This is a genomic window from Aeromonas sp. ASNIH5, assembly GCF_002902865.1.
GTDB lineage: Bacteria > Pseudomonadota > Gammaproteobacteria > Enterobacterales > Aeromonadaceae > Aeromonas > Aeromonas caviae.
In genome coordinates this window covers 862,016-1,323,388 of record NZ_CP026122.1, presented here as the reverse complement: position 1 = coordinate 1,323,388, position 461,373 = coordinate 862,016, and the positions used below count along the sequence as shown (strand labels likewise).

The window sequence follows — 461,373 nt, the reverse complement described above, 5'->3', positions numbered from 1 at the left end:
GATTTCACCCTGGACGAGGTGCGCTCCCTGCGCATGACCGAGCCGTTCCAGCTGGTGGACGGCAAGCAGGTGCCGGTCTATCCGGCGCGCTTCCCGTTGTGGAAGTCCAGCTTCAGGATCCACACCTTCCAGGAAGAGATCGAGATGATCCAGGGGCTCAACAAGAGCACCGGCAAGCACATCGGCATCTACCCGGAGATCAAGGCTCCCTGGCTGTTCCGCCACGAAGGCAAGGACATCTCCAGGGCGGTGCTCAAGGTACTGAAGGAGTACGGCTACACCAGCAAGAGCGACAAGGTCTATCTGCAGTGTTTCGATGCCAACGAGCTCAAGCGCATCAACAGCGAGCTGATGCCCGCCATGGGTATGGACTTGAAGTTGGTGCAGCTGATGGCCGAGACCGACTGGAACGAGACCATGGTCTACGATGCCAAGGGCAAGGCAACCCCCTATGACTACGACTGGATGTTCAAGCCGGGGGCCATGAAGACCATCGCCACCTATGCCGAGGGGATAGGTCCCTGGAAACCCATGGTGGTGACCGAGCCGGGCACTCCCGGCAAGCCGGTCTTCACCGGCATGGTGAAAGAGGCCCACGCGGCCGGTCTCAAGGTGCATCCTTATACCTTCCGTCAGGATGAGGGGCAGATCCCGGCCTATGCGAAAGACTTCACCGACCTGCTCAACATCTTCCTCTACCAGGCCGATGTGGATGGGGTATTCAGCGACTTCCCCGACAAGGCGGTCGAGGCTATCAAGGCCCACGGCAAATAATAAAAGAAGAGCAACACGGGAATGCAAGCGGGGCCAGGTGCCCCGCTTTTTTGTGCCCGGCGTCATCGCCGGGATGAGGGGCCATGAGAGGGGGGCAGAGAGATGATATTGAAATGGATGGGTGTAATCTAATGTTTACGATTCGGGGCTGATTTGGCCTCGCGAGTCGCTACTTTTGAGTTGTTTCACTCTGCATTCTTGGTCATTTATCCATCTGTCAGCGTGCAAAGACGCTGGTTTCACTTGATTGTTTGTTTTTCCTTGGTAAGGTGGGGGCGGTTGCGTAACAAAGCGCTGACTTGTGTAAACAAAAATATACGGTCAGCGCCCTTGGCTTGAAACAGTAGAGAGAATGAGAAGATGCAAAGAGATCCCCTGAACAACATCCATATCCAGTCCGAACAAGTGATGATCACGCCTGCCCAGCTCAAGGAGAAACTGCCCATCTCCGATCGCGCACTGGCATTCGTGCAAGGGGCCCGCAATACCATCGCCGACATCATCCACCGTCGCGATCACCGCTTGCTGGTGATCTGTGGTCCCTGCTCCATCCACGACATGGACGCTGCCAAAGAGTACGCAACCAGACTCAAAGCGCTTCATGACGCCTATCAGGACTCTCTCTACATTGTCATGCGGGTCTACTTTGAGAAGCCGCGCACCACGGTCGGCTGGAAGGGCTTTATCAACGATCCGAACCTGGACGGCACCTTTGACGTGGAACTGGGTCTGCACCGCGCCCGCGAGCTGCTCTGCTGGCTGGCCGAGCTGGAGTTGCCGCTGGCGACCGAGGCGCTCGACCCCATCAGCCCGCAATACCTGGCGGAGCTCTTCTCCTGGTCTGCCATCGGTGCCCGCACCACCGAATCCCAGACCCACAGGGAGATGGCCTCCGGCCTCTCCATGCCGGTTGGCTTCAAGAACGGCACCGACGGCAACCTCGGCACCGCCATCAATGCGCTGCAGGCCGCTTCCAGCCCCCACGCCTTCATGGGGATCAACCAGCAGGGTCAGGTCGCGCTGCTGCAGACCCAGGGCAACCCGGACGGCCACGTGATCCTGCGCGGCGGCAAGCACCCGAATTACGATTCCGTCAATGTGTCGCTGGCGGAAGAGGCGCTGGAGAAGGCGGGTCTGCTGCCCGGTCTGGTGGTGGATTGCAGCCATGGCAACTCCAGCAAGGATCACCGGCTGCAGCCCAAGGTGGCTGACAACGTGATCCACCAGATCCAGGAGGGCAACCGTTCCATCATCGGGGTGATGCTCGAATCCAACCTGTTCGAAGGCAACCAGTCCAGCGAGCAGCCCAAGTGCGAGATGCGCTACGGCGTCTCCATCACCGATGCCTGCATCGACTGGGAGACCACGGATGCGCTGCTGGCCCGCTGCCACAGCCAGCTGGCGGCACCACTTTTGGCCAGAACATCGGCATAAGCCGTGGTATCTTGTTGTAACTGATTGAACCATCGAGGTATCACTGCCCACGCAGTGATACCTTGTTGCCTCTTGAATGACAGGGCGTCGCTGCGGGCGGCGCCAGCAGGGACTGGACATGGCGGAAGAGTTGAATGCCCTCAGGGACAAGATAGATGCGGTGGACAAGCAGCTGATTGATCTGCTGGCTGCCCGTCTCGCCCTGGTGGGGGAAGTGGGGGAAGTGAAGAGCCGGCACGGCCTGCCCATCTATGCACCGGATCGGGAGGCGAGCATGCTGGCCCGCCGCCGCGCCGAGGCCGAGGCACTGGGGGTGCCGGGGGACCTTATCGAGGATGTGCTGCGCCGGGTGATGCGCGAATCCTATATTCTGGAGTCCGCCAGCGACAAGGAGCACCACTTCAAGTGCATGATGCCTGAGCTCGGCAAGGTGGTGATCATCGGTGGCCAGGGGCAGCTTGGCCGCCTGTTCGGCAACCTGTTCAGCCTCTCGGGCTACCGGGTCGAAACCCTGGGTCAGGCCGATTGGCCGCGCGCCGACGAGATCCTGCACGGCGCCGGGCTGGTGATGGTGGCGGTGCCCATCGACGTCACCTGCCAGGTGATCGACCGGCTCGGCAACCTGCCTGAGAACTGCCTGCTGGTGGACGTGACCAGCGTCAAGAGTGAACCGCTTGCCCATATGCTGGCGGTACACCAGGGGCCTGTGCTGGGGCTGCACCCTATGTTCGGGCCGGACGTGGCGAGCCTCGCCAAGCAGGTGATCGTCTGCTGTCAGGGACGCGATCCCGCCGCCAGCCAGTGGCTGCTGGAACAGATGACCATCTGGGGGGCGCGTTTGCAGCAGGTGGAGGCCAGGGCCCACGACGAGGCGATGACCTTCATTCAGGCGCTGCGCCACTTTGCCACCTTCGCCTACGGCTGGCACCTCTCCCGGGAGCAGGCCAACCTCGACCGCCTGCTTGCCTTAAGCTCTCCCATCTACCGGCTGGAGCTGGCCATGGTGGGACGGCTGTTTGCCCAGGATCCCCATCTCTACGCCGACATCATATTGTCGTCGCCCCAGAACCTCGCGATGATCCGCCGCTACTACCAGAACTTCGGCGAGGTGCTGGGCCTGCTGGAGCGGGGCGACAGGGAGGGCTTCATCGAGGCCTTCAGCCAGGTCTCCGGCTTCTTCGGCGAGCGGGCGGAGGAGTTCCTGCGCGAGAGCCGCACCCTGCTGGCCCAGGCCAACGACCGTCGCCATCACGGCTGATGCACAAAGACATCCATATAAAAGGGGCCTGATGGCCCCTTTTTCATGTTGTTTGTGCTGCACCGATAACTACGGTAGATGAAAACACTGGTCTGGGCGTGAAATCGCCCTGTTTCATTCGGCAGGCGGTTGACGCAAGTCGGCGTCATGCCAGCCCAGAGGCAGGGTGAGCAGCTGATCGATCAGCTCCCGTCGGTCGGATTTCTCCAGATAGGCGAGGTAGAGCGGGCGGCTCAGGGATTGGCCCCCTTCCACCAGATGAAGCTGCCCCTGCTCCAGGAAGGGGCTCACCATGCGCCTTGGCAGGTAGGCGGCGCCGCCGTTGGCCAGCACGAATTGCAGGGCCATGCTGGCGGAGCTCGAATGCAGCACCGGGGTCTTCTGCAGGCTCTGCAATCGGCTCGATGGCGGTTCGAAGCTGGTGCCCCAGTCGAGATGAATGTGGGGCATCTGCATCAGGCTGTCGGCGTTTGCGGCCGGCTCCCGGCTCACCAGTTCGAACACCAGCTCGCCGATGGGGTGCAGGGCAATCTCGTCGATCTTGGTCGGCTCGGAGAGCAGGGCGAGATCGAGGGAGCGCTCCAGCAGCTGGCGACAGAGGTGCTCGCGGGAGGCCGTTTCGAGGCGCACCGCGAGACCGGGGGCCAGGGCATAGACATGGTTCAGCCAGTCGTTGAAGTCGAGCTCCCAGAAGACGGCGGGGGCACCGATGGCAAGCTGCTGGCTGAAACCGGGGGAGAGGGCCACGTCCTGCTTGGCGCGCCCCAAAGTATGCAGAATGGCGTCTGCGTAGGGCAGCAGACGCTCACCGGAGGCAGTCAGGCGGATGTTGTTGCGATGACGGGCAAACAGGCTGACCCCGAGTTGCTGCTCGAGCTGGCGGATCCGGAAGCTCACCGCCGACTGGGTCAGGTAGAGATTTTCAGCCGCCCGGCCAAAGTGCCGGGTCTTGCTGACCTCGATGAAGGTCCGAAGCAGCTCGGTATCCATTAATCGAGGGACTCGTCGCTGCCGCCACCGCCGCCTTCAAAGCTGCCACCCGCATCTTCATTGGCGCCGCCAGCGACGGTGCACAGACGGTGCACGCGCTTGGGGCCGATGACTTTGAGATACTTGAACCACACCTTGGCGTGGGGGTTGTTGCCGGCTGCGCCGGATTTGACCTGTTCGATAAAGGCACTTTCTACGTCATCGCGCGGGGCCAGGTTGCCCTGATAGAGCGCCAGCATCACGGTGCCATATTTTTCCAGACTGTCCGCTTCGGCCACGGTGAATTCGCCACTGCGACGCAGGCCACGGGGAAAATGTTTGAAGTCGTTGAAACGCTTGTCTGATTCGAAGCTCATAGTGCTCTTGTTCTGGTTAGTTTGACCTTTGCGGGCAAGTATCATCAGGCCGTCGCAGAGTGCAAAATCAATTTTCTTACTATGTTAATAAATATCTTTTATCGAACAGGGTTTGTCGCATCCCGAGGGGGCATTTTGCGGTGCGCTGCACAAAAAAGCCTGAAAAATAGTGGAGTTATGTCAGATTTTGTACAGGAAAAACCGCTCAAAAACGGGCTCGGAAGCTAAAAATAAGGCGCCGTATGGCGCCTTTTTATCATCATGACTGAGCTGAACCCGAGTGCGCGGCACTCACTCAATCATGGCTGGCTGTGCCAGGTTGTCGGCACGCCACAGACGATAGCGCACCTCATACTCCTGGGGCACATAGATGACGAAGGGCAGCTTGGAGTTGTAGTTCACGAAGAAGCCCTGACCGTAGATCTGGACGAAACTCTCCTTCTTCTGGCCGTCCGGGCAGGCCATCAGGGTGCTGACGGGACCGGTGACCTGGCCCAGAGTCAGGTAGTTGTAACCCCAGCCCTTGACGCTGTGCTGTTCCAGATTGCCCGCGAAGCGGGGCAGGTTGCAGTCGACCAGCATCTTCTTGCCGACTTGCAGCTCGACCATCATGTCGGCTTCGTTCTCGACTTCCGGCAGACGGATCACGACACGTTCCTGGTTCACTTCGGCGGCGGGGAACATGCTGATATCAAATTTTTTCGGTTCGGCGGCGAAGGCATGGCCACCCAATAACAAGGCGCCCAGCAGGCTAAAACGCAACACGGTTTTCATCTGTACCTCTTGGGATTGGTTCAACGCCGCTAGACTAACCGCTCTGCCGGTTTCATGCCAGCGCTGCGGCGTGCAAAACCGCCCTGAACAGGCATCACATGACGCAATTTGATGCTTTTTTGACGGCCAGGGTCACCCTGGCGCTTCTTGCCTCGTGTCAAACAGGGGGCCGGGTGGCCCCCATGGCCAGGCTGTCACCTCACCAGCAGAACCTGTTTCGCCCAAGAGCGGGGGGCGCGTTGGGCGACGGAGCCGCTGGTGATGTCCAGGTAAGCGACGCCCTGAAGGGCCGGCACCGGGGTAGAAGACCAGAGATAGACATAGCCGTCGTTCACCTCCTTGCCATCCCCGGCCATGGCGCGGGGGAAGATGGTTTCGTTCAATGCCGGTTTGTAACAGGCGGACTCCAGAATGCTGGCGAGCTCCTTGATGGTGGGCAGGCGCCAGTCGTGATGACCACCAAAGCCATACAGGGCATGGCTCGGTTCGGTGCGGATCCGTTCCGCCGTCTGCAGTGCCTGTTGCCAGTAGAGGCGGGTGGGCTCCCCCTCGCAGCTCTGGTTGCGCCAGGTCTGGCCGAGCTGGCAGCGCATCCAGGTCAGACTGGTGCCCCTGTCGGTGACGGTGCCGTTGCCGTGATCCTGGAAACGGGCGGTGGGGCTGGTACGGGGCAGGGCGTCGTCGCAGATGGCGATGGCCAGTGCCAGGGGGCTGCACAGGGTGAGCAGCAGGGTCAGAAGATACTTGTTCATCGGGTTACCTCGGCCACCAGGCGCAGTTGCAGACCGTTGGCGTCATTGCTGTTTTGAACTGGGGTGGGATAGTCGGCACCGGCGTCCTCGCCGAGGAAGATGTGGGCGATGGCACTCAGAGGCGCGCTCTCCAGCCGACGGGACGGGGTCAGGGTCTGGCTCCAGTAATAGCCATCGAAGCCATTGAGTCCGGTGCCGACATCGGGGAAGTAGCGCACATCCAGGGTGACGAGCTGGCCATCCTGGCGGGCGAGGGAGCCGTAGTGCTGCAAACTCATCAGCTCACGGGCGTGGGGCAGGCGCCAGTGGGTGATGCCGCACAGTTGCTGTGCATTGAGCCACTGACGGTACTGCTCCGTGGTGCAGATGGCCTCCCCTTCGGGGCAGGCGTAATCCCGCTCCTCCTGGGTCGGGTGATAGTTGTCGAACTCCCAGGCGAAGGTGCGGTGCAGATCCCTCGGACTGTCCGGATCCGCCAGCTTCTTCTCCCAGACGAGGCCGGTATTGAGATCCTCCACGCACTCCCACTCGTCGGCATTGTCCGCCAGGGGTTGCCCCTTGCCGTCCAGCTTGCGATAGCGCAGGGGCGCCTGGCCCAGGCTCGCCTCCTGGCCCGGGTGATCCGCAGGCTCCTGGGTCAGCAGGTAATCCACCCCGTCCGTGTAGGTGGTGACGCCGCTGGCGGTCACCAACGCCCGGGGTTGCTGCTGCATCAGCACGGCGGCGAGTCTTGCCTGCTGGCTCAGGAGCTCGGGGCTGGCGGCAAAGTGCCGGGCGAGCACGGGCAGCAGGGTGACCAGCCCCTGCCAGATCTGCAGGCGGCGCTCGCTGGCGGCAAAGGTGGGCAGGGTGGCCTCGTCATCGAAGGCGGCGAGGGCCAGCTCGGCGAGGGCGCGGTTGAAGTCGCCCAGCTGCGCCAGTGCCGCCAGATCTGGGCCGGGGTGAAGGGGCGCCAGGGCGAGCAACACGTCCGTCAGGGCCTGAGCCGGTGGCAGCCCGTCCGAGATACGCGTCTGCAGCAGGGTGCTGAGGGGGCTGGGGGTGAGGTGCTGGTTGTCCTGGCGCGCCGCCGGGTGGGCCAGGGGCAGGGCGGCGGGATCCGCCGGAATGAACAGCAGAGGAGTGGTGAGCAGATCAGGGTGGCGCCGGGTCAGGGAGTGGGCACCGGCCTCGCCGCTGACGGCGGGCTCATTGGCTTCGCAGCCGTCGTTCTGGTTCAGGTTGATGCACAGGGTGCCCGCAGCGGGCAGGCTGACCGTCAGGCGGTAGTCCGGCGCGGTCAGGGGAGCCTCGTCCGAACCGCCGCCACAGGCGCTGAGCAGGGGGGCCAGCAGGCAGACGATCGGGGTCATTCTCATGGTCATGGTGTGTCCTTGTAGGGGCCTTGGCCCCTCTCTTCTTTATATAGGGAGAGTCAGAGGCGACGCAGACGGCGCCACAGGGCCAGCGGCAGCAGCCAGAGCAGGGGGAAGGCTCCCCCGCCACTGCTGTCCGAGGTATCGAAGCGGATGATGCCGTCATCCGGCACGGGCACGGTGTTGCCGCACTGGGCGCCGGTACGCTGACTGATGCTCCACCCGTTCAGGAAACCCTGATTGCCAGGTTTGCTGTCCACCACCTCCAGGGTCCAGCGACCGGCCAGGGGTTCTCCTTCGAAGGCGCTGAAGGGTTGCAGGGACTGCAACTCGGTGGGAAAGACCCCTTTCAGGCTCGGCAGGGGGCTGTAACCCTTGTCCCAGATCTGGACCCGGGTGCCGGCGGGGGAGCTGAGCCAGATCTCCAGCTCATCCAGCGCCTCGTGCTGCAGAACCAGGCTCAGTTGCAGCCTGTCGCTCACACGGGCATCGCTCTTCTCCAGCAGCAGGCTGGTTTCGCTCAGGCCGCGCACCTCCTCGCTCTGGGCATCGTTCAGTCGCTGCGACCGACCACTGGCCCGGCTGATGACGGGGGTGCCGATGGGCAGGGTCAGGGATTGCTGCCACTGGCGCTCGGTGGGGCTGGTACCGCTCATGGCGAGATTCACCGAGAGGCTCGCCTCGTCGCCGCAGGCGAGCGGGCTCTGGGCCAGCAGGCGCAGGGTGGTGGTCATGCTGGCACCGGCGGCCAGGGTCGCTGGTTGCCAGCTGTCAGGATCGGCCTGCAACCCGGTTGGCAGGGTGAGGGCCAGCTCATTGAGGGTCACTTCCCCTTTGCCCGGGTTGCTGAGGGTCAGCTGCACCGACTGGCGCTGCCCCAGCGGGATGGCGCTCCCCTCGGCGAGGGCAATATTGACGGGAGCTTGCAGCAGCCCGTGCTGGCGAAATGCCTGCTCCAGCAGACGGGCATAGGCTCGCGTCGGGTAGAGACGGGCGGCAGTATCCACGGTGATCCGGGCCAGTTGCGGCATGCGAATGGCCGGCCCCAGGCCGAAGTGGGATTCGATGATGACGCGATCAAACTCGTCCCTGGCCGCCTCACCGTGCTCGGCCACCGCCGTCAGCAGGGCCTGGAACAGCGGGGTGCCCCAGAGCTGATCCCCGTTGCTGCCGTTGATGGTGCGGTGGGCCGGGTAGCGGTAGTCCGGATGGTAGCGGGCGCGCAGATCGTCGAGCTGGCGCGGGGTGCGGTCGGTGAAGCGGGCATCCCAGTTGAACACCATGGCGGGTTCGAATTGGCGACCGGCTTCGCTGCGCTGGCGATGACTGGCGGCCAGGTAGTCGCCAAAGCCCTCGCCGATGGCTCCCCAGTCACCCTCTTCCCCGAGATCCGGCAGGATGTGGTGCTGCACCCCGTGGCCGAACTCGTGCCAGATGACCATGGGATCCTCGGCATCGGGCACGCCGCTGCGACCCAGCTCCAGCCTGCGTTCGAACGGATCGTAGAGGGAGTTGTCCTGATAGCCCGCGTCCGTGTCGATGTCGAGCGCCCCGGGGATGAGATCGGTGAAACCGAGCGCCTTGAGGTGGCGCTGGGCGAGATCCAGATGGTAGTAGGCGTTGATGTCCGCAAAGCCGCGATCGTCACGGGTCAGGCGAAAACCCTGCACGTCACTGCTGCTGTAGGGGGCCGATTCGGGGGCCATGACATCCACCACCCTGGCATGGGGGCCGCTCAGGCGATACTGCCCGGCTTGCAGGCTCACCGGCAGGGGAACCGGATCCTGATAGGCGGCCTGTGCCAGCACCAGCGCGTCGTGCCAGACCAGGCTGGCGTCCTGCAGGCGGGTGCGGGGATCGGGGTCGAACACCCGGGCCTGAACCTGCATATCGCCTGCGTCGGCGACATGCAGAGGGCGGGTAGTTGCCTGATCCCCGAGACGGCCAAGCTCCTGCTCCCCGTCGCAACGGGCAAACAGCTGCACCTGGCTGGCCTTGGCATTGCCTGCCTTGTGCTCGCGCACCCGCTGGCGCAGGGCAGGCACCAGGGTATCGCCGTCTCGCCAGTACCAGGCTTCGACCGGCCCCAGCGTCTCTATCTGGTTGCCGTCGGTGCGCAGGGTGGCGAGCAGGGGATCCAGGGTGCCGCTGGCATCGCAGCCGGGCGCTGTGCTCTGCAAGGGGCGCAGGTTGTGGTAGAGGCGCCAGGGGCGGCCGTCCTCGTCGACACTGACGGCGGCCTGGGTGGCGGCCACCGGCAGGCCGTTCACCAGCTGGCGAAAGCTGTAATGGTGGCCGAGCAGGCTGGCCCTGTCGTAATCGGGGGCGAGGAGCACACCGAGGCGCTGCTCGAGCCAGCGCTTCGGCGTCGTGGTCAGGGGTTGTTCATCGACAAACTGCAGATCGGCCGCCAGCAGCGGCGATGAGATCAGGGTTGCCGCCAGCCAGAGGGCCAGGGAAGAGGGTTTCATGGTTCACTCCAGAAAAAGAGGACAAGGGGTCAGTGGTTGACGCCCGCTAGGGTGAGCAGGAAGGCAAACTCCTGCGCCGCACGCAGCGCCGCCGTTCGGGGGGCGCCCAGGTGGCCGCCGTCGAGTTCGGTGCGCAGCAGATAGGGGCCTGTTCCCGTGCTATGGGATCGCAGGCGGGCTATCCACTTGAGGGGTTCCCAGTAGGGCACCTGACTGTCGTGCAGGCCGCCCGTCACATAGACGGGGGGATAAGGGGCCTTGTGCAGGTTGTCGTAGGGGCTCAGGCTGCGCATCGCGGCATAGTCACCCGGGATGGCCGGATTGCCCCACTCGGCGTACTCCTGCCGGGTGAGGGGCAGCTCGGGATCCTGCATGGTGCCCAGCAGGTCGACGAAGGGAACTTGCAGCACGGCCCCGGCGAAACGGGTGGGCGCCTGGTTGAGTGCCGCTGCCACCAGCAGGCCGCCGGCGCTGCCGCCCATGGCAAACAGCCGGGCGGGATCGATGGCGGGATCCCGTGCCAGGGCATCGGCCACGGCGAGAAAATCATCCACGCTGTGCTGTTTGTCCCGGCCACGACCCTCCCGGTACCAGGATTCGCCGAGCAGACCGCCCCCGCGCACATGGACGATGGCGTAGACGAAGCCGCGATCCAGCAGGCTCAGCACCCGGGGCTGGTAGTAGGGGCGCATGGGGGTGCCGTAGGCCCCATAGCCGTAGAGCAGCAGTGCCCTGGGGTGGGTAATGCCCTTGCGCCAGACTAGGGAGACAGGCACCTTGACCCCATCCTTGCCCGCGATCCAGCGTCGCTCGCTCTGATAGGGGGAGGTGTCCCTGCTCTCGGGTGTTCCCTCCCAGGTGCCGGAGGCGAGATCCAGCCAGCGCTGGTGAGGTGGTTCGGCCATCCCCTGGCGGCGAATGAGCACCTTGTCGCTGGCCGGTTCCTGGCTGCCCTGGATCCAGGCCGTGCCTGCGCCATCGGTGAGCGGCAGGCTGTGGGTCAACGCACCCTTGGCGTCCAGCACATCGAGCCAGTCATCCCCTTCCTTGCGGTATTGCAGCACGGTGTGCCGGGCAAAGAGGCGCCACTTCTCGAGTTCCCGGCCCTCGCCGGACCAGAGCCGTTGCCACTCTCCCTTCGCCACCAGGCTCAAGTCGGCCACCTGATAGAGGCCGAGGGCGCCGTCCCGGTTGCTCTTGAGCAGCACCCTGTCCCCCTGGGTATCCAGGTAGTATTCGAGGCCGCGCTCGCGCCCCTTGAGCAGGTCGGCCCGACCCGCGTCCAGCAGGTATTGCTCCGAGCTGTCGTGGTTGTTGCTTTGCAGCACCAGGTGGCGGCGATCCGTGGTGCGATAGAGGCCGAGCAGCCAGGCGGGATCGCGCTCCTCATACACCAGGGTCTCCTTGCCATCCTGCCAGGCCAGCAGTTGCCAGGGGCGCAGGGTCTGGCGCTCGTTGGCGAGGGTGTAGAGGGTCTTGCCATCCAGACTCCAGAGCAGATCGCCGGCGCGGTGAGGCAAAGAGGCCAGTGTCTCGCCACTCGCCAGATCCAGCAGGGTGATGCGGTAGTCCCGATCTCCCCTGCGGTCTTCGGCCAGGGCAAGCAGTTGCCCGTCCGGGTGCAGGGCCCAGGCGGCGAGCTCGTAATACCCCTCGGCAGGTTGGCGGGGAGCCAGCCGCTTTCGGGGAGCGTCATTGGCGTCGCTGCGTTGCCACAGGCTGCCGTCCGCCTCCATGCGCCACTGGCTGCCAGCCTGGCTCAGCCAGTCGTCCGGCACGGGTTCGCCCCGCTCCCGGCCCTGCCACTCCGTCTGCAGGCGCTGCACCAGTGGCGCCTGGCCGGTGAGCTGCTGCTCGGTCCAGCGGTTCTGCTCGCGCAGCAGCGTCAGGAGGGCGGGATCCTGGCGGCTGTCGTCACGCCAGCCACCATAGGGATCGAGACGGGCTATCTCCCCCTTCATCAGTTGCGGGCGCTCGGGGATGAGGGGCGCGGCCTCCAGGGTTGCCTCAGGCAGGGGGGAGGCGGGGGCCGGCGTGGCCAGCAGGCTGGCCAGGATCAATAGGCTGTGCATCAGATCCCCACGAAGGTGTAGCGTAGGCTGGCACTCAGGGTGCGGCCGCTCTGGGTGAAGAGGGAAGCATCGGTCCCGGTTTCCAGCCCGGCCACATCCTGATAGCGGGTGTAGCGGGTGTCGAACAGGTTGTCGAGCTTGAGGTTGACCTTGAGGGCGTCGGTGACCAGCCAGTCGGCCGTCAGGGTGAAACTGAGCCAGCCGGCACTTTCGAGGCAGTCCCCCTGGCGGCCGGTCAGGCTGTTGCCGCAGGTGGGCACCCGGCTCATGGCAGCGGCATAGTCCGCCTGAATGCCCAGACTCCACTCATTGGCCTGATAGCTCAGACGGGTGTTGCCCTCGAGGGGCGTCAGGGTGCGCAGCGCTTCACCTTTGTTGTCCTCGCCATCGACCCAGCCGAGCTTGGTGGCGAGCTCCCACTCCTGGGTCAGCCAGTAGCTGGCGGCGAGTTCGGCCCCCCAGGTTTCGGCCTTGGCGACGTTGCGATATTGGCGCAGGATGACGCCATCGCTCAGGCGCAGCCCCACCTCGCGCCAGTCGATGAAGTTGTAGTAGCGGTTGTAGAAGAGCGCTGGCTTGATGCTCCAGTTGTCCCCCTCGCCACTCAGCCCCCACTCGATGCTGTGGCTGGTTTCTTCCTTGAGCCCGGTGTTGGCGATGATCTCGAAGGGTGGCAGAGCGAAGTAGTGGGGGATGTTGCCGTACACCTTGTCGTAGGAAGGCGCCCGGAACCCGTTGGCGTAGCTGAGCCAGCTGCGCCACTGGTCGTTGAAGCGGTAGCTGGTGGCCAGGCTCGGGGAGAGGTGCCAGCTGTGGTTGCTGTCGTGGCTGCCGTCCAGCGGCGTGAGCCACTGGTGATCCATGCGCAGGGTGGGGGTGAACTGCCACTGGCCCAGGCTGGCCACGTCGCCGAGCCAGACTCCGGCCCTGTCGGTACGGGCGCGGCTGAAGGGGGCGGACTGGCCGGGTTGGGGAATGCCGGCCTCCAGACTCAGCTTCTCCACCGGCCGCTCGTGGGTGGTGCGCTCCAGCTCGATGCCGTAACTGAGCTGATGGGAGATGTGCCCGGTGGCGAGATCCCGGCGCACATCCAGCTCGGTACCGATCCTGTCTTCGGTGAAGGTGGCGAGTTCCCGTTCGCTGCGATAGCGCGGATAACCGCTCAGCAGATCGTTTTGCAGCAGGCTGCGCTTGTTGGCGGTGTTTTTCGAGTGATTGCCGTAGGCACTCCAGGTGAGGCTGTCGGCCAGTATTGTGTCGAGGTTTCTCGCCTCCCAGGCCAGCTTTCCCCCTTGCGTGCGTTGGCTGCCCTGCTCGTGGTACTGGCGCACCTGCCACTTGCCATCGGGCTGGGGCACTTCGCGCGGCCCCAGATCCCGTTCGGCGTTGTCCTCGAAGTAGTCGAGTTCGAGGCGCAGCAGATGATGTTCGTTCAGCTGGATGCGAGAGCTGGTGGAGGCGCTGAGGCCATCCAGATCCGCCGGGATGCGGCTCTCGTCGTAGTTGGCGGTCTCATGTCCCTGCCAGCCGGAGAGGCGCAGCAGGTGTTCGGTATCCCGTATCCGGGCGGCGCCGGTGGCGCTCAGCTTCTGCTTGTCACTGCTGCCATCGTGCAGCACCTTGCTGCCGAGATAGGCATCCTGGCCCTGAAGGTAATCTTCCGGCTGCTTGGTGCTGATGACGATGGTGCCGCCGATGGCATCGGAGCCATGGAGGGAGGAACCGGCGCCCTTGGCCACCTCTATCTGTTTGACATCGTCGAGATCGAAGCTGAAGCGGCCCACCTTGTCGTTGAGGTCGTCGGCGCCAAAACCGTCGCTGACCCGCACCCCGTCCTTGATGATGAGCACCCGGTTGCCGCCCATGCCGCGGATGATGATGTTCTGGGGGCGGCCGGCAGAGCCGGTCACCGAGACGCCGGGTTCGTTCTTGAACACATCGGTGAGCTCGGTGGCAACCTGGCGATCCAGATCCTCCGCCGTGATGACGGTGATGGAACCCGACACGTCGGAGAGCTTCTGCTCGATGCGCTGTCCCTTGACCACGATGGTTTCCCGCCCCTTGAGTTCGGGGGGCATGTCCGTTGTGTCGACCCCGGCGGGATCGCTGGCAGCCAGCGCCGTACCGGACAGCAGCATGGGCCAGTAATGAAGAAGTCGAATTTTCATATTTGAGAATAATTATTATTTAAGCCTGAAGGGCGCGGATTATTGCAGAGGGAGTCAAGCAGATCAATAAATGACAATCATTATCATTTTGTTTTTATGACATTGATCGAATTGAATTTTTTGAGAGTTAAATCAGTAAGGTGGTGGCATACGTTTGCGAGTGACGCCATGGGAAACAGGAGGACGGGTGTGGTGCGGGCAAGAAAAAGCCCGCCATAGGGGCGGGCTCAAGGAGGTGGGCTGGCGCAGATCAGGGGGCGCGATAGAAGCGATTGAGCTCGTTCATCACCTGGATCAGGGTGCCCATGTCCGGGGTGCCGTGCTTGATGGGGCGATAGGTGTCGCGGTCCAGCAGCTCGAAGTCCCCCTGCTTGTTGAACTGGGTGATGGTGTTGCCCTGATAGATGGCGAAGTCATTCTGATCCCCCGCCAGCAGCCAGGTGCGTGTACTGGCTTCGAACAGGTTGCGCCCCGTGCTGTAGTCACGATAGGGGTTGCGTACACCCAGCATGTTCTTCATCAGGGTCGGTACCAGATCCAGGTGGCTGCTCGCCTGCGCCTGGGGCGCAGGTTCGGCACCAGGCCAGGCCAGCACCAGGGGGACCTGCACCTGATAGGTCGAGTAATTGCTGCCATAGCCCCAGCTGTTGCTCTGGGTCTCGTTGAACTCCTGACCGTGGTTGGAGGTGATCACGACGATGGTCTGATCATCAAGCCCCTGCAATTGCAGTTGGGTCAGCATTTGCTCCAGCAGTTGATCGGTATAGAAGACCGCGTTCTTGTAGCGGTTCTCCAGCTTCTGCAGGTTCTCGGGCCGATAGGCAGTGGCCGGGTTGAAGCGGGTCAACTCGGGCTGGAAGGGGCCCTTGATGCTGGCGGGCACCTGATAATCCCCCGGGCTAGAGAGATAGACCAGAGAGAACCAGGGTCTGTCCGCGGTGCGCGTGCCAAGCCACTGCTGCCAGTCGTCGATGAGCCTGCGGTCATCGGTCTGGCGGGAGACGAAGACCTGCTTGCGCAGACCCGCAAGCAGACTTTGGCGATACTGCTTGGCATCTTCCAGTGCACCGAACAGGCCGAACTGGTAGTCCTGACGCAGCATCTCGTCGAACAGCACGGGGGGGCGCTTGTCGGCCCGGATGTCCCCGTAATAGTGGCCGGGCAGCCCGTAGAAGAGGCTGAACATCCCCATGGCTTCATCATTGCCACCACTCATGTGCTGGCGGAAATTGAAGTGGTTGTCCGCGTAGCGTTGCAGATTGGGCATGTTGATGTTGTTGAGCATGTCGGCTCGCAGGGAGTCGACCACCACCACCAGCAGGTTCTTGTGATCGCTGGGTGCGCTCACGCTGAGGGGGCGCAAGGGATAGAGCAGACGGTGCTCAGCGCTTCCCTGATCTTCGGCCTTCTTCTCATACTGCTCGAGGTCGAGCCAGCCATGCTTGGCCAGGAAGCTCCTGGCGGTCATGGGGTAGGAGAGGGGGAAGTTGGCGCGCTGCATGGTGATGGGTTGATACAGGGTCGCATCCGCCCAGCTGTTGACCAGATGGGTCAGGATGAAGCAGACCAGCAGGGCCAGTCCCACCTGATTGCCGTACTGGCGGCGTTTGCGCTTGTTGATCTTGCGCCACACATAGGCCGACAGCAGCAGTTGCAGCAGGAAGATGGCGGGCACCGCCACGAAGATGATGCTCCAGATAGAGCCCTCTTCGGTCTGCGCCTGATCCAGCAGCAGTTGCCACACCTGGCCATTCAAGTGGAACTTGAACAGCTGGAACACCTGGGTGTCGATAAGCAGCTGCACCAGCGCCAGGGTGGCGATGATGGATGAAATGAAGCGCAGCGGCTTCTCCCTGGGCAGGATGAAGCTCAAGGGGAAGATGGTCAGCAGATAGGTGACGAAGCTCAGGAACGAGAAATGACCTATCCAGCTGATGACGAGATAGGTCACGCCGAGCGTAGTCGACGGCCAGCTGATGGCGCCCAGGTAACGGGTCGAGATCAGCATGGCCAGGATGATGTTGAAGAAGGAGAACCAATGCCCCCAGGTGATCAGGCGAGAGACATTATCGCGATAGGGGTTGCCGGTTTCGACCATAATGATCCATCTGCTTGAAAAACATCAAAGAATGCGAAGAAACTCAGTGCGCATCGTGGCGATGGCCCACCGAGGCGGTGAGTGCCTGGATGAACTTCTCGGTGATCGCCTGGCGCTGGGCCGGGGCCATGCCGTTGATGATGTTGGTGGTCAGGTTGCCAAGGACCATCAGACTGAGATCCACCGGTGCCTTGTGTTTCTCCAGGGCGGTGATCAGGTCGTTCATCAGGGCGTCAAACTGCTCGTTATTGTACTTTGATACGATGGGCATAATCTTGGGTTCACCTCGGTTCAAAGCGCCTTATAATACTTCACCCTTTCGGCTAACACTATGGCTTTGTGACATGAGTCTCGATATCGACAAGATCATTCTTCACTCCCTGCGGGCGGGCAACGATGGCCAGCCCCACGCCGATACCCGCAGCCAGACCCTGCCTGCCGACGAGGCGGTACAAGGGCTGATGGCGGAGCTGCATCGCATCTACAACGGCAAGGGGGGAAAGGGCTTTGGCTTCTTCGCCGATCCCGAGGTCGCCGTCGCCGAGCTGGCGGAGGGGGAAGACGCCCCCAAGCAGCCTTCCCCCGCCTTTCGCATCGCCCTGGAGCAGTTGCTGGCGGAGCAGACCGAGTTCGTCCCCTTTTCCGTCAACCTGACCCAGATGCTGGTCAAGCAGCTGGTGGAGCATGCCCTGGACGAGCAGGGGGTGTTGCTGATTGCCAAGTACAACTATGTGGGGGTGGATTACCTGATGATCGCCCTGCTGGAAGGCAAGGAGAGCGTCACCGTGAGCGAGGCGCTGGAGCTGCGCCACATCCAGTACCTGGATATCGGCAAACTCAATCTGGTGGCCCGCATCGATCTCACCGAGTGGAAAACCCAAGGGGATTCGCGTCGTTATATCACCTTCAGCAAGGGCCGGGTCGGTCGCAAGCTGGGGGATTTCTTCATGGATCTGCTGGGGGCCCGGGAGGGCATGGATGCCAAGATCCAGAACAAGGGGTTGCTGCAGGCGGTGGACGATTACTGCGACAGCCGCCAGCTCGAACCGGCCGAGCGCAATGACTACAAGAAGCAGGTCTTCAAATATTGCACCGAGCAGGCCAGCGCCGGCGAGGAGATCGAGATCAAGGAGCTGTCGGCGGAATTGCCCGGTGATGGGGACCTCGATTTTTACAGCTTCATCGGTCAGGAGTACGAGCTGGAGGAGCGCTTCCCGGCGGACCGTTCCACCCTGCGGGGCTTGACCAAGTTTGTGGGCTCCGGTGGCGGCCTGACTCTGAGCTTCGAGCAGAAGTTGCTCAACAGCCGGGTCTTTTACGATCCCCAGACCGACACCCTGACCATCAGGGGAGTCCCGCCCAATCTCAAGGATCAATTGCTGCGCCAGTCGTAATGTGATCCAGCCGTCATTTCTTGCAAAAAGGCACCGGAGTCCGCTCCGGTGCCTTTTTATTTAAGGGGGTGATGTAGATGGAAACCACCTCAGTACTTTTGTTAACACATTGAACAAAATATCGGGAATGAAAGGGTTTTCAGTGGGGTGAAATCCCTTTCAATGACGTAAATTGATTTCCTTTCTGTAATTTAATTTCCATATCTTGGCAAAAATATGGGGATATCCCTTCCTAAGTCGCTGAAATAAGAAAATGTTTTCATAACTTTCTGGAAGAAAATACGTAATTGCATTTCAAAAATGCGAGGCGTGTCATGTGAGGCATTGACTGCTTGGGATAATATGCATCTGCACACAATGCTCTTACAGCGCGGAACTAATACAAGGAAAGGCTCATGAAAAAGAAATTGCTGTCATCCCTGATCGGTCTGGCTACCCTGGGCGTGGCCTGCTCTGCCACTGCTGCCATTGATGAAGGTCAGCTGACCATCTGGATCAACGGTGACAAGGGCTACAACGGCCTGGCCGAAGTCGGCAAGAAGTTTGAAGCCGAAACCGGCATCAAGGTCACCGTCGCCCACCCGGATCAGGTTGAAGTCAAATTCCAGCAAGCCGCCGCCACCGGCAACGGCCCGGACATCTTCTTCTGGGCTCACGACCGTTACGGTGAGTGGGTCAAGTCCGGTCTGCTGGTTCCCGTGACCCCGAATACCGCCACCAAGGCCAAGTTCGAGCAATTCGCCTGGGATGCCATGACCGTCGATGGCAAGACCTATGGCTACCCGGTCGCGGTAGAAGCCGTCAGCCTGATTTACAACAAGGATCTGTTGCCCAACCCGCCGAAGACCTTCGAAGAGATCGCCAAGATCGACGAAGACCTGAAGAAAAATGGCAAGCGCGCCATCATGTGGGCCTATGACACCCCCTACTTCAGCTACCCCCTGGTGGCTGCCAACGGTGGTTACGCCTTCAAGAAGACCGCCACCGGCTATGACGTCAAAGACACCGGCGTGAACAACGCAGGTGCCAAGGCCGGCGTCGGCTACATCTCCGAGATGATCAAATCCGGTCACCTGGAGAAGGGCATTGACTACGGTGTGATGGACGCCAAGTTCAACAAGGGCGAAGTGGCCATGATGATCAACGGTCCCTGGGCTTGGAGCAACCTGGACAAGAGCGGCATCAAGTATGGCGTAGCCCAGCTGCCGACCCTGAAAGGCAAGCCCGCCAAGGCCTTCGTTGGCGTACTGGGTGCCACCATCAACGCCGCCAGCCCGAACAAGGATCTGGCCATCGAGTTCCTCGAGAACTACCTGCTGACCGATGCCGGTCTGGCGCCGATGAACGCCGACAAGCCGCTGGGTGCCGTGGCCCTGAAGTCCTTCCAGAAGACCCTGGAAGCCGACCCCAACATCAAGGCCACCATGCTGAACGCCCAGAACGGCGAACCGATGCCGTCCGTGCCCGAGATGAGCCGTTTCTGGTCCTCCTTCGAAACCGCCCTCAAGAACATCACCTCTGGCCGTCAGGGTGTTGACGAAGCCCTGGATACCGCTGCCAAGCGTATCGTCCAGTAAGCATGCACTACCCGGGAGGCCTTCGGGCCTCCCACTCTCTCAATCTCTCTTGGCGCAATAAAGGTTAATTGGCATGGAAGTAGTACCTTCTATCGAATCCTATGCCGGTCCGAAGAAAGACAAGTACGTCTGGCTGAAATGGACCATGGCGGCACTGATCGCAGTGCTTAATGGTTATGCGGCCGTGATGATGTATGCCAGCGGCGAGTGGGTATTTGCCCTGCTCGATCTGGTGGTCGTCTCCGTCGGTCTCTATGTCTTCATGAACAAGAAGACCTATGCCCACCGTTATATTTTCCCCGGTGTGGCAGGCATGGTTGTTTTTATCATCTTCCCTCTTGCCTACACGATCGGCATCGCCTTCACCAACTATTCGGGATCCAACTTGCTCTCCCTTGAGCAGGCACGGGATTACCATCTGAAAAAAACCTACAAGGTGACCGGCGGTGAATTCGATTTCACCCTCCTGGGTGGTGAGAACAATCAGTTTCAGCTGCTGCTGAAACAGGACGACCAATCCTTTATCAGTCAACCCCTTACCTTGCTGAACAACAAGGCGCGTACCCTGGCCGTCCGTGAAGGACGGGTCCGTGACGAGCCCCAGGTTGTTCAGTTGCAGCCTCTGGACGGGGCCATGGTCGGCGAGGCGGCACCCATTCGTGCCATCGTTGATCACCGCACCCACCTGAGCGCCCTGGATGTGGTACTGCCCGAAGGCAATATCCATCTGACCCTGAGCAGCCTGCGCAAGTTCGCCGCCCAGAAACAGCTCTATACCCAGCTGGTCGACGGCGCCGTGCTCAAGTCCGGCGTCATGATAAAAGATGCCAACCTGCTGCGTGACAACCAGAGCGGCGAGCTGATGCTGCCCAACGGTGACACCGGCTTCTACCAGTACATCGATGCGGAAGGTCACTTCGTCGGCAAGGGCGTTGCCCCCGGTTTCGTGGTGAGCGTGGGTTGGAAAAACTTCATGCGCATCATGACGGACCCGGGTATCCAGAGTCCCTTCATGCAGATCTTCGTCTGGACCGTGATCTTCTCCGCCTGTTCGGTGGCGTTCACCCTGGCGATCGGCATGGTGCTGGCGTGTCTGGTGCAGTGGGAGCAGCTCAGGGGGCGTGGTTTCTACCGGGTCATGCTGATCCTGCCCTATGCGATACCGGCGTTCATCTCCATCCTGGTGTTCAAGGGCTTGTTCAACCAGAACTTCGGTGAAATCAACCTGTTCCTGGAAGCGGCCTTCGGCATCAAGCCGGACTGGTACACCAATCCCTTCTTGGCCAAGGTGATGATCCTCATCGTCAACACCTGGCTCGGTTACCCCTACATGATGATCCTCTGCATGGGCCTGCTCAAGGCCATTCCGGAAGATCTCTACGAGGCGTCTGCCATGGACGGGGCGGGGCCGGTACAGAACTTCTTCAAGATCACCGTACCGCTCTTGATGAAGCCGCTGACACCGCTGTTGATTGCATCCTTTGCCTTCAACTTCAACAACTTCGTACTTATCCAGTTGTTGACGAACGGGGCGCCGGACATCATCGGGGCCACCACGCCGGCCGGGACCACCGACTTGCTGGTGAGCTACACCTACCGGATCGCGTTCCAGGGCTCGGGTGGTCAGGACTACGGTCTGGCCAGTGCCATCGCCACCGCCATCTTCCTCATCGTGGGTGCGCTGGCCTTGCTCAACCTGAAATTGTCCAAAGCCGACAAGCAACTGTAAGGAGGCTTCAACATGGCAATCGTACAACCCAAATCAGTCAAATACCGGGTGTGGGCAACCCACCTGGTGATGTGGGGCTTCCTGGCACTGATCATCTTCCCGCTGATCATGGTCATCGCCATCTCGTTCCGTAACGGCAACTTCTCGGTGGGGGAGATCATCCCCACCAATCCGACCCTGGATCACTGGAAGCTGGCGCTCGGCATGTCCATCACCAACGCCGACGGCAGCATCACGCCGCCGCCGTTCCCGGTGCTGACCTGGTTGTGGAACTCCATCAAGGTGGCGGGCATCACCGCCCTGATGATAGTGGTGCTCTCCACCACCTGTGCCTACGCCTTCGCCCGTCTGCGGTTCCGTGGCAAGTCCACCATCCTGCAGGGCATGCTGATCTTCCAGATGTTCCCGGCGGTGCTGGCACTGGTGGCCATCTACGCGCTCTTCAACAAGATCGGTGACTACATCCCCTGGCTGGGTCTCAACACCCACGGCGGCCTGATCCTGGCCTACATGGGGGGCATCGCCCTGCACGTCTGGACCATCAAGGGCTACTTCGAGACCATCGACTCCTCCCTGGAGGAGGCGGCGGCCATCGATGGCGCTACTCCGTGGCAGGCGTTCCGCCTGATCCTGTTGCCCCTGTCGGTGCCCATTCTGGCGGTGGTGTTCATCCTGGCCTTCATCGGCTCCATCACCGAGGTGCCCATGGCCTCCATCCTGTTGCAGGATGTGAACAATCTGACCCTGGCGGTCGGAGCCCAGCAGTACCTCTATCCGCAGAACTACCTGTGGGGTGACTTCGCCGCAGCCGCCGTGCTGTCAGGCTTCCCCATCACGGTCGTCTTCCTGCTCGCCCAGCGCTGGCTGGTGGGCGGTCTGACCGCAGGCGGCGTGAAAGGTTAACGGTTCATGGCCGGGGGAGCTGGCTCCCCCCGTCATCACGATTTGCAAAGATTCAAGAGCGGAGCTCGACATGGCTGAAGTAGTACTCAACAACGTTCGCAAAAATTACGACCCGGCTGTCCACAAGGACACCCTGCGCAGCATCAACCTCGATATCAAGGAAGGGGAGTTCATCGTCTTCGTCGGCCCGTCCGGCTGCGGCAAGTCCACCCTGCTTCGGATGATCGCGGGTCTGGAAGACATCACCAGCGGCGAGCTGACCATCGGCGGGCGCTACATGAATGACGTGCCGCCGGTGGAGCGCAACGTCGGTATGGTGTTCCAGTCCTACGCCCTCTACCCGCACATGAACATCTACGAGAACATGGCTTTTGGCCTCAAGCTCAAGAAGATGGACAAGGAGAACATCCACAAGCGGGTGATGCGCGCCGCCGAGATCCTGGGTCTCGAGCCGCTGCTGGACAGAAAGCCCAAGGCCCTTTCTGGCGGTCAGCGTCAGCGGGTGGCCATCGGCCGCTCCATCGTGCAGCAGCCGCAGGTGTTCCTGTTTGACGAACCGCTGTCGAACCTCGACGCCGCCCTGCGGGTCAAGATGCGCATCGAGATCGCCAAGCTGCACAAGGAGCTCAACTCCACCATCATCTACGTGACCCACGACCAGGTGGAGGCCATGACGCTGGCCAACCGCATCGTGGTGCTGAGCCCGCTCAAGGGCGAGGCGGCCACCAACCTGGAGCAGTTCGGCACCCCCCTCGAGCTCTACCACAACCCGGACAACAAGTTCGTGGCGGGCTTCATCGGCTCCCCCAAGATGAACTTCCTGGCGGGCGAGCTGGTGGAGATCGGCGAGCAGGAGTGCGTGGTCAAGCTCACCTCCGGCGATACCGTGCGTGCCCGGGTGGATGCCCGTCGCGGCGCGGTGGGTGACAAGGTGGAGCTGGGCATTCGCCCCGAGCACCTGGTGCCGCTGGGTCATGCCCATGCCGACAGCCGCGTGAGCGGCGTGGTGCAGGTAGCCGAACACCTGGGGGCCGAGTCCTTCGTCTACATGGACGTGGATGGTCACGACTTCACCGTCAAGGCGAGCTCCGACATCGACGTGGCCACCGGCCAGGAGTACAGCGTCGGCATCCCGGCCGAAGCCTGCTACCTGTTCGATGCCAAAGAGCAGGCGTTCCCGCGCACGGCCAAATATATCCGCGCCTGAGAGGGCGAGAGTGCCAGGTTTTCCTTTCTATACGTTCAATGCCTTTTGCCGGTCGCAAGACCGGCTTTTTATTGGTTCATCGCGGCTTTCCGGGGAAGGCCGCCTTGATTTTCAGAAAAAAGTATTCTGAGTCCCTAAATCCATATGCCATACGCTTTATCACTTTGATCTTGTTGTTCACCCCTTCCAGCACACTCGTGTGCATCGGGTAGTTTGCACTCGCCAGGATCCCCCGCATATATTTCGATAAATTTCGACCAAATCGTTGCAGCGGCGCTAGCCCGCTTTCCTTCACCTGCCGCATCCAGCTCCGCCATCGTCGCCATCCTTCCCACACGCTCGGCGCATACCAGATGCCCTTCAACCCCTCTTTCAGCACGTACACCATCGCCAGCGGTTGATTCGCCGCCAACAGCTCCTGCAACTTCACATCCTGTTTTTCACTCAACTTCGCCCGATTACGTAGCAGCAACCAACGCGCACTTTTGACCACTTTTCGCGCCGGTTTATCGCTTTTCAGTGCATTCGCCTGCTCCACTCGCACCCGGTCCACCACCTCTCGGCCATAGCGAGCCACCACGTGGAACAGGTCGTAGACCACCTCCGCCTGCGGGCAGTGTTGCTTCACCTCCAGGTCGAACGCCGTGTTCATGTCCATCGCCACCGCTTCAATCTGCTGGCATCGCTCGCCGAGCTGCTCGAAGAAGGGACGGATAGCGGCCCGGCTGTTGCCGTGCCCCACCCACAGGACGCGGGTTCGCTCGGCATCCATGATCACGGTGGCATAGCGGTGTCCCTTGTGCAGGGCAAACTCATCCATCACCAGCCGCCGCACCTCCCCAAGTTCGATGGTGCCCACACTGGTCTGCAAACGGCGCTTGTCGATCTCCTTGATGGTGTGCCAACCGACCCCGGTGAGCTGGCTGACATGGCGGATGGGGAGGTACTGAACGAGCGCTTCAATCCAGCACTGCATGCGCCGGGTGAGGCGGGAGCCAGAGGGGAGCCAGTCGATATGTTCACTGACGCGACCACAGCGCAGACAGTCGACGCGGCGAACAGGCAGTTGTAACCAGACTTGTCGGTCAAATAGGTCTCGCTCACGCACCCGGCGGATACGTTGGTCGTGGATCAATGGCGTGGGTTGCAGGCATCGGCGACAACGGGGCAACAGGTCGGCGCGAGGCTCAAGGGTAAACAGGGTGTGATGGTTGGCAGAAAGCGCTTGGGCGATGACGGTATAACCTGGCCAGAAGGAGGCAATATCAATATGATGCACGGCGACAGCAGGGTGATGGTGGTGGTGTGTTTGGAGACAGCCAGTTTACCAGCACCCTGTCTGTCAACTTCCACTTCCCCAAGATCCCGCGAAGAACCTTTTTATTGCCCGTCATCCGAAGCCCGGGTTCCGGCCAGCGGGTGCGGCTGGCCGGGGCCCGTCACTGCCCGTGCTTGTCTGACTCGAGGGCGGCGGTGACGTCCGGCACGAAGTGCTGGCTGGTGAGCGGCGGGCGCTCATAGCCTTCGGTCTTGATGGGGGGCAGGGTGATAGGTTCGTAGTGGAGCGCCTCGTAGGGCACCTTGCCAAGGAGGTGGGAGATGCAGTTGAGGCGGGCGCGGCGCTTGTCGTCGGCGTCCACCACGAACCAGGGGCAATCCTCGGTATCCGTGTAGGTGAACATGTCATCCTTGGCGCGGGAATACTCGACCCAGCGGGAGCGGGATTGCAGATCCATGGGGCTGAATTTCCAGCGCTTGATGGGAGTGTTGATGCGCTCCTTGAAGCGTTTCTCCTGCTCTTCATCGCTGACCGAGAACCAGTATTTGATGAGGGTGATGCCGGAGCGGATCAACATCCGCTCGAATTCGGGGCAGGCGCGCAGGAATTCGCGATACTCGTCGTCGCTGCAAAAGCCCATCACCCGTTCGACCCCGGCCCGGTTGTACCAGGAACGGTCAAACAGCACCATCTCGCCCGCCGAGGGCAGGTGCGCCACGTAGCGCTGGAAGTACCACTGGGTGCGCTCCCGATCCGAGGGGGCGGGCAGGGCGGTGACCCGGCAGACCCGGGGGTTGAGGGGTTCGGTGATCGCCTTGATGACGCCCCCCTTGCCCGCGGCGTCGCGCCCCTCGAACAGCACCACCACTTTGAGCCCCTCCTGCTTGACCCACTCCTGCAACTTGACCAGCTCCTCCTGCAGGTGGGCGAGGTGATGTTCGTAGGTCTTCTTGTCCAGACGGGGGCGTTTCTTGCTCTTTTCCTTGGCCATCATCCTCTCCTTGGTGACTCCTCGTTGTGAGTCTCTCCAGCTTGCACCAGGCGGACACCCCTGCCAAGGGTGGCGTGTTACACTGCCGCCTCATCAGCCGCTGGCAACAGAAAAATAGGAAAGCCAGTTTCATCGCCGCTGGCAACAGGAGAAAACATGAAGCAGTTTATGGAGATAGCGGGCCGCCGCATGGCCTATCTGGACGAGGGGCAGGGTCCGGCACTGCTCTTTGGCCACAGCTACCTGTGGGACAGTGCCATGTGGGCACCGCAAATCGAGGCCCTTAAGGAGCATTATCGCTGCATCGTGCCCGAGCTTTGGGGTCACGGGGATTCCGATGTGCTGCCCGAGGGGCCCTGCACCCTGGCGACCCTGGCCCGGGATCACCTGGCGCTGCTCGATGCCCTCGGCATCGACGAGTGCGTGCTGGTGGGGCTCTCCATCGGTGGCATGTGGGGCGTGGAGCTGGCGCGCATGGCGCCTGCTCGCCTCAAGGGCCTGGTGCTGATGGACAGCTTCGTCGGCCTTGAACCCCAGATCACCTGCGAGCGCTATCTCGGCATGCTGGCGATGATCGAGCAGGTCGGCGCCGTGCCTGCGCCCATCGCCGATCAGGTGGCTCCGCTCTTCTTCGCCCATCAACCGGACGCGGCCCTGATGGCCGGTTTCAAGGCCCGGCTGGCCCAATGGCCCGCCGACAAGGTGGCGAGCCTGGTGGCGGTGGGGCGCAGCTTCGTGACCCGGGAGGATCGCATCGACTGGCTCGAAGAGATGAGGCTGCCCGCACTGGTGATGACGGGGTGCGAGGACAAGGCTCGCCCTGTGCTGGAGGGGTATCTGATGGCCGAGGTGCTGGGGTGCCCGTTCAGGGAGATCCCGGGGGCCGGTCACATCTCGACCCTGGAGAATCCCGCATTCATCAACCGGGCGCTGGCGGTATTTCTCGCCGAAGTGGCAGAGTGACGCTGCGCCGGATAGCCGTAAAAAAGGAGCCATGGGCTCCTTTTTTGTTGCCCAGTCCGGATGGGGCTACCAGATGTAGCCCACCCCGAAGCCTGCATAGAGTTCTCCCTGATGCTGGACGATGGGGCTGTCCGCAATGTCGTTGTCGTAGCGCTCGTAGTTGATGCCAAAGCCGCCAATCCAGTTGGCGCTGAAGCGATAGCTGCCGATGAGGGAGACCATGGGGGAGAGGGTGGTGCCCGTGTTCCACGCCGGCCTGTCCGCCCTCGCTTCGTCTTGCGAGACACCGCCGAAGTAGTAGTTGGCGAGGTTGTGGCTGCGCAGCATCACGCCGGCTCCCGGCATCAGCAGCAGGGGGCCGCGGATGATGGGGAAGTTGGCCCACAGCATCAGCTCCTGACCGTTGCTGGTACCGGTCACATCCGTGGTGGCCCGCACGCTCCAGAGGGCGTAGGGAGTGATGAGATCGGCCCCAACACCGGCCTCGAACTGCCCCTTGCGCTTCTCCATGCCATGGAGGAAGGGATCGTCGTCCGGGTCCAGGTTGCCAAAGCGCATCCGGCCGAAGGCATAGGTCGAGAGGCTGCCATCCCGGCTGAGGTAGTAGCGGGCCCGATCCCCCAGATACATCAGGTTGTCACCAAAATAGAGGGCCCCCGGGATGGGCATCAGGGTGTCGTCCTGGTGCTGGTAACGGGCCTGACCGCCGATGACAGCCCCGCCCAGCACCAGCCCCTTGGGAATGGGGCTGTCAGGGCTGTCGCTGGAGAAGGCGCTGAGGGCCCCGATATCGAGGTCTGCCCGGACGGGAGAACAGAACAGCAGTGCCAGAAAGGCACCCAAAGAGGCATGGCGCAGGGCAGGGACTGGGGACATGACAGATCCTTGTCGGTGGGTGGGCAGTGGGAACGAATCAGACCGGCGTAGCAAGTCAAACGGATGTCGGTTTTCAATTAAACCCGACAAGGCAAGCATGAGCCAGCGTCACGGAGGTGCTGCTGGTGGCCGGTATCTGGAAGGGGCGAGACCCGGCCTCGCCCCTTGCCAGGGTCAGGGGGCGGGGCGGGGGAGATCTTCCCGCTTGGGCCAGGCGTTGAGCACCGCTTTGACCAGTGTGGCGAGGGGAATGGCGAAGAAGACGCCCCAAAAGCCCCACAGACCGCCAAACACCAGCACAGCGATGATGATGGCCACCGGGTGCAGGTTGACCGCCTCGGAGAAGAGCAGGGGGACCAGCAGGTTGCCGTCGAGGGCCTGGATCACGAAATAGGCCACCATCAGCCAGGCGAAGTCGGGGGTCAGCCCCCACTGGAACAGGGCCACCATGGCCACCGGCACGGTCACCGCGGCGGCACCGATATAGGGGATGAGCACGGAGAAGCCCACCGCGACCGCCAGCAGGGCGGAGTAGCGCAATCCCATCAGGGCGAAGGGCACATAGGTGGCGATGCCGACGATGACGATCTCGATCACCTTGCCGCGGATGTAGTTGATGATCTGGTCGTTCATCTCCACCCAGACCCGGTTCACCAGGGTGCGGTTGCGGGGCAGGAAGCGGCGCAGGCCCCCCATCAGCACCTGTTTGTCCTTGAGCATGAAGAAGACCATCAGGGGCACCAGGATGGCGTAGATGAGGATGGCCACCACGTTGATGAGGGAGCTCAAAGAGGCGCTCACCAGTTGTTCGCCGCCGGTCAGGATGCGCTGGCGAATGTTGTCGATGATGGTCTCCACCAGGCTGACGTCGATGATCTCGGGGTATTTTTCCGGCAGGGTGCGCACATAGTCCTGGGCATGGGCCAGCATGGCGGGGGCCTCCTTGGCCAGGTTGACCCCCTGGCTCACCAGCGTCGGGATGAGGCCCAGCAGCATCAGGGTCGTCACCGTGATGAACAACAGCAGGACCAGGCTGGTAGCGACGGTGCGAGAAAGGCCGCCTCGTTGCAGGCGACTCACCGGCCACTCCAGCAGATAGGCCATCACCAGGGCCACCAGCAGCGGTGCCAGCAGATCCCCAAACAGCCAGAGCACGGCAAAGCAGAAGACCAGCAGCAGGAAGAGGGTGACGGCATCGGGGTCGGAAAAACGGGTCTGATACCAGCGCTTCAATACATCTAACATCGAGGCTTCCTTGAATGGCGGCTCACGGGGTGGGTGGCATGGGCTCGGGGGCGAGCAGGGCGTCCCGGGGGGGACGGGCAACGACGAGCAGCAGGGAGAGGCGGGTAGCTGACTCTTCCCGGGTCTGGACATGGTGACCCTGACGGCGCAGATAGGCGGGAATATCCTGCCGGGAGCCTGCATCCCCGAGCTGGATGCACACGGATTGACCGGGCCGGGCCTGGCGCAACCAGAGCTTGAGCCGGATGAGGGGCTCGGGACAACGCCAGGGGGTCAGGTCGAGCTGTTCCATGAGAACTCCATCGCGTGCGTGGCGGTCATTATGGCCGTGATGAGAGGATGAAACAACGCTTGTGGGCCTTGAATGGCAAGGGTATTCTGCCGATGCCCGCTGGGGTCTGATTGGAGATAGAGATAACGTGGCACGTTTTTCCCCCCTGATAGCATCGCTTCCCCTGTTGGTCACCCTGATGGGGGCGACCTTCCACGCCCAGGGGAGCAACCAGTTGCCCGACATCGGTACCGCCGGGGTCGCCGCACTGCCCATCGAGCAGGAGGTGCGCTACGGCAACGCCTTCATGCGTTTTGCCCGGGCGGGCCTGCCCATCATCGATGACCCCGTGCTCAACGAATACATCGACGATCTGGGCCAGCGGCTGCTGACCAATGCCGACGGGGTGCGCTTCCCGTTCACCTTCTTCCTCATCAACGATCCCAGCATCAACGCGGCGGCCTTCCTAGGTGGCCGGGTCAAGGTGCACACCGGCCTCTTCCTCTACGCCGAGAGCGAGAGCGAGCTGGCCTCGGTACTGGCCCACGAAATCACCCACGTGACCCAGCGTCACATCGCCCGTTACATGGAGGCACAGGCGAGCAGCTCCGCCATGACCCTGGCCGGCCTGGTGGGCTCCATTGCACTCGCGGTGATCAACCCCACCGCCGGCATCGCGGCCTTGCAGACCACGCTTGGCTTGTCGATGCAGTCGGCCATCAACTACACCCGGGACAACGAATACGAGGCGGATCGCATCGGCATGAAGACGCTGTATGACGCCGGGTTCGATCCCATGGGCATGGCCAACTTCTTCCAGAAGCTGGCGGCGGAGTACCGCTACGCCAGCAAGCCGCCGGAGATGCTGCTGACTCACCCCCTGCCGGAGACCCGGATCAGCGAAGCCCGTGCCCGGGCCGGGAGTTATGGCGCGCGCGCCCTGCCGCCGAGCCTGGACTTCTGGCTGGCCAAGGTGCGCATCCAGGTGCGCTATGGCACCGAGACGCCCCAGGCGCTGCTCACCTACTTCGACAGCCGCCTGCAGAAGGGGGATTACCCCCTCAAGGATGCCGCCATCTATGGCAAGGCGCTGGCCCTGTTGCAGCTCAAGCGCACCGACGAGGCCGACACCCTGATGCAGGAGCTGGCGACCCGTCATCCGGAGGATCTCTTCGTGGTGGATGCCCTGACCGACATCGATCTCGCCAAGGGGCGCAGCGCCCAGGCCATCGCCAGACTGGAGCGCTTCCGCACCCGGATGCCGGACAACGAGGTGGTGGTGGTGAACCTCGGCAACGCCTATCTGGAGGGGGGCAACTACAAGAAGTCCATCGCCATCCTGGACCCTTATGCCCGGGAGCACGACGAGAACAGCCTGGCCTGGAGCCTGCTGTCGGACGCCTACCGCAAGGCGGGCAGAATGACGGACCTGCACATGGCGCGGGCTGAGACCCTCTCCCTGCGCGGGGACTACCAGGCGGCCATCGACGAACTGATCGTGGCGCGGGGCACCACCAGCGACAAGCTGACCCTGGCCCGCATCGAGGCGCGCATCACCCAGCTGGAGCGGGCCAAGAAGGATTTGGACAGCCTCAAGGGCTGAGTCCGGAGCGGGTTGATGGCAGGCGGGGTGCTCCTTTGGGGGCACCCCGCCTTGTTTTGCAGGCTAAAATAGGGCCTTTCATCGGTTTCAACGCATCTTGATGATGAAGAAATGAATGTGATGGATGGCTCTGCTATGGGGCGCTCACCAGGCGGCGTTTTATCTCGCCTATCTTCTGCTCGTCCAGCTCCCCCACCAGGGTCTCCAGCAGCGTGCCCCTGGCATCGAGCAGATAGCTGGTGGGCAGCGCCCCGGGCCTTGGGAACGGGAGGCGGGCGTCGTCATCCGGGATCATCAGGGGAACCCTGATGGCGTGGCGCCTTGCCAGCTCGGTCAGTTCGGCGGGGGAGGCGGGGTCATAGTTGATGGCGATCACCCGGATCCGCCCTTCCTGGTGCAATGTTGCCAGCAGGGGCATCTCCCGCAGGCAGGGGGCGCACCAGGGGGCGAAGTAGTTGACCAGCAGCGGCTTGCCACCGAGATCCGCGAGGCTGACCTTCTTTCCCGCGCCGTCGGTGAAGTCGGGTGCCGGGCTGCAGGCCCCCAGCAGGGTTGCCACAATCAGCCAACAGATCCGTTTCATTTCCATAGCCTTCCCGCTTACCCTGACCATCCGTTTCCCCTACAATAGCGCCATTTCTTGTCCCATCTTGCGATTAATCAGGGAGTTATCATGAGCGAGACCCAAATCTACCACAATCCGCGCTGCTCCAAGAGCCGTGAAACCCTGGCCTTGCTGGAACAGCACGGGGTCGCCCCCGAGGTGGTGCTCTATCTGGAACAGGCACCGAGCGAGGCACAGATCCGCACCCTCCTGAGTCAGCTTGGCTTCACGGATCCCCGACAGCTGATGCGCACCAAGGAAGATCTCTACAAGGAGCTGGGGCTCGGCGAGGTGAGCGGCGATGACCTCATTCGTGCCATGCACCAGCACCCCAAGCTCATCGAGCGCCCCATCGTCATCAAGAACGGGCAGGCCCGCATCGGTCGTCCGCCCGAGCAGGTGCTGGAGATCCTCAAGTGAGCACCCGCTTCGCTCGCCTGCTGACCCTGGCCGGTTTTTTCGGCCTGCTGGCCTGGGTGCTGCTCTGGCACCTCTGGCTCTCGCCTCACCCGGATCTCGCCCCCTGGCTGTTGCCGGTGATCTGGACGGTGCCGCTGCTCTTCCCCCTCAAGGGCATAGTGCAGGGCAATCCCTACACCCACGCCTGGGGCAATTTCGTGCTGATGCCCTACTTCCTGCACGCCCTGACCCTGATCACCACGGATGAGGGGGAGCGGTGGCTGGCGGTGGTGGAGCTGGTGCTCACCACCCTGGCGTTTGTGGGCACCATCTATTATGCCCGCCTGCGCGGCCGCGAGCTGGGGCTGAGTATCCGCAAGAAGGAAGGCTGAGCCCCTCCCTGTCCGCCTGCTGGCGGGCAGGGTATGTGTCTGAAACCGACGCAAGCCAGCGAATGGCATCTGGCGGTATCGCCCCGAAGTGGCTTGCTTATCTCTTTGATTAATTTATGGATATTGATCGCTAATTGGCAGGGTAGCACCTCTGTTGATAGATCTGCCATCTGGTTTGCCAGCCTCAGTCAGCCCCTGTTATGCAAAAAGGGGTATGCTTGTGTTTTCACCAGACTCGAGTGATCCATATGACAATCCTGCGTTCCCCCCTGTTGCACAAGACCCTGCTGGCCCTGACCGTCTCCCTCTCCGTCAGTTCCCTCGCTGATGCCTGTACCCGCGCCGTCTATCAGGGGGAGGGAGCGCTGGTGGTGACCGGTCGTACCATGGACTGGCGCAGCGCCATGCCGACCAATCTCTGGGCGCTGCCCCGTGGCATCGCGCGGGAAGGGGAGGCTGGCGCGCACTCCATGACGTGGACATCGCGCTACGGCTCCGTGGTGGCGGCAGGCTTCGATGCGGGCACCGCCGACGGCATGAACGAGAAGGGGCTGGTGGCCAACCTCCTCTATCTGACCGAGTCCGAGTATGTGACCCCGAGCGACAAGGATCCGCGCAAGACTCTCTCCATCTCGCTCTGGGCCCAGTACGCGCTGGACAACTTCGCCACCGTGGCCGAGGCGGTCGCCGCCCTGTCGAAGGACGAGTTCTATGTGGTGACCACCCTGACCCCGGATGGCAAGCCGGGCCAGCTGCACCTCTCCCTCTCCGATGCGAGCGGCGATTCCGCCATCTTCCAGTACGTGGGGGGCAAGCTGCAGATCTACCACGACCGCAGCTATCAGGTGATGACTAACTCGCCGACCTTTGACAAGCAACTGGCCCTCAACGACTACTGGGAGGAGATTGGCGGTCTCACCATGCTGCCCGGCACCAACCGCTCGGCGGATCGTTTTGCCCGCGCTTCCTTCTACATCAAGACCCTGCCAAAGACCGACCAGGCCAACGAGGCAGTGGCCGGGGTGATGAGCGTGATGCGCAATGTCTCGGTACCCATGGGGATCAGCACCCCGGATCAGCCCAACATCTCCACCACCCTGTGGCGCAGCGTGGCGGATCAGCAGCATCGCCGCTATTTCTTCGAGCTGACCCATCTGCCCAACACCTTCTGGGTGAGCATGGACAAACTGGATCTCGCCGCGGGGGCCCCGGTGCGCAAGTTGCCCCTGACCGAGCAGCAGCTCTATGCGGGGGAGACGGCGGAGAAATTCGTCCCGGCCAAGGCGTTTCGCTTCCTGCCGGCCAGCCCCAAGGCCTGAGCGTTCCCCCGATGACAACGCCCCGCTCGGGGCGTTTTTTATGGTGGGGATGAGGTGGCCGTGCGGTGGGCGGCGATCTGCGCCTCGCAAAAGCGCATCAGCTCCGGGTAGAAGTGCAGGAAGGCGTGCTCGGCCTCGGTCCAGCGAGCCTGATCCAGGGCGTGGAGCGCCTCCCCGAGCGGCACGGGGCGGCGCAGCCGACGACCGATGCCGTTGAGGGCCGCTCCCACCCCTTCCCGGTACTGGTAGGAGGCCAGCCAGTCCTGCTCGGCCATGCGCCGCAGGGCCATCGGCAGGCCCTGTGGCAGGCTGTGATGATCCAGGAGAAGCTGACCATAGCTCTGCGCCAGAAAGCGGGGCAGGGGGGCTGCGCTGAACCTCTGCCAGTGCTGGCTGAGCCAGTGATCGTAGAGCATGTCCACCACAATGCCGCCGAAGCGGCGCCAGGGGGGGTCGAAGCTCGCCACGGCGGCCCGATGGGCCGGGTGGGCATCGGTGAAGGCGTCTATCTTGCGGTGCAGCCAGATCCCCTCGTCGAAGTGGTCAGCCAGACCCGTCGGCAGCGGGCCCTTGATGAAGTCCCCCAGCAGGTTGCCGGTGAGGGAGCTGCCGGTATGGGCCGCCAGATGGAGGTGGGCGAGAAAATTCATGGGATGGGGCTCGCGTGCCTGGGCGTGAACGGGTGATCCGAGCCTAACGAATCGTGGCCGGATTGACCATGGGCAGGATGTTTCATCCCCAAGTCCCCTTGCCGGGCAAATTTGAGGCGTGGTAAGGTGCTTGCCATCTTTGTCACAGGACGCGACAAACCATCATGATGCGCAAAGCCAGAGGCTTCTTTCTGGCCTTCTATTTCAAGCCTTTCTATCTCTCCGAGTGGTTCGACGAATAGGTCGAGGCCCCGGAGCAGTTCATTGACGCCCATGGCGGCGTAATCCCGCTCATCTGCAATTTGCCGTTTGTTGGCCATCGCTTGCCTCTGCCTGCGATGCCTTGACCGCGCCTGTGCGCTTTTTATGTAATGGAGTACTCACAATGAAGACCACACTGACCCTGTCAGCCCTTGTTGCTGCCTGTCTGCTCGCCACCCCCGTCACCGCCAAGGAGTGGAAGACGGTACGCTTTGGCGTGGAGGGGGCCTATCCACCCTTCTCATGGACCGATGCGTCCGGAGAGATCAAGGGATTTGACATCGATCTTGCCAACGCCCTGTGCCAGCAGATGGCCGTCAGGTGCGAACTGGTGGCCCAGGATTGGGACGGCATGATCCCGGCCCTGCTGTCGCGCAAGTACGACGCCATCATCGCTGCCATGTCGATCACCGACGAGCGGCGCAAGAAGGTCGACTTCACCGAGAAATATGCCCACATTCCCAACCGCTTCGTGGCGGCCAGGGGCACCGAACTGACGCTGACGCCGGAAGGGATGGCGGGCAAGCGCATCGGCGTGCAGCGGGCCACCACCCACGACAAGTACCTGACCGACAACTTCGGCTCCAGCGTCACCATAGTGCGTTACGGCAGTGCCGATGAAGCCTACCTCGACCTGAAGGCGGGACGGGTGCAGGCCCTGCTGGCCGACGCCTCGGCCATCGAACAGGGGTTGCTTGGCAAGGAAGGGGGCGACAAGTTCGACTATGTGGGGCCGGCCCTGACCGACCGTCAATGGTTTGGCGATGGCATGGGGATCGCGGTGCGCAAGGGGGATCCGGATCTCAAGGCTAGGCTGAACGACGCCATCAAGGCCCTGCGCGCCAACGGCAAGTATCAGGAGATCAACCGGAAGTACTTCAAGTACGATATCTATGGCGGTTGATGGGTAACAGTCGGAGGGAGCCTGCTCCCTCCTTTTTCATGCAGCAAGGAGAGACCCCATGTTGACCCTGATCGAGGGTGCGCAGATCCATAGTCCGGCCCCGCTCGGCCAGCAGGACCTGCTGGTGGCGGATGGCCGCATCGCCTGGATGGGCAAGGGACTGACGGTTCCGGCCGACTGGCCACTGACGCGGGTGGACGCTGGCGGCCGCTATCTGGTGCCCGGACTGGTAGACCCGCTCGCCCATATCACGGGAGGGGGCGGCGAGGGAGGCTTCGGCTTTCGCACGCCGGAGCTCTCGGCAAGGGAAGCTCTGGCGGCGGGGGTCACCACACTCGTGGCGGCGCTCGGCACCGACAGCCTGACCCGCAGCCCGGCCCAGGTGCTCGGCAAGGTACGCGAGTTTCGCGCCGCCGGGGTGAGCGCCTTCATGTACACCGGCTCCTACCACCTGCCGGTCAAGACCCTCACCGGCACGGTGGAGTCGGACATCATGCTGATCCCCGAAGTGCTGGGGGTGGGGGAGGTGGCCATCAGCGATCACAGGTCCAGCGCCCCCACCCACGACGAGCTGGCGCGCCTGGCGAGCGAGGCGCGGGTGGCCGGGCTGTTGTCGGGCAAAAGTGGCGTCAGCTTCTTTCACCTGGGAGATGGCCGCGGGGCGCTGGCGCCCCTGCGGGCCCTGCGCGATGACACCGACATCCCGCTTCGCCAGCTCTACCCCACTCACTGCAACCGCAATCCCTGGCTCTTTGCCGAGGCCATCGAGTGGGGTCGGGCAGGCGGCTGGGTCGACCTCACCACGTCGAGCTTCCCGGACCTGCTGGATGACGGGGAGCGGCTCGCGGCCGACGCCCTGGTGGCGTTGCTGGCGGCCGGCGTGCCCGTGGATCGCATCAGCTTCAGCTCGGACGCCAACGCCAGTCTGCCGCGCTTTGACGGCGAGGGGCGGCTCATCGAGCTGCGCTGCGGCCAGATAGGGAGCCTGTGGCAGGAGGTGGTGGCGGCCTGCGGCAAGGGGGTGGCGCTGGAGACGGCACTGGCGGTAGTGACGGCCAATCCGGCCAGGGCGCTGGGGCTTGCGAGCAAGGGTACCCTGGGGGTAGGGCAGGATGCGGATCTGCTGCTGATCGATCCTGATACGTTCGCCATCGAGCGGGTGATGAGTGGGGGGCGGTGGCGCACCTGAATACCGGCGCCTGTCATCCAGCCCGCTCAGTTCATCAACAAAAAGCCCGGCAGCAGTGCCGGGCTTTGTCGTGCCATGGGGTTCAGATGGCGAGAAACCCCAGGATCAGAATGGGGCCGAGCAGGCTCAGGATAAAGCCGGAGACGATGGCCACCGGCACCACCTGGATGCCGCCGGATTTCTGGATGACAGGCAGGGTGAAGTCCAGCGCCGTGGCGCCGCCGTAGCCGATGGCGGCGCTGGGGTGGCGGCGCATCAGCACCGGGATGATGAGGATGGCGATAAGCTCGCGCCCCAGATCGTTGATGAAGGCGGCGGAGCCCAGCACCGGGCCCAGCTTGTCCGCTACCAGAATGCCGGAGAGCGAATACCAGCCAAAACTGGAGCTCATCGCGAGGCCATGGGCAAAGGGCATGCCGAGCAGCTGGGCGGCCAGCAGGCTGCCGAGCCAGCTGCTGAGGATGACGGTGAGCGCGATCTTCATGCCCCAGGGGTTGAGCAGGATCTGGCGCAGGCGCATGCCGGAGTTGCGCATCTGGATGCCGATGAGCAAGAGCAGCAGCATCAGGGCCCACTCGCTCAACTTGTCGATGGGCAGGGCGCGCAGGTCCACCACCAGTCCCAGCAAGACGCCCCCCAGCACCACGAAACAGAGCTGGAGGGATTCCCACAACAGGTGCAGCTTGCTCGGCATCTTGCCGTCACTGGCCTCGTGGGTAGGGGGGCTGCGCTTGTCCAGCCACCACAGGGCCAGCAGGTTGCACAGGGTAATGGCGGCGAGCATCACCCCTGCCACCTTGAAGATCACTGCCAGGTTGCTGCCCAGGTTCTCCACATAGGCCAGCCCCAGCCCCATCAGGAACAGGATGAGGTAGACCATCTTGCCCAGGGACTGGTTGACCAGCTTGATCAGACGGGCGGAAGAGAGGGGAACCAGATAGCCGATCACGAGCGGCAGCAGGATCAGCAACACATTGAGCAACATCGGGGCCTCGATCACAAAACGTGGAAAAACGGCACCTTATCACGACTTGTTGCACCTGTGTCACGGATCTGTGCATCAGCATGGCCCATACGGGACTTTTTTATCATATTGTTGTGTTTTTTGATGACAGTCGGCTCTGTACGCAAACGGGGAAAGAGGGCCACATCACCTGAAAAATCAATTTCATCCCCATGAAATGACGAGAGAAGGGGAATCTGCCCGGGTGAATAAAGTCCTTTTGGGTGACATCTGGCGGATATGGTGAAATATGCTTGCTACTAGTGCGCTGCGGGTATAAAAGAGCGGTAGGGAAGGTGCGACAAAAAATGGATTTTATGCAGACAAAGTGCTGAAAAATACTCAATAGGCCAATAAAAATACAGATAAAACACCAAATACCTCGGTTCTGTATTGTTTTTTCACTACCTCAATGATATTTTCGCTGAAGGTTGCCATCGGTTAACGTTTTGTTAAATGGACGATGGTGGAGTCACGCCGAAGCGGCGTCTAGGGACAGACAAGGTTGTAATGGATGAGCGACGTTGCCGCACTGGAAGTTCGTGATCTGCACAAGTATTTTGGCACCCACGAAGTGCTCAAGGGCATCGATATGACGGCCCACAAGGGGGATGTGATCTCCCTCATCGGCTCCTCGGGTTCGGGGAAGTCGACCTTTCTACGCTGTATCAATCTGCTTGAAACCCCCTCATCGGGCAGCGTCTCCCTCCACGGGGAGTTGATCCGGATGAAAACCAGCCGTTCCGGCGAACGCCTGCCGGAAGACATGCGCCAGGTGGAGCGTATCCGCAGCCGACTGGCCATGGTGTTTCAAAGCTTCAATCTCTGGTCCCACATGACCATCATGCAGAACATCATCGAAGTGCCCATCCAGGTGCTCAAGGTTCCCCGTGCCGAGGCCATCGCCAAGGCGGAGCACCTGCTCAACCGGGTGGGGCTGTGGGAGCGTCGCGACTATTATCCCGGTCATCTCTCCGGCGGTCAGCAGCAGCGGGCTGCCATCGCCCGGGCGCTGGCGGTGGAGCCCGAAGTGATGCTGTTTGACGAGCCTACCTCGGCCCTCGACCCTGAACTGGTGGGGGAGGTCCTTGGCCTGATGCGCGAGCTGGCGGAAGAGGGGCGTACCATGATGGTGGTGACCCACGAGATGTCCTTTGCCCGCGATGTGTCGAACAAGGTGATGTTCCTGCACCAGGGGCGCGTGGAGGAGGAGGGCAATCCCAAGGAGATCTTCGCCCATCCCAAGTCGGAGCGATTCAAGCAATTCATCTCGTCCATCTATTGATGGACGGGATTCAATTTCAACCATCCGTACTTTCAACGATCGACGTGTTTATCAAGGAGAGATACATGAACAAGCTGATGCTGGCGACTGCCGTGATGACGGCCCTGTGTTCCGGTAGCCTGATGGCCAAGGAGTGGAAAGAGGTCCGGATCGGGGTGGAAGGGGCCTATCCCCCCTTCTCCTGGACCGAGCCGAGCGGCGAGGTGAAAGGCTTCGACATCGACATCGCCAACGCCCTGTGCGACGAGATGAAGGTGAAGTGCACCCTGATCAAGCAGGACTGGGACGGCATCATTCCGGCGCTGCTGTCGCGCAAGTATGACGCCATCATCGCCACCATGGACATCACCGAAGAGCGCAAGAAGAAGGTGGACTTCACCCAGAAGTACCAGCACATCCCGGCGCGCTTCGCCGCCAAGAAAGGGACCGAGATCCAGCTCGACAAGGCCTTCATGGACGGCAAGACCATCGCCGTGCAGCGTGCCACCTCCATGGATACCTACATCACCGACAACTTCCCCAATGCCACCATCAAGCGCTACGGCACTGCGGATGAAGCCTACCTCGATCTGAAATCCGGCCGTGTCGACTACGTGATGGCCGACTCCGCCGCCATCAGCGACGGCCTGCTGAAGAAGGAAGGGGGCGATGCCTTCGAGTTCATCGGCCCGAAACTGACCGATCCCAAGTGGTTTGGCGAGGGTGCCGGCATCGCGGTGCGCAAGGCTGACAAGGATCTGAAAGAGAAATTCAATGCCGCCATCCTGGCCCTGCGTGCCAATGGCAAGTACAAGGAAATCAACGACAAGTACTTCGACTTCGACGTGTACGGCGAGTAAGCCGACGTCAGGCGAACAACGACAGGTTGATCCCGTCAGTAGTCATCGGGCCCGTTGCCTTCCGCTGGGAGTGACGGGCCCGATTGCGATGGAGCTGCATTGCATATGTTTGATTTGAAAGGATACGAAACCTCTCTGCTGGAGGGGGCCTGGATCACCCTGGAGGTGGCGCTCGCCTCCCTGCTGCTGGCCCTGGTGCTCGGCATGCTGGGGGCCCTGGCCAAGCTCTCTCCCTACAAGTGGGCACGCGGCATCGCGGTGACCTACACCACCGTCATTCGCGGCATCCCGGATCTGGTGCTGATGATGCTGCTCTTCTTCGGCGGCCAGGTGCTCATCAACGGGATCTGCACCTGGGTCAACGAGGCCTACAACAACCATCTGCTGGCGAGCAACCCGAACCAGGAGTGGGTCTCCCTGCTGCCCGATTACATCGACATCAGCCCGTTTGCGGCCGGGGTCGCTACCATCGGCTTCATCTTCGGCGCCTACATGACCGAGACCTTCCGCGGCGCCATCCTGGCGGTGGACAAGGGGGAGCTCGAGGCGGCCCGTGCCTTCGGCATGCGGGCAAGCCAGGTCTTTGTGCGGATCCTCTTTCCCCAGATGATGCGCCACGCCCTGCCCGGGTTTGGCAACAACTGGCTGGTGCTGCTGAAAACCACGGCCCTGGTCTCCATCATCGGGCTCGATGACATGGTGCGAAAGGCGTCGCTCGCGGCGGGCTCGACCCAGCAGCCTTTCACCTTCTACATGGCGGTGGCGCTGATCTTCCTGGTCTTCACCGCAGTCTCTACCTCGGCGCTCAAGTGGGCCGAGCGTCACTACGCCATCAAGACGAGGTAAGCCATGGATTTCTCGATCATTCTCAAGGAGTGGCCCACCTACTGGGAGGGGCTCTATACCACCATCTGGCTGGTGGCCGCCTCGCTCATGCTGGGGCTCATGCTGGCGGTGCCCATGGGCATACTGCGCAACAGCCGCAACTGGTTGATAAAGGGGCCAATCTGGGCCTATATCTACTTCTTCCGTGGCACCCCGCTTCTGGTGCAGCTCTTCATCATCTACTACGGTGCCGCCCAGTGGGAGTGGCTCAAGAACAGTGCGGCCTGGTCCCTCTTCTCGGAAGCCTGGTTCTGTGCCCTGCTGGCGTTCACTCTCAACACCGGCGCCTACACCGCCGAGATAGTGCGTGGCGCCGTGATGAACATGCCCAAGGGGCAGATAGAAGCGGCAAGCGCCTTCGGCATGACCCGCTGGCAGACCCTCACCCGCATCATCCTGCCCAACTCGTTTCGCCGTGCGCTGCCGGCCTACAGCAACGAGGTGATCTTCATGCTGCAGGGGTCGGCGGTGGCGGGCATCATCACCATCGTCGATCTGACGGGGGCGGCGCGGATCATCAACTCCCGCTACTACAGCCCGTTCGAGGCGTTCCTGACCGCAGGTCTGCTCTACATGCTGCTCACCTTCGTCATCGTCTGGTTGTTCAAGAAGTGGGAAGCCCGCTGGCATGCCCACCTGCGCCCGCGCAGCGTCTGACTGCCAGCAGAGAAAAAGCCCGCAACTGCGGGCTTCTTTTATGGACCACGGGCAGGCTCAGCGCCCCAGGTACTCCCTGTCGAAGAAGGTGTTGACCCAGTGGGGGCGATAGACGGCGAGCAGGGTCATGGTCATGCCGTTGAGGAGCGCCTCGGGGAAGAGCAGCAGCGGCCAGATGGAGAGGTAGTCGGCGCTGATGGTGTGCCAGGAGTAGGTGCCGCTCACCCCCATCAGCAGGGCGCTGGCGATCACCTTGGCCGAAATGCTCAGCGCCCCCCCGAGAAATGCCGCCACGAACAGATAGACGAAGAGGTGGCGAGGCAGCCAGGCCCAGCTCCCCAGAAACAGTAGCCAGCTGGTTGCCACCGGCAGGGCGACGCCGATGAGGGCTTGCCAGCCGATGTCGGTCAGGGGGATGACCCCGAAGTAAGCGAGGAGCAGCAGGGTGAGGCAGGGGGCGAGCAGGGCGAGGCGCCAGCCCAGCAGCAGGGTCAGGCTGGTGAGGCCGAGAAAGTGGATCTCGAGCCCCTCGTGCAACCCGGCCCGCAAGGTCCACAGCGGTACCAGCACGATGGCGCCGCCGAGGCAAAGATGCTGATAGAGCGGGTGGGCGCCAAGGGTGCGCAGCAGGGAGGCGTTCAGACTGAAGGCGAGCAGCACCAGCCAGAGCAGGAGGGCGGCGACTTGTCCTTCACTCATGAGCGGTTCCCCCGGATGCGGCTGTCGGTGATGGCGCCGTGGCAAACGCCGGCGCAATGAAAAGAGGCCGCCCTCTGCCGGGCGGCCTCCTGTCTCAATACTTCACGTTGGGGTGATACTTGCCAAGGATGCCCTGGACCCTGTCCATGGTCTCCTTGCTGGGGGGCTTGATGCCGACCAGATCATAGGTATCTCCCAGCACGTCCCACTTATGCTTGCCAAGTTCGTGGTAGGGCAGCAGCTCCACCTTCTCGACGCACTCCCCCAGCTCGGCGATGAACTGGCCGAGTCCTTCTGCGCTCTCGTCATCGTCGGACCAGGTGGGTACCACCACGTAGCGGATCCACATGGTCTGACCGCGGGAGGCCAGGTAGCGGGCGAACTCCAGGGTGTATTTGTTGCTGACGTGGGTGAGGGGAATGTGCTTCTCGTCGTTGATCTGCTTGATGTCGAGCAGCACCAGATCGGTGTTGTCCAGCACCCGGTCGAGCAGTTCGTCGTAGTGACGCACGAAACCGTTGGTGTCGAGGCAGGTGTGGATCCCCTGGGCCTTGCAGGCGGTGAACAGTTCGGCGATGAACTCCTGCTGCAGCATGGCCTCGCCGCCGGAGGCGGTCACGCCACCGCCGGAGGCATTCATGAAGTGGCGATAGCTGGTGAGATCCTTCATCAGCTCGGGCACGGTGACCTCGCGGCCGCCCTGGGTGTCCCAGGTGTCCCGGTTGTGACAATACTTGCAGCGCATCAGGCAGCCCTGCATGAACACGATGAAGCGGATGCCGGGGCCGTCGACGGTCCCGCAGGTCTCGACGGAGTGGATCCGGCCAATGATGTCGGTAGTGCCGGTGTCGCTGGCTTCAACGGTCGGGATCCGCTGCGTGCCGGGGGTGGCAGGTCCCTTGGATTCAACGGCGGGGATCCGGTTAATGACTGACATAGACGACTCCAATGGTGCGGACAAGGTTCGAGCGGTCGTTATTTTATGACAGAAAGCCCTATAAATCCTACCAGTTTAGCCCGCAGGGGTGGCACCCAGCAGGCTCTCCAGTGCCTTGACGGGGAGCGGCCGGCTGGTGAGGAAGCCTTGATAATGCTGGCATCCCAGGGCCTTGAGCACGGCGAGCTGCTCCTCTTCCTCCACCCCTTCGGCGGTGACGGTGAAACGAAACACCCGGGCGAGATCCAGGATGGCCTTGACGATGGCCTTGTCCTGTTCGCTGTGGACCAGGGTCTGGATGAAGCTTCTGTCGAGCTTTACCTCGTCGGCGGGCAGATCCCGCAGATAGGCCAGGGACGAGTAGCCCGTGCCGAAGTCGTCGATGGAGATGAGCAGGCCGAGGGCCTTGAGCTGGCGGATCCTGGCGATACTCTCCAGCCGGTTTTCCAGCACCACGGACTCGGTGATCTCCAGCAGCAGGCGCGACGGGGGCACCCCGGTGTCCCGCAGAATGTACTCCACCTGCTGCACGAAACCGGCGGTGTGGAACTGGCGGGCGCTGACGTTGACCGACAGATGGGGGATGGCGAGACCGTTGTTGAGCCAGAAGCTGTACTGGGCACAGGCGGTCTTCATCACCCAGTAGCCTATCTCCTGGATCAGGGTGGTCTCCTCGGCGATGGGGATGAACTCCCCGGGTGGCACCATGGTGCCGTCGGCCTTCTGCCAGCGCAGCAGCGCCTCTATGCCCGAGAGCGTGCCGTTGTCGACCCGGTATTGGGGCTGGTAGTGCAGCACCAACTCGTTGTTGCGCAGGGCATCGCGCAGCTGGTTGTTGAGAGAAAGCTTGCTCTTCTCTTTTTCCGCCATGGCTTCACTGAAGAAGATATGGTTGCCCTGGCCCGCGCGCTTGGCCATGTGGACGGCGGTATCGGCCTGCTGCATCAGGACAAGGTGATCCTTGTCGTCATCGCTGAACAGGCTGATCCCCACGGAGGCGCTGCAGTGCAGCTTGTGATCGCCGATGTCGAAGGGGGCACGGAAGATCCCCATCAGCTCCCGGGCAAAGTGCTCCGCCAGGATCTTGGCGGTGATATAGCCCTGGCCCAGTGCCGTGAAGAGCAGGGCAAATTCGTCACCCGAAGTGCGGGCGAGCACCAGGTTCTCCTGGGGCAGGGACTTGAGTCGCACCACCACGGCCTGGAGCAGCAGATCGCCGCAGGCGTGACCGAGGGAGTCGTTGATGGATTTGAAGTTGTCCAGATCCAGCAGCAGCAGGGCCCCCCACTGACCACTCGGGGCCTGCAGGGTGCGCTGCATGATGTCGGTCAGGCTGCGCCTGTTGTAGAGATCGCACAGGTCGTCGTAGTAGGCGAGGCGCTCGATGTGGCGGGCGGTCTCTTTCTCCTGGGTGATGTCGTGGAAGCTGCAGACGAAGTGGCTGATCTCCTCCTCCTCGTCCTTGACCCCGCTCACCATGAGCCGCACCGGGAAGAGGTGTCCTTCCCTGTGCAGGCATTGTTCCTCCCCGAGCCAGTATCCCTGCCGGTTGACCGCCGCGATCACCTCCTCCTTGAGGGTGTCGCCATAGTAGGTGGGCCTCAGGGCGTCGATGTGCAGGCCCAGCATCTCTTCGCTGGCAAAGCCGGTGATGCGGCTGAAGGAGGCATTGACCTTGAGGATGATGCCCCCGTGATCCATCACCAGCAGGCCGTCGTGGGTGTTGAAGGCCACTTCTGCCAGGCGCAGGGCATCGTCATTGGCCAGGCGCTGCAACTCGCTGGCGGCCCGCTCGCGCTGTTCGTAGAGGACGTCCAGCAGGGACGCGGGATCGGCCAGAGGGGTGGCGAGCAGCAGGGTGAGCTGCCCCAGGGGGAGACCGTTTGGCCCCGGGAAGGGGATGCCGACATAGGCCTTGGCGTCGAGGGCCAGCAGCTGGCTGGACTGGGGATAGCGCAGGGCCAGATCTTCCACGTAGAGGCTCTGCCCGTGCTGGAAGATCTCCCGGCCCGGGCCGATGTCCATGGGCATGGGTTTGACGACGGCGAAGGTCTCCCCCTCCACCACGCAGCGGGGAATGAGCCAGAGATCCTGGCCGCGAGGCTGAAACTCGCCGATCCAGCCCATGTGGGCACCGCTCAGGCCCATGGCCCAGCGCAGCAGAGCGCGGCAGTAATCGTTGCCGGTCAGGTTGGCAAGCCCGGGTGGGGGCGCGAGGTCCGGGGCGTCGGTCGCCACGGGGTCCGGCTGCCAGTGGCCGAGCAAGCGGGCGCAATGACGCACCAGTTGCAGGGTGTCATCGCTGATGAGGGTGCTCTCGGCATACTCCAGGCTGAGCACGCCGATGAGCTTCTCCTGTTCCAGCAAGGCGCCGTCCAGGCGGGAGCAGACATTGGCATCGGCCAGATAGTAGTGCTGGCTCAACATGGGCTGGTGGGCCGCCTCCGAGAAGCTCAGGGCGCCCCGGGCGCGCAGGGCTCGGATGTAGCGGCTGTCTCCGCGAATGGCACCGAGCGCGTCCACCCCCAGGGTGAACACCGGGGTCAGCTGCTCGCCGCCAAGGGCGCCATGGGCCTGGTAGTGCCAGAGGATCAGGCGATCGGCCCCCAGGCACTCCTTGAGGCTTTCCAGCATGGCGTCATACTGCTGCTGGCTGGCCATCTGGCTCAGGCGCGGCAGTTGCAGGGACAGGCTGGCGGCGCTCTCCTGTGACTGGGTCTGCAGGCAGATGAGCCAGAAGGCGTCCTGCTCGTGGGAGAGGGAAATGTGCCAGAGGAGGGCGTCAAAGCGCAGCACCAGCTTGCCCCCCTTGCCGCTGGCCAGCCGCTGCTCGATGGGCTGGCGCAGGGCGTCCGGCAATTGGGCCGGCCAGGCACTGCGAGGCTCGTCGAGCCAGTGGAGCGGCGTCTGCATCACATCGGTCAGGGCGACCAGCCGTTGACTACGGGTATCCAGGCGGAAAAACAGGGGCGCCTGGCTGGCGGTCGGAAGATGGCTGAGCGCGGTAGACGACATGAACTGACACTATCCTGTTGAGCAATTGTCGGAGGGCAAGAATACTGCAAATCCGTGGCAAACAAAATTTCATTGAATTCTAAATTAGATAAGTCTAATTTATTGGTCATTTCCTGTTGAGTGGAGTCTTGCAGATGAAACGGATCCTGATTGTGGGTGGTGTGGCCGGGGGGGCGTCCGCCGCCGCCCGTGCCCGCCGTTTGAGCGAAGAGGCGGAGATCGTGATGTTCGAGCGGGGCGAGTTCGTGAGCTTCGCCAACTGCGGTCTGCCTTATCACATCGGGGGGGATATCCCGGATCGGGATGCCCTGCTGCTGCAGACGCCGCAAAGCTTCAAGCGCCGGTTCAACGTGGATGTGCGGGTGTTTCACGACGTCATCGAGATAGACAGGGCCGGCAAGAGCCTGCTGGTGCGCAACCTGCTCACCGGCGAAGAGCGGCGCGAAGCCTACGACGTGCTGCTGCTGAGCCCGGGCGCGGCCCCCATCCGGCCTCCCTTCCCCGGCATCGACAGCCCGGAGGTACACACCCTGCGGAGCATTCCCGACATGGATCGCATCCTGGCGGCGCTGGCGCACTACAAGCCCCGCCACGTCACCGTGGTGGGGGGCGGTTTCATCGGGCTGGAGATGATGGAGGCGCTGCACCAGCGCAAGCTGGCGGTCACCCTGCTGGAGCTCTCCGATCAGGTGATGGCGCCGGTGGACAAGGAGATGGCCAACCTGCTCCACGCCCGCATCCGGGAGGAGGGGGTCGATCTTCGCCTGCGCACCGGCCTCGCTGCCATCGAAAGCCTGGAGGTGCCTGCCGAGAAGACCGCCGCCGTGGCGACCGCCCAGCGGGGTGGACTGCGCCTGACCCTGAGCGACGGCTCTCATCTCGACACCGGCCTTCTGATCATCGCCATCGGCGTCAAGCCCGAGACTCTGCTCGCCGCCAAGGCGGGGCTGGTGCTGGGACCGCGGGGCGGCATCAAGGTGGATGCGGGCATGCGCACCTCGGATCCCTGCATCTTCGCGGTGGGGGACGCGGTGGAGGAGACCGACTTCGTCACCGGCGAGTCCGTGCTGATCCCGCTGGCGGGCCCCGCCAACCGCCAGGGGCGCATTGCCGCCGACAACATGCTGGGGCGAAGCGAAACCTACAAGAAGACGCAAGGGACCGCCATCTGCAAGCTGTTCGATCTGGCGGTGGCGAGCACGGGGTTGAACGAGAAGCGGCTGGTGCAGCTGGGGCTGCCGTTCGAGAAGGTCTATGTCCACCCGGGCAGCCACGCCGGCTATTATCCCGGCGCCCACCCGGTCAGCCTCAAGCTGCTGTTTGCCCCCGATGGCAAGATTTACGGCGCCCAGGCCATCGGCAAGGATGGCATCGACAAGCGCATCGACGTGCTGGCGGTGGCCCAGCGCGCCGGTCTCACCGTGTTTGATCTGCAGGATCTGGAGCTCACCTATGCGCCGCCCTTTGGCTCGGCCAAGGATGTGATCAACATGGCCGGATTCGTGGCGAGCAACCATCTGAAGGGGGACACCCTGCTCTGCCACGCAGCCGAGGTGCAGGCTCGCCACCCCCATCAGCAGGTGGTGGATGTGCGAAACGGCCCCGAACTCGACAAGCTGGGGCGCATTCCGGGGGCGCTGCACATTCCTCTGGACGAGCTGCGCAGCCGCCTCCATGAACTGCCCAGGGATAAAGAGCTGCTCATCAGCTGCCAGGTGGGGCTGCGGGGACACGTGGCCTGCCGTCTGCTGAGCCAGCACGGTTTTCGGGTCAAGAACCTCTCCGGCGGTTTCAAGACCTGGCAGACGGTGATCGCCGAGTAGATCCTCCAGGCTGAAATGGCCCGAGTGATCACTCTGTATGCAAACGGGCCACTCCAAAGAGTGGCCCGTTTTGTTGCCGCAGGGGTTTGCCGCAGGTGGCCCCTCGCTGTCAGGGGGTCACGTCATCGAACTGCTTGCGAATGTGGTGCTGCAAGACCGCGAGCATGGAGGCGCCGGAGAGGCCTATCATCAGGGCACCGTTGACCGCCTCCAGGGGGCCGAGCAGCTTCCACTGCGGGCTCATGACGATGTCGCCATAGCCCAGAGTGGCGAAGTTGACCCCGGAGTGATAGACGGCCTCCTGCAGGGTATCGAACTCCCCGAGCCACAGGAAGAGCCCGCCCCAGACGCCGATCTGGGCCAGGTTGCCCAGCATCACCAGGGTGATGATGCCAAACAAAGCCAGCATGCCGGCCAGGGCCCCCTCGCGTCGATTGAATCGCTTGACGTAGAAGCGGATGCACCAGACGGATACCAGGGATTGCAGCAGCATGTTGACCAGGATCACCGGGATGCCGACCAAAAAAATCGTTAACATATCAATCTCCTAGCTTGGCTTCTGCCAGTGGGCGGCCGACAGGCCACCACTGTTCGAGCAGCAAGATACAGAGCCAGCCATAGCCGGCCACCACCAGATAGAGGCCGCAACGCATGGCGGCCGCCAACCACACATCCTTGCCGGTGGCGCTGTCCTCGATGGCCGGGCCAAACAGGATGAGCGCCGTGATCCAGGTGTTGCTCCAGAAGGATGGCGGGAAACGCCCCGCCACCAGCCGCACCAGGCGCCGCGCCAGCCAGAGGGTCATCAGGGCCAGCATCAGTACCAGCATCAGGAGCGAGGGCCAGAGGCTGAGCCCGAGCCAGAGTGCGAACGCCAGCAGGGCGCCCATCAGGGTCGAGAGCACCAGCTCCTGGCCCGCCTGTCTGGCGTTGAGGGAGGTACTCTGCTGGGCCAGGGTCACCGTCTTCATCACCGCCGGAATGTAGAACGCCGGATTGCCGAGGGCCAGCAGCCACATCGGCAGTACCATGGCGACGGCGCGCAGCGCCAGCCGCTCGGGATGTTCGGGGGGCAATGGCACCAGTCTTGCCGCCGCTCCCGCCACCTGCAGGGGAGGGAAGAGTGCGTGGGCCAGGCGGTTGACCAGGGTGCCTATCAGGATCCCCAGTCCCATCATCTGGGCAAGGGCGATGGCAAGGGACTGCTCGATGAGACCGGCCACCGGGATCACCGTGATGGCCATGATGAGCAGTATGGCGGCGGCGCCCTTGCCGGCCATCGCCTGCTGCATCAGCAGGTAGAGCAGCAGGGCGACGAGCAGCACGGCCGCCAGGGCATAGTGGGTCAGCAGGGGCACCAGCAGCACGCCGCCGACCATCACGGCCAGCAGCAGAGCGCCACCCAGCAACCCTTTGCCAAGGCTGAGCGGCTCGCCGGGTCGGCACAGCACCACCCAGGCCATGATGACCCCGAGGTGGGGCATGGGCAGCGCCAGACCGTAACAGATCCCCGTCGCGAGCCCGATGCCCGTGCCAATGCGCAGTACAGCCTTGTCGGCGTTATGCATCTGGCGCCTCAATAGAGGAAGGAGAAGAGGCTCATCAGGCGGATATAGAGCGCCCCCAGGAGGTGCAGCACCCCGCTCTCACCGGTGTAGACCAGCACGTCGGCCTGGCCACCGATCCGCAGCGCCTCGACCGGGGGGAAGTCGTCGCTCTGGAAGGCGACCTTGACCGGGAAACGCTGGGCCTGGCGCAGCCAGTCGCGGTTGTTGTCCACCGTGGGCAGGGTACCGGCGGGCTGGTTCTTGCCATCGCCCACCCCGTAGCCGACGCTGCGGACTTTCCCCTCGAATAGCTGTCCAGGCAGGCTGTCGAGCAGGATGGCGACCTTGTCCCCTGGTCGAATGTTGCCGAGGTTGTTCTCCGTCAGATCCGCCGATACCCAGACGTCGTGGATGGCGATCAGGGTCATGGCCGGGGCGCCGGCCCCGATAAACTGGCCCGCATCCGTGCTCAAGTCGGTGATGAGCCCCCGGCCCGGCGCCACCACGTGGGTGTCCTGGCGATCCAGCTCGGCCTTGTGCACCGCCGAGCGGGCACTGAGCAGCTGGGAGTTGTCATCGCCGCTCTCCCCGGCGGCCTCGATGGCGCGGCGAACGTCGGCTTCGGCCGCCGCCACCTGGCTCTTGGCTGTCTCGCGGCTGGCCTGGGCCACCTCCAGGCGACGCACCGAAATGGCCCCCGGATCTTCCCGATAGAGCCGCTCCTGGCGCTCGGCATCCTTGGCCGCGTTGTCGTAGGCAGCGCGCATGGCCATCAGGGAAGCCTCGGCCGCCTTGACCCCTTCGGTATTCGCCTTGACGCCGCTCAGCACCGTCTGGTAGTCGGATCTGGCCTTGGCCAGGGCGATGTCATAAGGCTCGGGATCGATCTCGAACAGGGGGGCGCCAGCCTCCACGTCCTGATTGTCGTGGACATAGACCCGCTTGATCTGGCCTGCCACCTCGGCGGCGACGGGGACCACGAAGGCCTGCACCCGGGCCTGGGAGCTGTAGGGGGTCAACCTGTCCGCCAGCAGATACCAGGTGAGCAGGAGGAGGATCGCGGCCAGCAGCCCGAGGGTGGCGCGGCGGCTGGCCTGGCCGGGAGAGGCTGTGTCAGTCATGGGAGTTTGCCTTCTGTGTCATGGGGGAGTGGGCTGCGTCGAGCAGGGGGGCCCAGTCGGCGCGCGTGCGCAGTTGAGCCTCCACCTTGGGGGTCACCAGGGGACGTTCGCGCCCCTGTTCCCAACCGCCACCCAGTGCCTTGTAGAGGGTGATGAGGTCGCGCATCCGCGCACCACGGCTGTTGACCAGGCGCTCCTGCTGGTTGAACAGGGCACGCTGGGAGTCGAGCACCCGCTGGAAGTCCGCCATCCCCTCGCGGTACTGGGTGTTGGCGATTTCGAGGGAGCGGCGGGCGGCTTCGCCGGTCTGGGTCAGCAGGGCGATCTCCTCCTGGCCGTTGGCATAGGCCACGGCCGCGTCATCCACCTCGCGGGCCGCCTTGAACACGCTTTCGCGATAGCGTTCGTGAAGCTGCTGGAAGCGGGCGTCCTGCACCAGGATCTGGTTGCCGAGCCGTCCCTGATCCAGCAGGTTCCAGCTCAGCGACGGCCCGACGCCCCAGGAGAAGGTGCCACTTTCCCCGCCGCTGGCATTGACTCCCAGGGTGCCGAGCAGGGTGATGGAGGGGTAGAGCTCGCTCTCGGCCACCCCGATGAGGGCCGACTGGGCGGCCAGCTGACGCTCCGCCACCCGCACGTCAGGACGGCGGCGCAGCAGATCCGCGGGCATCTCGGTGACCAGGGCCAGCTCGCCCTGGGGGATCCTGCCGGTGTTGGTGGTCATCTCGGGCAGGGGACCTGGGGCGCGGGCGAGCAGGGTGGAGAGGGCGTTCTGGCTTTGGCGCAGGCTGGTCTCGAGCTGGGGAATGCCGGACAGGGTGCCCAGGTACTGGGTCCTGGCTTGCTGCACGTCCAGCTCGGCGCTGTTGCCGCTCTTGAACAGTCGCTCGGTGATCTCCAGGCTGCGCCGCTGGATGCGGGCATTCTCCCGGGCGATCTGGAGCCTGGCCTCCAGGGTACGGATGCTCACATAGAGCTGGGCCACCTGGGCGGCCATCAACACCTGGATGTCGTCATACTGGGCCAGGGTCGCGAAATAGCTGGCATCCGCCGCCTCGACTCCGCGCTGGAACTTGCCCCAGAAGTCAAGTTCCCAACCGAGGTTGAAGCCGGTGCCGTAGCTGTTGCCCGCGCTGCTGTGGCCGCCCCGGGTCTGACCTGCCTGGAGGAATTCTGCCGTTCCCACCGTCGCCTGGGGGCCGAGCAGGCTCTCGGCGATGCCAAGCTGGGCCTGGGCCTCGAGGATCCGCAGGCCGGCGATCCGCACGTCCGGATTCTTGAGGAAGGCCTCCTCCACCAGGGCGCTCAGCACGGGATCGTGCAAGTTGTCCCACCATCGTCGGTAGTCGGTCACCGTCACTGCCTGCTGACCCTCGCTGGCGCTGTGCCAGTTGGCCATCTCCTCGACACCGGGGGCCTGATAATCGGGCCCGAGCAGAGTACAGGCACCGAGCAGCAGGCAGGTGCCCCCTGCAAACAGGGGGCGAAGGAGAGAAAGTGCGTCGGCCATGGGGTTATTTTTCCGCGTTGGCCAGACCGTCGTTGACCCAGGCCATGAAGATGCGATAGCCGATGGAGAGCAGGGTCGCCCCGATGAACATGCCGAGGATGCCGTTGGTGGCCATGCCGCCCAGGGCCCCCAGCAGCACTACCGGCATGGGGGCATCGACACCACGGCCCAGCAGCAGGGGCTTGAGCACGTTGTCGGCCATGCCGGCCACGATCAGCAGCACGGTATAGAGCACGTTGAGCAGGGTGCCGTGATCCCCCGCCATCCACATGAAGGCGATGGCCGGTCCCGTGACCAGGATGACGGGGATCTGGGCGATGCCCAGGATCAGCGCCAGGACGAAGAAGATGCCGACCGCCGGGATCCCGGCGAGGGACATGATGACGCCGGCCAGCAGGGCCTGGATGAAGGCGACCCCGATAACCCCCATGGCCACGGCCCGGATGGTGCTGGTGCACAGCTTGGTCAGGGCGAGGCCCTTGCGCTCATCGGTGATGCGCATGGCGATGCGATCGGCGCTGATGGCACCCGGCTCCCCCCAGGCCATGATGATGCCGGCCACGATGAAGGAGGCGACGAAGCCCAGCAGGCCTCCCCCCATGCTGGCGAGCATGGCGACAGTCTGCTTGGCCATGTCGCCGAGCTGCGGCTTGTAGCTGATGAGGAGGCCGGGCAAGTCCACCGATGCCTTCATCCAGAGGCCATGGATCTTGGCACCAACGAGGGGGATGTCGGCAATCCCGGCGGAGGGGGGCGGGATCACCAGGGTGTGGTTCTCCACCTTGTCGACCAGGGCGCTGACGCTGTCGCCCAGGGAGCCCAGCATGGCGGCGGTGGGGGCCACGATGAGCAGGATGCCCAGCAGGATCAGCAGAGTGGCGGCACGCCCCTGTTTCCCCCCGAGACGGGCGGCGAGGCGCTGATGGAGGGGGTAGAGGGTCACGGCCAGGATCAGGGCCCACAGCATCATGTTCATGAAGGGGGAGAAGACGGTGAAGCAGAACGACCCCAACGCCAGAATAAGGCCAAATTTGATGAACATGTCCAGAAATCTGGCGACCACTCTCTTTTCAACGAGGGACAGATCGTTATTTTCCATTCTGATATGACTCCAGCGAGGGATGGATGCACGACCCCGCTGACCCCGTGTGAACTCAAGGTCGGCATTCTGGTCGATGGGCAATTGACAAGTCTGTTTTCAATGGTTGAGGCATACATCGAGCGCACCTGCACGTTATGTATGGCACAGGTGTTCAAGGCTTAAGAAATATTTATCTGCTTGATATGTCGTTGATTGGAAGGCCTGCGTTGAGCGGGGCCGAGCATAATGAATGGCCCGATCGCGCACAAGTGAACAGTGGTGCCCGGTTTAGCCCGGGTTCAGAAAATCACGACAATCCCCTTTCCTGGAACAGGAGATCGCATACGGGGCCTCGAATAAACCTCGCGCTTCACGGGGCGTCGTGCCCGCGTCCGTGGCGATGTAGGCATCTCTGTTGGCCGATGCCGCCCGATATGGCAGTTGGTGTTCCCGGGAGTGACGCTTTATTCTATTGGCTCCTGCGCTGCGGCGATCCAACCCGGGATGAACACCATGCACCTCTCTCTCTCCTGCCCCGTGACTCGTCTTCCCCGTGTGGCCTGGCTGGCGGCGCTGCTGCTGGCCGGTTGCGGCCCCGACAAGCCTGCCAGCCAGGTGCTGACGACAGACCCGATGGCCCGGCAGGAGGCGGGAGCGCCCGCCTCCGTGGTGCAGGCCAATGCCCGCCAATATCGCGATGCCCCGGCGCTGGCGCTGGTCTTCTCCGGCCCCTTGGTGCCCAAGGCAAACTGGCAGAGCTGGCTTTCTGTGAGTGAAGGGGGCAAGCAGGTGCAGGGGGAGTGGATCCTCGCCGACGATGGCCGCACCCTCTATTTCCCGAACGTTCAGCCCGACAAGAGCTACGAGGTGAGCCTCAAGGCTGGGCTGGGCCCATCCCCCCAGCGCTGGACCCTCAAGACTCGACCGCTGGAGGCAGGGGCGTCGTTTACCGCCAGCGGCATGGTATTGCCGCTGCGCGACGAGCTGCGCCTGCCCATCAGCGCGGTCAACGTGGATGAGGTCAATATCGACTTCTTCCGGGTCGATGCGGAGTATCTGCCCCGTTTCCTGGCCGAGTATCGCCCCGGTGCCGGCATGGGCAACTGGGAGCTTGAGCAGATCACCAAGCGGGCCAAGCGGGTGTTCAGCGGCCGCTATGCGCTGGAGCTCGATGCCAACCGGCGCGAGACCCGCCTCATCAATGTGAAGGAGCCGCAGCTGGCGGAGGCTGGCGTCTACTTTGCGGTGATGTCGCCCCTTGGCAACTACGACTGGCGCAAGGAGACCACCTACTTTGCGGTGAGCGACATGGGGCTCAGTGCCCGCCGTTACCGCGATGAGCTGGAGGTGTTCGTCAGCTCCCTGGCCAGCGCCGACCCCCTCAAGGATGTGCAGCTCTCCCTGCTCGACCAGAAGGGCAACCGGCTGCAGGTGCAAACCACCGACCCCCAGGGTCATCGCCGCTTCGATCAGGTGCAGGGGGCTCGCCTGCTGCTGGCCGAGCAGGGCAACCATCTGGCGGTGCTGCGCCTCGATGGGGCTGCGCTCGATCTCTCCACCTTCGATCTCGGCACCCAGCCCTGGCAGGCCCAGCAACTCTATCTGTTCAGCGGACGCGATCTCTATCGCCCCGGCGAGCGGCTCGACAGCGAGATCCTGCTAAAAGGGCAGGATGGCCAGCTGCTGCCGGGCATGGCGGTGGAGCTGGAGGTGAAACAGCCGGACGGCCAGCTGCTCGAACAAAAGCGCCTGCTGCCGGACAATTTGGGCGCGGCCCACTACGGCCTGCATCTGCCGGATGATGCGCCGCTCGGGCGCTGGACCATCAACCTCAAGACTGCCGCCGGCAGCCGTTTCGAGTGGCCTTTCCTGGTGGAGGAGTTTTTGCCGGAGCGCCTGAAACTGCAGCTTGGCAAGGGGCCGGATGGGGAAGTGACGAGTCTGGACGCCGCCCTCACTTTGCCGCTGCAAGGGGACTATCTCTACGGCGCACCAGCGAGCGCCACCAAGGCCAAGGCGGAGGTGAAGTTAAGCCGCGCCACCATGCCCTTTACCCAGTGGCAGGAGTTCACGCTGGGTGACGTGCTGCTCGCCGAGCAGGCCAAGGATCTCGAGCCTCTCAATCTCACCCTTGATGCGCAGGGGCAGGGGACTTTTTCGCTTGCTGATGAGCTCGATGGGGTGCGTGCCCTCGGGCCGCTGGAGGTGGCTTATAGGGTGTCGCTTTCCGAACCCGGCGGCCGCGCCGTCAATCGCAGCCGCACCCAGTATGGCTGGCCCGCCGGCAGCCAGTGGCCGGCACTCAAGGCCGATTTCGTGGCGGATCGGGTAGAAGGGGGCAAGCCGCTCCCCTTCCAGATCCTCAACCTCGATGAGCAAGGCCAGCCGGTGGCGGGGGCGGTGAAGGTGCGCCTTATCAACGAGTACCGCGACTACTACTGGCACTACGCCGATGGGGAGGGGTGGAAGTACGAGTTCAACAGCCAGCCCTATCTGGAGCAGGAGCAGACCCTGCAGCTGGATGGCAAGGGGCCGACCCTGCTCACGCTGCCACTGGCGGCGGGCTGGTATCGGTTGGAGGTGGAGAACAGTCAGGGCCATCAATCGAGCCTGCGGGTGGAGATCGGCAGCTACGCCTGGGGCGGCGGTGGCGAGCAGGCACGGCCCGACAAGATCGCCATCACTCTCGACAAGCGCGCCTATCAGGCCGGGGACAAGGCCAAAGTGACGCTGGTGGCCCCGCGCCCCGGCAAGGGGTTGCTGCTGGTGGAAGATGGTGACGGCCTGCGCTGGTGGCAGCGCATCGAGCTCAAGGGCGCCGATGGCGATGCCAAGGATGCCCGCGGCGAGTTCGAGATCCCGGTCAGCCCCGAGTGGCTGCGCCATGATCTGCATATCTCGGCCCAGATCGCCGCGCCAGACAGTGACTCAAAGCCGGTGAGCCAAAAGAGTGTGCAGAGCCTGCGATCGGTCGGTCTGGTGCCGCTCACCCTGGATCGGGAAGCGCGTCGTCTGCCGCTCACCCTGAGCGCGCCGGACAAAGCGGTGCCGCTCACCCGGCTGGAAGTGACCGCCACCTCCACCCCCAACAGTCAGGGCCGCGTGGTGCTGGCGGCGGTGGATCGGGGCGTGCTCAATATCAGCGACTACCGGCCACTCGACCCGTTCGAGATCTTCTTTGGTCGCAAGCGCTTCGCCCAAGACTTGTTCGACAACTACGGCCAGGTGATCCCGCCGCAAGATGGCAAGCTGGCTCGCCTCAACTACGGGGGTGACCGGGCGCCGCTGAAAAAGGGCGGCGCGCTGGAGAGCCGGGTCGAGATCGCCGCGCTCTGGAGCGGCGAGGTGAGTTTTGATGAGAGCGGCAAGGCGGTGATCCCGCTCGATCTGCCCAACTTCAACGGCGAGCTGGCGCTGATGGCGCTGGCCTGGAACGAACAGCAGGTGGGCGAGGCCGAGCGCGCCGTCAAGGTGGTGGCGCCGCTGGTGGCAGAGATCGGCTGGCCGCGCTTTGGCGCCAGAGGGGATGAGACCCGGGCCCTGGTGCAGCTGCGCAATATGAGCGGTGAGGATCAGACCCTCTCCCTTGCCTGGACCCTCAACGGCGGGCTGAAAGCAAACGGCGAGCTGCCCGGCACCCTGGCCCTTAAAAACGGCGAAGAGCAGTGGCTGACCCTGCCGCTCACCGTGACCGGGGCGAGCGGTGTGGCAAGCCTGCAGTTGGCTGCCAGCGGCAAGGATTTTGCCATCAGCCGCGACTGGACTTTGCCGCTGCGTTCCCCCTGGCCTGCCGAGACTCGCCAGCGCTACCAGATGCTGGCTCCCGGCCAAGAGATGAGCTTTGCGCCAGCTGAGCTGGCCGGGCTGGATCGTGCCAATCTGCAGGGGCTGCTCAGCCTCTCCGGCACTCCCCCCTGGGATCCGGCAGCCCAGTGGCAGGCGCTGGCCGACTACCCCCATGCCTGTCTGGAGCAGACCTTGTCCCGTGCCTGGCCTTACTTGCTGACCACAGCCGATGAGCGGGCCGTCTGGCGCAAACCCGCAGAGGGCAAGAAAGCGGCGAGTGAGGCGGATGTGCAACGCGCCCTGCTGCAACGGCTGCAGCGGTTGCAACTGCCAAGCGGCGGTTTTGGCCTGTGGGATGGTCGCTCCGACGAGGAGCAGTGGCTCACCGCCTATGCCGCCGACTATCTGCTGGCGCGCAAGGAGGCGGGCGACGCCGTGCCGGAGGCGATGCTCAATCAGGCGCTGAACCGGTTGCAGAGCTATCTTACCGACAGTCAGTATGGTGAGCGCTGGAGCAGTGCCCCCGAGCACAGCCGGCTGGCCTATCAGGCCTACAGTGCCTATGTGCTGGCCCGGGTGGGCAAGGCGCCGCTCGCTACCCTGCGCCTTGTCTGGGAGCAGCAGGCCGATCACGCCCGCTCGGGTTTGCCGCTCTTGCACCTCTCGCTGGCCCTCTCGGCCATGGGGGATGAGCAGAACGCCGCCAAGGCCCTCAGCCGGGCATTGGCGACCGAGCGCGGGGACGATTATCTGGGGGATTACGGCTCGCCGCTGCGCGACCAAGCCCTTGAGCTCTCCCTGCTGCGCCAGCACAAGCTGGCTGCGGAGCGCTGGCCGGCCCTCAGTGGCAAAGTGGCCGACACCCTGGCTCACCGTCAGTGGCTCAGCACTCAGGAGCGGCTCGCCCTGCTGCGACTCGCCCGCGTCGATCCGGCCGTCGACTGGCAGGCCAGGGTGGCTTCCTCTCTTGGCAGTGGATCCCTGAGCGGTTCGGCTCCGCTGCAGCAGGGTGTCCCTGAGGCGCTGGCGGCGAGCGCCGTCACCAACGAGGGCAAGGGCTCGCTCTATGTGCAGCGCACTCTGGTCGGTTACCCCGAACAGGCACCGGCACGGATCAGCATGGGAATGAGCGTGACCCGCAGCTGGTTCAACAGCGACGGTCAGCGTTTTGACCCGACCAAGGTGAAGGTGGGCGATCTGGTGGTGGTGCGGCTCAATGTCAGCAGTGAATCGGCGGTGCCCGATGCCCTGCTGGTGGAGATGGTGCCCGCCGGCTTCGAGCTGGAGAACCCGGCCCTTGGCAACAGCATCAAGCTCGAAGAGCTCTCCATCGAGGGGAAACCGGCGTGGCAGAGCGAGTGGAACGACTACCTCAAGCATCAGGAGTTTCGCGATGACCGTTACACGGCGGCGCTGGATCTGAGCGCCGGGAGCAACCAGCAACTGGTCTACCTGATGCGGGCGGTGACGCCGGGTCGCTATCAGGTGCCGCCGACCCAGGTGGAGGATATGTACCGCCCCGAGCTGCGGGCTGTGGGTGAGGATATCCACGAGGTGATCATCTCTGAGTAACAAACCCTCCCTTGAGCGGGTTCGCCCGCTCACTTTCTGGCAGCGTGGCTGGCTGAAATTGGGTCGCACTGGCCACGCTGGCTGGCGCTGGCTTGGTCGCCTGCCACGCTGGCTGCGTTGCTCGGTGCTGGGCATTGTAGCACTGCTCCTGTCATTGCTGGCGCTGGATCGACTCTTCCCGCCGCCGCCACTCGACCCTGCCTACGCACGGGTGGTGCTCGACATGAAGGGGCGACCGCTGCGCGCCTTTGCCGATACCAGCGGCGTGTGGCGCTACCCCGTGACGCTGGAACAGGTCTCCCCCCGCTATATCGAGGCGCTGCTGGGCTACGAGGATCGCTACTTCTGGCGTCATCCCGGAGTCAATCCGGTGGCCATGGTGCGCGGGGTCTGGCAGTGGCTGCGCTACGGGCGCGCCGTGTCGGGGGGCTCGACCCTCACCATGCAGGTGGCGCGTCTTATCGAGCCCTACCACAGGAGCGTGCCCGGCAAGCTGCGTCAGATGGCGCGCGCGCTGCAGCTGGAGTGGCACTACGACAAGCGCACCCTGCTCACCGTCTACCTCAACCGGGCACCGTTTGGCGGCAACCTGGAGGGGGTACAGGCGGCAAGTTTTGCCTATCTCGGCAAGAGCGCCGCCAAGCTGACCCATGCCGAGGCGGCGCTCTTGGCAGTGCTGCCCCAGGCCCCCAGCCGCAACCGGCCGGACCGGCATCCCGAACGGGCTCGCGCGGCTCGCGACAAGGTGATGCAGCGGCTGGTGGCGCAGGGCGTCTGGCCAGAACAGGTTTGGCTGGAGGGACGCATCGAGCCTGTGCTGGCCCGCGGTCACTTCACGCCGATGGAGGCGCCGCTCTTTGCCCGCCTCGCCGCCGACCATCAGGCCGGGGCCCTGGTGCGCACCACCATCGACGGGGATCTGCAGCGCTGGCTGGAGGGGCGGGTGGCGAGCTATATCCGCCGCTTCCCCGAGCAGACCTCAGCGGCGTTGCTCCTGGTCGACAACAAAACCATGGCGGTGCGCGCCTATGTGGGCAGCGCCGAGTATGGCAATCTGCGCCGCCACGGTTACCTCGACATGGTGCAGGCGATCCGCTCTCCCGGCTCCACCCTCAAGCCCTTCATCTACGGTCTGGCCATGGACGAGGGGCTGGTGCACTCGGCCTCCCTGCTCTCCGATGCGCCGAGACTGGGGTCTGATTATCGCCCCGCCAATTTCTCCGGTGCCTTTCAGGGGCCGGTAACGCTCGCCCAGGCGCTGCAGCAATCCCTCAACGTGCCGGCGGTGCAGGTGCTGGAGGCGCTCGGGGCCGACAAACTGGTCAGCCGCCTCGACAACGCCGGGGTGAGGCTGGCCCTTTCCGACAAGCCCAATCCGGCCATCGCGCTGGGGGCGGCGGGCATTCGGCTCGAGCAGCTGGTGGCGCTCTACAGCGCACTGACCCGGCAGGGGCAGGTAGCGATGCCGGTCTGGCTGGCGGGGCAGCAGGCGGTGTCACGCCCCTTGCTGAGCCCGGGGGCCGCCTGGATCATCTGGCAGATATTGAGCGCCCAGGGGCGCGCGGATCAGCCCTTTGCCAGTGAGGCGACCGGCCGGGTCAATCGACTGGCCTGGAAGACCGGCACCAGCTATGGCTATCGCGACAGCTGGGCCATGGGGGTCTCCGGTCGCTGGACCATAGGCGTCTGGCTTGGGCGCCCCGACGGTACCCCCATGCCCGGTTTTTACGGCCAGAGCGCGGCGGTGCCGCTGCTGCTCTCTGTCTATTCGCGGCTCTCGGACAACAGCCCCTTGCCGGCACAACCCAACACGGTGAGCGAAGCAGAGATCTGCTGGCCCTTGGGGCGCAAGGCCAGTGCGACCCTGCCTGAGGCCTGTTTGCAGCATCAGAGCGCCTGGTTGCTGGAAGGGCGCGACCCTCCCACCTTGCCGGACCCCATGGATTGGCCCTCGCCGCTGCGCCAGGTCGCACTGACCGCCGTAGGCAAGCCGACGCTGACCCGCTGCCACGATGCGGCACAATCCGCTTTTAGAGCGCTCTGGCCGCTGTCGCTGGAGCCATGGCGCTCACCGGGCGAGCGGCGTCAGGCGCTGCTTGCCAGGGGCTGCGCGGGGGAGGGGCAGAGCGCCGAGCAGCAGGCCCCCATCCGCATCCTGGCACTGGGGGAGGGCAACCTTATCCGCAGTCAGCGCTATCGGTTGCAGCCCAGGGTGCTCGGCGGTGTCGGCAAGCCGGCATGGTTTCTCAACGGCCAGCGGCTGCGCTGGGACGGGGATCAAGTAGTGAGCAAGGCGGGCCGCTATCAGCTGGTGGTGGTGGATGAGGCGGGAAACAGCGATCGCATCGAGTTTCGACTGGAAAACCCCTCCTGAGGGCGTGGTGAGCGCCAGAATATTGACGGCATCGGTGATGGTCCCGATGCCGTCAGTTGATTGTCGATTCCCCGGCAGAGGCGGGGAGTCAGGGCTTGACCTGCCCCAGCCGGGTGAAGAAATGCCGGCTCTTGCGCTGGTGGAAGTGGCTCTTCTTGATGGGATGAAATACCAGGTTGCTCTGTGGGTGACTCCCCTTGAGGTGGTGGATCATCGCCATGGCCGGTAAGCCAGTACTGACGAGCGTGGTGAGCGGCAGGGTGACGGTCTCGGGTCCCAGCAAGGGTGTGAACCCCTGCTGGGCCTGCTCGAAGCGGGTCAACACGGCGGGTTCGGCGTAGCCGCTGCCCAGCATGGCGAGCAGGGCATCGAGGGCCTGATGGAACTCGGCGAGCTGCTGACGAAAGCCGCTTCGCCCCCGCAGGGCAATGAGCTCTGCAAACGGGATGTCGGCCAGGTGAGTGGGCACTTGCAGCGGGATCTCGAGGTGGAAGCAATCCTGACCGCCGCGATTGTGGTAGCGAGATTCGAGCAGGTGGAGCAGGCGGTCGAGATAGTCGTGATCGGTAATCAGCGCCCCGTCATTGGCGAGTGCCCACTCACGGGCGAGGCGCATGGAGAGCAGGTTGGCAAAGCGGCGCGCCATTCTGATCCCCCCTTCATCCTGCGTCGCAAAGCCGTGGGACAGACAAAACCCGTGCAGCCGCTCCAGTCCCGCCTGAGCCGGGCAGAAGCAGTCGTGGTTGGGGGCTGAACGCCAGCGGGCGATGAGCTCCCTGTTGCCAAACACCTTGTGGCGGACAAAATCGGGGGCGACCAGGCCGGCAATCTGGCTCTCCACCTGGGGCGTGATATGGGCGAAGAAGGCGGGTTGTGGCGGCTCGGCCAGCAGGTCGGTTTGCTGGCGCAGGGTCTCCAGCAGGGCGGTGAGACCGCTCTTCTCACTGACGGTGAAGACGAAGGCGAGCCGCTCCAGATAGAGCAGGGCAAACTTGAGCCAGAGCTCGTCGCGTACCTCCATGCCGGGGTAGTAGATATGGGTTTTCATGAATGCTGTGTTGCCAGGATGCAGGGGTGGGAATATACGCATGATTGCCCGGATGCGGCAAACTTTGCGTGGGGGAATGTGAGCGGCCGCTCATGCAGTAGGCGCTGGTCACAAAGTTCTGATATAATTCGCGCCCTTAAATCAAGGCCACCCGAGTCATTACCATGAAGTTCATTATCAAGCTGTTCCCTGAAATCACCATCAAGAGCAAGTCGGTTCGCCAGCGCTTTATCAAGATCCTGCAGGGCAATATCCGCAATGTCCTGCGCCGCTTCGACGACGATGCCCGGGTGCGGATGGATTGGGACAAGCTGATCGTGAGCTCCCGCAATGACCAGTTCCGCGAGCAGGCCATCGAAGCCCTGGCCTGCATCCCCGGCATTCAGGCCTTCCTCGAGGTGCAGGCCAGCAAGTTTACCGACCTGCACGACATCTTCGAGCAGGTGAAAGCCGTCTGGGGTGATCAGCTCGAGGGCAAGACCTTCTGCGTGCGTGCCAAGCGCCACGGCAAGCACGAATTCTCCTCGCTGGAGATTGAACGTTACGTGGGCGGCGGTCTGAACCAGCACTGCGTGAGCAACGGTGTGCGCCTCAAGAACCCGGATGTGAAGATCAACCTCGAGATCGATGGCGAGGAGCTTTTCATCGTCAGCGCCATCCACCAAGGGCTGAGCGGCATGCCCATCGCCACCCAGGAAGATGTGCTGAGCTTGCTCTCCGGCGGGTTTGACTCGGGTGTCGCCTCCTTCCAGTTCATCAAGCGCGGCTGCCGGGTGCACTACTGCTTCTTCAATCTGGGTGGGGCTGCTCACGAGATCGGCGTCAAGCAGGTGGCCTATCACCTGTGGAACCGTTTCGGCTCCTCCCACCGGGTGCGCTTCACCGCGGTAGACTTCGAGCCCGTGGTGGCCGAGATCCTCGAGAAGATCGACAACGGCCAGATGGGGGTGGTGCTCAAGCGGATGATGATGCGTGCCGCTGCCAAGGTGGCCGACGAGTTCCAGATCCCGGCCCTGGTTACCGGCGAGTGCGTTGGCCAGGTTTCCAGCCAGACCCTCACCAACCTGAACGTCATCGACCGGGTGACCGACAAGGTGATCCTGCGCCCGCTCATCACCTGGGACAAGCCGGACATCATCAGCGAAGCCCGCCGCATCGGCACCCTGGAGTTCGCGGAGACCATGCCGGAGTATTGCGGCGTGATTTCCAAGAAGCCGACCGTGAAGGCCGAGCTCTCCCGCATCGAGGCGGAAGAGGAGAACTTCGACTTTGCCATTCTGGACAAGGTGGTGGCCGAGGCCCGTTACCTCGACATTCGTCGCATCGGTGAAGAGACCGCCGCCGAGGTGCAGGAGGTGGAGACCACCGCCGAGAGCGGTGACGACGAGGTGATCCTGGACATTCGCTCCATGGAGGAGCATGACGACAAGCCGCTGGTGGTGGAAGGGCGCGAGATCATGCATATCCCCTTCTTCAAGCTGGCCACCGCCTTTGGTGATCTGCCGAAAGAGAAGACCTACCTGCTCTATTGCGATCGCGGCGTGATGAGCAAGCTGCAGGCGCTTTACCTGAAAGAGAAGGGCTTTGCCAACGTCAAGGTCTACCGTCCGTGATGTGACGGCAAGACGCGTATAAAAAATCCGGCCAAGGCGCCGGATTTTTTATTTCACTCGGATGAAGGTAGATGCTCAGGGGCAGGGGACCGGGGTGAAGGTTTCCTGACCCTGACAGCGCCAGCCCATCTCGGCCTGACGCATCTGCCACAGGTTGTTGCTGCGAAACAGGGTCAGGATGTAGAGCATGTCGCTACGCTGGCCATCAAGGGCCACCGAGAGCACCAGATCGTTGTCCAGCTGTTGAGCATGGATACGGGTGGGTACATCTTTATGGCCCACGAAGCGGCGAGCCACTTCGCGATAGTCGTTGACCCAGCCTTGCTGACTGCTGCTCGCCTGACGGATCTGCTGGTTGAACTGCTGCACCGGGGTGGATGCCAGACGCCCGAACAGGGCCTGTGCCCCCGCATGAGCCGCTGCCACCATCATCAGAACAAGCGTGGTAATGAGCCCAAGTTTTTGCATGAGGTTTTCCGGCTTGAAACGACCCCTGTATGACAACAGAAAAGCCGGCTTGGTTCAATCTTGTCCCTGCCGGGATGGGATCTCGCCCACTCTGAGGCTTCTCAGTTGCGCTGCAGCGAGAAGGTGGGCAGGGAGAGGTGCCAGTAGATGGCCGCTAACCGCAGACCAAACACCCCGAGCATGCTGATGAGCATGGCGCTGACCCTGTCTACCCCGACCTCCAGCGACAGGGTATAGAGGATGCCGCCCAGAATGCAGGCGGTGGCGTAGATCTCCTTTTGCAGCACCATGGGGACCTCCCGCGCCAGTACATCGCGGATCATGCCACCGGCTACCCCGGTCATGGTGCCCATGATCACGGCAATCAGCCCCGGGGTGCCGAAGTTGAGGGCCTTCTGGGCACCGATCACGGTAAAGAGGGCCAGTCCGAAGGCATCCGCCACCGGCAGCACATACCAGGGCATGCGACGGGGCAGTTTGACCATCCACATGCCGATGAGCGCCGTGGCAATGACCACCCAGATATAGAGGGGGTCGCGCACCCAGAAGACGGGGGTTGCCCCCAGGATCATGTCGCGGATGGTGCCACCCCCGATGGCGGTGACTGCCGCCAGCACCATGACACCGAAACCGTCCATCCTGAGACGGCCGGCCACCAGTACGCCCGAAAACGCGAATACCGCAGTACCAAACATGTCGCTGATGTAAACAATCTGCTCAACCAGTGTCTGCATGGAGAACAACTCACGCCAAATTGTTGATGGGGCCGCGATTTTAGGGGCTGGTGAGCCCAATCGCCAACAGAGCTCGACAAAATTGAGAGTCGGGACGGATTTTTTATCGCAGCTCGAAGTGTAGTGGTCTAATCATCCCGGACACCGTTTTAGGTGGTACAGTCGCCACCATTATTTGAGGTTCTTCGCGGGATCTTGGGGAAGTGGAAGTTGACAGACAGGGTGCTGGTAAACTGGCTGTCTCCAAACACACCACCACCATCACCCTGCTGTCGCCGTGCATCATATTGATATTGCCTCCTTCTGGCCAGGTTATACCGTCATCGCCCAAGCGCTTTCTGCCAACCATCACACCCTGTTTACCCTTGAGCCTCGCGCCGACCTGTTGCCCCGTTGTCGCCGATGCCTGCAACCCACGCCATTGATCCACGACCAACGTATCCGCCGGGTGCGTGAGCGAGACCTATTTGACCGACAAGTCTGGTTACAACTGCCTGTTCGCCGCGTCGACTGTCTGCGCTGTGGTCGCGTCAGTGAACATATCGACTGGCTCCCCTCTGGCTCCCGCCTCACCCGGCGCATGCAGTGCTGGATTGAAGCGCTCGTTCAGTACCTCCCCATCCGCCATGTCAGCCAGCTCACCGGGGTCGGTTGGCACACCATCAAGGAGATCGACAAGCGCCGTTTGCAGACCAGTGTGGGCACCATCGAACTTGGGGAGGTGCGGCGGCTGGTGATGGATGAGTTTGCCCTGCACAAGGGACACCGCTATGCCACCGTGATCATGGATGCCGAGCGAACCCGCGTCCTGTGGGTGGGGCACGGCAACAGCCGGGCCGCTATCCGTCCCTTCTTCGAGCAGCTCGGCGAGCGATGCCAGCAGATTGAAGCGGTGGCGATGGACATGAACACGGCGTTCGACCTGGAGGTGAAGCAACACTGCCCGCAGGCGGAGGTGGTCTACGACCTGTTCCACGTGGTGGCTCGCTATGGCCGAGAGGTGGTGGACCGGGTGCGAGTGGAGCAGGCGAATGCACTGAAAAGCGATAAACCGGCGCGAAAAGTGGTCAAAAGTGCGCGTTGGTTGCTGCTACGTAATCGGGCGAAGTTGAGTGAAAAACAGGATGTGAAGTTGCAGGAGCTGTTGGCGGCGAATCAACCGCTGGCGATGGTGTACGTGCTGAAAGAGGGGTTGAAGGGCATCTGGTATGCGCCGAGCGTGTGGGAAGGATGGCGACGATGGCGGAGCTGGATGCGGCAGGTGAAGGAAAGCGGGCTAGCGCCGCTGCAACGATTTGGTCGAAATTTATCGAAATATATGCGGGGGATCCTGGCGAGTGCAAACTACCCGATGCACACGAGTGTGCTGGAAGGGGTGAACAACAAGATCAAAGTGATAAAGCGTATGGCATATGGATTTAGGGACTCAGAATACTTTTTTCTGAAAATCAAGGCGGCCTTCCCCGGAAAGCCGCGATGAACCTTATTTGAGGTGTTCAATGACAAGATTACGTCGCTCATTTACTGCCGAGTTCAAGCTGGAAGCCGCATCCCTGGTGCTCGACCAAGGCTATTCAGTCCCCGAAGCCAGCCGTTCACTGGATGTCGGCGAAACCGTGCTGCGTCGATGGGTTCAGCAACTTCAATCAGAACGAAGTGGCGCTACACCTGCTAACCGGGCGCTGACCCCTGAGCAGCAAAAAATTCAGGAGTTGGAAGCCCGCATCAACCGGCTTGAACGCGAAAAGGCCATTCTAAAAAAGGCTACTGCTCTCTTGATGGCGGACGAACTCGAACGTACGCGCTGATAGACCGATTAAGGGAGCAAGCCCCCACCACCCTGGTCTGTTGCGCTTTCGGTATACCAACCGCCTGTTTTTACGACTATCTGGCTCGCAGGCGCACAATTAACCGTGAACGGGTGCAGCAGAGAAGTGAGTTACGGTGTTTGTTCAAAGAGAGTAGAGGCTCAGCTGGCAGCCGGGCCTTGATGTCAATGATGCGGGCACTGGGGCATCAGATTGGTCGGTTCAAGGTGCGTCGCCTGATGAAGGAGGCCGGGCTGGTCTCCAAACAACCGGGAGCTCATCGTTATCAGGTCGCGCGGTCTGAACGACCGGATATTCCTAATCTTCTGGCGCGTGAATTTGATGTCCAGCAACCCAATCAGGTGTGGTGCGGCGACATCACTTACGTATGGGCAGGTGGCCGCTGGCATTACCTGGCCGCGGTGCTCGACCTCCACACCCGACGGGTCGTGGGCTGGGCGATGTCCGGCAGGCCTGATGCTGAGTTGGCCGTGAAAGCGCTCGACATGGCGTATCAGCAACGGGGCTGCCCGTCTGGCGTGCTGTTTCACTCCGACCAGGGCAGCCAATACGGCAGCCGGGTATTTCGGCAACGGCTGTGGCGCTATCGCATGACCCAGAGCATGAGTCGGCGTGGCAACTGCTGGGATAACGCGCCGATGGAGCGGCTGTTCAGGAGCCTCAAGACGGAATGGCTTCCGACCACGGGGTACATGAGCCTGCGGGAAGCCAAGCGGGATATCAGCTACTACCTGATGGATTACTACAACTGGCGGCGCCCGCATCAACACAATGATGGGATACCGCCAGCAGAGGCCGAAAATCGGCTTAACTGTGTGTCCGGATTTAGTTGACCACTACAAACCGTTAGTGTCTCGTTTGTCCCCTGCCATTGGCGAGCTTCAGAAGGTTGAGGCCATCACAGGTTTAGGTCCGATTTTTTCCTTAAGTATCCCCCCGACCCGCCGATATATAAGGTAAGCGGCGTTAATGCGATGAAGCGTTGAAAAAAATGCTAAAGATATCCAAAAACGGGCCGTTAAATAAGACGCATCGGGCACAAACTAAAAAGAAAGCCTGAGCTAATAAAGAGCAAATTTAATCGCTTAGGAGAAATATCATGAGTATGTATGTAAATACCAACGTATCGAGCATCAACTCGCAGCGTAACCTCTATAACACCAACAAAGCTTTGGATACTGCGTATCAACGTCTCTCCTCTGGCTTGCGCATCAATACAGCCAAGGACGATGCGGCTGGTCTGCAGATCTCCAACCGCTTGACCTCCCAGATCAACGGTTTGAACCAGGGTAACCGTAACGCCAACGACGGCATCTCGCTGGCCCAGACTGCTGAAGGGGCGATGGAAGAGATCACCGGCATGTTCCAGCGGATGCGGGTGCTGGCTGAGCAATCGGCCAACGGTTCAAATACCGATGCTGACCGTTCTGCCATCCAGCAGGAAGTGCGACAGCTGGCCACCGAAATCAACCGGATTGCCAAAGATACCACCTTTGGTGGCACCAAGTTACTCGATGGTGCCTATAAAGGTATCTTCCAGGTGGGGGCCGATGCCAAGCAAACCATCAGCTTTACGCTCTCTCAGACTGGCGGCTTTAGTATCTCGGGATTGGGTGCTGCTGCGGGTGTCGCCACGATTTTTGGTACGGCTGCCACATTGTCAGTGTCGACCCAGAATAACGCGCAAAGTGTGTTGGGGGCGGTGGACAAGATGATTGCCCGGGTGGATAGCAAACGTGCCGAGCTGGGTGCCATTCAAAACAGGATGGAGTCAACCATTCGCAACCAGGCCAACATAGCTGAAAACGTCAGTGCTGCCCGCTCCCGCATCAGAGATGCTGATTTTGCACAAGAGACGGCCACGTTGACCCAGTACAACATTTTGCAACAGGCTGCATCAACAGTGTTGGGGCAGGCAAACCAGCGTCCCAATGGCGCACTTCAGTTGTTAAGAGGTTAATAAAAAAGAAAGGCGGTTGTTCAGGCCGCCTTTCGGTAGGACGCATCAGAGGGTGTTCGGGAAATCATGTCTCTGATAAGTCACAACACTGTAGTAAACTATTATGCTCAGCGAGCGCGGTTTGCAACTGCACAACCTGACTCGCCACATTCTCCTGAGCTAAAGCTCGTTGGCCGACCTTGAGTCGGCCTTTTTTATAGCACTGCTCATGCTTTTGTTGTCATAAAACACAAAGCATGAAACATGCCAGTTTGAAGTTTTAGCTATGTTGGCGGTGGCTGGTGCGGATCTATCCGACGGGCTGACCATCAGTCAGGCAGATGCTGGTCTTGATAAGTCAATATATTGACGTTGAACACGGGGTACCGAGGCGTGCGGTGACCCTGCTATCTCCTCTTCCCGCTTCATTATCTTTACATCCCTCCATGTTGACTGGAAGCCACAGGTCGGGGCGGCAATGTTTTGCCGCCAGCGGCAAAAAATTCTAAAGCTTGTTGCAACGCGGCCGTTAACCAGAGTAAGCAAAAGAAGGTGTTCGGGACTCCTGAATTTTGCGGTGTGGCGGTGGTTGTCTGTTCAAACAACTGCCGCTGGTCGAGAGTCGAAGGGCTTGTTCACCCCTTCACTCCCGGATTGCAACAGGGCTGATGTAAGCGAGGCCTGCAGTCTGTATCGAATGGGAGAAATATCATGTCGATGTTTATTAATACTAATGTGTCCTCGCTGAACTCTCAGCGGAACCTGATGAATACCAATAAGGCGCTGGATACCGCCTACCAACGCCTCTCCTCTGGTTTACGGATCAACAGTGCCAAAGATGATGCGGCCGGTCTTCAGATTTCCAACCGTTTGACCTCCCAGATCAACGGTTTGAACCAGGGTAACCGTAACGCCAATGACGGTATCTCCCTGGCACAAACCGCTGAAGGGGCGATGGAAGAGATCACCGGTATGTTCCAGCGGATGCGGGTGCTGGCCGAGCAGTCAGCCAACGGCTCCAATACGACCGCTGACCGTGCTGCGCTGCAACAAGAAGTCAAACAGTTGGCAACAGAAATTAACCGGATTGCCAAAGATACGACCTTTGGCGGGACCAAGCTATTGGATGGCTCCTATAAAGGGGTTTTCCAGGTAGGGGCGGATGCCAAACAAACCATCAGTTTTTCATTGACTCAGGCCAATGGCTTCAATATCTCCGGTATTGCGGCCGCGGCCAGTGCAGGCGCTGCGTTTGCAACCTTGGCGGCGATAAATATTACTAGTCAATCCAATGCACAGAGTGTGCTCGGTGCAGTGGACAAGATGATTGCCGGGGTAGACCGGAAACGGGCTGAGCTGGGTGCAATCCAGAATCGGATGGAGTCTACCATTCGCAACCAGGCAAATATCGCCGAAAACCTCTCATCTGCCCGGTCTCGGGTACGTGATGCGGACTTTGCTGTAGAGACGGCTGCGCTCACCCAGTACAACATCTTGCAGCAGGCTGCCTCCACCGTATTGGCGCAGGCAAATCAGCGTCCTAACGGTGCGCTCTCACTGCTGCGTTAAAGGAGAGCGGCCAGTAAGGCCGTTCATCGGTTAGCACAATATTGGGTGTTCGGGACTCCTGATATGACGAGATGGCAGAGGGGGACAAACTCTCTGCCAAGAGAGTGTGATGAGGCGGTTCACCTTATCACACGAGGGGAAAGCGTGCGGTATGCCGTGGAGCCCTTATCGATAGGAGAGATATCATGTCGATGTTTATTAATACCAACGTCTCTTCGCTGAACTCTCAGCGAAATTTGATGAATACCAACAAGGCGTTGGATACCGCCTACCAACGCCTCTCCTCTGGGTTGCGGATCAACAGTGCCAAAGATGATGCGGCCGGTCTGCAGATTTCCAACCGTTTGACCTCCCAGATCAACGGTTTGAACCAGGGTAACCGTAACGCTAATGACGGTATCTCCCTGGCACAAACCGCTGAAGGGGCGATGGAAGAGATCACCGGTATGTTCCAGCGGATGCGGGTGCTGGCCGAGCAGTCAGCCAACGGCTCCAACACAGATGCTGACCGTTCTGCGCTGCAACAAGAAGTCAAGCAGTTGGCAACTGAAATTGATAGGATTGCCAAAGATACGACCTTTGGCGGGACCAAGCTATTGGATGGCACCTATAAAGGGGTTTTCCAGGTAGGGGCGGATGCCAAGCAAACCATCAGCTTTACGCTCGTTCAGGGTGGGGGATTTGGTATCTCCGGTATTGCGGCTGCTGCTGGATTTGCTGGTTCTAGAGGTGGATTTAGTACTGTAGCTACGCTGTCTATTTCAACGCAAGACAAAGCTCAAAATGTGCTTGGTGCGGTGGACAAAATGATAGCCGGAGTAGACAGTAAACGGGCTGAGCTGGGTGCAATCCAGAATCGGATGGAGTCGACCATTCGCAACCAGGCAAATATCGCCGAAAACCTCTCATCTGCCCGGTCTCGGGTACGTGATGCGGACTTTGCGGTAGAGACGGCGGCGCTCACCCAGTACAACATCTTGCAGCAGGCTGCTTCCACCGTATTGGCGCAGGCAAACCAGCGTCCTAATGGCGCGCTCTCGCTGCTGCGTTAATACTGACTATGGGTATTAGGAGGCTATTATGTCGACCGATTTAAATGTAGGCGTTAGCTCCTCTCCTGTTTTAGGGCGTAGTGATAACGGCAGCCGGGAGGCTGCTGTTTTTGCATCGACCAATCCGAAACCGGAGGGCAACGTGACAACACGACCCATAGGTGGGGCAGGAACAAATGAGGCGGATTCAAAAGAGGCATCTCTGCGTGCTCTAAGTTCCTCGGTGAACGATTTAAGGCAGCAGAAGGCTGATTTGGAAAAACAGGTACAAGAATTGCAGGAGGTTGTTGCAACAAAGGGCTGGTACTTGAACATTAGTCAGGATAAAACAGCCGGTAAAACAGTGATTAAGTTGCATGACAAGGAAACTGGGGATCTGATCAGGCAAATACCAAGTGAGGAAATGTTAAGCATATCTCGGCGGTTCAAAGAGCTTGAGTTGTCCAAGAGAATTGATGGTGCTCAGCAAATAGGCCTCTTGTTTGATCAGTCAATCTGAACAGGTGGTAGCCTGATCTCATATGGGGAGATATTGAAATGGCGGGTATAAGCTCAGCAGGTGTAGGGTCCGGTTTGCCACTTAATGATTTGATCCAGGCAGAGTTAAGTGCCAAAAAAACACAATTTGAAAGGCGTATTGTGGGCCGTGAAACTCGCCTGAATAGCAACCTTTCTGGTATAGGTCAACTCAAGTCGGCTATCAGCACATTTAATGCTGCATTACAAAAACTGGCTAAACCAGCAGATTTTTCTGGTAACAAGGTGACGATTGGCCAGTCTGCAGATAATCAGCTACTGGCATTTACGGCAACCAACAAAGCTAATACTGGAAATTACAATATTGCAGTTAAGCAGCTTGCCACTGGCAGTTCTTTTATTTCGGCAGATAACGCATTCACATCTTCTTCCGATATTGCAACGTCGTCTGCTGGTACATTGACATTTAGCGCAGGGGGTAAAACCCTTAATGTTGATTTGGCAGCTAATGACACCTTACTAGACATGCGTAATAAAATTAATAGTGCATCTAATAATTTTGGTGTCTCTGCGAATATTATAAATGTCGATGGTAAGTCACGACTTGTTATTGAGTCATCCGTGAGTGGTCAAGGTAATGATTTACAGGTGACGGCCAGTAATGCTGACTTACAGCGTTTTTCAACCAGTGATCCTGCATCTGTGATGGGAAGCCAAAAAAATGCAAAAGATGCAATAGTTGAAATCGACGGCCTGGAAGTTAATAGTGCTACGAATAAATTCGATAATGTGATCCAAGATACATCGTTTACCGTGTTGCAATTGAGTGAAAAAGATGCGGCGAATAACTATAAAACAACCAAGGTAACCGTAGAACAGGATAAAGGAAAAACCAAGGAAAATATTGAGGCGTTTGTTAAATCATATAACGCTTTGATGGATACCATGGATACACTGGGTAAGCGACCAACGATAGTGGGTGGCGAGCGAGTGGGGGATTCAGGTCCTCTAGCTGGCGATCAAACTCTGAGTGGTGTTAAGAGCCTTTTATTCAAAGAGCTCTCATTATCTACCGCAGACAACGACTCACTTTTTAATGTAGGCATTAACATTGATAAAAAAGGACGTTTGTCTATTGATAATGCAAAATTGACAAAAGTGATGGATGAGAATTTTGGTAAGTTGGAAAGTGTCTTTTCTGGTGAAACCGGGTTGGCGAAGAGACTTGATTCACAATTGAACGAATATACTAAGTCCGCAGGCTCTCTTGATAAAAGAAGTGATAGTCTTCAACGGGATGTCAGGTCAATTAAACAGGAACGTGTAGATTTTGATGCTTATCTTGCTAAGTACGAAGAGGGGTTGCGCCAGAAGTATGCCCGCTTGGATGTATTGGTTGCCAGGATGAATTCATCTATGGGTAGCTTGACTACCTTGGTTAATATGAACAAGAAGTCCTGAACGGATAGTTTTTGAGAGGTTATCATGTACAACAAATCACTTGGCGTCTATAAGAAAAATTCACTTGAAGCTGAGCTGTCTGTTGCAGATCCACACAAGGTTATTCAGTTGTTAATGCAAGGTTTTTTGGAAAGAGTCGCTCAGGCTAAAGGTGCAATTGAGCGCAGTGATTATCAGTTAAAAAGCGATCGTATATCATCGGCAAATGCAATTTTAAATGGATTGAAAGATAGCCTTGATATGTCTCAAGGTGAAATATCAGAAAGATTATTCTCTCTTTATGAATATATGGGTGAACGTCTGCTGGATGCTAGCGTAAAAATGGAGGTATCACCTCTGGATGAGTCTATGAAACTTATGTTAATGATCAAAGAGTCTTGGGATAAGATACCAGATCAGGAAAAGCAAAAAGCGTATACTATGCGGCAATCACTTGGGGATTTATAGGTTCTATTGTGGCATATAAACGGTTGCTTGATGCGTTACAGCGTAATACAGCGCACATATTAACATATGTGGAAACGGAACGTTTTGACACCCTCGATGAACTATTTGATGAGAGAGAGGCAATCATCTCTTCTCTCTATTCTGCCAGTGGCTGGGAGGATCGTCATTTAGAACAGCTTGATAGCATATTAAATACAAGTTTTATAGTGCAAAATAAACTGGAAACGGCAAAGCAACTAGTACAAAAAGAAGCATTTTCTATCAGTAAAAAAAACAAAGCAATTAATCACTATAAAGCAAACGAAATTTAATTATAATCGCGTGGTGACAGGAGAGGATATGATTAAGCCTGAAGAGATACTAGCAAAAATAACACAAGATGCTGAGCGAATCATGCTTCAGGCTGAGCAAGAGAAAGCAATGGCTGAAGTTTTGCCTATTCGTTTCGAGCAAAATATGGTTGCATTCTATAAATATATACCATCTATACATAAGGCTTTTTTAAATTATAAAGTACAAAGAGAATTTAGATTTTTCTGCACTGAAAATGGAATTCCTAATCTAGCGTGGATAGATGAAAATGTAGCTATTTATGGCGATGATCCATATTCTCAATGCCAGCAACAAATAAAGCATATGATGTCATCTAGTGCTAGTGGTGGTATTCGTTTTGGAACAGAGAAAAATTTTTTCAATCAAATTCACATTGATTATTTGAATCAACTTGCTGAACTTTTGGCAAAGAAAAGAAATGAATACAGTCCCCTTCAGCAAGTCCCTGAATCAATGCCATTCATGATGATGTTTGGTGTAGGTTTAGGATATCAGCTAGGTTATTTATATGAAACCTGCAAGGTTGCCAACTTGTTTGTTTTTGAACCTGATCTAGATCTGTTTTATGCTTCGCTCTATGCCTTTGATTGGGCATCTTTACTTGATTACATTATGGCGGAGAATCTCAGGATCCATATTTTTTTAGGGCAAGATCAAGATAACTTGATGAATGATGCACTACATGCTATTCACAAAGCAGGACCATTTATTGCTGCGGCCCCTGTCGGACTGGTGCACTACCCATCAGAAATTATTGAACATCTTGTTGCTAAAATGAAAAAAGAGTTCTTTCTTTTTACTATGGGCTGGGGATTTTTCGACGACAATATGTTAGCTCTTTCGCATAGCGTTGAAAATATTTCAAAAGGCATTCCATTTTTAGTTAAAGGTAAGAGTCTGCCTGATAAATATAACACTGTGCCAGTATTTATTATAGGTAATGGGCCATCGTTAGATGCCACCATCCCATATATTAAAGAAAATAAAAATAAAGCCATATTAATATCATGTGGTAGCAGTATTTCAGCGCTGCACAAAGAAGGGATTAAACCTGATATATATGTCACCATAGAAAGAACGAAAGCGGTACCAGATTTCATCGCATTGATTAATGATGAAGATTATCTTAAAGATATATTGTATATAAGTACTGATCTCACCCACCCTGATTGCCACCAGTTTTTTAGACGTAGCCTTTTAGCATTCAAGCCTAACGAGCCAATGCTATCTCTTGCTAGTATTAATTTCGAAGAGGTTCAAGGGTTTGATTACTTTAGTCATGTTAACCCTTTGGTTGGAAATACGGGGATTTCAGTCGCGGCCCGCTTGGGATTCAAAGAAGTATACCTTTTTGGCATCGATAATGGTCATTATGACAGTGAGCATCATCATTCTAGGTTAAGCTCTTATTATGATGATAATGGCGCCCCAATTGCGGCATTACAACGTCTTGCGACAGCAGGATCTGATCAGGTCATTCCTGGCAATTTTGGTGGGGAAGTTATCTCTAGCAAAATGTTTGTCACTTCAATCAGAGTCATGGAGCGGCTTATAAGGGAATACTCTGGCACCAACTTTTTTAATACTTCCCATGGGGCAAAAATAGAAGGAGCCGAGGCTTTAGATATCAAAGAAAGTCAGTTTGGTGATCTCCCTGTTTCTTTTAATAAGATTGATATTATTGAGTTCATTGCGAATGAGGTCTTCAAGCCACTTAATATTGATCGATCCAGGGTGGCTTCGGCTCTTGATGTCGATTATTTCAACTTCTTTATCGACAAGGTCCTCTTGGAGTGGAAAGAGCCTTTGCTATCACGTGCTGACGTTGTCAATCGCATGATGAGACAATTTGAGTATTTATTGGTGATAGAGAACAGTAGACAATGTCATATCTCCAGAGTTCTAATCGGTACATTCAATTATTTATTTAGTTTCCTCATCACTTTTTGCCATGCTTTCGCGGATGAAGAGGAGACGCTGGATGCAGTAAGTGATGCGCTTGAAATATTTAATGCTTATCTATTAAAAGCCAAAGAATTATACCCTCAGGCGCTTGATAGTCCTGACAAAGTGGATTGTGAAATTATTAGTTTATACCGTAGTAATTGATTATAAAGCCCAAGTGTTACTTGGGCTTTATATTATCATGTTTACGTGACTCAATCAGTTATCACAATGCTTTTCGTATTGTATTTTGGCATATCAGAAACAGGATTACCCATAGTTAGTAGTTGCCACAAAACCTGAGCAGCGACCAAACTTGGGGGATTGAGGTATGGATAAATAAAATAGATGTAGCCATGATGACCTACCTGAAATAGAATAATGGTTCAGAATGGCTGCTCATCGTCAAGAAAAAATACTAAATACAGCTGCGAGATGACGGTGGAGTGTGTCTTATTATAAAGAAAAACCGTCATCCACGACAATATTTTGTCCGGTCACATATCTGGATTGATCTGATAATAGAAACATAACGCTACCTACAACATCTGAAACATCAAGCATTCCCTTTCCACATGTCTGTTTTTTATAGGTTTGACAAAAAATTTCAGATTGATTATCAAGTAATCCCCCTGGACTGATCAAATTAATTCTGAAACGGCTGTCATTCACATATGTGACAACATATTTACTCAAGTGCTGTATTGCTGATTTTATCGCTGCATACTCAACCGGCATGGTCATGTTGGTGTTGTTATAAATATCAAACTTAGGTGCAACAACACCATATATGGATGACATATTGACTAATGAAAACGCAGTTTCATGTGTTTTGAAGTACGCGGCACATTGTTGAGTAAATAAAAAAGCACTACCCAGATGAAGAGATATATTTTCATTAAAACTAGAAAGTGATACATCAAAAAAATGTGCGCCATAGGTTTTATTTCTCGGGTAGGTGGCATTGACTGCACCATCAAGATGTTCTTGTCGTGCAAAAAATGTCTTGAGGCTTCCCTCGCAGGTTACATCCAGCGATATCAACGTCAGATTATCGTCTGCAATGTCTACACCCTGAGTGGCAAGACGCTGGGCCATGGCATCGACATTGATATCTGCTGCAATAACCTTGCCCCCTTGGGCAAGAATGGATGGAACCAAATGAGATCCCAGCAAGCCACCTGCACCTGCGACCAAAAAACACTTATGTTTTAACAAACTGTTCATTATTTCCGCATTCCTATAATAGCCTCTGCCAGTTTAAAGTCGTAAATGTCGTCAATATCGACAGCGCGTTCTTTCGGCACTTCGATACTGGTGACTTTTCCCGAGAACAGCCCACAGTGTGCCAGCACAAAGGCTGGTGTCGTTGCATATACCACGGTTGTGATATCAAAAACCTGGGGCGCATCCTGGCGTCGAGCAACATTGCCCGCCGGTTTATTGACCAACTCGACCCGGCCATCCACCGTTTTCTTTACCATGTTGAAATAGGGACTGCGATTAGCTGGCGTGACGGAGATACAGATATCGGCATTTTGCTCACAACGTTTGGCAATGGCCGCTTCAACATCACTCACACTGCGCAGCGGGCTGGTTGCCGGCAAGCTGATGAAACCATCGAATGCTCCATAATGCGCGGTGGCCCATTCAATGGCATGTTGCCAGGAAAGCCACTCCGGACTGCTATCTGTCGCCAATTCGGATGGGCGCTCGATAACCACCGCACCGGATGAGATTGCAACGCTAGCAATGGCAGCATCATCCGTAGAAACAAACACCTGGCTAATCGAAGGTGATGCCAGAGCCGTATCTATGGAATATTGCAACAAGGGTTTTCCCGCTAATGGGCGAATGTTTTTACCTGGCAACCCTTTTGAACCACCACGAGCGAAAATAAACGCGAAATTTTTCATCTGATTCAAGTTCCGGTTACCTGTTATCGATAATGAGAGTACGCTTTGACTTCTTTAATCAGTGTAACCGTTTGTATAGCCTCCTCAATTGAGGCACCATTATTCTTTTTCCCCTGAATAAGATTGACAAAGTCGGAAATCATAGCGAGATACATCTGGTTTTTATCCCAAGCGGGATCACAGTAGATGATCTCAATACCGTTGGCCGAGCTAAATGTGACTGAGTTGTGAATCAGGTCCCACTCCAACGTACCTTCACTGCCAATCACTCGGCATTTGCGATGCGCTTTTCGTTGGAGAAAATCCAGATGAACCGTGGCAATGGCGCCCGTTGTGTCGCCAAGTATGATATCGGCCATGTCCTCAACCGACAGGCCAAGCTCTTCGGAAGAAGACAAATTTGCGTATTTGACTTGAAGCGGTCCAAGCAGCCACTGGATATAATCAAATTCATGGCTGAGCTCCAGTAACACCCCGCCACCCAATTCTGCTCGTGCGGAGACACTGTGGCGATAATCTATGTTGGGGCGCCAGTCCGGCAAATATTGCCCGGTTTCAACCTGGACATGGTAGCAGCGGCCCACTTTCTGCTCAGTCAACAGATCTTTCATGAGCATGGCCGACGGTAAATAACGCAGGCAATATCCGACAGCCACCCGAGTATTGTGCTCTTGGCTGGCAGCCTGAATGGCCTCACAATCGGCAAGCGATGCCGCCAGGGGTTTTTCAATCAGAACGGGAATGCCCGCTTTTATCAGAGGGATTGCATGAACTGCATGCAATGTCGCAGGGGATGCGATGATCGCGAGTTCGATCCGATGCTGAATCAGCTCCTCTACCGAATAAACAAACACATCGCAATCACTGACCTCACTTGCGGCCACTTGACCACTGGCTGACATTGCATAGATGGAAGCAAAAGGATAGAGATACTTAAGATTATGTCTATGGCGAATAGATATATTACCCAGGCCAATCACAGCGATACGTTCCATTATGAGCGGAATCCTAGTGTAGAAATATCTGACTGGGCCCTGTTAAAATCCTCCATTCGTCCAATATCTAACCAATACTCATGAAGGGGGAACATTGATATACGTTTTTTTTCTTGCATATGTTTCTCAAGAAGGGTCGGCATATCAATACGTTCCCCCTTGATCACTGACTGTACTATATATGAATTAACAACATAGATGCCTGCATTAACAAAAAAATGATGTACGGGTTTTTCAACCATGCTGGTAATGTTATTTCCTTCTCCCGTTATCACGCCATAAGGAATTTGATAATTATACTCACGAACACACATTGTGGCATCTGAACCATTCTGAGTATGAAAATCTAGCAAACTGTTGAAGTCCACAGTTGTTAACACATCCCCATTCATCATGATCAGTGGTAGCGGAGGCAGATTGGCAGGCAATAAACCTAATGCGCCCCCTGTTCCAAGTGGATGTTGTTCATGAATATATTTAATATTTGCACCCCAAGCAGAACCATCACCAAAATAATCAGTGATAAGTTCAGGCATGTAATGAGTAGAAATATAGATGTTTTTGAACCCTGCTTTGATAAATTGATTAAGCAGGGTCTCTAAAATCGGTTTATCACCAACTTTTAGCATAGGCTTCGGGCAGGTATCTGTAAGTGGCTTAAGTCGAGTCCCAAACCCGCCAGCCATGATCAAAACAGGATTATCATATGTTGGTTGACTGGTTGCTTTTTCCCACGTTTCAAGTCCGATCAACTTGCCAGCGTCATCAACTACAGGCAGGGAAAGAATGCTGTGCTCGCGCATAGTCTCCAGCAGCTGCGCACGGGTCAGTTTGGCCGAGACTGTGATGGGGGTGGAGTTCATCACAGCCGTGACGCTTTGCGTCAGGGAGACATTGTTCAGGATGGCGCGGCGAACATCGCCATCTGTCACGACACCCAGCAAGTGCCGTAAGTCATCCACCACCAGACAAACCCGCAGCGCTTCTGCATTGATGACTGCCAAGGCATCACGTACCGAATGTTCAGGTGACAGCACTACTTTTTCCCAATTTTTGCTCATCCTATCCATCCTTTACTGCTTGATAGACACCACGCTGCCCAGTGCAACGTATGCAATCTGCTTTTCTCCGAGAGGGCGCGTCAGTGTAGCGCCAGCCCCGATCACGGCATCAGAGCCAATTGATATGCCCTGGATCACGACAGCTCCCGTACCGATATGGACTCTCTCACCCGTTACCACTCCGCCGGATAACACGGCACCCGGGGCGACGTGGTTGTCACCACCAAGGTGGCAGTCGTGATCCACGATTGCTCCGGTATTGATGATGCTGTTGGCACCTATTTGGGTACCAGTTTGAATGATGGCTCCCGCCATGACCTGGACCCCCTCTTCCAGCACGGCGTAATCAGAGACCATGGCCTTAGTGCTGACGACGCTTGCAAAGCGGTAACCAAGAGCGCGATAACGGGCAAACAACTCTGCCCGCAACGGGTTGCCCGGCAGGGAGCCGATACCATTGACTAGCTCCACCTCATCCGGGAGATGGGTCAGTATCTCCTCATCATGCCAGAGGGGAATACCTGCCAGCGCGGCACGCGGTGCATCAGCTGTGGGGGCAACCAGCGCGAGGGGAACCACTCCCTGGCTGCGCAGCATGTCGACCAGCACCGAGGCATGTCCGCCTGCCCCGAGGACAATGACCGGTTTATTCACGGATAAGTTCACCTGACTGATAAGCCTGCGTCGCAGGTTGTCCCAGAAGTTGCCAGTAGGCATAGGGGCTCATGCCGTCACCCGGACGCTTGATGGCGAGGTTGTCGGCACAGAGGATGGCGCCCTCCTCAATGTCGCAGGCAGCGACCAGGCTCTTGCGTGCGATCTCCTTGTTCTTGATCTCGCTCGGGCGAGGCCCTTTGATGCCGTCTCCCAGTGCCAGCTCCACATCGCGGATCCCTTTCACCATGGCGGCCAGTTCATCGGGTTCAAGAGAAGCCTTGTGATCAGGCCCTTCCATGTTGCGATCCAGCGTGAAGTGCTTCTCGATAAGGCAGGCTCCACGGGCGACTGCCGCCACCGGGATGGTGATGCCCTGGCTGTGATCCGAATAACCGACCGGCAACCGGAAGGCGTGCGACAGGGTATCCATGGCTTTGAGGTTGATATCCACCATGGGCGCCGGATACTCGGTCGTGCAATGCAGCAGGGTCACCTTGTTGGCCAAAGCGGCCTGACCAGCCTCGCTGGCATAGGCAGCCATGAAGGCGGCCTCACCGGGCTGCGCATCCTGCGGCGCGGTCAATCCGAAGGCTATCACCCCCAGGGCCGCCTCCACTTCTGCCAACGTGGCCATACCGGTCGAGACGATCAACTCGCAACCGGTGCGAGCATGGGCCAGTACGAAAGGCGCATTGGTCAGTTCCCCGGACGGGATCTTGAGGGTCTGCAACTTCAACCGGTTCACCAGAAAGTCCAGGCTCTCGGTATCGAAGGCGGTAGACAAAAACTCGATGCCGAGAGAATCGCAATGGGCGATCAGACGAAGATGGGCATCGAACGAAAGCTCAAGGCGGGAGAGCATGGCAAACTGGCTCTCTTCCTTGCCTGTATTCGCGGTCTGGTAAGCAGCCTGCTTGGCTTGGCGGGTCACCAGATTAGCCGCCTTGAAGGTCTGAAACTTGACGACATCGACGCCTGCCTGGTAGGCGGCATCGATCAGTGCCACGGCGAGTGCTTCGTCGCCATTATGGTTGACGCCGGCTTCGGCGATGATGCGGATCATGGCGACGGACTCCTGTCGAGATCATAGAACTGTTTGATGGTGGGGATGGTAAAATGCTTCAGATGTGCCACGATTTGGCCGCTGGCGTCCCCTGCACCATAAGGATTGACATAAGCATCCGGGCCCATAGGCTGCAAGGCCTTGGCAATGCATTGCGTAATGGCCTCAGCCTTCGCGTCGCAATTAAGCACACTCTTCGCTGCCAGGCGCCCTTGTTGGCGTTGGCCGATATTGATGGTCGGGACCCCCAGCGAAGGCACTTCGATAATGCCGCTCGACGAGTTGCCGATCACGGCGGCACTGTGTTTCACCGAGCTCAGGTAACGTCTGTAACCTAAAGACGGGATGGCCAGCACGCGTGCACGATTGGCTGCCGCATACTGCTCAAGCAGTGGAATGATGGCTCGACCACCGTCATCTGCATTCGGGTATGTCAGGATGACCTGATGGTCGGGATAGTTATCCAACGCCGCCAGCAAGGCACAGAAACTCTCCCTGGCCGGTTCATCGGCCAGAGTCACGGGGTGATAGGTCACCACGAAGAACGGTGAGTCCAACGTAAACCCAAGAGAGGATTGCAGCTCGTCCATGGAGAGCAGTTGTGTCTTGATGATGTGGTCCAGACCGACGGCGCCTACGTTAAACACCCGCTCAGGTGCTTCACCCAGCTGGATGACGCGCTGTCGATAGGGCTCGGCAGCCGTGAAATGCAGGTAGCTCAACTTGGTAATGGCATGGCGGATGGCGTCATCATAGGCCCCTTCGGTTATCTCACCACCATGAAGGTGAGCAACAGGTATGTGTTGCAACATAGCCGCCTGGGCGGCAGCTAAGGCTTCGAAGCGATCTCCGAGGATCACTAACACATCGGGCTGCTGACGCGCAAGCGCATCGGCCAACCCCAACAAAGCGACCCCCATACTCTTGACCACACCGACTGATGTATCGGAAGAGAGCAGTATCTCGATGCGCTCATCGATCTTGAAGCCATCCTGCTCTATCTGCTGATAGGTCAGGCCGAACTCGGGGGACAGGTGCGTACCCGAGACGATCAGCTTTAGCTCGAGGTCGGGGTCCGCGGCAATGTCTTTCATCAACCAATAGAGCAGCCCGTATTCGGCGCGAGTACCGGTAAAGACGGCAATGGTGTTGGCCATGTTCAGACCTCGACAGGCGAGCTGGGCAGGTTAATAAGATGGGCTTCCAGCCACTCGGCATTGCTCAATTCTCCACGCAAGGCATGAGAGAACATGGGCAGGCGATGCATCAGTTTCCATACAGGCCGGGTCATGACTCCAGCCTTGTTTAGCTCGGTCAGCAACGTATCCCGCTGGGTTTGATCTTCACAGACAATCGCATTGAGCCAGTAGTTGGAGTGTCCATAAGAAGGCTCGGTTACAAAATGGCATGCCTGTCCCTTGAAGAACTCCGCATAGTGCATGGCAAGCGCCCGCTTTTGCGCCAGGAATTGCGGCAGGGCTTCCATCTGGGCACATCCGAGGGCCGCATTCAGATTGGGCATCCGGTAGTTAAAACCGGGTTCATCATGATCGAACTCGAAAGGATGGGGCACCTTGGCGGTGGTGGTAATGTGCTTGGTGCGCACCCCCTGTTCGGCATTCTGGCAGAGCACCATGCCACCACCCCCCGTGGTGATGATCTTGTTGCCATTGAAACTCAGGGCGGAAAACGCACTCAGCGTCCCCGTGTGTTGGCCTTCGTAGTAGGAACCCAGGCTCTCGGCAGCATCTTCTACCAGGGCGATGCCCCAAGCCTCGCATACGGCCAGCAGTTCATCGAGTTCAACCGGATGACCAAAGGTGTGCATGGGCACGACGGCTTTGAGGCGGCGTCCGCTGGCCTTGTGAATGGCACCTGTCTCGGTGCGAGACGCATGCTCTTCCAGCCAGTTGGCCAGGGCAACGGGGCAGAGCCCCAGACTCTGGCGTGATACATCGACGAACACGGGTTCTGCGCCCATGTGATAGACGGCATTGCAGGTTGCCACAAAGGTCAGGGGCTGGGTGATCACCAGATCGCCAGCCTGCACACCAGCCATGTAGAGCGCGATGTGCAGCGCCGCCGTGCCATTCATGGTGGCAACGGCACGGACTGAACCGGTAAAGGTGGCTATTTGTTGCTCGAACTGCTCAACATAGGCACCGACACTGGAAACGAAGGTGCTTTCAAGGGTATCGAGCACATATTGACGCTCATTGCCGGCGAAGGTCGGGGCGTGAAGAGGGATGAAGTCATCGGTTTTATAGGTATCACGAATAAAACGTATCAATTGAGTATGCATACCGACTCCTTACATCTTGCCGTCGAGATACTTGCCCGTTTCTTTGTGAGCAAAATCCGGGATCATGGCGAAGAACAACTCGACGATCTCTTTCTTGTCCCAGGCGCGTTTTGTTTTCATGGCTGCAATGGTCTGCTCGAAATGGTTGAGCAGATCATTCTGATATGAGGGGTCATTCTTGATGATGCCCAGGTTCTCGAACCGGGTCATATCCAGCACTTCCTTGTCGGTGAAGAACTCTTCGAAGTCTTTTTCACCCGTGGTGTCACTCTCGGTAAAGAGGCAGGGCCACATCCCCTGCTCAGGCAGGCTCGCCATCAAGGCCCTGGCTTCATCCTCGTCCTTGCACAGATACGGCTTGTAACCATGCTGCTCCAGATACTTCACGGCAATTTCGGCGAAGGTAATCAGGTGGAGGGATTCGCTGAGCTTGGGGAAAAAGATATCCCTGTTCTCACCAAAGATGCAGGACATCAGGCACAGCTCACCGGACTCCTGGGGGGTCACGAAGTAGCGTTTGATGTCGCTGGGGGCGACGATGGGCTGACGCTTTTGCAAACGCTGGTTGAAGCCATGCAGCAAGGAACCATCGGAGAAGGCCACGTTGGCAAAGCGCGCGGTTGAAATGGCAATCTGTTCGCTGCGGCGCATCAGGAACATCTCCATGATGCGCTTGGACGCCCCCATCATGTTAACTGGATTGGCTGCTTTGTCAGTCGAGACACAGAAGTATTTTTTGACACCAGCAGAGATAGCTTGAACAATTGTTTTGTCGGTATTAAAAACGTTCACATCAATCATCCGCATTAATGTGAACGGGTCTTTTTCACTACGCACGTGCTTTAAAGCAGAAAGATTTAGAACATAATCATAAGCACCGTCAGATTCAATGAATGCATCATATTCAATAGAACCAATATCTAGTGCGAATGTTTTAAAGTCACCATTAATATAGCCATAGCTGCTTCTAATATCTCGCACTAGTTCTACTAAATTATTTTCACTGATATCGACAACATGCAACGTTACCGGATTTCTTTTAAAAATTTCTTTGGTAACTGCTTGGCCAATCGAACCCGCACCACCAAGCACTAAGAATCGTGACTTGGCAACAACATCATTTAACGTATGCTGACATTCAGCAACATCTTGCTCAAAAAGTGATGCTGAGCGACCTAGTAGTGCCAGAGAAGATATCATTTGATCTCCCGAATCAAATAGTTAATTTTGTCTATCGTTATCTGCGCTAGCATCATTTTGCTCTTTACGGTTCGCCATCATTTAAGGGGGCGTCGTATTAAGCAATGCATAAAGAGATACATCGTTATTGCTGCCATACTGATTCAGACCTATAGCCATAGCTTTTTCAAATTCTTTGTTATGCATTCTGACGCAGTGATAACTATAAAATAAATTTGTGACATCCTGTACTGTAAGAGGGCCTGACATGGCTATCAAACAGAGATAACTACGCAGCAGGAAATAATCTGCAATCATCAATTGATAACACTGTTGGGGAGTAAGATCAGGATCAAGTGGAAAGTTATGATGGTAGACATAGTAAACCAGATAATTTTGCATTATATGTGGATGAGCGTTCAAAAAAGGCTCAACTTCTTTATGCCAAACATCATGTATTTTCGTGAGATGGGTGATGTCACCATCATCAGAAAATAATTCCTTTATTTTATGCAAGCAGTAATTTATGACTACTCTACCTCGGCGACCTTTTTTCTGGTTGCTCAGTAATTGTAACTGTGTGAGGTGATGTAAGGCCCACCATTGTAGTTTATCTAAGTAAGGAATTTGCAAGAAGGCATTGTGCAATTCACCACTGTCTATCAAATTCCCAATTTGTGCTAGAAATTGCTGATTGGGTAGGCTATCTTCGCTTCGATGTAACATTAAACCAATGATCCACAATTTCTCTTCAATACTTATTCCTTGTGTCAAAAGAATATCGATTGAAAAAAGATGGTAGTTTTCTACTTGCTCAGATATCAATTGTGTCTTGTAGAATCCCTTGAATGGTTGAACCTCCATGGCCATGGCATCAGGATTGAGTAACACTTGACGGCACACCTCGGGACAGGAGAGTGTCAGGCTCAATTTCAGATTGTCGCCAAAGCGGGTTTCAACCCGTGGATAGCTACGACAGGTATTGCTTAACGCATCGACTCCTGCTTCCTTATGAATTTGGCACCAGCCATCAGATAGAAACGGGCAATATCCTTCCTCATTTAAGATAATTTGCCCCCAGTTATGATCATCTTTCTTCACTTTCTGAATATGCTTCATCGTTTCTGTACGAAGCCATAAGTCTGGATGACTTGAATAGGTGCGATAGGTTTTTTTATCAATACTTATGTTCCACCCTCTGCAACAAGTGTCTTCACACTTATCGCCAATACACTGGAAATTTTTGAAAAAAACCGGAACAAACTGATGAGCAGGGGGCGATTTGGTCATTTTATAAGTCCATTTTTGAGCTAAGGTTACACGCTGTAACCTAGCAAGTTTAGTACCATGATGAATCCAGAGCCTGTTTTTCCTGTGGTTGTTCCTGCGAAACAGTGGTGGCTGATGTTGCGTCAGTAATGGATCATACGACACATCGACTCTACACCGTTCAAGGTTCTGGAGGTAAACCGGTGCAGCTCATCCGAGTTGATCACATCGAGTCGCTGATGCTGCACCGCGTCCAGATTGGGCCACTTTTGCCAATGACGCAGGGCGTCAGGATCTTGACTCCCTGCCAGGATCAGCGCGGGGTTGGCCCTGATGACCTGTTCAATATTCACCTGAGGATAGGGCGTTCTGGCATTGCTCATAACGTTGAGTCCGCCGCAAAGTTCGATGGCCTGAGCAGGCCAGGCATTGCCACTGACGCTGGTTAGCGGTGGGTACCAGAGCTGATAGAACACCTTGACGCCGGTTGGCTGGCCATAACGCCGCTGCAGCCCATGTAGACGCGCCAGATAGCGATCGGCGGCTTCGTTGGCACTCTTCTCCACCCCCAGCAATTTGCCCAGCGCTCGCATTTCAATGGCCAGCGAGGCAAAGTCGGTGGGCTCAGAGTAGAAAACCGGGATACCCAGCTGCTCCAATGGGGCCAGCATCCGTGATTGAGCCGAGCGCCAGCCCAGGATCAGGTCCGGTTTTTGTGCCAGCAGCGCTTCGACATTGATGCTGCGATAATTGGCCACCTTGGGCTTGTTTTTCACTTCTGCGGGATAGTCGGAGGCATCATCAACGGCCACCAGCTTGTCACCGGCACCGATGTCATAAAGCAGCTCGGTAAGATGGGGAACCACGCTCACCACCCGGCTCGGGATCGCCGCCAGCAGGGCACCGGGCAACCAGGCAACCAGTACACAAGGCAGCCAGAGTGGCAATCGCAACCATCTAGCCATGAACTAACCCCGCCACAGTGACAAGCAGCGCCAGCATCAGCCAGCCCCAGCCAATTCCTTGCAGAATATTGAGCACCTTGCGCGGTGACTCACCGTCGGGGTCATCACCGCTGCCAAGTATCGGCCAGCGTTGCAAGGTTCCCTGATAGTAGCGAGGGCCACCAAGGCGGATCCGGCACTTATCTACCAGCAGAGTGAGTAGCATCCCCATGGCGGGATAGGGCCAGAGCGCGCCACTGCGCAGCAGCTGTGCGGCCTGTTTGAGACGGCTTGCCAGCAGTGGCAGCGCCAGCAGCAAAATGACGGAGGCATTGAGCCCCTGATAGAGGGCGCTGGCGGCGCGACCAAAGTGATCGAAGGCGGGATCTTTGCGACTCCAGCTCTGATTCATCAGCTGCACCAGCCGCCAGAGCAGGGCACCCTGTACCCCGGCCAGGGCGAAGCCCAGCAGGGGGGCCGCCCACTGACCCACGAGGCGCAGTACGCAGGTCTCGCTCACCGCCTTGTTCAACCCCATCACCGAGAGCTTGCCGGTTTCCCGCTTGAGCCAGGGGGCGACCTGCAGCCTCGCCACGACCAGCGTCTCCTGGGTCGCCAGGGCGCAGCTCCCCCGGGCGAGTTCCCGCAAGGGGCGGGATTCGAGCATCAGCAGCAGGAACAGGAGGTCGAACAGGGGCTCGGACAGGGAGAGATTGCGCACCGCCCAGAGACCGGCAGCGCAGGGCACCCAGACCACCAGCAGGGCAAGGAGCCCGGCCTGGCTCTGCTGGCGTGGCGTGCCGTCGGGGCGATAGACCTTCTGGCCGAGGCGGGTGAGCAGAGGCACGGCTGCGCCGGGTCGAAAGCGTGCGGGCCAGGGCAGCAGGGCCTCCAGCAGGGCGGCCCCCACCATGATGGCCGCCATCGTGGAGGCGAGGGCGGTCATCAGGGCATCCCAGGAGGGGGCGTCGATCACAGCTTGCCGAGCAGCGCGATGATCACTTCGGCGGAGTGTTGACCCGCCACCTCGATGAAGGCATCGAAGGATTCCACCTGCTCCTTGCCGGCGATGTCCGACATGGCCCGTACCACCAGATAGGGCACCTTGAACATGTGGCACACCTGGCCGATGGCGGCCCCTTCCATCTCCACCGCCAGCATCTGCGGGAAGTCGGCACGGGCTTTCGCGATGGCGTCCGGTTTGCACATGAACTGATCACCGGTGCAGATGAGCCCGACCTTGGTCTGGTGCTTGCCTTGCTCGGCAATGCAGGCTTGTGCCAGGGCGATGAGTTTTTCGTCGCAGGGGAAGGCGGCGGGCTGCTGGGCCATCTGGCCCATTTCGTAACCGAAGGCGGTCACGTCCACGTCGTGGAAGCGCATCTCGCTCGCGATGACCACGTCACCGATGTGCAGATCCTGGGCGAAGCCGCCGGCAGAACCGGTGTTGATGACGCAATCGGGAGCGAACTTCTCCAGCAGCAGGCTGGTGGCGACGCTGGCGGCGACCTTGCCGATGCCGGAGCGGGTCAGGATCACCTCTTTACCGGCCAGCTTGCCCTGATAGAACTCGCAGCCGCCCAGTTGCAGGGTGGTGGGCTCGCTCAGCTGGCTGCGCAGGAGGGCTACTTCCTGCTCCATGGCGCCGATAATACCTACTTTCATCATCTACCTCGTCTCGATGGCCGCTGGGCCGAAAAAGTTGGCGTGGATGATAGCAAAACTTGGCGGTGGCGCCGAGCATTGCGATGGCGCGGATGGGGGTCAGGGGTAGCGTCTGGCCAGGGCGGCCAGTTCACCACTGTCTGCGAGCCGTTGCAGGGTGTTGGCGAACAGGGTCAGGCGCTCGGGGGCACTGTGGCGATGGAACAGGATGTAGAAGGGAGTCTCTTCCATCACGGTGGGGAGGATGCGGATCTTGTCGGCCAGCCCCTGTTCGCGCAAGTCGGACTCAAACCCCGGGGAGCGGTAGTAGACGAAACGGCCGCGCTTCATCAACAACTTCTCGTAGTTGGCCTGGTTGCTGATCCCGCCGCTGTCGATGATGAGGCCGCCGATATCCTGGAGCCGGGCGATGGCGCCGCTGCCATGGTTGATGAGGATGATGCCCCCCTGGCCGAGGGCCCTGACATCCTGCCAGCTGCGTATCTCGACGGGATCGTCACGGCGCACCGCCAGGTGGTAGCGCACCGTGAAGATGGCGGGAGTCAGGACGATGAAGTGATCCCGCCTGGCCGGGCTCTCCCCCACGCCGCAGATGAAGTCCAGCTGACCGTGCTGCACCTTCTTTTCCAGCCGTCGCAGCGGCAGGAAGCGCTGATCTCCCTCAATGCGAAGGGCTGGCTCCCTTGCTTCCATGAGCCGGAAGAGATCGACGCAGATCCCGCCGACATGCCCGTCGGGGAGCGTCACGTACTTGGGGGACGACGCCTGCTGCGCGGCCGTATGAAAGACCTCGGTGGCGCCAATGGCCCTGGCGGTGAGGACAAGCAGACACAGCAGCAGGATTATCCTGAGGGTCATCCGGGCAGGCTTCCGATGGGATTCAGGCGCCGTACATCAACCAGTCAAAGGGCGCCGGGGGCTCAACATTAGGCGATTTCCCCCTCTTATTTCAAGGGGTTCGCGCTGTCGTCACCGGGCGTACGGGGCTTGAGGGGGGTGATCAGCCGAGCGCGGTGTCGAGGGTCATCATCAGGGCGAAGCCCGCCATGAGACCCAGGGTGGCGTGGGTCTGGTGGCCGTTGCGGTGGGTTTCCGGGATCACTTCGTGGGAGACCACAAACAGCATGGCACCGGCCGCGAGCCCGAGGCCGATGGGGTAGGCGATGGCCATGCCGCTGGCGAGCCCGACCCCGAGCAGGGCGCCGAGCGGTTCCAGCAGGCCGCTGCCGATGGCGACCAGCACGGCCACCGACGGGCGAAAACCGGCTGCGCACATGGCCAGCGCCACCGCCAGCCCTTCGGGAATGTCCTGCAGGGCAATGGCGGTCGTAAGCGGCAGTCCCACCGTCATGTCCCCCTGGGAGAAGCTGACCCCGATGGCCATGCCTTCGGGCAGGTTGTGCAGGGCGATGGCGAAGACGAACAGCCAGACCCGTGAGCAGCTCTCATGGCCGGGACCACAGGGGCCGGTCTTGTCGTGTTCGTGAGGGGTGAATTGATCCAGTCCCAGCATCAGCAGCACCCCGAGGGTCATACCAGCCACCACCACGGCGGCGGCGAGGAAGCCGTCACCCGTGATCCCCTCGGCGGCCTCGAGCCCCGGCAGCAGCAGGGAGAAGGCGCTCGCCGCCAGCATCATGCCGGCGGCGAACCCCAGCATGGCATCTTCCACCCGTTGGGGAACGGCGCGCAGGAACAGGGCAGGCAGGGCGCCCAGCGCCGTGGCGGCAAAACCCGCAGCGCCGCCGATGAGGCCATAGCGTACTCCGGGCGTGATCTCTCCTGCTGCCAGCATGACGAGACTCTGCACCAGGAGCAGCAGCACGGCGACCAGGGCGAGCAGCAGCCCCAGGGCGATGAGGGGGCGATCCGCTATCTGCTCGCGCAGTTGGACAGACCAGGAAGGGGAGAGGGTCGATATGTTGTCCATGGGGCCTCTGAAGACAGGAATGGGGAGAGACGAGCGGCCATTACATAACCTGGCCCCTGCTTTGTCCATGACGGCGGACCGATTGTGGCAATCGGCTCAAGTTTTGCGTCGAGCTGGTCGCTACTGTGCTGGCAGCCTCGTGGCGGGCACAAGGCCCGGCGTGGGGCGAGCGGGAAGCAAGGGATCCCCTCTCTTCGCTCCCATCGTCATTTCCCGTCAGGAGTCTCGGGTCACCGCTTACACGGATGTGATCATTGTGTCACTGCACATCTGCAGTCGAGGATCACCAGCCAACATGTCTTACAAGCATCTCTCCATCGGCAAGAAGATTGCCGCCGTCTTTGCGGTCATTGCCGTCATCAACGCCGTCTTCGGCCTGTTTCTCGCCACCGAACTGCGGGACATTCGGGATCGGGTATTGAACTTCACCGACTCCACCCTGCCAAGCGTGCTCTCGGTGGACAACTTGCTCTACGACGTCTCCTATGTGCGCCGTGCCCAGTTTGCCCTGCTGATGGTGGAAGATGCCGTCGACAGGCAGGTTCGCCGCGCCCGCATCCAGGAGAGCCTGGGCAAGGTGCAGCAGGTCATGGATGCCTACGAGGCAACCGTGGGGGCCGAGCATGAACGCCAGGCCTTCAACCGCGTCAAGCAGCAGTGGCTGCAATATCTGGGGGCCGTCAACCAGGTGGATGCCCTGTTGTTCCAGGGCAGCAGGGATGAGGCCAGGGAGGCGCTGTTTCGCTCGAACGGGCTCTACACCGAGCTGGAGCTGGCGGTGCGTGCCCTGGTGAAGGTGAATCTTGGCTTTGTGGAAGAGAACCGTGGCAGCCTGCTTGGCAGCGTCACCATGGTGATGACCTTTGCCGTGGTGAGCATCGCGACCCTGCTGATCTTTATGGGGGTCATGACCTGGTTCCTCACCCGCCAGATCTGCCTGCCCCTGCAAGCCGTGGTGGCCCAGGCCAATGCCATCGCCCTGGGGGATCTGACCCATCGGCTGGATCGCCAGCACATCGGGCAGGACGAACTGGGGATGCTGGCCAGCGCCTCCCTCAAGATGCAGGACAACCTGCGTGGGCTCATCGAGGAGGTGGCCGCCGCCGTGACCCAGCTGGGGGCCGCCATCGAGGAGGTGAGCGCGGTCTCCGAGCAATCATCCCAGGGGATCCAGAGCCAGCAGCAGGAGATAGCCCAGGTCGCCACCGCCATGGCCCAGATGAAGGCGACGGTAGCGGATGTGGCGGGCAACACCGAGGTGGCCTCGGAGTCGGCAAGCTCCGCCAATGCCCTGGCTCGTCGCGGCAGTCAGGATGTGCAGGGGGCACTGGATGCCATCACCCGGGTGGCCGGTGAGATGGAGCAGGCGGGCAACCTGGTGAGTGAACTGGAGAAAGAGTCTGCCCAGATCAACCTGGTGGTGGATGTCATTCGCGGCATTGCCGACCAGACCAACCTGCTGGCACTCAATGCCGCCATCGAGGCGGCCCGTGCCGGTGAGCAGGGGCGCGGCTTTGCGGTAGTGGCCGACGAGGTGCGCACCCTGGCGGGGCGTACCCAGGCCTCCACCGGCGAAATCGTCGCCATCATCGAGACCCTGCAGGCCCGTGCCAATCGGGCGAAGTCGGTGACCGGCCAGAGCTGCGAGATGATCCGCCAGTGCGTGAGCCAGAGCGAACGCACCAGTGCGGGCATTCGTCAGATTGAAGAGGCGGTGGCCCAGATAGCCGACATGGCGATCCAGATTGCCAGTGCCTGTGGCGAGCAGGATGCGGTCTCCGATGAGCTGGGCCGCAACGTGGCGCGCATCAACGACTCCTCCAACGAGGTCGCGACCGGCGCGGATCACACCGCCAAAGCCTGTCTGGAGCTGAGCCAGCTGGCGGCGGGTCTGCGCCAGAGCATGGGGCGCTTCCGTCTGGCCTGACGGTGGTTGCAGCCAATGAAAACGGGGCCCTGGGCCCCGTTGTTTTTCTCACCGCCAGGCGGCGTGGGCTCAGGCGCCCAGGCCGGTACCGGCGTCTTTCTTGGCAATCAGCTCAATCTTGTAGCCGTCCGGGTCTTCCACGAAGGCGATGACGGTGGTGCCGCCCTTCACCGGGCCCGGTTCGCGGGTGATCTTGGCGCCGGCGGCGCGCAGCGCCTCGCAGGTGGCATAGATGTCGTCCGCTTCCAGGGCGATGTGACCATAGGCGGAACCGAGCTCGTACTCGCTCACGCCCCAGTTGTAGGTGAGCTCGATGACGGCTTCATCCTTCTCGTCGCCGTAGCCGACGAAGGCCAGGGTGTACTTGTATTCGCTGTTCTCGCTCTTGCGCAGCAGTGTCATGCCCAGCACTCGGGTGTAGAAGTCGATGGAACGTTGCAGATCGCCGACGCGCAACATGGTATGCAGAATTCTCATTGCTCAATTCTCCGGGTTGGTGGATTGGTACTGCCTTGAATCCATGGCCCGAGATCGGATCCGCAGAGGCCTGCAGATCAACTCTCGGGATAGACCTTCTCTTTGTATTCGCACAAATCTTCGATGATGCAGGAGCCGCAGCGGGGCTTGCGGGCGAGACAGGTGTAACGCCCGTGCAGGATGAGCCAGTGGTGCACGTCCAGCTTGAACTCCGCGGGGACCACCTTGAGCAGCTTCTCCTCCACCTGATCGACGTTCTTGCCCACTGCAAAGCCGGTGCGGTTGGAGACCCGGAAGATATGGGTGTCGACGGCGATGGTGGGCCAGCCGAAGGCGGTGTTGAGCACCACGTTGGCGGTCTTGCGGCCGACGCCGGGCAGGGCCTCGAGGGCCTCGCGATTCTCCGGCACCTCGCCGCCGTGGCGCTCCAGCAGAATGGCGCAGGTCTTGATGACGTTTTCGGCCTTGGTGTTGAACAGGCCGATGGTCTTGATGTACTCCTTGACCCCGTCCACCCCCAGATCCAGCATGGCCTGGGGGGTGTTGGCCACCGGATAGAGCTTGTCGGTGGCCTTGTTGACGCTCACGTCGGTGGCCTGGGCCGACAGCAGCACGGCGATGAGCAGCTCGAAGGGCGTGGTGAAGTTGAGCTCTGTGGTGGGATGGGGGTTGTCATCGCGCAACCGCTCCAGGATCAGCCTGCGTTTCTGGTTGTTCATGGCTCTCTCTTGTCTCAGAGCTGGGTCGTGCGGGCGCCCGCCGCCGGCACGGTGCAGTGGGCCTTCTCGGCACTCTGCTTGCGGCCCATCCAGTCGTTGATGGCGTTTTTGCCGGCGATCATCAAACCGAGGCCGATGAAGCCGCCGGGGGGCAGGATCGCCAGCAGCAGGCTGGCGTCGGCGTGGAACAGCTCGACGCGCAATGACTTGGCCCAGTCACCCAGCAGCAGCTCGGCACCGTCAAACAGGGTGCCCATGCCGATGATCTCGCGAAGGCCCCCCAGTACCAGCAGCACCAGGGTAAAGCCCAGCCCCATCATGAAGCCGTCGAGGGCGGCAAGCAGGGGCGGGTTCTTGGAGGCATAGGCTTCGGCGCGGCCGATGATGACGCAGTTGGTGACGATGAGGGCGATGAAGATGCCGAGCGCCTGATAGAGGCCGTAGGTGTAGGCGTTCATCAACAGCTGCACGCTGGTCACCAGGGCCGCGATGATCATCACGTAGACCGGGATGCGTATATCCTTGGGCACCCAGTTGCGCACCAGGGAGACGGCGAGGTTGGAGCAGACCAGTACCACCATGGTGGCAAGGCCGAGCCCCAACGCATTGGTAAAGGTGGAGGAGACCGCCAGGGTGGGGCAGAGTCCCAGCACCTGCACCAGGGAGGGGTTGTTCTTCCACAGTCCCTGCAGCATCAGCTCCTTGAGCTCTTCGCGGCGGCCACTTTCCCCGGCGGGTTGGCTGGCCGTGTCAATCACGTCGACTTGTTCCATAGCGTGTGCTCCGGCGTTAGGGGTTGGTATGGCAGGAGGGGGCATCGTGCAGCAGTTCGGGGTGCTCCTGTTGCAGCCTCAGCAAATTTTTCACCGCCTTGACCACGGCCCGCGGGGTGATGGTTGCCCCGGTGAAGGCGTCGAATTCGCCGCCATCCTTCTTCACCGCCCAGGTGGTGTCGTTGTCGGCCGTGAGGGACTTGCCGGTGAAGCTGTCGATCCAGCTGGATTTCTTCAGCTCGATCTTGTCACCAAGCCCCGGGGTTTCCTTGTGGGCCAGCACCCTGACCGCGCTGACGGCCCCCTTTGCATCGGTGCCGACCACCATGCGAATGGCTCCACTGTAACCATCGGGGGCCACGGTTTCCAGCGCGTAGCCGGTATGCACCCCCTTGAGGGTGGCGGTATAGAGGGGCATGGGCTCATCGCTGCCCAGGTATTCCCGGCTGCTGACCAGCTTGCAACTGGCCACCAGATCGTTGTCATAACTCCCTTCGGGCAGCAGGGCCTGCAGGGTGCGCAGCTTCTCCAGCTCTTGCTGGTGGGCGATGCGATCCCGGGTCAGTTCGTTGGTCAGCACCACCATGGCGGTACAGCCGAGGGCAAAGAGGGCCAGGGTCAGGCCATTCTTGCGCATGCTTTTCAACATGGGAGGCTCCCTGTCTCGCGTCTGCGGCAATTCAGATGGGGGTTCATTTGCGACGGGCTCCATAGACCTTGGGGCGGGTCAGACTGTCAATCAGGGGAACGCACAGGTTGGCCAGCAACACGGCGAAGGCGAAGGCATCCGGATAGCCGCCAAAACGACGGATGACATAGACCAGCACGCCGATGAGCACACCGTAGACGAGGCGCCCCTTTGCGGTGGTGCTGGCACTCACCGGATCGGTGGCGATGAAGAAGGCCCCGAGCATGGTGGCACCGCTGAACAGGTGCAGCATGGGGGTGGCGGTGGCATCCGGGGTGGCCAGATAGCCCAGGGTGGCAGCGAGCAGCAATGCGCCCAGCACGGCAGTCGGAATGCGCCAGTTGATCACTTTCTGCTGGAGCAGGAAGAGGCCTCCCAGCAGGTAGCCGAGGTTGACCCAGCTCCAGCCGATGCCACCCCAGCCCTCGAAGACCTTGTGGGTCATCACTTCGGTGGCGGTCAGCCCCTGGGTCAGCCCGGTCTTTAAGGTATCCAGCGGCGTGGCCATGGTCAGGCCATCCACCCCCTGCTTGAGCTGCAGCATGCTGTAGCCGTCGAGGCTGAAGCCGGTGAAGATCACCGAGGCCGCATCGGCGAAGCCGATGTCGTAGGCGGCGATGCTGGAGGGGGGCAGCCAGCTGGTCATCTGGACCGGGAAGGAGACCAGCAGCAGCACATAGGCCACCATGGCAGGATTGAACAGGTTCTGACCGAGCCCGCCATAGAGATGCTTGGCGATGATGATGGCGAACGCCGTGCCCAGCACCAGCATCCACCAGGGCAGCAGGGGGGGCAGGGAGAGACCGATGAGCACGGCGGTGAGCGCCGCGCTGCCATCCAGCAGGGCCGGTTTGACGGGGCGGCCACGCAGGCGAAGGACCAGGGCCTCCGAACCCAGGGCCGTGACCAGCGCCAGCAGGATCTGGATCAGGGTCCCCCAGCCGAAGAACCAGGTCTGCGCCAGGAAGCCGGGCAGGCAGGCCAGGATCACCAGCACCATCAGGGTCTGGGTCTGTTTGCGGTTGTGGGCAAAGGGCGCACTCGCGATATTGAACATGGATCAGTGGCTCTTGTCGGTCGAAGGGGAGGAGGCGGCCTCGGCCGCCAGCTTCTTGGCTTTGGCCCGGGCGATGGCGGCGGCGATGGCCGCCTTCTTGGGGTCTACCTCGGCGGCGGGCTCGGATGCGGCGGCCGGGGCCTCGGCGGTGGCGGTATCGCTTGTGTTTGCGGAGATGCCACCTGCGTCCAGCGGTGCGTCACCTTGCGCCTGGGCGGCTTTCTTGGCCTTGGCCCGGGCGATGGCAGCGGCAATGGCCGCCTTCTTGGGGTCCACCTCGGCGGCGGGTCCGGATGCGGCGGTAGGGGCCTCGGCGGTGGCGGCATCGCTTGTGTTTGCGGAGATGCCACCTGCGTCCAGCGGTGCGTCACCTTGCGCCTGGGCGGCTTTCTTGGCCTTGGCTCGGGCGATGGCTGCTGCAATGGCCGCCTTCTTGGGGTCCACTTCGGCGGCGGGCTCGGATGCGGCGGCCGGGGCCTCAACGGCGTTATCGCTTGTGTTCACGGATGTCTCACCCGCGACCACCGGCGCCTGGGCGGCCTTCTTGGCCTTGGCACGTGCCAGGGCGGCGGCAATGGCCGCCTTCTTGGGGTCCACCTCGGTGGCAGGTTCGGATGCGGCGGCCGAGGCCTCAACGGCGTGTTCGGTTGTGTTCACGGATGTCTCACCCGCGACCACCGGTCCGTCACCTTGCGCCTGTGCGGCTTTCTTGGCCTTGGCCCGGGCGATGGCGGCGGCAATGGCCGCTTTCTTGGGGTCCACCTCTGCGGCGGCCGGGGCCTCAACGGCGTGTTCGCTTGTGTTCACAGATGTCTCACCTGCGACCACCGGCCTGTCACCTTGCGCCTGGGCGGCCTTCTTGGCCTTGGCACGTGCCAGGGCGGCGGCGATGGCGGCCTTCTTGGGATCCAGCTCTGCCTTGGGATGTTGCTCCCCAGGTGCCGGGGTGTCAGCCAGCCCATTGCCCTCGCCATTGGCGGCCTTGGCGGCACGACGGGCGATGGCCTCCTGCTTGCGTGCCTCACGGGCGGCAATCATGGCGTCGTTGTCCGGTGCGGGTTCACTCACGGCCACCTGGGCCGTCTCCTGTTTGGCCTTGATGCGGGCCAGGGCGGCGGCGACCGGATCTTCGCCCCCGGCCGTCGTCATGGCCTGGCGACGCTGGGCTGCGGCCTCGGCGTGGCGGGCTTCGCGGGCCGCCTTCTCACGCTCGAAGCGAGCCTGCTTGGCCTCGAAGCGCTGCTTGGCACGTTCGGCCTTCTCGGCCTCGGCACGGGCCTCGCGGATGTCATCCTTGGCGATCTTGTAGTACTGCACCAGGGGGATTTCGCTCGGGCAGACCCAGGCACAGGCGCCGCACTCGATACAGTCAAAGAGGTTGAGCTTCTCGGCCTTGTCGTACTCCTTGACCCGGCTGTACCAGTAAAGCTCCTGGGGCAGCAGGGTGGCGGGGCAGGCATCGGCGCAGGCACTGCAACGGATGCAGGCCTGTTCCGGGCCGGGGGGCGGCAGCTCGGCGCGGGTGGGGGAGAGCAGGCAGTTGGTGGCCTTGACCACGGGGACCATGGCGTGGGGCAGGGTGAAGCCCATCATGGGGCCCCCCATGATGACCCGCTGATCCGCCTCCGGTTGCAGCTCGAAACGCTGGAGCAGCCAGCGTACCGGCGTGCCCAGACGCACCCAGGCATTGCCGGGTTTCTTGAAGGCGTCGCCGGTGAGGGTGACGATGCGCTCGATGAGCGGCTCCCCATCGATGATGGCGCGCTTGATGGCAAAGACGGTGGCGACGTTGAGCACCATGATGCCCATGTCGACCGCCCGGCCTCCCTTGGGCACCTGGCGTCCGGTGAGCAGCTCTATGGTCTGTTTGGCGCCGCCGGAGGGGTACTTGGTCGGTACCGACTTGACCAGCACGTCGGCGTCGCTGGCATGGCGGGTCAGGGCCTCGATGGCCGCCGGTTTGTTGTCTTCCACCCCGATCAGGGTGAGCTTGGGCTTGAGCAGGTGCTTGAGTACCCGGATGCCGTCCATGATCTCGTCGGCGTATTCCTGCATCAGACGGTCATCTGTGGTGATGTAGGGTTCGCACTCCAGCCCGTTGACGATGAGGATCTCGGTGAGCTGGCCACGGCCGTCGAGCTTGCTGTGGGTCGGGAAGACGGCGCCGCCGAGCCCGGCGATGCCGGCCTGCTGGATGCGCTCGAGCAACGCCCCCCGCTCCAGGTTCCAGTAGTCAGGCTGGGGTGTGCGCTCGCCCCAGGCATCGTCTCCGTCCGGGGTGAGGAGGATGCAGAGATCGTCAAGACCGGAGGGGTGCGCCACCGTGTGCTGCTCGATGGCGGTGATGGTGCCCGAGGTGGAAGCGTGCACCGGCACGATGCGCCCCTTGTCAAAACGGGTGAGGGGTTGCCCCTTCTTGACCTTGTCCCCCACCCGCACCAGCAGTTCGCCGGCCGGACCCGCGTGCTGGCGCACCGGAATGATGAGCTGTGGGGGAAGGCCCGCGTCAACGACGGGGGTCAGGCTTGACTGGTGCTTGTTCTCGGGGGGATGGATGCCGCCGTGAAAATCCCACAGAGTGCCGGCTTTGATGCGTTCGAGCAGATGCTGCATGGTTACTCCGCTGTTTATTCCACTATCTTGACCGGAATGGCGACCTTGGCCAGATCCCATTTCCAGTTGTCGACCGTGGTCGGCACCGGGATCATTTCAATACAGTCGGTCGGGCAGGGGTCGACGCAGAGGTCGCACCCGGTGCACTCGGCCGCGATGACGGTATGCATCGCCTTGGTGGCACCCAGGATGGCGTCGACCGGACAGGCCTGGATGCACTTGGTGCAACCGATGCACATGTCTTCGTGAATGAAGGCCACCTTCTTGACGGGGATTGCCGCGTCTTCACCGCCGTCCAGAGACTGGGGCTCGACCCCCATCAGGTCGGCAATCTTGCGCATGGTGGCGTCGCCACCGGGCACGCACTTGTTGATCTTGTCGCCATTGGCCAGGGCTTCGGCGTAGGGTTTGCAGCCCGGGTAACCGCACTGGCCGCACTGGGTCTGGGGCAACAGGGCATCGAGCTGATCGACGATGGGATCGGCCTGCACATGAAACTTGACGGCGGCAAAGCCGAGAATGATGCCGAAGGCCAGGGCAAGCAGGGCCAGCACCAGAATGGCAAAGAGTATGTGAATCATAGCGTTATATCTTGATGAGGCCGGTAAAGCCCATGAAGGCCAGCGACATCAGGCCAGCGGTGACCATGGCGATGGAGACGCCACGAAACGGTGCCGGCACGTCGGCAGCCACCAGCCGCTCACGCATGGCGGCAAACAGGATCAGCACCAGGGAGAAGCCGACGGCGGCCCCGAAGCCGTAGATGATGCTCTGGATGAAGTTGTGGCGCTCGTTGATGCTGAGCAGCGCCACGCCGAGCACGGCACAGTTGGTGGTGATGAGCGGCAGGAAGATGCCGAGCAGGCGATAGAGGGTCGGGCTGCTCTTGCGGATCACCATCTCGGTGAACTGGACCACCACGGCGATCACCAGAATGAAGCCCAGGGTGCGCAGGTAGGCGATCTCCAGCGGGATCAGGATATAGTGCTCCATCAGATAGGAGCAGGCGCTGGCCAGCGTCATGACGAAGGTGGTGGCCAGACCCATGCCGATGGCGGTTTCCAGCTTGCCGGAGACACCCATGAAGGGGCAAAGGCCGAGGAACTTCACCAGCACGAAGTTGTTGATCAGCACGGTGCCGACCAGTAAAAGCAGGTACTCAGTCATTGAAGATGGGTTATCCGGTATGAAGGCGGCCGTATTATCTGATGTTAGGTGCCTTTAGACAACCGCAAGGCCGTATGGTTATTATTCGAATGCCCAATTCATGGAGGCATTGTGCGCCCTTTACCCGTCTTGACGCTGACCCTGGCCATGCTGCTCTGGTCCAGCTCCTTCATCGCCCTCAAACATGTGCTGGAAATCTGGTCCTTCGGTCAGGTGCTCTTCATGCGGATGGGGGTGGCGTCCTGTTGCTGGCTGCTCTGCTACCGCCAGCTTGGTCGCGTCACTTACCAGAAGGGGGATTGGCGCTGGTTGGCCCTGATGGGGGCGCTTGAGCCCTGCCTCTACTTCCTTCTGGAAATCAACGCCCTGTGTTACACCAGTGCCGGCCAGGCCGGCATGGTCTGTGCCCTGCTTCCCCTGATGGTGGCCCTGGTGGCCTTCGTACTGCTTGGAGAGCGGGTGAGTCGCCGCCAACTGCTGGGCTTTGCCATCGCCATCGTTGGCATCGCCCTGCTGGGGTTGGGGGAGGGCGCCGACGAGTTCGCTCCCAACGCCCTGCTCGGCAACAGCCTGGAGATGGGCGCCATGCTCTGCGCCGCCACCTATTCCGTGGTATTCAAGAAGCTCTCCAGCCGCTACGGCGTGATGACACTGACGGCGTTGCAGGCCTTCGTCGGCACGCTCTTCTTCGCGCCCTTTGCCTTCAGTGCGCCCTGGCCCGCGAGCTGGGCCTGGCAGGACATGGGGGTCATCCTCTTCCTCGGCGCCTTCGTGACCCTGGGTGCCTACCTGCTCTACAACTGGTCGGTGACCCAGGTGAAGGTGACCCTGGCGGCGGCCTATGTGAACCTCATACCGGTCTTTACCCTGCTGCTCGCCTATCTGCTGCTGGGAGAGACGCTCACGGCCCTGCAATGGGTGGCCTGTGCCGCCGTGCTGGCCGGCATCGGGGTGGGCCAACTGCCGTCCGGCAGGAAGCGTGCGCAGGCCGTCGCCGCCGGGGGATGAGTCGCCACCATTGGGCTACAGTCTGGGCAGGGAAACACGCTGTCGAAGAAGGAGCCGACCGATGAGCGACATGCACTTGCTGGCCGCGGCCAAAAGCCTGTTGAGCCATCCCCCCTTTACCCTGGCCGATGCCAGAGCCCTGGAGGCGCTGGAAGAGGAGGCCGTGGGGGAGGAGGGGCTCTGCATCGCCGCGCTATGGGACATCGCCCTCGTGCTGGCGGACGAGGAAGCCAGACACTATCTCCTGGGGGATGGCTGAGCGGGTTTAGGGTGGGCGGACAGCAATGACAACGGGGGGCCTGGGCCCCCCGTTGTCATTGGCAGCTGTCGCTCAGATGGAGAGGCTCTTGACGGTGTCTGACACCGAGTTGGCGTCCTCGATGATCTCCTTGATGACGTCGGCGATGATGGTGGCCTGCTCCTGACCTGCCACCGCCTTGTCGGAGACGACGGAGACGGTCTGGGTGATCTGTGAGGTGATCTCCGAGTTGTGCTTGATGACGGTGACGATCTCGCTGGTGGAGCTGGAAGTGCGCGCCGCCAGTTGCCTCACCTCGTCGGCCACGACCGCGAATCCCCGTCCCTGTTCCCCGGCGCGGGCCGCCTCGATGGCCGCGTTGAGGGCCAGCAGATTGGTCTGATCCGCGATGCCGCTGATGGTGGAGATGATGGATTCGATGCTCCTGGATTGCTGGTTGAGCTGCTCTATCTGCTTGCTGACCGCATTGACCGAGGTGTTGATGTGAGAGGAGGTGTCGAGCACCCTGTCGATGACCTCCCGCCCCCTGGCAGCGCTCGCGACGGTTTCGCTGGCGATGGCACACGCCTTCTGGGCCGCTTCCCGGGTGGAGATGGATTTCTCCACCCGCTCGGTGATGTCGCTCGCCAGCTTGATGATTTTGACCACCTTGCCCTCGTGGTTGAAGATGGGGTTGTAGGTGGCCTCCAGCCAGATCTTCTCCCCCCGGTGACCCAGACGCATGAAGAGCCCGGATTTGATGTCACCCGAGCCGAGATCCTGCCAGAAATGGGGGTTGTTCTGGTAGAACTCGGTGTCACAGAAGAGGCGATGATGCTTGCCGACCACCTCTTCCAGCCGGTAGCCAAAGCAGTTGAGGAAATTCTGGTTGGCGGTGATGACGGTGCCATCGGGTTGGAAATCGATGACCGCCAGGGACTTGTCCAGGGCTGCCAGCAGGGCCTGGGTGCGCTCCAGAGTGGATTGCTGCTGGGTCACGTCGGAGGCGACCTTGGCGATCCGCACCACCTTGCCGTCGATCACGATGGGGAAATAGGTCGCCTCCAGCCACACGGCCTTGCCGGATTTCGACTGGCGAATGAAGCGACCGCTGCGGGAGACGCCGTGGCGCAGATCCTGCCACAAGGTCTCGTAATCCCGGGTATTGACGTCGTCGGGGAAGCAGAGGGTGCTGTGATGCTTGCCAATCACCTCGTCACGTTCAAATCCCACGATCTTGAGAAACAGCGCGTTGGCGAAGGTGACCACTCCCGCCGGGGTGAACTGGACGAAGGGGACCTGCAACTGGATAGCCTGTTCAAATGCCCCCAGTTCCACCACCCTTGCCGCTTGCTCACTGGCTTCCTTGCTTGCTTTTTGATTCCAGAACATGACAGCGCTCCTCCATGAGACCCTTGAATGGGATAACGACCAAATATGAGTAAATTAACAATAGCATTGCGTCCTGATGAGTCGTCATCGTACTCAAATTAACTTTTTATTTTTCAATGTTGATAAATAGCTTCTTAATTGTAGGGTCTCGTACCAAGGTTATTTATCTCGTGGACCGCTTTGGGCACCAGGGAATATTGGCATGAAGGCGCCTCTTTTGGCACTGACAATTGTCACGATGCCCCTATATATCGCCCTCATATGAACCCTATGACACGTCAGGGATCTCGGTGGGGATAAAGTTGAGTCTTCTGGAACGCGGTGAAATTAGGTGGCTACGGGGATCGGGAAAAAGCCGCTATCTGATCCTCTGGTGTGAGAAATAAACGGCCAAGGGTGTGATGTTCTGGATGTGCGGCATGTGTGAACCCGTGACGACATTGCCGCTTCGGTATATTTTCTGTCCCGAAACAGGGAGTGTTTATTTTGCCTGCAAGGTGGAGAGTTTCTGGTTCAGGGACTCAATCTCTTTCTGATATCGGGTAGTGACCGACTGCATCTCTGCCGAGACATTGCGGGATCTTGCCTTGTTCTCCGTGATCTGGGTCATCTCGTTGTTCATCTTCTGCTTTTTGGCCTCGATCTCGGTGCGCAGCGCCTCGGCCTGGCGTTGTTTCTGGCCGTTCGCCAGGCTCTGCTCTATCTCCCGGGTCTGGTTGGCCGCCTGCTCCACCGCCTCGGGGGAGGGGGTATAGACATTGAGTGCCATGGGTTTGGCGTCGCTGCTGCAGGGGATGTCGCTGAAGGTGATCTGCCCATCGCGGGCGCATTGATAGACAGCCGCCTGGACAACGGGGACGGTGGCAAGCCCCAGGCAGGCGAGAGAGATGACCAGCATGCGTGACATAGACTCCTCCTTGAATCCTCTTCCTTGCACACTAGTACATGGCGCAAGGTCAGACAACGGCCTCGTTCCGGGTGTGACATTCCGGTCCTCACGTTGCCTCTCTCTGGTCCATGGCGGGGTAGATCCCCTGCGCAATGGGTGTGCCATGGCGGCATAAAGCGACGGATCCCTGCCTGTTTCCCCGCAGTTCAACACATCAGAGCACCATAACGGGCCGCAATGAGGTATCTTATGCCCCGATTTCATCCATCAAACGGATAAGAGACAACACATGATCATCAAACCCAAGGTTCGCGGCTTTATCTGCACCACCACCCACCCGGTCGGTTGTGAAGCCAATGTTCGTCGCCAGATCGCTTACACCCAAGCCAAGGGCGCCATCGAGAATGGCCCCAAGAAGGTGCTGGTGATCGGCGCTTCTACCGGCTATGGTCTGGCCTCTCGCATTGCCGCAGCCTTCGGCAGCGGAGCTGCCACCATCGGTGTCTTCTTCGAAAAGCCGAGCTCCGAGACCAAGACGGGCTCCGCTGGCTGGTACAACTCCGCCGCCTTCGACAAGGCCGCCAAAGAGGCCGGCCTCTACGCCAAGAGCATCAATGGCGATGCCTTCTCCCACGAGTGCCGTGCCAAGGTGATCGAGCTCATCAAGCAGGATCTGGGTCAAATCGATCTGGTGGTCTACTCCCTGGCCTCTCCGGTGCGCAAGCTGCCGGACACCGGCGAAGTGGTGCGCTCCGCCCTCAAACCTATCGGCGAGGTCTACACCTCCACCGCCATCGACACCAACAAGGATCAGATCATCACCGCCACCGTCGAGCCGGCGAATGAGGAAGAGATCCAGAGCACCATCACCGTCATGGGCGGCCAGGACTGGGAGCTGTGGATGGCGGCTCTGCGCGATGCGGGTGTGCTGGCTGACGGCGCCAAGTCCGTGGCCTATTCCTACATCGGTACCGACCTGACCTGGCCCATCTACTGGCATGGCACCCTGGGGCGCGCCAAGGAAGATCTGGACCGCGCCGCCACCGCCATCCGTGGCGATCTGGCTGCCAAGGGGGGGACCGCCCACGTGGCCGTGCTCAAATCCGTGGTAACCCAGGCCTCCTCTGCCATTCCCGTGATGCCGCTCTACATCTCCATGGCCTTCAAGATCATGAAGGAGAAGGGCATCCACGAGGGCTGCATGGAGCAGGTGGACCGCATGATGCGCACCCGCCTGTACGGCGCCGACATGGCGCTGGACGAGCAGGCCCGCATCCGCATGGATGACTGGGAACTGCGTGAAGACGTGCAGCAGACCTGCCGTGATCTCTGGCCCTCCATCACCACCGAGAACCTCAGTGAACTGACCGACTACACCGGCTACAAGCAGGAGTTCCTGCGCCTGTTCGGTTTCGGCCTGGACGAAGTGGACTACGATGCGGACGTGAATCCGGACGTGCAATTCGACGTGGTCGAGCTGTAAGTCGGTCGTCAGCACAGACAGGGCCCTGCGGGGCCCTGTTTTTTTTGCAGCAGACTCAACCTGTTGCCTCAGGTTTATTATCCGCGATCACCTTTTTCCCCGAACAAACCCGCTAGGCTTGCGCTGTCCGGATCACAGACGGCATTGCCGAGGTACGGAAGCTATGACCACTCCACATGAAGCGCCCAAAAAGCGCCAACTCCCCACTGTCTATACCCTGCTTTTCATCATCATCGCCCTGATGGCGGCCCTGACCTGGGTGCTGCCGGCGGGCAAATACAACTACGTGACGGCCAAGACCCAGCAGCCGGTGGCGGCAGCCGCCGTGGCCGACTACAGCGGCGATGAGCGACTGTTGCCGGTGCCCGGCAGCTACACCGAGCTCCCCTCCCAACCGCAGGGGGTATTCGATGTGCTCAAGGCGCCCATCCAGGGCTTTCACAAGGCAGCCGACGTGGCGCTGTTCGTGCTCATCATCGGTGGTTTCCTGGCGGTGACCATGCAGAGCGGGGCGCTGGATGCCGGGGTGGGGGCCATCGTGCGCGGCTTTGCCGGGCGCGAGCGGCTGCTTATCCCCGTGCTGATCGCCCTGTTTGCCCTCGGCGGCTCCACCTTCGGCATGGCGGAGGAGACGGTGGCCTTCTGGGCACTGATCGTGCCGGTGATGATGGCGGCGGGCTTTGATCGCATGGTGGCGGCCGGGATTATCCTGCTTGGCTCCGGGGTCGGGGTGCTCGCCTCCACCGTCAACCCGTTTGCTACCGGCATCGCCTCCGGTTTTGCCGGCATTCCCATCGGTGAGGGGATTGGCCTTAGGGTTGTGCAGTGGCTGCTGCTGGTGATCTTCGCCTCCTGGTTCGTGATGCGCTACGCCAAGCAGGTGCAGCAGGACAAGTCCCGCTCCGTGCTGGCCGACATCGCCTATGACGACGAGTTCTCCCAGATGAAGAGCGGCAATCTCGCCTTCAGCGGCAAGCAGAAGCTCACCATGCTGGTTTTCTTCGGCACCTTCCTGCTGATGATCTATGCGGTGGTGCCCTGGTCAGATCTGGGCATCGATCTGCTGCCTACCCTGGGCTGGTGGTTCGACGAGCTCTCCACCCTGTTTTTCAGTGCTTCCATTCTGATCGCGCTGATCAACCGGATGCCGGAGTCCAACTATGTGGCGACCTTCCTGAGCGGCGCTCGGGATCTTATCGGGGTGGCGCTGGTGGTGGCGGTGGCACGCGGCATCTATGTGGTGATGGAACATGGCGTCATCATCGACACCATTTTGCACTGGGCCGAGGGGCTGGTGAGCGGGCTGTCGTCGTCGGTCTTCATCCTGATGGCTTATCTGGTGCACATCATCCTGAGCTTCTTCATCCCGTCCACCTCGGGGTTGGCGACCGTCTCCATGCCGCTGATGGGGCCGCTGGCGGACTTCTCCGGGATCTCGCGGGATCTGGTGATCACCGCCTATCAGTCCGCCTCCGGCTGGATCAACCTGTTCGCCCCCACAGCAGCCCATCTGGTGGCGGGGCTGGCGCTGGCCAAGATCCCCTATGATCGCTTCGTGCGCTGGGTGCTGCCCTTCATCATCGGGGTGGCCCTCATCACCATGGCGGTGCTGGTGGCCGGGGCCCTGCTCCACGGCTGATGGCGCGAATAGAAAACGACAGACAACAAAAAGGCTCCCGCGGGAGCCTTTTTCATGAGCCTTGCTTACTGCTTGTAGCCCTTGAGGAAGCGGGCGAGGCGACCGATGGCCTCTTCCAGCTCCTCTTCCCGGGGCAGGAACACCAGGCGGAAGTGATCCGGTGCAGGCCAGTTGAAGCCAGTACCTTGCACCAGCAGGAGCTTCTCCTGCTGCAGCAGATCGAACACCATCTTCTGGTCATCGCGGATGTCGTACACCTTGGGGTCGAGGCGCGGGAACATGTAGAGCGCTCCCTTGGGCTTGACGCAGGAGACCCCGGGGATCTCGTTCAAAAGCTCCCAGGCCTTGTCCCGCTGGCGACGCAGGCGGCCCCCCGGCAGGATAAGCTCGTTGATGCTCTGGTAGCCCCCAAGGGCGGTCTGGATGGCGTGCTGCATGGGCACGTTGGCACACAGCCGCATGGAGGCCAGCATCTCCAGCCCCTCGATGTAGCCCTTGGCGCGGCCCTTGGGACCGGTGATGACCATCCAGCCCTGGCGGAAGCCACAGGCGCGGTAGGCCTTGGAGAGGCCGTTGAAGGTCACCACCATGACGTCGTCGCACAGGGTGCAGACGCTGGTGTGGGAGATGTCGTCGTAGAGGATCTTGTCGTAAATTTCGTCGGCGAAGATGATGAGGTTGTGCTGACGGGCGATCTCGATCACTTCAAGCAAAAATTCGCTGCCGTAGACGGCGCCGGTCGGGTTGTTGGGGTTGATCAGCACCAGGCCGCGGGTGCGCGGGGTGATGCGGGCGCGGATGTCGTCGAGATCCGGATACCAGTCAGCCCCTTCGTCACAGCGGTAGTGCACCGCATGGCCGCCGGAGAGGGTGACGGCCGCGGTCCAGAGCGGGTAGTCGGGGGAGGGCACCAGCATCTCGTCGCCGTTGTTGAGCAGCGCCTGCATCGCCATCACGATGAGCTCGCTCGCACCGTTGCCGATGTAGATGTCGTCGATGTCGACCTTGCGCATCCCTTTTTGCTGGTAGTACTGCATCACCGCCTTGCGGGCGGAGAAGAGCCCCTTGGAGTCGCAGTAGCCCTGGCTCTGGGGCATGTTGAGGATCACATCCTTGATGATCTCCTCCGGTGCTTCGAAGCCAAACGGGGCCGGATTGCCGATGTTGAGCTTGATGATGCGGTGACCTTCGTCTTCGAGACGGCGAGCTTCTTTGTGCACCGGGCCGCGGATGTCATAGCAGACATCGTCGAGCTTGTGCGACTTGTCGATAGTGAACATGGTGAGCGTGATTCCTTCCCCGTGGGGCGCGTTGGCAGAAAAGCTGTTTTTAGTATCAAATTTCTCTGCCCCTATTCTTCACAGAATTGAATGCTAGAACAATCTAATTTATGGAATAAATCCCTGATATTTACCCCTGAAACAGGGTTGTTGAAATGTTAAATTCAGCATGATCGTTTGCCTCTCTTTGGTAGATCAGTGAAAGATGAGGGGCAGATTCATAAAGCAACATGAGTGTATTGAAATATCTCCCCCATCTGGCACGATTGGCTGGGGTAAAAAAGGCCCCGACCCGTCGGTCTGCCAGGGGAGCACGCAGGCACGGGGGCTCATCTTCCCGCTCTCGAGGTTCACTCATGCAGGCACCCGCTACCGGTCGCTACCGCCATTTCAAGGGGGGCTATTACCAGGTTCTGGCCCTGGCCTTGCACACCGAAACCCAGGAGCAGCTGGTGATCTATCAATCCGAACAGGATGGTCAGGTCTATGCCCGCCCCGTCGCCATGTTCATGGAGTGGATTGAACATCAGGGACAGGTGGTGAGCCGCTTCACGCCGGTGGCCTGAGGCAGACTTGGCGACATGAAAAAAGGCGCCAGAGGCGCCTTTTTTCATGGTGTCGGGGCTTACAGACCCAGATTGGCTCTGGCATAGGCCTCAAAATCGGTGCAGCCGCCGATGTGCTGCTCATCCAGGAAGATCTGCGGCACAGTGGTGACCGGCTTGCCCGCCTTGGCGGCGAGATCGTCCTTGGTCAGCCCGGCCACGTTGATATCCACGTAGCGGAACTCGAAGTCATCGCGCTCCTCGGTCAGTTGCTCGGCAATCTGCTTGGCACGCACGCAATAGGGGCAACCGGGACGACCAAAAATCTCTACAAACATCTTTTCTCTCCATTAAACAAGCCGTTGAAGAAGGCCATTGAGATGAGGCTGGGCACAGCATAGCCCTGGCGCCCTGTCAGTCAAAGCTGAAAATTGCGATGCTTCCGTTCGCCATCTCCGATTGCGCCCACTGCTGATGATGGCGCCAGCGTCCCTGTTTCGCCCCAAGGCCGGGGAATCGGGCCGCCTTGCCGGCAAGGCAGCCCGTCTATCACTGCTCGACGATCTGGATGGGTTGCTGCTGGTAGATGCTCTCCAGCACGCCTTTTTCGAAGACGGTCCAGGGCCAGGGCGCCTTGCTGGCGCGGTAGCGCTCGTGGGTCGCCGGATCCTGGGAGAGACCGCGCTGGAACATCACGAAGGCCTTGCGCTGGCCGCCGGCGGTGTCGATGAAGCCGGCGAGGTTCGACGTACCTGTGATGGTACCGGTCTTGGCGTGCACCTTGTTCTTCATCATGGGAGCGGTGACGCTGCGTCGCCAGGCCAGGGTGCCGTCCACCTGGGAGCTTGGCAGCAGCTTGATGAAGTCGAGCTCGGCATCGTTCTTCTGGATGAAGTTAAGCACCGACAACATCTGGCGCGCGCTGATGAGATTGTGGGCGGAGAGGCCGGAGCCGTCGGCCAGGGTGGCGTTGCCAAGGTCAATGCCGTGCTTGGTCAGGATGGCGCGCACCGCCATGGTGCCGCTGCGATAGCTGCCCGGCTTGTTGTAGTAGTGACGCCCCACGGTTTTGAGGAAGGTATCGGCGTAGAGGTTGTCGGACTTTTTCAACATCTTGGCGAGCATCACCGGCAGGGAGACAGAGTAGTGGGTCGCCAGGGTCTGGGCACCGACAGGGGCCTGATGGGTGACCCGCAGCAGGCCGTCGTGGCTGATCCCGGCGCGGTTCATGGCCCAGCGGATGTTGTCCCAGCCCCAGGCCTCCACGTCATGGATGGCAAAGCGCAGCCCTTGTGGCTCCTTGTTCGGGGTGATGCAGCCCTTGAGCTCGTAGAAGTTGCCCTTGGCCATGTCTACTTCCAGAGCGCAGAACTGACGCGCCATGTCGCCATAGCTCATCACCTCCACGTTGTCGGCGCCGATGCCGATGGGCACGCCGCTGGCCACGTTGCCCACCGCAGGCTTGCCAATCTGGGTGGCGGTGATGGTGCCGTAGGCGCAGTTCTTGTCGATGATGACCGAGGAGACGGGAGCGGCGAAACAGAGGGTCTGATCCCCCCAGGACCAGCCGTTGCCACGCTCATAGCCGTTGTAGGCACCGGTGTTGACATAGACGTTGCCCTGAATGCGGGTGACGCCCAACTGTTTGAACAGGGCAACCAGATCCATGCGCGACAGGGTCGGGTCGCCGACGAAGTTGATCCAGATGTCGCCGTTGATGGTGGTGCCCTGTTTGGCGCCGGGCTGGGCCTGGATGTCGGTGGCGAAGCGGAAGTCGGCACCGAGTTCGAGGCGTGCAGCGAGCGCGGTGAGCACCTTCATGGTGGAGGCGGGGGCTATCATGTCATCGGCGTGACGGGCAAATTCCACCCCGTTGTTGCCCTGTACGATGACGGCGTACTGGCCCCCCTTGGGCGGGGTCAGCGGGGCGGCGTGGACCGCCAGAGAAAAGAGAGCACAAAAACCAATCAACAGCCGCTGCATAGGATCCTCTAACTGAACGAAAGGGCGGCATCATAAACCGCCCCGATAATCAAACCGGGTGACTGCCGGGTATCGCCTGCCATGGGGTCAGGCCGGGGCGTTGGCAGTCCGGTAACGCCCCTCGTAATCGAATATTTTTTCCTTCACCTGCCAGAAGCGTCCCGACTTGCGGGCGATGACGAAATCCGGGTGACGGAACTGGTTTGCCGCGAGCATCACGCTCGCCAGGGTCGTGAATTCGGGCTCAAGGCCCGGGGCGGGCCAATGATGACGCACAAAGCGTTGTTGAAACAAGCGCTGTGCACCCCGGGAGTGAAAGGGGAAGTACTCTGTCAGGGTCAGGCCATCCTCGTCGTGGTAGGTCACCTCCAGCCGCTCCCCCTGCTTGCCGCGCCCGGCACTCAGGGTCAAACCGGCGCAGCGGATCACCATGCAGTCCTTGAGATTGAGGGCCTCCTTGAGCTTGTCGTCAGGGTCCACCAGCAGCTGGTCACAGCGTTGGCAGCGGCGGGCGGCGATGTCGTTTTCAGCACCGCAACCTGGGCAGATCTTGGCGCGAAAGCGGTAGTCGCACTCCTCGCGGTTGCCCTCGTCATCTTCAAACAGTCCCTGACAGCGGCGGCCGTAGTGTTCGACCACCTTGCCATCCTCGTCGGTCTTGCCCCAGAAAGTGTTGGCAAAGCCGCAGGCGGGGCAGGGCACCTGAACCGGCTCGGTGCCGGCGTGGGGCCTGGGTTCCCCCACTTCGGGGGCAAACAGGTTGAAGTTGTTGCCTGCGTAGTCGAGCACCAGGCAATCGCTCTTGCCGGGTGAGAGGCGCAGGCCCCGTCCCACAATCTGCTGATAGAGCGACACCGATTCGGTGGGACGCAGCATCACGATGAGGTCGACGTGGGGGGCATCAAAACCGGTGGTGAGCACCGCCACGTTGACCAGAAACTTGAGCTCGCGCGCCTTGAAGGTACTGATTAGAGCGTCGCGCTCCGGTCCCGGCGTCTCGCCGGTGACGAGGGCGGCCTGCTGGCCTCTGGCACCGAGCAGGCCATGGATTTCCCGGGCATGCTCGACGGTGGCGGCGAAGATCATCACCCCCTGCCGGTCGGCGGCATACTCCAGCACCTGGCTCAGGATATGGGGGGTGACCCGCTCCTGGCGCTTGATCTCGCCGTTGAGCTGCGCCTCGCTGAACAGGCCGTTCTCCCGCGGCACCAGCTTGCTGAAGTCGTAATGGACGATGGGGGCGTCCACCAGGCGCGGCGGGGTCAGGTAGCCGTTTTTCACCATGAAGCGCAGGGGCAGTTCGAACACGCAGTCACCAAAGAGCCGCTCGCCGTGGCTCTTGACCATGCCGTGGTAGTGGCGCCGGTAGATCCAGCCCAGCCCCAGCCGATAGGGGGTGGCGGTGAGCCCGAGGATCTTGAGGGCAGGGTTGGCGGCCTTGAGATGCTCGATCACCTGGTGGTATTGGCTGTCGTCATCGAGCGAGACCCGGTGGCACTCGTCGATGATGAGCAGCGAAAAAGCGCCGTCGAAGGCATCCAGATTGCGCGCCACCGACTGCACCGAGCCAAACACCACCTGGGCGCTCGCCTCCTTGCGTGCGAGCCCCGCGGCGAAGATGTCGGCCTGGAGCCCCCAGGCTTCGTACTTGGCGTGGTTCTGCTCCACCAGCTCCTTGACGTGAGCCAGCACCAGCACCCGGCCACGGGCCTTGCGGGCCAGTTCGGCGATCACCAGGCTCTTGCCGGCCCCGGTGGGCAGCACCACCACGGCGGGATCCGGGTGTTTGCGAAAGTGGCTGATGACGGCGTTGACCGCGTCGGTTTGATAGGGTCTGAGAACGAACATGGGGAACGGTTGTGGCGCAAGGTGGCGCCATTATAGGGATCTTGCGGGGAAAATGCAGCGAGGGGGGCGTGCTGACAGGAAGCGGGCCGGCAAGATGCCGGCCCGTGCAGGTCAGGGACCTCAGTGGAAGGGGAACAGGTAGTTGAGCCAGCTACCCATGCGCATCAGGATCTTGCGCATGATGGCCACGTGGTGGAAGTGCTCGGTATAGATGGCGGCCTGGCCGCTGGAACCCGCGATCACCTGGTAGTTTGCCCACTCGGGATCGGTGATCTCGAGCACGATGGGCAGGCGACCCGGTACCTGTGCCGAGGTCTGATCGATAAGACCCGCCTGTGCCTGGATATTGCCCGGTGCCATGGCCGGGATAACGGACTGCACCTTGGCCTTGAAGATGCGACCCGGAATGCCGTCGAGCACGACTTCGGCCTCGTCACCCGCCTTGAGCCGCTGCATGCTGTTCTGCCAGAACCAGCCGACATAGGCATTGGCATCTTCATGAATGAAGGTCATCACGGGGCGGAACATGAAGGGGGCGGCAATCATGCCCGGGCGCAATGCCAGTTGTACGACATGACCGTCACTCGGGGCGTAGACCACGGTCTGCTCCAGATCGTACTTGGCGATGTTGAGCTGGGCACTCAGGTCATTGAGGGTCGCTTTCTGCTGATCTATCTGGGCGACGATGTCATCCACGTTGGCCTGGGTGACGTCGAGGTCGCGCTGTTTGCCGATGCCCCGTCGCATCAGCTCCTGGGCGCGATCCCTGTCCAGGCTGGCGGAGCGCAGGCGGGCGTCCAGAGCCTTCAGAAAATCGGTGTTGGAGGCGAGGCGCGCCGTCAGGCTGGCGACCTTCTCCTGGAAGGGCTCAGCGTCGATGCGAAACAGCACATCCCCTTTCTTGACCGGTTGGTTGGGCTTGACCGGGACGTCGGTGACTCGTCCCTTGACCAGGGGCACGACCGGGGTGGAGACATAATAGTTGCGAGCCAGCTCGGAATAGGGGTGGTTGTAGTTCATCAGCATGATGAGTGTGCCGATGATGATGACGCCACCCAGCACGGCGGTCGGCACGGTCCACTTGTTGAGCGGGATCTTGAAGATCTTGAAAATACCTATGCAGAGGGCTGTATAGGTGAGAATAAGTAGCAGGTCCATGGGGCGTTACCTATTTGTCGGTCTGTTCGAGCGTGGTCATGCGAGCCTGCAGTGCTGCCAGCTCCTCTTTGAGTGCGCTGATCTCTGTTTCGTCATGTTGTAGGCGTTGCGAGAAGCCCCAGCCGCGATCGGGGCGATAAATCGTGGCCCAGATCCAGAGGAAGGGCCAGAGCACGTGCAGGGTGAACAGGCTGACCCAGCCTGCCACGTGAATGGCGTCCTGGTGGGGGTGATTACGGTGCTTGGCAATTTCATATGGAATATCGTGAATGACGATAATGCCATAGAACATGACCAAGACGACAAACACCAGGATCCCCAGGGCAATGTAGTCAAGTACCATCGATTTCTCCCGTCTGAGTCGCTAACAATGCTTCGATTGTCGAGTCGAGGCTTCGGCAATAATGACAGCATATGCCGTCGGTGCAAGTCTGCAATCGGAGAGTTGGTGTGGCGGTACAGGCATGGTTCATCGGTTGCTCATTTAACACACAAAATTGATTTGGTTAGATAAAATCAAACAGCAATGGATGCCCGGGGAAGGTGAGAGGTGAACCTGATGAGCGAATGGTGCAGTGGCAAAGGATGGCGGCTTGGCCTGTTGCTGATCAGCCTGTTGTGGTCCCGCCTCGGCTGGACCGCCGAACCCAGAATGGAGCCCAATGAGCAGGAGCGGGCACAGACCCTGGTCCTGCTTCATGAACCCATCGTCATGCTGACGGCTAAATATGGCAACCTGGATGGGGCGGCCAGGGTACGGCTGGCCCATGAGCGAGTTCAGCGGATGGAGCCAAGCGACCTCATGACGCCTGTGGCCGTGACGAAAGGCAGCCGACACGGCCAGGAGAGCCGGGAGTTTCTGGTCAATGGCAAGCGCATTCTGGTGCTGCTGGAAGGGGACCTTGATGAATTCGACGAGCTGACCCTGGATCAGGCGGCCGAACGCGTCCTGCATCGGCTCGACGGCGTGCGCATCAAGTATCTCGAGCTGCACTCGACCCCCTATTTGCTCAGAGCCGTCGGCTTGGCGGTGGTGGTCAGCCTGATCTTCTTCGGCCTCATCTGGCTGTTGCAGCGGGGGCATCGGCGGGTCAGAAAGTGGCTGGCCAACCGCCTGTTGCTGCAGAAGGGGCTGGTCCCCCACTCCTGGCGCCAGGTCACCGGGAATGTCGAGGTCCGCTTGCTCGGCCTCATCACGCTGCTGCTTATCTTCATGCTCACCTATGGCTGGCTGACCTATGTGCTCGGCCTGTTCCCCCAGACCCGGGCCTGGAGCTATCAGCTTGGGGAATCCCTGTTTGCCCTGTGTGGCGACATGCTGGAAGGCATGATTGCCGCCATGCCCGGTCTGGTAACCGTGCTGCTTATCGTGGTCATCACCCGTTTCTTCATCAAGATGCTGGCCATCCTCTTCGACCGCATCGAGCGTGGCCAGTTTCGGGTGCAGGGTTTGCACGCCGAAACCATAGGCGCCACCCGGCGGCTGCTGTCAGTGGTGATCTGGCTGTTTGCCCTGACGGTGGCCTACCCCTATCTGCCGGGCGCGGATTCCGATGCCTTCAAGGGGATCAGCGTCTTCTTCGGTCTGATGGTGACACTGGGATCGGCCGGTATCATGAACCATGCCATGAGCGGCCTGGTGCTCATTTACTCCCGCGCACTGCGGCCAGGGGATCTGGTGCAGATCGGCGAGGTGGAGGGGATGGTGAGCGAGCTCAACGCCCTCTCGACCAAGCTGGTGACGCGCCAGGATCACGAGGTCACGCTGCCCAATGCAGTGGTGGTGGGGGGCAAGGTGGTGAACCTGACACGGCTGGCGGGCGAGAAGGGGGTGGCCCTGTTGACCAAGGTGACCATCGGTTATGACACTCCCTGGCGTCAGGTACATGCCATGCTGGAGCTGGCGGCGCGACGCTGCACCCGGCTCAATCAGGATGAAGCTCCCCTGGTGCGGCAGTTGAATCTGCAGGATTGGTATGTGGAGTACGAGTTGCAGGTGAGGATGAAGGCAAGCGAACTCCCTGCAGTGGTCAAGACGGAGCTCCATGGCCATATTCAGGATGTCTTCAACGAGTTCGGGGTGCAGATCATGTCCCCCAACTTCATTGCCCAGCCGGAGCAGGCTGTGCTGGTGGCCAGGGAGCAGTGGTATCAGGTGCCGGCCCGGGCGCCCGATCCCGACGAGCCCCCCGCCAGGGATAAGTGACCATAAAAAGAAGAAGCCCGGCAGCAATGCCGGGCCTCTTGTCATGAAGAGAAGCTGATGCTTCAGCTCTCTTTGGCCTCTCTCAGTTGGGAGGGTCTGAATTTCACCAGGAAGGCGAGGGTGATGAGGGCGGTGCTCACCAGACCGATGATGGTGGAAACATTCATCTCGAGGCCGAAACCGATGGGGGCGTTGGCCAGGTAGGTGATGACCACTGCGGTCATGAAGATGGCGGGAATGGTGCATACCCAGTGCAGCTTGCCTTCCTTGATGAGGTAGGCGGCCGCAGCCCACAGCATGATGACGGCGGTGGTCTGGTTGGCCCAGCCGAAGTAGCGCCAGATCACCCCGAACTCGGCCTTGGAGATGATGAAGCCAAGGATGAACATGGGGATGGCGATGAGCAGACGCTTCGCCATGGGCTTCTGGGTCAGGTTAAGGAAGTCCGCCACGATGAGGCGGGCGCTGCGAAACGCGGTGTCACCGGAGGTGATGGGCAGGATCACCACGCCGAGGATCGCCAGGATGCCGCCCACGGTACCGAGCAGGCTGGTGGAGACTTCGTGCACCACGGCAGAGGGGCCGCCGCTGGCCAGGGTGGCGTTGAGTGCCTCGGTGCTGTCGTAGAAGGAGAGACCCAGGGTGCACCAGATGAGGGCGATGATCCCTTCCCCTATCATGGCTCCGTAGAAGATGAAGCGACCGGAGCTCTCGTTCTGCATGCAGCGCGCCATCAGCGGGGACTGGGTGGCGTGGAAACCGGAGACGGCACCACAGGCGATGGTGATGAACAGCAGCGGCCAGAGCGGCAGGTCCGTCGGGTGCAGGTTGGAGAAGTCCATCCCGGTGTTGTAGAAGCCCTTGCCGGAGACGATGAGGCCGATGATGAGGCCGACCGACATGAAGACCAGCAGCGCACCGAAGATGGGGTAGAAGCGGCCGATGATCTTGTCGATGGGGACGATGGTCGCGAGGATGTAGTAGGCGAAGATGGCCGCAATCCAGTAGACCAGATCGGTGGAGGTGAGGTTGGCGAGCAGGCCCGCCGGGCTCAGGACGAAGACCACGCCCACCAGCATCAGGAGCACCACGGCAAAGAGGTTCATGAAGTGCTTGGCGGCGGTGCCGAGGTGCTCACCGACCACGGTCGGCACCGAGGCGCCCCTGGCGCGTACCGACAGCATGCCGGAGAAGTAGTCGTGGACCGCACCGGCGAAGATGCAGCCAAAGACGATCCAGAGCATGGCGACCGGACCATAGAGGGCACCCAGGATGGGGCCGAAGATGGGGCCGACGCCTGCGATGTTGAGCAGTTGAACCAGGTAGACCTTCTTGTCCGACATGGGGACATAGTCCACCCCGTCCGCCATGGTGATGGCGGGGGTCTTCAACTCGGGTTTGGGCCCGAATATCCGTTCGATGAATTTGCCGTATATGAAGTAGCCGGCTATCAACAAGCCGACACAGAGGAAGAACCAGATCATTGCTACGCTCCTGCTTTGTTATTTTTTGGTGTGCGCAGCCAGTGTAGGTGGGGACTTCTGTTAACGGCAGGTGAAAGAGGGTGAGCGGCGACATGGCGACCCGAGCGGTTGCCCGCTGTGATCCGGCGCACATCGCGCACCGTTTTATTCCAGTCCCAGCTCGTCTTTGAGCTCCTTGAGGTAGCGGCGGCTGACCGGTACCCGGGCCCCGCTCGGGGTCACGATCTCCGCCAGCTGATTCTCCAGCAACCGGATTTCGAAGATGGCGGTCGGGGCTACCAGATACTGGCGGTGGCAGCGCAGCAACGGGGTCTTCTCCTCCAGGGACTTGAGGGTGAGCTGGGTGTGAAACAGCTCGCCCTGGCAGGCGACATGGACGCCGCCGAGATCGGAGAAGGCGTACTCCACCTGGGAGGTTGGGAGCAGCCGTACCCGGTTGTGCAGGTATCCGGGGATATGGTGGATGGTCGGGGCCAGGGTCCCGACCGGTTGCGGGGTGATGTCCTGCCTGAGCCGCGCCAGGGTCTTGGCGAGGCGCGCCGGCTCCACTGGCTTGAGCAGGTAGTCGAAGGCGTTCTCCTCGAACGCCTGGATGGCGTAGTCGTCGAACGCGGTGACAAAGACGATGCGGGGCAGGGGATCGAGCATGGCCACCAGCTCCATGCCGCTGAGCTTGGGCATCTGGATATCGAGAAACACCACATCCGGCTTGAGTTGCTGGATGAGGCCGAGCGCCTCGATGGCGTTGCCCGCCATGCCCAGGATCTCGATGTCGGGATCGCTGGCCAGCAGCTCTGCCAGCTCTTCGCGGGCATAGGGCTCGTCATCGACGATCAGGGTGCGGATCATGTCATCTCCTTGGCGGTGGTGCGGGGTTGTCGTGGGAGTGTCAGGGAGACCCGGGTCCATTGCTCCGGCTCCCACTGGACGTCAATGCCATAGCGCTCGCCAAAGGCGCTCTTGAGGCGCTTGTCCACCAGGCTCATCCCCAGGCCATCCCCCTGGCCGGATGGCTGCCAGGCCCCGGCGTTGTCTTCGACGCAAAGGGTGATCGCCTCGGGGGTTTCCCTCGCGAAGAGGCGAAGTCGCCCCTCTCCCAGCAGGGAGCAGATGCCGTGCTTGATGGCATTCTCGATGAGGGGCTGCAGGGTGAAGCTCGGCAGTTGCACCTCGGCAAGGTGGGGCGGGATCTCGTTGATGACGGTGAGCCGCTCGCCAAAGCGGGCCTGCTCTATCTCCAGGTAGGAGAGGCAGTGCTCCTGCTCCTCACGCAGCGTGGTCAGGCCGCTCTGGCGCTTGAGGTTGTTGCGAAAGAAGCGGGAGAGGTGCAGCAGCAGCTCCCGTGCCCGTCCCGGATCGCGGCGGGTAATGGCGCTGATGGTGTTGAGGGTGTTGAACAGGAAGTGGGGGTTTATCTGTGCCTGTACCAGCTTGAGCTCGGATTGCACCAGCAGGCGCTGCTGCTGCTCCAGGCGGCCTGCCAGCAGCTGCTGGGACAACAGGTTGGCGATCCCTTCTCCCAGGGTGTGATTGATCTTGAGGAAGAGCCGCTTCTTGGGCTCATAGAGTTTGATGGTGCCGATCACCCCCTCGTCACCCTGCAGGGGGATCACCAGCACGGAGCCGAGCTGGCACTGGGGGGAGATGCTGCAACGATAGGGCTGGCTGTTGCCATCTGCGAACAGCACCTTGTTCTGGGCGATGGCTTGCAGGGTGATCGCCGAGGTGATGGGGGTGCCCGGCTTGTGGTGATCTTCCCCGGTGCCGATGAAGGCGAGGATTTTGTCGGTGTCCGTGATGGCGACGGCGCCGACGCCGGTCTCTTCCTGAACGATATGGGCTATCTTGCCGCTGGCCTCCGGAGTGAACCCCTGGCTCATGATGCCGACGGTACGGTTGGCGATGGTGAGCGCCTTGGCGGAGAAGACCCGGGAGAACTTTTCGTACATCCGCTGCTGGTCGCGGATCATGCTGATGAAGAGCGCCGCCCCGCAGGAGTTGGCGAGGATCATGGGGGTGGCGATGGTGCGCACCAGCAGCAGGGACTTGTCGAAGGGGGTGGCGACCAGCAGGATGATCACCATCTGCATGATCTCGGCCACGAAGGTGGTAAAGAAGGCGACCCTGGGCGCAAAGAGGTCATTGACCCTGCCTGCCCGCATCAGCCGCCAGTGAACCAGCCCCCCCAGCAAGCCTTCGCAGGTGGTGGAGATGGCGCAGGCGAGATCGGTGAACCCCCCCAGAGTATAGCGGTGCAGGCCGCCGGTCAGCCCCACCAGGAATCCCACCAGGGGGCCGCCCAGCAGTCCCCCCAGTACGGCACCGACCGCCCGGGTGTTGGCGATGGCGTCATCGATGTCGAGGCCCACATAGGTTCCCAGGATGCAAAAGCAGGAGAAGATGACATAGATGAGCACCTTGTGGGGCAGCCTGACGGAGTAGTTGGCCAGGGGACGCAGCAGGGGACTCTTGGAAAAAAGGTAGGCGATGACCAGACTGACGCTCATCTGCTGGAGCAGAGAGAGGACTAGTTGCATAAAAAAGCTTCCTCAAAAACCACGCCGGAGCCGGGCGTTGTCATGACGCAGGGTGAGCCTGAGCCCGTCTTGATGCGGGCTGCGGGCTGAACGCTGCGGCAGTTTGCCAGAATGGAAAAATAAAACCATATAAAATCAGCACGTTAAATTGATATTTGTGTAATCGATGCCCGCTTGATATTGCTGATGCGAGCATGAAGGTATCCACCGGATACGCCACACGGAGGTGGCATGCTCCGCCCGGCCATCGGCTGGGCGTTTTTTATCCAGCTCCAATGGTGGACGATTTCGAGGGGACCTGAGCAATTATTCAGGTTTGTCCAATGAGTTATCCCCAGCTTCTGGGGATAACTCAGAAGGCGAAATAGTAACAGACCCGCCGACCCAGACCGAAAAAGGCGCGCTGCGCGTCGTCCAGCTCTTCCTGTCTGAGGGTGGCGACGATGCTTCGCGCATCTTCCCGCAGATCGATCATGGCCACCCCTTCCGGCCGCTGCCCCTTGAGGTAGGGCAGCACCTTGGGTCTGAGGGGCATGCTGGGCTCGGTGGAGAGCACCAGGGCCAGGGCATCGTCATCCAGGCGCACCAGGGAACCCGGTGGATAGACCCCCAGCACCTTTATCAGCAACCTGACCTGGGTTTGCTCGAACTTCTTCTGGGAGAGCTTGTAGAGCTGGCCGATCACCTGGCTGGGTCCCGGCGGGTTGAGGCCGCTGCGCGGGTGAAGCAGCTCGTCATAGTGGTCCACCAGCCCGATGAGGCGGGCGAGGGGGGGGATCTTGTCGCCCTTGATCCCGAGGGGAAAACCGCTGCCATCGAGGCGTTCGTGATGCAGGTAGGCGACCTCGCGGATTCTGGGTTCGAAAGCCTGCAACTGGTTGAGCATCTCCAGTCCGTACTGGGGGTGCATGTTGAGGAAATTCTGCTCCGCCTTGCTGAGCTCCCCCCGCTTCTGGATGATCTGGCTCGGGATCCTGAGCTCGCCGATGTCGTGGATCAGGCCCGCCAGACCGGTTTCCTCGATCTCGACGGGATTCATGCCAAGCTCCCGTGCCATCAGCATGGCGATGAAGGCCACGCTCAGGCTGTGTTGCAGCAGGGTATCCGTGTTCTGGCTGCGGATGAGGTGCAGACCGAGTGGCCCCTGGTGTTCTGCCAGACGGGCGGCGGTGCTGCGCACTATCTGTGCGGTATTGGCCAAGCCTTCGTCCGGTTTGAGGTTGAGGGCGCCAAGGGCGTCGCGAAGATCTGACAGGGATTGACCGAACGCCTTGTCCGCGATGCGAAGGGAGCGCCTGAACGCCTTTTCGTCGAAGGTGGGGCCCTCAGAAGAGGAGGTGGTATTCCCGGTGTCGCTCATCTCAAGAGAGGGAACGGGTTCGGCCCGCAGCAGGGGCTCTACCGGCAGATCGCTCTTGTCGGGATCCACCATCAGCAGGGTCAGGTCGAGGTGGCGGATGATGTCGAGCTGCTGCTGGTCCTTGATTTTGAAGGCGTTGAACATGAAAGGGTGGCTCGTCCATCCCGTGGGAAGATGGATGTAGTGGCCGACTCTCAACTGCTCGATGGAGGCCTGTATCAGCGCCATGGACTAGCTCTTCTGTCGAATTTGCCTATCAACAAGCTAGCAAAATTAAACAGATAGACAAACAAAAAAGCCCGCGCATGTGCGCGGGCTCTTGTCATCCGTGGCGTTTATCAGGCCTTGGATTTTTTCTTGTTGTCCACCTTGGCGTCGACCTTGGCTGCAACCGGGGCGGCAGCAGGGGCTTCCTCGATGAAGGGACGGCCGTAGTAGGTGTCCATCAGGATGGCTTTCAGCTCGGTGATCAGCGGGTAGCGCGGGTTGGCGCCGGTGCACTGGTCATCGAAGGCTTCCAGGGCCAGCTGGTCTACCTTGGCCAGGAAGTCCGCTTCGTTCACGCCGGCTTCGCGGATGGACGCCGGGATCCCCAGGGTAGCCTTCAGCTCGTCCAGCCAGGTCAGCAGCTTCTCGATCTTGGCGGCGGTACGGTCACCGGCAGCGGTCAGGCCCAGGTGGTCAGCCACTTCGGCGTAGCGACGGCGAGCCTGCGGACGGTCGTACTGGGAGAACGCGGTCTGCTTGGTCGGGTTGTCGTTCGCGTTGTAGCGGATGACGTTGCTGATCAGCAGGGCGTTGGCCAGACCGTGGGGGATGTGGAACTCCGCACCCAGTTTGTGGGCCATGGAGTGGCACACACCCAGGAAGGCGTTGGCAAACGCGATACCGGCGATGGTGGCGGCGTTGTGCACCTTCTCGCGGGCAACCGGGTCGTTGGCGCCGTTGATGTAGCTGGAGGGCAGGTAGTCCTTCAGCAGTTTCAGGGCTTGCAGCGCCTGACCGTCGGAGTATTCGTTGGCCAGCACGGAGACATAGGCTTCCATGGCGTGGGTCACGGCGTCGATACCACCGAAGGCACACAGGGATTTGGGCATGCCCATCACCAGGTTGGCATCCACGATGGCCATGTTCGGGGTCAGCTCGTAGTCGGCCAGCGGGTACTTCATGCCGGTGGCGTCATCGGTCACGACCGCAAACGGGGTCACTTCAGAGCCGGTACCGGACGTGGTGGTGATACAGACCAGTTCGGCCTTCACGCCCATTTTCGGGAACTTGTAGATACGCTTGCGGATGTCCATGAAGCGCATGGCCAGGTCTTCGAACGCAGTGTCCGGGTGCTCGTACATGACCCACATGATCTTGGCGGCATCCATGGGTGAACCACCACCCAGGGCGACGATCACGTCCGGCTTGAAGGAGTTGGCCATCTCGGCGCCCTTGCGGACCACGGACAGGGTGGGGTCGGCTTCCACTTCGTAGAAGATCTCCACTTCCATGTTCAGCTTCTTGAGCAGGCGAACCACTTCATCGGCATAGCCGTTGTTGAACAGGAAGCGGTCGGTCACCACCATGGCGCGCTTCTTGCCTTCCAGGTCGCCCAGGGCGATCGGCAGGGAACCACGACGGAAGTAGATGGATTTCGGAAGTTTGTGCCACAGCATATTTTCTGCCCGTTTTGCGACTGTCTTCTTGTTGATCAAGTGCTTGGGACCGACGTTCTCGGAGATGGAGTTACCACTCCAGGAGCCGCAACCCAGGGTCAGGGACGGGGCCAGCGCGAAGTTGTACAGGTCACCGATCCCACCCTGGGTGGAGGGGGTGTTGATGAGGATACGGGCGGTCTTCATCTTGTCGCCGAAGTACTTGATGCGGTCGGCATTGCGATCCTGGTCGGTATAGAGACCGGAGGTGTGGCCGATACCACCGATGTTGACCATGTCGCAGGCCATTTCGACGGCTTCTTCGAAGTTCTTGGCACGGAACATACCCAGCGTCGGGGAGAGTTTTTCGTGAGCGAACTCGTCTTCCGCGCAGAGTTCCAGACCTTCACCGATGAGGATCTTGGTGGTGGCAGGCACGGTCACACCGGCCATGGCGGCGATCTTGGTGGCAGGCTGGCCCACGATGTCGGCGTTCAGGGCGCCGTTGATCAGCAGCACTTTACGCACCTTGTCCGCTTCGTCCTTGGAGAGGATGTAGCCAGCGTGGGTCGCGAAACGCTCCTTGACCTGGTTGTAGATGGAGTCGACCACGATGACAGCCTGCTCGGAGGCACAGACCACGCCGTTGTCGAAGGTCTTGGACATCAGGATGGAGGCGACGGCACGCTTCACGTCGGCGGTTTCGTCGATGACGATGGGCACGTTGCCCGCACCCACGCCGATGGCGGGTTTGCCGGAGGAGTAGGCGGCCTTCACCATGCCCGGGCCACCGGTGGCCAGGATCAGGTTGATGTCGTCGTGACGCATCAGGGCGTTGGAGAGTTCGACGGAGGGTTGATCAATCCAGCCGATGATGTCTTTCGGCGCACCGGCAGCCACGGCTGCATCCAGTACCAGCTTGGCAGCGGTATTGGTGGAGTTCTTGGCGCGGGGGTGCGGGGAGAAGATGATGGCGTTGCGGGTCTTCAGGGAGATGAGGGCCTTGAAGATCGCAGTGGAAGTCGGGTTGGTGGTCGGTACGATACCGCAGATGATGCCTACCGGCTCGGCGATGGTGATGGTGCCCATCTCGTCGTCCTGGCTCAGGATGCCGCAGGTCTTCTCATCTTTATAGGCGTTGTAGATGTATTCGGAGGCGAAGTGGTTCTTGATAACCTTGTCTTCGATGATACCCATACCGGATTCAGCCACGGCCATCTGGGCCAGGGGGATACGGGCGTTGCTGGCGGCCAGGGCGGCGGCACGGAAGACCTTGTCTACCTGCTCTTGCGAGAAGCTGGCGAATTGACGCTGTGCTTCTTTGACGCGGGCAACCAGTGCATCCAGTTCAGCCAAATTGGTTACTGCCATGTTTATCTCCTGATGATTTGAAAACTGTTTAGTAAGACCTTGGCAATGCCCGGCAATTATAGCCACCTTGTCAAGGCAAGAATCACCATAACGGGGTATTTACATGCCTTAGTAAACTGTTTTCTGGCTCGATTATAGGGTCGGGATGTGTCAGAAAAGATTGATCTGGATCATATGTAACAAAAGAACAAAAGAAATTTTGTTTCACCCCTTGTCGCACCACTATGTTACGGGAGTGTGTCATCCTTTCTTGGCATCACGAGCGGCTGTCACGCGCCCTTGGAATATCTGTTCAGGGAAGGGGGTCCGATGAATTCTCGCCTTGACCGGGATGGAGGAGGCGGTATCGCCGTGATGGTGGCAGAACGTCCACTCCCCTGACGTTTCATTTATGTTGAGAAAGGGGTTGTTGTTTTCATCCAGTCGCCCTGGCGAAACAGCACATCTGGCGGTGGCAGGGAGCGCGTCACCTCTTCACAGCGGGCCCCGCTTGCGCCGCACCAGGGTGAGAAAGGCCAAAAATCGGGGTCACAGGAGCGGGTGGGGGCGGCAAGCAGGCGTGGTGAGAAGCAAGGGTGCCATTTGCCGAAAATATCGTTTCTTGGCTGAGGGTTGATATAACGCGCTGCCATGGCACCCGGCGATGTTAATGGCGGCCTCTCTCCCTTAACAACCCGATATGTTGAATTTTATCGATACATTAGCGGAACTAACTAAAAAGCCCCGGTAAGGGTGAGATTATTTGATTGGAGAAGGGAAAAGCCATGGTGTAAATTTACGCGCAGTTTGGGGGCTGGCCCCTTGTGGCTCGTATTGGTTCTGGATGGCGCCTATGGCAGCAATAGACTTCTCTTTATACCTGAAATTTTTCGTCGGCCTGTTTGCGATCATCAACCCGCTGGGTCTGTTGCCGGTTTTTGTGAGCCTGACGGGCCACATGTCGCCGGAGGAGCGACGCAAGACCAACACCACCGCCCACATTGCCGTGATGATCATCCTGATGGTCTCCATGTGCATGGGACAGCTCATCCTCGACAGTTTCGGCATCTCCCTGGCGTCGTTTCGCATTGCCGGTGGCTCGCTGATTACCCTGATCGCCTGGTCCATGCTGCAGGGCAAGCTGGGGGAGGTGAAGCACAACAAGCAGGAGAAGGGTGAACTGGCTGCGCGTGAATCCATTGCCGTGGTGCCCCTGGCACTGCCGCTGATGGCCGGACCCGGTGCCATCTCCTCTTCCATCGTCTATGCCAGCCAGAAGACCCTGCCCCAGATGGCCGGCATGTTCGTGGTGGTGGTGGCGTTTGCCTGCTGCTCCTGGCTCATCTTCCGCGCCGCTCCCCTGCTGTTCAAGCTGATGGGCAACACCGGCATCAACGTGGTGACCCGTATCATGGGTCTCATCATGATGTCCCTTGGCATCGAGATCATCGTGGCGGGCATCAAGGGAGTCTTCCCCGGTCTGGTGTGAGCCAGGTCCGTTTTTGTCGGAGCCGGTCCTTGTGACCGGCTTTTTATTGTTTCTTTTTTGTTGGTCATTTCCTAGAATCGAGCGGCTTTGTACGAAAAACGACCGCTGCGGGATATTTAAATGCTGAATAAATGGTTTTAAGTTGTTTTTTTGACCATGAAAGCGGCCTGTTCCTGATGATATCTATTGCATTATCAGAATTGTCAGGGAATTATGCGGGCAGCGAGGTGTTTGTCTCGTGGATAACAAATGCATGGAATGTTCTTGTTGGAGTATGGAAATGACTCATAGAAAAACAATTATTAATACCCTTTTATTGACTGCACTTTTCGGTGGCGCCACCCTGGCTCACGCCGCCGATGTCCCCGCCGGTACCAAGCTTGCTCCCGAGCAAACCCTGGTGAAGGGCAATGGTTCCGAACCCGCCACCCTGGATCCCCAGAAAGTGGAAGGTACCCCCGAATCCAACGTATTGCGTGACCTGTTCGAAGGTCTCGTCTCCTCCGGCCCCAAGGGCGAAACCCTGCCCGGCGTCGCCGAGTCCTGGGAAACCAAGGACAACAAACACTACGTGTTCCACCTGCGCAAGGATGCCAAGTGGTCCAACGGGGATCCCGTCACCGCTCATGACTTCGTCTTTGCCTTCCAGCGCGCGGTGGATCCCAAGACGGCCTCTCCTTATTCCTGGTACATGGAGATCCCGACCATCATCAATGCCTCCGACATCATCGCGGGCAAGAAGCCGGCCGACACCCTGGGCGTGAAGGCGGTGGACGATCACACCTTCGAGGTGCAGCTGGAGAAGGCGGTGCCTTACTTCGTCAGCATGCTCTCCCACACCACCACCTATCCGGTCCCGAAGAAGGTGATCGAGAAGTTCGGTGACAAGTGGACCCAGCCCGGCAACATGGTATCCAACGGTGCCTACGTGCTGAAGGACTGGGTGGTCAACGAGCGTGTCGACGTCGAGCGCAACCCCAATTACTGGAACAACGGCAAGACCGTCATCAACAAGGTGACCTACCTGCCCATCCAGTCCACCAACGCCGAGCTGAATCGCTATCTGGCTGGCGAAGTGGATCTGACCTACAACATGCCCATCGAACGCTTCAAGCAGATGAAGAAAGAGCTGCCGGACGAAGTAAAGGTGAGCGGCTATGTGGGAACCTACTACTACACCTTCAACACCAAGCGCAAACCTTATGATGACGTGCGGGTGCGTACTGCGCTCACCTACGCCATCGATCGCGACGTGATCGCCGACAAGGTGATGGGCAAGGGTGAGACCCCGGGTTATGCCCTGGTGCCCGACTTCGTGGACGGCTTCAAGCCGGTGGCACCATCCTGGTCCAAGCTGACCCAGGCAGAGCGCGATGCCAAGGCGAAAGAGCTGCTGACCGAAGCCGGTTACGGCCCGGGCAACCCGCTCAAGTTCGAGCTGCTCTACAACACCGACGACAACCACAAGAAGGTGGCCGTGGCCGTCGCCTCCATGTGGAAGAAGCTCGGCGTGCAGGTGAGCCTGGTGAACCAGGAGTGGAAGACCTATCTGGAGACGCTCAAGCAAGGCCAGTTTGATGTGGCCCGTCGTGGTTGGATTGCCGACTACAACGAAGCCTCCTCCATGCTGGATCTGATGCAGACCACTCACGGCAACAACGACGGCAAATACTCCAACCCGAGGTTCGACAAGCTGATGAGCGAGTCCCGCAACCAGGTGGATGCCGAGGCGCGCAACAAGCTCTATGTCCAGGCCGAAGAGATCCTGGCCAAGGACATGCCGATCGCCCCCATCTATCAGTACGTGACCTCCCGCATGGTCAAGCCCTACGTGGGCGGCTACCCGGCCAACCCGCTGGACAACATCTACAGCAAAGACATGTACATCGTTGCTCACTGAGTAAAGAAACAAGTCGCATAACAAGCAGGGCCCGCCAGACGGCGGGCCTTTATTACAACCGCGACCCTTTGGAAGCAGTACAGGACAGGAAATGTCTATGTTGAAATTCATCCTTAAACGTCTACTGGAAGCGATCCCGACTCTGCTGGTCTTGATCACCGTCTCCTTCTTCATGATGCGCTTCGCCCCGGGTAACCCCTTCACCAGCGAACGCGCCCTGCCGCCGGAAGTCCTGGCCAACATCGAAGCCAAATATGGCCTGGACAAGCCCATCGGCATGCAATACCTCACTTACCTCGGCAACCTGGTCCAGGGGGATCTGGGGCCTTCCTTCAAATACAAGGACTTCACCGTCAATGATCTGGTGAGCCAGGCCCTGCCTGTCTCCGCCAAGATAGGCTCGGTCGCCTTCCTGCTGGCAGTGACCCTGGGGGTCACCTTCGGCACCATTGCGGCCCTGAAACAGAACACCCTCATCGACTATCTGCTGATGTCGTCGGCCATGGCCGGGGTGGTGATCCCCGGCTTCGTGCTGGCGCCCTTGCTGGTGCTCTTCTTCAGTATCTACCTGGGCTGGTTCCCGGCGGGAGGCTGGCAGGGGGGCGGGGTGCAGTTCATGGTGCTGCCGGTGTTCGGCATGATGATGTACTACATCTCCGCCATCTCCCGCATCATGCGTGGCAGCATGATCGAGACCATGAACTCCAACTTCATCCGTACCGCCCGCGCCAAGGGGCTGCCGCTGCGCCACATCATCCTCAGACACGCGCTGCGTCCGGCCATGCTACCGGTGGTCTCCTATCTGGGCCCGGCGTTTGTGGGCATCATCACGGGCTCCGTGGTGATAGAGACCATCTTCGGTCTGCCTGGCATAGGTCAGCTGTTCGTCAACGGAGCGCTGAACCGTGATTACTCCATGGTACTCGGCCTGACCATTCTGGTCGGCGCCCTGACCATTACCTTTAACGCCGTGGTCGATATTCTCTATGCCGTCATCGATCCCAAGATCCGTTATTAAGCCGGGAGTACATCATGGTAGTCACAACTGAAAAACGCGAAGCCGTCGAGGCGTTCGCCCAGCAAGTGGAAGTGGTGGAAGGACGCTCCCTGTGGAAGGATGCCCGTCGCCGTTTCCTGCGCAACAAGGCGGCCCTGACCAGCCTCATCATCCTGACCATCATAGGTCTGGCGGTGATAGTGGGGCCGCACCTGTCCCAATATACCTTCGACGATCCGGACTGGGGCGCCATGCAGGCCGCCCCCGACATGGAGACGGGGCACTACTTCGGCACCGACAGCCTGGGGCGCGATCTGTTCGTGCGCACCCTGCTCGGCGGGCGCATCTCGCTCATGGTCGGCATCATGGGGGCCCTGGTGGCCGTCATCATCGGCACCCTGTATGGCGCCGCCTCCGGCTTCATCGGCGGCCGGGTCGACAGCCTGATGATGCGGGTTCTCGAGATCCTCAACGCCTTCCCCTTCATGTTTTTCGTGATCATGCTGGTGACCTTCTTCGGTCGCAACCTGGCCCTCATCTTCCTCGCCATCGGCGCGGTGAGCTGGCTCGACATGGCGCGGATAGTGCGAGGCCAGACCCTGAGCCTCAAGAGCAAGGAGTTCATCGAGGCGGCCCACGTCTGCGGCGTCTCCAAGTGGAAGATCATCACCCGTCACATAGTGCCGAACGTGCTCGGCATAGTGGCGGTCTACGCCACCCTGCTGGTGCCGGGCATGATCATGTTCGAATCCTTCCTGAGCTTCCTGGGCCTCGGGGTGCAAGAGCCCATGACCAGCTGGGGTGCCCTGCTGGATGAAGGCTCCAAGTCGATGGAAGTGGCCATCTGGCAACTCCTGTTCCCCGCCGGTTTCATGGTGGTGACCCTGTTCTGCTTCAACTTCCTCGGGGATGGTCTGCGTGATGCCCTGGATCCAAAGGATCGCTGATACCAAGGGACAGGCAAGACGCCAAGGGGCCATAAGACCCGTTCAGAGAGCGCACTGCGCTCGCGGGATGGGCAGGCCGGCATCACGACAGCGCGATAAGGAGTGCTGATATGAAGTTACTGGATGTGAAAGATCTGCGGGTCGAGTTCAAGACCCCGGACGGCAATGTGGTCGCCGTCAACGACCTCAACTTTTCTCTTTCTGCCGGCGAAACCCTGGGGATCGTCGGGGAATCAGGCTCAGGCAAGTCCCAGACTGCCTTTGCCATCATGGGGCTGCTCGCCAAGAACGGTGTCATCACCGGCTCGGCCAAGTTTCAGGGGGACGAGATCCTGAATCTGCCGGAGCACAAGCTCAACAAGATCCGCTCCGAGAAGATCGCCATGATTTTCCAGGACCCCATGACCTCGCTCAACCCCTACATGAAGGTCAAGGATCAGCTGATGGAAGTGCTGATGCTGCACAAGGGGATGACCAAGGCTGCTGCCTTCGAGGAGTCGGTGCGCATGCTGGACGCGGTGAAGATCCCCGAGTCGCGCAAGCGGATGAACATGTACCCCCACGAGTTCTCCGGCGGCATGCGCCAGCGGGTGATGATCGCCATGGCGCTCCTGTGCCGGCCGCAGCTGCTCATCGCTGACGAGCCGACCACGGCGCTGGACGTGACGGTACAGGCCCAGATCATGACCCTGATGAACGAGCTCAAGCGCGAGTTCAACACCGCCATCATCATGATCACCCACGATCTTGGCGTCGTGGCCGGCATCTGCGACAAGGTGCTGGTGATGTATGCAGGCCGGACCATGGAGTACGGCCGGGTCAACGATATCTTCTATCGCCCGAGCCACCCCTATACCGAAGGCTTGCTGCGCGCCATTCCCCGCCTCGACACCGAAGGGGAAGAGCTGCCCACCATTCCGGGCAATCCGCCCAACCTGCTGCGTTTGCCCACCGGCTGCCCCTTCCAGGAGCGTTGCCACCGGGTGAGCGAGATTTGTGGCCAGCAATCGCCGATCCTGACACCGTTCAACGACGGCCGGGAGCGGGCGTGCCACTGGGTATCGGATGCCATGATCAAGGGAGTGAACTAAATGGGTACTGACAAGAAACTGCTGCTGGAAGTGTCCGACCTCAAGGTTCACTTCCATATCAAGAGTGACAAGGCCTGGCCCTGGGCCAAGCCCTCCGCCCTGAAGGCGGTGGACGGGGTGACCCTGCGCCTCTACGAAGGGGAGACCCTGGGCGTAGTGGGGGAGTCCGGCTGTGGCAAGTCCACCTTCGCCCGGGCCCTGATCGGCCTGGTGCCGGCCACCGACGGCAAGGTGGTGTGGCTGGGGCAGGACTTGACCAAGCTCGAGCAGGGGGCGCTGCGGGAGAAGCGCAAGGAGATCCAGATGATCTTCCAGGACCCGCTGGCCTCCTTGAACCCGCGCATGACCATCGGGGACATCATCGCCGAGCCCCTGGTCACCTTCTATCCCAATCTCTCCCGGGAAGAGGTGAAGGAGAAGGTGCGCGCCATGATGACCAAGGTGGGCCTGCTGCCCAACCTGGTGAACCGTTACCCCCATGAGTTCTCCGGCGGCCAGTGCCAGCGCATCGGCATCGCCCGGGCGCTCATCCTCGAGCCCAAGATGATCATCTGTGACGAGCCGGTCTCGGCGCTGGATGTCTCCATCCAGGCTCAGGTGGTGAACCTGCTCAAATCCCTGCAAAAGGAGATGGGGCTCTCCCTCATCTTCATCGCCCACGACCTCTCCGTGGTCAAACACATCTCCGATCGGGTGCTGGTGATGTACCTGGGCAACGCGGTGGAGCTGGGGACCGGCAAGGAGATCTTCGCCAATCCCCTGCACCCCTATACCAAGGCGCTGATGTCGGCGGTCCCCATCCCGGATCCGGATCTGGAGCGCAGCAAGGTCATCCAGATCCTGGAAGGGGACTTGCCATCCCCCATGAATCCGCCCTCCGGTTGCGTGTTCCGTACCCGCTGCCCGGTGGCAGGTCCGGAGTGCGCCAAGACCCGGCCCCAGCTCGAGGGCAACTTCGACCACGCGGTTTCCTGTCTCAAGGTGGATCCGCTCTGAGAACCTGTTAACGATCTTGCTGCGAGGCCGTGATCAAGGCTCATGCGCTGCTCGCTTGTTTGTAACAAAGAGTGCTCATGTATTCATATACATTCCGGTTCCTGCGCTGCTCTTTACCTTGTTGACGACCTCTCGCGACAGCTCGTAAACAGGTTCTAAGGAGAACCGTATCGAGAAGGGCGCGTGCTGGCGCCCTTTTTATTGCATGGGGGATGAGATGCCTCTTGGCGCCAGCGGTTGTCGCTGCTACTATCCGCCGCACAAGGGGAGTAACTTCTCGCCGGTTTGTCGTCATTACGGTGCACCCATATCCTGCAGTGCACCCGGCAGCCGGGCAGTCGATGTCAATCGGCTGTAAGTGAGACCTTGCCGAGAGGCAAGGTGTATCTGCTCCAAACGCGAACCCACTGCCTCCCGGCCGTGGGTTTTGTCGTTTTGGGAGAAGTGAAAATGGGTGAATGGTGGATGTGGACCGGTTTCTTCAGCATAGTGCTGGTCCTGTTGTGGATTGATATCCGCTTTGTCGGTGGCGGCAAGGCGCACAAGGTGTCGCTGAAAGAGGCGGGCATCTGGTCTCTCATCTGGGTCAGCGTGGCGCTCCTGTTCAACCTGGCCATCTGGCTCTGGCTGGATCACAGTGCCGGGCGCGAGATCGCGAACCAGAAGGGGCTGGAGTTTCTCACCGGCTACCTCATCGAAAAGGCACTGGCGGTGGACAACGTCTTCGTCTGGCTGATGCTGTTCGGCTACTTTGCCATTCCGGCGGAGCTGCAGCGCCGGGTCCTGCTCTACGGGGTGCTGGGGGCCATCGTGATGCGCGCCGGCATGGTGTTCGCGGGCAGCTGGCTCATCGAGCAGTTCCACTGGATCCTCTACCTGTTCGGGGCCTTCCTGCTGCTGACCGGTGCCAAGATGCTGTGGGCGGCCGACAAGGAGCCGGATCTCGAGAACAATGCCCTGCTCGGCTGGATGCGTCGTCGCTTCAAGGTGACCGAGACGCTGGAGGGAGAGAAGTTCTTCGTCTGGCGTGACGGTGTGCGCTACGCGACCCCGCTGCTGCTCATCCTGGTGCTGGTGGAGGTGAGCGACCTCATCTTCGCGGTGGACAGTATCCCGGCCATCTTCGCGGTGACCACGGATCCCTTCATCGTGCTCACCTCCAACATCTTCGCCATCATGGGGCTGCGCGCCATGTACTTCCTGCTGGCCGGGGTGGCCGATCGCTTCGCCCTGCTCAAATACGGCCTGGCGCTGATCCTGATGTTCATCGGGGTCAAGATGTTGCTGCTCGATATCTTCAAGATACCGACCGGCATCGCCCTTGGCGTGGTGGCGCTGATCCTGCTGGCCTCCATGGGGCTGAGTCTGCTGATGACCCGCAAAAAGGCGGCGTGAACGGTGCAATAAAAAGGGCTCCCTCGGGAGCCCTTTTTCATGTCAGCAATTTGCTTAGTGCTTGATCTTCTTGGGGTTGGTGTAGCCCCAGACGGTGTACATGTCCGCCAAGAGGGCACCGTTGTACTCCTCCAGATCGGATTGTTTCACTTCGGCATCACCCTGGCGTCCGAACAGGACCACCTCGTCACCGGGTTTGATCCCCTTGATGTCGGTGACGTCCACCATGGTGGTGTTCATGGAAGTCTTGCCCACGACGGGGGCCTTCTGGCCATGGATCAGCACATAGGCCTTGTTGCTCATGGCGCGGCGGTAGCCGTCGGAGTAGCCCATCGGCAGGTTGGCCAGCAGGGAGTCGCGCTTGAGGGTGAAGGTGCGGTCATAGCCGACGGTGTTGCCCGCCGGGTAGTGGTTGACGGAGGCGACCTGGGTCTTGAACGCCATCACCTTCTTGTACTCGGTGTAGGAGGGAATGGTGTCGCCATAGATGATGCCGCCCGGGCGCACCATGTCAAAATAGGCTTCCGGCACTTCCAGGGTTGCGAAGGAGTTGGCGGCGTGGATGGTGAGCTTGCTGCGATCCAGCTTGCCGGCGTCGATGAGCCACTGGTAGTCCAGCTTGAACTGGGCCAGCCCCAGCTTGACGTCCTCTTTCTCCTCCACCGGGAAGTGGGTCATGATGCCGACCGGGGTGATCCCCTTGAGCTTGAGCATGGCCAGGGCATCGGCCTTGGCATCGTCCTGGCGCAGATCGATGCCGTTGCGGCTCATGCCGGCGGAGTTCAGGCCGATGTGCACCGGGATGTTGGTGTGATGGCGCTGGGCGATGTCGGCGATCCCCTTGGCGCTCTCCAGGCTGCCGATGAGCTCTTCCAGCTTGTAGGGCAGGGCCTGCTCCACTTCATCCGGGGTGGCGGCACGCACCCGCATCAGGCGACCTTCGAAGCCCTTCTCGCGGGCAACACGTGCTTCTTCGTTGCTGGCGATGCCGATGCAGGGGATGCCTGCCTTGACCACGGAAGGGACCAGCAGGTCGATGCCGTGACCGTAGGCGTCCGCCTTCATGATGGCGCAGATCTGCGGGCCCTTGTCACCGAGGCGATTCTTCAGGGTCTGGATGTTGTGCTCGAAGGCACCGAGATCCACTTCCAGCCAGGCGTTGGCGGCGGTCTGTTCCTGACCGTTGCGGTGGTCGTCGGCGAGCGGCAGATAGGGGGCGGCGACCGCCTGGCCGGCCAGCAGGCCAAAAATCAGGGTCGCGAGCAGTGTTTTCTTGTGCATGGGGCAAGTCCTTTCTTATTGTCTTGAGTTGAGGCTGGGCTCATCGCTGAGGCGAGCTGCGGCATGGCTGGTCATAGCATGTTGCTATGCTAATGATATATTTCACTTTTTATCCAGATGCCGACTCTGGGAGTGTATCTCAACGGCGTCAATCGTGGCACGTGTTGCAGGAAGAAAATATGAAGCTGACGTTGCGGATTCCACCGTTGCTGCTGTTCGTCGTCATCGTGCTCGCCATGTGGCTGGGGCGGGGCGAGGGGAGGGCAGCGCCCCTGTGGCTGGTGCTGGTCGCCACGCTGTGGCTGGCGGGAGCCCTGCTGGGAGGCGGTGCGCTTCTGCATTTCTGGCAGCAGCGCACCACCGTGCACCCCCAGCGGCTGGAGAGCAGCCGGGTGCTGGTGACCCGGGGCGTCTATCGCATCAGCCGCAATCCCATGTACCTGGGGCTGCTCTGCTGGACCCTGGCGCTGGCGTGCTATCTGGGAGGCATGGCAGTGTGGCTCGGGCCGCTGCTGCTCTGGGGCTGGCTTACCCGCTTCCAGATCCTGGCGGAGGAGCAGGCGCTGCGGCGACAATTCGGCGATGCCTATGATGACTATTGCCGACAGGTCAGGCGCTGGTGCTGAGGCGCGGTGTGCCCCATCAGGCATATGACAACGGCCCGCAGAGGCGGGCCGTTGTCATGGGGGTAAGGGGGGATCACGCCTTGGCGGTGTCCACCTCGCCGAGGGGGGCGGTCTCCCCCAGGCTGTCTTCGCTCTTGGCTACCACGCTCGCGGCGATGGCGTTGCCCAGCACGTTGGTGGCGGAGCGCCCCATGTCGAGGAAGTGGTCGATACCGAGCAGCAGCAGGATGCCCGCTTCCGGGATGTGGAACTGGTTGAGGGTGGCGGCAATCACCACCAGGGAGGCGCGGGGCACCCCGGCCATTCCCTTGGAAGTAACCATCAGCAGCAGCAGCATGGTGATCTGCTGGGCCGTGGAGAGCTCGATGCCGTAGGCCTGGGCGATGAACATCACCGCGAAGGTGCAGTACATCATGGAGCCGTCCAGGTTGAAGGAATAGCCCATGGGGAGCACGAAGCTGGCGATGCGCTTGTCACAGCCAAATTTCTCCAGCCTGTCCAGGGTCTTGGGGTAGGCCGCCTCGGAGCTGGCGGTGGAGAAGGCCAGCAGGATGGGCTCGCGGATGAGGGCGAGCAGGGTCAGGATGCGGCGGCGGATGAAGAGGCTGCCCATGGCGATGAGCAGCAGCCAGAGGCAGCCGAGCGCCAGATAGAACTGGGCCATGAAGGTGCCATAGGTGGCGAGGATGCCGAGCCCCTCCTTGGCGACCATGGCGGCGATGGCGCCAAACACCGCGAACGGGGCGAAGTTCATCACGTAGCCGGTCACCTTGAGCATGATCTCGGCGCCGCTGGCCATCAGCTTGACCACGGGCTTGGCGTCGTCCCCCAGGGCGGCGGCGGCCAGCCCGAAGAAGAGGGAGAAGACCACGATCTGCAGGATCTCGTTGGTGGCCATCGCCTCGACCACGCTTTTCGGGATGGCGTGGGTCACGAAATCCTTGAGGGAGATGGCGGTGGCAACCACGCCTGAGCTGGTGCCGTCATCGGGCAGGGAGAGGGAGAGCCCCACCCCAGGTTGCATCAGGTGGACCATGACCAGCCCCAGGGTCAGGGACATCAGGGAGGCGAGCATGAACCAGCCCAGGGTCTTGACGCCGATGCGGCCCACGGTGCGGGTGTCGCCCATCTTGGCGATGCCGACCACGAGCGTGGTGAACACCAGGGGGGCGATGATCATCTTGATGAGGCGCAGGAAGATGTCGGTCAGCAGGGTGATGTCATCGGCAAAGCCTGCGGCCTGTGCGGGCGCGAGCAGGCGATAACCCTGCCCGGTCACGATGCCAAGCAACATCGCAATGAGGATGGCAACGGTCAACTTGTTCATTTTCATGGGGGAGTTCCGGTTTCGATAGGTGCAATGCCTGTGCAGGCGGCGAGGGGCCGCCTCAGTCCTTTTTTGTGATCCGGGCGGTGGAATCCAGACAGCCGGTGTGCTGGAGAATGCCTAATCGCGAAGGGGAAATCCAGTGACTTGTTTCGGAGTTTTGTGCTGTTATTAGCTGCATTTGATATGCATCTTGTGATTTATTTGTATTAATCGCTGTTTATTTTAATTTTTGCGAGATAAACGGCTTCCATGCTCTGCGCGTCCCGGGGGTTGGCCTCCAGGGTGAAGACGAGCAGGGCCGAGGTGCGATGTTCCACCTGCATGTCGTCCATGAAGGTGTCTGGCTCGTACTCGTCGAACCCGAATTGGGGGCGGGTCGGGGTGACCCTGACGGCATCCCGCGACAGGGTCAGCGTCTCGACCTGAATCCAGGGGTATCCCTTTGCCAGTGCCACCTCACCGGCCCGCTTGAGCACGTATTTGCGCGCCGTTTCCCTGTCCACCAGATCGTTGCCCACAAACTCCAGTTGCCAGCGGGCCGGGCCAAGCTGGGTCTGTGAAAAACCGGTCTGGCCATTCCAGAACGATTTTTCACTGTCATAGGCGGTGGCGCAGCCCGCGAGCTGGCCGACCAGCAGGGCGCTGAGGGCAAGGGTGCAGAAAGTACGAAGGGAAGGCAACATGATGCGGGCCGCTTGGCAAAGGGGGTTTTACTACAGCACAAAGGGATCGGAGAGACAATCGCGGCGGAAGACCATAAAAGAAAAGGCCTTGTCGTCTGACAAGGCCTTTCTCGGGGAATTTGGTCGGTGTGAGAGGATTCGAACCTCCGACCCTCTACACCCCATGCAGATGCGCTACCTGGCTGCGCTACACACCGACGGAGTCAGCTCGGCTGACGGGGAGGGAGTTTATGGAGATGCCCCGACCCTGTCAACAGGGGAAATCCAGGTTCGAGATCGTTTGCCTGCTTTGCGAGCAACTTTGGATCAAAGTGCGACCAGTGGTGCATTTTGTCGGCACTTCACCGCTGTCTTGCAGGAAAAACGGCCACCCGGAGGTGGCCGTTTGGCGTGATGCTCTCAAGCCGAGATCAGCGGTTGAAGGTGAGACGCTTGCCCAATACCTTGTCGGTGACTTGGCCGTTCTGCCAGGCAATCTGGCCGTTCACCAGGGTCATCTCGATGGTGCTCTGGAAGCGGTAGCCGTTGAACGGGGACCAGCCGCACAGGTAGAGCAGGTTGCTGTCGGTGACCACGTAGGGCTTGCCGAGATCCAGCAGCACCAGGTCGGCGAAGTAGCCTTCCCGGATGTAGCCGCGATCCTGCACCTGGAAGCGCTCGGCCACCGCGTGGGAGGTCTTCTTGACGATGGTTTCCAGGCTGAAGACCCCGTTGTGGTAGAGCTCCAGCAGCGCCTGCAGGGAGTGCTGCACCAGGGGCACGCCGGACGGCGCCTTGAAGTAGCTGTTCTGCTTCTCTTCCCAGGTGTGGGGGGCGTGGTCGGTGGCGATGATGTCGAGTACGTCGTTGCGTACCGCATCCAGCAGGGCGTGCTGGTCGGCAGCGCTCTTCACCGCCGGGTTGCACTTGATCTGGCTGCCCAGGGTGTCGTAGTCCGCCTCGTTGAAGAAGAGGTGGTGGACGCACACTTCGGCGGTGATGTTCTTGTCCTTGAGATCCTTCAGATCCGGGGTGGCGGTAAAGAGCGAGAGCTCTTTCGCCGTGGTCAGGTGCAACACGTGCAGCTTGGCGCCGTACTGCTTGGCCAGGGAGACCGCCATGCTGGAGGATTTGTAGCAGGCGTCCGCGCTGCGGATGCGGCCGTGCTCGCGCATGGGCACGTCTTCGCCCCACTTGGCGCGAGCTTCGTCTTCCAGCACCTTGATGGACGGGGTGTCCTCGCAGTGGGTGACGATCATCACCGGGCTCTCGCGGAAGATGGCTGCCAGGGTCTCCTGGTTGTCCACCAGCATGTTGCCGGTGGAGGCCCCCATGAAGATCTTGATGCCGCAGGACTGCTTGGGATCGAGTTTCTTGATCTCTTCCAGGTTGTCGTTGGTGGCACCCAGGTAGAAGCTGTAGTTGGCGGCGGCGGAGTTGGCGGCGATCTGGTATTTGGCTTCGAGGGCGTCGATGGTGGTGGTCTGGGGATTGACGTTGGGCATTTCCATGAAGCTGGTGGTGCCACCGGCCACGGCGGCCCGGGATTCACTGGCGATGGTTCCCTTGTGGGTCAGGCCGGGCTCCCGGAAGTGGACCTGGTCATCGATCATCCCGGGGATGAGATGACGGCCCGTTGCATCGATCACCACGGCATCGGGGGCACTGATGTCCGGGGCGACGCGGGCGATCCGCTCACCCTCGATCAGGACGTCGGAGGCATAGATGCGGCCTTCGTTGACCAGGGTGGCATTCTTGATAAGCAATTTGTTCATGGGGGGTTCCAGTTCCTTTGCCGATAATCCGGGGTCATAATATCGCAAACTGCACTTTCTCTGTAGCAAGGCCTGAGTAATGAAGTTATTTGTTAGAGATTTGACTGTGATCGATTCCAGCTATTTATGCGAGCGCCGCGGCATGGTGGGCGAGAGCTGGCTGGTGGACATCGAGATGAGTGGCGAGCTCAACGAGATGAGCATGTTGCTGGACTTCGGTCGGGTGAAGAAGCTCATCAAGTCGATCATCGATGAAGAGGTGGATCACAAGCTGCTGGTGCCGACGGAATGTCCCCTGGTCCATGTCCACGCGCTGGAGAACGACGAGAGCACCGTGGATCTGCTGCGTCCGGGTCGCGCCATCCACCTGCGCTGCCCGGCCCAGGGGTTTGCCTTCATTCCCGCCCCCCAGGTGGATAAAGAGTCGGTGACCCGCTATCTGCTGGGGGTACTGGCCAAGCGTCTGCCCGGCAACATCAAGGATCTCTCCCTGACGTTGCGCCAGGAGCGCATCGAGGGCGCCTTCTACCACTACAGCCACGGCCTCAAGAAGCACGACGGCAACTGCCAGCGCATCGCCCACGGCCACCGCTCTCCCGTCGAGATCCTGGTGGACGGGGAGCGTGACGAGGAGCTGGAGTTCAACTGGGCCGAGCGCTGGGCCGACATCTACCTGGGCACCGAAGAGGACAGAGTGGCTCTTGGCGAACTCGCCCTGAGCGAGCGGGCCGAGGCGTCACTGAAAGAAGGGGACGCGCACTACATCGGCTTCAAGTACGTGGCGCCCCAGGGGCTGTTCCAGCTCGCCATGCCGGCGGCGGAGGTGGAGATGATCGACACCGACACCACCATCGAGCTGCTGGCCCACTACATCGCCCGCGAGGTGAAGAAGCAGGTAGGGGACAAGTTCGTCAAGATTGTCGCCTATGAAGGGGTCGGCAAGGGCGCCATCGCCTACGCTTGATCCCGCGCCGCATGCCAGTAAAAAGCAAGGCCCCGCCAATGCGGGGCCTTGTCGTATCGGGTCGTGGCCATCAGGCACTGAGGCGGAAGCGCTGGACCAGCCCCTCCTGCTGCTCGGCAAGGGAGTCGAGCTGCTGGCTGGTCTCGGCGACCCGCTCTATGCCCTGATAGTTGAGATCCGAGATGTCGGAGATGCGGTTGAGGTTGGTGGCGATGTCGGCGCTGGTGGCCTGCTGCTGCTCGGCGGCGGAGGCTATCTGGCTGGACATGTCGCTGATGAGCACCACGATGCCCTGCACCTCTTCCATGGCGTTGTTGGCCTGGGAGCTCTGATCCACGCAGCTGTCCATCTCGCGGGAGCACTCCTGCATCACGTTGACTGCCCTGGCGACGCCTTGCTGCAGGTTCTCGATCATGGTCTGGATTTCGCTGGTGGACTGGGCGGTGCGACCGGCCAGGTTGCGCACCTCGTCGGCCACCACCGCAAACCCGCGTCCCTGCTCGCCGGCACGGGCCGCCTCGATGGCGGCGTTGAGGGCCAGCAGGTTGGTCTGCTCGGCGATGCCGCGGATGACGTCGAGGATGTTGCCAATCTGGCCGCTCATGGCGCTCACGTCGCCAATCACCTTGCCGGTTTGCTGCAGCTTGCCCGCGAGCTGGTGGGTGGTGGTGATGTTGCCTGCCATCACCTTGCGCCCCATCTCGGAGGCCTTCTCCACATCCTGCACCCGCTCCAGGGTCTGGTTGGCGGCCTGGGCCACCTCCCGCACCGAGGCCTCCATCTGGGTCATGGCGGCGGCGACCGAGGCGGTCTCCTGACGCTGTTTTTCCAGATCCGCCCGGACCGATTCGGTGGTGTGGCGGTTGTCGTGGGCGGCGCTGTTGAGCTGGGTCGAAGCCTGGGAGAGCTGCTTGAGCACATCCCCCATCTGGTGGATCAGCAGGTTGATCTGGCTGGCGAGCTGGCCGAATTCGTTCTGGCTCTTGAAGCCGACGCGCTGGGTCATGTCGCCCTGGGTCACCTCGGTCAGCACCCGCAGCAGCTCTTTCAGGGGGCGGCGGATGGCCTTGCCCAGGGTGAAGGCCACCAGGATGGCGACGAAGATGGCGATGGCGATGCTGATCCCCTGGGTCAGGGTACTCTGGGTCTGCACCCGATCGGAGGCCTGGATGCTGGCGTTCATCAGCTGCTGGCTCTGGGCGGTGATCCCTTCCAGCTTGTTCTGGATGCTGAGGATGAGCTGGCTCGCCTGCTTGCTCTGCTCGCGCATGGCCTGCTGCTGCTTCATCAGGGCCAGGTATTGGGAGAGCACGCCGTCATTGCCCGTGGTGTCGCGCACGAAGCCATGGACGTAGTGGCCCATGTTGTTGTCGAAGTCCTTGAGCTCCCCCTGGAGATCCTTGATGGTGCTGTTGAAGCCCTCGATCTGCATCTTGTTGCGCTTGAGCGCCGCCTCGATGGGGGCGGGGATGCTCTGGTTGAGGGCATCCATGGTGGAGAGCTCGATGGCGGAGAGCTTGGTGGTCAGGGTCTCGGAGAGCATCTTGATGAAGCTGTCGTCGATGGTGACCATCATGTCCCCCAGGTTCTTCTTGAACTGGGGCAGGCTGACCTGGAACTGGCCCTTGGCCTGATTGACCTTGTGCAGCCGGGTGAGCAGGGCCTCGTGTTCGCCGGGCAGGGTCTGGGTCAGTTGCAGGTAGTCATCCACCAGCTTGACGAGGGCAGTCATGTCCGCCTGCAACTGGGGATGAACCGCCACCTGCTGTTTGAGGCTGGCGACCATCTTGTCGACCTGGCCCTTGGCCTGTTGCAACTCGGCCACTTCCGCCGGCAGTTGCTTGAGATCCTGCTCGGTCAGCACGTCGGTGAGCCATTTGTTGGCGCTGAGCAGGCTTATCTGGGTCTGGCTGCTGGCGAGTACCAGCGGCATGGACTCCTGGGTCACCTGATCCAGGGCGCCGCTGAGTTCGCTCTGGCCGCGAAAGGTCAGTACCGCACTGGCGACCATGACGGCGACCAGGATGGCAAAGCCCAGATAGACTCTCTGTAGGATCGAGAGGTCTGACATTGTTTGTTTCATTATTGTCCCGCTGTCTGTGCAAAAGTCCCTTGCCTGAGTACCCCGTCCCTTTGATACCCTGCATGCCCCGAAGGGGATGCCGTTGTGGTTCGCGGGACGTCTCCTCGCTATCGGTATTCTTCACAATAACTGAAGCGATTGGGACAACGGCTGTGCCAAATGTCGGCTTGTGTCACACTTGGCGCGTTGCGGCGGCCTGTTTGGGAGCCGCTTGAGCTTTGTATTGAATTTTCTTTTTCCTATAAAGGAGTTACCCATGGCGCAAGAAACCATTTTCAGCAAAATCATCCGCAAGGAGATCCCCGCCGACATCCTTTATCAAGACGATCTGGTGACCGCGTTTCGCGACATCCAGCCCAAGGCCAAGACCCATATCCTGATTATTCCCAACGTGCTCATCCCCACCGTCAATGACGTGGAGCCGGATCACGAGCTGGCGCTGGGCCGGATGTTCACCGTGGCCCGCAAGCTCGCCAGCGACGCGGGCATCGCCGAGGACGGCTACCGCCTCATCATGAACTGCAACCGCCACGGCGGGCAGGAGGTCTATCACATCCACCTGCACCTGGTCGGTGGCGAGCCTCTGGGACCCCTGCTGAGCCTGTGATGCGCCTCGTCACGTCGACCGGCCTGCTGTTGGCCGGTCTGCTGCTGGGGGGCTGTGCCTCCCAGTGGAAAGACATGTTCGTCTCCTACTCGGATCAGATGGTGCCCTTGCGCAACCAGCTGCTGCTGGGCCATGCCGCCGAGGCCCTGCCCGAGGTGCGCGAATCGACCCCGGGGGACGACACCTTCGTGCTCGACCAGCTGGAGAAGGGGCGCATCGCCTGGCTGGCGGGTCAGGACGGCCCCAGCAAGCAGGCCTTTGCCGCCGCCGACAGCCGGCTTGCGTGGGAAGACAATCAGGCCGAGTACCGCCTGAGCCAGGGACTGGCCCAGGCGGGCAGCCTGCTCACCAACGATCAGACCCTGGCTTACCAGGCGCCCGATTACGAGCGCACCATGCTGCACCACTATCTGGCGCTCAACTACTTGCAGCGCGGAGATGCCGACGGCGCCCTGGTAGAGGTGCGCCGTGCCAATCAGGTGCAGGAGCAGGCCCTTAAACGGCGGGCCGACGAGGTGCGCAAGGCCGCGCAGGAGGGGGAGCAGGAGGACGAAGCCGGGGAGATGCGCCAGCTGATGTCGCGCGGCGCCCCCGAGCTCGATCGCCTGATAGGCCAGGTGAAAAACGGTTTCCAGAACGCCTACACCTTCTATTTCTCCGGCGTGCTCTACGAGGCGGCCGGGGATCTCAACGACGCCTGGGTCGATTACCAGCGCGGCTACCAGATAGCGCCGGACAACCAGAGCCTGCAGGATGCCCTGCTGCGCCTGGCCCGGCTTCGCGGCTCTCCCGAGGAGCTCAAGGAGACCGAGCAACGGATGGGCCGCAAGGCGCCGCCCTTGGCCAAGGATCAGGGCCAGCTGGTGGTGCTGTTTGAAGATGGCCTCATCCCGGCGCGCCGTGAGCTCTTCCTGCCGCTGCCCATCTCCACCTCCAGCGGCGATTTTCGTACCTTTACCGTGGCGGTGCCCTATTACGACAATCGGGCCAGCGACGGCTCCCCGCTCACCCTGTCGGTGGGCAAGGGGGTGGCGCAGACCAGCGAGCTGGTGAGGCTGGAGGCGCTGGCGGCCAAGGATCTGCAGGAGCGGCTGCCTGGCATGCTGACCCGGCAGGCCCTGCGGCTGGTGGCCAAGGAGCAGGTGCGGCGCACCGCCGCCAAGGAGGGGGGGGATGTGGGCAACATCCTGGTGGGGATCTTCAACACCCTCTCGGAGCGGGCGGATACCCGCAGCTGGCTGACGCTGCCCGCCAAGGCCTCGAGCTGGCAGGGGATGGTCCCGGCCGGGAACGTCACCCTGACCCTGGGGGCGGGCAGCGCCATGCGCACCCTGCCACTCAGCGTCCACGCCGGGCGCACCACCCTGGTGTGGGTACAGCGCCTGGGGAGCGGTCTCACGACCCGGGTGATGCCCCTCTAGGGGGAACCGGATATGGCAACTCAGATGAATGACCGGTCGGGCCGACGGCCACCGGCAAGGAGAACAAGATGAAAGCACAAGGGTTGGCCCTGGGCCTGGTTCTGCTGCTGACGGGCTGTGCCACCAATACTTCCGGCGTGGCGCTCTATGGCGCGGCCGGTGCGGCGGCGGTGGCCGAGCAGCATCAAAACGTCAACGTCACCCTGACCGAACTCAGCCGGCGCCAGCAGAACGGCCTGTTGCAGGTCAACGTGGCGGCGGCCAGCACCCAGCGTGGTGACAACACGCTGCAATATCTCTTCTACTGGTATGACGACGCGGGGCAGGAGGTGGCCAGCGATGGCCGCGGCTGGACCCCCCTCAAGCTGCATGGCTACCAGACCCGCACCCTGTCCGCCCTGGCGCCGAGCCCGGCTGCACGGGGTTACCGGATTTACGTTCGCGAAGTGATGGAGGAATCCTACTGATGAAAATGAATCATGCCCTGCTGATCCTGACCGGCGCCCTGCTGCTGGGCGGCTGCTCCAGCACCACCGTCAGCTATGGCGATCCCACCGAGACCGAGACGGTGACCGTCGATTACGGCTCCTCCGACTTGCAGGCCATCGCCGACAAGATGGCGGATTCCATGCTGGCGTCCCCGGCCACCAGCGAGATCACCTCCGGGGGCCGCCCGGTGATGTTCATGGACTCCATCCGCAACAAGACCTCGGAGCACATCGACACCGAGGCCATCACCGACACTATCCGCACCAAGCTGCTGCGCTCGGGCAAGTTCCGCTTCGTGGACATGAGCAAGGTGGCGGCGGTCAAGCAGCAGCTCGAATACCAGCAGGGCAGCGGCATGGTGGATCCCGCCACCATGGTGCGGCTCGGCAAGCAGACCGGTGCCCGCTACATGGTCTATGGCAACCTCGCCAGCATCGTCAAGGACAACGGCAAGGTGAAGGACGTCTACTACCAGATGACCATGAACCTGATGGATGTGGAGAACGGCGAACTGCTGTGGGCCGATCAGAAAGAGATCCGCAAACAGGCCAAGAAGTCCACCTTTGGCTGGTGAGGACCCGCGGGGGCAGGGGGATCTGGCGGAGCTGGCGCTCCTCGCCAGCCTGCCGGTGCCCTGGGATCAGGGGCGCCTTGAGCCGCTGGGCCAGGGCCTGACCAACGGCAACTACCGGCTCAGCCTCCCCACTGGCGAGCAGGCCTTCCTGCGCCGCGGTCATCCTGATCCGGTGCGCCTTGGCATCGACCGGGCCACCGAGTGGCAGCTCTACCAGGGGGCGGTGGGGCAGGGGCTGGCGTTGCCCTGTCATCACGGCGATCCCGCCACCGGCCTGATGCTGCTGGCGTGGTGCGACGAACCCAACTGGGCCGAGCAGGCGCCGCCTCTCGCCGCGCAACCCCGCCTGATGGCGGATGTGCTGGTGCGGCTGCACCGCCTGCCGGTGCCGACCGTGGTGATGGCGGTGCGGGCCCACAGCGGCGGTTATCGGCAGCGTCTGGCCCATATCCCTCCCTGGCTGCCCGCGCTGGAGCGGGCCCTGCTCGCGAGCCGGGAGCCGGACGACTGCTGGCTCCCTTGCCATCACGATCTCAATCCGGCTAACTTGTTGGGGTCGCGGCCCTGGGTCATCGACTGGGAGTACGGCGCCGCCGGCCATCCGGGGTTCGAGGTCGCCAGCATTCAGCGCACCCACGGCTGGAGCGAAGAGCAGCGGTGCCAGTTGGAGAGCTGCTATCTTGAAGCCATGGACGGGGCACCGACGGGGCTGGGGCCCCGGGGATTCCAGGCCGATGCCTTCCTGCCCTGGGTCGATTACATCGGCCTGCTGTGGGCGCTGCTGATGGCCGAACAGCAACCCGGGCCCGAGTATCAGGCCCTGATCGACATCAACCGCCAGCGCCTGGAGTGATGCCAGGCAACGGCCCGCGCGACGCGTGTATTCAATGAATGGGAGGCATGCATGGTGACCACATTCTCATGGCGTCAACCGCGTAGCTGGAGCCTGCTGCTGCTCTGCCTGCTGCTGACGGGTTGCGCCACCCGGGTGATCTACTACTGGCTCGACTCGGCCATCGTCTGGCAACTGGACGACTACTTCTCCCTGGACCGCAGCCAGAAGAAGCTGCTGGACCAGGAGGTGAAGGGGCTGATGGCCTGGCACCGGCAGCATGAGCTACCCATCTATGCCCGGGATCTCGACGCCCTGGCCAAGGCGGTGGCCAGCCCCATGAGCCCGGCCCAGGTGACCCTGCATCTGGACAGAACCCAGGCGAGCCTGACCCGTACCCTGGAGAACGCCATTCCCCGCACGGTGCGCCTCGCCAAGACCCTGACCGACGATCAGGTGGCTCGCTTCATGGCCGATCGGGTGAAGCGCCAGCAGGAGCGCCAGCACGATTTTGCCACCCAGTCGAAGGCCGAGATGATCAAGGGCTTTCGGGAGAAGATGAACGAGCGCCTGGTGTTCTGGATTGGCAAGGTGAAGCCGGCCCAGGAGCCCCTCATCACGCAGTGGGCCGAGTGGCAATACGAGATGATGGCCCCCTGGCTCGACTTTCAGGAGGCCTGGACCAAGGAGCTGGATCGGCTGATGAAACAGCGCCAGAGTCCGGATTTCGGCCAGGAACTGACTCGCTTGCTCCAGCAGGGGGACGGCCTGATGGATGGCCGCTTCACCGGCTACACGGACCAGTCCCGCCAGCGCACCATCCAGTGGCTGAGCGATCTCAGCCACTCCATGGATCTCTCCCAGCGGGCCCACCTCTACACCCTGCTCAAGGACTATGCCGAGGACTTCGAGGGCATGACCCGCAGCCGCTGAGGACGCGGTGAGACAACACAAGGGCGGCGGGCCCCGGGCCTGCCGCCCTTGTTCTTGTGGGGCAGGCTGTGGTAGCTTGCCCTTTCTATTGTGTGGGAATTAACTTTTGAACCTGACCGACAACGTGAAACTGGCGGCGATGACCCTGCTCATCACCCTCGCACTGTTGTTCTCTACCCTCTCGGTGGAGGGGGTCAAGGTACCCGCGTTCCAGCCCTCGGCCCAGCAGGCCCACTCGCTGGCGGAGGGGGCGGCACCTGCCGACGCAAGCCCGGCGGCCCACGGCGTCAGCGGCAGTGACGATGGCATCGTCAAGTTCGTCGGCTCCCACCAGAATCACCTGCTGCGCCTCGAGCACTCCCTGAGCCGCGATCATCAGCCCGGCAGCGTGGTCTACGAGCTGGTGATGAGCTGGTCCCAGCAGGCGATCCTGCTGCTGCTGTGCGGCCTGCTGTTCTATGCCGCCCTCTTCTACCCGGGGACGAGCTTTCGCGATCACTTCGCCGGCATTCACAGGCGCCGCCTGCAGCGCCGGCATCTGCAGTACCGCTTCGCCCAGAGCTTCCTCGCCTGACCCCGATGGGGTCAGCTTGCCACCTGTTGCCTCATCTTCTCTCTGTTGCTGTTCACTTTTAGTGAACGGCTAGGCTGTCTTGTTTCATTTTTTTGCACGGCGCGACCCCGGTGTCGCCCCTTGCCATCGCCTGACAGAGGCCGATTTCATGAGAAAAAAGAGTCATACCGTGTTGAACCGCATGAGCCTGTGGCAGTACGCCCTGTTGCTGCTGATGCTGGTCACGTTCGCGTTCTATTCCCTGCCTACCTTCTTCGGTGAGCAGCCCTCCCTCGGTCTGCACGGCCAGTCGCGCCTGAGCGACGCGCAGCGCACCCTGCTGGCCGAGAACCACATCGACCCCCTCAAGCAGATCGCCCAGGGTGGCCGGATGGCGCTGGTGTTCGCCAGCCAGGGGGAGCAGCAACTGGCCAAGCAGTTGCTGGAGCAGCAGGGGCTGGACAGCGCCGCCCTGACCCTGGAGTTCTACTCCAACGCCCCGGCCTGGATCAGCCGGCTCGGCGCCGACCCCATCAAGCTCGGGCTGGACCTGCGCGGTGGCTCCCAGCTGCTGATCGGGGTGGACGTGGATTTCGTCATCGACAACCAGACCAAGAACCTGGTGGATACCCTGCGCACCCGTTTTCGCGAGGCCAACCTGCGCGGCGCCAGCGTGATGCGCACCGCCCAGGGGAGCGTGGCCGTCACCCTGCCCGACGTGGCGGGGCAGGAGGCCTGGCTCTCCATCATCAAGGAGAGTGCCGGTACCCGCCAGGATCAGTGGACACTGAGCCGTTCCGGCAACGCACTGACCCTGGTGCTGAGCGACGCCGAGCGCACCCTGCTGGTGAACAACGCCGTGACCCAGAACCTGTCGATCCTGAAAAAGCGGATCAACGAGCTCGGCATCGTCGAGGCCTCGGTGGTGCGTCAGGGGCAGGACGGCATCCGCATCGAGCTGCCGGGGGTGCACAACCCCAAGCAGGCGAAAGAGGTGATCGGCGCCACCGCGTCCCTGGCCTTCTATGAAGCCAAGGCCGACAGCCGCTTCTTCATGGCGGATCGCAGCGGCCAGGCAGTGGGGTTGGCCCGCCAGCCGGTGCTGAGCGGCGAGCACATCGTCGATGCCCGCGCCAACATGGGGGAGATGGGGCAGCCCCAGGTCAACATCGTGCTCGACACCCTGGGGGGGAGCAAGATGAACCAGTTCAGCCGCCAGCACGTGGGCAAGCCCATGGCCACCGTCTTCACCGAGTACAAGACCAACGCCGAAGGCAAGCTGCGCGCCCGAAGCGAGGTGATCAACGTCGCCACCATCCAGACCGCCCTTGGCAACCAGTTCCGCATCACCGGGATTGGCAGCCTGCCCGAGGCCCAGGAGCTTGCCATGCTGCTGCGGGCCGGGGCCCTCACCGCGCCGCTGAAGATCCTGGAGGAGCGCAGCATAGGCCCGACCCTGGGTCTGCAGAACATCGAGGCGGGCTTCACCGCCCTGGCGTTCGGCATGGCGGGCATGATGCTGTTCATGATGGCCTGGTATCGCAAGTTCGGCTGGGTCGCCATCACGGCGCTGGTCGCCAACCTGCTGATGCAGGTGGGCATGCTGGCGGTATTGCCTGGCGCCGTGCTGACCCTGCCGGGGATCGCCGGTCTGGTGCTCACCGTCGGCATGGCGGTGGATACCCATGTGCTGATTTTTGAGCGGATCAAGGACCGGCTGCGGGAAGGGGGTTCGTTGGCCAACGCCATCGACTTTGGTTATCGCTCGGCGTTTCGCACCATCTTCGATGCCAACATCACCACCCTCATCTGCGCCGTGGTGCTCTATGCCATCGGTTCCGGGCCGCTGCAGGGCTTCTCCATCACCCTGATCCTGGGGCTCATCTCCAGCATGGTGACCGGCATCTGGGGCACCCGCGCCATCATCAACCCCCTGTGGGGCAACAGCCGCGCCAAGCTGCTGAGGGTATGACCATGAACCGACTTCATCACCATGACGCCGCGCCCGTGAGTCTGCATGACCTGCGCACCGACCGCTTCCTGCCGGGAAGCCTGTACCACCTGACGTCGAGGGAAGAACAATGCTGAGAATGATCCTGGCCATGGGGCTGACCCGCTGGCGCTATATCGGGCTGTGGGCCTCCGTGCTGCTGACCCTGGCCTGCGTGGCCGTCCTTGCGACAAAAGGGCTCGCCCTCGGGCTCGATTTCACCGGCGGGATCCTGCTGGAGTTTCGCATCCAGACCCTGAAGGAGGCCCATGAGCTCAACGCTCTGCTGACGGCGCCCCTGGCGGGGGTGGTGGAGCTGCACGGCGCCGGTGTGCCCGGCGAGTGGCTCATCAAGCTGCCCCCCCACGCGCTGCCCTGGGCGGCGGAGGATCTGGCGACCATGCTGGGGCAGCAACTCGCCCTGCCGGTGGAGCTCTTGCGCACCACCATCGTCGGGCCCCAGGTGGGCGCGGAGCTGTTCCAGCAGGGGATGCTGGCGGTGCTGGTGGCCTCGCTCGCCATCTCCGCCTACCTGGCGGTGCGCTTCGAGTGGCGCCAGGCCATCGGCATCCTGGTGTCGGTGCTGCACGACGGTCTGGTGGCCATCGGGCTGCTCGCGCTCTTTGACATCGAGTTCGACCTCAACGTCATCGCGGGCCTGATGGCGGTGATAGGCTACTCCCTCAACGACAGCATCGTCATCTCGGACCGGCTGCGGGACTTGCTGGGGTCGCGTACCCGTATGGGGATCCACGAGTGCTCGGACGTGGCCATCAAGGCCACCTTCAGCCGCACCATGATCACCTCGGGCACCACCCTCTTCACCGTGGGGGCCCTGCTCCTGTTCGGCGGCGACGCCCTCTACGGCTTCTCCTTCACCCTGTTCGCGGGCATCCTGGTGGGGACGCTCTCCTCCATCACGGTGGCCTCCACCGTGCAGGAGCTGCTGGGGCTTTCCCCCCAGGCCTACCAGAAAAAAGAGGAGGAGCTGGCCGAGGCGGCGTGACCGGCGAGCGCCCCGTCACGGGGCACATGGGCGGCCAGTGCGGCCGCCCCGGGCAAAAAAGGAAGGCGAATGCCTTCCTTTTTCCATTCTGCCAGAGGGGGGCGGCGGTCCCGAAGGCCGGGTTGGGGCGGCGGGTGTGACGCGGCCGAGCAGAAGTTGAAAAGTGTAATGAAATGCATGTTTTAGGCGCTATTTTCGGGGCCCGCATCGGCTACACTGGCAGGGAGTCTATGGATGGAGTAAGCACTCATGAATATCGCTCGTCGGCTTCAACTCATTGCCCTGCTGGTCATGCTGGCCCTGGGGTGCCTCAGCTGGTTCAGTATCAGCAGACTCTCCTCCGCCAATGCGGATCTCAGCTATGTAACAGACAACACAGTCCCCAGCATTTCCACGATCAAGGAGATACAGACAGACTTCTACGCCCTGCATTCATTGATCCAGGCGCACGTGCTCAACACCGACGACGGCAAGATGAGTCAGATAGAGCAGAGCATTGCATCCCTTCACACCAAGATGGACGCCCTGCTGAGCCAGTATGAAAGCGGGATGATCTCCAATGAGGAGGACAGGCAGCTCGTCGCCGATGATCGGCGCCTGGTTGCCCAGTACGGCAAGGCCTCTGAAGACGTCCTGCGCCTGTCCCGCGAGAACAAGAATGTGGAGGCCAGAGAGGCGATCGACACGGAGCTTGCCCCCTTGTTTGAGCAGCTTTCCCAGGCCATCGACAAGCACGTCCACTTCAACATCCAGCAAGGTGACGCCGTCAAGCTGCGAGGCGAGCAGAATGCCGATAGCAGCATGCAGGCCCTGTTGTTCATCTCGGTGGGCACGGGAGCCCTCACGCTGGTGCTCTTTCTCTGGCTGTTCAGGCAGGTCGCCAATCCCCTCCGTCTGGCCATGGCGACCCTGTCCGAGATCCAGCGCGACCTGAACTTCACCCTGCGGGCCAATGTGAGCCAGCAGGACGAGATCGGCCAGACGCTGACGGCGGTCAACCGCCTGCTGGACACCTTGCAGCAGACCTTCACCGAGTTTTCGGTGGGCAGCCTGCAGATCAAGAGCACGGCAGAGTCCCTCTCCCAGGCGGCCCAGCACATGGCGGAGTCGGCGAGTCAGGCCAATGACGCCACCAGCCTTATCGCCGCCGGGGTGGAGGAGATGAGCGTGAGCATCACGGACATCTCCCAGCGCACCCAGGAGACCAGCCGCATCACCAATGAATCCGGCAAGCTCGCCAGTGACGGCGGGGCCACCATAGAGCGCACTGTGCTCGCCATCAACGACATCGCCGACGCCATTCGTCAGGCCTCCCGCGATGTGACGGCGCTGGGGGAGGGGATCTCCCGCATCGGTGGGGTGGTGAACGTCATCAACGATGTGGCGGGGCAGACCAACCTGCTGGCGCTCAACGCCGCCATCGAGGCGGCGCGGGCCGGTGAGCAGGGACGCGGCTTTGCGGTGGTCGCCGACGAGGTGCGCAAGCTGGCGGAGCGGACGGCCCTGTCGACCCAGGAGATCTCAAGGACGGTGGAGGCTATCCAGCAAGGGTCCGAGGCCACGGTGGCCAGAATGGTCCTGGTGGAGGAGAAGGTGGCGCAAGGGGTGGCCATGGCGACGGAAAGCGGGGCCATCATCACCCAGATCCGCCAGGCCTCCCATCGCGTCATGGATCAGGTCGGCGAGATCACCCTGGCCATCCGCGAGCAGACCTCGGCGGCGGAATCCATCGCCCTCCAGGTCGAGCAGATAGCCCAGGTGGTGCAGCAGACCAGCAGCACGGCGGAGGAGACCTCCGCCGCCGCAGAGGAGCTGAACGTGACCACGGAGAATATCCACCAGCAGATCTCCCGCTATCGCATCCAGTGATGCGCGGATCGGTTGTTCTCTCCCCGCCATGCCCATGGCGGGGATTTTTTTATGTCAGAACCCCGACCCGGGCTGTTGCAGGAAGGCGGCCTCTTCCTCCGTGCTCGCCCTGCCCAGGATGGCGTTGCGGTGGGGGAAGCGGCCAAAGCGCTCGACGATCACCTGGTGGCGCCGGGCAAAGTCGGCAAAGCCTTCGAAGGTGGCCCGGGCCGGGCCTGTGGCCTGCTCGTCGGCCAGGGCCTCGAACAGGGCGACGCTTCTGGCCTGCTGCTCTCTGGACTCCGCGTGCTCGAGGGGCAGATAGAAGAAGACCCGGGCCAGCGGCGAGAGCCCCTTGTCGACCCCGAGGGTGAGCCCCTTGAGGCACAGCGCCCTGGCCTTGTCGTCCTGGGCGAAGGCGGCGGGGGTGTGGCGGTGAAGGTTTCGCGGCAGCTGGTCCAGCAGCAGGATGAGGGCCAGGCGCCCTGCGGGATCGTCCTCCCAACGGGCGAGCTCGCCCGCTGCGGCACGGGCCGCCAGTTCGCCGAAGCGTGAGGCCAGCAGGGCATCGGTCTCGCTGCTCTTGCCCCACCAGAGGGGGGCCTGACGGGCGGCACGGGGGGCGTCGTCTGCGTCATCGCCAAACCAGAAATCGAGCAGAGGTTGCCAGGGTTGCATGGGAACTCCTTGGGCCGGTGGCCGTGAGGTGAAAACGGAGCAGGGGATCTGCCATGGGGGGCTGCCGCCGTGGCGGCTTCCCGTTACACTGTGCCATCTTTTGCCCCAAAGGGTGATCCCCGGATGGGCCCGTGCTCCCCTGACCCCCTCATCACCCTGACCGGGGCAGCCCGGATGTGTCCCACTCAATAGAAGGAATGCCAGATATGGCCGGAGCCAGTTTGTTGACCCTGCTCGATGATATTGCCAGCGTGCTCGATGATGTCGCCCTGATGACCAAGGTGGCGGCGAAGAAGACGGCCGGGGTGCTGGGGGACGATCTCGCCCTCAATGCAGAGCAGGTCTCCGGGGTGCGGGCCGAGCGTGAGCTGCCGGTGGTGTGGGCGGTGGCCAAGGGATCGTTTCGCAACAAGCTCATCCTGGTGCCTGCCGCCATCGCCATCAGTGCTCTTATCCCCTGGCTCATCACCCCGCTCCTGATGCTGGGGGGGGCCTACCTCTGTTTCGAGGGGGCGGAGAAGCTGGTCCACAAGTTCTTGCCCCACGAGGAGGAGGCGCATCAGGCGGCGCCGGTGCCCGAGGATCTGGCGGCCTATGAGCGCCAGAAGGTGAAGGGGGCCATTCGCACCGATTTCATCCTCTCGGCGGAGATCATCGTTATCGCCCTCGGCACCGTGCAGGGGTCGAGCCTGGGCCTGCAGATCGCCGTGGTGGCGGGCATCGCCCTGCTGATGACCGTCGGGGTCTATGGCCTGGTGGGGCTCATCGTCAAGCTCGACGACATCGGTCTGCACCTGCTGCAAAAGCCCGATGGGGGCGCCGTGCGCCGGGCGGTGGGGCAGGGGCTGCTGGTGACGGCGCCCCGTCTGATGCACCTGCTTGCCCTGGTGGGCACCATCGCCATGTTCATGGTCGGCGGCGGCATTCTGGTCCATGGCTGGCCCTTCCTCCATCATCTCATCGAAGGGACGGCGGACACGGTGGCCGCCCTGCCCGGGGTCGGCGGGGTACTGGCCGTGGTGACGCCCACCCTGCTGAGCGCCCTGGCCGGCGTGGTGGCAGGGCTGGTGCTGGTGGTGGCCATGACCCTGGTGAGCAAGCTTCAGCCCGCCAAATAGGTCGCTTGTCGGGGGAGGGCCGACAGGGGCCGTCGCACCCGGGGGCGCTCTTCTGCTGGTTGCCTCGAATGGGGGCTAGGCAAGTGCCTGGCCCCCTTCGTACTATCCGGTTTCACCCGCCCGCAGAGGCGGGGTGACCCGATATGGACGCAAACAGACAAGGACAACCATGAAACCACCCGTTTGGCGAGATGATCACATCTATGCCGCCCCCGACGATCCTGCCATCGAGGCCGCCTTCCAGGAGGCTGCCCGCGCCCTCACCCGGCTTGACGCCCTCCTGGCGGACCTGCCGGATCCCGCCCATCCCGTTGCGGATGCCAATGCCCTGCGCCACCTGCTGCGGGCCATCCGCCGCGAGGCCAACGGGGTGAAGAGCCTGGCCTGGAACAGTCAGGTCTATGGTTACAACCGGCTGAGCCAGAACGGGCGCGACGAGGAGGCCCGGGTACTGCTTTCCCGGGGCCAGCAGCTGGAGGCGACCCTGGCCCAGCGCAGCAAGCCGGTGGACCTGTTCTGGGTTCGCGCCCCCGAGTCACTGGTGTGCACCCTGCTGCAAGACCCCGAGCTCTTCGAGCTGGCCTACCAGATCCATCACGACAGAGCGCTGCAGGATCAGTGGCTTTCGCTCGAGAGCGAGCAGCTCATCGAGGGGTTGGCGGTGGACGGCCTGCAGGGGTGGGGGGATCTCTACGACAACCTGGTGGGGCGGCTGCTGCCGGTGGTGGAGGGGATGCCCATGGGGCTTGCCCAGGCGGACAACCTGCTCGCCCACCCGGACAGGGCGCGGCGCGCCAGCGCCTGGCACGCCATCCAGGACGCCTGGGAGGCGGAGCAGGAGACGGTGGCCGCCATTCTCAACGCCATCAACGGCTGGCGCAACGAACTCGGCCGCCAGCGCGGCAAGGGGCGCAGGCTGGATGCCCTCGAGGTCACCTGCCATCAGGAGCACATCACGGGCGCGACCCTGGAGACCCTGATGGCGGCGGCCGGGGAGCACAGGGAGCTCGGGCGCCGCGCCTTGCGTGCCATGGCCTGTGCCCAGCAGATCACCGACTTCGCCCCCTGGGATCTCTTTGCCCCGGCGCCCCAGGCCGTACACGGCAAGTTCGGCGTCGAGCAGGCGCTGAATCTGGTGATGGAGGCCTTTGCCGCCTTCGATCCCGAGATGGGGGCGTTTGTCCGCATGATGGCCGACAAGGGGTGGATCGATGCCGCCCCGAGCGAGCACAGGCGAAGTGGCGCCTATTGCACCGAGTATGCCGATCCACCCGAGCCAAGGGTCTTCCTCACCTTCGAGGGGACCATGGACAACGTCATCACCCTGGCCCATGAGCTCGGTCACGCCTGGCACAGCTGGTTGCTGCGGGATCTTCCCTTCGAACAGCGGGGCTACCCCAAGACGCTGGCGGAGACCGCCTCCCTCTTTGCCGAGATCCTGGTGCGCGATGCCCTGCTGGCCGCCACCGACAAGGTGGAGCCGCGCCGGGCCATCGCCTGGCTGGACGGGGAGCGGGCCGCGAGCCTGCTTCTCGACATCCCCGCCCGCTTTGCCTTCGAGCGCGCCCTGGTGACGGCGCGGGAGGCGGGTTACGTGGGGGCGAGCCAGATGCGGGAGATGATGAAATCGGCGCAGCAGCAGTGCTATGGTGACGCCCTCAGCCAGTATGACGAGCTGTTCTGGGCCAGCAAGGGTCACTTCTCCATCGCCGAGTCCGGGTTTTACAACTACCCCTATCTGTTTGGCTATCTCTTCAGCCTGGGGCTCTATGCCCAGCATGCGCGGGCCGGGGGCGAGTTTGTGCCCGCCTATCGCGCCCTGCTGCGAGATACCGGCCGCATGAGCGCCGAGGCGCTGGTGGAGAAGCACCTGGGGGTCGACATCCGCGAACCCGGGTTCTGGCAGGAGAGCCTGCGCTATGTGGAAGAGGCGGTGGTGCGCCTCGAGCGGCTGGTGTGATGCCTGCCCGCGAAGGTGGTGGCTCTGGCCACCTGGATTTCACGACGGGCCAGGCCCGTCCCTGACGATGAGCGTTCGATGCAACAACGAGTCTATCCACAGCAGTGGCAAAATGATCACATCTACCCCTCCCTCGACAGCTGTGTCCTCGAGGCGGACATGAGCCTGGCCCGCGCCAGCCTGGCCGAGCTGAGCGGTTTTATCGAGGGACTGGCCCAGGTTCCTCGCACCCCAGGCGCCTTGCAGGACTTCCTCAGGGAGGTACGCCTGCGGGCCCGGCGCATTCGCGACATCGGCTGGAACATCGCCGTGCTGGCCGCCTGCAAGGGGAGCCAGGACGCCCGGGATCCCCTCGCCAAGCAGGTTGCCTCCCGGGCCCGGGCCCTCAATGCGGATCTGTTCAAGACGCTTGCCCCCATCGAAGATCTGATGCTGGGGCTGCCTGCGCCCGAGTTTGAGCAACTGATGGCCGACCCCCTGCTCGGGGAGGAGGGGTACCGGCTGCGCCACGAGCGTCGCCTGCAGGATCAGCGGCTGCCGGTGGAGGCGGAGCAGCTGGTCATCGGCCTTGGCACCGACGGCCTGCACGCCTGGGGCAACCTCTACAACGATCTGGTGGGCAAGATAAGGCTGGTGATCGCGGGTCGCGAGATGGGGTTGGCGGAGGCGAGCAACCTGCTCTCCAGCCCGGATCGTGCCCTGCGCAAAGAGGCCTTCGATGCCATCAGCGCCGGCTGGGAAGGGGAGCAGGAGACGGTGGCAGCCATCCTCAACGCCCTCAACGGCTGGCGCCTGGAGCTCTCGCGCCAGCGCGGCAAACACCGGCGCCTCGATGCCCTGGATCTCTCCTGCCACCAGAGTCACATCGAGCGGGCGACCCTGGATACCCTGATGGCGGAGACCTGGCAGGCCCGCCATCTGGGCCAGCGGGCCCTGGGGCTGATGGCCGGTCACCTCGGCCTCGAGGTGCTGGGGCCGGAGGATCTCTTTGCGCCACCCCCTGCCGCCAGCCGCCGGGAGATCCCCTTCGAGGAAGCGGTCGACATCATCGCCCTGGCCTTCGCGCGCTTTGACCCCGAGATGGGGGACTTTGCCCGCATGATGGCCGAGCGCGGCTGGATTGATGCCGCCCCCACCCCCAACCGGCGCACCGGGGCCTATTGCACCAAGTTTGCCGAGCCGGTGGAGCCGCGGGTCTTCATCACCTATGCGGGCACCATGGACAACGTCATCACGCTGGCCCACGAGCTCGGTCACGCCTGGCACAACTGGCTCATCCGCGACTTGCCCATGAGCCAGCGCAGCTACCCCATGACCCTGGCGGAGACCGCCTCCATCTTCGCCGAGACCCTGGTGCGCAGCGCCCTCTACGAGCAGGCCCGAAGCGCCGAGGAGCGTCTGGCCATCGCCTGGGCGGATGCCGATGGCGCCGCCACCTTCCTGGTCAACATCCCGGCCCGCTTCGACTTCGAGCGGGCCCTGGTGGCCGAGCGCGAGCAGGGCTATGTGTCGTCGGCCCGGCTCAAGGGGCTCACCGACGAGGCCTGGGGGCGCTGGTACGAGCAGAGCCTCGACCGCTATCACCCCCTGTTCTGGGCCGCGAAGGCGCACTTCTCCATCGCGGGCTTCGGTTTTTACAACTACCCCTACCTCTTTGGCTATCTGTTCAGCCTCGGGGTCTATCAGCAGCTGATGAGCCGCCAGGCCGCAGGGGAGGCGGGGGTGGCCGAGGCCTACCGCGCCCTGCTGCGAGACACTGGTCGCATGAGCGCCGAAGAACTGGTCGAACGGCATTTGGGGCAGGACATTCGAAAACCCGCCTTCTGGCAGGGGAGCCTGGCCCTGGTGGAAGCGGCGGTGGCGCGCTTCGCCCAGTGCGGCAGTTAACCTCGCCAGACCCGGTTTGCGCCATGTCCCGCCGGGGCATGGCGCTGCCACAGCCGCCCCGACGCGCGGTTTGGTGGCCCGAAGGGGCGTGATCCAAAGCAAGAAAGTGGGATGTTTTGGTGGCGCAAGGCCCTGTCGCTGGGGTAGTTTCGATAGAACCGACACAGTTTTTGAGGTCTTGTCCATGATCATCTATCTGCATGGCTTTGATGCCACCAGCCCCGGCAATCATGAAAAAGTGCTGCAGTTGCAGTTTATCGATGATGATGTGCGTTTCGTGCACTACAGCACGGTTCACCCCCGCCACGACATGAGCCACCTGCTCAAGGAAGTGAAGAAGCAGCTCGACATGAGCACCGATCCCAAACCCCTCATCTGCGGCGTGGGCCTGGGTGGCTACTGGAGCGAGCGGATCGGGTTTCTGTGCGGCATCAAGCAGGTGGTATTCAACCCCAACCTGCACCCGGAAGAGAACATGCAGGGCAAGATCGACAGGCCGGAGGAGTACGAGGACATCGGCACCAAGTGTGTAACCGAATTTCGTAATAAAAATTCAGGAAACTGCCTGTGCATCCTTTCCGTTCAGGATGAAATCCGCGATAATCGGGACACTGAACGTGAATTGAAGAACTATTACGACATCGTATGGGATGAGCGCGAGACCCATAAGTTCAAGAACATCTCGCACCATCTGCAACGGATGAAGGCCTTCAAAGAAGCCTGAGCCATCACGTCAACCGATTTCGTTTTAGGGAGCCAATGGCTCCCTTTCGTTTTGAGGAACCAAGGAAAATCATCATGATGAATATTGTCGTTGTAGGCGGTGGCGCCGGTGGTCTCGAGCTTGCGACCAGCCTGGGCCGCAAGCTGGGCAAGAAGAACAAGGCCAGGATCACCCTGGTGGATCGCAATCGCACCCACCTGTGGAAGCCCCTGCTGCACGAAGTGGCCACCGGCTCCATGGATGCGGGCATCGATGCCCTGAGCTACCAGTCCCACGCCAAGAACCACGGCTTCGAATTCCAGCTCGGCAGCCTGACCGACATCAAGCGCGACGAGAAACGCATCGTGCTGGCCCCCATCCACGACGAGAGCGGCGCCCTGGTGGTCAACGAGCGGGAAGTGGCTTACGACATCCTGGTGATGGCCATCGGCTCGGTCTCCAACGACTTCAACACCAAGGGCATCAAGGATCACTGCATCTTCCTGGACAGCCCCTCCCAGGCGCACCGCTTCTACAACAGCATGATGAACCGCTTCCTGCAGTTCGCCACCGAATACCAGCCCGGTGACAAGGTGAAGATCGCCATCGTCGGCGGCGGCGCCACCGGCGTCGAGCTCTCCGCCGAGCTCTACAACGCGGTGGAGCAGCTCTACGCCTACGGCTTCAAGAACCTCACCACCGACAGTCTCAAGGTGACCCTGGTGGAAGCGGGCCCCCGTATCCTGCCGGCCCTGCCGGAGCGCATCAGCGGCTCCGCCCATCAGGAGCTGGTGAAGCTGGGCGTGGACGTGCGTACCGCCACCATGATCACCGAGGCCACCGCCGAGGGCCTGCACACCAAGGATGGGGAGCTGATTGAAGCAGACCTCATGGTGTGGGCCGCGGGCATCAAGGCGCCGGACTTCATGAAGGAGATCGCGGGCCTGGAAACCAACCGCATCAACCAGCTGGTGGTCCACGAGACCCTGCAGACCACCCGGGACGAGAACATCTTCGTCATCGGCGACTGCGCCGCCTGCCCGCAGCCGGACGGCAAGTTCGTGCCGCCCCGCGCCCAGTCCGCCCACCAGATGGCGACCCAGGCGTTCAAGAACATCCTGGCCAAGATGAACGGCGGCGAGATGAAGCCCTACCGCTATCACGATCACGGCTCCCTGGTCTCCTTGAGCCGCTTCTCCACCGTGGGCAGCCTGATGGGCAACCTGATGCGGGGCTCCATGATGGTGGAGGGCTACATCGCCCGCATCGTCTACATCTCCCTCTACCGGATGCACCAGGTGGCCCTGCACGGCTACATCAAGACCGGCCTCATCATGCTGGTGGGCCGCATCAACCGGGTGCTGCGCCCGAGCATGAAGCTGCACTGAGTGCATGGCGGCTGCCGCTGCGAACATCAGAAAGGAGAGGCTTGCCTCTCCTTTTTTATGGCCGACGCGAGTCGCTCCTGACAGCGCCTGCCGCCGTCCAGGGCGAAGACGCAGAGGGCCTAGGCAACTGCAGTCGCATCTGTATCATCAAGGCCCCGCTTTCATCGTGGCCCGGAAGCCCTCTCCCCAGCACCGGAGCCCAAGGTCGCTGTGCGGGGGTAAGTGCACGACACAGGCCCTATGGATGGCACCTTGATGAACCTGGCGGGCGCTGTGCTTGAAGCTCCTGGCCACGCCGGGCTTATGCTTTGGCCAACGCCTTGCTACCATGACGGCAACGGTGCTTCGCGCACCCAGCCCAACTCACAGGAGACCTCATGATCCTCTCAACCACCCCCACCCTGGAAGGCAAGACCATTCGCGAGTACCGCGGCATCGTCGTGGGCGAAGCCATCCTCGGCGCCAACATCTTTAAGGATCTGTTCGCCGGCATCCGCGACATCATCGGCGGTCGCTCCGGCGCCTACGAAAAAGAGCTGGCCCGGGCCCGGGAGATCGCCTTCGAGGAGCTCAAGGAGCGTGCCCAGGCGCTGGGGGCCAACGCCGTGGTGGGCATCGACATCGACTACGAGGTGGTGGGCCAGAACGGCAGCATGCTGATGGTCAGCATCAGCGGCACCGCCGTGGTGATCTAGCCCGCCAGTGCCCGGCCCTGCATGGCCAAACGCCCCGTCACAAGCCGACCCCGAGGTCGGCTTTTTGCTGGGTGTGACGCGCAAAGGTGGGCGCAAGTGAGTGGGGCTCAAGGCCTGAACGTATCGAACGCTCCGATGGCTCTGGGCTGGCCGGGAATGAGGGAGAAAATGGCCCGGCCCGGAGAAGGTGCGGGAACATGGGGAGGCACAGGGCCTGAAGGTCGGCAAAGTTGTTCAATTTTGCTATTCGATAATGAGTTATCGTTTGATATATCTAAACAAAAAATGACCTGTCAGGGGTCGCAGAGCCCAGGTCGGGACGAACATGGCGAGGTGCAGGCGGCACTGTACTCGCATCCCGCCCATAAAAAGAGGTCGCCCGGGCGACCTCTTTGTCGTCTGCGGATCAGGGCAGGGCATCGGCCCGGAAGGTGTTGCAAGGATCTGTGTCCCTCGTGTCTCAATCGATCAGGGCAATGCATCGGGCCGGAAGCTGGCGCGGATCTGCGGCACCAGGGGGGAGGGGTCGAAGCCTTTCTCCTCCCCGAGCACCGGGTGGAGCAGGGGTAGGTCCCGGATGGGGGTGAGGTCCCCCGCCAGCAGTTGCCTTGTGGCCTGGCCCATCTGGTAGAGCTGGCGCACCGGGTCGAACTGGCGGGCGAGATCCAGCCCGTCCCCGGCCCGGGTGAAGGCCATCATGGGGATCTGGTAGCTGGCATCCCGTGGTGGTTTGGTGCCGTGGATACCCTTGCCCGCCGACATCAGGAAGGGCTGGTGGTCCCCGAAGGCCACCACCAGGTAGCGCTTGCCGGAGTTGTCCAGGGTCTTGAGCAGCCGCTCCAGGGAGGCCATGGCGTCCACCACCCCGGTGTAGTAGGTGTTGAGCAACTGGGTATCCGCCGGGCTCTGATCCGGGCAGGCGCCGCTGCGTTGCTGGGCCCGGTAGCGATCCCCGTCGAAGGGGCCGTGCCCCTGCATGGTGACCGCGTAGGCGAACAGGGGCTGATCGTCCTGGTTGCTGCGTTTGAGCAGGTGATCGATGAGGGCATCGTCGGAGATGTAGAGCCCCTTGTGCTCGAGGGCGGTGAAGCGGGTATCGAACCAGCGCTCCTGATAGCCGAGGGCCGGGATCGCCTTGGCGCGGCCCCAGAACTTCTCCACATAGGGGTGGGCGAACAGGGTCTGGTAGCCGCTCTGGGCTGCGCTGCGCGCAAGGCCGGGCACCTTGTCCGAGAGGTAGTAGTAGGGCACCACCCCCTGTTTGAGCAGGCCCACCGGCAGGCCGGTGTTCATCTCGAACTCCGCCAGTACCGTCATGCCCCCCGTGGTGGGGGAGTGAATGGTCTTGCGCCATTGGGCCACGCTGGCGGGCAGGTTCAAGGTGGGGGCGGGGGCGCAGAGACGGCCCTGCCAGTCAAGCCAGAGTGACTCGTATTGCAGCACGATCACCAGATCGAAGCGGGGAGCCCTGGGCTGGGCGGGCAGGCTCAGCTCCGGGGTGCGCTCGTTGATCTGCAAGGGGTAGCGAAACACGTTGCCGCTTTGCAGCATCTCGTCCACCAGATTGAACAGGTAGAGGCCGGGGCCGGCGCGGATGATGTCCCTGTGGTAGTTCACCGCCCTGTCCACGTAGCGGATGTTGGCCCCGAGCAGCTTGTTGCCGGTCTGGGTGGCGAACACGCAGAGGGCAAAGAAGGCGGCGGTGGCGGCGGCGGTGCGCAGCAAGCCCCGCAGGATCCAGCGGGAGAGGGCGAAGCGCCACACCAGAAAAAGGAGCCCCAGCACGACGAGCACCGGCACCACAGGGTGCTGATCGAGCAGGATGTGCAGCAGGGCCAGCAGGTTGCCCAGATCGTCCCCCCCCAGCGGCACCCCGTAGATGGCGATCTTCATGAAGTTGGCGAGCAGCCCGATGCCCGAGAGGGCGGTGAAGAGCAGCCCCATATAGAGGCTGAAGCCTGCGAGGGCGCAGAGGCTCCAGCCCAGCACCATGCTGCCCCAGGCGAGGTAGTAGTGCTCTGGCCGAAAGCCCGACCAGAACAGGAATTCCCCCAGCTTGAACACCACGAAGCCGTGGAGCAGCACGAAGGTGAGGTTGCCGAGCAGCAGGCTGCCTGCCACCCGGGCGCGGTAGCTTCGGCGCAGCCGCGGCAGCAGGGCCTTGAGCACGGTGGCGCTCACCAGCAGCACCAGCAGCAGGCTGGTCATCAGGTAGAGGAGGTTGAAACCGCGCTCCGGCAGGGTCTGGAGGATCTGGCTGTATTCGGCGCTCTCCGGCCTGTCTGCCAGCAGCAACCCGATGCGCAGCTGGTAGCGGCTATCCAGGGCGTCGTCGGGGGCGCGCAGGGCGCTGTTGAGGCTCAGGGTGCAGCGCTCCTTGCGGCACTTCTGGCGCTTGTCCACCGCCTGGCTCAGCTGATCGATGCGCACCCCTTTGTCGTTGAGCAGCTCCACCCGCACCTTGTCCCCCTCCTGCAGGGGTTTGAGCAGTTGCCATTGGCTGCGCACCACCAGATAGAAGCCCCGGTTGTCACTTTTGTAGAGCAGGCTGTAGCGATGGAGGGTAGCGATGGGCTGATCCGCCGGGCCCAGAATGAGGGGGGCCGCACGCCCGAGCCAACTGACGGGGTTGAGCAGCGGCAGGGCGAGGGTCAGCAGCAGCAGGGCGGTCAGCAGACCCAGCAACAGCCCGGCCAGGGGCTGGGAGGCGGGGCGGTGGCCGGTGACGGGGGCATTCATAAGGGCTCATCCTTGGAGCGGTCATGGCAGCGACGACTGCCTCTATTTTGACCCGATGGTGCGTGGCTTGTTCCTTGATGTCAATTTAATGACAACAAGATGAATATTCCGTGATGAGCACAGTGAAGCAATTTGTGATCCCGATCCGCCAGGGGCACTCATTCTGTGATGAAAGCGTCATCATGAGCCTTTGCTGCTGGTCTGGGAGGGGGGCGCTGTTTAGTCTCTCAGTAACGGTTGGAGGTACATGTATGAATCCCAAAGTTGCGGCGCGTCAGGCCAGATTGCTCCAGATGCTGGAGAGCAAAGAAGAGATCCGGATCGGGCGGGAGCGGGACTGCCCCCTGCCGCTGCCCCAGCTCGTCCGGCTGACCGAGGATCACCCGGACGTCGTCAAGGTCTACGGTCACGGGCTCACCGCCGAGGTGTTCCATCTCAAGGTGGAGGGGCACCACTGGTGCCTGAAACGCTGCCGCCAGGACTCTCTGGTGGCCAATGTGGACGGCAAGACCGCCTTTCTCACCGAGCTGGAGCGGCGCCGGGAGATAGAGAGCCTGCGGGAGCTGCACCCCACCATCCTCTCCAACGTGGTCTGCACCAGTTTCGGCTCCGCCCGGGCCGGGGTGCTGGTCTCCCCCTGGCTGCGGGGGGAGCCGGTGCGCACGCTCTGCGAGCGCAACCTGGCGCAGATGCTGGCGGTGGAGGCGGAGCTGGCCCGCTGGGGCTGGTTTGACTGGGATCCGAGCCCGGGCAACCTGCTGGATGACGGCCAGCATATCTCGGTGTTCGATTTTGGCTACATGTGGCCCTTCGATCCCCTGCACGAGTTCAACTCCAACGGCCTCACCGATCCCGACTTCCACGTGCCTGAGCGGCTGGAAACCCGCACCCTCTCCGGGCTCTGGCTGGACGAGGCGGATCCCTTGCCGCTGTTTCGCCGCTGGCGCGAGCTCTGCCTCGCCTGGGCCAGGGGAGAGCTGCAATACCTGTCGCGGGAGGGGGCGAGCGCCCCCGTGCTGGCGCGGATGCAGGGACTGGTGGGGGAGTGGAGTGCGGCGCTGGCAAGCGACGAGGCGCTGGCGGCCAACTGGTGGCGCGACATGTACCGCAGCCATCGGCTCGACATCCTGGATGATCTCAGCGGCAAGAGCTGCGGCCCGCTCACCCTGCGCCGTCTCGACTGGCTGGAGCAGGCGGTACGGGAGCACTTCCCGGTCCTGGTGGACAATCTGGCTCCTGACGAAGCGGGGCTCGGTCAGGCCGGGTTGCTGCAACGGCTGGGAGGGTTGCGCGAGCAGATCCGGGCCAATCTGCTGCCCACCCGGGCCACCCTGGTCACCAGCTGATGGTGGAAGAAGAGTGACAAGAGGGGCGCCGCGGCGCCCCTCTTTGCTGAGTGGGGAAGGCCGCCCCGGGTGTGATGGGGCGGAGGAGGCTCGTTGTGTGCCAGCGCCGGGGCGACTCAGTCGAGCAGTTCCCGGTGCAGGCAGTTGACGATGTGGCCCGCCTCATCCTCTTTGACCAGGAAGCAGAGGTTGTGGGCGCTGGCGCCGTAGCAGATCATCCGGATGTTGTGCTCGCGGATGGCGTCGAACACCTGGCTGCCCACCCCGGCCGCCTCGCTCATGCGGTTGCCGATGAGCGCCACCAGGGCGAAACCGGTCTCCACTTCGACCTTGCACAGCTGGCCGAGCTCCGCCAGCACCTTGTCGTTCAGGATGGGTTCGCCGTTGCTCTGGCTGCCGGTGTGATCCAGGGTCAGGGAGACGCTCACCTCGGAGGTGGTGATGAGATCCACCGAGATGCGGTGACGGGCCAGGATGCCGAACACCTCGGCCAGGAAGCCGTAGGCGTGGAACATGTTGAGGCTGTGCAGGGTCACCAGCACCTGCTGGCGGCGCAGGGCCACGGCCCGGAACAGCGGGTTGCTGCGGGTGGTGGCGCGGATCCAGGTGCCACCGGCGGCGGGGTCCTTGGCGGAGCCCACGAACACCGGGATGTCCTGGCGCAGCGCGGGTTGCAGGGTGGCCGGGTGCAGCACCTTGGCGCCGAAGGTGGCCATCTCCGCCGCCTCCACGAAGCTGATTTCGGGGATGGGGCGGGCGCGGGTAACCAGGCGGGGATCCGTGGTGTAGATGCCGGGCACGTCGGTCCAGATCTCGATGCTGCCTGCGTCCAGTGCCTCGGCCAGGAGGGCCGCGCTGTAGTCGGAGCCGCCACGGCCGAGGGTGGTGGTGCGACCATCGCCGTCGGCACCGATGAAGCCCTGGGTGATGACCAGGCTGTCACCCAGCAACGGGCCCACCGCCTGCTGGCAGAGGGCGCGGGTCGCCGCGAGATCCACGGTGGCCTTGCCAAAGCGGCTGTCGGTGCGCAGCAGTTGGCGCGCATCCTGCCACTGGGCCTTGACCCCGCGCTGGTGCAGGAGTTCGGTAAAGAGACGGGTGGACATCAGCTCGCCGCAGGCGATGAGGCGATCGGCGAGTTCGGCGTCGGTGTGCTGACTGGCCTGACGGGCCATGGTGCGAATGTCGCCGAGCTGGGCATGGATGAGGGCGCTCACGTCGCTCGGGTTGCCAAGGGCGGCCAGAATGGCCAGCTGGATGTCGGCAAGCCTGGCAAGCTGGGCATCCTGTCCGGCTTCGTCCAGTTCACCCTGAGCCAGGCTCACCAGCAGGTTGGTGACGCCGGCGCTGGCGCTCAGCACCACCACCCGGGTCGCCGGATTGGCCAGCACCACGTCGGCGCAGTGGTTCATGGCCGCGGCATTGGCGACGCTGGTTCCGCCAAACTTGGCGACATTGATCGGGTTCATTGCATACTCCTGTCTCAAGGTGAAAATCCGGTTTCATCGGGCAAATAGAGAGGAGGAGGCAAAAAATGGCAGGAAAACGCGAGGATCCCGGCCAGAAGCACTCCACCTGCAGAGCCCATCCCGTACCCGCCCCAAGTGGGGCGCGGTGTGGGATGACCACTACCGATGACAACCCGGGGGATTCAGCCCCCGCAGCCGACGTGGCGGTGTCCAGTCACTCGCCTCGTCTCGGCGCTGCTCCCCCTGACCCAAGTTCACCGGACACTGGTGTCCTCCCTTGGGCTGCCTGGGCAGCGCTCCTCTTCTGGTGCCACCTGTGACAGGTGGCGTGCATGTACAAATACCTTGGTCTGGATTGCACTGTCAATCGAGTTCGTAAAAAAGGACAAAATTGACGGTAACCAGGCACAAGATCAATCAGTTACGAAATGGTCTTGGACAAAACCTTGGAGCGACGCTGCCAGTTGTAGAAGCGCTGGCGCTCCACCGGCAGATCTTCGACTTCCAGGGGATCGAAGCCCCGCTCCCGGAACCAGTGGATGGAGCGGGTGGTGAGCACGAACAGGCGACGGATGCCGAGCCGCTTGGCCCGCTCGGCCACCTTGGCGATCAGGGTGTCTCCCCGGTTGGAGTTGCGATACTCCGGGTGGATGGCGACGCAGGCCATCTCGGCCATGGCTTCTTCCATGAAGCAATAGAGCGCGGCGCAGCCGATGATGAGGCCGTCCCGCTCGATGATGGTGAACTTGTCTATCTCCATCTCCAGCTGCTCCCGGGAGCGGCGCACCAGGATCCCTTCCTCCTCCAGCGGACGGATGAGATCCAGGATGCCGCCGATGTCCTCAATGGTGGCGGCCCGGGCCCGCTCGGCGCTTTCGCGCACGATCTGGGTACCCAGCCCCTCGCGGCTGAACAGCTCCTGCAGCATGGCGCCGTCGTCCTGATAGCTCACCAGGTGGGAGCGGGGCACGCCACCCCGGCAGGAGGCGATGGCCGCGCGCAGGTAGCGGGCGGTGCCTGACATCTCTTCCCCCGCTTGCTCCAGCGCCACCAGCAGCTCTTCGGCCTGCTCGGGGAAGAGCTCGGAGATAGCCTCCCCGTGCCTGTCCATTACCCCCTGGGTGCTGCTGAAGCAGATGAGCTTGTCGGCTTTGAGATCCACCGCCACCCGGCGGGCTACCTCTTCCGAGCTCAGGTTGAAGCTCTCGCCGGTGACCGAGCAGCCAATGGGGGAGATGAGCACCAGGCCGTGCTGATCCAGCTGGCGGGTGATCCCCTCCACATCGATGCGACGCACCCGGCCGCTGTGGCAGAAGTCGATGCCGTCATCCACACCCAGCGGCTGGGCGGTGACGAAGTTGCCGCTCACCACGCTGATGCGGGCCCCCTGCATGGGGGTGTTGGCGAGGCCCATGGAGAGCTGGGCGGTGATGTCGTATTGCAGACCGCCGCACACCTGCTTGATGATGGCGAAACTGGCATCGTCGGTGACCCGGATCCGCTTGTGATACTGGGCCTGGATGCCGGCGCGGGCCAGGGCCTCGTCATTTTGCGGACGCGAACCAAACACCAGCACCAGGCGGATCCCCAAGGTCTGCAGCAGGGCGATGTCGCTGACGATGTTGGCGAAATTGGGGTGACAAATGGCTTCCCCGCCGATCATCAGGACGAAGGTGGCACCCCGGTGCACATTGACATAGGGGGTGGATTGCCGAAAGGCATGGACCAGGCTGGGTTCGCGTTCACGCACGTGTTTCATTCCATAAAAAAGCAGCAATTCGCCCAATATATGAAAATAAATTCACAAATCAAGACTAAATATCGACTTGGTGTTTTTTTGTCGCCATTTTGACCAGTGCGGGCGGGGAGGGGAAGACGCAGGCGAGGGCGGGAGGGTCGCCCAGGGGGCCGCTCCCTGGTTGATCCGGGCTAATAACCTGATATCTTCGGTGTTCCTTTTCGTCAGCCGCATTGCGCGGGGTTTTATACAAGGACAGGGCATATGGAGCAGATTATTTCACCGGCAGAGGCGCTGCCGGGACGGCGGGAAGCGCTGGAGATTGGCCAGGTGCACGCAGTAAACGGCCACCCGACCCAGGGGCCCTGGCCCGAGGGGATGGAGCTTGCCTGGTTCGGCATGGGCTGTTTCTGGGGGGTGGAGCGTCTGTTCTGGCAGCAGCCCGGGGTCTATTCCACCGCCGCCGGGTATCAGGGGGGGCTGACCCCCAATCCCACCTACAAGGAGGTGTGCAGCGGCCTGACCGGCCACGCCGAGACGGTGCAGGTGGTGTTCGATCCCAAGGTCATCAGCTATGGGGATCTCGTCAAGCTGTTCTGGGAACACCATGATCCGGCCCAGGGGATGCGCCAGGGTGGCGACATCGGCACCCAGTATCGCTCCGTCATCTTCGTCGGGGACGACACCCAGGAGGCGATTGCCCAGCAGAGCCTGGCCGCCTACCAGCAGGCCATGACGGCGAGCGGTGATGGGCGCACCATCACCACCCGCATCCTGCCGCTGGCCCCCTTCTACTATGCCGAGGATTATCACCAGCAATATCTGGAGAAGAATCCCGAGGGGTATTGCGGCCTGGGGGGCATCGGCGTCTGCCTGCCTCCCAGCCTGAATCGCTGAGGCGTCATTGCATACCACGGGGGCCATCAGGCCCCCGTGTCATTGTGATGAAAAATAATTGAAAAAAATGCGTCAGGTGGGGAACTAAACTGAACCCTGGCTGACCAACAGGGTAGCGACCACGGATGGTTGCCAAGACCAGACACATTTTTTGCCCCGAAATTCATTACTCTGACAAGCGCGATGAATTGACAATGCTAGCAAGCAGGGCTGCCCGATGAGGCGGCCCTTTTCATTGGGCGTCCCGCCTCACTCCTCGCCTCATTGCATCTCGTCCCCTTGCCGTCACGGCAGGGGCGGGGTCAGCTGATGGTGCTGTCGAACAGGTTCTTGATGAGGTCGATGAACTCGATGAGGAAGGCTTGCTGGGCTTCGCTGGGGGCGGACAACCAGACGGCGGAGAGCACCTCTTCCAGGTCGGCGACCACGGCATCGGCCTCCTGCATGATCAGGAAGCGCACCTTGGGGTCGAGCTGGGGGTTCTGCTCGCAGATGGCCATCAGGTTGTCGGCCACCCGGCTGCTCACCAGATCCTCGATGGTCTGGGCGCCGCCGCCTTGTTGCTGGCTCTCGAACAGACCCAGACTCTCTACCAGATACTCGATCAGCGCAATGTAACCTTCGCTCTCTACCACCATGATGGCTGCCCTTTCTTCATTGCCTTGGGGAAATGGTGCGTATTTTAGTGGCTGAACCCGTCATGGCAAGCGGCAGTGGAGCCGATGGCGGATAAATTGGACACCGCCGCGCTCCACTGTCTCCAATCCGGTCAGCAGGAAGCCGTGACGCAGGAAGAGGGCGAGGCTGAAGGCGCTCGCCTCCGTGGTTAGGCTGCCAAGCCCCATCTGGCTGGCGGCTGCCAGCACCCGCTCCAGCAGCAGGGTGCCGAGCCCCTGGCGCGGATGATCCGCGCTCACGTAGAGCAGGCTGAGATGACCGTCATCGCTCAGGGTGGCAAAGCCAAGGGGCACATCGTCTTGCTCGATGACCCAGCCATGGTGCTCGCGCAACTGGCTGGCAAGCCGCGGGTGATGGGCACCCCTGGCCCACTGCTCCACCTGCTCCGGGCTGTAGTGTGCAGGCCCCAGGCGGCGTACCGACTGCTCGAACAGGTCCAGCAGCCTTGGTATGTGTGCCTCCTCGAGGGGGACGATGCGAGGAGAAGAAGGAGACGGCATGGGTCAACCCTCCCTGATGGTCGAGCGGGGGGCCTGGGGCCGCTTCGCCCTGGGCAGACCCGCCACCACCCGCTCATAGGAGTGGACTATCCAGCCCTGCCAGAGATCGTCAGACAGGCCTTCACTCAGGGTCACCGTGTTCCAGTGCTGCTTGTTCATGTGCCAGCCCGGTTTCACCTCGGGGTGGATCTCCCGCAGCAGCAGGGCGAGCTCGGGTTCGCACTTCAGGTTGATTGAGAGGGGCTCCGCCTGCCAGTCCACCAGGGCAAACATCTTGCCGGCGATGCGGTAGACCAGGATCTCCGGGCCGAAGGGGGTGTCTTCGGTGGCGCCGGGCTGGCTGAGCAAAAATTCACGCAATTGAACGAGGGTCATGGGGACTCCAGGCTGGTCCGATCATGGTGGAAGCATGTTCACCGGGGTGAGCCTTCTGTTAATATGCGCGCCGAGTATACCCCCCATCACCCCGGGAGCCCATGAGATGTTGTACCACAAGACCTTTGAACTGGGTCCCGATCGGGATTGGGTGGTGTTCGTGCACGGTGCGGGCGGCAGCTCCTCCATCTGGTTCAAGCAGTTGCGGGCCTACCGGGAGCACTTCAACGTGCTGCTGCTGGACCTTCGCGGTCACGGCCAGTCCAACCAGCTGCAGCAGGTGGTAAAGGGGCACTACAGCTTTCGGGAGGTGACCGAGGACATCCTGCGCCTGCTGGATCATCTGCGCATCCCCCACGCCCATTTTGTCGGCATCTCCCTTGGCACCATCCTCATCCGCCACCTGGCCGAACTCTGCCCCGAGCGGGTCAAGAGCATGGTGCTCGGCGGCGCCATCCTGCGTCTCGACATCCGCTCCCGGGTGCTGGTGCAGCTTGGTCGCCTCGGCCAGCACTTCCTGCCCTACATGTGGCTCTACCGCCTGTTCGCCTTCATCATCATGCCGCGCCAGCACCATCAGGAGTCCCGCAACCTCTTCGTGCGCGAGGCCAGAAAGCTGTGCCAGAAGGAGTTCAAGCGCTGGTTCCGTCTCGCCACCGAGGTGAACCCCCTGATGCGCTACTTTCGCGAGCGGGCCCTGCCCATTCCCACCCTCTACGTGATGGGGGAGGAGGATCACATGTTCCTCGCCCCGGTGCGCGAGCAGGTGGCCCGCGACCCTTACAGTTGCCTCGAAATCATCGAAAAGTGCGGCCACGTCTGCAACGTGGAGCAGCCGGATCACTTCAACCGCCAGTCCCTGGCGTTTCTCTCCCGTCAGGCGGCGTCATCCGCCCTTTGAGGCCCGGCAAGGGCCTCAGATGAAGTAGTGGCCAATCTCCAGATAGCGCTGGCGGATGTGCTCGATGAGCAGCCTTATCTTGCGCGGCGGCTGGCGGGTGAAGGGGTAGACGGCGTAGATGCCGAGCTTCTTGCCCACCCGGTCGGGAAACAAGTCCACCAGATCCCCCTGCATCAGGTCGTGATAGACCAGACAGCGCGGCACATAGACGATGCCGCGCCCCCCCAGCGCCGCCTTGCGCAGGGCTCCGGCGTTGTCGGTTGAAAAGCTCCCCGACACCGACACCAGATAGTTGCCCTCTTCCCCCTTGAAGGCCCACTCCGAGGCCCCCGTGCTCTGGTAGGCGTAGCGCAGGCAGTTGTGGGTGAGCAAATCCGACGGCTCCCGCGGTGCCCCGAAGCGGCGCACATAGGCGGGGGCGGCGCAGATGACCCACTGGGAGTCGAGAATGTGGCGGGCAATCAGGCTCGAGTCATCCAGATAACCGGTGCGAATGACCAGATCGAACCCCTCTTCCACCAGGTTGACGAAGCGGTTGTCCAGCGACATCTCCACCGTGAGCCCCGGGTGCTGCTGGCAAAAATCGGCTACCGCATCGGCGAGCAAGAGCTCGCCGGAGATGGTGGGCACCGACATCCGCACATGACCGCTCACCTTTTCACCAAATCCCGCCACCGCGTCGAAGGCGTCCAGTGCGGCGGCCTTCACATTTTTGGCACCTTGATAGAGCGCCTTGCCCGCCTCGCTCAGGGTGAGCCGGCGGGTGGTGCGATAGAGGAGCTGCACCCCGAGCTCCTCTTCAAGACGCCCGATCCGCTTGCTAACCACTGAATTTGTCAGGGAATTTTGTTCGGCCACCTTGCTGAAGGAGCCGGCCTCCACCACCTGGGCGAAGAGGATGAGGTCGTCGGTACTGGCCATATTGATCAACTTTTGGAACGAATGTTGTTCATTATTTCCATATATCGCGAAAAAGGAACAGGGTAAGGTCACGTCCGCTTAACAAAACAACAACAAGGTGCGCCTCTGCACCCCTCTGGACAAGGACGCAATGATGACAGACACCCTGCTGGCCCTGGTGGCCTTCTCGCCGATCCTGGTGGCCGCCGTGCTGCTGGTCGGCCTCAACTGGCCCGCCAAGCGCGCCATGCCCGTCGCCTTCCTGTTGACCGTGTTCATCGCCCTCTGGGGCTGGCAGATGAGCCCGACCCGGGTCTTCGCCTCCACCCTGCAGGGGCTGGTGATCACGGTGACCGTGCTCTGGATCGTGTTCGGCGCCATCCTGATGCTCAATACCCTCAAACACACCGGTGCCATCACCGCCATTCGCGGCGGTTTCACCAACATCTCGCCGGACAGGCGCATCCAGGCCATCATCATCGCCTGGTGCTTCGGCGCCTTTATCGAAGGGGCCTCGGGCTTTGGCACCCCGGCCGCCATCGCCGCGCCGCTGCTGGTGGCCATCGGCTTTCCGGCGCTCGCCGCCGTGCTGCTCGGCATGATGATCCAGTCCACCCCGGTGTCGTTCGGCGCGGTGGGCACCCCCATCCTGGTGGGCATCAACAAGGGGCTGGATAACCAGGCCATCGGCCAGACCCTGAGCGCCGGTGGCAGCAGCTGGGACATCTACCTGCAACAGGTGACCACCAACGTGGCCCTCATTCACGCCACCGTCGGCACCCTGATGCCGGTGCTGATGGTGATGATGCTGACCCGCTTCTTTGGCCGCAACCGCAGCTGGACCGAGGGGCTCTCCATCCTGCCGTTTGCGATTTTCGCCGGGCTCGCCTTCACCGTCCCCTATGCCCTCACCGGCATGCTGCTCGGCCCCGAGTTCCCGTCCCTCATCGGCGGTCTGGTGGGGCTGGCCCTGGTGGTGACGGCGGCGCGAGCCGGTTTTCTGGTGCCCAAGAACTCCTGGGATTTCGCCCCCGAGAACGAGTGGCCCGCCGAGTGGCTGGGCTCCCTCAAGCTCGATCTCAAAGAGGCCGCCGGTCGCCCCATGTCGCTCATGCTGGCCTGGCTCCCCTATGTGGCGCTGGCGCTCCTGCTGGTGGCGAGCCGGGTGAGCCCGGCATTCAAGGCGAGCCTCCTGTCGGTGAGCCTCGCCTTCACGGATCTGCTGGGTGAGAAGGGGGTCAGCGCGTCCATTGAGCCGCCCTACCTGCCGGGGGGCCTGCTGGTGCTTTGCGCCCTGCTCGCCACCTGGCTGCAGTCGCGCTCCCTCGCCCCCTTCGGGCGGGCGCTGGGGGAGTCCAGCCGCACCCTGATCGGCGCCGGCTTCGTGCTGATTTTCACCGTGCCCATGGTGCGTATCTTCATCAACTCCGGCGTCAACGGGGCGGATCTCGCCAGCATGCCGGTGACCACCGCCAACTTTGCCGCCGGGCTGGTGGGGGAGTTCTTCCCGGCCCTCAGCGCCACCATCGGCGCGCTGGGGGCCTTTATCGCCGGCTCCAACACGGTATCGAACATGATGTTCAGCCAGTTCCAGTTCGAGGTGGCCCAGACCCTGGGGGTCTCCACCGCCGCCATGCTGGCCCTGCAGGCAGTCGGTGCGGCGGCCGGCAACATGATTGCCATTCACAACGTGGTGGCGGCCTCGGCCACCGTGGGGCTGCTCGGTCGTGAGGGGGCGACGCTGCGCAAGACGGCGCTGCCGACCCTCTACTACCTGCTGGTCACCGGCCTTATCGGGCTGGCGCTCATGTACAGCTTCCACATCTCGGACGCACTGCTGCAGCTCAAGTAAGGAGAGCAAGTGATGAAGGTAATGCGGGTCTACCCGGCCAAGCCGGCCGATGTCTATCTCTACGCCACCTGTCTGGTGGACCTGTTCGACCCGGTGGCGGGGCTCGATGCCATCGCCCTGATCGAGCGGGAAGGGATAAGGGTGCACTTTGTCGAGAAACAGACCTGTTGCGGGCAGCCGGCCTACACCTCGGGTCACGAGGAGGAGGCGCGCAAGGTGGCGCAAAGCCAGATGGCGCTCTTCCCCGAGCCCTGGCCGGTGGTGGTGCTGTCGGGCTCCTGCGGCGGCATGATGCACCACCACTACCGCCGCCTCTTTCCCGAGAGCCCCGAGGTGGCCGATTTTTGCGATCGGGTGTTCGAGCTCACCGAGTTTCTGGCCCGGGTCTGCCGGGTGCGCTGGCACGGGGTGGGGGAGGCGAGCATCGTCATGCACACCTCCTGCTCGGCCTGGCGCGAGATGCAGGTACACACCACGGCCCGCAGCCTGCTGGGGCAGCTCGATGGCGTCACCTTGCATGAACAGGCCTACGAGAGCGAGTGCTGCGGCTTTGGCGGCACCTTCTCGGTGCGCCACCCCCACATCAGCCAGGCCATGGTGGAGGACAAGACCCGCCACCTGCTGGCCACCGGCGCCGACACCCTGGTGAGCGCGGACTGGGGGTGCCTCTTGAACATCAAGGGATCCCTGGCCTATCAGGGCAGGATCTTGCCTGCCACCCACCTGGCGAGCTTCCTGCTCGCCCACAGCCGCCCCGACAGTGACGAAATAGCTCATAACGGCGCCGCTGTTAGCGATTTGGCTCATACCAAAGAGGCCCAGCCCCATGTCTGATCACGCCAAGTATTCGCCGCGCCGCTTCCATCCCCAGGCCGAGGCGGCCCTGGCCGACCCCGTGCTGCGCCAGAATTTTCGCGGCGCCATGGATTACCTGCGCGCCAAGCGCCGGGATGCCTTCGCCGACCCCGCCGAAGAAGCGGCGGTGCGCGATGCGGCGGAGCAAATCCGCCAGCGCTGTCTCTCGCGCCTGCCAGATCTTCTGGAGCAGCTCGAAGCCAACTGCGAGCGCAACGGCATCCGGGTGCACTGGGCCCAGAGGCCGGCCGAGGCCAACGCCATCATCCTTCGCATCGCCCAGCAACACGGGGTGAGCAGCATCGTCAAAGGCAAGTCCATGGTGAGCGAGGAGGTGGGGTTCAACCACGAGATGGCGCGCCACGGCATCCGCTGCCTTGAGAGCGACATGGGGGAGTTTATCGTCCAGCTCGACGGCGACACCCCGTCACACATCATCATGCCCGCCATCCACAAGAACAAGCAGGAGGTGAGCGACACCTTCGCCGGCAATCTGGAAGGCTTCACCCCCACCACGGACGTGGACGCACTGATCCAGACCGGGCGGCGGGCCCTGCGCGAAGAGTTTCGCCGCGCCGGCATGGGGCTCTCCGGCGTCAACTTCGCGGTGGCGGAGACCGGCAGCCTGTGTCTCGTGGAGAACGAGGGCAACGGGCGCATGTGCACCACTGTGCCGAAAGTCCACGTGGCCATCACCGGCATCGAGAAGGTGGTGGAGTGCTTATCCGACGTGCCGCCGCTTTACAGCGCCCTGACCCGCTCGGCCACCGGACAGGCCATCACGACCTACTTCAACGTCATCAGCGGCCCGCGCCGGGCAGGGGAGCTGGACGGCCCGGACGAGGTGCACCTGGTGCTGCTGGACAACGGCCGCAGCCAGGCCTATCGGGACGAAGAGCTGCGCAAGACCTTGCAGTGCATCCGCTGCGGCGCCTGCATGAACCACTGCCCGGTCTACACCCGCATCGGCGGCCACGCCTACGGCACCATCTATCCGGGGCCCATCGGCAAAATCATCTCCCCCCACCTGCTGGGGCTGGAGAGCACCAGCGATCTGGTGACCGCATCGAGCCTGTGCGGTGCCTGCGGCGAGGTGTGCCCGGTGCGCATCCCCATTCCCGACATGTTGCAGCGCCTGCGCCGGGAGGCCAAGCACGACGCACAGCCCGGTCACGAACCGCTGGCGGGGCAGGGGGCGGCCAAAAGCCGGCTCGAGACCCTCGCCATGCAGGGCTTTGCCTTTGCCGCCACCCACCCGCGCCTCTACCACGCCGCAACCGGGGTGGCCGGTCGCCTGCGGGGCTTGATGCCCAAACACCTGGGCCCCTGGACCCAGTGCCGCGAAGCCCCCAAACCCGCCCCCCAGAGCCTGCACGCCCTGCTGCGCCAGAAGAAGAAGGAGTCCTGAGATGTCGAGCAAAGAGGCCATATTAAGCCGCCTGCGCGGCGCCGCCACCCCCATGGCCCACGCCCCCCATGGCTGGCAGCCCTGGCGCGGGGCAGACGACAGCGCGCGGCGTGAGCGCTTTGTTGCCGGGATCAGCGCCAGCCACGCCGAGATCCTGACCGTCAAGGAAGCAACCCTTGCCCGGGATCTGGCCGCCTGGCTGGATGAAGAGGGCGTGACGAGTCTGGCCTGTGGCCAGGGCGGCCGCTGGCAGGAGGCGGTCGCGGCGGCTTGCGCCGGGCGATCTGTGCTGACCCCCTCTGGCAAGTTCGCGAGCTGGAAGGACGATCTGTTCGACGTCTGTCAGGCGGGTATTACCCACTGCGCGGGCGCCATCGCCGATACCGGGACGCTGGTGTTGCTGCCCGATGGCGGCGAGCCGCGCACCTTGTCCCTGGTGCCCCCCTGCCATATCGCCCTGCTGGCGGCTTCCACCATCGCCGACAACCTGGCGGGGCTGGTGGCGGCCGGGCGCTGGCAGCAGGCCATGCCCACCAATCTGTTGCTGGTCTCCGGCCCCTCCAAGACCGCCGACATCCAGCAGACCCTGGCCTACGGCGCCCACGGCCCGAGCCGTCTCTTGGTCGTGCTGGTGGAGGATTGCTGATGCGCTGGAATGAATTTGACGCCGCCGTGCTCTCGCGCATTGCGCCGGAGCGGCTGGTGAGCGACCCGGATCTGCGATTGGCCCACGGCACGGACGCCAGCTTCTACCGCCTGGTGCCCGAGCGCATCGTGCGCCTCGACTCTTTGGATGAAGTGCGCTTCGTGCTGTCGGTGTGCCGCGAATTGGGCCTGCCGTGCACCTTTCGCGCCGCCGGTACCAGCCTCTCGGGCCAGGCCCTGAGCGATTCGGTGCTCATCACCCTGACCGACAGCTGGCGCGGCCACCGCATTCTGGACAATGGCGCGCGCATCGCCCTGCAACCCGGGGTGATCGGCGCCGATGCCAACCGCTATCTGGCCCCTCTGGGGCGCAAGATTGGGCCGGATCCCGCCTCCATCAACGCCTGCAAGCTCGGTGGCATCGCCGCCAACAACGCGAGCGGCATGTGCTGCGGCACCGCCCATAACAGCTATCACACCCTGCACGCCATGACCCTGCTGCTGGCCGATGGCACCGTGCTGGAGAGTGGCGATCCCCAGAGCCGCGCCGCCTTGGCGGCCAAACGCCCGGAGCTGCTCTTGGGGCTCGCCGCCCTGCGCGCCGAGGTGCTGGCGAACGCCGAGCTTGCCGCCAAGATCCGCCACAAGTACCGGCTCAAGAACACCACCGGCTACGCCATCAATGCCCTGCTCGACCATGAGGATCCCATTGATATCCTCACCCACCTGATGATCGGCTCGGAGGGGACCCTCGGCTTTATCGCCGAGGTGGTGCTCGACACCGTGCCGGAATACCCCCACAAGGCCTCGGCTCTGCTGGTGTTTCGGGACGCCGAGCAGGCCTGTCTGGCCACCTCGCGCCTGAAAAGCGCGCCGGTGGCGGCGGTGGAGCTGATGGATGGGCGATCCCTTCGCTCGGTGGCGGGCAAGCCCGGTCTGCCGGACTTTATCAAGACCCTGGACCTGGCTGCCTGCGCCCTGCTTGTGGAGGTGCATGGGGAATCGAAAGAGGCGCTGGTGGCTCGCTGCGAGCAGGTGACGGCCATGGCCGCCGAGTTCGCCCAGGTCGCCTCTGTGCCTTTTACTATCGACAGCGCCGACCTCTGGGCCATTCGCAAGGGGCTCTTCCCGGCGGTGGGGGCGGTGCGCACCACCGGCACCACCGTCATCATCGAGGATGTCGCCTTTCCCATCGAGCGTCTGGCGGAAGGGGTGGCGGGGCTGCAAGCCCTGTTCGATCGCTTCGAATACGGTGAAGCCATCATCTTCGGCCACGCGCTGGAGGGGAACCTGCACTTCGTCTTTACCCAGGGGTTCGACGATCCGGCCCAGGTGGCCCGCTATGGCGCCTTTATGGATGCGGTGGCCGAACTCGTCGCCGTGCGCTTTGGCGGGTCCCTCAAGGCCGAGCACGGCACCGGCCGCAACATGGCCCCCTATGTGGAGCTGGAATGGGGGCCGGAGGGGATGGCGCTGATGCGCCGCATCAAGGCGCTGCTGGACCCCGATGGCCTGCTCAATCCCGGCGTCATCATCAACGACGACCCCAAGGCCCACCTGGCCCACCTCAAGCCCATGCCAGCGAGCGATGCCATCGTGGATCCGTGCATCGAGTGCGGCTTTTGCGAGGCGGTCTGCCCCTCGCGCACCCTGTCGCTGTCGCCACGCCAGCGCATCGTGCTCTATCGGGAGTTGTCACGCCGTGGTCGCAGCGGTGAAGTGGCAGGGGATCTTGCCCGGCTATTTGACTATCAAGGGATTGAGACCTGCGCCGCGACGGGACTGTGCGCCGATCGCTGCCCGGTGGGCATCAACACTGGCAGCCTGATCAAGAAGCTGCGCAGCGAAAAGTACCAGCGCTTCGTGCCCATTGCCCGATGGAGCGCCGATCATTTCGCTGGCGTTACCCGCACCGCCCGCAGTGCGCTGGGCCTAAAAGCCATTGCCGGGAAGGTGTTGGGAGACAAGGCGCTGGCAGGATTGGTGAACGGGGTTCGCCATCTGAGCGGCCAGCGCCCCCCCGCCTGGTTGCCCACCCTGCCGGGGCCGAGCCGCTACCGGTGGCCGCAAGGGGAGGGGAGCCATGGCGGATCCAATGAGGGCATTGGAGAGGATCGCGCCGTGGTCTACCTGCCGTCCTGCGCCAGCCGGGTGTTCGGCCAGCAGGAGGAGGCCCCGTCACTGCCGGACGTGGTGTTATCCTTGCTCAAGAAGGCGGGTTGCCGAGTCATCGTGCCGGCGAGAGTTGAGGGGCTCTGTTGCGGCATGCCCTATGACAGCAAGGGGATGAGCGAGGTGGCCGCAGCCAAGCGCAGTGAGCTGGCCGAGGCCCTGTGGCAGGCAAGCGAGCAGGGGCGCTGGCCCGTGCTGCTCGACACCAGCCCCTGCGTGCAGCGACTGCTCTCGGGGGCGCTCGGCAAGGGCCTTCGGGTGTTCGAGCCCTCCGCCTTTGTGCTGGAACACCTGCTGCCCCATCTCGACCTTGTACCGATTGATGAGACAGTGATGCTCCATATCACCTGCAGCAGCCGGCGCATGGGGCTGGGGGAGAAGATGCTGGCGCTGGCCCGCGCCTGCGCCCGGGAGGTGATCGTGCCTGAGCATATCCAGTGCTGCGGCTTTGCCGGCGACAAGGGGCTGATGACCCCGGAGCTCAACGCCGCCGCTCTCGTCAGCCTGCCCGCCCAGGTCCCCGCCAATTGCCGTCAGGGATTCAGCAACAGCCGCACCTGCGAAATGGGGCTCAGCCAGCACGCCGGCATTCCCTATCACAGCATCCTCTATCTGGTGGAACAGGCGGCGAGATAGAGAAAAAAACGGCAGGATAACTATCCTGCCGTTTTCAATGGGGTGAACAAGGTGGCTTAAAAACGGGACTTGTCTGGTGCTACGTGCTATGAAAGGGGGCGATGCTGATACGAGCGATGGCAAGGAAGGATTGATGACGCCGCTAAACCACTATCTACCTGCCTATCACTTCTGTGAAGAGCACGCTCGCGACATTGCCGCCGACCCGCACACCGTCATCCAGGCGGCGGCCAACTATCGACCGGAAGCGGATCCGGCCTTTCGCCACCTGATCGGCTTGCGGGAAGTGCCGATGCGCCTTGGGCATCTTCTCGGCCGCCAACAGAGCGCCAGCCCGCCTCCCTTTGGCCTGCACAGATTCGTGCCGCTCGACAGCCATGACGACAACACGCTGCTCTACGGCCTTGTCGGCCGGTTCTGGCGGCCAGACTTTGGTCTGGTGACCATGGCGGACAGTCAGGCTTATCTGGACTTTGCGGTGCCAGGCGTCGCCAAGCTCGCCCTGGGGTTTTCGGCCAGCCGCCAGCCAAACGGCACCACCCGGTTGACCACCCAGACAAGGGTGTTCTGCCCGGATCTGGCCTGCCGCCTCAAGTTCGCACCTTACTGGTATCTGATCCGCCCCGTCAGCGGCCTGATCCGGCGCCGGATACTGGGCGCCATCAAGGCAGAGAGTGAAAGGGGGTTGTTATAGCTGTGCCGGAGCACCCACTTTGACCTTCAATTTTTGGCGCAAGCAGGAGATAAGGAGTAGTGGCTCAACAAGGCGATGGGTCAAGCGTTCTTCTGAATATTTCTTTAGTGCTCGAGCCGGTAGCCAGTGACCCCTATAGCCCGCAAGAAATCATCGAAAAATGAGGTCAAGACTGCAATGTGGCGCAGCCGGAACACCTCACTCGCTAGTTGTTGGCGTTTTTGTCCAGCCAGATGGTCACAGTCTACGTGATTTATTTGATAAGGTTGGGTATCGGGAATTAAATTGAATGTCAGGGGGATAAAAACTCTTCCGAAAAAACAAACCATGCCCAAGTATAATAATTGAATGTGGCATTCCCTCTCTTTATTTTTAGAAGGTAGGAAGGTTTGGGTTTATATGTGGCATTGCTGCGTCATATAACTATGTTGACTCTTCTGCTTTTTTTAGTTTTATTTCAAGCTCAAGAACTAATGGCTCAATTATTTCAACCAATTGTTCTGGAGATTTTATTTCCCCATATTTATTGAACATGAAGAAAGTTAATGGATCTTCACTCCGTAATGGATATTCATTTTTGAAAGATCGAGATAGTGCTTCAGAACAAAACTTTATTATATTGTCACCAGAGTAATCATGCTCTCCATATGCTGATCGCAGGCCATTTTTTATGCGAGTCGATTTAGGCATGTTCCAATATCTATCCTTGCATAACAAAACACGGTCTAGCAGTTCTCTGAGTCTCATGGAATATATCGTATTGCTCGAATTTATTTTTAGCTCTGTAAGTGATGCTAATTGTACATTTGTCATTTGAGCGGCTTCAAATGCACCACTTTGAAACCCAGACTCTGATAATAAAATACCTCTATCTGCACCAATATCGGTCACTATTTCCCTAAGTGCCAAAACATGTAGCTTATTCACAGGCTTTTGCCAGTGTTTACATTCAACAATCCATATTACATCAAACCCGTCAAAATGAGAGGTGACATATACATCTACATCATGACTGGTTCTGACCCCTTTCACGGATACATCTGTTCTAGCATCTAATCCAAGAGAGCGGAAATATTCTGCGGTATTCTCTTGATATTTTTTCCAATCTTTCATTTAATAATCACCAGATAAACAGCGTTGGTTTTTCTCTAAATTCTACATAAAAGCTCTTGGGGACTAAATTTTTGGTTAACAAGCCTTCTTCAGCTCTGCTATGCATCTCATAAGTTCTTTACCTTTTATTGTAACAAGCCACTTGCCAGAAATATCCGCAATTAGCCCTAGGTCAGATAAATATACATGATGGAATGACTTTGGAACTCGAGTTATGCCGAGTGTATAAGTGGATGCAAGAGCTTGAAAAATCAACTTAGTCACAGAGGAATTTTTTGAGTACAGTTCAGATAGCACTACTAAATCAGGCGCCGTCAGCTTTGCAAACGTCCTCGCTATTTCAGGATGGATACTGCCTTCACTCATTTCTCTAGCCGTAAGGTTAGACCACAATGACCGAATAAAATCATCAGATTGGCTATCCGTGTTTTCTAACACAGTGTAAATTATTTGAGGTTTCACTACAACAGAATCAAAATCCTTAACGCCAGAGTTTCTTATTTTTTCTGCTGTTTCTCTCAGAGTCTGTTCTGCAATTATTTTTTGTACGTCACTTAACGAATTGAATTTGTTTTCAATTAACTTCCCAATGCCAACTGTTGTGGCTGTAATCGGATATATTAGTTTGTTTATGATGTCAATTGTCGTCCCCCACACTTCCTTGGGGATATTTTTAAGCACGTCCATATATTCCCTCTGAATTATTATGCTGTTTTTTATTACAAAGGACTAAACAGCCTAGAATCGTTAGAGCGGTAGGCTCGATTTGCGAAACTTAAACGGACTTTCGCGGATTTTTGTTTGCCTTGCAAACCAATAATATAAACCATGTATAACAAGGTAAAAAGGGCTCACGTAGGTATGGTATCAAGCAATAACAGGTTTTCTGAGTAAAAATCACTCAGCACATGGCATTTTAATGATTTCTTGAAGTCGATCAGATATTTAAGGTGCTCAATATCCCGTCATCTCCAGATAGCCGACGCCCTTGGCATCCCCCGAGACGGATACCGCTCCCTCCCAGTAGTCGAAGCGTCCCGTCATGGCCTGATTGGGTTGGCGCGCCTTGATAACGAGCTTCATATCGGCGGCTTCCAGTTGCCACTCGATGGGGTAGGCTTGCCCCTTGGGGCCGCGCCAGGTCTTGCCGGGAGTGAGGACGATGGAGTCAGGCGACAGCACCCGACTGCTGCCGTCTTGTTCAATCAGGATGCCGTAGCGGTTCTCCGGCTCAGAGTGTCCCGATTTGGTGCGCAGGCGAAACAGCATCAGCTCGCGCCCATCGTCAAACTGGAGCGAAAACCAGTCCCAGCCCGATTGCCACTCGGCCAATACCGAGCTGCTCCACTCGTGATCAAACCACCCCTCACCGCTGACGTTGCGGGTCTCGCCATCCAGGGTCAGGGTGCCGCTGATGGTCAGGCGGGGGTAGGAGTAGTAGAAGGAGGCGTTGCCCGGGCTCTTCTCGCTGTAACCCGCTTTGCCTTGCAGTACCGCCGGCTTGGCGGCACTCACCTTCACATCAAGATCCCCCGCCTTGCTCTGCACCTTGAGGGTGGCGGGAAAGAGCGATTCCCCTTGAGAGGTAAGCACCCACTCTTTCAGCCAATACTCACCGCCGCTGGCACCGGCGAGCCCAGGCCCCTGGCGGCTGGTGCGCTCGTCCTGCTGGTGGCTGCCTTTGCTCACATCCGTGATGGCGAACTGGGCCAACCAGAGTTGAGGGGTGAGCCAGGGGTTGTCGGATGTTATCTCCTGTTCAATGCCTTGGCGAAACAGGGTCCACTGCATGCCGTAGCCGCGCCCTTGCTCGTCTTTGAGGTTGCCGGTGAGATACCACCACTCGGAGCGGTAGTCGGGGTGGGCAGCGTGATCCGCGGGTAGGCGGATGGACTGACCCGGCAGGGCCTGTTTGAAGTGATCGTTGCCACCACCAAGGATGCTCCCCAGATCGCTGGCCTGCGCGTTGCCGCTTATGGCAACAAGCGGGATCAAGAGGGCTGCGAGCCAAGAGGACAAGATTCCCCTCACCCTGGCACTCTCCCGAAGGGAGAGGGGATGGTTCGCGGCAGCTCTGTGCGCTTCTCTGCGCTGAATCAGGGGCGGTGACAGAGATCTGGTCAATGGGAACGTCAAGCCATGGCTGAGCCAGTGCGCCAACCAATCTTTCATACCACTCTCCTTGCGGCATACCAGGAGGCGAGCGCGCCACAGACGGGGGCGAGCAGGAGCGCCGTGACGGCGTGCAGGGGGGCGGCCTCGAAGGCCAGCCGCCAGCCAAAGGCGCGGGGGTTGACCACCTCAATCAGCACCCAGGCAAGGCCATAGCCCACCGGCAATGCCAGGATCGCCGTGAGCAGCCCGAGGCCTGCCCCTTGCCACACCAGCAGCCGGCGGCAGTGGCGGGGGCTCAGGCCAAGGCTCTGCAGGGTCTGCAACTCGCCGCGCCGGGCCAGCCCCAGCACCATAAAGGCCGAGCCGATGCCGACGAAGGCGATCCCCAAAATCAGTAACTTCAATAGTTCGGTCACCACGAAGGTCTGATCGAACACCCTGAGGGCGGCGGCGTGGATGGCGGGGGCGGGCAACAGGTTCACCTGCTCGCCAAACTGGCTCCTGAGCCTGTCACCAAGGTGCTCGGGATCCGGGCTGAAGAGGGCAAGGGATTGCACCTTGCCCCCTTCGAAGGCGTGCAGTATCTGCCCCTTGTCGCTGCCGTAATCCTGATAGACGCCGGTGACGGTGAAAGCCCTCGGCCCCCCTTCGCTGGTTACCTCTAGGCGCTGGCCCACCCTGACCCCGAGGCGTACCGTCAGCGGTTCGCTCGCCAGCACCTCGTCGGGAGCCGCGGGCCAGCGCCCGGCGAGCAAGGGGTAGGCGGCTTTGAGCTCGGGAATAAAGTCCATCTGCGCCCACTCGATGGGCTGCCCCTGCCAGCGGGCGGGGAGCACGGCGCGGCGGGAGGCGGCGCGCACATCTGGCGAGGCGAGGATGGTGTTGAGGGTCTGCTCGCCGAGTGCGCCCCTGCTGCCAGCCACCCCCTTGGGAGCGGTGACGTAGAGATCGGCGGCCAGGCGCTGGCCGAGCCAGATCTCCACGCTCGAGCGAAAGCTCGACACCATGACCCCGATGCCGATGGCCGCGGCGATGGCCAGTTGCAGCGCCATCACCGCGATGGCGGTGCGATCCAGGTGATAGAGGGTTTCTGCCACCCCGAGCCGGGCGGTGAGGGGGCCGCGTGCACGCAGCCGCCCCAGCAAGGAGCGAAGGGCATCGGGCAGCAGGAGGGCCATGGCGAGCAGCCAGCCTCCGGCCACGAAGAGGGCGCCGCCAAGGCCGGTGGAGGGCTGCCACAGACACAGGGCGCACAGCAGCAGAATGGCGATGGCAAGGCCCCGGCGTTGCCAGGGGTGAGCCGGTGGGCGACTGTTGCCCTCTCGCAGCTCAAGGGGGGATTGGCGCAGCAGTTGCCACCAGCCGGGCAGGTTGGCGGCAAGCATCCCCAGAAGGCCAATCACCAGCGCCTTGCCAAGGCTCGTCGGGGAGAGGCGCAGCAGGTCGATGGGGTTGGGGCCATAAAGGTCGGCCAGCGCCTGGGTGAGCTGCCCCATCAGGGCGAGGGCCAGCAGGCTCCCCAGCAGCAGCCCGAGCAGGGTGCCGATGCTGGCGAGGATCAGGATCTCCAGGGTTAGCCAGCGCAGCACCCGGCGCGGCGGCATCCCGAGGATGATGAGCTGGGCGAGCAGGGGGCGGCGCACGCTCTGCACGAAGCGCTGGGCGTTGAACACCAAAAACAATCCCACGGCCATGGCGAGCAGGGAGAGGGCAGTGAGGTTCAGGGCCAGCGCATCGCCGAGCTGGCTGGCATCGAGCGCCGGGCTGATGGGCTCAAGCCAGAGGGGCTGATGGGGGGCATAGGATTGCAGGGCCGCCTGCAAGGCTCTTTGCAAGGTATTGGCCTCTGCGTCGCTGAGCTTGAAGACGATGCGATCGAGCCGCCCTTCCTTGCCCAGCAGCGGCTGGGCGAGACCGATATCGGTCACCAGCAGCCGCTCCATGGGCACGGCGCCGGGCTCGAAGGTGCCTGCCAGGGTGAGGGTCAGCGGGCGGGGCGACGCCCCTTCACCGCCACCCAGCACGAAGCGCCGGCTCTGGCCCGTTTGCCAGCCAAGGCGCTTGGCCTCGGGGGCGGCCAGCCAGACGCTGTCGGCGCGATTCAACGAGACATCGGGTTGGCTGTCTGGCGCATCGCCAAAGAGGCGGCGCAGGGGGCCGGGGTTGAAGAGATCCATCCCCAGCAACTGGAAGCTGCGCCCCTGTTCGTCCTTGAGCCAGGCGTGAAGCTCTGGCATGGCGTCAAGGTTCGGCTGGCTTCGCACCAGCCTCACGTAGACTTGCTCATCCAGGCCACCCTGGGGGGCCAGGCGGTAGTTGGCCTCCCCGGCGAGCTGGCTGCGGGCGGCGACGAAGTTGGTGCGGGCGCTGTGGTTCAAGAGCTCGATGGCCACCACCAGGGTGACCCCGAGGGTGAGCCCGGCCAGGCTCATCAAGAGCAACCAGGGGTGAGCGCGATAGAGGCGCAGCAGCGCCTTGAGCGGCAACATCAGCAGGCCCCCCGGCAGAAGTCAGCCATGGCGGCGCCCCTTGAGCTCGACCAGCTGCCCCCCTTCAAGGCGCAGCACCCGATCCGCCAGGTCGCCATAGCCCGGGTTGTGGCTCACCAGCAAGAGACCGGCGCCGGTATCGCGCACCGCGCTCATCATCAGGGCCATCACCTGCTCGGCGTTGTGTTCATCAAGGCTCCCGGTGGGTTCGTCGGCGAGCAGCCAACGGGGCTGATGAATGAGGGCGCGGGCCAGCGCCACCCGCTGGCGCTGGCCGCCGGAGAGCTGTTCCGGCCAGGCGTGGCGTTTGTGGCTCATGCCAAGGCGCGCGAGCAGGGCATCGAGGCGCCCATCGTTCTGGGGCAGGTTGTTTATCTGAAGGGGCAGGGCGAGGTTCTCGGCCACGGTCAGGGTCGGCAGCAGGTTGAAATCCTGATAGACGATGCCGAAATGGCGGCCACGCAGGCGGGCCCGCTCGTCTGTCGGCAGGGTGTCGAGGCGGGTCTCTTCCAGCCAGATCTCCCCCTCGTCCGGGGCGATGAGACCGGCGATGAGGTTGAGCAGGGTGGACTTGCCACAGCCGCTTTGCCCCAGCAGCAGGCAGGTTTCCCCCGGGGTGAGGGCGAGATCCAGCCCCTCAAACAGGGGGAGCGTCTCGCCGCCGTTGGCGAAGCGTTTACTGAGGTTGCGCAGGCTAAGCATGGGATAACCGTTTGATGGTCAATGGCTTTCACAATGTCCGTCACTATGCCAGTTAGTGATCGCGCCTGCAAAAGGGATGGGGATCCTCGCTGGATCCCGCTCGCCTGAGGTGGTTAGAATAGGGCCTTCCATGGGTCACAGGATGAGCAAGGATGTTACACAAGCAAGTCAGTTTTATCGTCGACAGCAAGGGCGTCAAGCAGGCTGCCGTGGTCCCCATCGATATCTACAACGAGCTGATGACCCTGCAAAAGGCCCTCTCCGACAACAAGCCGGGGGAGCGCGAGCTCTACCACTTCAACGGCAAGGGGGCAGAGGCCCATGGTTATCCGGTGGGCAAGCGGCAAAACCCCGGTTTCATGGTCCAGGCGGGCTCCACTGCCAACGGCGAGGATGCGGCCTCCCTGCGCGAGGCGGTGATCGAGCTGCGCCAGGAGCTGCTGGGCAAGGGGGTGCTCGTTCCCCACCCCGAAGGGGGCTTCATCTTTACCGCCGATCAGCTCTTCAACAGCCCGAGCCTGGCCGCGAGCCTGGTGGCGGGCAATAACCGAAGCGGGCTGGATGCCTGGCAAAACAGCGCAGGCTACACCCTCAAGCAATCGGGTTTTGGCAAGAAGACCTCCTGATGACGGGGCCCGGCAACGGGCCTCGCTCATGTTTGCCTGAGTGCCCGCGGCGGGCCGCTCATCAGGATGACAAGGAGGGCGGCTTCCCTTTGCGCTGCTAGCCTCAATGCCAGACGCCTGCCAGGAGATGCCGCCATGTCTGGACTCCTTCGCCTCGTGCCCGGGACGGCCCTGCTCAGTGCCCCCGCCGCTGCGGGCAACGGCCCCCTCGATCTGACCCACAGCGGGGTCGGGCTCTTCGCCCTCGCCATCTTCGCCTTGGCTTATGCCCTGGTGATGGCCGAGGAGTACCTGAAGCTGCGAAAATCCAAGCCGGTGCTGGTGGCCGCCGGCATCATCTGGATAGCCATCGGTCTGGTCTATGCGGGGCAGGGGCACAGCGAGCTGGTTCAGGCCGGGTTTCGGCACAACCTGCTGGAGTATGCCGAGCTGATGCTCTTCTTGCTGGTGGCCATGACCTATGTGAACGCCATGGAAGACAGGCTGCTGTTCGCCGTGCTGCGGGTACGCCTGGTGCAGGCGGGATTCAGCCTGCGTACGCTCTTCTGGCTCACCGGTTTTCTCGCCTTTTTCATCTCCCCCGTGGTGGACAACCTCACCACGGCGCTGCTGATGTGCTCAGTGGTCCTCAACGTGGCCAACGGGGAGCGCCGCTTCATCAACCTGGCCTGCATCAACATCGTCGTGGCAGCCAATGCGGGCGGCGCCTTCAGCCCCTTTGGCGACATCACCACCCTGATGGTGTGGCAGGCGGGCAAGGTGCCGTTCCAGCAGTTCTTGCTGCTCTTCATCCCCGCCCTGCTCAACTTCCTGGTGCCGGCCACCCTGATGAGCCTGATGGTGCCCCGTCTGGTGCCCGCCATGCCGGGCGAGATGGTGGTGCCAAGGCGCGGCGCCGTTGTCATCGTGTTGCTCTTTGTGCTCACCATAGTGACCGCCGTCGCCTGCCATCACTTCCTGGGGCTGCCCCCCGTGCTCGGCATGATGATGGGGCTGGGCTACCTGCAATTTTTCAGTTTCTATCTGCGAAAGACCCAGCCCGTCACCCTGGCCCGGGCACGGGCGCTGTATGAGCGCACCGGGGACGAGGCCAGGCTGCTGCGTCTGGGCTCGGTGGTGCCGTTCGATGTGTTCAACAAGATTGCCAAGGCGGAGTGGGACACCCTGCTCTTCTTCTACGGGGTGGTGATGTGCGTCGGCGGCCTCGGGTTTATGGGGTATCTGGCGCTTGCCTCCCATTTTCTCTATGACGGTGGCGATCCGACCCTGGCCAACGTCGTCATCGGCCTGCTCTCCGCCCTGATCGACAACATTCCGGTGATGTTCGCCGTGCTCTCCATGGAGCCGCAGATGAGCACGGGGCAGTGGCTGCTGGTGACATTGACCACCGGGGTGGGGGGCAGTCTGCTTTCGGTCGGCTCCGCCGCCGGGGTGGCCCTGATGGGGCAGGCCAGGGGCATGTATACCTTCGTCGGGCACCTCAAGTGGTTGCCTGCCATTTTGCTTGGCTATATGGTCGGCATAGGGGCGCACCTGTGGCTCAACAGCGCCCTGTTTTAGGGAATCCGGTTCCAGGCACCAGGGAGAGGCAGGATGGGACAACTGTTCGAGGCGCTTTCGCCGCGCCATGTCACCTTTATCGAGGGGCAGAAGATCTTCTTCGTCGGCACGGCAGCCGCGAAGGGATCGGTCAATCTCTCCCCCAAGGGCGGGGATTCGCTGCGCGTCCTCGATGCCCACACCCTGGCCTGGCTCAACCTGACCGGCAGCGGCAACGAGTCCGCGGCCCAGGTGCTGCAACAGCCGCGCATGACGGTGATGTTCTGCGCCTTCGAGGGGGCGCCGCTTATTCTGCGAGCCTATGGCCAGGCACGGGTGCTGCACCGCACTGATCCGCAGTGGCCGTCGTTGCTGGCGCTGTTCCCCCCAAGCGTCGCGGCTCGCCAGATCTTCCTGCTGGACATTGAACGGGTCCAGACGTCGTGCGGCATGTCGGTGCCTCTGTATGAGTACCAGGGGGACAGGGAGGATCTTGCCAACTGGTCGGCACGCCAGGGCCGGGAGGGGATTGAGGCCTACTGGCGCAAGAAGAACCAGCTAAGCCTGGATGGGCTGGAGAGCGAGATCCTGGCGCGCAGTGGGTTGCAGGCCGATGACTGATGCCTTGCAATGAAAAAGCCCTGTCCATGGACAGGGCTTTTTCATTGCAAGGCATCAGGGGACGCGCTTGCCGCTCAGCAGCCAGTAACTGAGGGCCGACCCCAGGCCGCAACCGGCGATGGCGATGGCCATGGGGAGCGGCGATTCGGGGGGATTGAGGTTGACCAGGACCCCCACCAGGGCCCCAAGGCCAAAGCGCAGGGTGCCAGCCAGCGCCGAGGCGGTGCCTGCGGACTGGGGGAAGTGGCCCATCAGGCCGGTCATGGCGTTGGCCCCCACCAGGCTGATGTGGCCGACGAAGAGCACCACCGGGATGACGATGCCCCACAGGCCGCCGGTCTGGCTCCAGGCGTTGTAGATGAGCAGGGCCCCGGCGAGCGGCAGCACGGTCAGGCCGTATCGCAGCATGCGTTCGGCACCCACCCCTTTCACCAGCCGGCTGTTGGCGAAGGTGACCACCATCATCAGCAGGATATTGAGGCCAAAGAGCCAGCCGTAGTGCTCGGTCGGCACCTTGAAATACTCGATGTAGACATAGGGGGAGGCGCTCAGGAAGGCGAACATGCCGGAGCTCGACAGGGCGCCGCACAGCACATAGCCCATGGCACCACGGTGGGAGAGCACCCCCCAGTAGTTGCGAAGCACCTGCCCGAGTCGCAGGGGCTGCTTGTGCTCGGGTTTGAGGGTTTCCTCAATCTTCCACTGCATCACCAGGCAGATGAGCAGGCTGATGACCACCAGCAGCCAGAAGATCACCCGCCAGTCGCTGTGAGCACTAATGTACCCCCCCACCACGGGGGCCACCAGGGGGGCGAGGGTCATCACCAGGATGACGAAGGACATGGCGCGGGAAAACGCATCCTTCTCGAACAGGTCGCGCAGCAGGGCGTTGACCACCACGGAACCCGCGGCGCCCCCTGCGGCCTGCAACATGCGCCAGGCCAGGAGCTCAGGCAGGGAGTCCGCCATGGCGCAGCCTACGGAGGCCACGGCAAACATCGTCAGGCCCGCCAGGATCACCGGCTTTCTGCCGAAGCTGTCGGCGAGCGGCCCGTAAAAGAGCTGGCCGATGGCAAAGCCCCCCAGGAAGGCGCTGATGGTGAGCTGGGCGCCGTCGATGCTGGTAGCCAGATCCCGGGCGATGGCGGGAATGGCGGGCAGATACATGTCCACCGCGAGGGGAGTCAGGCCCGCCAGGGCACCGAGCAGGATGAAGAGGAAACGGGGGGAGAGGGAGCTGGCTTGGGGCATAGGGTATCCGAGTCGTGGGCTGGGCCGGGTTAAGGGGCAGGTGTTGAGTCTATCAGTTTTGGCGGGCGCGATCAGGTGCATCCTGCCCGATGCCCTTTTGTCGGGTGTGGCGCCAGAGCAGCCAGAGCCAGGCAAGCCATCCGAGCAGGGAGAGGGCATTGCCGGTGCGCTCCGGCCAGCGTGCCGCCAGGGTCAGGGTGAGGCTGTGGTGGCCCGCCGGAACCCAGAGTTGCATCAACCCCTGGCGATTGGCGCTCACCGTCAGCGCCAGGTGCCCGTCGAGGCGGGCCTCCCAGCCGGGGTAATGGTATTGGTGCAGGACCAGCCGGGTCGGCACCCGGGCCTTGACCTCCAGCGCCAGGGCGCGGGGTTGCCAGCGGGTCAGGCTCCAGCTCGCGCCTGGCGGTTCGGCGCTGACAGGCGGCTGGAACTCCTCCTTCCAGGCGAGCAGGGTCGGGGCGAACATGCCCCCCGGCACCTGCCTTGGCCTGTATTCCCGGGCACTGCGCTTGCTGTCGAACTCGAATGCCATGGCCTCCCGTTCGGGGGCCTGGGTGAGGGGGGCGTGACGCACATAGGCCAGGGTGGAGAGGAGGGTCAGCAGAAATACTCCCCACCAGAGCCCCTGCCAGAGACGATGGGGCTGGGTGCCGAGCGCCACCACGGCGACCGTGGCAAGGGCGAGCACCAGGTTGAGCCGCCAGGGAAACTGCACCCGCTGCAAGGGGGGAAGCAGGCTCCAGAGAGGCTGGCTCGGGGGCAGCATCATCAGGAAGGCGACGACGCCGATCGCCCCCCAGCACAGCAGCTCGGGGTGACGCGGCTCCCGGGCGGCGGCCCAGGCGATGAGCAGCAGGGCCAGGGTCAGCATGCTCTGCCACGCCAGGTGACCGCGAAAACGCCAGTCCTCCCAGGCGCTGGGCAGGCGGTCGAGAAAGTTGCGCCTGTAGTCGAACATGCCGCCGCGCATCAGCTCCATGGAGATGGCCCCCTGATCCGCCAGGGCGGGCAGCAGCAGGGCGGCTGCCATGCAAAGCCCCACCCCTTGGGCGCCGAGGGCTTGCCAGCAGGGCGTCAGAGTGCGGGTGCGTCTGGCGAACCAGAAGGCGCGCAAGGTGACCAGCCCCATCATGAGCAAGAGGCTGGGGAGGTGGGAGAAGGCCAGCAGCGCCAGCCCCAGGATCAGCAGGGGCAACCCCTGAGGTGGTCCGCGGTGGGCGAGATCCTGCCCCAGCAGGATAAGGGGAGCCCAGGCGAAGGCCCAGAACTCCGCCAGGGCGAAGCGGGCATAGAGATCCATGGCGACATGATAGGGCAGCGCCAGATAGAGCAGGCTGGCGGCCAGGGCCCGGCCAGGGGGCGTGGTGGCACGCAGCCACAGATAGGCAAACACCCCGGAGAGCAGCAGGGCCAGGGTGGCGCTGCCAAGCAAAGGGTAGATGGCTTGCTGGGGGTGGGCACCGGGCCCGGCAAAGAGGGCGCTGACGTAGTAGGGGAGCGGGGGATAGAAGAAGAAGGTGGGGCTGCCGAAGCCGCCGTTCATGGCCATCAGCCAGCGGGGATAGAGTTCCCCCTGCCAGAGCTGGCGGGCAAAGTAGTGGCCGGAGAGCAGGTGATGAAACAGATCGTGTCCCTGGCTGCCCCCCTGCCACCAGAGCGGCAGCATCAGCAGGGCGCAGGCCAGCAACAGGGCCAGCGCGACCCGGATCCCCTCCCTGGTTCCGCTCGTGTTTCTTTCCATTGCACTGGTTCCTGACAGACCCGGCTGTGAGTGTAGACGAGTCGTGCGATGCCCTCGCAAGTGCCCGGTTCAGCGGGGCAGGGCGAGCCAGAGGCCGGGTTCGGCGTGAAAGCGGGGGGAAAACCAGAGGGTGTCATAAGGGCCTGGTAGCGCCTCTGCCCCCAGGGGGCGGCGGCTGAGGCGGCAGGCCCCCTGGGTGAGCGCAAGGGCGGCATCCCCCCGGTACCAGCCGTCGGTGACGGGCAGGGTTGTGGTTTCCCTAAGCAGCCTCACTCCCCACTGGGTCACCAGCGCCGGGCAGTTTTTTTCGGCGACTCTGGCCGCCTGCACCATGGCGGATGGGCGGGGTGGGGTGAAGGTCACCGCGAGCAGCAGCAATCCGGCCAACGCGACCAGCCCAACTCCTCGGCGTGGCAGCCAGCCTGCCAGCAGCACGAGGCCGAGCAGGGTGATGGGTGCCAGATGACGGGGATTGTCCGGATTCTGGCCAACCAGGGTCCACAGCAGCAGAACGAGCCAGTAGAGGGGCCAGAGCACGGAGGGGGCTGGATTGTGATCCTTTGAGCGTTGCCAGAGCGGCAGTATCAGCAAGGCCCCCATCAAGAGGGGCCAGAGCGGGGTGAGCTGATCGTTGAAGGTATTCGCCCAGCTCAGCAGTCGATCCCCGTGGGCTGCCGCCGTGTTGCCCCACAGGGTAAAGTGGCCGTCGGTAAAGCGGCGCCCCTCGCTGAAATAGGCCCAGCCATCGGCCTGCCAGACAAACAGCAGGCAGGCTAGCCCTACCAGCGCGATGGGGAGCACAAACCTGACGCGCGCGCCCTGCTGCGCCATCCCCAGCCAAAGGGGCAACAGGGCCAACACGAAGTAGGAGGGGCGCAGCGCTAGCATCAGGCCGAGCAAGAGACCTGCCAGGGCCGCTTTGCGATGCAGCAAGGCCAGCAGCGCGGCCAGCCAGGCGGCGAGCGCAGGCCCGTCGGACAGGCCGGAGAGCGCCAGGGTCGGGGTGAGCGGCAAGGCCAGCACCAGCAGCCAGACAGGCGCCAGCAGGCTGGGCCGCTGCCACAATCTGGCCGCGAGGAAGGCGGCGAGCGGCGCCAGCAAGCTGCTCCCCAAGAGGCTGGCCCACTGCACCGCGCGGGCCGGCTCGTCCACCGCCAGATTGATCAGCCGCGCCAGCCAGATAAAGGCGGGGTAGCCCGGAAAGTGGGGGGAGAACTCCAGCACGCTGAAGCGCACCACCCCGTGGGCAAAGTTGAGGGCATCGTCGGAATCGAGCGCCACGGGGAAGGTCAGCAGCCAGCCAAGCCAGGCCAGTTGCAGCAGGATCAGCAAGTAGGGTCGATTAGCGAAGCGTAATCGGCCGTGATGACGCCCCCCTTCTCCCCTTGCGGGAGAAGGGGTGGGGATGAGGGGGGTCGTCATCATCGATGAGAGGTCATCAAAGCGGCGCCAGCACGGCCATCAGCGCTTTTTCGGCATCGCTAAAGGCAGCGGCATCGGCAGGTTTGGCACCCACCCCGAACACTCCCGGGTTGCCGATGGCATCGAGCACCTTGGCCAGCGCCTGTTCGGCGGCCTTGCGATCTCCTTCATTCAGGGAGGGGAGGATCAAATCCAAGAAGCGCTTGCTCTTGACCACCAGCACCTTGGCGGTCTGGTAGTCGCCAAGGTTCTGGCTGGCCCCCTCGAGGCGGCGCTCGATCTCCGCCTTGTAGGCCCGGTTGAGCAGGGCGGCGGTGGCTGCGGCGTCTTTGGCCTTGATGGCGGCTGCCAGCGGTGCTTGCAGCTCGACCTTGTGGTGCTGTTCCAGATAGGTCAGCTCCTCGGCAATCTCGCTCAAGGTGGCGCTGGCATCCTTGCCGTCAGTGGCTGCGCCCAGCAGTGCCTCGCGGGCATCGATCAGCGGCTCCTTGCCGGCGGCGGCGTAGGAGTAGGCCTGCGCCTGACCGCAGAGGGTCAGCAGCAGGGTGAGGGCAAGTAAACCCGGGCGGATGGTCATCCTGTTCTCCTTACTTATGCCAAGAGGTTATGCCCATGGCGCGGCACTCAGGCCACGCTCTGGGTTTCAATGACGGTATTTTCGTTGCGATGATTGAAGATGGCGTGACGTCTGTCCACCCCGTCGATCACCATGTCTGCGGCCATCATCCCCATCTCCATGGCGGTGTCGGTGAAGATGTAGCGGAATGTCCCCTGACGGCCGGTCATGATGAGGTTGCCTATCGGCATCAGCGCCTTGATGGCTTCGTTGCGGCGGGCCTGATAACCCAGATCCATCAGCGGATAGGCGTATTCACTGCGCGCTTCGAAGGTCTCATCGCCGAGCTTGGCGGTATCGACGCCGAGGCTGGCGAGATCGGCGGTGACCCGACCGCGCAGATCAGAGAGCGGTGCCTGCCAGGTGGCATCCCCCGGGTTGCAGGGGATCTCCAGCATCACGGATGTTTGCCCCTGAGGCGCCATAAAGGGGCTGCGCCGGCGCGGCTCCTGCAGACGGGTCGCCAGAATATGGGGGTCGGAGAGGTACTGCCAGGTATTGTCCGACAGGTTCTCCTGTTTGAGGGGCATATTGACGAAGCGAAGCGACCGATAGTGCAGATCGCACGGCAAGCCCAGATGCTGGCAGGTAAGCGGCAGCGGCAGGGTGGAGATCACCTGATCAAAGCGCTCGCTCTGTTCAACGTCATCTTGTTTCCAATACACCCGTTCAATACGGCCATCAGCCTGCTCGAGACGGGTGATGGTGGCGCCGGTCTTGAGCTCTACCCCCTCTGCCACCAGCCGTTCGCCGAGCGTGGTGAATATCTGGCCGAACCCATACTTTGGATAACGATATTTTCGGGCATAGGTGCGCACCGACATGCTGCCGTTGCGCCTTGGCAACAGGCGGCGCGCCACGTCTTTAAGGTCAATCAGGCTGATGCGCTGGCCAGCCCAGTCGGCGGAGAGCTGGTCCGGGTTGATGCCCCACAACTTGCCGGTGTAGCCCTCGAAGAACTGGCGGTAGAGGGTACGGCCGAAGTGGCTCTGGATCCACTCGGCAAAGCTCGCCTTGGCAAAATCGGTGGGTTTCTTGGCAAAGGGCAACAGCAGCAGATCCTTCACCGCACCGGCCATCAGGGCCAGCGGCGCCGTCTTGAGCAAATTGGGCAGGTTCAGGGGGTAGTCGTAGGTGCGCCCGCCAAAGCGGATGACGCTCTTGCGCTCGGCGTGGAGCAGGTCGTCCCCCATCAGCTCGTCGATAAAGGCGAGCAGCTCGGGGTTCTTGGTGATGAAGCGGTGGCCGCCGTAGTCGAAGCGATACTCGCCGTCGCGCCCCTTGAAGGTCTGGGTGGCGCACATGCCGCCCACGACCGGCTCCTGTTCGAACAGGGTGACCGCAAAACCGGCCTGGCGCAGGCGCCAGGCGGCCATCAGACCGGCAGGGCCGGCGCCCAGCACCGCAATGTGCTTCTTGTTGTTGTCGTTCATGAGTGTTCCGAAACGGCGTGATAGCTGGGGGAGCGCGCCTGTGCGCGGCTCCCGAACAGAGTGTGATCCCCGGGCTCAGCCCCTGGTCGGAGCGGCGCTCCCCTGGGGGCGATAGCTGCGATGCCAGAGGGTGACAAAGATGATGAGGTAGCAGGCCCAGGTCAGCAATTGCAGGCCGGCCGGTGAGGCGTTGTAGCCAAACAGGGCGCGCAGGAAGGTGCCGAATACCCCCTGATCGTCGAGGATGTGGCTGATGTTGAAGACCGGCGTGGTCCAGAAGGTGATGACGTCCGCTGCCTGCAACATGTTGACGGCGGACGAGAGCAAGCCTGCGGCGATGATGATGATGAGCAAGCCGGTCCAGCGGAAGAAGGGGGCCAGCGCCACCTTGCGGGTGGAGCGCAGCAGCCCCCACACCAGCACCACAGAGACCAGCAGCCCCGCCAGCGCCCCCATCAGCCCCTGGTGCAGATCCACCCCTTGCCCGGAGTAGACCAGGGCCGAGAAGAACAGCACGGTTTCAAAGCCTTCGCGCATCACCGCCAGGAAGGCGAGCAGTACCAGACCAAACAGGTTGCCACCGTCGATGGCGGCATCGATGCGCGCCGTCATGGCCCCCACCTGGGATTTGGCCTGTTTTTGCATCCAGATAGCCATATAGGTGAGCACCAGGGTGGCGAACATCAGGATCCCCGCCATCAGCAAATGGTTGTAGCGCTCGCTCTCGAACTGGCTCACCACCACCTGGAACAGGAAGGCGACGACAAGGGAGGCGACAAGACCGAGGCCTACCCCCAGATAGATGAACTTGTTGTAGCGGCTCGCCCCCAGCTTGGCGAGGTAGGAGAGGCAGATGCCGACCAGCAGGAAGGCTTCCAGCCCCTCGCGCAGGGTAATGAGAAAACTTGCGAACATCAGGATTGAGGCTCCGTATCGGGCGTGACGGGGAGGGGCTGCAGGGTCAGTTGCAGCCGATTGAGTTGCACTATGGGTGGCTCCGGCAAGCTCGGCTCGGCGGCGCGCACCGCATCATTGACCCACTTGGGGTAGGTGCGGAAATTGAGTTTGATATCGGCCTTGAAGGGCCCCCGGGCATCCGCCGGCAGCGGCCAGGCTTCATCGCGCCAGCCATCGGCCGGGATGCGGGTGTCTTCAATGAGCTTGGCGTAGCGCCAGAACTTGAGCCCCACCGGCTTGCCCTCGGCATCGCCGAACACTTTTCTAAATAGCCGCGCATCCTCAGGGACGGCGCCGTTTACCGGCTGGCCGCTTTGGAGCACCAGCTTGCCGCTGGCGTCGGTGACGGTCAGCTCCAGCCAGAGTTCACGGAAATCGGCGACCCCGGTGGGCAGGGCGTGGCCGGCGCCGGTATTGGCGACTCTCACCACCAGCGCGGGTTGGCCACTCTGGTTTTCAATGCGGGCCGAGAGGGTGGCGCTGGAGCGCAAGAGCGCCAGGCTCTCCTGCTCGAGGGTTGCACTTCTCAGCCCCACCAGCTGATGCTGGGCGCCGGTAAAGTTGTGGTGATAGAGCCGTTCTTTCACGGTGCCGTTTTCGGTGGACTGGCCCGCCACCGGCGCGCCGCCGTTGCCCGGCTCGGGGTTCATATGGCAGTCGATGCAGGTGCGCCGTTTGGCAGGATCTTCGGCTTTGGCGAAGCTGGATTTTTCCCACTCATCCCAGGTGTTGACGATATTGGCGCCGGTGCCCGGGGCAAACTCGTTGTGGCACGACTTGCACAGGGCCGCGTCCCGGTAGAAATCCTTCTGGTAGGAGGCCTTGTGCATGGCGGGGCGGGCGTTGATCTGCCGCTCGGCCAGCCAGTGCTGGAGGCTGCCTCCCGGGGCATCTTCGAACACATAGCTCTCGCGGTCTTTCAAATTGACCGTAAAGGCGCTGTTGCCGCCGGCATCCTCGAGCTTGGTGATGCGATGACAGAGCACACAGCCAGTCCCTTCCTCAACCACAGGTTCGCCCGCCTTGTGGGCGGCAATGAGCGAGGCTCCGCCCTGCTCGAACATGTGGGAGCCCTTGGGCAGATCAGTCTGGCCGTTCATCACCTGCTGGGGCATGTGACAGCCCTGGCACCACTGGCCGAAGGCTTCGCCCTCGGTTTCGCGGGCCAATGCCTGCACCACCTTGTAGTAGGGGTGGGAGTTGCCCATCAGCCGGTGGTTGCTCTCGCTCCAGTCCTGGAACGCCTGTTGGTGGCAGTTCTGGCAGGAGGCGGAGTTGAGCCACTCCTTCGGGTGAGTGGTCGGCGCCTTGGCAGGATCCCTGCGCGGGGCATCGAGCCTGAGCCAGTTGGCCAGATAGGGGAGGTTGCCGTCACTGGTCACGAAGGCGTGCAGATCCTCCATCATCGCCTGCACCTCGGGCTGGGGCCTCGCGGGGTCAACCGCTTCGGCCCCATCGCGGGTGTCATGACCCATGCCGCCCTGGGTCTGCTGGGTCATGCGCAGGTATTCGCCGATAAAGTCCCCCGCCACCATGTTGGCGAGGTTGGCGTGGCCGTTGATGGCGTTGTCACCGCTCTGCTGGCGATGGGCCGCCATCAGATAGCGGTTGGTGAAGTTGAACCCGTCCAGATGGCAGGAGTTGCAGCTCATCCAGTTGTCCCCCGCCATGGGGAAGCGGCTATTGGCGGCAGTATTACCCAGGTTGAACAATCGTTCACCGCGCTTGAGGGCTTCGGGGCGGGGATCGGTCTCTACCAGTTTGGCGAAGTGGGGCACATCGACGGTGACCCGGGCAAACGGGCCGCTGCCGCCGCTATTGAGGCGGGTGAGATCCTGCCCCATGACGTTGTGGATCAGGATGTGGTCGCCATCGATCAGCAGATCGCGCGGATTCTGGCCCGGCAGGTGACGCACGAGCTGGGTCGCCTTGGCGCCCCCCTGAAACTTCTTGCGGCGGTGGCGGTTGCTGTTCTGCTTGCCGCTGCGCGACAGGTCGAACACCAGCAAGTCTTCGGAACCCGCCAGGGTCAGGTAGACCCGCTTGCCATCGGCGGCGAAGCGCGCCGCGAACGGGTTGGAGACGATCTGGCTGCGGTTGCCGACACTGGGCAGGTTGATCTGCAAGAAGAGCTGTTTTCTTTCATCGACCCGCTCCTTCTCTTCATCGAGATCGATGATGGAGACGGCCGGGAAGACGGTGCTCTGAAACTGGAAGGGGTGGTCGAAACTCCACAGCACATGGGGCAGCCAGGCTTCGCTGCCATCGGGGGCGAGGGCGATGCCGTCCAGCAGGCGCGGCAATCCCTGGGAGTCGCTCGGGGTATCGCTGTGGGTTTCCGCCAGGGTGATGAGCTTGGGCTTGGGCAGAGTAGCCCCCTTAGCGTCTTTCTCAAGCTTGGCAAGGTCATAGATGGCGAGCTGGCCTGTCATGGCGTGGGTGAGCAGCAGGCGATCGTCGTCGGTCAGTGCCAGCCCGCGGGGAGTCTCGGCGGTTTTTGCATCCAGCTGGAGGTTGCCCGTGCTGTCATAAGCCTGAAGGCGCCCTCCCTCGAACAGCGTGACCCAGAACCACTGCCGCTTGGGATCGAAGATGACGCCATAGGGCCTATGGCCGGTGGGGATCGCCTTTTCCAGCTCGAGTTCATCATCCAAGAGCAGCAGGCGATCGCCGCTGTAATCGGTGACCAGCAGGGTGCCGTCATCGGCGCGGGCCAGCTGGCGCAGATCGCCCCCCAGCTGCACCTCGTTGAGGCGCTTGCCAGTGCCCCGCTCGAGCAGGGTGACGGAGCCGGCATTCTGGTTGGCGGTGACGAGGCGCGGAGCACTCCCCTCGTCATAGGCAATCATGGCGGTGCCCATCTCCCGGGCCGAGGCGGTCCCCAGCAACAGGGTGGCCAACATCAGGGATAACAACAACTTCAACATAAGATCAGGTGCGCCATTTCAAGATGGTCCAGCGCCAGGCGTGGCGCAGCACCAGGGGCGTCAACGCGAGGGCGCTCAGCCAGTGGGCCCAGCTGGCAAGGTTGCCGAGGCTATCCCCCGGGGTGCCGTGCAGTACCAGCAGCAGGCCGCTGGCCAGACAGACCAGCAGCAAGGCCTCGATGATGCGGCCCGTGGTGCGCAAAAAAGGCTTGCGGCTCTTGCGCAGCAGGCTGCGATGGGAGAGCCAGAAGGCGCCAAACAGCAGGGGAAACAGGGTGAGCGAGAGGGCGACGTGCAAAAACAGGTTCCAGCGCGCCAGGGACCAGGTCGGCGTCAGGGGTTCCCACAGCAGCAGGCCGGAGAAAAACATCAGATAAAGGGCACCCTCGGCCGCCTGATGGTGATAGGCCAGCCACTGCCAGCATTGTCGTGGTGAGAGGGAAAGACTCGTCATGGGTGCTCCAGCTCCCGGGCGGTTCAGCCCGGGGCGAGCAAGTTTACAATGCAGTAAGGGTAATGAAAAGAGTTATCAATTCGGCTCTTGATGAATAGACCCTGAATGGCGCCGGGCCCTATTTGTGCTCCGCCAGCCGCTCGGTCACCGCATAGATAAGTGCCGCGGTGGAGAAGGCGAGGAAGACGATGACCGACCACTTCATCTCGATCTCGTTGCCGGTGCCGTCGTCGAGGAAGGCTTTGAGCACCTCAATGCCGGCGATGGTCACCAGGGAGTTGATGACGATGAGTTTGAGGGATGCGAAGTTGATCTTGCTGAGCCAGTTGTCGCCAAGGGCCGCTCGCTGCTCCGGGGTCTTGATGAACTGCACGTAGCCGCAGATGGCCACCAGGATCAGCATCTGGGCCACCAGCACGAAGTCCACCAGGGTGAGTACCCCCGTGATGAGGTCCAGATAGTGGATGTCGATGATGTCGCGGCACAGCACATAGAGCTGCATGGCGAACTTCACCATCAGGAGGGCGACACAGATAAGGATGCAGACATAGAAGGGGAACATCATCAACCGGCTGCCGTTGAGCATGACGTTGAAGCGGCGCATGGGAAACTCCATCGAAAAGGAAGGCAGCCAGAATATCCGGAAAGAAAGGAGCGGGAAAGCGCCTTGGCGCCTCCCGCCCGGCCTAGAGGGGGAAGGTGGGAAGGCCCTGGAACAACTGCTGCAACCCCTCGCCCCAGGCCTTTCGCAGCGCCACGAAATGGGGGTTCTGTTCGGTGATGCGGTGCAGGTTCTCCGCCGAGAAGCTGCCCTCGTGATAGACCAGGGCATCCAGAGGCAAGCCCACCGACAGATTGCTGCGCAGGGTCGAGTCGATGGAGATGAGGGCGCACTGCAGGGCGGTCTGAAGCGGCGTCTCATGGTGAATGATGCGATCGATGATGGGTTTGCCGTACTTGCTCTCACCAATCTGGAAGTAGGGGGTGTCGGCGCTCGCCTCGATGAAGTTGCCCTCCGGATAGATGTGGAACAGGCGGTGGCGCTCCCCCCGGATCTGCCCCCCCAGCAGGATGTTGCAGCCGAAGTTGATATGGCCCTGCTGCTGACCCCCATCCCGGCTGATGACGGTGCGTATGGTCTGGCCGATGAGGGCGGCAGCCTCGTAGAGGCTGGGGAGGGCAAGGAGCTCCTGCCCCTCCGTCAGCAGGCTGATGACGCTCTGGGTGGTGGCCAGATTGCCGGCGCTTTGCAGCACTATCACCCTGTCCTCCCGGGTGAAGAGGTGCAATTTGCGGAAGGTGGCGATGTGATCCACCCCCGCATTGGTGCGCGAATCGGACGCAAACACCATGCCGTCTTGCAGGCACATGGCGACGCAATAGGTCATGACCGCACTCCCGCCAGGACTCTCCCGGTCTTCATTGCTGCTGTCCATCCAGGCGGGTCACCTGCGCCTGGCTCTGCAACTGTTCGCACCCGCCGCCATAGCGCACGCCGCGCACCGGACAGGCATCCAGATAATCCATGCCGACCGCGAGCTTGAGGTGCTCGCTGGTGGAGCTGGTGAGGTTGGTGACGTCGAACGTGTGCCAGCGCTCGTCGATCCACACCTCGGCCCAGGCGTGCATCGCCACGTGGCTGTTGTCCTGGCTGTAGAGGTAACCGCTCACGTACCGGGCCGGCAGGCCGGCGTGGCGGCAGCAGGTCAGGAAGACATGGGTGTGGTCCTGACAGACGCCGCTGCCCGAAGCAAGTGCCTCGTCGGCGCTGAAGGTGGCATCCGTGCTGCCGGGCTGATAGGGCATCAGCACCAGGATGCGTGCCATCAGGCTCTGCAAGTCGGCCAGGGTCGGCTCCTCTGGCAGGCAGGCCTTCGCGAGATCCTGCAGGGCCGGGGTCGGGCGGGTGAGGGGGGTGGGCCTCAGGTAGCTCAGGGGAGAGATAAGGGAGGACTCCTCATCTTCCGGGGCGTCGTCGCAGATCTCCACCTCCCCGTGGGCGCGGATCAGGATCCCCTCGTGGGGGGACTCCAGGCTCAGCACGTGCAGTATGTTGCCGTAACCGTCCGTGGTGCAGGTGGCCTCCCCCGGCAGCTCCAGCTCCCAGGAGAGGATCTGCTGGCGGGCCGTGCTGTGGGGGGTCAGGCGCAGATACTGGGTACTGCGGCGCACCACGTCGGCATAGTGGTAGCGGGTCTGGTGATCGATGATGAGTCTCATAATACCTCCAGGTAGGCGGCGTGGATGCTCTGGCCGATGGCGCCGATGTCGCTGAGGAAATCACTCAGGTACGCCTGCATGCCGAGGGCAAAGACATCGTCGATGGCGCCATAGGTCAGATGGGCGTTGAGTATGGTGGTCAGGCGCCGGGGCGTCTGACCGGCGTTGCCCTCGATCTGGGCCAGGATCAGCTCCATCTCGTCGAGGCAGGCCCGCAGGGAGCGCGGCACTTCATTGCGCAGGATCAGCAGCTCGGCGATGGAGGCATGGGAGAGCGTCTTGTAGAGGGTCTGGTGGGCCTCGTAAGCGCCCACTGACCGCAACAGGGCGTTCCAGCGGTAGAACTCGCGCACGCTGTCCTCGTCCTCCCGGATCACCTGATACTTCACGGTCAGGATGCGCGCCGTGTTGTCGGCCCGCTCGATGAAGGTACCAAGGCGCAGGAACCAGAGCACGTCACCGCGCATGATGGTGCCATAGGTGGCGCCGCGAAACTGGTGGGAGCGCTCCTTGATCCAGTCGAAGAACTCCTGGGCCTGGCCGCTGGAGAGGCCCGCCTGGCGGCGCCGGCGGATCTCTATCCAGGCGGCGTTGATGCTCTCCCACACCTCACCGGGGATCTTGCCCCGCACGGCGTGGGCGTTGTCCCTGGCCATGCGCAGACAACTGAAGATGCTGCTCGGGTTCTCCTCGTCGAAGCAGAAAAATTGCAGCAGGTTCTCCATGTTCACCTGGCCGTAGCGGGCCAGGAAGGGCTCATGGGTGCCGCTGATGGTGAGAGGCGCCACCAGCTCGCTGTGATCGGCGTCGATGGAGGGCATCAGCGACATGGTCTGGGTGACGTCCAGCATGCGCGCCGTGTTCTCCGCCCGCTCCAGGTGGCGGGACATCCAGTAAAGTTCGCTTGCGGTGCGGCTCAGCATGGGCTGCCCTCCATGACCCAGGTGTCCTTGGTGCCACCGCCCTGGGAGGAGTTGACCACCAGGGAGCCTTCGGTGAGGGCGACCCGGGTCAGGCCGCCCGGTACCAGGCGCAGCTCCTGCCCCGTGAGAACGAAGGGGCGCAGATCGATGTGGCGGGGGGCGATACCGGCGTCGACGAAGGTCGGGCAGGTGGAGAGGGAGAGGGTCGGCTGGGCGATGTAGTTGTCCGGCCGCGCCTTGAGCAGCTCGCGAAAACGGGCCAGCTCCTCGCGACTGGCGCAGGGGCCGATAAGCATGCCGTAGCCGCCGGCGCCATGGACCTCCTTGACCACCAGCTCCTCCAGATTGGCCAGCACGTGGGAGAGGGCAGCCGGCTCGCGGCACTGCCAGGTGGGCACGTTGTTGAGAATGGGATCTTCCCCCAGATAGAAGCGGATCATCTCCGGCACATAGGGGTAGATGGACTTGTCATCCGCCACCCCGGTGCCGATGGCATTGGCCAGCACCACGCCGCCGGCGCGGTAGACCGAGAGCAGCCCGGGCACGCCGATGAGGGAGTCCGGGTTGAAGGCGAGGGGATCGAGGAAGTCGTCGTCGATGCGGCGATAGATGACATCCACCCTTTTCAGCCCCGTGGTGGTGCGCATCAGCACCTGACCATCCTTGACCACCAGATCCGCGCTCTCCACCAGCTCCACCCCCATCTGCTGGGCGAGGAAGCTGTGCTCGAAGTAGGCGCTGTTGAAGCGCCCCGGGGTCATCACCACCACGCAGGGGTTGTCCACCGGGCTGCTCTCGCGCAGGGTCTGCAGCAACAGGGCCGGGTAGCGCTCCACCGGGGCGATGGGCTGGTTGTGAAACAGCTCCGGGAAGAGGCGCATCATCATCTTGCGGTTCTCCAGCATGTAGGAGACCCCGGAGGGGGTGCGCAGGTTGTCCTCCAGCACATAGTACTCACCGTCGTGGTTGCGGATGATGTCGACCCCTGTGATGTGGACATAGGTGTCCCGGTGCAGGTCGACCCCCTGCATGCAGGGCTGGTACTGGGCATTGGTGAGGATCTGGGCGGCCGGGATCACCCCCGCCTTCAGGATGCGCTGATCGTGATAGATGTCGTGCAGAAAGGCATTGAGGGCGGTGACGCGCTGGCGGATCCCCTTGTCCAGATGTTGCCACTCCCGGGCGGGAATGATGCGGGGAATGCTGTCGAACGGGATGAGGCGCTCGGCGCCGTCCCCATCCCCGTAGACGTTGAAGGTGATGCCGACCCGGCGAAACAGCAGGTCGGCCTCTTCACGCTTGCGCTCTATGCTCTTCTCGTCGGTCTGGTGCAGCCACGAGAGGTAGGCGTGGTAATGATCGCGAAACTGGTTGTCGGTGAGCAGCATCTCGTCGTAACAACCGGGTCCGGGGGGCTTGATGGGCAGCATAGGCAACTCCTTGTGACGTCCCTGCGTACATCACAAAGTGCAAGGGCTGTGCCAGCCAATTGAGTCGCTATCGAGGCCAGTGTCAGTAATTTTTTATTGAAAAATCATATGGATGACATTTATGTCATCAAGGGGCAATGCAGGGCGCACCAGAGTGGTACCCCATAGAGGGTAAGCCTGCGCCATCTTGTGGCAACAGGCCATGAGGGCAAGGGACGGGCGCATCGGGATGCGGGGGCGGGAGGCGACCGCCCTTGCCCCGAGGTGGGGCAGGGGGTAAGAAAGAACCCGGCCGATGGCCGGGCTTGGGGTGATTCAGGCACCGGGAGTGGAGGGGCGGCCTGCTGGCCTCAACGTTCAACCTTCTGGCAGGGGATCATGCAGGGACGGGGCCAGGGCAAACCAGGCCGAAGCCAGGTCCGGGCTGCCCAGCGGCGTCGCGGCCATGAGGTCACGAACGTCAAACTCGTCCGGCACGCGGGCGGCGTGATGTTCCCAGACATGATCCAGCGTGGCTTCTTGGCGTGCGGGCAGGGCGACAATCTCGGCGGGGCTGCAAAGCCCGTGGTACAGGAGCTGGGGAGCATAATCGAGCATGAGCTGCTCCCGGCAGGCCGTGCGGATGTCGTCCCTGCTCCTCAGGTGACGCAAGGCTTCCAGGTTGCCAGCTAGCCAGCCTAGGCGGGCTGCCTCGCAGCCGAGATCGTGCCAGGCGGCCAGTTTGTCCGTCGCGTCGGCCAGTTGCTGATTCATCTGTCGGCGCATCCGCTGCAGCAGTTGGCCCAGGGGTGTGCCGTCATCCAGGGATTCATCAGGCCAGGCCAGAATATCCTTCGCCACCTTCATCAGGACGGGCATGCTGTCTCCCTCGGCGGTGCCGACCAGATCGCACAGTTGCAGGGTAGGGGCGATGCGATTTCGCAGGAATTTTCCCTGGGCACCACACCGCTGCATGCAGTGTTGCAGAGAGGTTCGCATCAGTTCGACGGCGACGGCCTTGACCAGGCCTGCGTCGGTCTGAAAGCGGGAGGAGTGCCGTCCATCCGGCAAATGTCGTTGCTTTATCCCTTCGTACAGCGCCATGGCGGCCAGCCCCGTCACATAGGCACGAGTCAGTATCCGGCGGTGCAGGGCATGGTGCGCCAGCGGTATGACCCGACCGTTGTGGGCGTGCAGCGGTCGTTGCTGCGCGTAGTGAATGGCCAGTGCGAGGCTCAGTTTCAAGCCGGGGATCAGGGAGGCGGTCAGCACCAGTTTTCCCCACTCAACACGGCGCAGGGAGCTGAAGAAAATGTCGCGTTGGCTGGCAAGACGAGAGTGAAAGACGCCCCCAGCACTGATGTCGTGCTCATGACCCCTGAGCCATGCCCAGCGGGGGAGCGCCACCTGCTCGAAGGTGATGATGGCGTGATCCACCACGTCGAAGTAGGGGAGATCGAGCACGTCCGGGCTGGAGACGCTGACCCCCTGACACAGTGCGCCACGGGTGTCCCGGCAGGGCACCAGAAAGGGATGAATGCCACAGTCTTGCTCGCCGACCCACAATCTGGCCATCACCACGCTGCTCTTGGGTTGCCCTTCCAGGGCGATGTAGGGCATGTACTTGGCGGCATGCCGATGGGGGGTATGGAGGATAAAACCGTCAGTGGCACTGTCGTAGCGGACTTCGGTTGACATGCTCATGGCATTGTTGCCACAACCCAGTTCGGTGACCAGATAGAGCCCGTGAGTGCGCAGGGCCAGAGCCTCCTCAATCTGGCCGATGATCTCCGGATGGTGCCGATCCCCCAGCTCCAGCAGCGTGCCGAGATAGAGATTGTAATGACTGGCCAGCAAGGGGCAGAGCCCCCCTTGCCGGGTCAGGCAGGGAGACTCCATCAGGGTGAGGAGGGGGGCCAGGTCGTCAACGATATCCTCTTGCCCGAGTGCAGCCGTGCTGGCGACAGTGTGGAAAATCCGGTAGATGGCCCGGGTCCGTTGTGCCTTCTCGAGATGATGGAGATCGGGGAACAGGGTGTCGTTGAGTGCCAGAGCATGCAGGCGACTGGCCAGTGAAGCAGGGTGTGACATGCTGGCTCCTTGACTGGATAGATCCAAATGGTCCTTTTCGAATCAATCATAGTCTTTGGGATCTCTGTGACACCCTGGTGACGCGCCTAGGGACGAGTAAGAGTCGTCATCGAAGGCCATGGGGAATCAGGAAAGCAAGCAGGTGGCGGTTTGGCGCGCCATCGGGCAGGGGGGCCGTGGACAGGCCCGGAAGAGCAGATATGAAAAAGCCCAGCCAAAAGGCTGGGCTTTAAAATGTGGCTCCCTCGACAGGACTTGAACCTGTGACATACGGATTAACAGTCCGCCGTTCTACCGACTGAACTACGAGGGAATTGGCTCCTCCTACTGGACTTGAACCAGTGACATACGGATTAACAGTCCGCCGTTCTACCGACTGAACTAAGGAGGAATAGCCTGTCTCGTCGAGACGGGGCGGATATTAATGGCCCATCTCCTGGGTGTCAACCCGCCTGTCGGCGTAAAAAATGGCTTTTTGGCCCGTTTGCCCAAAACTTGGGCAGCGCGGACTATTTTCAGCACAATCAGGAGCTTGAGATCGCGCCTTCGGTCGGGTTGTGCCTGCTTGGTATCCTGATTCCCGCATACTGCCAGGAGGAGGCGTGGTGTCGTTCATCCGCAGAGTACCGTGCCCGGGGAAACCTGTCGTGGCGGGAAACGGCGTTGATATTCGGGGTGTCACCGACAATATTGCGCGCTCATGGCCATTTCTTGATCCCGCCCATCGAATTATCTGGCCGGGTCGGGTATGGTTGCCTTCGATACCATCGCCGCGTCGACAGCTCTGCCGGCCCTTGATGATGATCGGGTGCCGGTTCACCCCGGCCTTTGTCTCCCTCTTCTGGTATTACCCTAGACATGCACAATCAAGCTTCCTTACAAGGCGTGAAGCTGGCCATCGCATTGCGCCAATCCTGCATTGACGAACCCTACAGCGTGGCGCGCTTTGGCCGCGACCTCATCGCCGGCATCACGGTCGGCATCATCGCCATTCCCCTTTCCATGGCACTGGCCATCGCCAGTGGGGTGCCGCCCCAGCACGGGCTCTATACCGCCATCATCGCCGGCATCGTCATCGCCGTGACCGGGGGATCCCGCTTCTCCATTTCTGGCCCCACTGCCGCCTTCGTGGTGATCCTCTACCCGGTGGCCCAGCAATTCGGCGTGGGCGGCCTGTTGATGGCCACTCTCATCTCGGGCTGTTTCCTGGTGGCCATGGGCATGGCGCGTCTCGGGCGCCTCATCGAGTACATTCCCCCCTCGGTGACCCTGGGGTTCACCGGTGGTATCGCCATCGTCATCGCCACCCTGCAGATCAAGGATTTCTTCGGCCTGCAGGTCCTGGAGATGCCGGAAACCTATCTGGGCAAGGTGCAGGCGCTGGCTCATGCCCTGTCAAGCTGGCAGTGGGGAGACACCCTGGTGGGTGTGGCAACCCTGGCGGTGCTGCTGCTCTGGCCGAGATTGCGCCTGCCGGTACCCGGCCATCTGCCCGCGGTGCTGGTGGGGGTGGGGCTCGGGTTTGGTCTGCACCAGTTCGGGGTGGACGTCGCCACCATCGGCAGCAAGTTCAGCTATACCCTGGCCGATGGAACCCAGGGCATGGGTATTCCCCCCATCGCGCCGACGCTGGTGATGCCCTGGGCGCTGCCGGGGCCGGACGGGGCGCCGGTGGAGTGGAACCTCGCCGCCATCGAGCGGCTGCTGCCCGCCGCCTTCTCCATGGCCATGCTGGGGGCCATCGAATCCCTGCTCTGCGCCGTGGTGCTCGATGGCATGACGGGTCGCAAGCACAGCTCCAACGGCGAGCTGGTGGGGCAGGGCCTTGGCAACATCCTGGCCCCCTTCTTCGGTGGCATCACGGCGACGGCCGCCATCGCGCGCTCCGCCGCCAACGTGCGGGCAGGTGCCACCTCGCCCATTTCCGGTATTGTCCATGCGCTGGTGGTACTGGCCGCCATCCTGGTGCTGGCTCCCTGGCTCTCCTGGTTGCCGCTCTCTGCCATGGCGGCCCTGTTGCTGCTGGTGGCCTGGAACATGAGCGAGGCCCACAAGGTGGTGGATCTGGTGCGCCGGGCGCCCAAATCCGATGTACTGGTGCTGCTGGTCTGCCTGTCGCTGACCGTCATCTTCGACATGGTCATCGCCATCACCTTCGGGGTGATCCTGGCCTCTTTGCTGTTCATGCGCGAGATAGCCAAGATGACCAGGCTGCACAACCTGGCGGATCACAAGCGCTATGCCAGCGAGGTGTCCCCCTCGACCCTTGTCTACAAGATCAACGGGCCACTGTTCTTTGCCGCCGCCGAGCGGGTCTTTGACGAGTTGCTTGCCCAGGTGAAGGACCACAAGGAGTTGATCCTGCAAATGGAGGCGGTCTCCATCCTGGATGCTGGCGGTCTCACCGCCTTCCAGCAGTTCGCAAAACGCATGGCCAAGGCGGGGGTCCGTCTCAAGGTGGCTGAATTGCAATTCCAGCCCCTCAAGACCCTGGCGCGGGCCAAGGTGCGTCCGGTGGCGGGAGAGCTGGAGTTCTACGGCTCGCTGGAAGAGGCTATTCGAGGAGAACATTTGCACGAAGCGGTTGAAAATTGATGGAAAGGGATAGGAAACGGCATATTTTTAGTCACTTGGTTCGCTTATTGAGCAAACAGTGGCAAAAGATAAAAAATTGCATTGACCGCCTCGCGCCTATCCCTTACATTACGCCCCGTTCCAGCGCAACGGCGCAGCGAATTCGTGTTGGCTGAACACGTTAAAGCACAGACCAAAATTGGGTGCGGTGTCCGAGTGGCTGCCCACCGACGAAGTCGGCAAGATGCACGCGCAGCGTGCTCCGAAAGCCACTTCAAGCAGTGAAAATTTGGTGAGGTGTCCGAGTGGCTGAAGGAGCACGCCTGGAAAGTGTGTATACGGCAACGTATCGAGGGTTCGAATCCCTCCCTCACCGCCAAATTGCAAAAAACCGACCTCATGGTCGGTTTTTTGCTTTGGGGAAGCGTCATCAGCTTGTACAGATCTAGTTATCACCTGACACCGGCCTCAAACCGGTGTCTTGTTTACGCTACTTTAGTGCGCACTTCCTTCGGTATCAATTTCAGACCCTTCTTGAACATGCTGTAGGGGGTCTGACCCTCCATCATCCTGCCCTGATGTGGCCGCTCGGTGTTGTAGTGTTCCAGGTAGCTATCCAGGTCTGTCTGCATCTGTTCTACCGACTCATACCAGGTCGTCCTCCCCTTGATACGGAAGTGCTCATCCAGCAGTGTGCGGTGCAACCGCTCGATAAAGCCATTGCTCTGCGGCCTGCGTACCTTGGTGGTCCGGTGCTCAATCCCCTCCAGTTGCAGGAACAGCTCGTAGGGATGATGGTCAGGGCGCCCACAGAACTCGCGCCCGTTGTCCGACAAGATGGTATAGACCCGAGCCTCATGGGCTTCGAAGAACGGCAGGACCGTTTCATTGAGCACATGAACCGAGGTCACCGGCAGCTTGCTGGTGTAGAGCCGTCCCCAGGCGTGGCGGCTGTAGCAGTCCAGTACGGTTTGCAGATACACCTTGCCCACCCCCTTGAGTGCGCCGACGAAGAAGGTGTCGACCGCCACCAGTTCCCCGGTGTAGTGAACCTCAATTTGGCGTTCGCGAAACTCGGGGCTGAAGCGCTCGAGCAGGCGGATCTGCTCGTCATTGAGCTCAATCGTCTGTTCCCTGTGGGTTTTCTCGAGGCGCAGCAAGCGGTCATGCTTGGAGAGCAAGTCGTGACGTTGCCACACGCCACGCACACCGCCCGCACTGACGTTGATGCCTTGCAGAGCCAGTTCTTGCGCGACCCGCAGCGGGCCATGGGTTGGTCTGGTGAGAGAGTAATCGAGGATGGCCTGTTCAATCTCGGGAGCGACCCGGTTGGGATGCGCCCCTTTACAGCCGGGTAGTTTGTCGAGCAAGCCCTCGGCGCCATAGGTCTGATAGTTACGGCGAATTTCGTAGAACTGCTGACGGCTGTAGCCGATGAGCTTGCAGGCTTTGCTGACGTTATTGAGCTCTTTGGCGAGCTCTAGCAGACTGAGTTTACGACGTGCTACTTTCTCGTTGGTGGTCATACGGTGACTCCAGATAACACGGTAGGGGTACCGTTTTGTTATCCGGTTTGAAGCCGTATGACCACTCCCTTTTGTGGGCAACTGTCAGGTGAATACCATCTCCATACAATCAGCTCATCTCGAAGAGGGGGGGGGGGGGTGAGAATCCTCGCCGGGTTCGAGCAGAGCAGCTTGCTGCGATGAACGGCCACAGGCCGCCCCGAAGGGGTGAGCCACGCAGTGGCGAATCATCCCTCCCTCACCGCCAAATAAAACAAAAGGCCCCGTCGAAAGACGGGGCCTTTTGTTTATCAAGGGCTGGTTTGACACTTCTCTGTGGCCGGTCTCAGACCGCTTGCTCAGGCCAGCTTCAACATCGGCATCTGTTCGCGTTTGTCACAGTGCGTCAGATGGACCCGGCTGGTCAGGCGGGTCAGCAGCTCGTAGGGGATGGTGCCTATCTTTTCGGCCACCTGTTCCACCGGCAACCCTTCCCCCCACAGCGTCACCTCGTCTCCCACCTTGTCGCTGGCCGCCGGCCCCAGATCGACGGTGATCATGTCCATGGAAACCCGACCCACGATGGGCACCCGGCGGCCATTGATCAGCATGGGGGTACCTTCGGGCGCCATGCGGGGGTAACCATCGCCATATCCCGCGGCCACCACGCCGAGGGTAGTATTTCGATCCGCCACCCAGTGTCCTCCATAGCCGACCGCCTCGCCCTGCTGGCAGGCGCGGGTGGCGATGAGCTGGCTCTTGAGATTCATGACCGGGCGCAGGTCATGGTCGGCGGCAAGCTGACCGGTAAACGGGGAGGCGCCGTAGAGCATGAGGCCGGGTCGGATCCAGTCGCTGCGCGATGCCGGCCAGGCGAGGATGCCGGCGGAGTTGGCCATGGCCCGCTCGCCCGGCAGATGAGCAGAGAGGCGGTTGAATTCCTCGATCTGCAGCCGGGTGGCCTGGGTATCCTGCTCATCGGACTGGCTGAAGTGCGTCATCAGATGGAACGGCTGCACCACGTTGCGACAATGGCTCAGCCGCTCGATGAAGGCGGGCAGCTCCAGGGTGCGCAGCCCGAGCCGGTTCATTCCGGTATCGAGCTTGAGCCACACCTTGATGGGGGCGGGCAGACTGGCCTGCTCGAGCAGTGCCAGCTGCTCCCAGGTATGCAAGGTGGTTTGCAGTTCGTGTTTCGCCAGCAGCGGCAGCGCCTCGGCACTGAAGAAGCCTCCCAGCACCAGAATGGGCTTGGTGATGGCGTTGGCACGCAGCACCAGCGCCTCCTCGACCCTTGCCACCGCATAGGCATCGGCCTGGGCGAGGGCGTGGGCCACCTGCAGCAGCCCATGGCCATAGGCATTGGCCTTGAGTACCGCGATGATCTTGCTGTGGGGGGCATGGCGGCGCACCACGGTGAAATTGTGCTGGAGTGCATCGATATCGATGCTGGCCGTAACTGTGTTCATCATGGGTCGGGTGTCTGCTCGATGAGTAGTTGGCTGATGGTTTCAATCCCGATCCGGTGATCCTGGCTGCCGGGACGAGCAAACGGGGGTCACTGAATCATGTTTTTTATATGCTTTAAAATGTAAAAAGATGTTATCAGTTGTTTTTTTGTTGGTAAATTATGTGGCGAATAGGAATGCGTAAATGCGCAAAATACGGAATATTCCTCGGTATAAATTTCCCTGCCAACGCTTTCTCTGGCTCCCTATCGGGCAATATTTATCACTGGTTTTTCCCCTTAAAACGGGAGGGGGATCGAGCCGTTTTCGCACATTGTTGGCGGTTTTTCGCACCGGCTGCGTGCAGGTGGGGTTGCCGACCCCTGGCCAAGGTGTGGGGAGGGGCAGGTGCATGGCAGAGGAGAAAAGCAGGCTACCAGCTCCATGGGGGGTGAAGGTGGAACTGCCGGATTAAAGAGGGCATCTCGTCGAACCGGCGAGTGGTGTACGCCACCAAGAAAGCTTGTGGCCGGCTTGGTGGCGCACGCGGCCGGAGAGACAGGTCATCCGTGGCCAGGGATGGTGAAGCATGGATGTGGGCCGGTTAATTAATCAAGCGGCGAAGATCAGCCTTGAACAGCAGGGCGGGTTATTTCTTAAAGGCTGATAATAAATATCGTTTGCGCGTTCATTTTGGTTGGTGACATATAATTAAATAAAATTTAAAGGTATATGTTTTTAGCTACTTTTGACGCGGAAAAAAGCCTGTAACTGGTAGCATAAATATTGGATCAAATAGTGTGACAACGCTTTCATTCTGATTATTTAACATCACGAACTAACGGGTAATTTAAATGAATTAAATTCAATAACACGCAAAAATACCCCCTAGTGGGTATTTTGGTGGCCCACACCATGCTTTCTAAGTCTATGCTATATATGGATTTTTTAAATCCATGATGATGAGTTTTCTATTTGAATAATGTTCCGTCACTTGATGGAGATCAACATAAAGGGGGAAGGGGAGGCATAGCATTCCCGCAATTAAGCATTTGTCAAACAATGCTCACTGACGGGAATAAGAAGAATGGTCGAGGATACTTTTTTATCGGCTCATGGAATTAATCGCCGTGACTTTATGAAATTGTGCGCCGGGATGGCCGCAACCCTTGGATTAAGCCAGCATGCCGTGGCCAAGATGGCCACCGCGCTTACCAGCCCCGAGCGGCCGCCGGTGATCTGGATAGGGGCGCAGGAGTGTACCGGTTGCACCGAATCGCTGTTGCGCGCCACCCACCCCACCATCGAGAACCTGATCCTCAACACCATTTCGCTGGAGTATCACGAGGTGCTCTCGGCGGCCTTCGGCCATCAGGCCGAAGAGAACAAGCACAATGCCATCGAACGCTACAAGGGCAAGTATGTGCTGGTGGTGGATGGCTCCATCCCGCTTAAAGATGGCGGCATCTACTGCATGGTGGCCGGTGAACCCATCGTCGACCATATTCGCCGCGCGGCTGCCGATGCGGCTGCCGTCATCGCCATCGGCTCCTGCGCCGCCTGGGGCGGGGTGCCCGCCAGCGGCGGCAACCCGACCGGTGCCGTCAGCCTGGAAGAGGCCCTCGGCAACCTCGGCACGCCGATTATCAATATCCCGGGCTGCCCGCCCAATCCCCACAACTTCCTCACCACGGTCGCCTACTACATCACCTACGGCAAGCTGCCGGCGCTCGATGCCAAGAAGCGGCCGCTGTTTGCCTATGAACGGCTCATCCACGAAAACTGCGAGCGCCGTCCGCACTTCGACGCCGGTCGCTTCGCCAAGGAGTTCGGCGACGAGGGCCACCGTCAGGGCTGGTGTCTCTATCACCTGGGCTGCAAGGGGCCGGAGACCTACGGCAACTGCTCGACCCTTGAGTTCTGCGACGTGGGCGGCGGCATCTGGCCGGTGGGCATCGGCCATCCCTGCTACGGCTGCAACGAGCAGGGGGTGGGTTTCAGCAAGGGGATCTTCCAGCTCGCCAAGGTGGAGAATCCCACCCCGCGGGTGAACAAGCCCGACGTGGCCATCCAGGAGGGAGGACACATGTCGCCCACCGCCACCGGCCTTATCGGTGGGGCGCTCGGGGTGCTGGTCGGGGTGAGTCTGATGACGGTGCGCGAGCTCGGTCGCCAGCAGAAGCGCCATGAAGCCGGACAGCACTCATCACGGGAGGAGTGACCGTGAACAGACGCAATTTTCTCAAATTCGCCTCCGTCGGTGCGCTGGCGGCGGGTACCACCGTCTCCGGCACTGCCCTGGCGGCGGCCGAGAACAAGCCGCCCATTCCCGGCGCACTCGGCATGCTCTACGACTCTACCCTCTGCATCGGCTGCCAGGCCTGTGTGGCGGAGTGTCAGCGCCTCAACGGCAACCCGGCCAATCCGGCCGGGGCGCAGACCTGGTCCAACAACGACAAGCTGAGCCCCTACACCAACAACATCATTCAGGTGTGGAAGAGCGGCACGGGTGAGCACAAGGATCAGCTGGTGGATGGCTATGCCTACATCAAGAAGCAGTGCATGCACTGTGTCGATCCCAACTGCGTCTCCGTCTGCCCGGTGCAGGCGCTGACCAAGGATCCCAAGACCGGCATCGTCCACTACGACCCGGATGTCTGCACCGGCTGCCGCTACTGCATGGTGGGCTGCCCGTTCGACGTGCCCAAATATGACTACGACAACCCGTTCGGGGCGATCCACAAGTGCGAGCTTTGCAACCAGAAGGGACTTGAGCGCATCGATCAGGGCAAATTGCCCGGCTGCGTCGAGGTGTGCCCCACCGGCGCCGTCATCTTCGGCACCCGCGAGGCGCTGATGGCCGAAGCCAAGCGCCGGCTGCTGGCCACCCCGGGCAGCGAATATGCCTACCCGCGCCAGACCTTCAGCGCCAACGATCCCTACCTGCACGAGGTGCCCAACTACCAGCCTTACGTCTACGGCGAGAAGGAGGGGGGCGGTACCCAGGTGCTGGTGCTGGCCGGGGTGCCCTACACCAAGCTCGACATGCCTGACTTGCCGGAGCTCTCCTCCGGGGCGCGCTCCGAGCACATCCAGCACACCCTCTACAAGGGAATGGTGCTGCCGCTGGTGGTGCTGACCGGGCTGTCGGTGCTCATTCGCCGCAACACCAAGGACCATCAGGATGGCGACGATCATGACTCGCACGCGGGCCATGACAAGCAATCGGGAGGCAAGGATCATGAGTAATCACAAGGCGTATCCCCTCGGCGGCAAGCTGGTCAGCTGGCCGGTCATGGTGCTGGCGCCGTTCGCCATCCTGTGCGGCATGCTTATTCTCAAGCGCCTCTTCTTCGGGCTGGGTTCGGTCACCGATCTCAACGGGGGTTACCCCTGGGGGCTCTGGATCTCCTTTGACCTCTTGATCGGCACCGGCTTCGCTTGCGGCGGCTGGGCGCTGGCCTGGGCGGTCTACGTCTTCAACCGGGGCGAGTATCACCCCCTGGTAAGGCCGGCCTTGCTGGCGAGCCTGTTCGGCTATTCCCTGGGCGGCCTCTCCATCACCATCGACGTCGGGCGTTACTGGAACCTGCCCTATTTCTACCTGCCCGGTCACTTCAACACCTCTTCGGTGCTGTTCGAGACGGCGGTCTGCATGACGATCTATATCGGGGTGATGGCGCTGGAGTTCGCCCCTGTGCTGCTGGAGAAGTTCGGCTGGAAGGCGTCACTCATTCGCCTCAACAAGATCATGTTCTTCGTGCTGGCGCTGGGGGCTCTGCTGCCCACTATGCACCAATCCTCCATGGGGTCCCTGATGATAGTGGCGGGGGAGAAGATCCATCCGCTCTGGCAAAGCTACGAGCTGCTGCCGGTCTTCTCACTGCTCACCGCCTTCATCATGGGTTTTTCCATCGTGGTATTTGAGGGCTCTTTGGTGCAGGCCGGATTGGCGGGGCGCGGCCCCAACGAGAAGTCGCTGTTTTACAAGCTGACCCAGGTGATTGACATCTTCTTGATCCTGTTTGTGGCGCTGCGCTTTGCCGAGATCGTCATCAACGACAAGTCGGAGTATCTCTCCCAGTGGAATCGCTACGCCTTGATGTTCTGGAGCGAGATCGCCCTGATGATCTTCCCGCTGCTGGTGTTCCACTGGGACAAGAGCCGCCGGGATTCGCGCATGTTGTTTCTGGGGGCCCTCAGCATGCTGCTGGGCGCCGCCCTCTGGCGGCTGGATTACTCCCTGCTCGCCTTCAACCCCGGCAATGGCTACCACTACTTCCCCTCTGCGGAGGAGGTGCTGATCTCCCTGGGCTTCGTCGCCATCGAGGTGTGTGCCTATTTGCTGCTGATCCGGCTCTTGCCGGTACTGCCATCACTTGAACGTGTTCACCAAGATTATCAGGCCCGAGGGAAAGCCAACGTATGAGCCAACGTATCACCATAGACCCCATCACCCGCATCGAGGGTCACCTGCGTATTGACTGTGAAATCGAAGGCGGCGTTGTCACCAAGGCCTGGTCGTCCGGCACCATGTGGCGCGGGATGGAGGAGATCGTCAAAGGTAACGACCCGCGCGATGCCTGGATGATAGTGCAGCGCATTTGCGGGGTGTGTACCTCCATTCACGCCATCGCCTCTGTGCGGGCGGTGGAGAACGCCATCGGCGCCAAGGTGCCGGTCAACGCCCAGTACATCCGCAACCTCATCATCGCGGCCCACAACATCCACGATCACATCGTCCACTTTTACCAGCTCTCCGCGCTGGACTGGGTGGATATCACCGCGGCCCTTGAGGCCAATCCGCAAAAAGCAGCGGACATGCTCAAGGGGGTATCGACCTGGTCCCTCAACAGTGCCGACGAGCTGACCAAGGTGCAGGACAAGATCCGCGCTCTGGTGGCGAGCGGTCAGCTCGGCATCTTCGCCAACGGCTACTGGGGCCACAAGGCGATGAAACTGAGCCCGGAGGTGAACCTCATCGCCGTGGCGCACTACCTGCAGGCGCTGGAGTGTCAGCGCGATGCCAACCGCATCGTCGCCATCCTCGGCGGCAAGACCCCCCACATCCAGAACCTGGCGGTGGGCGGGGTGGCCAACCCCATCAACCTGGATGCGCCGAGCGTGCTCAACCTGGAGCGGCTGCTCTACGTGAAGAGCTTTATCGATCGACTCGGCGAGTTTATCGAGCAGGTCTACAAGGTGGATGCCGCCATCATCGCCGCCCACTACCCCGAGTGGCTGAACCTGGGGCAGGGGGCCAAGCACTACCTGAGCGTGCCGGAGCTGCCCACCGACGCTGACGGCGGCAGCTTCCTGATGCCGGGGGGCTACATCGAAAACGGCGATCTGGCCGGCTATCGTCCCATCGAGAGCCATCAGGATGGCTGGTTGATGGACGGTATCGCCGAGAGTAACAAGCACGCCTGGTACAAGGATGACGAGCCCCTTAAACCCTGGGAGGGCAAGACCGAGCCCGATTACACCGGCTGGCAGGATGACGGCAAGTACTCCTGGGTCAAATCCCCCACCTTCTACGGCAAGGTGGTGGAGGTGGGGCCGCTTGCTGACTTGTTGGTGAAGCTCGCCGCCAAGCACCCGGAGACGGTGGCGCACTTCGATCAGCTGAACGGCATCTACAAGGCGCTCACCGGCTCGGCCATCAAGACTGAACAGCTGCACTCCACCCTGGGTCGCATCATCGGTCGCGCGGTGCGCTGCTGCGTGCTCAAAGATACCCTGTCCCATCAATGGAAGGCGCTGGTGGACAACATCGGCAAGGGGGATACCACCGCCTATATCAAGGCCGAGATCCCGGCGGATAAAGAGTTTCGCGGGGTGGGCTTTGAAGAGGCGCCGCGTGGCATGCTCTCCCACTGGATCGTCATCAAGGATGGCAAGATCGAGAACTATCAGGCGGTGGTGCCATCGACCTGGAACTCGGGCCCGCGCAACTTCAACGACGAACCTGGCCCCTACGAGCAGGCGCTGGTGGGCACCCCGGTGGCGGATCCCGCCAAGCCGCTGGAAGTGGTGCGCACCGTCCACTCGTTCGACCCCTGCATGTCCTGCGCGGTGCACGTGGTGGATACCCAAAATGGCGAAACGACTCAGGTGAAGGTGCTGTGATGAACACCCTGATCCTGGGCGTGGGCAACTTGCTGTTGAGCGACGAGGCCGTCGGCGTGCGCATCGTCGAGGGGCTGGAGCGCAACTACCGTTTCGCCCCCGGCATCGAGCTGCTCGATGGCGGCACCGCCGGCATGGAGCTGCTCGAAGCGATGGCCAGTCGCGACCACATCATTCTGGTGGATGCGGTGCGCAGCGGCAATCCGCCGGGCACTGTAGTGACCCTGAAGGATGAAGAGGTTCCTACCCTGTTTGGCCGCAAGATCTCCCCGCACCAGCTGGGGCTGGCGGACGTGCTCTCGGCGCTGCACATGACGGGGGAATCCCCCAGGCGGCTCACCCTGATCGGGGTCGAGCCCGCATCCCTCGAGCCCCGCATCGGCCTCACCCCCGTGGTGGTGGCGGCGTTGGGGGAGGCGACGGCTCGGATCCTGACCTTGCTGGCCAGCCTGGGAGCACAGGCCATCCCGCTCTCCGAGCAGGAGAAGGCCGAGCGAGCGCGGGAGGGCCTATGGCGCAATCCATTGTGAATGAGACCGAGATAGTGAATGTGCAGGAGATCGAGCCGGTGCAGGAGTTTGCCGGTTTTGCCACCAATCCCGCGCCTCTGTTGGTGGCCCAGTACGAGCGGATCGCTCGCGAAGAGATGCAGGCGCTGCCCTTCTATCACGCCACCATGCCCATCGTGGCCGAGTGCGTGCTGTTTGAAGGTCAGTGGCTCGGCTGCGTGCTCACCCCCTGGATGCTGAGCGTGGTAGTGCTGCCGGGGCCGGATCAACTCTGGCCGGTGCGCAGCTGCAGCGATCGGCTCGCCCTGCAGCTCCCCTGCGGCAACATGACCTTTATGGTGGGGGCATTGCCCGAGACGGGGCAACTGCTGGCCTGCTCGCTCATGTCCCCCATCGACCCGCATCTGGGGGCCGACGAGGGGCGGGCGCTGGTGAGCAGCACCCTCAAGATGTTGCTTTCGCTTCCGGTGCAGCAGGGGGAGGGCGGCGTGGATCTGGGGCGCCGACGACTGTTCGGGGGACGAAAGTCCTGAGACCAAGGCGTGCCGACAACCGGGCGCGTCAGTTTGAGACAGGGGCCGGCATGGGCCCCTCACTCGCCTCATTGAGGTGGCGTTGCATCTCTGCGAGTGAATCCTGGGAACAAGGATCATGATGAAGATTGAACATGGCCGCGTCGATGGCCTGCTGGGTGCGCCAGTCCTGGTGCGGGCACTACCCCTGCTGGCCCTGCTCTCGGGCGGTTTCTCTACCATGGCGCAGGCGGCCCAACCCGTCCCCGCCGAACTCAAGCTCGCCATTGGCAGTGAGCCCACCGAAGGGTTTGACCCGCTGCTTGGCTGGAGCCACGGCAGCTACCTGCTGTTGCACAGTCCGCTGCTCAAGCAAAACGCCGACCTCAGCTGGCAGAATGTGCTCACCCAATCGGTGACTCCGAACCAGGATGGCAAGGGGTGGATCATTACCCTCAAGCCTGACCTGAAATTCTCCAACGGTGCACCGCTCACCGCCGAGGATGTGGCCTTTACCTACAACAGCGCAGCCCAAGGCGGCGGCAAGATCGACATGGGCAACTTTGTCTCGGCCAAGGTGCGCTCGCCCACCGAGGTTGCCATCACCCTGAGTGCTCCCCAGAGCACCTTCGTCAACGTGCTGGGATCCTTGGGGATAGTGTCGAAGCGGGATTACGACGCAAAAGCATATGCCCAAAAGCCGGTCGGTGCCGCAATGCTGTTCACTTAAGCGGAGCCGCATTGCGATTTACCGGAAAACGGGTCTTTGATATCTTCACCGCCCTGGGTCTCGATGGCCTGGGGCGTTTTTCTATGAACATGACGCCTATGCAGCCCCGCAACTCCGCCAACCTCCGTGGCGTATGGGCTGGCGATAACGCGCCCGCCATCACTGCCATCTGGTTCGCGATGAACTGACAGGCAAACTTAAAGCTCACCTCATTGGGCGCTCGCTGATGGGCTACGGCGGCCTGGCTGGCCTCCCGCCTGACCAGATTGTATCCAAGCAGCAATCCCCACAGCTCCTGATAGACCAAGTCCACTTTCTTGCTTCTCAGCGTGATGGCGTTGTGCTGCATCGCGCTTTTGATATCCCGGTATCCCAGCTCGATTTCCCAGCGCTCGTGGTACAGGGTCGCCACCTGAGCTGCACTGAATCGCGCCACGGGCAGGGAGGTAAAGACCGTTTTCTCCTTGCCTGCCACCTCATAGGTCACTGCGCGAACTTGCCAGTGTGTCGGCAACGCCGGGTTTTTCTTGCGAGCCTGAGGCGAGACCGTCATTTGCAACAGACGGTCACCGTCGCCATAGCGCTCAAGTTCCGTGTATACCAGCCCCTTGCGTTCCGGGATGAGCCAGTGACGGTCGGTGTCTTCGGCCTGAATACGCAGCAACAGGTCGGCACCGAAGAAGCCTTTATCCAGCAGGGTCACTGACTTGTCCGGCAATGAGTGAATGAACTCGCTGGCCAGGGGGATTTCCCCTTTGCGGTACGGGCTGATGGCCGCGTTGGCAATGACATGCGAGCGGACATTCATGAGCGTGACCAACCGCAGCATCGGGTAGGGTGTCTGCCGGTTGGTTGAGGTGTTACCCGAGCCGAAATGTGCTCTGAGTTCAGGCATATCCTGGGTTCGGAACAGGGCCCCATCGATGGCAAAGACCTGTAAACCGTGCCAATGGTCTTCAGGATAACGTTCCCGCCCCCACACATCGGCGCACTGTTTGAACAGCCACTCGAGCGGCTGTTTGCCGAGTCGCTGACGGGCCTGAGACAGGGCACTGTCCGCGAGCAAGGCATCATTGGCCAACCCTTCTGCACAGATGTTGAGGCGCCGAGCGACCTCGGAGATGGGCTCATTGCGGAAAAAGGCCATCCCCACGACGAGCCACAAGACCATATCAGAAGGTAAGCGGCGTCGGCGGATAGTGGCCTTTTCAGACAAGGCGGCAGCGGCAGTAATCCATTCGTCGGGAATATGGTCGGCAAAAATGGCCAGCCGAGCCAGCATGTCGCCAGATGCCTCAACAACATCGTTCAGATCGTTTGCAATAGACATAAAAAAATCCGGAACCAGTGATTGGTTCCGGATTGTCCTACAGCAGAAGGATCGGTCAATGGATCCTTAACTGATCAGCATTGCGGTCGGTGCCGGCCCTTACCGGTTGGTGAGCTTCCTGCCCGGCCAGCAGCTGGTGGTGGAGGCCAACCCCCATTACGCCGGCGGCAACAATGACTTCAAACGGCTGGTCTTTGTCTTTATCGATGAAGAGAGCGCCTATGGCGCGGCCCAGAGCAGCCAGCTCGATGTGGTGCGCATTGCCCCGTCGCTGGCGCCTACCGTGCCTGCTTCCCTCAAGCTCTGGGTGCGGCCGAGTGTCGAGAATCGCGGCATCGTCTTTCCCATTCCACCTGCGGGCGGCAAGGATGCCAAGGGTTATCCCATCGGCAACGACGTGACCTCGGATGTGGCGGTGCGCCGCGCCATCAACTACGCCATCGACCGCCAGCTGCTGGCCGACCAGCTGCTGGAGGGGCACGCCATTCCCGCCTACAGCGCGGTAGAAGGCCTGCCCTGGCTGAACAAAGCCACCGCCTTCAAGGATGGCGATGCCGCCCACGCCAACGCCCTGCTCGACGAGGCCGGCTGGAAGATGGGCAGTGACGGCATTCGCCACAAAGGCAATCTGCGCGCCGCCTTTACCCTCTGGTACACCAGTGGCGACAGCACCCGCCGGGATCTCGCGGAAGCGGTGCGGGCCATGCTGAGGCCCATCGGTCTCGAGGTGAGCCTCAAGTCCGGCAGCTGGGAGCAGGTAGAGCGCGAGATGCACGCCAATCCGGTGCTGATGGGGTGGGGGAGTCTGGATCCCATGGAGCTTTATCACCACTATCAGAGCGGCTCCGGCGGCGTGGAGTTCTACAACCCGGGCTACTACAGCAACCCTGTGGTGGATGGCCACCTCAAGCAAGCGCTGGATGCCCCGAACTGGCAGGCGGCCGTGCCGTTCTGGCAGCAGGTGGAGTGGGATGGCAAGCGTGGTGCCGGAGTGCAGGGGGATGCCGCCTGGGCCTGGCTGCTCAACGTGCAGCACACTTATCTGGCCAATCGCTGCATCGACCTTGGCAAGGGGGCGCCGGAGATCCACGGTAGCTGGTCACTCCTCAACAACCTGCAGGATTGGCGGTGGACGTGCCGCTAAGTTCGCCCTTGAGTCATTCAGGTTATCTGTTGCTAAAAGCCCTGCTGCGTCTGGCAGGGCTGCTCTGTCTGGTCTCGGTCGCCACCTTTGTGCTGCTGAGTTACTCCCCCATCGATCCCATCAAGGCCTATATCGGCAACGATCTGCTGCATGTGCCGCCGGAGCAGTACGTCCGCATCGCCGCCCGCTGGGGGCTGGATCAGCCGCTCTGGCTGCGCTATTGGCACTGGTTTACCCAGGTGCTGCGGGGGGATCTCGGTTACTCCATGCTCTACAACGCGCCTGTGGGTGAAGTCATAGGCCAGCGCTTTGCCGCTTCCTTCCTGCTGCTGGCGGGCGCCTGGCTACTCTCCGGATTTTTCGGGATTTTGCTGGGCCTCTGCGCCGGTCGTTATCTCAACCGCTGGCCCGATCGCCTGATTTGCCGGTTTGCCTATCTGCTCGCCTCCCTGCCCACCTTCTGGGTCGGCCTCTTGCTGCTGGCGCTGTTTGCGGTGCACTGGCCGCTATTGCCGGTCTGCTGCGCCTGGACGCCGGGCCTCTCCGCCGATGAGGCAGATTGGGTCATGCGAGCACGCCATCTGTTGCTGCCGGTGGCGACCCTGGCGCTGCTCGGGGTGGGCAACATTGCCCTGCATACTCGGGCGCGGGTGGCCGAGGTGCTGGAGAGCGACTTTATTCGCTACGCCCGCGCTCAGGGGGATGGCGGCTGGCCCATGCTGCGTTTTCACGTGCTGCGCCACGCCCTGACCCCGGCGCTCTGTCTACAGTTTGCCTCCCTTGGCGAACTGATTGGCGGATCGCTGTTGGCCGAAAAGGTCTTCTCCTACCCGGGGCTCGGCCAGGCCACAGTGGATGCGGGGCTCAGGGGGGATATCCCCCTGCTGATGGGAATCGTGCTCTTCTGCACCCTGCTGGTCTTTTTGGGCAACACGGTGGCGCGGGTGCTGCTGGCCCGCATCAACCGGGGTTGGGAGGGCGAGCATGCTGTTTAATCCGCTTCCCTCCATACTGCGGCTGGGTTTTGCCCTGCTCGGATTGGCGCTGCTGGCCGCCTATGGCTGGAACCTCTCTCATCAGGATGTGCCGATGGATCTGCTGGCGCGCCAGCAGCCCCCCTCGCTGGCTCACTGGTTCGGCACCGATCAGATGGGGCGGGATCTCTGGTTGCGGGCCTTTCAGGGCACCCTCACCAGTCTGGAACTTGGGCTAGGCACGGCTTTCTGCAGTGGCCTGCTGGCCATGGTGGCGGCAAGCGTATCGCTCATTCACCCCAGATGTGATGCGGCGGTGCGAATGGTGATCGACGCCATGCTGGCGCTGCCCCATATGCTGCTGCTGATCCTCATCTGCTTTACCGCAGGGGGCGGCATGCGCGGGGTGATCCTGGCGGTGGCGCTCACCCACTGGCCCAAGCTGGCGCTCATTCTCTGCGCCGAGGCGCGGCGGATCGCCTGCAGCGACTACGTAGTGTTGGCCCGCTGTCAGGGGATGGGGGCGCTGCGCCGCTGGCGTACCCACCTGCTGCCGGGGCTGTTGCCCCAGTGGTTTATCGGCACCTTGCTGATGTTTCCCCATGCGGTACTGCACAGCGCGGCCTTGAGCTTTCTCGGCTTTGGCCTGGCGGCCCACGAGGCCTCGTTGGGTCTGCTGCTGGCCGATGCCCTGCGTTATCTGGCCGGTGGCGGCTGGTGGCTGGCCCTCTTCCCGGGGCTGATGTTGCTGCTGTTGGTGTTGCTGTTTGATCAGGCTACCCGCGCGTTGCAACAGCTGTTGTGGCACAGGAGTGAACCATGCTGAGTTTTGATCAGGTGACCATAGAGGCGGCCCACTACTCCTGGCTGGGGCGGCGCAGCTGGCGACCGCTGTTGACCGATATCAGCCTGCAACTGGCGCCCGGCGAAATCGTGGCGCTGGTGGGGGGGAGCGGCGAGGGCAAGAGCCTGCTGTTGCAAAGCGCTCTGACATTGCTGCCGGACAACCTGCGGATGCGCGGCAGCATCTCCCTCGATGGCGTGCCCCTGTGCGACGCCAGCCGAGCCCGTCTGCGCGGCCACACTCTCTGCTATGTGCCACAGGGGGTAAGCGCCCTCAATCCATTGCTGACGGTGGAGCGTCAGCTGGGACGGGCGGCACGCCTCTGCGGCCAGAGCGGTTCTCGCGAGCGGCTCGGCGAGCAGCTGCTGCGCTACCAGCTGCCCGCGACCACCCTGGACAGATTCCCGCGCCAGCTCTCCGGCGGCATGGCCAAGCGCATTCTGGCCTGCACTGCGGCGCTCGGCGGTGCCCGCTACATTCTGGCAGACGAGATCACCGCCTGGCTCGACGAGGGGCTGGCCTGTTTGCTGCTTGGCCAGTTGCGTGAATTGGCCAATCAGGGTAGCGGCATCCTCTGGGTGACCCACGATCTGGCGCTGGCGGCCCGCTTTGCCGATCGCATTGTGGCGCTGCATCAGGGCCAAGTGAGCGACACCCTGAGTTGCCACCATCTGCGCCAGGGGCAGGGGAGCGAGATGCTCAGAGCCCAGTGGCAGGCGCTGCCGGAGTTCAATGTGCTCTTCCCTGCGCCGGAGGTTTCCTGATGTTGGTATCTCTGAGACTAGCCGTGTGTTGCGCGGCAGACATTCAGTGGCAGGCGCTGCCGGAATTCAATGCGCTCTTCTCTGTGCCGGAGGTTTCCTGATGTTGGAAGTACGAAATCTCACTATCGCCCAGGGGGAACGTCCTCTCTGGCAGGGGTTATCGCTGACGGTGAAAGCGGGCGAACGGCTCGGCATCTCCGCCCCGAGCGGCCATGGCAAGACTACGCTGGGGCGGGTATTGGCGAGTTGGCAACCGGTTGGGACCAGCGGGCAGATCCTGCTGGATGGGCAGCCGGTGCCTGAACAGGTAAAAGGTTATAACCCCATCCAGCTGGTGCCCCAGCACCCGGAGCTCACCTTCAATCCCTATCGCACCACCAGGCAGGCGCTGTGGGATGTGTGGCGCCCCGATGACGCCATGCTGGCCCGCTTTATGGTCAAGCCTGAATGGCTCGGTCGTAAACCCGGCCAGCTCTCTGGTGGCGAGTTGGCCCGCATCGCGCTGCTGCGTGCCCTCGATCCCCGCACCCGGTTGCTGATTGCCGACGAGGTGACCGCCCAGCTGGATCCGCAGATTCAGCGCCAGCTCTGGCGGGAGTTGATGGTTGAATGCGAGCAGCGCGGGCTTGGCATGGTCATCTTCAGTCACCAGCAGGCATTATTGCGCCAGATCTGCCATCGGGTGCTGCGCTTTGGTGAGATGCAGCCCGTGACTGGTGTATTGGCTGAAAATGCGGCCTGAGGGTTAGTTCCCCCTCATCCCCAGCCCTTCTCCCGCAAGGGGGGAAGGGAGCAGAAGGTGCCATTTCGCCAGGCTCGGGGTTTAGGGTTTGGAGAACCTCTGGGTTTGAAAATATGGCTGGTTGTTATGCTCGAAGCTCCCCTGAGGGGTTTGAGGGCGTCGTATAGTCGCGGCATCCACAAACCGGTTCCCTCTCCCTGGGGAGAGGGTCAGGGTGAGGGGACGCGAGTATGAGGCGCGGGCCATTCGGTATAGAGAGAACGCCTGATAAGGTTTGTAAATAAAGAGAGGGAGGCATCAGCCTCCCTCTTTTGTTTTCTACCGTTATCAGCGGCGTTTAACCGGTTCAGGCACTGGCCAGCCAGTTCAGCCAGGCATCCATCCCTTCCCCCGTGGTGGCGCTGACCTGGATCACCTGAATATAGGGGTTGACCCGTTTGGCGTTCTCGATACAGCGGGCGACATCGAAGCTGACATAGGGCAGCAGATCAGTCTTGTTGATTACCATCAGCTGGGCGGCGGCAAACATGTCCGGGTATTTCAGCGGCTTCTCTTCCCCCTCGGTAACGGAGAGGATCGCCACCTTGTACTTCTCGCCGAGATCGAAGCTGGCGGGGCAGACCAGATTGCCGACGTTCTCGATAAAGAGGATGCCCCCTTGATTGGCGGGCAGCTGGCGGTAGGCGTCGTGGACCATTTTGGCATCCAGATGGCAGCCCTTGCCGGTGTTGATCTGCACGGCAGGGACGCCGGTGGCGCGGATGCGATCCGCATCTCTGCTTGTCTGCTGATCCCCTTCGATCACCGCGCAGGGGCGCTTGTCTGCCAGCTGGCGCAGGGTTTCGCACAGCAAAGTGGTTTTGCCTGAACCCGGGCTAGACACCAGGTTGAGCACCAGCTGGGCCGCCTCGTCGAAGTGTTCGCGGTTGTGGGCGGCCAGAGCATTGTTCTTGGCCAGCACATCCATCTCGATGGCGATCAGCTGGCGCTGCCCCATGCCCGGAACCGACAATCCCGCTTCCCCTTTGCCATAGTGCAGATCACCCTGCTGATGGTCATGGTCATGGTCATGGTCATGGCTGTGATCATGGGGATGCGCGTGGGAATGGCCGTGGTCATGAGAGTGGCCATGTTCATGATGATGGTCGTGGGGGTGATCATGGTGGTACTCATGAGGGTGATCATGACCCTCTGCTCCTATTGGTGCCCGTACCCCGTGGTAGTGGTGATGGACATCCCCCTGATGGTGATAGTGGTGGTGAATGATCAGGGTGCGCGGCGCACTCTGCTCGTGGTCATGATGGTGATGGGCGTCATGACCATGATGATGGTCGTGCTCATGACCATGTTCATGGTGATGTTCATGTTCGTGATGATGCTCATGATCGTGCTCATGGCCGGCGATCCGCGCCTGGCCGCATCCGCATACGCTACACATATCAACTTACCTCGATGTCGGTGATGCGCAGGCTATCACCCTGCGCGACTCGTAATTTGTATCCGCCACACCCGGGGCAGGCCTGCCCGCGCTCGGTGAGGGTGACTGTCTGGTTACAGTCGTAACACCAGGCCTCTGCCGCCTGATGCAGAAAGTGCAGTTGGGCGCCTTGGGCCACGGTGCCCTTGGCGGCAGCCTCGAAACAGAAGGCAATGGTGTCGGGGTCGACACAGGAGAAGCTGCCGACCTCGAGCCAGAGGGCGGTCACCCTGGTAAAGCCCCGCTGGGTGGCCTGTTCAGCCGCCAGATCGATGGCGGCCATGGCCAGAGACATTTCGTGCATGGTGGCTCCTTAACCGATAGGGGGAGGAGCAGTGACTCCTCCCTGTAATTGACGAAACGGCATGGCTGCTCAACAGATCCGCGGCAGCAGCTCCCCCTGCGGCAGCTCCAGATAACGGCGGCTGCCCCAGGGGTTGTTCAGGATCACCTTGTGGCGATCGCTCGCCTGCACCACGCCGATCTGGCTGGCGGCGGAGTTGAATTGCCGCAAGATGCCCAGCGCGTCCTGCGCCTGTTCCGTAGGCAGGGCCAGCACTATGGTCCCCTCGTTGGCGAGATCATGGGGCTCGAAACCGTAGAGCTCGCACAGGCCGCGTACCGGATCGCACACCGGAATGGCGGACTCCTCCAGTTCGATGGCCACCTGGGAGGCGCTGCTCCACTCGTTGAGCACGGCGGCAAGGCCGCCGCGGGTGGCGTCGCGCAGGGCGTGAGGGGTAATACCCGCTTTTAGCAGCGCCTCGACCTGCGGCCAGAGGGTGGTGCAGTCGCTCTTGAGATCAGATCCCAGTTGCAGGGCGTCGCGGGCCATCAGGATGCAGGCGCCGTGGCTGCCGATATCCCGCGACACCAGGATGGCGTCACCGGCTTTGAGGCTCCGTACCGAGATGCCTCGGCTCTGTTCGGGCAGCGGGAAGGTGCCTACCCCGCTGGTGTTGATAAAGATCTTGTCGGCCGCCCCCTTGGGCACCACCTTGGTGTCCCCGCAGACGATGCGGGCACCGCTGTTGGCAAGCTCCGCCGCCATCGACTCGACGATGCGGGCGAGATCGGCGTAGGGGAAACCCTCCTCGATGATAAAGCTGGCGCTCAGATACTCGGGCTTGGCCCCCATCATGGCGAGATCGTTGACCGTGCCGGCGATAGCCAGCTTGCCGATATCGCCCCCCTCGAAGAAGAGCGGCGAGACGGTAAAACTGTCTGTGGTAAAGGCGACGGGGCCGCTCACCGGCAGCAGGGCGGCATCTTCACCGCGCAGCAGGATCTCGTTGCCAAAGTGGCGAAAGAAGAGCTGGTTGATCAGCTGGTTCATTTCTACACCGCCGCCGCCGTGGCTTAACTGAATTTCTCTCATTGGATCCCCATATATCGGTAGTAGGCATTGCAGGCCCCTTCGGAGCTGACCATGCAGCTGCCCATGGGCTGGGTCGGGGTGCAGCCCCGGCCAAAGACTTTGCACTGGTTTGGCTTGGCCAGGCCGCGCAGGATATCGGCGCACTGGCACGCCTTGTGGTCATCGATGGGAGTCTGATTGAGTTGAAAGTGGCGCTCCGCATCGCGCTTGGCGAAGGCATCGCGCAGGCGCAGGGCGGAGGCGTTGATATCCCCCAGACCTCGCCAGCGAAAGTGCTCGCGGGTCTCGAAAAAGCGCTCGACCAGCCGCTGGGCGGCTTTATTGCCGCTGGCGGTGACGGCGCGGCTGTACTGCACCTCCAGCGCGTAGCGACCCTCAACTTTCTGGCGCACCATCATCAAGAGCGCCTCCATCACGTCCACCGGCTCGAAACCGCTCACCACCACAGGCACCTGATAGCGATCGACGATGGGCAGGTAGATATCGGCGCCTGTGATGACGCTGACGTGGGAGGGGCCGATAAAAGCGTTCACCTTGGCCACCCCGTCGGCCATCACCGCATGAATGGCGGGCGGCACCAACACATGGTTGATATGAAACAGGAGGTTCAGGGCCCCTTGCTCTTCAGCGGCAGCCAGCAAGGCGGCCGTCATCGGGGTGGAGGTCTCGAAACCGATGGCGAAGAAGACCACGGTTTTGTCCGGATTCTCTTTGGCGATACGCAGGGCATCGAGGGGGTCATAGACGGGGCGGATATCGCTCCCCTTGGCGCGCTGCTGGGCCAGCGTGCCCCTGGAGCCCGGCACCCGGATCATGTCCCCCAGGGTAACCAGAATGACGCTGGGCTGGCGGGCCAGCTCGATGGCCTGATCGATGCGCTCTTTGGGCATGATGCAGACCGGGCAGCCGGGGCCGTGAACGAACTCGATGCTGGCCGGCAGCAGCTGGTGCAGGCCGTACTTCATGATGGTGTGGGTATGGCCGCCACACACCTCCATCACCCGCAGCGGTTCTGGCAGATCTTTGGCGAGTTCAGTGATCTGGGCGGCGAGGGCGCGGATCACCTCGGGCTGGCGAAAGCCCTGGAACAGGTCATTCAAGGTCAGCATGGCAAGATATCCTGTGTGGGCATCAGGGCCACCATCTGGCGGAAGCTCTCGAGGCTGGCCTGCGCCTCCTCTTCGTCAATCTTGCTCATTACAAAGCCGATATGGAGCAGCACATAGTCGCCCACCTGGAGGGGCTCTTCGAGCAGCATGCAGCTGACGCGCCGCTGCACCCCCAGGGTATCGACGGTGACGCAGTTATCTTCGGGGTGCAGCTGCACCACCTGAGAGGGGATGGATAGACACATGAATTTCAGGACTCCGACAAGGTGGCACAACCGGTGGTGACAGGCTGATGCGTGGCAAGATGGTGGATGGCAAACCAGAGCTGACCGGCGGCGATGCCACCGTCATTGAGCGGCAGGGTTTCGCTGGTCAATACCTGCCGACCGGCCGCTTCGAGCGCGGGCACCAGCTGATCCATCAGCACCCGGTTTTGAAAGACGCCGCCCCCGAGCGCCACCGGATAGCCGGGGAAGCGTTCGGCCAGAGCGATGACCAGAGCGCTGATGGCGCGGATAAAACCGGCGGCCAGGCTGGCGGTGGCGGTGCCTTGGCGCCGCTCGCTGACAAGGGTATGGATGAGCTCGGCCCACTCGATCTGCAGTGGCCCTTCCGCTGATTGGCTGAGATCAAAGGCAAGGGGTAAGGGCTGTTCATCGGGGGCCAGCTGCAAGGCGGCTGCCTCCAGCAGGAGTCCGGCCTCGCCTTCGTAATCCGGGGTATCGATCACCCCCAAGAGCGCCGCCACCGCGTCGAACAGCCGACCGATGGAACTGGTACGGGGGGCGTTGCGACCGAGATGCCAGAGCTGGTGCAGGTTGCTGATCCGCTTAAGGGGCAGTTGCTTGATCAACGGAATATCGAGGGCACTGATCTCCTCAGGGCTGTGCGATTCAAACAGCAGCCCCAGCAGCTGACGTACCGGCTCGCGGATGGCCGCCTCGCCGCCGATCAGCTTGAAGGGGGCAAGGTGGGCAACCCGCTCAAATCCCTGAACGTCTGCGATCAGCAGCTCGCCGCCCCAGAGGGTGCCGTCATCGCCAAGGCCGGTGCCATCGAAGGCAACACCCAGCACCGGGCCCGTGATCTCATGCTCGGCCATCACCCCCAGCAGGTGGGCGTGATGGTGCTGTACTTCGAGGTGGGTTGCATTGTGATCGCGGCAATAGCCCTTGGCCCACTGGTGGCTGAGGTAGCCGGGGTGTCGATCCGAGACCAGCAGTTCTGGCTTGAGATCGTAGAGATCGCGAAAGGTCGCCAGGGTCTGCTCGAAGTGCTCCTGCATCGGCAGGCTGTGCAGATCGCCGATATAGGGGCTGTAGATGCGCTGGCGGCCGAAGGCGAGCGCCAGCTGGTTCTTCTGCTGCGCCCCGACCGCCAGCAGCGGCGCCTTGACCGCCTCTTGCAGGCTGGGGGTGCAGGGGGCATAGCCCCGGGCCAGCCGCAACGTCTGGCGTCGCCCGCCTGCCCACTGCACCAGACTGTCGTCGCACGGGTGCAGGATGGGGCGATTGTGATCCAGGATGCCGTCAATCTCGCTGCCGAGTTCCCTGACCACCGCCTCGCACTCGATAAGGATCGGGCTGCCGCGACCATTGGCGCTGGTGGCCACCAGCGGCATGGCGCAGGCATCCAGCAACAGCTGATGGAGCGGGGTATAGGGGAGCATGACCCCAAGGTAGGGGATGCCGGGGGCGATCCCCTCGGCCAGCGGCGCGGTTGTCAGTTGGGATTCTGACGGTCGATCATCGTTTTTGCGCTTGCGCAGCAGGGTGATGGGTCTGGCCTGAGAGGCGAGCAGTTGCCACTCGTCTTCGCTGCCGGTGACATGCAATTTGGCCTCGGCAAGGGAGCCCATCATCACCGCCAGCGGTTTGCGCGCGCGCCGTTTGAGCGTTCGCAATCTGTCAACACTCTGTTCATTGCGGGTATCACACATCAGGTGATAACCCCCCATCCCCTTGACTGCGATCAGCGCCCCCGCTTGCAGAGCGCTTGCTGCTGCTTGCAGGGCATCCTCGCGCTCGGCCAGCGCATCGCCGCGGCCACTGCGCCAGGTCAGATGGGGCCCGCACTCGGGACAGCTCACCGGCTGGGCGTGGTAGCGTCTATCCAGCGGGTTTTCATAGGCCGCCGCACAACGCCGGCACATGGCAAAACCGGCCATGGCGGTGTGGGGGCGGTCGTAGGGGAGGCGGCGGATGATGGTGTAGCGCGGGCCGCAGTGGGTGCAGTTGGTAAAGGGGTAGTGGTGGTGGCGATCGCGTGGATTGGCCACGTCCCGGGCGCATGCCTCGCACATCCCCTGATCCGGCGAAATGGCGACCGTGGCCGCGCTCTGCTGCTGGCTCGCTTTAATTCGAAACTGGCCATGAAATTGGCCATCGAAGTCGGGATCCTGATCTCGGGGCAGCTCCCGCTCGCTGAAATGATCGATACGGCTCAGTGGCGGCGCCAGTTCCCGCAGTTCGCGGGCAAAGCTGGCCAGCTGCTCAGGGGATCCTTCGGCGCCGATGGTGACGCCGTTGGCATCGTTCAACACATAACCGGCAAGGCCGTGGCGCAGCGCCAGCCCATAGACGAAGGGGCGAAAGCCGACCCCCTGTACGATGCCGTCGATATGAAATTCCCGGCGCAGTCGAAGGCGTGTCGACGTGGTCATGGCGCCATCCAAAGAGGGGCCAGCGCCCCTCCCTGATAACCGGGGGGCAGGGAACCCTCCCTCATGACAGGGGGGCTGGGGAGGGCCGACAGGGGCGGCCATCCGGCGATCATCCTGGGGGATGTCATGCGATATCGAACTCCCATCTGCTGGCCTGCCGCCACGGCATGGGCCATCGGGTGCAACGAACGGGGGGCAACGGGCTGCGTCGCGATAGAAGGGGCGTAGCCTGGGCAGGGGAGGGAAGCGGGCCTCTCATCCTGCCGCGGGGGCCAAGTTTACCGGGGCCCTGGTCCCCAATACCTTGATCTCGCCCCTGTTTGAGTGCCAGATGCGGCGCTTCTTTGCGATCCTGTGAGCCTGCTCCGCCAGCGATCGGCGTGTGAGAACTGGCGGCGCCGCGCCCCCGGGGCGCTGAACCGGCCCCTGAAGGGGGCAAATCGAGGATGGCGGGGCCAACGCGCAGGTTTTTTGTTTGGTTTTATTTAACGATTGTGGACAATTGAGTAGAAAAATTGAACACCTTGGGGGCTGTTTTACCCCTAGCGGGGGCTGGCGGGGTCTGCCGGCCCTGAAAAACGGCGCCAGCCCGGTTTCCCGGTGCGTCTCGGCGGCGAGGCGCCTGCGGGCGGGATCTGCCATTGGCGGCCCTGGGCTGGTATAGTCCTGCGCCAACAAAAGAGGTTGGAGAGACGGCTTGCCGATGCCCCTGGGGGCGGCGCCTCTCTTCGCGGCATCAAAGGATATCCCCATGAAATTCAGTCCCCTGCTCGATGAGATGATGAAGGCGCTGCAGGTCTTGCCGGGCGTGGGCCCGAAATCGGCCCAGCGCATGGCGTTCACCCTGCTGGAGCGCGAGCGCAGCGGCGGTCTGCGTCTGGCCTCCCTGCTCAACCGGGCGCTCACCGAAATCGGTCATTGCAGCCACTGCCGCACCTTTACCGAGAACGATCGCTGCGAGATCTGCGCCAATCCCAAGCGCGAGGAGAACGGCTTGCTCTGCGTGGTGGAGAGCCCGGCGGACGTGGCCGCCATCGAGCAGACCGGCCAGTTCTCCGGCCGTTACTTCGTGCTGATGGGCCACCTGTCGCCCCTTGACGGTATCGGCCCCGAGGAGCTGGGGCTCGATATCCTGGAGCGCCGCCTGCAAGAGGAGCAGATCAAGGAGCTGATCCTCGCCACCAACCCCACCATCGAGGGGGATGCCACCGCCTGGTACATCGCCGACATGGCCCGCACCGCCGGGGTGGAGGTGAGCCGCATCGCCCACGGCGTGCCGGTGGGCGGGGAGCTGGAGCTGGTGGATGGCACCACGCTCTCCCACTCCCTGATGGGGCGCCAGCGTCTGAGCTAAAGAGGCAACGAACCCCACCCCGGCCCTCCTCTTGGCAGGGGAGGGAGCGATGGATCCTGCCCCACTCCTCCCTTTGGCAGGGAAGAAAGCAACGAACCCCGCCTCAGCCCTCCCCTTGATAGGGGAGGGAGCAATGGATCTTGCCCCACTCCTCCCTTTGGCAGGGAAGAAAGCAACGCACCCCAGCCCTCCCTTTGGCAGGGGAGAGCAAGGCTGACCCCGCTATTGGCTCCACGCTCGATCCCAATCTGACCCTCCTCGCCAGACAGGGGGCGACGGTGCACCTCCCCCTTGTGAAGGGGGAGGCCGGGAGGGGGTTGCCTGTGTGAGCCAAGCGAGGGGCCGGTGTGCAAATTTGCTCTCAAGTTTGCACGCAAGCCCCTTGATATTTGAAAGGCCAACCCCATCTAGCTTGGGAATCTGTTCAACCCGACGTTTTGAGGACTGGTCGATGACCCAAAGTGTTCACGCCGAAACCCACGGCTTTCAGACTGAAGTCAAACAACTGCTGAGCCTGATGGCTCACAGCCTCTACTCCAACAAAGAAGTATTCCTGCGCGAGCTGATTTCCAACGCCTCCGATGCGGCGGACAAGCTGCGCTTCAAGGCGCTTTCCGATGCCTCTTTGTTCGAAAACGACGGCCAGTTGCGCGTGCGCCTGGTGGTGGACAAAGAGAACAAGACCCTGACCATTTCGGACAACGGCATCGGCATGACCCGTGACCAGGTGATCGAGCACCTGGGCACCATCGCCAAGTCCGGCACTGCCGAGTTCTTCAAGCACCTCTCCGGTGACCAGGGCAAGGATTCCCAGCTGATCGGCCAGTTCGGGGTGGGCTTCTACTCCGCCTTCATCGTGGCCGACAAGGTGACCGTGGTCTCCCGCGCCGCCGGCACCGCGCCGGAGCAGGGCGTGCAGTGGGAATCACAAGGGGAAGGCTCCTTCACCGTGGCTGACGTGACCAAAGCCGGTCGCGGCACCGACGTCATCCTGCACCTGCGCAGCGATGAAGAGGAGTTCCTGGACGACTGGCGCCTGCGCTCCGTGGTCAGCAAATATTCCGACCACATCAGCGTGCCGGTGGAGATGTACAAAGAGGGCACCCCGGATCGCGAAGAAGACGGTGAAACCATCGTCGGTACCCCGGGCGAGTGGGAGCAGGTCAACCGCGCCACCGCGCTCTGGACCCGTAACCCGAAGGACATCAAGGACGAGGAGTACCAGGAGTTCTACAAGCACGTCGCCCACGACTTCGAAGATCCGCTCCTGTGGGGTCACAACCGGGTGGAAGGGGCCCAGGAGTACACCAGCCTGCTCTACATCCCGGCCCGTGCGCCGTTCGATCTCTACAACCGCGAGCAGAAGCACGGCCTGAAACTCTATGTGCAGCGCGTCTTCATCATGGACGACGCCGAGCAGTTCATGCCGACCTACCTGCGCTTCGTGAAAGGGGTGCTGGACTCCAACGATCTGCCGCTCAACGTCAGCCGTGAAATTCTGCAGGACAACAAGGTGACCGCCTCCCTGCGCAAGGCCTGCTCCAAGCGCGTGCTCACCATGCTCAACAAGCTGGCGAAAGAGGATGGCGAGAAGTACGCCAAGTTCTGGAGCGAGTTCGGCAATGTGCTCAAAGAGGGCCCGGCCGAGGATTACGCCAACCGGGAAGAGATCGCGAAGCTCTTGCGCTTTGCCAGCACCGCCGGTGAGGGCGAAGCCCAGACCGTGTCGCTCGAGGATTACGTTGGCCGCATGAAGGAAGGTCAGCAGAAGATTTACTACATCACCGCCGACTCTTATGCCGCTGCCAAGAACAGCCCGCACCTCGAGATCTTCCGCAAGAAGGGCGTCGAAGTGCTGCTGATGTGGGAGCGGGTGGACGAGTGGCTGATGAGCCACCTGACCGAGTTCGACGGCAAGCAGCTGGTCTCCGTCACCCGTGGCGAACTGGATCTCGGGGATCTGGAAGACGACGCCTCCAAGCAGGCGCAGGAGGAGGCCGAAAAAGCCAACGCCGGTCTGGTGGAGCGGGTCAAGAAGAGCCTCGGGGAGGCGGTGAAAGAGGTGCGCGTCACCCACCGTCTGACCGACTCGCCGTCCTGCATCGTCACCGACGCCCACGGCATGAGCACCCAGATGATCAAGCTGATGCGCGCCGCCGGTCAGCCGGTGCCGGAGCAGAAGTACATCCTGGAGCTCAACCCCGACCATGCCCTGGTGAAGAAGCTCGGCACCATCGAGGATGAGAGCCTGTTTGGCGAGTGGGTCTCCCTCCTGCACGAGCAGGCCCAGCTGGCGGAGCAGGGTGGCCTCAATGATCCGGCGAGCTTCGTCTCCCGTATCAACCGTCTGCTACTCCAGGCGTGATGTGATTGTGATTGGCCCACTGCATGACAGTGGGCTTTTTTTTGGTTCTTCGCGGGATCTTGGGGAAGTGGAAGTTGACAGACAGGGTGCTGGTAAACTGGCTGTCTCCAAACACACCACCACCATCACCCTGCTGTCGCCGTGCATCATATTGATATTGCCTCCTTCTGGCCAGGTTATACCGTCATCGCCCAAGCGCTTTCTGCCAACCATCACACCCTGTTTACCCTTGAGCCTCGCGCCGACCTGTTGCCCCGTTGTCGCCGATGCCTGCAACCCACGCCATTGATCCACGACCAACGTATCCGCCGGGTGCGTGAGCGAGACCTATTTGACCGACAAGTCTGGTTACAACTGCCTGTTCGCCGCGTCGACTGTCTGCGCTGTGGTCGCGTCAGTGAACATATCGACTGGCTCCCCTCTGGCTCCCGCCTCACCCGGCGCATGCAGTGCTGGATTGAAGCGCTCGTTCAGTACCTCCCCATCCGCCATGTCAGCCAGCTCACCGGGGTCGGTTGGCACACCATCAAGGAGATCGACAAGCGCCGTTTGCAGACCAGTGTGGGCACCATCGAACTTGGGGAGGTGCGGCGGCTGGTGATGGATGAGTTTGCCCTGCACAAGGGACACCGCTATGCCACCGTGATCATGGATGCCGAGCGAACCCGCGTCCTGTGGGTGGGGCACGGCAACAGCCGGGCCGCTATCCGTCCCTTCTTCGAGCAGCTCGGCGAGCGATGCCAGCAGATTGAAGCGGTGGCGATGGACATGAACACGGCGTTCGACCTGGAGGTGAAGCAACACTGCCCGCAGGCGGAGGTGGTCTACGACCTGTTCCACGTGGTGGCTCGCTATGGCCGAGAGGTGGTGGACCGGGTGCGAGTGGAGCAGGCGAATGCACTGAAAAGCGATAAACCGGCGCGAAAAGTGGTCAAAAGTGCGCGTTGGTTGCTGCTACGTAATCGGGCGAAGTTGAGTGAAAAACAGGATGTGAAGTTGCAGGAGCTGTTGGCGGCGAATCAACCGCTGGCGATGGTGTACGTGCTGAAAGAGGGGTTGAAGGGCATCTGGTATGCGCCGAGCGTGTGGGAAGGATGGCGACGATGGCGGAGCTGGATGCGGCAGGTGAAGGAAAGCGGGCTAGCGCCGCTGCAACGATTTGGTCGAAATTTATCGAAATATATGCGGGGGATCCTGGCGAGTGCAAACTACCCGATGCACACGAGTGTGCTGGAAGGGGTGAACAACAAGATCAAAGTGATAAAGCGTATGGCATATGGATTTAGGGACTCAGAATACTTTTTTCTGAAAATCAAGGCGGCCTTCCCCGGAAAGCCGCGATGAACCTTTTTTTTGGCCGTTCCCCTCTGGTGCGCTGCTGCATTTTCAATCATTTTTCGTGGTCGTCGTCTGCGTCTTTGGTCGCAGAGACGGGGCGGGAGTGTGGTGATAATCTGGCCACTCACACGGGGCGAGCTTGTTAATACGGGCGAAAACGTGTAGTTTTTTGCCTTCTCAAGAATTGAATAACCAATCAACTAGGAGCGTGTATGCGCATTGTTCTGTTGGGAGCTCCGGGCGCCGGCAAGGGTACCCAGGCTCAGTTCATCATGGAAAAACACGGTATTCCGCAGATCTCCACCGGCGACATGCTGCGTGCGGCGATCAAGGCGGGTACCGAGCTGGGCCTCAAGGCCAAAGCCGTGATGGACGCAGGTCAGCTCGTCTCCGACGACATCATCATCGGCCTGGTCAAAGAACGCATCGCGCAACCGGATTGCGCCAACGGCTTCCTGCTGGACGGCTTCCCCCGCACCATTCCCCAGGCGCAAGCCATGAAGGATGCCGGTGTGACCGTGGACTTCGTGCTGGAATTCGACGTGCCGGACGAAGAGATCGTCAAGCGCATGAGCGGCCGCCGCGTGCACTCCGGCTCCGGCCGTACCTACCACGTGGTGTTCAACCCGCCGAAAGTGGAAGGCAAGGATGACGTGACCGGTGAAGATCTGGTGATCCGTGCCGACGACGAAGAGACCACAGTGCGCAAGCGTCTGGATGTCTACCATCAGCAGACCGCGCCGCTCATCGGTTTCTACGGCAAGGAAGCGGAAGCGGGCAACACCCGTTACGTCAAGATCGACGGCACCCAGCCGGTGGATCTGGTCAGCCAGCAACTGGCCGCCATTCTCGGTTAAGCCATTCAGGGCCGGCAGGACGCAGCCGTTCGCCGGCTGGCTATGAGGGTGAGAAAAGGGTCCATACCGGGCCCTTTCTTGCATTCCATTCCCACGACACAGAACGACAGGATGCTAACGTGACCACGAAAACCGGGATCTTGCTGGTCAATCTGGGTACCCCGGCCGCGCCGACCACGGCGGCGGTCAAGGCGTTTCTCAGCCAGTTTCTGCACGATCAGCGGGTCGTCGACCTGCCGCGCTACCTCTGGTGCCCCCTGCTTCACTTCATCATCCTGCCGACCCGCTCCCCCAAGGTGGCCAAGCTCTATCAGCAGGTATGGACCGAGCAGGGCTCCCCTCTGATGGTCATCAGCCAGCAGCAGCGCGCGGCCCTGGAGCACGAGCTCAAGCGGGAAGGGGTCGAGGTGCCGGTGGCGCTCGCCATGACCTATGGCGCCCCGTCGCTGGCCGATGGCTGGCAGGCCCTCAAGGCCCAGGGGGTCAACCGGGTGATCCTGCTGCCGCTCTATCCCCAGTATTCGGTCAGTACCACCGCCTCGGTGTTCGACGCCTGGGCCAGGGCGATGAAAACCGAGCGCAATCTGCCGGTGGTGCGGCTCATCCGCGATTACCATGCCCACCCGGAGTACATCCAGGCGCTGGCCATGAGCGTGCGTCGCCACTGGGAGCAGCACGGCCAGGGGGAGCATCTGCTGATGTCCTTCCACGGCATTCCCGAGCGCTACGAGCGGGAAGGGGATCCCTATGGTCATCAGTGCAGGCGCACCGCCGCCCTGCTGGCGGAGGCGCTGGGGCTGGCCCCGGAGCAGTGGACCGCGAGCTTCCAGTCCCGCTTTGGCAAGGAGGAGTGGCTCAAGCCCTACACGGACCTGACCGTGGGCGACTTGCCCTCTCGCGGCGTCAAGCGGCTCGATGTGATCTGCCCGGCCTTCTCGGCGGATTGCCTCGAGACCCTGGAGGAGATCCAGGTGCAGAACCGGGAGATCTTCATGGCCGCCGGTGGCGAGCAGTTTGAATACATCCCGGCCCTCAACAGCGATCAGGCCCATATCCGCATGATGGTTTCCCTCATCTGTCGCGAGCTGGCATGATGGCCGTTCTCATCCGGTGCCCGACGTGGCGGACGTTCGGATTCAACGATAAAGGAGTGTCCTGATGATGCATATCACGCTGATTTACGCCGGCCTGCTCGGGCTCTTGTTCCTGCTGCTCTCCTTCTGGGTGGTCAAGCGCCGCGCCCAGTTCAGGGTGATGATAGGGGAGGGGGAAGCCCCCGAGATGCTGGCCGCGATCCGCGCCCACGGCAACTTTGCCGAGTACGTGCCCCTCACCCTGCTGCTGATGGCCCTGTGCGAACTGGCGGGGGTCGGTGCGCTCTGGCTGCACCTGGGTGGTGTGCTGCTGCTGGTGGGTCGCATCCTGCATGCCATCGGCATCCAGATCCCCAGGGCTCCCAACATGCCGCGCCTCTTCGGCACCCTCTTCTTCTGGCTGTCGCTGGGGATTTTCTCGGTGCTGGCCCTGGTGCAGGGGCTCTCGGCAAGCTGAATGTCATCCCGCAACACCACCCCGTCACGGGGTGGTTTTTTGTGGCAGGCAAGTCAAACGTTTTCCTCGCAAGCCCTTGTCTATACTGACCTCAAAATTCAATCGTGCGACTTTTCGGCGTGGTGGATTGTGTTAAAATCCCGCCCCTCTTTTCCCCAGAGCACAGAAGATTGCCATGAAATTTCCCGGTCAGCGCAAGTCCAAACACTACTTCCCGGTCGACAGACGTGATCCCCTGATCCCGCAGAACTCCCAGCTCACCGAACTGGGCAAGGCCTATGTAGTGGGCATCGATCAGACTCTGGTGGATATCGAAGCCCATGTGGACGAAGACTTCCTGAACCGGTACGGCCTGAGCAAGGGCCACTCCATGCTCATCTCCGACGAGGTGGCGGAGCTGGTCTACGACGAGCTCAAGGCAAACAACATGGTGGTGAGCGAATTTGCCGGCGGCACCATCGGCAACACCATGCACAACTACTCCGTGCTGGCGGACTCCCACTCCATCCTGCTTGGCGTCATGAGCCAGGACATCCGCATCGGCAGCTATGCCTACCGCTATCTGTGCAACACCTCCTCCCGGGTCAACCTCGACTACCTGCAGCCGGTGGACGGCCCGGTCGGGCGCTGCTTCACCTTCATCACCGAAGGGGGAGAGCGCAGCTTTGGCATCAACGCCGGCAAGATGGATCACCTGGATGTGGACCACATCCCCGAGACCATCATCAAGGAGGCCTCGGCCCTGGTGATCACCGCCTACCTGGTGCGCGGCGCCGACGGCACCCCCATGAAGGAGGCCGCCATGGCCGCGGTGCGCTATGCCCGCGAGGCCGGGGTGCCTGTGGTGCTGACCCTGGGCACCCGCTTCGTCATCGACGAGAATCCCCAGTGGTGGCGCGATTTCATCAGCGAGAACGTGACCGTGCTCGCCATGAACGAGGACGAGGCGGAGGCCCTGACCGGGATAAAGGATCCCCTCGGCGCGGCCGACAAGGCGCTGGACTGGGCGGACATGGTGCTCTGCACCGCCGGCCCCATCGGCCTCTACATGGCGAGCTACACCGACGAGGACTACAAGCGCGAGACCACCCACACCCTGCTGCCCGGCGTCATCCCCGAGTTCAACATGTACGAGTTCAGCCGCCCCATGGCCCGGGACAAGTGCCGCAAGCCTGCGCGTATCTACTCCCACATCTCCCCCTACATGGGCGGGCCGGAGAAGATCAAGAACACCAATGGGGCAGGGGACGGGGCGCTGTCCGCCGTGCTGCACGACATGGTGGCGAACGCCTACCACCGCATGAACGTGCCGAACTCCGCCAAGCATCTCTCGGAATTCCTGACCTACTCCTCTCTGGCCCAGGTGTGCAAGTACGCCAACCGGGTGAGCTACGAGGTGCTGGCCCAGAGCAGCCCGCGCCTTTCCCGCGGGTTGCCGGAGAAGGAAGACAGCCTGGAAGAGGTGTACTGGGAGCGGTGATACCTCTTCCTGTCGACCACGAGAAAGGGTGCCACTGGGCACCCTTTCTTGTTTTTGGGGTTGGATCATGTTTTTGGCATCGCTTTTGCTGACATCGTGGACAGCCCGCGTCGCGGCGGCATACCTTGTGTTAAGGATATGTAGCTGCTGCGGGGCGAGGGTATGTTGAGACAATGGAGTATCGGTCGGCGTCTGTCGCTGGTGACCCTGATGGTGCTGGCGCTGCTGGGACTGTTGCTGTTCTTCTGCCTGCAGATCTATCAGCAGGGGTTGATGGGGGAGAAGAGCCGCCAGACCCAGGCCCAGGTGGAGACCGCCTACAGCCTGGTGGCGGGGCTGGAAGCCAGGGTGCGCAAGGGAGAGCTGGACGAGGCGAGCGCCAAGGCCGAGGCGCTGGCGCTGATCAAGGGGTTGCGTTACGGCAACGATGACTACTTCTGGATCAACGACAGCCACCCCACCATGGTGATGCACCCCATGAAACCCGAGCTGGACGGCAAGGATCTCTCCGGGGTGGAGGACAAGCAGGGGCTCAGGCTGTTCGTCGCCTTCGCCGATCTGGCGCGGGCCCAGGGCGCGGGGGAGGTGGCCTACTACTGGCCCAAGCCGGGGGTGGACGAACCGGTACGCAAGATCTCCTACATCAAGCGCTTCGCCCCCTGGGACTGGATCATCGGCACCGGCGTCTATGTGGACGACGTCGAGGCCCAGTACCGGGAGGTGCTGCACACCCTGCTGGGGATCGGGCTGGTGCTGGCCCTCCTGCTGTTTGCCGTGGTCGGCCTCATTGTGCGCAGCATCGTCGTGCCCCTCTCCCGCTCGGTCTCGGCCCTTGGCAACATCGCCAGGGGGGAGGGGGATCTGCGGGTACGTCTGCCGGAGTCGGGGCGTGACGAGCTGAGCCAGCTCAGCATCAACTTCAACCTCTTCGCCAGCCAGATGGCGCAGCTGGTGGCCCGCAGCCAGCAGATAGCGGATCAGAACCGGGTGCATGCTCACCAGCTGGCCGAGGTGGTGGAGCGTACCGGCGCCATCGTCACCGGACAGGAGCAGGATACCCTGCGGGTGGCCAGCGCCATGGAGCAGATGACGGTGAGCAGCCGCGAAGTGGGCCAGCACGCGGCCCAGGCCGCCGACGCGGCGGATTCGGCCCTCAATCTGGCCCAGCATGGCCGCGAGGTGGTGGTCCAGACCCGGGAGTCCATCAGCCAGTTGGCGGACGAGATGGTGGAGACGGTACAGGCGGTGAGCCGCCTCGAGCAGGAGACTCAGCAGATTGGCTCCGTGCTCGACGTCATTCGCGGGGTGGCGGAGCAGACCAACCTGCTGGCCCTCAACGCCGCCATTGAAGCGGCACGGGCCGGGGAGCAGGGGCGCGGCTTTGCGGTGGTCGCCGACGAGGTGCGTACCCTGGCGACCCGCACCCACAGCTCCACCGACGAGATCCGGCAGATGATCCAGCGGTTGCAGGAGGGGGCCGGCAAGGTGGTCAGCGGCATCAGCCAATTACAGCAGCTCTCCCGCGCGACGGCGGACAGGGCCGGCGATGCGGATGTCGCCATCAATGCCATCGATGGATCCGTCCACACCATTACTGCCATGAATGGGCAGATTGCCACGGCGGCGGCGGAGCAGAGCCGGGCGGCGGAGGAGATCAACCAGCGGCTGGTGGCCATCACCCAGCTGGCGGCGGATGCCCTGGCCCAGAACCGGCTGACCGAGCAGGCATCCGGGCAACTGGCGCTGGCCTGCGACGAGCTGGGGGCCCTGGTGGCGAAATATCGCATCTGACGGCCTTTCTCCCCGCTTTTTCGGGATAAGGCTTGAGTCTGGGGGGCTTTTGGGACACCATCTGCCCCATTCTCGGCCAGCCCTGGCCGACAGCCTGCCATTGCTTTGCAAGAGAGAGACCCCATGAGCAAACTAACTGACAATCTTGACGCCAATTTCCAGCTGTTCATCGAAGAAGTCCGCGAGTCGGGTCAGGTGTGGGGTCTGCGCTACGGTGAAGACTGGGTGGTGTGCCGCTCCGCCGAGTTCGAAGATGCGGACGTGATGCCGCTCTGGTCCGCCGAAGGGGATGCCCGCCTGCACTGCGTGGACGAGTGGGCGGATTACGAGCCGGAAGTGATCGAGCTCGAAGAGTTCCTGGACATCTGGATCAACGATCTGGACGAGGACGACGTGCTGGTCGGCCCGAACTGGAACGCCGATCTGGAAGGCCAGGAGCTCGAGCCCATCGAGCTGGCCAAGGCGCTGGTGGAACTGGACGCCTGAGTCTGCCGTCCTGCCGGATTGTGATGAACCGGCCCCCTTCGGGGGGCCGGTTTTTTTTATGGCCGCCATGGGCCATGAAAAGGCGATTTGCCTTTGCACCCGTCCCGGGGATGGGTCATCATCAACCCTTTGCCGATCGGGAGGTGCCATGTTTGTCTTTGACGTGACCACGAAGGCGGGGGCGCAGGGGAGGATCCAGGTGCAGGCGCTGGACTGGAGCCAGAGCGGCCCGGTGAGCTTTCTGTGTGACAGCGACGAGCTGGCCCTGGTGCTGCTGAGCGGGTGCCGCTGCGATGCCGTGGGGTACTTCAATCTGCTGGGGGGCTGCAAGCCACTCTACGTGGAGCAGTGGCTCACCTATTTGCAGGAGCGTGGCCAGCTGGAGAAGGTCACGGCCCGCCAGGAGAGCCCGTCCCAACCCGATTACCTGACCCGGGCCGGGCTGGCGGACGACGAGCTCAATGCCCTGCTCGGCCAGATCTACAAGGTGGCCGGGTTCAACCGCCTGCAGATCAACCGCTACCTCAAGCATCGCCACAACCCGACCATGCTGGCGACCCGTTACGATCAGAAGGAGCTGGAGCGCTATCGCCAGCTCAACGACATCATTCTGACCCTGTTGAAGCTGAAACCGTCTCCGTGAAGATCCCCATCTGACCGATCTCCGGTCCCAGCTCCTGGGGCCGGGCGATGAGGTAGCCCTGCAAGCCGTCCACATACATGCTCTGCAGCATCTGCTTCTGACCTATCTGTTCCACCCCTTCCGCGATCACCAGGCAGCCCATGCGATGGGAGACGTCGACGATCATCCGCACGAACTGCTGATTGGTGAGATCCTGCTCCAGCTCGGTGATGAGACCGGGGTCCAGCTTGATGTAGTCGGGTTTGAGCTCGCGAAACAGGCTGAAGGAGCCTATCCCCTTGCCGAAGTTGCAGATGGCCGAGCGGCTGCCGTGGCGCCTGAGCAGCTCGAACAGCCGCCTGGACCCGGTCAGGTTGCGCTCCAGGTGCTCCTCGTCGAGCTCGAACACCAGGTTGGCCCCGATGTCGGGGTCTTTTTGCAACTGGTGATCCAGCCAGATGAGAAAGGCGCTGTTTTGCAGCAGGGAGCCTGGCAGATTGAGACCCCATCGGCTGTTGTGGCCTCCGAAGGCGCGGTATTGGCGGATGACGTGGCGGATCACCATCTGGGTCAGGCGCAGTACCATGTCCAGCCGCTGCGCCATGGCGAGCAGGGTATCGCTTGGCAGCACGGTGCCGTCGCTGCTGCAAAAGCGGGGATAGATCTCGTGATAGGCGAGCATGCCGCGATGCAGGGGCTGGATGGGCTGGCAGGTGAAGTTGACGCTCTCCTGCTCCAGCAGATCGGTCAGCACCTGGGTCCAGTGACGCTGACCCTGCACTTCGACCACCTCGTCGTTCTGCTGGATGGCCCAGCCATTGACTACCTCTGTCTGGGCGCGGGCCAGCGCGAGATCCGCCCGGGCCAGAATGGCCTCTATCTTCTGCTCGCTGCTCAAGCGGGTCATGCCCGAGTAGGCGGCGCTCTCGAGCTCGTGATCGTGCTGATAGCGATCGAAGGCGAGCTTCAGATCCCGTCCCAGCAGATGGGGCGGGATCTGGGCCAGGGGGGGCAGCAGGACGGCAAAATCGGCCCCCGAGATGCGATAGACCCGGTGGCCCGGGAAGCGGCTGACGGTGTGGCTGATGAGGGCGGCGATGTCCCGGATGTAGGCATCTCCGGACTGGAAGCCGCGCTGGGCGTTGAGGGTCCCGAGCTCGGTGGCGCGGATGAGCACCAGGATGGCGGTCTGGGTGTTTTCCTGTTGCAGCAGCTCGGTCAGATCGCGCCGGAAGGCGTGGCGGTTGCCAAGGCCCGTCATCTCGTCCCGGGTCGCCTGATTGTGCAATTCGGTGATCTGGCGGTGGGCATCGATCTCGGCCTCATTGAAGGATGCAAGGAGCTGGCGCAGAGCCGTTTGTGCCTGTACGCTGTCGAGCATGGCGGGATCCCGCTGCTGCAGCGCCAGCAGCCAGCGTTGCTCCTGCCTCGCCTTTTCCCCACGGCGCACGCTGTGGGTGAGAAAGAGCAGCAGGGCGAATCCCGTCAGGGTGGTCATCAGGACCAGCAGCAGGGTGAGCGGTGAGGCGGGGGGGGCGAGCAGCACTCCCTGCAACAGCAGCATGGGAATGCAGACCAGTGCGCTGACCAGCAGCAGGTTTCCCTCATGTTTATTCAACATCGTTTCATCCTTGATGATGTTCATGATGTAGAAATTCTAACCAAGTCGCTGGCGCAAAACATGAGTACTCACGCAACTCCACGATAAAGCGCCGGCGGAATGCAACTAAATGTGAGTGAAAACACTTTCATGGTCTGTAAAAAAAGCGAAGATGGGTTGAAAACAGCCCCAACAGAGCAGAGGTAGATATGTTGCTAGAACCCGTAGACACCGCCAAAGCACGGCAACTATTGAATCAGAGTATGGCCTTGGTGCTCGCAGGGGGACGGGGCAGCCGCCTGAAGCAGTTGACCGATAACCGCGCCAAGCCCGCCGTCCACTTTGGCGGCAAATTCCGTATCATCGACTTCGTGCTCTCCAACTGCATCAACTCCGGCATCCGCCGGGTGGGTGTGGTGACCCAGTACAAGTCCCACAGTCTGTTGCGCCACCTGCAATCGGGCTGGTCTTTCCTGCGCTACCAGATGAACGAGTTCATCGACTTGCTGCCCGCCCAGCAGCGGGTGGACGAGGTGCACTGGTATCGCGGCACCGCAGACGCCATCTACCAGAACGTCGACATCATCCGTGACTACGGTCCCAAGTACATCGTGGTGCTGGCGGGGGATCACATCTACAAGATGGACTACGCCGCCATGCTGCTCGATCACGTGCGCCTCGGTGCCAAGGTGACGGTGGCCTGTATCGAGGTACCGCGCTGCGAGGCATCGGCTTTCGGCGTGATGGACATCGACGAGCAACGCAAGATCCGCGCCTTCGTGGAGAAACCGGCCAATCCGCCCGCCATGCCGGGCTGCGAGGATCGCTCGCTGGCCTCCATGGGCATCTACATCTTCGAGGCGGAGTACCTCTACCAGTTGCTGGAAGAGGACATCCACAACCAGGAGTCCAAGCACGACTTCGGCATGGACGTGATCCCGCGCATCGTGGGGGAGGGCAAGGCCTTTGCCCATCCGTTCAACATGTCCTGTGTCGGGGCCAAGGAGGGGCAAAAACCCTACTGGCGCGACGTGGGGACCCTGGATTCGTTCTGGGAGGCGAACATGGACCTTGCCTCCGTGGTGCCCGAGCTCGACATCTATGACGAGAACTGGCCCATCTGGACCAGCCAGAACATGTCGCCCCCGGCCAAGTTCGTGCAGGACAGAAACGGGCAGCACGGCATGACCATCAACTCCATGTTCGCGGGGGGCTCCATCGTGAGCGGCTCCTTCGTGCTCAACTCGGTGTTGTTCACCAACGTGCGGGTGCACTCCTTCTGTACCCTGGATCAGGCGGTGATCTTCCCCGGGGTCGAGATCGGGGCTGGTTGCCGCTTGCGCCGGGTGGTGGTGGACAAGGGGTGCAAGCTGCCAGACGGCCTGGTGGTGGGGGAGAACGCGGACGAGGATGCACGCCGCTTCTACCGCTCCGAGCAGGGCATCGTGCTGGTGACCAAGCCGATGCTGGCCAAGCTCGGCTAACCTCGTCGACACAGACAAAAAAAGGGAGCCCTGGGCTCCCTTTCTATTGGTGGTCGATTTATTTCTCGCTGACCAGGGCCTTGCCGGCCATCACCATGGCGGTGCCATGCTTGCCACCGGCGGCGGTCACTTGCGGGATGCCATCTTCGTCGGTGTCGCTGCCGGCACCCTCGATGACGTTCTCGCCGGAGTCGCCGACCCATTCGGCCATCTGCATGCCGCCGTTGACGGTGCCACGGAACCAGCTCACGTAGCGCTGGGTCAGCTGGGCCAGCTCCAGCTCGGGTGCCTTCTCGGCCCCTTCGTTGCGCAGGTTCAGCATGGCGGAGCGCAGGGCGCCGGAGATGGCGGCCTGGGTCCAGGGGGTGTATTCACCCTGCTTGCCGGCGAGCCAGGTACCGGCCTTGGCATTGAAGTAGGCCTTGTCGGCGGCGATGAAGAGCTCGCGCGCCGCGGTGCGGTACTTGGCATCCGAGGTGGCCAGGAAGGCGGCGGTCAGGCCGCGGATGGCGGCGAACTGCGCGTCGATGGACTGACCGGCGTCAAGCTTGCCGCCCAGGGTCAGACCGTCATGGACCAGGCCGTTCTTGCCCTTGAGGTTGGCGAGGATGAAATCGGCCTGCTTGCGGACCAGTGCGATCGCCTGCTCACCCTGCGGGGTCTTGAGGTTCAGCTCGCCATTGTCACCGGCGGCGTAACCCACCGGCAGCGCATCCTGGGCGCGCTGGAAGATCTGCAGGGCGACCAGGGCGTAGGCGGCGTCGAAGGTGGTGACGTGCCCGGCCTGTTTGCCAGCCTGCCAGCTGTCGACCAGGGTGCCGGCCTTGGGCTCGAAGTGCAGGGCCAGCAGGTTCTTGAAGGTGAGGTTGGAGAGGTTCAGGGCCAGAGAGAAGGCATCGCTGCCCGCCACCGCCTTGCCCAGATCGTTGGTCTGGTTGGCAGCCGGAGCGGCGGCGAACGGGGCACCGTCAAACACGGCGTGGAAGGCCGGGTTCTGATTGGTGTTGGCCGTGCGCTGATCGCTGAAGGCGTAGAACTCGGAGAGGGGCCACAGCAGCATCCAGGCGTCGCGCAACTGGGCGGAGCCGTCCACGACCTCCAGCTTGCCGATGGCACCGGCGTCGTTTTTGCTGGTCTCGGTCACTTTCACCTGATGAGGGAAGTAGACAACCCCCTTGGCCGGATCGTACTGCGGGGTGATTTTGGCGCCCAGAGTCTTGCCGTCAAAGCCTAGCTGACCTTGCAGGATGGCGAGCTTGTCGATGGACTGCTCGGTCAGCATCATGCCGTTGAAGCCGTCGGCGGCAGAAACCCCCAGCTTGTGCTTGCCGTCCTGATCCATGGTGGCGGACGCGGCTTCCACCTCTTCATCGCTCTCGGCTACGTGCATGCCGCCCAGGAAGTCCTGGGACCACATCACTTCCTTGAGCAGGATGCCGCCCACGGCGGCCGGGACCAGCAGGTTGTCACTGCCGCTCCAGCGCAGGGTGGCGTAGTCGCGGAAGTAGGCGGGGACCTGGGTCTTGACGCTCTTCTCGTTGCCCTTGGCGGTCTTGATGGTGATCTGGTCACCGTTGACCGGGGTGGCGTTCACGGCCTGGGCGAACTCCGGGTTGGCGGAGGCGTAGGGCAGGGAGAGGGGATACATGCCCTGGGGAATTTCATCGGCGGGGAAGCCGACGGCCTCGGCCATGGCCAGTACCCGTTTGCCCAGGTCGGCCAGGGTGCCGCCACGGGCCTGGTTTTGCGGCCCGTTTACCAGATGGGGGCCCATGCCGGACTGGTAGTTGAGGGCGTACATTGCCTCTTCGGAGTATTCATAGGATTCGATGCCGGCGGCGAAGTCGAACGGGGTCGGCTCGTCGGCGCGGTTGGCGTCCAGCACATCCAGATCCAGACCGAGGGCCTCGGCCAGCGGCTCGCCGGAGAGCTCGAATTCGGTGTAGGCCAGCATGTTGGCCGCGGTGTTGAACGTCTTGTCCTCCACCTTGACGGCAGCCTGTGCGGCGCTGCTGAGGAGTGCGCAGGCGATCGCCTGCACCAGTACGGTTTTTCTCATGTCCTTCTCACCATATTGTTGATTTTATTATGACGCTTCTCATGAATCTAAATGAGAATGGTGTGCATTATGGGGCAAAGGGCGGGGCTTGAGAAGAAAAAAACCGCGCCCCGGTGGGGTGAAGAGGAGAGGCGCGGCGGCAGGTGTCACATCAGTTTGAAGGGGATGACCAGTCGGCCCGGCTCCACCTTGAGGGCTTCGACCTTGTCCTTGATCCGCGCCTCGTTCTGGCGGCTGCCATCGAGCCGGTAGACGGGGGTCTGGGAGAGGAACAGGGAGAGGGACTGGTTGAAGGTGGGCAAGAGCGGGGAGAGGGCGGTGCCCACGTCCGCCGGCTCGGTCTTGACAGAGATGAGCTCGAGATCGCGCAGATAGATGGCGCCCTGTTCGGCCACGTAGTCGGGGCGGGCACTCAGGGAGAGGCGGATCTTCATCTGCTGGCTGCCCAGTGGGCTCGCCACCTGCAGCTCGCCGGCGGCATCCAGCTCGACCTTGTCGGCCTGGCTGCGGCCGATGCGGCTTTGCATCTCATCGAGTCGGATCTTGCTCGACATGATGCCGGGGATCCCCAGCTGTTTCTCGAAGGCGACTCGCTCCTTGAGGTACTGGTTGATCTCTCCTTCACTGACGCTGTACTGGGTCAGGGAGCAGGCCGCCAGCAGCAGGGCGAAGGGGAGCAGAAGCAGGTGTTTCAACATGGGAGGGTTCCATTTTCGGGGCTGTCACAAGAGGTGGCGCCATCTTAGAGGCAAAGCGGGTTGGCCGCCAGTGGGGCCGCCCTGACCGGTTTCTGTCGCATCCCCCATATGGGGATGGCAATCCGTTTTCATTCGAGTAGCTGTTTCCCTTCACCGCCAGCAGGCCCGCCCTGGCGTCATCCCCGACATACCCACAGACAAGTTCCCGTTTTGGCGATTCAAAATCCCATTGACCCCGCGATTTCAAAGCGAGTATTTTACCGCCGCACAAAGTCAAATTGATAATCATTATCATTTTGAATCTTCTTTGAGGGTATGACGTGAAGACTCGAGTAATGGACAATGGCGCACCTGCCGAGGCGAAGATGTCGCCTGATTTCTTGTTTACCTCGTGTCAGGGCACGATCAGTGCCACTGACCTGGGGCAACCCATCACCACCCCCGCCTGCGAGTGGCCCCTGCTGGCACAGCAGATAACCCTGGCCCTCGATGCCGCCAGGGCTGCCGGCCAGAGCAACCCCCTGCTCATCGGTGCTTTTGCGTTTGATCCGGCAGAGGCTTCCTGCCTCTATGTGCCCGGCCGTTATGAGCGGAGCGAGAAACTGGCCCCGACAGAGCCGTCATCGGTGACAGCGGTTGAGCAGGCCCCCGAGGCCAACCGGGTCATCTCGGTGCAGAGCACCCCGCCGGCCAGCGAATTCCAGGCCTCGGTCAGTGCGGCGCTGGATGCGTTTGCACAAGGTCGGCTCGCCAAGGTGGTGTTGTCGCGCAAACTCACCCTTACCCTGCACCAGCCTGCCGATCCTACGCAGGTGATGGCCCGTTTGATGGCCCAGAATCCCCACGCCTTCCACTTCTCCCTGCCGCTCGGCCAGGGTCGCCGCCTGCTGGGTGCCAGTCCGGAGCTGCTGCTGCGGGTCAGCGGTGGAGAGGTGTTCACCCACCCGTTGGCGGGTTCCGCCCGTCGGGTGAGCGAGCCGGCGCAAGACGAAATGGTGGCCAGGGATCTGCTGGCTTCTCGCAAGGATCAGCATGAACACAAGTTGGTGATCGACGAGATCCGCCGGGTGCTGACCCCCCACTGCCGCGAGCTGGCGATCCCCGCTCATCCCTCGCTGATGAGCACGGATACCCTCTGGCATCTGGGCACTCCCATCGCTGGCCGGCTCAATGGCGGCGAGGCGTCGGTGCTCTCCTTGGCCTGCCAACTGCATCCCACCCCGGCCCTGTGCGGCTATCCCACCGAACTCGCCCGCCAGTTCATCCGCGAGCAGGAGCCCTTCCGGCGCGCCCTGTTCAGCGGCATCGTTGGCTGGTGCGACAGCCAGGGCAACGGCGAGTGGGCCGTGGTGATCCGCTGCGGGGTGCTCGATGGCCATCAGGTCGAGCTGTTTGCCGGCGCCGGTATCGTCGCGGGCTCGGATCCCGCCATGGAGTGGGCCGAGACCGGCACCAAGCTGGGCACCATGCTCAAGGCACTAGGCCTGGATTTGGAGGTGGCGCAATGACCCAGCTTCAATATCTGGGCTGGCCGAGTGGGCAGCCAAATCTGAAAGCCCTGGACCTGAGTCCGGAGGTGGCGCAATGAGCCAATTCAACCGCTTCCTGCCCTATATCCGCTGGCCCGACGAATTGGCCCAGCAGTACCGCGCCAAGGGCTATTGGCGCGGCGAGCCGCTGACCGCCATGCTGGCGCGTCAGTGCGAGCTGGCCCCCGACGCCGAGGCCATCCTCTGCGGCGAGCGTCGCTTCAGTTATCGTGAGCTGGACGCCGCCTCGAGCCGGCTGGCTGCGAATCTGGCCCGCCACGGCCTGGGGGTGGGGGATACTGCACTGGTGCAACTCCCCAACGTGGCCGAGTTCTATCTGGTGTTCTTCGCCCTGCTCAAGGCCGGCATTGCACCGGTCAACGCGCTCTTTAGCCACAACCGGCTGGAGCTTCTCTCTTATGCCGAGCAGATCACACCGCGCCTCTTTATCGGCTCGCTGACCCACCCGCAGTTTGCGAGCAAGGGTCGCGAGAGCGAGCTGCTGGCAAGCATCGGCGCCGAACTGGTGCTGCTGGATGGCGACGCAGGAGAGCTGGGGCTGACCCGCTGGCTTGGCGAGGGGGATGAGGGGAGCTCCCCATCCGTCTCTTTTGCCCCGACCCCGGCGAACGAGGTGGCCTTCTTCCAGCTTTCCGGCGGCAGCACCGGCACTCCCAAGCTTATCCCGCGCACCCATGACGACTATTACTACAGCGTGCGCCGCAGCAATGAGATCTGTGGCCTCGGCTCCCATACCCGTTATCTGTGCGCCCTGCCGGCGCCCCACAACTTCCCCTTGAGCTCCCCTGGCGCCCTGGGGGTGTTCGAGGCGGGTGGCGCCGTGGTACTCGCCCCCGATCCCAGCCCCATCAGCTGTTTCCCGCTGATCGCCCGCCACCGGGTCAACCTCACCTCGCTGGTGCCGCCGGCGGTCTCCCTCTGGCTGCAGGCCGTGGAAGCAGACCCCACCGCGCGCACCCAACTCGAGAGCCTCGACTTGCTGCAAGTGGGCGGCGCCAAGCTGGGGGAGGCGGTGGCCAGCAAGATTGGGCCGCTGCTCGGCTGCCGGCTGCAGCAGGTGTTCGGCATGGCGGAGGGGCTGGTCAACTACACCCGGCTCTCTGATCCCGACGAGAAGGTCATTCACACCCAGGGCCGCCCCATGAGCCCGGACGACGAGGTGCGCATCCTCGATGAGGCGGGCAATCCGGTTGCCCCCGGCGAGCCTGGCTCCCTGCACACCCGCGGCCCCTATACCTTCCGCGGCTACTACCAGAGCCCGGCCCACAACGCCCGGGTGTTCGATGCCGAGGGCTTCTACTGCTCCGGCGATCTGGTGGTACAGGATGCCGATGGCTACCTCACCGTGGTGGGGCGGCAGAAGGATCAGATCAACCGGGGCGGTGAGAAGATCGCGGCGGAAGAGGTGGAAAACCAGCTGCTGCACCACCCGGCCATTACCCATGCGGCCCTGGTCTCCATGCCTGACAGCGCCATGGGGGAGAAGAGCTGCGCCTTTATCGTCAGCACGGATCCCGCCTTGAAGCCGCTAGCCTTGCGCAAGTTTCTGCGCGAGCGCGGGGTGGCGGACTTCAAGCTGCCCGACCGTTTCGAAACCCTGGACGCCCTGCCCATGACGGCGGTGGGCAAGATTGACAAGCAGGGGCTGCGGGCGCGCATTGCGCACGCCATCGCCGCCAACCAGCCTCTACAGCATAAAAACTAGTAAGGAATCATGACGTTATGGCTATCCCAACCCTGAACAATTACGCCATGCCCAGCCAGTGGAAGGCCAACAAGGTCGACTGGTCTCTGGATCCCAAACGCGCCGCCCTGCTGATCCACGACATGCAGGAGTACTTCACCGCCTTCTATGGCGAAAACAGCCCGCTGATCGAGGCGCTCACCGAGCAGCTGGCCGCCGTGCGCAAGCAGTGCAAGGCCCTCGGCATCCCGGTCTTCTACACCGCCCAGCCCAAGGATCAATCCCCTGAAGATCGCGCCCTGCTCAACGACATGTGGGGCCCGGGTCTCAACAAGCGGCCCGAGCAGCAGCAGGTGGTGGCAGCGCTGCGCCCGGAGCGTGACGACACCGTGCTGGTCAAATGGCGTTACAGCGCCTTCCAGCGCTCCGAGCTGGAGCAGATGCTCAAAGCGCTGGGGCGGGATCAGCTGATCATCGGCGGCATCTACGGCCATATCGGCTGCATGATGACCGCCTGCGACGCCTTCATGCGCGACATCCAGCCCTTCTTCCTGGCGGACGGGGTGGCAGACTTCTCCCTGGTCGATCACCAGATGGCGCTCGACTACGTGGCAACCCGCTGCGGCAAGGTGATCCGCTGCGAGGAGGTGCTGGCCCTTGCGCCGGTTGCCGCTTCTGCCGTCCAGAGCAATCCGTTGCTGACGTATGAGGGGCTCAAGGCACGGCTGCTGAGTCATATCGACGAGGACGAAGATGAGTTTGACCCCGACGAGAACCTCATCGACTACGGTCTGGATTCGGTACGGATCATGGCCCTGCTCACCGAGTGGCGCGCCGCCGGGGTGGAGCTCGGCTTCGTGGATCTCGCCAAGCTGCCGACCCTCAACGGTTGGTGGCGCCTCATCGAGGCCAGGTTGGCAGCCCAGGCGCTGGAGGTGACCCCATGAACCGCTTCCCCTTGACCATCCCCCAGCAGGGGCTCTGGTCCGGACATCTGCTCAACGACGACAAGGCGATGTTCAACACCGCCGAGTGCATCGCCTTCGACGGCAAGGTCGAGGCGGCCGTGCTGGTCGCGGCCCTTGCCAAGGCGGTGGGGGAGTGCGAGGCGCTCAAGGGCTACTTCGAAGACGATAAGGAGGCGGTCTGCTTCGTCTCGCATGAGCTGCCCCTGGCCTATGAAGAGGTCTCCCTCGAGCGCGACGACGAGACGCTGGCCCGCGCCTGGGCCTGGGCCGATCTGCGCCGCCCGTTCGAGTTGACCCAAGCAGCGCCCTGCCGTTTCGCCCTGCTGCGCGGCCCCGGCCGCGATTATCTCTACAGCTGCGTGCACCACATCGCCCTCGATGGCTTTGGCACCACCTTGCTGTTCCAGCGCATCGCCGAACTGTATGCAGAGGGGCTGGCCGGTGAGATGCACTCCCCATCCCCCTTCGGCTCGTTGGCTGAGGTGCTGGCAGAAGAGGCGAGCCGTGAGCAGAGCGGCAAGAACGCCGCCGCCCGCGCCTTCTGGCAGGAGCAGCTGCATGGCTGGCCCGAGGTGAAGTCCTTTGGCGAGACCCGCGCACCGATTGCCGCCGACTTTATCCGCGAGAGCCGTCCGCTGCCGGCGGCGCTGTGGCAATCCCTGACCGGCTTTGCCGACGAGCACAAGCTGGGCTGGCCCGATCTGCTGCTGGCCGGCCTCTCGGCTCAGTTGTCGCTGTCGAGCGGCCAGAATAAGACCCTGCTCGGCCTGATGATGATGAACCGCATCGGCTCGGCGTCGCTGACCGTGCCCTGCATGCAGATGAACATCACCCCGCTGGCGTTGGTACTGGATGAAGAACTGGATCTGGCGGGAGCCGCCGGCGCCGTGGCCAAGGCCAAGCGCGGGGTGCGCAAGCACCAGCACTACCGCTACGAGCTGCTGCGCCGCGACCTTGGCCTGGTGGGGGGCGACAAGCGCCTGTTCGGCCCGCTGGTCAACATCATGCCGTTCGATCACGCTCGCCGCTTCGGGCCGCTATCTGCCCATATTCTCAACATCAGCGCCGGGCCGGTGGAGGATCTCACCATCGAAGTGCAGGTCGGCGTCGATGGCCAGCCCAGACTGGATCTGGACGCCAACCCCGGCTGCTACCAGCAGGCCGATCTGGCTGCCATCGCCGATACCCTGTTTGTCCTGCTGGGCCGCTGGCTGGCCGAGCCCGCCCAGACCCTGGGAACGCTCAAGGCCGACTGGCTGGCCGAGCAGCGAGTCAGGGCCCTGATCGCCGGCCCCGCCCATGAAGCTCTCCAGGTGCGTCCTGTGCTGGAGGCGCTCTGCCACTTCGCCGCCCAGACCCCGGACAAGATTGCCTTGATTCAGAGCACGGCGCAGGGAGAGGTCCGCTTCAGCTACGAGGCGCTGCTGGCCAGAGCCGAACAGATGGCGGCCGCTCTGCAGGCCGCAGGCGTCGCCCCCGGCGACAAGGTGGGGGTCATGCTGGCCCGCACCCCCCAGGCCATCTTCGCCCAGCTGGCGGTGCTGCTGGCGGGAGCCGTCTATGTGCCCCTCGACCCCGAGCAGCCGCTGGAGCGCCAGGGCCATATTCTGCGGCTGGGGGAGGTCAAGACCCTGATCACCCAGGCCGAGTACCGTCACAAGCTGGCCAGCCTGTTTGAGGGGCGCACGCTCTTGGCGGGGGATCTGGTGAGCGATAACCGCTTGAACCAGCCGGCCGCCGGCCACGCCGTCGCCTACATGATGTTCACCTCGGGTTCGACCGGTCTGCCCAAAGGGGTGGCGGTGAGCCACGGCGCGCTGGATCACTTCGCCGCCGCCGCCCGCTGCCGCTATCACCTGGATGAAGAGGCGCGGATGTTGCAATTCGCCCCCTTCAACTTCGACGCCAGTATCGAGGAGGTGTTCGCCACCCTGAGCGCCGGTGCCACCCTGGTGCTGCGCACCGACGCCCTGCTCGAATCCATGCCCGCCTTTGCGACCGGGGTGGAGCAGATGGGGATCACCCACCTCGATCTGCCCACCGCCTTCTGGAACGAATGGGTGGTGGCGCTGACGGCGGGTCAGGCCCACATTCCTGCCGGGCTTACCACCGTCATCATCGGCGGCGAGGCGGTCTACCCCGAGCAGCTGGCCCAGTGGCAGCGCCAGGGCCGCTCCGATGTGCGCCTGTACAACACCTACGGCCCCACCGAAACGACCGTGGTGGTGACCACCCAGGAGCTGCAAGGGGAAGACCCGAGCCAGGCCCAGCTGCCCATCGGCCTGCCGCTGCCCGGCATGCAGGCGCTCATTCTGGGGGCGGGGGAGCAACCTGCCGAGGAAGGAGAGCTGGTGCTGCTCGGCCCGCAGCTGGCCAACGGCTATGTGGGGGGCGTGCAAGGGAGCTTTGGCTCCCTGCGGATCGGCGAGGAGGAGCTGCCCGTCTATCGCACCGGCGATCGGGTGCGCCTGGTGGCCGGCCGGCTGGTCTACCTCGGTCGGCGCGACAACGAATTCAAGATAAGCGGCTATCGCATCCAGCCCGGCGAGGTGGAGGCCCAGCTGCTGGCCCTGCCCGGGGTGGACGAGGCGTGCGTGCAGGGGGTGAGCATCGGCAGCGTGCGCCGGCTGGTGGCCTTCGTGGCGGGGCCGGAGCGCGACAGCCGGGTCATCAAGGCGCAGCTGGCCAGGGTGTTGCCCGCCGCCATGATCCCCACCGACTATCGCCACTATGACCAGCTGCCCCGCACCGGCTCCAACAAGCTGGATCGCAAGGCCCTGCTGGCAGCCTACCAGGCGGGCGGCGAAGCCCTGACCCTAGGCAGCGAAACCGAGAACCGGGTCGGCGCCATCTGGCAACAGATCCTGGGGCTCGCCACCATGGCGCCCACGGACAACTTCTTCGAACTGGGGGGCCAGTCCCTGCAGACCATCCAGATCGTCAACCGGCTCGGCGCCGAGTTCGGGGTGCAGGTCAAGGTCTCCGACGTGTTCGATCACCCGCGCCTTGACGACTTCTGCCGTTTCCTCGACGGCCTGCTTGCCGAGGACGAAGAGAGCGTGGAGATGGTGTGGTGATGAGCAAGGAGCAACAAGCAATGGCCTTTGATTTCACTGGCAAGCGGGTCTGGGTGACCGGAGCCGGGCGCGGCATCGGCCGCGAGGTGGCGACGCAGTTCGTGGTAGCCGGCGCATCCGTGGTGGGGCTGGATCTGGCGTTTCCCGAAGCCGACTACCCCTATGCCACCCGGCTGCTCGATATTGGCGACTCGAAGGCGGTCAACGCCTGCTGCGCAGCGCTGCTGGCGGACGGCGGGCTGGATGTGCTGGTCAACGGGGCCGGGGTACTGCGCCTCGGCCCCACCGAGACTCTGAGCGATGACGACTGGCACGACTGCATGACGGTCAACGCCAGCGGCGTCTTCTATCTGCTGCGGGCCCTGGTGCCCCATTTCAAGGGGCAGCGGCGCGGCGCCATCGTCACCATCGGCTCCAATGCCGCCCATGTGCCGCGCATGCAGATGGCGGCCTGTTGCGCCTCCAAGGCGGCGGTCACCAGCCTGACCCAGACGGTGGGGCTGGAGCTGGCCCCCTTCGGTGTGCGCGCCAACCTGGTGTCGCCGGGCTCGACGGATACCCCCATGCTGCGCGGCATGCTGCCAAGCGAGGAGGCCATGGCCCGCACCATTGCCGGGTTGCCGGAGCAGTTCAAGCTCGGCATCCCCCTGCGCAAGGTGGCCACCCCGGCGGAGATCGCCCATACCGTCCTCTTCCTGGCCTCGGATCTGGCCAGCCACATCACGCTGCAGGATCTGGTCGTCGACGGCGGCGCCACCCTGAGTGCCTGAGGCTTGAGAAACAGATGAACAATATGATTTTGCTGTTGAAACAGCTGGAACGGCAGGGAGTCAAGCTGGCGCTGAACGACAAGGGCCAGCTTATCTCCCAGTCGAGCAAGGAGGCGGTGACGCCGGCCATCGGCGCCACCATCAAGGCCCACAAGGATGAGCTGGTGCGCTGCCTGGCGGCCCGTGCCGCTTTCGAAGAACCTATCGCCGCCGAGGGCGCCCGGCAGGGCCCGCTCTCGTCATCCCAGAGCGGGCTCTGGTTTATCGAGCAGTACGAGGAGGCCTCCCACCTCTACAACATGCCGGTCTATTTTCGCGTCAAGGGAGAGCTGGACACGGCGGCACTGGAGTTTGCCTTCGACCACCTGTTTGCCCGCCACCCCAGCATGCGTACCCGCTTCATCAAGGACGAGGCGGGCAGGGGTGCCCAGGAGATCCTGCCCCACGTGCCCTTCAAGCTGCAGCTTGAGGACGTGAGCGCAGAGGCCATTGCCGAGCGCGAGGCCTATGTGGCTCGCCGGGTGCGCGAGGAGATTGGACGTCCCTTCTCCCTGACCCAGGGGGAGCTCAGCCGAGTGCATCTTATTCGGCTGGGCAGCCGCGAGCACGTGCTGCTGATCACCCAGCACCACATCATCTCCGACGGTTGGTCGGTCAAGAACATGTTCGCGGATCTCAAGCGCGCCTTTCTTGCCCATCAGAACCGCGAGCCCCTGCAGGTGAGGGAGCTGCCGCTCACCTGCATCGACTATGCCCGCTGGTTCAACTCACCGCGTTTTCTCGATTATCACGCCGAGTTCAAGCCGTTCTGGGTCGATCGGCTCGGTGGCAGCCCCGAGGTGCACGGCCTGCCGCTCGACAAGCAGCGCCCGGCCCATCAGGACAGCGGCGGCGAGCTGGTCTTCTCCACCATCGAGAGCGACCTGTGGGAGAGCTTCAAGCGCCTGTGCCAACGCCACAGCACCTCCAACTTCATCGGCCTGCACGCCCTGTTTGCCTTGCTGATGGTGCGCCAGAGCGGCGAGAAGGAAGTGGTGATCGGCACCCCGCTTGCCTATCGCGAGCGCCACGAGATCGAGTCGCTGGTGGGCTTTTTCGTCAACACCCTGGTGCTGCGCACTCAACTCAGCGGCAAGCCCAGCTTTGTCGACTATCTGCAGCAGTGCCGGGAAGAAGATTTAGCTGCTTTTGACCATCAACTCTATCGGTTTGAGGCGCTGGCTGAGGCCATCGGCGCGGATCGCACCACCGCCATCAACCCCATCTTCCAGATCATGCTGGTCTATCAGGCCAAGGTGGACTTCAACGATCTCATCCCCGGCTGCCAGCTGGTGGAGGAGACCTCGCCTGTGCTGCCGGCCAAGACCGACATCTCGGTCAAGGTGACCGAGCTGATGGACTCCGTCCGGGTGGACTGGCTGTTCGCCACCGCCCTGTTCGAGCGAGAGACCATCCAGGCCTACGCCGATCGCCTGCTGCACCTGATGCGCGCCGTGGTGGCGGCCCCCGAGACCGACATCTGGCAGTTGCCGCTGGAGGCGGGCACCGACCAGGCGGCGCTGGCCGCAGAGCTTGCCGACTTGCCGCCGGATTACCCGAGCCGCGACACCCTGCTCTGTCATATCGAGCGGCGCGCTATTCAGTTGTCGGACGCGTTGGCGGTCAGCGACGGCGCGCAATCGTTGACCTATGGCGAGCTGGAGGTGCGAGCCAACCGGCTGGCCCACTGGCTGCTGGCTCAGGGCATCACCCCGGGCGCCGCCATCGGCATCCAGGCCAGGCGCGATGTGGCCTTCGTCATCGCCCTGCTCGCCTGCTGGAAGGCGGGGGCGGCCTATGTACCCCTCGACCCTGCCTATCCCGCCGAGCGGCTGGCCCATATCCTCACTGATGCATCCATCAACCTGGTGCTGGGTGGCGTGCCGGACCCGCGCCTTGGCGAGGCGCTGGCGGGCACGACGGCCGAATATCACGATCTGCACGGGCTGGCGCTGGACAAGATGCCAGCCAGCACGCCCGCACTGCCTCGGGACGCCGCCATGCTGGCCCAGATCATCTACACCTCCGGCAGCACCGGCCTGCCCAAGGGGGTCATGGTGGAGCAGGGCAGCCTGGTCAACCTGATGGCGGATCACGGTGAGCGCATCGCTCTTGATCAGAATGGGGCCATGTTCAACTGCATGTCTCTCTCGTTCGATGCGGGCAACATGACCAGCTTGCTGCCGCTCTACTGCGGCGCGGCCCTGCACTTTGGCGAGCCGGGCGAGGGGGTGATCGGTGCCGCGATCGCTTGCGGTGCCAGCCATATGATCCTGCCCACGGCGTTGTTGGCAAATCTATTGCCCCCGGCGGCTCTCGGCTCCCTCAAGGCCATCGGCTTTGGCGGCGAGGCGTGCCCGAGCAGCCTGGTGGAGCGCTGGGGGGAGCGGGTGGCGCTGTTCAACATGTACGGCCCGACCGAGTGCACTGTCACCGCGCTCTGTGCTCGGCTCACCCCGGGGGCGCCCATCACAATCGGTCGACCCGTCAACCACCTGAAGGCGCTGATCCTGGACGAGGCGGGCAACCTCTGCCCGGTGGGGGTCCCCGGTGAGCTCTGCCTGGCGGGGCTGGGGCTGGCCCGCGGCTACCTCAATCTGCCAGAGCGCACTCAGGAAGCCTTTATCGAGCTGACACTGGCGGCACGTACCCATCGCCTCTATCGCACCGGCGATCGGGCCCTGCTGCGCCGCGACGGCAACATCCAGTATCTGGGCCGGATAGACGAGCAGATCAAGCTGCGCGGCTATCGCATCGAGCCGGGAGAGATAGAGACCCGGCTTGCCGAATTGTGCCCGGCGATGCGCCAGATCAAGGTGGTGGTGCAGGAGGGTCGCCTGCTGGCGTATGCCTGTTTGCAGGCCGGGGCAAGGGAGCCCGACGGCGATGCCCTGCTGCAGCGAGCCGGCGAGTGTCTGCCCGAATACATGGTGCCGGCGCGCCTCTGCTGGCTGCCCGAGATGCCGCTCACCCCCAACGGCAAGCTGGACTTGCGCCGCCTGCCCGCCATCGTCTGGCAGCAGAGCAAGGGCGAGCCGCAAAACGAACTGGAGCAGACCGTGCTTGCTATCTGGCAGGGGGTGCTCAAGCAGCCGCTCGGGGTGGAAGATGACTTCTTCCGCTTAGGCGGTGACTCCATCCTCAGCATCCAGCTCACCACCAGGCTGCGGGATGCGGGGCTGCACTGCAGCGTGAAGGACGTGTTCGAAGCCAAGACGGTGCGCCGCCTCTGCCGCCAGCTAGGCCAGCAGCAGGCGGTCAGCCACAGGAGCGAGCAGGGCAGCCTGACCGGCGAGTTCCCGCTCCACCCCATTCAGCACTGGTTCTTCGAGCAGGGCTTTGCCAAGCCCGGTCACTGGAATCAGGGGGTGATCCTGCGCCTGCCGGCCGGGGCGGACGATGAGGCCCTGCGCGGCTGGCTGGAGATCCTGCGCCAGCACCACGATGCCCTGCGTCTGGCGGTGACTCCGACCGGTCAGCGCTACCTGGCCGAACTGCCATTGCCGCCGCTGCCGACCCTGGATGCCGCCAATCTAGACGAGGCCGAACTGCAGGCCCGCCTGACCGAGCTGCAGGGAGATCTCGACCCTGCCAGCGGCCACACTTTGGCCTGGGCCCGCCTGCGCAATCTCTCCCTCGAGGGGGCGCGCGAGGGCGAGACGGTGGAGGGGCTCTTCCTCGCCTTCCATCACCTGGTCATCGATGCGGTCTCCTGGCGCATTCTGGCCGAGGATCTGGCCCGGGTGAGCAGGGGCGAGCCGCTGCCCGCCAAGGGCAGCAGCTATCGCCAGTGGGGCGAGGGGCTCGCGGCCTACGCCAAGCGAGAAGAGGAGCAGCTTGGCTTCTGGCTGGCTCAGGGGGAGGCCAGCAAGCCAGGCTTGCTGGAGGAGCGACGCGCCGCCGATGGCCGCGCCGCTGCCAGCCTGCTGCAACTGAGTCAGGAGACCACGGCTCGTCTCATCGACACCGCCAACCAGGCCTACTTCACTCAGGTGCCCGACCTGCTGCTGGCGGCACTGACTCGTACCCTGAGCGAGCAGGGTTACGGCAACCGTCACTGCGTGATGCTGGAAGGACACGGCCGCGAGGCCATCGATGCTGAACTGGACGTGAGCCGTACCCTGGGCTGGTTCACCAGCACCTATCCGCTGGCGCTGGCGGATGCCAAGGAGTGGGACGCGCTGGTGTGCGCCACCAAGGAGCAGCTGCGCGCCGTGCCGGACAAGGGGGTGGGCTTCAACGCCCTGCGACTGCACCACCCACGTGGCTGGGCACTGCCCGAAGCCCTGATCGTCTTCAACTACCTGGGGGTCAGTCATCAGGGCGAGGCCGCTCAGCCCTGGCAGCCTCTGCCGCTGGCACCGGGGGCCCCCACGTCCCCTGACAACCTGCCGCGGGAGCTGGTCAGCCTGCACGGGGGCGTCTATGACGGGCGCCTCACCCTGCGTCAGGTCGGCGCCCTCAACCAGCAAGGGAGCGACGCCCTGATGGCGCGGCTGGCGGACAACCTGACGGCACTGGTGGAGCACTGCTGCAACCTGAAGGTTCCGCGCCATACCCCGAGCGACTTCCCGGGGCTTGGCCTCTCGCAAGCCGCGCTCGATCGGGTGCTGGCCGGGCGCGAGGTGGAGACCCTGCTGCCCATGACCTCGCTTCAGCAGAGCATGTTCCATCACAGGGCGCTGCTGCCCCGGGATCACGCCTATCACCTGCAGACCGAGATGGACTATCACCAGCAGCTGGACGTGGCGGTCTACCGTCAGGCCTGGCAGGGGCAGATCGCTCGCTGGCCGGCCCTTCGCAGCGAACTGGTGTTGGCTGACGGGGTCGCGCTCCAGCGCATCCTCAAGCACGCCGAGTTGCCATTCCACTATGAGGACTTGTCTGATGTGGAACATGCAGAGGCTCGGGTCCAGGCCTATCGCGAGCAGGATCTGGCCCGCCCGATCCCGCTCGAGCAGGCGCCCCTGCTGCGGCTTGCCTGCTTCAAATTGGCCCCCGATCACCACAAGGTTGTCTTCAGCGCCCATCACGGCGTGCTGGATGGCTGGAGCGGCCCCGTGTTGCTGGGGTCCTTGCATCGCGCCTATCAGGCGCTGATGAACGGCCTGCTGCCGCAGGGCGAGCCGGATACCGCCTGGCTCGAGTTTGGCCGCCATATCGCCAGCCAAGCCCGCAGCGCCGAGGCTTACTGGCAGGGGCGGGAGGAGCTGCTAACAAAGCCTAACGATCTCGCCTGCCTGTTCGGGGTGACGCTGGACGCTGGCGCAAGCGGGCGCCATACCCAGCAGCGACCGGCGGTGTGCGCCACGGTGCTGCCGACCGAGGTGGCGACCTTGCTCGCCCATCGTGCCCGCGACCTTGGCGTGACTGCGGGCCTCTTGGCCCAATATGCCTGGCACCGTCTGCTGGCACGCCGCTCTGGCGATGCCGTCACCCTGGTGGGCAACGTGACCCCGGGCCGGGATTACCCCATCGAGGGGATCACTGCGAGCGTCGGGCTCTACATCAACAGCCTGCCGTTGGCCCTGGCGTGGCACACCGAGCTGACCCTGGCCGAGCATATCGCCCGGTTGCAGACCGACCTGATGGCACTCAATGAGCACGGCACCCAGTCGCTGGCGGCACTGACCAAAGGACGGGCGCGCCTGTTCCAGAGTCTGTTCGTGTTCGAGAACTACCCCATGCCGGCGGCCCCTGCCGCCCCCGAACCCCACCAACTGGTGCCGCGCTTTGGCACCGTGGTGGAGAAGGTGGAGCTTCCTCTGTCGCTCGTGGTCAGCAGCCGGGGCGAGACGCTCCAGCTGCGCCTCGAGTTCGATGGCGAGCAGATCCCCGAGGCCCGGGCCGAGGCGGTGCTGGCTGACTGGCTGGCCGAGCTCGACTGGCTGGCGCAGACGGATCTGAGCCAACCGGCCAGCGTGGTGGCGGCACCGTCCCCGGCGAAGGCGCAAGTGGCCGCCACACCATCGACTGTCACACAAGTGGCTGCCCCCGGCCTGGCTCCGCCGCCGGCCGAGGCCCGCGTGCTGGTGGCCCTGTGGGAGCGCCAGTGCGGCGTGCCCGGCATCTGGCAGCAGACCCTGTGTGAACTCGGGGTGGATTCGGTGCAGCAGCTCGCCCTGCTGGCGGCCCTCAACGAGGTGTTTGGCCAGGAGCGGGCGCAGCTCACCCTGCAGACCCTCAAGGCCCATCCATCCCCCAGCCGGCTCTATCGGCACTGGCTGGTACGCCAAACGGAGGCTGCGCTATGACGGTGACCATCAAGCATAAGGCTCCGCTCGTGCAAACCCGGCCTGCCCCCCGTGAGGGGGCGGCCAATCTGGGCGCGCGGCTGGCGGCCTGTCTGGCCGCCAGCCCGCTGGCCCCCGCCATCCATATGGGCGGATCAGATGAGCAGTGGCTCAGCTACGGCGCGCTCAATGCCAGGGTCGGCGAGATTGCCGCCCGATTGCAGGGGCTGGCGGTGGGAGAGCGGGTTGGTCTCTATCTCTCCCGCGGCCCCGATCTGGTGGCCAGCCTGCTGGCCTGCCTGCGCCTCGGTCTCACCTTTGTGCCCCTTGAACCGGATTTTCCGGTGGAGCGGCTACAGGGGATCGCCCGTCAGGCGCGCCTGTCGGCGGTGATCTGCGACGGCGACAGACCGGCTCCCGCCTTCGGCTGTCCGCTGCGCACCCTGGATGGACCGGCAGCGGCAGGGCCGGTCTCCTGGCCCCAGGTGGATGACGCCCTGGCTGCCTACATGATGTTCACCTCGGGCTCCACCGGCGAGCCCAAGGGGGTGATCATCAGCCGGCGGGCCCTGCTCTGCTTCCTCGACGGGATCCGCGAGCGGCTCGGGCTTTCACCTGGCTGCCACTGGCTCTTTATCACCACCCCGGCCTTCGACATCTCCCTGCTGGAGATGCTGGGGCCGCTCTGGGGTGGTGGCCGGCTGACGGTGGCCGGCGGTGAGCACAACAAGGATCCCCTGGGGATGCTGGCCCTGCTCGAGGCCGACTCCTCCATCAACTGGCTGCAGGCCACCCCGGCCTGCTGGCGTATGCTGCTTAAAGCGGGCTGGCAGGGGCGCAATACCCTCACCGCCCTGTGCGGTGGCGAGGCGCTGGACTCAGGGTTGGCCGAGCAGCTCTGTGCCCGCACCCGGCGGCTGTGGAACTGCTATGGGCCGACCGAGGCCACCGTCTGGTCCCTGGTGAGCGAGGTGCGCTGGCCGCCGGTTGGCGGGCAGATCACCATCAGCCACAGCCTGCCCGGCTATCGGCACTGGGTGCTGGACGAGGCGGGGCAGCCGGTGGCAGAGGGGGAGTGCGGCGAGCTCTGTATCGAGAGTCCGGCCCTGTGCGAGGGGTACTGGCGCAAGCCGGCCTTGACCAGCGCCGCCTTCCTGCGCCTTGCCACCCATCGCCTCTATCGCACCGGCGATCGGGTGCGCCTTCTTGGGGCGGACCGCTTCCTCTATCTGGGACGGCGCGACGATCAGATCAAGCTGCGGGGTTTTCGCATCGAGCTCGGCGAGGTGGAGGCGGGACTGCGCCGCCAGGCCGGGGTGCAGGAGGCGGCGGTGCGTCTGGTGGGCGAGGGGGACGAGGCCATGCTGGTGGGCTACGTGGAGGCGAAAAGCGGGGTGACCCTCAATCGCCTCGCCCTGCGCAAGGGGCTGCAGGCGACGCTGCCGCACTACATGGTGCCAGCGCGGCTCATCCTGCTGGATGCCCTGCCCAAGACCGGCAGCGGCAAGCTCGACAGAAAGGCGCTGCCATTGCCGGAGTAGACGGCCTTGCCGAGCCATGGATAAAAAGAAGCCCGCATCATGCGGGCTTCTTGTTGGCCGTCAACCGAGGGGGGATTAGTGAGCGATGGGGGCGGCATCCGGTTTGGTCAGCAGGCGCTCGACGTCGTCGATCACCTTGAGGGCCGCCTGGGGGCCGCCGGTGGAGGTCCAGAGTGACCCGTCGACGGCGCCGAAGCGCTTGCCCTTGATGGCGCCGAGCTGCTGGAAGGCCGGGGTCTGCTCGGCCTGCTTCATGGCATCCACCGCATCCCCGCTGGTGCTGAGGGTGCCGATCACCAGCCAGTCACCGTCCAGCAGGTTGAGGGATTCGAGGCTCAGGGCCGGGGAGTGGGGGCTCTTGTCGCCAATCTGGTGGGAGGGTCGGGTGAGCCCCATCTCGGTGACCACGCTGCTGGCAAAGGTGCCGCCGTGCATGTAGCTCGGCCCCTTGGGGTTCCAGCGCACTATGCTCATCTGTTCACCCTGATGCTGGGCGAGCTTGCTGCGGGCCTCTGCCAGGCGGACCTCATACCGGGTGAGGAACGCCTTGGCCTCGGCCCCCCGGTTCATCGCGTCGGCGCTGCGACCGAACACGGTTTTCCAGGGCTCGCCCCAGTTGCCGGTGACGACGGTAGGGGCGATCTCCTTGAGCAGGGCCAGGAGCTCGGGCTTGGTCTGGCCGGTGAGGATGAGGTCCGGCTCCAGATCGATGAGGGTCTCCAGATTGGGGTTGTCCAGATCCCCGACCACGGCGATCTCCTTGCCCGCCTTGTCCAGCAGATAGCGGGGCAGGGTGGACTGGCCGCGTCCATTGACGGTGCCTACCGGCTGCACCCCCAGAGTCAGGGCGCTGTCGAGATCGAGTTCGCTCAACACGACGACCCGCCGGGGCGCATCGGGGACGCTCTGGGACTGGCCGTTGGCATCGATGACCTGGCGGCTGCCCGCCTGGGCCTGGAAGCCCGTCAGGCTGGCCAGCATGAGCAAGGTGGCCAGCGGGGAGAAGATCTTCATGGTGACATCCTTATGGGTGAAATCGGTGGGCCGGAGTCTGTGGAAAGTGCCTGAGAGCCGCCCGGCCAGCCCCGAATGGGCGGGGACATGCTATCACAAAGCAAGTGAGAAGCGTTGTCATTTGTATTTGTGGCATGACCTCGGCTTGCTTTGGTACCATCGCAGGCCCCTGTCAGGAGCCTTTCATGTTGCCTCGTTGTCCCTCACTCGATGGACCTTTTGTCCGTCAATCCGATACCTTGCGCCTGCCGGGCCTGGAGACGCTGCCTCTTCATCGGGTCAGTTTTGATCCCGCCGCCTTCTCGCCGGAGTGCTTTGGAGCCCAGGGCATCACCCTGCCTGCTTCATTGCAGGGGGCTGCCCCCAGGCGCCTCGGGGAGTTTCTGGCAGGGCGTCTCGCAGCCCGTGAAGCCCTGCGTCCCTTCGGTCTTGCAGGATGCAGCGTGGCCATCGGAGCGGCCCGGGAGCCACTCTGGCCTGAAGGGGTGGAGGGGAGCATCAGCCACAGCCGGCTGGCGGGAGAGGGGGTGGCCCTGTGTGCGGTGCGTCCGGGCCAGGAGGGAATCGGGCTGGATCTGGAGGCCTGGCTCGATGGCGACCAAGGGGCGCAGCTCTGGCCCGGCATCATGGATGGGGAGGAGTGGGGACGGCTGGAGGCGGGGGTTCACGACGCCCAGCTGAGCCTGGCAGAGGGCGTGACCCTGGTGTTTTCCGCCAAGGAGAGCCTCTTCAAGGGGCTCTATCCCCGGGTGGGGCGCTACTTTGACTTTCTCGATGCCCGCTGGCTCGCCATGACGGCGCAGACTCTCACCCTGGAGCTCAAATGCCCGCTGACGCCGGCCCTGCCAGCTGGCTGGCGCTGCACCCTGCACTGGCAAGCCCTGCCGGGGGGCGTGCTCACCGTCTTGCTGCTGTGAGCACGATGCCAGCGCCCGGATAACGCCAACGCAAAGCCCAGAGAAAGAAACCGCCTGATGGCGGTTTCTTTTTTGGGCACAGGGTATGGCTCAGGCCGACACGCCATGGTCGGCGCGCAGGCGAGGCGCTTCGTCAGCGCGTCGGCGGGGCACGATGACAGGGGCCCCGTCGCCGGGGGCGTGCAGTATGTCCACATCGGTCTGGTAGAGGCGATCGATGAGGGGCTTGGTCACCACCTCCCGGGCCGGGCCCATGGCCTGGATGGCGCCATCCCCCAGGGCAATCAGCTCGTCGCAGTAGCGGGCGGCGGTGGCGAGATCGTGGATGACGATAAGCACCGTCTTGCCCTCGGCGGCGACCCGATGGATGGCCTCCATCACCTCGGTCTGGTGGCCGATGTCCAGCGCGCTGGTGGGCTCGTCCAGCAAGATGATGTCCGCATCCTGGGCCAGCACCATGGCGAGCCACACCCGCTGGGCCTGACCGCCGGACAGCGAACTGGCGCTCTGGTGCCAGATGGCATCAAGCTGCATCCGCTCCCGGGCCCAGTCCACCATGCGGGCATCTTCCTCGCTCCACTGATTGAACCAGCCCTGATGGGGATGGCGGCCATATTGCACCAGCTGCTCCACCAGGATACCGGGGGGGGCCAGGGGGCGTTGGGGCAGATAGGCGAGTTCCCGAGCCAGGGCTTTGGCGCCATAGGCACCGAGTGGCTTCTCCTTGAGCAGGATCTCCCCGGACCGGGGCTGCTCCTGTCCCGCAAGGAGCTTGAGCAGCGTGGATTTGCCGCCGCCGTTGGGGCCGACGATCCCCACCAGCTTGCCCCGGGGGAGGGAGAAGGAGATCTCCTTGAAGATGGTCTTTTGCGGGTAGCCGAACTGGAGTCGGTTCACGGTGAGCGTCATCGGGCAGCCCTCGGTCTGTATTGAAAATGGATGAATGCCATGGTCAGTCGGCCTTCTGGCGATCTTTGAGCAGGATGAAGAGCAGCAGCAGGCCGCCGAGAATGCGGGTCATGATGCCGGTAGCCACTTCGTGGGGGCTGGCCAGCACCCGCACCAGGGTGTCGCTGGCGAGCAGCATCAGGGCGCCGCACAGGGCGGCAATCCAGAGCGGCACGATGCGATCCCGGCTGAGCCAGGAGGCAAGGATGGGGGCCGCCATGGCAATGAAGACCACGGGGCCGCCGATGGCGGTGCCAAGGGCTGCGACGATGATGGCCTGGGCCAGCACCCCGAGCTGGACCCGGTTCACGTTGACCCCGAGGGTGCTGGCCGTCACCGGTCCCAGGCGCAGCACGCCGAGGGAGCGGGAGAGACAGACGGTCCAGGGACAGATGAGCAGGAGCAGCAGGCTCACCGGTAGCAGGGTGCCATAGCCCTGACCGACGAAGTTGCCCATGTTCCACAGATAGAGGCTGGTGAGGTGCACCAGGGACTGGGTGGACATGATGAACTGGCCGAGGGCGTTCATCAGCTCGGAGACCCCGATGCCGATCACCACGAACAGGTAGCCCTGCTCCCCGGGCTTGTTGCACAGGGCATAGAGCACGGCGGCGGCAAACAGGGCGCCGAAGGGGGCGGCCCACCAGGGCCAGGTACCCAGGGTCAGATAGAGAGAGAAGATGATGATGGCCAGGGATGCCCCCTCGTTGACCCCTATCATGTCCGGGGTGGCGAGGCGGTTTCGCACCAGGGTCTGCACCAGGCAGCCCGAGAGTCCCATGGCGGCGCCGGCCACCAGCACCGCCAACAGGCGCGGCAGTCGGATCTTGAATACGGTTACTTGATCGAGTCGGCTTCCCTCCCCGAGAAGGGTCTGGATCACCCCCATCATGGTGATCTTGCCGGAACCCAAGGTGAGGGCCAGCAGGGAGAGCAGGGTGAGGGCGACCAGGAGCCCCAGGGTGATGAGCCAGGCGCGGCGGTGCAGCAACAGGGTGTGGCTGCCAAGGCGAAGGCAGAGGGTGCCGCTCGGGAGTGAGAGAGAGTTTTTCATGGGCGTTGCACCTTATTTGACGGCCAGCAGGGAGCGGAAGCCGCCGCTGCGCACCACCAGGATGAGCACGGGCGCCCCGATGAGCGCCAGAATGACGCCGTTGGGCAGCTCGTAGGGCTGGATAAGCCAGCGGGCCAGCACATCGGCACCGAGCAGAAAGAGCACCCCGAACAGGGCGGAGAAGCGTACCTGGATGGCGAGGCGAACCGGCTCCACCAGGCGGGCGCAGTAGGCGGCGAGGAAGCCGACAAAGCCGATGGGACCTGCGATGGCGATGGCGCAGGCGGTGAAGAGCGTTGCGGCCAAGAGCACGCCGATCCGCACCCGGGTGGGGCGGATGCCGAGGGCCTTGGACTGGTGATCCCCCATCTGCATCAGGGTGAGAGGGCGACAGAGCGCCAGGGTCAGCAGCAGGGCGGCCAGGGCGAAGGGGACCACGGTGAGTACCGCTTCCAGACTGGAGGCGGCAAGGGACCCTAAGTTCCAGAAGCGGAACTGCTCCAGCACCACCCGGTTGGAGAGCAGCAGGAAGTTGGAAAGACCGCCGAAGGTGGCGGAGAGGGCGACTCCTACCAGGATGAGTTTGAGGGGGTTGGAGCGCCCCACCATGAGGCCGAGGCCCAGCACGATGAGGTTGCCGAGCAGGGCCCCCATGCCGGACCAGAGCAGATAGCCGTAGGCGGATTCGACACCAAACCAGGTGAGGCCGATCACCAGAGCAAAGACGGCGCCGGCATTGACCCCGAGCAGGCCGGGTTCGGCCAGAGGGTTGCGGGTGGCACTTTGCAGCATGGAAGCCGCCAGGGAGAGTGACGCCCCCACCACCAGGGCTGCCAGGGTACGGGGCAGGCGCAGGGTATGGACTATCATGGTGAGCTTTTCATCGGCCACGAAGGCGGGATCGCCCATCAGGAAACCGGCGACCTCGCGGCCACCATAGACACCGGCCCCGGTGGCCAGTGACAGACAAATCAGCAGGAAGAGGAGCAGCACGCCGAGCCAGAACAGCCGAGCTTGGTATCTGAGCACTCAATGACTCCTTGAATTCGGGGAGGCAGAAACGCAAAAAGGGAGCCCCGCGACCGGGGCTCCCGCATACAGGATGGATTACAGCTTGTAATCGACCCCTGCGTAGACGGTGCGACCTTCCAGGATGAAGTCGGCGTCGGTCGCCACCTCGTCACGCTGGGTGTTGGTGAGGTTGGTGATGCCGAGCTTGAAGTCCAGGGCCGGCGTGACGGTCCACTTGGTGTTCACGTCCAGGGTCTGGTAGTGCTTGGAGGTGAATGCCTGGGCGTTGCGAGCCGGCACCTTGATCACCTGGCTGCCGACATACTGCCAGGCCAGGTTGGCGCTGACTACGTCGCTCGCCTTCCAGTCCAGGCCGATGTTGCCGGTGTGATCCGGGGTCTTGGCCAGATCATCCCCCGTGCTCTTGTCTTCGGAGTCCAGCAGGGTCAGGTTGCCGGTCAGCTGCACGTTGTCCAGCACGTCGAACCAGCCGGTCAGCTCCAGCCCCTTGATGCGGGCCTTCTTGACGTTGAGGTAGGTCATGACGGTCGGACGGTAGCCCGGGCCCCACTGATCGCTCTGGATCAGATCCTCGATCTCGTTGTGGAAGCCGGTCACCCCTGCGCCGAAGCGATCGGCGTTGTAGGCGGTGCCAAGCTCGTAGCTGACGGAGGTTTCCGGCTTCAGGTCCGGGTTGCCTATTACCTTGCAGGCGCCGCGGCAGGCGGTGGTGGCGAATCCTTCGCTGGACTGGGCCAGGGTCGGGGCCTTGAACGCCTTGCCGGCGCCGCCCTTGATCACCCACTCGTCACTCAGGGAGTAGAGGGCGTAGGCACGGGGGCTGAACTCGTTGCCATAGGTCTCGTGGTGATCCAGACGGCCGGAGAGCGTCAGGGCCAGATCCCCAAAGCCGAACTCGTCTTGCAGGTAGAGGGCGCTCTGGCTCGCATCCACGCTGCCGTTCTGGATGCTGCGGCTGTGCTCCAGCTCGGTCTTGCGGAACTCTGCACCCGAGGTCAGCAGGTGATCCCCGAGGTAGCCGCTCAACTGGCCATCCACCGTGTTGTTGGTCTGGGTGATGTCGGCGGCGCCACCGTTGAGCTGGGAGTCATCCATCAGATCGGTCTGCTCGAAGTAGTAACGAGCGCGGCTGTCGAAGTGTTCCCAACGGCCGTTGTGGGTCAGCCCCAGGCTCAGGCGATCGAGTTTCTGCACGTTGTGGGGGGTGGCCGGTGCGGTCGGGGCACGGGGCACGTTGTTGAAGTAGCTGTCCATGTCGTTCTGGTTGTAACCCAGATCGAAGTCGATGTCCTGGTTGTCGGCCACCAGCCACTTCAGGCTGGAGAGCACGTTGACCACTTCCCGTTTCTCCAGGGCGTCGGCATCCGGGTTGTTGGACTGCTCGCTCTTCCAGCGATCCCGCTGATAGCCTTCCACCACCACGCTGCCCAGCAGCTTGTTGTCGATCAGGGCGCCGGAGACGAAGGCGCTACCCTGGTTGGCATCCCCGCCATCCCCCTTGGTGGGCATGGTGTGGGTGTAGCCGACGGCCGCTTCGGTGTTCTCCTTGGCCTGGCGCAGGATCACGTTGACCACGCCGCCGAGGGCATCGGCCCCGTACAGGGAGGAGACGGGACCGCGGATCACCTCGATGCGCTCGATGGCGGCCATGGGGATGGAGCTTAAGTCGAAGTCGTTGCCAAAGGAGCTGCCCAGGGTCTCGCGGGCGTTGACCCGCTTGCCGTTGACCAGCAGCAGGGTGTAGTCACCGCCCATGCCGCGGATCTTGATCTCGTTGCGACCCGTGGGGTTGGTGCCGATGATGTTGACACCGGGCACGTGCTTGAGGGCATCGCCGATGTTGTTGACGTTCATCTTGTCCAGATCGGCGCGGGTGACCACGGAGACGCTGGCCGGGGCGGTCAGCTCGGTGTGCTTGGTCTGGGTGGCGGTGACCACCACCGTCTCGTTGGCCTTGACGGACTCGGCCTGGGCCAGGCCCGGTACGGCCAGCAGACCAAGGGAGAGCAGAATGGGGTTCAGTTTAAAGAGGCCGTGCTGCAACTGCATTGTCAAAAACTCCATGGATATAACTGAGGTTATGGGGTCCGGATTCTTCTGATCCGGTGCTCACTGACTTCCTTGTCTGGCGGTGCCAGAGGCAGGATTATTGTTATCTCTTGTGCGCTTCAGGCCCCGGATGAGGAACCAGACACCGGCGCAGGCCACCAGGGTGCACGCAATGTTGATCCAGGCCAGGGTGGGGAAACCGTGCAGGGCGCCCCCCTCGTCGGAGACCAGATATCTGGCGGAGAATAGGCTGCCGAGGCCCGCCGCCACATTGGTGATCGAGCCCTGGAAAGACATGAAGGCGGCGCGCTGATGGGGGGCCGGAATGGCCGCCGTGACCGCGAGGGTGGTGCTGGCACGGGCGGAGCTCAGGGCCATGAAGAGGGTGAACAGCAGATAGAGAGGCAGGCCTGCCGGCAAGGCAAAGCCCACCAGGGTGATCAGGGCCAGGGCCAGGCTGGTGAGCAGGATGGCGCCCTGGGCGCGGCCCTGATCGATCCAGCCGCCGCACAGGCGCATGGTGGTCATGCTGGCAAGACCGCCGCACAGATAGAGGCTGGCGATCTGGTGGCGCGGGAAACCCAGGTTGAACTGGAAGTAGTTGGCAAAGTGCGGAATGAGCAGGAAGTGGCCGAACATCTGCAGGCAGAGGATGAAGAGGGCTCCCTGGCAGAGCGGTGACCCCAGCAACTGGCGCATCCCCTGGCCTGCCGGGGCCCGGTTGACCGGCAGGGACGGCAGCCAGATGGCACACAGCAGGGCCAGCAGCAGGCCCCCTGCACCAAACAAGAGGAAGGGGCTCTGCCAGCCAGACCACTGGGCCAGCACGAGGGCTGCGGGCACGATCAGAATGGCGGCCAGGGAAAACGCCATGCCCACGTAGGCGAGACGGCGGCCCCGCTCGGCGGGCGGTACCAGATCCAGCACCGCCGCCATCAGGATGGCCCCCAGGGGGCCGGCCACGCAGCCGGACAGGATAAAGATCAGCAGCAGGGTCTGGCTATCCTCGGCCAGGGCGCAAGCCATCAAGAGCAGGAAGCGCAGGACCAGCAGTACCAGCAGGGCGGGTTTGCGGTTGACCCGATCGAGCCAGGGGGCGGCCAGGAGGCCCAGCAGGGCGGCTCCCAGGGTGGCGCCGCCGCTGAAGTAACCTGTCTGCTCCGGCAGCATCCCCAGGCGGGTTACCAGTTCCGGGCCAAGGGGCATCACCATCATCATGCAGCCCATGGAGAGCATGTTGATGAGCAGCGCAAGGTGGATGGCGGCAGGGGTGGATGCGACGGATTCTGGCTTCATCAGAGGCTGACTCGAAAAAATGAGTCCGAATTGTATCCGAGGGTTTTTGTTGTGACAACAAATGATAACCATTTTTATTTGTATTGATTGGTATCTTAACGAGTCTTTATCAGGTGCCTCTGTGTGGGGTTGCATACCAGGCCCGTTGCAATCGGGGCGCCATGGACCATGATGGCAGGAAGCGAGAGGGTGGCGGTGAACGCCGGGAGGAGAAGATGCGCGCTGGATCAGGGTATTGGGGGCTGGGGTGCTGCCTGTTGCTGGCATTGCCCCTGAGGGCCGAAGTGAAGGTCATACCGGTATTCGAGGCGGATGCCGCGGTGCAGACGCTCAAGGAGATCTACCCGGATCTCGGGGTGAGCGCCATGGGCAACCAGCTGGTACTGAGCGGAACCCCCGCCCAGTTGCAGGAGGCCGAGCGTACCCTGGCGCAAGTGAACCAGCCGCCCCAAAGCCTGCTCATCGAGTGGCGGGTGGATGGCGCCTCCAGCCGTCAGCAGGCCGGAGTGGGGCTGGGCCTGGATGCCAAACGGCAGTGGCTGCTGGAGGGGGATGCCCGGCACTATGAACGCAGCCAGAGTGACAACTGGCAGGTGCGTGGCCTCTCCGGGCGGCCCGTGTTGTTGCAGATGGGGTCCTATCAGCCGGTCACCTTTTACCAGTGGCAGGGGGGAAGGGTGGTGGGCATGATGCCGCTGATGAACGGTCTCTACGCCACCGCGACCCTGATAGGGGACAGGGTGCAGGTGGCCCTCAGCAGTGAACAGGCAAGAGTGGAGCGAGGCAACATACACACCGGCCAGAGTGCCACCGAGGTGAGCGGCGCCCCGGGCCAGTGGCTGACGGTGGGGGAGCTTTCCACAACCCAAGGCAGCCGGGAGGCCGCGATCGCCAATCCATCAGGCATGGGCAGGGCCAGCGGCAGCGAGCGCCAGACTCTGCAGATCCGGGTCACGCGCCAGTGAACCAGCCTGTCAGTGGGGCTGATCCAGGGCGTAATCCCGCAACTGGCGGCTTCTTAGCAGATACCAGAGCGCCCAGAGGCTGGCGATGAGCACCAGGGCGGTGGGCCAGTTGAACGACCACTGCTGCAGATTGAGGCTGTGCAGTTGCATCAGCAGGCCACTGACGGCAGAGCAGAGCAGCAGCAAGGGGCTGTGGCGTCTGAGCCAGGCTCTGGCACTGTGGGTCTGGCGATGGGTGCCGCCGCAGGCGAGCAGCGCCAGCATGGCGGGCACGTCCGTCAGCAGGCTGATATAGAGGGTGAGCTTGTCCGGGTAGAAGAGGGTCAGGATGGCGCTGCCACTCTCCCGGGTGACCCCCGCCATCAGAAACAGCCAGACCGAGCGGGTCAGCAAGAGGACGATGGGCCAGAACCAGAGCGGGGGGCGCAACTGGCCGTGATCGTCGTAACGGTGTTCGGGGTAGAGGGTCATGGTGGCCCGGTATCCATTCATGCAGTGCGAGTGATGAAGGGGATATGGGGCACAGGGCAGGCCATTGCAAGGCCGGCAACGGCCGGGAATTAATCGGGGGGCCATGCCCCCCAATCCGCAGTCTTTAGTTGCCGGGTTCCGGCGTCACAGCCAGCCTTTTCGCTTGAAGAAGAGACCGGTGCCCAGCGATGACATCACCATCAGCACCAGGGAGAGGGGATAGCCGTATTCCCAGGCGAGCTCCGGCATGCGGCCAAAGTTCATGCCATAGATGCTGGCGATAAGGGTCGGCGGCAGGAAGATGACCGCGGCTACCGAGAAGATCTTGATCACCTTGTTCTGCTCCAGATTGGTCACCCCCATGGAGGCCTCCAGCTGGAAGTTGATCTTGTCGAACAGGAACTGGGTATGGGGCAGCAGGGATTCCACGTCGTGCAGCATCTCGTCGATCCACTTGTTCTGCTCCCCCGTCATGCGCTGGCGCAGGCTGCGTTTGAGAAAGCGCAGGGCGCGGCGGGTATCGTGCAGGGAGAGACGGATCTGGCCGTTGGCCTCTTCCTGGGCCATCAGCTCCTTGAGCATGGGGTTGATCTGGTCCGGCTCGAAGATCTGATCGGCGGTGTTCTCCAGGGTCTTGTACCCATCCTCGATCAGGTCTGAGAGGTACTCCACCTTGAGGTTCTGCACCTCCAGCAGGATGTCGAGGGCGTCTTCGACCTCCAGTCTGTCCTGGCGCATGTAGTGGCGCAGCAGACGCACCAGGCCGATGTCGTCCTCGCGGATGCTGATCAGCAGGTTGTTGCGCAGGGTAAAAGAGACGTGCACACCCTTGGTGTCGCGACCGATGCGCTGGGGAAACAGGGAGTGGATGTGCAGACCGTCGGTGTCCCAGTAGAAGCGGGCGGATGCCTCGATGTCATCGAGCTCCTCCTTGTCCGGCACCTCCTCCAGGAACAGGCCCGTCAACCATTCTCGCTCCGCTGTGTCCGGCTTGTAGGCATCCAGCCAGACGGTGTTGTCGGGAACGATGTCATCCGGCCCGAGCGTGACTATGTCCAGCACCTTGTTGTTGAGAATGTAGGCGGTGATCATCTGTCCCCCCTTAAGAAGTCATGGGTAATCAGGGATGGTTGCACAGGTTCATGCGGCCTTAGATCGCACGGAAAGCGATCCCATGAAATAGCATAACGAGGCCGATGGACAACCTGAATGCGGCGAACTATACAGGGGCGGGACCCGCTTGTCAGGGCCTATTCATCAGGGGTTCAGCCTGTTCGCTCAAAAAATCGGCGAGGTCGGATCAGCCGTGGCGACCCCGATGCGGGCGATCCCGGCGTCGCCTTCTTTGTTCGCCCTGGTGTGGGGGAGGGCCCGGGCTCACCGGCGGGAATGGCGGGTTGCTGGTCGCCCTGAGACAGCCCCCGGCCAAGCGCAGGAAACGGTCTCCGGGCGGTGTTCCGGGGCTGCGTCTCCTTGTTATCTGCTCTGGTGTGCGTGGGCAAGCCTGTTACAGATTGGGATAGTTGGGGCCCGAGCCCCCCTGGGGCGGCGTCCAGACGATATTCTGGCTGGGATCCTTGATGTCGCAGGTTTTGCAGTGAATGCAGTTGGCGGCGTTGATCTGCAGCCTTGGCCGGGTATCCCCATCAAGGATCTCGAACACCCCCGCCGGGCAGTAGCGCTGGGCGGGTTCGGCCCAGGTGGGCAGGTTGACCTCGACCGGAATGCGCGCGTCCTGAAGGGTCAGGTGACAGGGTTGATCCTCGTCGTGGCTGGTGCTGGCCAGATAGACGGAAGAGAGCTTGTCGAAGCTGAGCTTGCCGTCGGGTTTGGGGTAGTCGATGGGCTGGCAACGGCTGGCCAGGCGCAGCTGGCGGTAATCCGGCTCCTTGTCCAGCAGAGTAAAAGGAGAGGTCAAGGCAAAGAGTCGCTGCTCCAGCCAGTTGAAGGCGCCGCCGAGCCAGGGGCCGAAGCGGTGCAGGGCGGCCCCGACGTTGCGGGCCCTCTTCAGTTCCCGGGTCAGCCAGCTTTGCAGCAGCGCGTCCTGAAACTCGGCCAGATCCCGTCCCCCTTCATCCCCTCCTTGCAGTGCCATGGCGACCGTCGCGGCCGCCACCATGCCGGACTTCATGGCGGTGTGGATCCCCTTGATGCGGGAGAAGTCGAGGGTGCCCGCGTCACAACCGATGAGCAGGCCGCCGGGAAAGTGCATGCGCGGCAATGAGTGCCAGCCTCCCTTGGTGATGGCCCGTGCGCCGTAGCTGATGCGCTCGCCCCCCTGCAACGTTGCCGCGATGAGGGGGTGGTGCTTGAGACGCTGGAATTCGTCGAAGGGGCTGAGCCAGGGATTCTGGTAGTTGAGATCGACGATAAGGCCGACCGCCACCTGATCCTGGGCCAGATGATAGAGATAAAAGCCCCCCTGACTCTTGTTGCCCTTTTCCTCACCAAGGGGCCAGCCGCTGCCATGGAGTACCCGCCCAGGATGGGATTGTCCCGCAGGCACCTGCCACACCTCCTTGAAGCCGATGGCGTAATGCTGCGGCTGGGCGCTATTTTCCAGATGGAATCGGGCGATCAGCTGTTTGCCGAGGTGGCCGCGCGCCCCTTCGGCAAACAGGGTATAGCGGCCATACAGGGCCATGCCGGGCACGTGATCCGGCTTGGGGTTGCCCTCCTTGTCGAGGCCCAGATCGCCGGTCACCACCCCGCGCACCCGGCCCTCCTCCACGATGAGGGTGCTGGCAGCAAAGCCCGGGTAGATCTCGACACCGAGGGCCTCGGCCTGCTTGCCGAGCCAGCGGCAGAGGGTGCCGAGACTGATGATGTGGCTGCCGTCGTTGTGCATGCGGGGTGGCACCGCCCAGTGGGGCAGTTGCAGGGAGCGGCTGTCGCTTTGCAGCAGATGGACCTGATCATCCGTCACCGGCACGCCGAGGGGGGCCTCCTGCCAGCTCTCTGGCAGCAGCTCCCTGAGGGCGACGGGATCGAGCAGGGCGCCGGAGATGACGTGGGCACCGATCTCGGCCCCCTTCTCCAGCAGGCAGACCGAGAGGGCCGGGGCCTGCTGCTTCAATGCGATGGCGGCGCTCAGGCCTGCCGGGCCGCCACCGACGATGACGACATCAAATTCCATTGCTTCGCGTTCCATCTTGCCTCTGTGCTCGACTTGGCCTATGGTAGTGCTGGTAGTTTACGTAAACGTAAACCACTTTGTCAGCAGAAAAGTGAGTGACGACAAGGTGGACCCACACAACAGGTATGAGGGATGACCGCCATGAAGCTGCTGGTCGCAGTCAAACGGGTCGTTGATTACAACGTCAGGATCCGGGTCAAGGGGGATGGCTCCGATGTGGAGCTCGCCAATGTGAAGATGGGCATCAACCCGTTTTGTGAAATCGCGGTGGAGGAGGGGGTCAGGCTGCGGGAAGCCGGCGTGGCATCCGAGCTGGTGGTGGTGACCTTCGGCCCCGAGGCGGCGGCCGAGCAGTTGCGCCATGCCCTGGCGCTGGGGGCGGATCGGGCGCTGCACTATGTTACCGGCGAGACCCTGACTCCGCTCACCGTGGCCCGGGCCCTGCAAACGGTGTGCGGGCAGGAGCAGCCCGATCTGGTGCTGCTCGGCAAACAGTCCATCGATTCCGACAACAACCAGGTGGGGCAGATGCTCGCCGCCCTCAATGACTGGCCACTTGCCACCTTCGCTTCCGCCATCAGGCTGGTGGAGGGGGAATTGCAGGTGACCCGCGAGATAGACGGTGGCCTCGAGACCCTCGGCATGGCGCTGCCCGCCGTGGTGACCGTGGACTTGCGTCTCAACGAGCCGCGCTTCGCCTCCCTCCCCAACATCATGAAGGCCAAGCGCAAGCCGCTGGATAGCCAGCCGTTCGCCGCCCTCGGGGTAGTGCCGGCCGACCAGACACGGCAGCTCGGGGTAATGGCGCCGCCGGTGCGCAGCGCCGGCATCAGGGTGGGCTCGGTGGACGAGCTGCTGGACAAGCTCAAGCACGAAGCCCGGGTGCTCTGATGGGCAGGGGCATGAGAGGGATGCCTCCCGCAGGCGTGAGCGCCATGCATGGGGCAACGGCCCGGGGGAGCAAGGGATCAATGGATGACATGAAGGTGCTGCCATGAGCGTACTTGTGATTGCGGAACATCATCAGGGGCGGATCGCCGACAACCTGGCCCAGCTGGTCACGGCGGCGGGGCGCCTGGGGGGCGAGGTGCACCTCTTGCTGCTGGGGCAGGGGCTGACGGAGGCGGGGGAGCAGGCCGCCGCCCTCACGGGGGTAAACCGGGTGCTGCTGGCAGAACATCCCATGCTGGCGGAGGGGCTCAACGACGGGGTCGACAGACTGCTCGCCGAGGTGGCCAGGGACTACCAGCACTGCCTGATGGCGGCCAGCAGCCAGGGCAAGGATCTGCTGCCGCGAGTGGCGGCCAGGCTCGGGGTGGAGATGATCGCCGAGGTGACCGGCATCGAGGGGCCCGACACCTTCCTGCGTCCCATCTATGCGGGCAACGCCATCGCCCGGGTGGCGAGCAGCGCCCCCGTCAAGGTGCTCACCGTGCGGCCCACCGCGTTCGCCAAGGCCGGGTCCGGGGAGGTGCGTGCCGTGATGGAATCGCTGCCGGTGGCTGAGGTGCGCTGCCGTACCCGGCTCATCGAGCGGCGTGCGGTGCGCTCCGCCAGACCCGAGCTCGGGGCGGCCCGGGTGGTGGTCTCCGGCGGGCGGGCACTCGGCTCGAAAGAGCACTTTGCCCTCATCGACGCTCTGGCGGACAAGCTGGGGGCTGCCGTCGGGGCATCGCGGGCCGCCGTGGATGCAGGTTATGTCTCCAACGACCTGCAGGTGGGGCAGACCGGCAAGGTGGTGGCCCCCGAGCTCTACATCGCGGTGGGCATCTCGGGCGCCATCCAGCATCTGGCGGGGATGAAGGAGTCCAAGGTGATCGTCGCCATCAACAAGGACGCCGAGGCCCCCATCTTCCAGGTGGCGGACTACGGTCTGGTGGGGGATCTCTTCACCCTGCTGCCGGAGCTCACCGCCAAGCTGTAAATTTGCCACAAAGGGGCGAAGAAAGCCGTCCGTGCTGTCTCGCCCCCGTTTCCATGCATATTCTCTGCAAGCCCTGGCCCGTTCAGGGCTTTTGTCTGATGGGGGCCCGGTGGCGCCGGGGCAAAAGGTTGCGCTGGATCCCAAAAAGCCTTTGCCCCCACGGGGGGCTGTCGTGTAAAAACGTTCGAGTCACCGATCACACACATCCATTCACGGAAAGCGTCATGAGCAAACAGATTTACAACTTCTGCGCCGGCCCTGCCATGTTGCCGGTTGAAGTCATGGAGCGCGCCCAGCGCGAATTTTGTAATTTCCAGGGGCTGGGAGCCTCGGTCATGGAGCTTTCCCATCGCGGCAAGCCCTATATGGCGGTCGCCGAGAAGGCCGAAGCGGACCTGCGCGACCTGCTGGCGGTGCCGGACAACTACAAGGTGCTCTTCATGCACGGCGGTGGCCGCGGCCAGTTCTCCGCCGTGCCCATGAACCTGCTGGGTGGCGCCAACAAGAAGGCGGATTACCTGGTGACCGGCGTCTGGGCCCAGAGCGCCGTGGATGAAGCCCAGAAATACGGTGACATCCAGACCTTCCAGGGGGTGGCCAAGAACGAGCAGGGGGTCTCCCACCTATTGCCGACGCCGGCGTTTCGCGCCGATGCCGCCTATGTGCACTACTGCCCGAACGAAACCATCGATGGCATCGAGATGTTCGACATCCCGGCCACCGGCGATGTGCCCCTGGTGGCGGATCTCTCCTCCACCATCCTCTCCCGTCCCCTCGATGTGAGCCGCTTCGGCATCCTCTACGCCGGTGCCCAGAAGAACATAGGCCCCTCTGGTCTGGCCATCGCCATCGTGCGCGACGACCTGCTGAACCAGGCCCGCGCCGATGTGCCGTCCATCTTCGACTACCAGCTCACCGCCAAGAACGACTCCATGTTCAACACGCCCCCCACCTACGCCTGGTACCTGGCCGGTCTGGTGTTCGAGTGGCTCAAGGAGCAGGGTGGCCTGGCGGCGATGGAAGCACGCAACAAGGAGAAGGCTGACTTCCTCTACGGCTACCTCGATCAGTCGAGCTTCTATGGCAACAAGGTGGATGTGGCCTGCCGCTCCCGCATGAACGTGCCCTTCCAGCTGAAAAACGAGGCCCTGGACAAGCTGTTCCTGGCGGAGTCGGAAGCGGCCGGTCTGCTGGCCCTCAAGGGACACCGCATCGTCGGTGGCATGCGCGCCAGCCTCTACAACGCCATGCCCCTGGAAGGGGTCAAGGCCCTGGTCAGCTTTATGGATGACTTTGCCAAACGCCACGGTTGAGGCGTGCCTCCCCATTGCCAGACGCCGGGGACTCCCCGGCGTCTGTTTTTCAGACCCATCCTGACCCAGGCTGCCCTCTCCCGCGGTCGTGCCACTGTCGAACTTGCCGCGGGGGACGCGGGCTGTTAACGTCCGGTCAGGTGATTTAATTGAGATCGAACAGGAAGTCTATGAATTCGTTGCGTTTGGAACCCATTTCTAGCGTGGCCGGGGTGGTCAATCTGCCCGGCTCCAAGAGTGTCTCTAACCGGGCCCTGCTGCTGGCGGCCCTGGCCCGGGGCACCACCCGGCTGACCAACCTGCTCGACAGCGATGACATCCGCCACATGCTGGCGGCGCTGACCCAGCTCGGCGTCAAGTACAAGCTCTCCGCCGACAAGACCGAGTGCACCGTGCACGGTCTGGGTCGCAGCTTCGCGGTCTCGGCACCGGTCAACCTGTTCCTCGGCAATGCCGGTACTGCCATGCGCCCCCTGTGCGCCGCCCTGTGCCTGGGCTCCGGCGAGTACACCCTGGGCGGCGAGCCGCGCATGGAAGAGCGCCCCATCGGCCACCTGGTGGATGCCCTGCGCGAAGCGGGTGCCCACATCCAGTACCTGAAGAAAGATGGCTATCCGCCTCTGGTGGTGGATGCCAAGGGGCTCTGGGGGGGCGATGTCCACATCGACGGCTCCGTCTCCAGCCAGTTCCTGACGGCGTTTTTGATGGCGGCCCCCATGGCGGCCGGCGACACCCGCATTCACATCAAGGGGGAGCTGGTCTCCAAGCCCTACATCGACATCACCCTGCACATCATGAAGCAGTTCGGGGTGGTCATCGAGCACGACGACTACAAGGTGTTCTACATCAAGGGCAACCAGACCTATGTCAGCCCGGGCGACTTTCTGGTGGAAGGGGATGCCTCCAGTGCCTCCTACTTCCTCGCGGCGGGTGCCATCAAGGGCAAGGTGCGGGTTACCGGCATCGGCAAGCACAGCATCCAGGGGGACATCCACTTCGCCGACGTACTGGAGAAGATGGGGGCCCGCATCACCTGGGGCGATGACTTCATCGAGGCCGAGCAGGGGCCGTTGCACGGCATCGACATGGACATGAACCACATCCCGGATGCGGCCATGACCATCGCCACCACGGCGCTGTTTGCCGAGGGCACCACCACCATCCGCAACATCTACAACTGGCGGGTGAAGGAGACCGACCGCCTGCACGCCATGGCGACCGAGCTGCGCAAGCTGGGCGTGGAAGTGGAGGAGGGGCACGACTTCATCACCGTGATCCCGCCCGCACAGCTGACCCACGCGGCCATCGACACCTACAACGATCACCGCATCGCCATGTGCTTCTCCCTGGTGGCGCTCTCCGATACGCCGGTCACCATCAATGATCCGGGTTGCACCTCCAAGACCTTCCCGGACTACTTCGACAAGCTGGCCAGCGTCAGTCAGGCCTGAGCCCTTTCGGCCCGCTTCGTGCGGGCCTTTTCATCTCTGCCCCCCGCTTTTTTCATGCCTCTTAGCAGCATTATGCAAACTTGCAAGGTGCGATAATAAAATTCCTTGCCGAAGAATGTAATTTTCTATTTACACCGACCCGGCACAGGGCTAGATTGAGATCTCTTTATCGCAGTCATCTAGCAGGAAACTTGGTCATGCAGCATCAAACCGACGACGTTCGTATCAGTGAAATCAAAGAGTTATTGCCCCCGGTTGCGGTGCTTGAGAAGTTTCCGGCGACCGACACCGCCTCGGCCACCGTGTTTGAATCCCGTCAGGCCATCCACAACATCCTGGCCGGCGACGATGATCGCCTGCTGGTGGTGATCGGCCCCTGCTCCATCCACGATCCGGTCGCCGCCCTGGAATACGGCAAACGCCTCAAGGTGCTGCGCGACGAGCTGAAAGATCAGCTGGAGATCGTGATGCGGGTCTACTTCGAAAAACCCCGTACCACAGTGGGCTGGAAGGGGCTGATCAACGACCCCTACCTCGACAACAGCTGCCAGATCAACGACGGCCTGCGCCTGGGTCGCAAGCTCTTGCTGGATCTCAACGACATGGGGCTGCCGACCGCCTCCGAGTTCCTCGACATGATCACCCCGCAATACGTGGCGGATCTGATGAGCTGGGGTGCCATCGGCGCCCGTACCACCGAATCCCAGGTACACCGCGAGCTGGCCTCCGGTCTCTCCTGCCCGGTGGGCTTCAAGAACGGCACCGACGGCACCATCAAGGTGGCCATCGACGCCATCGGCGCCGCCAGCGCCCCGCACCACTTCCTGTCGGTGACCAAGTACGGGCACTCCGCCATCGTCTCGACCGCTGGCAACCCGGACTGTCACATCATCCTGCGCGGTGGCCGCGAGCCCAACTACAGCGCCCGTCACGTGGATGAGGTGGTGAGTGGTCTGGACAAGGCCGGTCTGCCCCAGAAAGTGATGATCGACTTCAGCCACGCCAACAGCAGCAAGCAGTTCAAGAACCAGATGCTGGTGGCCGAGGACGTGGCCGGTCAGCTGCGTGCCGGCAGCAAGGCGGTGTTCGGCGTCATGGTGGAGAGTCACCTGGTGGAAGGGCGTCAGGATCTGGTGGACGGGTGCGAGCTCACCTTCGGCCAGAGCATCACCGACGCCTGCATCGGCTGGGCCGATACCGAGGTGCTGCTGCGCAACCTGGCGGACGCCGTGGCCGCTCGCAACGCCCTCTGAGCCCAAGGCGCCCCGTTGGCGGGGCAATAAAAAAGCGCGACCCTGGGTCGCGCTTTTTGTTTGGCCATCTCTCGACAGGTCGCGGTTTACTTGGCCCGCTCCTGGTGGCCGCGCAGGCGGATGTTGATCATCTCCACCACCAGCGAGAAGGCCATGGCGAAGTAGATGTAACCCTTGGGAATGTGCAGATCCAGCCCTTCGGCCATCAGCGCCACCCCGACCAGGATAAGGAAGGAGAGGGCCAGCATCTTGATGGTGGGGTGGGTATCGACGAAGTCGCCGATGGCCTTGGCGGCAAACATCATGACGCCGACGGCGATGATGATGGCCAGCACCATGACAGGGACATGATCCGCCATGCCCACGGCTGTGATGACGGAGTCCAGGCTGAAGATGATGTCGAGGATGGCGATCTGCACCAGGGTGGACAGGAAGCCCGCGGTCTTGCTCACCACACCCGCCTCTTCGGCGGCCCCTTCCAGGCTCTGGTGGATCTCGTGGGTGCTCTTGGCGATGAGGAACAGACCCCCCACCAGCAGGATGAGATCCCGTCCCGAGATGGCTTCCCCCAGCACGGTGAAGAGGGGCTCGGTGAGGCGCATCACCCAGGCCAGGGAGAGCAGCAGCAGGATGCGGGTGCCCATGGCGAGCCCCAGCCCCAGGATGCGCGCTTTCTGGCGCTGGGCTTCCGGCAGGCGACCCACCAGGATGGAGATGAAAATGATGTTGTCGATGCCGAGCACGATCTCGAGCAGGGTCAGGGTGGCGAGCGCGACCCAGGCGGAGGGGTCCGCAATCCATTCCAGCATGATGGAACCTTGGTTGAACAGTGATTGAGGTAGAAGTCGCGCATTTTAGCAGGGGGTCATGGCTTGTCCCAGTGGCGGGAAAAGATAAAAATGGCGGCGATCCAACAGGAGGGAAACATGTTTCGATTAGGGCTCATCATCAACCCCGTCGCCGGCATCGGCGGGGCCGTCGGTCTCAAGGGCAGTGACGGCATGGTCGCCGAGGCGCTGGCGCGCGGGGCCGTCCCCAAGGCCCGGGAGCGGGCCCGCCAGGCCCTGTTGCCCCTGTGCGAGCTGACCACCCCATTCGAGCTGCTGACGGTGGCCGAAGAGATGGGGGCCGACCTCGCCTCCGAGCTGGGGCTGCCCCATCGCATCGTCCATCGGCCTGCCGGGGCGCAGACGAGCGCCGAGGACACCCGGGCTGCCGCCCTGGCCCTGCGCGATGCCGGGGTGGATCTGCTGCTCTTCGCCGGTGGCGATGGCACCGCCCGGGACATCTGCGCGGCGGTGGGGGAGTCCTGCCATGTGCTCGGCATCCCGGCGGGGTGCAAGATCCACTCCGGGGTCTATGGGGTGACGCCGGCGGCGAGCGGCCGGGTGGCGGCCAGAATGATCGCGGGGGAGCTCCTGAGCCTGGTGGATGCGGAGGTGATGGACATCGACGAGGAGGCGTTTCGCGCCGGCAAGGTGCGCGCCCGCCACTACGGCCAGCTGCTGGTGCCCGGGGATCTGCGCTACGTGCAGGCGGTCAAGCAGGGGGGGCGGGAGTCCGAGGAGCTGGTGCTCGCCGATCTTGCCGCCGGTGTGGTGGAGCAGATGGAGCCCGATACCCTCTACCTGATGGGGTCGGGGAGCACGGTGGCCGCCTGCATGGGTGAGCTGGGTCTGGAAAATACCTTGCTCGGTGTGGATCTGGTGGAAAATGGCCAACTTATCGGGCAGGATCTGTCCGCCGCCGAGATCCTGACCCGGATCCGCGGCCGTCGCTGCCGTCTGATCATCACCCTGATCGGCGGTCAGGGACATCTGTTCGGGCGCGGAAATCAGCAATTGAGTCCAGACGTGATCCGGGCCGTCGGGCGCGAGCATATCCAGGTGCTCGCCACCAAAGCCAAGCTGGCGGCGCTAGAAGGCCGTCCGCTGCTGGTGGACACCGACGATCCGGTACTGAACCGGTCGTTGAGTGGTTATCTGCGCATAACCACGGGATACAAGGATCAGGTCATCTACCCGGTGGCCAACCCGGAATAGGACATCAAGGATGCGGCTGGCCTGGCGCCAGAGAGCCGCGATCAACCGGATCGCGGTTCCACTCCCCGAATTTTTTGCCGGCAACCCCGGAAATGAGGCTGCGTTAAATGACGATTCACGATTTTGAACACAAGTTGTTGGGACTGATCGACGCCATGGTCGCCACGGCCAGCGAAGACGAGCTGTTTGCGGGTGGCTATCTGCGAGGGCACATCTCCCTTGCGGTGGCGCGCGCCGAGCTGGAGGGCAAGACCCTGGTGCGGGACGTCAAGAGCTATGTGCTGCGCAGCCTGAACGAGGCCATCTTGCAGGGTGAGCTCTCCGAGCAGGACGAGGTGCTGGTGCAGGAGATGTGGAAGCGTCTGCAGGCCCAGGCGGAAGCTTGATCCCATTCGCAGTTCAAACACAAGTTTAAGTAATCTGCTTCCCTGAGTGTTATCAAAAGGTTAATAATGAGGCTCGCCTTTTGTTTCAGGGATTAAACCATGGCCTCCACCTCACGCATTGCCACCAGACTGCCGCTCGAGATGCTCTATCACTGGGAGCGGCAGTGTCCCGACCGAATCTATCTGCGTCAGACCATCCACCGCGAATACGTCGACTTCACCTGGGGTGAGGTCGCCGACGAGGCGCGGCGCATGGTGACGGCACTGCGCGCCCTGGGCCTGGAGCCCGGTGACAAGGTGGCGCTGCTCTCCAAGAACTGCGCCCAGTGGTTCATCGCCGATCTGGCGATGCAGATGGGGGGATACGTGAGCGTGCCCATCTACCCCACCGCCAACGTCGACACCATCGAATACGTGCTGCGCCACAGCGAAACCAGGGCGATCTTCGTCGGCAAGCTGGACGACTGGAAGAGCCAGGAGGCGGGGGTGCCCGGGGATCTGCTGCGTATCGCCCTGCCTTACGACACCATGCCGGCCGCCCACCAGTGGGACGATCTGCTGGCGCAATACGACCCCATCCCGGACAGCCCGGTGCAGGCGCCGGATGCCCTGCTGAGCCTGGTCTACACCTCCGGCAGCACCGGCAAGCCCAAGGGGGCCATGCTGAGCGTGGAGCGCTATGCCTGGTCCTGCGAGAAGCTGGTGGAGGCGGTCTCCCTCACCGCCGAGGATCGCGGCTTCTCCTACCTGCCCCTTGCCCACATCACCGAGCGGGTCTACATCTACGGCGGCAGCCTGTTCAGCGGTGCCACCATCGCCTTCCCCGAATCCCTCGACACCTTCATCGAGGACGTCAAGCGCTGCCGTCCCACCGTCTTCATCTCGGTGCCGCGGCTCTGGGCCATGTTCCGCATCAAGATCCACGAGAAGCTGCCCCAGAAAAAGCTGGCGCTGCTGCTCAAGATCCCCCTCGTCTCCAACCTCATCAAGAGCAAGCTGCAAAAGGGGCTGGGGCTGGATCAGGCGCGGGTGCTGGGCTGCGGCTCGGCGCCGGTGGCCCCGGCGCTGCTGGAGTGGTATCACAGCATCGGCATCCATATCACCGAGGCCTGGGGCATGACCGAGAACCACGCCTACTCCACTCTCAACTACCCGTTCCGGGCGGACAAGATAGGCACCGTCGGCAAGGCCGGGCCCGGGGTGACCATCAAGATCTCCGACGAGGGGGAGATCCTCTGTCGCTGCGACGGCATGATGGTGGGCTACTACAAGGATCCCGAGCACAGTGCAGAGGCCATCGACGCCGAGGGCTGGCTGCACACCGGTGACATGGGCAAGCTGGACCGGGAGGGTTACCTCACCATCACCGGCCGCATGAAGGACGTCTTCAAGACCGCCAAGGGCAAGTACGTGGCCCCGGTGCCCATCGAGGGGATGCTCGGGCAGGAGCCCATCATCGAGCAGCTCTGCGTCATCGGCTACGGCATGCCGCAGCCGGTCGCCCTGGTGCAGCTCGCCGAGAGCGCCATGAAGGGGGACAAGGCCGGGGTGGAGGCCCAGCTGGAGGCTGCCCTCAACCGGGTCAACGACAAGCTGGAATCCCACGCTCGCCTGCGGGGCATCCTGGTGGTCAAGAGCCCCTGGAACATCGAGAACGGGGTGCTGACCCCCACCATGAAGATCCGCCGCCACCTGCTGGAACAAAAATACGCGGACATCGGCGAGCGCTGGTCCGGCAGTCAGCGCATCCTGTGGGAGTCCTGACAGGGGTCGGTGCCGCCATATGGGCCATATCAATGACAGTCGGGGGAGCCAGTGGCTCCCCCGCTGTATTTCAGGGGAAAGCAGCCGACAGGGGGCGGGGCTGGGGTATTGACGCCTTCTCCGAGGTTTCCCGCCGCCATGCCGCCCCGCGTCGAGGGAACAGGCAGGGAAAGGCATTTGCAAAATCCATGGAGAGGCGGGATCCCAGTGGCTTGGCAAATGCATCTTGGGGTCACACACGGGGGCCGCAAGGGGCGGGGCATTGACCCCTTCCCCGACGTTTCCCGCCGCCGCCATACCGCCCTGCGTCGAGGGAACAAGCAGGGAAGGTATTTGCAAAAACCATGGAAAGGCGGGATCCCAGTGGCTTGGCAAATGCATCTTGGGGTCACACACGGGGGTCGCAAGAGGCGAGGGCGGGGCATTGACCCCTTCCCCGACCTTTCCCGCCGCCGCCATGCCGCCCCGCGCCGGGGGAATCGGCAGGGAAAGGTATTTGCAAAATCCATGGAAAGGCGGGATCCCAGTGGCTTGGCAAATGCATCTTGGGGGCACACACGGGGGCCGCAAGGGGCAGGGGCGGGGCATTGGCCCCTTAACCTGGGCTTCCCGCCACCGCAGAGGAGGTCTGCCAATAAGGTCATCGGAGGGAGACCGCCCTCACATGGGGCAGGGGGGCATCTGATGCACTGCGCCAGAGGCGCAGAGAGAGGGGGTGAGGGGCAAGGATGAGAGCCGCAGAGAGCAAGAAGGGGAGCCGCAGCTCCCCTTCCCGTTGGCGGATGCCGGGGTCAGACGGCTTTGTACTCAAGCTCGACCGAGCCCAGCGCCTTCAGGGTGGACTGGGCCGAATCCCGCTGGCTGATCTGGCCATCCTTGCTCTCCAGCAGCACGGCGCGGCGCACGGTGGCGAGATCCTCGCCACCCAGCACAGCGTGGGCGCAGGCCATCTGCATCGGCGGCAGGCTCGGGTTGAAGGCGGCGTTCTCGGCATAGCGGCCGCAGAAGATGCGCCCGTCCTCGAACTGCAGCGCCACCGCGGCATAGCCCTGGCTATAGGGGGCATAGCTCTGGCGGGCGGCGGTGAGCGCAGCCTGCCACAGGGGGTCGTCGCTCTCGAGTACCAGCTCGTCGTGGGCCTGGGGGCTCATCAGGGCATCGGTGATCTCGAGATCGGCGGGGCCGAAGGAGTGGGGCAGGAAGGATTGCAGCTCGCTGAGATCGTCCGGCAGGGAGACCTTCAGGGTCTTGGCGGTGCTCAGCTCGTTCATGAACTGGCGGCAGTGGCCGCAGGGGGTGTAGTTCACGGTGATCTCGGAGATCCCGGTCTCGCCACCCAGCCAGGCGTTGGAGATGGCGGACTGCTCGGCGTGGACCGAGTGGAACAGCCCCTGGCCCGCGAACTCCATGTTGGCGCCAAAGTACCAGGTGCCGCTCAGGCCGCAGGCGATGGCACCGACGAAGAACCTGGAGATGGGGGCCACCGAGCAGGCGGCCGCCAGCGGCAGCAAGGCCAGACGCAGGGCCCTGTCATCCAGCCCGGTGGCGGCTTTCAGGGTCGCGATCTGGTCCGGGGTGAAACGGGCCTGGAAATCGTCCCCCAGCATGGGCAGCAGGGCGGCCTGGAGCGGGGCGGAAAGGGTCTCGAATGGCTTGGCAAAGCGGGGATGCATACTGTGTCCTCAAAGGCCAATTGGGGGGCCATTGTAGGGAGCAAGCGCGGCGAATTGTGTGAGCGCGCTCACGCCTTGATGGGCAAAGGGGCGGGGATGGTAAAGGAAACGTTTGTCTTTCGCAATCTGTGCGCCAGCTCCCGGCATCAGGGAGGTGAGGGTATCGGATGGAAACGGTGAAAGGGCATAGAGGCCATGGCCGCAGGGGCGGCCATGGCAACGGGGATCAGGTCAGCCAGTGGTAGAGGGCGAACAGCAGGGGGGCGATGGCCGCGGTCAGTACACCGCACACCACCATGGCCAGCGACGAGAAGGCGCCCTGGGTCACTCCCTGCTCGGCGGAGGCGGCGGTACCGATGGCGTGGGCGCAGGCTCCCATGGCGAGCCCCTGGGCCTCGGGGTCGGTGACCCGCATCAGCTTGAGCAGGGGGTAGCCCGCCAGGGCCCCCAGGATCCCCACCACCACCACCACGGCGGCGGCGATGGCGGGAATGCCGCCGAGGGACTGGCTGACGCTCATGGCGAGCGGCGTGGTGATGGACTTGGTGGCGATGGAGGCGAGCAGCGCCGGATCCGCCCCCATCAGGTGGCCGACCCCCAGGGTGGTACAGACCGAGATGAGCACCGCGGTGAGGGTGCAGGCCAGGATGGGTGTGAGCTTGTCGCGGATCTGGCGCGCCTGCTGGTAAAGCGGTAGGGCCAGGGCCACCACGGCGGGTTCCAGCAGGGCGGTCAGGGGCGAAGCCCCCTGCTGGTACTGATCCAGAGGCAGATCGAGCCAGAGCAGCAGGCCGATGATGACGGCGGTGGGGATCAGCACCGGATTGATGACGGGCCAGGGCAGGCGGCGGTAGAGAGCCCGGGTCATGAAATAGAGGGCCAGGGTGAGGGGCAGGGCGAACCAGAGGATCATGGCTTGTTCATCCTTTGATAGAGGTGGCCGACCGCGCCCAGGATGAGCACGATGCCGAGCACGACGCAGAGCATGATGAGACCGAAGGATTGGCGCAGGGGCTCGAGCCAGGCCACCAGGCCCACCGCCACCGGCACGAACAGCACCCCCATGTGGCGCAGCAGCAGGCCGCCCCCCAGCTCGACCCAGGAGAAGCGGACGATCTGCAAGGAGAGCAGCACGAACAGCAGCAGCATGCCGATGATGCTGCCGGGGAAGGCGAAGGGCAGGATGGCCGCCACGGCCTTGCCTGCCAGCAGACAGGCGATGATGACCAGAAAATCACGAAGGTAGCGCAGGGTGCGTTGCAGCAGCACGGGGGGCCTCATCTTGGCAAGTGTGAGCGAGGTCGCAGTTTAACAGGCACGGGGGGGAGGGAACAGGGTCAACTGGCCCGCAGGGGATACAATGGCCCCGGCTTCATCCCCATTCACAAGAAGGAGTTCCCATGTCGACCCCCTCTCTCCTGGCCCGGTTGCGCCAACTGCCCGCCGATCCCGCCCTCCCTGACACCCTGCTGCAAACCCGCCAGTGGGAGGGGCCGCTTTGCCGGGTGAGGCTCGACAACACCGGGAAGCAGTCCGAGGCCGTCCACCACTGGCGGCTGTTTGAGGGGGATCTCGGACTTGCGCCCGACGCGGCCATCTACGGGGAGGGGTTCCAGATGCTGGCCCAGACCGGGGGACGCTGGAACGCCCCCGAGCACCTGGGCCGCTGCCCCGATGCGTCTGTCTATCGCATCACCGCCGACCATGGCTACCACACGGTGCACAACCTGCTGCTGGTGGCGCAGGAGGGGGGCTGGCTGCTGCTGGCCTTTGCGAGCTGCCAGCGCTTTGGCGGGGAATTTCGCCTCCATCCCGACGGGCGCCTCGAGATAGTGATGAACACCGAAGGGCGCACCCTGGCGCCGGGTGCGTACTGGCAGAGCGAGGCGCTGATCTGCCTGGAGGGGCCGGACAGGGAGGCCCTGCTCGCGACGCTGGCGCAGCATATCGCCGCCGAGCACGGCTCCCTGGTGGGGGAGGTGCCCACGCGCCCGAGCGGCTGGTGCTCCTGGTATCACTACTACGCGAACGTGAGCGCGGCGGACATTCGCGAGAACCTGGCGGTGCGGGCCGAGCGTTTCCCGGCCCTGCGCTACGTCCAGATAGATGACGGCTATCAGGCCAGGATGGGGGACTGGCTCACCCCTTCCGCCAAGTTCGAGGAGGGGGTGGCGGCCCTGGCAGGGGAGATCCGCGCCGCCGGTTGCGAGCCTGCGCTCTGGGTCGCCCCCTTTATCGCCGAGCCCGGCTCGCAAGTGTTCCAGCAGCACCCTGACTGGTTCGTGAAAGGGGAGGATGGCCTGCCGCTCCCCTCGGAGCGGGTCACCTACGGGGGCTGGCGCTGCACCCCCTGGTACGTGCTGGATGGCACCCACCCCGAGGTGCAGACGCACCTGGAGCAGGTATTTCGCACCCTGCGTACCCAGTGGGGCATCCACTACTTCAAGCTCGATGCCAACTTCTGGGGGGCCATCCACGGTGGTCGCTTCCACGACCCCGCCGCCACCCGGGTGGAGGCCTATCGGCGCGGCATGGCCGCCATCCTGCGCGGCGCCGGGGAGGGGGCCTTCCTGCTCGGCTGCAATGCACCGCTGTGGCCGAGCCTCGGCCTGGTGCACGGCATGCGGGTGAGCGATGACGTGGAGCGCCAGGGCCCCCGTTTTCGCCAGATAGCGCGAGAAGCCTTCTGCCGCGCCTGGCAGCACGAGCGGCTCTGGGTGCTGGACCCCGACTGCGTCTGCCTGCGGGATATCCCGGGCCAGCACGCCAGCCGCGCCGAGTACGACTTCCACCTGGCCGCCCTGGTGGCGAGCGGTGGCATGGTGCTGGCGGGGGACCGGCTGCAGGATCTGGACGAGGGGCAGGGGGCGCGCCTTGGCAAGCTGCTGGCCCTGTGCGCCGCGCGCACCCCGGCGGCCCGCTTCGAGGGGATGGCATTCGAGCGCGGGCGGGTGGCGCTGCCCGGGGGCGGCGAGCTGCTCTGCCTGTTCAACTGGGGGGAGCACCCCTGCGAGTTCCCGTTGGCGCCGGGGGGCACGGACTTCTGGGACGAGACGCCCCTGGGGAGCACCCTGGTGCTGCAAGGGGGGCAGGGGGCGGTGATCCGCTACCCCTGATGGCGTTGCACTGCAAAAAGGCTCCCTCGGGAGCCTTTTTTATGTGGCGAAATGGTCTCTAGAAGTGCCACTCCATCCCGATGGCGTAATTGGCGGAGCCATAGCCCGGGATCTCGTTGCTGGAGGCGAGCGCCTTGACGGTGAGGCGGGTTGTCAGGGGGATGCCGAGCCCCATGCCGATGGCGATCTCGTCGCTCTGATCCCCCATCATGTCCACCCGCAGGGTGCGATAGAGGGAGAGATCCTGGCTCATCTGGGCATAGATCTGGGACGACTTGTTGTAGAGCTGGCCGAACACCTCCATCTGGAAGCCGTTTTGCGGCGTGATGGCCAGGGGAATGCCGGCGAAGCGGTAGAGATCCGAGTGGTTGAAATAGCTGTTGGTGATTTGCGGGGTGAAGTCGGTCTGCTGGTAGAGGGTGCTGAAATTGCGCTCGATGAGCCGGTAGGTCTGCTCCGGCAGGCGCAAGAGGTAGTCTGGCACCTCGAACCGGGCGCCAGCGAGGGCGGCCTGGGGCAGCAGGGCACAGGCGACGAGTGTCAAAGCAGGCAGAGCTGAACGCATAAAACGAGAGTTCCCCAACAGTCGAAAGCACGGCATCCATGCCGTCAGCGCATCTAAATATTCACACTATCAGGAGCTTGGGCTCCCTGCCCATTATGTCGCGAGCCGGGGAAACGCATCGGTTTTTAACTGTGAAACGGCTCACATCTCACAGATTTTCAAGGTAGTGATAGAGACTCTTTAGAATCGCAAAGTTCCGTTCGTTCCCCTGGTTCTGTTCCGCCAGGGCTTCCAGGCGCGGCACATAATCCGGCAGGCGGCGGCTGAAGTAGTCGCTGCAGTGCAGGCGCCAGCGCTTCTGCTCCGCTTCGCTCAAGGTGTGGGGCCAGTTGCGGGCGCGGTAACGAAACAGCATCTCGGGCAGACGGGGATCCGTGAAGGCAAACTCCCGCTCCCCCAGCAGATCCGCCGGGGTGGCGCGCACCAGATCCATGGTGGACTTGTCGCCGTGGCCGAAGAAACCGGCGTAGAGCTGGGTGTCGGGGTCGCCGTCGGTGCTGCCGGCAAACTCCTGGTTGAATACCTCCACCAGTTTTTCCCGCACCTCGGGGTGGGCCCGCAGCAGATCCAGGCTCTTGCGGCACTGTGCCCGATTGATGCCCAGCTCGTCCGCCCGCTCCGGCGTCAGGGTGGCGGCCGGGGCCAGTACCGGGCACTTGTTGATGTGCACCAGTTTGACCGGAATGCCGGCCAGATCCCCCAGCTCCTCTTTTTTGGTGTAGAGGCGCTCGCGGATCTCCTCGCAGGAGAGCTCGATGAGCGGAGTCGGGTCACGGGTCAGATCCACCATGATCACCGCGTTCTGGTTGGTGGGGTGCCAGGCGAGCGGCGACACCCAGCTTGCGCACCCCTGCCAGGGGGAGAACATGCCGGAGACGTGCACCAGGGGTTTCATGGTCACCACGTCGATGAGGGCCTTCACCTTGTTCTTGTTGCGAAGATCAAAGAGGTACTCGAAGAGCTTGGGCTGGGCTTTTTTCACCAGCCTGGCCATCTCGATGGTGGCCAGCACATCCGAGAGCGCATCGTGGGCGTTGGCGTGGGCCACGCCGTTGGCCACCGTCAGCTTCTCCAGCCGGAAGCTCGGCTTGCCCTCGTCGTCCAGGGCCCACTCTATCCCCTGCGGGCGCAGGGCGTAGCAGGCCCGCAGCATGTCGAGGATGTCCCAGCGGGAGTTGCCGTTCTGCCAGGCGTAGGCATAGGGGTCATAGAAGTTGCGATAGAGGGTGTAGCGGGTCACTTCATCATCGAAGCGGATGCTGTTGTAACCCAGCACGCAGGTGCCCGGGGCGGCGAACTGCTCGTGGATCTGGCGGATGAAGTCCGCCTCGCACAGGCCGTCCTTCATCGCCTTTTGCGGCGTGATGCCGGTGATGAGGCAGGCTTCCGGCTCCGGCAGGTAATCTGCCGGCGGCTTGCAGTAAATCACCAGCGGCTCGCCGATGACGTTGAAATCCGCGTCGGTGCGAATGCCCGCAAACTGCGACGGCCTGTCTTTGGCCGGACTGATGCCGAAGGTCTCGTAGTCGTGGAAATAGAACGTGGGCCCGCTGGCCGGGTGCGCTGATGTGCTCATGTTGCTCGAAAGGAGTATCCGATGACGGCGGCGCCTGGCGCCTGGGTGGGGGTGCCATGCACCGCAATTGCCTGCATGGTAAACCATCGCGCTGGCAGAGCGAAGTCCGGGGCGTTCGCCTGGCGCTTTAATGGGCAGTGGGCGTTGTCCGTGAGCTTGGTCATCCCATCGGTCCGGCTCAGGGCAGGGGAAAGTGAGGGGTCAGGGTATTGAGGTCCAGCAGGGTGAAGTAGCCGCCCTCCTCGGGATACCAGCCGCCGGTGTCGATGTAGTGGACGTTGCCAAGGCGCACCGGCACCCTCACCGGGGTGTGGCCCACCACCAAGGCAGCGAGATCCGCGACCCCGCTCTCGTCCAGCCGTTCGATACGGCGCCTTGACCAGAGGCAGACGTTCTTGATGGCCCGAAGCCGTCCGCCGCTCACCCCGGCATCGAGTTGGTCCAGCAGCCCCTGCCAGGAGGAGAAGGGACAATCGGCGTGAAGCAGCCCGACCGGACCGGCCGTGGTGGCCACCTCGATGGCCAGGGGCAGGCTGCGGTAGTGGACGGCGAACGCCGCCTGCTCGGCAGGGGTCAGCTGCTGAAACCAGCCGCCGCCGTTTCGGATCCAGTTCTCCCGATCGCAGCTCTCGTAACGGCAGACGTAGTCGTCGTGATTGCCGCAGACCGGGTGAAACCAGGGTCTGGCCAGCCAGTGGATCACCTCGCTGCACTCGGGCCCGCGATCCGCCAGATCCCCGACGCTGAAGAGACGGTCCCGGGCGGGATCAAAATCCAGGGTGTCGAGGGCCTGCTGCAACAGGGCGAAGTGGCCGTGGATGTCGCCGACGGCCAGATCGCGCCCCAGGGCGTTTTGGGGGAAGCGTCTTATCAGGGGAGAGGGTGTCATGGCGTCTCCTGCCTCTATCCCGGACGGGGATGTTTTGTCTGCCTGTACATAAGGTTACAGAAGAAAAGTGGCGAGCGGGCTGGGCCTGGTAAATCATAGGATTGCCCCCGTGAACGTGCGGCGTCACGCGCCGCCTGTGGGGGAGTCACTCCGGGAGGGCGCCTTGTCCGCCCGCTTTCGGAGCCTCTCTTTCTCCACGCTTTTTGACAGGAATCTTGAATGCGGCGTCAGCTGTTGATCTGGATAGGCCCCCTGTGCAGCCTGCTGCTGCTGGGGGCGGCCTTGACCGTCCTCTATCATTTGACCCACCTGTGGCACTGGCACGACATCCGCCAGGCCATCTGGTCACAACCCTTGCCGCAGTTGGGGGGCGCCCTGCTGCTCACCCTGCTCAGCTATGGCTGCCTCTGCTGCTATGATCTGCTGGCCCTGAAGGTGCTGGAAAAACGCCTGCCCTGGCAGCAGGTGGGGATGACCTCCTTCATCGCCTACACCTTCTCCAACACCCTGAGCTTTGCGCTGCTCACCGGCTCCTCGGTACGCTACCGGCTCTACTCCTCCCTGGGGCTTGGCACCGGGGAGGTGGCCAGGGTGATCCTCTTTTGCTCCATCACCTTCTTCCTCGGTCTGCTGGGCTGGGGGGGCAGTGCCCTGTTGCTGGGGCAGGGGGCGGCCCTGCTGGTGGACTGGCCCCGCTGGGCGACCGGGCTGTTGCAACTGGCGGGGGGCCTGGCCCTGCTGACGGTGCTGGCATATCTGGTGTGGCCGGGGGCAGCCCTGGTCTGGCGCGGACACCCGCTGTTCCTGCCGCGCATCAGATACCGCCTGCTGCAACTGCTTATCGCCCTGCTCGACTGGATGGCCGCCGCCGCCGTGCTCTATGTGCTGCTGCCATCGGGCAGCGTGCCCTATCCGGTACTGCTCAGTGCCTTCGTGCTCTCCAGCCTGCTCGGGGTGCTGGCCCATGTGCCGGGGGGCATCGGGGTCTTCGAGGCGAGCATGAGCCTGCTGCTCACCCACTATCTGCCGGTGGACAAGCTGCTCGCCTCCCTGCTTATCTACCGCTGCACCTACTACTTCCTGCCCTTCCTCTGTGCCCTGCTGCTGTTCGCAGGTCAGGAGCTGCTGCAACAGCGGGCCCGCCTACACCGGTTGCAGGGAGTGATGATGGCGACCCGGGAGTTTGTGCCCGCCCTGGTGAGCATGGGCACCTTCGCGGCGGGCACCCTGCTGCTCTGCTCCGGGATGATCCCGACCATGAAGGGGCGCATCGAAGCCTTCCTGGAGGTGCTGCCCCTGCACTTGCTGGAGCTCTCCCATGTGCTCGGCAGTGTCAGCGGCGTGTTGCTGCTGTTGCTGGCCCACAGCCTCTACCGCCGTCATGACGGGGCATTCAGGATCACCCAGTGGCTGCTGGGGCTTGGCATGCTGTTCTCCCTGTTCAAGGGGTTTGACTGGGAGTCGGCCCTGCTGCTCGGGGGCTTCTTGCTCATCATCACCCCCTGCCGCCCTCTCTTTTATCGCAAGGGTTCCCTGCTTCACGCCCGCTTCACCCCTTCCTGGCTGATGTCGGTGGGGGCCGTGCTGCTGGGGGCCTTGTGGTTGCTGCTCTTCTCCTACCGCCATGTGGAGTACGACCCCTCCCTCTGGCTGCACGTCTCGGCCCACGGGCCCGGGGCCGCTTCCCGTGCCCTGCGCGCCATGGGGAGCGTCATCGGCGTGCTGGCGGTGGTCGGGGTGGCCCATCTGCTGGCCCCCTTGCGCCTGGCCGCCGGCAAGCCGGATGCCGAGGCGCTCTCCCGTGCCCATGGGCTGGTGATGCGGGCAGGGGGAGGCCACGGCTACCTGGCCCAGCTCGGGGACAAGTCCCTGCTGTTCCACCCCAGCGGCGAGGCCTTCCTCATGTACGGGGCCGAGGGCAGCAGCTGGATAGTGATGGGGGATCCCGTCGGCCAGCCCTCCCTCGTGGAGGAGCTGCTCTGGCAGTTTCGCGAGCGCTGTGACGAGCACGACGTCAGCCCGGTCTTCTACCAGGTGTCGGCCCGCTATCTCCCTGTCTATCTGGATCTCGGGCTCATCCCCTTCAAGCTTGGGGAGGAGGCCATCGTGGATCTGCCGAGCTTCGATCTCGCCGGCAGTCGCCTGCGCAACCTGCGCCAGAGTCACGCCAAGGGCAAGCGGGAAGGGCTGCGCTTCGAGGTGGTGGCCCCCGGTGAGATTGCCGCCTTGCTACCCGAGTTGAAGGGGATCTCCGACAGCTGGCTGCACAGCAAGCAGGGCAGGGAGAAGGGCTTCTCCGTGGGCAGTTTCGATCCTGCCTACCTCACCCTCAACCCGATGGCGCTGGTGCGGCGGGAGGGGCAGATCGTCGGGTTTGCCAACCTCTGGACCAGCGACAACAAGGAGAGCCTCTCCATCGATCTGATGCGCTACAGCCTGGACACAGGGGCGGCGCCGGTCATGGATTTCCTGTTTGTCGAGCTCCTGCTGTGGGGCAAGCAGGAGGGTTATGCCAGCTTCAACCTGGGGATGGCCCCCATGTCAGGCTTCAACGACAACCCCCTCGGCGGTTACTGGGCCCGCCTTGGCAACACCCTGTTCACCCGGGGCAGCCGTTTCTACAACTTCCAGGGATTGCGGCGTTACAAGGAGAAGTTCGGCCCAAGGTGGGAGCCCCGCTACCTGCTCTGTACCGGTCATCTGGTGCTGCCCCGCACCCTGACTCACCTCGTCTCCCTCATCAGTCGCGGCCCCTTCGGGCTCATGAAGAAATAGGAGTTGGCCCATGAGAGCCATGTTGTTGCTGTTGATTTGCTGTTTCGTCTCCTCGTTCACCCTCCCGGCGGTGGCCGCCCAGCCGGGCCGGGTCGGTGCGGATCTGGGGCTGGTGGAGTTGCCGGTGGCGCAAGCTTCGTCTGCCCCCATGGTGGTCTTCATGAGCGGGGATGGCGGCTGGGCGGTGCTGGACAAGGGGCTCAGCGCCCAGTTGCAGGCCCACGGCATGCCGGTGGTGGGCTGGAGCTCGCTTTCCTATTACTGGAAGAAGAAGACGCCGGATCAGGCGACGGCGGATCTGGTGCGCATCCTCACCGAGTACCAGTCCCGCTGGGGACGCCAGCGCTGGCTGCTGGTGGGCTTCTCCTTTGGCGCCGAGATAGTGCCCTTCGTCATCAATCGCCTGCCGCAGGCCTATCGCAATAGCCTGGTGGGGGCCGTGATGCTGTCGCCCTCGACCGCATCGGACTTCGAGATCCACGTCAGCGACATGGTGGTGCACGACAAGGGGGGCCGCTATCCCACCCTGCCGGAGGTGACACGCATCCAGAGTCTGCCGCTGCTCTGCGTGCAGGGGGCGGAGGACGACTCCCCGGTCAAACTCTGTCCGCGCTTGCAGCAGCCGAACGTGACGACGGTGACCCTGCCGGGATCCCACCACTTCGACGACAACTACCAGACCCTGTACCAGCAGATTGCCGGGCACCTGGGCCTGGCCCAATAACGGCGAGAGGCCGGGAAAACGACACAGGGCGGCCAATGGCCGCCCTGTTGCCATGGCCCCTTGCAACTGTCCAGGGGGCCGGCATGCCGGGATCAGAGCAGGTCTTCGAGCTGGTACTTCTTGAGCAGGGTGTTGAAGGTGCCGTCGGCCTTGACGCTCTCGATGGCGGCATCGAAACGGGCCTTGAGCTTGTCATCGTGCTTGCGAAGGGCCACCGCCACCCCTTCTCCCAGGATCTTGTCCTGGGTGCCGTTGAACTGGGGACCGACGAAGGCGAACTGCTTGCCCATCTCCTTGTCGAGGAAGCCCACCTTCAACTGCACCATGTTGCCGAAGGTGTAGTCGGCGCGGCCGGACTGCAGATCCAGCATGGGGGACTGGGCGTTGACGTAGCGCTTGATCTTGGCCACCTCACCGTAGCGGGCGGTGATGAAGTTGTCCTGGGGAGTGCCCTCCTGCACCGCGATCACCTTGCCCTTGAAGTGGGCCGGATCGTCTGCAAAGTCGGCCGCCTTGTCGCTGCGCCCCACGAAGCGGTTCTGCATCATGTAGTAGACCTGGCTGAAGTCCACTTTCTGGCGCCGCTCGTCCGTGATGTTCATGGAGGACATGATGGCGTCGTACTTGCGCACTTGCAGGCCCGGCAGCAGGGCATCCCAGGGCTGGTTGATCACCTCGCACTCGGTCTTCATGGCCGCGCACAGGGCATAGGCCAGATCGACCTCGAAGCCGCCGAGCTTGCCGTTGCTGTCGACCATCTCGAAGGGGGGATAGGTGGCATCGGTGGCGATCACCAGGGGTTTGGCGGCGGCCTGGCCGGCGGTGGCCAGGGCCATCAGCATCATCAGTGTGTTGAGTTTCATGGTCAGTCCCTTGAAGTGTGGTGTCATTCCTAGCGTGCTAAAGGGTGCCGGCCTCAAGGGCCGACGGCTATCTTGCGATGGGTGAGGGCCGGCAACTGGCAGCGCACCGTGCGCTGTGCCGCCAGATCCAGGGTGGCGATGGCCATGCCCTGACCCTCCTCTACCTGGGCCAGTATCCGGCCCCAGGGATCGATGATCATGCTGTGGCCGAAGGTGCGCCGCCCACCGGGGTGGTGTCCCCCCTGGGCACTGGCGAACACGAAGGCCAGGTTCTCTACCGCACGTGCCCGCAGCAGCAGCGCCCAGTGCGCGAGCCCGGTGGTGTGGGTGAAGGCCGCGGGCAGGGCGATGAAATCGGGGGCGGGCCCCAGGCGAAACAGCTCCGGGAAGCGCAGGTCGTAGCAGATCCCGAGGTGCAGCACGCCCCAGGGCAGGGGATGGCTCACCACCTCCCGGCCCGGGGTCATGGTCGCGGCCTCGTCATACTGCTCTTGCCCGGTGCAAAAGCCAAACAGGTGCAGCTTGTCGTAGCGGCTTGCGAGCTGCCCTTGGGGGTCGATGAGCAGGCTGCTGTTGTGCATCTTGCCGGGCTCGTGGCTGGCAAGCGGCAATGTGCCGGCCAGGATCCAGACGCCGAGCTCCCGGGCCAGCCTCTGTACCCAGGCCAGCAGGGGGTGATCGCCAGCGGGGGCGGCCAGGGCCACCCGCGCCCGCTCATCAACCGGCATCAGGTAGAAGTATTCGGGCAGCAGGGCCAGTTCTGCCCCCTCGGCCGCGGCCTGACGCAGCAGCGCCTCGGCCTGGGTCAGGTTGTGGTCAAGGTCATCCCCGGAGACCATCTGGAGGACGGCAACGCGCAGTGAATCCATGGTGCCCCCTAGACGCCGCACAGGCGCTCGGCGCCCGCCAGCAGGGTGTCGTCATCCTTGGAGAAGGAGAGGCGGATGACCCGCTGATCCGTGCCGTCGTGATAGAAGGCGGAGACCGGAATGGTGGCGACCCCGTGATCGCGGATGAGCCGCTGCACGAAGAGGCTGTCGGGCTCGTCGCTTACCCGCTCGTAGCTTGCCAGCATGAAGAAGCTGCCCGCCGAGGGGAGCAGGGTCAGGCGCGAACCGGCCAGGGCCGTGGCGAGCAGGTCGCGCTTGCGCTGGTAGAAGGCTGCCAGCCCCTGATAGTGGGCCGGTTGCTGCAACAGGTGGGCGAAGCCGTACTGCATGGGGGTGTCGGCGGCGAACATGGCGAACTGGTGCACCTTGCGGATCTCCTCCATCAGGGGACGGGGAGCCACGCAGTAGCCCACCCGCCAGCCGGTGACGTGGAAGGTCTTGCCGAAGGAGAAGACGGCGACGGAGCGCTCCACCAGCTCCGGATAGCGGATGACGCTCTGGTGCAGGGCACCGTCGAACACCACGTGCTCGTACACCTCGTCCGAGAGGAGCAGGATGTCGGTGCCGCGCACCAGGCGGACGAGGCGCTCCTGATCCCCTGCCTGCCAGACGGTGCCGGTGGGGTTGTGGGGGGTGTTGAGCACTATCATGCGGGTGCGGGGGGTGATGCGGGCGGCCACCTCGTCCCAGGGAATGGCGAAATCCGGCGCCTTGAGGGCGATCACCACAGGGGTGGCTCCCTGCAACTGGATCATGGGGCGGTAGCTGTCAAACGCCGGCTCGAACATGATCACCTCGTCGCCGGGGTGAACCAGGGCGGTGATGGCGCAGAACAGGGCTTCGCTGGCGCTGGCGGTGATGGTGATCTCCTCGCCCGCGTCATAGTGATGGCCGTAGCTGGCTGCAATCTTGGCCGCCAGTTGTTCGCGCAGGGCAGGCAGCCCCGTCATGGGGGCGTACTGGTTTTCACCGGCCAGCATGGCCTCGTGGGTCACCCGGATGAGCTCGGGATCGCAGGGGAAGCTCGGCGCCCCCTGGGAGAGGTTGATGCTGGGATGGCGGGCGGCCAGATCCCCGATCACGGTGAAGATGGTGGTGCCCACCTGGGGCAGTTTGCTGGAAACCTGGGGGATGGACATGGCGCCGTCACCTGCGTGTGTGAAAGAGGTCCCTTTTTAGCCCCCCCAAGGCTTGCCGGACAACGGATTATTCGGCATGGTATGCATGAGTTTTTCTCAAGCATGGAGGCTTGTCATGTTGTCCACCCAGCCGCGTACTCAGTTGCCTCTCTATGGCCTGCAGGTCTTCGAGTGTTCTGCCCGCCACCTGAGTTTTACCCTGGCCGCCGACGAGCTGTGCGTGAGCCAGGGGGCGGTGAGCAAGCAGATCGCCCAGCTGGAGGCGCGCCTGGGCCACCTGCTGTTCGTGCGTGGCACCCGTTGTCTCACCTTGACCCCCGCCGCCGAGCGGCTGCTCCCTTTCGTTCGTGAAGGGCTGGCCCGCATGGGGGAGGGGCTCAGCGCCTTGCAGGCCCTGCCCCACGAGCAGGCGATCAGCATCAAGGTGCCCTCCTGCGCCAGCCGCTGGCTGCTGCGGCGGTTGCAGGCGTTCGAGGGGGAGGCGGTGGAGGTGCGTGGCAGCCACAGCCATGGCATCGACTTCTCCCGGGAGCCCTTCGATCTCGCCATCGTCTACCAGCCCTGTCTGGGGCGTTATCCCCACAGCCTGCCCCTGTTTCGGGAACGGCTGACCCCGGTCTGCGCCCCGGCGTTTGCTGCCAAGCATCGTCTGTTCGAGCGCGACCTGAACGAGCTGCCCCTGCTGCCCCTCATCCATGCCAGCGCCGATAGGCGGGACTGGCGCAACTGGTTTGCCGCCTTCCTCGACATCCCCTGGCAGCCCCAGGGGGGGCAGCTGTTCGATACCCTGGACTTGGCGATGAATGCCGCCTTGCAGGGGTTTGGCCTCTCTCTCGGGGATCCCACCATAGTGGCCGAGGAGCTGGAGAGCGGCGCCCTGGTCGCCCCCTTTGCTCCCGTGCTGGAGACGGATCACGAATACGCCCTGCTCGCCCGGCCCGACAGCCGGCGCCACGGGGTGCAGCGGGTCTGTCACTGGCTGCTGGAGGGGGAGGAGGGTCATCCCTGAGGGGACGCGAAATGAAACAGCCCCGCGGGCGGGGCTGTTGTCAGGTGAATACCATCTCCATACAGTCATGGTGATGGCCGCTGGCCGATTAAAGGGTCACTGGCAGATCTTGTAGTAGACCTCGTTCCAGCGCAGTTGCTCCTTGAGCGCGGGGATGCGGGTGTGCTCGTCGATGACCACAAACTCGATGCCCATGATGTCGGCGAAGGTGCGCAGCTGCTCGATGTCCACCGCCTGGGTGAACACCGAGTGGTGGGCGGCGCCCGCCAGGATCCAGGCCTCGGCGCTGGTCTGCAGGTCCGGCAGGGGTTTCCACAGGGCGCTGGCCACCGGGAGTTTCGGCATGGCCTCTGGCAGGTCCACCACGTCGAGCTGATTGACCACCAGACGGAAGCGGTTGCCGAGATCGATGAGGCTGGCGTTGACCGCCTTGCCCGCCGGGGCCGCGAACAGCAGGCGGGCCGGATCGGCCTTCTTGCCTATGCCTAAATGCTGGGCGTCCAGCACGGGTTTGCCTGCGGCGATGGAGGGGCAGACTTCCAGCATGTGGGCTCCCAGCACCAGGTTGTTGCCCGCTTCCAGATGGTAGGTGTAGTCCTCCATGAAGGAGGCGCCCCCCGCAAGGCCTGCACCCATCACTTTCAGGGTGCGCAAGAGGGCCGCGGTCTTCCAGTCCCCTTCTGCCCCAAAACCGAAGCCTTGCTCCATCAGGCGCTGGCAGGCGAGGCCCGGCAGCTGGTGCAGACCATAGAGATCTTCGAAGGTGGTGGTGAAAGCGCCAAAGCCGCCGTCGGTGAGGAACTTCTTCATCCCCAGCTCCTGGCGCGCCGCCTCATACAGGGAGGCACGAAGCCCCCCGCCCGCCTGCACCGCCTCGGTCAGGGTGTAGGTCGCCTCATACTCGGCCAGCAGCGCCTCGATGTCGCTGTCGGGCACGGCATCGATCACCTTGACCAGATCGCCGACCGGGTGGTAGTTCACCTGATAGCCGAACTGGATCTGGGCCTCAATCTTGTCGCCCTCGGTGACCGCCACGTTGCGCATGTTGTCGCCAAAACGGGCGATCTTGAGGTGGCGGCTGTCGTGGATGGCGGCGGCGATGCGCATCCAGTTGCCAATCTTCTGTCTGGCCTCTTCATCCTGCCAGTGACCCACCACCACGGTGCGTGGCAGCCGCAGGCGGGCCCCCATGAAGCCGAACTCGCGTCCGCCGTGGGCGGTCTGGTTCAGGTTCATGAAGTCCATGTCGATCTCGCTCCAGGGGAGATCCCGGTTGAACTGGGTGTGGAACTGCAGCAGGGGCTTTTGCAACTGGCTCAGCGCCGGGATCCACATCTTGGCGGGGGAGAAGGTGTGCATCCACACCATGAGCCCGGCGCAGCGCTCGTCGTGGTTGGCATCCCGGGCCACCGCGCTGATTTCATCCAGGGTGGTGCCGGTGGGTTTGAGCACTATCTTGAGGGGCAGGTTCGCCCCCTCGTTGAGCTGGCTGGCGATGGTGTGGGCGTGATCGGCCACCTGCTTCAATGTGGTGGCGCCATACAGGTGCTGGCTGCCGACCAGGAACCACACTTCCAGCTGTTTCATCAATTCCATGAGTTTGTCCTCTTTTAGGCTTTTGTCTGGCCGTAATAGGCGTGTTTGCCATGCTTGCGCTGGTAGTGCTTCTCCAGCAGGTAATCGGGCAGGGGGCGGGCCCCCGGGTTGATCTGGCCGGTGAGCCAGGCCATGCGGGCCACCTCTTCCAGCACCACGGCGTTGTGTACTGCATCCTCGGCGCTCTTGCCCCAGCTGAAGGGGCCGTGGTTGGCCACCAGTACCCCCGGCATGGTGAGGATGGGGGTCTGCTTGAGGGTTTCGACGATGAGATGACCGGTCAGCCCCTCGTAGTCCTCCTCCACTTCGCCCGGGGTGAGCAGGCGGGAGCAGGGGATCTCGCCGTGGAAGTAGTCGGCCTGGGTGGTGCCGAAAATGGGGATGGGGCGCCCCGCCTGGGCCCAGGCGGTGGCATGGGTGGAGTGGGTGTGCACCACGCCGCCAAGCTCCGGATAGGCGCGATAGAGCACCAGGTGGGTGGCGGTGTCGGAGGAGGGGCGCAAGGCGCCCTCAACCTGCTTGCCCGCCAGATCCAGCACCACCATGTCCTCGACCCGCATCCGCTCGTAGCTGACGCCGCTTGGCTTTATCACCACCAGATTGCGCTCTCGGTCGATGCCGCTCACGTTGCCCCAGGTGAAGGTCACCAGGCCATGGCGCGGCAGATCCAGATTGGCGGCGAGCACCTGCTCCTTGAGGATCTTGAAGTTCATGCCGGCACCCCCCGGTTGTAGAGCGGTTCGGCGGCGGCGCCCCAGGCGAGGTAGCGCTGGTAGAGGCGCTCGTATTCGGCGACCCGCTCGGGGTGTGGCTGGTGGGTGCGCTCCACGGCGCTCGCCATGTGGTGCTGGGCCTTGGCCACATCGGGATGGATCCCGGCCGCCACGGCGGCAAAGATGGCCGCCCCCAGGGCGCAGCACTGATCCGAGGCCACCACCTGGATAGGCCTGTTCATCACGTCGGCGCAGGTCTGCATCACAGTGGTGGACTTGCGGGCGATGCCGCCAAGGGCGATCACCTGCTCCACCGGCACCTGTTGACTGGTCATGCACTCCATGATGCTGCGGGCGCCGAAGGCGGTGGAGGCCACCAGGGCGCCGAAGAGATCGGGGGCATCGGTGCCGAGGTTGATCCCCGTGAGGGTGCCCTGCAGGCGCTGGTTGGCATAGGGGGTGCGCCGGCCGTTGAACCAGTCGAGCACCACCGGGAGGTGCGCCAGGTCGCGCTGCTGATCCCAGGCGGCGGCAAGGCTGGGTAACAGGGCCTGCTTGTGGCGCTCGATGGCGGTGCGAAGCTCCGGATACTGGGCGGCGAGGCTGTCCAGGGGCCAGCCGAGCTGGCGCTGATACCAGGCATAGATGTCACCGAACGCCGACTGTCCCGCCTCCAGCCCCACCATGCCCGGCACCACGCTGCCATCCACCTGGCCGCAGATCCCGGCAATGGCCCGATCACCGATGGTGGCCTCGTCTGCGATCAAGATGTCGCAGGTGGAGGTGCCTATCACCTTCACCAGGGCATTGTTGCCGGCCCCGGCCCCCACCGCCCCCATGTGGCAGTCAAAGGCGCCGCCGGCAATCACCACCTCGCAGGAGAGGTGCAGCCGCTCCGCCCACTCCGGGGTCAGGGTGCCGACCGGGAGATCGGCGGTCCAGCTGTCGGTAAAGAGGGGGAAGTCGAGATCCTCCGTCAGCAGGGGATCCAGGGCATTGAGGAAGTCGGCGGGGGGCAGGCCGCCCCAGCTCGGGTGCCAGAGGGACTTGTGGCCGGCGGCACAGCGCCCGCGCTTGAGGGTGGCCGGGGCCTGGGTGCCGCTCAGGATGGCGGGTACCCAGTCACACAGCTCGACCCAGTTGCAGGCGGCGGCGCGCACGGCGGCATCGGCTCGGGAGACGTGCAGGATCTTGGCCCAGAACCACTCGGAGGAGTAAATGCCGCCGATGTAGCGGCTGTAGTCGGGGAACTGGCCGCCGTGGCACTGGGCGGTGATGGCCTCCGCCTCCTCGATGGCGGTGTGATCCTTCCACAGCACGAACATGGCGTTGGGGTTGTCTGCAAACTCCGGACGCAGGGCCAGCACGCGCCCCTCTCTGTCGATGGGGGCGGGGGTGGAGCCGGTGCTGTCCACCCCGATGCCGCGTACGGCGGTGCGCTGACTCGGCGTGAGCTGGCTCACTACCGCCACCACCGCCTGCTCCATGGACTCCAGATAGTCGAGGGGGTGGTGGCGGAACTGGTTGTTGACCGGTTGGCAGTAGTGGCCAGCCTGCCAGCGCGGGTAATAGACGACATGGGTCGCCAGCTCGGCGCCGTCCTGGCAGCGCACGGCGAGTGCCCTGACCGAGTCGCTGCCGAAATCGAGTCCGATGACGATGTGCTCAGACATAAGTGCTCCTGACCATCAATGAGGGGTGACTGGTGGGAACCATAGGAGATGGGCAGGAGGGGCGGTTAGCCATTGGCTGCTGGAAATATGGATTTTAACGCTGTCAGCGCGACAGGGTGACGGCTCTCTAAAATTCAATATGTGACGAAATTGCTAATTATATAGACGAAATGGCTGCAATCTCATGGCGTGATCCTGCTCTCCATTTTTAATTGTGAAAACGATTACAACTTGGTTCGCTCAACCAGCAACAACAATAACGTCCTGTTTAAGCATGTTTTTATATGGCTGCAACTTGATTGACTCAACGAGCAGCACTGCGTGGATACATGGATTGATAGAACCGTTGGAGACATTCGCATGAACAAAATCGTTAACAGCATGATCGCGATGGGGTTCGCCCTTGGTATGGCAAATTCTGCTTTCTCGGCCGAAGCGCTGAAGCTGGGCTACCTGGTCAAGCAGCCCGAGGAGCCCTGGTTCCAGACCGAGTGGAACTTCGCCGACAAGGCGGGCAAGGATCTGGGCTTCGAGGTGATCAAGATAGCCGTCCCCGACGGGGAGAAGACCCTCAATGCCATCGACAGTCTGGCGGCGAATGGCGCCAAGGGCTTCGTCATCTGTACTCCGGATCCCAAACTCGGTGCCGCCATCATGGCCAAGGCCAACAGCATGGATCTGAAGGTCATCACGGTGGATGACCAGTTCGTCAACGCCAAGGGCCAGCCCATGGAGCAGGTGCCGCTGGTGATGATGGCCGCCACCAAGATTGGCGAGCGTCAGGGGCAGGAGCTCTACAAGGAGATGCAAAAGCGCCAGTGGGACGTAAAGGCGACCGGGGTGCTCGCCATCACCGCCGACGAGCTCGATACCGCCCGTCGCCGGGTCGAGGGCTCCTTGAGCGCGCTCAAGGCTGCCGGTTTCCCCGAGGGCCAGATCTTCCGCGCGCCCACCAAGAGCAACGACATTCCGGGGGCGCTGGATGCCGCCAACTCCATGCTGGTGCAACACCCCGAGGTCAAGAACTGGCTCATCGTCGGCATGAATGACAACACGGTGCTCGGCGGCGTGCGCGCCACCGAAGGGCAGGGCTTCAAGGCGGAGAACGTCATCGGCATCGGCATCAACGGGGTGGATGCGGTGAACGAGCTCTCCAAGTCCAGCGCCACCGGCTTCCTCGGCTCCCTGCTGCCCAGCCCGGACGTACACGGCTACAAGAGCATCCAGATGCTCCATGACTGGGTCGTCAACGGCGCCGAGCCTGCCAAGTTCACCGAGGTGACCGACGTGGTGCTCATCACCCGCGACAACTTCAAGGCCGAGCTGCAAAAGAAAGGGCTGTGATCCCCCTCCCTTGATACCCATGCCGGCATGGCGGAGTGCGCCGTGCCGGCTGGCTGGAGTCATCTCATGAATCAAGTTCCATATCTGGAGTTTTGCGGCATCAGCAAGGAGTTTCCCGGCGTCAAGGCGCTGCAGAACGTCTCCTTCGCCTGCCAGCAGGGCACGGTACACGCGCTGATGGGAGAGAACGGGGCCGGCAAGTCCACCCTGCTCAAGATCCTGAGCGGTTTTCAGGCGCCCACCCGCGGGGTGGTGAAGCTGGCGGGTCAGGAGAAAGTGTTCCAAAACACGGTCGATGCCCTTGAGAGCGGGATCGCCATCATCTATCAGGAGCTGCACCTGGTCCCTGAAATGAGCGTGGCGGAGAACATCTACCTGGGGCAGTTGCCGACCCGGCGCGGCGTCATCGATCGGGAGAAGCTCTATCAGGATGCAGCCAGGCAGCTGGCACGCCTCGGGATGGATGTCTCCCCCGAGACGCCGCTCAAGTACCTGTCCCTGGGTCAGTGGCAGATGGTGGAGATCGCCAAGGCCCTGACCCGGGACGCCAGCGTCATCGCCTTCGACGAGCCGACCAGCAGCCTGTCGTCCCGCGAGATTGAGCAGCTGTTTCGGGTCATCCGCCAGTTGCGGGACGAGGGCAAGGTCATTCTCTACGTCTCCCACCGCATGGACGAGATCTTCGCCCTGTGCGATGCCATCACGGTGTTCAAGGATGGCCAGTTCGTGCGCACCTTCGCTTCCATGGCCGAGGTGGACCGGGATCTGCTGGTCAAGACCATGGTGGGGCGCGAGCTGACCGACATCTATGGCTACAGCCCAAGGCCGCTAGGCGAGGCGGGCCTCAAGGTGGAGCACCTGATGGGGCCCGGCCTCAAGGCGCCGGTGTCGCTCGAGGTAAAGAGAGGGGAGATCCTCGGTATCTTCGGGCTGGTGGGGGCCGGGCGCAGCGAGCTGATGAAGCTTATCTTCGGCGCCGAGACACCTCGAGGGGGCGAGATATCGGTGTTTGGCAAACAGGTGGTCATTCAGAGCCCCATCGACGCCATTCGCAGCGGCATCATGCTCTGCACCGAAGACAGGAAGGCGCTCGGCATCATCCCCATCCATTCGGTGCAGGAGAACATCAACATCAGCGCCCGCCGCCACCACGCGTGGGGAGGCTTCTGGATCAACCAGAAGTGGGAAGACGAGAACGCGAGGCTGCGGATCCGCGACATGCGGGTCAAGACCCCGTCTCCCCAGCAGGCCATCATGAACCTCTCCGGCGGCAACCAGCAGAAGGCCATTCTGGGGCGCTGGCTGTCGGAAGACATGAAAGTGATCCTGCTCGACGAGCCGACCCGGGGCATCGACGTCGGGGCGAAGAACGAGATTTACAACGTGATTTACGATCTGGCCAAGGTGGGCATTGCCGTGGTGGTGGTCTCGAGCGAGCTGCCGGAGGTGCTGGGCATCGCGGATCGGATCCTGGTCATGCGGGAGGGGGAGATCGCCGGAGAGCTTTCCCACGACGAGGCCAACGAGGTCAAGGCGCTCAATCTGGCCATGCCGGCCCGTTGATCTGCTGACCGCAACGAGATAGCACCCGGAATTTTCAGGAGAAATACCATGACAACTACTACCTCGGTCGGCCAAGCCGCCAACGACACCGCGGCGAGCGGTACCCGCCTGCAACTGACCCGCATCTGGGATCAGTACGGCATGCTGGTGATCTTCGCCATCCTGTTCCTGCTCGCCTGCGTGCTGGTCCCCAACTTCGCCAGCCTGATCAACATGCGGGGGCTCGGGCTTGCCGTCTCCATGTCGGGCATGGTGGCCTGTGGCATGCTGTTCTGCCTCGCCTCCGGCGAGTTCGACATGTCGGTGGGCTCTGTGGTGGCCTGCTCCGGGGTTGCCTGCGCGGTGGGCATCAACGCCACCGAGAGCATCCCCCTCGGCATTCTGGCCGGTCTCTCGGTGGGCCTTGTCTTTGGCCTCATCAACGGCATCGTCGTGGCCAAATTCAAGATCAACGCCCTCATCACCACCCTTGCCACCATGCAGATGGCGCGCGGGGTGGGCTACATCATCTCCGACGGCAAGGCGGTGGGCATCGTGGAGGAGGGCTTCTTCGAGCTTGGCAACTCCGCCCTGCTCGGCATCCCGACGCCCATCTGGCTGACGGCTGTCTGCTTCGTGCTGTTCGGGCTGCTGCTCAACAAGACCACCTTCGGGCGCAATACCCTGGCCATGGGGGGTAACGAGGAGGCCGCACGTCTGGCCGGGGTCAACGTGGTGCGCACCAAGATCATCATCTTCACCATGACCGGGCTCATCGCCTCGCTCGCCGGCATCATCCTCGCATCCCGCATGACCTCGGGTCAGCCCATGACCTCCATCGGCTTCGAGCTGGTGGTGATCTCCGCCTGCGTGCTGGGTGGGGTCTCCATGAAGGGGGGGATCGGCAAGATCTCCTACATCATCGCCGGGGTGCTGATCCTGGGGCTGATGGAGAACGCCATGAACCTGCTCAACATCTCCCCGTTTGCCCAGTACGTGGTGCGTGGCCTCATCCTGCTCGCCGCCGTGCTGTTCGACCGCTACAAGCAGGTGCGCAAAGCCCGTATCTGAGCAATGTCTTTCCTCGTCACCGGGCCGGCCTCGCGCCGGCCCGGTGTTTTCCCCGGCAAGCTGTGAGCCAGTTCAACAATTTCACAACGAACAGCTTGCGAACATAGGGGGTTCCTACGCCGGATCTCTACAATGGCCCATGTCGACTTTTTTACCGAAACCCTGTTTTCCGCCATGTCCTCGATGCAAAAAGAGAAGCCGAAACAACTCAATCCCCTGCTACCTGGCTACGCCTTCGACGTCTTCCTGGTCTCGGGGATGACTCCCATCGAGCAGGGGAGTGCGCTGGATTTCACCATCGACAGGCCCCACGGCATGAAGGGGTTCATCGTCAATCTGACCATCAAGGGCAAGGGGCAGATCTTTCAGGGGGACAAGGCCTTCACCGTGGAACCCGGCGACCTGCTGCTCTTTCCACCAGCGGCGGTGCACCATTACGGCCGGGCGCCGGATGCCCGGGAGTGGTATCACCGCTGGGTCTATTTCCGGCCTCGGGCCTATTGGGCTGACTGGCTCAAGTGGCCCCAGGTGACGGAGCAGGTGGGGCGACTGCAACTGGCGGACAACCAGCTGCTCACCGAATTCGACGCCCTCTTCCTCGACATCGAGGAGACCCACAAGCAGCTGCGGCCCATGTCGGAGCAACTGGCCATGAACCTCTTGGAGCGGTTGCTCATCCGCTGCTACGAGGCATCGTCCCAGAATGCCTATCCAGCCATCGATCACCGGGTCCACGAGGCGTGCCAGATCCTGAGCGAGTCCCTCTCGGCCGAGATCTCGGTGGAAGCGCTGGCGGAGCAGGTGTTCTTGTCCCCCTCGCGCCTCGCGCACCTGTTTCGCGAGCAGGTGGGGGTGAGCATAGTGCGCTGGCGCGAGGATCAGCGCATCATGCGGGCCAAGCTGCTGCTGCAGACCACGCCGCTGTCGGTCGCCACCATAGGCCAGCAGGTGGGCTATGACGATCAGCTCTACTTCTCGCGGGTGTTCCGAAAGCGGGTAGGGGTCAGCCCCACCGAATACCGCAAGTGCGCCACCCCGCTGTGAGCAGAGCCCAGAGATGACAAAGCCCTCATGACGAGGGCTTTTGTTATCCATGAGGGGCGGATGCGCAATCAGCCCTGACGAGCCTTGAACCTGGGATTGCTCTTGCAGATGACGAACAGCTTGCCGCGCCGACGCACGATCTGACAGTCCGGGTGACGCGACTTGGCGGATTTCAGGGAGGCGAGGACTTTCATTGTTTCTCTTTTCCTTTGCTGAAGAACTGACCGAATCGCTGGCCGAAGCGAGCGACCTGACCTTCCTTGCCGACCTGCTTCTGTTTGCCGGTATAGAAGGGGTGGGACGCGCTGGAGACATCCAGCGTCACATAGGGGTAGGTGTTGCCATCTTCCCACTCTCTGGTGCGATCGGTGGCCAGCGTGGAGCCGATCAGAAAGTAGGTATTGCTGGCGAGATCGTGGAACAGAACCTTGCGGTATTCAGGGTGAATATGGGGGCGCATGATTGCCTCTTTTGTTATGTTATAACAAGGTATGGATAATGCGATGGATGAGAATCAATATCAACTGTTTTTTCCATGATGACAGCGATGGGGGAAAATCGGGGCCGTTCGGCTGCACATCGTCAGCAAGAAGGCATGGGCGGTGAGGGCTTATGTGCAGCCACCATCTTTACTTTTTAAAATTACTGTATAAAAATACAGTAAATTATCATGGAGACGTACCCTATGCGCCTGGAAATCATCATCGACAGAAAACACCAGATCCCCACCTCGACCATGGAGGCCTTGCGCCAGGAGCTGCTCAAGCAACTGGGTGAGCGCTTTCCCGATCTGCATGTGCGGGTGGCACCGGGTAGTGCCATGGCTCTGACGGTCAGTCGCGCCAGCAAGGAAGACAAGGAGCTGGCCGAAGCCATGGTGCAGGAGGTGTGGGAAAACGCCGATAGCTGGATGCCGGAGGAAGAGGCTCTGGAGGCCTGAAGATAAGCTCTCAGCGGCAAACATCGTCGTGATCCACCAGGGCGCGAGGAGGAACCTCCAGTCGGGTGATGATCCCTGTACCGGCTTTGCCGAACCGCTCTTCAAAACACGCAGTCATGGGCTGCGTGTTGCGTTGATGAGGTAAGCGCATGACCATGAAGGCGAATGGCGAATGGCGAATGGCGAATGGCGAATGGCGAATGGCGAATGGCGAATGGCGAATGGCGAAAGAGTAATGTCTCTGGCTGCGCTCAGAGTCCCGCCCAACGCTTGAGGCTGTCGACTTGCACCCGTTGGGTGGCCTGTGCGATGTCGCCATTGGCACGCAGTGCCTTGAGGGCCGCGGGGAGCGCCGCGCGCACCTCGTCCGCCGTCATCCCCGGTTGCAATGCCGGGTGGTAGGCAAGCTTGAGTAACACGTAATCGAGCCCGGTCAGAAAGCTGTCGATGCTGCTGTCATTGAAGATGGAGGGGAACACCTTGTCCGAGTCGTTGGGCAGCCCCATCACCTGGCTCAACTCTTCCACTACGCAATCCAGAAAACGACCTTTTGCCCGGCTGTAATCCACCGGAATGATGATGGTGGCACGGGTGATCTCGTAGCGAGCGTTGGTGGCGAAATTGGCCAGGCAGATCCCCTCCTTGAGGGCGATGCGCACCGACTCGTCCTGGCGCATGGTGCGCGCAGCCCAGCTCGCCATCTGTTTGTGCCGGGTCATGATGAGGGTGAGATTGGGGTTGTCGTTGACAATCTCGATGGGGTGACCGGTGATCCTGCTCAGGTGACGGGTCTGTACCTTGACGACCTCGGCCTGTAGCGGCTTGTCGCCGAATTCGTTGACGAGCTTGAGACGCACGGGGCCCGGCCAGCGGGAGAAGTGCTCCTGTTGTTCATGGCCATACTCCCGTTTCATGGCGATTTCCATGAAGCTCTGGACAAGGTAGTCATCACGCTGCCAGCGTTCGGTGGCCGACAGCGGCAGGGAGAAGAGCCAGAGCATCAGCCCCGGGAGCAACCAGTGCCCATGGCGAACGGGCTGGACAGGTGTGTGCCATGGGCGCATCTTGCCTCCTTGGAAGGGGATCAGCGGGTGGTACGCTCGATATCACGCCAGGTGAGCCAGAGCCTGAGATCGAACTCCAGTTGATGATAGTCCGGTTCCATGTGCTGGCAGAGCTGGTAGAAAGCCTTGTTGTGATCCTTCTCCTTCAGGTGGGCCAGCTCGTGCACCACTATCATCTTGAGAAAGGCGGGATGGGCCTCCTTGAACAGGGCGGCGATGCGGATCTCGTTCTTGGCCTTGAGCTTGCTGCCTTGCACCCGGCTGACATAGGTGTGCAGTCCCAGGGCATCCTTGATCACGTTGATCTTGCCATCGAAGATCACCTTGGAAAGCGGCGCCGAGCTTTTCAGGTAGCGGTTCTTCAGCTCCATGGTATAGGCGAGCAGCGCCTTGTCGCTCTGGACGAGGTGGGTTTGCGGGTAGCGTTTGGCCAGCATCTCGCCGAGTTTGCCCGCCGCAATCAACTGCTGTACCTGAGCCTTGAGTGGCTCCGGATAGCCCCCCAGATAAGTCAGCTCCGCCATGATTCTTCCCTCTGCCGCAAAAAAGAGCGCCATTGTAGTCAGGATGGGGCGCCTTGAACATGGTCGGCCCCCTCTTTGTGACGACAACGAAAAGGGGCCATCACCAGGATGGCCCCTTTTGTGTGCCTGATTAGCGGCGCCGGTACAGGCCCGGGTCCACCTCTTCATACTGACCTGCCAGATACTGGTAGAAGGCAAGGTGGGAGGGGGAGGTCGGCGTCTTGAGCTCCTGTGCCACCCGCTCCGGTTTGGCGATGATGAATTTGGGGGGTTGGCGCTGGATGTCAGCCAGCACCCGCTCGCGCACATCGTAGGGCGGGTTGACGTTGGCAAAGAACAGATAGGCGGAGGCCGGCTGGCGATCGGTCCAGAGGTAGTATTGCGGCTGGATGCCATCGACCCAGATCTTGTCGGTGGGCGCCGTCTCGGCCAGGATACGATCGACCCTGACCTGGGCGGGGGGATTGAACGGCCTGCCCTTGAGATTGCCTTCCCAGGCGTTGTTGACCAGCAGTACCAGCATGGCCAGCGAGGCGAGCCAGGGGGTGGCGCTTCGCACGTCCCAGGCGCGCCAGAGCGGGACCAGAATGAGCACGGGCAAGGCCCACAGCAGGCTGTTGCCGAGCACCTCGCGCACCCGCTCCAGAGACCACTCCTTGGTGCTCCAGCCATAGCCGAGCTGCTGGGCCAGCAACCAGCTGGCGGTCAGCACCACCAGGGAGATGCAAAGTAGCCCCAGGGCATCGGATCGCTGCTCGCTTCTGTCCAGCAGGCAGGCGAGCGGCAGCAGGCCAAGCTGCAGATAGAGCACGTCATAGTGATCGAACACATGGCCGGAGACCGAGTTGGCGATCAGGGTGAACAGCACCCCCAGCAGGGTGGCGCACAGCGCGGGGAGATACCACTCCTGGCGGCGCCCGAGCATCAGGACGAGGAAGGCGGGCAGCAGCATGATGAGGCCGGTGCGCAGCAGACCGACGGCGCCTACCTCAGGAGAGAAACCGTTGCCGTAGCTCCCTTCAAAGAAGATGCCGAAGGCGTAGTATTTGAACTCTGCCAGCACGTCGTGGTGCTGGAAGTAGGCATAGAGCGGGCCGCCGACGAGGGCCAGTCCAAGCAGGCTGGAAAAGAGCAGGGCAAAGGCGCAGCGCCACTGCTCGCGCAGGCACCAGTGACAGAAGAGCACCAGATACCAGGCCCCCCAGAAGGCGCCGTTGTTGGTGCGCATCCAGGCCACGATGGCGAAGGTGAGTGCGGCGACCAGGGCCGGTCCCCAGCTGAATCGCTTGTCCAGCAGCAAGGTGATGAAAGCCCACTGGGCGATGAGGGCCAGATGGAATGTCCAGTCCTCGGTCATGTTGCCGTAGTAGTAGCGAGTGCTGTAGAGCGCCAGCAGGGCCAGCATGCTGCCAAGTCGCGCCCGCACCGAGAGCCCGAGCTGCGAAAAAGCCTGCCAGCTCGCCATGAGGCCCAGCCAGCAGAGCACCCACTCCAGCAGCCAGATCCCGAAGAAGCCACCAAGGCCATAGCCCAGTGCATCGAGGGCGAAGATCATGGGACCCTTGATGTCGATCATGTCCCGATAGAGTACGCCCCCCTCGCTCCACATCTTGCCCATCACCGCAAACAGGGAGGCATCAAATCCCGGGGCCATGCCGTGGAACAACGGATTGCGCAGACAGAACAGCAGAGCCATCAGGGCGGTGAGCAAGATGACCGACGGCCTGATCCCGGGATTGTGGCGGTGCGGGGTAAAGCGGATGGCATGATTCATGGGTGACCTGTTCCTGCGGGAAAGACTGAAAAAGCGGGCTTATCTTGCCGAGCCGGGCTGCACGATGCAATGGAAGAAGTGTAGGCACCTGAAATAATTCGTAAAAGTATCGTTTTCACGCCTCTGGCTGCATTGGCAGGCCCCATCACAAGACAGGGCAGGCGCAGTCGGGCGTCACAGCCTGAGGTTGCATGGTAGGGGGCATGCGCCTGGGAGCGGACCAGGATTCCCCTATGCGGCGAAAAGGCGGCACCGACCCGGGATGGGCCGGTGCCAGATTCACTGGCCGTGATACTCCACCAGGGCCGGCAGGGTGCTGAGCTCCGGCAGGTGGCGTGCCCAGCGCAGGAAGGCATCCGCCAGGGTGATGCCGAGCTCCTGATTGTGCTGGGTCAGGGTGCGGGCAAGGGCAGTGTAGCCCTCCTTGCCGGAGGCAGTATAGGCACTGGAGACCCCGCGATAGATGGCATCCGGCTCGACGTGCAGCCACTGACCCGGGCTGGCTTCCCATTCCAGGCGAGTGATCCTCTCCCCTTTGGGCCTGTCGGCCTGATAGCAGAAGCGCACCCCGGCGGTGTAGGGGAAGCTGCCGCTGCCATTGCCCGTCACCCCGTTGTTGGTGGCGTTGTCGATGGCCCCCTCCAGTGCCTCGGCCAGTTCATGGCCGTGCACCCGGTAGAGGGTAAGGGGAATGGCAAAGGGCAGCAGGCGTCCGGCAACGTCTGCTTCGGTCAGGGGGCCGGGCTCGAGGGAGCAGCGCACGCCCCCGGCATTGTGCAGGGCAAAGTCCACCTGACCCACCTGTTTGCGGGCACTGGCCAGCATGGCGCTCGCCACCAGGGGGGCGACCTGGCTGCCGGCGGGCAGGGTGGCATCGGGCAGCCGCTGATGGTGCAGTGGCCTGGCGAGGCGGGTCACGATGCGGCGGGTCATGGTCTCGAGCTCGGGGCGATAACGCCGGGCCAGATGCAGCTCGAGCTCGGGGGCCGGTTCGCAGAAGTGCAGCCCCGCAGGAGGCGGGGAAGCAAAGGGCCAGGGATCCCAGGGTAACCACTCCAGCTGGCCGCGGCTTTGGCACACGCGTCCCTGCTCGTCGAAGGTGAGTTCGCACACCCCGAGACAGAGGGCGCTGTGGGCGGCGTGCAGGATGGCCACCCCGTTCACCATGAGGGGATAGCTGCCTTCGCTGTCGAGCCCGAGCGGCGCCAGATCCCCCAGCAGGCTGTGGGTGTGCCCGCCGACGATGAGGCTGAGCTCGGGGAAGCGGGTCGCCAGTCGCTTGTCCTGCGCCAGACCCAGGTGGCTGAGCAGGATGATGTGCTGGATGCCAGCGGCCTTGATCTCTTCGAGGGCGCGGCTCAAGGTCTCTTCGATACCGTGGAAACGGGTGTGGGGATCGGGGCTCGCGATGGCGGCCATCTGCGGCAGCGTGATGCCGAGCAGGGCGAAGGGCACGTCGTCGATGACGCGCTTGTGCCAGGGGCGGCTCGCGTCAAACAGCTGCGGCAGTCCCTGCAGCCGCAGCGGGGCATCGGCGGGCTCCTGACGGTTGTCGATGTTGGCGGCGAGCACCGGGAAATCGAGCTGGCGCAAAAACTCCACCAGCGGCCCGTTGCCCAGATCGAATTCGTGGTTGCCGATCACCATGGCATCCGGTCGCAAGAGGGCCAGCAGGTCCGCATTGGCCCGCCCTTTGAAACGGTTGAAGTAAAGTGACCCCTGGAAGGTATCGCCGCCATGCAGCAGCAGGCAGGTCTGGCCGGCTGCCTCGGCCTGTTGGCGCAGGGCGGTGAGCCGGGTCAGGATGCGGCCATAGCCGCCGCACTGGGTGCGCCATTCGGACTCGCCATCGGGAGAGAAGCGCATGGGGGCGCCATCGAAATGGGAGTGGCAGTCGCTGAAGTGGGCAAGTTGAACCGTCATACTCAAGGCTCGGTCCTCCTTAGGAAAAAAGAGCACCGAGTCTACTGCATGGGGTGGGGGGGATACCAGCCCGGCGGCAGCCGGGCCGGTAAAGAGTCAGGCGGGAACCATGATCTGGGTGGCGAGGATCACTACCAGCAGGCCGACGGCCACCGGCAGCGAGGTACGTTTGACCACCTCGAACGGAGAGAGATTGCCCATCCCCGCACAGGCGACCACCACCCCGGAGACCGGCGAGATGGTGCGGCCGAGGTTGGATGCCTGCAGCATGGGGATCACCAGATAGGCCGGGTTGACGCCGAGGCTGGTGGCCAAATGGGGGATGAGCTCCACGAAGGCGTAGAAGGGGGCGTTGCCGGAACCCGTGGTGAAGGCCGCCAGGGTGGTGATGACCACCAGCACCAGCATGATGACGATGCCGCCGGTACCGAAGCTCTGGGCCAGATCCAGGAGGTTGGCGATGAAACCAAGCCCCATCAGACCTTGGGCAAAGACCCCGGCACCCACCAGCAGCATCACCACGCCGGCGAAGGCGTCGGCCATGTTGCGCCAGCACACCTGCAGCCCGTCCAGCAGCTCGCGGCCGTTGCGCTTGCGCACCAGTTCCAGCAGGGCGGCCAGCACCAGGCAGATGACGATGATGGTGACGATGTCGAGCTTGGGCCCCAGTTTGCCGTCAAACAGCAGCACACCGATGATGGGGGTGAAGGGCAGGATGGCGTAGAAGCCGGGGGCATCGGTGACGAGATCGCTCGGGGCGACCGCGGCGTTGTGCTCCCCGGCCTTCTGATCCAGATAACGTTGCCAGAAGAAGTGGGTCACCGCCATGGCGGCGATGGCCACCAGGGAAATGGGCAGGGTCAGCTTGAAGGCAAACTCGATGAGCTCCATGTTCGCAGCCTGGGCTGCCATCACCACGTCCCCCGAGGTGGGGGAGAGGATGATGGCGGCCGGTGAGGCGCACACCGCCGCTGCCGCGCCACGGGAGATCCCCATGTTGACCATCAGCGGGAAGAGGGTGGCCATCAGCAGAACCCCGAGGCCGGTCGCGGAGCTCACCGCCAGCGACATGGCGCAGGCGACCAGATAGGCGGCCACCAGCAGGATGTAGGGGGACTTGATGACACCGAGGGGCTTGCTCGCGATCTTCACCAGTATGGTGTTGGCGCCGATGTGGCTCATGTAGCCGGCAAAGCCGCACAGCACCATGATGAGCATGCCGAGGCCACCCCCCCTGTCGACCAGCAGGAAGCGCACGTATTCGAAGATGTCGGTGGCCATGTGGCCGGTGGAGGGGACGCTCGCCGGCAGCACCGCCTTGCCCATCAGGGCGGTGATCGCCAGCAGCAGCAGGCCGCCGCTGAGCAGTACCCCGGTGGCGGAGTAGCCCTTGAAGATGTAGCGACCCACGGCCAGGGTGACCAGGGTGCCGATCAGGAGTTCTATCATAAAACCTTCCCAAGAGTTGAAGTGAGGGGGTGGCCTGCCAGGGCTCACCAGAGGGTTGCGCTGGACTATCCGGCATCGGCCAACAAAAACACTGCGGATATTACCCACTAAGGAGTATTTCACCATCCATTCGATGGCAGCTTGTGATCTCGACTGCAAATCCCCGCCTGAGCCGGGGTGATGACTCGCACGTTTGCAGCAACCGGGTGCCAAGAGCGGATGACAGGGGGCTGGATCAGGGGTAATCTCCCAATCGGGTTATTAATTCATTGATTATTAATTGAAATTAAGCCGGGACTCACAAGGAGCAAAGCCGCGGACAGATGGGACTCTTCAGCAAGACAGGGGTGACGGTGGCCCTCATTTATGCCGCCTCAATCGGTGCTGTACCTTCCCACTATGCCGGTGTGAAGGTCGCCCCCGATATCAAGGTCGACTTCCAGTTCTATCGGGTCTCCGGGGCCGATGTGGGGGCCGTGATGCGCCAGATCACCGCCTTGTCCCCCACCCAGGCGGACGGGCACATCGGGAAGGCCAGCTATCAGCTCTCCTGGCAGTTGCAGACGAAGGCGACGGCGACACGCTGCGAGCTGGAGCAGGCCAGCGTTCGTGCCCGCATCCAGATCAGGGTGCCCAACTGGATGGACAAGGCCCGTGCGCCCGCGAAGGAGCGCCAGAAGTGGGACAAGCTGGTGGCCGCCATGTTTGACTACGAGAGCCGTCACAAGGATATTCTGCTGGAGAGCGTGAGCCAGCTTGGCACGCGCCTCGCCCAGTTGCCGGTGAACCGGGATTGCCCAACCCTGGAGCATCAGGGCTGGCAGGCAGGGCAGGCGGTGCTGGAGGCAACCCGGGCGCGGTTCGACACCCTGGCCAGCCAGACCGATCAGGGGCGCAAGCTGGGGGTCGTCTGGCCCAGGGCTGGCTGATAACACGTGTACAGGCCCATGGCCACTCATGGGAAACATAAAAAAACGGGCTGATTGAGCCCGTTTTTTTGTTGGTGCGCCAATAGCGTGGAGGCCGGCAGCCCCGGCTCCTGGGTGGCTAGTCGCGCAGTGGCTTGCCCCTGCGCAGTCTTCGCACCCAGTAGCGGGCGGGGTGGAGCGCCTCCAGCAGATCGGCGGCCAGCGGCAGGGGATCGCCGCAGATCTCGCTGGCCAGCAGCTCGCCGCACAGGGGCGCCGAGCACAGACCCCGGGAGCCGAGCGCCCCCAGCACGTAGAGGCCGGCGTGCAGGGGCAGCGCGCTCTGCTGATCCGCGGGGGCGTTGACGTCATGATCCGCCAGCGCCGCCAACCGGGCGACGGGCCCGGCGACCGGCAGGTGATCCCGGCTGGCGCAGCGCACCCCGACACGGGCCTGAGCGCCGCTCACATCCACCTCGGCAGGCCAGCGCTGCTGGGGCACACAGGCTTGCAGCCGTGCCCTGTTCTGCTCCTGCTCGTCGGCGCGGTAGGCAAGGTCGGTCTGGTTGCGGCCATAGCTGGCCCCGATGCAGTGCGCACCGTTGTGGGCCGGGGTGAGGTAGCCATCGTAGCAGAGCACAGTCCTGAGCTGACTTAACCGCGCCGTGGTCGGCACATGGCTCACCTGACCGCGCACCGGATACAGCGGCAGCTCCGCGAAGGGGAGCAGGGCGGGCAGCTTGTGACCGGCGGCCACCACCAGGTTTGGCGCCTGCCAGGCTCGGCCATCCTGGCTCTCCACCCGCCAGCCATCGACCTCTTCGGCAATGAGGGTCACAGCGGCATTGAACACCACTTCCAGCCGCCCGCTGGCCTGCGCCTCCGTGATGGCGGCGCGGGTGAGCTCCGCCGGACAGAGCCAGCCCCCCAGGGGATAGCTCACGCCATCCGCATCGCAGGGCAGGCCGACCACCTGCTCAACCTCCACAGCCGAGAGTGGGTGCATCAGCTCGGGGGGGAAGGGGCCCTGGCTCATCTTGGCAAGCTTGGCGGCGGATTTGTCGTCGTAGCCGAGTTGGGTGACGCCACACAGGGAAAAGGCGACGGGGTGGTGCTTTGCCAGGGCCAGCAGCCGGTTTCTGGCAAAGCCGAAGGCCAGCGAATAGAAGCGCGACAGGGCATCGTGCTCGCCGTTGAGCAGGGGGTAGAGCGCCCCCTGCCGATTGCCGGAGGCGCCGCTGGCCGGTTCGCCATCTTCGCACAGCAAGGTGACGTGCCGACCCCGCTCCACCAGAGAGAGCGCCGTCATGGCGGAAGCGATGCCGCCACCGATGATGAGCACCTCTCCCTCCCGCCCTGTGGGGCGGGCATACCAGGGGGCGATGCTCTGCTGCGGCACTTTGCCTTCCCGAACACCCGCCAGCATCTCCCGCTTGCTGCCGTGGCCCTTCACCTTCTTCATGGCAAAGCCGGCGGCAATCAGCCCTCGTCGCACGAAACCGGCGCAGGTAAAGGTCGAGAGGGTGGCATCGGGGCGGGCGAGGCGAGCGAGATCGTCGAAGAGATCCTGGGTCCACATCTCTGGGTTCTTGGCAGGGGAGAAACCGTCCAGATACCAGGCGTCCACCAGACCGGTTGCCGGATGGGGCACCTGGGGCAGCATCTCCTTGATGTCGCCAAACCAGAGGTCGAGGCGGATGCGGCCATCGGCAAAGAGCAGGCGATGGCAGCCGGAGACCGGCAACGGCCACTGGTCGATGAGAGGCTGGCTCAGGTGGGAGAGCTCGGGCCAGGCGGCCAGGGCCTTGCGCAGATCGGCCTGGGTAAGGGGGTATTTCTCGACGCTGATGAAGTGCAGCCGGGATCCGTTGCCGGACAGGGGGGCCTGTTCCAGAAAGACGGCCATTGTGGCCAGAAAGTTAAGTCCTGTACCGAAACCTGTTTCACCAATCACGAAACTGTCACTATCGTGGTGCGAAAATCGCTCTGGCAGTCGATTTTGCTGCAAAAAGACGTAGCGGGTTTCACTTAGACCGTTATCATTGGAAAAGTACACATCCCCGAACTCACTGGAGACTGGAGTTCCCGCTTCGTTCCAGTCCAATCGGGCATGATGTAAGGATGTTTGACTCACGTTTTCCTCGGCTCGCGTCACAAAATCGCGGGCATTCTACGTGAAAGCAGACCAGTTTGGCAGCCGAAAGCGGGTAGACTCGGTGCCAGTTTTTCCAGACGAGATGAATTAATGAGAAGAGCAGTGATCACCGGTATCGGCGTCATCTCCAGTATCGGCAACAACAAGGAAGAGGTGCTGGCCTCCCTGAAAGCAGGCAAATCCGGCATCACCTATTCCGAGCAGTTCGAGCAGTACAACCTGCGCAGCCGTGTCTGGGGTAACATCAAACTCGATCCGTCTGAACTGATCGACCGTAAAGTCATGCGTTTCATGGGTGACGCCGCGGCCTATGCCTACCTCTCCATGCAGCAGGCCATCGAAGATGCCGGCCTGCCGGAAGAGATGGTCTCCAACGAGCGTACCGGCATCGTGACCGGTTCCGGCGGCGCCTCCGGCAAGAACACCTCCGAATCTGCCGATATCGCCCGTGAAAAGGGCGTCAAGCGGGTGGGTCCCTACATGGTGCCGCGTACCATGTCCTCCACCACCTCCGCCTGTCTTGCCACCCCGTTCAAGATCAAGGGTGTCAACTACACCATCAGCTCCGCCTGTGCGACCTCTGCCCACTGCATCGGTCACGCCCTGGAACTGATCCAGCTTGGCAAGCAGGACATCATCTTTGCCGGTGGCGGCGAGGAGCTGGACTGGTCTTCCACCATCCAGTTCGACGCCATGGGCGCGCTCTCCACCAAGTACAACGACAACCCGGAAAAAGCGTCCCGCACCTATGATGCGGACCGCGACGGCTTCGTCATCTCCGGTGGTGGCGGCATTCTGGTGGTTGAGGAGCTGGAACACGCCCTGGCCCGTGGTGCCCACATCTACGCCGAAATCACCGGTTACGGTGCGACCTCCGACGGCTACGACATGGTGGCCCCGAGCGGTGAAGGCGCCGTGCGTTGCATGAAGATGGCGATGCAGGGTGTCGGCAAGGTGGACTACATCAACACTCACGGTACCTCTACTCCGGTTGGTGACACCAAGGAGCTGGAAGCCATTCAGACCCTGTTTGGCAGCAATGCACCCAAGCTCTCCGCCACCAAGGCGATGACCGGCCATGCCCTGGGCGCCGCCGGCGTGCACGAGGCCGTCTACTCCCTGCTGATGATGGAACACGGCTTCATCGCCCCCAGCATCAACATCGAGAACCTGGACGAGAAAGCCGTGGGCCTGCCCATCGTGCGTGAATACGAAGCGGCCGACCTCAATACCGTCATGTCCAACAGCTTCGGCTTTGGCGGTACCAACGCCTCTCTGGTGTTCAGCAAGTTCAAGGCTTGATCTCCCTGTGGGGAGCACAACGCGAAATAGAAAAAGGTGCCGAAAGGCGCCTTTTTTATTGAACTCTTTTTATTGAATTCTTTTTATTGAACTCTGCTGATGGTTCCCGGTTTGGGACCGCTGTCAGCCAGGGGCAACCGCATATAGACAGCCCCGTCACCATACTCCACCAGCGATTTGCCGGTGTCGGCGGGCACAAACCCCTGCTTGCGCCAGAAGGCCGGGGCATCCTGAACCGCCACCAGGCCTGCATGGCGATATCCAGCACGGCTCGCGAAAGCGAGCGCCCTTGCCAGCAGTCGCTGTCCGACACCCAGGCCGCGTGCCTTGCTCGAGACAGCGAGATCGTGCAGATAGAACTCGTCGTGACCGGCCAGCGCCTTCATCGGCACCGAGAGGGGCGGGGGCTGGTGGGCACGCCAGGGGTGGCAGAGCAGGTAACCCAGCACCTTGCCCTGACGCTCGGCCACCCAGCAGGAGGCGGGGGCCAGCTCGGTTTTGTTCTGCATCACCTCGAGGGGCTCGGGTTCGAACTGGTGATAACACTCGTGCTGGATGGCCATGATGGCGGGCCAGTCCGGGGTGCGGATGGTGCGGATCGTGATCATGATGCGGGTCGGGTCCGTACTCAAACCGTGGCAAAAAGGGGTGACAGCATACCCCAGAGAGCACACAAACGAAACCGGGTTACCTGTCAGCGACTCGTCAGCGAACCGGCTCCTTGCTCACGACCTTGATCAGCTGGTAGCGCAAGGAAGGGGCATCGGCCGGCACATCGGCAAGTTGCTCCTTGCTCACTTCCAGTTGATAGCGAAAGCCCGGTTCAAAGGTGAAGCCTTCGATCTGCTGATAGAAGAGGCTCCAGTTCTCTCCCGGCTGACTGCGCACCTGCATGCACTTCATGGGGGCGACACCGACGCAGTCTGCCAGCTTGTCCTGGATATAGAGGGTTTCGGTGGTCGGGGCGCTCTGGCAGGCGCTGAGCAGGAGGGCGGAGCTGAGGAGCAGGGGAGATTTCATGATGAGTGTCCTTGGCGTAAAAGGGCGCGATTAAACCTGCAAAAGAAAAGGCGGTCAATGACCGCCTTTGTAACAAACCATGACAGATCGGGCTCAGCGCTGGTCGAGGGGCACGAACTCGCGCAGGGGCTGACCGGTGTAGAGCTGACGGGGACGGCCGATCTTCTGATCCGGGTCCGAGTGCATCTCGTTCCAGTGGGCAATCCAGCCGATGGTACGGGAGATGGCGAAGATCACGGTGAACATGGACATGGGGATGCCGATGGCCTTCATGATGATGCCGGAGTAGAAGTCCACGTTCGGGTAGAGCTTCTTCTCGATGAAGTAGGGGTCGGACAGCGCGATGCGCTCCAGCTCCATGGCCACGTCCAGCAGCGGATCCTTGATCTGCAGCTCGGTAAGCACCTCGTGGCAGGTTTCGCGCATCACGGTGGCACGGGGATCGTGGTTCTTGTAGACCCGGTGACCGAAGCCCATCAGACGGAACGGATCGTTCTTGTCCTTGGCGCGGCCGATGTACTCGGGAATGCGATCCACGGAGCCAATCTCTTCGAGCATCTTGAGGCAGGCTTCGTTGGCACCACCGTGGGCCGGGCCCCACAGGGAGGCGATCCCCGCAGCGATACAGGCAAACGGGTTGGCACCGGAAGAACCGGCCAGACGCACGGTGGAGGTGGAGGCGTTTTGCTCATGATCCGCATGCAGGGTGAAGATGCGGTCCATGGCGCGCTCGACGATGGGGTTGACCTTGTACTCTTCGGTCGGCACGCCAAACATCATGTGCAGGAAGTTGCCTGCATAGGAGAGGGCGTTGCGCGGCTGCATGAAGGGCTGGCCGATGGAGTACTTGTAACACATGGCGGCCAGGGTCGGCATCTTGGAGAGCAGACGGAAGGCACAGATCTCGCGATGCTCCTCGTTGTTGATGTCGAGGGCGTCGTGATAGAAGGCGGACAGCGCGCTGACCACGCCGCACATGACGGCCATGGGGTGGGCGTCGCGGCGGAAGCCGCGGAAGAAGAAGGCGATCTGCTCGTGCACCATGGTGTGGCGGGTGACCAGACGTTCAAATTCCGCATATTGGGTCTTGGTGGGGGCCTCGCCGTACAGCAGGATGTAGCAGACTTCGAGGTAGCTGGCCTGGGTGGCCAACTGGGCGATGGGGTAACCGCGGTGCAGCAAGACACCCTGGTCGCCATCGATGTAGGTGATGGAAGATTTGCAAGAACCGGTGGCCATGAAGCCGGGGTCGAAGGTGAAATATCCTTGCGTGCCCAGCTTTCTGACATCGATCACATCGGGTCCAACGGTACCGGAGAGGATCGGCAATTCAACCGGCTCTTTTCCGGGCAGATGTAGGGTGGCTATCTTATCAGCCATAGCACGTCTCCTTTGCTCTTTTATAATTTGGTTCCAGCCCTACTTTATTACGACTGTTATGACGCTGGCAAAGGTTCTTACCCGTACCACGGCGGCTGGAGCGCCTTATTTGAACCAGAGAACCATGTCTTTGTCAATTTTGCTGGATGATCATTAATGACTTGTTAAAGCTGTTGTGAGATCTGGTTTACGGTTTTGGATTTTCTGTGTAGCTATTTGATTGTCATTGGTTAAGGCCGCCGATATACTGCGCCACGTGGGTGATGGTCGTCGGTGTTTGAAACGCTTTCGCAAAGCCAGATGTGATATCGAAAATGTTATTTTTGGCTTTCCTGAGTTGTTTTGGTAACAAAAACCTAACAAATGCCACTCCTCGCCCTCAAAGCGTGTGAAAACAATAACTAACGTGCTCAATGGAGCTGAGTGGGCAAAGCCGTGAAAAACAAACAGAGACCTGTAAACCTCGACCTACAGACGATCAGCTTTCCTGTCACCGCCATCGCTTCCATCTTGCATCGTGTCTCAGGGGTCATCACCTTTGTGGCATTGGCCATCTTGCTGTGGATGCTTGGTACTTCACTCGCCTCTCCCGAAGGATTTGAATCGGTCGTTGCCATCATGGACAACTTCCTGGTCAAGTTCGTGCTGTGGGGGATCCTGACCGCGCTGGCTTACCACATCGTGGGCGGTCTGCGGCACCTGGTCATGGACATGGGCTATTGGGAAGAGCTGGAATCCGGTAATCAGAGTGCCCGTGTGGCCTTCGTGATCACCGCGGTTTTGGCGGTATTGGCGGGGGTACTGGTATGGTAACCAATTCTGCAACTTTCGGGCGCAGCGGTGTTCATGATTACATCCTGATCCGCGCCACCGCCCTCATCATGACGTGCTACGTCCTCTATCTGGTTGGCTTTGTCGCGTTCAACGACATCACCTACGAGGTGTGGACCGGCTTCTTCTCCAACACCTTCACCAAGGTCTTCACCCTGCTGACGCTCGTATGCGTCTTGATCCACGCCTGGATCGGTCTGTGGCAGGTGCTGACCGACTATATCAAGCCGGTCGGACTGCGCGGTGCGCTGCAGTTTGTGCTGGTGGTGGTGCTGTTTGTCTATGTGATGACTGGTTTCGTCGTGCTGTGGGGTGTGTAAGGTGACTATTCCAACTCGTGAATTTGATGCGGTCGTGATCGGTGCCGGTGGCGCCGGTATGCGCGCCGCGCTGCAGATTGCCCAGTCCGGCAAGAGCTGCGCCCTGTTATCCAAGGTTTTCCCGACCCGTTCCCACACGGTCTCCGCCCAGGGCGGGATCACGGTCGCCCTGGGCAATGCCCACGACGACAACTGGCAGTGGCACATGTACGACACCGTCAAGGGCTCCGATTACATCGGTGATCAGGAAGCCATTGAATACATGTGCAAGACCGGCCCCGAGGCCATCTATGAACTGGAGAACATGGGTCTGCCCTTCTCCCGCTTTGACAACGGTACCGTCTATCAGCGTCCGTTCGGCGGTCAGTCCAAGAACTTCGGCGGCGAGCAGGCTGCCCGCACCGCGGCGGCAGCCGACCGTACCGGTCACGCCCTGCTGCACACCCTGTATCAACAAAACGTCAAGAACAAGACCACCGTCTTCTCCGAGTGGTATGCCCTGGATCTGGTGAAGAACCAGGATGGCCATATCGTCGGCTGTACCGCCATCGACATGGAGAGCGGCGAAGTCGTCTACTTCAAGGCCAAGGCCACCGTGCTCGCCACCGGCGGCGCTGGTCGCATCTACCAGTCCACCACCAACGCCCACATCAACACCGGTGACGGCGTCGGCATGGCGCTGCGCGCCGGGGTCGGCGTGCAGGACATGGAGTTCTGGCAGTTCCACCCCACCGGTATTGCCGGGGCAGGGGTACTGGTGACTGAGGGTTGCCGTGGTGAAGGCGGCTACCTGCTGAACAAGAACGGCGAGCGCTTCATGGAGCGTTATGCGCCAAACGCCAAGGATCTGGCCGGTCGCGACGTGGTGGCCCGTTCCATCATGATCGAGATCCGCGAAGGCCGTGGCTGTGACGGTCCCTGGGGTCCGCACATCAAGCTCAAGCTGGATCATCTGGGCAAAGAGGTGCTGGAGTCCCGCCTGCCGGGCATCTGCGAGCTCTCTCGCACCTTCGCCCACGTGGATCCGGTCAAAGAGCCCATCCCCATCATCCCGACCTGCCACTACATGATGGGCGGCGTGCCGACCAGCGTGAACGGCCAGTGCCTGACCCAGGACAAGGATGGCAACGACGTGCCGGTGGTCGGTCTGTTCGCGGTGGGCGAGATCGCCTGCGTCTCCGTGCACGGTGCCAACCGTCTGGGCGGCAACTCCCTGCTGGATCTGGTGGTGTTCGGTCGTGCTGCCGGGATGCACCTGGTGGAGACCCTTGGCTCGATGGAGCACGGCGCGGAAGCCACCGACGCCGACATCGCCAAGGCGCTGGAGCGCTTCAACCGCTGGGAAAACAACCGTGACGGAGAAGACCCGGCCCAGATCCGCAAGGATCTGCAGCGCTGCATGCAGAACAACTTCTCCGTGTTCCGGGAAGGGGATGCCATGGCAGAAGGGCTGGCCGAGCTGAAACTCATCCGCGAGCGTCTCAAGAACGCCCGTCTGGACGACACCTCCAAGGAGTTCAATACCCAGCGCATCGAGTGCCTGGAGCTGGACAACCTGATGGAGACCGCCTACGCCACCGCGGTGGCGGCGAACTTCCGTACCGAGAGTCGTGGCGCCCACAGCCGCTTCGACTTCCCGGAGCGTGACGATGAGAGCTGGCTGTGCCACAGCCTCTATCATCCGGACACCGAGTCCATGACCCGTCGCGCTGTCAACATGTCACCCAAGACCCGTGAGGCGTTCCCGCCCAAGGTCCGGACTTACTGATTGCGGAGCCAAGCACAATGAACGTCACATTCTCTGTCTACAGATACAATCCGGACGTTGATAACGTCCCGTATATGAAGGATTATCGTCTTGATATTCCTGAAGGTTCCGACATGATGGTGCTCGACGCACTGATCCAGCTCAAGGAGCTGGATCCCACGCTCGCCTTCCGCCGCTCCTGCCGCGAAGGGGTCTGTGGATCTGACGGTCTCAACATGAATGGCAAGAACGGTCTGGCCTGCATCACGCCGCTCTCCGATCTCTTGAAGAAGGGCAGCAAGGTCGTCATTCGACCCTTGCCCGGTCTGCCGGTGATCCGGGATCTGGTGATCGACATGACCCAGTTCTATACCCAGTGGGAGAAGGTCAAACCCTTCCTCATCAACGACGAAAAACTGCCGCCCGTGCGTGAGCACCTGCAATCCCCCGAAGAGCGCGCCAAGCTGGATGGCCTGTACGAGTGCATACTCTGTGCCTGCTGCTCCACCTCTTGCCCCTCCTTCTGGTGGAACCCGGACAAGTTCATCGGTCCGGCCGGCCTGCTCGCCGCCTATCGCTGGCTGGCGGACAGCCGCGACACTGCGGCCAGTGAGCGACTGGGCAACCTGGATGACGCCTTCAGCGTGTTCCGCTGCCACGGCATCATGAACTGCGTGAACGTCTGTCCCAAGGGCTTGAACCCGACCAAGGCCATCGGTCAGATCAAGTCGATGTTGCTCAACCGGGCCGTGTAGTATCGGGGCCAGGGCGCCTTGCGCCGGGCCCGACCTCTGGATAGCCATCCCGCCCCGGGATGGCTATGACCCTACAAGCTGCAGTGCAGCGAACAAGATGTACAAGGGATAGAAATGCATAACGGCGTGATGAAGGCCTGGTTGGAGTCATCTCACCTGGCTGGTGCGAATGCAAGCTACATTGAGGATTTGTACGAATCCTTCCTGGAAAACCCCGACTCCGTTGCCGACGAATGGCGCAGCCTGTTCCAGGCGCTGCCCCAGGTCAATGGACATGCAGTCGAACAACCCCACTCCCAGGTCCGCGACTATTTCCGCCGCCTGGCCAAGGAACCCTCCCGTTACAGCGCCCCCGTCTCCGATCCCCAGGTGGATGCCAAGCAGGTCCGCGTACTGCAACTGATCAACGCCTTCCGTTTCCGTGGCCATCAGAATGCCAACCTGGATCCCCTGGGTCTGTGGCAGCGCGAACCGGTCGCCGAGCTCGATCCCGCGTTTCACAACCTGCAGGGGGCCGACATGGAGGCCACCTTCAACGTGGGCTCCTACGCCATCGGTCGCGAGACCATGGTGCTCTCCGAACTCTACGCCTCGCTCAAGAAGACCTACTGCGGCAGCATAGGTGCCGACTACATGCACCTCACCTCCACCGAGGAGAAGCGCTGGCTGCAGGACAGGCTCGAATCCATCGAAGGGAAGGGCAGCTACAGCATCGAGGAGAAGACCCGCTTCCTCGAGAGCCTGACCGCCGCCGAAGGGCTGGAAAAATACCTGGGTGCCAAGTTCCCGGGGGCCAAGCGTTTCTCCCTGGAAGGGGGCGATGCCATGGTTCCCATGCTGAAAGAGCTTATCCGCCGCGCCGGTGAGCAGGGCTGCAAGGAGGCCGTCATCGGCATGGCCCACCGCGGTCGCCTGAACGTGCTGATCAACGTGCTGGGCAAGCGCGCCCAGGACCTGTTTGACGAGTTTGCCGGCAAGCACGGGGAATCCTGGGGCACCGGGGACGTGAAGTACCACATGGGCTTCTCCTCCGACTTCGCCACCCCGGGTGGCAACGTCCACCTGGCGCTCGCCTTCAACCCGTCCCACCTCGAGATCGTCAACCCCGTGGTCATCGGCTCCGTGCGTGCCCGCATGGACCGTCGTGGCGACAAGGACGGCTCCAGCGTCCTGCCCATCACCATCCACGGTGACTCCGCCATCGCGGGGCAGGGGGTCGTTGCCGAGACCTTCAACATGTCCCAGACCCGAGCCTATGGCGTGGGCGGCACGGTGCGCATCGTCATCAACAACCAGGTAGGCTTCACCACCTCCTATATCCGTGACCTGCGCTCCACCGAATATTGCACCGATATCGCCAAGGCGGTGCAGGCCCCTGTGCTGCACGTCAACGGGGATGACCCGGAAGCCGTGGTGCTGGTGACCCAGATTGCCCTGGATTACCGCAACACCTTCAAGCGCGACGTGGTGATCGAGCTGGTCTGCTACCGTCGTCACGGCCACAACGAGGCTGACGAGCCGAGCGCGACCCAGCCCCTGATGTATCAGAAGATCAAGCAGCACCCGACCCCGCGCAAGATCTACGCCGATCAGCTGATCGCCGAAGGAGCCATCGCACCGGAGCTGGCCACCACGCTAGTCAACGACTACCGCGACACCCTGGATCGGGGCGAACGGGTGAGCAAGGAGTGGCGCCCCATGGAGCTGCACTCCGTGGACTGGACCCCTTATCTGGGTCACGACTGGGCCATGGCCTATGACAGCACTGTGCCCATGGATCACCTGAAGGCCCTGGGCGAGCGCATCAGCCAGTACCCGGCCACCCATGTGCTGCAACGTCAGGTCGAGAAGATCTACGAAGACCGTCGCCTGATGGCCGCCGGTGAGAAGCTGGTGGACTGGGGCTTTGCCGAGACGCTGGCCTACGCCACCCTGGTGGACAAGGGATCCCGCATCCGCTTCACCGGGGAAGACTCCGGGCGTGGTACCTTCTTCCATCGCCACGCCGTGCTGCACAGCCAGACCGATGCCAGCACCTACACTCCGCTGTGCAACCTGCACGACGAGCAGGGCCCGTTTGAAGTCTATGACTCCGTGCTGACCGAGAACGCGGTCCTGGCGTTTGAATATGGCTACGCCAGCGCGGAGCCGGCTGGTCTCACCATCTGGGAAGCCCAGTTCGGTGACTTCGCCAACTGCGCCCAGGTGGTGGTGGACCAGTTCCTCTCCTCCGGCGAGCAGAAGTGGGGCCGGATGTGCGGCCTGACCATGCTGCTGCCGCACGGTTACGAGGGTCAGGGCCCGGAGCACTCTTCCGCCCGTCTGGAGCGTTACCTGCAGATGTGCGCTCAGCACAACATGCAGGTGTGCGTGCCCTCTACCCCGGCGCAGGTGTTCCACATGCTGCGTCGCCAGGTGGTACGCCCCATGCGCCGTCCGCTCATCGTGATGACGCCCAAATCCCTGCTGCGCCACCCGCTGGCGGTGAGCAAGCTCGAAGAGCTGGCAGAGGGCACCTTCCAGAACGCCATCGGCGAAATCGATGCGCTGGATCCCAAAGGCGTCAAGCGCGTGGTCTTCTGCTCCGGCAAGGTCTACTACGACCTGCTCGATGCCCGTCGCAAGGCCGAGCAGCAGGACGTGGCTCTGGTACGGATCGAGCAGCTCTACCCCTTCCCGGAAGAGGAAGTGCGCGCCATCCTGGCCGATTATGCCCACGTCACCGACTTCGTCTGGTGTCAGGAAGAGCCGCAGAACCAGGGCGCCTGGTACAGCACCCGTCATCACTACGACAGCGTGCTGCCAAGCCATGCCCGTCTGCGTTATGCCGGTCGCCCGGCGTCGGCCTCACCGGCCGTCGGTTACATGTCCGTCCACGCCAAGCAGCAAAAAGCACTGGTGGAAGACGCCCTTACCCTGGAATGAACGAGTTGTGGATGAGAGGGCCCGTGTCGGGACCCTCTCTGACCTGGAACAAGCCTGCTGGCCAAGAAGTAACAAGGAACTGATTACATGACTATCGAGATCAAGGTACCGGACCTGCCGGAATCAGTGGCGGATGCCACCATCGCGACCTGGCACAAGAAACCGGGTGATCTGGTTTCCCGTGACGAAGTGCTGGTTGACATCGAAACCGATAAAGTCGTGCTGGAAGTGCCCGCGCCGGAAGCCGGCGTGCTCGGCGACATCCTGCAAAGCGAAGGGGCGACCGTGCTCTCCCGCCAGCTGATCGCCATGCTCAAGCCGGCCCCCGTTGCCGGTGAAGCGACCAGCGAGAAGCCGGTGGAAGCCGTGGCCGATGACGCTGCCGATGGCCTGAGCCCTTCCGTGCGCCGCATGGTGGCCGAGCACGACATCGACGTCGCCAAGCTGACCGGCACCGGCAAGGGTGGTCGTGTCACCAAGGAAGACGTGGAAGCCTTCATCAAGAATCTGGGCAAGGCTCCCGTTGCTGCGCCGGCTGCGGCCGCTCCTATGGCTGCCGCACCGGTTGCCCCGCTGGCCGGTCGCACCGAGAAGCGTGTGCCCATGACCCGTCTGCGCAAGCGCATCGCCGAGCGTCTGCTGGAGGCCAAGAACACCACCGCCATGCTGACCACTTTCAACGAGATCAACATGGCGCCCATCATGAAGCTGCGCAAGCAGTACGGCGAGATCTTCGAGAAGAAGCACGGCATCAAGCTCGGCTTCATGTCCTTCTATGTGAAGGCCGTGGTCGAATCCCTCAAGCGCTACCCGGAAGTGAACGCGGCGCTGGACGGTGACGACATCGTCTACCACAACTACTTCGACGTCAGCATCGCCGTCTCCACCCCCCGTGGTCTGGTGACCCCGGTGCTGCGCGACTGCGACAACATGAGCCTGGCGGACATCGAGAAGGCCATCAAAGATCTGGCCGGCAAGGGCCGTGACGGCAAGCTGACCGTGGATGAACTGACTGGCGGCAACTTCACCATCACCAACGGTGGCGTGTTCGGCTCCCTGATGTCCACCCCCATCATCAACCCGCCCCAGAGCGCCATTCTGGGCATGCACAAGATCCAGGACCGCCCCATGGCCGTCGACGGCAAGGTCGAGATCCTGCCGATGATGTACCTGGCGCTCTCCTACGATCACCGCATCATCGACGGCCGCGAGTCCGTGGGCTTCCTGGTCTCCATCAAGGAGCTGCTGGAAGACCCGACTCGTCTGCTGCTGGATGTCTGAGCAAGCGTGACTGAAAGATAACGAGGGGCCGCCCAGGCCCCCATTCACAGGGGATTGAGAAACACGAGCCCCGGACGGAAATACCTACAACACGGATAGAGCATCTATGAATCTGCATGAATATCAGGCAAAACAGCTGTTTGCCGAGTATGGCCTGCCGGTCTCCGAAGGTTATGCCTGTGCCACCCCGCAGGAAGCGGCCGAAGCGGCCGACAAGATTGGCGGCAACACCTGGGTCGTCAAGTGCCAGGTCCACGCCGGTGGCCGCGGCAAGGCGGGCGGCGTCAAGCTGGCCAAGAGCAAGGACGAGATCCGCGCCTTCGCCCAGAACTGGCTCGGCAAGAACCTGGTGACCTATCAGACTGACGCCAATGGTCAGCCGGTTACCAAGATCCTGGTGGAGTCCTGCACCGACATTGCCAAGGAACTGTACCTGGGCGCCGTGGTCGACCGTGGCTCTCGCCGCGTGGTCTTCATGGCTTCCACCGAAGGTGGCGTGGAGATCGAAAAAGTCGCCCACGAAACCCCGGAACTCATTCACAAGGCCGCCATCGATCCCCTGGTAGGCCCGCAGCCCTACCAGGCCCGCGAGCTGGCCTTCAAGCTGGGTCTGGTCGGCGATCAGATCAAGCAGTTCACCAAGATCTTCATGGGTCTGGGCCAGATGTTCCTGGACTGCGACTTCGCCCTGCTGGAGATCAACCCCCTGGTCATCACCGACAAGGGCAACCTGCACTGCCTCGACGGCAAGATCAACATCGACGCCAACGCCCTGTACCGTCAGCCCAAGCTGCGCGAGATGCACGATCCGTCCCAGGATGACCCCCGCGAAGCGCACGCCGCCCAGTGGGAGCTGAACTATGTGGCGCTCGATGGCAACATCGGCTGCATGGTCAACGGCGCGGGCCTGGCCATGGGCACCATGGACATCGTCAACCTGCACGGCGGTTCCCCGGCCAACTTCCTGGACGTCGGCGGCGGTGCCACCAAGGAGCGCGTGACCGAGGCCTTCAAGATCATCCTCTCCGACAGCAAGGTACAAGCCGTGCTGGTCAACATCTTCGGTGGCATCGTGCGCTGCGACATGATCGCGGAAGGCATCATCGGTGCCGTGAAGGAAGTGGGGGTGAAAGTGCCCGTGGTGGTGCGTCTGGAAGGCAACAATGCCGAACTGGGTGCTCGTAAACTGGCCGACAGCGGCCTCAATATCATCGCCGCAACGAGTCTGACTGACGCAGCTCAGCAAGTGGTAAAAGCAGCGGAGGCCAAATAATGAGCGTTCTGATCAACAAAGACACCAAGGTGATCTGCCAGGGCTTTACCGGCGGTCAGGGTACCTTCCACTCCGAACAGGCCATTGCCTACGGTACCCAGATGGTCGGCGGCGTGTCCCCGGGCAAGGGCGGCACCACTCACCTGGGCCTGCCGGTGTTCAACACCGTCCGTGACGCCGTGGAAGCCACCGGCGCCACTGCCTCCGTCATCTATGTCCCGGCCCCGTTCTGCAAGGACGCCATCCTGGAAGCCATCGATGCCGGCATCAAGCTGATTGTCACCATCACCGAAGGCATCCCGACCCTGGACATGCTGGACGTCAAGGTGAAGCTGCAGGAAACCGGCGTGCGCATGATCGGCCCCAACTGCCCGGGCGTCATCACCCCGGGTGAGTGCAAGATCGGCATCATGCCGGGCCACATCCACAAGCCGGGCAAGGTGGGCATCGTCTCCCGCTCCGGCACCCTGACCTATGAAGCGGTCAAGCAGACCACGGACGAGGGCTTCGGCCAGTCCACCTGCGTCGGAATCGGTGGCGACCCCATCCCGGGCTCCAACTTCATCGACATCCTGGAGATGTTCCAGAATGACCCGCAGACCGAAGCCATCGTGATGATCGGCGAGATCGGCGGCAACGCCGAGGAAGACGCGGCGGCCTACATCAAGGCCCACGTCACCAAGCCGGTGGTCTCCTACATCGCGGGTGTCACCGCCCCGGCTGGCAAGCGCATGGGTCATGCGGGCGCCATCATCGCCGGTGGTAAAGGTACCGCAGCAGAGAAATTTGCCGCCCTGGAAGATGCCGGCGTGAAAACCGTGCGCTCCCTGGCCGATATCGGCAAAGCCCTGCGTGAAGTAACCGGCTGGTAAGTTAGCCTGTTATCTCTGATAGCAAAATGCCGCCCCTTGGGGCGGTATTTTTTATGGCATTTGAACGTTAGTTTTCACTTTGGTTAGTGCCTGTCTGCATTTCTTCTGCCTTGCTGGTTAGTGATGAGCCTGCGAAGCTAAAGTGACTAAATAAGTGCCTTCATATAAATTGACCTCAATCAGATTCCCGATGCAGGATGCATGGTAAATCACCCAACACCTAATTTGAGTTAATAAAAATGTTTGTTCATTACACTAAAAATACAAATACCTTGTCTAAAATAATGTCATCTGGACTTTTCATTAACCAATGTGAAAGAAAACTGATGCACTTGTTTACAAATGATCCGGAATTAATAAAAAGAGATCCTCAGTTTTTCGGTATGACTTGTGTTAGGCATGAAGATGAGAGTGGCTCAAAAAAACATTGTGATGAATTTGGCTATTTTGGAATAATTCTTTCTGACGAATGGATAAAAAGACATAGTTTTAAACCAGTAATTTATATTGACTTTTTTAATTCAAGGCAATTTAGGAAGGCTTTTGAATTGGCTCTCACTGAGTGGCGAAAAGTTAAAGAAGATAGTGAAGATGGTTTTTTTAGAGAAGCTCTATTTAATAAACATATGGCTCGCGCTGTCGGTGCGCATCAGTTATCAGATTGGTTAGCTGGGTATGAATATATGGAAAAGAAAGCTCATAAGTATCAAAATGAGTGGCGCTATGTTCAACCATTACCACTATATAATAATCGTACAACTAATGAATTGCTCGACGCGATCCAAAGACCCAGTTGGGCGAGTATGTTGCGTTGCCTCAAGATAAATAATGATGATATTATCGGCTTTACCACATCGAAGGAGTATGAAACTGAGTTTACTGATTGGCTTGTTGAACACAATGTAGAGAAACCACTAATGATTAAAGAATATTTATCTGGTAATTGTCGGTTAACAAAACTTTGGCGATTTATTCGTAATTTGTAATATTTCTAGCGCTCTATTTTTATAGGCAAAAACATCAACAATATTTATGTGTTCGATTTGCTAAGGAAGGTGCGAACAAGTCCCTGATATGAGATCATGTTTGTCATTTGGAGCCATTAAAAAGGGTTCATCATGAGTCATCAGCTCACCTTCGCCGACAGTGAATTCAGCAGTAAGCGCCGTCAGACCAGAAAAGAGATTTTCTTGTCCCGCATGGAGCAGATTCTGCCATGGCAAAACATGGTGGAAGTCATCGAGCCGTTTTATCCCAAGGCTGGTAATGGCCGGCGACCTTATCCGCTGGAAACCATGCTACGCATTCACTGCATGCAGCATTGGTACAACCTGAGCGATGGCGCGATGGAAGATGCTCTGTACGAAATCGCCTCCATGCGTCTGTTTGCCCGGTTATCCCTGGATAGCGCCTTGCCGGACCGCACCACCATCATGAATTTCCGCCACCTGCTGGAGCAGCATCAACTGGCCCGCCAATTGTTCAAGACCATCAATCGCTGGCTGGCCGAAGCAGGCGTCATGATGACTCAAGGCACCTTGGTCGATGCCACCATCATTGAGGCTCCCAGCTCGACCAAGAACAAAGAGCAGCAACGCGATCCGGAGATGCATCAGACCAAGAAAGGCAATCAGTGGCACTTTGGCATGAAGGCCCACATTGGTGTCGATGCCAAGAGTGGCCTGACCCACAGCCTAGTCACCACCGCGGCCAACGAGCATGACCTCAATCAGCTGGGTAATCTGCTGCATGGAGAGGAGCAATTTGTCTCAGCCGATGCCGGCTACCAAGGGGCGCCACAGCGCGAGGAGCTGGCCGAGGTGGATGTGGACTGGCTGATCGCCGAGCGCCCCGGCAAGGTAAGAACCTTGAAACAGCATCCACGCAAGAACAAAACGGCCATCAACATCGAATACATGAAAGCCAGCATCCGGGCCAAGGTGGAGCACCCGTTTCGCATCATCAAGCGACAGTTCGGCTTCGTGAAAGCCAGATACAAGGGGTTGCTGAAAAACGATAACCAACTGGCGATGTTATTCACGCTGGCCAACCTGTTTCGGGCGGACCAAATGATACGTCAGTGGGAGAGATCTCACTAAAAATTGGGAATAACGCCTTAAATGGCGAAGAAACGGTCTAAATAGGCTGATTCAAGGCATTTACGGGAGAAAAAACGGCTCAAACATGAAGAAATGAAATGACTGAGTCAGTCGAGAAGAATTTCCCCGCTTATTCGCACCTTCCCTAAGCGTAATCGGAGGACAGTGCAGTTAATATGCCGTAGCCATTACCTGCGGCCAGAATCGAACAGCCCAAGATTCTCACGCTGTTGAAATCAAGTTGGCTGATGCTGTTTCACAGGTGAATCAATCCTGTCGTTTTTGGGGTTAGTCTGCGGGCCACGCTGGTTGCTAATGCCCCTCCGATCCAGCTCAAAGGGCTAAGTCGAATGCGCATTAAACCCAGGCTATTGGTCTTGTACAGCGTACCTCGCTGTCAGGTCTGGTAATCACGCGGCGTCATAAACATGCTGACCCAATAGTCGGCATTTCGCTCTGCTCGTAGTGAATGGCAGCCTGAGCCTTGATTGGTTAAATCAGTCTTGCTGTAAAAGACGATGTGAGTAACGTGGGTATCGTAGATTTTCTCCGAGGTACCTATGCAAGATTTAATAGGCGAAACTACCGCCAACCTTGAAAAATCGGGCTATAGCGCGTATAACCACGCGCTTGTCAGTGTATTGAGTGAGCCAATTTTTATGCAGCAGAGTGAACCCGTGCAGAACGCCCCCTTTTGGCAGGTTAAAAGCCTGCAACAGATGACCATGACGGAGTGGGAGTCTCTGTGCGACGGCTGCGGCAAGTGCTGCCTGAACAAGCTCATTGATGAGGACACCGAGGAGCTGGTGTTCACCAACGTGGCCTGCAACCTGCTCAATACCAAGACCTGCCAGTGCTCCGACTACGGCAACCGCTTTAAAAAAGAGCCGGACTGCCTGCAGATCACTCACGACAAGATTGCCGAGTTCAACTGGCTGCCCTCCACCTGCGCCTATCGCCTGCTGGCGGAGGGGCAGACCCTGCCCGAATGGCATCCGCTGATCACCGGCAGTCGCTCCGCCATGCATCAGGCGGGTCAGTCGGTGCGCGGCAAGGTGATCCATGAGGTACATGCCGGCGATTGGGCCGATCACATCATTACCTGGGCCAGCTAACGCCAGGCCTGCCTATCGGGCCAGCCGCGAACCATACAAACTGCGAAGGGGCAGGGGAGTCATCACTCTCCTGCCCCTTCGGCTTTCTGGCCCCTTTCTAAGCGCTGGGGGAAGGTGCCTATTTATCCGCCTTGCCCGCCGCATCGGCAAGTTTGGCCAGCTGTTTGTCATACCAGGCCACCGCGTGGCCTTCATCTTCCGCCTTCTCTTTGCGCCGGATGGCACCCCGCACCGCCATGGCCCCCAGCCAGCGGAATGGCTCTGGCGGGAAGTAGCCGCGCGGGCCGCTCACCAGGGCGCATTCGCGCCACGGTTTGTCCTCCTCCCGCACCTCGTCTCTCACCAAGGCCGCCAGGATCTGGCCGCCCATCCAGCTTTGCGCCACTCCGTTGCCGGAATAGCCGAGGCCATAGACGATATTGGGCTGCCCTCGCCAGTGGCCGAAGAAGGGGAGGCCATCTACTGAGCGGTCGGAGGCGCCGCACCAGCTGGCGGCGATGGGCACCTCTTTGAGCGCCGGAAAGAAGCGGCGAAGGGTGCGGGTGAGGGGGGCAAGATAACGGCTCGGTGCATCGAACAGGGCCAGATGGCGGTTGGCAAAGGCGAAGGTGTTGCCCCCCTTGCCCAGCATCAGCCGCCCTTGCGGGGTGGAGCGGTAGTAATGCACAAAGGTGCGGCCATCCACCACGGAGCGGCCGTGCTCAAGCTGCTGGGCAGCCAGTGCATCCGGCGCGGGGTCGGTTATCACCATATCGGAGGAGACCAGCACTATGCTGCGGCTAAACTCGCGAAAGTGCTGCACCATGGCGCTGTTGAGGGCCAGCACCACCTTGCGGGCACGCACCTCGCCCTGTGGCGTTTGCACCCGCGCAGGCTGGCCCGCCTCAAGGCGCCGCATGGGGGAGTGTTCATAGACCTCGACCCCCAGTTCCCGCGCCACCCGCAGCAGGCCGCGCACCAGCAGTGCCGGTTGCACCGAACCCGCGTGGGGGCTGTAGAGCCCCTCCAGATGAACGTGGGAGCCGCTCTGGCTCGCCAGTTTATCCTCTGCAATCACTTGCCACTGGTTAAGGTCTGCGCGTTTGAGTTCCTGCAATACCGGCTCCATCAGGCCACGCTGGGCCTCGCTGGTGGCGGTGTAGCAGGTGCCCTCGACCCTCAGCTCCGCTTCTATGCTGTGCGTTTCGCAGAAGTGGGCGATCTCGTGTACCGCCTGCTCGGATCTTTGTACCAGCCAGGCGGCCTGCTGCTCGCCAAAGAGGCGCTTTAAGGTCAAATACTTGGCCGACCAGGTGAGCAAACAGCCGCCGTTGCGCCCGGAGGCGCCGCTGCCGCAGCGATCCTTCTCCAGCACCATGATACGCAAGTGTGGCTCGGCCTGTTTAAGGGCGATGGCGCTCCACAGCCCGGTAAAGCCGCCACCGACGATGCAGATATCGGCCTCGTGGTGGCCGACCAGGGGGATGGGGGGCGCGGGCTGTTCGGCGGCGAGCGCCTCGGCCAGCCAGAAGGGGAGAGTGGACATGATGACTCCTCGATAAGGTTATGGGTGGCGCCAGCGCTGGGTGCGATCCAGCAGGGCGCGGCTCAAAAAGAGCTGGAGCAGCTTGACGGTGGCGGCGGCCAGCAGGATCAGGGTGGCCATGGCGGCGGCCGCTGCGGTATCGCCGGAATCCTCCATGTTCAGCACGGCGATGGAGGCGAGCATGCTGTCGCTCGAATAGAGGAAGATCACCGCCGAGGTGGTGGTCATGGCGTTGACGAACAGATAGATGAAGATCTCCAAGAGCGCTGGCAGGGAGGCGGGCAGGGTGACTCGCCAGAACGCCTTCCAGAGCGGAATGCGCAATGAGATGGCCACCAGCTCCAGCTCCTTGGGCAACTGCTTGAGGCTGGTCAGCGCCGTCATATGACCCACTGTGTAGTAGTGGATGACGCAGGAGAGCACCATCAGTGGTAGGGTGCCGTAGAGACCGCCAAAGAGCGGATTGCCGTTGAAAAAGAAGATGTAACCCAGTCCCAGCACCATGCCGGGCACCGCCAGCGACAGCATGGCGAGCAGATGCAACAGCTGGCGCAGCCATGCAAAGTGGCGCCCCTTCTCCTGCGCCCAGGCCAGCACCATCACCAGCACGGTGCCGATAAGCGCGGTATAGAGGCCCAGCTGCAAGGTGTTGGTAAAGGGCTGCCAGCCATAGACGCTATTGCTGTCAAAGGCGTAGTGATCCAGCGTCAGAGCGAGGTTGTAGGGCCAGAACTGCACCAGGGAGCCGTAAACGGCCATCCCCACCAGCGCCAGAAACAGCAGGGCCCAGAGGGTACACCAGCCGAGCGCCAGCAGATCCCGCAGCCGATGGGGCTTGGGTTGATAGGGCACCGCCTTGGTGCTGCTCTGCTCCTGCATCTTGCTGCGTACTCTGTGCTCCAGGGCAAAGCTCAACAGTGCCGGCAGCAGCAGGGTGACGCTGGCAACGGCGCCCAGCGAGAAGTTCTGCATCCCGATCACCTGCCGGTAGATGTCGGTAGCCAGCACGCTGTACTGGCCGCCAATCACCTTGGCCACCCCGAAGTCGCAGATGGTGAGGGTGAAGACCGCGATGGCTGCGCTCAGCAGGCCATAACGGGCGGTGGGCAGGGTGACGGTGACAAAGGTGCGCCAGCCGCTGCTGCCCAGCACCCGGGAGGCTTCATAGAGGCGGGCATCGCTCTGACCGAGCGCCGTGATGAGGATCATCAGAGCGTGGGGAAAACACCAGAAGCCCAGACCGATGACGATGCCGATGGGGCCGTAGATGCTCTCGCCGCCGAGCAGCCCCTTGGCGACCCCCTGATTGCCAAACCAGTAGACCAGACTGATGGCGGGCAACAGGGAGGGCATCAGGAGCGGGATCAAACCGATGAGGCGAAACAGCCCCTTGCCCGGCATGCAGGTACGGGTGAGGGCGTAGGCGTAGCCAAAGGCGATGGTCACCACCAGCGCGGTGATCAGCACCCCGAGCCAGAGGGTGTTGCCAATGGTGCGCCCCAGATGAGGGGAGTCGAAGTAGGCGCTGAAGTTGGCAAGCCCCACCCAGAGGCCGTTCTCATCCTGCAGACTCTTTTGCAGCATGGTGAGCAGCGGCAGCAAGAGGCCCCCCACCAGCAGGGCGATACCGAGCACCAGCAGGGTCAGCTGCAGCAGCTGATCCCGGCTCCAGCCGCGACAGAGCCGCTGCCAGCGGCCGTCTTGCCGGGCTGTCGCTGGCGGCGGCAGGGAGGAGGTCGCAAGGGGGGCTGTCATGGACGCTCTCCTTCAAACAGCTGCATCGCCCCGGCGGGCCAGTGCAGGGAGCAGCGCATGCCGCTGCGCCAGCCCCCCTGTTCGTGGCGGGGCAGCTCATGGGTCGGGCGCTCCACCAGGATCTGCTGCGGGCCCAGATAGGTGTCGGCGGTGCAGATGAGGCGCTGGGCGGCGCCGAGAAACTCCACCTGATCGATGGTTGCTTCAACGCCATGATGGCCAAGATACGGTTCGCTCGGCGCACTCAGGGTGATCGCCTCGGGGCGGATCGCCACCTGCAATTTGCTGCCGGCGGTGGCCCGGTTGGTGAGTTGCAGCGGCTGCTCGTTGAGGCGCACCTGATTGGGGCCGAGCACCAGGGCATCGAGAAAGTTCATGGTGCCGACAAAGCTTGCCACGAAACGGCTGGCAGGCTGGTGGTAGATCGCCTGCGGGGTGCCCACCTGCACGATGCGGCCGCCCTCCATCACCACGATGCGATCGGCCATGGTCAGCGCCTCTTCCTGATCGTGGGTCACCATGATGGTGGTAATGCCAAGGCGCTGCTGCAGGGCGCGGATCTCGCTGCGAAGGTGGGTGCGAACCAGCGCATCCAGCGCGCTGAGCGGTTCGTCCAGCAGCAACAGGCCGGGGGAGAGGGCCAGTGCCCGGGCCAGCGCCACCCGCTGCTGCTGGCCGCCGGAGATCTGGCTCGGGTATTTGTGGGACTGGGCATTGAGAGCGACCAGCCCGAGCCAGTGATCCACCCGCTCCTTGATGACATCGCGCGCCAGCCCCTGATTCTCGAGGCCCAAGGCGATGTTCTGGGCCACCGTCAAGTTGGGGAAGAGGGCGTAGGATTGAAACACGATGCCAAAGTCGCGCTGCTGGGGCGGCAGGCGGGAGATATTGCGCCCCCCTTGCCAGATCTCGCCGCTGTCCGGCAGATCCAGCCCGGCGATGGCTCTGAGCAAGGTGGTTTTACCGCAGCCGGAGGGGCCGAGAAAGCAGATAAACTCCCCCGGCTCAATGGTCAGAGAGATCCCTTTAAGGGCCTGAAAAGCACCGAACTGCTTGTTGAGATGTTGAATGTCCAGATAGGGCTGGGTCATGGTTCGACTCGCTACTGATTTGGTATATACCAGTTTGCGGGTGAAGTGTGACGGTCAGGTGATCGGGGGATGACAGCTTGATGACAGTCAAATGACATCGGGTCGCCAGCAAGTAGTTGGGCCCTGTGTGGATGGGCGAAGCGTCGCTAATTGAAGGCAATACACACTCGGGAAGTGAAAACCAAAAAGCGAAGGCCAACAGCTGTTGGCCTTCGACTGGCAGTTTATTGGTGGCTGTGTGTGGGGCGTGAACAAACCGCCGCCCTTCACGCTTACTGCTTGGCTTCGGTCTTGCCGTCGAAGCTGGCACTCCACTGGGCCAGGATGGCGTTACGCTCGCGGGCTGCCCAGCTAAAGTCGTTGTCGATCATCTGGCCTTTGATATCAGCCGGATAGCCCGCTCTCGGTTGGGCTACATCGGGGATGGCGACCACTGCGAACGACTTGTTGTAGAGGGCGTTGGCCTGTTCGGTGGCGGCAAAGTCGAGCAGCTGTTTGGCGGCTTCCAGCTTGGAGGTGCCCTTGATGATGGCGGCGGCTTCCATATCCCAGCCCGACCCCTCTTTCGGGAACACCACCTCAATGGGGGCCCCCTTGGCCTTGAGGCTGGTGGCCGGGAAGTCGAAGGAGATGCCGATCACCGTCTCGCCGCTGGCGGCCAGCTTGCAAGGGGCGGAGCCCGAGTGGGTGTAACGGTCGATGTTCTGGTGCAGGCCGTTCATGAATTGCCAGCCCTGCTTCTCACCCATGGTCTGCAGCCAACCAGCGACGCTCAGGTAACCGGTGCCGGAGGAGCTGGGGTTGGGCATGATCACCTTGCCCTTGTAGATGGGCTTGGTAAGGTCGGCCCAGCTGGTGGGCGCCGGGATCCCCTGCTTTTCCGCCTCTACCTTGTTGAAGCAGATGGCGCTGAAGAAGGCGTCCAGACCGATCCAGTGCGGCTCGGCCTTGCTGTCGCGAAAGCGGCTGTCGAGCTTGTCCAGCCCTTTCGGTGCATAGGCATTGAGCATCTGCTGCTGATCGAGCTGCATCAGGCTGGTCGCCGCCAGTCCCCATACCACATCCGCTTTGGGCTGGGCTTTTTCTGCCAGCAAGCGGGCGGTGACCACGCCGGTGGAGTCACGCACCCACTTGATGTTGATATCCGGATGCTGGCGCTCGAACGCGGTTTTCAGCTCGTTGAGCTGCTCCGGTTCGAAGGCGGTGTAGACGGTGAGGTCGGTCGCGGCCAGTGCCGGGGCGGTCATGGCAGCCAGTACGGCGGCGGCCAGCAGATGGGTTCCCTGTTTCATCCTCTTCTCCAGTTAAATTGGTTTGGTATAAACCAGATTGGTCGAGAGAGAGGCTAGGGGATCTTTATGACGTGACCGTGACAGCCCCGTGACGTTTTGCCGTCCCTGATTTGTCCGTGACTAATCCTGGGTATCCACCTCGATCTCCAGACTGTCGTGGCGCCAGTACTCCAGATCGAAATCGAGCACCCGGCCGTGCTGATCGAAGTTGAGTCGCTCGAGGCGCAGGGCGGGCAGACCGGCGGTGGCCCCGAGCGCCTTGGCCACTTCGTCCGGCAGGGCGGTGGGGAAGAAGCGCACCTGCATGCGGGCGTAGTGGAGATCGTAATGGGCCTGGTAGATCTCGGTCAGACTGCCGTTGAGATCCAGCTCCAGCAGGCCGGGCACCCGCTCTGGCAGGCAGTGGTTCTCGCAGTAGCAGATGGCGCGCCCGTTGGCGTAGCGCAGTCGCTTGAGCAAAAAGAGGCTGTCAAACGGCTTGAGTTGCAACTGCGCCATCAACGCGGGCGGCACCGCCTGGCGGCTTTTTTCCAGCAGCTCGGTGCGTGGCTCGCCCCCTTGCTCCCGCACTATCTGGTGAAAGTTGGAGGTGCGTCTGGGGTTGAGACTGAAACGCGGCGGGGTGACGAACCAGCCGCGGCGATCCTCCCGATAGATAAGGCCGTTCGCCTCCAGCTGCACCAGCGCCTCGCGAATGGTGACCCTTGTGGTGCCATAGAGTTCCCCCAGCAGCCGCTCGGAGGGGAGCTTGTCGTTGGGGGCCAGACCCCCCGCCAGGATCTGGTTGGCGAGGGCATCCTTGATCTGCAGGTATTGGGGTTTGCTCATGAAAATCCCTGATTGTGCAATGAGTTGTGCAATGAGTTGGGCAATGGGCTGGGCACAGGATTGGTCATCTGCCCAGCCGATAAACGACGATGTCAAAACATGTTGGTAGATACCAGTGTTGGCCCTGTGGTTCAGGCTTCCTAGATTATCGCGATCCCGGCGCTGAAAATGAATTTTTTGTTGCACGTAGCGCCACCCCTTTGACCTTGGCGGGGCCGTTACCCACAATGGCTCATTCTGGTATATACCAAAAGGAGCAAAGTCATGACCCATATTCCTGCGGCCCCTGCCGCCGTCGATTACCTGCTGCTGACCCCGGGCCCCCTCTCGACCACCGCGACGGTGCGCGCCGCCATGCTGCAAGACAGCTGCACCTGGGATGCGGACTACAACCAGGGTGTGGTGGAGCCCATCCGCCGCGAGCTGGTGCGCCTCGCCACCGGCCCGGAATATGAGAGCGACTACAGCGCCGTGCTGCTGCAGGGGAGCGGCAGCTATGTGGTGGAGAGCGTACTGGGCTCGGCGATAGGCGTCGATGAGTGTCTGCTGATCATCAACAACGGCGCCTACGGCGCCCGCATGGGGGAGATGGCCCGCTGCCTTGGCCTGCGCCACCATGAGCTCGACTGCGGCGAGACAACCCGCCCGGAAGCCGTCGCCATCGAGGCGATGCTGGTGCGCCACCCCGAGATCACCCATCTGGCCATGGTGCATTGCGAGACTACCACCGGCATGCTCAACCCGCTCGACGAGGTGGCTCAGCTCTGCCAGCACCGTGGCATCCGCTTGATCGTCGATGCCATGAGCAGCTTTGGCGGTATCCCCATCGACATGGGGCGCCTTGGCATCGAGTTTCTCATCAGCTCCGCCAACAAGTGTATTCAGGGGGTGCCGGGTTTTGGCTTCGTTATCGCTCGCCGCGTGGCGCTCACGGCCTGCGCTGGTCGCGCCCGATCTGTCTCCCTCGACCTGCATGCCCAGTGGCAGACCATGGAGCAGCAGGGGGGCAAGTGGCGCTTCACCTCGCCCACCCATACCGTGCTGGCCTTTGCCCAGGCGCTGCGCGAGCTGGAAGCGGAGGGAGGCATCGCCGCCCGCCATCTGCGTTACAGTGAAAATCAGCGCACCCTGGTGGCGGGGATGGCGGCGCTTGGCTTTGCGCCGCTGCTGCCAGAACAGTGGCAATCTCCCATCATCACCGCCTTCTACTCTCCGGCCCACCCTGACTACCGCTTCGCCGACTTCTACCAGCGGCTCAAGGGGCAGGGCTTTGTCATCTATCCGGGCAAGGTCTCCCAGGCCGATTGCTTCCGTATCGGCAATATCGGTGATGTGACCCCAGAGCGGGTGCGGGATCTGCTCGCCGCCATGGCCAGCGCCTGCTACTGGCAAGGGGACGCGCGATGACGAGCCAAGCGCCTCAGGGTTGCGATCAGCACGACCATAAGCGGCACGGCAGCGGCCGTGCCGACAGCGAAGGGGATATCAACCTCGGCGAGGGGCGGGCGCGCTGGTGGGCAGGTCAGAGCGAGGCGGTGCAGGCGGGATTGGCGGAGGATAGCCGCTACTTTCTCCATCAGGCCCTCTCCACCCCCTGTCTCGATCTGCTTGAGCGTGCGCAGGGGAGCTGGCTGACCAGCGTATCGGGCAAACGGTATCTCGATTTTCACGGCAACAGCGTCCATCAGCTGGGCCACGGTCACCCCAGGGTGGTGGCCGCGGTGCAGCAGCAACTCGCCGATCTGCCGTTTGCACCCCGCCGCTACACCCATCAGGTTGCCATCGACTGTGCCCGCACCCTGGCCGAACTGGCCCCCGGCGATCTCAACCGGGTGCTGTTCGCCCCCGGCGGCAGCGAGGTAGTGGGGATTGCCCTGAAGCTCGCCCGTTTCATAACCGGCAACAGCAAGGTGGTGTCCCTGTGGGATGCCTTTCACGGCGCCTCCCTCGATGCCATCTCGGTCGGCGGTGAAGCCTGTTTTCGCGCCGGCATGGGCCCCTTGATGGCCGGTGTGGAGCGTATCCCGCCGCCCACCCGTTATCGCGGTGTCTGGTATCGCGGGGAGGGGGATGACCTGCACTATGCCGATTATCTGGAGTACGTCATCGAGAAGGAGGGAGGGATCGGCGCCTTTATCGCCGAGCCCATCCGCAACACCGACGTACAGGTGCCCTCGAAGGCCTACTGGCAGCGGGTGCGGGAGATCTGCGATCGCCACAAGGTGCTGCTGATCGTCGACGAGATCCCCAATGCCCTGGGGCGTACTGGCCACTGGTTCAGCTTTGAAGAATTCGGCATCGAGCCCGACATCATCTGCCTGGGCAAAGGGTTGGGGGGCGGGGTGGTGCCATTTGCTGCGCTCATCACCCGCGACCGTTTCAATCAGGCCGCAGCTATTTCGCTGGGTCACTACACCCACGAGAAGAGCCCCATCGGCTGCGCGGCGGCCCTTGCCACCATCAGTACCATCCGTGAAGAGGGGTTGCTGGCCAAGGTGCGGGAGGATGGCCATTTTATGGCGGCAGAGCTCGTGGCGCTTGCCGAGCGTCACCCGCTCATTGGGCAGGTGCGCGGTATCGGTTTGCTCTGGGCGCTCGATCTGGTGGTCGATCACCAGAGTCGCACCCGCAACAGCCAGGCCGCCGAGCGGCTGCTCTACCGCTGTCTTGAGCTGGGGCTCAGCTTCAAGGTCTCTCAGGGCAATGTCATCCAGCTCTCGCCACCGCTCAATATCGCCCGCGCCGATCTGGTGCGTGCCATCACCATTCTCGATCACGCCCTTGGCGAGATCGCACTTTCACCGAAACAGGAACACCACCATGACTGACTTGCAGATTGTTGTAGACCCGACCACCGACGTAGAGGCGCTGATCCTCGACTGGGCCGGCACCGTCGTCGATTTCGGCTCCTTCGCCCCCACCTCCATCTTCGTCGAGGCCTTCGCCCGCGCCTATGACTTCCCCGTGACCCTGGATGAGGCGCGCCAGCCCATGGGGCTGGGCAAGTGGGATCATATCGCCGCGCTGGGCCGTCTGCCCTCGGTGGATGTGCGCTGGCAGGCTCGCTTCGGCCACCCCATGAGCCACGCCGAGGTGGACCACATTTATCACACCTTTATGCCGCTGCAGATTGCCGCGGTGACCCGCTTTGCCGCCCCCATTCCCGGTGTGCTACCGGTGCTGGAGGCACTGCGGGGCCAGGGGCTGCGCATCGGCTCCTGCTCCGGTTACCCCCGTCCGGTGATGGAAGCGCTGGTACCTGCTGCGGCCGATCACGGTTATCGCCCGGATCACTGGGTCGCCACCGACGATCTCAAGGCTGGCGGTCGCCCCGGCCCCTGGATGGCGCTGGCCAACGTGATTGAGCTGGGAGTGAGCGCGGTGCATCGTTGCATCAAGGTAGATGACGCCGTGCCGGGTATCAGCGAAGGGTTGAACGCGGGCATGTGGACGGTGGGATTGTCGGTTTCCGGCAACGAGTTTGGCGCTACCTGGGACGAGTTTGCCGCCATGAACGAGGCGGAGATAGCCGCCAGGCGCGTACCGGCCGAGGCCAAACTGCGGGCGGCGGGGGCGCACTACGTCATCGACACCCTGGCGGATATCGCCCCGGTCATCGCCGATATCAACCGCCGTCTGACTGCGGGTGAGCGGCCCTGAACAAGGCGGGATGAGAGGAGGGGAGAGCCGGCCTTGCCGGCAGGTTCAGGCCGATGCTCCCTGACTATCAGGCATAAAAAAACCGGCACCTGGGTGCCGGTTTTTGTTCTCCGAGACTCTATTACAGAGAAGCGGTGAAGGTACGGGTGATGACGTCTTGCTGTTGCTCCTTGGTCAAGGAGTTGAAGCGAACGGCATAACCGGATACGCGGATGGTCAACTGCGGATATTTCTCCGGGTTTTCCATGGCGTCCAGCAGCATTTCACGGTTCATCACGTTGACGTTCAAGTGCTGACCACCTTCCAGGTTGGCTTCGTGGTGGAAGTAACCATCCATCAGGCCGGCCAGGTTGGCTTTCTGGGCTTCCATGTCTTTGCCCAGGGCATTCGGCACGATGGAGAAGGTATAGGAGATACCATCTTTGGCGTAGGCGAACGGCAGCTTGGCAACGGAAGTCAGGGAAGCAACGGCACCCTTCTGATCACGACCGTGCATCGGGTTGGCACCCGGGCCGAACGGCGCACCGGCGCGACGACCATCCGGGGTGTTACCGGTCTTCTTGCCGTACACCACGTTGGAGGTGATGGTCAGCACGGACTGGGTAGCCACGGCACCACGGTAGGTGTTCAGCTTCTGAATCTTCTTCATGAAGCGCTCAACCAGGTCGCAGGCGATGTCATCGACGCGAGCGTCGTTGTTGCCGAACTGCGGGTACTCGCCTTCGATTTCGAAGTCGATGGAGACGCCATCGGCATCACGTACCGGCTTGACCTTGGCGTACTTGATGGCAGACAGGGAATCAGCGGCTACGGACAGACCCGCGATGCCGCAAGCCATGGTGCGATAGACGTCACGGTCGTGCAGCGCCATCAGGGAGGCTTCGTAGCTGTACTTGTCGTGCATGTAGTGGATGATGTTCAGGGCGGCGACATACTGCTTGGCCAGCCAGTCCATGAAGTGATCCAGTCTGTCCATCACGTCGTTGTAATCGAGGTACTCGGAGGTGACCATTTCGGTCTTCGGACCGACCTGGATCTTGAGCTTCTCGTCCATACCGCCGTTGATTGCATACAGCATGGTCTTGGCCAGGTTGGCACGGGCACCGAAGAACTGCATCTGTTTGCCGACGATCATCGGGGACACACAGCAAGCGATGGCGTAGTCATCGTTGTTGAAGTCCGGACGCATCAGGTCGTCGTTCTCGTACTGAACGGAAGAGGTCTCGATGGATACCTTGGCGCAGTACTTCTTGAAACCGACCGGCAGCTTCTCGGACCACAGGATGGTCAGGTTCGGCTCAGGGGACGGGCCCATGGTGTACAGGGTGTTCAGCATACGGAAGCTGTTCTTGGTGACCAGGGTACGGCCGTCAACGCCCATACCGGCCAGGGTCTCGGTCGCCCACATCGGGTCGCCGGAGAACAGTGAATCGTATTCCGGGGTACGCAGGAAGCGAACCATACGCAGCTTCATGACCATGTGGTCCATCAGCTCCTGGGCTTCTTGCTCGGTGATCAGGCCTTTCTGCAGGTCACGCTCGATGTAGATGTCCAGGAAGCTGGAGGTACGACCGAAGGACATGGCCGCGCCGTTCTGGGACTTGACCGCCGCCAGGTAGGCGAAGTAGGTCCACTGTACGGCTTCTTTGGCGTTTTTGGCCGGTACGGAGATGTCGCAGCCATATTTGGCAGCCATCACCTTCATCTGGGCCAGGGCACGGTGCTGCTCGGAGATCTCTTCGCGCAGACGGATGGTGGCTTCCAGGTTGACACCGTTTTCCAGGTCAGCCTGCAGGGACTTGAACTGAGCCAGTTTGTCGGCCATCAGGAAGTCGATACCGTACAGGGCAACACGACGGTAGTCACCGATGATACGGCCACGGCCGTAGGCATCCGGCAGACCGGTGATGACGCCGGACTTGCGGCAGTTCAGGATGTCTTTGGTGTAGACGTCGAACACGCCCTGGTTGTGAGTCTTGCGGTACTCGGTGAAGATCTTCTCGACCATGGGGTCAAGCTGGCGACCGTACACTTCGCAAGAGGTCTTGACCATCTTGATACCGCCGTTGGCGATGATGGCGCGCTTGAGCGGTTTGTCGGTCTGCAGACCAACGATTTGCTCCAGGCTCTGGTCGATATAGCCGGCATCGTGAGCGGTAATGGTGGAGGGCAGGTCGGTATCAAAATCGACCGGCGCGTGAGTGCGGTTCTCGATCTTGATGCCTTCCATGACCTTGTCCCACAGCTTGGTGGTGGCTTCGGTCGCGCCAGCCAGGAAGGACTCGTCACCTTCATACGGGGTGTAGTTCTTCTGGATGAAGTCACGGGTGTTGACAGAGGTCTGCCATTCACCGGCTGCGAAGCCTTCCCATGCTTTTTGGAACTGTTCGTTAAGTTCTGCCATTTTCATTACCTCTCAAGGTATTTATGTGTCTGCCGCCATCCTTAATGATGGCGACGGAAGATAAACCAGTAAGTCAGCCCAACCATGACGCCACCACCAATGATATTACCGATGGTGACAGGGATGAGGTTGTGCAGGACGAAGTTGGACACGGTCAGGTCGGCAAAGGTCGCCGGATCCTGGCCGATGGCCTGCCAGAATTCCGGGCTCGCGACGCTGTGGATGGCGATACCGACCGGGATCATAAACATGTTTGCAATGCTGTGCTCAAAACCGGAGGCCACGAACATGGCGACGGGAAGCAGCATCACCATCACCTTGTCGGTGGCGCTGCGGGCGCCGAAGGCCATCCACACGGCGAGACACACCATGAGGTTGCAGAGGATGCCAAGGGCCACGGCCTCGAAGAAGGTGTGATGGATCTTGTGCTGGGCCACTTTCATGGCGTTCAGCCCCCACTGACCATCCGCTGCCGTGTATTCCGCCGACATGATGATGAGGCCGACGATGATGAGACCGCCGATGAGGTTGCCGAAGTAGACCAGTCCCCAGTTCTTGAGCAGCTGGGCCCAGCTGATGCGATTCGCCGCCTTGGCTACCAGGGTGAGGGTAGTGGAGGTGAACAGTTCGGCGCCGAGCAGGACGCAGAGGATGAGACCGAGGGAGAAGCAGATGCCGCCCACCAGCTTGGACATGCCCCAGGCCATGCCGCTTGAGCCCGTGGTGACGGTGATATAGAAGACGAATGCGATGGCGATGAAGGCGCCAGCGGTGATGGCCAGGGGAATGACCTTGTATGCGGGCTTGGTGGCCTTGGCATAGGTAATGTCTTCGGCCAGGGCGGCGATGGCTTCGGGCTTCAGACAATCAAAGGGAGATTCTGCTTTCAATTCTCAGTACCTGCATATTTTGCCTGTGGAAATCATAACAAAGGGGCTGATCCCCAAAATTGACTCCGATCAAGAATTACAGATTGTGAATGTAATTTTACTACAGGATTTTTCGCCATCCGGAAGCGTTTCTTTACACCAGGTTTCAGGTGAAACAGAAATGAGTCTGTTATTAATTTTATGATTTTTAAGAACTTATAAAGGACACCCTTAAAAAAGTACCGGCCAGGCACCTTTGCGGCCGCACTGCACCATGAGTGCCAAATTAACAACCCCCTAAGAGGTATTTTTTGTCTTTTATTTCATCTTTGTGGCACGGCCAGCCAAAGCGTAGACCATAAAACAGAAGGGGCCCTCAGGGCCCCTTCGTCATATCAGCATATCAGTTCCAGCTATGGATTCGTTTGGCTTTTTGCAATTTCTCGTAAGCGGCCAGCAGTTTCTGGTGCAGCGGGAACTGGGAGAGGGAGAGATCGGCGGCTTCCAACCCGTGGAAGCGCGCCTCGCCGCGGGCGTTGGCCCACGCCTGCGCCAGGGTCTCTTCCCCGAACATGCGGGCGAACACCGGGCGGTACTGCTCGGGGTCGCGATCCTCGTCCAGGAAGAGCTCGACGCAGGCGCGCAGGGCGCGGTAGTAAGCGGCCCGATCCGCCGGGAACACCGACTGGTTGAACTCCATGGTCCAGTCGATGAGGTCGAGGGCGCTCTCCAGGTCGCCTGCGGCCAGCGCCAGCATGGCTTTGAGCTCACCGACGCGCAGGGTGTGCAGGGCAGTGCCCTTGGCGGCGGCGATGCCGAGCAGCTCGCGCACCCGGGTCCGCTCGTCGTGACCCTCTTCATCCAGCTGGTCGAACAGGGCCATGTACTGCTCTGCGTCCCACTCGAGCGCCGGCAGCGCCAGGATGGTCTCCCGCAGGTGGGCCCCCATGGTGTTGTTGGCCAGCAGCAGATCTTCCACCGGATAGATGTCGGACATGCCGGGCACCAGGATACGGCAGGCGTAGACACCCAGGTGCTCGTAGTCGGCGATGTAGACCGGCTGCTCCAGCTCGTGGAAGATGCCGATCAGGTGGTCGAACTCCTCTTGCGAGGTGCCACGGAAGTCCCAGTCGGCAAACTCGAAGTCGGACTCTTCCTTGAACAGATCCCAGCTGATGAGGCCGGAGGAGTCGATGAAGTGGGTCTCCAGGTTGTGGTGATCCGCCACCTGCTCGTTGTCGAACGACGGCGGCACGAAGACGTCCAGATCCTTGAGGCTGCGCCCTTGCAGCAGTTCGGTGACGGTGCGCTCGAAGGCGACCTCGAAGCGCGGGTGGGCGCCGAAGGAGGCAAAGCAGGTGCCGTTGCTCGGGTTGAGCAGCACCACGCAGATGACCGGATAACGGCCGCCGAGGGAGGCATCGAAGCTGTAGATGGGGAAGCCTTCGGCCTCCAGTGCATCGATGGACGCCTTGATGCCGGGGTAACGGGCGATGACCTCGCCCGGGATCTGGGGCAGGCTGATGGCCTCGGCGATGATCTTGTTCTTCACGTGGCGCTCGAACACCTCCGACAGCCCCTGGGTGCGGGCTTCGGTGCGGGTGTTGCCGGCGCTCATGCCGTTGGAAACATACAGGTTGCCGACGATGTTCATCGGGATATAGACGGTCTGGTGGTCGGACTGGCGCTCGAAGGGCAGGGCGACGATGCCGCGTTCCTCGTTGCCGGATTGCAGGTCCACCAGCATGTCGGCGGTCACTTCACCGTCCGGGTTGTAGAACTTGCGGGTGAAGGAGTCGAGCAGACCAGTGGGAAGCTGATCCCCCTCGATGGGGAACCACTTCTCGTTCGGGTAGTGGACGAAGTCGCCATTGGCTACCTGCTCGCCCAGGTAGAAGTCGGCGAAGAAGTAGTTGGTGGAGAGACGCTCGAAATATTCGCCAAGGGCGGAGGCGAGCGCCGCCTTCTTGCTGGCACCCTTGCCGTTGGTGAAGCAGAGGGCGCACTCCTTGTCCCGGATGTGCACGGACCAGACGTTGGGCACGGGGTTGAGCCAGGAGGCCTCTTCGATATCAAACCCCAGGGCTTGCAGCTTGGTCTGGAAGCGTTCGATGGAGTCTTCCAGCGCTGCGTCCTTGCCGGGAATAAAAGTGTGGTCGGTCATCACAATGTCCTGATTTTATGGGCTCATGTTTGGACGCAGATAATAGCATGAGTGACGGGGAAAGCGGCCAGGGCAATGGTGTGGGCTTGCCCAGGTCTGCATTGGAGGGTCGGGGTGTGGTAGTGGGGGTGGGCAGTGTGCTGCGGGGCGGCGATTTTTCATGGGAAAGAGGGTTGGGTCATCAGTTTTACTTAACATAATTAAGATAAAGTAAATTTTATTATGACCCTGTGCCCTTCATCATGGCGTCAACCGTTGGCGGGGGAAGGAAAAAAGGGGAACGCCCGTGCCCGTTCCGCCACCCCGTCTTGATGAGCCTTGACCAGGAGTGCTGAATGTTCCCGATGATCCCCCGTATCGACCCCGAGATAGCCAGGTTGGCGCCGGGTTTTTGTGCCCTCAGCATCGTGGTGGAAGCCGCCCCCGTGATTGACACTCTGGTGGGGGAGCGGGCCCTGGCCCGGGCATGTGCGGCCCTTGGCACCGACGAGGCCCCCTGGGCCCTTGAACATCTGGCCGCCTGGGATCAGGTGTTCAAGGGGTTTGGCGCCAAGCCTGCCCGCACGCCCTGCTCGGCCCAGGCACTGCGCAAGCGGGTGCTGCGCGATGGCGTCTTGCCCGCCATCGATCCCGTGGTGGATCTCTACAACGCCATCAGCATCGAGTATGCCATTCCCGTGGGCGGGGAGGATCTGGCGGCCTATGTGGGGACGCCGCGCCTGGTGATTGCCGATGGCAGCGAATGCTTTGACACCCTCAAAGAAGGGCTGCCAATCCAGGAGGCACCGGCTCCCGGAGAGGTGGTGTGGCGGGACGATCTCGGCGTCACCTGTCGCCGCTGGAACTGGCGCCAGGGGATCCGCACTCGCCTGAGCCTCTCTTCCCCCCGGATGTGGTTCATTCTGGAGTGTCTGCCGCCGATGCCGCGCACGGCCTTGTGGGAGGCTGGCAACAGGCTGATTGCCGGTCTCACGCAGATGATGCCTGGGGCCCGCATCGAGCAGACGTTGGTGGAGTGATTGAAGGAGCAGACGAAAAGATAAAAGGAGGCACCCCATGCTCGCCCGGGCGGTCATGGGGCAGATCTTGCTCGCCATGCCACGTCTGTGCCGCCCGCCTTTACCCACCGCCTGCGAACACATCAGCAAGCAGAGGAACACAGCAACACGCCGGGCTGACATCGCCCCCTGGAGCTTGCCACGTCGGGGCCGGTGTACCCGGCCCGTTCAGCGCGCCTAACCGATGAATTTCAGACCCAGGATCCCGCCGATGATGAGCAGCAGGCAGAGCACCCGGGCGAGGGTGGCCGGTTCGTTGAACAGCCAGATCCCCATCAGCACGGTGCCGACCGCGCCGATGCCGGTCCAGACCGCATAGGCGGTGCCAAGGGGCAGCTGTTTGACCGCCATGGCGAGCAGCAGCACGCTCACGGCCATGGCGATCAGGGTCAGCAGGGTGGGGAGGGGACGGCTGAAACCGTCGGTGAATTTGAGGCCGATGGCCCAGGCGACCTCGAACAGGCCGGCCAACAGCAATAGCAACCACGACATAAGGCAGATTCCGCAGGAAGCAGGGTCGTCCCTGCGTATCAGGAGGCCTCGGGGCCGTCCCCGAGGGGCAGCGGGGCTGCCGGTCGGTCTCAATGATGCCCCAACTGGAGGCAGGATGCCAACCGGCTGCCCGCAGGTCGGCCAGGCCGACGGATATTGCAGCGAATGGCACAGAATATTGCGCAATTCGACTTGCGCCCGCCGTCACAATCCGTAATGTGGACAGACGCATTTTTTGCAACTCATATATTGTGAATCCCTTGTAAACGGCTGGCGCCAAGGCAGGGGTCACGGGTACCACACACGATTTCTATAAGCAGCTATCCAGGGTAGGACATTATGAAAAAAGTAGGTTTGGTCGGTTGGCGTGGCATGGTGGGTTCGGTCTTGATGAGCCGGATGCAGGAAGAGAAGGATTTTGCCCGCATTCAACCCACCTTCTTCACCACCTCCCAGGCCGGTGAGGCCGCCCCCAATTTTGGTGTCGATGCCGGCACCTTGCAGGACGCCTTCGATCTCGAGGCGCTGGCCGCACAGGACGTCATCATCACCGCCCAGGGCGGCGACTACACCAAGGATGTTTATCCGCGTCTGAAAGCCGCCGGCTGGCAGGGCTACTGGATTGACGCCGCCTCCTCCCTGCGCATGGAGAAGGACGCCGTTATCATCCTGGATCCGGTCAACGGCGACGTCATCGAAGATGCCCTGAACAACGGCATCAAGACCTTCGTTGGCGGCAACTGCACCGTCAGCCTGATGCTGCTGGCCCTGGGTGGCCTGTTCAAGGCCGATCTGGTGGAGTGGGTGAGCGTGGCCACCTATCAGGCGGCCTCCGGTGGTGGTGCCCGCCACATGCGCGAGCTGGTCACCCAGATGGGCATGCTGCGGGATGAAGTGGCGGTGGAGCTGGCGGATCCCGCCTCCGCCATCCTCGACATCGAGCGCAAGATCACCGAGAAGACCCGCTCCGGCACCCTGCCGGTGGACAACTTCGGTGTGCCGCTGGCCGGTGGCCTCATCCCCTGGATCGACACCAAGCTCGACAACGGCCAGAGCCGTGAAGAGTGGAAAGGCCAGGCCGAGACCAACAAGATCCTGGGTATCGAAAACGCCGCCATTCCGGTGGATGGTCTGTGCGTGCGCATCGGCGCCCTGCGCTGCCACAGCCAGGCCTTCACCATCAAGCTGAAAAAAGACGTGCCGCTGGCCGAAATCGAATCCCTGCTGGCTGCCCACAACGACTGGGTCAAGGTGATCCCCAACGATCGCGACATCACCGCCCGCGAGCTGACCCCGGCCGCCGTCACCGGCACCCTCAGCATCCCGGTGGGTCGTCTGCGCAAGCTCAATATGGGTCCGGAGTACCTGGCCGCCTTTACCGTGGGTGACCAGTTGCTGTGGGGCGCCGCCGAGCCGCTGCGTCGCATGCTCAACATCCTGCTGGCCCGCTGAGGTAGCTGCAGCAGGGAACAAGGAAGGCCTGGCCTTTCTTGTTCCCCTCTTCGTGCCTGTCCATAAAAAAGCGGCATCCCTTGGGATGCCGCTTTTTAATTTATCCAGTTTGACTCTTAGATGTTCTGTGCTTCGTTTGGCACGATGACAGAGGCATGATTTCCTTTCGGCCCCTGCTGCAGTTCAAAGTTGACTGCCTGACCTGCTTTCAAGGTCTTGTAACCTTCCATTTGAATCGTGGAGTAGTGAGCGAAGATGTCTTCACCACCGCCTTCCGGACAGATAAACCCAAATCCTTTTGCGTTGTTGAACCACTTGACTGTTCCGGTTGCCATACATCTACATCCTTTTATTGATTACCCTGAAGTCGTTGAGTAACCTGCGCCAGCCTTATATAACTAGGGCATGACCCCGTAGCAGACGGGCGCCGATTAGCAAGTAACCAATCTAGTCCAACTTTTAAGCGAGTCAAGAAGTTGTTAACAACCGATGTGATCTGGTTAACAAGTCTATTGACAATCTTGAGCGACACGGTAGTAATCTAGAGGTACCAAAGCGCAACTATGAGCAAGCAGAAAGAACTCTTTGCTAATGAAGAGATTGCAGAGGCAGAGAAAACGAAGCTGCAACCGCCACCCATGTACAAGGTCGTCCTGAACAACGACGACTACACACCGATGGAGTTCGTGGTGGAGGTGCTGCAAAGGTTCTTTGGTATGGATCTGGAGAAGGCCACTCAGGTGATGCTGAGCGTGCATTATAGTGGTAAGGGAGTCTGCGGCACATTTACCGCCGAGATTGCCGAGACCAAAGTGGTCCAGGTCAACACCTATTCACGTAACAACGAACATCCACTGCTATGTACCATGGAAAAGGCTTGAATCTGATGACTTGATGGCGATAACGACACCGCATTGTTGCTGTACTGAGGGGAGGTGCCTATGTTGAACAAAGATCTAGAAAAGACGCTGAACGAGGCTTTCAAGCTGGCCCGTGACGAGCGCCACGAATTCATGACCGTCGAGCACCTGTTGTTGGCCCTGCTGGATAACAGCTCAGCCCATGAGGCGCTGAGTTCATGTGGTGCGGATGTGGAACAGATGCGCAAAGAGATCCGCGCCTTCATCAATCAAACGACCCCGCTCATCCCCCGTGACGACGAAGACAGGGAAACCCAGCCGACGCTGGGCTTCCAGCGCGTGCTGCAACGTGCCGTCTTCCATGTCCAGTCGTCCGGCAATACCGAGGTGAGCGGTGCCAATGTCCTGGTCGCCATCTTCAGCGAACAAGAGTCCCAGGCCGCCTACTTCCTGAAAAAAGCCGAAATAAGCCGCCTGGATGTGGTGAACTTCCTGTCCCACGGGGTGCGCAAGGACAACAAGCCCGAGAGTGGTGGCAACAATGCGGAATCTGATGACGAGGTATCCTCTGCCCAGATAGAAAGCTTTGCCACCAACCTCAACCAGCTGGTGCTGGAGGGGCGCATCGATCCGCTCATCGGCCGTGATCAGGAGCTCAATCGCACCATTCAGGTATTGTGCCGCCGCCGCAAGAACAACCCCTTGCTGGTCGGGGAAGCCGGCGTGGGCAAGACCGCCATCGCCGAAGGGCTTGCCTACCGTATCGTCAAGGGGGATGTGCCCGAGGTGATTGCGGGTAGCACCATCTACTCCCTGGACATGGGCTCCCTGCTGGCGGGCACCAAGTATCGTGGTGACTTCGAGAAGCGCCTCAAGGTGCTGCTCAAGCAGATTGAACGTCAGGAGGGGGCCATCCTCTTCATCGACGAGATCCACACCATCATTGGCGCTGGTGCGGCTTCCGGTGGCCAGCTGGATGCGGCCAACCTCATCAAGCCGCTGCTCTCCAATGGTTTGCTGCGCTGCGTGGGCTCCACCACCTACCAGGAATATGCCCAGATCTTCGAGAAGGACAGGGCCCTTGCTCGCCGCTTCCAGAAGATCGACATCGTCGAACCCACAGTAGACGACACCACTCGCATTCTGATGGGACTCAAGAGCCGTTATGAGTCTCACCATGGCGTGCGTTACACCGTCAAGGCGATCCGGGCGGCGGTGGAGCTCTCCGCCAAGTACATCAATGATCGCCATCTGCCTGACAAGGCCATCGACGTCATCGACGAAGCGGGTGCAGGGCAACGCCTCTTGCCCGTTAGCAAGCGCAAGAAGGTGATCAATGTGCCGGAAATCGAGGCCATTGTTGCCAAGATTGCCCGTATTCCCGAGAAATCTGTCTCCTCCTCCGACAAGGAGGTGCTGAAGAACCTGGAGCGTAATCTCAAGATGGTGGTGTTCGGGCAGGACAAGGCCATCGAGGTGCTGACCGATGCCATTCGGTTGTCACGTTCAGGGCTTGGCAACGAACGCCGACCTGTGGGCTGCTTCCTGTTTGCCGGCCCGACCGGGGTGGGCAAGACCGAAGTGACCCAGCAACTTGGCAAGGCGCTCGGGGTCGAGGTATTGCGATTTGACATGTCGGAATACATGGAACGCCATACCGTGTCCCGGTTGATCGGGGCTCCTCCCGGTTACGTGGGATTCGAGCAGGGAGGGCTGTTGACCGACTCCGTCCTCAAGCATCCGCACTCCGTCGTGCTGCTTGACGAGATCGAGAAGGCGCACCCGGATGTCTTCAACTTGCTGCTGCAGGTGATGGACAACGGTACCCTGACGGACAACAACGGGCGCAAGGCAGATTTTCGCAATGTGATCCTGGTGATGACCACCAACGCAGGGGTTCAGGAGACCCAGCGCAAGTCCATCGGCTTCCAGCAGCAGGACATGAGCCATGATGCCATGGCGGTGATCAACAAGACGTTCAGTCCGGAGTTCCGCAACCGGCTCGATCACACCATCTGGTTCAACCATCTCGACATGGGAGTGATCCATCAGGTGGTCGACAAGTTCATCGTCGAGCTGCAGGTTCAGCTGGATGCCAAGGGCGTTTCACTGGAGGTGTCTGAAGAGGCGCGCCACTGGTTGGCAGAGAAAGGGTATGACAGGGCAATGGGAGCAAGACCCATGGGCCGGGTCATTCAGGAGCACCTCAAGAAGCCCCTGGCCAACGAGATCCTGTTCGGTTCCCTGGTCGATGGCGGCATTGTGAAGGTCGAACTGGTGAACAACAGCCTCAGCTTTGATTTTCAGGTCAACGTTGAAGCTGTCTCTCACTGACTGTGAGCAAGGCCGGAAATGACAAAAAACCCCAACCGAGAGGCTGGGGTTTTTTGCTGAATTCCTGGCTTAGCGAGAGCGGAAAACAATACGTCCCTTGGAGAGATCGTACGGAGTCAGAGCCACCGTTACTTTGTCCCCAGTCAGGATACGGATGTAGTTTTTGCGCATCTTGCCGGAAATATGAGCGATAACCACGTGACCATTTTCCAGTTCCACACGGAACATGGTATTGGGCAAGGTTTCGAGAATGGTACCCTGCATCTCAATACTGTCTTCTTTAGCCATTGAATCCTCTTGATAAGCCACAACAAAAAACCGCTGGATCATGCCGGATTTAAGGCTATGTGTAAAGTTTACTCGGGCTTGGTGTCGATTTTTTTCCATTCGCCCTGTACCAGCAGCTCATGGGGCAGGTATTGGCGCTTGTAATTCATCTTGCGGCACTCCTCCACCAGATACCCCAGATAGAGCCACTGACGACCGGTACGTCTGGCCAGTTCCAACTGGCTCAGGATGGCGAAGGTGCCGAGCGACCGGTCGGCATAGTCGGGGTCGAAGAAGGTGTACATGGCGCTCAGAGAGTGGGGAAGCAGATCCGTGGTGGCCACGCCGATGAGGCGTCCCTCCTTGCGCATCTCCAGATAGAGGGGGGGCATCCAGTCGCAGTGCAGGAACCCCTTGTATTGGGTCCGGCTCGGTGGATACATGCTGCCATCCCGATGACGCTCACGGATATAGCGTTCATAGAGCTGGTAATACTCGGGCTTGTCGTCATAGCTCAGCACGAGCTCGAGATCCCGGTTCAACTGGCGGATGCGCTTCTGCCCACGGCTCGGGATGAAGCGTTCACTGTGTATGCGCAAGGATTGGCAGGCGCTGCAGGCGGGACAGTGAGGACGATAGATGTCGTTGCCACTGCGCCGGAATCCTGCCGTCAGCAGCCGTTCGTACCCGGCGGCGTTGAGCAGTTCATGGTCCATCAGGACCAGCAACTGCTCCTGCTCGTGACCGAGGTAGCTGCACGGGTGCCTGGGGGTCAGCCCGACCTTGAGGATCACTTCTTCACTCATAGGCTGATTCTCCTCGGTTGCCAGCATCCCTCTTGCAACGATTGCCGGGTCAGGGTGGCCAGGGTGGCCAGAAAGCGCTGCCTTGGCCACTCCTGGACACCCAGCGTGGCCAGAAAGTCGTTTTGCATCTGGCAGTCGATGAGGGCACCGCCGTGCCCTGCAAAGTGGCGACAGAGGGCCACCATGGCCAGTTTGGCGCCATTGTCGATGCGGCTGAACATGGATTCACCACAAAATAGTCGGCCCAGGGAGAGGCCATAGAGGCCTGCCTGCAACTGATCATCCTGCCAGATTTCGATGGAGTGGGCATGACCGAGGCGATGAAGGCACCGATAGGCGTCGATCATGGGGGCACTTATCCAGGTGCCGCTGGCGGTGCGACGGGGGGCGGCGCAGGCTGCAATGACGTCATCAAAGGCGCGATTGATGTAAATCTCGAAGGGTGTGCGGCGCAAACACTTCTGCAGGCTGCGGCCGATGTGGAGTTCCTCGGGCACGATGACTCCCCTGGGGTCCGGTGACCACCACAGCAGTGGCTGATGGGGTTCATTCCACGGAAAGATCCCGCTGTGGTAAGCTGCCAGCAATCGAGCGGGGGAGAGATCTCCCCCAATCGCGAGCAGCCCGTTGGGCTCTTCCAGCGCATGGCTGGGGGAGGGAAACCAGCACAGCTCATCATCCAGTTCGGTAAGATAGCGAGACATAAGGCAGAGGTTCATAGATGAAGGCCATTATCCTGATAGTATCCAGCTTGCTTGGCTTTGTCACGGCGCCGGCCTGGAGTGCGGTGTATGAACGCAACACGGCGCGTCCGGTGGAGCAGGTGGTCTTCGGCCAGGTGGATGCGGTGCGCAACATCACCCAGCGCCAGATGGTGGAATCAGAGCATTCCGGCTGGAAAACTCTGGGAGGGGCCGTGCTTGGCGGGCTGCTCGGCAACCAGTTTGGCGGTGGGCACGGGCGGGAGATTGCCACTGCGGTCGGAGCGCTGGCGGGAGCGGCGGCGGTGCAGCAGTTTCAGTCAGGGGGCAGCGTGGTGGAGAACAAGCTGGTGGAGCTGCTGATCCGCAACGAGCAGAACGGGCTCATCAACGTGATCCAGGATTACGATCCGGCCATGGTCTTTGCGCAGGGCGACAAGGTGCGCATCCTCTATTTCAGCGATGGGGTGCGGGTCGACAAGACCTATTGAACGGTGAAGAAGGGATTGACCCGGCGGCCGCCACACAAGGGGCGCCGGGCGGTACTACACGGAGTGCCTCTGCTGATGCTTGCTCAGACGTCCTGACAGACTATCTTGTCTCGCCCGGTATTCTTTGCCTGATACAACTGGCGATCTGCCTCGCTCAGCGCCTCGTCCATGGAGAGCCGCCCGACATTGATGACGCCGAAACTGGCGCGTACAAAGAGCGATATCTCCCGGGACAGCGGTTGCTGGCGCATTTGCAGACGAAGCCCTTCCAGTCGCTTGAGCAGCACGGGAACGGGGCAGTGGGGCACCATCAGGGCAAATTCTTCACCACCGAATCGGGCTATCATGGCATCCGGGAAGAACTGGGTGAGCAGCCTGGCCAGATGACAGAGCAGCTGATCGCCGATGGCATGCCCCCAGTGATCATTGACCTGCTTGAAGTGATCCACATCGAGCACGCACAGGGAGAGCTGCGCCTGATGGCGCTGATGCTCCTCGAACCACTTTTGACCCTCGTTGAACCAGTAGCGTCTGTTGTAAAGTCCGGTCAGGTAGTCTCGGTTGGCCGATTCCTGGATGTTGTTGAACTGCTCAAGGGCCTCCAGGTTGTGGCTGACCCGGCACTGCAGCTCCTCGGGTTCAAAGGGCTGATTGAGAAAATCATTCGCCCCTTGCTTGAGGTAGCGTGCCGAGAGGCCGTGTTTGTCCGATACCGAGATGCCGATGATGGCGAGCTGCTGCTTGCTGTAGCGCTCGCGCAGCATTCGCACCAGGCTGATGCCGTCGATCTCCGGCATGTAGTAGTCCACCAGCATCAGGCGAATGGCGGGGTGCTGCTCGAGCTGCGCCAGCGCATCGCGGGCTGAATTGGCCTCGTGCACCTGCAACAACTGCTTGCGCAACTGGGCCGCGGTGCGGTGACGGGAGGTGCGTGAATCGTCGACCACCAAGACTTCGATGGCCTGGTTGAGGTAGAGGCGGTGCACCAGACCGACGGCATATTGCAGGGAGTGACGTGAATCCTTCATCACATAGTCCAGCACCCCGGCTTCCAGCCAGGCTTCCCGCTTCTCTTCGCTGATGTCGGCCGTCAGGATCACCACCGGCAGCCCACGCTCCCTCAGCACATTGACAGCCTCTCCGCCGGGGGCGTCCGGCAGGGTGAGATCCACCAGGGCGACCACATAATCTTCCCCATGGCAATCGCGAGCCCCTTCAAGGGTGTCGAAGGCGTCGATTTCCAGCCCTGTCTGCTGCGCAATGGCCTGGGTCAGCATGCGGCGTACCGTCAGGCTGTCTTCCACTATCATTATTTTTCGTTTCATCCTGCTCCTTGCAATAAAAAAGGGCATGCCAACTGGCATGCCCTTTATATCCTTCCGATTATTGTGCGTCCAGATATCGCTCTGCATCGAGGGCGGCCATGCAGCCGGTTCCCGCGGAGGTGATCGCCTGGCGGTAGACGTGGTCGGCCACGTCGCCGGCGGCGAACACGCCCGGGATGCTGGTCTGGGTTGCGAACCCTTCCAGTCCGCCACGCACTTTCAGATAGCCGTTTTCCATCGCCAGCTGCCCTTCGAAGATCTGGGTGTTGGGCTGGTGACCGATGGCGATGAAGACCCCCATCAGCGGCAGCTCGGAGGTGGTGTCATCCCGGGTGCTGCGCAGGCGCACGCCGGTGACGCCCATGTCGTCACCCAGTACTTCGTCCAGGGTCTGATGGGTGTGCAGGACGATATTGCCGCTCTCGACCTTGTCGTTGAGGCGCTTGATCAGGATCTTCTCGGCGCGGAACTCGTCGCGGCGATGGATGAGGTGCACCTTCTTGGCGATGTTGGCCAGATAGAGTGCCTCTTCCACGGCGGTGTTGCCGCCGCCGACCACGGCCACTTCCTGATTGCGGTAGAAGAAGCCGTCACAGGTGGCGCAGGCGGAGACGCCGCGGCCCTTGAAGGCCTCTTCTGAGGGCAGACCCAGGTATTTGGCGGAGGCGCCGGTGGCGAGGATCAGCGCATCGCAGGTGTATTCCCCGTTGTCGCCCTTGAGGCGGAAGGGACGCTCGGTCAGCGTCACTTCATTGATGTGATCAAAGAGGATGCGGGTATCGAACTTCTCTGCATGTTCTTTCATGCGCTCCATCAGGGCCGGGCCGGTCAGCCCTTCCGCGTCCCCTGGCCAGTTTTCCACTTCGGTGGTGGTGGTCAGCTGACCACCTTGCTGCATGCCGGTGATGAGCAGGGGATTTAGGTTGGCGCGAGCGGCATAGACGGCCGCAGTGTAACCTGCCGGACCGGATCCCAGGATCAGCAGTTTGCTGTGAGTGACTTGGCTCATGATGTGATTTCCGAGACGTGATGAGTTTGCGCGATTGTAGGTAATTCGTGATCCGTGGTCAAAGGCCAGCGCATCGATTGGGGCAATCGCCAACAAGAGGGGTGAGCCGGGGATGGCAGGCCAAAAAAAACCGCCCATCGCGGGCGGATTTTCACTCATCTACCTCCCTTTGCAGGGACGCGATCAGTTCAGCAGGGTCAGGGGATCCGTGTAAGCCAGGTTGTGGGCCACGGCAACCTCCTTGCAGGTGATTTTGCCCGCCATCACGTTCAGGCCGTGCAACAGGTGGGGATCGGCGAGCAGTGCGTTGCGATAGCCCTGTTCGGCCAGCTTGATGATGAAGGGGAGGGTGGCGTTGTTCAGGGCCACGGTGGAGGTCCGCGCCACGGCACCCGGCATGTTGGCCACGCAGTAGTGCACCACCTCGTCGACGATGAAGGTGGGATCTTCATGGGTGGTGGCATGGGAGGTCTCGACACAGCCGCCCTGATCGATGGCCACGTCCACGATGGCCGCACCGGGTTTCATGCGAGCAATGTGGTCACGGCTGACAAGTTTTGGCGCAGTGGCGCCAGGCACCAGCACGCCGCCGATGACCAGGTCTGCCGCCAGCAGATGGCGCTCCAGGGTCTCGCGGTTGGAGTAGACCACCTTGGCAGCCCCTTGGAACTCGCTGTCGAGACGGCGCAGGGTATCGACGTTGTTGTCGAGGATGGTGACGTCGGCACGCAGGCCGACGGCCATGCGGGCTGCGTTGGAGCCCACCACACCACCACCGATGATCACCACCTTGGCCGGTTCCACACCGGGCACACCGCCGAGCAGCACGCCGCTGCCGCCACGGGATTTCTCCAGTGCCTGGGCACCGGCCTGAATAGACATGCGTCCGGCCACTTCCGACATGGGGGCCAGCAGGGGCAGACCGCCACGACCGTCCGTGACGGTTTCATAGGCGATGCAGACGGCACCACTGTCGATGAGATCCTGGGTCTGGGCCAGGTCCGGCGCCAGATGCAGATAGGTAAAGAGGGTCTGGCCGGGACGCAGCATGGCCCGTTCCACTGCCTGGGGTTCCTTGACCTTGACGATCATCTCCGCCTTGGCGAAAACTTCGGCAGCGGAGGCCAGGATCTCGGCTCCGGCAGCCAGATAATCTGCGTCACTGAACCCAATGCCATTTCCTGCGCCGCTTTGGACGAAAACAGTATGGTTTCGTGCTGTCAGTTCACGTACACTGGCCGGAACCATGCCTACGCGATATTCATGGTTTTTTATTTCCTTAGGTACACCGATAATCATGCTATCCCTCGTCTATCGATTGGTGGTTTATGTTGCCTAGATGTTAAGCGACATTTGCGCCTAGTATATTCAGGTATTGACAGGATTTGTGACCATTATTATAAAATGACTGGTGATTCTTACCAAAAAATAGCCAAAGGATGGAATTAAATGATGGAAGCTAAGAGTCGGCTAAAGGATTTGGACAGGATTGACCGCAACATTCTGAATGAACTGCAAAAGGATGGCAGGATTTCGAACGTTGAGTTGTCCAAACGAGTTGGCCTGAGTCCCACACCGTGTCTGGAACGGGTTCGTCGCCTGGAGCGACAAGGGTATATCGAAGGATATGCCGCCATTCTGAACCCTCATTATCTGGACGCGTCTCTGCTGGTGTTCGTGGAAATTACCCTCAATCGTGGCGCCCCCGATGTGTTCGAGCAGTTCAACAAGGCTGTTCAGGTGCTCGAAGAGATCCAGGAGTGCCATCTGGTGTCCGGTGATTTCGACTATCTGCTCAAGACCCGCGTCAGCGACATGTCCGCTTACCGCCGCCTGCTGGGTGAAACCCTGCTGCGTCTGCCGGGCGTCAACGACACCCGCACCTACGTGGTGATGGAAGAGGTCAAACAGAGCAGTCGTCTGGTGATCAGCACCCGATAAGCGGGGTTGTGCTGTGACTTGCAAGTTCCATGACGAGTCACGATAGTCAGAAACGAGCGGCCGGTCCGCTCGTTTCTTCTTATAGAGAGTTTCAGGCCCGCCCTCAGGCACTGGCTGACAATCGGTGGGCTTTTCAGGGATACTAGGCCCCCTATCCCCGCATTCATGTTTTCACAAAGGAGCCGGAGTTTGGCCGATAAAAAGCTGTTTACTCCTTTATCAGGTACACAACGGATCTTCGAGGCCGTCTTGATCGCCATCACCCTGATGGCTGCCTATCTTTTGCTTGCCCTGCTGACCTACCATCCCGCCGATCCCGGCTGGTCGCAAACCTCCTGGCAAGGGGAGGTGAAAAACCTCGCGGGCAGCGCCGGTGCCTGGCTCGCCGACATCACCATGTTTACCTTCGGGGCCTTCTCCTATCTGGTGCCCCCCCTGGTAGTGCTGCTTGGCTGGAGCCTGTTCTGGCGCCCGAGCAAGCTGCTGGAAGTGGACTACCTCACCCTGTCGGTACGGATCATCGGCTTCGTGCTGACGGTGCTTGGCATGTCCGCCATCGCCAGCATGAACTTCAACGACTTGCAGAACTTTTCCGCCGGCGGCCTGGTGGGGGATGTGATCGCCTCAGCCGTGGTGCCGCTCTTTGGCGGCGTGGGGGCCAACCTGATGCTGCTCTGCTTCGTGGCGACCGGCATCACCCTCTTTACCGGCTGGTCCTGGCTCACCATCGTCGAGCGCATCGGTGCCGCCTGCACCGGCTCAGTCAGCGCCATCTACCATTTCCCCACCACCCTGGGCCGCTGGCTCACCGGTGGCTGGCGCCAGCCCCGCTATGAGGGGCCGGATCCCCTGCTGGAAGGGGGCGTGGGCAGCTTCGATCAGGAAGAGGATGACGAAGACCCCCACGGCAGCTGGACACGCAACCCCAAGGCGAAGAATCGCGCTCAAAAGACAAAAGCTGACGAATGGCTGCCGGAGCTTGACGAAGACACCTTCCAGTTCGATCCGCAGTTTGACGACGAAGAGGACGAGGCTCCGGCGCCTGCCGCCAAGGGCAAGCGCGTGGCCAATGGCCGTCCGCGTCCCGCCGTGCGCCAGGAAGAAGATGACCTCGACTTGCCCTGGGCGGAGGGGGATGACGAACCCGATGCTCCCGTTGCCGCTGCTCCGGTGAAAGCCAAGCGACGTCCCCAGCCCGGTCTGGCCCCTTTGCCGAGCATCGATCTGCTGGACAGGCCGCCCGCCAAGACCCAGATGATGAGCAAGGACGAGCTGGAGCGCATGGGCCGGCTGGTGGAGGCGAAGCTCGCCGATTACAACGTGCAGGCCAAGGTGGTGGGCGTCTATCCCGGTCCCGTCATTACCCGCTTCGAGCTGGACCTGGCGCCGGGCATGAAGGCGAGCAAGATCACCAATCTTTCCCGGGATCTCGCCCGTTCTCTCTCTGCCAGCAGCGTGCGGGTGGTGGAAGTGATCCCGGGCAAGACGTTCGTCGGGATCGAGCTGCCCAACCGGGTACGCCAGACCGTCTACCTGCGGGAAACCCTCGACTGCGAGGCGTTCGCGGCCAGTCGCAATCCGCTCACCATGGGGCTGGGTCAGGACATCGCGGGGGAACCCGTGGTGGTGAACCTCGCCAAGATGCCCCACCTGCTGGTGGCCGGTACCACGGGCTCGGGCAAGTCGGTGGGGGTGAACACCATGATCATCTCCATGCTCTACAAATCCTCCCCCGAGGATCTGCGTTTCATCATGATCGACCCCAAGATGCTGGAGCTCTCGGTCTATGAAGGCATTCCGCATCTGCTGACCGAGGTGGTCACCGACATGAAGGATGCCGCCAACGCCCTGCGCTGGTGTGTAGGCGAGATGGAGCGTCGTTACAAGCTGATGTCCGCGGTCGGGGTGCGCAACCTCAAGGGGTACAACGACAAGGTGCTGGCCGCCATCGAGGCGGGGGATCCCCTGGTCGATCCCCTGTGGCGTCCGGGCGACTCCATGGATCAGATGCCGCCGGAGCTGGAAAAACTGCCCCACATCGTGGTGGTGGTGGACGAGTTCGCCGACATGATGATGATCGTCGGCAAGAAGGTGGAGGAGCTTATCGCCCGTATCGCCCAGAAGGCGCGGGCGGCCGGTATTCACCTTATCCTCGCGACCCAGCGTCCGTCGGTGGATGTCATTACCGGTCTCATCAAGGCCAACATCCCGACCCGTATCTCCTTCCAGGTGTCGAGCAAGATCGATTCGCGCACCATCCTGGACCAGGGGGGCGCCGAATCCCTGCTCGGCATGGGTGACATGCTCTACATGCCTGCCGGCACCTCCAACCCCACCCGTGTCCACGGTGCCTTCGTCGATGACCACGAGGTACACAAGGTGGTGGCGGACTGGAAACTGCGTGGCGAGCCGGATTACATCGACGAGATCCTCTCCGGCGAGTCGGACGGCGAGGGCGGCGGCGGCGACTTCGGCGGGGGCGGCGATGAAGAGCTCGATCCCCTGTTCGACGAGGCGGTGGCCTTCGTGGTGGAATCCCGCCGTGGCTCCACCTCCAGCGTCCAGCGCAAGTTCAAGATCGGTTACAACCGGGCGGCCCGTCTCATCGAGCAGATGGAAAACCAGGGCATCGTCAGCGCCCCGGGCGGCAACGGCCAGCGCGACGTGCTGGCACCGCCGCCGGTTCGTGACTAAGCCTAACTCCTGTATCATTCTGGCCATGCCCTCTGCGGGCGTGGCCTTTTATCGAGAACCTCCCTATGAAGAGCCTGATGAAAAAACAACTGTTGATGGGTTCCATTCTGCTGGTTGCCAGCAGCCAGGTGTGGGCCGATGCGGCCAGCGATCTCAAGGAGAAGCTCTCCTCCGTCAATGTCTTCTCCGCGACGTTTGCCCAGACCGTCTATGACAGCAAGGGCAAGGAGCTGCAAAAGGCGAGCGGTTCCCTGCTGGTGCAGCGACCCAACCGCTTCAACTGGCACACTACCTCCCCGGACGAGAGTCTGATCGTGGCCGATGGCAAGGATGTGTGGGTGTACGACCCCTTCGTCGAGCAGGTCACCGCTCTCAAGATGAAGGATGCGGTGCTCAACACCCCCTTCGTGCTCATCGCGGGCAACGACAACAGCCTCTGGAAGAACTATGACGTGACCCAGGAAGGGGATGTCTATACCGTCACCAGCCGCAACAAGGACGAGCTGATCGCCTCCTTTCGCATCACCTTCGACCGTCAGAACAACATCAGTCGCTTCGATGTGAAAGAGGCCCAGGGCCAGTGGAGCGAGTTCACCCTGAGCAGCTTCAACCGCAAGCCGGTGCTCAAGGGCAACGAATTTGTCTTCAAGATCCCGAAGGGGGTCGAGCTGGACGACCAGCGCTGATGAGCCAGCCGTTACCGGCGTTATCGTCTGACCGGGCGTTGTTTATGACCGGTCAGATGCAAGGTCAATGCAAATGAGCAATTTATCCCTGGATTTCTCCTCGGACTTTCGTCCGCTTGCGGCCCGGATGCGGCCGCAAACCCTCGAGCAGTACATCGGCCAGCAGCATATCCTGGGGCCGGACAAGCCCCTGCGAAAAGCGATCCTGGCGGGGCACTGCCACTCCATGATCCTCTGGGGCCCCCCCGGCACCGGCAAGACCACGCTGGCAGAACTGGTTGCCCACTACTGCCAGGCGGAGGTGGAGCGGCTCTCGGCGGTCACCTCCGGCATCAAGGAGATCCGCGCGGCCCTCGACAAGGCGAAGGAGAACGGCTGGCGCGGGGTGCGCACCATCCTGTTCGTGGATGAAGTCCACCGCTTCAACAAGAGCCAGCAGGATGTCTTCCTGCCCCACATCGAAGACGGCACCATCACCTTCATCGGCGCCACCACCGAGAACCCCTCGTTCGAGCTCAACAATGCGCTGCTCTCCCGGGCCCGGGTCTATCTGCTCAAGAGGCTGGAGGAGCAGGACATCCTCGCCATGATCGATCAGGCGATGCAGGACCCGCGCGGTCTCAATGACCCTAGCCTGCGCTTTGCCCCCGGGGCCAAGGAGGCGCTGGCCAAGGCGGTGGATGGGGACGGGCGCAAGTCTCTGAACTATCTGGAGCTCCTGGCCGACATGGCCGAGGCCGACAGCTCAGGGGCGCGGGTGATCGACAGTACCCTGCTCGCCGCCGTGGTGGGGGAGCACGTGGCCCGCTTCGACAAGGGCGGCGATCACTTCTACGACCTCATCTCGGCGGTGCACAAGTCCATTCGCGGCTCGGCACCGGATGCAGCCCTCTACTGGTATGCCCGCATGGTGAGCGCCGGCTGCGATCCCCTCTACATCGCCCGCCGCTTGCTGGCCATTGCCTCGGAAGACGTGGGCAACGCCGATCCCCGTGCCATGCAGGTGGCGCTCTCTGCCTGGGACTGCTTCCATCGCATCGGTCCGGCGGAAGGGGAGCGGGCCATCGCCCAGGCCATCGTCTACCTCGCCTGCGCCCCCAAGAGCAATGCGGTCTACACCGCCTGGAAGGCGGCGCTTCATGACGCCAAGAACCTGCCGGACTTCGAGGTGCCGCCGCACCTTCGCAATGCACCGACCAAGCTCATGAGCGAGCTGGGCTACGGCGCCGAGTATCGCTACGCCCACGACGAGCCGGGGGCCTATGCCGCCGGCGAGCAGTACTTCCCCCCGGAGCTTGCCGGCAAGCAGTACTATCAACCCACCGAGCGGGGGCTTGAGAAGCAGATAGCCCAGAAGCTCGACTATCTGCACGAGCTGGACAAGCAGAGCCCGCGCAAGCGATAGGAAAGACCTTCAAGCCCCTCGCCCGGAAAGCGCACGACAAGGGCATCAGGGGAGGGGGTTCCCGGCAAAAACGGGCGCAATAGTCCCTGTTCGGGCGGGGGGGCGGTCTGCTACACTGCCCGTCTGACCCCGGTTGTCTTGGCCTTGCACCATCTTCTTGATTTCGAAGGCCCGATTCCGAAGGCAAAGGGGTGCGCCAACCGATGTTAACTTCCGGATCTGTTTCCCAACCCGGTCACGATGACCCGGGCCCAGATCCCATTAAAAAAAGTAGGTAAACCATGCTGGATCCCAAATATCTGCGCAGCGACATCACCGAAGCTGCCGCTCGTCTGGCGACACGTGGCTACGTTCTGGACGTAGCGGCGGTCAATGTTCTGGAAGAGAAACGCAAGGATCTGCAGTCCCGCACCCAGGAGCTGCAGGCCGAGCGCAACGCCCGCTCCAAGTCCATCGGTGAGGCTGCCCGTCGTGGTGAAGATGTTGCCCCCCTCAAGGCCGAGGTGACCAAGATCAACGACGAGCTCGAGACCAGCAAGGTCGAGCTGGAGGCCCTGCTGGCCCAGCTCAAGGGGATCGCCGACGCCATCCCCAACCTGCCGAGCGAGACCACCCCGGTGGGCCGTGACGAGAATGACAACGTGGAGGTCCGCCGCTGGGGTACCCCGCGTGAGTTCGATTTCCCGGTGCGCGATCACATCGATCTGGGTGAGGCGGCCAAGGGGGTCGACTTCAAGAACGGCGTCAAGCTCTCCGGTGCCCGTTTCGTGGTGATGAAGGGCCAGATTGCCCGTCTGCACCGCGCCCTGGCCCAGTTCATGCTGGACCTGCACACCCTGCAGCACGGCTACACCGAGTGCTACGTGCCCTATCTGGTCAACCCGGACAGCCTGTACGGCACCGGCCAGCTGCCCAAGTTCTCCCAGGACCTCTTCAATACCGGCATCGAAGGGGAAGGGGAAGACGAAGGCAAGGTGCGCAAGTTCTCCCTCATCCCGACCTCCGAAGTGCCGCTCACCAACATGGCCCGTGACGAGATCTTCGACGAGCAGGAGCTGCCCATCAAGATGACCGCCCACAGCCCCTGCTTCCGCTCCGAAGCGGGCTCCTACGGTCGTGATACCCGTGGCCTCATCCGCATGCACCAGTTCGACAAGGTCGAGATGGTGCAACTGGTGCACCCGGAAAAATCCTGGGATGCCCTGGAAGAGATGGTGGGTCACGCCGAGAAGGTGCTGCAACTGCTGGAGCTGCCGTATCGCGTGATGGCACTTTCCACCGGTGACATGGGCTTCTGCGCCGCCAAGACCTACGATCTGGAAGTGTGGCTGCCGGCCCAGAACACCTATCGCGAGATCTCCTCCGTCTCCAACTGCACCGACTTCCAGGCGCGCCGCATGCAGGCTCGCGTGCGCATCGACGGCAAGCCGCAGCTCATTCACACCCTGAATGGTTCCGGTCTGGCGGTGGGTCGTACCCTGGTGGCCGTGCTCGAGAACTACCAGCAGGCAGATGGCCGCATCGCCATCCCGGCTGCGCTGCAATCCTACATGGGCGGCCTGACCCACATCGGGTAAGCGCTCGTTGCAGACGACAACGCCATGGCATGCCATGGCGTTGTGCATTCTGGGCCCGGGAAACCCGCCGCAAGGGGAAGGGATAGCTCCCTTCGGGCCTGTAACACAATTTTATCAAGCATTGCGCAATCGTTTTTGTTAGACTGCGCCGCAATTTCGCAGGACATCTTTTTCTATGGTCTGGATTGATTACGCCATCATCGGCATCGTCGGTTTCTCCGCCCTCATCAGCCTGGTGCGCGGCTTTCTCAAGGAGGCCATGTCTCTGGTCACCTGGTTCGTCGCCTTTTTTATTGCCAGCCATTTCTATCCCGATCTCGCCGTCTATTTCACCTCTTTCTCCGACGCCATGGTTCGCAACGGTCTGGCCATCGCCGCCCTGTTCGTGGCGACCCTGATCCTCGGCAGCGTGGTGAACTACGTGGTGGGCCTGCTGGTGGAAAAGACCGGGCTTTCCGGCACCGACAGGGTGCTCGGGGTCTGTTTTGGCGCCATTCGCGGGGTGCTGATCGTCAGCGCCCTGCTGTTTTTCATGGATACCTTCACCAGCCTCTCCCAGAGCGACTGGTGGGTGGCGTCCAGGCTGGTGCCGGAGTTCAAGCCGGTGATCCAGTGGTTTTTCGGGTTCATGATGAACTCGTCCAGTTTTCTTCAACAGGTACAGTGACTTCGAGGTAGCAAAGACATGTGCGGTATTGTCGGTATAGTTGGCACCACCCCCGTCAATCAGGCCCTCTACGACGCCTTGACGGTGTTGCAGCACAGGGGACAGGATGCCGCCGGGATCGTGACCATTGACAGTGGAAACTTCCGGCAACGCAAGGCCAACGGTCTGGTGAAGGATGTGTTTGAAGTGCGCCACATGCAGCGCCTGAAAGGGAATATCGGCATCGGACACGTCCGTTATCCCACCGCAGGCAGCTCCAGTGCGGCAGAGGCGCAGCCGTTTTACGTGAACTCCCCCTACGGCATGGTGCTGGCCCACAACGGCAACCTCACCAACGCCAAGGAGCTCAAGGAGCAGCAGTTCAAGGTGGCCCGCCGCCACATCAATACCACCTCGGACTCCGAAGTGCTGTTGAACGTGCTGGCCCACGAGCTGGACTTGTGCGACAAGATGGCGCTGCGCCCGGAAGATATCTTCTCGGCGGTGCGCAAGGTGCACCAGCAGATCCGCGGCGCCTATGCCGTGGTCTCTCTGGTGATCGGCCACGGCCTCATCGGCTTTCGCGACCCCAACGGTATTCGCCCGCTGATCCTGGGTCGCCGGGTCGACGAGCAGGGGCAGGTGGAGTACATGCTCGCCTCCGAGAGCGTGGCCCTCGACGCCATCGGCTTCGAGACGGTGCGTGACGTCGCCCCGGGCGAGGCCATCTACATCACCGAGCAGGGCCAGCTCTTCTCCGAGCAGTGTGCGGAAAGCCCGCAGATGAACCCCTGCATCTTCGAATACGTCTACTTCGCCCGTCCCGACTCCTTCATCGACAAGGTCTCCGTCTATGCCGCCCGCCTCAACATGGGTCGCAAGCTGGGCCAGAAGATCGCACGGGAGTGGGACGATCTCGACGTGGACGTGGTCATCCCCATCCCCGAGACTTCCTGCGACGTGGCGCTGGAAATCGCCCACACCCTGGGCCTGCCGTACCGTCAGGGCTTCGTGAAGAACCGCTACATCGGCCGTACCTTCATCATGCCGGGCCAGACCCAGCGCAAGAAGTCGGTGCGCCGCAAGCTCAACGCCATCAGCTCCGAATTCAAGGGCAAGAAGGTGTTGCTGGTGGACGACTCCATCGTGCGGGGCACCACCTCCGAGCAAATCATCCAGATGGCCCGTGAAGCGGGGGCCGCCAAGGTCTACTTCGCCTCGGCCGCACCGGAAATTCGCTTCCCCAACGTCTACGGCATCGACATGCCCACCGCCAACGAGCTCATTGCCCATGGCCGTGAAGTGGAAGAGGTGTGCAAGCTTATCGGTGCCGACGGCCTCATCTTCCAGGATCTGGAAGATCTGGAAGAGGCGGTGCGGGAGATCAACCCCGAGCTGCGCCACTTCGAGACCTCGGTCTTCAACGGCCACTACGTCACCTCCGACGTGGATCAGGGTTATCTGGACCACCTCAATGCCCTGCGCAGCGACGACAACAAGGCCGTGCGCGAGTGGCAGGAAGGGACCAGCAACCTCGAGATCTTCAACGAAGGCAGTTAAACGTTTTCAGATTGCCAGCGTGATGAACAACAGGGGGGCCTCGGCCCCCCTGTTGCATGGATGCGCCTTGCGGCGAAACTGAGGGGGGCCTCAGGCCAGATCCTCCCCGTTGCTCGCGATCACCTTCTTGTACCACCAGAACGACTTCTTGCGCCGGCGGGCCAGGGTGCCATGGCCGGCGTCGTCCCTGTCCACATGGACGAAGCCGTAGCGCTTGCTCATCTCGCCGGTGGAGGCGGAGACGAGATCGATGCAGCCCCAGCTGGTGTACCCCATCAGGGGCACGCCGTCCTCGATGGCATCCCCCATGGCCTCGATGTGGGCGCGCAGGTAGTCGATGCGGTAGTCGTCCTCTATCTCCCCTTGCTCGTTCACTTCGTCCACCGCCCCCAGGCCGTTTTCCACCAGGAAGAGGGGCTTCTGGTAGCGATCGTGCAAGGTGTTGAGGGTGATGCGAAGGCCCAGGGGATCTATGCCCCAGCCCCACTCGCTCACCTCGATGTGGGGATTGCGCAGGGACTTGACCACGTTGGCCTCGCTGGTGTTGCCCGCATTCATGTCGGCGGCGGCGCAGCGGGAGGCGTAGTAGCTGAAGGAGACGAAATCCACGGTGTGCCTGAGGATCTCGTCATCTTCCGGCCCCTTCACCAGGGTGATCCCCTTGTCACTAAACACCCTCTGCGCATAGGCCGGATAGGCGCCCCTGGCTTGCACGTCGATGAAGAGGAGGTTCTCCCGATCTTTCTGGAGGGCGGTCCAGACGTCGGCGGGCTTGCAGGAGTAGGGGTAGAAGTTGCCCCCCGCCAGCATGCAGCCCACCTGGTTGGCCGGGTTCACCTCGTGGGCGATCCGGGTCGCCAGGGCGCTGGCCACCAGCTCGTGGTGGGCGGCCTGATACTTCACCTGATCCTGGTGCTCCCCTTCCTCGAACACCAGCCCCGCCCCGGAGAAGGGGCTGTGCAGCAGGATGTTGATCTCGTTGAAGGTGAGCCAGTACTTCACCAGGCCGTCGAACTGCTCGAAGCAGGTGCGGGCGTAGCGGGTGAAAAACTCCACCATCTGGCGGTTGCGCCAGGAGCCGTACTCGGTCACCAGGTGCATGGGCACATCGAAGTGGCACAGGGTCACCAGGGGCTCGATGTTGTACTTTCTGCACTCCTCGAACACTGCCCGGTAGAAGGCGATGCCCTCGGCACTGGGCTCGCGCTCGTCCCCCCTGGGGTAGAGACGGGCCCAGGCGATGGAGGTGCGAAACACGGTGAAGCCCATCTCGGCCATCAGGGCGATGTCCTCCCGATAGCGGTGATAGAAATCGATAGCCCCGTGGCTTGGGTAGAACTCGTCATCTTGCAGGGTGATGCGCTTCTCCTGGCCGAGTTTGACCGCCATGCGGCGCGGGCCATGGGGGATCATGTCTACCGTGGTCAGCCCCTTGCCCCCCTCGAGATAGCCGCCCTCCGCCTGATTGGCGGCCAGGGCACCGCCCCAGAGAAAGCCCTCGGGAAATCTTGTTAACGACATCTGTTACCTCTTGTCATGTCTGAATGGGGTGTCACAGCCCGGCCTGCGCCTTGCTGGTGGCGACGGGTTGCACGGGCTCGGCGCGGGGGGCCGGGCTCTCGACCGGGATGTCCTCGAACCCCATCACCAGGGTCAGCACGAAGGAGAGCACCACCGAGAGGGCCATCACGCCGAACACCCAGGCGATGGTCATGGGGTTGGCCGGATCGAAGAACTGCACGCTGGTAAAGAGCCCGGGGGCGGCCATGGAGTGGCTGGCGAGCCCCGCCATGCCGGCGACGGCGCCGCAGACAAAGCCGCTGATGAGGCTCGCGATGAGCGGACGCTTGAGGCGCAGGGCCACACCGTAGAGCGCGGGTTCGGAGATCCCCGCCATGATGGCGGAGGCGGCCGCCGCGAGCGCCGTCTGGCGCAGTTCCGGGTTTCGGGTGCGCCAGGCAACCGCCAGGGACGAGCCGCCAAGAGAGAGATTGGCGCCGATTTCGGAGGGCATCACCATGCCTTCCTTGCCGGTCTCGGCGATGGTCTGGATGATGGTCGGGGTGAAGACGCGGTGCATGCCGGTCATCACCAGCAGGGGCCAGAGCGCCCCCATGATGGCCACCGACAGCCAGCCCAGGTAGTCGTGGACCGTGTAGACCAGGCCGGAGATGGCGGTGCCAATCCAGATGCCGACGGGGCCGATGAAGAGGATGGCCAGCGGCGCCGCGATCAGCACGATCAGCATGGGTTTGAGGAAGTTCTTGGTGACCGCCGGGGTGATGCGGTCGACCCAGCCTTCGATGTAGGAGAGGCACCAGGTCATCACCAGGGCCGGAATGACGGTGTAGGTGTATTTGACCGCGGTCACCGGGACCAGGGCGAAGGTCACCTGCTCCCCTTCGGCGGCTCTGGCCATCAGCTCGATGAAGCTGGGGTGCACCAGCACGCCTGCGATGGCGATGGCCAGGGACATGTTGGTCTTGAACTTGACGGCGGCGGAGGCGGCCACCATCAGGGGCAGGAAGAAGAAGGCCCCATCCCCGGCCACCGTGAGGATGGTGAGGGTCGAGGAGCCTTTCTCCAGCACGCCGGTCATCTCCAGCACCATGGCCAGCAGCTTGAGCATGGAGCCGCCGATGATGGCCGGGATGAGGGGGGACATGGTGCCGATCAGGGCGTCGAGGATGGCGGCGCCCATGCGGCGCAGGCTCCAGCCAGCGGAAGCCTCCGGAAGCGGGGTCTGTCCGCCGCCCTGGGGCAGCAGGGCCAGCACTTCGCGATAGGCGTGGGAGACGGTGTTGCCGATGATCACCTGACACTGGTTATCCGCCTGCACCACCCCGAGCACGCCCGTGATCGCCTTGAGGGCAGGGCCATTGACCCGGGCGGGATCGCCCAGCACAAAGCGCAGCCGCGTCATGCAGTGGGTCACGGCGACGACGTTGTCGGCGCCGCCGAGTGCGGTGATGACGGTACCGGCCAGAGCCGCATAGTTTTTTGACATCGAGGTAGATCCTTTTCACCAAGTGGGCCTGCTCGCCCCCGCCGCCGCGAAGGGCGGGAACGCGCATGAAACTGAATATGGAACCGGTTCCACATAGAGTGCGCGGCCTGAGCGCGGGAGACAAGCACCTTGTGCAGCGAGCGTCCGGATCCGTGAATGGGATCACTGAACCCGGGCCAGCACACCATTCGTGCGACGACAAGCCGGGGGCGGTGCAGTACACTGCGCCCCGTTACGAGCAAGGGAGAACACAATGACGACGATGCTGGAGGTGGCAAGGCGGGCAGGGGTGTCGAAGGCGACGGTCTCCCGGGTGTTGTCGGGCAATGGTTACACCAGCCAGGAGACCCGGGACCGGGTGCAGCAGGCCATCGAGGAGTGCGGCTATCGCCCCAACCTGGTGGCGAGGCAGCTGGCGACCAGGCATACCCGGACCCTGGGACTGGTGGTCACCAACACCCTCTACCACGGCGTCTACTTCGGCGAGCTGCTCTCCCAGGTGGCGCGGATGACCGAGGATCGCGGGCGCCAGCTCATACTGGCGGACGGCAAGCACAGCGCCGACGAGGAGCGCCAGGCCATCCAGTATCTGCTCGATTCCCGTTGCGATGGCGTCATCATCTATCCGCGCTTTCTTGGGGTGGAGGAGATGGACGAGATCATCGAGCAGCATGAGCAGCCCATCATGGTGCTCAACCGGCGTCTGAGCCGCCATCCGGCCCACTGCGTCTATGCGGATCAGCAGGCGGCGGCGGAGGCGGTGGTGGACAAGCTGGTGGCCATGGGGCACAGGGAGATCGCCTTCATCGCAGGCTCTGCGGATTCCCCCACCGGCGCCGAGCGCCTGGCCGGTTACCGGCAGGCGCTGATCCGGCACGGCATCCCGGTGCAGGAGACCTTGATCGCCCCCGGCAAATGGACCCCCGCCTGTGGCGCGGCCGCCGTCTCGGCCTTGCTGGCGCGAGGCGCTCGCTTCAGCGCCCTGGTGGCCAGCAACGATGACATGGCGATCGGGGCCATCAAACGGCTGCACGAAGCCGGTGTGATGGTGCCTGACGAGGTCTCGGTGGTGGGGTTTGACGACATCCCCCTGGCCCCTTACGTCATTCCCGCGCTGTCGAGCGTCAAGATGCCGGTGAACGGGATGATCCAGGAGACCATCAACCGCCTGATCACCATGGTGGAGGAGGGGAGCCGGGATGCACTGCCCGCCTTCAGCGGCACCCTGATCCGCCGCGACTCCCTCAGGCGTCTGACGGGCTGAGCCATGATGGCGGTGGGCAGGCCGGGCGGGATCCGTTAGCATAGGCCCCCCGGCGCCAGGCGCCGCGTGTCGTATCAACAGATGAGAGTTCAGATGGATGACCTGTTAGCCCCCGTTCGCCAGTTCCTGCATTGCGAGACCCCGGATGAGTGGGTGGAAATGGCGCGGGATCCCGCCCAGTTGCCGACCCTGCTTATCGATCACGCCAACTGCGAGAACAAGGCGGCACTCACCGCCCACAGCCTGGTGCGCCGCTACTGCCTGCCCAAGGAGAAGCGTCACCTGCTGCCCAAGCTGACCTTCTACCGGGAGCTCGATGCCTTGCCGGAGAAGGCGGAGATCCTCGGCAAGCGCACCATGGGCGAATCAGACAGGAGCGTGTTTGCCGAGCTGGAGCGCAATCCCCTGCTGTTCCCCATGGTGCGCCTCATCCAGGAGGAGCTGCATCACTTCGAGCAGGTGCTGGAGATCATGGCCGCACGGGGCATCCCCTATGGTCCCGTCACCGCCTCCCGCTATGCCCGCAGCCTGCTGACCCATGTGCGCACCTACGAGCCGGCGGCCGTGGTGGACAAGATGATCATCGGTGCCTATATCGAAGCGCGATCCTGCGAGCGTTTTGCCAGGCTGGCCCCTCATCTGGACGAGGAGCTTGGCCGCTTCTATGTCTCCCTGCTGCGCTCGGAGGCGCGTCACTATCAGGACTACCTGGCCCTGGCACAGACGTTCGCAGACGAAGACATCAGCGAGCGGGTGGCCTTCTTCGGTCGCCTGGAGGCCGAGCTCATCTGTTCGCCGGATCCGCAATTCCGGTTCCATAGCGGACTGCCTGTCAGATCTGACAGTTGTTGAGGTGACGGGGGCTGCCTACCATTCCCCTGTTCCTACTACGAGCGACGCAATCACTTTTTGAGCGCAATCCCCCGGCGACTGATGAGACATCAGGCCGGGTTTTTTTATGTCTGGCGCAAGGGGAAACGCGCCGCGGGATCAGCGGCGGTATTCGTTGTTGTAGTTCTGAATGAGGCGGCGGGTGACGTCGTGCTGGGGATCGGCGAAGACCCGCAAGGTCTTGCCGCGCTCCACCACACGGCCTTCGTGCATCACCAGCACCTCGTCGCTGATGTGGCTCACGATCCCCAGATCGTTGGCCACCAGCACATAGCTCAGCCCCATGGTCTCCTGCATCTCCAGCAGCAGGTTGATGATCTGGGAGCGTACCGAAATATCCAGGGTCGAGAGCGCCTCGTCCGCCACCACTATCTTGGGATTGAGGATGAGCGCCCGTGCCAGCCCCACCCGCTGCTGCTGGCCGGCGGAGAGCATCTGGGGATAGAAGAGGGCGTGGTCGGGCAGCATGCCCACCATGCGCAGGGTCTGGATCACCTTCTCCCGGCGCTCCTCCTCGCTCAGGGCCGTGTTGAGGCGAAGGGGGGTCTCCAGGATCTGGCCGACCCGGATTTTCCGGTTAAGGGAGGTGTTGGGGTCCTGGAAGATCATCCGCAGCAGCTTGCAGCGGGTCTGGTAATCGCCGTGGACCATGGGTTGCCCCTCGATGGCGATCTCCCCGCCACTCGGTTCAATCATGCCCGCCAGAATGCGGGCCAGGGTGCTCTTGCCCGAGCCCGCCTCCCCGACGATGGCCAGGGTCTGGCCCACCTCGAGATCGAACGAGAGAGGCTTTATCGCCTCCACCGCGCGGCGCCTGAACAGGCCGGTGCGGTTCTGGTAGGTCTTGCACAGGCCCCTGACCTGCAACAGGGAAGGTTCGGTCACGACGTGGTCTCCTTGGGTGCGCTCGCCGGATAGAGGGGCTGACGGGGCGGGCAGGTGCCCCGGATCAGGGTCTGGTGCCGGTTCATTTCTTCGGTTCTTCCATGTTGAGCGGGAAGTGGCAACTGAACTGATGCCCCTTGACCTTGCTCATCAGCGGTGTCTGCACGCACTGCTTCTGGGCGTAGGGGCAGCGTGGGCCGAGGCGGCAGCCGATGGGCAGATGCTGCAGCGGCGGTATCACCCCAGGCAGGGTCTCGAGCCGGGACTTGTGGCGCACCAGCTTGTCAAAGTCCGGGATGGACTTGAGCAGGGCATCCGTATAGGGGTGGTGAGGGGATTCCAGGATCTGGTCCCGGGTCCCCACTTCCACCATCTGGCCGCAATACATGATGTTGAGGGTGTCGGTCAGGTTCGCGATGGCGGCGATGTCGTTGCTGATGATGAGGATGGTGGTATTGCCCAGCTTGTTCATCTTGTCCAGCAACCGCAGGATCTGGGAGTGGGTGGTGGACTCCATGGCGCTGGTGGGTTCGTCCGCCACCAGCAGGCGCGGCTGGTTGGCGATGGCCATGGCGATCATCACCTTCTGGCACATGCCGTCTGACAGCTCGTGGGGATAGGCCCGCATGACCTTGCGGTGATCCTTGACCCCGACCCGGTGCAGCAGGGCGATGGCCCGCTTCTTGCGCCACTGGAAGCGCTGCCAGAACTTGCCGGTGAAGGCGCTGGTGGGGATGGCCTCTTCGAGCTGGGTGCCTATCTCCTCGGAGGGGTCGAGGCAGCTGATAGGGTCCTGGAAGATCATCGCTATCTCCCGCCCCATGATGCGGCGCCGCTCCTTGGGCGCCATGGTCAGCAGGTCCATGTCGTTGAAGCGCATCCGGTCGGCGCGCACCGTCCAGTTGTCCTTCTGGATGCCGACGATCACCTTGGCCACCAGGCTCTTGCCCGAGCCGGATTCCCCCACCAGCCCGCGGATCTCCCCCTCGTTCAGGGTCAGGCTGACTCTGTCCACCGCCTTGACCTTGCCCTGGGGGGTGTCGATTTCGATGGTGAGGTTGCGTATGTCGAGCAGAGGCATCAGCAATGTCTCCCGTTCAGGGCGCAGCCGGGTCGCTCAGGGCGTCCGGGGGCGGGGATAGATAACAAGGCTGGCAACATCAGTCGTTCCCCTCTTTGAGTGCTTCGCGAATGCCTTCGCCCACCAGGTTGGTCACCAGCACGCTGAACAGGATGGCCATCCCGGGCAGGGTCACCGTCCAGGGGGCCAGATAGATAAGATCGCTCGAATCGGCCAGCATGGCACCCCACTCCGGCTGGGGAGACTGGGCCCCGAGACCGAGGAAGCCCACCGCCGAGATGTCCAGGATGGCGGCGGAGAGGGTGCGGGTGGTCTGGGTCACCAGGGTCTCGACGATGTTCGGCAAGATGGCCAGGCGCATGATCCGCTGGGGCGGAGAGCCGTCGAGGCGGCTGGCGATGATGTACTCCTTCTGCATCTCGGCGTGAACCGCGTTGTAGGTCGCCCGGATGAAGGGCGGTATCAACGCGAGCGTGATGGCGATCAGGGTGTTGAACAGACCCGGCCCCAGGATGGCCACGACGATGATGGCCAGCAGCAGGGACGGGATGGAGAGCAGGGTATCGAGCAGGTGATGGAGCACGCTCGACTTCACCCCCTTGCTCATGCCACCGAGGATGCCGATGGCCGAGCCGATGACCAGCGCGATGAGCACCACCAGCAGGGCGTTGCCGAAGGTGAGTCTGGCCCCGGCCACCAGACGGGAGAGGATGTCGCGCCCCAGATCGTCGGTCCCCAGGAAGTAATCGATGTTGCCGCTGTTGGCCCAGGAGGGGGCGAGCAGCAGGTGGTTGCTGTGCTGATCGTCGATGCCGTAGGGGATCACCAGGGGACCGATGAGGGTCACCAGCAGCAGCAGCCCGAAGCACCAGAGCCCCGCCATGGCCAGCGGGTTGCGCCGGTAGGAGGCCCAGGTCTGCTCCAGGGGGGAGAGGATCTTGAGCTCCGGATAGATGTTCGATTTATCGTGCATGGTGCAGGCTCCCGTGCTGGTCGCAAGGGGATGGGCACGCCTGTGCGCCGGTGGCCCATGGGCCGCCGTGGTTCATCCACAGACCGCAATCAATCTTGTCTTGCATAGAGTTCTTTACGCCGTGCCGGATACATGATGGTGGTCAGCAGATCGGTGCTGACGCTGATGAAGATGACGAAGCTCGCCACCACCAGGAAGGCGCCGCGGATGGCGGCGTAGTCCTGCAGCGCGATGCTGCTCACCAGCCAGCGGCCGATGCCGGGCCAGTCGAACACCACCTCGGTGATCATGGCGGAGGTGAGCACACTGCCAAGTTGCAGCCCCAGCAGCGGCAACACGGGGGGCAGGGCGTTCTTGAGCCCGTGACGCCAGACGATCTGGCGGCGGGAGAGTCCGCGGCTGGCGGCAGCCTTGATGTAGTTCTGTTTCATCACGTCGATGAGGGAGCTGCGCACGTGGCGGATCACTTCGGTGGTGGGCACCACGGCCAGCACCAGGGAAGGCAGTACCAGATGGCGCAGGGCGTCGTGCAGGGCCGCTTCCCGCCAGGGCTCCTGGCTCATCAGCACATCGACGATGGCGATCCCGGTGATGGAGGGCACGTCGTAGAGCAGGCTGATCTGGCCGGAGGAGGGGAGCCAGCCAAGATCCAGGGAGAAGAACATCACCATCAGCAGCCCCAGCCAGAAGACCGGGATGGCATAGCCGACGAGGCCGGCGGCCATGATGGAGAGGTCCGGGCTGCGCCCCTGATAGAGGGCCGCCAGGGTGCCCAGGGGGATGCCCACCAGCAGCGAGATGGCGAAGGCGGCGAGGCAGAGGGTCAGGGTCGCCGGGAAGTAGTGACGGATCTCGTCGAGGACCGGCTGGCCGGAGACGCTGGAGAGCCCGAAATCCCCGGCGGCGATGCGCTGGAGGAAGTCAGGATAGCCGTGCCAGAAATCCAGCACCTGGGTGATGAGGCGAAACTCCAGGAGGTAGGCCCCCAGAGTCAGCACCAGGAGGGTGATCACCAGCAGGGTGATGCGGCGCAGGATATAGAAAAACATGCTTATGCCTCCTGGGGGCGGTGCGCCGATGGCCCGACGATGGAGTGGTTATCTGTCATGGTCACTCCCGATGGGCCTGGTTGAAGGTGGTGCCGCCAAAGGGCATCAGGGTCAGCCCCTGAATGTCGCTGCGACTCACCTGGGTTCTCAGGGCATGGGCCAGGGGAATGAGCGGCAACTGCTCGTTGAGCAGGGACTGGGCATAGTAATAGTTGCGCAGGCGGAAGGCGAGCTGCGGGGTGGTCACCGCATCGTCCAGCAGCTGATCGAAGGCGGGGCTGCACCAGCGGCTGTAGTTGTTGCCCCGCTCGACGGCGGCGCAGCTCAGCAACTGGCGGAAGAAGTTGTCCGGATCCGCGTTGTCGGCGATCCAGCCCGAGAGCAGGCTGTCATATTGTCCATGGGCGAGCCGGGTCTCGATGACCGGCCAGGCCTGCTGCACTATCTTGAGGCTCACCCCAATCTTGGCGAAATCGCTGCGCATCAGTTGCGCCGTCTTGAGGCCGTCCGGGTTGTAGGGACGGGCGCCGGGTTGCACCAGCACCTGCATCTCGAAGCCGTTGGGGTAGCCCGCGTCCTTGAGCAACTGGCGAGCGAGCTTGAGATCCGGCTTGCGCTGGGGCAGGGAGGGATTGTAGCCCCAGGAGAGGGGCGGCAGCAGGCTGGCAGCGCTCTGGCCGGTCTCGAAATAGACCGCCTGCAGCAGATTCTGCACATTGATGGCGCTGGCGAGGGCCTGGCGCACCTGCACCTTGTTGAACGGGGCCTTGCGGGTATTGAGGGCGAGGAAGGCGACGTTCATCCCCGACTGCACCGACAGATCCAGGTGGGAGTCCTTGTCGATCACCGACAGCTGGCTGGCAGAGGGGGTGCTCATCACGTCGCACTCGCCGGTCAGCAGCTTGGCCAGGCGCTTGGAGGACTTGGGGGTGATGTCGTAGATGAGCTGCTCCATTCTGGCCTCGCCGCCCCAGTAGCCGGGGTGGCGCAGGTAGCGCACGAACTCGTTGTGGCGATACTCCTTGAAGCTGAAGGGGCCGGTGCCGATGGGGCGGCTGTCCAGCAGCGCCGGGGTGCCGGCCTTTAGCATCTGCTCCCCGTACTCGGCGGAGAGCACGATGGCGTAGTCGCTGGCCAGGGTGGCGAGGAAGGAGGCATCGGGGCGGTTCAGCTCGAACACCACCTCATAGGGCCCCTTCTTGTAGACCCGCTTGATGAGGTTGCCGAGCCCCAGGCTGTAAAAATAGGGGTACTCGCCGCCGGAGACGGCGTGGAAGGGGTGGTGTTCGTCCAGCAGGCGCTGCCAGGTGAACAGGACGTCGTCGGCATTGAAGTGACGGGTCGGGCTGAACCAGGGGGTACGGTGGAAGGTCACTCCCTTGCGCAGGGTCAGGGTATAGGAGAGGCCGTCCTCGCTGCTTTGCCAGCGGGTGGCGAGCCCCCCTTCGATGCCGAGGGTGTTGGCATTGACCTCGAGCAGGCGATCGTAGATGGGGCGGGCACTGGCATCCAGGGTCGCATCCGAATTGGCAAGCTGCGGGTTGAAGGTTCGGGGTGCCCCTTCGGCACAATAGATGAGCCCGGTTTTGGAGGCTTCATCGCGTTTCTGACAGCCGCTGACCAGGACCAGGAGACCAAGCAGCAGGGGGGTGAGCATTCTCATGTTGGAACCATGTTTTCAGACAAAGTTGCCCGCCAGGGGGCGGGCGCGTTGCGGGGGGCGGCCGGGCAGGCGCTCCCGTCAGGGGTGACGTGCGCCGCGTTATCCGCGCGCACAGACCCGGTGCCAGGCATCAGCCCGCCTCCTGGTTGCCACTGTTGTCATCCCCGTCCAGCAATTGATATTTGCGCAGCATCCCCCGGAACTGGTGATAGCTCAGGGCCAGCAACTGGGCTGCTTTGCGCTGATTATACTGGGATTGCTGCATCGCTTGCTTGAGTAAATTAATCTCGTACTCCGCCACCGCTCCTTTGAGATCCAGCGGCAGGGTCGGGGTCGGGGCCGTCTCTGCCGAGGTCGGCGCGTCCGTGGAAGGGGCGGCGTCACCTCGGGCACGGGGGCGCCAGGGGGAGTCAAAGGGATTGAGCACCAGATCCGCCAGCGGCAACTGGGGGTTGCCCTGGCGATAGAGACTGCGCTCCACCACGTTCTTGAGCTCCCGCACGTTGCCCGGCCAGGGGTAATCTTGCAGCAGCTGGGTCGCCTTGCGCGAGAAGCCGGCAAAGAGCGGATACCCCAGCTCCCGGGTCATGCCGTGGGCGAAGTGCTCCGCCAGCATCAGGATGTCCTCGCGCCGCTCCCGAAGGGGGGGCAGGGTGATGACATCGAAGGCGAGCCGGTCCAGCAGGTCGTGACGAAACTGTCCTTTCTGTGCCAGTGCAGGCAGATCCTCGTTGGTGGCGCACACCAGCCGCACATCCACCTTGAGAGGCTTGGCACCGCCCACCCGCTCGAACTCCCCGTACTCGATGACCCGCAGCAGTTTTTCCTGCACCCGGGCGCTGGTGGTGGCCAGCTCGTCGAGGAACAGGGTGCCGCCGTCGGCCCGCTCGAAGCGCCCCTGATGACGCTTGGCGGCGCCAGTGAAGGAGCCCGCCTCGTGGCCGAACAGCTCGGTCTCCAGCAGGTTCTCGCTCAAGGTGGCGCAGTTGATGGTGACAAAGCTTTGATCCCAGCGATCCGAGAGATAATGTAGGCGGTGGGCGATGAGCTCCTTGCCGGTCCCCCGCTCGCCGATGATGAGCACGGGCTTGCGCAGCGGCGCGAGGCGCGATGCCTGCTCGATGATTTCTAGAAATGCGTTGGATTCACCCAACAGACTTTCCGTGGCCGTGGTCATCCCTGCCCCTGTGAGTTGAAAAATCTGGTTAATCTTACCAAAAGTTGGTTATTTTAATCATCACTTGTTTCCCCGGGACTTGAACTGCATTCTGAGTGCCCATATAAATCAACAAGTTAAATATTGTTCCAGATTGGCACACAAGTTGCCATTGTCAATGGAGACACAACCCGATGCCTATCACAGGAGTACAATCATGAGCATTTTTTCTCGCCTGGCCGACATCATCAATTCCAATCTGACGTCCCTGCTCGACAAGGCGGAAGATCCCCAGAAAATGGTGCGTCTGATCATCCAGGAGATGGAAGATGAACTGGTGAAGGAGCGCTCCAATCTGGCCCGCTTCCTCGCGAATCAAAAAGAGATCGGCCGTCAGGTGAGCCGCCATCAGGAGCGGGTCGCCGAGTGGCAGGGCAAGGCCGAGCTGGCCCTGACCAAAGGGCGCGAAGATCTGGCCCGGGCCGCCCTCATCGAGAAGAGCAAGCAGGCGGAGCTTGCCGACGCCCTGTCTCGGGAACAGCAGGCGGTGGACAGCGGCATCGAGAAGCTGGGGGAGGAGATCCGCCAGCTGGAAGCCAAGCTGGAAGACGCCCGTGCCCGCCAGAAGGCGATGGCCATTCGCAGCGAAGCCGCCAGCAGCCGTCTCAATGTGCAAAGCCAGGTGGCCCGTGGCGACAGCCAGGCCGTGGTGAGCAAGTTCGAGCGCATGGAACGCCGCATCGACGAGATGGAAGCCCGCGCCGATCTGGGGCAGTCCGACAAGGCGCTCGCCCAGCAGTTTGCCGAGCTGGAAGCGGACGACCAGATCAGCCGCGAGCTGGAAGCCATGCGCCAGAAGCTGGGCCAGCACAATCCGGCACCGAAACAGGGAGAGTAACAGATGGAAGATCTGCTGGGTGTATTGATGGTTCCCATGGTGGTCTTCATGGTGGTGGTGGCCCCCATCTGGCTGGTGCTGCACTACCGTGCCAAGGGACGCATTGGCGCCGGTCTTGCCGATGGTGAGCGTGAACAGCTGCAGGGTTTGCTGGTGCGTGCCGAGAAGATGCAGGAACGGGTCGGCGCCCTGGAGTCGATTCTGGATGCCGAGGTTCCTGGTTGGAGAAACAAGGTATGACGGTTTTCAATGAGAGGTGTCATGACCGTGGCAAAAAGCCGGAGCGGACCGGAACCGTATTGGCGTCGATTCTGGATGCGGAAGTCCCCGGTTGGAGGAACAAGGTATGAACAGTGTCAGTCGTGAAGGGCGCAACCTGTACCGGGATCCCCAGCGGGGCAAGATTGCCGGGGTCTGTGCCGGTCTGGCAGAGTACTTCGGGGTGGAGACCTGGATCGTGCGGCTGCTGGCCATCAGTGGTCTCATCTTCGCCGGTTTCATCACCTTCACCGCCTATATTGCCGCTTGGTTCTTGCTCGACAAGAAGCCGGTCACCCTCTACTCCCAGGAAGATGTCGAGTTCGCCGAGGTGCGGATGAAGGCGCGCAGCTGGCAGGCAGGCGTCACACCTCATCAGGCCCTTGCCCGCATCGGCCAGGAGCTGGATGCACTGGAGCCCAGGGTGCAGCGCATCGAGAAGCTGGTGACCTCCAAGGAGTTCACCCTGCAACGGGAGTTCAGCAAGCTCTAATCGTGCCGGGCCGCGAGGATACTGCCTCGCGGCCGTCTCTCTGATGTGATCACAAGGAGAAGAAGACCCGCCTTGATACGCAACAAACTCGAACACTCCTGGTCGGTGCTCCAGCACAAGGCCGTTGACGCGGTGAACCGGGCCCGGGATCGCCACATCCGGCTGGCGGTCACCGGCCTCTCTCGCAGTGGCAAGACCGCGTTTATCACGGCGCTGGTCAATCAACTGGAGCACGCGGCCATCGATGGTCGTCTGCCGCTCTGGGACGCCCAGCGCCAGGGACGCATCCTCGGTGCTCGCCGGGTGCCCCAGCAAAACGCCCACATTCCCACCTTTCCCTATGAACGGGGCCTCGATGCCCTGTTTGGCGATCCGCCCGCCTGGCCCGCGCCGACCCGGGGGGTGGCCGAGGTACGCCTCGAGATCCGTTATCGCACCCGCCATCCGCTGCGTCGGCACCTGGGGGAGATCTCCACCCTCTATGTGGATCTGGTGGATTATCCCGGGGAGTGGCTGCTGGATTTGCCGCTGCTGGATCTGAACTACGAGCAGTGGAGCGAGCAGGTGCGGGAGCAACTGTGCCGCCCCGAGCTGCAAGCCCTGGCGGCAGGCTGGCTGACGCCGCTCTGGCAGGCGGATCAAGCCTTCGAGGAGCGTGCCGCCAGCGAACTGGCCGCCCGCTACACCGAATATCTGCACGCCTGCAAGCAGGCGCTCGGGCTTCACCTCATCCAGCCCGGGCGTTTCGTGTTGCCCGGCGAGTATGCCGGTGCGCCGCTGTTGCAATTCGTGCCCTGGGTGTGGGAGATGCCCACGCACACTCCCGAAGACGGCACTCTCTACGCCACCTTCAAGCAGCGCTTCGAGCAGTACAAGCAGCATCTGGTACAGGGCTTCTATGAGCAGCACTTTGCAGGCTTTGATCGCCAGATCGTGCTGGTGGACTGCCTGGCGCCCCTCAATGCCGGTGCCGCGAGCTTTGGTGACATGCAGCAGGCCATCGCCCGCATCATGGAAAGCTTCGCCTACGGCAAGAGCAACTGGTGGCGCCGTCTGTTCGCCCCGCGCATCGACAAGCTGCTGTTTGTGGCGAGCAAGGCCGATCACGTCACGCCGGAGCAGCACGGACCTCTGGTGTCGCTCCTGCAGCACCTGGTGAGCCGTGGCCGGGGTCAGGCCCGCTTCGAGGGGATAGAGACCGAATGCCTGGCGCTCGCCGCCATCAAGGCCACCGAGGTGGGCAAGGGGGTGGCAGACGGACGGGAATTTCCCGCCATTCGTGGCACTACCCTCTCGGGCGAGCCCTTGCTGCTCTTCCCGGGGGAGGTGCCTGCCCAGATCCCGCCTGCGCAGTGGTGGAAAACTCAAGGGTTTGATTTTCAGGCCTTTCGCCCGTTGCCCATGAGCGCTCATCAGGCGCTCCCCCATATCCGGCTCGATGCGGCGCTGGAATTCCTGCTCGGGGATCACCTCGAATAACGGGTGGGTGGCCCGCTGTGCTCGAGGGGCGCCCACAGGAGAGAATGCGATGAACGATCAGACAAGATGGCGCACCGATGACGCCGCTCCCCTGCAAGGCAAGGTGACGCTGGAGCCCGCGCCCTCAATGGCAAGCGAAGCGCAGCCACCCGCCCCGGCCCGGCGGCTGGAAGAAGAGAGCTTCGAGCCTCTGGACGCGCTGGACGAGCTCACCGAGGTGGAACCCGCGCTTAACGTCAGGCCTCGGCGCCGTCATCGTCTGCTGGCCTGGGGGCTGGGCGGGGTGGGGCTGCTGTCCCTTGGCCAGTTTGGCGCTTTTCTGGTGGATCAGTTTGCCGCCTCCCCCTTCTGGGGCGGGGCTTGGCTGCTCGCCTCCGGCCTGGTGGCGGTGGGCACCGCCGGGGTGGCGGGGCGCGAATGGCTGCGGCTGCGCACCTTGAAGCGACGCCAGGATGTGCGCTCAAGAGCCGAGGATCTGCTGGCCCATCAAGGGGTCGGTCAGGGGCAGGCCTTCTGCGAGGCCCTGGCCGAGAAGAGCGGTGACAAGGGGCGGGAAGGGTATCGCACCTGGTTATCCCAGCTTGACGAGAGCCACAGCGATCGGGAAGTGCTGACCCTCTACAGCCAGCTGGTGCTCACCGAGCGGGACAAGCTGGCCCAGGCCCGCGTCGCCAAATGGTCGGGGGAGGCCGCCGTGCTGGTGGCCCTGAGTCCGCTCGCCACCGTCGACATGATGCTGATGCTCTGGCGCAACCTGCGGATGATCGAGGATATCGCCGATGTCTATGCCATCGAGCTCGGCTACTGGAGCCGCATCCGCCTCATTCGTCAGGTGTTTCGCAACATGCTCTATGCGGGGGCCACCGAGCTGGTGACCGAGGTAGGGATGGATCTGCTGGGCGCCGAGCTGACCGCCAAGCTCTCCGCCCGCGCCGCCCAAGGGGTCGGGGCCGGGTTGCTCACCGCGCGCCTCGGGATGCGTACCATGGAAGCCTGTCGTCCGCTCCCCTGGTGTGCCGACGAGAAGCCGAAACTGGGCGAGCTGCGCAAGCGGCTGATCGGCCAGTTGGCGGGTTATCTCAACAAGTCGTGAGGTGGCTGGCACCCGACATGAATGTCACAAATTATTTACAATTGTCAAAAGCAGCCGACCCCGGGGTCGGCTGCTTTTTTGAGGGGCAAACCGTTACAGTGATCCCATGACTCAACGGCCAGTGACCGCCCGGATGGCGGCTGGCACCCGAAGGATGGGAGCACTCATGGCAAGTCTCTACACGGCCCGCCAACCGGATGGGCAGGGCAGGATCCACTACACGGACGAGGAGCACGGCACCTGGCGGATCCTGATTGCACGCCAGCTTGCGGCGCTCGATGGCAAGGCCTGCGACGAATACCAGGCCGGGTTGGCACGCCTCGACCTGCCTCTGGACCGCATCCCCCAGCTGGGCGAGATCAATGCCGCCCTGATGCCCGCCACCGGCTGGTCGGTGGCGGCGGTGCCAGCCCTCATCTCCTTTGATCACTTCTTCGCGCTGCTCGCTGATCGCCGTTTTCCCGTCGCCACCTTCATTCGCCGCCGGGACGAGCTCGACTACCTGCAAGAGCCCGACATCTTCCACGAGATCTTCGGCCACTGCGCCATGCTGACCAACCTGGCCTTTGCCCACTTCACCCACCTGTATGGTCGGCTCGGACTCCATGCGAGCAAGGAGGAGCGGGTCTATCTGGCGAGGCTCTACTGGTTCACGGTGGAGTTCGGTCTCCTGCAGGGGGAGGAGGGGCTGCGCATCTACGGCGGCGGCATTCTCTCCTCCATCGGCGAGACCGCTTATGCCCTCTCGGGCAAGCCCGAGCTGCAACCCTTCGATCTGCTGGAGATCCTGCGTACCCCCTATCGCATCGACATCATGCAGCCGACCTATTTCGTGCTGCCTCGTCTCGATACCCTCTATGGTCTGGAGGGGCAGGGGATCATGGCGGCCGTGGCCGAGGCCCGTCGTCTTGGCCTGCGTCCACCCCGCTTTGCCCCCGTTGCTGGCAAGCAGGCGAGCTGACCCGTATTCATTCCCACGATGTTTCATGAAAGGAGTCCCGAATGACTGAACTGGCGAGTCAACGATGCGAGGCGTGCCGCGCCGATGCCCCCAGGGTGAGCGATCAGGAGCTGGGGGAGCTGATGCACCTCATCCCCGACTGGCAGCCCCTGGTGGTCAACGGCGAGCTGCAACTGCGGCGTGAATTTGTGTTTCGCAACTTCAAGGAGGGGCTGGCGTTCACCAACCGCCTCGGAGAACTGGCGGAGGCGGAGTTCCATCATCCGGCGATCTTGCTCGAATGGGGCAAGGTGACCGTGAGCTGGTGGACCCACAAGATAGGCGGCTTGCATCGCAACGATTTCATCATGGCAGCCCGCACCGACGGTCTGATGAAGTAACCGCCGTCTGGCGCCAACGCAGACAGGGCCTGCCCGGTGAAAGCGGGGCAGGCCCGCATTTTTGTGGGGGAGCGCTCGCACTGGCGGGATCGAGTCTGTATTATCCCGTTATTCAGAATGTTAGCTAGGAAGTGTGTGCCGAATGCGTCTTGAAGTCAGCTGTGAAGACCGTCTGGGCCTGACCCGGGAATTGCTCGACCGACTGGTGGAGCACAACATCGATCTGCGCGGCATCGAAATCGATACCTCAGGCATCATCTATCTCAATTTCCCCGAGCTGGAGTTCCGTGACTTTCAGCATCTGATGCCGGAAATTCGCCGCATTCCCGGCGTCTATGACGTCAAGACCATCCCCTACATGCCCTCCGAGCGGGAGCACCACGAGATAGAGGCCCTGCTCAAGGCGCTGCCGGACCTGGTTTTCTCCCTCGACAGCAAGGGGCGGGTGACTCAGGCCAACCAGGCCGCCCTCACCACCCTGGCGTTGCCACCGGACGAGGTGCGCGGCGTGGCGATCGCCTCCCTGGTCAAGGGCTTCTCGTTTGGCCGTTGGCTGGAGTCGGGGGAGATCAAGCCCCAGACCTGCAAGCTGAGCCTCGGTGGCGAAGAGTACCTGGGCGATCTGATGCCGCTGTTCGTGGCCGAAGAGAAGGGCAAGCAGGCTCTGGCCGGCGCCGTGGTGGTGCTCAAATCCGCCCGCCGGGTCGGCATGCACTTCAGTGCCCTGCACGCGGTGGAAGTGGGGGGCTTTGAGCACCTCCAGGCCGAGAGCCAGAAGATGAAAGAGGTGCTGGCCCAGGCAGCCAAGCTCGCGATGCAGGACGCCCCCTTGCTCATCGTGGGAGAGACCGGCACCGGCAAGGAGTTGCTGGCCCGGGCCTGCCACGGCGCCAGCCTGCGCTCCAGCCACCCCTTCATGGCGCTCAACTGTGCGGCCATGCCGGACAACGTGGCCGAGAGCGAGCTGTTCGGCTATGCCCCCGGCGCCTTTGGCAACAACACCGAGGGCAAGCGCGGGGTGCTGGAGCTGGCCAGCGGTGGCACCCTGATGCTGGACGAGATCGGCGACATGTCCCCCCATCTGCAGACCAAGTTCCTGCGGGTGCTGCAAGATGGCGTGTTTCGCCGGGTCGGTGACGAGCAGGAGGTGAGGGTCAACGTGCGCTTCATCTGCACCACCCAGAAGCAGTTGCTGGATCTGGTCCATGAAGGGAAGTTTCGCGAAGATCTCTACTACCGCCTCAATGTGCTTAGCCTCAATCTGCCGCCGCTGCGCGAGCGCAAGGCGGACATCATGGCCCTGGCCCAGCAGTTCGTGTCGCGCTTTGCGAGCGAACTGCAGCGCCCGCGTCCGCGCTTTACCCGCAACATGGCCGAGTACCTCACCGCCTACCGCTGGCCCGGCAACGTGCGCCAGCTGCGCAACTGCCTCTATCGGGCCATGACCCTGCTGGAAGGGGACGAGATTGGACCCGAGCACGTGGACTTGCCGGTGGCAGCCGATGCCATGCCGCTCATCGACGAGTGGTTCGAAGGGGGGCTCGACGAGGCGGTGAAGCGTTTCGAGAGCCGCCTGCTGGAGCGGCTCTACCCGGCGTTCCCCTCCACCCGCCAACTGGCCAAGCGGCTCGGTGTCTCCCATACCGCCATCGCCAACAAGCTGCGCGAATATGGGATTGGCAAGAAGTAGTGTCGATGGACGGTGTCTGCCTGGGGCATTGAGCGCTTTGCAGGCACGGCTGCGACACCCGGTGACGCAACCGTGCCACTTGCCTCTGGGGGCTGGCCACCCGGCTGGTAAGCTCGGTGCTGTGCCATGCAGGCACTCTCATCATGGGCGTCGGGTGACCCCGGCGCCGACCTTGACACTCTCGCGGGCACCATGCAGATGTTTTGTTACCTCCGGTTACTGATGTGGCTGGCGCCACTGTGCTGCATGCTGATGCTGGCAAACCAGCCCATGGCGGCGACCTCCGCCGAGGCGCGCAGTGACATGGTGCGCCAGACCGTGCTCGATATCCTCAGTTACACCCGCTGGCCCAGCGAGCCCGCCAGACTTCGGCTCTGCATCACGGCGCCGACGGAATATGCGTCTTCCCTTCTGACCATCGAACGGCAGGCCAATGGCCGACCGGTGGAGGTCCATCGCTACGACATGGACGATGAGGCGCTGATCCAGCGCTGCGATGTCATCTATCTGGGGGTGCTGGCACCGGCACAGCGCCTCTCCCTGTTCGAGCGCCTGCGCGGTCACGCCATCCTCAGCATCAGTGAGCAGAGCCGCGAATGCATCGCCGATGCGGTCTTCTGTCTGCAGGCCGGGGAGGAGAGGGTGCGTTTTCGGGTCAATCTGGATGCGCTGGCCCGCAGCGGTGTGCGAGTGCACCCGGCCGTGCTCAAGCTCGCGCGAGCCGATGAGGAGCTGCGATGACGGTCCATCACGCCACTCCCCGGCTTACCCTGCGACAGAGTCTGGGGCGCACCCACATGATGATCTCCCTGACTGCCGTCTGCATGGCCGGGCTGTTTCTGACCGTCACGGCGCTGCTGGCGCTGCGCCTTTATGCGGATCACAACCTCAAGCTGGTGGCGCGGGCCATCAGCTACACCACTGAGGCGGCCGTGGTCTTCCATGACAAGGAGGCGGCACTGGATGCCCTGGAGACCATCACCTCCCGGGAAGACATAGCCAGCGCCAGCATAGTGCTGCCGGACGGCCAGGTGCTGGCGAGCTGGCGCCGGGACATCACTACCCCCTGGACCACCCTGGAGCAGCACCTGGCCCGCCTGATCCTGCCGGGGCCCGTGGCGCTCCCCATGGTGCGCGAGCACAAGGAGATAGCCAGGGTGCATCTGGTCGGTCACGGCCAGTACCTGTTGCGATTCCTGTTGCAGACCTTGCTGGCTACCCTGGTGTGCCTGCTCATCAGTATTCTCGGGGCACTCCATGTGGCGCGCCGGATGCAGCGCTCCATCACGGCACCCCTCAAGGCCCTGACCGAGGTGGCTTACAACGTCAGCCGCCAGCGGGCCCTCAAGGAGCGGGTGCCGGCGGCCAATATCGCCGAGCTGCACGAGCTGGGTGAGGATTTCAATTCGCTGCTCGATGAGCTGGAAGCCTGGCAGGCTCACCAGAAGCGGGAGAACGCCAGCCTGCTGCATCAGGCAACCCATGATCCCCTGACCGGTCTGCCCAACCGCGCTCTGTTCGAGGCTCGCATGGAGCAGGCCATCCTGGCAGGCAACAAGGGGCATGAAGGTTTTGCCCTGCTCTATCTGGATTGCGATCGTTTCAAGCAGATCAATGACAACCTGGGCCACGGCATCGGCGACGAAGTGCTGATCGCCGTGGCGCGGCGGGTGCAGCATCAGCTCAGGCCCCTGGATCTGGTCTGCCGGCTGGGGGGAGATGAGTTCGTCATCCTCCTGACCCCGATCCATGGGGAGGACGAGGTGCGCGAGGTGATAGGGCGAGTGCAGCAGGCCATGAACACCCCCGTGGTATTGAGTGACGGTCGCCATCTCGGGGTGGGGATCAGCATCGGCTCTGCCCGCTATCCCGAGCAGGGGAAGACGGCGGATGCCCTGCTGCAATGGGCAGACGACGCCATGTATCAAGCCAAACGACAACGCAGGGAGGAGAGAGAAACACGAAAAACGAGCACGTGAAGTTGAACCGGAAATAGTGAAAGGATGATAAGAATGCGCATGTTGAACCCGATCAAAGCGGGCCTGGTGGCACTGTTGCTGAGTGTGCTGGCGGCGTGCCAGAGCCCTCCCCAGGGGCTCACGGCGGAGCAGATCGCCGCCTTGAAGGAGCAGGGATTTCACCTGACCGACGAGGGATGGACCCTGGATATCTCCAACAAGGTGCTGTTCGCCAACAATGTGGGGGCCCTCAACCCCGAGACCCGCCAGGTGGTGGAGAAACTCGGCAAGGCCCTGATTGAGGTAGGACTGAACCGGGCCCGGGTGGACGGTCATACCGACTCCAACGGTGATGAGGCCTACAACCAGCAACTCTCCCTCAAGCGGGCACGGTCGGTGGCCGATGTCCTGGTGTCGGTGGGCATGCCCCAGGGGAACCTGGATATCCGCGGCCGCGGAGAAGAGGCGCCCATCGCCGACAACGCGACCGCTGCCGGACGAGCGGAAAATCGCCGGGTTGCCATCATCATCGGCAATGGCTGACCCCCGCCAGCCGGTATCGGCGCGGCGCTCCCGTCGGGAGCCTTGAATCAACCGCCTGATCCTGTGTGTGCCACCACTCTCCAGTGGGAGAGTGGCTCTCTTACCTTGTTGTTTCACGCCTTTCTTGCCTGACGCGCTGCTGCCCTGATGGGGACAGAGTGACGGCTCAATCCTTCCCGACTTGATCCAGCACAAATACCCGCAACTGATATTCGTTATCATTTGCGTTATTTACGCAGGGTAACCCCAGTGACGACTCTCCAGCTTTCTTCGACCATGACGGGGCTTTGCACCCCGGATCCCCTCAAATTCGCCTTCACCGCCAAGACGTCGGCCCATGCCAGCCGGGGAGGGGCCGCCCCCCTGATGCTGGACGATGCCGGCTGGCAAGCCTGGTGGCAGCAGGAGAGCGAGGCCAAGGCCCGAGCGCTCTATATCCATATCCCGTTTTGCCGCAAGCGCTGCAGTTTTTGCAACTTCTTCGAAAACGGCGCCAATCCGGCGCGCATGAGCCGCTACATGGAGGCACTCTGCGGGTCGCTGCACCAGGCAGCCGAGACGCCGCTCGTCCAGAGCCGGCCTTTCTCGGCGGTCTATGTGGGGGGCGGCACGCCAACCGACATGGCGGCGGGCGATCTCGCCCGCCTGGCCAGCGCCATCCGCCGTTTTCCCCTGACCGTGGATGCGGAGCTGACCCTGGAGGGGCGGCTCAACGGCTTTGATGACGAGAAGTGGCAGACGGCTCTGGCGGGTGGCTTCAATCGCTTCTCGTTCGGCGTGCAGAGTTTTGATACCCGCGTGCGCCAGCAGGCGGCCCGCTTCGATGACAGGGAGACCTTGCTGTCCCGGCTGGCGGCGCTGACCCGCCACAACGAGGCGGTGATCGTGGCGGATCTCATCTTCGGTCTGCCGGGGCAGGATGAGGCCGTGTGGCGCCAGGATATCGCGGATGTGATGGCGAGCGGGGTGCACGGGGTGGATCTCTATCAACTCATCTCCATGGCGGGCACCAACCTGGCGCGCGCCGACGAGAAAGGCACCCTGGGCTGGGCCGCCGATGGCCAGCAGCGGGCAGTCATGTATGCCGACGGGGCTCGGACGCTGGAGGCGGGGGGCTGGGAGCGGCTCTCCTGCAGCCACTGGCGGCGCACCGATGCCGAGCAGAGCCGCTACAACCAGATGGCCAAGTGGGGCGCCGAGATCCTGCCCTTCGGCGCAGGGGCGGGGGGCAACATTCACGGCCACGGCCTCATGTATGGCCGGGATCTGGCGCCCTGGCATGAGGCGCAGGCGAAGGGCGTGCGTGCTCCCGGCATGGTGATGAGGCCCAATCCCGATGCCCGTCTCGACGGGCTGCTGCGAGGGGGGCTCGATACCGGATGGCTGGCGTTGTCGCAATTGCCACAGGGGCTGGTCTCCCACCTGATGCCGCTCTTTGAGGCCTGGCAGCGACACGGGCTGGCACGGCTCTCGGCCGAGCGTCTCGCCCTCACCCTGGCGGGGCGTTTCTGGAACGTCAATCTGCAGGCCGGGTTGTTCGAGTATCTGAGGTGCAATCCACCGGGGGGGACCAAGGGGGGCGAGAAACCATCCGGCCACCCGGGCAAGATGGCCGGTCATGCCCTGGTATAACGGGCTATCGGAGCACAGAAAGGAGGCGGGGGCCTGGTGCAGGCCCCCGCTTTTTGTCAGCGGTTGTCGACCTCGTCCACCCGTACCCGCAGCGCTCCCTCTGCGAGGGTGGTGATCAGGGTCTGGCCTGCATTGACCTGGGATGCGCGGCGGATCACCTCCCCGGAGGGGGTGCGCACGATGGCGTAACCGCGCCCTAGGGTGGCCAGCGGGCTGATGCCGTCGAGGCGGGCTCCCAGCATGGCGAGGCGGTGGCGGGCGAGATCCTGGCGTTTTGCGATGAGGGCATGGAGGCGCCCCTCGGCAAGCTGGTGACGACGTTTGCCGATGGCCAGCCGCTTTTCGGGGCTTCTGGCCTGCAGGCGCATGGCGAGGCCCGCCAGGCGCCGCTCCCCCTGGTGCAGGCGATCACGCAGGTGCTGCTGCAAGCGGCGGTCGAGCTCGTCGAGGCGCTGGGACTGCTGCTCCAGCCGTCGCTTGGGATCCTGATGATCGAGCCGCTTCTGCAGCAGGACGAAGCCATGGCGGGCGGCGACCTGGTGACGGCTCATGGCCTGGGTGAGCCGCTGGCGCAGGTGCATGAGGCGCTGGGCGCGGGTGCTCCTGTCCGGCGCCACCAGCTCGGCGGCGGCAGAGGGGGTGGGGGCACGAAGGTCGGCGGCAAAGTCGCTGATGGTGACGTCCACCTCGTGCCCTACGGCGCTCACCACGGGGATGGCGGAGCCTGCGATGGCCCGTGCCACCGCCTCTTCGTTGAAGCACCAGAGATCTTCAAGGGAACCGCCGCCGCGTCCGACGATGAGCACATCCACCTCGGCTCGGCGGTTGGCAAGCATGATGGCCGAGACGATCTGGGCGGTGGCGGCGCTCCCCTGCACCTGGGTCGGGTAGATGAAGACGGGCAAGTCCGGGGCGCGGCGTTCAAGCACCGTCAGCATGTCGTGCAGGGCGGCGCCGGTGGCGGAGGTGACCAGCCCGACGGCGCGGGGTTCCCGGGGCAAGGGGCGCTTGCGCCCTTCGTCAAAGAGCCCTTCGGCCCCGAGGCGGCGCTTGAGCTCCTCGAAGCGCAGGGCCAGCATGCCATCCCCGGCGGGCTGCATGGACTCGATGATGAGCTGGTAGTCGCCCCGGGGTTCATAGAGGGAGACTCGCGCCTGCACCAGCACCTGCATGCCATCCTGGGGACGGAACGGCACCCGGCGGTTGTTGCCCTTGAACATGGCGCAGCGCACCTGGGCCGACATGTCCTTGAGGGAGAAGTACCAGTGGCCGGAACTTGGCATCGCCAGGTTGGAGAGCTCGCCGGTGAGCCACACCAGCCCCAGATCCTGCTCCAGGATCATGCGCACGGCGCTGTTGAGGCGGGTGACGGTGAAGATCTGCTGTTGTCTGCTCTGACTGGCGGGTTCGAGGTGATTCAAGGCTGGCCCTGCTGTGGTGTCCGCCGGGGCGGGAGAAACGATGGGGGTCATCTTACCCCAGTTGCGCCCATCTGCCGAGCCATGGGCCCGGCAGATGACGCGGAGCCTAGGCTTGTGCCTTGGCCGACTTGATGGCTTTGGCGGGGCTGGTCACCAGCCAGACCGCGAGGCAGACCACGGCGCCGCCGAACACGAAGCCGCCGGTGAGGGTTTCCCCCAGCACCAGATAGCCCCACAGGATGCCGAAGGGCGGAATGAGGAAGGTGACAGTGAGGCTTCGCAGGGGGCCGATGTCGGCGATCAGCCTGAAATAGAGCAGATAGGCGAAGGCGGTGCAGAGGAAGCCGACCGCCAGCACGCTGGCCCAGACCCCAGGCTGGGCCCAGTCGACGGCGGGGCCGGTCGCCAGGGTGTAGCCGAAGAAGGGAAGCAGGAAGAGGACGGCCCCTATCTGGCTGCCAAAGGCCACCAGTTTGGCGTCCAGGCCTCCCCGCTCGGTGACCCAGCGTCTCGTCAGGAAGCCGGCGCAGCCATAGCAGGCGGTGGCGATGAGGCAGGCCAGCACCCCGATGGCCAGTTGGCCGCTCAGGTCGACCTCCCCGGTGGTGGTGATGAGACCGATGCCCACCAGCCCCAGCATCACCCCGGCCCACTTGCGCAAGGTCAGCGCCTCGTGAAAGAAGGAGAAGCCGATGAGGGCGCCCATCAGGGGCGTGGTGGCGTTGAGGATGGCGGAATACCCTGCGGGCAGCCAGAGGGCCGCCACGGCATACATCAGGAAGGGGACGCCGGAGTTGATGATGCCAAGCACCATGATGGATTTGAGCTTGCCCTGAAACTGCATGGGGGTGCGCAGCAGCAGGAGCATGGCGGCGAGCCCGACGAGGGCGAAGAAGACCCGCAGGAAGGTGGTGTTGACCGAGCCGAACGCCGGCGCCGCGATGCGCATGAACAAGAAGCTGGCACCCCAGATGGCTGCCAGCGCGAGCAATCTCCCGTAATCCGATGGTCTCATCGTTTCTCCCTGAATGAACCGCCCTGTTGCCCGAGATGGCAAGGGGGATTGCATCATGGGGGCAAGTGTCCCCGATGGCAACGGCGCCGTGCAGGAGGCAGGGGCTGACCCTGTGCCCGAGGTGATCGCGGAGGGCGGCCATCTTGCTCTCCCCGATGGGGGTGCCCCTCACTTCTGCGCCAGGAAATGAAAGCGCTATCAATCACATACAGCCCATGACGAGGTCGACAGTGGTCACATTTTGCGCGTATTGGCCATGAATTGGCCATGGGGGACTCTAGACTGGTCGGGCTCATCTGAAGGCGGGACGTTGCGGATGGGGGAATGCCGGGACACACCGGCATCACACACAAACAATGAAAATAAAGGACTATCAATGGCTAGATAGATACTCGCGGCCGGATTGTTGGGAACCCTGATCACGGCGCCGAGCACGGCGGCGGAGTGGTTCTTCCGGGGCACCGCGAATGGATGGGCGGCGACCGCCATGACGTCGACGGACGGCGTCAATTTTGATACCTGTCAGCGCTTCGTGAGCGGGGATGCCAGCGGCGGCCCGCGCTTCAAGATAGACAGGTACGGCAACTGGCAGCAGAGCTACCCGGCGGCCGACTACGGGGTCAATGCCAACACGGCGTACCAGATCCGCATCAATGCCAGCACCCAGGCGGTGAGCGCGACGGCGGTGGCCAGTTGCGAGGCCTCGGGGTTTGCCAGCACCTTGCCGCAGCTCAACGTGCGCGGCACCTTCAACGGCTGGGCCAGCCTCCCCATGACCCTGGTGGCGGATCACCTGTGGCAGGTGGAAGCCTACCTGGATGGCAAGGCGAGCCAGCGCCTCAAGTTTGATCAGGCTGGCGACTGGGCCGTCAACTTTGGCGACAGCAACGGCGACGGCGTGCTGGAGAAAAGTGGTGGCGACATTTTCTGGAGCGCCGTGGGCACGGTGCGCATCCAGGTCAACGATCAGACCCTGGCCTACAGCATCACCCCCCTTGGGGATGACAACCAGCCGCCGCTCGCGGTCATCACCCCGGGGGGGACGGTGAACGTGACCCAGGGGGCGTCGCTCACCTTGAGCGGCAGCGACTCCACGGATCCCGACGGCCAGATCGCGAGCTATCTGTGGAGCAGCGGCGAGACCACGGAGAGCATCGTCGTCAACACCACCCAGACCGGCACCTTCACCTATGGCCTTACGGTCACCGACGATCAGGGCGCCAAGGGCAGCAGCAGCGTGAGCGTGGTGGTCGGGGCAGGACAGAGCAGCGACAGCTGGTACTTCCGGGGCACGGCCAACAACTGGGGGCTCACCCCCATGACCAGCGAGGATGGCACCACCTTCTGCACCGAGCAGGCCTTTGGCAGCAACAACCCCCGCTTCAAGATTGACCACAAGGGGGACTGGACCGAGGCGTATCCGGCCCAGGATTACCTGGTCAGCGCCAACACCAGCTATCGCATCTGTTTTGACAGCCTGCGCAAGGCCATCGAGGTGGAGACGCTGGCCGGGGCCGATCTGCAGGCCCCCACGGTGACGGCCACCCCGTCCCCGGGGAGTTATGTGGACAGCCAGTCCATCACCCTGGGAGTGAGTGACGATCAGGACAGTGCCCCCGCCGTGCATTTCACGACGGACGGCAGCCAGCCCACCACGGCATCGGCCCGCTATGCAGGCCAGCCCCTGGTGGCGAGCGACAAGGGGAGCGGCACCGATCTGGTGATCCGCACCCTTGCCATCGACGCCAGCGGCAATCAGCGCGAGCAGCGCTTCGAGTACCGTATCGGCGAGCAGGGGGTGGCGAGCGGCGATTTTCGCGCCGAGAGCATCTACTTCCTGCTGACTGCCCGCTTCTATGATGGCGATGCCAGCAACAACTACTACAACCGGGATCGCTACAAGGCGGGGGATCCCCAGTGGCGTGGCGACTTCAAGGGTTTGATCGCCAAGCTCGACTACATCAAGGATCTCGGCTTCACCGCCATCTGGGTGACGCCGCCGGTGGAGAACCGCTCCGGCCTCGACTACCACGGCTACCATGCCTACGACTTCTACCGGGTCGATCCCCGTCTGGAGTCGCCGGGGGCGGGTTACCGGGAGTTCATCCAGGCGGCCCACGCCAAGGGGCTCAAGGTGATCCAGGATGTGGTGCTCAACCACTCGAGCCAGTACGGCCTGCGCGGCAAGACCTGGATCGATCGCCTGCCCGTCAAATACTACGTACCGGCGGGGTCGAGCCAGGGACTCATCAACAATGGCCCCTATCAGGGCAATCTTGGGGATTACGCCAGCGCCAATCGCTGTGACGACGACAACCCGGCGGCTCCCGACTGGTACAAGGCCCGCTGCCAGTCCGATCCGGCGGGCACCCAGCCCCTGGTAGACCCCAAGACCGGCGCCACCGTGCCGAGCGCAGGCTACAACCCCAACCGCTTCTTCGGCATCGACGCCCAGACCCTGGATCCCGCCTGGTATCACCTGGACGGTTTCATGTCCGGCGGTGACTGGGAGAGCCCGCTTGCCCTGCAGCGCAAGCACATGGCGGGGGACTGCATCGATCTCGCCACCGGCAACCAGAACGTCAAGGACTACCTCAACGGCGCCATTCGTCAGTACCTCGACATGGGGGTCGATGCCATCCGTATCGATACCTTGAAGCACATCGAGCGGGACGAACTGCTGACCTATGTCCACGACTGGCAGGCTCACAAGCCGGGGCTGTTCGTCTTTGGCGAAAACCTGGTCAAGGGCACCGGCTGGGGCTCTGAGCTCGCCAACGACAATGCCTCGGCGGTTATCCGCCCCTGGTGGTACACCCGCACCACGCCGAACCCGGCCGATCCCCGTGCAGGGGGCGATTCCGGCCTCTCAGTGCTGGACTTCTCCCTCTTCTCCACCTTCCGTGACAACGTCACCCGGGGGAACTTTGGTGGGGTAGGGGGGATTTTCGCCATGGACTGGGTCTATGGGGATGCCACCAAGCTCATCACCTTCTTCCAGAACCACGACGTGGGGCCGGACAACGACTTCAAGTACCGCTACGGCGGGGAAGAGGGGAATGCGGCCATGACCTACAACCTGCTCTGGACGGCGCGGGGGATCCCGACCCTCTACTACGGGGAGGAGGTGATGTTCCAGGCGGGCAAGCCCCAGGACATCGACGGGGCCACCATGACGGTGGATCAGACCGGTCGTGCCTACTACGGGGAGGTGCTGGACAACCCCGCCACCCCGAGCCACCCGCTCTATCAGCACATCAAGCGCCTGAACCAGATCCGCAAGGCGGTGCCCGCCCTGCAAAAGGCGCCCATGAGCCAGGTGAACGAGTGGGGGAGCGGCATCAGCTTCGTGCGTGATCTGAGCGCCCAAGGGAGCTACGCTGCCGTGGGCCTTGCGGCCAACTCGGCCCAGCAGATAAACCTGAGTGGCCTGAAGAACGGCACCTACACGGACGCGGTAACCGGTGCGAGCCAGAGCGTCAGCAACGGCAGCCTGAGCTTTGCGGTGCCCGCCTATTCGGCGCGGGTCTGGGTACTGAACGGCCCAGGCAAGGTGGGCGCAGACGGCAAATACCTCAAGTAAGGAAGCCCTGTCACAGGGTGCAGCGAGTCGGCCTTCGGGCCGACTTTTTTATTCTGCCTTCTGCCTGAATGGATGCCCCATCCTGATGGGACTCTGGCTGCGGAGGGGCTGGTGGATGGGCAGACCTGTGGACTCGCGACCAGCACGCTCATGGGCAGGGGGCTAGAGGGAAGGGAAGTGGTGCATCCGCCGCCCGAGTCACTCCATGCTCTGCATATGGCAGTGCTCATGGCAGTGAGCAAAGCGGTGCCCATGTCGCCTTTGCGCCGCGGTGCAAGGCAAACTGTGCCACTCGGTTGATCTATATTGGTGCAATTGCACTTGATTGGTGCGCTCCATCCACATCCGCCCCTGGAGCCCGCCCCGAAGAAACACACCGTTTGGCCCCCGGATTTCCCCCATGACAAGCATCATCCATGCTGAAAAGCGGCATCCTATCGACATGATCTGCCGAAAAACCGGGCTGTGAAGGGGATAGCACGAGGCCTTTTTCGGTGACTCGGGTAAACATGCTGCGCCACTGTGATGGCCGATCACTGAAGTGGTGCATTCGATCTGCACACTGCGCATTTATCGGAATTTAAATCCGATTATTTATGGTATCACGGACTCTTGTTTTGATTGGCGCTCTTTTTGCTGTGCCTTGTCATCCCCATGATGGCGACATCAGGGGGCGGGGGAGCGCAAGATTGGGGGGTGGGGACGGCAAGGTGATCGGGTCGCCGCCATCAGCCCCAATGCGGCCTGGTTGTCGGGCAACGGATGCCACCATCACATCGGATCTAAGGAGTCATATGGAAGGTGAAATGACCATGCAGCCAGCGGCTGCGGGCAGGGGGCTGGCCCATACCCTCAAGGACGATGTCTACGGCATGGTGCTCGGGGTCATGTTTATCGCCGTGGGGCTCAATCTGCTCAAGTGTTCCGGCATGATCACCGGTGGCATCGCGGGCATCGCCCTGCTGATCGCCCATGTCAGCACCCTGCCCATCGGCGTGCTCTTCTTCCTGGTGAACCTGCCCTTCATGGTGTTCTGCTACGTCACCATGGGGCGCGCCTTCACCCTCAAGACGCTGATCGTCAACGTCGCCCTCTCGGCGGCCACCCAGGCGGTGCCGCTGCTGCTGACGGTGAGCTATGTCCATCCCCTGTTTGCCGCCCTGGTGGGGGGAACCTTCCTCGGCATGGGGGTCTTGTCTTTGGCGCGCCACAATGCCTCCGTGGGGGGCACCGGCGTGGTGACGCTCTGGTTGCAACGGCGCACCGGTATCAATGCGGGAAAGAGCCAGATGGTGCTGGATGTGCTGGTGTTTGCGCTCTCTCTGCTCACCCTGCCGCTTCCCCTGCTGCTCTGGTCAACCCTGAGTGCGCTGGCCATGAACGCCATGCTGATGAACTGGCACAAGCCGGGCCGCTATCAGGGGAACTGACCGCCGGTCTGGCTGATGGCCGCGAGGGGAAAAAAGGTCGTTCCGGGAGACTGGCGGCAGAAAGGGGCTCAATGGCAAAAAAGATCATCTTGTCGGGAAAAACGGCATGGTTACGGCTGAATTTATTGGTTTTTTGCCCTGTTGGTGGCGTTAAATCGGGCTACGCCATAAAAAATTCAAAAAACTTCTTTACCACTGCCCAATGCATGAGTAAAATTTGTCGGCAATATTTTACACCCCCACTCCTCAACGGTGAGATATTGCCATGCTCAGGATTGCCAAAGAAGCGCTGACCTTCGACGATGTACTGTTGGTTCCAGCCCACTCCACTGTTCTCCCCAATACCGCCGACCTGCGTACCAAGCTCACGTCTGCGATCACGCTGAATATCCCGATGATCTCCGCTGCCATGGACACAGTGACCGAAGCCCGTCTGGCTATCGCACTGGCCCAGGAAGGCGGTATCGGCTTCATTCACAAGAACATGTCCATCGAGCAGCAGGCTGCCGAAGTGCGCAAGGTCAAGAAGTACGAGAGCGGCGTGGTCAGCGACCCCGTTACCGTGCGCCCTGACATGACCATCGCCCAGATCAAGGAGCTGAGCCACAAGAACGGTTTCGCCGGTTACCCCGTGGTGACTGACGGCAACCAGCTGGTGGGCATCATCACCGGCCGTGACGTGCGTTTCGTCATCGATCTCTCCCAGACCGTCGAACAGATCATGACCCAGAAGGATCGTCTGGTGACCGTGCGTGAAGGGGCCCCTCGTGAAGAGGTGGTGGCCCTGATGCAGAAGCACCGCATCGAGAAGGTGCTGGTGGTCAACGGCGACTTCAAGCTCAAGGGCATGATCACCGTGAAGGACTTCCAGAAAGCCGAGCGCAAGCCCAACGCCTGTAAAGACGAGCGTGGCCGCCTGCGGGTCGGTGCCGCCGTCGGTGCCGGTGCCGGCAACGAAGAGCGCGTCGCCGCCCTGGTGGAAGCCGGTGTGGACGTGCTGCTGATTGACTCCTCCCACGGCCACTCCCAGGGCGTGCTGGATCGTATCAAGGCGACCCGTGAAGCCTATCCTGACCTGCAGATCATCGGCGGCAACGTGGCCACCGGCGCCGGTGCCAAGGCGCTGGTGGAAGCGGGCGTCAACGCCGTCAAGGTCGGTATCGGCCCGGGCTCCATCTGTACTACCCGTATCGTGACCGGCGTGGGCGTGCCCCAGATCACCGCCATCTCCGACGCCGTGGACGCCCTGGAAGGCACTGGCGTGCCGGTGATTGCCGATGGCGGCATCCGCTTCTCCGGTGACGTGGCCAAGGCCATCGCCGCCGGTGCGAGCTGCGTCATGGTGGGTTCCATGTTCGCCGGTACCGAAGAGGCGCCGGGCGAGATCGAGCTCTACCAGGGCCGCTCCTTCAAGTCCTACCGTGGCATGGGGTCCCTGGGCGCCATGTCCAAGGGCTCAAGCGACCGCTACTTCCAGACCGACAACGCCGCCGACAAGCTGGTGCCGGAAGGGATCGAAGGGCGCGTGCCGTACAAGGGCCGCCTCAAGGAGATCATCCACCAGCAGATGGGCGGCCTGCGCTCCTCCATGGGCCTGACCGGCAGCGCCACCATCGACGACATGCGCACCAAGGCCGAGTTCGTGCGCATCTCGGGCGCCGGGATGAAAGAGTCCCACGTTCACGACGTGACCATTACCAAAGAAGCCCCCAACTACCGGATGGGCTGATAAAACGGGGCCCTGCGCCCCGTTTTTCCACCCTTTTTTTATCCCGTGCTTTTTGTGACAACATCAGCCTGATGCAGGAATAAAATGACTAAAGACATTCACGCCCACCGCATCCTTATCCTGGATTTCGGTTCCCAGTACACCCAGCTCATCGCCCGTCGCGTCCGTGAAATCGGCGTCTACTGCGAGCTGTGGGCCTGGGACGTAACCGAAGCGCAGATCCGCGAGTTCAACCCGAGCGGCATCATCCTCTCCGGCGGCCCGGAATCCGTGACCGAGGCGGGCAGCCCGCGCGCCCCCGAGTACGTGTTCAACGCCGGTGTGCCGGTGTTCGGCATCTGCTACGGCATGCAGACCATGTCCGAGCAGCTCGGCGGCAAGGTGCAGTCCTCCAACCTGCGTGAATTCGGCTATGCCCAGGTCGAAGTGCTGGGCCACTCCGGCAAGACCAGCGCTCTCTTGCGCAACATCGAAGACGCCATTGCCGACAACGGCAATGCCCTGCTGGATGTCTGGATGAGCCACGGCGACAAGGTCACCGAGATCCCCGCCGGTTTCACCACCATCGCCCAGACCGCGACCTGCCCCCACGCCGCCATGGCCGACGAAGCCAAGCGCTTCTACGGCGTGCAGTTCCACCCGGAAGTGACCCACACCCGTCAGGGCGCGCGCATGCTGGAGCACTTCGTCAAGGACATCTGCGGCTGCGAGTGCCTCTGGACCCCGGCCACCATCATCGACGACGCCGTTGCCCGCATCCGCGAGCAGGTGGGTGACGACGAGGTGATCCTGGGCCTCTCCGGCGGCGTGGACTCCTCCGTGGTCGCCATGCTGGTGCACCGCGCCATCGGCGACCGCCTCACCTGCGTCTTCGTCGACAACGGTCTGCTGCGCCTGAACGAAGGCCAGCAGGTGATGGACATGTTCGGCGATCACTTCGGACTGAACATCATCAAGGTCGACGCCGAAGAGCGCTTCCTCTCCGCTCTCGCGGGCATCGACGAGCCGGAAGCCAAGCGCAAGACCATAGGCCGCGTCTTCGTCGAAGTGTTCGACGACGAGTCCAAGAAGCTCAAGAACGCCAAGTGGCTGGCCCAGGGCACCATCTACCCGGACGTCATCGAATCCGCTGCCAGCAAGACCGGCAAGGCCCACGTCATCAAGTCCCACCACAACGTCGGCGGCCTGCCGGAAGAGATGAAGATGGGTCTGGTGGAGCCGCTGCGCGAGCTGTTCAAGGACGAAGTGCGCCGCGTCGGCCTCGAACTCGGCCTGCCCTACGACATGCTCTACCGTCACCCCTTCCCGGGTCCGGGTCTGGGCGTGCGGGTGCTTGGCGAGGTGAAGAAAGAGTACTGCGACTTGCTGCGCAAGGCTGACGCCATCTTTATCGAAGAGCTGCGCAAGGCCGACCTCTACAACCAGGTCAGCCAGGCGTTCGCCGTCTTCCTGCCGGTGCGTTCCGTTGGCGTCATGGGCGATGGCCGCAAGTACGACTGGGTCATTGCGCTTCGCGCCGTCGAGACCATCGACTTCATGACCGCCCACTGGGCTCACCTGCCGTACGACTTCCTCGGCCACGTGTCGAACCGCATCATCAACGAGATCAACGGCATCTCCCGCGTGGTGTACGACGTCTCCGGCAAGCCGCCCGCGACTATCGAGTGGGAATAAGGGTAAATCCCTCTCCCTGCGATCACGCAAAACTGTCAAAAAGGCGCCCTTGAGGCGCCTTTTCTTTTTCCAATCGTTTGCGAGAAAATTTTGCCCCTGGCGCAGGGGTTGAGGGCCCTGTTGCCAATGTTGTCGTGGTGAGTTCCGGAGTCGATCGGCGGAGTGTCTCGGACTTGCAAGAACGCGTTGCATTGGTGCCTTGCTATGGCGTTGCTAGTGGGACCCTAGGTGTATTTCATCACAAATTTGTTAATGTCCGACCAGGGGCTTGTGGAAGGTGCTTCAAGTCCAGGAGTGCTTGCTGTCACGCAGTTGGTGGGCGAGTGACTTCTTGCTGGCCCAAGACGCTATCAAGAGGGCTTTCTTCCAGCAAACAGTCTTCTGTGTGGATGATCTTGTTTTATCAACGGGTCGAAGGAGCCACAGGACATAGGATGCCCACGCTCCGCTGCACCACCGTACTCGAATTGGCTGTTCAACATCCTACCGAGAAATGACAGGTGATAACTAGATCTGTATAGACAAGGATTAGCTCGATTAATGGAAAGATGGACATATCATTATTTTGTCTGCCGCAATAAGCTTGTAAACCGTGTGTAGTTCAGTTGAAATGAATGAACTTCAAGGCGCCATCACAGAACTCCAACACCAAAGCATCACTATGTATAGGCTGTTGAATGATCAAAATGACTTGAAAAATTTTCGTCTGTGTGTTTTCGATTTTTAAGGGGGCGTTAATTCCGTATCATATGATAAAGACAATCACTTCTCTAACACGCAGGCTGGCTAATCGCCTTGATAGCCTAGTGTCTTGGCTGGAAAGTAAAGACCGCTCCGCCAACACTCCATCTAAGTTCGTGGACCTTGCACCCACTGATGAGGCAGACAAGACTGGCGTGTATTCCGAAGCGATTCTGTTTGCTACAAACAATAGGAAGGTCTCCAACATTGCTCTAACTGGTCCTTATGGCTCAGGAAAAAGCAGTATTATCCAATCTTTCTTACTGAAATATCGGCGGCCTGCGCTTCATATTTCTTTGGCTTCGTTCGTTCCAGAGACCGATTCGGAGGGAGGGAAGGTGAGCCGCCAAGAGATTGAGAGAAGTATTCTGCAACAGATGCTGTATGGGGCCGATGCAAACAGACTTCCACTATCACGATTTAAAAGAATTCAGTCTCCAAGTGCATTGGCTATATTTAAATCTCTCTTCATAATGCTTGGTATTTTCTCACTTTGGTACGTTTTTCATCAGCGAGAGTATATTGTCAGTGGCACTTACTTTACTCCATTCGAAATCAGCAATGGCATAAATATTGCCATATTTACTCTTGCAGTAGTATTTTTCTGGGGAGCGTTACATCATTTTTATGTTGCTAGCTTCGGATTGTCACTAAAAAGCATCTCGTTAAAAGATATTGAAATAAAGCCAGCGTGCGATGACCAAACCTCTATATTAAATAGGCACCTAGATGAAATTGTCTATTTTTTCCAATCAACGAATTACGATCTTGTGATTATTGAAGATCTAGACCGATTTGATAACGCAGAGATCTTTGTAACGCTGCGTGAGATTAATAGCCTAGTGAACGAGAATGCAGGTGTGAAACGCACCATCAGATTCCTCTACGCCCTACGCGACGACATGTTTATCAATACAGATAGAACAAAATTCTTCGAATTCATTATACCTGTTATACCGATCATCAACACATCGAATTCGATTGATATGGTATTGGCGCAAGGAAAGCGACTTGATCTCGATGGGCGCCTTGATAGACAGTTTTTGAGAGAAGTGTCACGATATCTGAATGACCTCAGGTTGATTCAGAATATATTTAATGAATACGCTATTTATGTGGCGAATTTGGAAACTGATGGGGATAATCTGCTTGATGCCAACAAGCTCCTCGCGATATTGATCTATAAAAACGTCTATCCAAGGGACTTTGAGCAACTACACCGCGGCGCGGGTACTCTTGCTGGAATATTAAACCAGCAGGATAAACTGATTGAGTCTGGTGAATCTACCTATAGGGCAGAAATTACGGAAATCGAAAAGCAGCTTGACATTGCTGAGCGACAGACACCCTCGAATTTGAGAGAATTACGGCAAATCTATGCTATGGCCCTAATAGAGAAGCTTCCAACGAATGCCATCAGCGTGAGTCATAACCAGCAAGCGTGGATTGAACTTTTCCAGCTGGTCAGCAACGATGAGTTCGAACAGCTGATAGGAGCTTCGCGTATCTATTACCGCTACTCCAATAATCATTACTCCCAGCCAACCGATATTTCCAAATTGCAAAGCGAGGTGGACCCTCAGAAATCCTACCAAGAACGCAAAGCGGAGATCGAAAGTAAAGCGATTGATAATAAGAATAAAATATTACGCCGAATTCACGACTTAAGATCAAAAATTGCAGCGCTTCGCACAACTAAGCTCAATGAACTGTTGCGTTTGAACGCCGATCGTGTGCAGGGGCTCTTCGACAATTTCGGAGAAAACGGGGAGCTTGCCCGCTTCTTGATTTTAGAAGGTCATCTTGATGATACCTACTACCAATATACCTCACTCTTTCACTCGGGCCGCTTGTCACCTAATGACAATAAGTTTCTTATCCAGATTCGAGCATTTGTTACCCCTGATCCAGGTTTTCCTATCGATAATCCACATGAAGTTATCGCTGCGATGCGAGATGAGGACTTCCGGCAAAACTATGTCTTGAACATTAAACTTGTCGATAGTCTCCTAAGTGACCGGCGCCGATACTTTGTCCAATTGCGAAAGTTTTTTAATTTTATATCCTCAGAATTCGAGAATTGCGAGAGTTTCTTTGACTCTTATTATACAAGTGGTCGCGATATTGCAGGGCTACTTTCGGGACTAGCCAACGCTCATGTACAGGACCTTAAGCGGCGAGTCCATTTAAAACGCCTTCCAAGGTCCTGTTCTGTATCGACTTTCTCTGCTTGGTTCGGCAGGCGTTCTTGGCCAAATAATCGGCAGCCCATTCCAATCTTTCCCTTATTTCTGTCAGCGCCCTATGGGCCACTGCTTCCAATAGCGGTAGCCACCACGTCGCACTGTTCTTCGACGCTTTCAGCATCGATAGCGCCCCACTCATCACACTCTGCGCGACCCGTCTCTTCATCACCAGCGACAGCAGGCTCGTCCACACCAACCCCTCGGCAATCGCTTTCTCGCCCGTCACAAACCCCTTGAGCCGGTTGTGCGATTTCCACTCTTTAAATAACAACTCCACCTGCCAACGGCAGCGATACAGGCTCATCACCTGCTCTGCTGACCATGCTGCTCGCGGTAGGTTCGTCATCCACAGACAGAACCGCTTTTCCTCAGCAAACCAGCGCCGGATCAACCGGTACTCGACCTGGCCGGACTTCACCACCATATCCAGTACCTCGGCCCGACAGCGTCGCCGTCCGGCCTCTCTCAGAGATAGTCCCGCCAGCTTGGGTACTTCCCGTCCATCACCGCGCCAGGCTTGGATTATCTTGGGGTTCAGGCTTTTCGTGCCGCGCACCAGATAAAATCCGCCAGCGTCGTTCACCTGCTCAAACCAAGCCCTGTCAATGTAACCTGCGTCAGCCAGCAGCAGGCAGTTGGTCAGCGTGTGGGCTTCAGGCAGAAATTGCCGTTCCCCTGCGGTATCGGCAGACACACTCATGCACAACGGGCTCTGCTCCGACAGTGACATGGTCATATGGCACTCGATAGCTGCCGGACTGATGGTCTTGAACCGGCCGGGAAAATCAGCAGCAAGGCGCCGATGCACCGCAAAGGAGGTGCCATCGTGCAGTAACACCTGCTTGAACGCGCCGAGGGAGGCTGCTTTGAGTTGATGGTCGATACGCAAGGCGATGGCCCGCTCGACCAGGGCTTTCATAAACAGGGCAAAGCTCTCTTTGCGCAGCTGATTGTGAAACGGTTTGTAAGAAACCTGATGGGTGTTTACCAGTTGCAAGGCATTGAAATGGCGGTGTAAACCGGCAATGTCATTGACCTGGTCGCCTCCCATGGCCCGCAGCAGTGCAGGTACGAGCATGGCTGGGGTAATGGCACGCTGACGCAGACAAAACTTGCAGAGCCGAGCAATGCGCTCGAGTGCGGCGGGAGCCAAGAGTTGCTCCAGATAGTAATTAGCGTTGATAATAGTCATAGGCTTCGCGCGTGTTGATTTTGTTTGGCGATAAAATCAGATCACAAACGAAGCCTTTTTTATATCTATTTCAATTGGTTGCCGCTAAAGATCCTGTACATGAGCCAACGCTTGGAAAGGACTTGTTCCTAATATTATGGCAAGCCCTAACAATATACCCCATGTAACCCAATTAGTTTCTAACCTGCCAGAAAGTCAGCTCGAAGAGCTGGCAAATAGCTTCGAAGAACTACCAGTATTTGTTTCGGAGAACCTCCCCGAAATTTTGATCAACTCACCTGAACTTTCACCAGATCGTCTGGTATGTCTCGGCTTTGAGATCAAAAATATGGCTGTAATCAAAGAGCATTCCGAGATTGTACATACCATGTTCGAGAAGGAGCGCTTCGAACTTACCATCGACAATCTGGAGTATATCTATCAGGCCATATTGGGAGAGAAGGATCTCGAGCAACTACGCGAGAGAAATTTCACTACTATACGTTCGACGAATAACACAACTTTGATGAAACGGATCGAACGCGATTTCGAACGCTACCTACATGATATCCTTGTGGTGCTTGAAGGGAATTCCAAGGAGGATGCCTCGGCTATTCTTGCCGTTATGCAGCATGAAGGACTTGATCAGGATGATCTACTAAAATTTCTTGAACGACAGACGACCTTGTTGCCAACGTTAGCGGATATTCCAGAGAAATTGCACGCAACACTGTTCAAGTTAGGTTTGATCGAGCCAACTTGGCTGAACTGTCTATCTTTTATAGAAAGTAAAGAATTCGTGGCGGAGAGTTTAACAGGGTATCTTGATCAAGATACTGTCCGTACCGCTATCCTGAAACAGCCTATTCCTAGTGATGATGATTCACAGAGACTGCGTCGCTTCCTCTTCAATGCCGGCTCTCTGTCTGACTCCGCCTATAAAGAATATATTCATGCTCTACCAAAGCCGTTCACAAAACTACCAGAAGGGTTTGCACCTGCAAAGCTTCGCATTCTGATTGATGAAGGTAAAATCATCTTCAGTAATGAGAGTTTTGATGCACTCGCTGGTAACAAGGAGCTACAGGTTTTATTTATAGCAGCAAACATCGATACATACCTTGAAGAGCCAGATGAGTTCGCTCTCGATGATGATTTTAGAGAAAATCTTCTTCGCGCTGAAATTGATAATAAAGCCAAACTTAGGATTATTGATTTGATGAATCTGGAGGTACTTGTCAACCACCCTGAACGGTCGGCTCTCATCGGTAAAATTATTAACAGTACTGATGCCAACCTATCCAATATCAATAGTGGTGTTGCTCATTCCTTAGTCATTAACTCCATGCCTATTGCGACGAAAATTTCACTGTTTAATAAATATCATTCACTCATGACGGATGACGAAGTGCGTTTTGTCTTGGCAAATCTACCGAAGCCATATTCGGAAATAAAAGTTGGATACAATATTCCGGTTTTGAAGAAAACTCCTGAGAATCAGGCTCTTGTCATATGGCTTGACTCAAGAAACATTATATCGTCTTGGCGTGAGAGCCCTATCTTCACTGACGAGATAAGAGTGAATCTTTATAGGCGCTGATCATGTACAGGACCTTAAGCGGCGAGTCCATTTAAAACGCCTTCCAAGGTCCTGTTCTGTATCGACTTTCTCTGCTTGGTTCGGCAGGCGTTCTTGGCCAAATAATCGGCAGCCCATTCCAATCTTTCCCTTATTTCTGTCAGCGCCCTATGGGCCACTGCTTCCAATAGCGGTAGCCACCACGTCGCACTGTTCTTCGACGCTTTCAGCATCGATAGCGCCCCACTCATCACACTCTGCGCGACCCGTCTCTTCATCACCAGCGACAGCAGGCTCGTCCACACCAACCCCTCGGCAATCGCTTTCTCGCCCGTCACAAACCCCTTGAGCCGGTTGTGCGATTTCCACTCTTTAAATAACAACTCCACCTGCCAACGGCAGCGATACAGGCTCATCACCTGCTCTGCTGACCATGCTGCTCGCGGTAGGTTCGTCATCCACAGACAGAACCGCTTTTCCTCAGCAAACCAGCGCCGGATCAACCGGTACTCGACCTGGCCGGACTTCACCACCATATCCAGTACCTCGGCCCGACAGCGTCGCCGTCCGGCCTCTCTCAGAGATAGTCCCGCCAGCTTGGGTACTTCCCGTCCATCACCGCGCCAGGCTTGGATTATCTTGGGGTTCAGGCTTTTCGTGCCGCGCACCAGATAAAATCCGCCAGCGTCGTTCACCTGCTCAAACCAAGCCCTGTCAATGTAACCTGCGTCAGCCAGCAGCAGGCAGTTGGTCAGCGTGTGGGCTTCAGGCAGAAATTGCCGTTCCCCTGCGGTATCGGCAGACACACTCATGCACAACGGGCTCTGCTCCGACAGTGACATGGTCATATGGCACTCGATAGCTGCCGGACTGATGGTCTTGAACCGGCCGGGAAAATCAGCAGCAAGGCGCCGATGCACCGCAAAGGAGGTGCCATCGTGCAGTAACACCTGCTTGAACGCGCCGAGGGAGGCTGCTTTGAGTTGATGGTCGATACGCAAGGCGATGGCCCGCTCGACCAGGGCTTTCATAAACAGGGCAAAGCTCTCTTTGCGCAGCTGATTGTGAAACGGTTTGTAAGAAACCTGATGGGTGTTTACCAGTTGCAAGGCATTGAAATGGCGGTGTAAACCGGCAATGTCATTGACCTGGTCGCCTCCCATGGCCCGCAGCAGTGCAGGTACGAGCATGGCTGGGGTAATGGCACGCTGACGCAGACAAAACTTGCAGAGCCGAGCAATGCGCTCGAGTGCGGCGGGAGCCAAGAGTTGCTCCAGATAGTAATTAGCGTTGATAATAGTCATAGGCTTCGCGCGTGTTGATTTTGTTTGGCGATAAAATCAGATCACAAACGAAGCCTTTTTTATATCTATTTCAATTGGTTGCCGCTAAAGATCCTGTACATGAGGCGCTGATAAGAGAAAAATCTGATTGTAGAATCGGGTGCTACTCATACCTCGCCGCTTCCCAGGCGTGTATCGCCTGTTTGCGGGTCTCGCCCCAGTGATAGCCGCCGAGTTTGCCGTTTTGCTGGATGACCCTGTGGCAGGGGATCATCAAGGCGACGGGGTTAGCGCCCACCGCCAACCCCACGGCGCGGGCGGCCTTGGGGTTACCGACGGCGCTCGCCACCTGGGCGTAGCTCACCACCTTGGCGGGCGGGATCTCAAGCAGCGCCCGCCAGACGCTGATCTGAAAATTGGTGCCGCTCACGTGCAGCGAGATGGGGCGATCCGGCGCCTTGCTGGTATCGAACATGGTGTGGATGACCCCCTGGGTGCGTGATGGCGTTTCTCTAAGTTCTGCCGCAGGCCAGCGCTGGGCGAGGGCGGCCAGGGGCGCCTCTGGGGCCTGGTCATCGAGAAACGAGAAGCTGCACACCCCCCGTGGGGTCAGGGCGACGAACGCCTGGCCGAAGGGGGTGTCGTGCACCCCGTGATCGATCACCAGCCCGGCGCCGCGCTGCTTGTACTCGCCCGGCGTCACCGCTTCGAGCTGCACGAAGTGATCGTAGAGCCGCGAGCCGCTGCTAAGGCCCAGGGTGTCGGCTACCTCCAGCAGCGGGCGCGACTCCTGCAACAGCGCCTTGGCCCGCTCCAGGGTCAGCACCTGCAGATAGCGTTTGGGTGTCACTCCGGCCCAGCGGCTGAACAGCCGCTGGAAGTGAAAGGGGCTTAAGTGCACGTGCGCCGCTATCTCGTCCAGGGTGGGCTGGCGCGCCACCTGGCTTGCGATAAAACGGATGGCATCGGCGATGCGGGCGTAATCAGACATAAGGCGCTCTCACGATAGGTTTGCAGCCGCAGGATCTTGGGTACGACAAGGTCATGTGCGACAAATAGATACCCCACCATCGGCCAGCAGAGCAATGCCGGTGGTAAAGCTGGATGCATCGGACGCGAGATAAAGGGCCGAGCGGGCGATCTCCTTCGGTTGGGCCAGGCGCTTGAGGGCATGCATATGCTGCACAAAGGCGAGACTCTCCGGTGTATCGGTAAAGGCCCGCCCCATGGGGGTGTCGGTGCCCCCCGGCAGCAGGGCGTTGACCCGCACCCCTTGTGCCCCATATTCGGCGGCCAGCACCTGGGTCAGACCGATGAGGCCCGCCTTGCTCGCGGCATAGGCCGCCATGCCGGGCAGCCCCAGGGTATGGCCGACGAAGGTGGAGGTAAAGATAAGCGAGCCGCCCCGCGTGCCTGCATGGCGGGGATTTGGTACTTGGCCCCCACAAAGGCGCTGGTGAGGTTGGTATCCAGGGTCTCTTGCCACTGCGCCAGTTCAAGCCCCGGCACGCTGCCCGGTGTCCCCGTGGTGCCGGCGTTGTTGAAGGCGATATCGAGTCCGCCAAAACGGGTCAGCGCAAGATCCACCAGGGCGCGGGCATAGGTTTCGCTTTTCACATCTCCCGCCAGGCTCACCGCCTGGCCCCCCTCATGGCGGATCTCCTCCACCAGCAGATCCAGCTCGGGCTGGCGGCGGGCGCCGACGACGACGCTGGCTCCTTCCCTTGCAAACAGGATGGCGCTGGCGCGACCGATACCGGAGCTGGCGCCCGTGATGATGGCGACCTTGTTGGACAGTAATGACATGGCAGTTCCCTCGCGTGATGTGCATGGCGCCGGGTGGTGACGCTCATGCAGAGTTGGCAGACAAGTGGATGGGTTCAAACCCCCTCCTGGTTCAAACCTCCTTTGGTTCAACCCTCCTTTGGTTCAAAGCTTTGGGGGGGGGGCGAAAGCACTGTTGGTTTGAAAGCACTATGGCGGCGAACCTTTGTCACGACGACCCGGATCTTGCTCACTTGTGCCATCGGCGATGGCCCATCACGGCATCGGGAGATATCAGCGTTTTATGAAGGGAGTGGAAGGAAGTGGGAAGGGAGCGGAGCTGTGGCGCCGCTTTCCCAGGTGGTGGTGACCTGGGTTTGCAAGGGCAGGGCATGGAAAACAGTGCCACCGGTGTCGGCGGCACTGACGCAAGGCCTGGTGGGGTAACGCTCTTTTAGGGGTTATCAGGCCAGGGCGGGGCTGGATGTGGCGGCGCAGGGCAGGGCGGCCAACTGTGCAAGGTGCTCGCCCAGAGAGACCCCGGCGCCGGTGGCGTTGACTGTCTCGAAGTAGTCGTGCCAGCCCGATGCGGCTATTCCCTGGACGAGGGCCTCGATGGCTGCGGCATCCGGCCCGCGCCAGATGGCGAAGAAGGGGTGGGGCGCACCATGGAGGGTGGCAGCATCGGTCTCGCCCAGGGCGATGGGCTCCACCCCGAGGGCGGCGAGGTTGGCCATGCCTGTGCCAATGGCCTCGAAGAACTGCTGACGGGCCGTCTGGCTCAGTGCCAGCCAGGCGGGAGTGGGGGTGTAGAGCTCTGCCAGATAGTGGGTCATAGGGGTTCCTTCGGGAGTTGGCCCTTGCGCAAGGTGCGCAAGGCGTGTTGACAAATCCGGATTGTCGCGGGACTGGGGCTTTCGCGAGACCAGCGCGCGCAGAGGTCAGTGACCCACTGTGGCCTGTCTTTGCTCGCATCGTTCAGCCAGTTGGCAACGGAGTCCTGCACATAGGGGGCGGGATCGGCCTTGAGGGGCTCGAGCAGCATCAGGGCCTGCTCCGGTGCTTGTCGCAGGGACGCAAGATGGGTACACCAGACGCCGCGGGGCCGGGTCGCTTCGCTGGCAAAGCGTCGCAGTCGCTCGGACGGCTCCGCCGTCCAGGGCACCAGGGCGGCAATGGCCACCTCGAGCTGCGCAGCAATGGTCGTTCGCATTGCGAGCCAGGCCCACTCGCGCACCCCAAAGTGCGGGTCATCGGCGAGGGGGCGAATGAGGGCCAGGCGGTCGCTGAGCGACAGCCCCTCGCTCGCGCCCACCATGAAACAGGCCCAGCCCCGCACGGTATCGGAGGGATGACGGCTGAGCGCCGCAAGCTCCCTCGTGCCGCTCTCGGCCAGGAGCAGCCTGGCGGCCAGCGCCATGCGCCGGGTAATGCCCTCCCCGGATGCGGCGTGCATCGATGCCAGCGCCTGGGGCCCGAGCGAAGGCAGGGTACACTGCATCAGGGCGGCAAAATCCACCGCCAGGCATTCGGTCAGGTTGCTTGCCTCAGCCTCTCCCCGATTGAGCTGGGCGAGGCGGGAGGGGGCGATATCCGTGATGCGATTGCGTGTCATGGGTGCTCCTCTGTGGCGGCCTCAGTGCAGCCTGTCCGGGATGAGAGGACATTGAGCCAGGCCCGCTTGAGCAGGGCGCTCAGGGTCTCTCGCTCTGCCTGATCGAACCCGGCAAACAGGGAGCCTATCCACTGGCTGTGCTCATCGAGCAGGTGCTGCGCCAGGGCCTGGCCCTGCTCTGTCAGGCGCACCGAGATCTTTCGCCTGTCCTGGCTGTCGCTGTGGCGAGCCAACAGGCCGTCCCGTTGCAGACCGTCGAGCAGGCCGGTGATGGTGGCCCGTGTGACCCCCGCCTTGTCGGCAAGCTCGTGGGGAGCCAGCCCTTGTGGCAGGTCGCGCAGCAAAAACAGCAGCACGAACTTGCCTTCGGAGAGGCGGTGAGGGGCCAGGCGCGCCGCGCACGCCTGATCGATGGCAGCGGCGAGGGTCAACACCTCAAAGCAGACGCGTATGTTTTGGGTGTCCGTGTGTCCGCGGCGCTCTGCATCCTCGAGCAGGGCGAGGTGTTTCTGTTCCAGCGTGATCATGATGGTGAGTCTCGAATGACTTTGTATGGCGCCATACTATATGGCGCCAATCAAATGTTCAACCACCCAAGCACGCGACCGGGATGGTTCATGGCAACGGAGAGCGGGAGTGTGGCGATGGGGGGCCTTTGCAAGAGCAGGCGTTGCAAGAAAATCGGCCATCTTTGGCCGTCATTCCCTATAATGCCCCTCCTTTGTGGTCTGGGGGGGAGTGCCCGCAGTGAGCCACCGCAAGCCCGAATGTTGATAGAGACGATCCCATGCATACCCTGGAACAGCTTCGCGCAGGCGAGCTCTGCGGCGCCCGCCACCTCAAACTTGCTGAAAACCTCGCGGTGTTCCCCCCCGAGATCCTGAGCCTCAAGGAGACCCTGGAGGTGCTGGATCTCACCGGCAACCAGCTGAGCGAGTTGCCTGACGCGCTGGCCGAATGCAAGAAGCTGCGCATCCTCTTCTGCTCCGAGAACAACTTCACCGAACTGCCCGAGGTGCTGGGGCGCTGCCCTGCGCTCACCATGGTGGGCTTCAAGGCCAACCGCATCGCGACCGTCCCGGCCGCCTCCCTGCCCGCCAGATTGCGCTGGCTGATCCTGACCGACAATGCCATTGAACGACTGCCGGACGAGCTAGGCCAGTGCGACGCCCTGCAAAAGCTGATGCTCTCGGGCAACCGGCTACATGAGCTTCCCGAGACGCTTGCCGGTTGCCACCGCTTGGAGCTTTTGCGCATCGCCGCCAACCGCCTGCCAGCGCTGCCGAGTTGGCTGCCCTCGATGCCGCGTCTGTCCTGGCTGGCCTTTGCGGGCAACCCTTTCTGTGATGAGCAGGCGTGTTTGAACGGCACATCGGAGTTCACTACCGAGATCCCCTGGCAGGCGATCTCACTGGGGGATGTGCTCGGGGAGGGGGCATCCGGCGTCATCTATCGCGCCGAGTGGGCGAGGGCCGAAGGGCCCGGGGCGGTGGCGGTCAAGCTCTTCAAGGGGGCCGTCACCAGCGATGGCTTGCCCCTGAGCGAGATGACTGCGTCCCTGGCCGCCGGTCGTCATCCAAACCTGGTCGGTGTGATGGGGAGAGTGAGCGATCATCCCTCCGGCATCCCGGCACTGGTGATGCCCCTGATAGACCCGGCCTTCGCCACCCTGGCGGGGCCCCCGAGCCTGGACTCCTGCACCCGGGATGTCTATGGGGCGGATCTGAACTTCACCCCGGCCCAGGTGATGGCCATGGTGCAGGGGGTGGCTGCGGCCGCCCGGCACCTGCACGAGTGGGGCATCCTCCACGGCGATCTCTACGCACACAACCTGCTGTACTCCTTGCAGCCCGCGATGCCTCACTCGTCGCAGGAGGCGCCGGGCCGGGTGCTGCTCGGGGACTTTGGCGCCGCCTCCTGTTACGAGCGCGTCGATGAGGTGCTGGCCGGGCGGCTCGAGCGCCTGGAAGTGCGGGCCTTTGGCTGCCTGCTGGCCGAGCTGCTGGCGCGCTGTGATGGGGGGGACGCGGACCTTGACCCCCTTCATCGACTGGCCAGAGAGTGCGGCTTTGAGGTGCCTTCACGGCGACCCACCTTCGCGCAGATCCTGACCCGGCTGGCAGCGATGGCGACAAGCCTGCCTGGGGTCGTGGCCTGAGGCCTGCCCATCGTGGGCCTTCTCGTGCACTGGGGCGGGATCATGGGGCTTGCGCCACTTCGGTGAAGTTGTGATAGTGATGCACCATTGCAGATGACGAGAGGAAGATGATGGAAGCGGCATTTTGGCACCAGAAGTGGAAAGAGAACCGGATTGGCTTTCATCAGGCAGATTTCAACCGCTGGCTGCAATCCTGGTGGTCGGCCCAGCAAGGGAGCGACCCCGTGCTGGTGCCCCTTTGCGGCAAGTCCCGGGACATGCTCTGGCTGCGTGAGCAGGGGCATCCAGTGGATGGCTTCGAGCTCTCCGAGCTCGCCATTACCCAGTTTTTTGACGAGAACAACCTGAGTGCAGAGAGAAGCGAGGTGGGTCCCTATCAGTGCCACCGGCACGCCGATCTGCGCCTCTATCAGGGGGACTTCTTCGCCGCCCCCGAGCTTGGCCGCCGCTATCGGCTCGCCTATGACAGGGCCGCCCTCATCGCGTTGCCGACGGCCATGCGCCGTCAGTATGCGAACCTGATGAGCCGCCTCATCGAGGCGGGGGGACAGGTGCTGCTGGTGACCCTCGAATATCAGCCCGAGCAGCAGCAACAGCCGCCGTTCTCGGTAGGGGAGATGGAGGTGCGCACCCTGTTTGAGCGCGACTTTGGTGTCGAGGTGCTGGGCCGGGGGGCGGAGCTGGATCACCCCAGGGTGCTCTCGGGGCAGCTCTCCTATTTCGACGAGGTGGCTTACCGGCTGATCCGCCGGGGCTGAGAGGGCGCGAGGCCGATTCCAAGGAGGGAAGTGGCGCTTGTTTTACCTCCTTTGACATAGATCAACGTGGAAAATCAGGGAAATGCCTAAGATGAGGCTGTTTCTCAATCACTGCTGGTGCCGACCGGTGAGCTCTGGTTTGAACGCCGGTCGAACATCAACCCAGTGTCTGATTTTCACGCTCATGTTCACTTTTGGCGGCTCTGGTCGCAATTGATTATGGTTTTTCCAGCCGACCCCACGGGGTCGGCTTTTTATTGCCTGCGCGTGGCCAACAGGGGAGGTCAGCCTTCGAAGGTGGCGGCGTTGAGCCGAAATGCCCTGGGATCGTCGACAAACTGGCCGGTGATCCGCTCGTCGTGCTCGTGGCCCAGGCCATAGCTGCAGAGGATGAGGCGATCCGAGGTGCGGGATCTCAGCTGGGTGATGAAGCGCACCAGATCGGCACGGCTGAGCCTGCCCACCTCCTCGCGTACCCGTTCGCGCTGATCAAAACCCAGATCCTTGTTGCCGATGCTGACCCAGAGCCGCTGGCCGCGGCTGCGCAGGTTGGCATCCCGCTCGCTGAGCTGGGCCTGCAACCCCGCCTTGCTCTCCTGCCACTGCTGCTCGGTGAACTCCAGCATGGCGAGCGGGAAGAGATCGATGAACTCCTCCACCGCATCCAGCAGGATCTGCGGCCCCGCCACCGGCGACTGGATATAGAAGATGAGACCGGGATGGCGGTTGAGGGGCAGGTTGCCGGCTCCCACCACGTAACCGAGCTGCTGGCGGGTGCGCAGCTCGTGGAAGAAGGTGGATGACATGATGTGGTTGGCCAGGGTGAAGCAGGCGAGATCCCGCGCCCGGGTGGTGCGCGACTGGTAGTAGACCAGCAGCGCCGAGTCCTCGTGATCGCACCCCTGTTCGCGAATGAGGGTGCCTCTGTCCTGGATGGAGATGAGGGGGCGGCGGGTCTCGGCGCTGGGCTGGCTGTTGGCACCGAGGTGGCGCTCCAGCAGGGCCGCGAGTTCGAGGGCCTCGGCGGCCGTCCAGTCTCCGTGTACCAGGGCCTCCAGATGCACCCTGGCAAAGAGCTCGGAGACGAAGCCGGGCATCTCCCCGAGTTCGACGGTGCGCAGGTGGCGCAACAGCTGCTCGAAGGGGGGGTTGTTGGGTTGCAGCAAACTGGTGAGCTGGTTGAACAACTGGGAGATGGGGCGGGTCTTGGCCTGGTTCTCCCAGTTGCGGATAAGCTGCTCCTTGATCTCGCTAAAGCGTGCCGGATCCGGATACCCCAGGGTGCGGTTGCCGAGGATCATGTCGAGCAGCAGCGGTTGCTTGTCGGCAAAGCCGCTGAGGTTGATGGTAAAGCCCCCCTGATGGGCATAAATCTGGTAGCCAAGGCCCGCGAGCTCCGCCGGATAGGTGAGGGCGTTGAGGTGATCCGTGAGCAGTTCCACGGCCAGACGCGCCATGGCGATGTGACGCGGGCTCTTGACCGCATGTTCGCTGTCGACGGAGATATAAAGGCTGCCCTTGGGCACGCTGAACTGATGCTCATGCAGGTGCCAGAGCCGGAAACCGGGCCTGTCGATGAGGCAGGACGGCATGTCGGCGGGCAGCGCCGGCAGACGGGCGTCGAGGCGGGTGCTGATGAAGGGGTTGGGCGCCGGCAGGTGCAGGGCGGGATCCGGTTCACTCTGCTGCCAGCGGATCTTCTCGGCCTCGCTGATGCTCTGGACGCTGTAGGGTGTCTGGTACCAGCGGGCGAGGCGATCCGTACTCACTTCCGGGGCCTGGATGGTCACCCGCAGGTTGTGGGGGGTCAGCTTGGCGAGGAAGCGCCGGATCAGCGGCTCATCGAACTCGCGCATCATGTAGTCGCCGTAGAGCAGATCGTCCGGCCCGTAGCTGAACAGGTTGAGCACGAGGCCGGAGACGGTGTCGAGGGCCCGTCCCCGCTCCTGGAAGCGGAAGGCGGATTCCAGCACGCTGCGCTTCTCCTCATAGCGCCAGGCCTGCACCCCGTCGCGCTCGATGAGCTTCAGATAGCCAAACAGGGCGGCGATGATCTCGTCCACATGCTCAAGCCCAAGGGGGGTGAGGCCAAAGCTCACGCCAAAGTCCTTGAAGTTGGCGCCGCTGATGCCGCCGCCGGCGGCGAGCTGATTGACCCAGCCCCGCCCCTTGAGCAGGGAGAGCAGGCTGCCTTCTCCCTCATAGCCGATGAGGTGGCTCAGGAAGGTGAGGGGTTTTTTGTCGTAATACTCATCCACGCACGGCAGCGGGAAGGTCAGCGCCAGCTTGCGGGTCTCCTTGACCGGGGTCAGCTGAATGCGAATGCCGAGATCATCGAGCCGATAGAGAGGATGGCTCAGTACCGGAGGGCCGAGGCGGCGATCCGGAATGGCACCAAAGAAGCGATCACACCAGGCCAGCTGGGTCTCGATGGGTGCCGGTGAAAGCATGACCAGCGCCATGCGATCCGCACTGTAGTGGGTTTCGTAGAACGCAATGAGGTCCGAGCGCAGATCCCGGCCGGGGAGATCCGCCAGGGTGTCGAGGTTGCCCACCGAGAATTTGGAGAAGGGGTGGTCCGGATTGACCGTCTCCTTGTGCACCTGGTAGCTGCGGCGCACGTCGTCCTGCAGCTTGAGGCGGTACTCGGAGTCCACCGCGTTGCGCTCCTTGTCGACCCACTCTGGTGCAAAGGTGGGGCAGATGAAGAACTGGGAGAACCGGTCGAGCCCCGCCTCGAAGAAGCCGTTGTCGATGTCGAAGAAGAAGTTGGTGAACTCGGTACCGGTCCAGGCGTTGTTGCTGCCCCCGTGACGGCTCATGAATTGCTGGTATTCACCGGGTTTGGGGTAGGTGCGGGTACCGAGAAACAGCATATGCTCGAGGAAATGGGCCATGCCCTGGCGATCCGCAGGATCGTCGAAGTGGCCGGTATTCACCGCCAGGGAGGCGGCGGATTTGTCGGTCTCGGGATCACAGATCAGCAAGACCCTGAGCCGGTTTGCCAGCTCCAGATAGTGATACCGCCGATGGTCATTGGGACTGGCATATGGGCTCATTGGGGAGGGGCTCGCGGTGAATTTATTTGAATTTAAACATGATTATCGACCCCGCTATCTTGCGAGGCAAACCCTTTTCTGAGAGGTGGCGCAATTGTTTCCCCCGGCATGGCGGGGTAAGATTCCCCCGCTATTTAAACAGGCCCCCTGGGCGAGGTTGTAATGAAAATCTACATCATGCGTCATGGCCAGGCTGGCATGAACGCAAAGACTGATGAACAGCGTCCACTGACCGAGCAAGGCATCGAAGAGTCCATCCACATGGCGGGCTGGCTGGCTCCCCAATTGGCAGGCTCCCTGAACCTGGTGATCCACAGCAACTACCTGCGTGCCAGACAGACCTGGCAGGCCATCGCCCCCGAGTTGCCCAAGGCCCTCAAGGTCGAGGAGAGCGGCGACATCACCCCCTATGGGGACCCGGCTTTCGTGGCGAGCTACCTCACTGCGCTGGCGGCGGAGCATGACAACATCCTGATGGTCAGCCACCTGCCGCTGGTGGGGTATCTGGTCCAGAGTCTCTGCCCGGCGGCAGGGGCCCCCATGTTCGCGACGTCCGGGCTGGCCTGCATCGAATGGCAAGATGGCAAAGGAGTCTTGCTCTGGCTGGAAGGACCGCATACAATACGGTAAAAGTTAATAATAAGTTACAGTTTGGTTTTTTGGGGAAGAGAGAGTCGAATTTTCCGGTTTTTTATATAAATTTAACGGAATTATTTCGCATAAGCTGCTGTCATACGGATACAACTTCAAGAGGTTGCAAACGATGAGAGTGTTCAAGAAGTACCTGCCACTGATGGTGGCAAAACATGTCAAAACCTTCTTCAAGGGGCGGATTTACATCCACGGCAGGGGGCGCTTCGATTTCCAGTCGGGCTTGCTGATGATGCCATTGCAAGCCGACATTCCCCATCGCCAGACGGTGCTCGAGGTCAATGAACTGATTTCAAGGCTCCACATGGATGCCGCCTGAGGCGCCTCAGGCTGACCCTGGTCCCCCTCATGCCCGCCCCTGTGCGGGCATGATTGTTGATGGAGCCTGGGCGCGGTGCCAACCGTTCGCGTCATGGCGCTTCTTCCTGCGTTGGCAGGCTTGCTTATCCTGATTGCCTCTCTATACTCGCGCGCAATACCCGCCTTTTTATTCTGGATATCGCAATGCCCCTTGCCTTCCTGTTTCCCTTCTCCTGCATGGCCATCTGGGCCGGCAATGGCATCGTCAGCAAGCTGGCGGTCGGGGTGTTGTCTCCTGCGGCGCTCGCCTGGTCGCGCTGGATGGTGGCGGCCCTTGTGCTGACCCCGTTTCTGGCTCACCGGGCCTGGCGCGAGCGCCGCAAACTGCGGGCCGGTTTCTCGAAGCTGGCGGTGCTGGCCCTGCTCGGGATGGTCTTGAACCAGACCTTTGGCTATTACGCGGCCCAGACCCTGGGTGCCACCGAGATTGGCCTGATGATGGGACTGACCCCCTTGATGACGGTGCTGCTCAGCATCTGGTTGCTGCGCGAGCGGCCCACCTGGGGGGCGCTGCTGGGAGGCGCCATCTCCATTCTGGGGCTGGCGATTTTGTTGGGGCAGGGGGATCCGGCCCGGCTGCTGACCCAGGGCATCCATATCGGTTCCGTCTACATGCTGCTCTCGGCGGCCACCTATGCGCTCTACAGCGTGCTGCTCAAGCGCTGGGATCTGGGGCTGGACAACTGGTCCATGCTCTACGGTCAGGTGCTGTGCAGCCTCCTGTTCCTCACCCCCTTCTATCTGCTGGTGGACGGGCACTGGCCCGATGGCAGCGCCCTCTGGCTCATCCTCTATGCGGGGATCCCGACCTCGGCCCTCTCGCCCTGGCTCTGGATGCAGGGCATTGCCCTGCTCGGGGCGAGCCGCACCGCCATCTTCATGAACCTGTTGCCGGTGATGACGGCCGCCCTTGCCATCAGCTGGCTCGGGGAGCGGCTCACCAGCTATCACCTCATCGGTGGCGGCATGACCCTGATGGGGGTGCTGCTGGCGCAGTTGCTGGTGAGGCCCGTGACGGTACGAAGACGCGCCCGGCTCGCGGTGGCGGGCTGTCAGGAAAAGTAGGATAAAAAAAGACCGCCATCGAGGCGGTCTTTTTGGTTCGGTGCCCAGCGTCACTGCGCCGTCAGATAGAGCTCCTTGGCATAGACCAGGTCTTGCGGGTTCTGGTAGGGGTAGCCCTTGACGTTGGGTTTGAGCAGCCGTGATTTCACGTAGAAGTAGACAGGGGCGATGGGGGCCTCCTCGTCGATCAGCACCTCGGCCTGCTGATAGAGGCGGTTGCGCTCGGCGGGGTCCTTGGCGTCATGGGCCTTGGCCAGGAGGGCGTCGTACTCCTTGTTGAACCACTTGCCGCTGTTGGCGCTGCTGCTGGAGGTCATGATGTCGAGGAAGGTGGAGGCATCGTTGTAGTCTCCGTTCCAGGAGTAGCGGCTCACCCCGAAGTCACCCTCGTTCAGGGCCGACACCATGGTCTTCCACTCCATGTTGTTGAGCTCCGCCTTGACCCCCAGGTTGTGCTTCCACATGGAGGAGATGGCGAGCGCTATCTTCTTGTGCCCCTCGTTGGTGTTGTAGAGGATGTCCACCGTCAGCGGCTTGTCAGGGCCGTAACCCGCCTCGCCAAGCAGCGCCTTGGCCTGCTTGATGCGCTCTTCCTTGCTCATCAGCTCGCTGGCGGGGCGTTTGAGCTCGAAGCCGTCCACGCTCGGCGGGGTCAGGCTGAAGGCGGAGAGCTGCCCCTGTCCCAGGATCTTCTCCGTGATGGTGTCCCGGTCGATGGCAAGAGAGAGTGCCTTGCGCACCCTGACGTCGTCAAAGGGTTTGCGCTGGGTGTTGAACACGTAGTAGTAGGTGGCGAGCATGGGGGCGCTCACCAGCTCCTCCGGGCTCTGGCGCTTGATCTGCTGATACTGCTCCAGGGGATAGGTGGTGTAGTGCAGCTCGCTCGCACGATAGCGGTTGTAGGCCGCGGTATCGGAGACGATCTCCAGATAGATCACCTTGTTCAGCACGGTGTGCTCGTTGTCCCAGTAGTGGGGGTTGCGCTCGGCGATGAGGCGCTCGTTCGGGGTCCACTCCTTGAGGGCGAAGGCGCCGTTGGAGACGATGTTGGCCGGTTTGACCCACTCATGACCGAACTTCTCGATGGTGGCCTTGGGCGCCGGGAAGGTGGTGTAGTGGGAGAGGGTCTTGAGGAAGAAGGGGACCGGGTTTTTCAGGGTGATCTGCAGGGTGTAGTCATCGAGCGCCTTGATCCCCAGGGCATCCGGGCTCTGCTTGCCCTGCACCACGTCGCTGGCATTGGCGACGCCGGTCAGCTCGATGAACCAGGCGTAGTTGGAGGCGTTCTTGGGGTCCGCCGCCCGCTGCCAGCCATAGACGTAGTCCGCCGCCGTCACCGGCTCACCATTGGACCATTTGGCATCGGGTCTGAGCTTGAAGGTGTAGACGGTGCCCGTGGCATCGAGCTCGTAGCCAAGGGCGCCCGCCGCCTGCAGCTTGCCGTTGCCATCCAGGGTATAGAGCCCCTCGAACAGATCGTTGACGACGTCGCTGCCCGCGCTCTCTTCCACCATCTGGGGATCGATGGAGGCAGGCTCGGTGCCGATGTTGCGCACGAACACTTGCTGGGTGGCTGGCAGAAGCTGGGTGCCTTCAGGCACCTGGGCGGCGAGGACGGGGAGGGTGAGCAGAGCGGCAACCGCCCCGGCGATAAGCGACTTTTTCATTGAATATCCTTATGTTTTTTTGCTTCCAAAGCGCAGCCAGTGTGCGGGATTGGGGGGCAGATCTCAAGAGGGGAGCCTCTGGCGCAACATTGCCGGGCGCCAGGGGGAGCAAGGCGGGCAGCCGCGTCGGCCCGGATGCATTCTTGTCACGAATTAACCCCCCAAAAGATGACGGATGGCACCCTTGTTTCACGCCGAAAGCCCGTGGTGGCGCGGTTTTCTGGCGATTTAAAGAACGGCTTAATTCGCTGCAAAAACAAAAAACAGGCGTTACATTGGGTTACAAAACAACGCTGCCGGGGATCGGCACTTTTTTTGCCGACACTTGCAAACGTTTTCAACGGCCAACGGAAACGATCTTAAAGGAACAAGAATGCGAAACATGATCACCATGGGCGAGTTCATCGTCAAAAAGCAGGCGGACTACCCGACCGCGACCGGCGAGCTGACCTCCTTGCTCAGCTCCATCCGCCTGGCCGCCAAGGTGGTGAACCGGGAGATCAACAAGGCGGGTCTGGCGGACATCATCGGTTCCATCGGCGCCGAAAACGTGCAGGGCGAGGTGCAGCAGAAGCTGGACGTCTACGCCAACGAGCGCTTCAAGGCGGCGTTGGAGGCCCGTGGCGAGGTGTGCGGCATGGCCTCTGAGGAGGAGGAGGACTTCGTCTCCTTCGATTCCGAGCTCTCCCGTCACTCCAAGTACGTGGTGCTGATAGACCCCCTCGACGGCTCCTCCAACATAGACGTCAACGTCTCGGTCGGGACCATCTTCTCCATCTACCGCCGGGTCAGCAAACCGGGCGCCGGGGTCACTCTGGAGGACTTCCTGCAGCCGGGCCACCGTCAGGTCGCGGCGGGCTACGTGGTCTACGGCTCCTCCACCATGCTGGTCTACACCACCGGCTTTGGGGTCAACGGCTTCACCTATGACCCCTCCATCGGCTGCTTCTGCCTCTCCCACGAGAACATCCGCATTCCGGAGGAGGGCAAGATCTACTCCATCAACGAGGGCAACTACATCAAGTTCCCGGACGGGGTGAAGAAGTACCTCAAATACTGCCAGGAGCGTGACGAGGCGACTCACAGGCCCTACACCTCCCGCTACATCGGTTCCCTGGTGTCGGATTTCCACCGCAACCTGCTCAAGGGGGGCATCTACATCTACCCGTCCGGCACCAACTCCCCGAACGGCAAGCTGCGCCTGCTCTATGAGTGCAACCCCATGGCCTTCCTGGTGGAGCAGGCCGGTGGCAAGGCGTCCGATGGCTTTGGCCGCATCATGGACATCCAGCCTACCGCTCTGCACCAGCGCACCCCCTACTTCGTCGGGTCCACCAGGATGGTGGAGCGGGCCGAGGCCTTCATGCGGGAGTTCTCCGCCCACGAGGATCCGGCCAACCAGGGCTGAGCCCGGGCCAGCGTCCCTTCGTCACGGGAGCCGTCAAGGCTCCCGTTTTTATTGGCGTGCAGGCGGGTTGAGCTAGGTTGATATGCTGACGGGCTGACGGGCTGACGGGCTGACGGGCTGACGGGCTGACGGGCTGACGGGCTGACTGACGGACTGACGCGGCGCCTCGGCGGTCGCGGTGCAATGGCTGGTGGCCCCCTTGCCGGGATGCTTGGCCTGGATACCTGGTCTGGATACGTGGGCGGGATAAATACGGCACGGGCCATCTGCGGGGCTATCGAGGCGCGTTGAACCCGTTTTTTGCCCACAATCATCCCCATATCCATCTGTTTTTCAGATGGGTGATGACTCAATATATCGCATTGGTGGATGGATTCGGCGGTAAAATGGTGCTGCCAGGAGGGCGAACCGAGGCATCGGGAGGCAAGAAGGCGGGCCGGGGGCGAGATGCCGCCCCTTGCCAGCAACGAAACGGGAGCCCTGGGGCTCCCGTTGTTGTAGGCGGCTGGTCGCGCCCTGCTGACGTCATGCTTCCCCTCAGGGGGTGGCATGGCGGGCGAGATCCGCCAGCAGGCCGTCCACCAGTTTGAGGCGCATGGCCCTGTCCTGGGTCGGTACCTGGAAGCGCAGCCGGGTCGGCCCGTCCATCTTGTAGATGCGCGGCTGCTCCGAGAGCAGCTTGACCAGATAGGCCGGGTTGACGCGGGTTTCCTGGGTAAAGTCCAGATAGCCGCCGCGCTCGCTCATCTCCACCCGGCGAATGCCCAGCGCCGTGGCGCGCTGGCGGAAGGCGGCCAGCTCCATCAGCGTCTTGGTCGGCTCCGGCAAGAGACCGAAGCGATCGATGAGCTCCACTTTGAGCTCCCGCAGCTCCTGCTCGTCCGCCGCACTGGCGATGCGCTTGTACATGGAGAGGCGCATGTTGACGTCCGGGATGTAGTCGTCCGGGAGCAAGGCGGGCAGGCGCAGCTCTACCTCGGTGTGCTGGCTCATGAGCTGCTCCAGCGACGGCTCCTTGCCATGTTTGAGCGCCTCCACCGCCTGCTCCAGCATCTCCATGTAGAGGGTGAAGCCCACCGATTCAATCTGGCCGCTCTGATCGTCGCCCAGCAGCTCACCCGCGCCCCGGATCTCCAGATCGTGGGTGGCGAGCGCAAAGCCGGCACCGAGATCTTCGAGGGACGCGATGGCCTCCAGCCGCTTGGCCGCATCCTTGGTCATCAGCTTGGGATGGGGGGTGAGCAGGTAGGCATAGGCCTGGTGGTGGGAGCGACCGACCCGGCCCCGCAGCTGGTGCAGCTGGGCGAGACCAAGATGATCCGCCCGGTCCATGATGATGGTGTTGGCGCTCGGGACGTCGATGCCGGTCTCGATGATGGTGGTGCAGACCAGCAGGTTGAAGCGCTGGTGGTAGAAGTCCGACATCACCCGCTCGAGCTCCCGCTCGCGCATCTGGCCGTGGGCGATGCCGATGCGCGCCTCCGGCACCAGCTCGGCAAGATCGGCGGCGCACTTCTCGATGCTCTCCACGTCGTTGTGCAGGTAGTAGACCTGGCCGCCGCGCTTCAATTCCCGCAGTACCGCCTCGCGCACCACCGCAGGTTCGTGCTGGCGCACGAAGGTCTTGATGGCGAGGCGCTTGGCGGGCGGGGTGGCGATGATGGAGAGATCCCGCATGCCGGACATGGCCATGTTGAGGGTGCGGGGAATGGGGGTCGCGGTGAGGGTGAGGATATCCACGTCGGCGCGCAGCGCCTTGATCTTCTCCTTCTGGCGCACCCCGAAGCGGTGCTCCTCGTCGACGATGAGCAGGCCCAGATCCTTGAAGGTGAGCTCGGCGCCCAGCAGCTTGTGGGTGCCGATGATGATGTCGACCTTGCCCTCGGCCATCTCCTTCATCACGGCGCTCTGCTCCTTGGCGGAGCGGAAGCGGCTCAGCACTTCCACCCGCACCGGCCAGTTGGCGAATCGGTCGCGGAAGTTGTCGTAGTGCTGCTGGGCGAGCAGGGTGGTGGGCACCAGCACGGCCACCTGCTTGCCGCCGTGCACGGCCACAAACGCCGCCCGCATCGCCACTTCTGTCTTGCCAAAGCCCACATCGCCGCACACCAGCCGATCCATGCTCTTGGCCTGGCACATGTCGCCGAGCACAGCGTTGATGGCATTGAGCTGATCCTCGGTCTCCTCGAACGGGAAGCTCGCGGCAAACTGGCGGTAGGCCTCCCGGTCGTGTTTGAAGGCAAAACCGTGACGGGCTGCCCGCATGGCATAGACATCCAGCAGCTCGGCCGCCACGTCCCGCACCTTTTCCGCCGCCTTGCGCCGCGCCTTGACCCAGGCCTCGCCGCCGAGCTTGTGGCTGGGCGGGTTGTCGGAGCCGGTGTAGCGGCTGATCAGGTGCAAACTGGTGACCGGCACGAACAGCTTGTCGCCGCCGGCGTATTCCAGGGTCAGAAACTCGGTGGGCAGGCCGCCTGCGTCTATGGTCTCGAGCCCCAGGTAGCGACCGACCCCGTGATCCAGGTGCACCACAGGCTGGCCCTGAGTCAGCTCGCCCAGGTTTCGGATCACCGCATCCGAGCTCAGGTTCTTGTTCTTGTCCCGCTGGCGCTTGCTGCGGATCTTGCCGCCGAGCAGCTCGGCTTCGGTGATGAGGGCAAGGGGCGTCTGGCCGGGCTCTTGCAGCAGGAAGCCCCGCTCCAGGGGACAGACCAGCAGCCCGTGGCGCGCATCGCTCACCAGGAAGGCGTCGAGGGAAGCAAACTCCCGGGGTTGCAGGTTGATCCGTGCGAGCAGATCCCCGAGCCCCTCGCGCCGCCCCTCGGACTCCACCGCAAACAGGGTGCGCCCGGCAAAGCCTTGCAGGAAGCCGTCAAGGGCCTGCAGGGGTTGCTCCTTGCTGTGGTCGAGCTGCAGATCCGGCAGGGGGGCGAGGGGCAGATCCTGCTGACCCGCTCCGCCGTCAACGGTCGCCTCCTGCAGACGCACGGCGCCATAGTCCCCGAGGGCGGCGAAGAGCTGCTCCACCGACAGATAGATCTGCTGGGGCGGCAGCAGGGGACGGGTGTTGTCCCAGCGTCTGTCTTCATAGCGCTGGCCGATGTCGTTCCAGAAGCGCTGGGCCGCGGGGTAGATCTCCCCCACGGTGAGCAGCAGGGTGTTTTCGGGCAGGTAATCAAACAGGCTGGCGGTCTGCTGGAAGAAGAGCGGCAGGTAGTATTCAATGCCGGCGGGCCAGCGCCCCTTGCTCACCTCCTGATAGACGGAGCCCTCGGCGCGGGAGATCTCGAACTGTTCGCGATACTGGCCACGAAACAGCTCGATGGCCCCCTCGTCGGTGGGAAATTCCCGTGCGGGCAGGAGGCTCACCGACTTCACCGGCTCGCTGGAGCGCTGGGTCTCGGGGTCGAACGGGCGGATGGAGTCCACCTCGTCGTCGAAAAAATCAATGCGATAGGGGCGGCTGCTCCCCATGGGGAAGAGATCCAGCAGGGAGCCGCGGGCGGCGAATTCGCCGTGCTCCAGCACCTGTTCCACCGCCACGTAGCCCGCCTCCGCCAGACGCCCGCGCAGCTGCTGCAGGTTGAGGCGCTGGCCGCTTGTGACCATCAGGCTGTATTTGTCGAGATAAGCCTGGGGCGCCGTGCGCAGCATCAGGGTGGAGATGGGCACGATGAGCACGCCGTGGCGCATCTGCGGCAACTGGTAGAGGGTCTCGAGGCGCTGGGAGATGATGTCCTGGTGGGGAGAGAAGCTGTCGTAGGGCAGGGTCTCCCAGTCCGGGAACAGCAGCACCGGGCAATCCTGATCCGCCAGCAGGAACCCCAGTTCCTGTTCAAGGCGCAGGGCGCTCGGGGTATCGGCGGTGACCAGCAGGACGGGTCTTCGGGCTTCCCGGGTGAGGCGGGCGGCAACCAGAGCCAGGCTGCTGCCGACCAGCTGGCCGAACGTTGTCTTCTGGCCCGCTTTGGCGGGCAAGGCGGGGAGGGTCATTGGCATCATCGGAGTCTTTTACTGTTGGCGTTCTTTTGACATGGACCTGGGTTAGCGCTGACGTTCCTGGGCACGCAGCTTGAGCTGTTTCGACTGCACATGCAGGCTGGCGCGCACCAGCAGCTCCCGGTCATCCTCGCGGATGCGCACGTAGTCGAGCACCACGTGGGTGCCATGCTCTCCGGCGTCCCGCTGCACGACCTCGCCGTAGCAGTAGACGGCGGAGGCCTCTTCCCGCAGGAAGATCTTGAGCCGCACGATCTGGTGCAGGACGGGGGCCTTCCCGTGCCCCTGGTGGGGGTGCAGGTAGGTGAGCTGCCCGGCGCCAAAGCGCAGGGTGTGGAAGCGGTGCTCGGGGTGATCCTGGGCCGCCAGCACATAGCCCATGATCATGTCGATCTTGCGGGACTGCTGATTGATGATCTCCACCAGATCGTGCATGGACTCGTTCTGGCTGCGCAGCAACCGGCTGCTCACCAGATCGATGGAGGTGATGGCGGAGGCGATGCGAAACGGCTCGGGCAACTCGGCCTCCAGGGCCTCCAGCGTCGGCAGACGAAAGTCGGCCGGCATGGGGATCACATTGACCGGCGTGGCATGGGTGACGCTGAAGAACTGTTCCTGCATGGAGGCTATCCCTTGTTGTCATAGACGGTTTCCCTTTATTATCCGGTATCTTATTTCGTTGGCAACGTAGATATCCTTGAAGACCGGACTTTTTCAGCCACTGTCGCTGGCCATCGGCCTGCGTTATGCAGGCTCGCGACGCAGTAACCGCTTCGTCTCCTTTATCTCCCTGTTCTCCACCTTTGGCATCGCCATCGGGGTCGCCGCCCTGATGGTGGTGATCTCGGTGATGAACGGGTTCGAAGGCCAGCTCAAGGGGCGCATCCTCGGGGTGATCCCCCATGTGGTGGTGACCAATCAGGCCGGACGCATCGAGGCCGAGCCCGAAGGTCTGCTCGATCTGGCCGGCTTGCCCCACGTGGTGGCCACGGCCCCCATGCTCGACAGCGAAGGCATGCTGCAAAGCCCGGGTCAACTCACCGGCGTGAGCGTGCAGGGGATCGATCCCGCCCGCTGGCCCAAGGATGACATCCTGCACGCCCAGATGCTGGGAGGGCGCCTTGACAGCCTGCAGGCCGGTGAATACCACATCGTGCTGGGGCAGGGGGTGGCCAGCCGACTCAAGGTCTCTATCGGCGACCAGGTGCGTCTCATTCTGACCGAAGGTACCCGCTTTACCCCCTTTGGCCGGGTGCCGGCCCAGCGTCTTTTCACCGTCTCCGGCATCTTCGGGGTCGGCGCCGACGTGGACAGCCAGGTGGCCCTGATTGCCCTCGGGGATGCCCAGCGCATGCTGCGCCTGCCCGCAGACAAGGTGGGCGGCATCCGCCTCTGGCTGGACGATCCCTTCGCCGCCGACGAGGTGGTGAAGACCGCGTTGCCGGACGGGCTGGAGTGGCAGGACTGGCGCCGCGAGCGCGGCGAGCTGTTCCAGGCGGTGGCCATGGAAAAACGGATGATGGGGCTGATGCTGGTGCTGATCATCGCGGTCGCCACCTTCAACATCCTCTCCGCCCTGGTGATGGTGGTCACCGACAAGGAAGGGGAGGTGGCCATCCTGCGTACCATGGGCATGAGCGAATCCGGCATCGTCAAGATCTTCATGGTGCTGGGGGCGTCGAGCGGCGTCATCGGCGCCCTGTTCGGGGGGCTGGCGGGGCTGGCGCTCTGCTTCGGCCTCAATCCTCTGCTCAATGCCCTTGGGCTCAACCTCTATATGGCGGCGGGGGGCAGCGGTCTGCCGGTCATCGTCGAGCCGGCCCAGGTCATGACCATCCTGCTGGGTGCCGTGCTGCTGAGTTTCAGTGCCACCCTTTACCCGGCCTCCCGCGCGGCCCGGGTCAAACCGGCGGAGGCGCTGCGTTATGAATAATTCATCTTCTGTTGTTACTGGTGCAAGTGGAGCCCCCGTTATGAATCAATCCGTCTCCTGCGAGCCGCTGCTGCGCTGCCAGGCCCTCAATCATGTCTACAAAGAGGGCAATCTGGAGACCCAGGTACTCAAGGGGATCGAGCTGGACGTCGCCCCCGGGGAGATGCTGGCGGTGGTGGGGAGCTCGGGCTCCGGCAAGACCACCCTGCTGCACCTGATGGGGGCGCTGGACAACCCTTCCAGCGGCGCCGTGCTGTTCAAGGGGCAGGACATCCATGGCTGGGACAGCCGCACCCAGGCGAGGTTTCGCAACCAGGAGCTGGGTTTCGTTTACCAGTTCCACCACCTGCTCTCGGAATTCAGCGCGCTGGAAAATGCGGCCATGCCGCTGCTGATCGCCGGTGAGTCGGTGGCCAGCGCCACCGAGAAGGCGAGCAAGATGCTGGGGCGGGTGGGGCTCTCCCACCGTCTCAACCACAGACCGTCCGAGCTCTCCGGTGGTGAGCGCCAGCGGGTGGCCATCGCCCGTGCCCTGGTCAACGAACCCAGCCTGGTGCTGGCGGACGAGCCCACCGGCAACCTGGATCATGCCAGCGCCACCGCCGTCTATGAGCTCTTGTGCGAGCTCAACCGCGAGCTTGGCACCGCGTTCGTGGTGGTGACCCATGACTTGAGCCTGGCCGCCAAGCTCCACCGCCGGGTCACCCTGGTGAGCGGCATCATGGCGGAGGTCGCCTGATGTTCAAGCCGCTGCCCCTGTTCCTGGGCCTGCGTTACAGCCGCTCCCGCCGCCGCAACGGCTTCATCGCCTTCATTTCGGCCTCCTCCCTCATCGGGATCGCCCTCGGGGTGATGGCCCTCATTCTTGGCCTCTCCGCCATGAACGGGTTCGAGCGGGAGCTCAAGAACCGGGTGCTCTCCGTGGTCCCCCACGGCGAGCTCATCGGCATGGAAGCGCCGCTGCCTGACTGGCCGCGGCTCAGGGACTACCTGCTGGCCCAGCCCGGGGTGGAGGCGGCTGCCCCCGTCATTCGCCTGGACGGCCTGCTGGAGCACGGCTCCGCCCTCAAGGGGGTCCAGCTGCGTGCGGTGCTGCCGGAGCTGGAAGCCAATCTCTCCGATGCGGGCAACTTCATGACGGGTCGGGGCCTTCGCGAGCTGCAGGCGGGTGAACACGGGGTCATCCTCGGCAAGATCATCGCCGACAAGCTGGGGGTCAAGACAGGGGACACCGTCACCCTGCTGCTGCCCCAGGCGGGTGATGCCGCCGGCATCAAGAACCCGAAACGGGAGGTGCTCACCGTGGTAGGACTGCTCGAGATCGGCGGCCAGCTCGACGGCCTGCTCGGCTTCATGCACCTGGCGGACGCCCAGGCCATCACCGGCATGGGCAGCGCGGTGGAGGGGTTCAGCCTCAAGGTGAGCGACGTGCTCAAGGCCCAGTCCATCACGGTGGCGGCGGCCCAGAAATTCCCACACTACGTCTATATCAGCAGCTGGATGAGCCGTCAGGGTTATCTCTATCAGGACATCCAGATGGTGCGCACCGTGATGTACGTGGTGATGCTGATGGTGGTGGCGGTGGCCTGCTTCAACATCGTCTCTACCCTGGTGATGGCGGTGAACGAGAAGCGCAGCGAGATCGCTATCTTGAAGACCATGGGGGCGAGCCCGGGCCAGATCCGGCTTACCTTCGTCATCCAGGGGATGGTGAACGGGGTGGCGGGAGCCTTGCTAGGCGCCCTGCTGGGCGGCCTGCTCTCCAGCAAGCTGACCCAGATCCTGAGCGCCATCGAAGGGGTGATCGGGCACCGTTTCCTCAATCCGGACATCTACTTCATCGACTTCCTGCCGACCGAGCTGCACATGCAGGACTTGCTCATCGTGACCGGCGCCGCCATCCTGATGAGCCTGGTGGCGACCCTCTATCCCGCCTGGCGGGCGAGCGGCCTGGTGCCGTCCCGGGAACTGGGGCATTGATGCCCATGGATGTGATAAAGGGCCCTGCGGGGCCCTTTTTATTGTCACTCGTTTGTGGGGAAACCCCCGAAGTGGCGGTTATCGGGGCAATACGCAGGAGGAGATGATGCCTGGTGCCGTGTTGATGGCATCAATGGGCATTCAACTCATCGAGAGGCAGTGAAAAACTCCCCACGAAGACATCGATGAAGTAGCGCATGGCGGGGTTCATCCTGGCGTCCAGCATCTGCTCGAGGCGCTTTCGCGCGGGCTCGAACTCCCGGTTGCCGACGCTCAGCTCCTCCAGACACTTGGTGTAGGCGCAGAGGGTGTCTGCATCCTTCACCAGGCTGGTGAGGGCCTCGTCCTGGGCGCCGGAGTCGAGCAGGGGGCGAAAGTCCTCGACCAGCTCAGGCGGCAACATCCCCAGCAGGCGCTGCTCGGCGGCAAGCTCAATCTTCTTGTATTCGCGGGCGATTTCGGGATTGAAGTACTTGACCGGGGTGGGCAGATCCCCGGTCAGCACCTCGCTGCTGTCGTGGTAGAGGGCCATGACGGCGGCCCGGTCTGCATCCACCTGAGCGCCGAACAGACGATTGCTGATAAGACCGAGGGCGTGGGCCACCATGGCGACCTGCAGGCTGTGCTCGGCGATGTTTTCGGGCTGGATGTTGCGCATCAGGGGCCAGCGGTAGATGAGGCGCATACGGGCGAGGTTGGCAAAAAAATGGCTGGGCAGCATGGAAGACCTCGAATGGGGCAATGAAAAAGGGCAGACCCTAGTCTGCCCTTTTTTCCACCCGCAAGGATAGCCTGAGATGGGCCGTCAGCGGATGTAGCGGCCCGATTCGGCCTCGTGGTTGGTCACTATCATCTGGCCGATGGGGGCCAGGCTGATGAGGGCCAGCTTGAGGTGCTGGATGCCGAACGGGATGCCGACGATGGTGACGAAACAGGCCAGCGCCGAGGCGATGTGGCCGATGGCCAGCCAGACCCCGATGAGCACAAACCAGAGAATGTTGCCAATCAGCCCCAGGGCGCCGGTGCCGATGTCGCTCTGGCCCGTCATGCTCTTGCGGCTCACCGCCTGCTTGCCAAACGGGAAGAAGGTGAAAGTGCCGATGACGAAGCAGGCGCGTCCCCAGGGGATCCCGATGAGGGAGATGAAGCAGAGCAGCCCCGCCAGCCACCAGGCCAGCCCCATGAAGACGCCTCCCAGCACGAACCAGAGCAGATTGAACAAGAAGCGGAAAAAGGACATGTGGGTGACTCCAGCAGCACGTGAATTGGCTGTCACCATAGCGAGCCCTGCCGGGGGACGCAATGGCACAGGCGAGAAGGTGGACAATTTGGGTCGCAGCACGCCATTTTTGTGCCTGATTGGCGGCGGATGGCGATCAAAATGGCCCGTTCGCCGTGAAAAAGAGTGAGCCAGTGCAAATTATTGCGGATGGAATGCTTGAACTCGGTGCAAGGCTTCCCCATATAGGAGAAAGTCTTGCGCAAATTGTGCTGTCTGTGCCCCGGATGGGGGATGTGCGGCTCGACGCGACCACTGCACGCCGCTATAATGTCGCGTCATATTTTCTCATCACAAAGACAGTCGTTGTCTTTATAAACAGGAAGACTCCGGGCTTGCCCGGGGGCAATAAAGGGTCAGCACGCAGTGCTGAGTTGAACGAGGTAAAAGAATGCAAGTTTCTGTAGAGACAACCCAGGGTCTGGAACGCCGTCTTACCATCACTGTACCGGCCGCTACCGTTGACGCCGCCGTGCGCAAAGAATTGAATGGCCTGGCCAAAACCCGTCGCATCGACGGTTTCCGTCCTGGCAAGGCTCCGGTTGCCATCATCAAGAAGATGTTCGGTGCCATGGCTCACGCCCGTGTTGCCGATGAAATGATGCAGAACAACTTCATCAAGGCCATCATCGAGAACAAACTGAGCCCGGCTGGCGCCCCGACCATGGATCCGAAAGAGATCAAAGAAGGTCAGGATTTCGAATTCACCGCCACTTTCGAAGTGTATCCGGAGTTCGAAGTTGCCGGTCTGGAGAGCATCAAGGTCGAGAAGCCGGTTGCCACCGTGAAGGACAGCGACCTGGAAAACATGATCGACACCCTGCGCAAGCAGCACGCCACCTGGACTGAAGCCGCTGTGGCTGCCGCCAACGGCATGCGTGTGACCATGGACTTCGTCGGTTCCATCGACGGTGAAGAGTTCGACGGTGGCAAGGCTGAAGGCTTCACCCTGGAACTGGGCGCTGGCCGCATGATCCCGGGCTTCGAAGACGCCATCCTGGGTAAGAAAGCGGGCGACGAGTTCACCATCGAGGTGACTTTCCCGGCTGACTACCACGCCGAAGCCCTGAAGGGCAAGGCTGCCAAGTTTGCCTCCAAGCTGCACAAGGTTGAAGAGCAAGTGCTGCCCGAGCTGACCGAAGAGTTCGTCAAGCGTTTCGGCATCGAGAGCGGCAGCGTTGAAGAGCTGAAGGCAGAAGTGCGCAAGAACATGGAGCGCGAACTGGCCCAGGCCCTGAAAAACAGCGTGAAAGAGCAGGTACTGAACGGCCTGGTTGAAGCCAACCAGATCGATCTGCCGAAGGCTGCCGTTGCCCAGGAAATCGACACCCTGCGTCAGCAGGCTCTGCAGCGCTTCGGTGGCTTCCAGGGCGGCAACGCCCCCGAGCTGCCGGCCGAGCTGTTCCAGGCCCAGGCCGAGCGCCGTGTCCGCGTTGGTCTGCTGCTGGGTGACGTCATCCGCACCAACGAGATCAAGGCTGACGACGCCCGTGTGACCAGCATCATCGAGTCCATGGCCACTGCCTACGAAGATCCGAAAGAAGTGATCGAGTACTATCAGCAGAACGAGCAGATGCTGAACGGCGTGCGCAACCTGGCCATTGAAGATCAAGCCATCGATCTGATCCTGTCCAAGGCGCAAGTCACCGAGAAAGAAGTTGCCTTCGACGAAGTGATCAACAAGTCCGGTGCCGCTGCCTAAGAACATTTGACTTAAGGTCAAAACTGTTAAGTATAATGGCTCGTGTGATCTCCACTCGGGCCATTTTATTTTAGGGACAATGCCTTATGTACAAGAACTATAACGATGTGACTGAATCCCCACGCAATGCGCTCATCCCGATGGTGGTAGAGCAAACCGCGAAAGGGGAGCGTTCCTACGACATCTATTCCCGTCTGCTGAAAGAGCGGGTGATCTTCCTGACCGGTCAGGTCGAGGATCACATGGCGAACCTGGTGGTGGCCCAGCTGCTGTTCCTGGAGTCCGAGAACCCGGATCAGGACATCAGCATCTACATCAACTCGCCGGGTGGCGCCGTCACTGCGGGTATGTCCATCTATGACACCATGCAGTTCATCAAGCCGGACGTGAGCACCGTCTGCATGGGGCAGGCCTGCTCCATGGGGGCCTTCCTGCTGGCCGGTGGCGCCAAGGGCAAGCGTTTCTGCCTGCCCAATGCCCGAGTGATGATCCACCAGCCGCTGGGCGGCTTCCAGGGGCAGGCTTCTGACATCCAGATCCATGCCCAGGAGATCCTGAAAATCAAGAATACCCTGAACGATCGTCTGGCGTTCCATACCGGTCAGGACATGGCCACCATCGAGCGCGACACCGACCGTGACAACTTCATGTCCGCCGAGCAGGCCGTTGCCTATGGTCTGGTTGACGGCATCCTGAGCCAGCGCGGCTGAGCAGGGTACCCCGTCCTGTTGTAAACTCAACAGGACGATCCATCCTCTATTGATAAAACGAGGTCGCTGAATGACAGAGAAACGCAAGGGTGAGGGCGACAAGCTGCTGTATTGCTCTTTCTGCGGCAAAAGCCAGCATGAAGTGCGCAAGCTGATCGCTGGCCCTTCCGTCTACGTATGTGATGAGTGTGTCGAGCTGTGCAACGACATCATCCGCGAGGAGATCCGCGAGATCTCTCCCAAGCGCGATGGTAGCGAGCTGCCGACCCCTCATGAAATCCGCGCCCATCTGGACGACTACGTGATCGGTCAGGAGTACGCCAAGAAGGTGCTGGCAGTGGCTGTCTACAACCACTACAAGCGTCTTCGCAGCGGCAGCGAGTCCGGTGGCGTGGAGCTGGGCAAATCCAACATCCTGCTGATTGGCCCCACCGGCAGCGGCAAGACCCTGCTGGCCGAGACCCTGGCTCGTCTGCTGGATGTGCCCTTCACCATGGCCGATGCCACCACCCTGACCGAAGCCGGTTATGTGGGCGAGGACGTGGAGAACATCATCCAGAAGTTGCTGCAAAAGTGCGACTACGACGTGGAGAAGGCCCAGCGCGGTATCGTCTACATCGACGAGATCGACAAGATCTCCCGCAAGTCGGACAACCCCTCCATCACCCGCGACGTGTCCGGGGAAGGGGTGCAGCAGGCCCTGCTGAAACTGATCGAAGGCACCATCGCCTCCGTGCCGCCCCAGGGCGGTCGCAAGCACCCGCAGCAGGAGTTTTTGCAGGTCGATACCTCCAAGATCCTCTTCATCTGTGGTGGTGCCTTCGCGGGGCTGGACAAGGTGATCGAGCAGCGTTCCGTCAAGGGCACCGGCATCGGTTTTGGCGCCGAGGTGAAATCCAAGAATGCCAAGGCAACCCTGAGCGAGAACTTTGCCAAGGTGGAGCCGGAAGATCTCATCAAGTACGGTCTTATCCCCGAGTTCATCGGCCGTCTGCCGGTGGTCGCGACCCTGACCGAGCTTGACGAGGCGGCCCTCATCCAGATCCTGAAAGAGCCGAAAAACGCGCTGACCAAGCAGTATGCCGCGCTGTTCGCCCTAGAAGAGGTGGAGCTGGAGTTTCGTGACGACGCGCTCAATGCCATTGCCCGCAAGGCCATGGAGCGCAAAACCGGTGCCCGGGGTCTGCGTTCCATTGTCGAGGCCGTGCTGCTCGACACCATGTATGACCTGCCCTCCCTGAAAGGGGTCAGCAAGGTGGTGATCGACGAGACGGTGATCAAGGGAGACTCCGCGCCTCTGATGATCTACGACAATCCCGAGACTCAGGCCGCAGCCTCAGAGTAACTGTCTGATTTTTAATCACATAAAGGGGCTTTTTGCCCCTTTCATGCTTTTTACGGCCAAGGCGATTGAATCTCATCTTTGCGCCCCCATATACTCAGCCAAGCCTTTGCCAACGGTATAACAAGCCGAGAGGACATATATGAACCTAGAGCGTTCAGAACGCATCGAGATTCCCGTCCTGCCTCTTCGTGACGTGGTGGTCTATCCCCACATGGTCATTCCACTCTTTGTGGGGCGGGAAAAATCCATTCGCTGTCTGGAAGCGGCCATGGAGCAGGACAAGAAAGTCCTGCTGGTGGCCCAGAAGGATGCGTCGACTGACGAACCGACGGTGGAGGAAATTTTCTCCGTCGGGACAGTGGCCAATATTCTGCAGATGCTCAAGCTGCCGGACGGCACCGTCAAGGTGCTGGTGGAAGGGGGACAGCGTGCCCGTCTTGAGCGGATGATCGACGATCGCGACTTTTTTGTCGGGGAGGCCCAGTACATCGCGTCCGCCCCCATCGAGGAGAAGGATCAGGATGTGCTGGTGCGCTCCGCCATCGGCCAGTTTGAAGGCTACATCAAGCTCAACAAGAAGATCCCGCCCGAGGTGCTGACCTCGATCTCGGCGATCGACGATGCGGCGCGCCTGGCTGATACCATGGCTGCCCACATGCCGCTCAAGCTCGAAGACAAGCAGAAGGTGCTGGAAATCGCCTCCGTGTCGGAGCGCATCGAGTTTCTGATGGCCATGATGGAGTCGGAGATCGACCTCTTGCAGGTCGAGAAGCGCATCCGCTCCCGGGTCAAGAAGCAGATGGAGAAGAGCCAGCGGGAGTACTATCTCAACGAGCAGATGAAGGCCATCCAGAAAGAGCTGGGTGAGCTGGAAGACAGCCCGGACGAATTCGAAGCCCTCAATCGCAAGATTGACGAGGCGGGGATGCCGGAGGATGCGCGCGAGAAGGCCCTGGCCGAGCTTGCCAAGCTGAAGATGATGTCCCCCATGTCCGCCGAAGCCACAGTGGTGCGCAGCTATGTGGACTGGATGGTGCAGGTGCCGTGGAAGGCCCGCTCCAAGGTCAAGAAGGATCTCGCCAAGGCACAAGAGGTGCTGGATTCGGATCACTATGGCCTGGACAAGGTCAAGGATCGCATCCTCGAGTACCTGGCGGTACAGGCGCGGGTGAACAAGCTCAAGGGCCCCATCCTCTGCCTGGTCGGGCCTCCCGGTGTGGGCAAGACCTCGCTCGGTCAGTCCATCGCCAAGGCGACCGGTCGCAAGTACGTGCGCATGGCCCTGGGTGGGGTGCGTGACGAGGCGGAGATCCGCGGTCACCGCCGCACCTATATCGGCTCCATGCCCGGCAAGCTCATCCAGAAGATGGCGAAGGTCGGCGTGAAGAACCCGCTGTTCCTGCTCGACGAAATCGACAAGATGAGCTCGGACATGCGCGGCGATCCCGCTTCCGCCCTGCTGGAAGTGCTGGATCCCGAGCAGAACAGCAGCTTCAACGATCACTATCTGGAAGTGGATTATGACCTGTCGGACGTGATGTTCGTGGCTACCTCCAACTCCATGAACATCCCGGGTCCGCTGCTGGACCGGATGGAAGTGATCCGTCTGTCCGGTTATACCGAGGACGAGAAGCTCAACATTGCCAAGCAGCACCTGGTGGCCAAGCAGATCCAGCGCAACGGCCTGAAGCCTTCCGAGATCACCATCGAGGATTCGGCGCTGATCGGGGTGATTCGCTACTACACCCGCGAGGCGGGTGTGCGCAGCCTGGAGCGTGAAATCTCAAAAATCTGTCGCAAGGCAGTCAAACGCATCCTGCTGGACAAGAGCATCAAGCATGTTCAGGTCAACCAGGAGAACCTCAAGGAGTTCCTGGGGGTACAGCGCTTTGACTATGGCAAGGCCACCGACCAGAACCAGATTGGTCAGGTGTGCGGGCTGGCGTGGACCGAAGTGGGGGGCGATCTGCTCACCATCGAGACCACCAACATGCCGGGCAAGGGCAAGCTCACTTACACCGGTTCCCTCGGTGACGTGATGCAGGAGTCCATCCAGGCGGCCATGACGGTGGTGCGGGCCCGTGCCGAGAAGCTGCGTATCAACGGCGACTTCTACGAGAAGCGCGACATCCACGTGCACGTGCCGGAAGGGGCGACCCCGAAAGACGGCCCGAGCGCCGGTATCGCCATGTGTACCGCCCTGGTCTCCAGCCTCACCGGCAACCCGGTGCGTGCCGACGTGGCGATGACGGGTGAAATCACCCTGCGTGGCGAGGTGCTGCCCATCGGTGGTCTCAAGGAGAAACTGCTGGCGGCCCACCGTGGTGGCATCAAGCGTGTGCTGATCCCGAAAGAGAACGAACGTGACCTCGAGGAGATCCCGGCCAACGTCAAACAAGATCTTGAAATCTATCCGGTTCGCTGGATTGATGAGGTGCTTGCACTGGCGTTGCAGGACAATCCGCAAGGTTTCGAACGCGTTTCTGTCGTGTAAATGTTGATGCGCCGCAAATTTGGCGCATTCGGGGGGTGGTTAAGGCTTGCATGCACCGGACAACGGAAGTAGCCTTGACCACCGATCGGGTACTCATGATGAGTCGCAATGCGTGATGTGGCGCGGGTTTGCGCCAGATTGTCACTTGCAACTGATCAGGAGGCTTGTTATAAAACCTCCACTTGTTGTGGCCAGGGAAATCAGCGCCGCAGCGATGTTCGATAAAAGGGGAATATAAGAGTGAATAAATCTCAACTGATTGACAAGATTGCAGACGGTGCTGATATCTCCAAAGCTGCCGCTGGCCGTGCGCTGGATGCCTTCATCGATGCCGTGGGCGAAGCCCTGAAAGAGGGTGACCAGGTTGCTCTGGTTGGTTTCGGTACTTTCGCCGTTCGCGAGCGTGCAGCCCGTTCCGGCCGCAACCCGCAAACTGGTGCGACCATTGAAATCGCTGCCGGTAAAGTTCCTGCCTTCAAAGCCGGCAAGGCCCTGAAAGACGCGGTCAACTAAGCCGGTCGCTGATATCTATCGGCACCGTCCTTGGTCTCTGACCAGACAAGTGAGAGGGCTCTCCCTCATACTGCTTGACCAAGGCGCATCGCAATCGGTGCGCCTTTTCATTATTTACGCCCATCGAGTTCGGGAGCATAAGTACAAACATGATGTTGGATAAACTACGCGAAGGGGCGCAGGGCAAGGTAGCCAAGGTTATCTTGGGCCTGATCATCCTCTCCTTTGCCTTGGCCGGCGTAGGCAGCTACCTCAATGGCCCGGCACGTACCGCCCCCGCCACCGTCAACGGCAATGACATCAGTGCCCCCGCACTGGAGAATGCCTACCGCAATGAGCGGGCCCGCATGGAATCCCAAATGGGTGAGGCCTTCAACCAGCTGGCCGCCAATCCCGATTACATGAAACAGTTCCGCCGTGGCGTGCTGGACCGTCTGATCGATCAGGCGCTGATCGATGACAAGGCCCGCTCCCTGGGTCTGCGCGTCAGCGATGAGCAGATCAAGCAGGCCATCGTCGCCATGCCCGAGTTTGCCGAGAACGGCAAGTTCAGCAATGACCGCTACCTGCAGCTCATTCGCCGTGCCGGCATGACCCCCGAGATGTTCCGCGACTCCCTGCGCCAGGATATGGTGCGCCAGCAATTGATGGGCGCCGTGCTGGGATCGGAGTTCGCCCTCAAGGGGGAAGCCGAGCAACTGGATCGCCTCTACAACCAGACCCGTGACCTGCGCCTGATCCGTCTGGCCGCTTCCGCCTATGTGGACGGGATCGAGGTGAGCGATGCCGAGGTGGAGCAGTTCTACAAGGCCAACAGCGCTCGCTTCATGAACGACGAGACGGTCAATGTCGACTATCTGCTGCTCGATGCCGCGAACCTTGGTAAGAACATCAAGGTCACCGAGCAGGATGCCCAGGATTACTACGACCAGCATCAGGATCTGTTCCAGCGTCCCGAGCGCCGTCAGGTGGCGCACATCCTGATCCCGTTTGGCAAGGATGAAAAGGCCGCCGAGCAGAAAGCCGAGGCCGTGCTGGCCAAGGCCAAGGCAGGTGACGATTTCGCCGCGCTGGCCAAGGCCGACTCCTCCGATACCTTCTCCGCGAAGAAGGGCGGGGAGCTCGACTGGTTCGAGAAGGGGGTGATGGATCCTGCCTTTGAGAAAGCCGCGTTCGCGCTGGCCAAGGCTGGCGATCTCTCCGCCGTGGTGAAGAGCCCGTTCGGCTTCCACATTATCAAGCTGCTGGCCGTCGAACCGGCCAAGACCAAGCCCTTCGTGGACGTGATGAGCGATACCATCGCCCGTCTGCAGTCTGAGAAGGCCAAGGAGCAGTTCTTCGCCGAGCAGCAGAAGATGGCCGACAGCAGCTTCGAGAACCCGGACTCCCTGGACTTGACCGCCGAAGCCATGGGCCTCCAGGTGCAGTCCACCGGCTATTTCAGCCAGGCCGATGCGCCGGCACCCCTCAATGATCCCAAGGTGCTCTCCGTGGCGTTCTCCGAACAGCTGCGCGATGACAACACCAACTCCGACGTGATCGAGCTGGCCGACGGCAAGGCGCTGGTGCTGCACATCATGGGTCACCAGCCGAAGGCGGCCAAGCCGCTTGCCGAGGTGAAAGAGCAGGTGATCACCGCCATCAAGCACGACAAGGCCAGTGAAGTGGCCCGTGGCAAGGCCCAGGGTCTGCTGGACAAGCTCAAGGCCGGTGAGAACGTTCAGGCCGACCTGACCGCGCTGGGTCTGAAAGTGGATACCCATACCGGTGTATCCCGTTTCGCCCAGGAGATGGACCAGAACCTGGTGACCCAGGCGTTCCGCATGCCCCATCCGACCGATGGCAAGCCGAGCGTCGAGCTGGTGACCGAAGCCAACGGTGATCGTGTGGTGGTGGCGCTGGACAAGGTCAACGTCATCAAGGAGCCGTCCCAGATGGTGAGCCTGCTGCAAGGTCAGCTGGGTCAGGGCAAGGCACAGGCCGACTACAAGTCGCTGATCGACGAGCTGCGCAAGGCGGCCAAGATCGAATACTTCACCGACGTGGAAGCCACTGTCGAGTAAGTCAGCCTCACGGCCCCAAGTGTGAAAACGGCTCCATGATGGAGCCGTTTTTTTGTGCCATCGACAGCCCGGCAGAGCGGGCGGGCGCAGGAGGGAAGGGCCAGGCACGGGCTTGTGCTGCCTATCCTGGCTGGGGATGAGCGGGACAGGTGTATGACAGCGCGCTGTACTCTTGCTCTCCCTATCCCCAATCCTTCTCTTGCTGTGGGGCGTGATCAAGGAGGCATAAAAAAACCGGCGCACGAGGCGCCGGTTCTGATCGCTTTGCTTGAAAGCGGAGGATTACACCACACCCTGGGTGCGCAGGTAATCCTCGTAGGTGCCGCCGAAGTCGCGGATGCCGTCTTCGGTCAGTTCCAGGATGCGGGTCGCCAGGGAGGAGACGAACTCGCGGTCGTGGGAGACGAAGATCAGGGTGCCCTTGTACATCTCCAGCGCCAGGTTCAAGGATTCGATGGATTCCATGTCCAGGTGGTTGGTCGGTTCGTCCATGATCAGGATGTTGGGGCGCTGCATCATCAGCTTGCCGAACAGCATGCGGCCCTGTTCACCACCGGAGAGCACCTTGACCGGCTTCTTGATGTCGTCCTGGGAGAAGAGCAGACGACCCAGCACGGAGCGCACCGCCTGCTCGTCTTCGTTCTCCTGCTTCCACTGTGCCATCCAGTCGAACACATTGAGATCGGTGTCGAAATCTTCGGCGTGATCCTGGGCGTAGTAGCCGATCTGGGCGTTCTCGGACCACTTGATGGTGCCGGTATCCGGTGCCAGGGCACCGACCAGCGTCTTGATCAGGGTGGACTTACCGATCCCGTTGGTACCCAGGATGGCGACCTTCTCGCCCACTTCCAGCATCATGTTGAGCCCCTTGAACAGGGGACCGTCGCCATAACCCTTGGAGACGCCTTCGATCTCCAGGATGTTGCGGTAGAGCTTCTTGTCCTGCTCGAAGCGGATGAAGGGGTTCTGACGGCTGGAGACCTTCACTTCCTCAATCTTGATCTTGTCGATCTGCTTGAGGCGGGAGGTAGCCTGGCTGGACTTGGAGGCGTTGGCGCTGAAGCGGGAGACGAAGGATTGCAGATCGGCGATCTGGGCCTTCTTCTTGGCGTTGTCGGCCAGCAGGCGCTCGCGGGCCTGGGTGGCAGCCAGCATGTACTCGTCGTAGTTGCCCGGGTAGACCCGCAGCTCGCCGTAGTCCAGATCCGCCATGTGGGTGCAGACGGAGTTCAGGAAGTGACGGTCGTGAGAGATGATGATCATGGTGCTTTCACGATCGTTGAGCACCTGCTCCAGCCAGCGAATGGTGTTGATGTCCAGGTTGTTGGTCGGTTCGTCCAGCAACAGGATGTCGGGGTTGGAGAAGAGCGCCTGCGCCAGCAGTACCCGCAGTTTCCAGCCCGGGGCCACTTCGCTCATCGGGCCGTTGTGCTGCTCGATGGGAATACCGGCACCCAGCAGCAGCTCGCCTGCGCGGGATTCGGCGGTATAGCCATCATACTCGGCGACCAGGCCTTCCAGCTCGGCGGCCTTCATGTAGTCGTCGTCGGTGGCTTCCAGGTTGGCGTAGATGGCATCGCGCTCGGCGATGGCGGCCCACAGCTCGGTGTGGCCCATCATGACCACGTCCAGTACGCGCATCTCTTCGTAGGCGAACTGATCCTGGCGCAGCTTACCGATGCGCTCGTTGACATCCAGGCTCACATTGCCGCCGGTGGGTTCGAGATCGCCGCCGAGGATCTTCATGAAGGTGGACTTGCCACAGCCGTTGGCACCGATGAGGCCGTAGCGGTTGCCGCCGCCAAACTTGACGCTGATGTTCTCAAACAGCGGCTTGGCGCCGAACTGCATGGTGATGTTGTTGCTTGAAAGCACTGGAATGTCCCGGTTGGTCTGTCAAATGGCGCGCATTATGGCACAGATCCCCCGAAAGTTTTAGCAGGAACTGTGATCTGGCCCCATTGCAGAGGGGAAGGTTTCACGACCAGGCCAGCAACGGGCTCCGGCCTCTCTTGCAGAGGGGAGGCGAGGGGGCGGTCATGAAAAAAGCCGGCACTGGGCCGGCTTGGATGCGTGGGATGCCACTTAGTGGGCGGAGGCGCCGGAGGCACCGAGCCCGGTCTGGGAGCGGACGAACTGCGGGAAGAACTTCGCATGCTCGTCGGAGGCTGCCTGGGACTTGTCGGTGACCGAGAAGAACCAGATCCCGATGAAGGCCAGCCCCATGGAGAAGAGCGCCGGGTATTCGTAGGGGAAGATGGCCTGGGCATGACCCAGCACCTTCACCCAGACGGTGGGGCCCAGGATCATCAGGGTCACGGCGCTGATGAGACCGAGCCAGCCGCCATAGACGGCGCCACGGGTGGTCAGGCGGGACCAGAACATGGAGAGGAAGAGCACCGGGAAGTTGCAGCTCGCCGCGATGGAGAACGCCAGGCCCACCATGAAGGCGATGTTCTGCTTCTCGAACAGGATGCCAAGGCCGATGGCGACCACACCCAGTACCAGGGTGGTCATCTTGGAGACGCGCAGCTCGTCGGCCTCGTTGGCCTTGCCTTCCTTGATGACGCAGGCATAGAGGTCGTGAGAGACCGCGGAGGCCCCCGCCAGGGTCAGCCCGGCCACGACCGCCAGTATGGTGGCAAACGCCACGGCGGAGATGAAGCCCAGGAACAGGCTGCCGCCCACCGCATCGGCCAGATGGACCGCCGCCATGTTGGTGCCCCCCAGCAGGGCGCCGGTGGCGTCCTTGAAGTCCGGGTTGGTGCTGACCAGCAGGATGGCGCCAAAGCCGATGATGAAGGTGAGGATGTAGAAGTACCCGATGAAGCCGGTGGCATAGAACACCGATTTACGGGCTTCCTTGGCATCGCTCACGGTGAAGAAGCGCATCAGGATGTGGGGCAGACCTGCGGTACCGAACATCAGGGCCAGCCCAAGGGAGATGGCGGAGATGGGGTCGGCGACCAGGCCCCCCGGGCTCATGATGGCCGCACCATTGGCATGCACCTTGACCGCTTCGCTGAACAGGGTACCGACGTCGAAGTTGACGGACTTCATCACCATGATGGCCATGAAGGAGGCACCGGAGAGCAGCATCACCGCCTTGATGATCTGTACCCAGGTGGTGGCCAGCATGCCGCCGAACAGCACGTAGAGCACCATCAGGATGCCGACCAGCACCACGGCCACGTGGTATTGGAGGCCGAACAGCAGCTCGATGAGCTTGCCGGCACCGACCATCTGGGCGATGAGGTAGAGGGCGACCACCACCAGGGAGCCGCTGGCGGAGAGGCTGCGCACCGAGGTCTGCTTGAGGCGGTAGGAGGCCACGTCGGCAAAGGTGTACTTGCCGAGGTTGCGCAGCCGCTCCGCGATCAGGAACAGGATGATGGGCCAGCCCACCAGGAAGCCGATGGAGTAGATGAGACCGTCATATCCCGAGGTGTAGACCAAGGCGGAGATGCCGAGGAAGGAGGCGGCGGACATGTAGTCACCGGCGATGGCCAGACCATTCTGGAAGCCGGTGATGCGCCCGCCGGCGGCGTAGTAGTCGGAGGCCGAGCGGTTGCGCTTGGAGGCCCAGTAGGTGATGAACAGGGTCGCGGCCACGAAGATCACGAACATCACGATGGCCGAGATATTGAGGGGTTGGCGTTGCACCTCGCCGCTGATGGCGTCGGCCGCCAGCAAGGGGGTGGAGATCAGACCTGCCAGCGGCAGCAGAAACTTGCCTTTCATGATTGCGCTCCCTTGAGGATCTTCTGGTTCAGCTCGTCGAACTCGCCGTTGGCACGAAATACGTAGATACCGGTCAGCACGAAGGCCGATACGATGAGACCAATCCCGACCGGGATGCCACGGGTGATGCTGGAGCCTTCGCTCAAGGGGGTGCCAAGCCAGCCCGGTGCAAAGGCGATGAGCAGGATGAACGCCAGGTAGAGCCCCAGCATCAGGATGGAGAGGGTCCAGGCAAAACGCTGGCGTTTGGCGACCAGTGCCTGGAAGTTGGGATCTTGCTGGATCCGAAGATACGGTTGCTGTTCCATTGCAGTTCTCCATGACAGTGAATGTCAGCGGTGGATGAGGGGTTCCCTACCGGACAGCACGGCTGTCCATGTAAGCAAAATGTGAATTAAATGTTATTTCCGAACAATTAGACTTTGGGATAAGCCAGCGGGCCGCCCTGATGCAGGCGTACAAAGACAAGGGCGGCGGTGACGGCATCGCTCAGGGCGTCGTGGGGGGGCAGGGCTGGCAGCGCCAGATGGCGACAGATCGCGGCCAGGTGCAGATCGATGGCGGCGTCGGGATAGCGGCGATAGAGGTGATCGTGATAGAGGCGGCTCACCTCGATGCCGCGCTGGGGCAGGGTGAGCCCCCACAGCCGTTGGCAGGCGAGGTTGAGAATGCGCAGGTCATAGGCGATGTGATACCCCACCAGCTCACGGGAGCCGATGAACTCCAGCAGCGCGCGCAGCGCGGGCTCCAGTGCCATTCCCTGTTGCAGATCCTGATGGCGCAGGCCGTGGATCACCACGGACCCGGCGCTCAGGCTGGCGGGAGCCTGGACCCGGATGGCAAGGGCATCGCCCGTTTCTATCCGGTTGCCCCGGATGCGCACCGCCCCGATGGAGACGATCTCCGCCAGCGCCGGATCCAGGCTGGTGGTCTCGAAGTCCAGCGCCACCCACTCGTCGCCAGCAGGGCGGGCAAAGAGCGGGGCAAACACCCCCTCCCGAAACGTCCTGCCAAGCCAGCGGCGGCGCCAGTGCATCCACATCGCTATTGCCTAAGACGAAAGTGCAAGGTGAGCCATTGCTGGAACTTCTTCACCTGGTGCAGGGCATGGCGCAGCAGATCCCGCTCTGCGGGGCCGAGGTCTGCCACCCGCACCCGTCCGTCTCCCTCCTGCAACTGGCTGCGCAGCCGAAGCCGCATGAACAGCCGGAAGGCCTCCGCCAGATTGGTGCCATAGTCCCGGCTGAGGCGTCCCTGGCCCACCAGGGCCTCGATGCGTCCTGTGGTCGAGGTCTCCAGGATCCCCGCCTCCAGGGAGAGTACCCGGACGCCGTGGACAAGGGGGAAGAGGCCGCCCCGCTTGAGATCCAGCCCCTCGGGGGCTTGCTCCAGCCTGCCAAAGAGGGTGAGGGGGGCGTGAAAGGCGACGGCGGCCCTTGCCATCTCCGCCAGCAGATCCGGCCGGTCGGCGAGGCAGGCCCGCAGGTGGCGGGCGACGGGGGCGAGCCGGGCGCGATCTCCCGTGATGGCCTGGGCATCGGCCAGGGTGGCGAGCCAGAGCAGATCCGCTTCGCTGGCGCGCACACAGGCCTGCTCTATCCCTTGCAGCCAGCCGCCAAGCGGCTTCACCCAGGCCGGGTTGTTGACCATCACCCTGCCCGGGCAAGGGGGATAACCCAGGCGCGCCAGCAGGGCGCTGAAGGCGGCCAGATCCGCCGACTGGGTGGGCCACGGCAGGCCATCCGGCAGGATCAGGGCATTGTCCTGATCGGTTTTCTGGATCTGTTCGCCACGCCCCTCCGACCCCAGCATCAGCAGGCACACCTGCTCTTGCTGCGCCGCGGGGATCACCAGGGAAAAGGCCTTGGCGATCAACTGCTCGTTGATGGTGGCGATGAGCTTCATCAGGAACAGGGTGTGGATCCCCTGGGCAAACAGGGAGCGAATGAGTTGCTGCTGCTCCCGGGCGACCGCCTCGAGGGCGGCCGGGGAGTCGGCGCGGGCGATGCGCAGGGTCAGCACATGGGAGTGAGTGGAGAAGAGCCCGAGCACCTGGGTCAGATGCAGGATGCCTGCCACCTCCTGCCCCTGCCAGATGACCAGGCGCTTGATGCGGTGGCGGGTCATCAGCAGCAGGGCATCGAACAGATAGCTCCCCAGTGGCAGACCCGTCAGCGGGGTGGGGGTCAGCACCGCCAGCGGCGCACTGAGCGGCAATCCCTTGAGGGTGAGGGCGTGGAGCAGGGTCTTGCGGGTGGCCAGGCTCAGGCTGCCCTCTGCTCCGGGATAGAGCAGGCAGTCGGTGCCCCTGGCCACCATGGCCTCGGTGGCGGCCAGGAGTGAGAGGCTGCTTTCCACGATGAGCGGCGCCTGCAGATGGTCGGGAGCGATGCGGGTCAGGATGAACTCTGCCAGGTTCTGCTGTCCGAGCTGGCCGCGGCGCTCCTGCTCCCGCTGGCGCTCCGCCAGGGTGGCGGTGAAGTAGCGGGCGATATGGGGGTGCGCGTCGCACAGGGCCAGAAAGACGGGGCGGGGAATGAGCTGGCAGAGGGTATCTTCCAGGGCGGCGAAACGGTGGCGGCAGTGCCCGTCAAACTGGGCACGGACGTCGAACATGTCCCCCTCGCCATAGTCCCCAAAGGATTGATGGGGGGCCGACTCTTCCACGGCCCCCTTGATGATGAGGTAGAGCCCGGCGGGCTCCTCCCCGGCGTGCTGCACCGTCTGGCCCGCGCGAAAGTAGCAGATGCTGAGGTGCTGACCGAGCCGCTGGCGTGCCTCCTCGTCCAGGCCGTCGAACGGTGGACGGGCAAAATTGAACAGAAGTGACATGACAGGCTCCACCGTGACCATGGGGCCAGTCTGACAAAGGCTCCACCACCGGGCCAGCCGACTTTAGTCGCAGGCCCGGGGCGGCCTCCCTGTACCTGCCCATAACACTCTGGTAACGTTGTGGTATGACCAGTTGAATCAAAGGACGAAGACGGAGATGGAAAAGCCAAGGGTCAAATGGGTGTTTCAGGAGGGGATCGCCGAGGTGATGCTCTGCCGGGGGGACAAGCTCAACGCGCTGGATCGGGCCATGTTCGACACCATCGACGAGACGCTGAACGCAGTATCCCGGCAAAAAGGGTTGCGGGCCGTGATCCTGCACGGGGAGGGGCGGGCGTTCTGCGCCGGGCTGGATGTGAAATCCATGCTGAGGCAGCCGGTGGCGGCGCTGGAGATCCTCAAGCGCGAGGCGGACGAGGCGACCAACCTGGCCCAGCGGGTGGCCTATGGCTGGCATCAACTGCCGGTGCCCGTGATTGCGGTGACCCAGGGGGTCTGTTTTGGCGGCGGTCTGCAGATAGCGCTCGGCGCCGATTTTCGCTTCAGCACCCCGGATTGCCGCTTCTCGGTGATGGAGATCAAGTGGGGCATCATCCCCGACATGAGCGGCAGTGTCACCCTGCGCAACCTGATGGGGATGGATACCGCCATGGAGCTTGCCATGAGCGGGCGCGAGCTCGAAGCCAGCGAAGCCAAGTCCCTCGGCCTGGTGAGCCGGGTGTGCGCGGATCCCCTGGAAGAGGCGCGGGCCTTTGCCCGGACCCTGATCACCAAGTCGCCGGATGCGCTGGCGGGGATCAAGCAGCTCTACACCCAGGCCTGGGCTCGCAGTGACGAGACCATGCTCAAGGAAGAGACCCGGTTGCAGAGGCAGATCCTGGGGCGCCCCAACCAGTGGCGGGCGACCCTCAACAGCCTGCTTCGCTGGCGCCTGCCATTCGGACCGCGCCGCAACGCGCTTTGAACCCCTCACCCATCCAACACAAATGAAAATGGCAGCCGAAGCTGCCATTTTGCATTGTGCCGTCTGATTACTTGGCAACGGTATCCGGGTCTGCCTCGAAGGGGTGGCCGGTTTGCTCGCGCATCAGGTTCACTTCGGCGCGGTTTTCAATCCAGTAGTCGGCGTTCTTGATGCCGAGCTTTTCCGGGTGGAACACGGGATCCAGACCCTTGGCCAGCTGTGCCTCGTAGTCTTTCAGACAGGCGAAAGCCGGCTTTTGCAGCATCAGGATGGCACCGATGTTGAGCCAGGCCATCAGGCCGACGCCGATGTCACCCAGGCCCCAGGCCAGATCGGCGGTCTTGACGGTGCCGTAGACGGTGGCAGCCATCAGCGCAATCTTCAGCAGGAAGGTGAGCCAGGGGCGGTTAATCTTGCGGTTGACAAAAGCGATGTTGGTTTCGGCGATGTAGTAGTAGGCCACGATGGTGGTGAAGGCGAAGAAGAACAGGGCGATGGCGACGAAGTAGTTGCCAAAGCCTGGCATCATGCTTTCCATGGCGGTCTGCACATAGCCGGGGCCTGCCGCGATGCCGGCGATGCCGGTGTAGAGGGCGGCACCGTCCGGACCCTGCACGTTGTACAGGCCGGTGATGAGCAGCATGAAGCCGGTGGCGGAGCAGACGAACAGGGTGTCGATGTAGACGGAGAACGCCTGCACCAGGCCCTGCTTGGCCGGGTGGCTCACCGCCGCGGCGGAGGAGGCGTGGGGACCAGTCCCCTGGGCGGCTTCGTTGGAGTAGACCCCGCGCTTGACACCCCACATGATGGCCAGACCCAGAATGGCGCCGAAGCCGGCTTCCATCCCGAAGGCACTCTTCCAGATGAGCAGGATCACGCCCGGCAGTTGGCCGATGTTCAGGGCGATGATGACGCAGGCGACGATGATGTAACCCAGCGCCATGAAGGGCACCACGGTACTGGCGAAATTGGCGATGCGTTTGACGCCGCCGAAGATGATGAAACCGAGCAGCAGCGCCAGACCGGCGGCGGTGACGTTGGGATCGATGTCAAAGGCGGTCTGCAGGCTGGAGCCGATGGAGTTGGCTTGTACGCCCGGCAGCAGCACGCCGCAGGCGAAGATGGTGGCGATGGCGAAGGTCCAGGCATACCACTTCATGCCCAGGCCCTTCTCGATGTAGAAGGCCGGACCGCCGCGGTATTCACCGTTGATCTTCTCCTTGTAGACCTGACCCAGGGTGGACTCCACGAAGGCGGAGCTGGCGCCGAGGAAGGCGACCATCCACATCCAGAACAGGGCGCCCGGGCCGCCGAAGGTGATGGCAGTGGCCACACCGGCGATGTTGCCGGTACCGACGCGACCGGCCAGGGTCATGGAGAGTGCCTGGAAGGAGGAGACACCGGCATCGTTGCCCTTGCCCTGAAACATCAGGCGTATCATGCCTTTCAAGTGACGCAGTTGCAGGAAACGGCTGCGCAGGGAGAAGTAGAGGCCTACCCCCAGACACAGATAAATGAGCGCAGGGCTCCAAATCACGCCATTGATGGCATTGACGATCTCATTCATGTACAACAACTCCTTTGTTGCGCTGTCTTGGCGAGGTCTGTGCCTCGCTGCCCTAACATTGAAATATATGGTGACCAAGGGGGTCACTCAGGATTGTGCGGGACTTTCGACTGGTTAGTCCGCGGGATTTAACATATCGGTTTGTTCAGGGCCTTCCTAGTGAAAAGTGTTGTTACTTTGTTAATTTGTGAATTGACATTAACAAATGGTGAATGGAACTGGACAAGATTCGGTACATACCCATCATCTGCCGCTTTGCCATGCCCAGAGGGCTGATTGAGGTAATGCAAATAGGAGGCCAGGAGTGGCAACAAGGGAAAACAGATACATCATTCGCCTCGCCGGGGAGGCGGATGGGGCCGGATTGACGGGGTTGTTTGCCCAGCTGGGCTACCCCAACCCAGACGGGGCGGTCAGCGCCAGGCTGGCCCAGCCCGATCCGGCGCGGGAGGTACTGGTGGCCCTGTGCGAGGGGATCCCGGTGGGGGTGCTGGTGTGGCACCACTTGCAACCCATGCACCTTGCACCAGCCTGGGGCCTGATCTCGGCGCTGGTTGTCGATGAGGGTGCAAGGGGCGGGGGCATCGGGGCCCTGCTGCTGGCGGCGGCAGAGCAGCGGGCGGCAGCCCTGGGGTGCGGCCAGCTGGAGCTCTCCAGCAGCCTCAAGCGCGAAGGGGCGCACCGATTTTATCTGGCGCAAGGGTATTGCGAGCGTCCGAAACGTTTTGTGAAAGCTGTCTGATTGGCAAGAGGAGTCCGTGTGTTCTGGTCCAGGTTGAAAGAGGTATTGGGTGGTGCATCTCCCCGGGAGCCCCGTCTCCCAGAAGAGCAGGAGTGGCGCGAGGCGCTGGCGGCGGTGCCCATCTTGCAGGGGCTTGAAGAAGAAGAGGCGCAGAAGTTGATGGAGCTGGCGCGCCATTTTCTCTCGCGCAAGACCCTCACCCAGATCGGGG

379 protein-coding genes, 4 tRNA genes, 1 other RNA gene, 5 pseudogenes and 1 riboswitch (2 of these 390 only partly in view) are annotated in these 461,373 nt (G+C 62.0%); of the genes and pseudogenes, 197 read left to right on the top strand and 192 right to left on the bottom strand.

The genetic code is table 11. The features are described 5' to 3' along the window. From glpQ to tyrA, 3 genes are all read left to right on the top strand, one after another. Nucleotides 1-774, top strand: partial view of a glycerophosphodiester phosphodiesterase gene (gene glpQ / locus C2U30_RS05790; protein WP_103243388.1) — the 3' portion only. 306 nt of this gene lie to the left of the window's left edge; the window shows 774 of its 1,080 coding nt (coding positions 307-1,080); its start codon lies off the left edge, out of view; the stop codon is at nt 772-774. 360 nt (nt 775-1,134) lie between these two features. After that, nucleotides 1,135-2,208: a 3-deoxy-7-phosphoheptulonate synthase gene (locus tag C2U30_RS05785; RefSeq protein ID WP_010674236.1), complete on the top strand. Its 1,074-nt coding sequence runs from the start codon at nt 1,135-1,137 to the stop codon at nt 2,206-2,208. A 118-nt stretch (nt 2,209-2,326) separates the two neighbouring features. Beyond that, nucleotides 2,327-3,466 carry a bifunctional chorismate mutase/prephenate dehydrogenase gene (tyrA, locus tag C2U30_RS05780; RefSeq protein ID WP_043155285.1) on the top strand — a complete coding sequence of 380 codons (1,140 nt, stop codon included), beginning with the start codon at nt 2,327-2,329 and terminating at the stop codon, nt 3,464-3,466. 114 nt (nt 3,467-3,580) lie between these two features. On the opposite strand, the gene hdfR is transcribed toward tyrA, so the two are convergent. The 10 genes from hdfR to C2U30_RS05730 all read right to left on the bottom strand — a co-directional run bounded on the left by hdfR (nt 3,581) and on the right by C2U30_RS05730 (nt 16,773). Further along, nucleotides 3,581-4,456 (bottom strand): HTH-type transcriptional regulator HdfR, encoded by an 876-nt coding sequence (gene hdfR, locus C2U30_RS05775; RefSeq protein ID WP_039038620.1) that lies wholly within the window; start codon nt 4,454-4,456, stop codon nt 3,581-3,583. After that, complete coding sequence (locus C2U30_RS05770) at nt 4,456-4,812, bottom strand: DUF413 domain-containing protein (RefSeq protein ID WP_010674239.1); 357 nt, start codon at nt 4,810-4,812, stop codon at nt 4,456-4,458. Before C2U30_RS05770 ends, hdfR begins: the two co-directional genes overlap by 1 nt. Before the next feature lie 291 nt (nt 4,813-5,103). After that, the gene (eco, locus tag C2U30_RS05765) at nt 5,104-5,586 is read right to left on the bottom strand and encodes a serine protease inhibitor ecotin (protein ID WP_010674240.1); all 483 of its coding nucleotides are present in this window, start codon (nt 5,584-5,586) and stop codon (nt 5,104-5,106) included. A 194-nt stretch (nt 5,587-5,780) separates the two neighbouring features. Continuing rightward, complete coding sequence (locus C2U30_RS05760; RefSeq protein WP_041212780.1) at nt 5,781-6,338, bottom strand: Lcl C-terminal domain-containing protein; 558 nt, start codon at nt 6,336-6,338, stop codon at nt 5,781-5,783. Further along, nucleotides 6,335-7,702: an Lcl C-terminal domain-containing protein gene (locus tag C2U30_RS05755; protein ID WP_103243387.1), complete on the bottom strand. Its 1,368-nt coding sequence runs from the start codon at nt 7,700-7,702 to the stop codon at nt 6,335-6,337. The genes C2U30_RS05760 and C2U30_RS05755 overlap by 4 nt, the downstream gene beginning before the upstream one ends. A gap of 50 nt (nt 7,703-7,752) precedes the next feature. Then, nucleotides 7,753-10,164, bottom strand: coding sequence for a proprotein convertase P-domain-containing protein (locus C2U30_RS05750; protein ID WP_103243386.1), 2,412 nt, complete (start codon nt 10,162-10,164; stop codon nt 7,753-7,755). A 29-nt stretch (nt 10,165-10,193) separates the two neighbouring features. Then, on the bottom strand, nt 10,194-12,236 hold the full coding sequence (locus C2U30_RS05745; protein WP_103243385.1) for a prolyl oligopeptidase family serine peptidase: 2,043 nt from the start codon (nt 12,234-12,236) through the stop codon (nt 10,194-10,196). Next, the gene (locus C2U30_RS05740; RefSeq protein WP_436792466.1) at nt 12,236-14,374 is read right to left on the bottom strand and encodes a TonB-dependent hemoglobin/transferrin/lactoferrin family receptor; all 2,139 of its coding nucleotides are present in this window, start codon (nt 14,372-14,374) and stop codon (nt 12,236-12,238) included. The genes C2U30_RS05745 and C2U30_RS05740 overlap by 1 nt, the downstream gene beginning before the upstream one ends. 280 nt (nt 14,375-14,654) lie before the next feature. Further along, nucleotides 14,655-16,502 (bottom strand): DUF3413 domain-containing protein, encoded by a 1,848-nt coding sequence (locus tag C2U30_RS05735; RefSeq protein ID WP_103243383.1) that lies wholly within the window; start codon nt 16,500-16,502, stop codon nt 14,655-14,657. 43 nt (nt 16,503-16,545) lie between these two features. Beyond that, entirely contained in the window at nt 16,546-16,773 is a 228-nt protein-coding gene (locus C2U30_RS05730) for a YejL family protein (RefSeq protein WP_039038627.1), read from the bottom strand. Between the two features lie 73 nt (nt 16,774-16,846). Between C2U30_RS05730 and yejK the strand changes: the two genes are divergently transcribed. From yejK to C2U30_RS05705, 5 genes are all read left to right on the top strand, one after another. After that, the gene (gene yejK, locus C2U30_RS05725) at nt 16,847-17,896 is read left to right on the top strand and encodes a nucleoid-associated protein YejK (protein ID WP_048207363.1); all 1,050 of its coding nucleotides are present in this window, start codon (nt 16,847-16,849) and stop codon (nt 17,894-17,896) included. A 395-nt stretch (nt 17,897-18,291) separates the two neighbouring features. Then, nucleotides 18,292-19,473 (top strand): maltose/maltodextrin ABC transporter substrate-binding protein MalE, encoded by a 1,182-nt coding sequence (malE, locus tag C2U30_RS05720; RefSeq protein ID WP_041212786.1) that lies wholly within the window; start codon nt 18,292-18,294, stop codon nt 19,471-19,473. 73 nt (nt 19,474-19,546) lie between these two features. Continuing rightward, nucleotides 19,547-21,202 (top strand): maltose ABC transporter permease MalF, encoded by a 1,656-nt coding sequence (gene malF, locus C2U30_RS05715; protein WP_045525394.1) that lies wholly within the window; start codon nt 19,547-19,549, stop codon nt 21,200-21,202. Between the two features lie 12 nt (nt 21,203-21,214). After that, nucleotides 21,215-22,105, top strand: a complete 891-nt coding sequence (gene malG, locus C2U30_RS05710) for a maltose ABC transporter permease MalG (protein WP_010674251.1) — start codon at nt 21,215-21,217, stop codon at nt 22,103-22,105. A gap of 70 nt (nt 22,106-22,175) precedes the next feature. Further along, entirely contained in the window at nt 22,176-23,312 is a 1,137-nt protein-coding gene (locus tag C2U30_RS05705; protein WP_010674252.1) for an ABC transporter ATP-binding protein, read from the top strand. 76 nt (nt 23,313-23,388) lie between these two features. On the opposite strand, the gene C2U30_RS05700 is transcribed toward C2U30_RS05705, so the two are convergent. Both C2U30_RS05700 and ppk2 read right to left on the bottom strand, forming a co-directional pair. After that, the gene (locus C2U30_RS05700; protein WP_076611394.1) at nt 23,389-24,591 is read right to left on the bottom strand and encodes an ISL3-like element ISAeme19 family transposase; all 1,203 of its coding nucleotides are present in this window, start codon (nt 24,589-24,591) and stop codon (nt 23,389-23,391) included. A 160-nt stretch (nt 24,592-24,751) separates the two neighbouring features. Then, complete coding sequence (ppk2, locus tag C2U30_RS05695; protein WP_103243382.1) at nt 24,752-25,582, bottom strand: polyphosphate kinase 2; 831 nt, start codon at nt 25,580-25,582, stop codon at nt 24,752-24,754. A 156-nt stretch (nt 25,583-25,738) separates the two neighbouring features. Here ppk2 and C2U30_RS05690 point away from each other — a divergent pair, with 156 nt between their 5' ends. Next, nucleotides 25,739-26,545: an alpha/beta fold hydrolase gene (locus C2U30_RS05690; protein WP_103243381.1), complete on the top strand. Its 807-nt coding sequence runs from the start codon at nt 25,739-25,741 to the stop codon at nt 26,543-26,545. Between the two features lie 66 nt (nt 26,546-26,611). Here C2U30_RS05690 and C2U30_RS05685 read toward each other — a convergent pair whose 3' ends face one another. The 3 genes from C2U30_RS05685 to C2U30_RS05675 form a co-directional block, all read right to left on the bottom strand. Further along, nucleotides 26,612-27,421, bottom strand: coding sequence for a MipA/OmpV family protein (locus C2U30_RS05685; protein WP_233721073.1), 810 nt, complete (start codon nt 27,419-27,421; stop codon nt 26,612-26,614). A 174-nt stretch (nt 27,422-27,595) separates the two neighbouring features. Continuing rightward, a complete protein-coding gene (locus C2U30_RS05680; RefSeq protein WP_029314318.1) occupies nt 27,596-28,666 on the bottom strand; it encodes an AI-2E family transporter in 1,071 nt (356 codons plus the stop codon). Between the two features lie 22 nt (nt 28,667-28,688). Further along, nucleotides 28,689-28,958, bottom strand: coding sequence for a sulfurtransferase TusA family protein (locus C2U30_RS05675; protein ID WP_103243380.1), 270 nt, complete (start codon nt 28,956-28,958; stop codon nt 28,689-28,691). Between the two features lie 127 nt (nt 28,959-29,085). Here C2U30_RS05675 and C2U30_RS05670 point away from each other — a divergent pair, with 127 nt between their 5' ends. Beyond that, nucleotides 29,086-30,540, top strand: coding sequence for a beta-barrel assembly-enhancing protease (locus C2U30_RS05670; RefSeq protein WP_223918331.1), 1,455 nt, complete (start codon nt 29,086-29,088; stop codon nt 30,538-30,540). A 133-nt stretch (nt 30,541-30,673) separates the two neighbouring features. On the opposite strand, the gene C2U30_RS05665 is transcribed toward C2U30_RS05670, so the two are convergent. Continuing rightward, entirely contained in the window at nt 30,674-31,153 is a 480-nt protein-coding gene (locus tag C2U30_RS05665) for a TlpA family protein disulfide reductase (protein WP_103243379.1), read from the bottom strand. A 60-nt stretch (nt 31,154-31,213) separates the two neighbouring features. On the opposite strand from C2U30_RS05665, the gene arsC reads away from it, so the two are divergent. The 3 genes from arsC to C2U30_RS05650 all read left to right on the top strand — a co-directional run bounded on the left by arsC (nt 31,214) and on the right by C2U30_RS05650 (nt 33,254). Continuing rightward, nucleotides 31,214-31,564, top strand: a complete 351-nt coding sequence (gene arsC / locus C2U30_RS05660) for an arsenate reductase (glutaredoxin) (RefSeq protein WP_010674260.1) — start codon at nt 31,214-31,216, stop codon at nt 31,562-31,564. Continuing rightward, a complete protein-coding gene (locus C2U30_RS05655) occupies nt 31,561-31,935 on the top strand; it encodes a DUF2069 domain-containing protein (RefSeq protein WP_043155315.1) in 375 nt (124 codons plus the stop codon). The genes arsC and C2U30_RS05655 overlap by 4 nt, the downstream gene beginning before the upstream one ends. Nucleotides 31,936-32,183: 248 nt before the next feature. Beyond that, nucleotides 32,184-33,254 carry a linear amide C-N hydrolase gene (locus tag C2U30_RS05650; protein WP_103243378.1) on the top strand — a complete coding sequence of 357 codons (1,071 nt, stop codon included), beginning with the start codon at nt 32,184-32,186 and terminating at the stop codon, nt 33,252-33,254. Between the two features lie 38 nt (nt 33,255-33,292). Here the strand turns inward: C2U30_RS05650 and C2U30_RS05645 are convergent, their stop codons facing one another. Both C2U30_RS05645 and C2U30_RS05640 read right to left on the bottom strand, forming a co-directional pair. Then, on the bottom strand, nt 33,293-33,904 hold the full coding sequence (locus C2U30_RS05645) for an acyl carrier protein phosphodiesterase (protein ID WP_045525398.1): 612 nt from the start codon (nt 33,902-33,904) through the stop codon (nt 33,293-33,295). Next, nucleotides 33,901-34,224 (bottom strand): hypothetical protein, encoded by a 324-nt coding sequence (locus tag C2U30_RS05640; protein WP_103243377.1) that lies wholly within the window; start codon nt 34,222-34,224, stop codon nt 33,901-33,903. The genes C2U30_RS05645 and C2U30_RS05640 overlap by 4 nt, the downstream gene beginning before the upstream one ends. Nucleotides 34,225-34,289: 65 nt before the next feature. Here C2U30_RS05640 and C2U30_RS05635 point away from each other — a divergent pair, with 65 nt between their 5' ends. Both C2U30_RS05635 and iadA read left to right on the top strand, forming a co-directional pair. Beyond that, nucleotides 34,290-35,069 (top strand): ABC transporter substrate-binding protein, encoded by a 780-nt coding sequence (locus C2U30_RS05635; RefSeq protein ID WP_103243376.1) that lies wholly within the window; start codon nt 34,290-34,292, stop codon nt 35,067-35,069. A gap of 58 nt (nt 35,070-35,127) precedes the next feature. After that, the gene (iadA, locus tag C2U30_RS05630) at nt 35,128-36,258 is read left to right on the top strand and encodes a beta-aspartyl-peptidase (protein WP_103243375.1); all 1,131 of its coding nucleotides are present in this window, start codon (nt 35,128-35,130) and stop codon (nt 36,256-36,258) included. 82 nt (nt 36,259-36,340) lie between these two features. On the opposite strand, the gene C2U30_RS05625 is transcribed toward iadA, so the two are convergent. Beyond that, nucleotides 36,341-37,243, bottom strand: a complete 903-nt coding sequence (locus C2U30_RS05625) for a lysine exporter LysO family protein (RefSeq protein WP_041215456.1) — start codon at nt 37,241-37,243, stop codon at nt 36,341-36,343. Between the two features lie 532 nt (nt 37,244-37,775). On the opposite strand from C2U30_RS05625, the gene C2U30_RS05620 reads away from it, so the two are divergent. The 4 genes from C2U30_RS05620 to C2U30_RS05605 all read left to right on the top strand — a co-directional run bounded on the left by C2U30_RS05620 (nt 37,776) and on the right by C2U30_RS05605 (nt 40,927). Beyond that, complete coding sequence (locus C2U30_RS05620) at nt 37,776-38,546, top strand: ABC transporter ATP-binding protein (protein ID WP_010674267.1); 771 nt, start codon at nt 37,776-37,778, stop codon at nt 38,544-38,546. Between the two features lie 65 nt (nt 38,547-38,611). Continuing rightward, the gene (locus C2U30_RS05615) at nt 38,612-39,385 is read left to right on the top strand and encodes an ABC transporter substrate-binding protein (RefSeq protein WP_041212797.1); all 774 of its coding nucleotides are present in this window, start codon (nt 38,612-38,614) and stop codon (nt 39,383-39,385) included. 105 nt (nt 39,386-39,490) lie between these two features. Continuing rightward, nucleotides 39,491-40,231: an ABC transporter permease gene (locus C2U30_RS05610; RefSeq protein WP_103243374.1), complete on the top strand. Its 741-nt coding sequence runs from the start codon at nt 39,491-39,493 to the stop codon at nt 40,229-40,231. Nucleotides 40,232-40,234: 3 nt separating this feature from the next. Further along, complete coding sequence (locus C2U30_RS05605) at nt 40,235-40,927, top strand: ABC transporter permease (protein ID WP_010674270.1); 693 nt, start codon at nt 40,235-40,237, stop codon at nt 40,925-40,927. Nucleotides 40,928-40,984: 57 nt separating this feature from the next. Here C2U30_RS05605 and C2U30_RS05600 read toward each other — a convergent pair whose 3' ends face one another. The 3 genes from C2U30_RS05600 to C2U30_RS05590 all read right to left on the bottom strand — a co-directional run bounded on the left by C2U30_RS05600 (nt 40,985) and on the right by C2U30_RS05590 (nt 45,578). After that, the gene (locus C2U30_RS05600) at nt 40,985-41,626 is read right to left on the bottom strand and encodes an energy-coupling factor ABC transporter permease (protein WP_103243373.1); all 642 of its coding nucleotides are present in this window, start codon (nt 41,624-41,626) and stop codon (nt 40,985-40,987) included. Nucleotides 41,627-41,720: 94 nt separating this feature from the next. Beyond that, on the bottom strand, nt 41,721-42,563 hold the full coding sequence (pflA, locus tag C2U30_RS05595; protein ID WP_010674272.1) for a pyruvate formate lyase 1-activating protein: 843 nt from the start codon (nt 42,561-42,563) through the stop codon (nt 41,721-41,723). A gap of 75 nt (nt 42,564-42,638) precedes the next feature. After that, a complete protein-coding gene (locus tag C2U30_RS05590; protein ID WP_103243372.1) occupies nt 42,639-45,578 on the bottom strand; it encodes a sensor domain-containing phosphodiesterase in 2,940 nt (979 codons plus the stop codon). 134 nt (nt 45,579-45,712) lie between these two features. Here C2U30_RS05590 and C2U30_RS05585 point away from each other — a divergent pair, with 134 nt between their 5' ends. Next, nucleotides 45,713-47,401 (top strand): FAD-dependent oxidoreductase, encoded by a 1,689-nt coding sequence (locus tag C2U30_RS05585; protein WP_103243371.1) that lies wholly within the window; start codon nt 45,713-45,715, stop codon nt 47,399-47,401. Nucleotides 47,402-47,510: 109 nt separating this feature from the next. Here C2U30_RS05585 and C2U30_RS05580 read toward each other — a convergent pair whose 3' ends face one another. The 5 genes from C2U30_RS05580 to C2U30_RS05560 are packed head-to-tail and all read right to left on the bottom strand — an operon-like array spanning nt 47,511 to nt 52,621. Beyond that, nucleotides 47,511-47,939, bottom strand: a complete 429-nt coding sequence (locus C2U30_RS05580; protein WP_042015948.1) for an ion channel — start codon at nt 47,937-47,939, stop codon at nt 47,511-47,513. A 1-nt stretch (nt 47,940) separates the two neighbouring features. Further along, nucleotides 47,941-48,969, bottom strand: a complete 1,029-nt coding sequence (locus tag C2U30_RS05575) for a DUF2955 domain-containing protein (protein WP_103243370.1) — start codon at nt 48,967-48,969, stop codon at nt 47,941-47,943. An 8-nt stretch (nt 48,970-48,977) separates the two neighbouring features. Next, complete coding sequence (locus C2U30_RS05570; RefSeq protein WP_103243369.1) at nt 48,978-50,069, bottom strand: HlyD family secretion protein; 1,092 nt, start codon at nt 50,067-50,069, stop codon at nt 48,978-48,980. Next, nucleotides 50,062-51,579 carry an efflux transporter outer membrane subunit gene (locus C2U30_RS05565; protein ID WP_103243368.1) on the bottom strand — a complete coding sequence of 506 codons (1,518 nt, stop codon included), beginning with the start codon at nt 51,577-51,579 and terminating at the stop codon, nt 50,062-50,064. Before C2U30_RS05565 ends, C2U30_RS05570 begins: the two co-directional genes overlap by 8 nt. Nucleotides 51,580-51,583: 4 nt before the next feature. Next, nucleotides 51,584-52,621 (bottom strand): AI-2E family transporter, encoded by a 1,038-nt coding sequence (locus tag C2U30_RS05560; protein ID WP_233721071.1) that lies wholly within the window; start codon nt 52,619-52,621, stop codon nt 51,584-51,586. 552 nt (nt 52,622-53,173) lie between these two features. Between C2U30_RS05560 and C2U30_RS05555 the strand changes: the two genes are divergently transcribed. Together C2U30_RS05555 and pbpC are read left to right on the top strand one after the other, a co-directional pair. Then, nucleotides 53,174-58,018 carry an alpha-2-macroglobulin family protein gene (locus C2U30_RS05555; protein WP_233721069.1) on the top strand — a complete coding sequence of 1,615 codons (4,845 nt, stop codon included), beginning with the start codon at nt 53,174-53,176 and terminating at the stop codon, nt 58,016-58,018. 52 nt (nt 58,019-58,070) lie between these two features. Beyond that, the gene (gene pbpC, locus C2U30_RS05550) at nt 58,071-60,392 is read left to right on the top strand and encodes a penicillin-binding protein 1C (protein WP_233721117.1); all 2,322 of its coding nucleotides are present in this window, start codon (nt 58,071-58,073) and stop codon (nt 60,390-60,392) included. A gap of 88 nt (nt 60,393-60,480) precedes the next feature. Here the strand turns inward: pbpC and C2U30_RS05545 are convergent, their stop codons facing one another. Continuing rightward, nucleotides 60,481-61,440 carry a hypothetical protein gene (locus tag C2U30_RS05545; RefSeq protein ID WP_103243364.1) on the bottom strand — a complete coding sequence of 320 codons (960 nt, stop codon included), beginning with the start codon at nt 61,438-61,440 and terminating at the stop codon, nt 60,481-60,483. A 164-nt stretch (nt 61,441-61,604) separates the two neighbouring features. On the opposite strand from C2U30_RS05545, the gene thiI reads away from it, so the two are divergent. Further along, a complete protein-coding gene (gene thiI / locus C2U30_RS05540) occupies nt 61,605-63,053 on the top strand; it encodes a tRNA uracil 4-sulfurtransferase ThiI (protein WP_039038656.1) in 1,449 nt (482 codons plus the stop codon). A gap of 75 nt (nt 63,054-63,128) precedes the next feature. Here thiI and C2U30_RS05535 read toward each other — a convergent pair whose 3' ends face one another. Then, a complete protein-coding gene (locus tag C2U30_RS05535) occupies nt 63,129-63,521 on the bottom strand; it encodes a hypothetical protein (protein ID WP_039038657.1) in 393 nt (130 codons plus the stop codon). Between the two features lie 101 nt (nt 63,522-63,622). Next, nucleotides 63,623-64,255 carry a trimeric intracellular cation channel family protein gene (locus C2U30_RS05530; protein ID WP_103243363.1) on the bottom strand — a complete coding sequence of 211 codons (633 nt, stop codon included), beginning with the start codon at nt 64,253-64,255 and terminating at the stop codon, nt 63,623-63,625. Nucleotides 64,256-64,532: 277 nt separating this feature from the next. Here C2U30_RS05530 and C2U30_RS05525 point away from each other — a divergent pair, with 277 nt between their 5' ends. From C2U30_RS05525 to C2U30_RS05480, 10 genes are all read left to right on the top strand, one after another. Further along, on the top strand, nt 64,533-65,735 hold the full coding sequence (locus C2U30_RS05525; RefSeq protein ID WP_076611394.1) for an ISL3-like element ISAeme19 family transposase: 1,203 nt from the start codon (nt 64,533-64,535) through the stop codon (nt 65,733-65,735). Between the two features lie 19 nt (nt 65,736-65,754). After that, a protein-coding gene (locus C2U30_RS05520) for an IS3 family transposase (protein WP_103243192.1) occupies nt 65,755-66,917 on the top strand; the annotation gives its coding sequence in 2 pieces (ribosomal slippage) (nt 65,755-66,010 and nt 66,010-66,917; 1,164 coding nt in all). A gap of 266 nt (nt 66,918-67,183) precedes the next feature. Further along, the gene (locus tag C2U30_RS05515) at nt 67,184-68,044 is read left to right on the top strand and encodes a flagellin N-terminal helical domain-containing protein (RefSeq protein ID WP_103243362.1); all 861 of its coding nucleotides are present in this window, start codon (nt 67,184-67,186) and stop codon (nt 68,042-68,044) included. Between the two features lie 690 nt (nt 68,045-68,734). Continuing rightward, nucleotides 68,735-69,592: a flagellin N-terminal helical domain-containing protein gene (locus C2U30_RS05510; protein ID WP_042053181.1), complete on the top strand. Its 858-nt coding sequence runs from the start codon at nt 68,735-68,737 to the stop codon at nt 69,590-69,592. A 185-nt stretch (nt 69,593-69,777) separates the two neighbouring features. After that, a complete protein-coding gene (locus C2U30_RS05505) occupies nt 69,778-70,644 on the top strand; it encodes a flagellin N-terminal helical domain-containing protein (protein ID WP_103243361.1) in 867 nt (288 codons plus the stop codon). Nucleotides 70,645-70,672: 28 nt separating this feature from the next. After that, nucleotides 70,673-71,143 (top strand): flagellar protein FlaG, encoded by a 471-nt coding sequence (locus C2U30_RS05500; protein WP_082032551.1) that lies wholly within the window; start codon nt 70,673-70,675, stop codon nt 71,141-71,143. A gap of 38 nt (nt 71,144-71,181) precedes the next feature. Continuing rightward, a complete protein-coding gene (fliD, locus tag C2U30_RS05495) occupies nt 71,182-72,582 on the top strand; it encodes a flagellar filament capping protein FliD (RefSeq protein ID WP_103243360.1) in 1,401 nt (466 codons plus the stop codon). 24 nt (nt 72,583-72,606) lie between these two features. Then, complete coding sequence (gene fliS / locus C2U30_RS05490; RefSeq protein ID WP_040095523.1) at nt 72,607-73,029, top strand: flagellar export chaperone FliS; 423 nt, start codon at nt 72,607-72,609, stop codon at nt 73,027-73,029. A gap of 8 nt (nt 73,030-73,037) precedes the next feature. Continuing rightward, nucleotides 73,038-73,340, top strand: coding sequence for a hypothetical protein (locus C2U30_RS05485; RefSeq protein ID WP_103243359.1), 303 nt, complete (start codon nt 73,038-73,040; stop codon nt 73,338-73,340). A gap of 28 nt (nt 73,341-73,368) precedes the next feature. Beyond that, nucleotides 73,369-75,471: a motility associated factor glycosyltransferase family protein gene (locus tag C2U30_RS05480; protein ID WP_103243358.1), complete on the top strand. Its 2,103-nt coding sequence runs from the start codon at nt 73,369-73,371 to the stop codon at nt 75,469-75,471. 291 nt (nt 75,472-75,762) lie between these two features. Here C2U30_RS05480 and C2U30_RS05475 read toward each other — a convergent pair whose 3' ends face one another. The 15 genes from C2U30_RS05475 to C2U30_RS05405 form a co-directional block, all read right to left on the bottom strand. After that, on the bottom strand, nt 75,763-76,533 hold the full coding sequence (locus C2U30_RS05475) for an oxidoreductase (RefSeq protein ID WP_103243357.1): 771 nt from the start codon (nt 76,531-76,533) through the stop codon (nt 75,763-75,765). Beyond that, nucleotides 76,533-77,222, bottom strand: a complete 690-nt coding sequence (locus C2U30_RS05470) for an acylneuraminate cytidylyltransferase family protein (RefSeq protein WP_103243356.1) — start codon at nt 77,220-77,222, stop codon at nt 76,533-76,535. Before C2U30_RS05470 ends, C2U30_RS05475 begins: the two co-directional genes overlap by 1 nt. A gap of 23 nt (nt 77,223-77,245) precedes the next feature. Then, complete coding sequence (locus C2U30_RS05465) at nt 77,246-78,217, bottom strand: Gfo/Idh/MocA family protein (RefSeq protein ID WP_103243355.1); 972 nt, start codon at nt 78,215-78,217, stop codon at nt 77,246-77,248. Continuing rightward, nucleotides 78,217-79,278: a nucleotidyltransferase family protein gene (locus C2U30_RS05460; protein ID WP_103243354.1), complete on the bottom strand. Its 1,062-nt coding sequence runs from the start codon at nt 79,276-79,278 to the stop codon at nt 78,217-78,219. The genes C2U30_RS05465 and C2U30_RS05460 overlap by 1 nt, the downstream gene beginning before the upstream one ends. Nucleotides 79,279-79,290: 12 nt before the next feature. Next, on the bottom strand, nt 79,291-79,932 hold the full coding sequence (locus tag C2U30_RS05455; protein ID WP_103243353.1) for an acetyltransferase: 642 nt from the start codon (nt 79,930-79,932) through the stop codon (nt 79,291-79,293). After that, nucleotides 79,925-80,998 carry an N-acetylneuraminate synthase gene (neuB, locus tag C2U30_RS05450; protein ID WP_103243352.1) on the bottom strand — a complete coding sequence of 358 codons (1,074 nt, stop codon included), beginning with the start codon at nt 80,996-80,998 and terminating at the stop codon, nt 79,925-79,927. The genes C2U30_RS05455 and neuB overlap by 8 nt, the downstream gene beginning before the upstream one ends. Next, nucleotides 80,995-82,155 carry a UDP-N-acetylglucosamine 2-epimerase gene (gene neuC, locus C2U30_RS05445; protein WP_103243351.1) on the bottom strand — a complete coding sequence of 387 codons (1,161 nt, stop codon included), beginning with the start codon at nt 82,153-82,155 and terminating at the stop codon, nt 80,995-80,997. Before neuC ends, neuB begins: the two co-directional genes overlap by 4 nt. Nucleotides 82,156-82,157: 2 nt before the next feature. After that, a complete protein-coding gene (locus tag C2U30_RS05440; RefSeq protein ID WP_103243350.1) occupies nt 82,158-83,300 on the bottom strand; it encodes a LegC family aminotransferase in 1,143 nt (380 codons plus the stop codon). A 9-nt stretch (nt 83,301-83,309) separates the two neighbouring features. Further along, nucleotides 83,310-84,500: a UDP-N-acetylglucosamine 4,6-dehydratase gene (locus C2U30_RS05435; RefSeq protein ID WP_103243349.1), complete on the bottom strand. Its 1,191-nt coding sequence runs from the start codon at nt 84,498-84,500 to the stop codon at nt 83,310-83,312. Between the two features lie 81 nt (nt 84,501-84,581). Next, the gene (gene fliB / locus C2U30_RS05430; protein WP_103243348.1) at nt 84,582-85,769 is read right to left on the bottom strand and encodes a flagellin lysine-N-methylase; all 1,188 of its coding nucleotides are present in this window, start codon (nt 85,767-85,769) and stop codon (nt 84,582-84,584) included. A 122-nt stretch (nt 85,770-85,891) separates the two neighbouring features. Next, nucleotides 85,892-86,713: a cobalamin-binding protein gene (locus C2U30_RS05425; protein WP_103243347.1), complete on the bottom strand. Its 822-nt coding sequence runs from the start codon at nt 86,711-86,713 to the stop codon at nt 85,892-85,894. Beyond that, on the bottom strand, nt 86,706-87,638 hold the full coding sequence (locus C2U30_RS05420; RefSeq protein WP_442752126.1) for a cobalamin biosynthesis protein CobD/CbiB: 933 nt from the start codon (nt 87,636-87,638) through the stop codon (nt 86,706-86,708). The genes C2U30_RS05425 and C2U30_RS05420 overlap by 8 nt, the downstream gene beginning before the upstream one ends. 26 nt (nt 87,639-87,664) lie before the next feature. Beyond that, the gene (gene mtnN, locus C2U30_RS05415; protein ID WP_010674306.1) at nt 87,665-88,357 is read right to left on the bottom strand and encodes a 5'-methylthioadenosine/S-adenosylhomocysteine nucleosidase; all 693 of its coding nucleotides are present in this window, start codon (nt 88,355-88,357) and stop codon (nt 87,665-87,667) included. Between the two features lie 99 nt (nt 88,358-88,456). After that, nucleotides 88,457-89,215 (bottom strand): substrate-binding periplasmic protein, encoded by a 759-nt coding sequence (locus tag C2U30_RS05410; protein WP_041215436.1) that lies wholly within the window; start codon nt 89,213-89,215, stop codon nt 88,457-88,459. Between the two features lie 142 nt (nt 89,216-89,357). After that, on the bottom strand, nt 89,358-90,287 hold the full coding sequence (locus C2U30_RS05405; protein WP_103243345.1) for a ZIP family metal transporter: 930 nt from the start codon (nt 90,285-90,287) through the stop codon (nt 89,358-89,360). A 295-nt stretch (nt 90,288-90,582) separates the two neighbouring features. Here C2U30_RS05405 and C2U30_RS05400 point away from each other — a divergent pair, with 295 nt between their 5' ends. Further along, nucleotides 90,583-92,214, top strand: coding sequence for a methyl-accepting chemotaxis protein (locus C2U30_RS05400; protein WP_010674309.1), 1,632 nt, complete (start codon nt 90,583-90,585; stop codon nt 92,212-92,214). 69 nt (nt 92,215-92,283) lie between these two features. On the opposite strand, the gene gloA is transcribed toward C2U30_RS05400, so the two are convergent. From gloA to rsxA, 8 genes are all read right to left on the bottom strand, one after another. After that, nucleotides 92,284-92,691 (bottom strand): lactoylglutathione lyase, encoded by a 408-nt coding sequence (gene gloA, locus C2U30_RS05395; RefSeq protein ID WP_010674310.1) that lies wholly within the window; start codon nt 92,689-92,691, stop codon nt 92,284-92,286. A gap of 77 nt (nt 92,692-92,768) precedes the next feature. Then, nucleotides 92,769-93,410 (bottom strand): endonuclease III, encoded by a 642-nt coding sequence (gene nth, locus C2U30_RS05390; RefSeq protein WP_005302279.1) that lies wholly within the window; start codon nt 93,408-93,410, stop codon nt 92,769-92,771. A gap of 14 nt (nt 93,411-93,424) precedes the next feature. Beyond that, nucleotides 93,425-94,183, bottom strand: coding sequence for an electron transport complex subunit E (locus tag C2U30_RS05385; RefSeq protein ID WP_010674312.1), 759 nt, complete (start codon nt 94,181-94,183; stop codon nt 93,425-93,427). Between the two features lie 16 nt (nt 94,184-94,199). After that, nucleotides 94,200-94,832 (bottom strand): electron transport complex subunit RsxG, encoded by a 633-nt coding sequence (gene rsxG, locus C2U30_RS05380; protein WP_043156385.1) that lies wholly within the window; start codon nt 94,830-94,832, stop codon nt 94,200-94,202. Nucleotides 94,833-94,875: 43 nt separating this feature from the next. Beyond that, the gene (gene rsxD / locus C2U30_RS05375; RefSeq protein ID WP_010674314.1) at nt 94,876-95,928 is read right to left on the bottom strand and encodes an electron transport complex subunit RsxD; all 1,053 of its coding nucleotides are present in this window, start codon (nt 95,926-95,928) and stop codon (nt 94,876-94,878) included. A 3-nt stretch (nt 95,929-95,931) separates the two neighbouring features. Then, complete coding sequence (rsxC, locus tag C2U30_RS05370; protein ID WP_103243344.1) at nt 95,932-98,541, bottom strand: electron transport complex subunit RsxC; 2,610 nt, start codon at nt 98,539-98,541, stop codon at nt 95,932-95,934. A gap of 14 nt (nt 98,542-98,555) precedes the next feature. Next, entirely contained in the window at nt 98,556-99,122 is a 567-nt protein-coding gene (rsxB, locus tag C2U30_RS05365) for an electron transport complex subunit RsxB (RefSeq protein WP_042017194.1), read from the bottom strand. Nucleotides 99,123-99,126: 4 nt separating this feature from the next. Then, nucleotides 99,127-99,708: an electron transport complex subunit RsxA gene (rsxA, locus tag C2U30_RS05360; RefSeq protein WP_039038677.1), complete on the bottom strand. Its 582-nt coding sequence runs from the start codon at nt 99,706-99,708 to the stop codon at nt 99,127-99,129. 111 nt (nt 99,709-99,819) lie between these two features. On the opposite strand from rsxA, the gene C2U30_RS05355 reads away from it, so the two are divergent. Together C2U30_RS05355 and C2U30_RS05350 are read left to right on the top strand one after the other, a co-directional pair. Next, on the top strand, nt 99,820-100,716 hold the full coding sequence (locus tag C2U30_RS05355; RefSeq protein ID WP_103243343.1) for a DMT family transporter: 897 nt from the start codon (nt 99,820-99,822) through the stop codon (nt 100,714-100,716). 61 nt (nt 100,717-100,777) lie between these two features. Continuing rightward, nucleotides 100,778-100,975, top strand: coding sequence for a hypothetical protein (locus C2U30_RS05350; RefSeq protein WP_103243342.1), 198 nt, complete (start codon nt 100,778-100,780; stop codon nt 100,973-100,975). Between the two features lie 72 nt (nt 100,976-101,047). Here C2U30_RS05350 and C2U30_RS23080 read toward each other — a convergent pair whose 3' ends face one another. Next, nucleotides 101,048-102,346, bottom strand: coding sequence for a methyl-accepting chemotaxis protein (locus C2U30_RS23080; protein WP_045525449.1), 1,299 nt, complete (start codon nt 102,344-102,346; stop codon nt 101,048-101,050). A gap of 481 nt (nt 102,347-102,827) precedes the next feature. Further along, entirely contained in the window at nt 102,828-103,253 is a 426-nt protein-coding gene (locus C2U30_RS05340; RefSeq protein ID WP_039038680.1) for a DUF4124 domain-containing protein, read from the bottom strand. 271 nt (nt 103,254-103,524) lie between these two features. Here C2U30_RS05340 and fabV point away from each other — a divergent pair, with 271 nt between their 5' ends. Together fabV and C2U30_RS05330 are read left to right on the top strand one after the other, a co-directional pair. Further along, nucleotides 103,525-104,718, top strand: coding sequence for an enoyl-ACP reductase FabV (gene fabV, locus C2U30_RS05335; RefSeq protein ID WP_041212832.1), 1,194 nt, complete (start codon nt 103,525-103,527; stop codon nt 104,716-104,718). Between the two features lie 163 nt (nt 104,719-104,881). Beyond that, the gene (locus tag C2U30_RS05330) at nt 104,882-106,357 is read left to right on the top strand and encodes a YfcC family protein (protein WP_101149472.1); all 1,476 of its coding nucleotides are present in this window, start codon (nt 104,882-104,884) and stop codon (nt 106,355-106,357) included. A gap of 65 nt (nt 106,358-106,422) precedes the next feature. Here C2U30_RS05330 and C2U30_RS05325 read toward each other — a convergent pair whose 3' ends face one another. Then, nucleotides 106,423-107,637 (bottom strand): pyridoxal phosphate-dependent aminotransferase, encoded by a 1,215-nt coding sequence (locus C2U30_RS05325; protein ID WP_005302243.1) that lies wholly within the window; start codon nt 107,635-107,637, stop codon nt 106,423-106,425. 356 nt (nt 107,638-107,993) lie between these two features. Between C2U30_RS05325 and C2U30_RS05320 the strand changes: the two genes are divergently transcribed. Next, nucleotides 107,994-108,203, top strand: coding sequence for a DUF1653 domain-containing protein (locus C2U30_RS05320; RefSeq protein WP_010674028.1), 210 nt, complete (start codon nt 107,994-107,996; stop codon nt 108,201-108,203). A 59-nt stretch (nt 108,204-108,262) separates the two neighbouring features. Here C2U30_RS05320 and C2U30_RS05315 read toward each other — a convergent pair whose 3' ends face one another. From C2U30_RS05315 to C2U30_RS05295, 5 genes are all read right to left on the bottom strand, one after another. Continuing rightward, on the bottom strand, nt 108,263-108,520 hold the full coding sequence (locus C2U30_RS05315; protein WP_010674029.1) for a GrxA family glutaredoxin: 258 nt from the start codon (nt 108,518-108,520) through the stop codon (nt 108,263-108,265). Nucleotides 108,521-108,731: 211 nt separating this feature from the next. Beyond that, nucleotides 108,732-110,165 (bottom strand): D-alanyl-D-alanine carboxypeptidase/D-alanyl-D-alanine endopeptidase, encoded by a 1,434-nt coding sequence (gene dacB / locus C2U30_RS05310; RefSeq protein WP_103243341.1) that lies wholly within the window; start codon nt 110,163-110,165, stop codon nt 108,732-108,734. Nucleotides 110,166-110,252: 87 nt separating this feature from the next. Beyond that, on the bottom strand, nt 110,253-112,013 hold the full coding sequence (locus tag C2U30_RS05305; RefSeq protein ID WP_103243340.1) for a DEAD/DEAH box helicase: 1,761 nt from the start codon (nt 112,011-112,013) through the stop codon (nt 110,253-110,255). A gap of 120 nt (nt 112,014-112,133) precedes the next feature. Then, nucleotides 112,134-113,171, bottom strand: a complete 1,038-nt coding sequence (locus tag C2U30_RS05300; RefSeq protein ID WP_039038992.1) for an HlyD family secretion protein — start codon at nt 113,169-113,171, stop codon at nt 112,134-112,136. A 10-nt stretch (nt 113,172-113,181) separates the two neighbouring features. Beyond that, on the bottom strand, nt 113,182-113,514 hold the full coding sequence (locus C2U30_RS05295; protein WP_039038991.1) for a DUF3302 domain-containing protein: 333 nt from the start codon (nt 113,512-113,514) through the stop codon (nt 113,182-113,184). Between the two features lie 216 nt (nt 113,515-113,730). Between C2U30_RS05295 and C2U30_RS05290 the strand changes: the two genes are divergently transcribed. Beyond that, the gene (locus C2U30_RS05290) at nt 113,731-115,377 is read left to right on the top strand and encodes a mechanosensitive ion channel family protein (protein ID WP_103243339.1); all 1,647 of its coding nucleotides are present in this window, start codon (nt 113,731-113,733) and stop codon (nt 115,375-115,377) included. A 62-nt stretch (nt 115,378-115,439) separates the two neighbouring features. Here the strand turns inward: C2U30_RS05290 and C2U30_RS05285 are convergent, their stop codons facing one another. The 5 genes from C2U30_RS05285 to adhE form a co-directional block, all read right to left on the bottom strand. Then, entirely contained in the window at nt 115,440-116,861 is a 1,422-nt protein-coding gene (locus C2U30_RS05285; protein WP_010674323.1) for a carbon starvation CstA family protein, read from the bottom strand. A 144-nt stretch (nt 116,862-117,005) separates the two neighbouring features. Next, a complete protein-coding gene (gene btsR / locus C2U30_RS05280) occupies nt 117,006-117,710 on the bottom strand; it encodes a two-component system response regulator BtsR (RefSeq protein ID WP_039038988.1) in 705 nt (234 codons plus the stop codon). Continuing rightward, complete coding sequence (locus C2U30_RS05275; protein ID WP_041212838.1) at nt 117,707-119,398, bottom strand: sensor histidine kinase; 1,692 nt, start codon at nt 119,396-119,398, stop codon at nt 117,707-117,709. The genes btsR and C2U30_RS05275 overlap by 4 nt, the downstream gene beginning before the upstream one ends. Before the next feature lie 352 nt (nt 119,399-119,750). Beyond that, a complete protein-coding gene (locus C2U30_RS05270) occupies nt 119,751-120,986 on the bottom strand; it encodes an HD-GYP domain-containing protein (RefSeq protein WP_103243338.1) in 1,236 nt (411 codons plus the stop codon). A 110-nt stretch (nt 120,987-121,096) separates the two neighbouring features. Next, the gene (adhE, locus tag C2U30_RS05265) at nt 121,097-123,772 is read right to left on the bottom strand and encodes a bifunctional acetaldehyde-CoA/alcohol dehydrogenase (protein ID WP_069652659.1); all 2,676 of its coding nucleotides are present in this window, start codon (nt 123,770-123,772) and stop codon (nt 121,097-121,099) included. Between the two features lie 832 nt (nt 123,773-124,604). Between adhE and C2U30_RS05260 the strand changes: the two genes are divergently transcribed. From C2U30_RS05260 to C2U30_RS05230, 7 genes are all read left to right on the top strand, one after another. Further along, on the top strand, nt 124,605-125,240 hold the full coding sequence (locus tag C2U30_RS05260; protein WP_010674328.1) for a YchE family NAAT transporter: 636 nt from the start codon (nt 124,605-124,607) through the stop codon (nt 125,238-125,240). A 280-nt stretch (nt 125,241-125,520) separates the two neighbouring features. Next, on the top strand, nt 125,521-127,140 hold the full coding sequence (locus C2U30_RS05255; protein ID WP_103244653.1) for an ABC transporter substrate-binding protein: 1,620 nt from the start codon (nt 125,521-125,523) through the stop codon (nt 127,138-127,140). 97 nt (nt 127,141-127,237) lie between these two features. Then, nucleotides 127,238-128,158 carry an oligopeptide ABC transporter permease OppB gene (oppB, locus tag C2U30_RS05250; protein ID WP_103243337.1) on the top strand — a complete coding sequence of 307 codons (921 nt, stop codon included), beginning with the start codon at nt 127,238-127,240 and terminating at the stop codon, nt 128,156-128,158. Between the two features lie 14 nt (nt 128,159-128,172). Continuing rightward, the gene (oppC, locus tag C2U30_RS05245; protein WP_103243336.1) at nt 128,173-129,084 is read left to right on the top strand and encodes an oligopeptide ABC transporter permease OppC; all 912 of its coding nucleotides are present in this window, start codon (nt 128,173-128,175) and stop codon (nt 129,082-129,084) included. A gap of 110 nt (nt 129,085-129,194) precedes the next feature. Beyond that, nucleotides 129,195-130,175, top strand: coding sequence for an ABC transporter ATP-binding protein (locus C2U30_RS05240; protein ID WP_039038983.1), 981 nt, complete (start codon nt 129,195-129,197; stop codon nt 130,173-130,175). Beyond that, nucleotides 130,176-131,171 carry a murein tripeptide/oligopeptide ABC transporter ATP binding protein OppF gene (gene oppF, locus C2U30_RS05235; protein WP_103243335.1) on the top strand — a complete coding sequence of 332 codons (996 nt, stop codon included), beginning with the start codon at nt 130,176-130,178 and terminating at the stop codon, nt 131,169-131,171. A gap of 450 nt (nt 131,172-131,621) precedes the next feature. Beyond that, entirely contained in the window at nt 131,622-132,566 is a 945-nt protein-coding gene (locus tag C2U30_RS05230) for a TerC family protein (protein ID WP_029314355.1), read from the top strand. A 54-nt stretch (nt 132,567-132,620) separates the two neighbouring features. On the opposite strand, the gene alr (C2U30_RS05225) is transcribed toward C2U30_RS05230, so the two are convergent. Then, entirely contained in the window at nt 132,621-133,847 is a 1,227-nt protein-coding gene (gene alr / locus C2U30_RS05225; protein WP_103243334.1) for an alanine racemase, read from the bottom strand. 179 nt (nt 133,848-134,026) lie between these two features. On the opposite strand from alr (C2U30_RS05225), the gene C2U30_RS05220 reads away from it, so the two are divergent. Continuing rightward, entirely contained in the window at nt 134,027-134,473 is a 447-nt protein-coding gene (locus tag C2U30_RS05220; RefSeq protein ID WP_010674336.1) for a methyltransferase family protein, read from the top strand. A 73-nt stretch (nt 134,474-134,546) separates the two neighbouring features. Here the strand turns inward: C2U30_RS05220 and C2U30_RS05215 are convergent, their stop codons facing one another. From C2U30_RS05215 to C2U30_RS05200, 4 genes are all read right to left on the bottom strand, one after another. Then, nucleotides 134,547-135,806, bottom strand: coding sequence for a dicarboxylate/amino acid:cation symporter (locus C2U30_RS05215; protein WP_045525467.1), 1,260 nt, complete (start codon nt 135,804-135,806; stop codon nt 134,547-134,549). Nucleotides 135,807-136,009: 203 nt separating this feature from the next. Beyond that, nucleotides 136,010-136,486, bottom strand: coding sequence for a CC0125/CC1285 family lipoprotein (locus C2U30_RS05210; RefSeq protein ID WP_233462593.1), 477 nt, complete (start codon nt 136,484-136,486; stop codon nt 136,010-136,012). Between the two features lie 120 nt (nt 136,487-136,606). Then, nucleotides 136,607-136,683: transfer RNA gene (locus tag C2U30_RS05205), tRNA-Pro, on the bottom strand. A 213-nt stretch (nt 136,684-136,896) separates the two neighbouring features. After that, on the bottom strand, nt 136,897-138,240 hold the full coding sequence (locus C2U30_RS05200) for a dihydroorotase (RefSeq protein WP_039038976.1): 1,344 nt from the start codon (nt 138,238-138,240) through the stop codon (nt 136,897-136,899). Nucleotides 138,241-138,319: 79 nt separating this feature from the next. Here C2U30_RS05200 and C2U30_RS05195 point away from each other — a divergent pair, with 79 nt between their 5' ends. After that, nucleotides 138,320-139,204 (top strand): 6-carboxytetrahydropterin synthase, encoded by an 885-nt coding sequence (locus tag C2U30_RS05195; RefSeq protein ID WP_042883132.1) that lies wholly within the window; start codon nt 138,320-138,322, stop codon nt 139,202-139,204. Between the two features lie 70 nt (nt 139,205-139,274). Here C2U30_RS05195 and C2U30_RS05190 read toward each other — a convergent pair whose 3' ends face one another. Then, a complete protein-coding gene (locus tag C2U30_RS05190; RefSeq protein ID WP_041215416.1) occupies nt 139,275-141,287 on the bottom strand; it encodes a methyl-accepting chemotaxis protein in 2,013 nt (670 codons plus the stop codon). A gap of 256 nt (nt 141,288-141,543) precedes the next feature. On the opposite strand from C2U30_RS05190, the gene hinT reads away from it, so the two are divergent. The 10 genes from hinT to C2U30_RS05140 all read left to right on the top strand — a co-directional run bounded on the left by hinT (nt 141,544) and on the right by C2U30_RS05140 (nt 151,561). Further along, nucleotides 141,544-141,894 (top strand): purine nucleoside phosphoramidase, encoded by a 351-nt coding sequence (gene hinT / locus C2U30_RS05185; RefSeq protein ID WP_010674343.1) that lies wholly within the window; start codon nt 141,544-141,546, stop codon nt 141,892-141,894. Next, nucleotides 141,894-143,315 (top strand): COG3014 family protein, encoded by a 1,422-nt coding sequence (locus tag C2U30_RS05180; protein ID WP_199767347.1) that lies wholly within the window; start codon nt 141,894-141,896, stop codon nt 143,313-143,315. Before hinT ends, C2U30_RS05180 begins: the two co-directional genes overlap by 1 nt. 68 nt (nt 143,316-143,383) lie before the next feature. Further along, on the top strand, nt 143,384-143,782 hold the full coding sequence (locus tag C2U30_RS05175) for a YcfL family protein (protein WP_010674345.1): 399 nt from the start codon (nt 143,384-143,386) through the stop codon (nt 143,780-143,782). Further along, on the top strand, nt 143,782-144,378 hold the full coding sequence (gene lpoB, locus C2U30_RS05170) for a penicillin-binding protein activator LpoB (RefSeq protein ID WP_103243333.1): 597 nt from the start codon (nt 143,782-143,784) through the stop codon (nt 144,376-144,378). The genes C2U30_RS05175 and lpoB overlap by 1 nt, the downstream gene beginning before the upstream one ends. Then, complete coding sequence (locus C2U30_RS05165) at nt 144,368-145,231, top strand: phosphotransferase (RefSeq protein ID WP_103243332.1); 864 nt, start codon at nt 144,368-144,370, stop codon at nt 145,229-145,231. Before lpoB ends, C2U30_RS05165 begins: the two co-directional genes overlap by 11 nt. Nucleotides 145,232-145,282: 51 nt before the next feature. Then, nucleotides 145,283-146,143, top strand: coding sequence for a DUF6279 family lipoprotein (locus C2U30_RS05160; protein ID WP_042017226.1), 861 nt, complete (start codon nt 145,283-145,285; stop codon nt 146,141-146,143). Between the two features lie 106 nt (nt 146,144-146,249). Continuing rightward, entirely contained in the window at nt 146,250-146,717 is a 468-nt protein-coding gene (locus tag C2U30_RS05155; protein WP_041212852.1) for a hypothetical protein, read from the top strand. 148 nt (nt 146,718-146,865) lie between these two features. Further along, nucleotides 146,866-148,668, top strand: a complete 1,803-nt coding sequence (gene secD / locus C2U30_RS05150; RefSeq protein ID WP_029314367.1) for a protein translocase subunit SecD — start codon at nt 146,866-146,868, stop codon at nt 148,666-148,668. A 109-nt stretch (nt 148,669-148,777) separates the two neighbouring features. Next, on the top strand, nt 148,778-149,692 hold the full coding sequence (gene secF, locus C2U30_RS05145) for a protein translocase subunit SecF (RefSeq protein ID WP_029314368.1): 915 nt from the start codon (nt 148,778-148,780) through the stop codon (nt 149,690-149,692). A 249-nt stretch (nt 149,693-149,941) separates the two neighbouring features. After that, the gene (locus C2U30_RS05140) at nt 149,942-151,561 is read left to right on the top strand and encodes a methyl-accepting chemotaxis protein (protein WP_103243331.1); all 1,620 of its coding nucleotides are present in this window, start codon (nt 149,942-149,944) and stop codon (nt 151,559-151,561) included. Between the two features lie 54 nt (nt 151,562-151,615). Here the strand turns inward: C2U30_RS05140 and C2U30_RS05135 are convergent, their stop codons facing one another. Next, nucleotides 151,616-152,218 (bottom strand): DUF924 family protein, encoded by a 603-nt coding sequence (locus C2U30_RS05135; protein WP_103243330.1) that lies wholly within the window; start codon nt 152,216-152,218, stop codon nt 151,616-151,618. 206 nt (nt 152,219-152,424) lie between these two features. On the opposite strand from C2U30_RS05135, the gene C2U30_RS05130 reads away from it, so the two are divergent. From C2U30_RS05130 to C2U30_RS05105, 6 genes are all read left to right on the top strand, one after another. After that, on the top strand, nt 152,425-153,336 hold the full coding sequence (locus C2U30_RS05130) for a DUF808 domain-containing protein (RefSeq protein ID WP_041212856.1): 912 nt from the start codon (nt 152,425-152,427) through the stop codon (nt 153,334-153,336). Between the two features lie 169 nt (nt 153,337-153,505). Further along, nucleotides 153,506-155,296 carry a M3 family oligoendopeptidase gene (locus tag C2U30_RS05125; protein ID WP_103243329.1) on the top strand — a complete coding sequence of 597 codons (1,791 nt, stop codon included), beginning with the start codon at nt 153,506-153,508 and terminating at the stop codon, nt 155,294-155,296. A 78-nt stretch (nt 155,297-155,374) separates the two neighbouring features. Then, nucleotides 155,375-157,183 carry a M3 family oligoendopeptidase gene (locus tag C2U30_RS05120; RefSeq protein WP_103243328.1) on the top strand — a complete coding sequence of 603 codons (1,809 nt, stop codon included), beginning with the start codon at nt 155,375-155,377 and terminating at the stop codon, nt 157,181-157,183. Between the two features lie 184 nt (nt 157,184-157,367). Then, on the top strand, nt 157,368-157,907 hold the full coding sequence (ycfP, locus tag C2U30_RS05115; protein ID WP_005331594.1) for an alpha/beta hydrolase YcfP: 540 nt from the start codon (nt 157,368-157,370) through the stop codon (nt 157,905-157,907). Between the two features lie 74 nt (nt 157,908-157,981). Continuing rightward, a complete protein-coding gene (locus C2U30_RS05110) occupies nt 157,982-159,274 on the top strand; it encodes an NAD(P)/FAD-dependent oxidoreductase (RefSeq protein ID WP_041212859.1) in 1,293 nt (430 codons plus the stop codon). Between the two features lie 377 nt (nt 159,275-159,651). Continuing rightward, complete coding sequence (locus C2U30_RS05105; RefSeq protein WP_010674360.1) at nt 159,652-159,969, top strand: heavy metal-binding domain-containing protein; 318 nt, start codon at nt 159,652-159,654, stop codon at nt 159,967-159,969. A 468-nt stretch (nt 159,970-160,437) separates the two neighbouring features. Here the strand turns inward: C2U30_RS05105 and C2U30_RS05100 are convergent, their stop codons facing one another. Beyond that, the gene (locus C2U30_RS05100) at nt 160,438-162,708 is read right to left on the bottom strand and encodes an LTA synthase family protein (protein WP_103243327.1); all 2,271 of its coding nucleotides are present in this window, start codon (nt 162,706-162,708) and stop codon (nt 160,438-160,440) included. Between the two features lie 251 nt (nt 162,709-162,959). Between C2U30_RS05100 and C2U30_RS05095 the strand changes: the two genes are divergently transcribed. Beyond that, nucleotides 162,960-164,054, top strand: coding sequence for a hypothetical protein (locus C2U30_RS05095; RefSeq protein WP_103243326.1), 1,095 nt, complete (start codon nt 162,960-162,962; stop codon nt 164,052-164,054). Nucleotides 164,055-164,170: 116 nt separating this feature from the next. On the opposite strand, the gene lysC is transcribed toward C2U30_RS05095, so the two are convergent. Both lysC and argA read right to left on the bottom strand, forming a co-directional pair. Then, entirely contained in the window at nt 164,171-165,523 is a 1,353-nt protein-coding gene (lysC, locus tag C2U30_RS05090) for a lysine-sensitive aspartokinase 3 (protein WP_010674363.1), read from the bottom strand. Between the two features lie 87 nt (nt 165,524-165,610). Continuing rightward, a riboswitch (Lysine riboswitch) is annotated at nt 165,611-165,835 on the bottom strand. 109 nt (nt 165,836-165,944) lie between these two features. Then, nucleotides 165,945-167,273, bottom strand: a complete 1,329-nt coding sequence (gene argA, locus C2U30_RS05085; RefSeq protein ID WP_041215931.1) for an amino-acid N-acetyltransferase — start codon at nt 167,271-167,273, stop codon at nt 165,945-165,947. A gap of 252 nt (nt 167,274-167,525) precedes the next feature. On the opposite strand from argA, the gene msrA reads away from it, so the two are divergent. Further along, the gene (msrA, locus tag C2U30_RS05080; protein ID WP_010674365.1) at nt 167,526-168,158 is read left to right on the top strand and encodes a peptide-methionine (S)-S-oxide reductase MsrA; all 633 of its coding nucleotides are present in this window, start codon (nt 167,526-167,528) and stop codon (nt 168,156-168,158) included. 302 nt (nt 168,159-168,460) lie between these two features. On the opposite strand, the gene C2U30_RS05075 is transcribed toward msrA, so the two are convergent. The 3 genes from C2U30_RS05075 to C2U30_RS05065 are packed head-to-tail and all read right to left on the bottom strand — an operon-like array spanning nt 168,461 to nt 169,711. Continuing rightward, nucleotides 168,461-168,796 carry a DUF3802 family protein gene (locus C2U30_RS05075; RefSeq protein ID WP_103243325.1) on the bottom strand — a complete coding sequence of 112 codons (336 nt, stop codon included), beginning with the start codon at nt 168,794-168,796 and terminating at the stop codon, nt 168,461-168,463. Nucleotides 168,797-168,856: 60 nt separating this feature from the next. Then, on the bottom strand, nt 168,857-169,336 hold the full coding sequence (locus C2U30_RS05070) for a GNAT family N-acetyltransferase (RefSeq protein ID WP_103243324.1): 480 nt from the start codon (nt 169,334-169,336) through the stop codon (nt 168,857-168,859). Between the two features lie 3 nt (nt 169,337-169,339). Further along, a complete protein-coding gene (locus tag C2U30_RS05065; protein ID WP_103243323.1) occupies nt 169,340-169,711 on the bottom strand; it encodes an MmcQ/YjbR family DNA-binding protein in 372 nt (123 codons plus the stop codon). Between the two features lie 106 nt (nt 169,712-169,817). Here C2U30_RS05065 and C2U30_RS05060 point away from each other — a divergent pair, with 106 nt between their 5' ends. Further along, a complete protein-coding gene (locus C2U30_RS05060; RefSeq protein ID WP_103243322.1) occupies nt 169,818-170,612 on the top strand; it encodes an alpha/beta fold hydrolase in 795 nt (264 codons plus the stop codon). A gap of 15 nt (nt 170,613-170,627) precedes the next feature. Here the strand turns inward: C2U30_RS05060 and C2U30_RS05055 are convergent, their stop codons facing one another. Then, the gene (locus tag C2U30_RS05055) at nt 170,628-171,605 is read right to left on the bottom strand and encodes a LysR family transcriptional regulator (RefSeq protein ID WP_080988704.1); all 978 of its coding nucleotides are present in this window, start codon (nt 171,603-171,605) and stop codon (nt 170,628-170,630) included. A gap of 61 nt (nt 171,606-171,666) precedes the next feature. Here C2U30_RS05055 and C2U30_RS05050 point away from each other — a divergent pair, with 61 nt between their 5' ends. The 6 genes from C2U30_RS05050 (at nt 171,667) to C2U30_RS05025 (ending at nt 179,774) form a co-directional block, all read left to right on the top strand. Continuing rightward, entirely contained in the window at nt 171,667-173,364 is a 1,698-nt protein-coding gene (locus tag C2U30_RS05050) for an L-lactate permease (RefSeq protein ID WP_103243321.1), read from the top strand. Between the two features lie 12 nt (nt 173,365-173,376). Then, nucleotides 173,377-174,198 carry a (Fe-S)-binding protein gene (locus C2U30_RS05045; protein WP_103243320.1) on the top strand — a complete coding sequence of 274 codons (822 nt, stop codon included), beginning with the start codon at nt 173,377-173,379 and terminating at the stop codon, nt 174,196-174,198. Further along, entirely contained in the window at nt 174,191-175,627 is a 1,437-nt protein-coding gene (locus C2U30_RS05040) for a LutB/LldF family L-lactate oxidation iron-sulfur protein (protein WP_103243319.1), read from the top strand. The genes C2U30_RS05045 and C2U30_RS05040 overlap by 8 nt, the downstream gene beginning before the upstream one ends. 1 nt (nt 175,628) lies before the next feature. Then, a complete protein-coding gene (locus C2U30_RS05035; RefSeq protein WP_103243318.1) occupies nt 175,629-176,273 on the top strand; it encodes a LutC/YkgG family protein in 645 nt (214 codons plus the stop codon). After that, nucleotides 176,273-179,080 carry an FAD-binding and (Fe-S)-binding domain-containing protein gene (locus tag C2U30_RS05030; protein ID WP_103243317.1) on the top strand — a complete coding sequence of 936 codons (2,808 nt, stop codon included), beginning with the start codon at nt 176,273-176,275 and terminating at the stop codon, nt 179,078-179,080. Before C2U30_RS05035 ends, C2U30_RS05030 begins: the two co-directional genes overlap by 1 nt. A gap of 133 nt (nt 179,081-179,213) precedes the next feature. Then, nucleotides 179,214-179,774 (top strand): DUF2867 domain-containing protein, encoded by a 561-nt coding sequence (locus C2U30_RS05025; protein WP_103243316.1) that lies wholly within the window; start codon nt 179,214-179,216, stop codon nt 179,772-179,774. 423 nt (nt 179,775-180,197) lie between these two features. Here C2U30_RS05025 and C2U30_RS05020 read toward each other — a convergent pair whose 3' ends face one another. The 5 genes from C2U30_RS05020 to C2U30_RS05005 form a co-directional block, all read right to left on the bottom strand. Next, nucleotides 180,198-180,887 (bottom strand): restriction endonuclease, encoded by a 690-nt coding sequence (locus C2U30_RS05020; protein WP_080944314.1) that lies wholly within the window; start codon nt 180,885-180,887, stop codon nt 180,198-180,200. A 75-nt stretch (nt 180,888-180,962) separates the two neighbouring features. Next, nucleotides 180,963-181,574: an Abi-alpha family protein gene (locus C2U30_RS22610; RefSeq protein ID WP_158654836.1), complete on the bottom strand. Its 612-nt coding sequence runs from the start codon at nt 181,572-181,574 to the stop codon at nt 180,963-180,965. Nucleotides 181,575-181,841: 267 nt separating this feature from the next. Next, nucleotides 181,842-182,882: a lipocalin-like domain-containing protein gene (locus C2U30_RS05015; RefSeq protein WP_103243315.1), complete on the bottom strand. Its 1,041-nt coding sequence runs from the start codon at nt 182,880-182,882 to the stop codon at nt 181,842-181,844. 173 nt (nt 182,883-183,055) lie between these two features. After that, complete coding sequence (locus tag C2U30_RS05010; RefSeq protein WP_103243314.1) at nt 183,056-185,491, bottom strand: FtsX-like permease family protein; 2,436 nt, start codon at nt 185,489-185,491, stop codon at nt 183,056-183,058. Nucleotides 185,492-185,512: 21 nt separating this feature from the next. Continuing rightward, the gene (locus tag C2U30_RS05005; RefSeq protein ID WP_103243313.1) at nt 185,513-186,193 is read right to left on the bottom strand and encodes an ABC transporter ATP-binding protein; all 681 of its coding nucleotides are present in this window, start codon (nt 186,191-186,193) and stop codon (nt 185,513-185,515) included. A 152-nt stretch (nt 186,194-186,345) separates the two neighbouring features. On the opposite strand from C2U30_RS05005, the gene C2U30_RS05000 reads away from it, so the two are divergent. From C2U30_RS05000 to C2U30_RS04990, 3 genes are all read left to right on the top strand, one after another. After that, a complete protein-coding gene (locus C2U30_RS05000; RefSeq protein WP_010674381.1) occupies nt 186,346-186,819 on the top strand; it encodes a DUF4357 domain-containing protein in 474 nt (157 codons plus the stop codon). 135 nt (nt 186,820-186,954) lie between these two features. Then, nucleotides 186,955-188,379, top strand: coding sequence for a sodium:proton antiporter NhaD (gene nhaD, locus C2U30_RS04995; RefSeq protein ID WP_103243312.1), 1,425 nt, complete (start codon nt 186,955-186,957; stop codon nt 188,377-188,379). Between the two features lie 33 nt (nt 188,380-188,412). Continuing rightward, nucleotides 188,413-188,979 carry a pyridoxamine 5'-phosphate oxidase family protein gene (locus C2U30_RS04990; RefSeq protein WP_069784797.1) on the top strand — a complete coding sequence of 189 codons (567 nt, stop codon included), beginning with the start codon at nt 188,413-188,415 and terminating at the stop codon, nt 188,977-188,979. A 54-nt stretch (nt 188,980-189,033) separates the two neighbouring features. Here the strand turns inward: C2U30_RS04990 and C2U30_RS04985 are convergent, their stop codons facing one another. From C2U30_RS04985 to C2U30_RS04910, 16 genes are all read right to left on the bottom strand, one after another. After that, nucleotides 189,034-190,230 carry a Bcr/CflA family multidrug efflux MFS transporter gene (locus tag C2U30_RS04985; RefSeq protein ID WP_049637007.1) on the bottom strand — a complete coding sequence of 399 codons (1,197 nt, stop codon included), beginning with the start codon at nt 190,228-190,230 and terminating at the stop codon, nt 189,034-189,036. Nucleotides 190,231-190,282: 52 nt separating this feature from the next. Then, nucleotides 190,283-191,971, bottom strand: a complete 1,689-nt coding sequence (locus tag C2U30_RS04980) for a hypothetical protein (RefSeq protein ID WP_103243311.1) — start codon at nt 191,969-191,971, stop codon at nt 190,283-190,285. A gap of 69 nt (nt 191,972-192,040) precedes the next feature. Then, entirely contained in the window at nt 192,041-193,303 is a 1,263-nt protein-coding gene (locus C2U30_RS04975) for a hypothetical protein (RefSeq protein ID WP_103243310.1), read from the bottom strand. Nucleotides 193,304-193,409: 106 nt separating this feature from the next. After that, nucleotides 193,410-193,970 (bottom strand): hypothetical protein, encoded by a 561-nt coding sequence (locus C2U30_RS04970; protein WP_103243309.1) that lies wholly within the window; start codon nt 193,968-193,970, stop codon nt 193,410-193,412. Nucleotides 193,971-194,017: 47 nt separating this feature from the next. Further along, complete coding sequence (locus C2U30_RS04965; RefSeq protein ID WP_103243308.1) at nt 194,018-195,442, bottom strand: NAD(P)/FAD-dependent oxidoreductase; 1,425 nt, start codon at nt 195,440-195,442, stop codon at nt 194,018-194,020. 75 nt (nt 195,443-195,517) lie between these two features. Continuing rightward, the gene (locus C2U30_RS04960) at nt 195,518-196,357 is read right to left on the bottom strand and encodes an FTR1 family iron permease (RefSeq protein ID WP_103243307.1); all 840 of its coding nucleotides are present in this window, start codon (nt 196,355-196,357) and stop codon (nt 195,518-195,520) included. Beyond that, the gene (locus C2U30_RS04955) at nt 196,357-199,326 is read right to left on the bottom strand and encodes a YncE family protein (RefSeq protein WP_199767346.1); all 2,970 of its coding nucleotides are present in this window, start codon (nt 199,324-199,326) and stop codon (nt 196,357-196,359) included. The genes C2U30_RS04960 and C2U30_RS04955 overlap by 1 nt, the downstream gene beginning before the upstream one ends. A 4-nt stretch (nt 199,327-199,330) precedes the next feature. Then, nucleotides 199,331-199,780: a hypothetical protein gene (locus C2U30_RS04950; RefSeq protein WP_103243306.1), complete on the bottom strand. Its 450-nt coding sequence runs from the start codon at nt 199,778-199,780 to the stop codon at nt 199,331-199,333. Nucleotides 199,781-199,898: 118 nt separating this feature from the next. Further along, nucleotides 199,899-200,384: a YqhA family protein gene (locus C2U30_RS04945; protein ID WP_010674393.1), complete on the bottom strand. Its 486-nt coding sequence runs from the start codon at nt 200,382-200,384 to the stop codon at nt 199,899-199,901. Nucleotides 200,385-200,466: 82 nt separating this feature from the next. Beyond that, the gene (locus C2U30_RS04940) at nt 200,467-201,168 is read right to left on the bottom strand and encodes a peptidase (RefSeq protein WP_049636757.1); all 702 of its coding nucleotides are present in this window, start codon (nt 201,166-201,168) and stop codon (nt 200,467-200,469) included. Nucleotides 201,169-201,199: 31 nt separating this feature from the next. After that, nucleotides 201,200-202,000 (bottom strand): transglutaminase family protein, encoded by an 801-nt coding sequence (locus tag C2U30_RS04935; protein ID WP_103243305.1) that lies wholly within the window; start codon nt 201,998-202,000, stop codon nt 201,200-201,202. Further along, nucleotides 201,997-202,923, bottom strand: coding sequence for an alpha-E domain-containing protein (locus C2U30_RS04930; protein WP_039038937.1), 927 nt, complete (start codon nt 202,921-202,923; stop codon nt 201,997-201,999). Before C2U30_RS04930 ends, C2U30_RS04935 begins: the two co-directional genes overlap by 4 nt. After that, a complete protein-coding gene (locus tag C2U30_RS04925) occupies nt 202,917-204,353 on the bottom strand; it encodes a circularly permuted type 2 ATP-grasp protein (protein WP_010674397.1) in 1,437 nt (478 codons plus the stop codon). Before C2U30_RS04925 ends, C2U30_RS04930 begins: the two co-directional genes overlap by 7 nt. A gap of 357 nt (nt 204,354-204,710) precedes the next feature. Continuing rightward, the gene (locus C2U30_RS04920) at nt 204,711-206,423 is read right to left on the bottom strand and encodes a hypothetical protein (RefSeq protein ID WP_103243304.1); all 1,713 of its coding nucleotides are present in this window, start codon (nt 206,421-206,423) and stop codon (nt 204,711-204,713) included. 237 nt (nt 206,424-206,660) lie between these two features. Beyond that, nucleotides 206,661-206,736, bottom strand: a tRNA-Asn gene (locus C2U30_RS04915). Nucleotides 206,737-206,738: 2 nt separating this feature from the next. Beyond that, nucleotides 206,739-206,814, bottom strand: a tRNA-Asn gene (locus C2U30_RS04910). A gap of 467 nt (nt 206,815-207,281) precedes the next feature. On the opposite strand from C2U30_RS04910, the gene dauA reads away from it, so the two are divergent. Together dauA and C2U30_RS04900 are read left to right on the top strand one after the other, a co-directional pair. After that, entirely contained in the window at nt 207,282-209,018 is a 1,737-nt protein-coding gene (dauA, locus tag C2U30_RS04905; protein WP_103243303.1) for a C4-dicarboxylic acid transporter DauA, read from the top strand. Between the two features lie 270 nt (nt 209,019-209,288). Continuing rightward, a tRNA-Ser gene (locus C2U30_RS04900) sits at nt 209,289-209,376 on the top strand. Between the two features lie 106 nt (nt 209,377-209,482). Here the strand turns inward: C2U30_RS04900 and C2U30_RS04895 are convergent. Further along, nucleotides 209,483-210,523, bottom strand: coding sequence for an IS481-like element ISAs19 family transposase (locus C2U30_RS04895; RefSeq protein ID WP_103243302.1), 1,041 nt, complete (start codon nt 210,521-210,523; stop codon nt 209,483-209,485). Between the two features lie 117 nt (nt 210,524-210,640). On the opposite strand from C2U30_RS04895, the gene C2U30_RS04890 reads away from it, so the two are divergent. Further along, a non-coding RNA gene (locus tag C2U30_RS04890) (RtT sRNA) lies at nt 210,641-210,770 on the top strand. Nucleotides 210,771-210,861: 91 nt separating this feature from the next. Here the strand turns inward: C2U30_RS04890 and alr (C2U30_RS04885) are convergent. Next, nucleotides 210,862-211,974 (bottom strand): alanine racemase, encoded by a 1,113-nt coding sequence (alr, locus tag C2U30_RS04885; RefSeq protein ID WP_171865750.1) that lies wholly within the window; start codon nt 211,972-211,974, stop codon nt 210,862-210,864. A gap of 1,063 nt (nt 211,975-213,037) precedes the next feature. Between alr (C2U30_RS04885) and hybO the strand changes: the two genes are divergently transcribed. From hybO to C2U30_RS04850, 7 genes and pseudogenes are all read left to right on the top strand, one after another. After that, a complete protein-coding gene (gene hybO, locus C2U30_RS04880; protein WP_042008183.1) occupies nt 213,038-214,171 on the top strand; it encodes a hydrogenase 2 small subunit in 1,134 nt (377 codons plus the stop codon). 2 nt (nt 214,172-214,173) lie between these two features. Next, entirely contained in the window at nt 214,174-215,199 is a 1,026-nt protein-coding gene (hybA, locus tag C2U30_RS04875; protein ID WP_103243301.1) for a hydrogenase 2 operon protein HybA, read from the top strand. Next, complete coding sequence (hybB, locus tag C2U30_RS04870; protein ID WP_103243300.1) at nt 215,192-216,379, top strand: Ni/Fe-hydrogenase cytochrome b subunit; 1,188 nt, start codon at nt 215,192-215,194, stop codon at nt 216,377-216,379. Before hybA ends, hybB begins: the two co-directional genes overlap by 8 nt. Next, nucleotides 216,376-218,079 carry a hydrogenase 2 large subunit gene (gene hybC / locus C2U30_RS04865; RefSeq protein WP_103243299.1) on the top strand — a complete coding sequence of 568 codons (1,704 nt, stop codon included), beginning with the start codon at nt 216,376-216,378 and terminating at the stop codon, nt 218,077-218,079. Before hybB ends, hybC begins: the two co-directional genes overlap by 4 nt. Next, the gene (locus C2U30_RS04860) at nt 218,079-218,609 is read left to right on the top strand and encodes a HyaD/HybD family hydrogenase maturation endopeptidase (protein WP_103243298.1); all 531 of its coding nucleotides are present in this window, start codon (nt 218,079-218,081) and stop codon (nt 218,607-218,609) included. Before hybC ends, C2U30_RS04860 begins: the two co-directional genes overlap by 1 nt. Beyond that, nucleotides 218,591-219,121: a hydrogenase-2 assembly chaperone gene (gene hybE / locus C2U30_RS04855; protein WP_103243297.1), complete on the top strand. Its 531-nt coding sequence runs from the start codon at nt 218,591-218,593 to the stop codon at nt 219,119-219,121. The genes C2U30_RS04860 and hybE overlap by 19 nt, the downstream gene beginning before the upstream one ends. A 121-nt stretch (nt 219,122-219,242) precedes the next feature. After that, nucleotides 219,243-219,812, top strand: a pseudogene (locus tag C2U30_RS04850) (ABC transporter substrate-binding protein); the annotation flags it as partial. Nucleotides 219,813-219,822: 10 nt separating this feature from the next. Here the strand turns inward: C2U30_RS04850 and C2U30_RS04845 are convergent. Next, entirely contained in the window at nt 219,823-221,160 is a 1,338-nt protein-coding gene (locus C2U30_RS04845) for an IS4-like element ISAeme15 family transposase (protein WP_041205253.1), read from the bottom strand. An 85-nt stretch (nt 221,161-221,245) separates the two neighbouring features. Between C2U30_RS04845 and C2U30_RS04840 the strand changes: the two are divergent. From C2U30_RS04840 to C2U30_RS04820, 5 genes and pseudogenes are all read left to right on the top strand, one after another. Then, nucleotides 221,246-222,304: pseudogene (locus C2U30_RS04840) on the top strand (ABC transporter substrate-binding protein); the annotation flags it as partial. After that, on the top strand, nt 222,289-223,299 hold the full coding sequence (locus C2U30_RS04835; RefSeq protein WP_103243296.1) for an ABC transporter permease: 1,011 nt from the start codon (nt 222,289-222,291) through the stop codon (nt 223,297-223,299). The pseudogene C2U30_RS04840 and the gene C2U30_RS04835, both read left to right, overlap by 16 nt. After that, nucleotides 223,289-224,104 (top strand): ABC transporter permease, encoded by an 816-nt coding sequence (locus C2U30_RS04830; RefSeq protein WP_103243295.1) that lies wholly within the window; start codon nt 223,289-223,291, stop codon nt 224,102-224,104. Before C2U30_RS04835 ends, C2U30_RS04830 begins: the two co-directional genes overlap by 11 nt. Beyond that, nucleotides 224,098-224,886, top strand: a complete 789-nt coding sequence (locus tag C2U30_RS04825) for an ATP-binding cassette domain-containing protein (RefSeq protein WP_103243294.1) — start codon at nt 224,098-224,100, stop codon at nt 224,884-224,886. The genes C2U30_RS04830 and C2U30_RS04825 overlap by 7 nt, the downstream gene beginning before the upstream one ends. Nucleotides 224,887-224,986: 100 nt before the next feature. Then, the gene (locus C2U30_RS04820; protein WP_103243293.1) at nt 224,987-225,628 is read left to right on the top strand and encodes an ATP-binding cassette domain-containing protein; all 642 of its coding nucleotides are present in this window, start codon (nt 224,987-224,989) and stop codon (nt 225,626-225,628) included. A 346-nt stretch (nt 225,629-225,974) separates the two neighbouring features. Here the strand turns inward: C2U30_RS04820 and hypB are convergent. Then, nucleotides 225,975-226,748, bottom strand: a pseudogene (hypB, locus tag C2U30_RS04815) (hydrogenase nickel incorporation protein HypB); the annotation flags it as partial. Here hypB and C2U30_RS22875 point away from each other — a divergent pair. Continuing rightward, nucleotides 226,662-227,090 (top strand): hypothetical protein, encoded by a 429-nt coding sequence (locus C2U30_RS22875; RefSeq protein WP_442752130.1) that lies wholly within the window; start codon nt 226,662-226,664, stop codon nt 227,088-227,090. The pseudogene hypB and the gene C2U30_RS22875 sit on opposite strands and share 87 nt — an antisense overlap. Here C2U30_RS22875 and hypA read toward each other — a convergent pair. The 5 genes from hypA to hypF form a co-directional block, all read right to left on the bottom strand. Then, nucleotides 227,068-227,409 (bottom strand): hydrogenase maturation nickel metallochaperone HypA, encoded by a 342-nt coding sequence (gene hypA, locus C2U30_RS04810; protein ID WP_103243291.1) that lies wholly within the window; start codon nt 227,407-227,409, stop codon nt 227,068-227,070. The two genes, C2U30_RS22875 and hypA, sit on opposite strands and share 23 nt — an antisense overlap. Before the next feature lie 69 nt (nt 227,410-227,478). Continuing rightward, the gene (gene hypE, locus C2U30_RS04805) at nt 227,479-228,483 is read right to left on the bottom strand and encodes a hydrogenase expression/formation protein HypE (protein WP_103243290.1); all 1,005 of its coding nucleotides are present in this window, start codon (nt 228,481-228,483) and stop codon (nt 227,479-227,481) included. Further along, on the bottom strand, nt 228,480-229,592 hold the full coding sequence (gene hypD, locus C2U30_RS04800; RefSeq protein WP_103243289.1) for a hydrogenase formation protein HypD: 1,113 nt from the start codon (nt 229,590-229,592) through the stop codon (nt 228,480-228,482). Before hypD ends, hypE begins: the two co-directional genes overlap by 4 nt. Next, nucleotides 229,586-229,837: a HypC/HybG/HupF family hydrogenase formation chaperone gene (locus C2U30_RS04795; RefSeq protein ID WP_103243288.1), complete on the bottom strand. Its 252-nt coding sequence runs from the start codon at nt 229,835-229,837 to the stop codon at nt 229,586-229,588. Before C2U30_RS04795 ends, hypD begins: the two co-directional genes overlap by 7 nt. Before the next feature lie 5 nt (nt 229,838-229,842). Continuing rightward, nucleotides 229,843-232,254, bottom strand: coding sequence for a carbamoyltransferase HypF (hypF, locus tag C2U30_RS04790; protein ID WP_103243287.1), 2,412 nt, complete (start codon nt 232,252-232,254; stop codon nt 229,843-229,845). Between the two features lie 751 nt (nt 232,255-233,005). On the opposite strand from hypF, the gene recR reads away from it, so the two are divergent. From recR to C2U30_RS04740, 10 genes are all read left to right on the top strand, one after another. Beyond that, complete coding sequence (gene recR, locus C2U30_RS04785) at nt 233,006-233,608, top strand: recombination mediator RecR (protein WP_010674419.1); 603 nt, start codon at nt 233,006-233,008, stop codon at nt 233,606-233,608. A gap of 451 nt (nt 233,609-234,059) precedes the next feature. Then, nucleotides 234,060-235,973, top strand: coding sequence for a molecular chaperone HtpG (gene htpG, locus C2U30_RS04780; protein WP_042017279.1), 1,914 nt, complete (start codon nt 234,060-234,062; stop codon nt 235,971-235,973). A 141-nt stretch (nt 235,974-236,114) separates the two neighbouring features. Continuing rightward, on the top strand, nt 236,115-237,317 hold the full coding sequence (locus tag C2U30_RS04775; protein WP_076611394.1) for an ISL3-like element ISAeme19 family transposase: 1,203 nt from the start codon (nt 236,115-236,117) through the stop codon (nt 237,315-237,317). Nucleotides 237,318-237,523: 206 nt separating this feature from the next. Then, a complete protein-coding gene (gene adk, locus C2U30_RS04770; protein ID WP_010674422.1) occupies nt 237,524-238,168 on the top strand; it encodes an adenylate kinase in 645 nt (214 codons plus the stop codon). A 119-nt stretch (nt 238,169-238,287) separates the two neighbouring features. After that, complete coding sequence (gene hemH / locus C2U30_RS04765; protein ID WP_042882436.1) at nt 238,288-239,262, top strand: ferrochelatase; 975 nt, start codon at nt 238,288-238,290, stop codon at nt 239,260-239,262. A gap of 64 nt (nt 239,263-239,326) precedes the next feature. Then, the gene (locus tag C2U30_RS04760) at nt 239,327-239,719 is read left to right on the top strand and encodes an MAPEG family protein (protein ID WP_010674424.1); all 393 of its coding nucleotides are present in this window, start codon (nt 239,327-239,329) and stop codon (nt 239,717-239,719) included. A gap of 175 nt (nt 239,720-239,894) precedes the next feature. Beyond that, complete coding sequence (locus C2U30_RS04755; RefSeq protein ID WP_010674425.1) at nt 239,895-241,199, top strand: inosine/guanosine kinase; 1,305 nt, start codon at nt 239,895-239,897, stop codon at nt 241,197-241,199. A 162-nt stretch (nt 241,200-241,361) separates the two neighbouring features. Further along, nucleotides 241,362-242,990, top strand: coding sequence for a methyl-accepting chemotaxis protein (locus C2U30_RS04750; RefSeq protein ID WP_039038910.1), 1,629 nt, complete (start codon nt 241,362-241,364; stop codon nt 242,988-242,990). 123 nt (nt 242,991-243,113) lie between these two features. Beyond that, nucleotides 243,114-243,476 carry a DUF2750 domain-containing protein gene (locus C2U30_RS04745; protein WP_010674427.1) on the top strand — a complete coding sequence of 121 codons (363 nt, stop codon included), beginning with the start codon at nt 243,114-243,116 and terminating at the stop codon, nt 243,474-243,476. Between the two features lie 148 nt (nt 243,477-243,624). After that, nucleotides 243,625-244,119 (top strand): hypothetical protein, encoded by a 495-nt coding sequence (locus C2U30_RS04740; RefSeq protein ID WP_103243286.1) that lies wholly within the window; start codon nt 243,625-243,627, stop codon nt 244,117-244,119. On the opposite strand, the gene C2U30_RS04735 is transcribed toward C2U30_RS04740, so the two are convergent. Further along, on the bottom strand, nt 244,082-245,719 hold the full coding sequence (locus C2U30_RS04735; RefSeq protein ID WP_069652607.1) for an EAL domain-containing protein: 1,638 nt from the start codon (nt 245,717-245,719) through the stop codon (nt 244,082-244,084). The genes C2U30_RS04740 and C2U30_RS04735 overlap by 38 nt on opposite strands. Nucleotides 245,720-245,907: 188 nt before the next feature. Here C2U30_RS04735 and glgC point away from each other — a divergent pair, with 188 nt between their 5' ends. Then, entirely contained in the window at nt 245,908-247,182 is a 1,275-nt protein-coding gene (gene glgC / locus C2U30_RS04730; RefSeq protein ID WP_039038908.1) for a glucose-1-phosphate adenylyltransferase, read from the top strand. A gap of 58 nt (nt 247,183-247,240) precedes the next feature. Here glgC and C2U30_RS04725 read toward each other — a convergent pair whose 3' ends face one another. Together C2U30_RS04725 and C2U30_RS04720 are read right to left on the bottom strand one after the other, a co-directional pair. Continuing rightward, nucleotides 247,241-249,241, bottom strand: a complete 2,001-nt coding sequence (locus tag C2U30_RS04725) for a hypothetical protein (RefSeq protein ID WP_103243285.1) — start codon at nt 249,239-249,241, stop codon at nt 247,241-247,243. 146 nt (nt 249,242-249,387) lie between these two features. Continuing rightward, entirely contained in the window at nt 249,388-249,939 is a 552-nt protein-coding gene (locus C2U30_RS04720; RefSeq protein WP_103243284.1) for a lipoprotein, read from the bottom strand. 335 nt (nt 249,940-250,274) lie between these two features. Here C2U30_RS04720 and C2U30_RS04715 point away from each other — a divergent pair, with 335 nt between their 5' ends. The 7 genes from C2U30_RS04715 (at nt 250,275) to amoH (ending at nt 265,801) form a co-directional block, all read left to right on the top strand. Beyond that, on the top strand, nt 250,275-251,447 hold the full coding sequence (locus C2U30_RS04715; RefSeq protein ID WP_436792465.1) for an isochorismate synthase: 1,173 nt from the start codon (nt 250,275-250,277) through the stop codon (nt 251,445-251,447). 76 nt (nt 251,448-251,523) lie between these two features. Continuing rightward, on the top strand, nt 251,524-253,194 hold the full coding sequence (locus tag C2U30_RS04710) for a (2,3-dihydroxybenzoyl)adenylate synthase (RefSeq protein WP_103243282.1): 1,671 nt from the start codon (nt 251,524-251,526) through the stop codon (nt 253,192-253,194). Between the two features lie 17 nt (nt 253,195-253,211). Then, nucleotides 253,212-254,120, top strand: coding sequence for an amonabactin biosynthesis bifunctional protein AmoB (gene amoB, locus C2U30_RS04705; RefSeq protein WP_103243281.1), 909 nt, complete (start codon nt 253,212-253,214; stop codon nt 254,118-254,120). Continuing rightward, the gene (gene amoF, locus C2U30_RS04700; protein WP_103243280.1) at nt 254,117-257,218 is read left to right on the top strand and encodes an amonabactin biosynthesis non-ribosomal peptide synthetase AmoF; all 3,102 of its coding nucleotides are present in this window, start codon (nt 254,117-254,119) and stop codon (nt 257,216-257,218) included. Before amoB ends, amoF begins: the two co-directional genes overlap by 4 nt. A 20-nt stretch (nt 257,219-257,238) precedes the next feature. Continuing rightward, the gene (gene amoA / locus C2U30_RS04695; RefSeq protein ID WP_103243279.1) at nt 257,239-257,988 is read left to right on the top strand and encodes an amonabactin biosynthesis protein AmoA; all 750 of its coding nucleotides are present in this window, start codon (nt 257,239-257,241) and stop codon (nt 257,986-257,988) included. Nucleotides 257,989-258,002: 14 nt separating this feature from the next. Continuing rightward, nucleotides 258,003-264,281 (top strand): amonabactin biosynthesis non-ribosomal peptide synthetase AmoG, encoded by a 6,279-nt coding sequence (gene amoG, locus C2U30_RS04690; protein ID WP_103243278.1) that lies wholly within the window; start codon nt 258,003-258,005, stop codon nt 264,279-264,281. Then, on the top strand, nt 264,278-265,801 hold the full coding sequence (amoH, locus tag C2U30_RS04685) for an amonabactin biosynthesis glycine adenylation protein AmoH (protein ID WP_103243277.1): 1,524 nt from the start codon (nt 264,278-264,280) through the stop codon (nt 265,799-265,801). The genes amoG and amoH overlap by 4 nt, the downstream gene beginning before the upstream one ends. Nucleotides 265,802-265,876: 75 nt before the next feature. On the opposite strand, the gene C2U30_RS04680 is transcribed toward amoH, so the two are convergent. Continuing rightward, nucleotides 265,877-266,815: an ABC transporter substrate-binding protein gene (locus C2U30_RS04680; protein ID WP_103243276.1), complete on the bottom strand. Its 939-nt coding sequence runs from the start codon at nt 266,813-266,815 to the stop codon at nt 265,877-265,879. A gap of 185 nt (nt 266,816-267,000) precedes the next feature. Between C2U30_RS04680 and C2U30_RS04675 the strand changes: the two genes are divergently transcribed. Further along, the gene (locus tag C2U30_RS04675; RefSeq protein WP_103243275.1) at nt 267,001-267,732 is read left to right on the top strand and encodes a 4'-phosphopantetheinyl transferase family protein; all 732 of its coding nucleotides are present in this window, start codon (nt 267,001-267,003) and stop codon (nt 267,730-267,732) included. 90 nt (nt 267,733-267,822) lie between these two features. Here C2U30_RS04675 and C2U30_RS04670 read toward each other — a convergent pair whose 3' ends face one another. The 5 genes from C2U30_RS04670 to C2U30_RS04650 form a co-directional block, all read right to left on the bottom strand. Then, nucleotides 267,823-268,641 carry an amonabactin ABC transporter ATP-binding protein gene (locus tag C2U30_RS04670; RefSeq protein WP_103243274.1) on the bottom strand — a complete coding sequence of 273 codons (819 nt, stop codon included), beginning with the start codon at nt 268,639-268,641 and terminating at the stop codon, nt 267,823-267,825. Between the two features lie 43 nt (nt 268,642-268,684). Beyond that, the gene (locus C2U30_RS04665; protein ID WP_103243273.1) at nt 268,685-269,734 is read right to left on the bottom strand and encodes an amonabactin ABC transporter permease subunit 1; all 1,050 of its coding nucleotides are present in this window, start codon (nt 269,732-269,734) and stop codon (nt 268,685-268,687) included. Nucleotides 269,735-269,746: 12 nt separating this feature from the next. After that, nucleotides 269,747-270,763, bottom strand: coding sequence for an amonabactin ABC transporter permease subunit 2 (locus C2U30_RS04660; protein ID WP_103243272.1), 1,017 nt, complete (start codon nt 270,761-270,763; stop codon nt 269,747-269,749). Nucleotides 270,764-270,841: 78 nt separating this feature from the next. After that, complete coding sequence (locus tag C2U30_RS04655; protein ID WP_010674445.1) at nt 270,842-272,815, bottom strand: siderophore amonabactin TonB-dependent receptor; 1,974 nt, start codon at nt 272,813-272,815, stop codon at nt 270,842-270,844. Nucleotides 272,816-272,875: 60 nt separating this feature from the next. Next, a complete protein-coding gene (locus tag C2U30_RS04650; RefSeq protein ID WP_103243271.1) occupies nt 272,876-274,111 on the bottom strand; it encodes an MFS transporter in 1,236 nt (411 codons plus the stop codon). A 215-nt stretch (nt 274,112-274,326) separates the two neighbouring features. Here C2U30_RS04650 and C2U30_RS04645 point away from each other — a divergent pair, with 215 nt between their 5' ends. Next, nucleotides 274,327-275,076, top strand: coding sequence for a hypothetical protein (locus C2U30_RS04645; protein WP_069652592.1), 750 nt, complete (start codon nt 274,327-274,329; stop codon nt 275,074-275,076). 9 nt (nt 275,077-275,085) lie between these two features. Here C2U30_RS04645 and C2U30_RS04640 read toward each other — a convergent pair whose 3' ends face one another. From C2U30_RS04640 to C2U30_RS04630, 3 genes are all read right to left on the bottom strand, one after another. Further along, entirely contained in the window at nt 275,086-275,547 is a 462-nt protein-coding gene (locus C2U30_RS04640) for a DUF2919 domain-containing protein (protein WP_103243270.1), read from the bottom strand. 144 nt (nt 275,548-275,691) lie between these two features. Then, entirely contained in the window at nt 275,692-276,639 is a 948-nt protein-coding gene (corA, locus tag C2U30_RS04635; protein ID WP_005301617.1) for a magnesium/cobalt transporter CorA, read from the bottom strand. 415 nt (nt 276,640-277,054) lie between these two features. Beyond that, a complete protein-coding gene (locus C2U30_RS04630) occupies nt 277,055-278,698 on the bottom strand; it encodes an electron transfer flavoprotein-ubiquinone oxidoreductase (protein ID WP_103243269.1) in 1,644 nt (547 codons plus the stop codon). A 126-nt stretch (nt 278,699-278,824) separates the two neighbouring features. Here C2U30_RS04630 and C2U30_RS04625 point away from each other — a divergent pair, with 126 nt between their 5' ends. The 5 genes from C2U30_RS04625 to aroG all read left to right on the top strand — a co-directional run bounded on the left by C2U30_RS04625 (nt 278,825) and on the right by aroG (nt 284,624). Then, complete coding sequence (locus C2U30_RS04625; protein ID WP_199767345.1) at nt 278,825-279,574, top strand: electron transfer flavoprotein subunit beta/FixA family protein; 750 nt, start codon at nt 278,825-278,827, stop codon at nt 279,572-279,574. A gap of 103 nt (nt 279,575-279,677) precedes the next feature. After that, on the top strand, nt 279,678-280,607 hold the full coding sequence (locus C2U30_RS04620; protein WP_103243267.1) for an electron transfer flavoprotein subunit alpha/FixB family protein: 930 nt from the start codon (nt 279,678-279,680) through the stop codon (nt 280,605-280,607). A 224-nt stretch (nt 280,608-280,831) separates the two neighbouring features. Further along, the gene (gene serC / locus C2U30_RS04615; protein WP_010674452.1) at nt 280,832-281,920 is read left to right on the top strand and encodes a 3-phosphoserine/phosphohydroxythreonine transaminase; all 1,089 of its coding nucleotides are present in this window, start codon (nt 280,832-280,834) and stop codon (nt 281,918-281,920) included. A 170-nt stretch (nt 281,921-282,090) separates the two neighbouring features. Continuing rightward, nucleotides 282,091-283,371 (top strand): 3-phosphoshikimate 1-carboxyvinyltransferase, encoded by a 1,281-nt coding sequence (aroA, locus tag C2U30_RS04610; protein ID WP_041212941.1) that lies wholly within the window; start codon nt 282,091-282,093, stop codon nt 283,369-283,371. A 197-nt stretch (nt 283,372-283,568) separates the two neighbouring features. Next, nucleotides 283,569-284,624: a 3-deoxy-7-phosphoheptulonate synthase AroG gene (gene aroG, locus C2U30_RS04605; protein ID WP_041212942.1), complete on the top strand. Its 1,056-nt coding sequence runs from the start codon at nt 283,569-283,571 to the stop codon at nt 284,622-284,624. Between the two features lie 86 nt (nt 284,625-284,710). Here aroG and C2U30_RS04600 read toward each other — a convergent pair whose 3' ends face one another. Continuing rightward, nucleotides 284,711-285,433: a TerC family protein gene (locus C2U30_RS04600; RefSeq protein ID WP_010674455.1), complete on the bottom strand. Its 723-nt coding sequence runs from the start codon at nt 285,431-285,433 to the stop codon at nt 284,711-284,713. A gap of 117 nt (nt 285,434-285,550) precedes the next feature. On the opposite strand from C2U30_RS04600, the gene C2U30_RS04595 reads away from it, so the two are divergent. From C2U30_RS04595 to C2U30_RS04585, 3 genes are all read left to right on the top strand, one after another. Beyond that, entirely contained in the window at nt 285,551-286,666 is a 1,116-nt protein-coding gene (locus C2U30_RS04595) for an ATP-NAD kinase family protein (protein ID WP_103243266.1), read from the top strand. Nucleotides 286,667-286,773: 107 nt separating this feature from the next. Beyond that, nucleotides 286,774-287,052, top strand: coding sequence for a YfcL family protein (locus C2U30_RS04590; RefSeq protein ID WP_010674457.1), 279 nt, complete (start codon nt 286,774-286,776; stop codon nt 287,050-287,052). Nucleotides 287,053-287,151: 99 nt separating this feature from the next. Further along, entirely contained in the window at nt 287,152-288,816 is a 1,665-nt protein-coding gene (locus tag C2U30_RS04585; protein ID WP_103243265.1) for an AMP-binding protein, read from the top strand. 791 nt (nt 288,817-289,607) lie between these two features. On the opposite strand, the gene cdd is transcribed toward C2U30_RS04585, so the two are convergent. The 3 genes from cdd to C2U30_RS04570 form a co-directional block, all read right to left on the bottom strand. After that, nucleotides 289,608-290,489 (bottom strand): cytidine deaminase, encoded by an 882-nt coding sequence (cdd, locus tag C2U30_RS04580; RefSeq protein ID WP_103243264.1) that lies wholly within the window; start codon nt 290,487-290,489, stop codon nt 289,608-289,610. 226 nt (nt 290,490-290,715) lie between these two features. After that, nucleotides 290,716-291,402 (bottom strand): LrgB family protein, encoded by a 687-nt coding sequence (locus C2U30_RS04575; protein ID WP_041212945.1) that lies wholly within the window; start codon nt 291,400-291,402, stop codon nt 290,716-290,718. After that, nucleotides 291,399-291,758, bottom strand: a complete 360-nt coding sequence (locus C2U30_RS04570; protein WP_010674461.1) for a CidA/LrgA family protein — start codon at nt 291,756-291,758, stop codon at nt 291,399-291,401. The genes C2U30_RS04575 and C2U30_RS04570 overlap by 4 nt, the downstream gene beginning before the upstream one ends. A 131-nt stretch (nt 291,759-291,889) precedes the next feature. Between C2U30_RS04570 and C2U30_RS04565 the strand changes: the two genes are divergently transcribed. Then, on the top strand, nt 291,890-293,605 hold the full coding sequence (locus C2U30_RS04565) for a glycoside hydrolase family 36 protein (protein ID WP_103243263.1): 1,716 nt from the start codon (nt 291,890-291,892) through the stop codon (nt 293,603-293,605). Nucleotides 293,606-293,663: 58 nt separating this feature from the next. On the opposite strand, the gene C2U30_RS04560 is transcribed toward C2U30_RS04565, so the two are convergent. The 4 genes from C2U30_RS04560 to C2U30_RS04550 all read right to left on the bottom strand — a co-directional run bounded on the left by C2U30_RS04560 (nt 293,664) and on the right by C2U30_RS04550 (nt 296,635). Further along, nucleotides 293,664-294,170 (bottom strand): hypothetical protein, encoded by a 507-nt coding sequence (locus tag C2U30_RS04560; protein ID WP_039038881.1) that lies wholly within the window; start codon nt 294,168-294,170, stop codon nt 293,664-293,666. A gap of 148 nt (nt 294,171-294,318) precedes the next feature. After that, on the bottom strand, nt 294,319-295,746 hold the full coding sequence (gene sbcB / locus C2U30_RS04555; protein WP_199767344.1) for an exodeoxyribonuclease I: 1,428 nt from the start codon (nt 295,744-295,746) through the stop codon (nt 294,319-294,321). Continuing rightward, nucleotides 295,743-295,910 carry a hypothetical protein gene (locus C2U30_RS22760; protein ID WP_199767343.1) on the bottom strand — a complete coding sequence of 56 codons (168 nt, stop codon included), beginning with the start codon at nt 295,908-295,910 and terminating at the stop codon, nt 295,743-295,745. The genes sbcB and C2U30_RS22760 overlap by 4 nt, the downstream gene beginning before the upstream one ends. A gap of 14 nt (nt 295,911-295,924) precedes the next feature. Continuing rightward, the gene (locus C2U30_RS04550) at nt 295,925-296,635 is read right to left on the bottom strand and encodes a metallophosphoesterase (protein WP_103243261.1); all 711 of its coding nucleotides are present in this window, start codon (nt 296,633-296,635) and stop codon (nt 295,925-295,927) included. Nucleotides 296,636-296,854: 219 nt separating this feature from the next. On the opposite strand from C2U30_RS04550, the gene mprF reads away from it, so the two are divergent. Both mprF and C2U30_RS04540 read left to right on the top strand, forming a co-directional pair. Beyond that, nucleotides 296,855-299,410: a bifunctional lysylphosphatidylglycerol flippase/synthetase MprF gene (mprF, locus tag C2U30_RS04545; RefSeq protein WP_103243260.1), complete on the top strand. Its 2,556-nt coding sequence runs from the start codon at nt 296,855-296,857 to the stop codon at nt 299,408-299,410. Nucleotides 299,411-299,420: 10 nt separating this feature from the next. Continuing rightward, on the top strand, nt 299,421-300,134 hold the full coding sequence (locus C2U30_RS04540; protein ID WP_045524695.1) for an AcvB/VirJ family lysyl-phosphatidylglycerol hydrolase: 714 nt from the start codon (nt 299,421-299,423) through the stop codon (nt 300,132-300,134). Nucleotides 300,135-300,226: 92 nt separating this feature from the next. Here C2U30_RS04540 and C2U30_RS04535 read toward each other — a convergent pair whose 3' ends face one another. The 3 genes from C2U30_RS04535 to C2U30_RS04525 are packed head-to-tail and all read right to left on the bottom strand — an operon-like array spanning nt 300,227 to nt 303,026. Beyond that, the gene (locus C2U30_RS04535; protein ID WP_045524696.1) at nt 300,227-300,997 is read right to left on the bottom strand and encodes an ABC transporter substrate-binding protein; all 771 of its coding nucleotides are present in this window, start codon (nt 300,995-300,997) and stop codon (nt 300,227-300,229) included. A gap of 53 nt (nt 300,998-301,050) precedes the next feature. Then, nucleotides 301,051-301,866, bottom strand: coding sequence for a carbon-nitrogen hydrolase family protein (locus C2U30_RS04530; RefSeq protein ID WP_103244649.1), 816 nt, complete (start codon nt 301,864-301,866; stop codon nt 301,051-301,053). 8 nt (nt 301,867-301,874) lie between these two features. Then, on the bottom strand, nt 301,875-303,026 hold the full coding sequence (locus tag C2U30_RS04525) for a methionine aminotransferase (protein WP_045524700.1): 1,152 nt from the start codon (nt 303,024-303,026) through the stop codon (nt 301,875-301,877). A 115-nt stretch (nt 303,027-303,141) separates the two neighbouring features. Here C2U30_RS04525 and C2U30_RS04520 point away from each other — a divergent pair, with 115 nt between their 5' ends. Then, nucleotides 303,142-304,035, top strand: coding sequence for a LysR family transcriptional regulator (locus C2U30_RS04520; RefSeq protein ID WP_045524702.1), 894 nt, complete (start codon nt 303,142-303,144; stop codon nt 304,033-304,035). A gap of 96 nt (nt 304,036-304,131) precedes the next feature. Here C2U30_RS04520 and araA read toward each other — a convergent pair whose 3' ends face one another. Genes araA through C2U30_RS04505 form a run of 3 tightly spaced genes read right to left on the bottom strand, consistent with a single transcriptional unit; the run spans nt 304,132 to nt 308,017 of the window. Further along, nucleotides 304,132-305,631: an L-arabinose isomerase gene (gene araA / locus C2U30_RS04515; RefSeq protein ID WP_103243259.1), complete on the bottom strand. Its 1,500-nt coding sequence runs from the start codon at nt 305,629-305,631 to the stop codon at nt 304,132-304,134. A 14-nt stretch (nt 305,632-305,645) separates the two neighbouring features. Continuing rightward, nucleotides 305,646-306,344 carry an L-ribulose-5-phosphate 4-epimerase gene (locus tag C2U30_RS04510; protein WP_045524707.1) on the bottom strand — a complete coding sequence of 233 codons (699 nt, stop codon included), beginning with the start codon at nt 306,342-306,344 and terminating at the stop codon, nt 305,646-305,648. After that, nucleotides 306,341-308,017 carry a ribulokinase gene (locus tag C2U30_RS04505; protein WP_045524709.1) on the bottom strand — a complete coding sequence of 559 codons (1,677 nt, stop codon included), beginning with the start codon at nt 308,015-308,017 and terminating at the stop codon, nt 306,341-306,343. The genes C2U30_RS04510 and C2U30_RS04505 overlap by 4 nt, the downstream gene beginning before the upstream one ends. 360 nt (nt 308,018-308,377) lie before the next feature. Here C2U30_RS04505 and C2U30_RS04500 point away from each other — a divergent pair, with 360 nt between their 5' ends. From C2U30_RS04500 to araC, 4 genes are all read left to right on the top strand, one after another. Then, the gene (locus C2U30_RS04500) at nt 308,378-309,361 is read left to right on the top strand and encodes an arabinose ABC transporter substrate-binding protein (RefSeq protein ID WP_103243258.1); all 984 of its coding nucleotides are present in this window, start codon (nt 308,378-308,380) and stop codon (nt 309,359-309,361) included. A gap of 66 nt (nt 309,362-309,427) precedes the next feature. Next, nucleotides 309,428-310,924, top strand: a complete 1,497-nt coding sequence (araG, locus tag C2U30_RS04495) for an L-arabinose ABC transporter ATP-binding protein AraG (protein WP_010674476.1) — start codon at nt 309,428-309,430, stop codon at nt 310,922-310,924. Between the two features lie 48 nt (nt 310,925-310,972). Further along, nucleotides 310,973-311,974 (top strand): L-arabinose ABC transporter permease AraH, encoded by a 1,002-nt coding sequence (gene araH, locus C2U30_RS04490; protein ID WP_010674477.1) that lies wholly within the window; start codon nt 310,973-310,975, stop codon nt 311,972-311,974. A 132-nt stretch (nt 311,975-312,106) separates the two neighbouring features. Next, nucleotides 312,107-313,018: an arabinose operon transcriptional regulator AraC gene (araC, locus tag C2U30_RS04485; RefSeq protein WP_039040092.1), complete on the top strand. Its 912-nt coding sequence runs from the start codon at nt 312,107-312,109 to the stop codon at nt 313,016-313,018. Between the two features lie 68 nt (nt 313,019-313,086). Here the strand turns inward: araC and ykgO are convergent, their stop codons facing one another. Together ykgO and C2U30_RS04475 are read right to left on the bottom strand one after the other, a co-directional pair. Further along, complete coding sequence (ykgO, locus tag C2U30_RS04480) at nt 313,087-313,212, bottom strand: type B 50S ribosomal protein L36 (protein ID WP_010674479.1); 126 nt, start codon at nt 313,210-313,212, stop codon at nt 313,087-313,089. Further along, nucleotides 313,209-313,478, bottom strand: a complete 270-nt coding sequence (locus tag C2U30_RS04475) for a type B 50S ribosomal protein L31 (protein ID WP_039040091.1) — start codon at nt 313,476-313,478, stop codon at nt 313,209-313,211. Before C2U30_RS04475 ends, ykgO begins: the two co-directional genes overlap by 4 nt. A gap of 225 nt (nt 313,479-313,703) precedes the next feature. Between C2U30_RS04475 and C2U30_RS04470 the strand changes: the two genes are divergently transcribed. Next, nucleotides 313,704-313,958, top strand: a complete 255-nt coding sequence (locus C2U30_RS04470) for a DinI family protein (protein WP_010674481.1) — start codon at nt 313,704-313,706, stop codon at nt 313,956-313,958. Nucleotides 313,959-314,209: 251 nt separating this feature from the next. Here the strand turns inward: C2U30_RS04470 and C2U30_RS04465 are convergent, their stop codons facing one another. The 5 genes from C2U30_RS04465 to dcuC all read right to left on the bottom strand — a co-directional run bounded on the left by C2U30_RS04465 (nt 314,210) and on the right by dcuC (nt 320,692). Beyond that, nucleotides 314,210-314,959, bottom strand: coding sequence for a DUF2927 domain-containing protein (locus tag C2U30_RS04465; RefSeq protein ID WP_103244648.1), 750 nt, complete (start codon nt 314,957-314,959; stop codon nt 314,210-314,212). Nucleotides 314,960-315,042: 83 nt separating this feature from the next. Beyond that, complete coding sequence (locus C2U30_RS04460; RefSeq protein WP_042881073.1) at nt 315,043-315,546, bottom strand: M48 family metallopeptidase; 504 nt, start codon at nt 315,544-315,546, stop codon at nt 315,043-315,045. 130 nt (nt 315,547-315,676) lie between these two features. Next, the gene (locus C2U30_RS04455) at nt 315,677-317,320 is read right to left on the bottom strand and encodes a hypothetical protein (protein ID WP_103243257.1); all 1,644 of its coding nucleotides are present in this window, start codon (nt 317,318-317,320) and stop codon (nt 315,677-315,679) included. Nucleotides 317,321-317,599: 279 nt separating this feature from the next. Then, complete coding sequence (locus C2U30_RS04450) at nt 317,600-319,249, bottom strand: bifunctional metallophosphatase/5'-nucleotidase (protein WP_103243256.1); 1,650 nt, start codon at nt 319,247-319,249, stop codon at nt 317,600-317,602. Nucleotides 319,250-319,339: 90 nt separating this feature from the next. Continuing rightward, on the bottom strand, nt 319,340-320,692 hold the full coding sequence (gene dcuC, locus C2U30_RS04445) for an anaerobic C4-dicarboxylate transporter DcuC (protein ID WP_039040085.1): 1,353 nt from the start codon (nt 320,690-320,692) through the stop codon (nt 319,340-319,342). A gap of 323 nt (nt 320,693-321,015) precedes the next feature. Between dcuC and C2U30_RS04440 the strand changes: the two genes are divergently transcribed. Next, nucleotides 321,016-321,621 (top strand): DUF922 domain-containing protein, encoded by a 606-nt coding sequence (locus C2U30_RS04440; RefSeq protein ID WP_103243255.1) that lies wholly within the window; start codon nt 321,016-321,018, stop codon nt 321,619-321,621. A gap of 118 nt (nt 321,622-321,739) precedes the next feature. Here C2U30_RS04440 and mnmC read toward each other — a convergent pair whose 3' ends face one another. Then, on the bottom strand, nt 321,740-323,755 hold the full coding sequence (mnmC, locus tag C2U30_RS04435) for a bifunctional tRNA (5-methylaminomethyl-2-thiouridine)(34)-methyltransferase MnmD/FAD-dependent 5-carboxymethylaminomethyl-2-thiouridine(34) oxidoreductase MnmC (protein ID WP_199767342.1): 2,016 nt from the start codon (nt 323,753-323,755) through the stop codon (nt 321,740-321,742). Nucleotides 323,756-323,845: 90 nt separating this feature from the next. On the opposite strand from mnmC, the gene fabB reads away from it, so the two are divergent. Next, a complete protein-coding gene (gene fabB / locus C2U30_RS04430) occupies nt 323,846-325,057 on the top strand; it encodes a beta-ketoacyl-ACP synthase I (RefSeq protein ID WP_029314417.1) in 1,212 nt (403 codons plus the stop codon). Between the two features lie 83 nt (nt 325,058-325,140). On the opposite strand, the gene C2U30_RS04425 is transcribed toward fabB, so the two are convergent. From C2U30_RS04425 to C2U30_RS04415, 3 genes are all read right to left on the bottom strand, one after another. Continuing rightward, complete coding sequence (locus tag C2U30_RS04425; protein ID WP_103243253.1) at nt 325,141-325,665, bottom strand: GNAT family N-acetyltransferase; 525 nt, start codon at nt 325,663-325,665, stop codon at nt 325,141-325,143. A 97-nt stretch (nt 325,666-325,762) separates the two neighbouring features. Continuing rightward, nucleotides 325,763-326,077 (bottom strand): DUF4377 domain-containing protein, encoded by a 315-nt coding sequence (locus tag C2U30_RS04420; protein ID WP_042863768.1) that lies wholly within the window; start codon nt 326,075-326,077, stop codon nt 325,763-325,765. Nucleotides 326,078-326,170: 93 nt separating this feature from the next. Then, nucleotides 326,171-327,457: a citrate synthase gene (locus C2U30_RS04415; protein ID WP_010674492.1), complete on the bottom strand. Its 1,287-nt coding sequence runs from the start codon at nt 327,455-327,457 to the stop codon at nt 326,171-326,173. A 423-nt stretch (nt 327,458-327,880) separates the two neighbouring features. Between C2U30_RS04415 and sdhC the strand changes: the two genes are divergently transcribed. The 11 genes from sdhC (at nt 327,881) to C2U30_RS04355 (ending at nt 340,675) form a co-directional block, all read left to right on the top strand. Further along, the gene (gene sdhC, locus C2U30_RS04410) at nt 327,881-328,270 is read left to right on the top strand and encodes a succinate dehydrogenase cytochrome b556 subunit (RefSeq protein ID WP_029314418.1); all 390 of its coding nucleotides are present in this window, start codon (nt 327,881-327,883) and stop codon (nt 328,268-328,270) included. Beyond that, entirely contained in the window at nt 328,264-328,608 is a 345-nt protein-coding gene (sdhD, locus tag C2U30_RS04405; protein WP_010674495.1) for a succinate dehydrogenase, hydrophobic membrane anchor protein, read from the top strand. The genes sdhC and sdhD overlap by 7 nt, the downstream gene beginning before the upstream one ends. Nucleotide 328,609: 1 nt before the next feature. Beyond that, a complete protein-coding gene (gene sdhA, locus C2U30_RS04400) occupies nt 328,610-330,376 on the top strand; it encodes a succinate dehydrogenase flavoprotein subunit (protein WP_103243252.1) in 1,767 nt (588 codons plus the stop codon). A 17-nt stretch (nt 330,377-330,393) separates the two neighbouring features. Next, nucleotides 330,394-331,110 carry a succinate dehydrogenase iron-sulfur subunit gene (locus C2U30_RS04395; RefSeq protein ID WP_010674497.1) on the top strand — a complete coding sequence of 239 codons (717 nt, stop codon included), beginning with the start codon at nt 330,394-330,396 and terminating at the stop codon, nt 331,108-331,110. Between the two features lie 114 nt (nt 331,111-331,224). Then, complete coding sequence (gene sucA, locus C2U30_RS04390; RefSeq protein ID WP_103243251.1) at nt 331,225-334,035, top strand: 2-oxoglutarate dehydrogenase E1 component; 2,811 nt, start codon at nt 331,225-331,227, stop codon at nt 334,033-334,035. 87 nt (nt 334,036-334,122) lie between these two features. Further along, on the top strand, nt 334,123-335,316 hold the full coding sequence (odhB, locus tag C2U30_RS04385; RefSeq protein ID WP_103243250.1) for a 2-oxoglutarate dehydrogenase complex dihydrolipoyllysine-residue succinyltransferase: 1,194 nt from the start codon (nt 334,123-334,125) through the stop codon (nt 335,314-335,316). Between the two features lie 106 nt (nt 335,317-335,422). Next, complete coding sequence (gene sucC, locus C2U30_RS04380; protein ID WP_005300220.1) at nt 335,423-336,589, top strand: ADP-forming succinate--CoA ligase subunit beta; 1,167 nt, start codon at nt 335,423-335,425, stop codon at nt 336,587-336,589. Next, entirely contained in the window at nt 336,589-337,461 is an 873-nt protein-coding gene (gene sucD, locus C2U30_RS04375; RefSeq protein ID WP_005300222.1) for a succinate--CoA ligase subunit alpha, read from the top strand. Before sucC ends, sucD begins: the two co-directional genes overlap by 1 nt. A 326-nt stretch (nt 337,462-337,787) precedes the next feature. Next, nucleotides 337,788-338,447 (top strand): hypothetical protein, encoded by a 660-nt coding sequence (locus C2U30_RS04370; RefSeq protein WP_158654834.1) that lies wholly within the window; start codon nt 337,788-337,790, stop codon nt 338,445-338,447. 132 nt (nt 338,448-338,579) lie between these two features. Then, nucleotides 338,580-339,560 (top strand): IS5-like element IS5 family transposase, encoded by a 981-nt coding sequence (locus C2U30_RS04360; RefSeq protein WP_000019402.1) that lies wholly within the window; start codon nt 338,580-338,582, stop codon nt 339,558-339,560. A 659-nt stretch (nt 339,561-340,219) separates the two neighbouring features. Further along, complete coding sequence (locus C2U30_RS04355; protein ID WP_103243248.1) at nt 340,220-340,675, top strand: YcgN family cysteine cluster protein; 456 nt, start codon at nt 340,220-340,222, stop codon at nt 340,673-340,675. 118 nt (nt 340,676-340,793) lie between these two features. Here the strand turns inward: C2U30_RS04355 and C2U30_RS04350 are convergent, their stop codons facing one another. The 5 genes from C2U30_RS04350 to phnR form a co-directional block, all read right to left on the bottom strand. After that, nucleotides 340,794-342,200: an FAD-dependent oxidoreductase gene (locus tag C2U30_RS04350; protein WP_103243247.1), complete on the bottom strand. Its 1,407-nt coding sequence runs from the start codon at nt 342,198-342,200 to the stop codon at nt 340,794-340,796. Between the two features lie 18 nt (nt 342,201-342,218). Continuing rightward, nucleotides 342,219-343,955 (bottom strand): putative 2-aminoethylphosphonate ABC transporter permease subunit, encoded by a 1,737-nt coding sequence (locus tag C2U30_RS04345; RefSeq protein ID WP_103243246.1) that lies wholly within the window; start codon nt 343,953-343,955, stop codon nt 342,219-342,221. Beyond that, nucleotides 343,952-345,046: a putative 2-aminoethylphosphonate ABC transporter ATP-binding protein gene (locus C2U30_RS04340; RefSeq protein WP_103243245.1), complete on the bottom strand. Its 1,095-nt coding sequence runs from the start codon at nt 345,044-345,046 to the stop codon at nt 343,952-343,954. Before C2U30_RS04340 ends, C2U30_RS04345 begins: the two co-directional genes overlap by 4 nt. Before the next feature lie 272 nt (nt 345,047-345,318). After that, nucleotides 345,319-346,338, bottom strand: coding sequence for a putative 2-aminoethylphosphonate ABC transporter substrate-binding protein (locus C2U30_RS04335; RefSeq protein ID WP_103243244.1), 1,020 nt, complete (start codon nt 346,336-346,338; stop codon nt 345,319-345,321). 120 nt (nt 346,339-346,458) lie between these two features. Next, nucleotides 346,459-347,166 (bottom strand): phosphonate utilization transcriptional regulator PhnR, encoded by a 708-nt coding sequence (phnR, locus tag C2U30_RS04330; protein ID WP_029303195.1) that lies wholly within the window; start codon nt 347,164-347,166, stop codon nt 346,459-346,461. A gap of 264 nt (nt 347,167-347,430) precedes the next feature. Here phnR and phnW point away from each other — a divergent pair, with 264 nt between their 5' ends. The 3 genes from phnW to phnX are packed head-to-tail and all read left to right on the top strand — an operon-like array spanning nt 347,431 to nt 350,826. Next, nucleotides 347,431-348,573 (top strand): 2-aminoethylphosphonate--pyruvate transaminase, encoded by a 1,143-nt coding sequence (gene phnW / locus C2U30_RS04325; RefSeq protein WP_103243242.1) that lies wholly within the window; start codon nt 347,431-347,433, stop codon nt 348,571-348,573. Beyond that, on the top strand, nt 348,570-349,994 hold the full coding sequence (locus C2U30_RS04320) for an aspartate aminotransferase family protein (RefSeq protein WP_103243241.1): 1,425 nt from the start codon (nt 348,570-348,572) through the stop codon (nt 349,992-349,994). The genes phnW and C2U30_RS04320 overlap by 4 nt, the downstream gene beginning before the upstream one ends. Further along, nucleotides 349,987-350,826 carry a phosphonoacetaldehyde hydrolase gene (gene phnX, locus C2U30_RS04315; protein WP_103243240.1) on the top strand — a complete coding sequence of 280 codons (840 nt, stop codon included), beginning with the start codon at nt 349,987-349,989 and terminating at the stop codon, nt 350,824-350,826. The genes C2U30_RS04320 and phnX overlap by 8 nt, the downstream gene beginning before the upstream one ends. Before the next feature lie 121 nt (nt 350,827-350,947). Here phnX and pflB read toward each other — a convergent pair whose 3' ends face one another. The 3 genes from pflB to ycaO all read right to left on the bottom strand — a co-directional run bounded on the left by pflB (nt 350,948) and on the right by ycaO (nt 356,263). Further along, complete coding sequence (gene pflB, locus C2U30_RS04310; protein ID WP_103244647.1) at nt 350,948-353,230, bottom strand: formate C-acetyltransferase; 2,283 nt, start codon at nt 353,228-353,230, stop codon at nt 350,948-350,950. Between the two features lie 41 nt (nt 353,231-353,271). Continuing rightward, nucleotides 353,272-354,120, bottom strand: a complete 849-nt coding sequence (gene focA / locus C2U30_RS04305) for a formate transporter FocA (RefSeq protein WP_010674505.1) — start codon at nt 354,118-354,120, stop codon at nt 353,272-353,274. Between the two features lie 382 nt (nt 354,121-354,502). Then, on the bottom strand, nt 354,503-356,263 hold the full coding sequence (ycaO, locus tag C2U30_RS04300) for a 30S ribosomal protein S12 methylthiotransferase accessory factor YcaO (RefSeq protein WP_103243239.1): 1,761 nt from the start codon (nt 356,261-356,263) through the stop codon (nt 354,503-354,505). A gap of 335 nt (nt 356,264-356,598) precedes the next feature. On the opposite strand from ycaO, the gene C2U30_RS04295 reads away from it, so the two are divergent. Then, entirely contained in the window at nt 356,599-357,282 is a 684-nt protein-coding gene (locus tag C2U30_RS04295; RefSeq protein ID WP_103243238.1) for a B3/B4 domain-containing protein, read from the top strand. 216 nt (nt 357,283-357,498) lie between these two features. Here C2U30_RS04295 and sugE read toward each other — a convergent pair whose 3' ends face one another. Next, complete coding sequence (gene sugE / locus C2U30_RS04285) at nt 357,499-357,813, bottom strand: quaternary ammonium compound efflux SMR transporter SugE (RefSeq protein WP_103243236.1); 315 nt, start codon at nt 357,811-357,813, stop codon at nt 357,499-357,501. A gap of 339 nt (nt 357,814-358,152) precedes the next feature. Between sugE and asd the strand changes: the two genes are divergently transcribed. Next, on the top strand, nt 358,153-359,265 hold the full coding sequence (gene asd, locus C2U30_RS04280; protein WP_103243235.1) for an aspartate-semialdehyde dehydrogenase: 1,113 nt from the start codon (nt 358,153-358,155) through the stop codon (nt 359,263-359,265). Between the two features lie 116 nt (nt 359,266-359,381). On the opposite strand, the gene cspD is transcribed toward asd, so the two are convergent. After that, a complete protein-coding gene (cspD, locus tag C2U30_RS04275) occupies nt 359,382-359,600 on the bottom strand; it encodes a cold shock-like protein CspD (RefSeq protein ID WP_010674510.1) in 219 nt (72 codons plus the stop codon). Nucleotides 359,601-359,828: 228 nt separating this feature from the next. On the opposite strand from cspD, the gene clpS reads away from it, so the two are divergent. Continuing rightward, entirely contained in the window at nt 359,829-360,146 is a 318-nt protein-coding gene (gene clpS, locus C2U30_RS04270) for an ATP-dependent Clp protease adapter ClpS (protein WP_005325410.1), read from the top strand. Between the two features lie 60 nt (nt 360,147-360,206). Then, a complete protein-coding gene (gene clpA, locus C2U30_RS04265; protein ID WP_010674511.1) occupies nt 360,207-362,459 on the top strand; it encodes an ATP-dependent Clp protease ATP-binding subunit ClpA in 2,253 nt (750 codons plus the stop codon). A 69-nt stretch (nt 362,460-362,528) separates the two neighbouring features. Here clpA and infA read toward each other — a convergent pair whose 3' ends face one another. From infA to aat, 3 genes are all read right to left on the bottom strand, one after another. After that, the gene (gene infA / locus C2U30_RS04260) at nt 362,529-362,747 is read right to left on the bottom strand and encodes a translation initiation factor IF-1 (protein ID WP_005300033.1); all 219 of its coding nucleotides are present in this window, start codon (nt 362,745-362,747) and stop codon (nt 362,529-362,531) included. A gap of 68 nt (nt 362,748-362,815) precedes the next feature. After that, nucleotides 362,816-363,532, bottom strand: a complete 717-nt coding sequence (locus C2U30_RS04255) for an arginyltransferase (RefSeq protein ID WP_045524744.1) — start codon at nt 363,530-363,532, stop codon at nt 362,816-362,818. Continuing rightward, nucleotides 363,529-364,236 (bottom strand): leucyl/phenylalanyl-tRNA--protein transferase, encoded by a 708-nt coding sequence (aat, locus tag C2U30_RS04250; protein ID WP_103244646.1) that lies wholly within the window; start codon nt 364,234-364,236, stop codon nt 363,529-363,531. Before aat ends, C2U30_RS04255 begins: the two co-directional genes overlap by 4 nt. 17 nt (nt 364,237-364,253) lie before the next feature. Between aat and C2U30_RS04245 the strand changes: the two genes are divergently transcribed. Continuing rightward, nucleotides 364,254-364,724 carry a glycine zipper 2TM domain-containing protein gene (locus C2U30_RS04245; protein ID WP_041211363.1) on the top strand — a complete coding sequence of 157 codons (471 nt, stop codon included), beginning with the start codon at nt 364,254-364,256 and terminating at the stop codon, nt 364,722-364,724. A gap of 83 nt (nt 364,725-364,807) precedes the next feature. On the opposite strand, the gene C2U30_RS04240 is transcribed toward C2U30_RS04245, so the two are convergent. The 3 genes from C2U30_RS04240 to ald all read right to left on the bottom strand — a co-directional run bounded on the left by C2U30_RS04240 (nt 364,808) and on the right by ald (nt 368,357). Further along, nucleotides 364,808-366,049 (bottom strand): diguanylate cyclase, encoded by a 1,242-nt coding sequence (locus tag C2U30_RS04240; RefSeq protein ID WP_029314438.1) that lies wholly within the window; start codon nt 366,047-366,049, stop codon nt 364,808-364,810. A 58-nt stretch (nt 366,050-366,107) separates the two neighbouring features. Further along, nucleotides 366,108-367,058: a thioredoxin-disulfide reductase gene (trxB, locus tag C2U30_RS04235; protein WP_010674516.1), complete on the bottom strand. Its 951-nt coding sequence runs from the start codon at nt 367,056-367,058 to the stop codon at nt 366,108-366,110. A gap of 183 nt (nt 367,059-367,241) precedes the next feature. Then, a complete protein-coding gene (ald, locus tag C2U30_RS04230; protein WP_010674517.1) occupies nt 367,242-368,357 on the bottom strand; it encodes an alanine dehydrogenase in 1,116 nt (371 codons plus the stop codon). Nucleotides 368,358-368,507: 150 nt separating this feature from the next. On the opposite strand from ald, the gene lrp reads away from it, so the two are divergent. The 7 genes from lrp (at nt 368,508) to purF (ending at nt 377,567) form a co-directional block, all read left to right on the top strand. Continuing rightward, nucleotides 368,508-368,999, top strand: a complete 492-nt coding sequence (gene lrp / locus C2U30_RS04225) for a leucine-responsive transcriptional regulator Lrp (RefSeq protein ID WP_005300047.1) — start codon at nt 368,508-368,510, stop codon at nt 368,997-368,999. Nucleotides 369,000-369,188: 189 nt separating this feature from the next. After that, nucleotides 369,189-371,693 carry a DNA translocase FtsK gene (locus C2U30_RS04220; protein WP_041211364.1) on the top strand — a complete coding sequence of 835 codons (2,505 nt, stop codon included), beginning with the start codon at nt 369,189-369,191 and terminating at the stop codon, nt 371,691-371,693. 77 nt (nt 371,694-371,770) lie between these two features. Continuing rightward, nucleotides 371,771-372,379: an outer membrane lipoprotein chaperone LolA gene (gene lolA, locus C2U30_RS04215; RefSeq protein WP_039039163.1), complete on the top strand. Its 609-nt coding sequence runs from the start codon at nt 371,771-371,773 to the stop codon at nt 372,377-372,379. A gap of 67 nt (nt 372,380-372,446) precedes the next feature. Next, nucleotides 372,447-373,784: a replication-associated recombination protein A gene (locus C2U30_RS04210; RefSeq protein WP_041211365.1), complete on the top strand. Its 1,338-nt coding sequence runs from the start codon at nt 372,447-372,449 to the stop codon at nt 373,782-373,784. 281 nt (nt 373,785-374,065) lie between these two features. After that, the gene (serS, locus tag C2U30_RS04205; RefSeq protein ID WP_039039009.1) at nt 374,066-375,361 is read left to right on the top strand and encodes a serine--tRNA ligase; all 1,296 of its coding nucleotides are present in this window, start codon (nt 374,066-374,068) and stop codon (nt 375,359-375,361) included. Nucleotides 375,362-375,536: 175 nt separating this feature from the next. After that, nucleotides 375,537-376,028 (top strand): CvpA family protein, encoded by a 492-nt coding sequence (locus C2U30_RS04200; protein ID WP_010674522.1) that lies wholly within the window; start codon nt 375,537-375,539, stop codon nt 376,026-376,028. Nucleotides 376,029-376,046: 18 nt separating this feature from the next. Beyond that, nucleotides 376,047-377,567, top strand: coding sequence for an amidophosphoribosyltransferase (gene purF / locus C2U30_RS04195; RefSeq protein ID WP_041215287.1), 1,521 nt, complete (start codon nt 376,047-376,049; stop codon nt 377,565-377,567). 90 nt (nt 377,568-377,657) lie between these two features. Here purF and C2U30_RS04190 read toward each other — a convergent pair whose 3' ends face one another. Both C2U30_RS04190 and ascF read right to left on the bottom strand, forming a co-directional pair. Further along, complete coding sequence (locus tag C2U30_RS04190; protein ID WP_103243234.1) at nt 377,658-379,088, bottom strand: 6-phospho-beta-glucosidase; 1,431 nt, start codon at nt 379,086-379,088, stop codon at nt 377,658-377,660. A gap of 31 nt (nt 379,089-379,119) precedes the next feature. Beyond that, nucleotides 379,120-380,574 (bottom strand): PTS cellobiose/arbutin/salicin transporter subunit IIBC, encoded by a 1,455-nt coding sequence (gene ascF / locus C2U30_RS04185; RefSeq protein ID WP_103243233.1) that lies wholly within the window; start codon nt 380,572-380,574, stop codon nt 379,120-379,122. A gap of 253 nt (nt 380,575-380,827) precedes the next feature. On the opposite strand from ascF, the gene C2U30_RS04180 reads away from it, so the two are divergent. Both C2U30_RS04180 and miaE read left to right on the top strand, forming a co-directional pair. Continuing rightward, on the top strand, nt 380,828-381,838 hold the full coding sequence (locus C2U30_RS04180) for a LacI family DNA-binding transcriptional regulator (RefSeq protein ID WP_103243232.1): 1,011 nt from the start codon (nt 380,828-380,830) through the stop codon (nt 381,836-381,838). A 93-nt stretch (nt 381,839-381,931) separates the two neighbouring features. Further along, nucleotides 381,932-382,690, top strand: a complete 759-nt coding sequence (gene miaE, locus C2U30_RS04175) for a tRNA isopentenyl-2-thiomethyl-A-37 hydroxylase MiaE (protein WP_042016277.1) — start codon at nt 381,932-381,934, stop codon at nt 382,688-382,690. Nucleotides 382,691-382,828: 138 nt separating this feature from the next. Here miaE and C2U30_RS04170 read toward each other — a convergent pair whose 3' ends face one another. The 6 genes from C2U30_RS04170 to pspF all read right to left on the bottom strand — a co-directional run bounded on the left by C2U30_RS04170 (nt 382,829) and on the right by pspF (nt 389,557). Next, entirely contained in the window at nt 382,829-383,614 is a 786-nt protein-coding gene (locus C2U30_RS04170; RefSeq protein ID WP_039039015.1) for a peptide ABC transporter ATP-binding protein, read from the bottom strand. Nucleotides 383,615-383,696: 82 nt separating this feature from the next. Continuing rightward, nucleotides 383,697-384,695, bottom strand: a complete 999-nt coding sequence (locus tag C2U30_RS04165; protein ID WP_010674529.1) for a peptide ABC transporter ATP-binding protein — start codon at nt 384,693-384,695, stop codon at nt 383,697-383,699. 79 nt (nt 384,696-384,774) lie between these two features. Beyond that, entirely contained in the window at nt 384,775-385,668 is an 894-nt protein-coding gene (locus C2U30_RS04160; RefSeq protein WP_010674530.1) for an ABC transporter permease subunit, read from the bottom strand. Nucleotides 385,669-385,757: 89 nt separating this feature from the next. Then, on the bottom strand, nt 385,758-386,717 hold the full coding sequence (locus C2U30_RS04155; RefSeq protein WP_010674531.1) for an ABC transporter permease: 960 nt from the start codon (nt 386,715-386,717) through the stop codon (nt 385,758-385,760). 61 nt (nt 386,718-386,778) lie between these two features. Then, a complete protein-coding gene (sapA, locus tag C2U30_RS04150; RefSeq protein WP_010674532.1) occupies nt 386,779-388,374 on the bottom strand; it encodes an ABC transporter substrate-binding protein SapA in 1,596 nt (531 codons plus the stop codon). Nucleotides 388,375-388,510: 136 nt separating this feature from the next. Beyond that, nucleotides 388,511-389,557, bottom strand: coding sequence for a phage shock protein operon transcriptional activator (gene pspF / locus C2U30_RS04145; protein WP_103243231.1), 1,047 nt, complete (start codon nt 389,555-389,557; stop codon nt 388,511-388,513). A gap of 196 nt (nt 389,558-389,753) precedes the next feature. On the opposite strand from pspF, the gene pspA reads away from it, so the two are divergent. The 12 genes from pspA (at nt 389,754) to hutW (ending at nt 400,921) form a co-directional block, all read left to right on the top strand. Further along, a complete protein-coding gene (gene pspA / locus C2U30_RS04140) occupies nt 389,754-390,434 on the top strand; it encodes a phage shock protein PspA (RefSeq protein ID WP_103243230.1) in 681 nt (226 codons plus the stop codon). Nucleotides 390,435-390,437: 3 nt separating this feature from the next. After that, entirely contained in the window at nt 390,438-390,674 is a 237-nt protein-coding gene (pspB, locus tag C2U30_RS04135) for an envelope stress response membrane protein PspB (protein WP_005300084.1), read from the top strand. 106 nt (nt 390,675-390,780) lie between these two features. Next, a complete protein-coding gene (pspC, locus tag C2U30_RS04130; RefSeq protein WP_039039018.1) occupies nt 390,781-391,185 on the top strand; it encodes an envelope stress response membrane protein PspC in 405 nt (134 codons plus the stop codon). Nucleotides 391,186-391,257: 72 nt separating this feature from the next. Continuing rightward, nucleotides 391,258-392,664, top strand: a complete 1,407-nt coding sequence (locus tag C2U30_RS04125; protein ID WP_045524752.1) for a YcjX family protein — start codon at nt 391,258-391,260, stop codon at nt 392,662-392,664. A 49-nt stretch (nt 392,665-392,713) separates the two neighbouring features. After that, nucleotides 392,714-393,757: a YcjF family protein gene (locus C2U30_RS04120; RefSeq protein WP_039039020.1), complete on the top strand. Its 1,044-nt coding sequence runs from the start codon at nt 392,714-392,716 to the stop codon at nt 393,755-393,757. A gap of 166 nt (nt 393,758-393,923) precedes the next feature. Continuing rightward, complete coding sequence (phhA, locus tag C2U30_RS04115; RefSeq protein ID WP_103243229.1) at nt 393,924-394,718, top strand: phenylalanine 4-monooxygenase; 795 nt, start codon at nt 393,924-393,926, stop codon at nt 394,716-394,718. Nucleotides 394,719-394,759: 41 nt separating this feature from the next. After that, nucleotides 394,760-395,098, top strand: a complete 339-nt coding sequence (locus C2U30_RS04110; protein ID WP_010674539.1) for a 4a-hydroxytetrahydrobiopterin dehydratase — start codon at nt 394,760-394,762, stop codon at nt 395,096-395,098. Between the two features lie 142 nt (nt 395,099-395,240). Continuing rightward, nucleotides 395,241-396,788 carry a transcriptional regulator TyrR gene (gene tyrR / locus C2U30_RS04105; RefSeq protein WP_010674540.1) on the top strand — a complete coding sequence of 516 codons (1,548 nt, stop codon included), beginning with the start codon at nt 395,241-395,243 and terminating at the stop codon, nt 396,786-396,788. 198 nt (nt 396,789-396,986) lie between these two features. Beyond that, a complete protein-coding gene (locus C2U30_RS04100) occupies nt 396,987-397,529 on the top strand; it encodes a YfiR family protein (RefSeq protein WP_233721063.1) in 543 nt (180 codons plus the stop codon). Continuing rightward, on the top strand, nt 397,526-398,767 hold the full coding sequence (locus tag C2U30_RS04095) for a diguanylate cyclase domain-containing protein (RefSeq protein ID WP_103243227.1): 1,242 nt from the start codon (nt 397,526-397,528) through the stop codon (nt 398,765-398,767). Before C2U30_RS04100 ends, C2U30_RS04095 begins: the two co-directional genes overlap by 4 nt. A gap of 33 nt (nt 398,768-398,800) precedes the next feature. Then, complete coding sequence (locus tag C2U30_RS04090; RefSeq protein ID WP_010674543.1) at nt 398,801-399,289, top strand: OmpA family protein; 489 nt, start codon at nt 398,801-398,803, stop codon at nt 399,287-399,289. A 276-nt stretch (nt 399,290-399,565) separates the two neighbouring features. Further along, a complete protein-coding gene (hutW, locus tag C2U30_RS04085) occupies nt 399,566-400,921 on the top strand; it encodes a heme anaerobic degradation radical SAM methyltransferase ChuW/HutW (RefSeq protein ID WP_103243226.1) in 1,356 nt (451 codons plus the stop codon). A gap of 56 nt (nt 400,922-400,977) precedes the next feature. Here hutW and xseA read toward each other — a convergent pair whose 3' ends face one another. Together xseA and C2U30_RS04075 are read right to left on the bottom strand one after the other, a co-directional pair. Beyond that, nucleotides 400,978-402,264, bottom strand: coding sequence for an exodeoxyribonuclease VII large subunit (gene xseA, locus C2U30_RS04080; protein WP_233721113.1), 1,287 nt, complete (start codon nt 402,262-402,264; stop codon nt 400,978-400,980). A gap of 184 nt (nt 402,265-402,448) precedes the next feature. Then, nucleotides 402,449-403,357 (bottom strand): DMT family transporter, encoded by a 909-nt coding sequence (locus C2U30_RS04075; protein ID WP_103243224.1) that lies wholly within the window; start codon nt 403,355-403,357, stop codon nt 402,449-402,451. Nucleotides 403,358-403,760: 403 nt separating this feature from the next. Between C2U30_RS04075 and C2U30_RS04070 the strand changes: the two genes are divergently transcribed. The 5 genes and pseudogenes from C2U30_RS04070 to C2U30_RS23075 all read left to right on the top strand — a co-directional run. After that, nucleotides 403,761-406,940 (top strand): alpha-amylase family glycosyl hydrolase, encoded by a 3,180-nt coding sequence (locus C2U30_RS04070; protein ID WP_233721061.1) that lies wholly within the window; start codon nt 403,761-403,763, stop codon nt 406,938-406,940. A gap of 794 nt (nt 406,941-407,734) precedes the next feature. Then, nucleotides 407,735-408,370, top strand: coding sequence for a YitT family protein (locus C2U30_RS04065; RefSeq protein WP_010674548.1), 636 nt, complete (start codon nt 407,735-407,737; stop codon nt 408,368-408,370). 265 nt (nt 408,371-408,635) lie between these two features. Next, complete coding sequence (guaB, locus tag C2U30_RS04060) at nt 408,636-410,099, top strand: IMP dehydrogenase (RefSeq protein ID WP_103243222.1); 1,464 nt, start codon at nt 408,636-408,638, stop codon at nt 410,097-410,099. 84 nt (nt 410,100-410,183) lie between these two features. Further along, nucleotides 410,184-411,773: a glutamine-hydrolyzing GMP synthase gene (guaA, locus tag C2U30_RS04055; protein WP_042075534.1), complete on the top strand. Its 1,590-nt coding sequence runs from the start codon at nt 410,184-410,186 to the stop codon at nt 411,771-411,773. 749 nt (nt 411,774-412,522) lie between these two features. Continuing rightward, a pseudogene (locus C2U30_RS23075) lies at nt 412,523-413,692 on the top strand (YobI family P-loop NTPase); the annotation flags it as partial. A gap of 991 nt (nt 413,693-414,683) precedes the next feature. Here C2U30_RS23075 and C2U30_RS04045 read toward each other — a convergent pair. Beyond that, the gene (locus C2U30_RS04045) at nt 414,684-415,952 is read right to left on the bottom strand and encodes an IS4-like element ISApu1 family transposase (protein ID WP_011191342.1); all 1,269 of its coding nucleotides are present in this window, start codon (nt 415,950-415,952) and stop codon (nt 414,684-414,686) included. 136 nt (nt 415,953-416,088) lie between these two features. On the opposite strand from C2U30_RS04045, the gene C2U30_RS04040 reads away from it, so the two are divergent. Then, nucleotides 416,089-417,531, top strand: a complete 1,443-nt coding sequence (locus C2U30_RS04040; protein WP_199767339.1) for a hypothetical protein — start codon at nt 416,089-416,091, stop codon at nt 417,529-417,531. A 14-nt stretch (nt 417,532-417,545) separates the two neighbouring features. Here the strand turns inward: C2U30_RS04040 and C2U30_RS04035 are convergent, their stop codons facing one another. The 6 genes and pseudogenes from C2U30_RS04035 to C2U30_RS04010 all read right to left on the bottom strand — a co-directional run bounded on the left by C2U30_RS04035 (nt 417,546) and on the right by C2U30_RS04010 (nt 422,699). Beyond that, nucleotides 417,546-418,814: an IS4-like element ISApu1 family transposase gene (locus C2U30_RS04035; RefSeq protein WP_011191342.1), complete on the bottom strand. Its 1,269-nt coding sequence runs from the start codon at nt 418,812-418,814 to the stop codon at nt 417,546-417,548. Nucleotides 418,815-418,956: 142 nt separating this feature from the next. Next, nucleotides 418,957-419,784: a bifunctional transcriptional activator/DNA repair enzyme AdaA gene (locus C2U30_RS04030; RefSeq protein WP_103243221.1), complete on the bottom strand. Its 828-nt coding sequence runs from the start codon at nt 419,782-419,784 to the stop codon at nt 418,957-418,959. Between the two features lie 51 nt (nt 419,785-419,835). Next, a pseudogene (locus C2U30_RS04025) lies at nt 419,836-420,599 on the bottom strand (SDR family oxidoreductase). A gap of 422 nt (nt 420,600-421,021) precedes the next feature. After that, nucleotides 421,022-421,393 carry a DUF6616 family protein gene (locus C2U30_RS04020; protein WP_039039033.1) on the bottom strand — a complete coding sequence of 124 codons (372 nt, stop codon included), beginning with the start codon at nt 421,391-421,393 and terminating at the stop codon, nt 421,022-421,024. Next, on the bottom strand, nt 421,390-422,172 hold the full coding sequence (locus C2U30_RS04015) for a HEAT repeat domain-containing protein (protein WP_103243220.1): 783 nt from the start codon (nt 422,170-422,172) through the stop codon (nt 421,390-421,392). Before C2U30_RS04015 ends, C2U30_RS04020 begins: the two co-directional genes overlap by 4 nt. Further along, nucleotides 422,169-422,699: a MarR family winged helix-turn-helix transcriptional regulator gene (locus C2U30_RS04010; protein WP_103243219.1), complete on the bottom strand. Its 531-nt coding sequence runs from the start codon at nt 422,697-422,699 to the stop codon at nt 422,169-422,171. The genes C2U30_RS04015 and C2U30_RS04010 overlap by 4 nt, the downstream gene beginning before the upstream one ends. 260 nt (nt 422,700-422,959) lie before the next feature. On the opposite strand from C2U30_RS04010, the gene C2U30_RS04005 reads away from it, so the two are divergent. Together C2U30_RS04005 and C2U30_RS04000 are read left to right on the top strand one after the other, a co-directional pair. Beyond that, complete coding sequence (locus C2U30_RS04005) at nt 422,960-424,330, top strand: leucine-rich repeat-containing protein kinase family protein (RefSeq protein ID WP_103243218.1); 1,371 nt, start codon at nt 422,960-422,962, stop codon at nt 424,328-424,330. A 110-nt stretch (nt 424,331-424,440) separates the two neighbouring features. Continuing rightward, nucleotides 424,441-425,088: a thiopurine S-methyltransferase gene (locus C2U30_RS04000; RefSeq protein ID WP_103243217.1), complete on the top strand. Its 648-nt coding sequence runs from the start codon at nt 424,441-424,443 to the stop codon at nt 425,086-425,088. A gap of 284 nt (nt 425,089-425,372) precedes the next feature. Here the strand turns inward: C2U30_RS04000 and C2U30_RS03995 are convergent, their stop codons facing one another. Continuing rightward, nucleotides 425,373-428,147 (bottom strand): insulinase family protein, encoded by a 2,775-nt coding sequence (locus tag C2U30_RS03995; protein ID WP_103243216.1) that lies wholly within the window; start codon nt 428,145-428,147, stop codon nt 425,373-425,375. Between the two features lie 162 nt (nt 428,148-428,309). Here C2U30_RS03995 and sixA point away from each other — a divergent pair, with 162 nt between their 5' ends. The 3 genes from sixA to C2U30_RS03980 all read left to right on the top strand — a co-directional run bounded on the left by sixA (nt 428,310) and on the right by C2U30_RS03980 (nt 430,223). Continuing rightward, a complete protein-coding gene (gene sixA, locus C2U30_RS03990; RefSeq protein WP_069651167.1) occupies nt 428,310-428,777 on the top strand; it encodes a phosphohistidine phosphatase SixA in 468 nt (155 codons plus the stop codon). Nucleotides 428,778-428,910: 133 nt separating this feature from the next. Continuing rightward, the gene (locus tag C2U30_RS03985) at nt 428,911-429,117 is read left to right on the top strand and encodes a DUF1107 domain-containing protein (protein ID WP_005324080.1); all 207 of its coding nucleotides are present in this window, start codon (nt 428,911-428,913) and stop codon (nt 429,115-429,117) included. 185 nt (nt 429,118-429,302) lie between these two features. Continuing rightward, entirely contained in the window at nt 429,303-430,223 is a 921-nt protein-coding gene (locus tag C2U30_RS03980; RefSeq protein ID WP_039039040.1) for a DMT family transporter, read from the top strand. Nucleotides 430,224-430,273: 50 nt separating this feature from the next. On the opposite strand, the gene C2U30_RS03975 is transcribed toward C2U30_RS03980, so the two are convergent. After that, complete coding sequence (locus tag C2U30_RS03975; RefSeq protein WP_103243215.1) at nt 430,274-431,890, bottom strand: peptide ABC transporter substrate-binding protein; 1,617 nt, start codon at nt 431,888-431,890, stop codon at nt 430,274-430,276. On the opposite strand from C2U30_RS03975, the gene C2U30_RS22605 reads away from it, so the two are divergent. Then, nucleotides 431,890-432,276, top strand: a complete 387-nt coding sequence (locus C2U30_RS22605) for a hypothetical protein (RefSeq protein ID WP_158654833.1) — start codon at nt 431,890-431,892, stop codon at nt 432,274-432,276. The two genes, C2U30_RS03975 and C2U30_RS22605, sit on opposite strands and share 1 nt — an antisense overlap. Further along, the gene (gene fbp, locus C2U30_RS03970) at nt 432,264-433,298 is read left to right on the top strand and encodes a class 1 fructose-bisphosphatase (protein WP_029314452.1); all 1,035 of its coding nucleotides are present in this window, start codon (nt 432,264-432,266) and stop codon (nt 433,296-433,298) included. The genes C2U30_RS22605 and fbp overlap by 13 nt, the downstream gene beginning before the upstream one ends. Before the next feature lie 537 nt (nt 433,299-433,835). Here fbp and mfd read toward each other — a convergent pair. Both mfd and C2U30_RS03960 read right to left on the bottom strand, forming a co-directional pair. Then, nucleotides 433,836-437,300: a transcription-repair coupling factor gene (mfd, locus tag C2U30_RS03965; RefSeq protein ID WP_103243214.1), complete on the bottom strand. Its 3,465-nt coding sequence runs from the start codon at nt 437,298-437,300 to the stop codon at nt 433,836-433,838. Nucleotides 437,301-437,342: 42 nt separating this feature from the next. Beyond that, nucleotides 437,343-437,918, bottom strand: a complete 576-nt coding sequence (locus C2U30_RS03960) for a PilZ domain-containing protein (RefSeq protein ID WP_103243213.1) — start codon at nt 437,916-437,918, stop codon at nt 437,343-437,345. Nucleotides 437,919-437,994: 76 nt separating this feature from the next. On the opposite strand from C2U30_RS03960, the gene C2U30_RS03955 reads away from it, so the two are divergent. From C2U30_RS03955 to lolE, 3 genes are read left to right on the top strand one after another with little or no spacing between them, the layout of a single operon-like run. Further along, complete coding sequence (locus tag C2U30_RS03955) at nt 437,995-439,230, top strand: lipoprotein-releasing ABC transporter permease subunit (RefSeq protein ID WP_045524771.1); 1,236 nt, start codon at nt 437,995-437,997, stop codon at nt 439,228-439,230. 40 nt (nt 439,231-439,270) lie between these two features. Beyond that, nucleotides 439,271-439,969 (top strand): lipoprotein-releasing ABC transporter ATP-binding protein LolD, encoded by a 699-nt coding sequence (gene lolD / locus C2U30_RS03950; protein ID WP_010674567.1) that lies wholly within the window; start codon nt 439,271-439,273, stop codon nt 439,967-439,969. Continuing rightward, nucleotides 439,969-441,210, top strand: a complete 1,242-nt coding sequence (gene lolE / locus C2U30_RS03945; protein ID WP_103243212.1) for a lipoprotein-releasing ABC transporter permease subunit LolE — start codon at nt 439,969-439,971, stop codon at nt 441,208-441,210. Before lolD ends, lolE begins: the two co-directional genes overlap by 1 nt. Before the next feature lie 130 nt (nt 441,211-441,340). On the opposite strand, the gene yfbR is transcribed toward lolE, so the two are convergent. Both yfbR and C2U30_RS03935 read right to left on the bottom strand, forming a co-directional pair. Continuing rightward, the gene (yfbR, locus tag C2U30_RS03940) at nt 441,341-441,931 is read right to left on the bottom strand and encodes a 5'-deoxynucleotidase (protein ID WP_010674569.1); all 591 of its coding nucleotides are present in this window, start codon (nt 441,929-441,931) and stop codon (nt 441,341-441,343) included. Between the two features lie 84 nt (nt 441,932-442,015). Next, the gene (locus C2U30_RS03935; protein WP_042016081.1) at nt 442,016-442,450 is read right to left on the bottom strand and encodes a YccF domain-containing protein; all 435 of its coding nucleotides are present in this window, start codon (nt 442,448-442,450) and stop codon (nt 442,016-442,018) included. 430 nt (nt 442,451-442,880) lie between these two features. Between C2U30_RS03935 and tig the strand changes: the two genes are divergently transcribed. The 6 genes from tig (at nt 442,881) to ppiD (ending at nt 451,316) form a co-directional block, all read left to right on the top strand. Further along, nucleotides 442,881-444,191, top strand: a complete 1,311-nt coding sequence (gene tig / locus C2U30_RS03925) for a trigger factor (protein WP_010674572.1) — start codon at nt 442,881-442,883, stop codon at nt 444,189-444,191. Between the two features lie 86 nt (nt 444,192-444,277). Next, nucleotides 444,278-444,901, top strand: a complete 624-nt coding sequence (gene clpP / locus C2U30_RS03920; protein ID WP_005324106.1) for an ATP-dependent Clp endopeptidase proteolytic subunit ClpP — start codon at nt 444,278-444,280, stop codon at nt 444,899-444,901. Between the two features lie 70 nt (nt 444,902-444,971). After that, on the top strand, nt 444,972-446,246 hold the full coding sequence (gene clpX, locus C2U30_RS03915) for an ATP-dependent protease ATP-binding subunit ClpX (protein ID WP_010674573.1): 1,275 nt from the start codon (nt 444,972-444,974) through the stop codon (nt 446,244-446,246). Between the two features lie 139 nt (nt 446,247-446,385). Then, nucleotides 446,386-448,740 (top strand): endopeptidase La, encoded by a 2,355-nt coding sequence (gene lon / locus C2U30_RS03910; RefSeq protein WP_103243211.1) that lies wholly within the window; start codon nt 446,386-446,388, stop codon nt 448,738-448,740. A gap of 240 nt (nt 448,741-448,980) precedes the next feature. Then, nucleotides 448,981-449,253: a nucleoid-associated protein HU-beta gene (gene hupB / locus C2U30_RS03905; RefSeq protein ID WP_005315375.1), complete on the top strand. Its 273-nt coding sequence runs from the start codon at nt 448,981-448,983 to the stop codon at nt 449,251-449,253. 149 nt (nt 449,254-449,402) lie between these two features. Continuing rightward, nucleotides 449,403-451,316 carry a peptidylprolyl isomerase gene (gene ppiD / locus C2U30_RS03900; protein WP_199767338.1) on the top strand — a complete coding sequence of 638 codons (1,914 nt, stop codon included), beginning with the start codon at nt 449,403-449,405 and terminating at the stop codon, nt 451,314-451,316. A 282-nt stretch (nt 451,317-451,598) separates the two neighbouring features. Here ppiD and C2U30_RS03895 read toward each other — a convergent pair whose 3' ends face one another. From C2U30_RS03895 to C2U30_RS03875, 5 genes are all read right to left on the bottom strand, one after another. Beyond that, on the bottom strand, nt 451,599-453,191 hold the full coding sequence (locus C2U30_RS03895) for an ABC-F family ATPase (RefSeq protein WP_010674576.1): 1,593 nt from the start codon (nt 453,189-453,191) through the stop codon (nt 451,599-451,601). A gap of 210 nt (nt 453,192-453,401) precedes the next feature. Further along, nucleotides 453,402-455,057, bottom strand: coding sequence for a cation acetate symporter (locus C2U30_RS03890; protein ID WP_010674577.1), 1,656 nt, complete (start codon nt 455,055-455,057; stop codon nt 453,402-453,404). After that, entirely contained in the window at nt 455,054-455,365 is a 312-nt protein-coding gene (locus tag C2U30_RS03885) for a DUF485 domain-containing protein (RefSeq protein ID WP_039039049.1), read from the bottom strand. The genes C2U30_RS03890 and C2U30_RS03885 overlap by 4 nt, the downstream gene beginning before the upstream one ends. Before the next feature lie 107 nt (nt 455,366-455,472). Then, nucleotides 455,473-456,099: a 3'-5' exonuclease gene (locus tag C2U30_RS03880; protein WP_103243210.1), complete on the bottom strand. Its 627-nt coding sequence runs from the start codon at nt 456,097-456,099 to the stop codon at nt 455,473-455,475. 2 nt (nt 456,100-456,101) lie between these two features. Further along, entirely contained in the window at nt 456,102-457,889 is a 1,788-nt protein-coding gene (locus tag C2U30_RS03875; RefSeq protein WP_103243209.1) for a putative nucleotidyltransferase substrate binding domain-containing protein, read from the bottom strand. 157 nt (nt 457,890-458,046) lie between these two features. On the opposite strand from C2U30_RS03875, the gene C2U30_RS03870 reads away from it, so the two are divergent. Further along, nucleotides 458,047-458,853: a crotonase/enoyl-CoA hydratase family protein gene (locus tag C2U30_RS03870; protein ID WP_103243208.1), complete on the top strand. Its 807-nt coding sequence runs from the start codon at nt 458,047-458,049 to the stop codon at nt 458,851-458,853. 67 nt (nt 458,854-458,920) lie between these two features. On the opposite strand, the gene C2U30_RS03865 is transcribed toward C2U30_RS03870, so the two are convergent. Continuing rightward, nucleotides 458,921-460,420 (bottom strand): alanine/glycine:cation symporter family protein, encoded by a 1,500-nt coding sequence (locus C2U30_RS03865; RefSeq protein WP_043156472.1) that lies wholly within the window; start codon nt 460,418-460,420, stop codon nt 458,921-458,923. 328 nt (nt 460,421-460,748) lie between these two features. Between C2U30_RS03865 and C2U30_RS03860 the strand changes: the two genes are divergently transcribed. After that, a complete protein-coding gene (locus tag C2U30_RS03860) occupies nt 460,749-461,162 on the top strand; it encodes a GNAT family N-acetyltransferase (RefSeq protein WP_029314462.1) in 414 nt (137 codons plus the stop codon). Nucleotides 461,163-461,180: 18 nt separating this feature from the next. Continuing rightward, nucleotides 461,181-461,373 carry the 5' end (the start) of a zinc-dependent peptidase gene (locus tag C2U30_RS03855; protein ID WP_069651179.1) on the top strand. 617 nt of this gene lie beyond the right edge of the window, so only the first 193 of its 810 coding nucleotides appear in the window; the start codon lies at nt 461,181-461,183; the stop codon falls past the right edge of the window.

Coding starts and splice junctions, on each gene's coding strand:
- C2U30_RS05785 (WP_010674236.1), top strand. CDS start 1,135: ATGCAAAGAGATCCCCTGAACAACATCCATATCCAGTCCGAACAAGTG.
- tyrA (WP_043155285.1), top strand. CDS start 2,327: ATGGCGGAAGAGTTGAATGCCCTCAGGGACAAGATAGATGCGGTGGAC.
- hdfR (WP_039038620.1), bottom strand. CDS start 4,456: ATGGATACCGAGCTGCTTCGGACCTTCATCGAGGTCAGCAAGACCCGG.
- C2U30_RS05770 (WP_010674239.1), bottom strand. CDS start 4,812: ATGAGCTTCGAATCAGACAAGCGTTTCAACGACTTCAAACATTTTCCC.
- eco (WP_010674240.1), bottom strand. CDS start 5,586: ATGAAAACCGTGTTGCGTTTTAGCCTGCTGGGCGCCTTGTTATTGGGT.
- C2U30_RS05760 (WP_041212780.1), bottom strand. CDS start 6,338: ATGAACAAGTATCTTCTGACCCTGCTGCTCACCCTGTGCAGCCCCCTG.
- C2U30_RS05755 (WP_103243387.1), bottom strand. CDS start 7,702: ATGACCATGAGAATGACCCCGATCGTCTGCCTGCTGGCCCCCCTGCTC.
- C2U30_RS05750 (WP_103243386.1), bottom strand. CDS start 10,164: ATGAAACCCTCTTCCCTGGCCCTCTGGCTGGCGGCAACCCTGATCTCA.
- C2U30_RS05745 (WP_103243385.1), bottom strand. CDS start 12,236: ATGCACAGCCTATTGATCCTGGCCAGCCTGCTGGCCACGCCGGCCCCC.
- C2U30_RS05740 (WP_436792466.1), bottom strand. CDS start 14,374: ATGCTGCTGTCCGGTACGGCGCTGGCTGCCAGCGATCCCGCCGGGGTC.
- C2U30_RS05735 (WP_103243383.1), bottom strand. CDS start 16,502: ATGGTCGAAACCGGCAACCCCTATCGCGATAATGTCTCTCGCCTGATC.
- C2U30_RS05730 (WP_039038627.1), bottom strand. CDS start 16,773: ATGCCCATCGTATCAAAGTACAATAACGAGCAGTTTGACGCCCTGATG.
- yejK (WP_048207363.1), top strand. CDS start 16,847: ATGAGTCTCGATATCGACAAGATCATTCTTCACTCCCTGCGGGCGGGC.
- malE (WP_041212786.1), top strand. CDS start 18,292: ATGAAAAAGAAATTGCTGTCATCCCTGATCGGTCTGGCTACCCTGGGC.
- malF (WP_045525394.1), top strand. CDS start 19,547: ATGGAAGTAGTACCTTCTATCGAATCCTATGCCGGTCCGAAGAAAGAC.
- malG (WP_010674251.1), top strand. CDS start 21,215: ATGGCAATCGTACAACCCAAATCAGTCAAATACCGGGTGTGGGCAACC.
- C2U30_RS05705 (WP_010674252.1), top strand. CDS start 22,176: ATGGCTGAAGTAGTACTCAACAACGTTCGCAAAAATTACGACCCGGCT.
- ppk2 (WP_103243382.1), bottom strand. CDS start 25,582: ATGGCCAAGGAAAAGAGCAAGAAACGCCCCCGTCTGGACAAGAAGACC.
- C2U30_RS05690 (WP_103243381.1), top strand. CDS start 25,739: ATGAAGCAGTTTATGGAGATAGCGGGCCGCCGCATGGCCTATCTGGAC.
- C2U30_RS05685 (WP_233721073.1), bottom strand. CDS start 27,421: ATGTCCCCAGTCCCTGCCCTGCGCCATGCCTCTTTGGGTGCCTTTCTG.
- C2U30_RS05680 (WP_029314318.1), bottom strand. CDS start 28,666: ATGTTAGATGTATTGAAGCGCTGGTATCAGACCCGTTTTTCCGACCCC.
- C2U30_RS05675 (WP_103243380.1), bottom strand. CDS start 28,958: ATGGAACAGCTCGACCTGACCCCCTGGCGTTGTCCCGAGCCCCTCATC.
- C2U30_RS05665 (WP_103243379.1), bottom strand. CDS start 31,153: ATGGTCAGGGTAAGCGGGAAGGCTATGGAAATGAAACGGATCTGTTGG.
- arsC (WP_010674260.1), top strand. CDS start 31,214: ATGAGCGAGACCCAAATCTACCACAATCCGCGCTGCTCCAAGAGCCGT.
- C2U30_RS05650 (WP_103243378.1), top strand. CDS start 32,184: ATGACAATCCTGCGTTCCCCCCTGTTGCACAAGACCCTGCTGGCCCTG.
- C2U30_RS05645 (WP_045525398.1), bottom strand. CDS start 33,904: ATGAATTTTCTCGCCCACCTCCATCTGGCGGCCCATACCGGCAGCTCC.
- C2U30_RS05640 (WP_103243377.1), bottom strand. CDS start 34,224: ATGGCCAACAAACGGCAAATTGCAGATGAGCGGGATTACGCCGCCATG.
- C2U30_RS05635 (WP_103243376.1), top strand. CDS start 34,290: ATGAAGACCACACTGACCCTGTCAGCCCTTGTTGCTGCCTGTCTGCTC.
- iadA (WP_103243375.1), top strand. CDS start 35,128: ATGTTGACCCTGATCGAGGGTGCGCAGATCCATAGTCCGGCCCCGCTC.
- C2U30_RS05625 (WP_041215456.1), bottom strand. CDS start 37,243: ATGTTGCTCAATGTGTTGCTGATCCTGCTGCCGCTCGTGATCGGCTAT.
- C2U30_RS05620 (WP_010674267.1), top strand. CDS start 37,776: ATGAGCGACGTTGCCGCACTGGAAGTTCGTGATCTGCACAAGTATTTT.
- C2U30_RS05615 (WP_041212797.1), top strand. CDS start 38,612: ATGAACAAGCTGATGCTGGCGACTGCCGTGATGACGGCCCTGTGTTCC.
- C2U30_RS05610 (WP_103243374.1), top strand. CDS start 39,491: ATGTTTGATTTGAAAGGATACGAAACCTCTCTGCTGGAGGGGGCCTGG.
- C2U30_RS05605 (WP_010674270.1), top strand. CDS start 40,235: ATGGATTTCTCGATCATTCTCAAGGAGTGGCCCACCTACTGGGAGGGG.
- C2U30_RS05600 (WP_103243373.1), bottom strand. CDS start 41,626: ATGAGTGAAGGACAAGTCGCCGCCCTCCTGCTCTGGCTGGTGCTGCTC.
- pflA (WP_010674272.1), bottom strand. CDS start 42,563: ATGTCAGTCATTAACCGGATCCCCGCCGTTGAATCCAAGGGACCTGCC.
- C2U30_RS05590 (WP_103243372.1), bottom strand. CDS start 45,578: ATGTCGTCTACCGCGCTCAGCCATCTTCCGACCGCCAGCCAGGCGCCC.
- C2U30_RS05585 (WP_103243371.1), top strand. CDS start 45,713: ATGAAACGGATCCTGATTGTGGGTGGTGTGGCCGGGGGGGCGTCCGCC.
- C2U30_RS05580 (WP_042015948.1), bottom strand. CDS start 47,939: ATGTTAACGATTTTTTTGGTCGGCATCCCGGTGATCCTGGTCAACATG.
- C2U30_RS05575 (WP_103243370.1), bottom strand. CDS start 48,969: ATGCATAACGCCGACAAGGCTGTACTGCGCATTGGCACGGGCATCGGG.
- C2U30_RS05570 (WP_103243369.1), bottom strand. CDS start 50,069: ATGACTGACACAGCCTCTCCCGGCCAGGCCAGCCGCCGCGCCACCCTC.
- C2U30_RS05565 (WP_103243368.1), bottom strand. CDS start 51,579: ATGGCCGACGCACTTTCTCTCCTTCGCCCCCTGTTTGCAGGGGGCACC.
- C2U30_RS05560 (WP_233721071.1), bottom strand. CDS start 52,621: ATGTTCATCAAATTTGGCCTTATTCTGGCGTTGGGGTCGTTCTGCTTC.
- C2U30_RS05555 (WP_233721069.1), top strand. CDS start 53,174: ATGCACCTCTCTCTCTCCTGCCCCGTGACTCGTCTTCCCCGTGTGGCC.
- C2U30_RS05545 (WP_103243364.1), bottom strand. CDS start 61,440: ATGAAAACCCATATCTACTACCCCGGCATGGAGGTACGCGACGAGCTC.
- thiI (WP_039038656.1), top strand. CDS start 61,605: ATGAAGTTCATTATCAAGCTGTTCCCTGAAATCACCATCAAGAGCAAG.
- C2U30_RS05535 (WP_039038657.1), bottom strand. CDS start 63,521: ATGCAAAAACTTGGGCTCATTACCACGCTTGTTCTGATGATGGTGGCA.
- C2U30_RS05530 (WP_103243363.1), bottom strand. CDS start 64,255: ATGCAGACACTGGTTGAGCAGATTGTTTACATCAGCGACATGTTTGGT.
- C2U30_RS05515 (WP_103243362.1), top strand. CDS start 67,184: ATGAGTATGTATGTAAATACCAACGTATCGAGCATCAACTCGCAGCGT.
- C2U30_RS05510 (WP_042053181.1), top strand. CDS start 68,735: ATGTCGATGTTTATTAATACTAATGTGTCCTCGCTGAACTCTCAGCGG.
- C2U30_RS05505 (WP_103243361.1), top strand. CDS start 69,778: ATGTCGATGTTTATTAATACCAACGTCTCTTCGCTGAACTCTCAGCGA.
- C2U30_RS05500 (WP_082032551.1), top strand. CDS start 70,673: ATGTCGACCGATTTAAATGTAGGCGTTAGCTCCTCTCCTGTTTTAGGG.
- fliD (WP_103243360.1), top strand. CDS start 71,182: ATGGCGGGTATAAGCTCAGCAGGTGTAGGGTCCGGTTTGCCACTTAAT.
- fliS (WP_040095523.1), top strand. CDS start 72,607: ATGTACAACAAATCACTTGGCGTCTATAAGAAAAATTCACTTGAAGCT.
- C2U30_RS05480 (WP_103243358.1), top strand. CDS start 73,369: ATGATTAAGCCTGAAGAGATACTAGCAAAAATAACACAAGATGCTGAG.
- C2U30_RS05475 (WP_103243357.1), bottom strand. CDS start 76,533: ATGAACAGTTTGTTAAAACATAAGTGTTTTTTGGTCGCAGGTGCAGGT.
- C2U30_RS05470 (WP_103243356.1), bottom strand. CDS start 77,222: ATGAAAAATTTCGCGTTTATTTTCGCTCGTGGTGGTTCAAAAGGGTTG.
- C2U30_RS05465 (WP_103243355.1), bottom strand. CDS start 78,217: ATGGAACGTATCGCTGTGATTGGCCTGGGTAATATATCTATTCGCCAT.
- C2U30_RS05460 (WP_103243354.1), bottom strand. CDS start 79,278: ATGAGCAAAAATTGGGAAAAAGTAGTGCTGTCACCTGAACATTCGGTA.
- neuB (WP_103243352.1), bottom strand. CDS start 80,998: ATGATCCGCATCATCGCCGAAGCCGGCGTCAACCATAATGGCGACGAA.
- neuC (WP_103243351.1), bottom strand. CDS start 82,155: ATGGCCAACACCATTGCCGTCTTTACCGGTACTCGCGCCGAATACGGG.
- C2U30_RS05440 (WP_103243350.1), bottom strand. CDS start 83,300: ATGCATACTCAATTGATACGTTTTATTCGTGATACCTATAAAACCGAT.
- C2U30_RS05435 (WP_103243349.1), bottom strand. CDS start 84,500: ATGATATCTTCTCTGGCACTACTAGGTCGCTCAGCATCACTTTTTGAG.
- fliB (WP_103243348.1), bottom strand. CDS start 85,769: ATGACCAAATCGCCCCCTGCTCATCAGTTTGTTCCGGTTTTTTTCAAA.
- C2U30_RS05425 (WP_103243347.1), bottom strand. CDS start 86,713: ATGGCTAGATGGTTGCGATTGCCACTCTGGCTGCCTTGTGTACTGGTT.
- C2U30_RS05420 (WP_442752126.1), bottom strand. CDS start 87,638: ATGACCGCCCTCGCCTCCACGATGGCGGCCATCATGGTGGGGGCCGCC.
- mtnN (WP_010674306.1), bottom strand. CDS start 88,357: ATGAAAGTAGGTATTATCGGCGCCATGGAGCAGGAAGTAGCCCTCCTG.
- C2U30_RS05410 (WP_041215436.1), bottom strand. CDS start 89,215: ATGACCCTCAGGATAATCCTGCTGCTGTGTCTGCTTGTCCTCACCGCC.
- C2U30_RS05405 (WP_103243345.1), bottom strand. CDS start 90,287: ATGGACAACATATCGACCCTCTCCCCTTCCTGGTCTGTCCAACTGCGC.
- C2U30_RS05400 (WP_010674309.1), top strand. CDS start 90,583: ATGTCTTACAAGCATCTCTCCATCGGCAAGAAGATTGCCGCCGTCTTT.
- gloA (WP_010674310.1), bottom strand. CDS start 92,691: ATGAGAATTCTGCATACCATGTTGCGCGTCGGCGATCTGCAACGTTCC.
- nth (WP_005302279.1), bottom strand. CDS start 93,410: ATGAACAACCAGAAACGCAGGCTGATCCTGGAGCGGTTGCGCGATGAC.
- C2U30_RS05385 (WP_010674312.1), bottom strand. CDS start 94,183: ATGGAACAAGTCGACGTGATTGACACGGCCAGCCAACCCGCCGGGGAA.
- rsxG (WP_043156385.1), bottom strand. CDS start 94,832: ATGTTGAAAAGCATGCGCAAGAATGGCCTGACCCTGGCCCTCTTTGCC.
- rsxD (WP_010674314.1), bottom strand. CDS start 95,928: ATGTTCAATATCGCGAGTGCGCCCTTTGCCCACAACCGCAAACAGACC.
- rsxC (WP_103243344.1), bottom strand. CDS start 98,541: ATGCAGCATCTGCTCGAACGCATCAAAGCCGGCACTCTGTGGGATTTT.
- rsxB (WP_042017194.1), bottom strand. CDS start 99,122: ATGATTCACATACTCTTTGCCATTCTGGTGCTGGCCCTGCTTGCCCTG.
- rsxA (WP_039038677.1), bottom strand. CDS start 99,708: ATGACTGAGTACCTGCTTTTACTGGTCGGCACCGTGCTGATCAACAAC.
- C2U30_RS05350 (WP_103243342.1), top strand. CDS start 100,778: ATGAGCGACATGCACTTGCTGGCCGCGGCCAAAAGCCTGTTGAGCCAT.
- C2U30_RS23080 (WP_045525449.1), bottom strand. CDS start 102,346: ATGTTCTGGAATCAAAAAGCAAGCAAGGAAGCCAGTGAGCAAGCGGCA.
- C2U30_RS05340 (WP_039038680.1), bottom strand. CDS start 103,253: ATGTCACGCATGCTGGTCATCTCTCTCGCCTGCCTGGGGCTTGCCACC.
- fabV (WP_041212832.1), top strand. CDS start 103,525: ATGATCATCAAACCCAAGGTTCGCGGCTTTATCTGCACCACCACCCAC.
- C2U30_RS05330 (WP_101149472.1), top strand. CDS start 104,882: ATGACCACTCCACATGAAGCGCCCAAAAAGCGCCAACTCCCCACTGTC.
- C2U30_RS05325 (WP_005302243.1), bottom strand. CDS start 107,637: ATGTTCACTATCGACAAGTCGCACAAGCTCGACGATGTCTGCTATGAC.
- C2U30_RS05320 (WP_010674028.1), top strand. CDS start 107,994: ATGCAGGCACCCGCTACCGGTCGCTACCGCCATTTCAAGGGGGGCTAT.
- C2U30_RS05315 (WP_010674029.1), bottom strand. CDS start 108,520: ATGTTTGTAGAGATTTTTGGTCGTCCCGGTTGCCCCTATTGCGTGCGT.
- dacB (WP_103243341.1), bottom strand. CDS start 110,165: ATGCAGCGGCTGTTGATTGGTTTTTGTGCTCTCTTTTCTCTGGCGGTC.
- C2U30_RS05305 (WP_103243340.1), bottom strand. CDS start 112,013: ATGTTCGTTCTCAGACCCTATCAAACCGACGCGGTCAACGCCGTCATC.
- C2U30_RS05300 (WP_039038992.1), bottom strand. CDS start 113,171: ATGGACCTGCTACTTATTCTCACCTATACAGCCCTCTGCATAGGTATT.
- C2U30_RS05295 (WP_039038991.1), bottom strand. CDS start 113,514: ATGGTACTTGACTACATTGCCCTGGGGATCCTGGTGTTTGTCGTCTTG.
- C2U30_RS05290 (WP_103243339.1), top strand. CDS start 113,731: ATGAGCGAATGGTGCAGTGGCAAAGGATGGCGGCTTGGCCTGTTGCTG.
- C2U30_RS05285 (WP_010674323.1), bottom strand. CDS start 116,861: ATGATCTGGTTCTTCCTCTGTGTCGGCTTGTTGATAGCCGGCTACTTC.
- btsR (WP_039038988.1), bottom strand. CDS start 117,710: ATGATCCGCACCCTGATCGTCGATGACGAGCCCTATGCCCGCGAAGAG.
- C2U30_RS05275 (WP_041212838.1), bottom strand. CDS start 119,398: ATGCAACTAGTCCTCTCTCTGCTCCAGCAGATGAGCGTCAGTCTGGTC.
- C2U30_RS05270 (WP_103243338.1), bottom strand. CDS start 120,986: ATGGCGCTGATACAGGCCTCCATCGAGCAGTTGAGAGTCGGCCACTAC.
- adhE (WP_069652659.1), bottom strand. CDS start 123,772: ATGGCAGTAACCAATTTGGCTGAACTGGATGCACTGGTTGCCCGCGTC.
- C2U30_RS05260 (WP_010674328.1), top strand. CDS start 124,605: ATGGCAGCAATAGACTTCTCTTTATACCTGAAATTTTTCGTCGGCCTG.
- C2U30_RS05255 (WP_103244653.1), top strand. CDS start 125,521: ATGACTCATAGAAAAACAATTATTAATACCCTTTTATTGACTGCACTT.
- oppB (WP_103243337.1), top strand. CDS start 127,238: ATGTTGAAATTCATCCTTAAACGTCTACTGGAAGCGATCCCGACTCTG.
- oppC (WP_103243336.1), top strand. CDS start 128,173: ATGGTAGTCACAACTGAAAAACGCGAAGCCGTCGAGGCGTTCGCCCAG.
- C2U30_RS05240 (WP_039038983.1), top strand. CDS start 129,195: ATGAAGTTACTGGATGTGAAAGATCTGCGGGTCGAGTTCAAGACCCCG.
- oppF (WP_103243335.1), top strand. CDS start 130,176: ATGGGTACTGACAAGAAACTGCTGCTGGAAGTGTCCGACCTCAAGGTT.
- C2U30_RS05230 (WP_029314355.1), top strand. CDS start 131,622: ATGGGTGAATGGTGGATGTGGACCGGTTTCTTCAGCATAGTGCTGGTC.
- alr (WP_103243334.1), bottom strand. CDS start 133,847: ATGCACAAGAAAACACTGCTCGCGACCCTGATTTTTGGCCTGCTGGCC.
- C2U30_RS05220 (WP_010674336.1), top strand. CDS start 134,027: ATGAAGCTGACGTTGCGGATTCCACCGTTGCTGCTGTTCGTCGTCATC.
- C2U30_RS05215 (WP_045525467.1), bottom strand. CDS start 135,806: ATGAAAATGAACAAGTTGACCGTTGCCATCCTCATTGCGATGTTGCTT.
- C2U30_RS05210 (WP_233462593.1), bottom strand. CDS start 136,486: ATGTTGCCTTCCCTTCGTACTTTCTGCACCCTTGCCCTCAGCGCCCTG.
- C2U30_RS05200 (WP_039038976.1), bottom strand. CDS start 138,240: ATGAACAAATTGCTTATCAAGAATGCCACCCTGGTCAACGAAGGCCGC.
- C2U30_RS05195 (WP_042883132.1), top strand. CDS start 138,320: ATGAAGTTATTTGTTAGAGATTTGACTGTGATCGATTCCAGCTATTTA.
- C2U30_RS05190 (WP_041215416.1), bottom strand. CDS start 141,287: ATGAAACAAACAATGTCAGACCTCTCGATCCTACAGAGAGTCTATCTG.
- hinT (WP_010674343.1), top strand. CDS start 141,544: ATGGCGCAAGAAACCATTTTCAGCAAAATCATCCGCAAGGAGATCCCC.
- C2U30_RS05180 (WP_199767347.1), top strand. CDS start 141,894: ATGCGCCTCGTCACGTCGACCGGCCTGCTGTTGGCCGGTCTGCTGCTG.
- C2U30_RS05175 (WP_010674345.1), top strand. CDS start 143,384: ATGAAAGCACAAGGGTTGGCCCTGGGCCTGGTTCTGCTGCTGACGGGC.
- lpoB (WP_103243333.1), top strand. CDS start 143,782: ATGAAAATGAATCATGCCCTGCTGATCCTGACCGGCGCCCTGCTGCTG.
- C2U30_RS05160 (WP_042017226.1), top strand. CDS start 145,283: ATGGTGACCACATTCTCATGGCGTCAACCGCGTAGCTGGAGCCTGCTG.
- secD (WP_029314367.1), top strand. CDS start 146,866: ATGAGAAAAAAGAGTCATACCGTGTTGAACCGCATGAGCCTGTGGCAG.
- secF (WP_029314368.1), top strand. CDS start 148,778: ATGCTGAGAATGATCCTGGCCATGGGGCTGACCCGCTGGCGCTATATC.
- C2U30_RS05140 (WP_103243331.1), top strand. CDS start 149,942: ATGAATATCGCTCGTCGGCTTCAACTCATTGCCCTGCTGGTCATGCTG.
- C2U30_RS05135 (WP_103243330.1), bottom strand. CDS start 152,218: ATGCAACCCTGGCAACCTCTGCTCGATTTCTGGTTTGGCGATGACGCA.
- C2U30_RS05130 (WP_041212856.1), top strand. CDS start 152,425: ATGGCCGGAGCCAGTTTGTTGACCCTGCTCGATGATATTGCCAGCGTG.
- C2U30_RS05125 (WP_103243329.1), top strand. CDS start 153,506: ATGAAACCACCCGTTTGGCGAGATGATCACATCTATGCCGCCCCCGAC.
- C2U30_RS05120 (WP_103243328.1), top strand. CDS start 155,375: ATGCAACAACGAGTCTATCCACAGCAGTGGCAAAATGATCACATCTAC.
- ycfP (WP_005331594.1), top strand. CDS start 157,368: ATGATCATCTATCTGCATGGCTTTGATGCCACCAGCCCCGGCAATCAT.
- C2U30_RS05110 (WP_041212859.1), top strand. CDS start 157,982: ATGATGAATATTGTCGTTGTAGGCGGTGGCGCCGGTGGTCTCGAGCTT.
- C2U30_RS05105 (WP_010674360.1), top strand. CDS start 159,652: ATGATCCTCTCAACCACCCCCACCCTGGAAGGCAAGACCATTCGCGAG.
- C2U30_RS05100 (WP_103243327.1), bottom strand. CDS start 162,708: ATGAATGCCCCCGTCACCGGCCACCGCCCCGCCTCCCAGCCCCTGGCC.
- C2U30_RS05095 (WP_103243326.1), top strand. CDS start 162,960: ATGAATCCCAAAGTTGCGGCGCGTCAGGCCAGATTGCTCCAGATGCTG.
- lysC (WP_010674363.1), bottom strand. CDS start 165,523: ATGAACCCGATCAATGTCGCCAAGTTTGGCGGAACCAGCGTCGCCAAT.
- msrA (WP_010674365.1), top strand. CDS start 167,526: ATGGAGCAGATTATTTCACCGGCAGAGGCGCTGCCGGGACGGCGGGAA.
- C2U30_RS05075 (WP_103243325.1), bottom strand. CDS start 168,796: ATGGTGGTAGAGAGCGAAGGTTACATTGCGCTGATCGAGTATCTGGTA.
- C2U30_RS05070 (WP_103243324.1), bottom strand. CDS start 169,336: ATGCCGTCTCCTTCTTCTCCTCGCATCGTCCCCCTCGAGGAGGCACAC.
- C2U30_RS05065 (WP_103243323.1), bottom strand. CDS start 169,711: ATGACCCTCGTTCAATTGCGTGAATTTTTGCTCAGCCAGCCCGGCGCC.
- C2U30_RS05060 (WP_103243322.1), top strand. CDS start 169,818: ATGTTGTACCACAAGACCTTTGAACTGGGTCCCGATCGGGATTGGGTG.
- C2U30_RS05050 (WP_103243321.1), top strand. CDS start 171,667: ATGACAGACACCCTGCTGGCCCTGGTGGCCTTCTCGCCGATCCTGGTG.
- C2U30_RS05045 (WP_103243320.1), top strand. CDS start 173,377: ATGAAGGTAATGCGGGTCTACCCGGCCAAGCCGGCCGATGTCTATCTC.
- C2U30_RS05040 (WP_103243319.1), top strand. CDS start 174,191: ATGTCTGATCACGCCAAGTATTCGCCGCGCCGCTTCCATCCCCAGGCC.
- C2U30_RS05035 (WP_103243318.1), top strand. CDS start 175,629: ATGTCGAGCAAAGAGGCCATATTAAGCCGCCTGCGCGGCGCCGCCACC.
- C2U30_RS05030 (WP_103243317.1), top strand. CDS start 176,273: ATGCGCTGGAATGAATTTGACGCCGCCGTGCTCTCGCGCATTGCGCCG.
- C2U30_RS05025 (WP_103243316.1), top strand. CDS start 179,214: ATGACGCCGCTAAACCACTATCTACCTGCCTATCACTTCTGTGAAGAG.
- C2U30_RS05020 (WP_080944314.1), bottom strand. CDS start 180,887: ATGAAAGATTGGAAAAAATATCAAGAGAATACCGCAGAATATTTCCGC.
- C2U30_RS22610 (WP_158654836.1), bottom strand. CDS start 181,574: ATGGACGTGCTTAAAAATATCCCCAAGGAAGTGTGGGGGACGACAATT.
- C2U30_RS05010 (WP_103243314.1), bottom strand. CDS start 185,491: ATGTTGCCGCTCAAGGCGCTGCTGCGCCTCTATCGCGCTCACCCCTGG.
- C2U30_RS05005 (WP_103243313.1), bottom strand. CDS start 186,193: ATGCTTAGCCTGCGCAACCTCAGTAAACGCTTCGCCAACGGCGGCGAG.
- C2U30_RS05000 (WP_010674381.1), top strand. CDS start 186,346: ATGTTACACAAGCAAGTCAGTTTTATCGTCGACAGCAAGGGCGTCAAG.
- nhaD (WP_103243312.1), top strand. CDS start 186,955: ATGTCTGGACTCCTTCGCCTCGTGCCCGGGACGGCCCTGCTCAGTGCC.
- C2U30_RS04990 (WP_069784797.1), top strand. CDS start 188,413: ATGGGACAACTGTTCGAGGCGCTTTCGCCGCGCCATGTCACCTTTATC.
- C2U30_RS04985 (WP_049637007.1), bottom strand. CDS start 190,230: ATGCCCCAAGCCAGCTCCCTCTCCCCCCGTTTCCTCTTCATCCTGCTC.
- C2U30_RS04980 (WP_103243311.1), bottom strand. CDS start 191,971: ATGGAAAGAAACACGAGCGGAACCAGGGAGGGGATCCGGGTCGCGCTG.
- C2U30_RS04970 (WP_103243309.1), bottom strand. CDS start 193,970: ATGACCATCCGCCCGGGTTTACTTGCCCTCACCCTGCTGCTGACCCTC.
- C2U30_RS04965 (WP_103243308.1), bottom strand. CDS start 195,442: ATGAACGACAACAACAAGAAGCACATTGCGGTGCTGGGCGCCGGCCCT.
- C2U30_RS04960 (WP_103243307.1), bottom strand. CDS start 196,357: ATGTTCGCAAGTTTTCTCATTACCCTGCGCGAGGGGCTGGAAGCCTTC.
- C2U30_RS04955 (WP_199767346.1), bottom strand. CDS start 199,326: ATGTTGAAGTTGTTGTTATCCCTGATGTTGGCCACCCTGTTGCTGGGG.
- C2U30_RS04950 (WP_103243306.1), bottom strand. CDS start 199,780: ATGACGAGTCTTTCCCTCTCACCACGACAATGCTGGCAGTGGCTGGCC.
- C2U30_RS04945 (WP_010674393.1), bottom strand. CDS start 200,384: ATGCGCCGCTTCAACGTCATGCTCAACGGCAGCCGGTTGATGATGTTC.
- C2U30_RS04940 (WP_049636757.1), bottom strand. CDS start 201,168: ATGACCTATTGCGTCGCCATGTGCCTGCAAGACGGCATGGTGTTTGCG.
- C2U30_RS04935 (WP_103243305.1), bottom strand. CDS start 202,000: ATGAGACTCATCATCGATCACCAGACCCGCTACCACTATGCCGACGTG.
- C2U30_RS04930 (WP_039038937.1), bottom strand. CDS start 202,923: ATGCTGAGCCGCACCGCAAGCGAACTTTACTGGATGTCCCGCCACCTG.
- C2U30_RS04925 (WP_010674397.1), bottom strand. CDS start 204,353: ATGCTGCCCATCAAGCCCCCCGGACCCGGTTGTTACGACGAGATGCTG.
- C2U30_RS04920 (WP_103243304.1), bottom strand. CDS start 206,423: ATGTCACACCCTGCTTCACTGGCCAGTCGCCTGCATGCTCTGGCACTC.
- dauA (WP_103243303.1), top strand. CDS start 207,282: ATGCACAATCAAGCTTCCTTACAAGGCGTGAAGCTGGCCATCGCATTG.
- C2U30_RS04895 (WP_103243302.1), bottom strand. CDS start 210,523: ATGACCACCAACGAGAAAGTAGCACGTCGTAAACTCAGTCTGCTAGAG.
- alr (WP_171865750.1), bottom strand. CDS start 211,974: ATGATGAACACAGTTACGGCCAGCATCGATATCGATGCACTCCAGCAC.
- hybO (WP_042008183.1), top strand. CDS start 213,038: ATGGTCGAGGATACTTTTTTATCGGCTCATGGAATTAATCGCCGTGAC.
- hybB (WP_103243300.1), top strand. CDS start 215,192: ATGAGTAATCACAAGGCGTATCCCCTCGGCGGCAAGCTGGTCAGCTGG.
- hybC (WP_103243299.1), top strand. CDS start 216,376: ATGAGCCAACGTATCACCATAGACCCCATCACCCGCATCGAGGGTCAC.
- C2U30_RS04860 (WP_103243298.1), top strand. CDS start 218,079: ATGAACACCCTGATCCTGGGCGTGGGCAACTTGCTGTTGAGCGACGAG.
- hybE (WP_103243297.1), top strand. CDS start 218,591: ATGGCGCAATCCATTGTGAATGAGACCGAGATAGTGAATGTGCAGGAG.
- C2U30_RS04845 (WP_041205253.1), bottom strand. CDS start 221,160: ATGTCTATTGCAAACGATCTGAACGATGTTGTTGAGGCATCTGGCGAC.
- C2U30_RS04830 (WP_103243295.1), top strand. CDS start 223,289: ATGCTGTTTAATCCGCTTCCCTCCATACTGCGGCTGGGTTTTGCCCTG.
- C2U30_RS04825 (WP_103243294.1), top strand. CDS start 224,098: ATGCTGAGTTTTGATCAGGTGACCATAGAGGCGGCCCACTACTCCTGG.
- C2U30_RS04820 (WP_103243293.1), top strand. CDS start 224,987: ATGTTGGAAGTACGAAATCTCACTATCGCCCAGGGGGAACGTCCTCTC.
- hypA (WP_103243291.1), bottom strand. CDS start 227,409: ATGCACGAAATGTCTCTGGCCATGGCCGCCATCGATCTGGCGGCTGAA.
- hypE (WP_103243290.1), bottom strand. CDS start 228,483: ATGAGAGAAATTCAGTTAAGCCACGGCGGCGGCGGTGTAGAAATGAAC.
- hypD (WP_103243289.1), bottom strand. CDS start 229,592: ATGCTGACCTTGAATGACCTGTTCCAGGGCTTTCGCCAGCCCGAGGTG.
- C2U30_RS04795 (WP_103243288.1), bottom strand. CDS start 229,837: ATGTGTCTATCCATCCCCTCTCAGGTGGTGCAGCTGCACCCCGAAGAT.
- hypF (WP_103243287.1), bottom strand. CDS start 232,254: ATGACCACGTCGACACGCCTTCGACTGCGCCGGGAATTTCATATCGAC.
- recR (WP_010674419.1), top strand. CDS start 233,006: ATGAAATTCAGTCCCCTGCTCGATGAGATGATGAAGGCGCTGCAGGTC.
- htpG (WP_042017279.1), top strand. CDS start 234,060: ATGACCCAAAGTGTTCACGCCGAAACCCACGGCTTTCAGACTGAAGTC.
- adk (WP_010674422.1), top strand. CDS start 237,524: ATGCGCATTGTTCTGTTGGGAGCTCCGGGCGCCGGCAAGGGTACCCAG.
- C2U30_RS04760 (WP_010674424.1), top strand. CDS start 239,327: ATGATGCATATCACGCTGATTTACGCCGGCCTGCTCGGGCTCTTGTTC.
- C2U30_RS04755 (WP_010674425.1), top strand. CDS start 239,895: ATGAAATTTCCCGGTCAGCGCAAGTCCAAACACTACTTCCCGGTCGAC.
- C2U30_RS04750 (WP_039038910.1), top strand. CDS start 241,362: ATGTTGAGACAATGGAGTATCGGTCGGCGTCTGTCGCTGGTGACCCTG.
- C2U30_RS04745 (WP_010674427.1), top strand. CDS start 243,114: ATGAGCAAACTAACTGACAATCTTGACGCCAATTTCCAGCTGTTCATC.
- C2U30_RS04740 (WP_103243286.1), top strand. CDS start 243,625: ATGTTTGTCTTTGACGTGACCACGAAGGCGGGGGCGCAGGGGAGGATC.
- C2U30_RS04735 (WP_069652607.1), bottom strand. CDS start 245,719: ATGTTGAATAAACATGAGGGAAACCTGCTGCTGGTCAGCGCACTGGTC.
- glgC (WP_039038908.1), top strand. CDS start 245,908: ATGTTGCTAGAACCCGTAGACACCGCCAAAGCACGGCAACTATTGAAT.
- C2U30_RS04725 (WP_103243285.1), bottom strand. CDS start 249,241: ATGAGAAAAACCGTACTGGTGCAGGCGATCGCCTGCGCACTCCTCAGC.
- C2U30_RS04720 (WP_103243284.1), bottom strand. CDS start 249,939: ATGTTGAAACACCTGCTTCTGCTCCCCTTCGCCCTGCTGCTGGCGGCC.
- C2U30_RS04715 (WP_436792465.1), top strand. CDS start 250,275: ATGGACAATGGCGCACCTGCCGAGGCGAAGATGTCGCCTGATTTCTTG.
- C2U30_RS04710 (WP_103243282.1), top strand. CDS start 251,524: ATGAGCCAATTCAACCGCTTCCTGCCCTATATCCGCTGGCCCGACGAA.
- amoB (WP_103243281.1), top strand. CDS start 253,212: ATGGCTATCCCAACCCTGAACAATTACGCCATGCCCAGCCAGTGGAAG.
- amoF (WP_103243280.1), top strand. CDS start 254,117: ATGAACCGCTTCCCCTTGACCATCCCCCAGCAGGGGCTCTGGTCCGGA.
- amoA (WP_103243279.1), top strand. CDS start 257,239: ATGGCCTTTGATTTCACTGGCAAGCGGGTCTGGGTGACCGGAGCCGGG.
- amoG (WP_103243278.1), top strand. CDS start 258,003: ATGAACAATATGATTTTGCTGTTGAAACAGCTGGAACGGCAGGGAGTC.
- amoH (WP_103243277.1), top strand. CDS start 264,278: ATGACGGTGACCATCAAGCATAAGGCTCCGCTCGTGCAAACCCGGCCT.
- C2U30_RS04680 (WP_103243276.1), bottom strand. CDS start 266,815: ATGAAGATCTTCTCCCCGCTGGCCACCTTGCTCATGCTGGCCAGCCTG.
- C2U30_RS04675 (WP_103243275.1), top strand. CDS start 267,001: ATGTTGCCTCGTTGTCCCTCACTCGATGGACCTTTTGTCCGTCAATCC.
- C2U30_RS04670 (WP_103243274.1), bottom strand. CDS start 268,641: ATGACGCTCACCGTGAACCGACTCCAGTTCGGCTACCCGCAAAAGACC.
- C2U30_RS04665 (WP_103243273.1), bottom strand. CDS start 269,734: ATGAAAAACTCTCTCTCACTCCCGAGCGGCACCCTCTGCCTTCGCCTT.
- C2U30_RS04655 (WP_010674445.1), bottom strand. CDS start 272,815: ATGCAGTTGCAGCACGGCCTCTTTAAACTGAACCCCATTCTGCTCTCC.
- C2U30_RS04650 (WP_103243271.1), bottom strand. CDS start 274,111: ATGAAGCCAGAATCCGTCGCATCCACCCCTGCCGCCATCCACCTTGCG.
- C2U30_RS04645 (WP_069652592.1), top strand. CDS start 274,327: ATGCGCGCTGGATCAGGGTATTGGGGGCTGGGGTGCTGCCTGTTGCTG.
- C2U30_RS04640 (WP_103243270.1), bottom strand. CDS start 275,547: ATGACCCTCTACCCCGAACACCGTTACGACGATCACGGCCAGTTGCGC.
- corA (WP_005301617.1), bottom strand. CDS start 276,639: ATGATCACCGCCTACATTCTCAACAACAAGGTGCTGGACATAGTCACG.
- C2U30_RS04630 (WP_103243269.1), bottom strand. CDS start 278,698: ATGGAACGCGAAGCAATGGAATTTGATGTCGTCATCGTCGGTGGCGGC.
- C2U30_RS04625 (WP_199767345.1), top strand. CDS start 278,825: ATGAAGCTGCTGGTCGCAGTCAAACGGGTCGTTGATTACAACGTCAGG.
- C2U30_RS04620 (WP_103243267.1), top strand. CDS start 279,678: ATGAGCGTACTTGTGATTGCGGAACATCATCAGGGGCGGATCGCCGAC.
- serC (WP_010674452.1), top strand. CDS start 280,832: ATGAGCAAACAGATTTACAACTTCTGCGCCGGCCCTGCCATGTTGCCG.
- aroA (WP_041212941.1), top strand. CDS start 282,091: ATGAATTCGTTGCGTTTGGAACCCATTTCTAGCGTGGCCGGGGTGGTC.
- aroG (WP_041212942.1), top strand. CDS start 283,569: ATGCAGCATCAAACCGACGACGTTCGTATCAGTGAAATCAAAGAGTTA.
- C2U30_RS04600 (WP_010674455.1), bottom strand. CDS start 285,433: ATGCTGGAATGGATTGCGGACCCCTCCGCCTGGGTCGCGCTCGCCACC.
- C2U30_RS04595 (WP_103243266.1), top strand. CDS start 285,551: ATGTTTCGATTAGGGCTCATCATCAACCCCGTCGCCGGCATCGGCGGG.
- C2U30_RS04590 (WP_010674457.1), top strand. CDS start 286,774: ATGACGATTCACGATTTTGAACACAAGTTGTTGGGACTGATCGACGCC.
- C2U30_RS04585 (WP_103243265.1), top strand. CDS start 287,152: ATGGCCTCCACCTCACGCATTGCCACCAGACTGCCGCTCGAGATGCTC.
- cdd (WP_103243264.1), bottom strand. CDS start 290,489: ATGCATCCCCGCTTTGCCAAGCCATTCGAGACCCTTTCCGCCCCGCTC.
- C2U30_RS04575 (WP_041212945.1), bottom strand. CDS start 291,402: ATGATCCTCTGGTTCGCCCTGCCCCTCACCCTGGCCCTCTATTTCATG.
- C2U30_RS04565 (WP_103243263.1), top strand. CDS start 291,890: ATGTCGACCCCCTCTCTCCTGGCCCGGTTGCGCCAACTGCCCGCCGAT.
- C2U30_RS04560 (WP_039038881.1), bottom strand. CDS start 294,170: ATGCGTTCAGCTCTGCCTGCTTTGACACTCGTCGCCTGTGCCCTGCTG.
- sbcB (WP_199767344.1), bottom strand. CDS start 295,746: ATGAGCACATCAGCGCACCCGGCCAGCGGGCCCACGTTCTATTTCCAC.
- C2U30_RS22760 (WP_199767343.1), bottom strand. CDS start 295,910: ATGACCAAGCTCACGGACAACGCCCACTGCCCATTAAAGCGCCAGGCG.
- C2U30_RS04550 (WP_103243261.1), bottom strand. CDS start 296,635: ATGACACCCTCTCCCCTGATAAGACGCTTCCCCCAAAACGCCCTGGGG.
- mprF (WP_103243260.1), top strand. CDS start 296,855: ATGCGGCGTCAGCTGTTGATCTGGATAGGCCCCCTGTGCAGCCTGCTG.
- C2U30_RS04540 (WP_045524695.1), top strand. CDS start 299,421: ATGAGAGCCATGTTGTTGCTGTTGATTTGCTGTTTCGTCTCCTCGTTC.
- C2U30_RS04535 (WP_045524696.1), bottom strand. CDS start 300,997: ATGAAACTCAACACACTGATGATGCTGATGGCCCTGGCCACCGCCGGC.
- C2U30_RS04530 (WP_103244649.1), bottom strand. CDS start 301,866: ATGGATTCACTGCGCGTTGCCGTCCTCCAGATGGTCTCCGGGGATGAC.
- C2U30_RS04525 (WP_045524700.1), bottom strand. CDS start 303,026: ATGTCCATCCCCCAGGTTTCCAGCAAACTGCCCCAGGTGGGCACCACC.
- C2U30_RS04520 (WP_045524702.1), top strand. CDS start 303,142: ATGTTGTCCACCCAGCCGCGTACTCAGTTGCCTCTCTATGGCCTGCAG.
- araA (WP_103243259.1), bottom strand. CDS start 305,631: ATGGAATTGATGAAACAGCTGGAAGTGTGGTTCCTGGTCGGCAGCCAG.
- C2U30_RS04510 (WP_045524707.1), bottom strand. CDS start 306,344: ATGAACTTCAAGATCCTCAAGGAGCAGGTGCTCGCCGCCAATCTGGAT.
- C2U30_RS04505 (WP_045524709.1), bottom strand. CDS start 308,017: ATGTCTGAGCACATCGTCATCGGACTCGATTTCGGCAGCGACTCGGTC.
- C2U30_RS04500 (WP_103243258.1), top strand. CDS start 308,378: ATGAACAAAATCGTTAACAGCATGATCGCGATGGGGTTCGCCCTTGGT.
- araG (WP_010674476.1), top strand. CDS start 309,428: ATGAATCAAGTTCCATATCTGGAGTTTTGCGGCATCAGCAAGGAGTTT.
- araH (WP_010674477.1), top strand. CDS start 310,973: ATGACAACTACTACCTCGGTCGGCCAAGCCGCCAACGACACCGCGGCG.
- araC (WP_039040092.1), top strand. CDS start 312,107: ATGGCCCATGTCGACTTTTTTACCGAAACCCTGTTTTCCGCCATGTCC.
- ykgO (WP_010674479.1), bottom strand. CDS start 313,212: ATGAAAGTCCTCGCCTCCCTGAAATCCGCCAAGTCGCGTCACCCGGAC.
- C2U30_RS04475 (WP_039040091.1), bottom strand. CDS start 313,478: ATGCGCCCCCATATTCACCCTGAATACCGCAAGGTTCTGTTCCACGAT.
- C2U30_RS04470 (WP_010674481.1), top strand. CDS start 313,704: ATGCGCCTGGAAATCATCATCGACAGAAAACACCAGATCCCCACCTCG.
- C2U30_RS04465 (WP_103244648.1), bottom strand. CDS start 314,959: ATGCTCTGGCTCTTCTCCCTGCCGCTGTCGGCCACCGAACGCTGGCAG.
- C2U30_RS04460 (WP_042881073.1), bottom strand. CDS start 315,546: ATGGCGGAGCTGACTTATCTGGGGGGCTATCCGGAGCCACTCAAGGCT.
- C2U30_RS04455 (WP_103243257.1), bottom strand. CDS start 317,320: ATGAATCATGCCATCCGCTTTACCCCGCACCGCCACAATCCCGGGATC.
- dcuC (WP_039040085.1), bottom strand. CDS start 320,692: ATGATAGAACTCCTGATCGGCACCCTGGTCACCCTGGCCGTGGGTCGC.
- C2U30_RS04440 (WP_103243255.1), top strand. CDS start 321,016: ATGGGACTCTTCAGCAAGACAGGGGTGACGGTGGCCCTCATTTATGCC.
- fabB (WP_029314417.1), top strand. CDS start 323,846: ATGAGAAGAGCAGTGATCACCGGTATCGGCGTCATCTCCAGTATCGGC.
- C2U30_RS04425 (WP_103243253.1), bottom strand. CDS start 325,665: ATGATCACGATCCGCACCATCCGCACCCCGGACTGGCCCGCCATCATG.
- C2U30_RS04420 (WP_042863768.1), bottom strand. CDS start 326,077: ATGAAATCTCCCCTGCTCCTCAGCTCCGCCCTCCTGCTCAGCGCCTGC.
- C2U30_RS04415 (WP_010674492.1), bottom strand. CDS start 327,457: ATGGCTGATAAGATAGCCACCCTACATCTGCCCGGAAAAGAGCCGGTT.
- sdhD (WP_010674495.1), top strand. CDS start 328,264: ATGGTAACCAATTCTGCAACTTTCGGGCGCAGCGGTGTTCATGATTAC.
- C2U30_RS04395 (WP_010674497.1), top strand. CDS start 330,394: ATGAACGTCACATTCTCTGTCTACAGATACAATCCGGACGTTGATAAC.
- sucA (WP_103243251.1), top strand. CDS start 331,225: ATGCATAACGGCGTGATGAAGGCCTGGTTGGAGTCATCTCACCTGGCT.
- odhB (WP_103243250.1), top strand. CDS start 334,123: ATGACTATCGAGATCAAGGTACCGGACCTGCCGGAATCAGTGGCGGAT.
- sucC (WP_005300220.1), top strand. CDS start 335,423: ATGAATCTGCATGAATATCAGGCAAAACAGCTGTTTGCCGAGTATGGC.
- sucD (WP_005300222.1), top strand. CDS start 336,589: ATGAGCGTTCTGATCAACAAAGACACCAAGGTGATCTGCCAGGGCTTT.
- C2U30_RS04370 (WP_158654834.1), top strand. CDS start 337,788: ATGCACTTGTTTACAAATGATCCGGAATTAATAAAAAGAGATCCTCAG.
- C2U30_RS04360 (WP_000019402.1), top strand. CDS start 338,580: ATGAGTCATCAGCTCACCTTCGCCGACAGTGAATTCAGCAGTAAGCGC.
- C2U30_RS04355 (WP_103243248.1), top strand. CDS start 340,220: ATGCAGCAGAGTGAACCCGTGCAGAACGCCCCCTTTTGGCAGGTTAAA.
- C2U30_RS04350 (WP_103243247.1), bottom strand. CDS start 342,200: ATGTCCACTCTCCCCTTCTGGCTGGCCGAGGCGCTCGCCGCCGAACAG.
- C2U30_RS04345 (WP_103243246.1), bottom strand. CDS start 343,955: ATGACAGCCCCCCTTGCGACCTCCTCCCTGCCGCCGCCAGCGACAGCC.
- C2U30_RS04340 (WP_103243245.1), bottom strand. CDS start 345,046: ATGACCCAGCCCTATCTGGACATTCAACATCTCAACAAGCAGTTCGGT.
- C2U30_RS04335 (WP_103243244.1), bottom strand. CDS start 346,338: ATGAAACAGGGAACCCATCTGCTGGCCGCCGCCGTACTGGCTGCCATG.
- phnR (WP_029303195.1), bottom strand. CDS start 347,166: ATGAGCAAACCCCAATACCTGCAGATCAAGGATGCCCTCGCCAACCAG.
- phnW (WP_103243242.1), top strand. CDS start 347,431: ATGACCCATATTCCTGCGGCCCCTGCCGCCGTCGATTACCTGCTGCTG.
- C2U30_RS04320 (WP_103243241.1), top strand. CDS start 348,570: ATGACGAGCCAAGCGCCTCAGGGTTGCGATCAGCACGACCATAAGCGG.
- phnX (WP_103243240.1), top strand. CDS start 349,987: ATGACTGACTTGCAGATTGTTGTAGACCCGACCACCGACGTAGAGGCG.
- pflB (WP_103244647.1), bottom strand. CDS start 353,230: ATGGCAGAACTTAACGAACAGTTCCAAAAAGCATGGGAAGGCTTCGCA.
- ycaO (WP_103243239.1), bottom strand. CDS start 356,263: ATGACCGACCACACTTTTATTCCCGGCAAGGACGCAGCGCTGGAAGAC.
- C2U30_RS04295 (WP_103243238.1), top strand. CDS start 356,599: ATGTTCCCGATGATCCCCCGTATCGACCCCGAGATAGCCAGGTTGGCG.
- sugE (WP_103243236.1), bottom strand. CDS start 357,813: ATGTCGTGGTTGCTATTGCTGTTGGCCGGCCTGTTCGAGGTCGCCTGG.
- asd (WP_103243235.1), top strand. CDS start 358,153: ATGAAAAAAGTAGGTTTGGTCGGTTGGCGTGGCATGGTGGGTTCGGTC.
- cspD (WP_010674510.1), bottom strand. CDS start 359,600: ATGGCAACCGGAACAGTCAAGTGGTTCAACAACGCAAAAGGATTTGGG.
- clpS (WP_005325410.1), top strand. CDS start 359,829: ATGAGCAAGCAGAAAGAACTCTTTGCTAATGAAGAGATTGCAGAGGCA.
- clpA (WP_010674511.1), top strand. CDS start 360,207: ATGTTGAACAAAGATCTAGAAAAGACGCTGAACGAGGCTTTCAAGCTG.
- infA (WP_005300033.1), bottom strand. CDS start 362,747: ATGGCTAAAGAAGACAGTATTGAGATGCAGGGTACCATTCTCGAAACC.
- C2U30_RS04255 (WP_045524744.1), bottom strand. CDS start 363,532: ATGAGTGAAGAAGTGATCCTCAAGGTCGGGCTGACCCCCAGGCACCCG.
- aat (WP_103244646.1), bottom strand. CDS start 364,236: ATGTCTCGCTATCTTACCGAACTGGATGATGAGCTGTGCTGGTTTCCC.
- C2U30_RS04245 (WP_041211363.1), top strand. CDS start 364,254: ATGAAGGCCATTATCCTGATAGTATCCAGCTTGCTTGGCTTTGTCACG.
- C2U30_RS04240 (WP_029314438.1), bottom strand. CDS start 366,049: ATGAAACGAAAAATAATGATAGTGGAAGACAGCCTGACGGTACGCCGC.
- trxB (WP_010674516.1), bottom strand. CDS start 367,058: ATGAGCCAAGTCACTCACAGCAAACTGCTGATCCTGGGATCCGGTCCG.
- ald (WP_010674517.1), bottom strand. CDS start 368,357: ATGATTATCGGTGTACCTAAGGAAATAAAAAACCATGAATATCGCGTA.
- lrp (WP_005300047.1), top strand. CDS start 368,508: ATGATGGAAGCTAAGAGTCGGCTAAAGGATTTGGACAGGATTGACCGC.
- lolA (WP_039039163.1), top strand. CDS start 371,771: ATGAAAAAACAACTGTTGATGGGTTCCATTCTGCTGGTTGCCAGCAGC.
- C2U30_RS04210 (WP_041211365.1), top strand. CDS start 372,447: ATGCAAATGAGCAATTTATCCCTGGATTTCTCCTCGGACTTTCGTCCG.
- serS (WP_039039009.1), top strand. CDS start 374,066: ATGCTGGATCCCAAATATCTGCGCAGCGACATCACCGAAGCTGCCGCT.
- C2U30_RS04200 (WP_010674522.1), top strand. CDS start 375,537: ATGGTCTGGATTGATTACGCCATCATCGGCATCGTCGGTTTCTCCGCC.
- purF (WP_041215287.1), top strand. CDS start 376,047: ATGTGCGGTATTGTCGGTATAGTTGGCACCACCCCCGTCAATCAGGCC.
- C2U30_RS04190 (WP_103243234.1), bottom strand. CDS start 379,088: ATGTCGTTAACAAGATTTCCCGAGGGCTTTCTCTGGGGCGGTGCCCTG.
- ascF (WP_103243233.1), bottom strand. CDS start 380,574: ATGTCAAAAAACTATGCGGCTCTGGCCGGTACCGTCATCACCGCACTC.
- C2U30_RS04180 (WP_103243232.1), top strand. CDS start 380,828: ATGACGACGATGCTGGAGGTGGCAAGGCGGGCAGGGGTGTCGAAGGCG.
- miaE (WP_042016277.1), top strand. CDS start 381,932: ATGGATGACCTGTTAGCCCCCGTTCGCCAGTTCCTGCATTGCGAGACC.
- C2U30_RS04165 (WP_010674529.1), bottom strand. CDS start 384,695: ATGCCTCTGCTCGACATACGCAACCTCACCATCGAAATCGACACCCCC.
- C2U30_RS04160 (WP_010674530.1), bottom strand. CDS start 385,668: ATGCACGATAAATCGAACATCTATCCGGAGCTCAAGATCCTCTCCCCC.
- C2U30_RS04155 (WP_010674531.1), bottom strand. CDS start 386,717: ATGTTTTTCTATATCCTGCGCCGCATCACCCTGCTGGTGATCACCCTC.
- sapA (WP_010674532.1), bottom strand. CDS start 388,374: ATGCTCACCCCCCTGCTGCTTGGTCTCCTGGTCCTGGTCAGCGGCTGT.
- pspF (WP_103243231.1), bottom strand. CDS start 389,557: ATGACCACGGCCACGGAAAGTCTGTTGGGTGAATCCAACGCATTTCTA.
- pspA (WP_103243230.1), top strand. CDS start 389,754: ATGAGCATTTTTTCTCGCCTGGCCGACATCATCAATTCCAATCTGACG.
- pspB (WP_005300084.1), top strand. CDS start 390,438: ATGGAAGATCTGCTGGGTGTATTGATGGTTCCCATGGTGGTCTTCATG.
- pspC (WP_039039018.1), top strand. CDS start 390,781: ATGAACAGTGTCAGTCGTGAAGGGCGCAACCTGTACCGGGATCCCCAG.
- C2U30_RS04120 (WP_039039020.1), top strand. CDS start 392,714: ATGAACGATCAGACAAGATGGCGCACCGATGACGCCGCTCCCCTGCAA.
- phhA (WP_103243229.1), top strand. CDS start 393,924: ATGGCAAGTCTCTACACGGCCCGCCAACCGGATGGGCAGGGCAGGATC.
- C2U30_RS04110 (WP_010674539.1), top strand. CDS start 394,760: ATGACTGAACTGGCGAGTCAACGATGCGAGGCGTGCCGCGCCGATGCC.
- tyrR (WP_010674540.1), top strand. CDS start 395,241: ATGCGTCTTGAAGTCAGCTGTGAAGACCGTCTGGGCCTGACCCGGGAA.
- C2U30_RS04100 (WP_233721063.1), top strand. CDS start 396,987: ATGTTTTGTTACCTCCGGTTACTGATGTGGCTGGCGCCACTGTGCTGC.
- C2U30_RS04095 (WP_103243227.1), top strand. CDS start 397,526: ATGACGGTCCATCACGCCACTCCCCGGCTTACCCTGCGACAGAGTCTG.
- C2U30_RS04090 (WP_010674543.1), top strand. CDS start 398,801: ATGCGCATGTTGAACCCGATCAAAGCGGGCCTGGTGGCACTGTTGCTG.
- hutW (WP_103243226.1), top strand. CDS start 399,566: ATGACGGGGCTTTGCACCCCGGATCCCCTCAAATTCGCCTTCACCGCC.
- xseA (WP_233721113.1), bottom strand. CDS start 402,264: ATGATCCTGGAGCAGGATCTGGGGCTGGTGTGGCTCACCGGCGAGCTC.
- C2U30_RS04075 (WP_103243224.1), bottom strand. CDS start 403,357: ATGAGACCATCGGATTACGGGAGATTGCTCGCGCTGGCAGCCATCTGG.
- C2U30_RS04065 (WP_010674548.1), top strand. CDS start 407,735: ATGGAAGGTGAAATGACCATGCAGCCAGCGGCTGCGGGCAGGGGGCTG.
- guaB (WP_103243222.1), top strand. CDS start 408,636: ATGCTCAGGATTGCCAAAGAAGCGCTGACCTTCGACGATGTACTGTTG.
- guaA (WP_042075534.1), top strand. CDS start 410,184: ATGACTAAAGACATTCACGCCCACCGCATCCTTATCCTGGATTTCGGT.
- C2U30_RS04045 (WP_011191342.1), bottom strand. CDS start 415,952: ATGACTATTATCAACGCTAATTACTATCTGGAGCAACTCTTGGCTCCC.
- C2U30_RS04040 (WP_199767339.1), top strand. CDS start 416,089: ATGGCAAGCCCTAACAATATACCCCATGTAACCCAATTAGTTTCTAAC.
- C2U30_RS04035 (WP_011191342.1), bottom strand. CDS start 418,814: ATGACTATTATCAACGCTAATTACTATCTGGAGCAACTCTTGGCTCCC.
- C2U30_RS04030 (WP_103243221.1), bottom strand. CDS start 419,784: ATGTCTGATTACGCCCGCATCGCCGATGCCATCCGTTTTATCGCAAGC.
- C2U30_RS04020 (WP_039039033.1), bottom strand. CDS start 421,393: ATGACCCACTATCTGGCAGAGCTCTACACCCCCACTCCCGCCTGGCTG.
- C2U30_RS04015 (WP_103243220.1), bottom strand. CDS start 422,172: ATGACACGCAATCGCATCACGGATATCGCCCCCTCCCGCCTCGCCCAG.
- C2U30_RS04010 (WP_103243219.1), bottom strand. CDS start 422,699: ATGATCACGCTGGAACAGAAACACCTCGCCCTGCTCGAGGATGCAGAG.
- C2U30_RS04005 (WP_103243218.1), top strand. CDS start 422,960: ATGCATACCCTGGAACAGCTTCGCGCAGGCGAGCTCTGCGGCGCCCGC.
- C2U30_RS04000 (WP_103243217.1), top strand. CDS start 424,441: ATGGAAGCGGCATTTTGGCACCAGAAGTGGAAAGAGAACCGGATTGGC.
- C2U30_RS03995 (WP_103243216.1), bottom strand. CDS start 428,147: ATGAGCCCATATGCCAGTCCCAATGACCATCGGCGGTATCACTATCTG.
- sixA (WP_069651167.1), top strand. CDS start 428,310: ATGAAAATCTACATCATGCGTCATGGCCAGGCTGGCATGAACGCAAAG.
- C2U30_RS03985 (WP_005324080.1), top strand. CDS start 428,911: ATGAGAGTGTTCAAGAAGTACCTGCCACTGATGGTGGCAAAACATGTC.
- C2U30_RS03980 (WP_039039040.1), top strand. CDS start 429,303: ATGCCCCTTGCCTTCCTGTTTCCCTTCTCCTGCATGGCCATCTGGGCC.
- C2U30_RS03975 (WP_103243215.1), bottom strand. CDS start 431,890: ATGAAAAAGTCGCTTATCGCCGGGGCGGTTGCCGCTCTGCTCACCCTC.
- fbp (WP_029314452.1), top strand. CDS start 432,264: ATGCGAAACATGATCACCATGGGCGAGTTCATCGTCAAAAAGCAGGCG.
- mfd (WP_103243214.1), bottom strand. CDS start 437,300: ATGATGCCAATGACCCTCCCCGCCTTGCCCGCCAAAGCGGGCCAGAAG.
- C2U30_RS03960 (WP_103243213.1), bottom strand. CDS start 437,918: ATGCAGGAACAGTTCTTCAGCGTCACCCATGCCACGCCGGTCAATGTG.
- lolD (WP_010674567.1), top strand. CDS start 439,271: ATGAATCAATCCGTCTCCTGCGAGCCGCTGCTGCGCTGCCAGGCCCTC.
- lolE (WP_103243212.1), top strand. CDS start 439,969: ATGTTCAAGCCGCTGCCCCTGTTCCTGGGCCTGCGTTACAGCCGCTCC.
- yfbR (WP_010674569.1), bottom strand. CDS start 441,931: ATGCTGCCCAGCCATTTTTTTGCCAACCTCGCCCGTATGCGCCTCATC.
- C2U30_RS03935 (WP_042016081.1), bottom strand. CDS start 442,450: ATGTCCTTTTTCCGCTTCTTGTTCAATCTGCTCTGGTTCGTGCTGGGA.
- tig (WP_010674572.1), top strand. CDS start 442,881: ATGCAAGTTTCTGTAGAGACAACCCAGGGTCTGGAACGCCGTCTTACC.
- clpP (WP_005324106.1), top strand. CDS start 444,278: ATGTACAAGAACTATAACGATGTGACTGAATCCCCACGCAATGCGCTC.
- clpX (WP_010674573.1), top strand. CDS start 444,972: ATGACAGAGAAACGCAAGGGTGAGGGCGACAAGCTGCTGTATTGCTCT.
- lon (WP_103243211.1), top strand. CDS start 446,386: ATGAACCTAGAGCGTTCAGAACGCATCGAGATTCCCGTCCTGCCTCTT.
- ppiD (WP_199767338.1), top strand. CDS start 449,403: ATGATGTTGGATAAACTACGCGAAGGGGCGCAGGGCAAGGTAGCCAAG.
- C2U30_RS03890 (WP_010674577.1), bottom strand. CDS start 455,057: ATGAAAGGCAAGTTTCTGCTGCCGCTGGCAGGTCTGATCTCCACCCCC.
- C2U30_RS03885 (WP_039039049.1), bottom strand. CDS start 455,365: ATGGAACAGCAACCGTATCTTCGGATCCAGCAAGATCCCAACTTCCAG.
- C2U30_RS03880 (WP_103243210.1), bottom strand. CDS start 456,099: ATGTGGATGCACTGGCGCCGCCGCTGGCTTGGCAGGACGTTTCGGGAG.
- C2U30_RS03875 (WP_103243209.1), bottom strand. CDS start 457,889: ATGTCACTTCTGTTCAATTTTGCCCGTCCACCGTTCGACGGCCTGGAC.
- C2U30_RS03870 (WP_103243208.1), top strand. CDS start 458,047: ATGGAAAAGCCAAGGGTCAAATGGGTGTTTCAGGAGGGGATCGCCGAG.
- C2U30_RS03865 (WP_043156472.1), bottom strand. CDS start 460,420: ATGAATGAGATCGTCAATGCCATCAATGGCGTGATTTGGAGCCCTGCG.